Below are 444,508 nucleotides of genomic sequence, written 5' to 3'. Positions count from 1 at the left end.
GACCTGTCACGGCCCGGATGCGGAGCGAGCTCTGCTCCGGGCCGGTCCTGCATCCCCAGGCTGATCGGGCGAGAGGATGGTGGAGCGACTAACCCAAATGGTTCGTTTTGTCAAGGGTGTTCTGTAAGTGTTCTCTATCTCGTCATTGCGAGCGGAGCGAAGCAATCCAGGCCCGCATGTGAGAGGCTCGCGGCCTCACTCTAGTGCGGGCCTGGATTGCCGCGTCGCCTGCGGCTCCTCGCAATGACGAGTGGGGAGGATGGGGAGAGGGGGCGGGGACCACCGTTCCGCAAACGGATCAAATATCGTATGAAAGCGTCGTAGCATCGAGGCCGGCGGCGAGATCGGCGCAACGAGCAGAGGATAGCGCATGATATCCGTCCTGATCGCAGAGCGCGATGCGGCCGATGCGGCGGCGTTGCGCCGGCAGCTGGAGAGCAGCGGTTGCGGCGCAATCGTCGTCACCGATGCGGCTGACGCGGCAGGGCTGATTGAGGCCGAGGGCGGATCGCTGTCGGGCCTGATCGTCAATGTCGAACTGGGCGACGGCGTCAACGGATGGGACCTGGCGCGGCGGCTGCGCGAGGTGAATCCGGCGGCCGCGGTCGGCTATGTTTCGGCGCTGGGGCATGGCGACTGGGCGATCAACGGCGTTCCGGGCAGCGTGCTGATCGGTGCGCCGGGGGGCGGCAAGACGTTGCCCGACGAATTCTTCCGCCTGTGCCGCGCGCGCCATCAGGGGCGCGGCACGTTGCAGATCGCGCTGTCGGACGAGCACGGGCTGAACGCGGCGATCCGCACCGAACGCGAGGCGTTGCAGGAGCATCTGCAGCGCACACCCAGCTTCATCGCGGTGCTCGACGGGCCGGAGCATCGCTTCATCTTCGCGAACGAAGCCTATGTCCGGCTGGTCGAGCGCGAGGTGGTGGGCCACACGGTGATCGAGGTGTTCCCCGAGGTTCAGGAACAGGGCTTTATCGACATCCTCGACCGGGTTTACCGGACGGGGGAGGATTTCGTCGCCCACGGCGTCGAATTCTACATGAAGCGCGAGGGGGTGGAGAATAAGACCACCTATATCGACCTGATCTATCGCCCGATCCGCAACACGGCGGGCGATATCCACGGCATCTTCGTCGAGGGCGAAGACCTGACCGAGCAGATGGAGACGCGCGATCGGCTGGAGACGCTGCAGAACGAGCTGATCCACGTCGCGCGGATCAACGCGATGGGGCAGCTGGCGTCGGCGCTGGCGCACGAACTGACCCAGCCGCTCGCCGCGATCCAGAATTATGTGTCGGCGGCCGAGATGCTGACCGAGCGCGAGGGCCGCGACGAGCGCGTCGCCGAATGTCTGAAGGGCGCCGCCGCCAGCGTGCATCGCGCGGGCGAGATCATCCACCGGCTGCGCGCGATGACGATGCGCGGCGCCGCCCAGCATGAGCGGACGGCGATCGAGCCGCTGCTGCGCGATGCGGCGACGATCGCCTGCACCGGGCGGCCCGACGTGCGGCTGAGCTGGGATCTGCAGGCGCGCGGCATGGTGCGGGTCGATCCGGTCCAGATCCAGCAGGTGATGCTGAACCTGATCCGCAACGCGATCGAGGCGGCGGGGGGCGAGAAGCCCGCGATCACCATATCGACCGAAGGCGACGGGCGCATGCTGCGCTGCTGCGTATCCGATGCGGGGCCGGGGATCGGGCCGGACATGATGCCGCGCATCTTCCAGGCTTTCGCCAGTTCGAAGCGCGACGGCATGGGCATCGGCCTGTCGCTGTCGAAGCGGATCATCGAGACGCATGGCGGGCGGATGACGGCCGAGAACAACGACGATCGCGGCGCGCGCTTCTGCTTCACCGTGCAGAGGGTGGAGTGACTGTCCTTATCCTCCCCCGCCATGGGGAGGTGTCAGCGTAGCTGACGGAGGGGGAGGCGACGACGAACTTCGGATCATCGCATCCTCCCCCTCCGTCGCCTTCGGCGCCACAGTGCGAGGTCGGATCGTCCCCCGGACGATCCGTGAACATGCTGGGAGCATGTTCAACCTCGCGCTCCCTGGCGGGGGAGGATGAGTGACGTCAGCCCTTCACATCCTCGCTTGCCGATGCCACATGCGCCGCATGGGAGAGACGCTTTACGGTGTGGCGCAGGCCGAACATCCGCTGGTGCGGCGCGTGCTGGCGCATAATCCGTCGGCCTTCACCTATACGGGCACCCAGACCTATATCGTCGGCACGCGCGACGTGGCGGTGATCGATCCCGGCCCCGACATGGAGGATCATGTCGACGCGATCGTGGCGGCGATCGGCGGAGCGCCGGTGAAGGCGATCATCTGCACCCACACGCACCGCGATCACAGCCCGGCGGCTGCGATGCTGAAGGCGCGGACGGGCGCGCCGATCATCGGCTGCGCGCCGCTGACGATCGAGGCGGTGGGCCCGCGCGCCGATGCTTCGTTCGACAAGGATTATGCGCCCGACGGCGTGCTGGCCGATGGCGATCGGATCGAGGGCGACGGATGGACGATCGAGGCGGTCCACACGCCCGGTCATACGAGCAACCACCTGTGCTATGCGCTGCCGGAGGCGAACGTGCTGTTCACCGGCGATCATGTGATGGGCTGGTCCACCAGCGTGGTAGCGCCGCCCGACGGCGATATGGGCGCCTATCTGGAAAGCCTTGAGCGGCTGATGGCGCGGACGCAGGACGCGATCTATCATTCGGCGCATGGCGATCCGATCGAACGGCCGCACCGCTTCGTGCGCGGGCTGATCGGCCATCGAAAGCAGCGCGAGGGGCAGATTTTGCGGCTTCTGGAGAAACAAGTGGGGTCGATTCCCGACATGGTCGGCACTATGTATGTCGGCGTCGATCCGCGCCTGCACGCCGCAGCCGGTCTGTCCGTGCTGGCGCATCTGATCGACATGAAGACCCGGGGGCTCGTACGCGAGACCGGCGACCAGTGGAGCCTGGCTGCGTAAGCGGCCTCTGGAGTGATTTGATATGACTGCGATCGTTCAGAATCTGAGCGGGCTGGACCTGCGCGCCGAAATCGACCGGCTGCGCAAGGAACGCAACGCCGTGATCCTCGCCCATTATTATCAGGCGCCCGAGATTCAGGATCTCGCTGACTTCGTGGGCGACAGCCTCGATCTGTCGCGCAAGGCGGCGGCGACCGACGCCGACGTCATCGCCTTTTGCGGCGTGCGCTTCATGGCCGAAGTGGCGAAGATATTGTCGCCGGAAAAGACCGTGATCCTGCCCGATATGGATGCGGGATGTTCGCTGGAGGACAGCTGCCCTCCGGAAGAGTTCGCGCGGTTTCGCGCGGCGCATCCCGATCACCTCGCGCTGACCTACATCAACTGTTCGGCGGCGGTGAAGGCGCATAGCGACATCATCGTCACCTCGTCTTCGGCGGCGACGATCCTGTCGCAGATCCCGCTGGACCAGAAGATCATCTTCGCGCCCGACCGGCATCTGGGCGGCTATTTCGCGCGCACCACGGGCCGCGAGATGCTGTTGTGGGAAGGCAGCTGCATCGTCCATGAGGCGTTCAGCGAGACCGAACTTCTGAAGCTCAAGGCCCAGCATCCGGGCGCCCCGGTGGCGGCGCATCCCGAATGCCCGGTCCATATCGTCGACCATGCCGATTATGTGGGCTCCACCCGCGGCATCCTCGATTATGTGCTGAACGATCCGGCCGAGACCTTCATCGTCGCGACCGAGCCGCACATCATCCACCAGATGGAAAAGGCCGCGCCGCACAAGACCTTCATCGGCGCGCCGGGCGCGGACGGGAACTGCAACTGCAACATGTGCCCGTATATGGCGCTCAACACGATGGAGAAGCTGTATCTGGCGCTCCGCGACCTGACCCCGCAGATCGAGGTGGACGAGGAAACGCGCGTGGCGGCGAAGCGCTCGCTCGATCGGATGCTCGAGATGACCGGTGGTCTGAGCGGGCCGGACGTGAGGCGGCCCAAAATCTAATTCTCATCGTCACCCCCGCGCAGGCGGGGCCTATCCAATGTCATCACTCGCGGAGAGACTGGATGGGTCCCCGCCTTCGCGGGGATGACGGAAGAGGAAGCAGATGCCTTTCACACTCGAAAACTTCGACCTTTCCGCCTTCGTGGCGAGCACGCTGGCCGAGGATATGGGGCAGGGGGGGGATATCACCTCCGCCGCGACGATCCCCGCCGATGCGCGCTTCGAAGGCGTGATGGCGAGCCGGGATGCGATTTCGGTCGCGGGGTTGCCGATTGCGGAGGCGTTTTTCCGCGCGCTCGATCCGGATGTCGAGATCGAGACGCTGGTGGAGGATGGCGCGCGCGTCGCCAAGGGCGCGGTGCTGATGCGGCTGAAGGGCAAAGCGCGGGCGATGCTGACGGCGGAGCGATCGGCGTTGAACACGGTGCAGCACCTGTCGGGCGTCGCGACGCTGACGGCGCAATATGTCGATGCGATGCGGGGGACGAAGGCGACCCTGCTCGATACGCGCAAGACCATCCCCGGCCTGCGCGTGCTGGAAAAATATGCGGTGCGGATGGGTGGTGGGACCAACCATCGCATGCGGCTGGATGACGCCGCGATGATCAAGGACAATCATGTCGCGGTCGCCGGCGACATCGGTGAGGCGGTGCGCCGTGCGGTCGCGGCCGGGATCGAGCGGATCATCGTCGAGGTCGATCGCGTCGACCAGATCGAGCCGGCGCTGGCGGCGGGGGCGACCCACCTGCTGTGCGACAATATGGACGCGCCGACGCTGCGCGGCGCCGTGACTTTGGTGGGCGGACGCGTGCCGACCGAGGCTTCGGGCGGGGTGCGGCTGGATACGATCAAGGCGATCGCCGAGACGGGCGTGACCTATGTGTCGGTCGGGCGGCTGACCCAGTCGGCCGCGGCGGCGGATATCGGGCTGGATTTCACGGCGGTTTGACGCCGCTTTTATTCGTCATTGCGAGCGTAGCGAAGCAATCCACTCCGCAGTTTGGAGTGGATTGCCGCGTCGCCTGCGGCTCCTCGCAATGACGAGGCTTGTGGGGTGGGCGTAGCGCACACAAAGCCATTGTCGCGCACATCCTGTTCGTGACAGGTCTGTCCCAACGAGTCTCGTTGGGGAGCGGACTATGCAGGGCAGGACGATGACGGCGATGGCGCTTGCGCTGATGCTGGCGGCCTGCGGGGGAGGCGGCGGTGGGGGCGTGCAATCGACGCCGACCCCGACGCCCACACCAACGCCTACTCCCACGCCGACGCCGACCCCGTCGTTGATCGATGCATCGGTGTTCCAGACGCAGGAATATACGAACTCCAACGGCGCGACGCAGGCGCAGGCGATCGTCGCGTGGCAGAACCGGGCGACGGGCAGCGGGATCACCGCCGCGATCGTCGATTCGGGGCTGAGCAACGGTTCGGGCGAGTTTACCGGGCGCATCTCCGCTGCCTCCACCAATGTCGCGGGCGGCAGCGGCTTTGCCGATGAGGATGGGCACGGGACCGAGATTGCGGGCGTGCTGGCGGCGGCGCGCAACGACAGCGGGATCATCGGGGTCGCGTATGAAGCGACGATCCTGGCGCTGCGGGCCGATACGCCGGGCAGCTGCGCCGGATCGGGCGGGTGCAGTTACAGCGATACCAGCATCGCCGCCGGGATCGATGTGGCGGTGGCGCAGCGGGCGAAGGTGATCAACCTGTCGCTGGGCGGATCGCCGGCCAATGCGACCCTGCGCGCCGCGATCGACCGCGCGACGGCGGCCGGGACGATCATCGTCATATCGGCGGGCAATGACGGCAGTGCGGAGGCCGATCCCTTCGCGCGGATCGCGAATGACAATATCGCACGCGGGCTGGTGATCGTCGTCGGTTCGTCGACCGAGGACGGTAGCGCGATCGCCGACTTCAGCGACCGGGCGGGATCGACCGCGAGCAAGTTCATCCTGGCCAACGGGGTGCGGGTGCGCGCGCCGGGGCCGGGCACATCATCCTTCCTCGTCACCGGGACATCGATCTCCGCGCCGATCGTGTCGGGGGCGGTGGCGCTGCTGGCGCAGGCCTTTCCCAATCTGACGCCGGCGCAGATCGTATCGCTGCTGCTGTCGAGCGCGAACGATATCGGGACGGCGGGGACCGATGCGATCAATGGCGTCGGTGTGCTGAACATCGCCAAGGCTTTCTCGCCGCAGCGGGGGACGAGCCTGGCGGGATCGACCGTCGCGATCTCGACCGCGACCAACGCCGAACTGGGCAGCGCGTTCGGCGATGCGGCGGGGCAGACGGGATCGGCGATGGCGGTGATCATCGACGGATATGGCCGCGCCTACGAACTCGATGTCGCGCGGACGATGCGCGGGCGGCCGGCGATGCGCCCCTTGTTCGATGCGCTGTCGGGCGGGATCGGGCAGGCGTCGCTGCGCAGCGGGGGGATGGGCGCGGGCTTCGCCTTCGGCGCGGCGCGCTATCGGGCGCAGCTGGCGCCGTCGACGGTGGGGCCGAACGGGGTGAACGTGCCGCTGCCGCTGTCGGGCTTCGTGACCGGGCGGGTGAACCGCGATCTCTCCGTCGCCTTCGGCATGGCGCGGAGCGGGGCGCCGCTGCCCGAGGGGGAGGGCGGCGATGCCCTGCTCGTCGCGCGGGCGCCGGTGGACGATATCGGGATCAGGCGGGAACAGGCGATGGCGGTGGCGATGCGGCAGAGCATCGGCGCCTTCGGGCTGAGCCTGCGCGCCGAACGCGGCGATGTGCAGCGTGGCGGCGCGCGCACCCTGAACGGGCAGGCGCGCTACAGCCTGATCGACGCGGGGGTCGAGCGGCGCTTCGGGGCGGTGCGTCTGGGCGCGGGGCTGGGGATGATCGACGAGGATCGCACGCTGCTGGGCAGTCGCTTCGCCGCCGGTTTGGCGGGCGGGGCGCGGAGCCGTTATGCGACGGCGCAGGTGGGGGTCGATCTGGCGCAGGGCTGGGCGCTGGCGGCGATGGCGCGGCGGCAATGGACGCGCGCGGGTGCGGGGAGCCTGATCGACGGCGGGCGCTTCACCGGGGCTGCCTATGCGCTGACGCTGACGGGCGCGGGCGTGTTCGCGGCGCGCGACCGGGTGGCCTTCCGCGTCGCGCAGCCGATGCGGGTGGAGGCGGGGCGGCTCGCGCTGCTGCTGCCCGACAGCTACGATTATGAAACCGGCGTTGCGACGCGCAGCGTGCAGGCGATCGACCTTGCCCCGCGCGGGCGCGAGATCGATGCCGAACTGGGCTGGCAGACGGCATGGCGCGGCGGATGGATCGCGACGAGCGCCTTCGTGCGCCGCGATCCGGGCAATATCGCCGACGCCCCCCTTGACCCCGGCGCCACGTTGCGGCTTGGGCTGCGCTGGTGAACCCGGACAATCCATCTTCCCCCATCCGCATCATCACCCCGGCCCGCCACGGCGATGCGCGCGGCTGGTTCATGGAAAGCTGGCGCGAGGATCGACTGGCGGCGGCGGGCGTCGACTGTCGCTTCGTGCAGGACAATCACAGTTTCTCGGCCACCGTGGGTACGCTGCGCGGGGTGCATTTCCAGACGCCGCCGCACGCGCAGGCCAAGCTGATCCGCTGCACGCGTGGCGCGGTGATCGACGTGGCGGTGGATCTGCGGCGCGGATCGCCGACCTATGGGCGGCATGTCGCAATCGAGCTTTCGGCCGAGAATGGGCGGCAGATGTTCATTCCGGTGGGCTTCGGCCACGGCTTCGTCACGATCACGCCCGACTGCGAATTGCTCTACAAATGCAGCGCTTATTATGCGCCGGAGGCCGATGCGGGGCTGCGCTGGGACTGCCCCGATCTGGCGATCGACTGGGGGCTCAATGGGCGCGAACCGACCTTGTCCGATCGCGACCGGCGATTGCCGTGCCTCGCGGAGTTCGATAGCCCTTTCGCTTATGATGGTTCGCCACTTCTGCCCCTCTGACCCTGTCGCGGTGTGGCCATGCGCATCCTGATCACCGGCGGGGCCGGGTTCATCGGATCGGCGCTGATCCGCCATCTGATCGCCGAGAGCGGGCATGAACTGCTCAACCTCGACAAGCTGACCTATGCCGCGCCGCCGGGATCGCTGGCGACGGTGGAGGGCGATGCGCGCTATCGCTTCGTGCAGGGCGACATTTGCGACGCGGCGCTGGTGGCGCAGCTGTTCGCCGAGTTTCGGCCGCAGATCGTCGCGCATCTGGCGGCAGAGAGCCATGTCGACCGGTCGATCGACGGGCCGGCGGACTTCATCCGGACCAATGTGGTCGGCACATTCACGATGCTCCAGCAGGCGCTCGCTTACTGGCAGGGGCTGGGCGCGGCGGAGAAGGCGGCATTCCGCTTCCATCATATCTCCACCGACGAGGTGTTCGGATCGCTGGGGGAGGCGGGCGCCTTTACCGAGGCGAGCGCTTATGATCCGCGCTCGCCCTACTCGGCGTCGAAGGCGGGATCGGATCATCTGGTCCGCGCGTGGCACGCAACCTACGGACTGCCGACGATCGTCACCAATTGTTCGAACAATTACGGGCCGTATCACTTCCCCGAAAAGCTGATCCCGCTGATGATCATCCGCGCGCTGGGTGGCGAGATGCTGCCGGTTTACGGCGACGGATCGAACGTGCGCGACTGGCTGTATGTCGAGGATCATGCCCGCGCGCTGCGGATGGTGTTCGAAGGCGGGCGGCCGGGCGAGACCTATAATGTCGGGGGGCATGCCGAGCGGCGGAATATCGACGTGGTGCAGGCGGTGTGCGCGACGCTCGACCGGCTGTCGCCGCGTGGCGACGGGCGGCCTTACGCTGATCAGATCGGTTTCGTCGCGGATCGGCCGGGGCATGACCATCGCTATGCGATCGATGCGACGAAGATACGCGACGAACTCGGCTGGGCGCCGCGGGTGACGTTCGAGGCGGGGATCGAGGCGACGGTGCGCTGGTATCTCGACCATCGTGGCTGGTGGGAGGCGATCCTGGCCGGGCGCTACGATACCGGGCGGCTGGGGCTGGGATGACGCGGCGCATCCTGATCACGGGCGGGACGGGGCAGATCGGCATCGAATTGGCGCGGCAAGGCTGGCCGGGGGATGTCGACCTGCTGATCCCGACGCGCGGCGAACTCGATATCGGATCGGCGGAGAGCGTGGCGACGTGGTTCGCGGCGCATGATGTGGCGGCGGTGATCAATTGCGCAGCCTATACGGCGGTTGACATGGCCGAGAGCGAAGTCGAGGCGGCGTATCGCGCCAATGCGACGGGGCCGAAGCTGCTGGCCGAGGCGAGCGCGCAAGCGGGCGTACCGATCGTCCATGTTTCGACCGACTATGTGTTCGATGGTGCGAAGCACGGCGCCTATTCCGAAAGCGATCCGACCGCGCCGCTGGGCGTCTATGGCGCGTCGAAGCTGGCGGGGGAGCGGGCGGTGGCGGCGGGCAATGCGCGGTCGCTGATCCTGCGCACCGCGTGGGTGGTGTCGGCGCATCGCGGCAATTTCCTGAAGACGATGCTGCGCGCCGGGGCGGCCAATACGAAACTGCGCGTCGTCGCAGATCAGATCGGCTGCCCGACATCGGCGCGCGACGTGGCGGAGGCGCTGCGGATCGTCACGTTGCGGATGATCGAGGATGTGGGGACGTCTGCCGGCCTCTATCACTTCGTCAATGCGGGGGAGGCGAGCTGGCATGGCCTTGCGACCGAAATCTTCGCGCAGGCGGGTATGATGGTGGAGGTGGAGGCGATCACGACGGCCGAATGGCCGACGCCCGCGAAACGCCCGGCCCATTCGCGGCTGTCGACCGCGAAGATCGCCGCGGATTATGGCATTCGCCCGCGTGACTGGCGCGCGGCGGTGCGCGATATCGTCGACGAGATGATGGGAGCAGATACGTGAAGGGGATCATCCTGGCCGGCGGCGCGGGGACGCGGCTTCACCCGATGACGCAGGTCGTCTCGAAACAGCTGCTGCCCGTCTATGACAAGCCGATGATCTATTATCCGCTGACCACGCTGATGCTCGCCGGCATTCGCGAGGTGCTGATCATCTCCACCCCGCGCGATACGCCCGCCTTCCAGGCGCTGCTGGGCGACGGATCGCAATGGGGGATGGCGATCGATTATGCGGTGCAGCCAAGGCCCGAGGGGATCGCGCAGGCTTACATCATCGGCGCGGATTTCATCGCGGGGCAGCGATCGGCGCTGATCCTGGGCGACAACATCTTCTACGGCGCCGGCCTGCCCGACATGCTGGCGCGCGCGGCGGGGCAGACGGCGGGCAGCACGATCTTCGCCTATCGCGTCGCCGATCCGCAGCGTTACGGCGTGATCGATCTCGATGCCGGCGGGCGCCCACTGGCAATCGAGGAAAAGCCCGCGCAGCCGCGATCGGACTGGGCGGTGACGGGCCTCTATTTCCACGACGCCAGCGTGATCGACGCAGCGCGCGCGCTGACCCCTTCGGCGCGGGGCGAGCTGGAGATATCGGATCTCAATCGGCTTGCGCTGGACGCCGGCACGCTCGCGGTCGAGCGTATGGGCCGCGGCTATGCCTGGCTCGACACCGGCACCCCCGACAGTCTGATCGAAGCGGGCGAATTCGTCCGCACCCTGGAAAAGCGCCAGGGCTTCAAGATCGCCTGCCCCGAGGAAGTGGCGTTCGAACAGGGCTTCATCGACGCGCAGGCGCTGGAACGGCTGGCGGAGGCGGCGGGCAGCGGGGATTATGCGCGTTATGTGCGCGGTGTGGCGGAGCGCAGCCGCGCCTGACTAAGGGCGCGTGCGCTCCAATTCGGCGATCAGATCGAGTACGCCGTCGATATGCGCATCCCATGTCGGGGTGCGCCAATCCTTCATCCGCTCCAGCTGCGCGGCGCGGCGCGGCGAGTCTTCCTTCGCATAGTCCAGCACGGCGTTGATCCAGCCGGGGCCGTCGAGTGGATCGAGATAATCGGGAATGTCCTGCCCCGCTTCGCGCAGCGCGGGGATATCGCTGCAGATCACCGGCGTGCCGAGCGACAGCGCCTCCGCCACCGGCATGCCGAACCCTTCCGCGAAGGAAGGAAACAGAAGCGCACGCGCGCCGGCGAGCAGCGGGAACAGGGCATCGTCAGACAGGCCGGACAATTCGGTGACATTGCCCGCAATGGTCTCGCACCGCTCGAGCATGTCGACGATATTCTCATTCTCCCACCCGCGCCGCCCCACGATGACGAGATGCGGCACGTTCTCCGCCCCATGCTGCTCAACCATGCGGCGCCAGGCGTGAAGCAGGAGAAGGTGGTTCTTGCGTGGCTCGATCGTGGAGATGAAGACGAAATAAGGGGCTGGAACGTCGAGTGTCGGGGGTATCAGGGTTTCCGGTAGATCCACGCCCAGCAGGATCGGCCGCATGATGGGGCGGCGCCCCGATGCCATAACGTAAGGCTCGATCGATTGTGCAACCGACGCGCTGATCGTCACGAGACCGTCGGCCAGTGCCGCCATCGTCTCGACCCGCGCCAAATGGATGCTCCGCCCGTCGGGGCGCGCATATTCGGGATATTCGATAGGTATCAGATCGAACACCGTACAGACGAAGTGTGCCTGTTCGCGCGCGACCTTGGTCGCAACACGATCGCGCTTATCAAGGTGGCTAGGCGATGCCTGTATCAGATAGCGTGAATGTTGGCGCTTCGGCTTGCGTATAGGGCGAGGCCACATTCTGATGATTTGGCGGATCGCCTCGATACGCGTCCATCGCCGCTTCTTGCCGCCCTGCCAGCGCCATTCGAGATCGTCGAAGAACGCTTCTGCGATGCGGCTTTCAATGCGGCCGTAGAACCCCAACGGGTTGGTTGCGCCGTAACACAGCCTGTCCCCCAACCGAGCCTGCAGACCGCGCACATAGGCGAGTTCGACCCGATCCACGCCGGTCGGCATCGGATGCAACACGCGGGACAGAAGGCGAGATATGTCGAGAATCAGTTCGATATCGGGAGGCAAATCGATAGCGGTTGCGGCGCGTGTCATCCCGACTGCCATATTCGGCATCAATCCCGATCGGCAATAGCGTGATGTACGACTTCCCAATCGGGACCGCGCAGGATAGTCGCGAGCGAGGAGTGCGACACAGGATCGGGTGTAGTGGTCTTCGCAAGGATGAACCAAGGATCTGGTGAGCGATTCCCGCGCAACCTGTTTGTCGATGTATCCGTGATTGCACGACGGGACGCGGGAACCGGCATCCAGCGCGTGGTCCGATCTTTGTGGTGCCAGTTGCGGGCGGTCGATAGCGACAGCATGAACGTGATTCCCGTCGCTGGCACACGGCGCGGCGGATATCGGGTGATCAGGAACGACTTTCTCGAACGGCCACTGAGCCGACTTCCGCTACCGTTCGGCAAGGCCCGGATGCGTCCGAAATCCGGGGACATCTTCCTTGGTCTGGATCTGGCCGCGCATATCATCCCGTATCGGCGTAGCGATCTGCTGCGCTGGCGGCGAGCAGGCGTGTCGCTGGCGTTCATTCTCTACGATATGCTGCCGATTCAACATCCTGAATGGTTCGGGGTAAGCATGCGAACGAAGTTCGCCCAATGGCTCGATATCGTCGGTCGGCAAGCTGATCATGTGATCTGCATTTCCAAATCAGTCGCAGATGATTTTCGCGAATGGCTGACGGCTGCGGTTACGAAACGCGCTGAGCGGCCGGCAATCGCTGTCATGCGACTTGGCGCCTTTATCAGGTCAACAGAATCCAGTGGGGGCATGCCGCTCGATGCGCAGGACAGGCTCGCATGGGCAAGGAACAACAGAACAACGCTTATGGTCGGCACGATCGAGCCGAGAAAGGGCTATGATCAGGCGCTCGCGGCGTTTGAGCACTTGTGGAACGAGAGGCAAAGATCCGACGCTACCCTGCTGATTGTGGGACGCCCCGGTTGGGAAACCGAGGCGTTGCAGCATCGGCTTCGATCGCATCCTGAGGTGGGGCGCAGACTTTGCTGGATTGAGAATGCCAGCGATGAATATCTCGAAAAGCTTTATTCGGCGTGTTCCGGCCTGCTGCTCACCTCTCGGGGGGAAGGCTTTGGCCTGCCGTTGATCGAGGCCGCTGTGCACGGCAAACCTATTCTGGCGCGTGATATGACGGTTTTCAGGGAAGTGGCGCCATCGGGGGTTGCCTTCTTCGCTGGGGATGATTCTGTCTGCCTTGCTGAGGCAATGCTGTCATGGCTCGACGGACCTGTCGTGATACCTGCTTCGGTTGATCTAAACGGATGGGACGTGACAGCCGGCGATCTGTTGGCGGCGCTGGATATGCAGATCGACGCAGGTTGGCCGGCGAATATGCGATAAAGTGCAGCGATCGATCGATGTCTCGAAAGCCCCTTTTTTTGCCGCCGATGCTAGCCTATGACCGCGCTGGCTTGGGGAGATCCCACCGCTCAAGATATGCCTTTGGAAGTTCACGGATGATCGAAACTGTAATCGAGCGGCTCAAAAAGCTCGGACCGCTCTTCTTGTTGACCGTCGTTATTCCCGTGATCTGTGCGATCATATATTTCGGGTTGCTGGCATCGAAGGTCTATATTTCGGAATCTCAATTCGTCGTGCGCAACCCGGAAAAGGCATCACCTTCGGGGCTGAGTCTTCTCCTGAAATCTTCGGGTATGGGCGGCGGCGGCGGGACCGATGAGGTTGCAGCCGCCGAGGCATACGTAAATTCTCGAGATGCGCTTCGCGAACTGAACAAAGACGGTGCGATCGAGCAGGCCTTCAGTCGAAGCAGCATTTCGCTCTTCGATCGCTATAATGCGACAGGCTTGGATGATTCGTTCGAGGATCTTTTCAGCTATTTCCACAATCATGTGACCATCGAGCACAGCACGTCGTCGGTTATCACCAAGCTTTCGGTCCGCGCCTATACCGCAGAAGATGCTTACCAGATTAATCGACGCCTGCTGGAGCTTTCAGAAAATCTGGTCAATCAGCTCAATGAGCGTTCGCGGCGGGATCTCATCTCATCGGCCGAGGATGAGGTTCGCGAAGCGAAGAATCGTGCGTCGCGGGCGGCACAGGCGCTTTCGGCGTATCGGAACGCGCGTGGTGTCGTCGATCCGGAAAAGCAGGCTTTGGTGCAGGTCCAAGGTGTGATGCGCCTGCAGGAAGAGTTGATCGCGGCGAAGGCTCGGTTGGCTGAAATGCGCGCATTCACTCCGAACAGTCCGCAGATCGCGCTGTTGGGTACCCGAGTCCGAGAGCTGACGGCTCAGGTTGCCAACGAGAATGCCAAAAATGCCGGCGCCCCTTCGTCGCTGTCGACCGTGGCCGCGCAATATCAGCGTGTCCAGTTGGAGAGCCAGTTGGCTGATCGTCAGCTGGCTGCAGCGATTGCGGCATTGACCGATGCACGCAACGAAGCCCTGCGTAAGCATGTCTATGTCGTGCGGATCTCACAGCCCAATCTTCCTGATGAAGCGCGTGAGCCGCGCCGGTTGCGCGGCATTTTGGCGACGCTGATCCTGGGTATCGTCACGTGGGGCATTCTTTCCATGCTGCTCGCCGGTGTGCGTGAGCATAATGAATAGATCGTCCGAAAACTCATTCTGGATCGACCGGCAACTTATCAAGGGGCTGCAAGTCCAGGGGCGAGTGCTGAAAGCGCTGTTCATGCGCGAAGTGCTAACGCGCTATGGCCGGCATAATATCGGCTTTCTGTGGCTGTTCGTCGAACCCATGATGTTCACCCTTGGCGTCACAACCTTGTGGTATTTCGCCAAGGCCAATCATGGTTCCGATCTGCCGATTACGGCTTTCGCGCTAAGCGGATATTCGAGTGTTCTTCTGTGGCGAAACATGCCGGCTCGCTGCGTCGCGGCGATCGAGCCAAATCTGCCGTTGATGTATCATCGACAGGTCCGCGTTCTGGACTGCTTTTTGTCGCGCCTAATGCTTGAGGCGGCTGGCGCGACGATGTCGTTTACACTGCTGTCGGTTTTCTACCTCTCGATCGAGTGGGTGGCCCCGCCCGAAGACGTGATGAAGGTCGTCGCGGCGTGGCTGTTGCTGGCATGGTTTGGCGCGGCCTTGGCCCTCACGATCGGTTCGCTGGCTTTCTTCTCGGAGACTGTGGAGAAGCTTTGGCATCCGATGTCTTATGTGATCTTCCCGCTGTCGGGTGCAGGGTTCATCGTGGATGCTTTGCCGCCTGAATTCCAAAAAGTTATCCTCTATTTCCCGATGGTGCACGGGATCGAGTATCTTCGTGAGGGTTATTTCGGTTCGAAGGTGCACAGCATTTATGATGTGCCATATCTCGTACTCATCAACGTGGGTTTGACCTTCGTTGGCTTGGCCCTGAGCCGCATCGTATCGCGTAGGATCGTGCCCGGATGATACGTCTTGAACATGTTCGGCGCAGCTACCCCACGCACCACGGCAGCGTGACAGTCCTTAAAGACGTCAACTTTCAAATTGAGCGAGGTGAGCGGGTCGGGATTCTCGGCAAGAACGGCGCTGGCAAATCGACCATGATCCGGTTGATCAGTGGTGCCGAGAAGCCGAACTCCGGCCGCATAATCCGCGATATGTCCGTGTCCTGGCCGCTGGCATTTGGTGGCGGCTTTCAGGGTGCGCTGACCGGTATCGATAATCTGCGCTTTATCTGCCGTATCTACGGGCAGGATTGGCGTGATCATATCGATTATGTCGAGGAGTTCACCGAGCTAGGCCGTTTCATGCGCGAGCCGATGAGCACATACTCCTCGGGCATGCGTTCCCGTCTGGCGTTTGCCCTGTCGATGGTTATCGATTTCGATTGTTTCCTGATCGATGAAATCATGGCGGTCGGCGATCATCGTTTTCATGAGCGGTGTCATATCGAGTTGTTCGAAAAGCGGGCCAATCATGCGATGATCTTCGTTTCGCATGATCCCGGTTTTCTGCGTGACAGCTGTCGGCGCATCTCGGTGCTTTCCGATGGCCTGCTCCATAATTTCGATGATCTGGAGCACGGCTTCGAGTTCTATTATCACGGGCAGGCTTTGCCGCCTCAGGTGGAAGCTCCCCAGATAGAAGAAACGCAGATGGACGCGCCGCAGGAGCGGGTTCTGGACGATCGCAGGCACGATTTCGTGCGCATCGTGTTCGGGCCCGACCATGCGGGCGTGAACATGCCGATCGACATTACGGATCCCAACGCCGTCGCGCGCTGGGTGTTCGGCCATCCGTTGAATAGTGATCCGATCGTCGCGCAATATCGGCTGGACCGCAAGGTAACGGCTGACGAATTGACGCTGCTATGGGCACTGTTCGGAAGCCTCGTTCCGGGCAATCACGTTGACAGGTCGTTGCACGGCGTTCTGGCGGACTATGCCGAAACGCGCATCGGCTGCGATGTTAGCCGGACATTCCTTCAGACCTTCGAACGTTATGCACCGTTGGAAGGGCCGAACGGCGTCTGGGCGCACATGTCGTCGGAAGGCAGCGCGATACGTCGCATCACGTCGTTCCATCATGTGCCGACGGGGCGCGAATTGCCGTTGCGCGTCGAGTTCAGTCGCCCATCGACCCACGTTCACGAAGAAAATGAGTTGGCCGAGTTTACGATCGGCGAGGAGGGCGTGACGTGTCGACTGCTGACGTCGCTGCCCATCAATTACACGTCGCGTATGTTTGCGGTCTATCCGATCATCATGCCGTATCTGGAGCACTGCGATTTGTCGGGAAGCTTCGACATATCGTTGGGTGACGAGGGGGTGATGGGGCGTGCCTTGTCCTTCTGCTCGGTGCTGCGCGATTATCTGGTTGCCGATCCGTACTTCATTCAGACGGCAGGATATGCCCAGGAACGGCAGAGCTACGGCATTGCCCATCGCTGGGACGAGCTGAAAGATCAGGCATATTGGCGCGGCACGGATACGGGCGTTTTTCGGTACCGTACCTATGCCGCCGCGCCGCGCGTGGCGGCTGCGCTGATGTCGCGTGAACGTCCGGATATTCTCGATGCGCGTATTACCAGGATCGAATTGCGACCTGGACATATCGAGAAGGAGGCGTGGTATCATGAGATGGGTCTCATGGGCCCTGAGGAAGACCAAGCCAATATTCTGAATTACCGCTATCAGATCGATATCGACGGCAACACCAATACCTGGAGCAGCCTGTTTCTCAAGCTTTTGACCGGTACGCCAGTTCTTAAGGTCGAGTCCGAATTCGGTTTCCGTCAGTGGTATTACGACCTTCTCGTGCCTTGGGAGAACTATGTCCCCGTCGCATCTGACGCATCGGATCTGATCGAGAAGATCGAGTGGTTGCGTGCCAATCCGGAGCAGGCGCGGAAGATTGGTCTTGCAGGCCGTCGACTGGCCGACTCGGTAACATATGAAGAATCCATCAAGGAATCTCACGCAACGTTGGCGCGTCTCGTCGCACTGAACCGGCGTCGAAATATCTGATGATGGCGGAAAGGTTATCCTGACCGCGCTCCGTCTACTGTGGCAGGCTATTTCGTCCTGCAAGGGATCAAGACATGAATCGCTATTTCACCTACACTCGTTCGATTGTTACTGGTGGTGCTGGCTTCCTCGGTTCGCATCTGATCGATTATCTGATGTCGCATGGCCATGATGTTGTTTGCGTCGACAATCTGTTGACCGGCAGTAAGAACAACATCCGGCATCTGTATCAGCACAACCGAGTATCGTTCGAGTTCGTGCGGCATGATGTAACCCAGCCGCTCGATATTCAGGCTGACGAGATTTATAATCTCGCATGCCCAGCCTCGCCGCCGCAATATCAGCACAATGCGATCTATACGATGAAGACGAGCGTGCTCGGCGCGTTGAACGTTCTCGAACTGGCTCGTGCGACCAATGCCCGTATTCTCCAGGCGTCGACATCGGAAGTCTATGGCGACCCGGCCCTGCACCCGCAGCCGGAATCCTATTGGGGCAATGTGAACCCGATAGGCGTCCGTAGCTGCTATGATGAAGGAAAGCGTGCGGCGGAAACCTTGTTCATGGACTTCCGCCGCCAATACAACATGAACACCAAATTGGTGCGCATCTTTAACACCTACGGTCCGCGCATGAACGTCAATGACGGCCGCGTGATCAGCAATTTCATCGTTCAAGCTCTCAAGGGCGAGAATATCACGATCTACGGCGATGGAAGCCAGACGCGATCATTCTGCTTTGTCAGCGACCTGGTGGAGGCGATTTACCGTACGATGAACACCGAGGCCGAGTTTGGTGATCCGATCAATATTGGCAACCCGGGCGAGTTCACGATGCTTGAGTTGGCCGATAAAATTCTCACCAAGATCGGGGGCACGTCCAAGCTGGAATTCCGGCCATTGCCGCAGGATGATCCGAAACAGCGTCAGCCGGATATTTCGCTGGCAGACAGCAAGCTTGGGTGGGCGCCGAAGGTTTCGCTCGAAGATGGTCTGACCGAGACGATCGCCTATTTCCGTGAAGCGCTGGAAAGCTGAGGGACATATCTGACCAATATTGCAATCCCGCAACCGAAAGCCTGTCATGGATCTGTTCGACACTTCCCATCGCAATCCCTATCTTCGGGCCAATTCGATGGAGGAGCTATGCTCCTTTGCGGATGTGAACTTCGTTCGATGCGCTTTCATCACGGTGCTTGGTCGGCAGCCGGATCCCACGGGCGAAGCGTTTTACGCCGCGAAGCTGCGTAGGGGCGCGACGAAGCTTTCGGTGCTCTTGGCTCTGCGCCGTTCGGCGGAGGGGCGCAGCCATGACCCTGGTATCGCCGGCTTCGATAAGGCTTTGCGCAGGCATCATCACGCCAACCGCCGTTTTGTCGGATGGATCGTGCGGTTATTCACCGGCGAACCGGGAAATACGTTGGCCGAGCGCCAGTTCCGAATGCTGGAGAACAGCATCGGTTACGAGAGGGAGCTGGCTGCGGAGCGGTTCGCCGTCATGCATGATTATCTTTTTGCGTTGGATCGCCGCATTGCGCGTATTCAACGTCAATCATCAGGTCAGGGAGCGTCACTGCGCTCGCTTGGCCAGGCAGAATATGCCGCCGATGACGAGTGGGAGGCGGCGCTCAACCGCGCGTTGAACTGATGGAGCGAGTAGGGGGCGCACAATGCGCATAGTTTTCGATCCGCAGGGCGCGTTGGGTGGAAGCCGTTTCCGTGGAATCGGGCGCTACACTCGATCCTTCCTCCGTGAATTTGCCCGACAAGGGCAGCATCATGAGATATTCATTCTTCTCAATACGATGCTGCCAGCGTCTTTTGACATGCTGCGGGCGGACCTCGAAGGACTGGTTCCAGAAAAGAATTTCATCTTCTGGTCAGCAGAGGCGCCAATCGGGGGAATGCATCCTGAAAATTGGGAGCGCCGCCACTTCGCACGTGAAATCTGGGAAGCGGTCATCGACTCGCTGGAACCTGATCTGCTTGTGGTCAGCAGCCTTTTTGAAGGTGCTGAAGATGATGCTGTTTCTAGCGTACCTGCCGGTCGCACCTATCTGGTCGCCACGATCTGTTATGATCTGATCCCGCTGATATACAGCCAGTACTATCTGCCTGATCAGAACATGCGTGTTTATTATCGGCAGCAACTGGAAGCACTGCGGCGTTCGGACTTCCTGTTGGCGATATCCCAATCTGCCGCAGATGAGGCCGTACAGTTACTGCGCTATCCGATCGATCGCGTGGTGAATATCGGGGCAGCCGTCGATGTTGCGTTCGGTGCAGCGCCGCCGATCGATCTCCGCGAGCGGTTCGGTATATCGCGGCCTTATATGCTCTACGTCAGTGCGTTTGAGATACGTAAGAATCATGCCGGGCTGATCCATGCCTATGCAGCGCTCTCGCCGGAAGTGCGAGCGGCTCATCAGCTCGTGCTCGGCGGTGGTGTCGGAGCGATCGAGCATTTGCGCGGGATCGCGACGGAAGCGGGGCTGGCTGAAGACGAGATCGTATTTACCGGGCTCGTCGACGATGGCGAACTCGCGGCGCTATATGCTCAGTCGAAGGCGGTAGCTTTTCCGAGCTGGCATGAGGGTTTTGGTCTTCCCATCCTCGAAGCCATGATGTTCGGCAAGGCTGTGATTTCGTCTAACCGTTCGAGCATGCCCGAAGTGGTTGGGCTGGACGAGGCGCTTTTCGATCCTTTTGATGTCGATGAAATGCGCGACCTGGTCGAGCGCGTGTTGACCGACGACTTTTTCCGCGAGCGGTTGGAGCAGAATGCCCCCCATCGGGTGGCTGCGTTTACCTGGGAGCGATCAGCCCGCCTTGCGCTGGAATTTCTAGAAGGACGGATGGCGGCGCCTATGCGGCCGCGAGATCATAATCGCCGCTTTGTGGCCAATGCGCTGGATCGCGTTAACAGCAATCACAACCTCGCTGATTTTCCTCGGGATATCGCCAGTCGACATATAGCCAAAACGTTTCGTCGGGATGATAGACGCCAATTGCTGATCGATGTTTCACGGTTGGTGATCGTCGACGCGAAGACCGGTATCCAGCGCGTGGTTCGCGCCATTCTGTCGCAGTTGATCAAAAATCCGCCGCTTGGGTGGATCGTCGAACCTGTTCACGCCAACGCGAACGAGTTGGGCTATCGTTATGCCCGTAAATTCGCGGACAGCTTTCTGGGTATTCGGGATCCCTGGCACGAAGATCATCCGGTTGAAGCTTGGTCCGGGGATATCCTTTGCGTGCTCGATCTTGAGCCGGATACGCTCATCAAGCAGCGTCCCGTGCTGGACGAATGGCGTTTACGCGGGGTGAAAGTCCATACGGTCGTTTACGACATATTGCCGCTGCTGCTGCCCGAATATTTTCCGGATTCCGTTGGGGATCGCGTTATCGGTCGCTGGGTTCGTGAACTGGTTCGGCATGACGGGGCGTGCTGCATTTCCGAAACCGTTTCGCAGCAATTGGCGGATTGGATTGATGCGAACAACGTCGAAACAAACCCCGGTTTCCGTCTGAACTGGTTCCATCTTGGGAGTGATTTGGTCAGCACCCATCCTACGAAGGGCATGCCCGACGATGCAATGACGGTGCTGGCTGAAATGGCCTTGCGACCGACAGCGCTGATGGTTGGAACGCTGGAGCCACGTAAGGGGCATCACCAGGCAATCAAGGCTTTTGAACTACTGTGGCAGCGGGGTATCGACATCGCCCTTGTGATCGTTGGCCACCAGGGATGGCGTATCGACGAACTTGCTCAACATATTCGATCGCATCCCGAATGTGGGAAGCGCTTGATATGGCTGGAGGGCATCAGCGATCAGTACCTTGAGCGGCTCTATGGGGCGGCGACTTTTCTGCTCGCGGCGTCCGAAGGCGAGGGGTTCGGTCTCCCGCTGATCGAAGCAGGGCGCAAGGGCTTGCCGCTCGTGGTTCGCGATCTTCCAGTATTCCACGAAGCAGTGGGCGATGCCGCATTTTATTTCCCGAACAATCGGGATGAGAGCGCAATGGCTGAATCGATCACAAAATGGTTGGAATTGCACAGCGTCGGCGGTCATCCGAAGGCCCACGACGTTCGGCCCCTCGATTGGTCGGAAAGTGCGCAAATGCTGTTCCAGGCATTGACGAACACCAAGGAACGGTCCCAGCACGCGGGATGATAGGAACATCGATTGCATTTGCTGTGGTGAATGTAAATTTTGATTAGGAAGAGCAAATGAAGACGGCGGTTGTTACGGGTATTTGCGGTCAGGATGGTGCCTATCTGGCGGAACTGCTGCTTTCTAAAGGGTATCAGGTTTTCGGGACCTATCGCCGCACCAGTTCCGTTAATTTCTGGCGGATTGAGGAGCTTGGCCTGACGAACAACCCTGCTCTCCAGCTTGTCGAGCATGACCTGACCGATATGGCAAGTTCGGTGCGGCTGTTGAAGAGTACTGGTGCTTCCGAAGTGTATAATCTGGCGGCGCAAAGCTTCGTGGGGGTCTCCTTCGATCAGCCGGTCACGACGACCGAGATTACTGGGATGGGGGCGCTCAACTTGCTTGAGGCTATCCGCATCGTCGATCCAACCATCCGCTTCTATCAGGCCAGCACGTCCGAAATGTTCGGTAAGGTCCAGGCCATCCCGCAGGACGAGGCGACCCCGTTCTGGCCGCGCAGCCCTTATGGCGTGGCAAAGCTCTACGCCCATTGGATGACGGTCAACTATCGAGAAAGCTACGATATCTTTGGTTGCAGTGGCATTCTTTTCAACCATGAGAGCCCGCTGCGCGGACGCGAATTCGTCACCCGCAAGATAACTGATAGCGTTGCCAAGATCCGCCTGGGTAAACTCGATTGCCTTGAACTCGGCAACATCGATGCGAAGCGCGATTGGGGTTTTGCCCGCGACTATGTCGATGGCATGTGGCGGATGCTCCAGGCGGATAAGCCGGATACATATGTTCTGGCGACCAATCGCACTGAAACTGTCCGGGATTTCGTGGAGATGGCATTTAAGGTGGCGGGAATCGAGGTCGAGTTTTCGGGTAAGGACGAAAGCGAGATCGCAATCGATGTCGCCACCGGTAAGACGGTGATGCGCATCAATCCGCGCTTCTATCGCCCGGCAGAAGTCGACCTTCTGATCGGCAGCGCGGCCAAGGCCAAGGCTGAATTGGGTTGGGAAGCGACGACATCGCTTGAAGAGCTTTGCAGCATGATGATCGAAGCCGATCTCCGTCGCAACGGTGCTGGCGTTTCGTTCTGACGAATTGTGGTGAGATCAGCCTGCTGAGCTCTGGAGTCTTGTTATGGCGAAGGTTCTTGTTACGGGCGTAGGGGGCTTTACGGGCCGCTACGTTGCCCAGGCGCTTGTGGCGCGAGGCCATGACGTCATCGGCATGGCGCGTAGCGCCGACGAACCTCAGGTGCCTGAAGTCAGCAAAACCTATTTGGCCGAATTGTCGGATAAGGCGATGCTGACCGAAATGATCGCTCAGGCCAAGCCCGATCGCGTCATCCACTTGGCGGCAATCTCCTTCGTGTCGCATGGCGACACGAAGGAGATGTATGATGCCAATCTTATCGGCACTGCCAATCTGTTGCAGGCGTGTGTCGATGCGAAGTGCACGCTCAGCAATATATTGTTGGCAAGCAGTGCGAACATTTATGGGAATGGGCGCTCGGGGCAGCTCGATGAAGATATCGCACCCTTGCCCGCGAACCATTACGGTATCAGCAAACTCGCGACCGAGCATCTTGGCCGGATCTATTTAGACCGCCTGCCGATCACCATCGTTCGCCCGTTCAACTATACCGGTGTCGGTCAAGCGGTGAATTTCGTCGTGCCCAAGATCATCGATCATGCACGCCGAGGCCAGTCTAAAATCGAACTGGGTAGCCTTGATGTTGCGCGCGATTTCTCCGACGTGCGTGCCGTTGCCGATAGCTACATTCGACTGATCGAGCGCCCTGAAGCTGTTGGACAAACCTTCAATGTCTGTTCCGCGCAAGCCTATAAATTGCGGGATGTGATCAGGATGGTTGAAGCCATCAGCGGTATTGCTTTCGATATTTCGGTCAATCCTGCCTTCGTTCGTGAAGGGGAGATCAAAACGCTGTTCGGCAGTCGTAACAAGCTCGAAGCTGTGATCGGGCCGTTGCAGATGCCACCGTTCGACGAAACCTTGTCCTGGATGTTCCACGCGTGAGTGGATTGCGGGTTGCGTTGTCCGTCGATGCGCTGTCGTCCCAGTTGACCGGGATCGGCCGATACTGTCTCGAACTGGTTCGAGGCCTGCCAGGTGATGATAGGGTAAGTCAGGTTTCCTATTTTCGCGGGATCACTTGGCTTGCCGACCCTGCGATCCTTCTGCACGGCGGTGAGCCTAAAATACCGCGTAAGAAGTGGCGACGGTCGTGGGATCGTTGGTGGAATTACGGCCGCTTTGCTGATGCACTGGTTCATGCGCCAAACTACTTTCTCCCGCCCTGGGCGGAGCGCGGAATCGCGACGGTGCATGATCTTTCGGTGTTTAAATATCCACAAACCCACCCGCCCGAGCGGGTGAGGGCTTTTGAGGCGCATTTCGCAGATACCGTGAAACGCGCCGGTTTGATTTTGACGGACTGCGAGTGGGTGCGGCGGGAAGTTATCGACTTCACGGGCCTGCCAGAAACGCGTGTCCGGGCCGTGCCATTGGGCGTGTCGCCAGCCTACCATCCCAGGGAGGGCAATGAACTAGTATCGGTGATTGCCGGCATGGGGCTGACTGCTGGCGGCTACGGATTGTGCGTGTCGACGTTCGAGCCTCGTAAGCGGATCAACACTTTGCTCTTGGCATGGCGAAACTTGCCGCTCGAAACTCGATCACGCACCCCCCTTGTGCTTGCTGGCGCTTCGGGATGGGGTAACGACGCGCTGATGGCGCAGATCGATCAAGGCCAGCGCGAAGGTTGGCTAATTCATATCGGGTTTGTGCCAGAAGAGCGGCTGCCGCTACTATATGCGGGGGCAAAATTGTTCGCTTATCCATCACAATATGAAGGCTTTGGCTTGCCGCCACTGGAGGCGATGGCTAGCGGCGTGCCGACGATCGTGGCTGGTGGCACTTGCCTTGAAGAGGTTGGTGGAGGGGTCGCAATCTCGATTAATCCCGAAGATATCCCGGAATTTTCGAACACTATCCGTCTGCTTCTGGAAGATCAGAATCTACATGAGCGCTTATCGATCGATGGCATCCGACATAGTGCTGGCTTTGATTGGCCGGGATGCGTCCGGCATACGATCGATGCATATCAAGTTCTGGTAGGCTGATGTCGTAAATCCAAAGGCTTTCTGATTTTGACTACGTCTGTAGATCGACGATATCGTATCGAAGGAATAAGCGTTGACGGCATTGCGTGAGGAGTTGGTGGCTCGGCTGTGGCGGGGGAGCGATCCGTTCGCGCATTTTCCGGCTTCGATCTACCAAGTCGACAAGCAGGGGTGGAACAAGAACCATCATTATCTTACCGAAGCGATTGGCGGTGATCGTCAGTTGGTGGTCGAGATTGGAGTCTGGAAAGGTGGCTCCACGATCGCGATGGCGGAGCGGATGCGGGAGCTTGGCGTGGATGGCGCTGTGATCGCAGTTGATACCTGGCTGGGCTCCGTGGAGCATTGGGTTGAGGAGCAGTGGACACCCCATTTGGGTCTTGTGCATGGCTATCCGTCGATCCAGCGCAAATTTATGGCGAACGTCACAGATTCTTGCGTCCAAGATTATGTTGTTCCACTGCCGTCGGATTCGATCAATGCCTCGGAGATCATCAAGTGGTTTGGAATCCAGGCGGATGTAATCCATATTGATGCGGGGCACGATTATGCATCGGTAATGGCTGACCTCTCAGCATGGTGGCCAGTGCTGAAGCCAGGCGGGTTATATATCGGTGATGATTACCATGAGAACGGGGTTCATTGGCCAGGCGTCTATGACGCCCACAACGACTTTTTTTCTGCAATAGATGTAGCGGAATTTGAGTTTGTTGATGGGAAGTGCCGATTGAGGAAAACAGTTTAGTTATGGAAGGGTAACTTATTAAGGCGTAATCCTTTTCAAGGGGAAGGCTGCGTTTCTGTGGTGTATTTGAGATATGATGCCTCCGAACTGCGGAGTGGAGTAGGGTGCGATGGCCCGAGCAACAGCCGTTTGTCCGATGGCCGTGCGGGCTTTTTGAGTTTCGGCCCGTACATATCCCTTGATCCCGGCGAGTATGTCGTCGGATTTTATTTGCGACGTGTCGGTATTCAAAAGCTCGCTTCGTTTGAAGTTGATGCTGTTGCAGCCGGAGGGAAAGCGTTAGCTGCGGAGCGCTATTGTCAGGCAGATCTGTTTGATGACGTGTCTTCATTGATATTCTTGCGTATTTCTACAGAAGACCGACTGGATGGTTTTGAAGTTCGCCTTCAGGTTCAGCAGGAGACGCAAATCGAATTGCAGTCTCTTGTGATTTTTTCGACAAATAATCGGCGCTGGAGTGCGCGATAATGCGTCCCATCTTCGGGCGATTGCTCATTTTTTGGGAAGAGGCATCATCGGCGCGTATGAAATGGTTGTATAGGTGGTTGTTCAAACGATCTATCGATCTCGAACGTCGCCTAACATCCGCGATAGAGGTGCGCCTGATAGAAAAGAGTTTTGCGCTGGAGCGGGACTTTCTACGGGCCGTCGAACGTAGAGCCGGCGCAGCGTCCCAGGAGGCAAGGGCCTACGCCGATCACAGCATTGGTGCATTGAGCAATAGCATGAGGGCGGCACTTGGGATTGTGGGGCAATCCGCTCGACGGCTCGATAAAATGGATTGTCGGCTTGCGGAACTCCAGCGCGCGATTGATCGCTGCATGGTATCTGGACCCGACCGTCCATCAAAAATCATAAATCCGAACAAGGTGGCGCTTGCGCGAGTAGATGGGATGCGCGTGCATATTGGGAATGGCGATATGCCGAGCAGTAACTATGTTCGCGTTGGCAGCGTCCCAAGGCCGGATGTTGATGTCGTAGCCCAGATGGCGAACCTACCATTCGAAGAGGGGGAGCTGGCGGAAATCAACGTCTCCCAAACCATTGAGTATTTTTCGTATTCGGTTCTGAACGATATCGTACTCCCCCATTGGATAGCTTTGCTTAAGCCCGGTGGGGTTCTTGTGTTGACGGCGCCTGATGGCTTGGCGCTATTGAATGCATTCAATAGCGGTGAAATTACTTTAGATGATTATCGTGAGTTTGTTATCGGAGACGCTGAATCCGATTTTGGGCCTAACCGCAACATCTTGATACCCGCCGATTTGACGAGTGCGTTGAAGCAGTCCGGGATGGTTGAGGTGGCAGAAAACTACACTGGGAAGCGTAATGGTAATTCTTTCGAATTCAGGATCTCTGCGCGAAAAGGATGATAAGTGCGATCCGCTACGCTTCTCCGTAGTCATCAATACTGACAATCGGATAGCTTATCTAAAGCGGACGCTTTCCGGGCTTCGTCGGCTCACCTACCCGTATTTCGAGGTCTGTGTTGTTGCTGGACCCACGCCGGACGGCACGCGCGAGTTCCTCGCGAAAGGCCCTGATGACATTAAAGTCGCACACTGCGAGGTGCGAAATCTCTCGGTATCACGCAACATTGGCATTGCGATGTCTGATGGTGACATTGTCGTTTTCATCGATGATGACAGTGTGCCGGAACCGGAATGGTTGGCAGATTTGGCTAAATCTTACACTGCCGATGATGTTGGAGCGGTGGGAGGCTTTGTCTATGATCATACCGGGCTTAAGTTCCAGGCCCGCTTCGTCACGACAAATCGATTGGGCTATCCTGCGGAGTGGGGTGAGCCCGCCCCACATCTCAATTTTCCATATTCGATAGACGTTCCACATTTGCTGGGCACAAACTGCTCATTTCGCAAATCAGCGTTAATTAAAATTGGTGGATTTGATGAGGAGTATGAATACTTCCTTGATGAGACCGATGTTTGTTGTCGAATTAATGATGCCGGTTTTAAGATTGTGCAAAGAAGTGATGGTTTTGTGCATCACAAATATGCACCGTCTCATATCCGTGATGAGAAGCGTATCATTTCGAACTGGTACCCGCTCATAAAGAACCGCATTTACTTTGGTCTGCGAAACGGCAGGGCTCATCATGGTGTCGATGATATAGTTGGGGCGGGGATTGGTGACGCTCGCAACTGGGAGCATGTCGTTCTCGTTGGCGCCAAGCATGGGACATATTCGTCAGAAGATGTGGAGCGGTTCTATCGGCAAGCAGATGCAGCTATTGTTGATGGGGTTGAAAGGGCTAATCAGCCAGCAAAGCTCCTGACCAGTGACTGTGTCACGCGGCATTTTCAACCGTTTTTACCTTATCAGCTTATTCGTGATATGGAATCTCGTAAGGTCATTTGCTTTGTCACTCAGGACTATCCTCCTGAGCAAAATGGTGGAATTGCGCGCAACATATCGCAACTTGCACGGAGCATGGCTGAAGAGGGGCATCACGTTCATGTGATGACGAAGGCGCGCGAAAATGCTTCAATCGATTATGAGGATGGCGTTTGGGTTCATCGTGTAGAAATTCAAGAGCATCGTCAGCCTGATTACCAATCCATTGCTGCACGAGATTTACCGCGAGAGTTTTGGAATTATTCGCTGACCATGCTGGCACAGGTCGCCGATGTTGATGCTCGTCGGAAGGTTGATGCTGTTTACTGCCCGCTATGGGATTGCGAAGCGATTGCATTTCTCGCAGATGGTCGCTTTCCGCTAATCTTGGCATTGCAGACGACAATGAAGCTCTGGTTGGAGAGTCGGCCTGATAGGTTGGCGGATTCGGAATGGATGAGAATTTTCGGTGATCCGATCGTCGAAACAGAGCGGATGATCATGAATAATGCTGAGATGATACATGCTAATAGTCGTGCGATTGTAGACGACCTACGCCGCGGCTATGACGTGTGCCTCCCCTATGAGAAGATCTACTTTTCTCCGCACTGTATGGAGGATTGGGCTTCCCAGTATAATGAAAAGGATGGCGGAGATTTAGTTCGGCTACTCTTTGTAGGTCGGCTTGAATCCCGTAAGGGGATTGATGTGCTTCTGGCTGTCGCTCCACGAATTCTGGAACGATTTCCAAACGTTGTTTTCGATATTGTTGGGGATGACACCATCCCGCGTGCAGATGGTGGAACCTATAAAAAGGATTTCTTGGATCTCGAACTGGCGCCCGATATTAAAAGTAGAGTTATTTTTCATGGCCGGGTCGATGAGGAAAGGCTCCGGTACTTTTATGGCAACTGCGACCTTCTGGTTGCACCTTCTCGATATGAATCGTTCGGCTTAGTATATCTCGAAGCGCTTATGTTTGGGAAGCCGGTCATCGGTGGTGTTGGCGGCGGTGGCGGGGAGGTCATCACCGATGGCGAAACCGGTCTGCTCGTTGCTCCGGGTGATACCGATGAACTCGAGCAAGCGATCGTCACGCTGTTGTCGGATGCCGGCCTTCGCGCGGCCATGGGGCGGGCAGCTCGTGCGGACTATGGGCGCCGCTTTACAGTGCAGCCAATGGTAGCCGACCTAGTTTCCGCTATTGATCTGCTGGCAGAAAGGCGCGCAAAGTAGCGCCTCTCTGCCAAAGGGCCGCTGCCAACCTATTCGGCTGATCTCGGGAATATCTCTTTCTCCACGAGGCCGCATATGATGTGGCCAACGATCAGGTGGCCTTCCTGGATTTTCGGCGTTTCCGTTGACGGCATCGCCAGAGTAAGTTCGCACAAGGAAGGGTCGCTCCACCCCTTGGAACCCGTCATGCCGATTACCGTCATTCCTTTGCCCTGCGCTGCTTTCATTGCAGCGAGAATATTAGGGGATCGGCCGGATGTCGAATATCCCCAAAATATATCACCTTGGCAACCAAGCGCTTCCACTTGCCGACTGAAAACGCGTTCATACCCGTAATCGTTTCCGATGGCGGTAAGGACCGACGTGTCGACGGTGAGTGCTATGGCGGGGAGGCCGGGGCGGTCATAATAGAAGCGGCTGACAAATTCTCCTGCAATGTGCTGTGAATCTGCCGCGCTGCCCCCATTTCCCGCGAGAAGGATTTTCTTCCCGTTGCGCAGGGCGGACGTAACTATGCGTGCTGCTTTTTCGATTTTCTCGGAAAGCTCGAAATCATTTTTCATTGCGATAACGACCGCAGATGTCTTGTTTAGTTCTTGAGAGATGAAATCCAGCATCGGAAGCTCGCTTAATCGGAAGTTTGGATTAGTTGAATAGTACTTTCCAGGATTCCGAGCCCTTCTCGGTAAAGTGGCAATTACTAACTTGTCCAGGATAGCGATTTAATACTGATATTACGTCCATTCGACGCTCGGGTGGCACAAAAAACATCATGAAGCCGCCGCCCCCTGCGCCCGATATTTTGCCTGCATATGCGCCAGCGGACAGTGCCGATTCGAATATTTCATCGAGATGTGAATTCGAGATCGAATCCGCAAGATTCTTCTTGCTCGCCCAGCCTTTCTGCATTGTTTCGGCAAAATTATCTAGATTGCCTCGTAAGATGCACTCCTTCATCCGTACGGCCTCTTCTTTAAGGGCATGCATAGCATCTACGGTCTTGACGACGCCTTTTGAGAGATTCTCACTCTGATGAGCAATAATCTTCGCGGATTCTCGAGATACGCCGGTATAAAACAGAAGCAATGATGCTTCGAGTTCCCAAAGTACCCAATCCTTTATGCGCAAAGGATTTACGACGACTCGGTCATCGGCATAAAATTCCATAAAATTGAATCCGCCGAATGTCGCAGCGTATTGATCTTGATGGCCTCCCTGCAAGCCGCAATCGACCCGCTCTATTTTGTACGCAAGGTGGGCAGTCGCATAATCGTCAAGAGGAATGTTCAATAATTCGGCAAAAGCGCGAATTAATACGACACATACCGTTGATGATGACCCCAATCCAGATCCCGTCGGTGCATCGCAAAAGCTTGTCAAGCTGACGGGTAGAGGTTTTCCGTCGTTATAGCTTTTGACTATTTCGTTATAGACGGCCTTGTGTAGGCGTAATTCGCCTTCAATTGGAATATAGCTCGTCAATGGTATGACTTCAGTCCGATTCTGATCGGTCGCGCTGAGGTGGATGTGTGAATCGCCCGTCAATCTAAGCGTCGCATATGCATAGCGGTCGATTGTTGCGTTCAGGACATAGCCGCCGAACTGGTCGCAATATGGCGACACATCAGTGCCTCCGCCCGCCAGTCCGAGCCGAAGAGGTGCGCGCGCTCGAACAATCATTATCCTATCTCCGAAGGTGATTTCGCGCCCCGTTGGCTTACTTTTTTATAGTAAGCCTCACTCTCGTCGAGCATTCTTTCAATATGGAAGCGTGTTTCGAAAGTAGTTCGGCCCGTCATTCCAATTTTCGTTCGAAGTTCGGGATTGTCGATCAGTCGACTGATCTGACTTGTCAGTAAATCTTTATCGTCAACTGGTATTAAGAGGCCATCCACCTCATTTGTGACGACTTCGGGTACGCCCCCTACGGCGATCCCGACTACCGGCTTGGAAAAAATCATCGCCTCCACGAAGATAAGGCCAAAGGATTCGTAACGAGAGGGGGCTGCAAAAATATCGCAACTTGCATAATGGCGAAGAAGGTTCTCGCGTGAAACGGCACCATGGAAAGATACGCGTTCCAGATCTAAATTCTTGGCTTTGGCCTGTTCCTCAAAGGCCTCCCGCAATGTTCGTCCATCAACAATGACGCTATCATCGCCGACGATGTCGACGACAAGGTTGGCGTGTTGTTCCAAAAGTGATGGAAGAGCATCCAAAAGGAGATCCGCTCCCTTCCTCAACTCTAGTCTGCCAACAAACAGCAATCGAACGTTTCCAGGGCTGGATGGGAATGGCTCGACGCCTTTTGACAAATCGTGGAGGCCGCGGTGGATCACCTGCACACGATCTGATTGAAGTGCCACGTCATAAGCGTCTTCCAAATCTGCCACGACGGCATGGGTGTTCGATTCAATGAAAGGTGCGGACTCAAGTAGGGCCTTTTCCGCCGCGATTGCCGCGTCGACGTGCCCTGCTTTATAGGCGATATCGCTGATCCATTCGGGTTTGTGCGGAAGCACCAACTTGTACGTAGTATGTAGGCTCAGGATCGTCGGAATGCCGGATTCCCGCAAAGCCACTAATGGCTCGAGATCAAAAATCGGACCGCATATCACCTGGAATTGTCGGTGCTCCTGAATGCGCATGATTTCTTCGAAAACTGATCCGCTGTAGTGGAGCAGGCTGTGCGGGGCTGGTGCGTAAATGGGGGAGGTGGCGCGATCGTAAGGTTGTTGAACAATGCGATGTACCCATACGCCATCGACAAAATCGATATAGGGATAATCGGTCTCACTGCGGCAGATGACAGTTACTTCATGTCCTCGTGCAGAAAGGCTGGTTGCCATATCCCGAGTCCACTGGCCGATGCCGCCATTCCCCACAGGGGGATAATCCTGTGATAGAAAGCAAATGCGAAGACGGTCTTCTCTGTTCAGAGGCAATGGGTATTTCTTGAATACGGATTCCTTGGCCTGTTCGATAAGATCACCAGATATACCCCGCGGGCCAGCATAGTAAAAAGCGTCGCGCAGGCCATCGCGAGCACCTCGCTCCACTTCGTCAATGAGGCGAGCGACAGTTTCCATGTCAGTATGATTGTGATGAAAGAGATCAGTTTTCCACACCCTCTCCTTTGCAATCAACTGCGCTAGATATTTTAGAATCTCATCGAGCCCATGATTCTTCCGCCCGTGGACCCAAGAGAAATATGCCTTTGAACGGATTTGGGGATACATTGTCCGCGGGACGCGCGTGGCCGTCCGCATGTGACTGGCTTCGTATTTATGATGGATTTCAGCATCGGGAATGATGGCCGAAGTCCAGCCCCGATCATGCAAACGAACGGTGACATCTGTCTCGTCGAGAAAATAGGCATACTCTTCGTCGAACCCGTTGATCTCCATCAAGCGATTCCGGCGCGCTGAAAAATTGGTGCCAGTTAACGCAAGGAAGCGGCTATCATCTAGAACGACGTCTTCGATGTCTTCATGATGCGTGCCATCGCCCAATCGGTCGAACGTCACGTAGCGGCATTGATAGTCTATACCGCGATAATCCCGGATGAAGCCACCTACCTGCGCAACGCTGGGATCTTCGTATCCGGTCAGCAGTCGATCGAGCCAATCCGGTTCGGGGATCGCATCGTCATCGATGAATGCAACAATATCTCCGCGCGCATGGGCGATGCCAATGTTTCGTGACATGGAGATATTCAATTCAGGACAGCGATAATAGCGCACAAAGTGCTTATGTCTGTCAGCTACTTGCTTAGTATCGTCATCCGGGGACCCATCGACCAATACCACTTCGAACCATTCATAGCGTAGCTGGCGCAGACTATGCAGCGTTCTATCAAGTGATACGGCGCGATTTGCCGTTGCAATTACAATAGAAACCGTAAGTGGATTGGAATTATTCACGCAAGTTTCCTGGGTCTAAAGGCCGCGATTAACAGCTATTGCCGAGAGTGCGCGCCCTCTAATGCCGCTGCCAAGAGCCGGATTTGATCCTGCATCGATGTTGCTGTCTCGTTGTCTGCATTGAGCCGAAGCTGAGCTTCATCGTCAAGCGCCTTCCGAATTTGGTTGAGCGCTTCATGAACGCCGGCCAAGTCCGACGTCGCATGCGGTGCGGCGGGCTGAAGAGTTGTATCGAGCGGGGTGGCCGGCGAGGGGCGGAGCCAGGCCCTCCAGCCAAACAGGCTGGTCCTGCGCAGAACTAGCGTTTCCAGTTCGTCGTCGAACTTGGCGCTGTGCCGGCGTCCTTCGGCGGACTTTCTGAGGTCGGACATGACAGTAGCACGAGAAATGCCTTGGCGAAGCCGCTTCAGAAAATGCTGTTGACCTTCGACATCGGCGGCGCGCCCGAGCAGCCTAGGATAAATGGCATCAATAAACGCTTCATCTGATTGCCCATCGAGGTCGGCTCCGGAGCGCCGGCGCAACGCTTCGCGCGAGCGTGCAAGTTCGACAAGCACATGGCGTCTGGAGATGCCCGACCTCCTCAGCCTTTCCCCATAATGTATCTGGCCCTGTTGATCGATATCGCGTCCCAGGATGAGCAGGTACGCGCTTTGGAGAAACTGCTCTTGGGGCAACGACATCACTTGGCTGAGTGAGAGTGGCGTGCCTATGCCCCCGAATGCCGAGTTTGTGATCGGTAGCTGCACAGGGGGCAGTCGAACTCCATGTGTAAATGCGCGCAAAGGCCAAGGCCGCCAGCGGTTTCGCGCGGTCGACGCCACGATATTGCCCAACGTAGTCGCTAAAATCGCCGTCGCACTGTGCGCCTGGTCGATGCGCGTCGACAATTCCCCTGCTAGTCGGTTGGCGCGTGCGGTTTCGCGGCTAAGCAAATCGCTATAAGCGGTTTCCTGGCTCAATAGTTGGGCCATCAACTGATCGGTGCGTTCGACTTCCCGATGGAGCAATTGAGCGTGAGACGCTTCCTGGTTGAGGAGGCGGGCGATGAGCTGATCCGCGCGTTCGGTTTCGTGCGTCAGGCGCCCAGCCAGATGGTCTGCGCGCTCGCTCGCTTCCCGTATATCCTGATTGAGCTTTTCGTGGATCGCCGTCTGATCATTCCCACGCTGCTCGCTGTCGGCGAGATGGCAGCGAGCTTCTGCAAGCTCTTTCTCCAATTCAACGATGCGATCGCCCCGCCAAAATATCTCAGACTCGAAAAAATCCTTCATGTCTTTAGAAAAAAGGGAGGACCCACTCGGATTTACCTGAAACTCGTCGAATACATTCGGCGGCTGGCGCAAATGATCGCTCAGTTCCGGATGTTCGTTACTCAAATAAAAGTGATTGAGGCCGTCATCATAGGCAAGTGAGTAGCCTTTGGCTAAAATGAGGTCTTGCCATTCGCCGAAGGTTGGGGTTCGCGTTTTTGGATATGTCGCTTCGATGACGACAATCCAGGGCCGCTTTGGCGAATTCTGCCACGATGCTAGTGTTTGGCGTTCGAAGCCTTCGACATCGATCTTCAGCCAGTGGATATCGCTATCCTGCGCCTGGTCTAGAATATCGTCCAGTGTTAGGGACACTGCATTGGTCGGTGAAACCGGCGCATTGCCATGCGCAACATGGAAATCCGCGACGGCCCCGTCGGCCGTCGATAATCCACCGCCTGGCGTTTCATAAAAGGGGTGAACGCCCCGCACATCGGAAATCATGGCTTGGATGACAGTGTCACCCGGCCGCTTCTCACGCAAAAGCTGCGCGACGCTGGGCCCGGGCTCGACATGAATGCCGCGCCAGCCGCGATCATAAAATGCCTTGCTCACAGAGTCGATGTCGGGGTGGTGGGCGCCGACATCGATATATGTGCCATTTTCAATGTGGCCGAGCGCGCGCCATAAAATGACGTCTTCGAAGTTCTGCGCGTAAGATATGATGCCCATGATGCTAGGATTCTATGCTGCTGCGTGGGGAGCTTTTCTCACTCCGTAGAAAAAGCCGTTGCCATTGTGGACAAGAGTGTGCGGTGATCTATCAAACACTAAAAAGCCTGCCTTCTTTAAAGGTGCGATAAGATCTTCGCCCGATTTTCCTGGTATGGCGTGGTGCCACTCTACCATGACAGCGGAAATACGGCTCCAAAGCTCGGCTCGTGTGATCACATCAAAAATTCCAAACTCAGCTCCCTCGCAATCGATTTTTGCGATGAGGTCACATTCAGGGTTTTCATCTGCAATCTTATTGAACAGAGAAGATGCCAGAGCCATTTCGAGTTCAATAGGAGTTCCGTTTTCTCCCGAATCCCTTGTTGATTGAGCCCCTGAGTCGCCGTTGTCGACAATATTGATTGTCAATGGGCCCTCGATATCGCCGATGCCTACATTGGCGGGTATAATTTTTGAACTGAGGTCGGGGTTTAGGGCAATATTACGCAATGCCCGAGAATATGTGGAAGGGAATGGCTCGAAAGAGTAAACTTTCTTTACAGAAGAATTTTTTGCAAACTGCAATGATACAAGCCCAAGATTCATCCCTACATCTACAACTACGGCTGGTCGATCGCTTTCGAAATTATAGACTCGCTCAACAAATATCTCATCGATAAGGTGAAGATCGTCGCTTTGATCTATCCAGAATCGAATTCCATCTCTTTGCAAGATTAACGAATTCTGCAATATTTCAATGGAAAATCCTGATTCATAGAGTTGCCGAAGTCGTAGTTTTTGTTCCTGAAAAATAGCTGGAGCATGTGCTGTTATCTTCGGAAACCGAATTTTTTCAGGATCTGAACCTGCGGCAGCCACGGGGCAATAGGATTCAATTTCGAGCCTCGCCTTCCCTGGAACCCATACCCGATACTCAACCACAGCCTTTTTCTCGAGGGTGAAATTCAGAGTAAATCTAGTTTTCCCCGTTCTAAGCAATTTTGCTGTGATCTGTTCAGAGGAAATACTCGCAGCTCCTCCATCAATAGATATATCGGGGATTGCTACGACCTCGTCATCATGTAAATCATTCAAATCTATGGGGTAGATATTGAATTCGGCATAATATTGTCCGGAGGATAGGGGGAGGTAGGGCCCGTATATGGCGTGGCCATCGCGATTAAATTCTGTTTCTACAACGCTCTTACCGTTTATGCACCTGCTCGTGCCAACATTGTAATTGATCGTGCTGGATTTGTTATTTAGCATGACTAATCCATAAAAATGAGAATCGGAAATCGGGTGGTATGTAGAATTAATTGACGTTAATATTTAGAAATATTCTAAGTATTTTCTGGAATCCGTAATTTTCTATCACGCAGAACTTCATCTATAAAAGTTCTTAAGTCTCCGCCTGGGAAAAGGTGGCCATCGATTCCAGCATTTATGCCTGCAGCGAGATCTGAATCGCGGTCTCCAACAATGAAGCTCTCTTCGGCGTTAATTGGCCAATGCGTCATGATGTCCAGCAGCATGCCCGGTTCTGGCTTTCTCCAGGGGTGTGTGCCCCGAAACTGCTCTACGGTAGCGTCTGGATGATAAGCGCAGTAGCGGTGATCGTCGATATGGGCTCCTTCGAGAGCCAATTGCTCACCAAGATAGAGCATGACGTCAAGGTGGTCACTTTCGCTGTAATATCCGCGGCCAATACCGGCCTGGTTGGTTACTACGAAGACGTAATAATGCTCTAGATTTAGTCGCGCTATTGCGGAGGCTGCTCCGGTTATGAGCCTAAAGCGGTCGCGGGATCCAACGTAGGCTAGATCTTCGTTGATAACGCCATCGCGATCAAGAAATACGGCGGGTCGACGGCGTTGCGCTGGTATCTCGATCTGCGCTCTTTCATATGTTTCGGGTATACCGATGTCTATGAAATAGGCGCCGTCAAAACGAATTCCGAGCAATTTTTGCTGGGGAGCTAAATTGGCTAATGTATCGATTTCTAGCGAAGATTGTGGTCCGCCAAAATTTATTATATCCTTCGACAAGCAATAGACGCCACCGTTGATGTAGCCGGGGCCGGCTTTAGGGTGTTTCTCGTGAAATGCCGTTAATAATAGCCCATCAACTTCAACTGCCCCATAGCGGGATGCATCTTCAACTTGTCGAAGGGCTATCGCGCCAAGCGTGTCTGGTGCCGCCTGATTCATGGCGGACCATAATTGCAAGATCGGTATATCGAACCAGGTGTCGCCATTTAGTAAGAAAAAGCGATCATCCAACTGCGCTCGCGCATGCCAGAGTGCGCCCCCTGTGCCAGCTTGTTCTGGTTCAACCGCAACATCAATATCCATCGCGAAGCGCTTGGCAGCGATTGAATTGGCAGCGAAGGCTTCAATCTGTTCGGAGCGGAAGGCCGCTAGCAACAATAATTTGCGTACACCCTGCCGACCTAGCTCGAAGACTAAATTTTCCAGAAACGGTTGGCCATCAACTGCGAGGAGGGGCTTTGGAGTGTCGGCGGTCAATGAGCCAAGCCGCGTGCCCAGGCCTCCGCAGAGTATTGCGCACTGCATTACTTCGCTCCTAGGCCTGTGTTGGGGAGGGCAAAACGGGACCACTTTCACAGCTACTATCAAGCTGGAATCGAAGAGGTCAATACCATCGCATATTGAGAGAAATGGTGGAGCCGAGGGGGATCGAACCCCTGACCTTCGCAATGCCATTGCGACGCTCTCCCAGCTGAGCTACGGCCCCGTTCCATTCGTCGCGCCGCCCTGGGAGGCAGCGGAGGGCGCCCTTTAGGTCAGGGCGCGGATGGCTGCAAGAGGCTTTTGCACCCTTGCGAAAAAATCCGCGGACGGCGCCCGGAAGGCGGCCGCCCGCGGGCCAGAATCAATTCTCGTCGTCGTCGTTGTCGGTCGACAGACCGATATCGTCGTCGCCACCCAGATCGACATCGTCGTCCGGATTCTGTTCGGCGTCCTCGTCGATATCCAGATCCTCGTCATCGGACAGGTCCGAATCCTGGCGCTCCGGCGTTTCCTTCTTCGGCGCGTCGAACGGCAGCGGCTGCTTCGACTTCAGGAAGGGTTCGGGTTCCCAAAGGGTGCCGCATTCGATGCAGGCCACCGGGTCTTCCTTGCCCAGATCGTAGAAGCGAGTGCCGCATTTCGGGCAGACCCGCTTGGTGCCCCATTCCGGTTTCACCACGGTCAGATAACTCCAGCAGAAAACGAAGGTCCGCATGCCCCGACGATGTCGAAACGCGGAAACGTCGCGCGCCTTGCCATAGCGTAGGGCCGCTGTCAAAAGCCCGCCCCATCATGCATGGCTCCAATCCCACGCCGATGGCGTTTCGCAGCAACGGTCCGCTGACCGGCACGGTCGCGGTTCCGGGCGACAAGTCGATCTCGCACCGATCGCTGATGCTGTCCGCGCTTGCAGTGGGCGAAAGCGTGGTCGAAGGGCTGCTGGAGGGCGAGGACGTCCTGGCCACCGCCGCGGCGATGCGCGCGATGGGGGCGCAGATCACGCGCGGCGATGACGGGCGCTGGCGGATCCACGGCGTGGGCGTCGGCAGCCTGCTGCAGCCCGAGACGGCGATCGAGATGGGCAATTCGGGCACGTCGACCCGCCTGCTGATGGGCCTGGTCGCAAGCCACCCGATCACTGCGACGTTCACCGGCGACGCTTCGCTGTCGAAGCGGCCGATGGGGCGCGTAATCGAACCGCTGTCGTTGATGGGCGCTGATTTCACGACCAGCCCCGGCGGCCGCCTGCCGCTGACGATGCGGGGGATCAGCCCGGCGGTGCCGATCGAATATCGCCTGCCGGTCGCATCGGCGCAGGTGAAGTCGGCGGTGCTGCTGGCGGGCCTTAATACGGCGGGGATCACCCGCGTGATCGAGCCTGTGCCGACGCGCGATCATAGCGAGCGGATGCTCAAGGGCTTTGGCGCCGATCTGTCGGTGGAGCTGGACGGAACGACGCGGATCATTTCGATCCGGGGCGAGGCCGAGCTGAAGCCGCAGCATATCGTGGTGCCGGGCGATCCGTCTTCGGCGGCATTCCCGGTGGTCGCGGCGTTGCTGGTGCCGGGATCGCATGTGACCGTGACCAATGTCGGGCTGAACCCGACCCGTGCGGCTCTGTTCGATGTGCTGCGGATGATGGGCGGCAACATCGAGTTCGCCAACCGTCGTGAGGTGGGCGGCGAGCCGGTGGCCGACATCGTCGTGCGCGGATCGACGCTCAAGGGCATCGAAACCCCGGTCGAGACGGTCGCGAGCATGGTCGACGAATATCCGGTGCTGTTCGTCGCCGCCGCGCTGGCCGAAGGGCGGACGATCGCGCGTGGGCTGGAGGAGCTGCGCGTCAAGGAATCGGATCGGATCGCGGTAATGGCCGAAGGGCTGCGCGCGATCGGCGCGCGGGTCGAGGAACTCGAGGACGGGATGATCATCGACGGCACTGGGGGCGAGACGCTGCCCGGCGGTGCGACGATCGCCGCGCGGCTCGATCACCGGATCGCAATGAGCTTCGCGGTGGCGGGGCTGGTGTCGAAGGCGGACGTGACGATCGACGATATGGCGCCGGTCGCGACCAGCTTTCCGGGTTTCGTGGATTTGATGAAGGCTTTGGGGGCGGACGTAGCGTGATCATTGCGGTGGATGGCCCAGCGGCGTCGGGCAAGGGGACGATCGCGAAGGCGCTGGCGAAGCATTATGGCCTCCCGCATCTCGACACGGGGCTGCTCTATCGCGCGGTCGGGGTGTCGGTGACGCGCGCGGGCGGCGATCCGGGCGATGCCGCCGATGCGCTGCGGGCCTGCGAGTTCGATCCGGCGCTGCTCGACGATCCTGCGCTCAAGACCGAGGCGGCGGGGAAGGCCGCGTCGATCGTGTCGGCGCATCCGCAGGTGCGCGAGGCGCTGCTGCAGCGGCAGCGCGATTTCGCGATGCAGGATGGCGGCGCGGTGCTCGACGGGCGTGATATCGGCACGGTGATCGCGCCCGATGCGTCGGCCAAATTGTTCGTCACCGCCACGTCGCAGGTGCGCGCTCAGCGCCGCTTTCGCGAGCTGGACGCGATGGGGCAGGGGGTGACGTATGACAGCGTCCTGGCCGACATATTGGCGCGCGACGAACGCGACTCCGGACGGTCCGCCGCACCGCTGCGACAGGCGGAGGATGCGGACTTGCTGGATACCAGCGATCTGAGTATAGACGCCGCCGTCCAACGGGCGATTTCGCTCGTGGAAGCCAGGACGGCAGACCGCTAAACCAGCGGCTATCGCAGGCGTGACAGGGGGACGGTGACAATAGCCGGTCCCTTGGCGCGCCTTTTCCGTTTGGAGCGAATCTCGCCCCGGCTTCCGCGATCGCAGCCGTTCTGCGGATGCCGTGTCGGGCATGGGGCCCGCATGGCTTTCTGGCCTCCAAGACCCCCGGATCCAACCGGGCGGCCGGAAAAACGAACGTAGGAACCTCTTTTATGGCAACTGCCGCCAACCCGACCCGCGACGATTTCGCGGCTCTCCTCAATCAGACCCTCGGCGAGGGCGAAGGCTTTGAAGGCCGCGTCGTCAAGGGCACCGTCACCGGCATCGAGAATGATCTGGCCGTCATCGACGTCGGCCTGAAGTCCGAAGGCCGTGTTCCCCTCCGCGAGTTCGCGGCCCCCGGCCAGAAGGCTGACCTGAAGGTCGGCGACGAAGTCGAGGTCTATGTCGACCGCGTCGAGAACATCCACGGCGAAGCGATGCTGTCGCGCGACCGCGCCCGCCGCGAAGCCGCCTGGGACAAGCTGGAAGGCGAGTTCGGCGAAGGCAAGCGCGTCGAAGGCGTGATCTTCGGCCGCGTGAAGGGCGGCTTCACCGTCGACCTGAACGGCGCAGTCGCGTTCCTTCCGGGTTCGCAGGTCGATATCCGTCCGGTGCGCGACGTCACCCCGCTGATGGATATCCCGCAGCCGTTCCAGATCCTGAAGATGGATCGCCGCCGCGGCAACATCGTCGTGTCGCGCCGCGCCGTTCTGGAAGAGACCCGCGCCGAACAGCGTTCGGGCCTGATCCAGTCGCTGCATGAAGGCCAGGTGATCGAAGGCGTCGTCAAGAACATCACCGATTATGGTGCGTTCGTTGATCTGGGCGGCATCGACGGCCTGCTGCACGTCACCGACCTCAGCTACAAGCGCGTTGGCCATCCGAACGAGATGATCAACATCGGCGACGTCGTGAAGGTGCAGATCATCCGCATCAACAAGGACACGCAGCGCATCTCGCTGGGCATGAAGCAGCTCGAGAGCGATCCGTGGGAAGGCGCCGGCGCCAAGTATCCGATCGGTGGCAAGTTCACCGGCCGCGTGACCAACATCACCGAGTACGGCGCGTTCGTCGAGCTGGAGCCGGGCATCGAAGGCCTGGTCCACGTTTCGGAAATGAGCTGGACCAAGAAGAACGTCCATCCGGGCAAGATCGTTTCGACCTCGCAGGAAGTCGACGTGGTCATCCTCGAGGTCGACGCCGACAAGCGCCGCATCTCGCTGGGCCTCAAGCAGGCGGTCAACAACCCCTGGGAGAGCTTCGCCGAGCGTCACCCGATCGGTTCGACCGTCGAAGGCGAAGTCAAGAACGCCACCGAGTTCGGCCTGTTCATCGGCCTGGACGGCGACGTGGACGGCATGGTCCACATGTCGGACATCGCCTGGGGCGTGTCGGGCGAAGAAGCTCTGGCGCTTCACCACAAGGGTGAGACCGTCAAGGCGATCGTCCTCGACATCGATTCGGAGAAGGAGCGTATCTCGCTCGGCATCAAGCAGCTCGAGCGCGGCGGTGTCGCGGCGGGTGGCGCTTCGGCCGGCGGTTCGGGCCTGAACAAGAACGCGATCGTCACGATCACGGTCATGGCCGTCACCGATGGCGGTCTGGAAGTCCAGGCCGGCGACGATGGCGCGATCGGCTTCATCAAGCGTGGCGACCTCGGCCGCGACCGCGACGAACAGCGTCCGGAGCGTTTCCAGGTCGGCCAGAAGTTCGACGCGATGGTCACCGGCTTCGATCGTTCGAAGAAGCCGACCTTCTCGGTCAAGGCGATGCAGATCGCCGAAGAGAAGCAGGCCGTTGCGCAGTACGGCTCGTCGGACTCGGGTGCGTCGCTCGGCGACATCCTGGGCGCGGCGCTCAAGGCCAAGAACGACGCCAGCTAATCGGCTGGTCCGTTAGAAACAAGGAGGGCGTCGGAGCGATCCGGCGCCCTTTTTGTTTGTCGTCGCGCCCCTGTCGCATTCCCCGCGCACCATGCTAGGTATTGCGAATCATTCGCATAAAATAGGGGATGTCGATGTCGAAGCGCTGGATTCTCATGCTGGGCGCGCTCGCCGCGACACCCGCGATGGCGCAGGACAATGCGCCGCAGCGCCTGATCACCGTAGTCGGCGTCGGCATTGATCGTACGCAGCCTGATGTCGCGATGCTCGATTTCACGCTGCGGGGCGAAGGGGACAATGCGGATGCGGCCGCCAGCGCGTTGGTGGCTCGTCAGAAGGCGTTGACCAGCGGGCTGATGGCGTTGCTCGGATCCACCACCGATATCACGACCAGCAACGTCAATGTGACCGAGGTCCGCGATCGGGCCTGCAACGACGGACGCCCGCCTTTCGGCGCCGCCAGCACGCTGAGCCGCGGGGCGTGCGCCGTCATTGGCTATATCGCCTTCATTCAGGGGCAGGTGCGGACTCGCACGGTCGACAAGATCGCAACGGCGGCCGGGCTTGCCGGGCGGCTGGGCGCGAGCGACGCACGCGTGACGAACTTCGCGCTCGCCGATCCTGAGGCGGCACAGCGCCGCGCCGCCGTTGAGGCGATGAAGGACGCAAGGCAGCGCGCGGAAACTGTGGCGACGGGCGCCGGCGTCAAGCTGGGTGAGGTGGCGACGATCCGCGATCAGGTCGCGGGCGGAACCCAGGAACTTTATGTGACGGCGCAAAGGGCGGTGACGATCACGCCGAGCGCACCGCCTCCGCCGCCGCCCATCCCGATCGACGTGAAACTGCGCCCCATCGAGACCCGCGCGCAGATCACGGTCAGTTACGAGATCGCACGTTAAACGATAGTATCGATCACTCTGATCCTATGTATGCGTTTCTATCGATCAGAGCGGCGGGCCATAAGGGCGCAACCAAGGAGGTGCGCCATGCGGCACGATCTATCAACGTCCCCCGATTTCGCGGCCAGCCGCGCGGCGATCCGCGCGCAGCTGCGGAAGCTGGCGCTCACCGAGCGGCTGAACCGCGGGCAGATCTATACGCGGGTGCAGGCGGACTGACGGCCGCCGGGGCCGTCAGTGCTGTTTGGCGGCCAGTTGCGCGAGCCGCGATTTGACGATCTGCGCCTTCAGCTTCGCGGCCCCGGCGTGATCGCCTTTCTTCGATTTGGAGTCGGCGAGGATCAACTGCATGCCGGTATCGTCGAGCGCGTGGGTATCGACATAGGAATCGCCGATCGTGGCGATCGCCTGATCGAAGGCGGTGTCTGCGGCGGCATAATCGCCGTTCGCGAGGGCCAGATGGCCTTCGGCGGCATATTTGGTCGCGGGATTGTCAGTCTGAACTGTCGCCATCTTCGAAGCCTCTTGCTTGGTCTGGGTCGGCGCCGCCTGCCCGCAGGCCGGCAGCATCATCAGCGCGGCGATGATCGCCGCGCGGCCCGGATCAGGGATTGATGCGCGTAAGGTTCCCATTCGAACCTTCATAATAAGCGAGATGATATTTGGTTGCGAGTTCGCTCGACGCCTGGCTCGCGGCGTCGGCGAAACTCTTGCCCTCGCCGACCAGCTGGCTGATCCGCGCGTTCTGCGCATTGTTGAGCGCGGTATAGTCGACATTGGCGGGCGTCTGATCGGTGCGCATCATCACGAACTGCCGATCGCCGCTCTGCGCCATGATCAGATTGTGGCCCTCGTTGATCATCACCGCGACATCGGCGCCGCTGAACGAAATGCCGGTATCCCCCGAATCATAGGGGTGGGTGTGGAACACGCCGAGCAACTGATAACGGGAAGGATCGGGGTTGGTATAATCGGGTGTGAAGGTGCCCGGCGTGCTGCCGTGGCCGCCGACGTTGAGCATCACGATCTCACCACTCTTCTTGTCGAAGAAGAGGGTGCCGCCCTGTTCCTTGGCGCTGCCGCTGGGGAAGCTGTTGTCCCACTGCTTGTCGAAGCCGGCCTGCAGCGTGCGCGAGAAGTTGATCGACGACGGCGCCGAAGCCGGATCGGCGGGGGTGGCAAGCTGCGGCCCGGTGGTCGCGGGTTGCCCGTTGGCGCCGTGGGTCGACGCGTCCTCGATCATCTCCCCGATCTTGTCGACGATCGATCGGAGCGCATCGCCGATCTTGTCGAAGATGCCCGACAGGAAATGGCCCGCATCGACCGGGTTCAGCCGCGCCGCGACTTCGCCATGCGTCGCCTGGGCGAGCGCGGGATCGCTGGCCGCAATCTCGGCAATGCCGGCATGAACCTTGGCGAGATCGACGCCGGTCGAGGTGCCGGCGCCGGCGACGAGATTGGCCGCGAGCAGCGCGGGATCGCTGCTGTCAGTCGGCTGCCGCGCGAGGAGGTCGCTGGTGGAGGTGCCGCCGACCTGGCTCAGGGGAAGGGTCATATATCCTGCTCCGCTACTGATCCGATGACCGTAGCGAAGGGGGAGGGGCGGCTGGATAAGCGATCCGACTAGGGCGCTAAGCCGCTGTCGTGCCTATCTTTCATCCTCGTTAAACAGCGTGGAGAAGCGAAATGAGCGACGACAGCGGCTCGGTAGGCGGCGTCGGTGGCGTAGGCGGAAGCTCGGGCGCAGGCGCATCCTCGGCGGCGGATGCGGCGTCGCAGGCCAATGCGGTCGATGCGGTTGCGGAGAGCATGGTCGACAATGCGACGACTGCTGTCGGCGTCGATACCGCCGCACTCGCGGGGCAACTCGCCGCCGTCGAATCGATGGTCGATCCTGCGGCCGCGCAGGCGCTGCAGGCATCGATCGAGGCGCAGCTGTCGCCGGTCGAGGTCGGGCAGTTCCAGGCCTCGCTCGATGCGGCCCGCGCGGCGCAGCCTGCCACGTCGCTGGTCGATCAGATCAATGCCTCACCGCTGGCGGGGATGACCTTCGCCGGATCGCTGATCGACGCATGCGGCAATCCGGTCGCGACGCTGAGCGCGCCCAGCCAGCTCGCCCCCGGCAAGATGTCGTTCGATCAGGTGATGGACCATATCGGCAAGATCACAGGCGGCCCGATTTCGGGCGTGATGTATAACGGCGCCTATCTGGGCGGCGCGAGCCAGAAGACGCTCGATGCGGTCTATGGCGTCGGCAAGGCACTCGACGGCTTCGTCGAACCGCTCTCGGATCGGGCGACGTCCAATCCGGTGTGGTGATGCGATGCGCGCCCTCCCCGATTTGGGCCGGGGAGGGCGTCGCGGATCATTTCAGGCTGAGGATATAGTCCGCGACCTGTTCGGCCGACTGCGGGTTCTTCAGGCCCATGAAGGGCATGCGCGTGCCGGGTATGGTGGCCTGCGGCGACTGGATGAACTTGATCAGGTTCGCGCGGGTCCACTTGATCCCCGATTTCTTCATCGCGGGCGAAAAGGCGAATCCGGGCACCGCGCCCGCCGTCTCGCCACCGATGCCGAAGAGATTCGGGCCGATCCCGTTGGGCGCGCCTTTGTCGACCTTATGGCAGGCCGCGCACACGCCGAAGATCGGCGGTTTGGGCAACGGAGCCGCGGCGGCAGGCGCGACAGGCGCCAGAATCGCAGCGGCAAAGACGGCCGAAATCAAACGGTTGCGCATCCAATATCCCCCCGGAGCACGGAAATCCGCCAGAATCTAGATTTTCGTCGCAAAGCGCGCAAGCAGCCGCCGCGCGATCCATTGATTTGCGTCATGTTTTCTCGCTAAACTGAGCAATCGACGCAACGACGGCGGGGGGAATGCCGTTCCGGGGCGATCGAATGCAACACGCGCATGTGAGGACATGTGTTGGAACGGCATGGTTTGAGGGGAATCATGGCATGATCAGGTCTGAACTGGTCGAATTGCTGGCACGGGATAATCCCGATCTTTCGCCCAAGGAGGTCGAAAAGATCGTGACGACGTTCTTTGAGGCGATTTCGCAACGGCTTGCTGAAGGCGGGCGCGTCGAGCTGCGCGGCTTCGGCGCTTTCTCGACACGGGCACGCGAAGCCCGTCAGGGGCGTAATCCGCGCACCGGCGACGCGGTGTCGGTGGAGGCCAAGCGCGTACCTTATTTCAAGCCGGGCAAGGAGATGCGCGCGCGCCTCAACGTTTGATGGGGCTTGGCGCAGGCGTCCGCACCGCGCTATGGCGCGGCCGCGGCGCTGGCGGGCGTGGCGAAACTGGTAGACGCAACGGACTTGAACCAAATCGGGTGCTCGCGGGGAAACCCGCGATGCAGAACTGCTCAAATTCGGGGAAGCCTTCAGGTTCCTGGTAATCCCGAGCCAAGCCGCAGGGGCATGCTCCTGCGGAAGGTGTAGAGACTAGACGGGCAGCGCCTACGTCTTCGGATAGGGCGAAGGGATAGTCCGGACCACGAACGTCGGCGCATGCGCGCAGGCGGCGGCGAAAGCCGAAGTGGTGTGAAAATCCGTCGGGCCGCAAGGCTCTTGAGGGTTCGATCCCCTCCGCCCGCACCAGCGCCGCATCACTCGATTTTTACCCGCTTCGGCGCTGAAAATGTGCCCATCGGGTTGCATCAACCCGGAATTAACAATCCTTTGCTAAATGGCAGGCTCCCGCGCCGTTTTTCCGTTTTGCGACAGCAGCCTTTTCAGGCAGACGGAAATGGAACGTGGGATTGGGTTCCGGCGATGTCCCCTTATGGGACGGCTGCCGGGACACGAGCAGCGGGATGATGTGTGTGATGCGTAAGCCGGTGGTTGGGGCGATCTTTGCAGCGATGCTGGCGGGGCTTTCGGCCGCGCCCGCGCTCGCGCAGACCAGCGCGGCGGTCGCCGCCGTGTCGGATGCGCCCGTCGCGCCGTCCCCCTTGAAGCCCTATCGCATCAATCCGGGTGACGAGATCGAAGTCTATGTGTGGGGCGACGAACGGCTCCAGCGCGCGTTGAAGGTGCTGCCCGACGGCAGCGTCTCCTTCCCGCTGGTCGGCCGGATCGATGCGCTGAACAAGCTGCCGTCCGATCTGGAAACCGTGATCACCGCAGGGCTGGCGGATCAGTATCGCAACGGCGTGCCGCGCGTCACCGTGGCGGTGAAGAACCCTGCGGGCCTGAGCTTTTCGGTGGCCGGCCGCGTCAAGGCGCCGGGCAGCTTCACGCCCGGCCATTATATGAACGTCCTCGAAGCGGTCAGCGTCGCCGGCGGCCCGACCGAGTTCGCGGATCTTTCCAAGGTCAAGATCTACCGTAAGCGCGGTGCGCAGCTCACGGTGATCGACGTCAAGCTCGACAGCGCGATGAAGGGATCGCCCACGCAGGCGGATCTCCAGAGCGGTCTTGTCGAGCTTCAGAGCGGGGATGTGGTGGTCGTTCCATGATGATGACGATGGGGGCATATCGGACGGGCGCTGCCGCGATCGTGGTGGCACTGGCGGGGCTTGCGACGCCGGCAATGGCCGCGAACGTGAAGGCGGCCGTCGAAACGTCGGTCCGGCTGGGCTATTCGAGCAATCCGTTTCTGTCGGCGGGCAATGACCTGGCGTCCGGATCGGTCACGGGCAGCATCGATCCGTCGCTGACATGGGTGACGGAAAAGGGCAGCGTCGTCCTGCGCGGCAATTACGACCGCACCGAATATTTCCGCAATTATGACGGCGTCAGCGGCTATGGCGGCGGACTGGACGTCAAGCAGAAGCTCAGCCCCACCCTCGATGTCTTTGGCGGGCTGCGCTACGACAGCCGCATCATCGGCCAGGGCAATGACGACATTGCCGGCGCGCCGGGTTCGCTGCCCATCGACGATACCGACGTCAACCTGATCGGCACGCGCCAGCGCAGCAACACGCTGCAGGCGTCGGGCGGCTATAGCTGGCAGGTCTCGCCGCGCGATACGATCACCGGCAATGCATCGGCGGCGTTCACGCGCTTTCCGGGCCGCGTGGCCGGTTCGGATTCGGACAATCTGGGCGGCACGGTCGGCTATCAGCGCGCGATCAGCGAGAAGACCAAGATCGGCGTCAGCGGCACCGTCTATCATATCAGCTACGACACGCCCGGCCTCGACACGCTGGTGATGCAGCCGAACGTGACCTTTTCGACCAGCTTTTCCGAAACCTGGTCCTTCGATGCGTCCTTGGGCGTCTCCTTCACCGACCTGAAGATTCCGGGGGCAGGGAACGATCAGCGCAATACCGGCTGGGCCGGTACCGCCGATCTTTGCCATCGCGGCCGCGTGAACAATTTCTGCTTCTCGGCGTCGCGTCAGGTGAGCGCATCCGGCTTCGGCGGCACGGTCACGCGCGACCAGCTGGCGTTCAACATGCACCAGCAGTTGACCGAGCGGCTTGGCTTCAACGGCGGCGGCAGCTTCTCGCAGAGCGAGAGCCAGGCCTTCGCCATCGGCAAGCGCCGGTTCGCATCGGTGCAGGGCGGCCTCGATTACAAGCTGTTCCCGAATGTCGTCGTCGGGGCCGATGCGCATTATCGCGACGTGTTCGGCAATCGCGGCGGCGTGACCAACAGCCGCTTCGACACCAAGGCCGACGTCGGCGGCGAAATCAGCGCCACCCTGATCCTGCCGCGATCCTGATGACCGAAGCGGGCCTGCCCAACGCCGATCAGGAGCTGTACGAGGGCCTCCTCGGCTATCTGCCGTCGATCCTGATCCAGCGAAAATGGTTCGTGCTGGCGCCGATGTTCGCGTGTGAGATTGCGGGCCTGGCCTTCGCCTTCGCGCTGCCGACGCGCTATCAATCGTCGGCGACGATCGTTGTGCAGTCGAAGGATCTGCCCGACGACATTGCCAATTCGCCCGCCAGCGACATGATCGATCAGCGGCTGGCCAAGATCAAACAGCAGGTGCTGAGCCGGCCCGAGCTGATCGAGATCATCCAGAACAACGCGCTCTACCTCAATGAACGGCGCAGCCAGCCGCTGTCGCAGATCATCGAAAAGATGCGCAAGGACACCGATATCGTCCCCGTCGCGTCGGACTTTGCGCCGGCCGCGCGCAACCGATCCAACACGATCGCCTTCGCGATCAGCTTCACCTATGACGACGCCGCCAAGGCGCAGGCGGTGACGCAGGAGTTCACCCAGCGGCTGCTGCGCATCGATTCGAGCCAGCTGAACGAACAGGCGAACGCCACGGTCAATTTCCTGCGCGATCAGGCGCAGGGCATCCAGATCAAGGCGGCCGAGGTCGAGGCGCAGATCGAACAGATCAAGAGCCGCAACGGCCTCGCGCTCTCGCGGCTGGGCGGTTACGTGCCGAACACCAGCAGCTACGACATCCAGATTTCGGGGCTGCAGCGCGAAAATACCGATCTGATGGCCAAAGCCAGCGGCATGGCGACCGCGGGCGACGACAATCTGGCCAAGGCCGAAGCGCAGCTGGCGGCCGCCAAGGCGCTCTATTCGGACAATCACCCCGACGTGATCGCGGCCGAGCAGCGCGTGGTCGAGGCGCGGGCGCTGGCGAAGTCTGTTGCGACCAAGACGACGCCCAATGCGCTGTCGAGCAAGCAGATCGCCGACAACAACCGCGCGATCGCGGCGCTGAATGCGCAGCGTTCGTCGGAAAATGCGCGCGCCAGTGCGACGATGTCGGCGCAGGCGTCCGCCCCGCTGATCGAGGAACAGCTTCGCCAGCTTCAGGGCCGCGCCGATGGCTTCCGCCAGAGCTATGACAAGGTGCAGGCCAGCCTGATGGCGGCCGAAGCGGCGCAGAAGATGGAGATCGAGCAGCGCGGCGATCGCCTCGTCCTCGTCGATCCGCCGACCTTGCCCGATCGCCCGTCCTCGCCCAATCGCCCGCTGCTGATCGGTGGCGGCATTGCGCTGGGCACGTTCGGCGGCGTGATGCTCGCGCTGCTGATCGAATTGTTCATGCGCCCGATCCGGGGAACGGCGTCGCTCCAGAATCTGTTGGGGGTCGGGCCGCTGGTCGTGATACCTACGATCAAGGGCAATGGCCGTTCGTCGGCGCCCAAGCGGCGCTGGTGGCAGCTGTTCAAGCGTAAGGATCGCGCGACCGCATGAGCTACGAACCCGCGCAGCGTGACGAACCCGTCTTTCCGGTGGTCGGCTCCGCCGGACGCCCCTCGGCGTTCGAACGGCTGCGCAAGAATGGCGTCTATGGCTTCGACAGCCGCGATATCCGCTCGCGCCCGTTCAATCTGCTGCGCGCGCAGGTGCTGCGCATCGCGAAGGCCAAGGGGTGGAAGCTGATCGGCGTGACCTCGCCCGCGCCGCGCGTTGGCAAGTCGTTCGTCGCGTCGAACCTTGCGGCCTCGCTGGCGCGCCAGCCCGAGCTTCACACCTATCTGTTCGACTTCGACCTGCGGCGTTCGACGATCGCGCAGAATTTCGCGCTGTCGGGCAAGTTCGGCATCTCGCACTTCCTAGACGGTACGATCTCGGATCTGCAGCAGGTGGCGCGCACGATCGAGGGCGAACAGTTGACGATCTTCCCCAGCTATCCGAACGATGCCGCGTCGGACGAACTGGTCGGCTCCGCGCGGATGGACGCGCTGATCGCCGCGATGCGCCAGCTGCCCGACAACACGATCTGCATCTGCGATCTGCCGCCGGTCTTCGCCAATGACGATGCGGTCGTGATCTCGCAGAAGATCGACGCCTATCTGATGATCGTCGAGGATGGCGTCACCACCCGCAAGCAGGTGCGCGACAGTTTCCGCCTGCTGTCGCCCGCGCCGTGCATCGGCACCGTGCTCAACCGCTACGACACCACCCTGGTCTCGGACGATTATGGCTACAGCTATCGTCCCGACCGCGCCTACGCCGAATATTATTCGAAGGGCTGATTGAAATCCTCCCCCGGAGGGGGAGGGGGACCAGCGCAGCTGGTGGAGGGGTATTCTCCACCAGCGATCGGCCCGTTTGTGGCAACTACCCCTCCACCACCCTTCGGGCGGTCCCCCTCCCCCTCCGGGGGAGGATCTATGGCGTTGACCAGAGGCCGCGCCCGCGCGCAGTCTGCGCCGGCAACAGGGGAGAGATCAATGAAGGGCTGGATGATCGGCGGCGCGGCGGCTGCGCTGGCCGCGATACCGATGGTTGTGGTCGCGCAGGATGCGGGGCCGAAGGGCTTCCTGCCGAGCGGCTATTTCGACCTGATCGACGTCCTGCCGCCGGCCCCGATCAAGGATGAGCCGCGCGGGGTTGCCGATCGCGAGATCTTCAAGCTCACCCGTGCGCTGAAAGGAACGCCGCGCTGGGACATGGCGGTCAACGATCTGGCGGGCGACAGCGCGGCGATGATGCGCGATTTCAGCTGCGCAGCGGGCATCCGCATGACGCCGCAGACCGCACCGAAGACCGCCGCACTGATCGAGAAGGCGACGATCGATGCGGAGGAGGCGGTCGGCAAGGTCAAGGCGTTCTACCGCCGCCAGCGGCCGTTCCAGATCGATCAGGGCGAGGTGTGCGAGCCGGTCGCGAATCTTGCGCGCTCTTATGATTACCCGTCGGGCCATGCGACGCGCGGCTGGACGTGGGGGCTGATCCTGGCCGAGGTGCTGCACAAGCAGGCCGCGCCGATCCTGGCGCGGGCGCGGGCCTTTGGCGAAAGCCGGGTGGTGTGCGGATCGCATAACGCCAGCGCGATCGAGGCGGGGCGGATGGCGGCGAGTTCGGTGCTGGACGTGGTGCGGACCGAGCGAGCCTATGACGATGCAGTCATCGCCTCACGCGCGGAACTGACCGCGCTGGCCAAAAGCGCACCCATCACCGACGGCGCCGCCTGTTCGAACGAGGCGCTGCTCGTCAGCCAGCCGGTGATGCGGTGATCTAAAATCCTCCCCGGAACGGGGAGGGGGACCGCGAAGCGGTGGAGGGGGCGGGAGGCAAAGCGAGCCGCTTGTGGCCAGCCCCCTCCGTCGCCTTCGGCGCCACCTCCCCGCGCCGGGGAGGATCTTCACCAGACCAAAAGAAAAGGGCCGCGCCCGGAGGCGCGGCCCTTTCCCAAATCTTCCGGCGCCGCGCGAGGCGGCGCCAGCGAGATCACATCGCGTTCGAAGCGTTGTCCACCGCGACAGCGTTGGTGTCGGCCATCGCCGCGTTCGAGTCTTCGACGACTTCGGTCGAGTTCTCGACGACGTTGGTGTCGTTGGCGACCGGGGCTTCGGTCTTCTTGCAAGCGGCGACCGAAAGCGACGCAGCGGCGATCAGCGAAAGGGCAACGATCTTCTTCATGATCGGAATCTCCGGAAGTTTTCAAAATCAGTGGCGTGAACGGTCCCAATCCCGTTCAGGCTTGTTTCCCCCCGAAACAGGCGACGACCTTCTTACCTGCATGCTGTGTGCGATGCAATGTCTCTTGTTCCGGTAGTTATTGAGGCTGCGGGGCCGGGGTCTCGGGCGTGGCCGGCTGGGGTGCGGGCGCAGGCGTGGCTTCGGCCGGCGGGATGCCCGCATCGGCATCGGCGGCCGAAGTCGCATCGGAGGCCGGAATCCCGGCATCCTCGTCGACTCCCATCGCGGGGCTGGCCCCTGACGGGTTGGCTACGCCGTCGGTCGCGGCGGTATCGTCCGCGCCGGGGCCGGCGCCGTCCAGATTGAGGATCTGCGCCTGTCGCCGCTGCAAATAGGCCGACCGCGCCGCAGCATAAGGATCGAGCGCGCTCTCGAGGAAATTGTCCGCGCCACTCTCGATCATCGAATTGCGCGCGTCGATCACGGTCGCGGCGATCAGGCCGTAACGCACTTCCTGCGGCAGCCCGCATTCGCGCCGGCACACGCTGTACGGGTCCGCGAACCAGCCCACGCCGGTGCCCACGCCGTCACGTAGCGTCGACGGGCCGAACAGCGGCAGCATCAGATAGGGGCCGCCATTGGCGCCCCAGGCGGCGAGCGTCTGGCCGAAATCTTCGGGCGCAGGCTGGATCTTCGCGCGGGTCGCGACGTCGAACAGACCGCCGACGCCCGCGGTGGTGTTCACCAGGAAGCGGCCGAAATTGCGTGCGGCCCTATCGAACTTGCCCTGCAGGATGTTGTTGATGAAGCTGAACGGCTCGCTGACATTGTTGAAGAAGTTGCGCACGCCGTCGCGGCCCGGCTTCGGCACCACGGCACGATAGACTGTCGTCACGGGCTTGATCACCACCTTGTCGGCGCCACGATTGAAACCCCACACGCCGCGATTCAGGCCTTCCAGCGGGTCGCGTTCGGCCAGGCGGTGCTCACCGACCTGGGTGGTGGTGCAGGCGGGAAGCGCGGCGACGAGCGCCAACGCGGAGAAGATCTGGGCCGTGCGGCGCATGCGGAAAATGTCCCCTTTGTGCGTATTTACGCGCCTGTCATACTCATAAGCCGATCGCAAGTTCCCTTGACCGCATATAAAGACATCTTTATGTCTGCATATATGGCCTCAGATGCATCCGCGATCTTCCGTGCACTGGCCGATCCTACCCGCCTGCGCATCTTTCAGCTGCTGCGCGCGATGGAGTTGTCGATCGGCGAACTGGCCCAGGTTCTGGGGCAGAGCCAGCCGCGCGTCTCGCGCCATGTGAAGATCCTTGCCGATGCCGGGCTTACCGAGCGTCGCAAGGAAGGCAGCTGGGTGTTCCTGGGGCTGGGCGAGGCCGATCGCGTCGCGCCGCTGGTCGCCGCGCTCGATGCGTGGAGCGGCGATCGCGAGGATGCCTGGGTGGTCGCCGATCGTGCGCGCCTGGCCGCCGTTCGCGCCGACCGCGCCTCCGCCGCCGCCCGCTATTTCGCCGAACATGCCGAGGAATGGGATGCGATCCGGTCGCTCCATGTTCCCGAAAGCAAGGTCGAGGCGCGGATCGTGAAGATGCTCGATTCGGCACCGGTCGGCCGGCTGGTCGATATCGGCACGGGCACCGGGCGGATGATCGAGCTGCTGGGGCCGACGGCGGAAACAGCCTTGGGCATCGATCGCAGCCCCGAAATGCTCCGCCTCGCGCGCGCCAAGTTCGCCGAGGAAGGGCTGGAGCAGGCCGAATTGCGGCAGGGCGACATGTATGCGCTGCCGCTGGGCGACGGCGCGGCCGATGTTGTCATCCTCCATCAGGTGCTGCATTTCGCGCAGCAGCCGGCGGCGGCGATCGCAGAGGCGGCGCGGCTGCTCGACGAGGGCGGGCGCCTGCTGATCATCGACTTCGCCAGGCATGATCGCGAGGAGCTTCGCACCCGCGATGCGCATGCGCGATTGGGGTTCGACGATGATCAGCTGCGCGGCTGGTTCGATGCGGCGGGGCTTTCGCTGGTGGACGTGGATGCGCTGGTGGGCGATGCGCTCACCGTCAAATTGTGGTTGGGCGCGCGGGGTACGCGCGCCGCATTGAAGGCAGTACGATGAACTCGGTTCCTTTCGGTCAGCTCGAAGAAGCGCGCCGCGCGCTCGATACCCCCCTGTTCGCCGACGTGGCGGGTGATGCGGCGGTCTCGTTCGAATTCTTCCCGCCCAAGACCGAGAAGATGGAAGAGACTTTGTGGGCGTCGATCCAGACGCTCAAGGTGCTCAAGCCCCGCTTCGTGTCGGTGACCTACGGCGCCGGCGGATCGACGCGGGAACGCACGCACAACACGGTCGCGCGGATCGCGAAGGAAACCGACATTCCGGCCGCCGCGCACCTGACCTGCGTCGAAGCATCGAAGGCCGAGATCGCCGACGTCGCCAACGCCTATTGGGAGGCGGGCGTGCGCCACATCGTCGCGCTGCGCGGCGATCCGCCGGTCGCGGGCACGAAGTTCCAGGCGCATCCCGACGGCTATCAGAATGCCGCCGATCTGGTCGCGGGGTTGAAGTCGCTCCACCCGTTCGAAATCTCGGTCGCGGCCTATCCCGAATGCCACCCGGATTCGGAAAGCGCGGAGTTCGATCTGGCCAATCTGAAGGCCAAGTTCGATGCGGGCGCGGACCGGGCGATCACCCAGTTCTTCTTCTCGCCCGAGCATTATTTCCGCTTCTGCGACAAGGCGCGCGCGGCCGGCATCGATGCCGAGATCGTGCCCGGCATCATGCCCGTTTCCAACTTCGCCGCGACCCAGCGAATGGCGGCGATGTGCAACACCGAAGTGCCCGCGTGGATGGGCCGCCTGTTCGAAGGGCTGGACGATCATCCCGCCTCGCGCCAGCTCGTCGCCGCGACGATCGCGGCCGAGATGTGCCGTAGGCTCTATGCGGGCGGCGTCCGCCAGTTCCATTTCTACACGCTCAACCGCGCCGAATTGTCCTTCGCGATCTGCCACCTGCTGGGGCTGCGCGCGGACAAGGCCGGGCTGGAGAAGGCCGCATGACGACGCTCAAGAAATCCGAAGCCGCCGCGATCTTCCGCCAGCAGGCGAAGGAGCGGATCCTGCTGACCGACGGCGCCGCCGGCACGATGATCCAGCGGTATAAGCTGACCGAGGCCGACTATCGCGGTTCGTACGATCTGCCGTCCGATCAGAAGGGCAATAACGACCTTCTGGTGCTGACGAAGCCCGAGGTGATCGACGAATATACGCGGCAATATCTCGATGCCGGGTCGGACATCGTGTCGACCAACACGTTCAATGCGAACATCATCAGCCAGGGCGATTATGACGCGGTTCACCTGGTGCGCGAGATGAACCTTGCCGCATCGCGGATCGCGCGCAAGGCGGCCGACGATTATGCCGCCAAGGACGGGCGCCCGCGCTTTGTTGCCGGCGCGATCGGGCCGACCAACAAGACGCTGTCGCTGTCGCCCGACGTCAACGATCCGGGTTATCGCGCGGTCGATTTCGATACGATGCGCGATGTTTATCAGGATCAGGTCGCGGCGCTGATGGACGGCGGATGCGACTTCATCCTGATCGAAACGATCTTCGACACGCTGAATGCCAAGGCCGCGATCATGGCGGTATTCGAGGAGCAGACGAAGCGCGGCGTCGAAATCCCGATGATGCTGTCGATGACGATCACCGACATGTCGGGCCGCAACCTCTCCGGTCATTCGGTCGAGGCGTTTTGGCACGCGGTGCGCCACGCGCATCCGCTGACGGTGGGCCTCAACTGCGCCTTCGGGGCCGATCTGCTGCGCGCGCATGTGCAGGTGCTGTCGGGCATCGCCGATGCGCTGGTGATGATCTACCCCAATGCGGGCCTGCCCAACGATCTGGGGCAGTATGATGAGGAACCGCCGACGACCGGCGCGTTCATCTCCGAATGGGCCGAAAAGGGGCTGATCAACGTCGTCGGCGGCTGCTGCGGCACCACGCCGCCGCATATCGCGGCGATGGCGGCGGCGGTCGCGGGCAAGCCCCCGCGCGTGCCGCATGCGCATGATCACCGCATGAAGCTGGCGGGTCTCGACCCGTTCACGATGGCCGCCTAAGGCGCGCCTCGACACGCTGATCCAGACGTTCGGAAAGACATCATAGTGACCACCCCCGCCTCCACCCAGTTCGTCAATGTCGGTGAGCGCACCAACGTCACCGGTTCGGCGGCGTTCAAGAAGCTCATCATGGGCGGCGATTATGTGAAGGCGGTCGAGGTCGCGCGCCAGCAGGTTGAAAATGGCGCGCAGGTGATCGACGTCAACATGGACGAAGGTCTGCTCGACGCCGAACTGGCGATGACGACCTTCCTCAAGCTGATCGCCGCCGAGCCGGATATCGCGCGCGTGCCGGTGATGGTCGACAGTTCCAAGTGGGACGTGATCGAGGCGGGGCTCAAGTGTGTCTCGGGCAAGCCGATCGTCAATTCGATCAGCATGAAGGAAGGCGAGGAAGCCTTCCTCCATCACGCCCGCAAATGCCGCCAGTACGGCGCGGCCGTGGTCGTGATGGCGTTCGACGAGGTCGGGCAGGCCGATACGAAGGACCGTAAGGTCGAGATTTGCGAGCGCGCCTACAAGCTGCTCGTCGCCGATGGCTTCAGCCCCGAGGACATCATCTTCGATCCCAACATCTTCGCGGTGGCGACGGGGATCGAGGATCACAACAATTACGGCGTCGACTTCATCGAGGCGTGCAAGGAAATCCGCAAGCGCTGTCCGCACGCGCACATTTCGGGCGGTCTTTCGAACCTCAGCTTCTCGTTCCGCGGCAATGAGCCGGTGCGCAAGGCGATGCACAGCATCTTCCTGTACCACGCCATCCCGGCCGGCATGGACATGGGCATCGTCAATGCGGGCCAGCTCGACGTGTACGACACGATCGACCCTGAACTGCGCGAAGCGTGCGAAGATGTGATCCTCAACCGCCCGGCGCGTTCGGAGGACGAGACGCCCACCGAGCGCCTGATCGCGATCGCCGAGCGCTTCCGCGGCAAGGATGCGGTCGCCGAAAAGGCCGCCGAGGAATGGCGCGGCTGGAACGTCGTCAAGCGGCTCGAACATGCTTTGGTGAAGGGCATCGACGCCTATGTCGTCGACGATACCGAGGAATGCCGCCAGCAGTTCGCGCGCCCGATCGAGGTGATCGAAGGCCCGCTGATGGACGGGATGAACGTGGTCGGCGACCTGTTCGGTTCGGGCAAGATGTTCCTGCCGCAGGTCGTGAAGTCCGCGCGCGTGATGAAGAAGGCGGTGGCGCATCTGCTGCCCTTTATCGAGGCGGAGAAGGAAGCAGGCGCCAAGGCCAAGGGCCGGATCATCATGGCGACCGTCAAGGGCGACGTTCACGACATCGGCAAGAACATCGTCGGCGTCGTGCTCCAGTGCAACGGCTATGAAGTGATCGATCTGGGCGTGATGGTGCCGTGGATGACGATCCTGCAGGCAGCGAACGAGAATGATGCCGACATGATCGGCCTGTCGGGCCTGATCACCCCCTCGCTCGACGAGATGGTGACGGTGGCGGCCGAGATGCAGCGCACCAACATGACGATGCCGCTGCTGATCGGCGGCGCGACCACATCGAAGGTCCACACCGCTTTGCGCATCGCGCCGGCCTATGAAGGCCCGGTCGTCCACGTCCTTGACGCGAGCCGCGCGGTCGGCGTCGCATCGACCCTGTTGTCGGATACGCAGCGCGACGAGTTCGTGCGCAAGACGGCGGCCGATTATCACGCCGTCCGCATAGCGCGCGAAGGCAAGGGGCAGAACGATCTCGCGACGATCGACGAGGCGCGCGCCAACGGCTTCGTCGCCGATTTCGCGCTCAAGCCCGATGCGCCCAAGCAGCCCGGCACGCACGTCTTCGCCGATTGGCCGCTCGAGGATCTGCGCGACTATATCGACTGGACGCCCTTTTTCCGCGCGTGGGAATTGGCGGGCAATTATCCCGCGATCCTGACCGATCCGGTCGTCGGCGAAAGCGCGTCGAGCCTGTTCGCCGATGCGCAGACGATGCTCGACACGATCATCGCGGAGAAGTGGCTGACCGCGAAGGGCATCGCCGCACTCTGGCCTGCGCATAGCGAAGGCGACGACGTCATCGTGAACGGCGACACGCGCCTCGCCTTCCTGCGCCAGCAGATCAAGAAGCGCGAGGGCCGCGCCAACATGTGCCTCGCCGATTTCGTCGCGCCGCAGGACGACTGGATGGGCGGCTTCGCGGTCGGCATCCACGGCATGGATCCGCACATCGCGCGCTTCAAGGCCGAGACCGACGATTATAACGACATCCTGTTGAAGGCGCTGGCCGATCGTCTGGCCGAAGCCTTTGCCGAACGTCTCCACCTCCACGTCCGCACCACGCTCTGGGGCTACGCCGAGGGCGAGCAACTGACCAACGAGGCGCTGATCAAGGAGCAATATCGCGGCATCCGCCCGGCGCCCGGCTATCCGGCGTGCCCGGACCACAGCCTGAAGCCGATTCTGTTCGATCTGCTCGGCGCGCAGGAAAAGACCGGCATCACCCTGACCGAAAGCTTCGCGATGCTGCCGACAGCGGCGGTTTCGGGCTTCTACTTCGGCCACCCGGAGGCGAGCTATTTCGGCGTCGCGCGGATCGGGCCGGATCAGGTCGCCGATTATGCCGCGCGGCGCGGCGAGGAATTGTCCGTCACCGAACGCTGGCTGCGGCCGAACCTGGACTGATTTTCTTATACCAAGGACGTGGTCGCAAAACTCGCAAGCAATTTGACTTTGCGGCAAAATTGACCAGCATTGGCGCATGCTGCCTGGCGACTATACAAAGTGGCGAGATGACGTTCGTGCAAGATGCGAGGCGCAAGGCGTCGAGCAGACAAGGACTCTCCTCACCGAAGGTCGTTATGGTGAGCGAAAAGCACCTATTGTTAGGCAGTGGCTTGCAGAGCAATCGGGCGACCGCGCTGCAATTGTCCAAGCCGCAGAAGCTGCCGAGCGAGAAGAAGATCGGCAGATTGCGCGAGAAGGAAACGATATTGCTCGCGGCGCAAACCGCATAGCATTTGCGAGTCTTGCGTTATCGCTTCTGGCACTTGGTGTTGCAACTTACGCAGCTCTGCGTGAATTCCCGGTTAGTACCGGGAACAATGCCTTGCCGAGGATTGCGGCTAAGCAGGCAATCGGCAAAATATCTAAGCGATAGCCGCCTTCACCTCTTCGGCGCTGGCGATCCGCGCGACCATACGAAGCTGGTTCTCCACGATTACGCGATGCGTCTCGGCGTCGGACCCCGCGATGCAATCTTCGACCACGATGATGTTGTAGCCCAGGTCCGATCCCGCAATCGCGGCGCCGGGGATGGCGAGGTTGGTCGAAACGCCGGTCAGCACGACCGTCTCGATCTTCATCCGGCGCAGCGTGAGGTCGAGCGTGGTGCCGTGGAAGGGGACCATCCCCGCCGTGCGGGGGATCGAGAAGTCGCCTTCGACCGGCTGGAGTTCGTCGACGAACTCGACCGCCTCGGTGCCCAGCACCATCTGCTTATGCTTGCGCGCGAGGGCTGCGATCAACGTGTTGGCGGGCGCGTCGGCAAAGTCGGGGCGGTGGGTTGCGGGCAGGTGGACCACCGGCAGGCCGGCGGCGCGGAAGGCGGCCGCGAGATCGGCGATACGCGGGGTGATGCCGCGTTCGGCGACCTGGCCGGCGAGCGCGTTGAACGTGCCCCCGGCCTCGATCACGCCGCGCTGCATTTCGGAGATGAGAAGGGCGGCGCGGCCGGTGATGGTGATGCTCATGCTCGCACGGTGGCGCGGCTTGATGGGAGCGCCAAGTGGGGGAGGGCGATTTCCGAAAAGGCGGACCCATGAAATCCTCCCCGGGACGGGGAGGGGGACCGCGAAGCGGTGGAGGGGGTGGGAGCCCGGCGGTTCCGCTTGTGGCCAGCCCCCTCCGTCGCCTTCGGCGCCACCTCCCCCTCCGGGGGAGGATTTATTTGGACGCCACCTTCGTATCCACCACCGCCGGCGCCTGTTGCCAGCCGCCGCCCAGCGCGCGGAACAGGGCGATCTGCGCTGTCGCGATGCGGGCGTCGGAGGCGGCGAGGGCGGCTTCCGAATCCGCGAAGGTGCGCTGCGCATCGAGCGAGGAGAGATAGTCGATCTGCCCTTCGCGCTGGCGGGCGGCGCTGATCCGGGCGGCGGCGGCGGATTCGTCGCGCGCGGCCTGGAGCGCGTCGCGGCGCTGGAGTTCGCGTTGGTAGGCCGACAATGCCGTTTCGGTCTCGCGCAATGCGGTCAGCACCGTGCCGTCGAAGCTCGCGAGCGACGCCTTGGCATCGGCCTTAGACGCGGCGATCCGCGCGCGAACCGGCTCCTGATTGGGGAAGGCCCAGCTGATCAGCGGCCCCAGGAACCAGTTGAGCGGCCCGCCGCCGAACAGGTTGCCCAGCCCCGTGCTCGTCTGCCCGATCCCGCCGCCCAGCGAGATGCGAGGGTAGAGATCTGCGGTCGCCACCCCGATCCGCGCGGTATCGGCGGCAAGGCGGCGTTCGGCCGCGCGCACGTCGGGGCGGCGCGCGAGCAGATCGTGCCCGTCGCCCACCGGCACCGGGCTGGTGAGGCGCGGGATCGTGGTGCGCGTGCCCGCATCGCTCGGCAGGTCGCGCGGGGCGCGACCGGTGAGGGTCGCGAGGCGGAACAGGGCGTTCTCACGCTCGGCGAGCAAGGCGGGGATGTCGGCCTTGCGCTGGTCGCGCAGCGCCTGCACCCGGATCACGTCGAGCCGGGTCGCGCGGCCCGCCTCGAACCGGCCGTTGGTGATGCGCGTGCTGTCGTCGAGCAGCTTCACGATCCGTTCGGCGACCGCGATCCGCTCGGCGGCGGATGCGGCGTCGAGATAGGCGCGCGCCGTATCGGCGGCGACCGCGACGCGGACCGCATCGGCATCGAAGGCGGCGGCGGCGAGATCGCCCTTGGCCGCCTCGACCCCGCGACCGACGCGGCCGAACAGGTCGACCTCGTAGGACACGCTGAGCCCCGCATCGATCCGCCAGCTTTCACGGTCGACGCCGGGGATCGTCTGGATCGCCGAGACCTGCCCGTAATTGGCGCTCGCATCGATGCCGGTCTGCGGCAGGCGTCCGTTGGCGGCCCCGCGCAGGGCAGCGCGCGCTTTCTCGATCCGGGCGACCGCGACGCGGACGTCGGTATTGGCGGCGAGCGCGTCGGCGATCAGTCGATCGAGGATGGGATCGTCGTAAAGCCTCCACCACTGTTCGGCCGCAGGGTTTGCCGTGACAGTGGTGGAGGAGGTGGCGCCGAGGAAGGGGGCCTCGGCGCCGGGGCTGACGATGGGCGCCTTGTAGTCGGGGCCGACCGCTTGTGCGGTGGTCCCGATCAGCGCGGTTGCGGCAAGTAGTGTGTGGATCAGACGCATGGATCTGGCTCCCTTATTCGGCGGGCTGGAGCGCGGGATCGATGCCCTTGCCCCGGCCACGCCATGCGCTCAGCCGATCGGCGGCTGCGCGGGTGACGACATAGAAGGTCGGCGTGAAGATCAGGCCGAAGGCGGTGACGCCGATCATTCCGAAGAAGACCGCCGTGCCCAGAGCCTGACGAAGCTCCGCGCCCGCGCCTTCGGCGATGACCAGCGGAACCGCGCCCAGGATGAAGGCGAAGCTGGTCATCAGGATCGGCCGCAGACGCATCTGCGCCGCCTGGATCGCCGCCTTGGCAGGCGACAGTCCCTCCTGCTCGCCCTGCCGCGCGAACTCGACGATCAGGATCGCGTTCTTGGCGGCCAGCGCGATGAGGACGATCAGCCCGATCTGGGTGAGGATGTTGTTGTCCATGCCCCTGAGGTTCACGCCGATCATCGCCGCGAGCAAAGTCATCGGCACGATCAGGATGATCGCGAAGGGCAGAGCCAGGCTTTCATATTGCGCGGCGAGCACGAGGAAGACGAACACCACCGCCATGCCGAAGACGATGCCGGCGGTGTTGCCGACCATCTTCTGCTGATAGGCGATATCGGTCCATTCGTGGGTGTAGCCCTTGGGCAGAGTGGCGTCGGCCAGCTTCTCCATCGCGACCAGCGACTGACCCGAAGAGCTGCCCTGCGGCACGTTCCCCGCGACGATCGCGGCCGGATAGAGATTGTAGCGGGTCACGCGCCACGGACCGGTCTTATCCTCGAACTTCGCGACCGAACCCACCGGCACCATCCCGCCCGCCGCCGACCGCGTCTTGAGGTTGGCGATATCGGCGGTGGTGTTGCGGAAGGGCGCATCGGCCTGCGCGGTCACGCGATAGGTGCGGCCGAGCAGATTGAAGTCGTTGACGAAGGCCGAACCCAGATAGACCTGCAGCGCTTCGAAGATCTTCTCCGGCGGCACGCCCAGCATGTCGGACTTGGCACGGTCGACATCGGCGAAGATGCGCGGCGTGGCGCTTTCGAACAGGGTGTACACCCACGCCAGATGCTCGGTCTGGTTCGCCTTGCCCGTCAGCCCGTAGGTGGTGTTGGCAAGGTTGGCATAGCCCTGGCTCGAACGATCCTGCACCGCCATCGCATAGTCACCGCCATTGCCGATGCCCTGGATGAGCGGCGGCGGCAGGAAGATCAGGCGCGCGCCGTTGATGTCCGCGGTGCGCTTCTGCGCCTCGGCGAAGATCGTCTTGAAGTCGCCATGTTCCAGCTTGGATCGGTCAGCAAAGCTGTCGAGCGGGAAATAAGCGGCGGCCGCGTTGGGCTGCAGCGTCTGCGACGGGCCGTCGAGACCGGCGAGCATCACCGAACCCTTGATGCCGGGGATCGGCAGGATGCGTTCGGCGACCTTGCGCATCATCGCGTCGGTCCGTTCCAGCGAGGAGCCGGCGGGCAGCTGGATCACGGTCAGGAAATAGCCCTGATCCTGCGCGGGGATGAAGCCGGTCGGGGTCGACCAGAACAGAGCCACCGTCGCGGCGATCAGCACGCCATAGGTCGACAGCACCTTGCGCGGACGCTTGATCAGCCAGCCGGTCATGCGGGCATAACGCTGCGACATACGATCGAAACCGCGGTTGAAGCGATTGCCGGCCTTGGCCAGCAGCCGGCGCCAGCGCGGGCCGCTTTCGTCGCCATGCTTGGCCTTGAGCAGGATCGCGGCGAGCGCGGGCGACAGCGTCAGCGACAGGACCAGCGAGATGACGGTCGAGGTCGAGATCGTCACCGCGAACTGGCTGTAGAAGGCGCCCGAAATGCCGGTCAGGAACAGCGTGGGGATGAACACCGCGCATAGCACCAGCACGATCGCGACAAGCGCGGTCGACACTTCGTCCATCGAGACGCGGGCGGCGTCCTTCGGCGATAGGCCGCGCTCCAGATTGCGTTCGACATTTTCGACCACGACGATCGCGTCGTCGACGACGATGCCGATCGCCAGCACCAGCCCGAACAGCGACAGGCTGTTCAGCGAGTAGCCGAGGCCCGCCAGCACCGCGAAGGTGCCGATCAGCGAGACGGGGATCGCGATCACCGGAATGATCGCCGCGCGCCAGCTCTGGAGGAACACTAGGATGACGATGACGACCAGGATCACCGCTTCGATCAGCGTGTCGCGCACCGCGTCGATCGACTGGGCGATGAACTCGGTGGGGTTGTAGATGACGCGATATTCGAGGCCCTTGGGGAAGGACTTCGCCATATCGTCCATCGCGGCGTTCACCTCTTCGGCGGCCTGCAGCGCGTTGGTGCCGGGGCGCTGGAACACGCCCAGCACGACGGTCGGCTTGCCGCTGAAATAGGTGTTGCTGTTATAGTCCTCGGCGCCCAGCTCGACCCGGCCGACATCCTTGACCCGGACCTGGCGGCCGTCGGGATCGGTGCGGATCACGATATCGGCGAACTGCGCCGGATCGGTCAGGCGGCCCTGCGTCTCCACATTCATCTGAAAGGCGGAGCCGGTGTCATAAGGCGGCTGGCCGATCGTGCCGGCGGCGACCTGCACATTCTGCGCACGCAGCGCGGCGACGATCTCGCCCGCGGTCAGATCGAGCGCGGCGGCACGGCCCGGATCGATCCAGACACGCATGCCATAATCGCGCGAACCGAACAGGCGCACGTCACCGACGCCATCGATACGCGACAGCCGGTCGCGCACCTGGGTGAGGGCGTAGTTCGAGATATAGCCGCGATCGAGGCTGTCGTCAGGCGAGATCAGGTTCACGACCATTAGGAAGTCGGGCGACGTCTTGCGCGTGACGATGCCCAGCCGCTGCACGGTTTCGGGCAGGCGCGGCGTCGCGACCGCGACCCGGTTCTGCACCAGCACCTGCGCGGCATCCAGATCTGTGCCCAGCTTGAACGTGACGGTGATCGTCAGGCGGCCGTCGCCGGTCGAGTGCGACTGCATGTAGAGCATGTTGTCGACGCCGTTGATCTCCTGCTCGATCGGAGCAGCGACCGTTTCGGCGACGGTTTCGGCCGACGCGCCCGGATAGGTGGCGCTGACCGTCACGGTCGGCGGCACGACGTCCGGGTACTGCGCGATCGGCAGCGTGAAATAGGCGATCGCCCCGATCAGGGTGATGATGATCGCAATGACTCCGGCGAAGATCGGCCGGTCGATGAAGAAGCGGGACAGGCGCATGGGGGCCGTCTCCTGTGAACGGAGTTCAGATAGTTCGGAGTGGAGGGGCGGGTGGACACGCCACCCGCCTCGCTATGTTATCGAGCGAAGGTCGCCTGGGCCGCCGCAGGGGCGGAGATCGCGGCGGGCGCGGCCTCCTTGTCCGGGGCGAACGTGCCGGGCTTTACGTCGACCTTGGCGCCGGGCTGCACCGCCTGCATGCCTTCGATGACGACGCGGTCACGCAGGTCGGCGCCCGATCGGATCACGCGCAGCCCGTCGACCACCGGGCCGAGCACGACCGGCTTTGCCGCGATCGTCCCGTCCTTGGCGACGATGAGCAGGATCTTGCGCGCCTGATCGGTCTGGACGGCGGCGTCGGGGACGAGCAGCGCGCGCACCTTCGCGGCATTGGCGAGGCGCATGTTGCCGAACATGCCCGGCGTCAGGAAACCTTTCGGATTGTCGAGGACCGCACGGCCCCGGATCGTGCCCGAACGGTTGTCGAGGCCGTTGTCGGTGAAGTCGATCTTGCCCTTCCAACGATAGTCGGGCTCGTCCTGCAGGCGGACTTCGACGCTGGGGGCGGGGGCGCCCGCCTGCGCGCTGCGCTGCGCCTTCAGAAACAGGGCTTCGGACGCGTCGAAGCTGAAATAGATCGGATCGAGCGCGTTGATCGTGGTCAGCAGGGTCGCCGCAGACCCTTCGCCGCCCGCGACCAGATTGCCGATGTCGACGCGGCGATCGGAGACACGGCCGGTGATCGGCGCGCGGACGACCGAGAATTCGACATCGAGCGCACGGGCGCGGATGCGGGCGTCGGCGCCGGCCAGGCCGGCCTCGGCCGCCTGAACGCGGGCGCGCAGGCCGTCCATCTCGCCGGTCGACAGCGCCTCGTCACCCTTCAGCCGATCGGCGCGGGCAAGGTCGGCGCGGGCGAGCGCGAGGGTGGAACGCGCGCTGGCGGCCGAAGCGCGGGCTTCGGCCAGCGCCGCCGTGAACGGGCGCGGATCGATCGTGAACAAAGGCTCGCCCTTGCGCACGGTGTCGCCGTCGCGGAAGTGGCGGGCGACGATCTGCCCCGCGACGCGCGGGCGCACCTCGACCGCCTGGCTGGCGGCGAAGCGGCCGATATAGGTGTCCCATTCGGTCACTTCGCGCGCGATCGGGCTGGCGACGGTGACGACCGGCGTGGGCATCGCCATCGCCGGCTGGCCACGATGGAACAGGAACCAGCCGACCGCCGCAATCAGGACGGCTGCCGCGCCGAGGATGAGCCGGATCGGCAACGGGCGCTTTTCGGGCGCTTCTGTCACCGTCTCGGGCGGGGTGATGTGGGTAGGAGCGTTCATGCGAGCACCTCACGGCCGCGGCCGATGCGATAGGGGGCGATCCGGGCGAGCATCAGCTCGACATGATCGGGGCTGTAACCGACGCGGCGTGCCTCGGCCTGGACTTCGGGCGACAGGCGATGCCCGTCGCGCCAGCCGTGGACGGCCAGACGGCGCAGCGTTTCGAGTTTGGTGTCGGCCAGCTTGCGGTTCGAACCGAAGCCGAACAGCAGGCCGAGCAGGCGCGACAGGCGGCCGGGTTCTTCAAGACTGTCGAGCCCGTCCTGTCGCGCGAGCGCGATGACCGACCATTCCAGCCCGCTGAACCGCGCGGCGGCTTCGGTACGGGCAGGCGCCAGATGCGCCGCGAGCGGCAGGGCATCGCTGAAGTTCATATAGGCCATCGTGACCTCCCTCGATTGGACGTGATCGTCCGTCCGGCGAAACACTGTCTCGCGCGCCGGTACTTCGGATCATGTGTGTCAAAAGCAGACTTGGGGATCGGGGCGGTGGCGCGACTCGCTCGCGTCGCCACCTCGTTCCATACCAATCGGTATATAAATAGACGCTGCACCGCGTCAACATCTTTTTATACCGATTGGTATGTTTCGGTAAAGCGGAGATTTTAGCCGAAACTATCGGGCCGTCGCTTTTTGGCGTCGCCTCGACAGGCAGGGTTTGGTGAGTCTCGCGCCTCGCCTCGTCACATCATCTTGAGGGATCCCAGCTTTCGCCGGGGTGACGGTAGGGTTAGCGCCCCGGCCAGATCGCCAGAGCGGTGTCGACCAGCTGGCGGAGCTGTTCGGGCGTCGCGCCCGAACTGGCCTGCACGGCCATGCCCTGCGTGATGGAGGCCAACAGACGCGCGAGCGCGTCGGGGTCGGTCCCCTCGGGCAGATCGCCTTCGTCGCAGGCACGCGCAAAGCGATCGACCAATGCGGTGTGGATCGATGCAGTACGCTGGGTGACGTCGGCCCGAATCGACTCAGCCTGCGCGCTGCACGCGACGCTGGCGATCACGCCCAGGCAGCCCGCCGGATCGTTGCCGCTATTCTGCATCGCGAGCGCGCCGAACAACAGGCGCTCGGCCACGCCACGTCCGGTCGGCGCTTCGAGCGCCTGCCCGACATAGGCCAGCTTTTCGCGCTCGTAGAGGTCCAGGGCCTTGTGAAACAGGGCTTCCTTATTGCCGAACGCCGCATAGAGGCTCGGCTTGCTGATCCCCATCGCCTCGGTCAGATCGGCCATCGACGCGCCGTCGAAACCCTTCGACCAGAAGACGCGCAGGGCAGCGCCTAGCGCCGCTTCACAGCAGAACTCGCGCGGGCGGCCCTTGGCGGGCGGGGGTGCCAGAACGGTTTCCATAACGGTCGGTATATAAGTATCCTGTCCGCTTCCGTCCAGTCCCTTGCCCGCAGCGGGCCTTGCTTTCAATAGCCTTGGGCCAGATCGATCTCGTTCTGCAGCGGCGCGCCCTTCATATAGGCGTCCAGATTCCGCAGAAACAGATCGGCCGCACGACGGAACAACCCGGTCTGCGCACGGCCCGACAGGTGCATCGTCACGATCGTGTTGGGCGCCTTCCACAGCGGATCGTCGGGCGTCAGCGGCTCGGGATCGGTAACGTCGAGGAAGGCGCCGCCGATCCGGCCTTCGCGCAGCGCCTCGATCATCGGCTCGCGATCGATCAACGGCCCGCGCGCGATGTTCACCAGCCACGCGGTCGGCTTCATCCGCGCGATCACCGCAGCATCGACCAGCGCCCTGGTCTCCTCGGTCGAAGGCGCGGCGACGATGATGAAGTCGTAATCGCCCGCTTTCTCCTGCCACTCATGCGGGCCCATCGTGCCGTCGCCGGGGCGCGGATTGTTGCGCACGGCATCGACCCGCATCTCGAACGCGCGCAGCCGATCGGCGATCTTGCCGCCGATATGGCCGAGCCCGACCACAAGCGCGCGGGCGCCCTCCAGCTCGATCTTGCCGGGCGAGTCGGGCAGCCATTCGGCGCGATCATGCGCGCGCACCACCTCGTCGAAGCGCTTTGCGCCGACCAGCACGCCCATCACCGCATATTCGGCGACGACCGACGCGTTGATCCCCGCGCCGTTGGTCAGCCGAACGCCGCGTTCCCGCAACGTATCGAGCGGCAGATGCTCGATCCCCGCGCCGATCACATGCGTCCAGCGCAGCCGATCGGCGTGCGCGAAGACGTTCATATTCTTCTGCTGCGCGCGATGATCGAACCAGGCGACGTCCACCTTAGATGCGCCTTCGAAATTGGCCTCGACCGTGTCGAAATAGAGCGGCTCGACCCCGTCGGGCAGGCGCCCTTCGAAATGGTGGCGCAGATGACCCGGCATGCCGACGATCAGCGGTTTTGCGGTTTCGCCCATCTTTTCCTCTCTTATGTGGACAGCGCCACTCTAGCCGATAGAGTTACCTCAAATACAAGCGAGGATAGCGGGAATGGCGTTGGCGGGAGCGGGTGAGGGCGGATTTTCCGGACAGGCGGTGCTTCAGACGCGCCATCCGCGCGCGATCCTGACGCTGGGCATCCTGCTGCTTTTCACCATCCTGTCCTACATCGATCGCATGGTCCTGGTGCTGCTGATCGATCCGATCAAGCGCGACCTGTTGATCAGCGACGTGCAGGTCAGCCTGCTGCAGGGCCTTGCCTTCGCGCTCTGCTTCTCGCTCGCCGGGCTGCCGCTCGGCTGGCTGGCGGATCGTTATTCGCGGCGCTGGATCATCTATCTGGGGATCACAGCATGGTCGTTCGCGACCGCGGCGGGCGGGCTGGCGAGCAGCTTCGGCGAACTCTTCCTCGCGCGCTTCTGCGTGGGGGTGGGGGAGGCCGCGCTTGCGCCCGCCGCCTATACGATGCTCGCCGATCTCTTTCCCCGGCGACAGCTTGCGGCGGCGACGGGCGTGCTGGCGACGGGCGGTGCGATCGGCGGTGGCACGGCGGTGTTGGCGGGCGGCCTCGTCGTCGCCTGGGCCGAAAAAGCTGGCGTGGTGGCGTTGCCGCTGATCGGCGCGGTCCAGCCATGGCAGCTCGTTTTCTTGAGCTTCGGTATCCCCGGCATCATCGCCGCCTTCCTGATCTTCCTTGCCCCCGAAACGCGCAGGCAGGCGCCGACCTCGCCTCAGCCGCACGCCGCCGCCGCGCCGGGCTTCGGCCGCTGGCTCGCGGCGAACTGGCTGTTCGTGTCGACGATCGTGGTCGGGACGGGCTGCCTCGGCATCCTCGCTTATGCCGTCACCAATTGGACGCCCGCTTATCTGTCGCGCGCGCTGGGGCTCGATCCGCGCGAGATCGGGCTGACCCTCGGTCTCGTCACGCTGTTTGCGGGGATCGTCGGCTTCGCCGGTTCGGGGGTGATGATCGATTGGCTGACGGCGCGCAATCTGCGCAACGCCACCTACAGCTACCTGATCGCCAGCGGGGTGGTCAGCGGATCGATGGCGGTGGCGGCGTTCGCGCTGGCGCCGAACCTGACGGTTGTGATGATCTGCCTGGGCCTGTTCCACATGGCGATCCCGTTCACCACGGCGATGGTCGCAGGGGCGCAGGCGGGTACGCCGCGCGCCTATCGCGGGCGGATGATCGCGATCCTGAACCTGTCGGCGACGTTGGTGGGCATGATCGTCGGTCCGTCCAGCGTCGCCCTGCTGACCGACAAGGTCTTCATGGATCCGGCCAAGGTCGGCTGGTCGGTGGCGATCGTGTGCGGCGTGGCCGCGCCGCTCGCGATCCTGATCTACCTCGCGGGCTTCCGCGCGGCGGCGCGCGCGATGGATCGCGTGCGGGAGAGCGGCGAATGATCGACATCCGCGCGCAGGTGAGCGAGGCCGAATGGGCGGCGCGGATCGAACTCGCCGCCTTTTACCGGATCATCCATCGGCTGGGCATGACCGACATGATCTACAACCACGTCACCTTGAAGGTGCCGGGGGAGGAGGGGGCGTTCCTGATCAACGCCTTCGGGCTCGACTATTCGGAAATGACCGCATCGAGCCTGGTCAAGATCGACCTCGACGGCAATATCCTTCTCCCGCCGCCGCACGATTATGGGATCAACTATGCGGGGCTGGTGATCCACAGTGCGATCCACGCCGCGCGGCCCGATCTCCACTGCGTCGCGCATAGCCACACGCGGGCGGGCGTTGCGGTTTCCAGCCTCGAGTGCGGGCTGTTGCCGATCAACCAGAACGCGCTGCGCTTCGTGGGCGATCTTGGCTATCACGATTATGAAGGGCCGGCCTTCCGCATGGAGGAGCGCGACCGGCTGGTCGCCAATCTGGGCAGCGCCAACAACATGATCCTGCGCAACCACGGCCTGATCGCGGGCGGGCGCGACGTCGCCCAATGCTACGTCAATCTGTGGAGCCTCGAGACCGCCTGTCGGATGCAGATCGACACGATGGCCTGCGGCGCGCCGATCCACAAAGTCAGCGACGAGGCGATCGAGGAGAGCCGGCGCATCTATGCGATGGCGAACGATCCCGACGGCATGGGCAGCTATACGGGCGCGAAGCTCGAATGGGCGGCGGCGGTCCGCTTGCTCGACAAGGACGATACGAGTTACCGTAGCTGATGCTCTACGACGCCCGCGCCCATGCCGCGCGCTGGACCGACGATTATCTCTTCAATCAGCTGATCCCGTATATCGGGAACAAGCGGAAGCTTCTGCCGCTGATCGGGGAGGCGATCGCGGCCGCCGAACTGGGGCATGGCGCGCATTTCGTCGATCTGTTCGCGGGCAGCGGGGTCGTCTCGCGCTTTGCCAAGACGTTGGGCTTCCGCGTCACGGCGAACGATTGGGAGCCTTATGCCGGCGCGATCAACGGCGCGCATGTCGCGCTCGACGCCGCCCCCGATTATCGCGGCCGCGCCTATGAGGAGGTGATCGCGACGCTCAACGATCTGCCGCCGGTCGAAGGCTGGGTGACGAAGCATCTGTGCCCCGACGATGACGATAATCCCGATCCGGCGCGCGACCGCATGTTCTACCTGCGCCGCAACGGGATGCGGATCGATGCGATCCGCGCGTGGATCGAGGACCAGCGGCTCGAGGCGGGGCAGCGCAACGCCCTGCTCGCGCCCCTGCTCTATCAGGCGTGCTACGTCGCCAACGTCTCGGGCGTGTTCAAGGGATTTCACCGCGGCTGGGGCGGGCAGACGGGGACGGCGCTGCACCGGATCAAGGCCGATCTGACGCTGCGGCCCGCCATCTTCCACGCCAACGGCTTTGCCGCGCGCGCGACCGCGATGGATGCGGCGAAGCTGGCGGGGGAGGCGGCCGACTTCGTCTATCTCGATCCGCCCTACAACCAGCATCCCTATGGATCGAACTATCATGTGCTGAACTCGATCGCGCTCGACGATCGCCCGCTACTCAGTGCCAAGATCGAGGGGCGCGGCAGCAAATCGGCGATCCGCACCGATTGGCGTAGCGAGCGGCGCAGCGCCTATAATCATCGCGGGCAGGCGCTCGCCGCCTATCGGGCACTGGTGGGCGCGATCGACGCGCGCTGGATCGCGACGAGTTATTCGACCGACGGCAATATCGCGGTGGCGGACATGGTCGCGGCCTGCGTCGCGCGCGGCGACACCAGCGTCTTCGTGCAGGGCTACAAACGCTACCGTGTCAGCAGCCAGCGCATGTCGCCCAAGCCGATGAATGTCGAGTTCGTGCTGCTGACCGACACGGCCGCCCCGGCGCGGACCTCAGCGCAGGATCTGGTCGCCGCGATCGAGCAGGCCGAGCGTATCGCGCTCGACGCGCATCCTCAGACGGCGAGCGCGATCGGCCGGGTATAGGCGGTTTCGCCCATCAACATCGCGATCGCGCGGGCCTCGCGCGCCATGTGCAGCCGCATCGCCTTGATCAGTTCCAGCGCCTCGGGCTTGTACACCTGCCAGTCGCACACCCCGCTCTGCGTCCAGCGCGCGACATAGGCGCGGAATTCGTTGCCCAGCTTCGTGCAGTTCGCCTTGAGTTCCTTCGCCTTGCGGATCTGATCGGGCATGCCGCGCGCGATCATCGGATCGAAGACCTCGGCATGCTTGTGATATTGATAGTTGGTGACGGCGCGCAGCAGCTCCCAACGCTTCTGCCCCACGCAATAGGCATCGTCGGCGGTGCCATGCAGAGCCAGCGCCTCGGCATCGTCGAGGATGCCGAGAATTTTGCGCTGATGCTCCGCCAGCCGTTCGAATGCGCCCCTGTCGTCCATGTCGGACAGCCTTGGGCGGCCAGAGTAAACGAAACCTTGCCGACGGATCTTCGGTTCGACGAAAGTCGTGTGACTACGGGGTCTTACGGAGGCAGTTTCAGACCGAAACGCCAATCGTCACCGTGCCCGTATAACCCGCCGAAATGCTGCCCGTGAGCGAGGGAGTCATCGCCGCGATCTGCGCGCTGCTATTGTCGCCGAACACGTTGTCGTTCGTGGTGGTGACGGCGGCGAGGCGCGATACGCTGCTGCTGTAGAGGCTGCTGCCCGCATAGACCGTGCTGCACACATCGCGCGGCATGGCGAACTGCGACGTCAGCGTCGCCGCGCGCCCGCTTGTGGCGGCCGAGAGGCTCGTGAACACCTCGAAATGCATGTGGGGATAGCGGCCGTCATAGCAGGCGGGGAAGATGGTGGTGAACGTCACCTGCCCGGCCGAATTGGTCACCTGCACCCCGCGCAGATAGCTTTCGCCCGGCACGGTGTAGAGCGAATAATTGCCGTCGACATTGCAGTGCCACAGATAGACGGCATAGCCCGACAGCGGCGCGCAGCTGGCGTTCACGTTGACGACGGTGAGCGTGATGGTGAGCAGCACCCCGCTCGCCACCGTTGTCGAACTGATGAAGCTCGATCGGATATCGGACCGCACGATCCCGCTGCTGGTCAGCACGTTGCTGGTCGATCCGCTGGCCGAATTGGTGCCGTCGGCGGGGTAGGGGCCGGCGGTTTCGGCGGCATCGGCGACGCACTGGCCGGTGCTGGTCGACGTGGTCGTGGTGGTAGTGCCGGTCGTCGTCGAGGTGCTGGTGGTCGTGCTGCTCGTCGTCGTGCTCGATGCGGTCTCGGTCGAACTGCTGCTGCCCCCGCCACAGCCGGTCAGCAATGCGGTCGCGCCCGCGCCCGCAAACCATCCGAGCAATCGCCGCCGCTCGACGATCTGGCGCGAAATCGTGTCGAGATCGAAGGCAAGGCCGCGGTCGTGATCGTGCATGTGACTCTCCCAATGTCAGGAGAGTGCGATGCAGCGCGCAGGTCACGCGTGAATGTCGCGATGTGGCAGTCGGGAGACCGACTGCAACAAAGGCGCTACGATTAACCACACTCAATCCTCCCCCGCCAGGGGGAGGTGTCAGCGCAAGCTGACGGAGGGGGAGGGCGGCGGCTCAGCAGAAGTCTCGCGTCCTCCCCCTCCGTCGCCTTCGGCGCCACCTCCCCCTGGCGGGGGAGGATAAGTGAGGATCAGGCCGGGATCAGCCCCATCACCTGATCGCCCAGGCCGATCGGATCGAACGGCTTGGTGATCACGCCCTTCGCCCCTTGCGCGATATAATCGTCGATATCCTGCGGCCGGGCGCGGGCGGTGACGAAGACGACGGGCAGGTTGGCGGTGTCGGGGTTCGCCTTCAGCCGGGCCAGGACGTCGGGACCGGTCAGGCCCGGCATCATCACGTCGATCATCGCCAGATCGGGCTTCCATCCCTCGTCGATCAGGATGGCGAGCGCCTGTTCGCCCGATTCCGCGGTGCGCACGGTCAGCTCGGGCTTCAGCTTCAGCGACATTTCGACGATCAGGCGGATATCCGGCTCATCGTCGACATAGAGGATCGATGTCATGCCGCTTCCTTCCGCTTTGCCATTATCTCGTTCACCGCAGCGACCAGATCGGGCAGCGACCGGCGCGATTTGACCAGCACCGCGTCGACATGGTTGCGAACGGTCTCGTCCACATCCTGCGCGGTATAGACCACGATCGGCAGACGATCGCCGGCGGCGTCGATCAGCTTCGGCAGCATGCTCGCGCCATTGCCGTCGGGCAGGCCGAGGTCGAGCACGACCAGATCGGGCGGATAGCGTTCGAGCAGCCCGGTCGCCTCCGAAATGCTGTGCGCGGTCACGACGCGGCCATGTCCCGCCATCGCGCGGACGAACAGTTCGCGGGTGTCGCCATCATCGTCGACATGCAGGACCAGCGGCAGATCGCGGCCCGCACGATCGAGCGCGCGTTCGACCGAGTTGATCAGGCGGTTGGCGTCGAACGGCTTGCGCAGCCAGTCGACGATGTCGGCGGTGTCGATCTCCTCCACCTCGCGGCTGGGCGGCGCGCCCGAAATGACGATCACCGGCTGGCGGCGTTCGCCGTCGTTCGGGCCGACATGCAGCGCGCGCAGCACGTCCGCGCCGTCCGCGTCCGACAGGGTCATGTCGAGAAGGATGACGTCGTAACGGTTGGTGCGCGCCAGGCTCGCGGCCTCCTGCACGCTGGGCGCCAGATCGCTGTCATAGCCCTTGCTGGCCAGCATCGTGCGCACCGTTTCGCCCACGTCGGCGTCATCCTCGCACACCAGGATGCGGTAGAAGCGGTTGCGCGCGCGATCGGCGGCATCGGCCAGGATCGGGATCGAGAAGGCGAAGCGCGCGCCCGCGCCCTCGACATTTTCGAACCAGATCTCGCCGCCATGATGGAGGACGATTTCGCGCGAGATGGCGAGGCCGAGGCCGGTCCCCGCGATCATCTTCGCCTCGGGCTGTGCGCCCTGCGCGAAGCGGCCGAAGATGTGCGGTGCGAATTCGGGCGCGATGCCGGGCCCCTTGTCGGTCACCTGCACGACGTAACGATCCTTGTCCTCGGTCACGGCCAGGTCGATCGTTGATCCGTCGGGCGAATATTTGATCGCGTTGGACAGCAGGTTGGTCGTCACCTGCACCAGCCGTTCGACGTCGGCGTTCACGGTCGCGGGCGCATCAGTAAGGTCGGTCGCGATGCGAATGTTCTTGCGTTCGGCCAGCCCGTTCATCGCCTGCGCGGCGCGGGTGCCGACATCGCGCAGGTCGATCGTCGCGGTGTCGAAGGCGAGCTTGCCAGTGCGCAGCTGATCGATGTCGAGGATGTCGTTGATCAGGCGGATCAGCCGCTGGCAATTATTTTCGGCAATTTCGGCCAGCCGCTGCGCGGGCGGCGGCAGATCGCCCGCCGCGCCGCCGCGCAACAGGCTGAGCGATCCCAAAACCGACGTCAACGGCGTGCGCAGCTCGTGGCTGACGGTGGAGATGAAGTCGTCCTTGAGCCGTTCGACCTCCTTGCGCGCGGAGGCATCGCGCAGCGCGGCGACGATATGGGTTCCGTCGGGCAGCTGCATCACGCCCAACACGACGTCGAGCGCGATCGGCTCGCCATTCGACGTGTGCCCGGTCAGGTCCATGCGGGCTTTGTTTTCCAGCACGCCGTCGCGATAGCCGATCCGGTCGAGGAAGCTGCCTTCGCCCGGCGCCAGTTCTACCAGCGTCGATATGTCGCGGCGCAGGAGCTGTTCGGTGCGATAGCCGAACATCGATTCCGCCGCCGGATTGATCGTGTCGATGCTGCCGCTGGGGTTGATCAGGATGATCGCATCGCTGACGCTGTTGAAGATCGCCTGCTGGCGCGCGGCGGCGTCCGCGGCGTCGAGCGCGAGTTCGTTGCGCAGCCGCCGGCTCTGCCCGACCATATAGCCCGAAATCGCCATGCCGACCGCGATGGCGGCGATCACCAGCCAGATGATGTGCAGCGTTGTCCGAACCCGCTCTGCATTTTCGCGCACGCTCGTTTCGAGCAGGCGGCTTTCATCTGCGATCAGCTTGTGGGTCTGATCGCGGATTTGATCCATCAGGCGTTTGCCAGTGCCCTCGGACAGCCGGTCGCGCGCGGGGGCGAAGCCTTCGCGGTCGCGCAGCTCGATCACCTGCTGCATCTCGGCCAGCTTGATTCCGATCAGGTCGGCGAGTTGCTGCTCTCCGGCTTTCTCGTCACTCCTGGGATGGCTGCTCCGCATCTTGTCGATCTGCGCGGGCAGGCGCGCGCGGGCATCCTCATAGGGCTGCAGGAAGCTGCGACTGCCGCTGACGATATAGCCGCGTTGACCCGTCTCTGCGTCCTGCACCAGCGAGAAGAGTTGCTCGATATCGCGGCGATGCTCGTAGGACTGCTGCGTCAATGCGCGGCTCTCTTCGGAGCGGCTATATTCGCCGGCCAGCCACGCCGCCATCGCCGCCAGGACGATCGGCCCCAGCGCGGCGAGTGCAATGATCTGAAGCCAGGTTGGACGTACGGGACCGCGTCGTCTCACGGCATGGCACCTGTAAGGGGGCGGACCATCAGGATCGCCTGGGTCCGGTTGGTGACGCCCAGCTTGCGGAAGATGGCCGAAAGGTGCGCCTTGATCGTCGCCTCGGTCACGCCCAGTTCGGCCGCAATCTGCTTGTTCAGGTCGCCATGCGCCAGCGCCATCAGCACGCGCCGCTGCGCGTTGGAGAGGCTTTCGATCCGCTTGCGAAGCTGTTCGGCGTCGTCCGCGCTCGCATCGATAGGCGGGAAGGAGCTTCCCCCGCGCAGCACGGTGCCGATCGCGGCGACGATGACGTCCAGCGGCTGCCGCTTCGATATGAAGCCCGATGCGCCCACCGCGCGCGCCGCCGACAGGATCTGCTTGCTGTCATGCGCCGAAATGATGGCGATCGGCACGCGGCCCAGCAAGTGCTGCAGTTTGAAAAAGCCGTTGAAACCATTGCTGTCAGGCAGTTCGTAATCCAGCAGGAGCAGACGATAGTCATTATGCTGCTGGATCATCACCTCCGCATCGGCGATCGATCCGGCCACGTCGACGACATAGCCCGGATGATGCACACGGAGCGCGATCTGAATTCCTTCGTTGATCAACGGGTGATCGTCGGCGATCAAAATGCGTCCAAGTGTCACGTTATACTCGCCGCTTGATTCCGCACCGGGGAACTCCGTAACGGAAACGCCTCTCCGGGGCGTAGGATATACTAACAGGAAGGTTCTGGCCCATGCCAACGTCCGAGGAAAACTCCGTAATACTCCTTGTGGACGATGAACCCGCCTATGCGCAGATCATGTCGGCGCTTGCGGCGTCGATGGGCCATCGTCTCGATCATGTGGCGAATGCCGCCGATCTGCCCGCGTGGCTGGATACGAAACAATATGCGCTGATCCTGATGGATGTGGAGATGCCGGGGATCGACGGATACAAGGCGACGGCGGCGATCCGGTCGCGCGGCGGATGGGCGATCGAGGTGCCGATCATCGCCTTCACGACGCTCGGCAAATCGCGTGACGCCGATCGTTTCGTGGCGGCGGGCATGGACGGCGTGCTCGCCAAGCCCTTCGGCATCGTCGAATCCGCCGCCACCCTGCGCCAGTGGCTGCACGACGGAAAGGCGCCCAAGCGGACCCGCCAGACGCTCGAGGCGCTGCTGGGTGCGCAGCAGGCGGCAACGATGTTCGATCGCTTCTACGTCTCGCTGGCCGAGGCGGTGGAACTGGTCGATCAGGGTGGAGACAAGGCCCGGATCGGCCACAAGATCGGCGGGCTTGCGGGCACGCTTGGGCTGGGCGTTCTGAGCGCCGCGTGGCTGGCGATGCAGGATGGCGGCGCGGATCATACCTGGCCGACGGTGCGCGCCTTGTCGCTCGATGCGATCGCGCGGCGGGCTGGGTAATGATTATGACATTTTTATTACAGACACGGGGCGGCGAATCGCCTAGGGGCTGAGCCGCCAGAAGGGAATCACCATACGCCAGATCGCCGCCTTGCCCTACCGAATCGGGACTGATGGACGGGCGGAGGTGTTGCTGATCACGTCGCGTGAGACACGTCGGTGGATCGTTCCCAAGGGCAACAGAATGCGCGGCTTTGCCCCTCATGAGGCGGCGGCGCAGGAAGCCTATGAAGAGGCGGGCGTCCGGGGAATCCCTTGTCCCACGGCGTTGGGAAGCTTTGCCTATGGAAAAAGGCGGCGCAACGGATCGGTGAAACAGGCGACCGTCGACGTTTTCCCGCTCAAATTTCTGTTCCAGGCGAACGATTGGCCGGAACGTAACGAAAGACAAATACGGTGGTTCTCGCTTGACGAAGGCGCGTCCGCAGTGGACGAGCCGGAACTCAAGACGCTGATCGCTACCTTCCGGATACCGCCGCCCACGCCGGGTGTCGCACAGCGGATGGTGCCGGTCGTGCGGTCACGTTTGAGCGAGGTGATCCCGATGCTGCGCTGGTTCCAGGCGTTGATGCCTTCCCAGGGGCGTTTTTTCGAACAGTTTGAATCACATTCGGCTCTGCTGGTGGCGGGGGCCGAGGCGCTCGCGCTGCTACTGCAGGGCAAGGACATTCCGGCGCACATCAAGACGATCGTGGATCGTGAGCATGATGCCGACGATATCACGCGCGACGTTCTGCAGGACGTGCGCCGCATCTTCGTCACCCCGTTCGATCGCAGCGCAATCACCGGGCTGATCGGCGTGATGGACGACGCGATCGATCAGATGAACAAGACCGCCAAGGCGATCGAGCTGTACGAAGTCACCAGCTTCGAAACGCAGATGCGCGACATGAGCGGCATCATCGTGGAGGCCGCGCGCGTCACGGCGGAGGCGATCCCGCTGCTCCGCTCGCTCGGCCCCAATTCGGCGCGGCTCCATTCGCTGACCGAACGGCTGATCCAGCTCGAAGGCCATGCCGACGAGATCCACGACGACGGCATCAAGGCGCTGTTCAAGGCCAGCGAAGGCAGCGATGCGTTGGGCTTCGTCGTCGGCCGCGAAATCTACAGCCATCTGGAACGCATCGTCGATCGATTCGAAGATGTCGCCAACGAGATCCAGGGTCTCGTCATCGATCACGCATAAGGGGTCAGGGACATGATGATTTCCCTGACCGCGCTTTATGCGCTGATCGCGATCGCGTTGCTGTTCGATTTCCTGAACGGCCTGCACGACGCGGCCAATTCGATCGCCACGATCGTGTCGACGCGCGTCCTGCGCCCGCAATATGCGGTGCTCTGGGCGGCCTTCTTCAACTTCATCGCCTTCATGTTCTTCGGCCTCCACGTCGCGCAGACGGTGGGGAAGGGGATCGTCGTCGCTGATATCGTCGATGCTTATGTGATCTTCGGCGCGCTGATGGGCGCGATCATCTGGAACGTCATCACCTGGGTGCTGGGCATTCCGTCCTCGTCCAGCCACGCGCTGATCGGTGGCCTGCTGGGCGCGGGCGTCGCCAAGGCGGGCTCGGCAGCAGTGGTGTGGAGCGGCGTGCTCAAGACGGTGTCGGCGATCGTGATCTCGCCCGCTCTGGGTTTGGGCCTCGCGCTGATGCTCGTCCTGATGCTCGCCTGGACGACTTTGGGCATGACCCCGCTCGCGGTCGACAAAAGGTTCCGCAAGCTTCAGCTCGTCTCCGCCTCGCTCTACTCGCTCGGCCACGGCGGCAATGATGCGCAGAAGACGATGGGGATCATCACCGTGCTGCTCTATTCGCAGGGCCTGCTCAGCGGCGATTTCGACGTTCCCTTCTGGGTCGTGATCTCGTGTCAGGCGGCGATGGGCCTCGGCACGCTCGCGGGCGGATGGAAGATCGTCCACACGATGGGGTCGAAGATCACCCGCCTCACCCCGGCGCAAGGCTTCTGCGCGGAAACGGGCGGCGCGATCACTTTGTTCGGCTTCACCTGGCTGGGCGTCCCGGTATCTACCACGCACACGATCACCGGCGCGATCGTTGGCGTGGGCGCGGCGCGGCGCCTGTCGGCGGTGCGCTGGAACGTGGCGAGCAGCATCGTCGTCGCGTGGGTGGTGACGCTGCCGGCCGCCGGCCTGATCGCCGCGGCATTTTACGGGCTTGCGAAACTCGTCTTCTGATCGATCGTTGGCCGGGTCTTCGCATAGAGGCTCGATGATCCGTTCGTTCGTCCTGTCCCTGTTGGTGGCGGCGTCCCCCGTGGGCGCCGCGACTTATACTTTGCTGCCGGCCGGGCAGGGCTTCGATCGGCTGCAGGCCGCTGTCGACGCGGCAGGCGATGGCGACGCGACGATCCTGATCGCGCCCGGCGTCCACCGCGACTGCGCGGTGCAGAGCGCGGGCCGCATCACCTATCGCGGCGCCGTTCCCGGTAAGACGATCTTCGAAGGCGCAACGTGCGAGGACAAGGCGACCCTCGTCCTGCGCGGGCGCGGCGCGGTGGTCGAAGGGCTGGTCTTCCGCCGGCTGGGCGTCAGCGACGGCAATGCGGCGGGGATCAGGGCAGAAAAGGGGCCGCTCAGCGTCAGCAACAGCATCTTCCGCGATTCCGAACAAGGCATCCTCGGCAACAGCGATCCTCAGGCCGATATCCGCATCGATCGATCGACCTTTGCGGGCCTCGGCCGCTGCGATCGCGATCTCGCCTGCGCGCATTCAATTTATATCGGGCACTATAAAAGTGTGACGGTGACGCGCAGCCGCTTCGAACGCGGGCGCGGCGGCCATTATGTGAAAAGCCGCGCGGCCCGCATCGCGATCAGCGACAGCAGCTTCGATGACACGCGCGGCCACACCACCAATTACATGATCGATTTGCCGGCGGGTGCGACCGGCACGATCCAGCGCAACATCTTCGTGCAGGGCCACGACAAGGAAAACCATTCGGCGTTCGTCGCGGTCGGCGCGGAATCGCGCGACAATCCTTCGGCGGGCCTCGCCGTCGTCGGTAATCGCGCGCATCAGGCGCCGGGCATCACCTGGCCCGCCGCCCTGGTGTCGGACTGGACCAAATCGCCGATGCGGATCGAACGCAATGTGGTCAGCCCGCGCATCACCGAATATCGTGGCGCGGAGGGCGCCGAACCGCCAAGCCTGAAACGCGATATACGTCGCGTTCTGGCGGCGGTGCGCGACAGGATTTTGGGGTAGGAGGACGGCCGTGGAGATCGTGAAGCTGGATCGCGGCGCGCAGCCCCCCGAAAGTTCGGACTATGTCGCGATCGTCGAGGAGGATGGCCAGTTCGGCTTCAGCGGCCAGATCGAAAAGATCCACGGCCCCACGAAGGCGCAGGTCTTCCTGATCGGCCCCGAATGGTATCCCAGCTTCGACGAGGCACTGACTGCGGGCCTCGCGTGGGCCGACAGCCACGGCGCGGGCCGGATTTATGTCGAGGTAGCGGCGTAACTAAATCCTCCCCCGGAGGGGGAGGGGGACCGGCGCAGCCGGTGGAGGGGTACTCGAGGCTTGGCGCATTGCTGCCGGCCAATACCCCTCCGTCAGTCCTACGGACTGCCACCTCCCCCTCCGGGGGAGGATCTGGGCGTTACCGCTTGCAGCTGTCCGCCGCACTCGCGTCGAGGTCGAGGCAGCGGCCGTCGATTTCCGGGGTTGTGATCGGCAAGCCGATCAGCGCGGCGAGGGTCGGCAGGATGTCGACCGTTTCGACCGGGTTGGGCTGTTCGAACCCATGCGCGTTCGGCCACCAGAACAGGATCGGCACGCGGCGATCATAGTCCCACGGGCTGCCGTGCGTCGCGACCGAACCGCGCGAAGGATCGGGGATCGGCACCACGTTCGGCTTGAGCAGCACGATCAGGTCGCCCGACCGGCCGGGATGATAGCTCGCGGCCGCGCGATCGAGCAGGGTCCATTCGGTCACGGGCATCGTCGTCGGCTTGTAGCCCACGAAATCCTCCGCCGTGAACACCGCGCCGACCTGCGGATCGGCCGACAGTCGGGTCTTGGTCGCTTCGATCGCGCGCTTGCGGTTCGCGTCGGACAGGCCCTTGGAGATGTAGAAATCGCCGAAGCTGCCGCCGCCATAGACGGTCACGCCGTCGAGCTTGAGCGCCTGGGTGATCGCCGTATCGACGACCTTGGGCGACTTGTCCGGATCGACGCGCGTGTCCGACGGCAGGCCGTGGATCTGGTTGCGTTCGGGCAGGTCATGCCCGCCATGATCGGCGGTCAGCACTACGACATAGGGGATCTTTGCGGCGTTCAGCTTGGTGAAGAAGGTGCCGAGCAGCGCGTCGACATGCATTACCTGCCCGCAGCTTTCGGGGCCTTCGGTGCCGAAGGTGTGGCCAACCGCGTCGGTCGCCGAAAGGCCGATCGAGATCACGTCGGGCGCCTCGCCACGGCCCAGCTTCATCTCGTCGACCAGAGCGGAGGCGAGGTCGATCGTCGACTGATCATATTCGGGCGAAACGCGCCACGCGGCCTTGTCGCCCGCCTTGCGCGCGGGGATCGGCACGCCGACCGAGCGGTTCGCCGACACCGGCACCGCCGACACGCGCGTCTGGCAGATGGCGGGCAGCGTGTAAGGCTTGCCGGCCTTCGCCAGTTGCGCCGCGATCCGCGCGTTGAACGCCTTCACCGTCGGGGTCTCCGCCTTGCCGACGAAGCTGACGAAATGATCGCGGTCCCACCACCACATCTGATCGGCAACGTGCCCGCCCATCATCAGCGCGGCGCGATCCTTGCCCGCGACCGATACGACGCGCGAGGCGGGATTGAACGCCTTCATGCGATCGCCCAGCGTCGGCATCAGCAGATGCTTGGGCGAAACGGTATAATGTTCCGAGCTGGAGCCGGGGACGGTCTCGTCCTCCGAACAATAGATCGTCTTGTCGGGCCGCGCGACGCTCAGGTCCATCCAGTCGTTCGCGATGATGCCGGTCTTGGCCGGGTGCGCGCCGGTCAGGATCGTCGAATGGCCGGGGCAGGTCTCGGTCGCGGCATGGCTCTGATAGCCCGAGGGGAAGACCGCGCCCTGCGTCAGCGTCTTCAGGCCGCCGGTATAATATTGGCGATATTCGGCGAAAAGATCGGCCGAAAACTGATCGACCGAGATCGCGACGATCAGCTTGGGGGTGGGCGGCGGGACGGTGGCGGGCGTCGCGGCGAATGCGGGGCTGGCGAGCAGAGCGGAGAGCAACCCAAGTTTCTTCATCGATTCACACTTCCCTGTTTTTCGATGCCGCTAGCCCCCACGCATGTCAGCTTCGTGTCGGTCCTACTTTGCGACCCAAACTCTTTTGCCGCCAATCCACGTTTCCAGCGGCTTCGCCTGCCGGATCGCGGGCGCGCCGGCTTCGAAGATGTCGCGGTCGAGGATCAGGAAGTCGGCGAGATGGCCGGGCGTCAGCGTCCCCACCTTGCCTTCGGCGAAGGCCGCATGCGCGGCGTCGGCGGTGAAGGCGCGGAACGCCTGCGTCAGCGTGATCGCCTGTTCGGGGTGCCAACCGCCTACCGGCTGCCCGTCCGGCCCCGTCCGGCTGATCGCGGCGGCGAGAGCGGGGAAGGGGTTCGGGCTTTCGACCGGATAGTCCGAACCGAAGGCCAGCGGCGATCCCGCGTCGATCATCGCCTTCCACGCATAGGCGCCCGCCAGTCGCGCCGGGCCCAGCCGCGCCTCGGCCATGATCCGGTCGCTCGTCTGGTGCACCGGCTGCATCGACGCGATCGTGCCGTTCTTGCCGAAGCGAGGAATGTCGATCGGGTCGACGATCTGCGCATGTTCGATCCGCCAGCGCCGATCGCCCTTATAGGTGTTGGCCAGCTCGTCGATCGCGTCGAGCGCCTGTTCGTTCGCCGCATCGCCGATCGCGTGGATCGCGACCTGGAACCCGTCCATCGCCGCGCGACTGCCCAGATTTTTCAGCTTGGCATCGTCGAGGAACTGGATACCGCGATTGTTCGGCGCATCGGCATAAGGTGCCTTGAGCCACGCCCCGCGCGAACCCAGCGCACCATCGGCATAGAGCTTCACCCCGATCATCCGCAGATGATCGTCGTACAGCCACGGGGTCGGCCCCGTCCCTGCGACCGCGAGCATCGTATCGACGCCATGCGCATAGCTGGTGATCCGCACGCGCAGCCGCCCGGCGTCGCCCGCGCGGCGCATCACCTGCCAATCCTCGATCGTCGATCCCATGTCGGCGGTGGAGGTGATGCCGTAGCCCAGCAGGATGTCCTGCGCCTTCGCCAGCATCGCATCGCGATCACGCGGCAGGGGGGCGGGGACGACATCGGTGATCAGTTTCTGCGCGGCATCGACGAACACGCCCGTCGGATTGCCCTTCGCATCGCGCTCGATCCGGCCGCCGGCTGGATCCTTGGTCTTGGCACTGATCCCCGCCGCCGCCATCGCCGCGCTGTTGGCGAGCAGCGCATGGCCGTCGACACGGGCGAGCACCACCGGGCGGCCCGGCGTGATCGCGTCGACATCCGCCGCGGTCGGGAAGCGGCCCAGGCCCCAGCGTTCCTGATTCCATCCGCCGCCGCCGATCCACGGCGGGGTCGGGCGATCGGCGGCATATTTGGCGAGCGCGGCCTGCGCTTCGGCGAGACTATTGGTGTTCGACAGATCGAGCGACAGCGCGACCTGCCCCAGTTCCATCACATGCCCATGCGCGTCGATCAGGCCGGGGATGATCGTGCGCCCCTGCGCATCCAGCCGGAAGTCGAGCTTCTCCGGTCGCCGGTCGCCCTTCTGGAGCAGCTTCGAAACGCGCCCCTTGTCGTCGATCAGCAGCCCGTCGAACCGGATCAGATCGCCGCGGTCGTTGAGCGTATAGCCGTTCGCATTGTCGATCACGCCATCGGCAAAGGCGGGTGTGGTGAGGAGGGCGATGGCGCCCAGCAGCGCCGTGCGAAGCCCCCGCTTCATTGATCGAGCGGCAGGCGGCGGACCAGCGCCGACGTGTCCTGCCGGTGGCCACCCATATTCTGGATGTCGGCATAGAATTGGTCGACCAGGGCCGTCACCGGCAGCGCCGACCCGTTCGACCGCGCTTCATCGAGCGCGAGGCCCAGATCCTTGCGCATCCAATCGACCGCGAAGCCGAAGTCGAAACTGTCGCCGGCCATCGTCTTCCAGCGATTGAGCATCTGCCAACTGGCGGCCGCACCACCCGAAATCGCTTCGAACACCTTGTCGAGATCGAGGTCGCTATTCTGCGCGAAGCGCAGCGCCTCCGACACGCCCTGCAGCGCGCCGGCGATGCAGATCTGGTTGCACATCTTGGTCGTCTGCCCCGCGCCCGCGCCGCCGACATGGACGATACGCGCCGCATAGGCCTGCATCAGTGGCTCGGCCGCCGCCATCGCCTTGGCGGAGCCGCCGCACATGATCGACAGCGTGCCGTTCTCGGCGCCCGCCTGACCACCCGAGACCGGCGCGTCGACCACCAGCAGCCCGCGATCCTTGCCCTCAACCGCCAGCTGCCGCGCGATCCGCGCCGACACGGTGGTATGATCGACGAACACCGCGCCTTTCTTCATCGCGCGGAAGCATCCGTCCGACCGCAGCGTTACCGCCTCCAGATCGCCATCCGCGCCGACGCAGGAAAAGACCGCATCGGCATCCTCGGCCGCCGCAGCCGGGGTCGGGGCCCAACGGCCGCCATTCGCCGCGACCCACGCCTCGGCGCGCGCAGCGGTGCGGTTATAGACGGTCACGTCATGCCCCGCCTTCGCCAGATGCCGCGCCATCGGGGCGCCCATCACGCCCAGTCCCAGGAAGGTCACTTTCGCCATGACGCGCAGGCATAGGGCGGAAAATCGGGGCGCGCTAGGTGGTGACGCGCGCGTTGCGAACCGCTATGGCCCGCCCCACTATGGCAAGTGTGCAGAAAAGCGACGCCGTGAGCGTCCCCGTCACCATCGATGATGTCCGCGCCGCGCATGTTCGCGTCGCCCCGTCGATCGTGCGCACGCCGATTATGCACAGCCGGACGCTCAGCACGCTGACCGGCGCCAACGTGTGGCTCAAGTTCGAAAATCTTCAGTTCACCGCCGCCTATAAGGAACGCGGCGCGCTCAACAAATTGTGCCTGCTGACCGAGGATAAGAAGGCGCGCGGCGTGATCGCGGCGTCGGCGGGCAATCATGCGCAGGGTCTGGCCTATCATGGCGCGCGGCTGGGTATCCCCGTCACGATCGTGATGCCGAAGTCGACGCCCACGGTGAAGGTGCAGCAGACCGAAGGGCATGGCGCGCGCGTCGTCCTGATCGGGGAGCGGTTCGACGATGCGTCGGAGGCCGCCGTCCTGATGGCCGAGGCGGAGGGGCTGACCTTCGTCCACCCGTTCGACGATCCCGATACGATTGCGGGGCAGGGCACCGTAACCCTCGAAATGCTGCAGGACGCGCCGGAGATCGACACGCTGATCGTGCCGATCGGCGGCGGCGGGCTGATCTCGGGCGCGGCCGTGGTCGCGCGGTCGCACAGCAAGCCGGTGCAGGTGATCGGCGTTCAGGCCGAACTTTATCCGTCGATGTACGCCAAGATGAAGGGCGTCACCCTGCCGTGCGCGGGCGATACGCTGGCCGAAGGCATCGCGGTCAAGCAGCCGGGCGGGATCACCGCGGGCATCGTCGAGGCGATGGTCGACGACATCGTCCTCGTCGCCGAACGCGAACTCGAACATGCGGTGGCGATGCTGCTGCAGATCGAAAAGACGGTTGCCGAGGGCGCGGGCGCGGCGGGCCTTGCGGCTTTGCTCACCCATCCGGAGCGGTTCCGCGGTCGCAACGTCGGCATCATCCTGACCGGCGGCAATATCGACACGCGCCTGCTCGCCAACGTGCTGCTGCGCGATCTGGCGCGCTCGGGCCGTCTGGCGCGGCTGCGCATCGCGATGCAGGACCGCCCCGGCGCGCTGTTCCACGTCGCGCGAGTGTTCGACGAACAGCAGGTCAACATCGTCGGCATCGATCACCAGCGCGTCTTCACGACCTTGCCCGCCAAGGGCACGATCGCGGACATCGAATGCGAAACCCGCGATGCTCCGCATCTCGAACGTCTGCTTCAGGCGCTGCGTGCCGAGGGCTATGACGTGACGCAGATCGAGGCGGCCTGATCTCCTCCAACTAACCTCGTCATTGCGAGAAGCCGAAGGCGACGAAGCAATCCAGGCCCGCACTGGAGTTAGGTCGCGAGCCTCTCTCATGCGGGCCTGGATTGCTTCGCTACGCTCGCAATGACGAGTGGGGTGGGGGACGGCCTCCCCCAATGGTCGCAAAAAGAGGGTTAACGCCCTTTCCATCGGAACAAGGGCACGGCATATTCGTCACCTTGGGGCCAAGCACTGGCGATTCACGCTATTGAGGAGGGCAGGACGGGCATGACCGCGCAATTCCGTTTCCCGCGCTTCTTCGTGACCACGCCCGGCCCGTGCCCCTATCTGCCGGGCAAGATCGAACGCAAGGTCTTCACCGAACTCAGCGGCCCGAACGCGACCGAACTGAACGATGCGCTGGGCCGGATCGGCTTCCGCCGTTCGCAGGGAGTCGCCTATCGTCCCAGTTGCGTCGATTGTCAGGCGTGCGTCTCCGTCCGCGTCGTCGCGCGGGAGTTTCGCCCGAACGCCAGCCAGCGCAAGCTGATGCGTCGCCACGCCGATCTCGAGATCAACGTGTGCGAACCGTGGACGACCGAGGAACAGTTCACGCTGCTGCGCTCCTATCTCAAGGCGCGCCACCCCGGCGGCGGCATGGCCGAGATGGACGAACTCGACTTCGCCGACATGGTCGAACAGACGCCGATCCGCACCCATGTCGTCGAATATCGCGAGCCGTCGGTCGACGGGCGCCCCGGCAAGCTGGTCGGCGCGTGCCTGACCGACAATCAGAATGACGGCCTGTCGATGGTGTACAGCTTCTTCGAAACCGATGACGAGAAGCGTCCCGGTCTCGGCACCTACATCATCCTCGATCATATCCGCCGCGCCGCGCAGACGGGCCTGAGCTTCGTCTATCTCGGCTATTGGGTCGAGGGGTCGTCGCGGATGCAGTACAAGACCCGCTTCCAGCCGCTCGAACGGCTCGGCCCCAATGGCTGGCAGCGTTTCGAAGCGCCCGTGCCCCAGCCGCAGACCGGCCCGCAGCAGGCACTTCCGCCCAAGCTGACGCAGATCGTCTGATCCTGCGATCGTCACGCCTGAATTGAGGCGTGTTCATATAAATCCGAAAGCGGATGCATTCGTTTGTGGGAGAATTCCGACAATCTTGATTGTAACGCAATCGATTACTTTGTAACTTTTGACCTAAAGTGGCTCATAATTTTGAACCATCTCGAATTGATGCAGGTTAATTTCCTGTGTTTAGTATGAGGTGCGTTCATGTTGGTGGTGTGCGTAGACGATGATCTGCTCGTCCGGCAGGTGACGAGCGATATGATCCGCCATCTGGATCACAAGGTTCTGGAGGCGCCCGATGCGGTTTCGGCGCTCGATCTGATCGCCTGCGTTCCCGATCGCATCGATATCCTGCTCACCGATGTGCGCATGCCCGGCATGAACGGCGTCTCGCTCGCCAATGCTGTACGCACCCGTCATCCCGAAATCGGGATCATCTACATGACGGGCTATGCTGGCGAATTCGATCTGACCGGCCCGGTCCTCGAAAAGCCGTGCACCCTTGGCGATCTCGAAAGGATGCTGGACAAGGTTCGGCACTGATCCGCGGAGCCTAAGGCCTTTCGGACGGTTATGCTCTCGCGAGGAGAGCGATCATGGACCGTCCGACATTGAAGCCCGCCAAGGAACTCGCGCGCCTGCGCACGCCGATCTCCGGCGAGAGCGCCGACTATGCGCAGGCCCGCGAAGCTCTGCTGGCCGAGGAAATCGAATTCCGCCGGCATATGACCCGGCTGGCCGAACAGCGGCAGGCGCTGCCGCCCGGGCCGATCGTGGACAAGGACTATCGCTTCCGCGACGAAAATGGCGCCGAGGTCGGGCTGGCCGATCTGTTCGGTGCGCACGATACGCTGATCACCTATTTCTGGATGTACGGCCCGCAGCGCGCGCGGCCGTGCCCGATGTGTACCAATTGGCTGGGCAGCGTGAACGGCAATGCCGCCGACGTGAAGCAGCGCGCCGCGCTCAAGATCCTCGGTCGCAGCCCGGTCGAACGGCAAAAGGCGTTCGCGGCCGAACGCGGCTGGCGCGATCTCGATTTCGTCGAGACGATTGGGGACGATTATGCGAACGCGTTCGGCCTGCTGACGCCGGAAGGCGACGAATATCCCGCGCTGATCGTCTATCGAAAGGATGGGGATGCGGTTCGCATCTTCTATGGCGCGGACATGCCCGCCGAGGCCGCCGATCCGGGCCAGGATCCGCGCACCGCGCCCGATATCGCCGCGCTCTGGAACCTGCTCGATCTCACGCCTGAGGGGCGCGGAGACGATTGGTATCCAAAGTTGAACTATGAGTGATCATCGACATTGCAATGGCGAACTGGCAATATTGACCGATGGTCCCGGATGGCTAGCCTGATCCGATAAGAGAAATCGGAAGGGGCAGGATCGTGGAGCAAGCGGCCATTGCAGAGGCCGATGACGGCCTGCCGCTTCCGCGCCGCTATTGGGCGATTGCCGCGATGTGCTGCAGCACCGCGCTCGTCATCCTCGATGCGGCGATCCCGGTCGTCGCGCTGCCGACGATCGCGCGCGAACTGCATGTGCCGGCATCGTCGACCGTCCTGACCGTCACCGTCTATCAATTGACCTTGGTGATGGCGATGCTGCCGCTGTCGGCCTTCGGCGATCTGATCGGGTTACGCAGGCTCTATGCGATCGGGCTGATGATCTTCACCGCGGGCGCCGCGACCTGCCTGTTCGTCACGTCGTTGCCGCTGCTGCTCGTCGTTCGCGCGGTGCAGGCGCTGGGTGCGGCGGCGGTGCTGAGCATGACGTCGGCGCTGATCCGATCGATCTATCCGTCGCACCAGCTTGGCCGCGGCCTCGGCATCAACAGCCTGATCAACGCCAGCTTCACCGCGCTCGCGCCCACGGTCGGCGGGATCATCGTCGCCTTCGCATCGTGGCAATGGGTGTTCGCGGCCTCGGCGCCCTTCGGCATCCTCGCGCTGTTGGGCGTCCGCGCGCTGCCCGATCCCGAACCCAAGAGTCACCGTTTCGACTGGACCTCGTCGATCCTGAGCGCGGCCACCTTCGGGCTGATCGTCGGCGGGCTGGAACTGGGCGCGCATGGCGGCGGTGCGCTCGCCGCGGCCAGCGTGGTCGGGGCGGGGATCGTGATTGGCTATGCCTTCGTGCGTCGCGAATTGCGGGTGGAGCGGCCGGTGATGCCCGTCGATCTGCTCGCCTCGCCAGCCTTGGGCGTGGCCTTGATCGGCGCGATGGCGGGGTTCATGGCGATGATGGCCTTCGTCGTCTCGATGCCGTTCCGCCTCGAAAACGGCTATCATTACAGCGCGGGGGAGGTGGGCAGCATGATGGCCACCTGGCCGCTTGCCGCGCTCCTGATCGGCCCGTTCGCCAGCACGATGGCCGATCGCTACTCGCTGCGTCTGTTGAGCGCGCTGGGGGCGGGGACATCGGTTATCGGCCTGCTGCTGCTCGCGTTGATGCCGGCGGACGTGACCCCGTGGGGCATCTGCGTGCGGCTGTTCGTCACCGGCGGCGGCATCGCCTTGTACCTGTCGCCCAACGCCCGCGCGATCATCGCATCTGCCCCGCGCGACCGCGCGGCCTCGGTCGGCGGAATATTCCAGACGATCCGGCTGCTCGGTCAGGCGATCGGTGCGACCGTCGCCGCCTCGCTCCTCGCCTTCGGCCTCGGATCGGGACCGGGGCCAGCCTATGCGGCGGCCTTTCTCGCGCTGATCGCGGGGCTGTGCGGCGTTGTGAAGATCAGGCGTTAGGCCAGAACCACCGGGATCGACGAATAACCGCGCTGCTCCAGTCCGCCCGTCAAGCGCGGGGGCGGGGCGTCGCGGTCGAGGCGTATCTCCGGGAAGCTGTCCATCAGCGCATTGATCGCGCCTGCCATCATCTCGCGCGCGACATGCTGCCCGATGCACAGATGCGGCCCCATGCCGAAGCCGAGATGCGCCTGCTTCTTGCGGAACGGATCGAAGCGGTCGGGATCGTCCCAGCGCTTCGGATCGCGATTGCCCGCGCCCAGGCAGATGTCGATCCGCGAGTTTGCGGGGATGAACACGCCGTCCAGCTCGACATCCTCGGTCACGAGGCGCGGGAAGGTCGGCCCGGTCGCGTTCCAGCGCGCGGCCTCCTCGATCGCGTCGTAGATCAGCGCACGATCGGCGCGCGCCGCCGCCCACAATTCGGGTGCGTCGAGCAGAGCGTGGATCGTAATGCCCAGCTGCCGCCACGTCGTGCCGCCGCCCGCCAGCAGGATATGGCGCGAAAAGCCCAGCACCTCATCGTCGATCAGCTTGCGGGTCGTGCCGTCAACCTCCTTGAAATCGGCCTTGGCGAGACCCGAGACGACGTCGTCGCGTGGGGAGGCGCGCCGATCGAGCACCAGCCCGCGCAAGGTCGCATCGACTGCCGCGGCCGCCTCCGCCCGCTCGACCGGCGTCGCCTCGTGATTGCCGATCGATTTGAGCAACTGTTCGCGGAAGACCAAAGCCTCGTCGCCCTCCAGCCCGACGCCCAGCGACACGACCTGCAGCGGCAGGCGCGCGCACAGATCGATGTTCAGGTCGGCGCGCTCGCGGCCCTCCAGCCGATCGACCAGCCCCTTCACCGCATCGTCGATCCAGTTGCGCCGCCACCATCCGGTCGCGGCCGGCTTGATGAACATCGATTGGGCCGCCGCGCGCATGCGCTTGTGCGGTTCGCCGATCTTGTTGAGCACGACATGGCCCAGCTTCCGCACGGCGGGCATGTCGTTATAGCCTTCCGAGCTGAACAGCAGATTCTCGCGGAAGGCGCGGTCGCACGCGGCGAAGCTGAGCGCGGTGTAGCCCGGCAGGTCGGTGTCGTAACGGCTGTCCCCGCCGAGACCCAGCAGCTCGCGCAAACTCCCTTTCAGCACCGGCCCGCGCTCGCGCAAGGCGTTCATCAGCGGGTTGAAATCGGTGTCGGCGACGTTGCTCATCCCCTGAGCCTCACGCCGCACGTCAAACAGTTCGGCGAAGCGCCGATCGTCGGTGTTGGTGGCCATCAGTCGATCGCCTCGCCGAGGAGCGCGAGCGACATCGCCTGATCGAAGGGCGGCTCCAGCGGGTGCAGTCGCGCGGCCATATCGACCATGAAGGAGTCGATATCGTCGGTCTCGATCTGATAGGCGGCGAAATAGGGCTGGGTTATGCCCTTGCCCATCGCGACCTTGTAACGCTGCGCATGCTTCACGCCGGGGATCGCGCGGATCTTGTCCAGCTGCGCGCGATACCAGGCGTTATAATCGTCCTCGGCGATCTCCGGCTTGGGGCCGTTGATCGCGAGCATCAGATATTTGGGCATGCCCCTCTCCTTCGGAAGGGCGCCCCGCTTATTTGGCGGCGGTCACCCGCCACACCGTATTGCCGACATCGTCGGTGACGAGCAAGGCGCCGTCCTTGGCGATCGTCACCGCCACCGGGCGGCCGCGCGCTTCGCCCTGATCGGAGGCGAGGAAGCCGGTCAGGACGTCGATCGGCTTGCCCTTGGGCTTGCCTTGATCGAACGGCACGAACACCACCTTGTATCCGGACAGCGGCTTGCGGTTCCAAGAACCATGTTCGCCGATGAACGCGCCCGAGCGGTATGCGTCGCCCAGCATCGCATTGGTCGAGAAGGTGAGGCCGAGGGCGGCGACATGCGGCCCCAGCGCATAATCGGGGCGGATCACATAGCCGCTCATATCGTCTTCGGGTTCCGGCACGCGATCGTCGCGCACGCCGTGCCAGAAATAATAGGGCCAGCCGTAAAAGCCGCCCAGCTGCACCTCGGTCAGATAATCGGGCACCATGTCCGAACCCAGCATGTCGCGTTCGTTCACCACGGTCCAAAGGTCGCCGGTCGTGGGCTCCAGCGCCATGCCGTTCGCGTTGCGCAGGCCATAGGCGTAGATGCGATCCTTGCCGGTCTCCAGATTGACCTGCCAGATCGCGGCGCGCTTGGCCTCCAGGTCCATGCCGTTCTCGCCGATATTGCTGGCCGAGCCGACCGACACGAACAGCGACTTGCCGTCGGCGGATGCGATCACGTTGCGCGCCCAATGGTTGAAGCCGCCGGGCAGCTTGGTGACGACCACCGGCTTTGCGGTGATCTTGGTTTCGCCGACCTTGAACGGCACCTTCACCAGCGCATCGGTGTTCGCGATGTAGAGCGTGTCGCCGACCAGGGCCATGCCGCTGGGCGAATTGAGCCCGTCGATCAGCGTGGTCTTCACCTCCGCCTTGCCGTCGCCATCGGCGTCGCGCAGCAGGATGATCCGGTTGGGGCTGGGCACCATCGCGCCTGCGCGGCCCATCAACGTCTTCATCACGAAGCCGGTGATGCCGCCGCCGCCATTCTTGCTGTCGCGCGGCGGCGAATTGCTTTCGGAGACGAGGACGTCGCCATTGGGCAGGACGTAGATCCAGCGCGGATGTTCGAGGCCGCTGGCGAAGGCCGCAACCTTCAGCCCCTTCGCCGCCGTCGGCGCCTCGCCCGCCTTCCAGCCGATCGCCTTGGCGACGCCGATCGTGGGGAAAGTCTGCTCGCGCACCTCGGTCAGCTTCGGGCGCGTGCCCGTCACCTGATCGAGCGCGACCTGCGCCTGATCGCCCCGCGACAGCCAGAAGCCGCCTGCGAGCAGCAGCGCGACGATGACGCCCGCTACGATAAAGATGATGCGCGTCCTGCGGCTCATGGCACCTGCTTCCTGCTGAATTTTCGCAAGAATTAGCATGCGTTTGTGGAGATAGCGAGGTGGCGCATCGCCTGTCAGACTGGTCGGAAACAGGACAGACGGGGAGTGGGCGATGGAGGGGACGGCCGAGGCGCGGATCGTCGCGTGGATCGAGGCGCATCTGGGGCGCGTGATCCGGATCGAGCGCCAGCCGCGCTGGCGGCCCGCCTGGTTCGTCGATGTCGATCACGATGGCGCGCTGCTGCCGCTCTATGTGCGCGGCGATCGGGAGGGGATGGAGGGCAGCGTGCCCGTCTCGCTCGAAGCCGGCATCCTCGAACGACTGGAGGCGGCGGGCGTGCCGGTGCCGCATGTCTATGGGATGATCGATGAAGCGAGCGCGGTGGTGATGGATCGCCTGCCCGGTCGCGCCAATCTGGCCACCGCCGACAGCGATGCGGCGCGCGGGGCGATCATGGATCATTATATGGACGTGCTGGCGGTCATCCATGCGCGCGACACGGCCGAGTTCACGCCCCTGGGCTTTCCGGTACCGGCCGATGCCGAGGCGCTGGCGCTCGTCAATTTCGAACGGTTCGAGCGACGCTATCGACCGACGAAGCGAAGGCCCGAGCCGCTGCTGGAGTTCGGCATCCAGTGGCTGCACCGCAACGTGCCACGCCACCGCTACGATCCGCGCTTCATTCTGGGCGATCCGGCGCAGTTCATGTTCGAAGGCGATCGACTGACCGGGCTGCTCGACGTCGAACTCGCGCATATCGGCGATATCGCGCACGATCTGGCGGGGTTGCGGTTGCGCACGATCCCCGAGCCGCTGGGCGATATCGGCCGCGCGCTGCGCCGTTATGAGGCGGCGAGCGGGCAGCCGCTCGATAGGGTGGCGATCGAATTCCACACCGCCCAATTCTCGCTCGCGACCCCGATGTCGCTGGTCGGCGAACTCCACGCCCCGCGCGCCGTGCCCGAGACGCTGCAATATCTGGAATGGTTTCATCAATATGCGCTGACGGGAATCGAGGCGATTGCGGCGATCATCGGGGTCGATCTGCCCCCGGTGACGCTGCCCGAACCCGCGCCGGGGCGCCATGCCGGGATCGCCGACGCGCTGCCGGACACGATCGGCGATCTTACGGCGGGTGATGCCGATGCGGCCTATCGGCGCGACGCGACCGCGCGCACCGCCCGCTTCGCGCAACGCGCGGCGATCTTCGGGCCGGGAATCGAGGCTGCGAACCTGGACGATATCGCCGCGATGACCGGCGTTCGCCATCCCGACTGGCAAAGCGGGGACGCCGCGCTCGAAGCCTTCGTGCTGGCGGCGGGGCCGGATCGGGATGCGGCGCTGGTCGCCTTGTTCCATGCCCGCACGATGCGGCAGATGCTGCTGCTCGAACCCGTCCTCAACCGCACCAGCCGGATCGAGCATCTGATCCCGCTGGCCGAGTTGCTCGACTGAAGGTTAGACGGGCAAGTCGCGGATCCGGCGGGCGGGGGCGCCGACATAGACGCCGTGCGGCTCGGTGCTCTTGGTCACGATCGCGCCTGCGCCGACGATGCAGCCCTCCGCGATCGTCACGCCCGAAAAGACCACCGATCGCGCGCCGAGCCAGCTGCCCTTTTCGATTCGGATCGTGCCCGAAAAAGGCGTGCCTGCGCGCTTTTTCGCGGCGCCGATCTTATGGTCGGTCGTCACCAGCGTCACGCCCGGCCCCAGATGGACATATTCGCCGATATGGATTTCGCCCGCATCGTCGAAGAAGCAGCCCGCGTTGATATAGGCCTTCGGCTCGATCCGGACGCGCACGTCGGGGCCGATGTGCAGGCCGGGGCTGACGATCGCGTCATTGATGTCGATCCCTGCCATGCGCAGCATCCGCGTGCGGATCGATTTGGGGATCAGATAGCTGCGCTGCAGCTTGCGTAACGTGCCGCCGATCCTGTTACTCAACGCATGATCCTCGCAACGCGGCCCGTATGGCGGACCGCGTCTATCTAGCGCGGAATGTCGTTACGGCGTCAAGATGATCAATCCTGCGGCTCGGGCTCCTCGACCGGTGGGTGCAGCAGCAGGCGCTTCACGCGGCGTTCGTCGGCATCGGCGATTTCGAGGCGCCAGCCGCTGGGATGCTCCACCATCTCGCCCGGCTGCGGCACATGGCCGGCGAGCGAAGAGGCGAGACCGCCCAGCGTTTCGACATCGTCGTCGATTTCGGCCAGGCGCGGATCGATCAGCTTGGCGACGTCGTGCAGTTCGGCGCGGGCATCGGCCTGCCAGATCGAATCGCCGAGCGCGATGAGGAGTTCCTCTTCCGCCTCGTCATGCTCGTCCTCGATCTTGCCGACGATCTCTTCGACCAGATCCTCGATCGTGACGAGGCCGTCGGTGCCGCTATATTCGTTGAGCACGATCGCCAAGTGCGTGCGCGCCTCACGCATTTCGGCCAGCAGATCGATGATCCGCATGGACGAGGGGACGTAGCGCGGCTGGCGGATCAGCGCCGCGATCGTATCGGGCGCGGGCGCGCCGGTCGCGATGATGCGGAACACGTCCTTCACGTGGACCATGCCGATCACATGATCCAGATTGTCGCGATAGACGGGCAGGCGGCTATGTTCGGCATCGGCGAAACGCTGCACGAGTTCTGCGAAGCCGATCGTTTCGGGCACCGCCACGATCGAACTGCGCGGCACGCCGACATCGCCGACATTGCGCTCACCGAAATGCAGGATGTTGCGGAGCATGTCGCGCTCGGCCTGGGACAGATCGTCCTCCTCGGCCGTTTCGCCTTCATGCTCCTCGATCGCTTCTTCGATCTGATCGCGCAGGCTGGGCTCTGGCTCCTGTCCGAAGAGCGAGCGCAGGCTGCGCCAAAATCGTCCGCCGCTGTCAGCGGCGCTACTACTGTCGTCCGGCATCGTCTTTCTGGTTGCCCGTCGAAATGGACCCCATCCGCTATCTTAAATGATGCCAACCGCCAAGTGCGCGCGGCCAATTAAAAAATATGACACGAAGCGGAATAAAAGCGGCCATCCGCGCGTATGCGTCACATGGTTCGGAGAGTTGCGTTCGATATAGTCCAGCATCTGGCGGCTTTGCGCCGCTATGCGCGCTCGCTTACCCGCGATGTTTCGGCGGCGGACGATCTGGTGCAGCAGGCGATGCTCAACGCGCTGGAAAAGCGCGAACGCTTCGATCCGTCGCGCCCGCTCAAGCCCTGGCTGCTCGCGATCGTCCATAACGAGTTCGTCAGCCGCATCCGCCGCCGCGCCGCCGAGCAGCGCAGCCTGGCCGAGATCGAGGATGCGGTGCCGGCCGTCGACGAAGGTGGCCCCGAACTCAACCTGTTCCTGCGCGAAGTGGCCGATCGGTTCGCCGCGCTGCCCGATCCGCAGCGCGAGGTGCTGCACCTCGTCGCGATCGAGGGGCTGGGCTATCGCGAGGCGGCCGACGTGTTGGGCCTGCCGATCGGAACGGTGATGTCGCGCCTGTCGCGCGCCCGCGCCGCGCTGCGCGAACCGCTGGAGGGCAAGCCGGGATTGCGGCTTGTGGTGGGCGGCCGTGACTGATCGCGTCACCGATCTCGACATCAACGCCTATATCGATGGCGAGCTGGACCTGCAGCGCCGGCTGGCCGTCGAGGAGCATCTGGCGCACGACCCGGCCGCTGCCGCGCGGGTGATGGCCGATCTGAGCATTCGTACCGCGCTGCGTCTTCTTCACGGCGAAAGCCGACATGGTGGAGCCGAACACGCGCCCGCCTCGCTCGTTCAGGATGCCGAGCGGCTGGAGACGCATCTGGCTGCGCGGCCGTCACCGCGGCCCCGCCGTATGGGCTGGGCCGCGGCGGCGCTGCTGGTCGCGGGTGTCGGTACCGCTTCGCTGACGCTGAACCCCAAGGGCGCCGAGGCGAGCCCCCCATCCTATGTTGCCGACGCCGCGATGGCGTTCCGCACCGGCCTGTTGCGCGTCAACATGAAGTCGCAGCGCGAGGATGAGGTGTTCGATCGGCGTGATATCGCCGAATGGACGCGAATCCGCGTTCCGGTGCTGCCCGATGGCTGGCGCGTCACCGATGTTCAGGTGGTGCCGTCCGACGAGGGGCCGGCGCTGCAGATCATGGTGCGCACCGACAAGGGCAATGTCGCATCGGTGTTCGCAGTGCGCAGCGCGGCGGCCGCGCCGATCCGGCCGGTTTCGGTCCGGCACGGCGACACCTCCGTCGCCTACTGGCGCAACGGCGACATCGCCTATGCGCTGACCGGCATGGAAGCGCCCGACGCGCTCGACCTTGCGGCCGAGGATCTCGCCGACAATCGGCTGGAGTAGTTCAATGCATATCGATCTTGTTTCCGCGGATCTGCCGCCGATCCATTCCGATGTCGCGATCATCGGGGCCGGGGCCGCGGGCCTCACGCTGGCGCGCCGTTTCCTGTCCGCCGGCCTGTCGATCGTCCTGATCGAAAGCGGCGGGCTGGATTATGAGCGCGAGACCGCGGCGCTCAATGACGGCGCGAATATCGGGCAGGAATATTATCCGCTTGAGGACGCCCGGCTGCGCTTCTTCGGCGGGACCACTGCGATCTGGGGCGGGCGCGTCGCCAAACTCGATCCGATCGATTTCGAAAAACGCGCCTGGGTGCCGCATTCGGGCTGGCCGATCGGGCATGAAGATATCGCGCCTTATTATCGCGAGGCGCGCCGCGCGCTGGGCCTGCGCGATGCGCCGCCCGTCGATCGATCGCCGCACATGCCGGGGTTCGATGCGGACAATCTGGTGACGCCTTACTGGTCGTTCGACGAGATGTTCGATCGCTTCTCCTTCGCGCGCAGCCGCGACGTGGTCGATCATCGCAATGCGACCGTGCTGACGCACGCGACGGTGCGCGAGATCGTCGCCGATCCGGCGGGCAAGGCGATCGATCGGCTCGACATCGTGGCGCCGGGCGGGCGGCGGACGCAGGTTCATGCGCGCGCCTTCGTGCTGGCGGCGGGCGGGATCGAAAATCCTCGGCTGCTGCTCGCATCGCAATCGGTGCAGCGACAGGGGCTGGGCAATGGCCACGATCAGGTCGGCCGCTATTTCATGGAGCATCCACATGCGCGCGGCGGGCGCGTGGTGGATGGCGCGGTCTGGTCGCTGCTCGCCGCCTTCGCCAAGCGTGAGGCGGATGGCGAGACGATCGCGCCGATGATCGCGCCGTCACCGGCCTTGCAGGCGCGCGAAGGGCTGCTCAACAGTTCGCTGACGATCGCCCCGCGCCGGCCCGCGCATGGCAGCCAGCCGATTGCGATGCGCGCTTATAACCATGCCAAGCACAATGCCGCGCCGACCCAGACGGGCCGCCGGATGTGGCGCACGGTGAAACAGGTCGTGGGCGCGGCGCAGCGGGTGAGCGATCCGCTGCGCCCCTGGGTGCTCAATAGGCTGGGGATCAGCGACGTGGCGCTGGTGGTGCGCGCCGAACAGGCGCCGAACCCCGACAGCCGCGTGCTGCTGGGTTCCGATCGCGATGCAACCGGTATGCAGCGCGCGACGCTCGACTGGCGGACGACCGCGCTCGATGTCGACAGCGTCGGCGGCCTCGTCGACGCGCTGGGCGGCGAACTGGCGCGGCTCGGCCTCGGCCGGGTCGAGCGCGCGGCGTGGCTGTCCGATGCGGAGAAGGCGTGGGTCAGCGACCCGTTGATCAGCGTCCATCCGATCGGCGGCTATCACCATATCGGCACCACGCGCATGTCCGCCGATCCGCGCCACGGCGTGACCGATGGCGACACGCGCGTCCACGGCATCGCCAACCTCTATGTCGCGGGCAGCTCGCTTTTCCCGACGTCGGGCTGGGCGAATCCGACGCTGACGATCATCGCACTGGCGATGCGCACCGCCGATCATGTCGCGGGCGTGCTGGGCCGCGAACAGCCGGACTTCTGCTATGCGGAGGCGGCGGAGTAATGCTCTTAATCCTCCCCCGCCAGGGGGAGGTGTCAGCGTAGCTGACGGAGGGGGAGGGCGGCGACCAACTCGTAATGAGTCGCGTCCTCCCCCTCCGTCGCTTTCGGCGCCACCTCCCCCTAGCGGGGGAGGATTTTTAGGGTCAGCTTCCCGGTTCGATGACGAAGATGTCGCCGCTCAGGCTCAAAATGTAGAGATTGCCCGTCTGATCGACGCCGAAGCTGGTGATCTGGGTGATCGTGCCGGCATTGGGCGCCAGGCTGCGCAGCGTGAAGCGGCTGCTGGGCGCGGTCTGTCCGGGGACGAGGTCGGCGACAGGGATCGACCAGATGCGCGATCGCACGAAATCGGCGAAGAAATAGAGGCCGCGTAGCGACGTGATCGGCCCGCGATAGACATAGCCGCCGGTGATCGAATCGCCCTGCAGCTCCCCGGTGCCGTGCGCATATTCGGTGACGGGCGGGGTGAAGGTGGGATCGTTCGTGCCGCCATTATAGGCTTGCGTGCCTTCGCGCCGGTTCCAGCCGAAGTTCGCGCCGCCATCGGTTGGGCGCATCAGATTGACTTCCTCGATCACGTCCTGCCCGACATCGGCGATGTAGAGATTGCCGGTGGTGGGATCGAAGCTGTTGCGGAACGGATTGCGCAGGCCCAGCGCCCACACTTCGCCCGCGCCGCCGCCGCCCGCAAAGGGATTGCCCGCCGGGATCGTGTAATCGCGATTGGGATCGGCCGGGAAGGCGTCGCTGCGCGGATCAATCCGCAATATCTTGCCGAGCAGGGCGTTGCGATTCTGCGCATTGCCCGAAGGATCGCCGCCGCCCCCGCCATCGCCGGTCGCGACATAGAGCAGGTTGTTCGCATCGAAGCCGATCCACCCGCCATTGTGGTTGCTGAAGGTCGGGTGCGGGATCGACAGGATCACGTCGCCGCTGCTGACGTCGCCGACGTCGCGATTGCCCGCCTGCGTCTGATAACGCCGCAGCTCGATCGTGCCGCCGGGGTTGGTGAGGTAAAGATAGAAGGTGCCGCTGGTCGCGAAATCGGGCGCGGTCGCGAAGCCAAGCAGGCCGCGCTCGCCATCGGTCGAGATCTGGCTCGACACGTCGATGAAGGGCGCGCCCGCGACTGCGCCGGTCGATGGCGTCAGGATGCGGACGAAGCCCGTGCGCTGGACCACGAAGACGCGGCCCGAATTGTCGGGCACGGGGGCCAGGAAGACCGCGCCGTTCAGCCCGGTCGCGACGCGGCGCGTGCGGAAGCTGTCATTCGGATCGTTGGTGACGGTGATGGTCAGCGCGAGCGCGGTGGAGGTCACGCCGTCGCTGACGCTGATTTCGACCTGATAGACATTGTTGCGATCGGAATCGGCGGGCGCCTCGAAATCGGGGCTGGCGGCGAAGGAAAGTGCACCCGCAGCCGTGATCTGGAACGCCGCGCGATCGAGCCCGCCCGAGATCGAATAGCTCAGCGGGTTGTTGTCGGCGTCGGTCGCCGTCGCGGTGTAGATCGTGCCGGTGGCGTTTTCGACGACCGAGAGCGTGCCGGGCGAGGTGAAGACCGGGGCGCTGTTGGCCGGGCTGCCGCCCCCGCCTCCGCCCGATCCGGAGCCGCCGTCGCTCCCCCCGCACGATGCGAGCAGCAAAGCCGTGGCGATGATGGAGGTGGCGCGAAACAGGTACGGACGCAACATTCAGGCTCTCCCATTCCCCTAGGAGCGCCCCCCGATCGTCACACTAGATCAACGCACTAGACCGTTCAAGCCAAGTAATGATCCCAGTAACGACCGGACTCTAATGGCGTGCCCACAGCGTGATCGACGCGATATGATTGATCCGGGTGTCGCCGCCGGTCTGGTTGATCACCTGGTTGAGATAGCCGACTTCGAGGGTCGACTTGCCTGCGAGCGGGAGTTCGACGCCGGCGAAGCTGCGCAGCTGATCGAAGCCCTTGCGGGCACCCCAATCGGTGTCGTTCAGGGCGACGAAGCCCTCCATCCAGCCGAGCGCGGCGGGTCCGGACTTCCTGGCGCCCAGCGGGGTTTCGGCACGGACGAACTGACGCAGCCGCCAGCCGGTATCGCGCCCGTCGGACACGAAACGCTGTTCGAGCCGGGTGCGCGACGACAATTCGACCTTGCCGAAGGTGCCGATCGACCAGTTCACCTGCTGGAAGCTGCGTTCCTCATTGCGATCGGCGCGGCCCTCGCGCGGAACTTCGACATGGGCATAGCCCTGATAGACGGTGAGCGAGGGTGAGAGCTTCCATCCGATCGCGGGGCGCATCAGCAACTGATCGATCGGCCCGGCATCGCCGTTCAGCCGCGGCTGGATCTCGGCGAAATAGACGAGATCGCCCTTGAGGCTGCCCATCGCGGTGAAGTTGATCCAGACCTGCTCCTCCTGCCGTGTCGCGGCGAGCGTGGGGGTGGAGACGGCGAGCGCGGAGAGGGCGAGCAAAGATTTGCGGAACATGATTGCGGGTTAGATGCGCTGTGTTTCCGCTTGTTTTCCGGGGTGCTGCAAGGGGTTGCTTGGGCCTTCGATCCTCCCCCTCCGGGGGAGGATTTACGCGTCAGTCGTCCACCACCGCATAAGGATCGTCGATCCCCAGCGTCGCCAGCGCCGCGCGTTCGAGGTCTTCCATATGTTCGGCTTCGTCGTCGGCCATATGGTCGTAACCGATCAGGTGGAGCGTGCCGTGCGCGATCAGATGGGTTGCGTGGGTGGCGGGGGATACGCCCTTGTCCGCCGCTTCCGCCTCGCACACGCCGCGCGCGAGAATGATGTCGCCGAGCAGGACTTCGCCGTCGTCGCTGTTCGCCAGCCCCTCAAGCAGATCCTCCTGCACCATCGGGAAGGACAGGACGTTGGTGGGCTTGTCCTTCTGCCGATATTGGCGGTTGAGCGCGTGAACCTCGTCATCGTCGGTCAGGCGGACCGAGACTTCGGCCATGTAGCGCGCGGCCAGGATATGCGCCTGTGGGCTGACCTTGAGCGCGGCCGTCACCGCTTCGGTCGCCAGATTTTCCCAATCGACGGACTCGTCCCAGCCCGCTTCGATCTGGACGGCTACTTCAATCATTCAAAACTCCGGGATTGTTCAGGCGTCGTCAGGCCCCTCATAAGCCTGAACGATCCGGCCGACGATCGGGTGCCGGACGACGTCGGCCGCGCCGAAGCGGACCGTCGCGATGCCTTCGGTCCCTTCGAGCCTGCCGACCGCATCCGCAAGCCCCGACTTGCCGATATCGGGCAAATCGATCTGACGCGGATCGCCGCAGATCACCATCCGGCTGTTCATGCCGAAGCGGGTGAGGAACATCTTCATCTGGGCGGGCGTGGTGTTCTGCGCCTCGTCGAGGATAACGAAGGCGTCGCTGAGCGTGCGGCCGCGCATGAAGGCGATCGGGGCGATCTCGATCTCGCCGCTGGCGATCCGCCGTTCGACCTGTTCGGTCGGCAGCATATCGTAGAGCGCGTCGTAGAGCGGGCGGAGATAGGGATCGACCTTCTCCTTCATGTCGCCGGGCAGGAAGCCCAGACGCTCGCCGGCTTCCACCGCGGGGCGCGACAGGATCAGGCGATCGACCGTGCCCTGGATCAGCTGCTGCACCGCCTGCGCGACGGCCAGATAGGTCTTGCCGGTGCCCGCCGGGCCGAGCGCGAAGATGATATCGGCGCGGTTGAGCGCCTCCATATAGGTGGTCTGCGTGGCCGAACGCGGGACGATCGTCTTCTTGCGGGTGCGGATCATCACCTTGGGCGGATCGGACACGTCCTGCCGGATGATGCCGTCCAGCATCGGTTCGGCCGACATGGCGATGACGGCTTCGACCGCGCCCGTATCGATATCCTGCCCCTGCACGATGCGGTTGTAGAGGCCGGTCAACACTTCGCGCGCACGGGCGGCGGCTTCGGCCTCGCCCTCTATCTGCAGCTTGTTGCCGCGCGCCGCGATATAGACGCCGAGGCGGTTTTCGATCGCGACCAGGTTCTGGTCGAACTGCCCGAACAACTGTCCCAGCAACTGGGGCCTGTCGAACGTGACTTCGATCCGGGCGCGATCCCCGGCCTGCGCTTGCACGGCTTTACGCGACATAAAGTGCGGCAGTTTCCTTTCGCATGCCTCGCGGGACTCGCGAGGTCCACGGCAAGTCTAGTCGCATTTGTGACGACGCAAAGGCAAAAGGAGTCTCTTCGCTACACATCCCATTCGATGTGGAGTTCGGGCAACGCTACGGTGATGCCGGATACCGCCGCGCCGGTGTCTTTTGGCGAGAGGCGCAGGTTCCTGAGCCGAGGCAACGCCTCTTCCAGCAATATCCGCAACTCCATTCGCGCGAGATAGGCGCCCGGACAGATGTGGATGCCGGAGCCGAAGGCCCAATGCTTCACGCGGCCATCGCCCTTGTCGAAACTGACGTCCCGCGCGGCCGGGTAGGCGGCCTTGTCCATCCCCGCGATGACGGTGGAGCACAGCACCATCTCGCCCGCCTTCATCTGTACACCGTGAAACTCGACATCGTCGCGGACCATGCGGCCGGTGTTGATCATGCCGAAACGGCGCAACATCACCTCGACCGCGTGGGGGATGAGCGACGGATCGGCGATCAGGGCGTCGCGGTGTGCGGGGTGGCCGGCGATGAAGCGCATCTGGTGCGTCATCTGCGCGGTGGTGGTATCGAGCGCGCCGTTCACCAGCAGGAAGCACAAAGCCATCATCTCCTGCTTCGTCACCGGGCGGCCATCGGGGCGGGCGGCGAGAAGGGCTGGCATGATGTGGCCGTCGGCGGCGGTGGAGGGATCGGCGATCTGTCGGTCGATCCAGTCGTCGAGCAGGCCGAGGATCGCGTCGCGCGCCTGAAAACGCTCCTCGGGCACGGCGGATCGGAAGAATTGTTCGACCCACGGCACGAACGCCATGCGCCGATCGCGGTCCATGCCAAACATGCCCATGAACACGTCGACCGGCATCGGCCGCGCGAACTCGGCGGCGAAATCGCACGAGCCGCGCGATGCGAAGCTGTCGATGATCTCACGCGTCACCTGCCGCGCCGCCTCCTCGACGCCTGCAAGTGCGCGAGGCGAGAACATGGTGGTGGCCAGGATCGATCGGAAGCGCGCATGATCCGGCGGATCCTCGGTATTCACGATCCCAAAACCGCTCGACATCATCGGCGGGATCATCACGCTGCGGTTCGAAAAGAGTTCGTGGCGGCGAAACACCTCCTCGATGATGGGCGCGCGAGTCGCGACCCAATAACCGCCAAGATCGGGCGACCAGAAGATGTCGGGGCGATCGTTCATCGCCTCGGCGAGCGACCACACATCTTCATTTGTCGTGAAATCGCGCCGAAAATCGAAGGGGATGACTAGGCCCGGCGGAACATGCGCAGGTATATCCGCGGCCGTGATCTCACGCAGTTCGCCCATCGTTCGATCCTCTCTATTCTATTTTTGGGCAGCCTATACTCTGGCCGGTGTGGAGGAAAGGCGATGGCGGAGTTGAAGACAAAGGCGCATGCGGGCGATGTCGACGCTTTTCTCGACGCGGTCGATCCGCCGCAGCAGCGCGAGGATGCGAAGGCGATCGCGGCGATGATGGCGCGGGTTTCGGGCCAGCCGGCGGTGATGTGGGGGCCGGCGATCGTCGGCTTCGGCGCCTATCATTATCGCTACGACAGCGGGCGTGAGGGCGACATGTGCCGGATCGGCTTTTCGCCGCGCAAGGGCCAGACGACGCTCTATATCGGTCCGGGCTTCGACGATGCGCACGAACTGCTCGAGCCGCTGGGCAAGCACAAGACGGGGGTTGGATGTCTCTACGTCAAACGGCTGAGCGACGTCGACGCGGGCGCGCTGGAGGCGATCGTGCAGCGCGCGTGGGATGTGATGGGGGAACGGTATCCGGGCTAGTGGGCGGGCGTCACTCCATCCTCGTCATTGCGAGCGTAGCGAAGCAATCCATTCCGCAGTTCGGAGTGGATTGCCGCGTCGCCCTTCGGGCTCCTCGCAATGACGAGGGGGAGGGTGGGCTCAGCCGTTGACCCGCTTCAGTTCGGAGCGAAGGCGCTCTTCGTCGAAGGCGTGCTGGGCGTAGGGGCCGTCGCGTTCGACCCAGAACAGGAAGAGGTGCGCGGACCACTGGTTCGGGTTGGGCTGTGTGCGGCCGTGGAGCAGGTCGATCCCGCGATAGAGGACGGCGTCGCCCGGCTGCATCGCGACCGCGGTCGAGGCTTCGTCGCCGAAGCTGTCGGTACACGGCCCTTCGCCCTTCACCGGGATCGATCCGACTTCGAGCGGCCAGGCGATGCCGTCGCTATAGGTGAGCGTGAGCGAGACGCTGTGCTCGCACGACGGGCGATCCGAATGGACGCGGCAGACGTCGCCCTTCTGATAGATGCGGAAATAATCGTAGCTGGGCAGCACGTCCGCGCCCGTCAGTTCGGCCACGATGGGGGTCAGGCCCCACAGAAAGGTGGTCAGCGGGCGATAGAAATGGCCCGAAATGTCCACCGTCTGCTGGTTCGACAGCGGGTGCGACTTGGCGAAGATGTCGAACGACTTGCCCGCCGCGGACAGATCCATCTGGATCTGTCGGAACAGCATCGTCGCGACTTCCGGAGGGACGAGCCCGCGGATCGTCGCGAAGCCATTGTCCCGATAATTGCCTTCGATCTGCATATATACCTTGAGTTCCTGCTGGCCGGTCAGGCGGCCGCGCGGGCGGCGACGATCGTGCCGACCAGGCTGTTCGGGCCGGCGGAGACGATGTCGACGGTGACGAGTTCGCCGATCGCGGGGCCGTTTTCGACGATCACCGACTGGAGCCAGGGCGACTTGCCGATCCGCTGGCCGGGCAGCTTGCCGTCGCGCTCGATCAGCACTTCGCAGCGCTTGCCGACGGTCGCGGCGTTGAAGCGGGACTGCTGTTCGTTGAGCAGCGCCTGCAGCCGCTGGAGCCGCTCGTCCATCACCTCGATCGCGACCTGATCGCCCATCGTCGCGGCCGGAGTGCCGGGGCGGGGCGAATATTTGAAGCTGAACGCCTGCGCATGATCGACCGCGCGGACGATATCGAGCGTCGCTTCGAAATCGGCGTCGGTCTCGCCGGGGAAGCCGACGATGAAGTCGCCCGAAATCGCGATATCGGGGCGCGCCACGCGGACGCGTTCGATCAGCTTCAGATAGCCGGCGGCATCGTGGCTGCGGTTCATCGCCTTCAGGATCCGATCCGATCCCGCCTGCACCGGCAGGTGGAGGAAGGGCATCAGCTTGGGGATGTCGCGGTGCGCGGCGATCAGCCCGTCGGCCATGTCGTTGGGATGGCTGGTGGTATAGCGGATTCGCGCGAGCGCCGGGATCGTGGCCAGCGCCTCGATCAGGTCGTGCAGGCCACGCCCGCTGTCATCGCTCCACGCGTTGACGTTCTGGCCGAGCAGGGTGATCTCGCGCGCGCCGGCATCGACCAGCGCCTTCGCCTCATCGACGATCTGGCCCCACGGGCGCGAGATTTCGGCGCCGCGCGTATAGGGGACGACGCAATAGGTGCAGAATTTGTCGCAACCCTCCTGCACGGTCAGGAAGGCGGCCGGCCCCTGCTTGCGACGCTTGGGCAGCGCATCGAACTTCGATGCGGCGGGCATGTCGGTATCGAGCGCGCGGATGCCTGACGCCGCCTTGGCTACTAGATCGGGCAGGTTGTGATAGGCCTGCGGGCCGACGACGATGTCGACCGCGGGCGCACGTACGCCGATCTCGGCGCCTTCGGCCTGCGCAACGCAGCCCGCGACCGCGATCATCGGCTTGGCGCGGTCATTCTTCCTGGCATTCTTGGTCAGCCGGCCAATATCCGAATAGACCTTCTCGGCGGCCTTTTCGCGGATGTGGCAGGTGTTGAGGACGACCAGATCGGCCTCCTCCGCGCTCGCGGCGGCGGTGAGGCCGTCGGCCTCGAGCAGCTCGGCCATGCGCGTGCCGTCATAGGCGTTCATCTGACAGCCGAACGACTTGACGTGATAGCTTTTGGGCCGGGTGTTTGGGGCGTCGGGATTCATCGGCGCGCCATAGCGGAAAGTGGCGGCGGGTTTAAGCCCTGCTCAGCGCCTCTGCGATCGCCGCCTGCGCGGCTGCGGCCAGCGCCTTGCGGTCGTCGATCGGGGGCAGGGGCGGCAGGAAACGGATGGTGGCGCGGATGCGGCCGGGGCGGCCGATGACGCGCGCGGCATTGGCGCCCATCGATTCGCCGTCGGGCCACGCAATGTCGGTGGTGGCATCGCCGTAATCGATTGCGACCGGTTGCACGACCACGCCCGGCGGCGGGGGCGTGACGGTGGCGAGCAAGGCCGGACGGAAGGGCAGGAGGGTGCGGCCGTCGCCGGTGGTCCCTTCGGGGAACAGCACGACGGGGCGCCCTTCGATCAAAGCGGCGCTCAACTGATCGGCCTGTCCGCGCACCGCGCGCTTGCTCTGGCGTTCGACGAGGACGGTGTCGCCGATTCGCGCGATCAGGCTGATGACCGGCCAGTCGGCGACCTCGGCTTTCGACACGAAGCGCGCGCCGGCGGCCCCGCCGATCGCGAGGATATCGAGCCAGCTGACATGGTTGGCGACGAGCAGGACGTTGCGGGAAACGGGCGTACCTTCGATCCGCAGATCGAGGCCGAAGATGCGGCCGGCAGTGCGCAGGAAGGTGCGCTTCCACCAATGGCCGGGGCCGAACAGGCGGGCGACGCCATAGCCCCCAAGGCAGACGAGCAGCAGGCCGAGCACGCGCCCGACCCGCCAGCCCGTCCGCACTTTACGGCTCACTTCGTGCGAGCGGTCGAGACCCCGTAGAGTTCGAGGCGGTGATCGACGAGGCGGAAGCCGAGTTTGTCGGCGATCTTGCGCTGCAATTCTTCGAGTTCGGGATCGGTGAACTCGATGACATTGCCGGTTTCGACGTCGATCAGGTGATCGTGATGGGTTTCGGCGGCCGCCTCGTAACGGGCGCGGCCATCGCCGAAATCGTGGCGTTCGAGGATGCCCGCATCTTCGAACAGGCGGACGGTGCGATAGACGGTGGCGATCGAGATACCCGGATCGATCGCCGACGCGCGCTCATGGAGCAGTTCCACGTCGGGATGATCCTCTGCGTCCGAAAGCACGCGCGCGATGACGCGGCGCTGCTCGGTGATGCGGAGACCCTTCTCGGCGCAAAGCGCTTCGATATCGATTTTGCGATTCATGCGACCCCTTGGCGCGGGAGGTTTGCGATGCAGCAAGAGTTAGGCGCTTTTCGCGCGAAACGAAAGACTGGCGGGAATAAGAAAATCTGGCGGAAAAACGAAAACGGGGGCGAGGCCCTGCGGCCGCCCCCGTCCCGCGTTCGTTCCGAGACGATCAGCGCGTGCGGCGCTTCGTGCCCAGACCGATCTTCTTGGCGAGCGAGCGGCGCTGCTCGGCATAGTTCGGCGCGACCATCGGATAGTCGGCCGGCAGGTTCCACTTGGCGCGATACTGCTCGGGGGTGAGCTGGTAATGCGTCATCAGGTGGCGCTTGAGCATCTTGAGCTTCTTACCGTCCTCAAGACACACGATGTAATCGGGGCGGATCGAGGCGCGGACCGACACGGCCGGCTCCTGCTTCACTTCCGGCTCGACCAGATCGTCACCAAGGCCTGCGAGGGCGTTGTGAACGTTCTGAATCAGAAGCGGAAGATCAGAAACCGAGACGCTGTTGTTGCTGACATGCGCAGATACGATATCGGCCGTGAGGGCGATCAAGGTTTCGTTCTGGGCGTTATTATCGTTCATTGGCGGACCCTTTATTGTAAATAAGGATTAACTTGGTCACTACTTGGCCGGGGAAGCCAAGGGCGGCCTGTGCGCCTTTTTACACTCCAATGCAACAAGCTTCTTTCAAGGATGTAAGTCCATTGGAGAATCGAGCGGACAGGACAAGGTCAAGGCATCGAAAGCCTCGCCATCAGCGCCGCGATAATATCCTACTCTACGGCCCGCCAAGCTGAACCCCGCATTTACGTAGAGGAAATACGCGGGATTATTGTCCCGAACTTCAAGATGAACATGTGCTGCGCCACGCGCCAGTGACAATTGCCGAACGGCGTCGATCAGTCGACGAGCAGTCCCTTGCCTGCGGTGAGTCGTTGCCACCGCCAGCAGCAACAGCTCGACTTCATCGACAATCTGACGATTGAGCGCGAATCCGACCGGTTTTCCGCCAATTCTTGCGATCAGCAGGAAGGTGCCCGGCAGCGACATCATCGACAGGCACTGGCCGGTATTCCACGCTTCGCCGAAGCGCGGATCGAACGCGTCGTTCATCACCGCCATGACATCCTCGATATCGGCCGTCGTGCCTTCGCGGATGGTGAGATCGGTCATGCTGGCAGCTTCGCGTCGGCATCGCGGCCGTAAATCGGTTGGGGTGCCAAGGCGGCGAGCGCGGCGGGCAGGCGCCACGCCTCGGCGGCATTGGGCAGCAGTTCGATGGCGCGGCCGCTCCCCCGCGCGGCGACGAGCGCCTCGGCGCCCGATCCGAAGATCGTTTCTTCGCTGATCCGCGTCGCGGCGTCAGCGGGGAGGAGAGAGGCGAGATCGCCGATCGGGGCGATCGGATCGTGGGCGTAGCGTTGGACGAACAATTCGCCATGCCCGCCGGTCATCGCGATCGCGACGGTTTCGGCGTCGGTGTCTGCCATTGCGGCGAGCAGGGCGGTGGCCGAATAGCCGTGAACCGGCACGCCCCAGCCAAGGCCCAACGCGCGGGCGGTGGCCAGGCCGACGCGGACGCCGGTAAAGCTGCCTGGCCCGCAATCGACCAGGATCGCATCCGCCCGCCCGCCATCGGGGAGCTCTGCGATCATCGGCATCAGCCGTTCGGCATGGCCACGGCCCACCTGCTCATAGGTCGCCGCCAGAACGGCATCGCCGTCGAGCAGCGCCACCGAGCAGGCGGCGGTGGCGGTGTCGATCACCAGCCGTCGTGTGACGCCTCCCTGCGCCATCAGGCGATCTTGTTGAACTCCGCAAAGTCGGGACGGGGCAGGCGATCGAAGATCGTCGAGGCGTCGCCATGCCCGATTGTGCAGATGAAGTTCGATTTATAGCTGGTGCCCGCGAAGAAAGCCGCGTCGACCGCATCATTGTCGAAGCCCGACATCGGGCCGGTATCGAGGCCGATCGCGCGCGCGGCGATGATCAGATAGGCGCCCTGCAGCGAGCTGTTGCGGAAGGCGGTGTCGGCGATCGACTTGTCATTGCCCGCGAACCAGGGGCGGACATCGTCGTGCGGAAACAGCTTGTGGCCCTGTTCGTAAAATTCCAGGTCCATGCCGATGATCGCGGTGACGGGCGCGCTGCGCACCTTGCCCGCATTGCCGGCGGAGACGAGACCGGCGAGCTTTTCCTTCGCGGCGTCGGTCTTCACCCAGATGATGCGCGCGGGGAGCAGGTTGGCCGAAGTCGGGCCGAACTTCATAATCTCCCAGATGGCGTGCAGTTCTTCGTCGCTGACCGGCTGATCGGTGTAGCCGTTATAGCTGCGCGCCGTGCGGAAGATCTGATCGAGCGCGTCGTCGGAAAGCTTGGCCATGTAATCCCCCTCTAATTCGTATCGATCAGGCTGCGCGAACCTCGGTCACTTCGGGCACATAGTGCTTGAGCAGGGTTTCTATGCCCTGCTTGAGTGTCGCGGTCGACGACGGGCAGCCCGAGCAGGCGCCGTGCATCGCCAGATAGACGGTGCCCCGATCGAACCCGCGATAGACGATGTCGCCGCCATCCTTGGCTACCGCCGGGCGGACGCGCGTGTCGATCAGATCCTTGATCTGCGCAACGATCTCCGCATCCTCGGGATTCTCGGCGAAATCGGGGGTGTCGTCGATCGCGATGCCTGCCGCCGATCCCGGCGTGAACAGGGGCGCTTCCGACGCGAAATGATCGAGCAGGACGCCCAGAACCTGCGGCTTCAGGTCGCGCCATTCGACGCCGGGCGCCGCCGTGACCGACACGAAATCGCTGCCGAAGAACACGCCTTCGACATCGCCCAGCCCGAACAGGGCGTTGGCGAGCGGAGAGGCTTCGGCCTCCTCCGGATCGGCGAAATCGCGCGTACCGGCGGACATCACGGTGCGTCCGGGGACAAACTTGAGCGTGGCCGGGTTGGGCGTCGGTTCGGTTTCGATCAGCATGGTCGTCATTTGGGGGCTGTCGCCCGCAGGATCAAGAAAATCCTCCGATCAGCCCCGATATGCCCGCTTTGGGCGTTCGACATTGGCAAAGCATCAAGAAAATTGTCATAGCGGAAGCCTGTACGACGACGGTTGAGGGCGCGATCGACGGCTCATGTTCTATTGGAAGAGCGCCATCGTCCTCGTCGGCATCGTCGTGCTGCTCTATCCGGTGGCAATGGCGATGGCCCGTTCCAACTGGGAACGGATGCAGACGCAAAAGCTGATGCTGGCGGCGGCGGCGATTTCGTGCCTGACGGTCAGCGCGGTTCCGATCCTGGTCACGCCGATCCTGTTCGCGATCATGCTGTTGCTGTGCATCGATCATCGCGCACCGGCCAGCGCCCCCTTCCTGATGTTCATCGTGTGGACGCCGATGGCGTCGGGCCTGCTCGAACTGGTCGGCCTCTATCTGATGCCGCTGACCCCGCCTTTGGTGTTCGGCGCGACGATGGTAGTCGCCTTCGCGCTCAATCCGCGCGTCAAGCTGCGGCCGGGTGTCCACCGAACGGACGTCTATCTGGCGATGTTCCTCACCGCCTTCTGGATCTGCGTGTCTTTGCGCGACGGGATCACGATCGCGATGCGCAACGCCTTCATCTACGCCGTGCCTTATGGCCTCGCTTATTGGGGCGTATCGCGCACGCGGATCGAACGGCCCGAACTGGCGCTGCGCTGGCTGGTGATCGGGGCGGCGATGGCGGGCGTCGTCTGCCTGTTCGAAACGATCCGCAGCTGGCCGCTCTACAGCGGGCTCTACGCGATCAAGCGGGCGAACAACCTCGTCCAGTATAACGACATGATGCTGCTGCGCGCGGGCGTGCTGCGATCGTCCGGCCCGTTCGTCCATCCGCTGGTCGGCAGCGTGGTGTTCGGCATGGCGGGCGTGGCAGCGGCGGGGCTGGCGGCGCTACGGGGCCTGCGCTGGCCGATCGTGCTGCTGGGCGCCGCGATCGTGATCGGCATGCTGGTGACGGTGTCGCGCAGCGGCCTCGTCGCGCTGGTCGTCGGGCTGATCGCATTGCTGGCGCTGCGCGGGCGGCCGCTGACGGCGCTGGGTTTCCTCGGGCTGGGGCTGGCGGGCTTCTTTCTGCTGCAGTTCATATCGGGCAGCGACGGTTCGTCGACCGCCGCCTATCGCTTCACGATGCTCAGCGGCATTCCCGCGACGCTGGGAAGCCGGCTGATCCTGGGCTATCGCGAGGCGATCGGCCTCGGCCTGCTCGATGCCTTCATGCAGGGGCAGGGGCTGGTCGACCTGGTGAACGTCTATCTGGCGATCGCGGTGGTGGGCGGGCTGGTGTCGCTGCTGCCCTATGTCGTGTTCCTGTTCAGCAGCTTTGGCCAGTATCGCGCATTGCGCCGCGCCAAGCCGACGCACGAGCAGCTGGTGGTCGGGCAGACCTGCGTCGCGATGCAGATCGGCTATATGGTCGCCGCCGCCTTCCTGGGCGCGTGGAGCACGCCGATGTTGCTGTCGATGCTGTGCGCGGCTTTGCTGGTGGCGCTGCGCACCGAGGCTGAACAGGCTCCGAAACGCGCTGCGGCGGCGGCCCGCCAGGCGACACGGCAACAGGATCCGTTCCTGCTGCCGGCGCTTCAGTGACGGCAAAATTATCCGCAGGACCGGCGGCGCTCGCGAACCGCCTGGTCGCGCAGGTGCTGGGCGTCGTGCGCGGGCGATCGGGCGGCGTGATGCTGATGTTCACCGCGGCGACCCTGCTGCTGCGGCTGGCGAGCAATGCGACGCTGACGCGCATCCTGCCGCCTTATGTGTTCGGCGTGATGGGGGTGATCGCGTCGGCGATGGTGATCCTCACCATGTTGTCCGACCTTGGCTATGCCAGCTTCGTGATCCGCCACGAACGCGGCGACGATCCGCGCTTCATCGATGTGACGTGGACGATCCGGCTGGGCCAGTCGGTGCTGCAGGCGATCGCGATGGCGCTGCTCGCCACGCCCTTCGCCGCGATGCTGGGCAAGGCGTGGCTGGCGCATCCGATCGCGATCTGCGCGCCGGTGTTCGTGCTGAACGCCTTGTGCCCGATGTCGCTGCTGGTCGCGCAACGGCACGGGCGGGTGCGGATGGTGGGCGCGATCGAACTGGGCGCGCTGATCGTCCAGATCGGGCTGAACGTCGGCCTCGCATCCTTCTACATGGATTATCGCGCGCTGATCGTCGGGCTCTATGCGGGCGCGCTGGCGCGGATCGGGCTGGCGATGATCCTGCTGCGGCCGATGCCGCGATTGAGCTTCGAACGCGCGCTGGCGACCGAATTCTTCGGCTTCTCGCGGATCATCATGGTCTCCAGCATCCTGACCCTGCTGATCACGCAGGCGGATAAGGTGCTGTTCGCCCGGCTGTTCCCGATGCCGACCTTCGCGGTCTATGCGATGGCGACCAATCTGGCGCTGTCGACCCAGCCGTTCGGGCGCAACTACGTCCAGAACTACTTCTTCCCATTGGTGTCGCGCGTGTGGCGCGAGGCGCCGGATACGATCGCGCACACTTTCTATCGCGGGCGGGGGCGCGCCTATCGGTTGCTGTTCGCGGGGTTCGGCTTTGCGACGGGGCTGGCGCCGGTGATGTTCGCGATCCTGTTCGACTGGCGATACGAATATGGCTGGGTGTTCATGTCGGTGCTGATGGTGCGCGGCGCGCTCGATCTCGACAGTTTCATCGGCAGCCAGACGTTGATGGCGATGGGCTTCACCGCGACGACGCTGCACGCCAATATCCTGCGGCTGATCCTGTTCGGGGCGGCGGTGGCGGGACTGTTCCAGCCGCTCGGGCCGATCGCGCTGCCACTGGCGCTGGCCATCGCGGAAGGCGGGGCGGCTCTCTATATCGGCTGGCTGCTGCACCGGCGCGGCATCTTCAAACCGCGGCTGCACGCGGTCTATGCGGTCATTTTTGTGGCGGCATTCGTGGCCGGCGGCGCTATCAGCATGGTCGCTGCTCCGGGCAAGACGATCGAAGGTCTCGCGCGGATGGGGCGGTGAACGGCAGGAGACGGACCCAGTGAATCGTTCGGAACGTGGCGCCCTGTTGCTATTCGCGGCGGCGATCGTGGCGGTGCTGGCGGTCGGATCGACCATCTGGTCGACCGTGGCGCGCGCGCAGGGCGTGCCGCCGACGCGGCTGGGTATCAACCTGAACTCGCCCGCCTTCTGGATGGAGTCGCGATCCTACACCAACCTCGCCGTCTATGCGCATCCCAACACCCAGTTGCCGGGCCAGGGTTACAAGAAGATCGAGCCGCAGCAGGTCGGCCCCGGCGGCTGGCCGTCCAAATTGCCCGCGGGCGCGACCGCGACGGTGGACCTGTTCTACCCGCTGGACGCCAAGCCGGGGCAGGTGGTTCGCTGCACATGGCAGGGGCAGGCCAAAGCCTGGGCGGCCGACGACATCCGCATGCTGACGAGCGGCCCGAACATGTTCGAGTTCGCCTTCACCCGCGAAGGCCGCAACGCCATTCGCGGCACCACGGCCAAGCCGCCGCGCGCGACGATGTGGTTCGGCGATGTGGTCGATACCGTCAGCGACGTCGATTGCCGCGAGGCGGATCGCCCGCGCGATCAGGTGTTCGATCCCGCCTTCGTCCGCTCGCTCGCGCCCTTCCGGGTCGTGCGCTTCATGGAATGGATGAACGTCAACGGACAACGCCCGTTCAGCGCCGCGAACGACGCCGGGTCGACTATGCCGCGCAACTATATGAACAGCGCGACGGTGCGCGACATGATGGCGTTGGTGCGGCAGGCCAATGTCGATCCGTGGTTCGCGCTGCCTTATGATTCCACCGACGATTATATCCGCAGCTTCGCGCAGAGGGTGCACGATACGCTGCCACCGGGCCGCACCGTCTATGTCGAGATCGGCAACGAGGCGTGGCATGGCGGCTTCTTCACCGGGCAGCGCGCGATGGCGGACGGCAAGGCGGCCGGGCTGGGGCGTTACCCCTATGAAGGCCAACTGATGCAATATGCCCTGCGCGCCAAGCGCCTGGCGAGCATTTGGAGCCGCGTTTTCGCCGATCGGCCGCGCGATCTGGTGCGCGTCTATTCGGGTAATCTCAATTATCTCCAGTCGCTGGAGATCATCGAGCAGAACGATGTCGCGCCGTCGATCGATGCGATCGCGGTCGCGCCCTATTTCGGGGAGAAGGTGTTCCCGAAGGATCCCAAATTGCCGCGCCCCGGCATCGATCAGGCGTTCGTGCAGCTCGACAAGGAAGTCGACGCCACGGTCGCGCAGATCGGCAAGGCGAAGGCGGTGGCCGATCGGCTGGGCAAAAGGCTCATCGCCTATGAAGGCGGGGCGCATCTGCTGATCGCCTATGACGTGCCGTTGCTCGACCGGATGAACCACGATCCGCGCATGGCCGATGCCTATACCAAGCTGCTGACCGGATGGGCGCGCGAGGCGGGGGACGTGTTCGCGATCTACAGCCTGGTCGGCGGATCGGGTGCGCAGGGCGGCTTCGGCCTGCGCGACTATGATGGCGCGCCGCTATCCGAATCGCCCAAGGCGCGCGCGGTCGAGGCGTTCGCCAAGAGCCACGCGCCGGGCAAGTAACGTTCAGCGCTGCTTGAGCAGCAGGATTTCGGGCGTCACCGCGCGCACGGCATAGTCGCGATTGGCGAGTGTCAGGAAGATGTCGACCGCCGGCCTGGTCCGGTCGCCGGTCAGCGGCAGGCGATCGGGGTGGCCGGGCATCTGATCGCGATCGATGATGATGAACACGGGCGCACGCGCGCCCAGTTCGCGCCGGAAATTGGCGATCCACGGCGCGAAGTGATGATCGCCGGCGGGCAGGCGGGCGATGAGCTGCGAATTGATATAGCGGCTCGCCGACAGCCGTTCGCTCAGCACCGCGACGTCGTAACGGCGGCCCCATTGCAGGATCGGATCGTCCGACCGGCTTTCGGCGCGGATGATCTGCGCGATCGTGAGCCGATCGATCTCCGCCTGCGACCGGGGCGGATCCCAGGCGAGGAGCGGGCGGACGGCGCGCGCCGCGCTGCCGGCCGCCAATCCGCCGCCCGCGACGATCAGCAGCGCGACGAGCGCCGCTTTCCGGCCGCCGCGTGCATCGGGCAGGCGGCTCCACCCCGCATCGATCCCCGCCGCCGCTGAGAGCAGCATCAGCGGGACGAGGCCGCTCAGATGATAGGGGAAGCCCTTGTTCTGGACGAAGAAGGAGGCGATCACGGTCAGGATCAGCGCTGCGAGCGTCAGTCCGAAGCGGCCGCGCCGCGCGCTATCCATCCCCCACAAGACCGCGCCGCCGATCGCGACCGCCAGCGGCCAGCGCCAATGGCTGAGGACGATCGTGACGAAATCGCCTACCAGCCGCATCCGGCTCGCCTCGACCTGATAGACGGTGGCGGGAAACAGCACCGCCTGTTCATACCAGTCGCCGATCGTGCCGAGCTGCAGCCCGGCCATCAGGAAGGCGAAGGCGACGACGATGCCGCCTGCGATCAGCCCCGCGGTCATGCGCAGGCGGAAGCCCGCCGGGGCCGCGCGCAGATCGATCAGCCATAGCGGAAGGGCCGCGAACAAATAGGTCGGGCGGATGAAGGTGGCGATCATCCCGACCAGGCCGGCCAGCCCGCGCCGCGCGGGGCTGGGGCGGTCGATCGAGATCGCGGCGGCGAGGATCAACAGGTGCATCGCCGTGATGTCGCGATGCCCCGATATCCACGCGCCCGACGTCGCATAGAGGATCGGATAGGTCGCCAGCACGATCCACGGCGCGCGTGCAAAGCCGCACCGCCGCAGCAGCCACGCCATCGCCGCCAGCCCGATCGGCATCAGCACCGCCATGTCGAACACGCGGAAGGCCCAGGGATTAACCCCGAACAGCGCCTGCGCGGCATCATGGTAGAGGAAGGGGATCGGCCAGCTGATGTCGAAGGCGTCGCGATAATACATGCCGCCATGCGCGCCGATGAAGGCGACATAGTCGAAGATCGCCTGATCGCTGGTCGGCCACAGGCGGTGGACGTGCCACAGCCCGATCGCATAGCCGATCAGGCCCAGCACGCCGCAGGCCAGTTTGAACGGATCGAGGTGCTTTGCGGGCTGTTCGGTCATGCGTCGCGGCTCGTGCGGGTCCAGCGGCGCTCGCGGCCGAGCAGGGTGCCCGCATAGATGGGCAGCTTCCACAGGATGTAGAACGGGATCTTGAGCAGCGTGCCCGCCCGCATCTGCGCGCGGCCATAAAGCGCCCACGCGGCGAGGATCAGCAGCGCGGTGACGCCGGCCAGCCCCGCGAGGACCGCGGCGGCGACGGGGGCGAGCAGGCTGACGATCGCGATCCCCGCCGCATCGAGCAGCACGAGCAAAGCGAGCGGGGGAATGAGCATGTCGAGCGCAAGCAGGGTCGTGCCGCGCTGCGAGCTGAACAGCAGGCGCGGCGCCATCCGCCATGCGGCGGCGAGCGATCCCTGTTCCCAGCGGCGACGCTGTTCGCGCGTCCCCGCCTCACCCGCGGGATCGGACCAGACGCGGATGCCCGGCGCGTGGCGCGGCGGCGCGCCCATCAGGGTGAGTTCGGCGCCCAGCACCAGATCCTCGACCGTCTCCCCGGTCGCCAGCCTTGCGGCGGCGAAGATGCGCCACGGAAAGGCCATGCCGCTGCCGGTCAGCACCACCGGCGCACGCAGCCGCCTCAGCCCGCGCAGGCGCAGCGAATTGCGCACCAGCATCGCGAAGCCCGATAGCTGCACCATCGGCCCGGCATCGGCGCGCGGGGTCATCAGATAGGTCGCCTGCACCGGGCGGCGGCGATGATGCGCGATGGCGGCAAGCCGTTCGACCCCCGCGCCCTCGACCCGGCAATCGGCATCGACCACGACCACCGCGTGCGGCGGATCGGTGGCCAGATGATCGCGCGCGAAGGCGAGCGCATGGCCTTTGCCGGGGCGGGCGGGATCGTCGCGTTCGATCACTTCGGCCCCCGAAGCGCGGGCGATACGGGCGGTATCGTCACGGCAATTGTCGGCGACCACGATCAGCCGCGCCTGCACCGGCAGCGCCTGCCGCAGATCGGCCAGGACCGGGCCGATGCCCGCCGCCTCGTCATGCGCCGGCACGATCACCGCGAAGCGCCCCTGCCAGATCGGCGCGATCGATCGACGCGGCGGCAGCAGGCCCAGCGCCAGTTCGACCGCGAAGGTCAGCGTGGGGATGGCCAGCAGCAGCGCGATCGCCGATCCGGCGAGCAGGGCGATCATGCCGCGTCCTTATATTCGATCAAGGTCGCGCGCCGGCCGCTCGCCCGTTCCCACATATAGCGGAGCATGCCGGTCGCCTCGGCGAACTTGCCGATCGTCAGGAAGGCGGCAAAGGCGAACGCCTTCGGCATCGGAAAGCGCAGTCCCTCGCGTAATGTCAGGCGCAGCGTCTGCGCGGCGAGGAGAAGCAGGATGGCAAGCGCGATCGTGCGCGCGGTTTCGGCATTGCCCAGCAGGCCGAGCAGGGCGGCGAGGATCAGGCCCGCGACCGGCAACATGCCCCACACGGCAATCCGGCGGCGGGCAGCGCGATAGGGGTGGGCTTCGGGCGCTTTGCCGTGGCGTGCGGCGAGTTCGGCGAAGGCGTGGCCCGCGCGCGCGGTGCGCCGCCACCATTGGCCGAAGCGCGTGATCGCGGCGTCGTGCAGCGTCATTTCGGCATCGATGCACAGGATCTGCCAGCCGGCGCGGCGCAGGCGGATGCACAGATCGGGCTCCTCGCCCGCGATCATGTCCGCGCTATAGCCGTTCGCGGCGCTAATCGCCTTGTGGCGAAACAAAGCGTCCCCGCCGCACGCGCCCGCCGGGCCGGGGGGCACCGCCCATTCGACGTCGCACAGCCAGTTGTAGATCGATCGATCGGGAAAGCGTTCGCGTCGCCGCCCGAACATGACCGCAAGCGCGGGATCAGCGGCCATCGCTGCAGTCGCCCGATCGATCCAGCCAGGCTGCAATTCGCAGTCGCCATCGATCATCTGGACATGATCGACGGCGATTCCATCCTGCGCAAGCCGGGCGAGCCCCGCATTGCGCGCCCGTGCGGCGGTGAAGGGCAGGGTGGTATCGAGCCTAACGACCGTCGCGCCCATCGCCTCGGCCAGCGCGACGCTGCCGTCGCTCGATCCGCTGTCGACATAGACGACCGAGCAGTCGCCACCGATCGAACGCAGGCAGCGCTCCAGGCGCTCACCTTCGTTACGGCCGATCACGATCAGTGCGGTCGTTGCATCCCCCATACAGAAACGACACTAGCCGATCCCTTCGTTCAAGACGACGGGCAAGTTGGAGGGCCTCGGCTTGATCGTTACCACTTTAGTCCGTAATCGATTTCCTTGAGGAAACGCGGGATCGGGGGGTCACGCGGCAGAGTGTGTTTGTGGCGAGGGTCATCACGGCGATCGCATCGTATCGCAGCGAAATCGTTCGCGCTTTCGCCAGTCCGCTGGCGCGCGGCCCGCTGATGGCGGCGCTGGCGGCTTCGATCATGCTCGCGGGCTGCGGTTCGGGCACCGAGCGCGCGACCAAGGCGGTCGCCCGGTTCGACGCCGCTTATGCCAAGCGCAACTATTGGGTCGCCCGGCTGGAGATCAATCGCGCGCTGCGGCTTGAGGATGACGTTCCCGAATATTGGAACCGGCTGGGCCGCGTCGAACTCGCGCTCGGCCAATATCTGAACGCCTATACCGCATACAAGAACGCGCTGATGCTCGATCCGCGTAACATCGAGGCGGTGCAGGCGGTGGCCGAACTGTCCTTTTCCGGCGGATCGCAGGACGACGCGCTGAAATATGCCGATCAGATGCTGGCGCGCGAACCGCGCAACCTGCGCATGCTGGCGGTCAAGGGCTCGGTCGCGCTCGACCGCAAGCAATATGACGATGCGCGCGGCATCGCCGAAAAGATGCTGGCGATCGATCCGACCAACGAAAATGCGACGATCCTGCTCGCGCGCGTCACTTATGCGTCGGGCGACAAGGACAAGGCGATCGCTTTGCTCGAAGAATCGCTGAAGACGCAGGGGGACAGCATCCCCCGGCTGGTCGCGCTGCTCGACATGTATCGCGCGAAGGACGATTTCGCGCCGATCGAGGCGACCTATCAGCGGCTGTTCCGTCTGCGCCCCGACGATGTCGACATCACGCTCGAATATGCGCGCAACATGTACGAATATCGGCGCGGCGATCTGGCGGCGCCCGTGCTGGCCCGCCTGCTGCGCGCCAAGGCGGACGATCCCCGGATCGAGCAGCGCGTCGTCGATCTGTGGACGTCGATGGGTGACGTCGTCGACATCGATCAGCTGCGCGGGCTGGCGGCGTCGGCGGGGCCGGAACTGCGCATCACGCTGGGGCGGCTCGCGATCGAGCAGAAACGCTATCAGCAGGCGATCGACATCGTGACGCCACTGACTGGCGCAGGGCCGGTCGGCCCCGCCAATGTCGAGGCGCGGGCGGTGCTGGCCGGGGCTTATGCCGGACTGGGGCAGATCGGCCGCGCCAAGCCGATGGTCGACGAAATTCTGAAGTTCGACGGCACAAATCCCCGCGCGCTGCTCGTGCGGGTGCAGATCGATCTGGCGCAGAAGCGGTTCGACGATGCGCTGAAGGATGCGCAGGCGATCGTCGCCAAAATGCCGCAGGATTCGGGCGGGCGCATCATGCTGGCGCGCGTCTATGATGCGCGCGGCGACAAGACGATGGCCGAGACGCATTATGCCCGCGCGCTGGCCGAAATCAGCGGCGCGTTCGACGCGCTGGCCGCCTATGTCCACTGGTTGAAGGCGAATGGGCAGGATGCCCGCGCACTCGATGTCGCGCGGATGTTCACGCGGCAGAATGTGAACATGACCGCCGGCTGGGCGCTGCGCGGGCGGCTGTGCATGGCGGCGCGTGACGCCAATTGCCTGCAATCGGTGATCGAGGGGCTGGAGCGGCTGCGCGGGACGGAGAAGATGCGCGCCGATCTGCAGGCCGATCTTGATACGCTTCCCAAGCCTCCGCCATTGACTGTCATGCTCACGCCCGATCAGGGCGCGGCCGATTTCGCCCCGCCCGGCACCGCGGTTCCGCCGCCGCCGACATCGGGGGGGACGCCGTGATGCTGCGGCCGCAGGCTCCCGTCGCCGGCTGGGCGCGCCGATACCGGTTGACCCAGGCCGTCGTCACCACGATGGTGGTGGCGGCCGATCTGATCGCGCTGGTGGCGGGCACCTTGCTTGCCTTCTGGCTGGCGCCGAAGCTGACGGGCTTTGCCGAACCTATCTATCCCTATGGCTGGGTCGCGGTGCTGATCTCGGCCAACTTCTTCCTGCTCCGCCTCGCCCGCCGGTCCTACGATCGGCCGATGGGGCGCGGGCAGGACAGCGATCAGGGCGTGGTCTATGCCTTTCTGGTCGCGGCGTTGATGGTGGGGGGAACGACCTGGTCGTTCGATCCCGCCCCGCATTTCCCGACCGCGCTCGCCGCCGGCTATATCGCCGGCTGCACCCTGTTCCTGTTCACCAGCCGCTATGCGGTGCGGCAGATCGTCTGGCAGCTGGTCCAGGCGGGCAAGCTGGGTCAGCGGATCATCATCTACGGCGCGGAGACCGAGACGGCCGAACGCGCGATCCGCCTGCTCGAACTCGAACGGCTCCCCTATTTGTCGGTGGTGGGCATCGCCGACGCGCGCACCTCGCGCGTGCCGGCGGAGGCGCCGTGGGGCCTGCCGCATTATGCGGGGATGGAGGAGCTTCGCTACCGTCTCGGCCGGGGCGATATCGACATGGTGCTGATCGCGCTGCCCAATATCAGCCAGGGTCGGCTCGACGAATTGACCGAGGCGCTTCAGTCGATCTCGGTCGATGTGTGCCTGATGCCGCGCGAGGCGATGGACCTGTCCAGCCAGTACAATGTCCGCTTCATCGGATCGTTGCCGCTGTTTGCCTTATGGCAGCGCCCGATCCGCGAATGGGGCGTGATGGTGAAGGCGCTGGAGGATCGTACGCTGGCGGCGGCGGGGCTGATCATCCTGTCGCCGGTGATGATCGTCACCGCGATCCTGATCAAGCTGTCGAGTCCGGGGCCGATCCTGTTCCGGCAGCAGCGCTTCGGCTTCAACAATGTGAAGATCGAGGTGCTCAAGTTCCGGTCGATGCGGACTGAGCTGCAGGATCCTACGGGCACGGACCGCACCGTGCGCGGCGATCCGCGCGTCACCTGGATCGGGCGGATCATCCGGCGGCTGAGCATCGATGAACTGCCGCAGCTGATCAACGTGATGCGCGGCGAAATGTCGCTGGTCGGCCCGCGCCCGCACGCGACCACGATGATGGTCGGCGACGATTATTATTTCGATGCGGTGCGCCACTATACCGCGCGCCACCGGGTCAAACCCGGCATTACCGGGCTGGCCCAGGTGCGCGGGCTACGGGGCGAAATCGACAGCGTCGAACGCGCCAAGAGGCGCGTCGAGCTGGATTTCTATTATATCGAGAATTGGTCCCTGATGCTGGACATCCGCATCATCCTGGAAACCATCTTCAAGATCTGGCGCGACCCAGACGCTTATTGAGGATGCTGCTCCCCGGCCTTCGCCGGGGATCAGGCATGTGTTCTTACTGAGCCGGGGGCGTCGCGGCCGGCGGGGTGGTGCCGGGGGCGGCCGGCGCATCGACCGCAGGGGTCGGTGCGGGCAGCGTGCCCGGCGCGGCGCCGACCGGCTGGCCGGTGGCGATGGGATCGTCGGGAACCTCGGGCTTGTCGACCGGCATCGCCTTGCGTGCTTCGGCCTGCTTCTTGGGTTCGAAGCCCGACTGATACTGGATCTCGGCCTGCCCGCGCGCGCGCTCGATCTGGGCCTTGCTCTCGTTGAACAAGGCGCGGCGGCGCACCGCCTCGGTCGCAACGGCGCGCTGGACGTTGTTCGGGGTCGCGATCTGATCGCGGCCGACGATGACGCTGGCGACGAAGCTGCCGTTCGACGGCAGGACGAACGGCTCGCCCGCCGGCATCTGGTTGATCTTGCCCATCAGCTGCGGATCGAGACGGCCGGTGTCGATCACGCCGCGGCCACGGCGCGAGGCGAGGCCCATCTTCTGCAGGATTGCCGCAATATCGTCGAGCGAGTGGGCGTCACGCAGGTTCAGCAGCTGCTTGTTGTCCTTGGGCGCTTCGAACTGCAGCTGATCGAGCAGCAGGCGCTGGCGCTGGCCGAACATCGTGGGATTGTCCGCGATATACTGGGTCACGTCGCGATCGTCGGGCGCGGGCACGGTCTGCGCGACCTTCTGCCCCAGCATCGAGACGAGGAGATTTTCGTCGAGCCGGCGCTGCTGGCTGACATATTCGGGGGTCTTGTCGAGGCCCTGTTCCTTGGCTTTCTGAACCAGGAGCTTGCGGTCGATGATCCGTTCCAGAACCTGACGGCGCAGCATCGCGCGATCGATATTGTCGGGGATGTTCACCCCCGCCAGTTCGGCGTTGAGCTCAGCCATCGAGACTTCGTCGCCATTGACGACGGCCACGACCTGACCCTTCGGTTCCTTGCTGCACGCCGCCAGCGCCAGGGCTGCTGCCATCGTGGTGCCGAGCATGATCGCTTTCAGACGCACGCCGATATTCCCTTTCTTTCGAACTCTGCCCCCGGCGACTGCTACATGATTGCCCGCCGGGGCGACAAGCTTTAACCAACGACGCACAGATGGCAGCTAAGGTTTAACGCAGTGGAAACGCCCTACGACTGGATCACGGTCGCAATGTTCGCCGGGCTCGTGGTCCTGTTCATGCAGCGTTCCACCGCCGCCGCACCGCGGGATTCGCTGTGGCAATATCTGGTCGCCGCCGTCGGCTGCGCGGTCGCCAATTATTTCGGTAACCACGCGATCGAGGATAGCAGCATGCTCTATCACGCGATCGCAGTGGCGCTGATCGCCGCGACGATCGGGTTCGTTTTCGTCGTGCTGAAACCGCTCGACCGGGCTTAGGCCTTCTTCACCCCCGCATCGCCGAACAGGATGCGGCGCGCGACCGGCGACAGCTGGGTCTGCAATTCATTGACGAACTTTTCGAGCAGCATCATCGCGCGCTCGTCGGTGGGCGCGGCGGTCGAGATGCGGACGAGGACGCCGTCGGGCACGCGGCCCTTCAGATTCTCCTCCGCCACCGCCAGATGCTGCTGATACCAGCGTTCGGGAAAGGCATTCCCGATCCGGGTCCAATAGATCATCTGTTCGTGGCGCGTATTGCTGCGTGCGGCGATGAAGTGGGTCGGCACGGTCAGCCCGCCGCCCATGTCGATCGGCTTGATGTAGTTTTCGTCGAGCTGATAGCCGGCGGCCGGATAGCAGACCTCGGGCCGGTGGACCTGGAGCATCCCGTCCTGCTGGCCGCTATAGGCGATCAGCAGCATGATCGGCTCGCTGTTCGGCGCGCCATAATAGCGGGTGAGCAGCTTCGAATAGACCCCGGCCTTCAGCTGGTCCTCGGGCGGCAGGACGAGGCCGCCGACGCTTTCGAAGGTCCAGTCGCCGATCTTCGTCGGGATCAGCTTCTTCAGATCGGCGTTCGCGGGCGCCATGCGCAGCGGCTCGTCCGGGCGGCGCGAATTGGCGATCACGCTCGCCGCCGCGCAGACGCCGCCGACGATCATCGCGCGCCGGCTGATCAGCGGGGAGGGGGCGTCGCTCATGGTTTCGTGCGTCATGGCGTTGTCCGTCATGCCTGGCCCGCCTTCGCAAGCCGCCGCCGCAGCGGGCTTGCCAGCGCATCGACGCCGAAGATACCCAGCACCGAAAAGAGGAACAGCGTGATGCCCGAGAAATTGTGCAGGAAGCCCTGCGCGGCGGCATCGCCCAGATAATAGGTGATCAGGATCAGCCCGATCACGCGGATGAAGTTGGCGAGCACCGCCACCGGCACGATCGCGAGCATCAGCAGCAGCGCATAGCGCCAGTTCGCATTGTGGCGGACGTAGATGTAGAACAGGCCGATCGCCGACAGGCTGATCAGCGAGTTCAGCCCCGCACACGCCTGCGCGATCAGCAGGTCGTACTGGCCGATGCTGATCATCACGCCCGAACCCGCGATCGGATAACCGAACAGGTGCAAAAGATCGATCGACGCCTGCGAGATACCGATCTTCAAAGGTTGCGTGACCATCGCGACGACGGTGTCGGGCGGCGGGAAGATGAACAGCATGTAGAGGATCGGAAACCACATCAGCCGCAGCGCGCGCGCACCGATCAGGTAATAAGCGCCGGTCAGCAGGCTCGCATACATGCAGAAGCCTTCGACCTCGATCACGTTGATGATCCGGAAGACGGCATAGCTCGGCACGAAGACGAGTGCGGCGATCAGTGCGACGATCGGGTTGCCCGGCATCGCCAGCGCCTTCGCCTCGCTCCAGCGGCGGGCATAGAGCCACAGGCCGGTCGCCAGCACGATCGGGCCGTGCGCGCCCTGTTCGGTCGACCAGCTCTGTCGTGCGACATCGAACAGGGTGGGCACGGCAAGAATCAGCGCGCCGAGGATGAAGGGCCAAACGGGGCGCAGCCCGCGCAGGACGGGCGCCAGATCGCTCCATCCATAACGATTGTTTACATGTGCGTCCGCCATGCGTCCGCCTTGATCGTTCATGGTTTAGGAAGCCTTAACCGTGGATGTGTATAGCTTCAAAGCCCGTTGCTCCGCGGCTGGAAAGGGCTTCCAGCTTCCCCGTCAGCGTCCATAGCTGATCGGTTCGCGGCGGAACAGGCGTTAACCGTCGAGGTTTGCGGATTCGACGTTATCTGCTATGTTTCGGTCCGCGTAGATTGGCCGTTTCGGCCGCGTATTGGGGTTGTTGGAGATGTTGAAGGAAGCTGCAGCGTCCAAGGCGGCAAAGCTGCTGATGACCTGCGTTTGCCCGGTCGCGGGAACCACCGCGCTCAGCCTGGCTTCGCCCAAGGTCCGCGATGCGGTGCATAAGGCGACCCAGCCGCGCCAGTACGCCAAGCCCAAGACCCGCGTTCGCGCGCCCGGTTCCGAGGAAGAAGCCAGCCCCATGCAGATGGCGGCGGCGGAAGCGCCGTGCCCCACGGTGACGCCCTTCGCACTGTCGAACCTGCCCGAAACCTCGGTCCAGCCGCTTCAGGCCGCGCCGCAGCAGCTCGCCGAAGGGCCGAGCCCGGACGTGACCAACCCGATCCCGCTCACCCCGCGCATCTTCGTGCCGCCGGCCGGTGGCAATCCGGTCCCGCAGGGTCCGGGTGGCGTGCCCGAACCGGAAACCTGGGTACAGCTGGTGCTGGGCTTCGGCATCATCGGCGGCGTCGCGCGCGTCACCTATCGCCGCAACGGCGGCCAGCAGCGCCGCCAGGATCCGTTCGAGACCTGGGACGAAGCCAAGGCCGAGACGAAGGCGGGCTGATTTTCGTTGGTCACCCCGGCCTTGTGCCGGGGTCCACGCAGAGGCACGCGATGCCCTGCACATCCACACACAGCGCTATCGAGCAGGTGGACCCCGGCACAAGGCCGGGGTGACGGCCCCTCGCGCAATCAGACGGGGCCGGCCCCGTCAAAAGCCGACCCCGTCCTTCGCGGAAGCTCTGTCCGAACCTTAGAAGGGGCGTTCGCCCATCACGTTGCCGCCTTCATTGTAACGGCACACCAGGAAATCGTCGCGACGCCCGTGGGCAAGCGCGCAGCCGACCGCCTTGGTCGAACGCCAGGTAAGCTGCGTATAGTGGCCTACCTGTTCGAGATCGCCGTTGATCGCGTTGTTCGGGAAGATGCCCTGCTTGAAGTTCTTCCGTTCCGCGACCCACAGCCCGACCATCGAATCCGCGCCGTAATAGCCACGGGTGCCGGCCCACAGATTCTCGCCCTGCGGATCGGGGTCGAGCGGCTCGTCCGGCGAATGGACCAGATGGCCCACTTCGGTCAGGTGCTGCGCCCAGATCGCGGCGTCGCGCGCTAGATTGTTGTCCCAGCGCAGCGCAGGGATGCCCAGCGCCTCCCGTTCGCGATTATGACCCGCGAGAACGCGGTCATTGAAGTTCGTGCTCAGGTCGGTCGCACCCTGCATGAGCGGCGCCACCAACGCGATCGCGCCGGCCATCGCCAGCTTCGCCATCCGTCCCGTGGTCGTCGAAAAACGCATTACCCATCACTCCAACTGCGTGACGGGGCTCAGTATGCGGACGGGGCCTTGCGGCGTGGTTGGCGAGATTAGTGACCCGAATGTTCAGCACTAAATCCTTCTTAGCTATGGATTTTTGCTGACGATTGCGGGCCATGCGGCGGCGTGGATTTCCGTGGCAGGACGGGGGCTTGTCGGGTTAACCGCGCGTTGGGGATATTTGGCGGCACGCCAAATGTTGCCGCTGATTTTACCATTCAAAAGAGAGGTCGGGCGGCCGAATCGTCAGTTTGACGTGACAAAAGTTTACGCGATCGACGATGGATTGAAGAAAGAAAGCTGGGGCGCCGCGGGCCGATCCTCACATCGGCTCGTCTGCCACGACCCTAAGGGCCGGAGACGATTTTACCGCGGCGGCCACGTCGAGCCCCGCTACCCGGACTTTCACCGGTGCACCCCCTCCGCGCGGCCCTATCGGACTCTTCGCTGACGTAGCGGGGCGCTGGATAAGCGGGAAAACGGCCCCGCGCTACTAAAGATTTGCAGCCGTTTGCAAATGGCGGAAATCCGCCAAAGTCGGTGCATGTCGCGGGCAACTATCAACATTGATGTCTAACCTATCAGTCAACTGACACCGCAGGACAGTTTCTTTGCCTATCGAATCAATAGGCAACTGGCGTCAGAAACGCGCGTCGCGATACACGCCCGAAATGTCGCCGCCCCACGGGCCGTGATAGAGATCGAGCAGCCGTTCGGCGGGCGTCTTCCCGCTTTCCAGGATCACGCGCAGCGGATCGAGGAAGACGCGCTCGTCCTCGCCGCCCGCATTCAGGCGTGCACGGGCTTTCAGGCCCGCATCGGCGATGTCGAGGATCACCTTGCCCAGCGTCTGGAAATCGCGCCCGCGCGGCCCCTTCGCCTTGAGGCCCAGCTTGGGCACTTCGGCGCGGATGCGGTGATGGTCCTCGATCGTCCAGTGCTTGATCACGTCCCACGCCGCATCGAGCGCGACGTCGTCATAGAGCAGGCCGACCCAGAAGGCGGGCAGCGCGCAGATCCTGTCGTGCGGGCCGCCATCGGCGCCGCGCATCTCGAGGAAGCTCTTGAGGCGTACTTCGGGGAAGGCGGTCGACAGATGGTCGTTCCAGTCGGCCAGCGTCGGCTTCTCGCCTGGCAGGACCGAAAGCTCGCCCTTCAGGAAATCGCGGAAGCTCAGCCCCGCCGCGTCGATATATCCGTCGCGGAAGGCGAAATACATCGGCACGTCCAGCATGTAATCGGCGTAACGTTCATATCCGAAGCCGTCTTCATAGACGAAGGGCAGCATGCCGGTGCGGTGCGGATCGGTGTCGGTCCAGATGTGGCTGCGATAGCTCAGGAAGCCGTTGGGCTTGCCCTTCAGAAAGGGCGAGTTGGCGAACAGAGCGGTCGCGAGCGGCTGAAGCGCCAGGCTGACGCGGAACTTCTTCACCATGTCCGCCTCGCTCGCATAATCGAGGTTGGTCTGGATGGTGCAGGTGCGCAGCATCATGTCGAGGCCCATCGTGCCGACGCGCGGCATGTGGCGCAGCATGATGTCGTACCGGCCCTTGGGCATGATCGGCAGTTCTTCGCGGGTCTTGTCGGGCCACAGGCCCACGCCCAGGAAGCCGATGCCCAGCTTCTCGCCGACTTCCTTCACCTGATTGAGGTGCCGCGCGGTTTCGGCGCAGGTTTCGTGCAGATTGTCGAGCGGCGCGCCCGAAAGCTCGAACTGGCCCGCCGGCTCCAGGCTGACATTGCCGTCCGTGCCCTTGAGCGCGATGATGTTCTCGCCCTCGTAAATCGGCTCCCAGCCGAATTTGGTCAGCGCGATCAGCAGCGCGTGGATGCCGCCGCGTTCCTCATAGCTCGGCGCGCGATGATCATCCTCGAAGAAGACGAACTTCTCATGCTCGGTCCCGATGCGCCAGCGCGCCTTGGGCTTCTCGCCTTTCGCGAAGACCGAGATCAGGTCGGCGCGGCTTTCGATGACGGGGTCGGTGCCGGTGCCGGCTTCGCGGGTGCTCATGGGGCGCGGCCATAACCTACCGATCGGTAGGGTGGAAGCGGGCTTTTGCTTGCGGATGCGCAATACATCGTTGTGCATCCGATCCGATCGGTCAGCCCCAATCGCCCGCGTGGCTCATCCACACCGCGATCGCGGCCGCCGTGGCGGTGTCGGCGCGCAGGATGCGGGGGCCGAGCGAGACGCCGGTCGCCTGGGGGATTGCGCGGATCGCGGCGCGCTCTTCGGGCGTGAAGCCGCCTTCGGGGCCGATCAGGATCGCGGCGGGGCCGGGGCGGATCGCCTGCGCCATCGGCACGCCGCCTTCCTCATCGGCGAAGAGCAACTGGCGGTCCTCGGGCCATTCGCGCAGCAGTGCGGCCAGCTTCATCGGTTCGTCGAGCAGGGGCAAAGCGGTGCGTTCGCACTGCTCGGCCGCCTCGATCATGTGCGATCGCAGCCGATCGAGGTTGAGCCGGTCGACGATCGTGCGGTGGGTGATCACGGGGCGCCAGCGCGCGACGCCCAGTTCGGACGCCTTCTCCGCGACCCAGTCGATCCGGTCCTTCTTGATCGGCGCGGCGACCAGCCACAGATCGGGCACCGCCTCGCGTTCGCGCAGGTTATCGGTGAGGTGGAGGATCAGGCTGCGCTTGGCGACGCTTTCGACCGTGGCGATCCATTCGCCGGTGCGGTCGTCGAACAGGATCACCTGATCGCCCGCCTTCCGCCGCATCACGCCGCTGAGATAATGCGCCTGCGGCCCGTCGATGCTCAGCCGCTGATCCTGCGACAGGGGTTCATCGACGAACAGGCGGGGCAGGCTCGCGGGCGGCCAGGCGGGGGTGGCGGGCATGGGCACGCGCTATCACGCCCGCGCCGCCCCGTCATCCTTGCCCTTCAGTTGACCGAATAAGGGATCGAGATAGTGTAGCTGGATCCCGCCGCCATGCTGCCCTGCGGCCGGAACTTCACATGGGTGATCGCGGCCTGCGACACGGCGTCGCCCGCCACCGGGGCGGCGGTGAAGTTGGTGCCGCCATCGGACGAGAACTCGACATTGTCGCTGCCATTGTTCGACGCGACATAGCTGAGCGTCAGGCCGGATGCCGGATTGCCGTCGGTCGTCCGCACGACATTGCCGCCGGTGCCGTCGCCGTCGAGCGCGATCGTCATCTTGGGCGGGGTCGGCACGGTGATCTGGAGGACGTTGGCATCCACCGCGACGATATCCGGATTGTTGACCGTCACGGTCATGCGCCGCTTGCTGCCCGGCAGCGCCTTGGGATTGCTGGTTCCTTCGACGGCGTTCCAGGTGGCCGCCCCCATCGCGATGGTCACGGTCGGCGGATTGGCCTGCACGGTCAGGGTGACGTTCACCGTGCCGGTCACGTTGCCGCTGTCGATCGGGCCGAGGATGCAGATGCCCAGTGCGTTGACCGAGCAGAAATACCATTCCCACTTGATCTGGAAGCTGCCCGTATAGGTGCCCGCCGGGGGATAGCCCGCGCTGGAGAGCTTGAAATGGACGGGCACGTTGGTCGTGTTCGTGGACAACAGGCTCAGCAGCGCGCCGTTGATATAATAGGTCATCACGCCGGGCTTGAGTTCGGCGGTGCCCGCGGAGTCGGCGTAGAGCTTGTAGGGGACGCTGTTCCCGCCCGACGTCAGCGTCAGCGTGGAGGCCGCGGTGACGGTCGCCTTCAGATAATTGCCGCTCAGCAGGCCCAGAACCTGCGAATTGGTGCACGAAAAGCCGCCCAGCGTCGGCGTCAGCGGCACGACACCCGCCTTGATCGCGGAGGGCGAGAAGGGGCCGATGCTCACCGATGTCGGCGTCGTCACGCCGCAGGCATGGCCGGCGGACGTCCACGCGAACAGGATCGCGCCGAGCAGGGACATCAGCGGCCATGCGGGGCGACGCCGCGTCCGACGGAAAAGACGGTTCACGAACATGCTGCCCGGCTTGGCGGCACGTGCTTACCGATTGCCTAACCCGCGCCCCTCCGGAGCGCGCGATTAGACCAATAGATAAGGCCTCACGATCTCACCGGCGCCATCGCCAGCCGTTCGAGCATCTCGGCGAACGTGTCGCGCTTCATGCCGCGCCCCGGCCCCAGCCACCAGGCGACGGTGCTGAAGATCGCGTTGACGGCATGCGTCACCGCCAGATCGAGCGGAATGTCCGGATCGAAGATCACCGGCACGCTCGATCCATAAGCGATCGCGCGCGCCATTGCGTCGCGCCGCACCACGTCGCCACCGCCGATCAGCAGCGCGCGACACAAGGCGGTCCGTTCGGCGATGAAATCGACCAGCGCGCGCGTCACCTGCACGCGATCGGCCGACAGCAGGGTCGGCATCATCGTCGTCATGAACTCGCTGATCGTCGCGTCGGCAATGTCGGTCAGCAGCGCGGTCTGATCGGGGAAATGGCGGAAAAACGTCGCATAGCCGACGTTCGCCTCCTCCACGATCATCGCCACCGTAATGTCCGGAAAATCATGCCGGGCGAGCAGGGAAATCAGGGCCGATCGCAGCGCCGCGCGGGTTTTGATGACCCGCGCATCCTTACGCCAACGATCGCCTTCTTGGTTTCTTGTCGGTGCCACTCTTGTTTTATGATCCACTAGTTATCATATGTCACGCAATCGTTTCGACTGACCTAAGATGGCTTTCTGGACGAAGGCAAGGTCCGTCGTCTCCCAATGTGGTGGAGATTGTCCGATGACCGAACATTGTCCCATTCATGCGGGTCGCCAGGGCGATGACCGCAAGACGGCCGGCGCGGTCGCCGGCGGGCCGACCGCGACGGCCGATCGCATCGCCGATCATGCCGGCGTGCGCACCGTGCTGCGCGATGAAAGCGCGACACAGGCGGGGTTCAAGGCCGATCTGATCCGGCGCTATGCCGACATGCGCTTTGCGCCGATCCTGTTTCTGGAGGGCGACGCGCATCGCAGGCAGCGTGCGGCGACCGCGCGTTTCTTCGCGCCGCGCACCGTCACGACCCGCTATCGCGAACTGATCGAGGCGGAGGCCGATGCGCTGATCGGCGGCTTCCGGGCAAAGCGCGAAGCGACGCTCGACCGGATGAGCCTGCGCCTGGCCGTGGCGGTCGCGGCCGATATCGTCGGGCTTACCAACAGCGACCGCGATGGCATGGCGCGGCGGCTCGATCGCTTCTTCGACGCCGATCTGGCGCTGAAGGACAACAAGCTCGCGCAGTTCGCCAGCTTCTTTCAGGGGCAGTTCCGCCTCTGGTCCTTCTACTTCCGCGACGTCCGCCCCGCGATCCGCGCGCGGATGAAGACCCCGCGCGAGGATGTGATCTCGCACCTGATCGCGGAGGGCTATAGCGACCGGTCGATCCTCACCGAATGCTTCACCTATGGCGCAGCGGGGATGGTGACGACGCGTGAGTTCATCACGATGGCGGCGTGGCACCTGCTCGAAAACCGCCCGCTCGCCGACCGCTTCCGCAGCGTGGACGAGGCGGGGCGGCTCGCGATCCTCGAAGAAATCCTCCGCCTCGAACCCGTCGTCGGCACGCTCTACCGCCAGCGCGAGGGCGAAGCGGGGCCGATCGCGCTCGATATCCGCGCCGCCAATGCCGATGCGGAGGCTATGGGCGCCTGCCCACACCGGCTCGACCCCGATCGCGAGCGTGCCCCACGCGTCGGGGCGGCCGGGCTGGCCTTCGGCGACGGCGCGCACCGCTGCCCCGGCGCGGGCGTCGCGCTGCTGGAGGCCGCGATCTTCCTCGATCGCCTGCTGCGTGTGCCCGGCATCCGGCTGGAGCAGGCACCGAGCATCGGCTGGAACCCGCTGATCACCGGCTATGAACTGCGGGGCTGCCGGATCGGCTGCGATTGATCCGACCCGCTCGCCCCCACCACCTCACCTCCCCACTCGTCATTGCGAGCGTAGCGAAGCAATCCAGGCCCGCACTTGAGTTAGGTCGCGACCATCTCAAGTGCGGGCCTGGATTGCCGCGTCGCCTTCGGCTCCTCGCAATGACGAGGTGGGGAGGAGGGGGAGCCGCCTCAGCCCGCCGTCTTCTTCGCCAGATAGGTCGACAGCCGGTTCTTCGCCGGAATCCGCGCCCGCGCCGGGTTCATCAGGTCGTAAACCACCGCATTTTCCAGCACGCGCTGCACATAGCCGCGCGTCTCTTCGAACGGGATCGCTTCGATCCAGTCGATCACGTCGACGCCCGGCATGCGCGGATCGCCATTGGCGCGGATGAACTTGTTCACATTGCCGGGGCCGGCATTGTAGCTCGCGATCGCCAGCACATAGCTGCCATTATAATAATTGAGCATGCGATCGAAGAAGGACGATCCCAGCATCACATTATAATCGACGTCGGCCAGCCGTGCGGGATCATAGGCCAGGCCGACCTTGCCCGCCTGTTCCTTCGCGGTGGCGGGCATCAACTGCATCAGCCCGCGCGCGCCGGTGCGGCTGGTCGCCTGCCGGTCGAACTGGCTTTCCTGCCGGCTGATCGCGTGGATTATCGTCCAGTGGCTCTCCATCGTCGCCGGAACTGTGACGGTGGGGAAGCCGATGCGCAGCGGATCGGGCGTGCCGCTGGTCCGCGCCGCGCGCGATACCATCACGCCCAGATCGGGCCGTCCGATCGATCGGGACAATTCGCCCGCCAGCGCATGATCGATGTCGGTCTTGGCGTCGTTGGCGATCAGGCGGATGAACGCGGTCTGATCCTGCCACTGCCCGTCGCGGCCCAGCAGGCGCGCGGCGCGCACGACCTCGCTCGCCTCGAACGCGGCGCGCTCGGTCGGCGCGATGGCGCGGTTCGGCTCGGCGGGCATGGCCAACTGGCGGCCCAGCCGTTCGGCGGCCAGCTGGCCGTAGAACTGGTCGATATGCGACGCGGCCTGCCCATAATAGCTGTTCGCCCAGTCGGACTTGCCGGCGGCTTCGGCGGCGCGGCCCGCCCAGTACATGCCCTTGGTTTGGGTCGACGGGCTCTGCGCGGCGCGGGCATAGCGATCGAACATCGTCATCGCATCGGCGGGGCGGCCAGTCCGCTTGAGCGACACGGTGCCGCCCAGCCACATCAGATTGGTATAGTCGTCACGCTCGTCGAACGGACGATCGCGGACCTGCGTGCCCGACGGATAGGTTTCCTCGGCATGGCGCGCGATCGCGAAGGCCAGATCGTTCTGATTGTCGGCCGCCGCCTGCCGCCCGAACTGGAACAATGTGTCGAGCCAGATCGCCGCGTCATAGGGCACGCCCGACAGGTTGCGCGATTGCGCCAGCCAGACGCGCGCATCGGCGGTGTTACCCCGGTCGCGCATCCAGCGCGCACGATCGAGGATGAAGCCCGGATCGCGATTGGCGGCTTCGCCTGCCGCCGCCACCTTCGTCGCGACATCGGGATCGTTGCGGATCAACGCGATGCGCGCCTCGTAGATCGGCCGGCGCGATGGCGTTGCGAGCGACAGGAACTTCGCCGCATTGGTCGCCTGCCGATCCCACAGCAGCCGCTCCATCCGCCGATCATGGTCGGTCGCGCTGAACTGCCCGCCGAAGCGGGTGAGCAGCCGCCCTTCGTCGTCGGGCGACAGCGCCTTCATGCCCCATGCGGTCGCCGCGGCGGTGCGCGCCTCGCCGGTGCGGCCGGTCGCCGCCAGCGCCTCGGCATAGCGTGCCTGTCCGGCGGCAGTCAGCGGCGGGGTGCGCGTGAAGAAGGCGACGACGTCACGCGGCGTATAATTGTTCGGATCGATCCGGCGTTCGGCCGTGCGGCGCATCGCGGTGTCGCCGGGCCAGCCGGGATGCGCGGTTAGGAAGGTCGCATAGCTCTGGAACGGCAGCGAGTCGTTGCCGCGCAGCCGCCGCCAGTCGGCGGTCGCCTGCCGCAATGCCGTCTCGTTCCACCCGGCAAAGCCCGGCGGCGCGGGGGCGGGCCGATTCGGCTCGTCCTGCGAAACCACCGCAGCAAGCGCGGCCGTGGAAAGGAGCAGCAGGCCCGGCATAAAAAGACGGCGGGCGCGGCTGGACAGGGCGGGGGGCTGAAACCTATTGGGCGCAGCACGATCTCGCTGGTCGTTCATGGGGGGCCTTATGCCCCCGTGACGCGGCGAGGTGAAGGGAGTGACTCATGTTCAGTGGATCGATACCGGCGCTAGTGACACCGTTTCGCGACGGGGCGTTCGACGAGAAACTGTTTCGTGGCTTCGTCGACTGGCAGATCGAACAGGGTTCTTCGGCGCTCGTGCCGTGCGGCACGACGGGCGAAAGTGCCACGATGTCGATCGAGGAACATAATCATGTCGTCCGGGTCTGCATCGATCAGGCGAAGGGCCGCGTGCCCGTGATCGCCGGCTGCGGTTCGAACGACACGATGGTCGCGCTCGAACATATGAATCATGCCAAGGCGGCGGGTGCTGCGGCGGCTCTGGTCGTGCTGCCTTATTATAACCGCCCCAATCAGGACGGCATTCTCGCCCATTATCGCTATCTGGCGGCGAACAACGATCTGCCGATCGTGGTCTATAACGTGCCCGCGCGTACCGTGACCGACATCCTGCCCGAAACCTTGGGCAAGCTCGCCGAACTGCCGACGATCATCGGCATCAAGGATGCCAGCGGCAAGGTCGAGCGCGTCTCGGCGCAGCGCGCGTCGTGCGGCCCCGATTTCTGCCAGCTGTCGGGCAATGACGATATGGCGCTGGGCTTCATGGCGATGGGCGGCAAGGGCTGCATCTCGGTCACGGCCAATGTCGCGCCGAAGCTGACCGCCGATTTCCAGGCCGCCTGCGCCGAAGGGCGCTGGGCCGATGCGCTGGCGCTGCAGGACCGGCTCTTTCCGCTCCATGCCGCGTTGTTCACCGACGCTTCACCCGGCCCGATCAAATATGCGCTCACCCGTGTCTATCCCGATTTCCCGAACGAGCTGCGCATGCCGATGACCTGGCCGTCCGAGGCGAGCCGCAAGGCCGTCGACGCGGCGCTGGCACATGCGGGGTTGGTGTGAGCGCCCTGCGCTCCCATCTGTTGAGATAATATGGCCCGCCCGCATCCTCCCGAATTCGAAAAGACCAAGATCGTCGCCGAGAACCGGCGCGCGCGGTACGAATATTTCCTCGAGGAATTCTTCGAGGCCGGGATCGCGCTGACCGGAACCGAGGTGAAATCTTTGCGCTTCGGCGAAGGGTCGATCGCGGAAAGCTATGCCGAGGTGAAGGATGGGGAGGTGTGGTTGGTCAACGCCAACGTTCCCGAATTCAGCCACGGCAACCGCTTCAACCATGAACCGAAGCGCCCCCGCAAGCTGCTGCTGCGCGAACGGCAGATCGAAAAGATGCGCAATGCCGTGACGCGCGAGGGCATGACGCTGATCCCGCTGATGGTCTATTTCAACGGGCGCGGCCGCGCGAAGGTCGAACTCGCGCTCGCCAAGGGCAAGAAGCTGCACGACAAGCGCGATACCGAGAAGCAGCGCGACTGGAAGCGCGAGCAGCAACGCCTGCTGCGCGATCGCGGCTGATGTTCGCGCGGATCGGCGGCTGGTGGCGCAAGCACGCGCCGACGCGGGAATCGCTGGAGGAGGTGCGCTGGTTGCGTCCGTTCGCGCATCGCGTGCTCGAACCGGCTTTGTGGCGCTTCACCCGCCGTTCGGTGCCGCGCGGCGTGGCGCTGGGGCTGATCGTCGGCATCTTCCTGATGATCCCGGGGCTGCAGATCATCGGCGCGTGCCTGCTCGCTTTGCCGTGCCGTGCGAACGTGCCGATCGCGGTGGCGGGGACGTTCCTGTCGAACCCCGCGACGACGCCCTTCATCCTCTATCTGTCGCTGATCGTCGGCAATCACTTCATCCATTCGACCGCCGATGTCGGCACGGTGATGGTGATGATCGAACAGGGCGCGTCGATCGGCGAATGGCTCGGCTGGCTCGCCTCCTCGGCCGCGCCCGCTTTGGTGCTGGGGCTGTTCGTGATCTCGGTCGTCTGCGCGGCGGTCGGCTATCTGGCGGCGGCCTTCTTCTGGCGCTGGTGGATCGCGCATAAGTGGACCCTGCGCACCCGCCAGCGGATCGAGGCCGCGCACCAGCGCGCCCACCCGGATCATTACGACGAACACGGTCATCATCGGGGTTGATCTTGCGCGGCGGCGGGCTTAGCCAACCGTCATAGCAAGATAATACAGAGGTTCCCGATGAAAACGTTCCTGATCGCGTTGGCCGCGAGCACGATGCTTGCGTCCGCGGTTTCGCCGGCAATTGCCGCGACCGCCGCTGCGCCCGCCGACAGAAAGCCGGTCTATGGCAGCTTCGGCTTCGATGCGGCCGGCATGGACAAGTCGATCGCCCCCGGCGACGATTTCTACGGTTACGCCAACGGCACCTGGACGAAGAATACGCCGATCCCGTCGGATCGTTCGAACTTCGGCATGTTCTCGGTTCTCGACGAACTGTCGATCGCGCGCAGCCACGAGATTCTCGAGCAGGTCTCGAAGGCCCCCGGCAGCCGCATCGGCGACATGTATGCCAGCTTCACCGACGAAAAGATGGTCGACGCGCTGGGCATCAAGCCGCTCCAGCCTACGATTGCCGGGATCAAGGCGATCAAGGACAAGTCCGCACTTGCCGCCGAAATGGCGAAGCTGCGCAAGGTCGGCGTCAACGCGCCCTTCATCCTGTATGTGGGGCAGGACGACAAGGATCCCGAAAACTACATCGTGAACAGCTATCAGGGCGGCCTCGGCCTCCCCGATCGCGATTATTACATCAAGACCGACGCCCAGATCGTCGAGACGCGCACCAAATATGTCGCCTACCTCACCCAGTTGCTGACGATGGCGGGCGAGCAGGATGCCGCCGCGCGCGCTGCCGCCGTGGTCGCGTTCGAAACCGAGCTGGCCAAGGTTCACTGGACCCGCGTCGACAGCCGCGACAGCACCAAGACCTACAACAAGTGGCAGCGCGCCGATTTCGCGAAGAACGCGCCGGGCTTCGACTGGGATGCCTTCCTGAAGGCGTCGGGCGTCGATGCGCAGCCCGCCTTCCTCGTCGCGCAGCCGACCGCTTTCGCCGGTTCGGCCAAGGTGATCGAGGCGACCCCGATCGCGGTCCTCAAGGACTATGTCGAGCTGAACCTGATCAACGCGATGGCGCCGTACCTCTCGAAGCCGTTCGTCGACGCCGACTTTGCCTTCAACCAGACGACGCTCAGCGGCACGCCCGAAAACGCCACCCGCTGGAAGCGCGGCGTCAATCTGGTGAAGGACAATATCGGTGAGGATCTGGGCCAGGAATATGTGAAGCGCTGGTTCACGCCGGAGACGAAGGCGGCGGCCGATCAATTGGTCAAGAACGTCATCGCCGCGATGGGCAAGCGCATCGACGGCTTGACCTGGATGGCGCCCGAAACCAAGGTGAAGGCGCGCGCCAAGCTGGCGGCCTTCACCCCCAAGATCGGCTACCCGGACAAGTGGCGCGATTATTCGGCGCTCGTGATCAAGCGCGATGATCTGGCGGGTAACGTCATGCGCTCGGCCGAGTTCGAATGGAATCGCGGCCTCAATAAGCTGGGCAAGCCGCTCGATCGCAGCGAATGGGGCATGACCCCGATGGAGATTAACGCCTACGCCAATTTCGGCATGAACGAGATCGTCTTCCCCGCCGCGATCCTGCAGCCGCCCTTCTTCGATCCGAACGCCGATCCGGCGGTCAACTATGGCGGCATCGGCGCAGTGATCGGGCATGAGATCAGCCACCATTTCGACGATCAGGGCGCCAAGTACGACATGCACGGCCGCCTGTCCGACTGGTGGACGGCCGAGGACGTGAAGGCGTTCAACGCGCTGACCGACAAGGTCGTGAAGCAGTATGACGCCTACGAACCGCTCCCCGGCATGCACATCCAGGGCGCGCTGACGCAGGGTGAGAATATCGCCGATCTCGCGGGGCTTACGGTCGCGCACGAGGCGTATATGATCTCGCTGGGCGGCAAGAAGGCGCCGGTGATCGACGGCTTCACCGGCGATCAGCGTTTCTACCTCGGCTGGGCGCAGGTGTGGCGCCGTTCCTATCGCGAGGCGAACCTGCGCCAGCGTTTGCTGACCGATCCGCACTCGCCCTCGATCCAGCGCGCCTGGGTCGTGCGCAACCTCGATCCCTTCTACTCGGCTTACGATCCCAAGCCCGGCCAGAAGATCTATCTCGCGCCCGATCAGCGCATCCGTATCTGGTAATCGGCACGGGGAAGGGGGCGGCGTCACCATCCGTCACCTTCCCCGGCTTGACGTCCTCCGTCGCCGGGAGGACAGGTTGGCATGGCCAGCCACTTCCTCTCGTCGCCCAAACCGATGAAGACGGGCGCGCGCGCATCCAGCCGCACGCTCCTCTACGGCATCGTCATCACGATGTTCATGCTGCTGTCGGCGGGCACGGTCGTCGCCGTGTGGGGAACCGTCGCCGATGCGAGCAGCGCGCGCGTCTTCCTGATCGCCTTCATCGCCGCGATGTTCGGGCTGCTGGTCTATGCGCTGGTCCGCTATCGGCAGCCCGCCGCAGTCGCGCGCGTCTCCGCGCCGGACATGAACCTGATCGTCGGCGTGATCGAGGATTCGGATTGCGCCGTCGCGATCACCCGGCCCGACGGCAGCCTCGCCTGCGTCAATCGCCGTTTCCAGAACTGGTTCGGTGGCCTGCCGACCCCGCCCGCGCTTCCCCTGCCCGAGGAATCACGCCGCCGGCTCGATGAGGCGCGGATGATCGCGCGGCGCGACGGGATCGCACACCTTCCTGGCCTCGTCACCGATCGCGGCACCGTCGACGTCGTGCTGCGCGCGGCGGGGGAGGATGGCGCGCACCTCGTCTGGCGCTTCCGCCAGCTGCGCCGGATGGACGGCATTTCCGAACTCGCCGGCTGGATCAATGGCGAGAGCGGGCGGCGCTTCGGCGGCGCGGGCATCATGGTCGCTCTGGTCGATGCGGAGGGGCGCGGCATCGTCGCGAACCGCGCCTTCCACAAGCGCGCTTTGGGCGACATGGAGGCGCCCCCCGGCTGGCTGTTCACCGATCTGCTGCGCGTCGATGGCGATGCGATCCGTCTCGCGCGTGAAGCGCGGGATTCGACCCCGATACACCTCTCGCAAGTCACCTTCGATGGCGGCGAAGGCGATGGCGCGACGATGTTCCTGATGTTCGATCTGCCCACGACGGCCATCGGTGGCGGCGTTGCGCAGCAGATCGCGCCCGCCGTGCCCAATGTGCAGGGGCTGCTCAACATGCTCCCCCTCGGCCTCGCGCTCGCCGATCGCGACGGGCGGCTGCTGTTCATGAACGACAGCTTCCGCCGCGCCGCCGGCATCGCCCCCGACGGGCACGTCATCTACCCGAGCGACTTGGTGGTGGAGGACGACAAGGCATCGGTGTCCGACGCCGTCCGCCGCTTCGCCTCGGGCCGCGGATCGTTCGGCGATCTCTCGGTCCGGCTGAAGGACAAGGGCGAGGAGAGCGTCGCCCTCACCATCGCCGCGACCAAGGGGCTGGGCGACGCCGCCGTCCTCCTGAGCCTCAAGGACAATAGCGAGGAATCGCGCCTCAAGCGGCAGGTCGCGCAGGCGATGAAGATGCAGGCGGTGGGTCAGCTCGCCGGTGGCGTCGCGCACGATTTCAACAATATCCTCACCGCCATCATCGGCCATTGCGATCTGATGTCGATGCGCCACATGCCCGGCGACAGCGACTATGACGACATCCAGCAGATCAAGCAGAACTCGAACCGCGCCGCCGCGCTGACCCGTCAGCTGCTCGCCTTCTCGCGTCAGCAGACGTTGCGCCCGCAGATACTGCAGCTGCCCGACGTCATCTCCGAAATCTCCAGCCTCTTGCGCCGCTTGCTCGGCGAACGCGTCGCGCTCGATGTCAGCCACGGCCGCAATCTGCAGACGGTGCGCGCCGATCCGGGCCAGCTGGAGCAGGTGATCGTCAATCTCGCCGTCAACGCGCGCGACGCGATGCCCGATGGCGGCACGCTCACGATCCAGACCTACGGTCTCTCCGCCGCCGATACGCGCAAGCTGGGCATCGAAATCATGCCCATCACCGAATATGTCGCGCTGCGAATGAGCGATACGGGCACCGGCATCCCGCCCGAAATCATCACCAAGATCTTCGAACCCTTCTTCACCACCAAGGAGGTCGGGCGCGGCACCGGTCTGGGCCTCTCCACCGTGTACGGCATCGTCAAGCAGACCGGCGGCTTCATCTTCGCCGAATCGGAAGTGGGGAAGGGGACCAGCTTCGTCATCTACCTGCCGGTCCACGAGGCGGAGAAGGGCGCCGCGCCCGCGCAGCGCGCCGTCGCCAAGGAGCCGTCGACCGAACTCTGGGGCACCGGCACGATCCTGCTGGTCGAAGATGAAGCGATGGTCCGCGCCGTCGCCGAACGTGCGCTCTCGCGTCAGGGCTATACCGTCGTCACCGCGACCAATGGGGAGGAGGGGCTGGAGGTGCTCGAAAGTGGGCAGGAGGTCGATCTCGTCATCTCCGACGTGGTGATGCCGGTGATGGACGGCCCCGCAATGGTCCGCGCCGCGCGCGAAGCCCGCGCCGATCTCCCGGTGATCTTCATGTCGGGCTATGCCGAGGAACAATTGCGCAAATCGATCGACATCGAGAATATAGGTTTCCTGCCTAAGCCATTCTCCGTGCAGCAGATTTGCGAGGCGGCCCGTGACACTCTGGCGGCGGAGCGCGCAGCCGACAAATAATCTTTGTTCCCATCTTGTTCTGTAGGAACATTTCGGATACACAATCGGACATTGCAGCGTTCGGAAGTGCTATCTACGAGGGAGCCAGCTGATGTCGGCGCAGTTGAAACTGATAGGAACCCCCAAGGAAGTGGCAAACATCGACAGGGAAAAGGCGCTCGAAGCGGCGCTGGCGCAGATCGATCGCGCCTTCGGCAAGGGTTCGGCGATGAAGCTGGGCTCGCGTGAGACGATGCAGGTCGAAGCGATCTCGACCGGCTCGCTCGGGCTGGACATCGCGCTCGGCATCGGCGGCCTGCCCAAGGGGCGCATCGTCGAGATTTTCGGCCCGGAAAGCTCGGGTAAGACCACGCTGGCGCTCCATGCGATCGCCGAGGCGCAGAAGGCGGGCGGCACCGCGGCCTTCGTCGACGCCGAACATGCGCTCGATCCGGTCTATGCCAAGAAGCTGGGCGTCAACATCGACGAACTGATCGTGTCGCAGCCCGACACCGGCGAACAGGCGCTCGAAATCGCCGACACGCTCGTCCGTTCGAACGCGATCGACGTGCTGGTGATCGACTCGGTCGCCGCGCTCGTTCCGCGCGCCGAAATCGAAGGTGAGATGGGCGACAGCCATGTCGGCCTCCAGGCGCGTCTGATGAGCCAGGCGCTCCGCAAGATCACCGGCTCGATCAACCGGTCGAAGTGCCTCGTCATCTTCATCAACCAGATCCGTATGAAGATCGGCGTGATGTACGGTTCGCCCGAAACGACGACCGGCGGCAACGCGCTGAAGTTCTATGCGTCGGTCCGTCTCGACATCCGCCGCACCGGCCAGATCAAGGATCGCGACGATATCGTCGGCAACGCGACCCGCGTGAAGGTGGTGAAGAACAAGGTCGCCCCGCCGTTCAAGCAGGTCGAATTCGACATCATGTATGGCGAAGGCGTGTCGAAGGTCGGCGAAATCCTCGACCTTGGCGTCAAGGCGGGCCTCGTCGAAAAATCGGGCGCGTGGTTCAGCTATGATTCGATCCGCATCGGGCAGGGCCGCGAGAATTCGAAGACCTATCTGAAGGAAAATCCCGACGTCTGCGCCCGCATCGAAAAGGCGATCCGCGCCAATGCCGAAGGCGTCGGCGACGCGATGATGACCGGCCCGTCGGACGACGACGACCTCTAACTATTCATCCTCCCCCGCCAGGGGGAGGTGTCAGCGTAAGCTGACGGAGGGGGAGGGCGGCGGCCAACTTGAGGTTTCGCATCCTCCCCCTCCGTCGCCTTCGGCGCCACCTCCCCCTGGCGGGGGAGGATCGAGTTTGGTGGATTTGCTGCCCCGCCGCATTTCCCCAAATTCCGGCCGAAATCCAAAGGCCACAAAAGCCACAACCATTGTGGCCTTTGACGTTACACGAGGCACAAGATGGTTTTCGCCCGTCTCAACTATGTCGAACTCCCCGCCGCCGATGTCGCGGGCAGCAAGACCTTTTTCGAAACCGCCTTCGGCTGGTCGCTGACTGCATTCGGGCCGACCTATGCCGCGACGATCGGCGCCAGTACCGATTTCGCGCTTCAGGGCGACATGCTGGAGGCGACCGCCAAGCCGTTGCCGGCGATCGAGACCGACGATCTCGAAGCCGTCCTCGCCTCGGTCGAGGCCGCAGGCGGTGAGATCACGCTGCCGATCTTTGCCTTCCCCGGCGGTCGCCGCTTCCATTTCCGCGAGCCTTCGGGCAACGAACTGGCGGTCTATATCAACGAACCCGAGGCTTGATCGTCCGATCGCCCTCCGGTTCGGGAGGGTGTGTTCGTGACGATCCCAAAGGCGATTACGGTCCACCACCTCGAAAATTCGCGCTCGCAGCGCGTCTTGTGGCTGCTCGAGGAACTCGGCCTTCCCTATGAGGTGAAGCGCTACGAGCGGAACAGAAAGACGATGCTCGCCCCGCCCGAGCTTCGAAAGATCCACCCGCTCGGCAAGTCGCCGGTCGTCGAGCATGACGGGCGCATCATCGCCGAAACCGCGACGATCATCGGCTATCTTGTCGCGCTCGCCGGTGGCCGATTGGGTCCACCCGCCGACACCGATGGCGGCCTGCGCTGGCGCTACTTCCTCGATTATGCCGAAGGCTCGCTGATGCCGCCGCTGCTGCTCAGCCTCGTCATTCAGAAGATGGGGCCGTTCGGCTGGCCTGCCAAAGGCTTCGTCGAGAAGATGGCCATGACGCACATCGACTATGTCGAATCCGAACTCGTCACCCGCCCCTGGTTCGCCGGCGCCGATTTCAGCGCCGCCGACATCATGATGAGCTTCCCGCTGGAGGCCGCGCGCGGTCGCCTGAAACTCGACGGTCGCCGCCCGAACATCGTCGAATGGCTCGACAAGATCCACGCCCGGCCTGCCTATCAGGCCGCGCTCGAACAGGGTGGTCCCTATGCCTACGCCTAAGCTGGCCATCCTCGCCGCGCTCGCCCTGATCGCCGCTGCGCCGCCCTCGGCGGTCCCCGAAGTCGGCGAACCCGGCACCGCCGCCGAACGCGCCGCGCTGATGACCGCGACGAAGACCTGGTTCGACGCGCAGGATCACGGCAAGCCGACCCATGCCTACAAGCTGATCGGCCCCAGCATGACCGCCTATCTCACCCCGCAACTCTTCGCCGACGCGCAGGCGCGTTTCGCGTCGGAGGCGGGCAAGCTCGATCGCCGCGTCCTCACCCGGATCAGCTGGTATCGCGACCCGCCCGACGCCCCCGCGCCCGGCCTCTACGTCGCTACCGACTTCACCGCGCGCTACGCCAATCTCGATCTGATGTGCGGCTACCTCATGTGGCACGAAGCCGCCCCCGGCCGCTTCGAGCTCGTCCGCGAAGAACAAAACTACATCGACCACGCCGCCGCCAAAGCCATGCCCCCCGAACGCCGCAAGGAACTCCCCAAGCTATTTGGCTGCGTGGGCGCGGAGGAGGCGAGGGTGGACTAAGCCGCGCTCGCCTTTCGCTGCGGGCAATCGGCGGCATGGTCGTTCACCATCCCGACCGCCTGCATGAACGCATAGACGATCACCGGGCCGACGAACTTGAAGCCGCGCTTCTTGAGTGCCTTGGACATCGCTTCGGAGGCGGGGGAGGAGACCGGGAACGAGGCACCGTCGCCCTGCTGGGGTTCGCCGTCGACGAAGCTCCACAGCCACGCGGAGAAATCCTCGCCCGCCGCGGCCATCTCCTCGTAGATGCGCGCCGCGCCGATCGTGGCGAGGATCTTGGCGCGGGCGCGGATGATGCCTTCGTCCTGCATCAGCGCCTCGACCTTCGCGTCGTCATAGGTCGCGACGATCGCGGGATCGAAATTGTCGAACGCGCGGCGAAAGCCCTCGCGGCGATAGAGGATCGTCCGCCACGAAAGGCCCGCCTGAAACCCCTCCAGCATCAGCATTTCCCACAGCATTCGCGGATCGCGCACCGGCACGCCCCATTCGGCGTCGTGATAGGCCGACATCACGGCGTCGCCCTCGGCCCAGCTGCAGCGCGGCATTACTGGCCGCGCACCGGTGTCGCGGCCGCATCGCCGACAACGGTGGTCCACGGCAGCACGCGCCACGATCGTACGATCCCGCTGATTACATAGGGATCGGCCCGCGCGAACGCCTCGGCCGCCTCCGGCCCGTCGCCCGTAAACAGCAGCATCGCCGCCTCGACCGGATCACCGAGCGCGCCGCCCAGCAGCAGGTCGCCGCGTTCGGCGGCTTCCCATGCGAGCGTCAGATGCTCCGCGCGAAACGTGCCGCGTCGTTCGAGATAATCGGGAGCCAGATCGTAGCTCAGGATGAAATGGGCCATCAGTCGCTGCTCCCTCCGCTATCGCCGCCGCCACTATCGCCACCGCTGTCGCTGCTGCCGCTGTCCGCAGAATCGTTCCAGTCGCCGCTTGCCCCGCCGCCGCCGAAATCGCCGCCACCGCCGGAGAAATTGTCCGATGCGCTGCCGCTGTCGCTCCAGCTTGACGGATAATATGTGTCGGTGCTGGCATAGCCGCCGCCGCCCGCATCGCCCCCGCCGGAGCGCCCGCGCCGCGTCGATCGATACAGCGCGATCACGAGCAGGATCAGCCCGGCGACCACCACGAACTTGATCATCGCATCGCCCTCCGCCGAACCCATGTTCTGCGCATCTTCCAAATCGACGCGTCCTACCCTAAGTCGACGCCATGACGTCGACCAACGATATTCGCCGCTCCTTCCTCGATTATTTCGCCGGGGCCGGCCACGCCGTGGTGCCTTCCGCGCCGCTGGTGCCGCACAACGATCCCACGCTCATGTTCGTGAACGCCGGCATGGTGCCGTTCAAGAACGTGTTCACCGGCCTGGAAACGCGCCCGTACAAGACCGCGACGTCGAGCCAGAAGTGCGTCCGCGCGGGCGGCAAGCACAATGATCTCGACAATGTCGGCTATACGGCGCGGCACCACACCTTCTTCGAGATGCTGGGCAATTTCTCGTTCGGTGACTATTTCAAGGAACAGGCGATCACCCACGCCTGGACCCTGCTGACCAAGGTCTGGGGCCTTTCGCCCGACAAGCTGACCGCCACCGTCTATCATACCGATGACGAGGCGTTTGATCTGTGGAAGAAGATTGCGGGCCTGCCCGAAAGCCGGATCATCCGCATCCCGACCAAGGACAATTTCTGGGCGATGGGCGATAACGGCCCGTGCGGACCTTGTTCCGAGATCTTCTACGATCATGGCGATCATATCCCCGGCGGCCCCCCCGGCAGCCCGGACGAGGATGGCGATCGCTTCATCGAGATCTGGAACAACGTGTTCATGCAGTTCGAACAGGTCGACAATGAGATTGTCGGCGAACTGCCCAAGAAGTCGATCGACACCGGCATGGGGCTGGAGCGGATCGCCGCCGTCCTGCAGGGCGTCCACGACAATTACGATACCGACACGTTCAAGGCGCTGATCGCGGCGTCGGGCGAGCTGACCAAGACGGTGACGACCGGCGCCAACCAGGCGTCGCACCGCGTGATCGCCGATCATCTGCGCTCGGCAGGCTTCCTGGTCGCGGACGGCGTGCTGCCGGCCAATGAGGGGCGCGGCTATGTGCTGCGCCGGATCATGCGCCGCGCGATGCGCCACGCCCACCTGCTGGGTGCGGCCGAGCCGCTGATGCACCGTCTGGTGCCCTATCTGGTGGCCGAGATGGGCAATGCCTATCCCGAACTGGGCCGCGCGCAGCCGCTGATCGAAGAGACGCTGAAGCTGGAGGAGGTCCGCTTCCGCCAGACGCTCGCCAACGGCCTGAAGCTGCTCGACGAGGCGACCGGCGGGATGAAGGCGGGCGATACCCTGCCGGGTGTGACCGCGTTCAAGCTCTACGATACTTATGGCTTCCCCTATGATCTGACCGAGGATGCCCTGCGGGCGCAAAATCTCAGCGTCGATCGCGCGGGCTTCGACGCGGCGATGGCCGAGCAGAAGGCGGCGGCGCGCGCGGCGTGGAAGGGTTCGGGCGAAAAGGCGTCGTCCGAAGTGTGGTTCGACATTGCCGAAGAACATGGCGGCACCGAATTCACCGGCTATGTCAGCGAAGTCGGCGAAGGCCAGTTGATCGCGATCGTCAAGGATGGCGCGCGGGTGGACAGCGCAGGGCCGGGCGACGAAGTCTCGCTCGTCACCAACCAGACGCCTTTTTACGCCGAAAGCGGCGGCCAGATGGGCGATGCGGGCGTCGTCACCGGCGAGGACGGGCTGATCATCGAGATCGCCGACACCGCCAAGCCGCTGGGCCGCATCCACGCGATGCAGGGCGTGGTGAAGGCGGGCACGCTCAAGGTCGGCGTGCCGCTGCATCTGGTGGTCGACAAGGATCGCCGGACGCGGACGCGCGCGAACCATTCGGCGACCCACCTGCTCCACGCGGCTCTGCGCAAGCGGCTGGGCGGGCATGTGACGCAGAAGGGCAGCATGGTTTCGGCCGATCGCCTGCGCTTCGACTTCTCGCACCCCAAGCCGATGACGGCGGAGGATATCGCCGCGGTCGAGGCCGAGGTGAACCTGCACATTCGCGAGAATGAAGAGGTGATGACCCGCCTGATGACCCCCGACGACGCGATCGCGGCGGGCGCGATGGCGCTGTTCGGCGAGAAATATGGCGACGAGGTGCGTGTGCTCTCGATGGGCCATGCCGACGAGAACAATTATTCGGTCGAGCTGTGCGGCGGCACCCATGTCTCCGCGCTGGGCGACATCGCCTTGTTCAAGATCGTGTCCGAAAGCGCGGTATCGAGCGGCGTGCGCCGGATCGAGGCTTTGACGGGCGAAGCGGCGCGGCTGTGGCTGACGCATCGCGACGAGCGGCTCAAGGAAGCCGCCGCCGCGCTCAAGACCGCCCCCGACGACGTGCCCGCGCGCATCGCGGCGCTGGTCGAGGAACGCCGCAAGCTCGAGCGCGAACTGGCCGAGGCGAAGAAGGCGCTGGCGCTGGGCGGTGGTGCGGCCAAGGCCGATGCGGCCGGGCCGGAGGATATCGCAGGCGTGAAGTTCCTCGCGCAGGTCGTCGACGGCCTCGATCCCAAGGGGCTGCGCGGGCTGGTCGACGAGGCGAAGCAGCAGCTTGGATCGGGCGTGTCGGTGATCGTCGCGACCAACGAAGGCCGCGCGAGCGTCGCGGCGGGCGTGACGGCGGACCTGACGGGTCGCATCAGCGCGGTCGATCTCGTCAAGGCGGCGGTGGCCGCGCTGGGTGGTCAGGGCGGCGGGGGCCGTCCCGACATGGCGCAGGGCGGCGGGCCGGACGGCGACAAGGCGAACGATGCCGTCGCGGCGGTGCGCGAGGTGATCGCGAAGGTGCCTGCTTGAGGATTGCGGGCATCGCGGCGCTGGTCGCGATGCTCATTCCTTCCGTCGTGATCGCGGCGCCGCTGCGGTCAGGCATCTACAGCAGCGTCAGGCACATCCCCGACGCCGACGACCTAGTCGGCAATGAGATCGAACTGCACCTCGACGATCCCGAGCCTTGGGCCGAGTTCGTGATGTGCGAAGGCTGGTGCAATTCGACCTATATCGTCGATGTGGCGCGGGCTAGCGACGGCTTCAGCTTCGATTTCGATCAGCCGCTCTACAATCCGGATGGCAAGTCGGCGCCGTCGCTCCATTTCCACGTCACCGGTGAGATGCGCGGTAGCCGGCTGTTGCTGATATTCAACCGCGATCGTGAGAGTGCGGATCGACTGAAGATGGTGAAGCGCGTCTATGGTCTGGGTGTGGCGCGGGCCGAGCAGGCCAGTCGTTAGCCTTCTCGTCTTCCCCGCGAAGGTGGGGATCCATCCAGTTTCACCGCTGGCGAAGGCTTTGGATAGGCCCCCGCCTTCGCGGGGGCGACGGGGAGAGTTAAAGCCCCGCCTCTTCGGGGTGCTCGTCTTCCGCGCCGCTCGCCGCATCGCGTAGCCTCCGCCCGCGCAGGGGCGGTTCGCGGTTGGTTTCGCTCATTTCCATGATCTTGGCGCGCAGTTCGGCGCGCTTTTCGTGGATCGAGGCGATCACCGGCCCCATTGCGACGCCAAGGTCGACGAGGACGGCTTCGGACAGCTGGAGCGAGCTTTCGAGCGTTTCGGGGACCGCGTCGGTCGCGCCGGCCTTGTAGAGTTCGGCGGCGTGGTTCGGATCGCGGGCGCGGGCGACGATCGTGAGATCGGGGTGGAGCATGCGCGCGCGGCGGGTGAGGCGCACCGTCTGCACCGGATCGTCCATCGTCAGGATGAGCGCGCTGGCATGGCCAAGGTTGAGATGCTCGATCATGCCCGGCCGCCCGATATCGCCGAACATCGCCTGATAGCCGCGCTTTCGGGCGGCGGTGACGGTGTCGATATTCGCGTCGACCGCCATGTACGGCCGATTGTGCGCATCGAGCATCTGCGCGACGAGGCGGCCGACGCGGCCGAAGCCGGCGATGATCGCGCGGCCATGATCGGGCGCGGCATCGGGCGCTTCGTCGGCTTGCGCATCCGAGATACGGCGGGCGACATCGTGTCCGATGCGCGCGAGGATGGGCGTGATCGTCAGGCCGATCGCGGTGACGACCTGCCAGAAGGCGGCGGTCGCGGGCGCGATCAGCGCGGCCTGCGCGGCGACGCCCAGCACGATCAGGGTGGTTTCGGACGGTGCCGACATCAGCACCCCCGTTTCGGTCGCGACCGCGCGGCCCGCACCCGAGAAGCGCAGCAGCAGGCCGGTGATGATCGCCTTGATCGCGCACACGCCAAACACCGCGAGCAGCAGCTTTGGCCACTGATCGAAGATGGTCGGCCAATCGAGCGACATGCCGACCGAGATCAGGAAGACACCGAGCGCCAGCCCCTTGAACGGCGCCGTCACCAATTCGACCTCGGCATGATAATCGGTTTCGGCGATCAGGATGCCGGCGAGCAGCGCGCCGACGATCGGCGAGAGGCCGGCTGCGGCAGTCGCGACGCTGGCGAGAATGACGACCAGCAGGCTGGCCGCCAGAAACAGTTCGGGATTCTTGGCGCGCGCGGCCTGCGCGAAAAGGCGCGGCAGGAAGAAACGGCCGCCGATCATCATCACCGCGATGATCGCCGCGCCCAGCCCCAATGTGCGGGCGAGGCCATCCCACCCGGCGGTGTCGCCATAAGGCGCGAGCGCACCCAGCACGAAGATGATCGGGACGAGTGCCAGATCTTCGAACAGCAGCATGGCGAAGGCGTTGCGCCCGACCGCGCCGGTCGTCCCCACCAGCGGCAGCACGAGCGCGGTGGAGGAGAGTGCTAGCGCGAGGCCGAGGCCCAGCGCGCCGGACTCGCTCTGCCGCCCGCTCAGGAACAGCGCGCCGCCGATCGCCGCCGCCGATAGCAGCAATTCGGCCGAACCCAGCCCGAAGACGCGCTTTCGCATCGTCCATAATCGTCGGAACGACAGTTCCAGCCCGATCGAGAATAGCAGCAGGATGATGCCGAATTCGGCGAAGGGCTCGATCGCGTGCTGATTGCTGATCGTGATATAGTAGAGCCACGGATAATCATCGACGAGCGCGCCCAGCGCAGTCGGGCCGATCGCCGCGCCGACCAGGATGAACCCGATGACGGGGCTGATCTTGGCGCGGGCGAAGGCGGGAATGACGAGGCCGGCGGCGCCAAGGATGACGAGGGCGTCGCTGAAGGCGGAAGAATTGATGGGAAGCGCCATGCGGCGACTTTGGCGGCTAAGTGCGCGAAAGGCCAGCCAAAGCGAGGCAAAAAAGGGATCGGGGGATGGCGGGTGATGCGCAAAGCGACCTTCTGATCGTCGGCGGCGGCCCGGCGGGGATGATGGTCGGGCTGCTGTTCGCCCGCGCCGGCGTGCGGACGCGCGTTCTCGAAAAGCATTCGGATTTCCTGCGCGATTTTCGGGGCGATACGGTGCATCCATCGACGATCGCCCTGTTCGACGAGCTGGGGCTGGCGGACGCCTTGCTCGCGCGGCCGCACGACAAGGTGCCGGGCGTCGGCGCGCGGATCGGCGGGCGCGAATATCGCGTGGCGGACCTCACGCACCTGCCCGTGCGGCACCGCTTCATGGCGATGATGCCGCAATGGGAGTTCCTCGATTTCGTCGCCGATCAGGCGAAGCGATTTCCGGCCTTCACGCTGGACATGCAGGCCGAGGCGGTCGGGCTGATCGAGGAAGGCGGGCGCATATCGGGTGTGCGGACGAAGGACGGGCGCGAATTGCGCGCGCGGCTCGTGATCGCGGCCGACGGGCGCGGATCGGTGCTGCGCGAGGCGGGCGGGCTGCCGCGCGAGGATCTGGGCGCGCCGATCGACGTCTTCTGGTTCCGCCTGTCGAAGGAACGGCGCGCGGAGAATGAGACGGTCGGGCAGTTCGCGCCGGGCACCGTGATCGCGATGATCGATCGCGGCGATTATTGGCAATGCGCCTTCGTGTTCGGCAAAGGCGGCGCCGATCGCATCCGCGCTCTGGGGATCGAGGCGTTTCGCGAGCGGGTGGCGACCGCGGTGCCCGCGGTGGCGGGGCAGGTGGGCGAACTGGCGTCATGGGACGACGTGAAATTGCTGTCGGTCTCGCTCGATCGGCTGACGCGCTGGCACCGGCCCGGCCTGCTTGCAATCGGCGATGCGGCGCATGCGATGTCCCCGGTCGGCGGGGTGGGGATCAATCTGGCGATCCAGGATGCGGTGGCCGCCGCAAACATTCTGGCCGGGCCGATGGTGCGCGGGGCGGATGTCGATGCGTTGCTGGCGAAGGTGCAGGCCCGACGTATGTTCCCGGTGCGCGTGATTCAGGCGATGCAGAAGGCGGTCCACGCCAACATCCTCGGCCCCACGCTGGCAAGCGCGGATCCCGCGATGGACCCGCCCTTCGCGCTCCGGATGCTCGATCGTTTCCCCGTCCTGCAACGCATCCCCGCGCGGATCGTGGGCCTGGGCGTGCGGCGCGAACATGTGCGGTCGCCATCCATCTAAATCCTCCCCCGCAAGGGGGAGGTGGCGCCGAAGGCGACGGAGGGGGAGGGCTGCGGCCAGCCAGCGTTTCGTTCCCTCCCCTCCCCCTCCGTCAGCTGCGCTGACACCTCCCCCTGGCGGGGGAGGATAAGGGAGTTAGCTGTGTTGCCGTGGCGCATCACCCGTCCTACGGTCCGCTCCGATAAGCCTGTAGAAAGGATGAGGATGCCACGCCTCGGTTCGACCGCCCGTTTCCTTCTTGCCGCGACTGCCCTGATGATGACGATGAACGCCCCTGCCGCGACTCCCACCGATCCCGTCACCTATCCGCACACGTCGAAGGGCGATGTGGTCGAGGATCAGTTCGGGGAGGCGATCGCCGATCCCTATCGCTGGCTCGAAAACGATGTGCGGACCGACAAGGCGGTCGAAGGCTGGGTGGAGGCCGAGAACAAGGCGACCCAGACCTATCTGAAGACGCTGCCGGTGCGCGACGACATTGCCAGCCGGATGAGGCAGCTGTGGAATTACGAACGCTATGGCGTGCCGCGCAAGCGCGGGAACGAATATTTCTTCGCGTACAATAGCGGCCTGCAGAATCAGGCGGTGCTCAAGGTTCGCGACGGGCTGGACGGCAAGGATCGTGAGCTGATCGATCCCAATGGCTGGGCCAAGGACGGCGCGACCGCGCTCGACGCGTGGGAACCTTCGAACGACGGCAGGCTGCTGCTTTATTCGGTGCAGGACGGCGGCACCGACTGGCGGATCGTCCGCCTGCTCGACGTGGCGACGGGCAAGCCGCTGCCCGACGAAATCCGGTGGGTGAAGTTTTCGGGCCTCGCCTGGGACAGCGACGGCAAGGGCTTCTTCTACGCGCGCTTCCCCGCGCCGAAGAAGGGCGCGGATTTCCAGCAGCTCAACCTGAACCACCAGGTCTATTATCACGCGGTCGGCACCGATCAGTCGGCCGACAAGCTGATCTACGCAACGCCCAACAACCCTGGCGTCAACCACAGTGTCGAGACCACCAGCGACGGCCGCTACCTGCTCGTCACCTCCTCTGAAGGGACGGACGAGCGTTATGAGGTGACGTTGTTCGACCTCGCCGATCCGAAGATGAAGCCGCGCAAGCTGGTGACGGGCTTCAAGAATGACTGGGCGCTCGCGGGCAGCATCGGGACGAAGTTCTACTTCCGCACCAATTTGAAGGCGCCGCGCCAGAAGGTCGTCGTCCTCGACGTCGCGCCGAAGGGCCGGCCCGTGCCGCTCGAGATCGTGCCGCAGCAGACCGAAACCCTCGTCGGCGCGCATATCGTCGGCAGCCGGATGATCCTGGCCTATCTGGGCGATGCGAAGACCGAGGCGTCGCTCTACGAACTCGACGGCCGCCGCGTGGGGCCGATCGAGCTTCCCGATATCGGCACCGGCGCGGGCTTCGGCGGGCGTGCGGGCGATCCGGAGACCTTCTACAGCTTCTCCAACTTCGCGACGCCGACGACGATCTACCGGCTCAACACCTCGACCGGGAAGACCGACGTCTTCGCTGCCCCCAAGCTCGCCTTCGATCCGAAGGACTATGAGGTCGATCAGAAGTTCTTCGATTCGAAGGACGGGACGCGCGTGCCGATCTTCGTCGCGCGCAAGAAGTCGACCGCGCCGGGGGCGCCTGCGCTGCTCTACGGCTATGGCGGGTTCAACATTTCGGTGACGCCGGTATTCTCGCCGGCGGTGCTCAACTGGATGGAGATGGGCGGGGTCTATGCGGTCGCGAACCTGCGCGGCGGCGGCGAATATGGCGCGGCGTGGCACGATGCCGGCCGCCTCGCGCAGAAGCAGAATGTGTTCGACGATTTCATCGCGGCGGGCGACTTCCTGATCTCCAGCGGGATCAGCGCGAAGGGCAAGCTGGCGGCGATGGGCCGTTCCAACGGCGGCCTGCTGATCGGCGCGACCGTGAACCAGCGGCCGGACCTTTTCGCCGCCGCCAATCCGGCGGTGGGCGTGATGGACATGCTGCGCTTCAACCGGTTCACGGCGGGGCGTTACTGGGTCGACGATTATGGCGATCCGGGCGTCGAGGCCGATTTCCGCGTACTGCGCGCCTATTCGCCCTATCACAACATCAAGGCGGGCGTTGATTATCCCGCGATCATGGTGACGACCGCCGATACCGACGATCGCGTCGTGCCGGGGCACAGCTTCAAATATGCCGCCGCGCTGCAATCGTCCGCGATCGGCGACAAGCCGCACCTGATCCGGATCGAGACGCGCGCAGGCCACGGTTCGGGCAAGCCCACCGACAAGATCATCGATGAATATGCGGACTTGTGGGCCTTCATGGGCTATTGGACGGGTCTGGTCCCCGCGAAGCGCTGACGAAAAGGATCACGGGATGAAGTTCGGCCCCATCGCGATCGTGACGGCGTGCATGACGGCGGTGCCCGTTCACGCGCTGACGATCGATCCCGTCGCGGCCGAGCATCGCCTGTACGTTCAGGCGCGATTGGCCGATGCGTCGGGCCTGCCCGAAATGGCGGCGCAGAATTACGGGCGGCTGCTGGCGGAAGCGCCGGGCGACAAGGGGCTTGCGCTGCGTGCCTATCGCCAGGCGTTGACGGCGGGCGACTTCAAGCTGGCGTCGAAGGCGGCGGGTGAACTGGACAAGATCGGCGCGCTGCCCGCAGACGGCACGCTGCTGCTCCTGTCCGACGCCGTGACGGCGAAGGATTGGGGCAAGGCGCGCACCTTGTGCGACCGGATCGACAAGGAGATGCTGTTCTCCTTCCTGCTGCCCGTCATTCGCGGCTGGATCGCGGTGGGGGCGGGCGATGCCCATCCGCTGCGCGCGATGGACACGCCGGGGCAGAGCCAACTCGCCAACAGCTATGCGCGCGATCACCGTATCCTGATCGCTCTGGTCGCGGGCAAGCGCGACGAGGCGATCAAATCGATGCGCGATCTGATCGCGCAGGGCGACGTACGCTCGCTACGCCTGCGCCTTGCCGTTGCGGCGTTCGTCGCCAAGGAGGGCGACAAGACGACGGCGCTGAGCCTGCTCGACGGGCGCGCGCCCGAACTGGAGGCGGCGCGCACACGGCTGGCGGCGGGCAAGACGCTGCCGGGGGCGATCGACGATCCCGCCGATGGCCTCGCCGAACTCTTCACCCAGCTCGCGGTCGACGTGAAAAGCGGAGGGCGTTCGCCCGTCTCGCTCCAGCTCGCGCGGCTCGCCACCTATGTCGCGCCCGCCAATACGGGCGCGCGGATTGCGGCGGCGGACCTGCTGTCAGGCGCCGAATATCGCGACAGCGCATTGAAGCTGATCGACGGGGTCAGCCCCGACGATCCGCTCTACGATGCCGCGCGGCAGGTACGCACCTCGATCCTGACCGCCAAGGGCGACAAGCAGGCGGTGCTGGCCGAACTCCAGCGCGTCGCCGCGCAGCCGACGGCGACGCCCAGCAACTTCGCCGATCTCGGCCAGATATTGTCCGATCTCAATCGCCCGCAGGATGCCGCCGCCGCTTATGGCCGCGCGGTGGCGATGAACAAGGCGGCGGGCACGCCCAATTGGGTCTATCTGTTCCTGATGGCGAGCACGCTGGACGAGGCCGGGCAGTGGCCGGCGGCGAAGGCTGCGCTGGCGGAGGCGAATGCGATCGATCCGGCGCAGGCGATCGTGCTCAACTATCTGGGCTACGGCATGCTGGAGCATGGCGAGGATCTGGCGATGGCGCAGGTCTATATCGAGCGCGCATCGGCGCTGGACCCCAGCGATGCGGCGATCAGCGACTCTCTGGGCTGGCTCTACTACAAGCGTGGCAATTATGCGGGCGCCATCGCCGCGCTCGAACGCGCGATCGTGGCCGATCCGTCCGAGCCGGTGATGCACGATCATCTGGGCGACGCCTATTGGGCGGTCGGGCGGCGGATCGAGGCGCGCTATGCGTGGCGTGCCGCATTGATCCATGCCGAGCCGGGCGATGTCGCGCGGATCAATCGCAAGCTTGCCGATGGCATGGACAGCCCGGCGCCGACTAAGACGACATCCGCCCGCCCGTGACGCTCACCGGAACGGGTTACGCCAAGATCAATCTCGCGCTCCACGTCCGGCGGCGGCGCGATGACGGCTATCACGAGCTTGAGACATTGTTCGCCTTCGCGCGCGATGGCGATGCGATTGCGATCGATCCCGATGCGCCGCCGGGGCTGACGATCGACGGACCGTTTGGCGATGCGCTGGCCGGCGAGGCGGGCGACGACAATCTGGTGATGCGCGCGGCGAAGGCGCTGGGGCGGCCGGCAGCGATCCGGCTGACCAAGACGCTGCCGATCGCGGCGGGCATCGGCGGTGGATCGGCCGACGCAGCAGCGGTGCTGCGCCTGTTGGGCGAGGGGCGCGACGCGGCCGAATTGCTGGCGATCGCGGCGGGGCTGGGGGCGGACGTGCCCGCGTGCGTCGCTTCGGTTGCGGTGCGTGGCGATGGGCGCGGCGACGAACTGCGCGCGATCCCGGCGGAGGGGCTGAGCGGGATGCCGCTGCTCCTCGTCAATCCGCGTGTGCCGCTATCGACCGGGCCGGTGTTCCGTGCGTGGGACGGCGTGGATCGTGGCGCGCTGGGCGATGGCGATCCGCTTGCGGTGGCGCTAGCGGGGCGCAACGATCTGGAGGCGCCGGCGCTGAGCCTGTGCCCGGTGATCGGCGAGGTTCTGGCGCTGCTTCGCGCGCAGGATGGGGTGACGCTGGCGCGGATGTCGGGATCGGGCGCGACCTGTTTTGCGCTGTTCGAGAGTGAAGCGGCGCGCGATGCGGCAGCCGCCGTGATCGGCGAGGCGCGGCCCGACTGGTGGCGGCTGGCGAGTGCGTTGCGTTAGAGTGGAGGCGGGATGAGGCGCTGGTATCTTCTGTTGCTGGGCGTGGCCGTGCTGAGCTTCGGTATCTACGCTTATGAAACCGCGAAACCGTGGGTGCATCCGATCAAGCAGGCCGATGCCATCCGCCTCGCCGCACTGGAAAAGAACAACGCGGCCCCGCAGCTTGTGCCGTCTGGGGAGGATCCGGGGCCGACGCAGGAATGGTTCGGCGATGCGCAGGCGGTGGATGGCGATACGCTCGCCTTCGACGGGCATGAGGTTCACCTGTGGGCGATCGATGCGCCGGAACTGGATCAGACCTGCGAACGCGCCGGAAAGCCGTGGCGCTGCGGTGATTTCGCCAGGACGGAACTCGACAAGCTGATCGGGGGGCGGACTGTTGCGTGCCGGGGCGAAGGGCCGGAGCAGAATGCCGAGCACCCGACCGTCCTATGCTTCGTCCGCACCGCGCGCTGCGCGCAGGATGAGGCGTGTCAGACGAGCCTCGGCTCGCTCAACCTCTTTATGGTCAAGCGCGGGGCCGCGATGGATGTCGAGGGTCATTTCGGCGAGATCGAGGACGATGCGCAGGAAGCGCATGTCGGCCTGTGGGCGAGCAGCTTCAAGCCGCCGTGGGAATGGCGCGGGGTCGAGGCCGGTCACTAAGGCGTTGGATCAGTCCTCCAGCAGCAGCCGCTCGTAGAATCCGCCCCACTGGCCGTCGGGCGAGACGAGGTGGATCTCCAATATCCAGTGGCGCGGGCGGCCATGCTGGTCAGGGTCGCGCATCCGCTGCGTATTGGCGGGATTGACGCGGCCGCCGGTCTTGCCGGCGGGGGAGCGGGCGTAGGGGAAGGGGCCGACCGTGTGCCCGGCGATCTGCCCGCCGAAGCGCCAGCCGCGCGCCTCGCTTTCGGCGACGGCGATGGCGAACAGGTCCGCGCCGGTGATGTCGGGGGTGGCGAGGAAGCGGGCGCGGGCGACATCGAACACGGTTTCGAGATCGGCGACGAGGCGGCGCTTCTCGGGACTGTTGCCCACCGCATAGGAGCGGCCGACATCGGCCTCCCAATCGCCGAAGACGGGGCCGAGATCGAGGAAGACGATGTCGTCCTCTTCGATGATGCGGTCGGGCGCGGGCTGGCCGGCGATGCAGAGCGTGTTGATGCCGGTGCGCACGACGCGGTCGTGCCAATGGACCGATACGCCGAAGTCGCGGGCGGCCAGCGCGCGGATGTCCGCCTCGATCGCGCTTTCGGCGCGGCCGGGGGCGATGAAGCCCGCCGCCTCGATTGCATCGAGCAGGGCGAGGCCGTTCTGTTCGGCGGCGATCAGCGCACTGAGCGGCGGATCGGCGGGGGCTTCGTCAGCCTTCACATAGGTCCATGCGGCAAGGCCCGAGCGCAGGCGGACGCAGGTGCGGACATAGTCTGACACTTCATAGGCATCGGCGGCCCAGAGATCGGCTTCGGTAACGCGAAAGACGCTGCCTGCGACCGCGTCGGCCGGGTCGGTGCTGGGAATGGTGATCGGGTGGAAACGCTCGCCGCTCTTGGCGAGAACGTCGGGATCGGTGATCTCGACCATCTCGGTGCGCCATCCGGGCAGCGCGTCGTCCACGCCCTCGATCAGCCGCCCGAACACCGCCATCTGGACCTCGGGCAGACGCAGCGTGCCGTAGGAGAAGAGGTGGATGGTTTCGGGTTCGGGCACGGGCAATCTCCAGGGCGATGCGAGGCGGATAGCTGATCCCGTCGCGCCCTGTGCAGGATTTTTTGAGCGCGAGGGTAACGGATCCTCGTTTCGCTGCGTATTTGAAGAACCATGATCCTGTTTCTCCTCTCCTATCTGGGTGGCGCGCTGACGATCGTCAGTCCGTGCATCCTGCCCGTCCTCCCCTTCGTGTTCGCGCGGGCCGATCAGCCCTTCGTGAAGAGCGGACTGCCGCTGCTGCTGGGCATGGCGGTGACGTTCGCGGGTGTTGCGACGCTCGCGGCGGTCGGCGGCGGATGGGCGGTGCAGGCGAACAGCTATGGCCGCGCGGTGGCGCTGGTGGTGCTGGCGGCGTTCGGGCTGCTGTTGCTGTTCCCGGCGATTGCCGATCGGGTGACGCGACCGCTGGTGGCGCTGGGATCGCGGCTGTCGGCATCGGCGACGGGCGGGCAGAGCAATGCGTCGACCTTCTTCGCCTCGCTGCTGCTGGGCGTCGCGACCGGATTGCTCTGGGCGCCGTGCGCGGGACCGGTGCTGGGCCTCGTCCTGACCGGCGCGGCGCTGCAGGGGGCGAGCGCGTCGACGACCCTGCTGCTGCTCGCTTATGCGCTGGGTGCGGCGACGTCGCTGGCGCTGGCGCTGCTCGTCGGCGGGAAGGTATTCGCGGCGATGAAGCGCGGGCTGGGCGTCAGCGAATGGATTCGGCGCGTGCTGGGTGCGCTGGTGCTGGCGGGCGTCGTCGCGATCGCAATGGGGCTCGATACCGGTCTGCTCACGCGGCTGTCGCTGGGCAGCACGGGCGGGATCGAACAGTCTTTGCTCGATCGCTTCCACCCCGATGATGCGCGCACATCGGCGGGCATGACGAAGAAGGAGCCGTTGGCGGTCGAGGGCGCGATGCCCCCGCTGGACGGCGCGACCCTGTGGCTGAACTCAAAGCCGCTGACCCGCGAACAGCTCAAGGGCAAGGTCGTGCTGGTCGATTTCTGGACCTATAGCTGCATCAACTGCCTGCGCAGCCTGCCTTATGTCCGCGCCTGGGCCGAGAAATACGGGCCGCGCGGGCTGGTGGTGATGGGCATCCATGCGCCCGAGTTCGCGTTCGAAAAGGATCCGGACAATGTGCGTCGCGCGGTCAAGGATCTGGGCATCACCTATCCGGTCGCGCTGGATAATGACCGCACGATCTGGCGCGCATTCGACAACCATTATTGGCCCGCCCACTACTTCATCGATGGGCAGGGGCGCATCCGATACCATCATTATGGCGAGGGCCATTATGCCCAGTCGGAGAAGGTGATCCAACGGCTGCTCGCCGAAAATGGCGATGCGCTGGGCGATATGGGCACGGTGAAGGTCGATGCGACCGGCGTGGGCGCGAAGACGCAGCTGCGCGACGTGAAATCGCCCGAAACCTATCTAGGCTATGGCCGTGGGCGGATCATGGCGAATGGCAAGGCGGTGCGCGATGCGGCGCAGGATTATGCCGCGCCCACGCTGACCATGCTCAACCAATGGGGTCTTGCCGGCCGCTGGACTGTCGGGGCCGAGAACCTTACCGGCAATGCGGCGGGCGGGCGCATCCTGTTCCGTTTCCAGGCGCGCGACGTGCATCTGGTGCTGGGCGCGGGCGCGAAGCCGGTGCGCTATCGCGTGACGATCGACGGCAAGGCGCCGGGCGCGGATCATGGTGTCGACACCGACGCCGAAGGGCGCGGCACCGTGACCGGACAGCGCCTTTACCAGCTGGTGCGGCAGAAGGGCGCGCCGCGCGAACGGACGTTCGAAATCGAATTCCTCGATCCGGGCGTACAGGCGTTCGCCTTCACCTTCGGATAGGCGTCAGGGGGCGAAAAGCCAGTCGATCGCCTCCTGCTCATTCTCGAAAATCTCGCGCACGCCGGTCCCGACGCGCCGTACCTGAATGCCGACGAGCCGGCTGACGACGAGCGTCGCGATCCGGCGCGGATCGGCGGCCGGATAGAGCGGGCTTTCGGCATAATAATCGGCAACGTCGCGGCTCTGCACGGGCAGGGCGCGCGTATCGATCAGGACGGCGACCTCGGTGAGCGGCACGCCCCGCATTGCCATATCCCGCACCGTCTTGCGGACCGCTTCGCGATAGAGGTCGACCGTTTCGCGGGTCCAGATGCCGTCGAGGATGATCTTCAGGAAACGGCGGCTGTGATCGATCTCGAACCTGAAATGCTCGGTCGCCACTTCCAATCTCCTGCCGACATGGCCTGTTCGCGCATGTCGGGGAATTGATGCCGATATCGGAGCGAACCGACCATCAGGGACATTACGCAGCCGGCAGAATCAGCCCTTCGAGGATGTCGAGCGGCATCGCGCCCGTGCCCAGCACCTTGGCGTGGAAGGATGCGAGCGAATAGCGGCGGCCGGCGCGCGCCTTGAAACGATCGCGCATCGACAGCAGGCGAAGCTGGCCGAGCTTGTAACCCAGCGCCTGACCCGGCCACGCCATATAACGTTCGATCTCGGCCACCGCCTCGCTGTGCGGGGTCGGGCTGTTGGCCTCCATATAGGCGATCGCCTCTTCGCGGCTCCAGCGCAGGTGATGCAGGCCGGTGTCGACGACGAGGCGGACGCAGCGGAACAGATCGTCGGCGAGGCGGCCGACATCGCCCGCCGGATCGGTGCGATAGACGCCCAGATCGGCGGCGAGCCGTTCGGCATAAAGCGCCCAGCCTTCCTGATAGGCGTTGAAGCTGGCGATACGGAGCAGCAGCGGCGCCTGCGGCAGCGAGAGCGAGACTGCACCCTGCGTGTGATGGCCGGGCACGCCCTCATGATAGCTGAGCGTCGGCAGCTTGAAGCGCGACAAAGTCGCCATATCGCGCAGGTTGATCCAGTAGATGCCGGGGCGCGACCCATCGAGCGAGGGGCCGTCATAATAGCCGCCGGGGGCCGATTCCTGCGTGGCGGCGGGCACGGCGCGCACCTCCATCCGCATCGTCGGGATCATCGCGGGCGGCAGGAATTGCCGCTGGCGCGCCTCCATCGCGGAGACGAGACCGCGCACATAGGTGAGCAGCGCCTCGCGGCCCACGGGCGTATCGGCGAACTGCTGTTTCGGATCGGCGGCGAGCGCGTCGATCCGTTGAAGGATGCTGCCCTTGCTGTAACCGATCTGGCGCAGGCGCATGTCGAGCTGCGCCTGGAGCATCTTCACCTGATCGAGGCCGATCTTGTGGATCTCGTCGGCCGACATGTTGCTGTCGCCGACCGAGGCGATGTTGGCGGCATAGAGCGCGGCGCCATCGGGTTGCGCCCACAAGCCCGCTTCGTCGCGCGCGGTCTCCAGCATGTTTGAAACGCGGTCGCGCAGCTTCTTGAAGATCGGGCGGGCGCGCTTGTCGAGCGCGGTGGCGGCGCGTTGCTCGGTCAGCGCGCGGCTGTGCGGATCGATGCCAGCGGTGGCCATGCGGGTGCGCAGCGCGACGATCATCGGATGATCGGCCGCTTTGGGGGCCAGGAAGGCATCGATGACCGGTAGCGTCTTTTCGAGGATCGCGCGCGGCGGGTGGCAACCCAGGGCTTCATCCGCCCTACTCTTTTCGATCACCCCGGCATAGCCCGTCGCGAAACCATCGAGCTTTTCGATCCAGGCGTCGACCTCCTGCAGGGTCGAAACCGGTTGCTGCGCCATCATGATGTTGGGCGTGTTCACCAGCGGGCCGGAAATCTGGTTGATTACATAAGGCTCGTGCCCCGAAAACCAGAAGGGGTTGGGCCGGCCATAGCCGATCGCGGCGCTGCGCGTGGCGTTGGCGATCAGTTCGGCGCTGATCTTCAGGCGCAGCGTGCCGAGCGGATCGCCACTGCACTGCACGCCTTCGATCGCGATACCTGCCTCGCCCAGCGCGGCGCGCCAAGCCTCCTCACCTTGCGGGGAATAATCGTCCATCCGGCGCGCGAGCGGGCCGCCGTTCATCGCGCCGGGCACGCCGCCATAGCAGCCCATTTCCGGCGTCTGATCGAGCAGATTGCCCGCGATCCGATCGAGCGGATCGACGATCGGGCAGATGGCGCGCGGAGCCGCCATCGCCGGCGCCGCGATCATCGTGGAGCCGAGCAGGGCGACGGCCTCACGCCGCGAAAGATGGGATGACGAGCGAAATGACATGGACTGGCGGTGCAGTGGTGACATTTTCGGATTGAAGGGGCAACAGGCGCCCATGTTTCATCTCGACCTGAAAGACCGCGTCGCGCGGATCGGCATCGATCGCGGCGCCGCGCGCAACGCCATCCCCATCGACGCCTGGCGCGATCTGACCGCTTTGTTGGCGCACGTCGGCGAAAGCGACGCGCGCGTGCTCATCCTCCAATCGGGGATGGAAGGCGTGTTTTCGGCCGGGGCCGACATTGGCGATCTCGCCCCGCTGGCCGAAGATATCGAGGGGCGCGGGCGCTTCCGGCAGGAGATGGGGGAGGCGATCGAGGCGCTGGCTGCGCTGCCGATTGCGACGATCGCATTGATCGAGGGCGGATGCTTCGGCGCGGCGGTGGCGGTCGCGATGGCGTGCGACATGCGGATTGCCGGGCCGGCAGCGCGTTTCGCGATCACGCCCGCAAAGCTCGGCATCGGCTATCCGCCGACCGACGTGGCGCGGTTGAAGGCGCTGGTCGGGCCGGGGCAGGCGGCGCGGTTGCTCTTTTCGGCGGCGACGGTCGATGCCGCGGAGGCGCTCGCGATCGGGCTGATCGAGGAGCGCGACGACAATCCGGCCGCGCGGGTAGCGGCGCTGGCGGCAGTGATTGCGGCCAATGCGCCGTCGAGCATCACGATCCTCAAGCGATCACTGGCGGGCGATCGGGGGGCGGCTGCGGCATTCGAAGGATCGTTCGGCAGCGCCGATTTCGCGGAGGGTGTCGCCGCCTTCCAGACGCGCCGCGCGCCGGAGTTCGGCGTATGACGCCGGGCTTCGTCGATGGCGATGCGCCGATCCTGCTGATCGCCGATCACGCGTCGAACCATGTGCCCGCCGATATCGATCTGGACGTGGATCCGGCGCTGCTGAACCAGCATATGGCGATCGACATCGGGGTCGAGGCGACCGGGCGGCTGCTGTGCGCGGCGCTGGGGATGGCAGGGATTTTCGGTCCCGTCTCGCGCCTCGTGATCGATCTCAACCGCGAGGAGGGTGCCGCCGGGCTGATCCCGCACGAGAGCGACGGCTTTGCGATTTCGGGCAACACGCTGCTCACCGCCGAGGGGCGACATGCGCGGATCGAGCGTTTCTGGCGACCTTACCATGCCTTCATCGCCGATCGCATCGCGGCGCATCGGCCGAAGCTGATCGTCTCGCTCCACAGCTTCACCCCGCGCCTCGCGACCCGGCCCGAGGAGCAAAGGCCGTGGCAGGTGGGCGTGCTCTACAACCAGGACGATCGCGCGGCGCTGCCCGGCATTGCGGCGTTGCGGGCTGCGGGGATCGTGACGGGCGATAACGAGCCCTATTCGGGCAAGGTGCTGAACGCGACGATGAACGCGCATGCCGAGGGCAACGGCATTCCCTATTTGGGCCTTGAGGTGCGGCAGGATCTGATCGGCGACGATGCGGGCGTGGCGCTTTGGGCACAGCGGCTGGCACCGGTGATCGGGGCGGTGGCCGCCGCCCTGTAACGGGGTTGCCCTGCCTTGACCCCGCGCCTAGAGCGCGACCCGCAATGAGCATGGGCCATAACCTTCGATCCGGCGCACTCGCCCTGACGGGCGTGATGCTGCTTGCCGCCTGTTCGGGGGGCAAGGACGGGCAGGTGAGCGATGCGAGTCCGCTCGATTGCCGGCTGCCCGGCAAGGCGACGTTCGAGCGGCTGTGCCAGGTCGATCGCATGGCGACGCCCGACGGCACCGTGCTGACCGTGCGGAGGCCCGATGGCGGCTTTCAGCGGCTGTTGATCGTTAAAGACGGGCGCGGCGTGATCGCGGCGGACGGGGCGATCCCGGTGACGGTGAAGCCGGTTGGCGGCGAGGCGATCGATGTGACGACAAGTGATGGGACGACATGGCAATTGCCCGCGCGGGTGACGAAGTGAGTGGCCGCCCGATCCTGACCGCCGCCGAGACGCGCGCGGCGGAGGATGAAGTATTCGCGACCGGCATCACCGTCGAGGAATTGATGGAGCGCGCCGGGCAGGCGGTGGCCGAGGCGGTGTGGCGCTGTGCGGGCGCGGCGCCGACCTTGGTGCTGTGCGGCCCCGGCAATAACGGCGGCGACGGCTATGTGATTGCCCGTGCACTGGCGGACAAAGGCGTCAAGGTGCGCGTCGCGGCGAGCGGCGATCCGCGCACCGATGCCGCGCAGGCGATGCGCGCGCGCTGGACCGGGCCGGTCGAGGATCTGGCCGATGCCAAGGGCGCGCCGATCCTGGTCGATGCCCTTTTCGGGACCGGGCTGGCACGTCCGCTGGATATCGCGATCACCGGCCCGCTGGAGCGGCTGGCCGAGGCGGCGCGGCAGCGTATCGCGGTCGACCTGCCGAGCGGGATCGGCACCGATGACGGCGCGCTGCTGGGCGCGACGATCGACTATGAGATGACGGTGGCGCTGGGCAATCTGAAGCCCGCGCATCGGCTGCAGCCGGCGGTGGCGACGATGGGCCGGATCGTGGTGGCCGATATCGGGCTGAACGCGGCGTCGGCGCTGGTCGAGATTGCGCGCCCGCGCCTGCCCGCGCCGGGAGCGACCGATCACAAATATACGCGCGGTATGGTCGTCGTGGCCGAAGGCGCGATGCCCGGCGCGGCGATGCTGTCGGCGATGGCGGCGCAGCGTGCGGGCGCGGGCTATGTCGTGCTGGCGGGCGAGGGCCAGGGCGGCCCGGCAGCGATGGTACGGTGGAGCGATCCGCTGGCGACATTGCTGGCCGACGATCGGGTTGGCGCCGTTGTGGTCGGGCCGGGTCTCGGACGGACCAATGCGGGCGCGCTGCTGCTCGATGTGGCGCTGGCGAGCGGGCGGCGGCTGGTGATCGATGCCGATGCGCTGGTGCTGCTGGCGGAGCGTCGCCTGCCGCTTGCGGGCATGCCGATCCTGACCCCGCATGAGGGCGAGTTCGCGCGGCTGTTCGGCGATCTGCCCGGCACGCGCATCGGTCGCGCGCGGGCGGCCGCTGCGAAGACGCAGGCTGTCGTCGTCCTCAAGGGCGCCGACACGGTGGTCGCGGCCCCCGATGGTCGTGCTGCGATCGCGCCGCCCGCGCCGGGCTGGCTGGCGAGCGCCGGGACGGGCGACGTGCTGGCGGGTGCGATCGGCGCATGCCTCGCGCGTGGAATGGAGCCGTTCGATGCGGCGCAGGCGGGCGTGTGGCTGCAGGCGGAGGCGGCGCGGATCGTGGGGCCGGGCCTGATCGCCGACGATCTGATCCCCGCGCTCACGACCGCGCTGGTGGCCTGTGGTTGAGGCCGGCGAACCGATCGTCCGCATCGCCGCGCGCGGCGAGGGGATTACGGCGGACGGGCGGCATTCGCCGCTGTCGGCACCCGGCGACATGCTGCTGATCGACGGCACGCTCGTGCCCGGCCCGCATCATGTCGAGGCGCCTTGCCGCCATTTCCCGACCTGCGGCGGATGCCAGCTCCAGCATGTCGACGACGAAAGCTATGCCGAGTTTCTGGCGCAGCGGATCACGGGCGCGCTAACCCAGCAGAAGCTGGAGATGCCCGAAGTCCTTCCCGCCTTGCTCTCCCCGCCCGCAACGCGCCGCCGCGCATCGCTGCGTGCGGAGAAGCAGGGGAAGCGGGTGCTGATCGGGTTCAACGAGGGCGAGAGCCACCGCATTGTCGACATGCGCATGTGCTCGATCCTCGATCCGCGCCTGTTCGCGCTGGTGGAGCCACTGCGCAAGTTGCTCGGCCCCATGATCAAGGATCGGCGCGCGGCGGGCATCCGCATGACGATCGTCGATCAGGGCGTCGACCTGCTGCTTGAAAAGGTCGAGGTCGAAGGCTTTGCGGCGGTCGAGGCGCTCAACGATTTCGCGCGCGATCATGCGCTCGCGCGGCTTGCCATCGACGACGGCTATGGCCCCGAACCGCGTTGGGAGCCGGAAGGTGCCACGGTGACGCTGGGCGGCGTGGCGGTCGGCTTTCCGGCCGCGGGCTTCCTGCAGGCGACGCCCGAAGGCGAGGCCGCGTTGCTGGCCGAGGTGCAGCGAATCGTCGGCGATGCGCCGCTGGTCGCCGATCTGTTTTCCGGGCTGGGCACCTTCGCATTGCCGCTGTCGGCCAGGGCAAAGGTGCTCGCGGTCGAAGGCGCGCGCGATGCGGTGTTGGGCCTCAAGGCCGCGGCCGACAGGGCGCAGCGGATCATGATGGTCGAACATCGCGATCTTTTCCGCCGCCCGCTCGACATCAAGGAGGTCGACCGTTTCGACGCGATCGTCCTCGATCCGCCGCGCGCGGGCGCGAAAGAACAGATGCCCGCGCTCGCCGCCTCCACGCGGGTGCAACGCATCGCCTACGTCTCGTGCAACCCCTCCACCTTCGCGCGCGATGCGCGGATGCTGGTGCAGGGCGGCTGGACGCTCAAGTCGGTGCTGCCGGTGGGGCAGTTCCGCTGGTCGACCCATTGCGAACTGGTGGCCGAGTTCACGCGCTAATTCGACCAATGTCGAACAAATGACACTTGTTCATTAACCATATCTTTGCGGGCCATGCTTAGCTTTGCGCTATCTCCTTTGTGGTGGCGTATATGGCTTTGGGTCGGCTTGTTTCGGCGTTGCTTTGTGCGGTGGTTCTCGCGGGGCCGGCATCGGCCGCGCGTCTCGAACTGCAGCTTGGCGCCGTCGCGCATGACGATCGCGCCGCCTTCCATCCCGGTCGCTGGAGCCGGCCGCAGGCGATCATGGTGCGCGTGACCACCGCCGCGCCCGCTGCAGCCGCCGAGGATGGCGACGATCGCCAGCGGCTGACGGGCTATGCGCTGACCGGGGACGTGCCCTTGGGCGAGGGCTGGCGGATGACCGCCGGTTTTCGCGAGGATGGTAACCGCCAGCTGTTGCGTTCGGCCTTCGGTGATGAAGTCTCGACCCAGCAATATGCGCCGATGATGGCGGTGGGCTATGGCGCGGAGGCCGCACCCGGCCTTACCATCGGCGGCGATATCGGGATGGTGCGCCAATCGCGCAGCGCCCGGATTTCGGACGGCTCCACCCTGCTCAGCACGCCGATGGACATGCGTGCGCCCACCGGCGGACGCAGCAACGATTATCGCCCGATGCTGACCTTCTCGGCCGGCTACCGCTTCTAGGCCGCCGGCCCCGAAAAGACGATCAGCGCGGCGTTGATCGTCAGCCACAGCAGCACCAGCGACGCGACCATGAAGATGCTGAAGCGCAGCATCACGGCGTTAACGGTCGCCTGCACAAGGCTGTGCGCGACCCGCAGCGCGACATAGATCCACGCCAGCAGCGCATTCAGCCCGCCGCCCGCGCCCAAGATCGCGAGCGTGATCGCGACTGCGTAGAAGATCGTCGGTTGTTCGTGGAGATGATTGTAATTGTCCGCCTTCCAGCGGACCTCGGGTGGGAAGCGATCGACGAACTCGCTACCCGGCTTGCGCGGATCGTAGGTCAGCTTGAGCCTGGTCATCGCCGGAATGCGGGTGGCGTAGAGCCATGCCCACATCACGAAGGTCCACAGCACCAGCGCGATCACCGCGCGCAGGATCGGCGTGTGCATCCTCTATTCTCCTCCCGTTTCTCGCCGTCATGCTGAACCTGTTTCAACACGACGGGAAGGGGGCGGTTAGAGGAGGTTGCCCTTCACGAAGCTGTCGAGCTTCACCAGCCCGCCGACCAGCGTCTCGAACTCGTCCAGCGGCACCGCATTCGGGCCGTCGGACTTGGCATTGGCCGGGTCGGGGTGGGTTTCCATGAACAGCCCGGCAATTCCCACGGCCACCGCCGCACGGGCGAGGACGGGGACGAACTCGCGCTGGCCGCCGCTGGTGGTGCCCTGGCCACCCGGAAGCTGGACCGAATGGGTCGCGTCGAACATCACCGGGCAGCCCGTATCGCGCATGATCGCGAGGCCGCGCATGTCGGAGACGAGGTTGTTGTAGCCAAAGCTCGCGCCGCGATCGCACACCATCAACTGCGGATCGGGCAGGCCCGCCGTCGCAGCGGCCTCGCGGCCCTTGGCGATGACGTGCTTCATGTCGCCCGGCGCCATGAACTGGCCCTTCTTGACGTTCACCGGCTTGCCGCAGGTCGCGACGGCCTCGATCAGGTCGGTCTGGCGCGCGAGGAAGGCGGGGGTCTGGAGCATGTCGACGACCTCGGCGACCGGCTTCACCTGATGCGGTTCGTGCACGTCGGTGAGGACGGGCATCTCCAGTTCGGCGCGCACCTTGGCGAGGATGCGCAGCCCTTCGTCGAGTCCCGGCCCGCGGAAGGATGAGCCTGCGCTGCGGTTCGCTTTGTCGAACGAGCTTTTATAGACGATCAGCACGCCCAGTCGTTCGCCGATGGCTTTCAGCCGCTCAGCTGTCGCCAACGCCATTGCCTCGCTTTCGATCACGCAGGGGCCGGCGATCAGGAAGATGGGGTGGTCGAGGCCGATCTGGCGGCCGGCGAAGGGGAAGGATGCGTTCATGCCTCCGCCTAGCCTTGGCGCGATCGCAAAAGCAATGTCGCTTGCGTGCGATAGGTTGGGGGTCGCATAATCCGAACCGAACAGTTCGTCGAAAAGGCGAATTAAGCGAGGATGGTTGGCGATGGCATATGATCTGGTGATCCGGGGCGGGACGATCGTGGACGGGACGGGCGGCGCGCCCTTCGTCGGCGATGTCGCGATCGAAGGTGGCCGCATCGCTGCTGTCGGCACGGTCGAGGGTTCGGCCACGCGCGAGATCGATGCCAAGGGCAAGCTCGTCACGCCCGGCTTCGTCGACATTCATACGCATTATGACGGGCAGGCTATCTGGTCCGATCGGATGAGCCCGTCGTCCAGCCACGGTGTCACCACCGTCGTCATGGGCAATTGCGGCGTCGGCTTCGCGCCGTGCCGCCCGCAGGACCATGATGCCCTGATCGACGTGATGGAGGGGGTGGAGGATATTCCCGGCGCGGTGATGGCCGCCGGCCTGCCGTGGGACTGGGAAACCTTCCCCGAATATCTCGACGCGCTCGACAGCCGGAAGCGCGATATCGACGTCGCCGCCTTCCTGCCGCACAGCCCGCTGCGCGTCTATGTGATGGGCAAGCGCGGCGTGGAGCGCGAGCCTTCGACAAGCGAGGACCGCGCGAAGATGCGCGCGCTTGCCAAGGAAGCGATGGAGGCCGGCGCGCTCGGCTTCGCCTCCTCGCGCCTGATGATGCACAAGACCGGCAAGGGCGAGGCGATCCCGACCTACGGCATCGCCGAGGAGGAGATTGCCGCGATCGCCGATGGCCTCAACGACGCCGGCGGCGGCCTGCTCCAGTTCGTGCCGGACGTGCCGCGGGAGGGCTATGCCAAGATCCTCGGGCCGATCTTCGACATCGCCGAGGAGAAGAAACTGCCGATCACCTTCACGATGGGTGTCGGCAATTCGGGGCCGCAAATCTGGCCGCAGGCGGTCGAGCTGGTCGAAAAGAGCAATGCGGCGGGCGGCCATGTCACCGCGCAAATCTATCCGCGCCCGATCGGGCTGGTGATCGGCCTCGAACTCACCGCCAACCCATTCGTGCTGTGCCCCAGCTATCAGAAGATCGCGCACCTGCCGCTGGCCGAGCGCGTCGCCGAGATGAAGAAGCCCGAGGTCAAGGCGAAGATCATCTCCGAAGAACCGGGGCAGGGCCATCCGCTGACCGAGAAGGCGCGCAACTGGGAATGGATATTCCCGTTCGGCAAGGATGCCGATTACGAGCCGGGCCGTGAGAACAGCATCCTTGCCCGCGCCAAGGCACGCGGCGTCTCGCCCGAAGATGAGGCCTATGATCGCCTGCTCGACGATAATGGCCACGCGATGATGATGCTGGCGATGGGCAATTTCCACAACAACTCGCTCGATCTGGTCGGCGAACTGATGCACCGCAAGGATATGGTGCTGGGCCTGGGCGATGGCGGCGCGCATTACGGCATGGTCTGCGACGCGAGCTACCCGACCTTCATGCTGCAGCACTGGACCCGTGATCGCGAAGGCACGCGGATCGGCATCGCCGAGGCGGTGCAGGCGCTGGCCGCCAAGCCTGCGAAGGTCGCCGGCCTGCTCGATCGTGGTCTCGTCAAGCCGGGCTACAAGGCCGATCTCAACGTAATCGATCATGCGGCGGTGAAGCTGCACGTCCCCACGATCATCGAGGATCTGCCGGGGGGCGGGCGCCGTCTCAACCAGACGGCGGATGGCTTCATCGCCACGATCGTCGCGGGTCAGGTGATTGCGGAGAATGGCCAGCCCACCGATGCGCTTCCGGGCCGGCTGGTGCGCGGGCGGCAGGCCGAACCGGCCTGACCCTTATTTGCCCAGGCGCAGTCGGGGCAGGTTGATGTTGAGCTGAATGCTGAGCGCGTGGGCCATCTGCGCCTGCGCGCCGAAGCGCGCGAACCGATATTGGTTGAGATAGCCGATATCGGCGTTGATCCGCTTCGAGACGGGCACGTTCAGCCCGACGGCGTTGCGCATCCGCTCGAATCCGCGGCGCTGGCCCCAGTCGGTTGTGTTGGCGAGGTAGAAGGTCTCGTGCATCACGAAGGCCGAAAGCCCGCGATTGTTGAGCTTCTGATTGACGCGGACGAGCGGGCGGATGCGGAAGCCGATCTCGTTCCCGCGCGGATTGAGGCGATCGTCCACGCGAAAACGGACCAGCACCGGCCCCCATGTGCCGATGATGTGCTGACGGAAACGATCCTCGTCGGACGCGCGGTTGCCGTTGAACGCGTTGACGTGGCGATAGCCGCCGCCAAGCTCGATATGCTTCGACAGCCGGTATCGGAACAGGACGCCGACTTCGGTCTCGTAAAGGCCATTCTGCCGATCGCCGATGCGGCCGATCTGTTCCAGCGTGACCCGAAACTGATCGTTCACCGGCACCGTGCTGTTGATCTGCAGCCAGAACTGTTCGTCCTCCAGCCGCGCCGCCGCCGGCGACGCGATCAGAAGCAGCGAGGTGAACAGGATGGGACGCAGGCGGAAAGACACGCGGCGCTTCTAGGGGTTCGTCAACAAATTACCATCATGTTGAACGGGCATCGGGCGCACGAAATGTGCGAAAGTGCATCGAAGCTTAAGAAGGCTTCGGCCAAGTCGTTGGTCGAGGGGGATTGCAATGATAACTGGGGTATTGGGGGCGATCGTCCTGACGGGCGGCGCGTTGCTGGACGATTGTCAGGCCAAGGACAGTCGCCGGGCGCGATGTGAGGCTTATGTGCACGGCGTGATCGATGCGACCACGACGATCGCGCAGTCGGCAGGCGGGGCTCTGCTCTGCATCCCCGAAAACGCGACGATGGATCAGATTGTCGGCGCCGTCAGCGGCTTCATCGCAAGCGTGCCGGCCGAGCGGCACATGACGGCATCGAGCCTGTCGATCTACGCGCTGCAACGCGCTTATCCCTGCCCGGAATAGGCTTCAGCGCATCACGATCGGATGCTCGGCGCGCACGCTGTCGCACAATTCCTCGATGGCGCTGTTCTGACGGGCCGAACCCGATGGCGCGACCATCCAGTTGCAGTGCGGATGCGTGGCGACATCATAGTGCCGGATCGGCCCAAGCGCCTGGCGCCAGATGCGCGCTTCGCCGCCATGCGCACGGACCAGCCGCGTGATCAGCAGAGCCTGAAGTTGGGTGACGGTCATTGGGTCTGGACGCACCGAGCATTTGGCCTGCTTCGCAGCAAAGCCGTGGTTCTTCGGTCTTTCAGAAGATGTCCGGTGGCTCCCTGAGTAGGATTCGAACCTACGACCGATCGATTAACAGTCGATTGCTCTACCGCTGAGCTATCAGGGAATGCCGGTACCGCCCGAAGGCGAGGCGCGCCTATAGCAGCGGGTTGCGGAAAGTTGCAACCCGTCTGTTTGCGTATTTTTTATGTCGCAAACTGCTCGGCCGCGATGCGGTCGTCGAGCGCGTGTTCGGGGTCGAAAAGCAGCGTCAGCGGGCTGGTGCGGTCGATCGAGATCGTCACGCTTTCAACGTCGCGTACTTCGTGCTGATCGGCGACCGCGCTGACCGATCTTTTGCCCGAATCGAGCACGCGGAACGTCACCTTGGTACGATTCGGCAGAATTGCCCCGCGCCAGCGGCGTGGGCGGAACGGGCTGATCGGGGTGAGCGCGAGCAGCGAGGAATCGAGCGGCAGGATCGGCCCCTGCGCCGACAGGTTATAGGCGGTCGATCCGGCGGGGGTGGCGACCAGCACGCCGTCGCATACCAGTTCGGGCAGGACGACGCGGCCGTCGACCATCACCTCGAGCTTCGCGGTTTCGCGGGTTTCGCGCAGCAGCGACACTTCGTTGATCGCGGGGATCGATATCTGTTCGCCGTCCATCGTCACCGCATCCATGCGCAGCGGCAGGACGGTGATCGTCTTGGCATGCTGCAGGCGCAGTTCCAGCAGGTCGGGCTTCCATTCGTTCATCAGGAAGCCGACGGTGCCTAGGTTCATGCCGAACACGGGAAGCACGCGGTGCCGATCGAGCATCGAATGGAGCGTGCGCAGCAGAAAGCCGTCACCGCCCAGCGCCACGACCAGTTCGGCCCGATCGATCGGGTGCCATTCGTAAAGCTCGCGCAGGGCATCGGCCGCAGCCTTCGCCTGCGGCGTGGGGGAGGCGACGAGCGCCATCCGGCGGTCGGTCATATTATATGGCTCTCGAAAGGGGTCATCCGCCGGTCACGCTCATATGGCGGCGCACCGTGGGGGCCGCGCTGCGTTCGGCGATACGGAAATGGTGGCGCTCGGGCTTGATCGCCATCGCCTCGTCGAGCGCGGCGTCGATCGCCTCAGCCTGTCCGGATCGCAGCGCTGCGCGCAGGTCGATCGCGTCCTCATGGCCCAGGCAGGGGAATATCTCGCCAGCGGCGGTCACGCGCACGCGATTGCAGCCGTCGCAGAAATTGGCCGTCATCGGGGTGATGAAGCCGATCCGCACGCCCAGTTCCTCGACCTGCGAATAGCGCGCCGGCCCGCCGGTGCGGTGCGCGAGCGGGGCGAGCGTGTAGCGGCTCTCCAGATCCGTGCGGACATGATCGAGCGGCAGGAAACGGTCGACGCGATCCTCGTCGACCTCACCCAGCGGCATCGTTTCGATCAGGGTCATGTCGAAACCCTGTTCGGCGCACCAGCGCAGCATGGGTTCGATCTCGTCCTCGTTCACGCCCTTCAGCGCGACCATGTTGATCTTGATCGCAAGGCCGGCGGCTTTGGCGGCGTCGAGGCCGCGCAGGACATCGGCCAGATCGCCCCGGCGCGTGATCGTGCGGAAACGTTCCGGATCGCGGCTGTCGAGGCTGACGTTGATCCGCCGCACCCCCGCCGCCGCCAGCGCCTCGGCATGGCTATCGAGCAGGGTGCCGTTGGTGGTGATCGTCAGTTCGTCGAGGCCGTGGCCGATATGGCGGCCGATCGCACGCGCCAGATCATCGATCCCGCGCCGGACCAGCGGCTCGCCGCCCGTCAGCCGGATCTTGCGGACCCCGCGGCGGATGAAGGCTTCGGACAAAGTCGCCAGTTCGTCGATCGTCAGCAGATCGCCATTGGGCAGGAAGCGCATATCTTCCGCCATGCAATAGCGGCAGCGCAGATCGCATCGATCGGTCACGGACAGGCGCAGATAGCTGATCCGCCGGCCGAGTCGGTCGGTCAGTCGCGGAGACGCCGTGACGGGACGCATTTCCATGCTGGAGAGCTATTCGTTCGGGGCCATCCCCGCAAGGGGGCGGCCATCGTCCTAAAGCTTATCCATATTACTTACATTGCCGAAGCTTTGCGATTGGCCGAGGCTTCACTTCAAGGTAAACGCTGAACCGATGGTGAATGTCGCTGGGCTTAACGGGACGGCCGACGAAGTGGCCGGTGGCGGATTTCTGCCGCTTTTCCTGTTATCGTTCCGGCAACGTGACGAATTGGCCGCGCTGATCCGCAAATCGGGCCGCTCGGTCGTCGCCGCCCGTCGTCCGGACATGATCGAACGCCGCTTCATCGGATCGGGTGCCGCGATCGCCGTGGTCGATGCGCGTGGCGCCCCGCGCGAAGGGCTGGCGGCGTGCGAGGCGCTGTCGCTGCCGATCGCGTCGACCGGTTCGGCGCTGCTGGTGCTCATATCACAGGGCGATCTTGCCGTGCTCGATCGCTTCATCGAGGCGGGCGTTACCCATTATCTGATCAGCCCGTTCGGGCAGGACGCGCTCGTCAACATGCTGCGCATGACCGATCGCTTCGTCGAGCGGGTGGCAGGCGGCGGCAAATCGGCATCCGAACGGGCGCGGCTGCGGCTGGCGGAAACCGAAGCCTGGACATGGCGGCCCGGCGATCGATCGGTGCAGCTGAGTTCGGCCTTTGCCGAGCGGATCGGGCTGGCCGAGCGTGATGTGCATATCTGGCGCCTGCTGGCCGGGATCGACAAGGCGGGGCGGCGCGCGGCGAACGAGGCGCTCAGCAAGTTGCTGGCCAATGGCCGCGCGGGCGCCTTCGCGCATGGCGTGGGCGGGCGCGGCGAGCGGCTGGCGCACCATATCCATTTCGATGACGATCGCGGCGTCGTGATCGGCTGGGTCGAGGGATCGCGCGGCGAGGGCGAGGTGCCGGCCGGGCCCAGTGATCCGCTGACCGGTCTCGCCAATGCCGATACGGTGCGCGCCTTCCTGGCCGAACGCCTGACGAACGGCGAGGGGCCGGAGCCGCGCGCGACCTTGATGCTGCTGGGCATCAGCCGCTTCGGGCTGGTCAACGCCGCCTTTGGGCGCGTGGCGGGCGATGCGGTGCTGCAGGGCGTCGCCAAGCGGATCGAGCGGATCATGGGGCAGGCGGGGCAGGAGCGCGTGCTGATCGCGCGCACCGCCGGTTCGGAATTCGCGATCGCGATCGGATCGTCGCTGGCGCCCGAAAAGGCCGAACTGATCGCGCAGCGGTTGGTGGACGCGGTATGCCGTCCCTTTGTCTCGGCCGAGCGGCTGATCCCGCTCAGCTGTCGCGTCGGCGTGGCGGCGGCGGAGCCCGATCGGAGCGAGCCGGTCGCTTCGCTGTTCCAGCGTGCGGGCGCGGCGCTCGCAGCGGCCAAGCATGGCGATCAGGGCGTCCATATGCTCGATGCCAGCCAGGAAGCGGAGTCGCATCGCCGCAGCCAGCTGGAGATCGACCTTCGCCGCGCGCTGCACGATCGCGAGATCGACGTGCTGTTCCAGCCGCAGGTCAAGATCGGCACTGGCGAGATCGTGGGGGTCGAGGCGCTGGCGCGCTGGCGGCATCCGACGCTTGGCGAACTGGGTGCGGAGACCCTGTTCGATGCGGCCGCGCGATCGGACTATGTGACCCAGCTTTCGGCGCATGTGCAGCGTCGCGCGCTCGAACTGGCGGCGCGATGGCCGCTGGGGCTGTCGCATCTGCGCCTGTCGCTGAACGTTACCGCGTCGGACATCACGTCGCCCAATTTTGTCGCCGAATTCCTCGCGCGCGTCGACGCGGTCGGCTTCCCGCGCCAGCGGCTGACCGTCGAAGTCACCGAAAGCGGGCTGATCGAAGATCTGTCGAACGCGGCGGTGATCCTCAGCGATCTGCGCGGCGCCGGGCTGCGCGTCGCGATCGACGATTTCGGCACGGGCTATTCGAGCCTCGCTTATCTCAAGGCCTTGCCGCTCGATTATCTCAAGATCGACAAGGCGCTCGCCGCTGACATTTCGGGGTCGACCCGCGATCGCATCGTGGTGCGCGGCGTGATCGATATGGCGCGTTCGCTGGGCCTCGCGGTCGTCGCGGAGGGTGTGGAGACGACTGCCCAATTGGGCCTGCTCGCACGCGAGGGCTGCAATTATTATCAGGGCTTCCTGTGTTCGCGCGCCGTCGACAGTGAGGCGCTGATCGGCCTGCTCCAGGGCGAGCGTTCGGAGGCGTCCCCGGCCGCCTGAAATTGACCTTTCTCCCGCCCGCTGCTTGAAATGGGCAAAAGGGAGATTGGGATGTCGGATCTGTTCGCGCCGCTGCGCTTCACGCGGGGCACCGCGATGAAAAACCGCTTCATGCTGGCACCGCTCACCAACTGGCAAAGCCATGAGGACGGCACTTTGTCGCAGGAGGAGCATGACTGGCTCGTCATGCGCGCAAAGGGCGGTTTCGGCGCGGTGATGACGGCGGCCGCCTTCGTCCTGTGGAACGGCAAGGGCTTTCAGGGGCAGCTGGGCATCCATGACGACAAGTGCCTGCCGGGCCTCACGCGGCTGGCGAGCGCGATCAAGACCGATGGGGCGCTGGCCTATGTGCAGCTGTATCACGCCGGCCTGCGGACCAATGCGGGGCTGACCGGCGAACAGCCGATCGGGCCGTCGGAGGACGCGGTCAGCGGTGCGCGGGCGATGACGATCGACGAGGTCGAGGCGATGGTCGAGGCGTTCGTCCGCGCGGCCGAGCGGGCGCAGCAGGCGGGCTTCGACGGCGTCGAGCTGCACGGCGCACATACCTACATCCTGTGCGCCTTCCTGAGCGCCGAGATGAACCGGCGCGAGGATCGTTATGGCGGCTCTCTGGAGAACCGCGCGCGCATCATCCGGGAGATCATCGCGGGAGTTCGCGCGCGCTGCGGCGATCACTTCACGCTGGGCCTGCGCCTGTCGGCCGAGCGGATGGGGATGCAGATGGCCGAGGTGCGCACGCTGTGCGAACAGCTCTGCGCAGAGGATCAGCTCGATTATATCGACATGTCGCTGTGGGATGCGTTCAAGGATCCCGAGGAGGAGGCGTTCAAGGGTCGCCCGCTGCTCAGCTGGTTCCTAGACTTCGATCGCCACAACACCGCGATCGGCGTGGCCGGGCAGGTGCGGTCGGGCGCAGCTGCGCAGGCGTGCCTCGATGCGGGATCGGATTTCGTGCTGATCGGTCGCGCGGCGATCGTGAACCACGATTTCGCCGATCGCGTCGACACCAACCGCGCCTTCGCGATGGACCCACCCCCGATCGACCGCACGCGCATGCCGGGCGAGGGCGTCAGCCCCGCCTTCCTCGATTATCTGACGACGAGCTTTCCGGGTTTCCTGACGACGGCGGCGTGAGGCGTGTTGGAAAGTTTCCTATAGGAAACTTTTCTGCACCGATCCTCCCCGGCACGGGGAGGGGGACCGCGAAGCGGTGGAGGGGGCGAGAGGCTGGGCGGTTTCGCCTGTGGCCAGCCCCCTCCGTCGCCTTCGGCGCCACCTCCCCCTGCCGGGGAGGATCTAGGAAAGGATCTTCGCCAATCCGCGCGACAGCTGCAGCGCGCCGTGGAGGCGGGCCTTGGGGTCCGGCCAGCCGCGGTTGATGACGAGCTTGCTGTCAGGACGCAGCCTGGCGACCTCCTTCAGCCGGTCGACATAGGCGAGCAGTCCCGGCAGATCGGGGAAATTGTCGTTGTGGAAGGTGACGAGCGCGCCGCGCGGGCCGACGTCGAGCTTCGCAACGCACGCCTTGCGGCAGTTGAGCTTGGCCTCGATCACGCTCAGCAGGTTCTGCGTCGGTTCGGGCAGCGGGCCGAAACGGTCGATCATCTCGGCGGCGAAGGCCTCGATCTCCTGCCTGTTCTCGGCCTCGTTCATGCGGCGATAGAGGCCCATGCGCAGATCGAGATCGGGCACATAATCGTCGGGGATCAGGATCGGCGCGTCGACGGTGATCTGCGGGGTGAACGCCTCGCGCTTCTCCTCGGCCAGGCCGCCGGCCTTGGCCTCCAGGATCGCCTCCTCCAGCATCGACTGGTAGAGTTCGAAGCCGACTTCCTTGATATGGCCCGATTGCTCGTCGCCCAGCAGATTGCCAGCACCACGAATGTCGAGATCGTGGGTCGCCAGCTGGAAGCCGGCGCCCAAAGTGTCGAGATTCTGGAGGATGTGCAGCCGCTTCTCGGCCGTGTCCGTGATCCGCCGGTCGCTGGTCGTCAGGTAAGCGTAGGCGCGCGTCTTTGATCGGCCGACGCGCCCGCGCAGCTGGTATAGCTGCGCCAGGCCGAATTTATCCGCGCGATTAACGATCAGGGTGTTGGCGGACGGGATGTCGAGCCCGCTTTCGACGATCGTGGTCGATACCAGCACGTCGAACTTCTTGTCGTAGAAGGCCGACATCCGTTCCTCGACCTCGCTCGGCGCCATCTGGCCGTGCGCGATGACGTACTTCACCTCGGGCACTTCCTTGCGGAGATAGTCCTCGAGATCGGGCAGATCCTTGACGCGCGGAGTGACGAGGAAGCTCTGCCCGCCGCGATAATGTTCGCGCAACAGCGCCTCGCGCACCACCACGCCATCCCAAGGCGCCACATAGGTACGCACGGCCAGGCGATCGACCGGCGGGGTCTGGATCACCGACAATTCGCGCAGGCCCGACATCGCCATCTGGAGCGTGCGCGGGATCGGCGTCGCGGTCAGCGTCAGCATGTGGACGTCGGTCTTGAGCGCCTTCAGCCGTTCCTTGTGGGTCACGCCGAAACGCTGTTCCTCATCGACGATGACGAGGCCGAGCCGCTTGAACTCGATCCCCTTGGCGAGCAGCGCGTGGGTGCCCACGACGATGTCGATCGTGCCCGATGAGAGCCCGTCCTTGACCTGCTTCGCCTCACCGGCGGGGACAAGGCGGCTGAGGCGGCCGACATTGACCGGGAAGCCGCGGAAGCGATCGACGAAATTCTGGTGATGCTGCCGCGCGAGCAGCGTGGTCGGGCACACGATCGCCACCTGCATCCCCGCCATTGCCGCGACGAAGGCGGCGCGCAAGGCAACCTCGGTCTTGCCGAAGCCCACGTCGCCGCAGACGAGGCGGTCCATCGGCGTACCCGAACCCAGATCGTCGATCACGTCGGCGATCGCGCGATCCTGATCGTCGGTCTCCTGATAGGGGAAGCGATCGACGAACTCGTTATACTCCTGCTCGGGCTGTGCGACTTCGGCGGGGCGGAGCGCGCGTTCGGCGGCGGTCTTGATCAGCTCGCCCGCAATTTCGCGGATCCGCTCCTTCATCCGCGCGCGGCGCTGCTGCCACGCGACGCCGCCGAGTTTGTCGAGCGCGACGCCCTCGCTCTCCGCGCCATAGCGGCTGAGTACGTCGAGGCTTTCGACGGGGACGTAGAGCTTGTCGCCGCCGGCATAGGTCAGCGCGACGCAGTCGTGCGGCGCCTTGCTGACCGGGATCGACGTCAGCCCCTCATAGCGGCCGATGCCGTGTTCCATGTGGACGACAAGGTCGCCGGGGCTGAGCGTGGCCAGTTCCTGCAGGAAGGCGTCGGCCGATTTCTTGCGCTTCTGCCGCCGGACGAGGCGGTCGCCGAGCATGTCCTGCTCGGTGAGCAGCGCGACATCGCCGCTGGTGAAGCCGTGATCGAGCGGCACCACGACCAAGGCCGCGCCGCCACCATTGGCGAGGCCCAGCGCCTCCTGCCAATTGTCGGCGAAGGGCACGCGATCGAGGCCGTGATCCTTGAGCAGCCCCGCAAAGCGTTCGCGCGCGCCGATCGAATAGCTGGCGAGGACGACCTTCTTCTTCGCCTTGCCCAGCTGTTCCACATGCTCGACGACCGCGTCGTAGATGTTGACGCCCTGCTGGCGTTCTGGTGCGAAGTCGCGTGCAGCTTCGGCCGCCATGTCGATGACGCGGTCGCTCTCCGGTTCGTCGAACGAGGTGACGAGGTGGACGGGCTTGTCCGCGACCGCGGCTTCCCATTCGGCCGAGGTCAGATAGAGTTCGTTGGGATCGAGCGGGCGATAGCTGCCCGGCTCCTTCGACTGCGCCCGCACGCGATTGGCATGATAATCGGTGATCGCCTCGAACCGATCCTCGGCCGCCTTCACGCTGCCGCCTTCGCGGATGACGAGGTCTTCAGGCGCGAGGTGATCGAAGATGGTGGTCAGCCGATCCTCGAACAGCGGGAGCCAATGGTCCATGCCCGCGAGGCGGCGGCCTTCGGACACCGCCTGATAGAGCGGATCGCCGGTCGCAGTCGCGCCGAAGCGTTCGCGATAGCGGCCACGGAAACGCTTGATTGTCTCTTCGTCGAGTAACGCTTCGGAGGCGGGGAGCAGGGTGAAGCCGTCGATGCGGCCGATCGTGCGCTGATCGGCGGGGTCAAACTGGCGGACGCTTTCGATCTCGTCGCCGAAGAAATCGAGGCGCAACGCGGCGGGTTCGCCCGACGGATAGAGATCGACCAGCCCGCCGCGCACCGCATATTCGCCCGGATCGGTAACGGTGTCCGCGCGGACATAGCCGTTCGCCTGCAGCAGCGCCGCCAGCTTGTCGCGATCGATCCGCTCGCCGGGCGCTAACCGTGCGACCAGCTGGCGGATGCGGAAGGGGGTTAGGGTGCGCTGGGTGACGGCGTTGATCGTCGTCGCGATCAGCACTGGTCCCTTGGGCTTGGATTGCAAGGCGTGGAGCGCGGCGAGCCGATCGGTCGTCGCTTTCAGCGCGGGGCTGGCCCGATCATACGGCAGGCAGTCCCATGCCGGCAGGTGCAGCACCGACAGTTCGGGCGCGAAGTAACTCGCCGCATCGGCCACCGCATGCATCGCCTGATCGTCCGCCGCGACGAAGATTACGCGGCCGCCGTTTGTCGCCGCCGCGCGCGCCAGATCGGCGAGCAGCCACGGCTGGAACCCTGCCGGCGCTCGCGCGAGCGTCAGCGGGTCGGAGGCTTTGAGGATGCGCTGGAGGTCGGTCATTCTTCAGGTCAGTTGATCTTGATGTAATCCAGCCGCTGCATCCGCTCCATCATCGGCCCCTGCCATTCGGGCGGCACCGGGATCGATCCCATCGCCCAGCCGAGGATGTCGGGATCCTCCTGACCCAGCAGCGCTTCGAACCAGCTAAGCGATTCTTCGTCCCAACCCTGGTGGAGCCGATCGAAATAGCAGCCCATCATGTAATCGGCTTCGCGCGTCCCGCGATGCCAGGCGCGGAATTGCAGGCGCTTGATGCGGGCGTCGCGGTCCATGATGCTCCAATAGATTATGAGCCCACGGGCGATTGCGAAGCCCGTCGGCAGAACGATATGAGGGGGAGATAGGGTCTGAACTCCATTACGGCAACGGCCATGACGAGGTCGATTTGCCGCGGGAGGAGGCGCGAGGAGGGAGCGATGGTTTTCCATCGTGACCGACGAGCAACGCTCTCCCGCGGCAAATCCACCTCGCCGCGTAGCGGTCGCTTTGGGAAGGCCGCTGGCTACGTCGAACGACTTGCGCCTAGTTCTGCTAGGCGTCTGCGCCGTCCTTCTTGCCAGCGGCCTTCCCAAAGCGATCCTGGCCATTGCCGTAATGGAGTTCAGACCCTGGCCATGCGCCCCGATATTCTCAATCCATTGTTCGCCGAGGTGGAGGCGCTGAAGGGCGTCGGCCCTGCGCTCGCCAAGCCGTTGAAGCGACTCGAGCTGGAGCGTGTCGTCGATCTGCTGTGGCACCTGCCGGTGGGCACGATCGAGCGGCACAAGCGCGATGTGCTCGATATGGCCGATGCGGGGCGGATCGTGACGATCCGGCTGGTGCCGACCAGCTATCGTGCGTCGGGCGGACGCGGGCCGTTCCGGGTCGGCGCGGTCGATCAGGAGGGCAACACCGTCAGCCTCACCTATTTCGGGGGCAATCCCGGCTGGGCGAAGAAGCTGCTGCCGATCGGCGAGCCGCGCATCGTATCGGGCAAGCTCGATCTCTACGGGCAGGAACTGCAGATGGTCCATCCCGACCATGTGCTGCCGCCTGCCGAAGCCGTGGACCTGCCCGAGCATGAGCCGGTCTATCCGCTGTCCGAAGGGCTGACCAACCGCCGTCTCGGCCAGATGATCGAGCAGGCGATCGAGCGTGCACCGCTGCTGCCCGAATGGATCGAGCCGGGGCTGAAGGCCGCGCGCGACTGGCCCGATTGGGCCGAGGCGGTGACGCGCACGCATGCCGATCCGCAGGATGTGGTCGCGCGGCAGCGGCTGGCCTATGACGAACTGTTCGCCAACCAGCTGGCGCTCATGCTCGTCCGCGCCTCGTCGCGGCGGCGCAAGGGCGTACCGCTGATCGGCGACGGGCGGCTGCGCGATGCGCTCAAGCTGCCCTACACGCCGACAGGCGCGCAGAGCCGCGCGATTGCCGAGATCGAGGCGGACCTGCGGCAGGCGACCCCCATGACGCGGCTGCTGCAGGGGGACGTTGGCGCGGGCAAGACTTTGGTCGCGACGATGGCGTTGCTCGCGGCGGTCGAGGCGGGGGCGCAGGGCGCGATGCTCGCCCCGACCGAAATCCTTGCGCGCCAGCATTTCGACACGCTCAGCCGCACGCTCGCCGGCATTCCGGTCAATGTCGCGATCCTTACGGGCCGTGAGAAGGGGCGGGTGCGCGAGTCGACCCTGATGGGGCTGGCAGACGGATCGATCGACATCCTCGTCGGCACCCACGCGATCTTTCAGGAGGCGGTGGCTTACAAGCGCCTCGGCCTCGCCGTGGTCGACGAGCAGCATCGCTTCGGCGTCGCACAGCGCATGCTGCTGCAGGCGAAGGCGGAGCGTCCTCCACACCTGCTCGTGATGACGGCGACCCCGATCCCGCGCACGCTGACCCTCAGCCATTATGGCGAGATGGACGTCAGCCGCCTCGACGAGATGCCGCCCGGTCGCCAGCCGATCGAGACGCGGGTAATGTCGGTCGATCGGCTCGACGAAATCGCCGCCGCGCTCGGCCGCCATCTGGAGAAGGGCGGGCAGGCCTATTGGGTGTGCCCGCTGGTTGAGGAGAGCGAGGTCTCCGATCTCGCCGCCGCCGAAAGCCGGGCGGCGATGCTGCGCCAGATGTTCGGCGATCGCGTCGGCCTGGTCCACGGTCGGATGAAGGGACCGGAAAAGGATGCGGTCATGGCCGCCTTCCAGCGCGGCGACCACGGCGTGCTGGTCGCAACGACGGTGATCGAGGTCGGCGTCGACGTGCCCAATTCGACGCTGATGATCATCGAGGGCGCCGATCGTTTCGGCCTTGCCCAGCTGCACCAGTTGCGCGGGCGGGTGGGACGCGGTGATCAGAAGTCGACATGCCTGCTCCTGCGCGGAAATGCCCTGTCCGAAACATCGCGTGCGCGCCTCGCGCTGATGCGCGAGACGAATGACGGCTTCCGCATCGCCGAGGAGGATCTGCGCCTGCGCGGTGCGGGCGACATCCTCGGCACGCGCCAGTCGGGCGAGGCGGGGTTCCGGCTTGCGGGGCCAGAGGCGGTCTCCGCGCTGATCCAGGCGGCGACCGACGATGCGCGCCTGCTGGTCGATCGCGACGGCGGACTGGAGGGACCACGCGGCACCGCCGCCCGAACCGCGCTCTATCTGTTCGAACGCGATGCGGCGGTGGGGTTGTTGCGGGCGGGTTAGGGCACCGGGCTCTTGCGCACCTTCACGCCCGCCGAATGCTGGCGGATGATGCGCAGATAGCCATCGACCAGTACCTGATTGACCTCGTCCCAGCCATAAGGGCGGCTGGCTTCGAGACCGGCGGCGCCGGCCGCCGCACGGGCATCGGCATCGTTGCAATAGAGCTTGAGCGCGTCGGCGAAGGCGCGGGTGCGGCCGGGCTGGATCAGGCGGCCGGAGACGCCATCGTCGACCAGGCTTTCGCTGCCCGTCGCGCGGGCGGCGACGACGGGAAGGCCCGCCGCCATCGCTTCGAGGGTGACGTTGCCGAACGTCTCGGTCACCGACGGGTTGAACAGCATGTCCATCGATGCGACGGCGCGGCCCAGATCCTCGCCACGCTGAAAGCCGGCGAACACCGCTTCGGGCAGGCGCTTTTCGAACCATTCGCGCGCCGGGCCTTCGCCGACGACCAGCACCTTGTGTCGCACATGCCGGCGGTTCAACTCGTCGATCGTGTCGGCGAAGACGTCGAGGCCCTTTTCCATGACCAGCCGGCCGACGAAGCCGATCGTGGGCATGTCATCCTCGATCCCGAAGCCGCGCCGCCAGTCGAGATCGCGGCGCGCGGGCTGGAAGATCTCGCGGTCGATCCCGCGTGACCAGATGCCGACATCGTAATTCATCCGCTGTTCGCGCAGCAGCTGCGCCATCGATTCGGACGGCGCGAAGATCGCGTTGCAGCGCCGGTAGAAGCGCCGCAGCAGCGCCAGCACCAGCGGCTCGAGGAAGGCGAGGCCATAATAACGCGGATAGGTTTCGAACCGCGTGTGGACCGAAGCAACCACCGGCAGGTTACGCGCATGGGCGAGCGTGATCGCGCGATGCCCCAGCACTTCGGGGCTTGCGACGTGGATGATGTTGGGCGCGAAGCGGGTGATGTCGCGGCGCACGCGCAGCGGCAGGCCGATCGGAAAGCGATATTCGCCGCGCCCCGGAACGGGGAAGGCGGGCACGCCCACCAGATCGCCGGTCGGCGGGAAGGCAGGGTTGTCGATCGTTGGTGAATAGATGCGAACGGCCGCACCTTTCTTCAGCAGATAGCCGACAAGCCGGTTGAGCGCCTGGTTCGCGCCATCGCGCACATAATTATAGTTGCCCGTGAACAGGGCGACACGCAGCTGGGATGTTTCCATTTGCGGGCCGATAGCGTCTGCTTCGCGAAAGGCCAATGGCTTCACTGATGCCGCCTCACTTCGCGCGGTAGATCTTGTTGCCGACGCCGACGCTGGTGATCTTCGGCTTCGTCGTCGGTGCGGCCTTCCAGCGGATGTCGTTGTCAGCGCCGGTGATCGAGATCGACGCCTGCTTGGCCAGATTGATCGTGATGCGGTTTCCGGCACCTTGCAGGGTCAGCCGGGTGCACGAACCGTGGATGACCAGGGTGTTGTTCGCGCCGTTGATGTCCACCGCGCCGCCTTCGCAATCGAGTTCGGCCTGCTGGCCGGCGCCGTTGAAGTCGGCATTGGCCTGCGCCGGGCCGGCAAAAGCCGCGAGCGAGAGGATAGCGGCGATGGCGAAGGCGCGACGGTTGTTCATTCTTTCCCCGCAACGACGTTGGTAAGAATGCCGGAACGAGCGTGGCGTGCAGGGGTTCCTGACCCATAGGCTCTAAATATTGGGATCAAAGGGAAAAGGGGCGGCGATGGACAGGTTCTTCACGAAGATCGCGGCGAAACTGGCAAGTGCGGTGGGGCAGCCGCTGGCCTTCATCGTCGCGATGCTGGGTATCGTGATCTGGGGGATTAGCGGGCCGATCTTCGGCTTTTCGGATACGTGGCAGTTGATCGTGAACACATCGACCACGATCATCACCTTCCTGATGGTGTTCCTGATCCAGAACGCTCAGAATCGCGATGCCGCCGCGATGCAGGCGAAGCTCGACGAGATCATTCGCGCGCTTGATGGCGCCCGCAACGACTTCATCGGGATCGAGCATCTGACCGAGGACGAACTCGAAAAGATCCGCCGTCAGGTCGAGGAGGAATGCGCGCCCCACGAACGCGGCAAGGACGGCGCGACCAGCGTCGGCAATCTGATCAAGCGGCTATAGGCGATCGGGTCAGTAGGTGTTCTGGCCCTGCACATTGCCGCCTTCCATATACCGGCAGACCATCACCTCATCGCCGCCCTTCGCATCGGCCACGGCGCAACCGACCAGCCCGGTGCTGTGCCATACGACCTGTGTGAAATGCCCTACATCGCCGAAATCGCCGGTGATGCTGACGTCGGGGATCGGATTGTTCTGGAACATCTTCTTTTCCGAAATCCACAGCTTCACCATGTCTTCGGGCGTGTAATGGCCCTTGGTTCCCCGCCACAGATTTTCGCCTTCGACGTCGAGGCTTTCGTCATGTTCGAGGTCCGCCAGAGCGGACAGATGGGCGGCCCACTTCGCCGCTTCGGCCGCCAGCGCATCGCTCCAGACCAGCGGACGAAGCTTGTAGGTCGTACGCTCGGCATTGTGGCTGTCGAGAATGCGTTGCTTGAAATTGTCCAGCCGGGTCGCGGGGGCGGCTGCGCATAGCAAACCGCCGGCGGCGATCAGCGATAGGGCCTGTAGCAAGGCCCTGGATCGAAACGCTGTCATTGCGACTGACCTTTCCTAAACAACGCCTAGCGGGAGGAGGATTCGAGCAGAAACTGCGAGGTCCAGGTGTTTCCCGAAAAGGTCGGGAAGGTGATTTTGGGTGCCTTGTCGAAATCGAACTGCTCGCACATGCAGGCGAGCAGGGTGACACCGGCGGCAAGCTGGTGCGGATTGAAGACGTTGCGAACGTTCTCGCGCATCTTCAGCAATTTCTTGCGGTCATCGCCCTGGATGTCCGAAGGCACGATCCCGTAGAATATGCCTTTCTGTATCGACTGGATGACCTGGTTCAGATTGTCCGGCGAAATGTCGATAAAGTCGCGTCCGCTGATCATCTCGCGCGGATGGCTGATCACTGTGGCGGCCCAGACGGCTCCGCCGGACAGGATGATGCGCGGATTTTTCAGTTTCCCCAGCGATTTTGCGCTTTCACGCGTCAATTGCGGCGCGATCGCCTGATCATAGAATTCGCGGGTTCTGGCCGGAAAATCGGCGACGTCGACGTCCGGGGATCGTTCCTTGACGGCGGCAGCGAGCGTCTTCGTGCCGAAGGGGATGGAGAAGTCGGCGTAATGCCCTTTCCAGCCCCGGCGATCATAGGAGCCGCCCTTGGTGTTGCCGCTGCCGACGTCGAACTGGAAGACGCGCCCGCGATCGAAGGGGGCGACCAGCCAGTCGAACTGCAGGCGGGCTTCGTCGCGCGCGGTGACGGTGGCGAGGGGGAGGCCCGTCCTGGCCCGCACGTCGCGGGCCAGTTGCTTGAGAACGGGCATCACGCGCTGCGCCACGCCGCTAGACATTACGAGGTAGATGTCGGTCTTCTTGACCTTGAGTTCGATCAGGCGATCGATCCGGCCGGCGATCAGGTCGACAGTGGCGGCTACACCGGCCGCGCTGACATCGTCGAGCAGCGGAAGCGCGATCGGCGGCGGAGATCCGGATTTCGACGGTTCCAGACGTTGGAAACCGGAAAGCTTGGCATGTTGCGTGGTCATGTTGGCCACGGCGATCTGATAGACCCAGGTGGTGATCCCGCTGGCCGAAATGTCGATCAGCCCAAGCTTCTTGTCCGTGCTGGCGGCCTCGGCTCCGGTGTGCGGCGCCAGCGCGAGCAGCCCGCCGAGCAGCAGCCCACGCTCCAGCAATTCCCTGCGATCGAGACCCATCATTCCCCCTGCTTCACCACAGCGAAGACGTCCGAAAGGTCCGCTGGCGGCGAGGGGGCAGACTATAGGGGGAGGGCAGGCTCGTCGTATGACAGGCGACCCATATTGGGTCATTGTTTCTTGTTCGAAACTAAATGCGTTTCGGTGATGTCGTTTCGGTTAGGATGGCGATCGCAATCGATTGGACCGCGCGAGGTGTGACATGCCGAAGGCCAGCATCAATTCCGGTGCCTTCGATAGGAACAGGAAGGCCAATATCTTCGCGGTCTATAATTGTGCGGTCGACATCCAGATGCTGTCGCAGAACAGGCATGGATTTGATCCGAGCGAATATCTCGTCTTCTCGGTCGTTTCATGCGCCAATATGCAAAGGGCGTTCCGGCAACTCGCGCATTCCGATTTCCATTCGGACGATTTGGCGCCGGCCAGGGCCAGGGACGTTCCGATTTCTCGCCGTCGCATCGCGGAGGCAACGGGTCTGCCGCGCGAAACCGTCCGCCGGATCGTCCAGAAGCTGATCCTGCGCGGTTATCTGATCGAGTCGGACGACCGGCAGATATTGGTGCCGCAGGATATTGCGGAGGGCGATCAGGATTGGGATCCGCGCGACGTGATGGCGCCGATCTTGCGCATGGTGCAGACGCTGATGGCGACGGGGGTTATCCAGTTGCAGGAATAGATCGGCCCCTGCGCCACCCGAAGGCGACAATGTGGAAGATCGCGCCGCCGAGCACGCCGAGCGCGAAACATTGGGCGAGCATCAGGGGGAGTTCGCCGGTCTTCCAATAGGTGCCGAGCAGATCGCCCACGCCATGCGTCCCGTCGCCCGATTGGGGGAGCCATCCGCTGATCGCCCAGATCAACGCCCAGGGCGTGAGCGCGAGGAGGCCGACGAACAGGGCGCTCCACCCCCAACTCGTCACGCGCCGCCGCTGGACGAGCCAGAGCGGCACCCCGACGATCGCGGTCCCCGGCCAGGCGGGCAGCGCGATCAGGAAGGTATAATCGCGCGCCGCACCCCAGGTCTGCGGTTCGATCAGCCACACGAACAGGGCGATCGGCACGATCGGCGCGATGAGGATCGCGAGGATCAGGCGCCAGAGGGGGGCGGGAGCCATGCGATCAGATTTTCGTACGAATGGCTAGGAGCCAGAAAATTCCTGCTGTGACAGCCGCAAAGGCTGCGCTGATCAGCGCTCCGAAAAACCCAAACATGCTGAAGACCATATCCGCGGACGAAGCGCCAGCGAACGGACTGCCATCGTTGATACTTGGCTCAGGCGGTTTGGGCTCAACGATCAAAGTAATGGCGAGGACGATCCATGTGACCGCGATTGCGACCACTTGATAGACCATCGGTGAAGTAACCTGCAGTCGACGCAGCAACAGATGGAAGGGAAATCCGAAAATCGTCATCATTCCGTAGCTGCCTGTTAAAGCGATCGAGATTCCAACGAGCGCATCGCTACCGCTAAGTGCAGGGCGCACGGTGATCAGGCATGCCACCAGAAACAGCGGGATTGGCGCCAAAAGATACCCTTGGACTTCGTTTCGCGAGATGCCCATTTGCTGACGCCTTGGTTGAAGCATGCGATATCTTGGAGCTGGAAAGATAAAGGCTGGGCACAAAGTTAGTCCACCCGCAGCTTCAATATAGGCCGTTCCCATGCGGCCGTCGGCGTCGGCGCTTTGGTGCCGACGCGCACCGCGCCCTGCCGCAGGTAGAAGCCGAGGGCGGGCGGGTGTGACACGATGATGATTTCCCCGATGCCGATCTGCGCGGCGACGCCCCGCATATGCGCGAACAGGTCACGGCCCAGCCCGGTTCCCTGCGCGGCATCGATCACGAACATCAGGTCGAGTTCGGGCTCCGGATCGATCGTGATGCTGTAGAAACCCATCATCCGCCCGGCATCGTCGGTCGCGAGATAGATATGGTCGCGGGCGATCTGCGCGGCGTCGATCGCATAGTTGGCGAGGATGCCGGCATAGTCGCCCTGATAGGCGGCGGATGCCTTCATCAGCGCGGTCAGCGCCGCCGCATCGTCAGCCTCTGCGCGCCGGATGCGCATCTCAGTTCACCGCCGCCCGGCGCCGGTAGCTCAAAGCCTCGGCGACATGGATGCGGCCGACCGACTCCGCTCCGCCCAGATCGGCGATCGTGCGGGCGACGCGCAGGACGCGGTGATATCCGCGCGCGGACAGCCGCATCGCTTCGGCCGCCTGCGCGAGCAGCTTGCGGCCCGCATCGTCGGGGGTGGCGACGTCGTCGAGCAGGGTGCCGTCCGCCTCGGCATTGGTGCGCACGCCGTGCGCTGCATAGCGATCGGTCTGGATCGCGCGCGCTTCGGCGACGCGGGCGGCGACTTCGGCCGATCCTTCGGCGGGCGGGGGCAGGACGAGGTCGGCGGCGCTGACGGCGGCGACCTCGACATGCAGGTCGATGCGGTCGAGCAGCGGGCCGGACAGCTTCGCCTGATAGTCGGTCGCGCATTTGGGCGCGCGCGAACAGGCGAGCGCGGCATCGCCCAGATGGCCGCAGCGGCACGGGTTCATCGCGGCGATCAGCTGCACCCGCGCCGGGAAGGTGACATGCGCATTGGCGCGCGCGACCGTGACCTTGCCGGTTTCGAGCGGCTGGCGGAGCGAGTCCAGCACGCCGCGCTGAAATTCGGGCAGCTCGTCGAGGAACAGGACGCCCAGATGCGCCAGGCTTACCTCGCCCGGCCGCACGCGGAGGCCACCGCCGACCAAAGCGGCCATCGACGCCGAATGGTGGGGGCTTCGGAAGGGCCGCGCACGGATCAGCCGCCCTTCGTTCAGTTCCCCCGCGACCGACGCGACCATCGAGACTTCGAGCGCCTCGGCCGGGGTGAGGTCGGGCAAGATGCCGGGCAGGCACGCCGCCATCAGCGATTTGCCCGCACCCGGAGGACCACTGAACAGCAGATTGTGGCCACCCGCCGCTGCGATCTCCAGCGCGCGCTTGGCGGTCTCCTGCCCCTTCACCTGTTTCAGGTCGGCGATCGGCGCGGGCACCGTGGCCTCGCCGGGCTTCGGCGTGGGGAGGGGGGAGCCGCCCTTGAAATGGCCGATCAGCGAGAGAAGGTCGGGCGCCGCGATCACCTCGACCGAACCGGCCCACGCCGCCTCCGGCCCCTGCGCCACCGGGCAGATCAGCCCCAGTTCGCGTTCGCTGGCGTGGAGCGCGGCGAGCAGTACGCCCGGCGTCGGCGCGACCCGCGCGTCGAGCCCGAGTTCGCCGACCACGACATAGGAGGCCAGCGTCTCGGCATCGATCACCCCCATCGCGCCGAGCAGACCCAGCGCGATCGGCAGATCGTAATGCGATCCTTCCTTGGGCAGATCGGCGGGCGACAGGTTCACCGCGATATGCTTGGGCGGCAGCGCCAGCCCGATCGCGGAAAGCGCCCCGCGCACCCGCTCGCGGCTTTCGGTAACGGCCTTGTCGGCCAGGCCCACGACATTGAAGCGGGGAAGGCCGGGCGATACCTGCACCTGCACCTCGACGGCGCGCGCCTCCAGCCCCAGAAACGCCACCGTCGCGACGCGCGCTACCATTCACTCAGCCCCCGCTGTTCGTGGCTTGTTCTAACGCGGCGGAGGCACTTGTCGAGGGGGCTTCGTTTATTCGGACGAACCCAGATAGACGAGCAGTGCGAAGAACAGGCAGCCGCTGATGCTCGTCATCGTCAGCAGCACGCTCATCCGCCAGAAGGCGCCGACGCTGCTGAGCTGGTAGGCGCCCTTCAACTGGCGATACATGTGGATCGGCGGGATGAAGGCGAAGGCGGTCCACAGGATCCACGCCGGAATCCAGAGATAATAGAGCGCCACCAGCGTCGTCACCATCAGCAGCATGAACGACAGCGAATAGGTGGCGAAGATGGCGTGATCGTACATCCCCACGTCGCGGCGCAGGGGAAAGAGCAGCCAGATGAAGGGCAGCGAGATCGGGATCAGCGCCCAGCTATATTTATAGGCATAGCTTTTCATCTTGTAGGCGGTGAGGGCGGGGTTCTCGGCCGCATGTTCGATCGGGTTGGCGGCCTTTTCGGTTTTCACCGGCGCGCGCAACTTGGCCGGAGGGATTTCCAGCGCGGCGGCGGCGGCGGTCAATCGGGCGACTTCGGCCTTGGCCTTGTCGCGCCGCTGGAGGGCGGTGGCGCGATCCTCATTATCGTCGACGTCGGTCGGGTCGGTCGGCTGCGCGAGCCGCTTTTCCGCCTTGGCCAGGCGTTTGGTCTGATATTGATATTCGGCGATCAGCCCCGGCTCGGGCTTGGTGCGGCCCGCCATGCCGAAATCCAGATTCTTGGTCAGCGAGGCCGTGACCGCGAACATGATGAAGACGGAAAAGAGGAACAAGGCCATCGGCGACACGAACTTGACCCGCTCGCCCTGCGCGTAGCGGCGCGTGAGTTCGCCCGGCCGCCATACCAGCATCGGCAGCGTGTTCCACGTCCGTCCTTCGAAGTGGAACACGCCGTGCAATATGTCGTGGACCAGCGCCATCATCGTGCGGTGGACATGGCCGTGCTGGCCGCAATTGCCACAATAGGTGGCGGTCAGCGTCGCGCCGCAATTGGCGCAGTCGCCGCTCTGATCATGGCCGTCAGGCCCGGCGGAATGGCCGAGATGTTCCACCGTCCGCGCGACGATGCCGCCCGTTACCACGCTGCCGATATTGTCGAGATCGCTCATCGCATCGCAGCATGCCGGGTCGTTTGCCGTCCGTCGAGGGACGAGTTCGCAGCTGCCGCGATATCGGATAGGACAAGGTGATGGAGAGAATGCGCGACTGGTGGGAGCACCCGGCGCTGCTCGCCGCGCTCGTCGTGGCGGCCGCGGCGCCGTTGCTGTGGCCCGCCATTCCGCCGTTGGTCGATCTGCCGGGGCATATCGGGCGGCTGCATGTCGCCGATGCGATCGCGACGTCGCCTTATCTGAAGCAATGGTTCGCCTATCGCTGGGCGCTGGTCGGCAATCTCGGGGTTGATCTGCTCGCGATTCCGCTCGGCCATCTGATCGGGCTCGAGCTGGCGGTGAAGGCGATCATGGTCGCGGTCGCGGCGCTGACGGCCGCCGCGATGCTGTGGCTCGCATACGAAGTGCATGGCCGTGTGCCGCCGACCGCTGCGTTCGCGCTGCCGCTGGTGCTGTGCTTCCCCTTCATGTTCGGCTTCGCCAATTATGCGCTGGGCATCGCGATGATGATCGGCGGGCTGGCGCTGTGGGTGCGGCTCGCAAAGGCGGGGCGGACGCGGCTGCGCTTCCTCTGTTTCGTGCCGATCGCCTTCCTGACCTTCGTGGCGCACGGCGTTGCGTGGGGCATGCTGGGCGTGGCGGCCTTCGCGTTCGAATGGGCCGATCTGCGTCGTGCGGGCTTTTTGCGCGGGGTCGCGTTGCTGCGTGCGGGGATTGCGGTGGTGCCGCTGGCGCTGCCGGTAGTGCTTCTGGTCGGGTGGATCGGCCAGCATGTCGAAGGGCCGCCGCTGCGCTGGTCGACGCTCTCCGCCAAATATTATTACGCGATGGCGATCCTGCGCAGCGACGATGAACTGATCGACGTCACGAGCGCACGGCTCCTTTATGCGCTGATCATCCTGGGGCTTGGCGGGCTGATCTTCCGGATCGAGCGGCGGCTGGGTGCGGCCGCGCTCGCTCTGTTCGCCGCCTTTCTGGTCATGCCGGGGACGGCGCTCGGTTCCTTCTTCTCCGACATGCGGATCATTCCCTATGCGGTGGCGCTCGCGCTCCTCGCTCTGACGCCGAAGGAGGGGATGGAACGCTGGAGGACACCGGTCGCGGCGATTGCGATCCTGTTCGCGCTGGCACGGTTCGGGGTGAACGGGGCGACGTTCCATCGGGTCGACGCGATCTGGAGCGCGCAACTCGCCGGGCTCGATCATGTGCCGCGCGGCAGCCGGCTGTTCGTACTGGCGAACGTGCCATGCGCCGAGGAGTGGCAGCAACCGCGCGTCGATCACCTCGGATCGATGGCGATCGCGCGGCGCGATTCCTTCGCCAACGGGCAATGGCCGATGCCGGGCGGGCGGCTGCTGTCGATCACCTATGCGCCGGCCCGAAACTTCGCGCTCGATCCCAGCCAGGAACTGCGCCCCGCGCGCTGCCGCCAGCCGGGCAGCTACAGCCTGCCGCAGGCGGTTGCGCGGCTGCCGCGCGGGGCGTTCGACTATCTGTGGCTGATCGATGTGCCGCCTGCGCAATGGCCGCGCGAAAGCTGGCTGATTCCCGTGTGGCGCGGGCCGACGGGCATGCTGCTGCGGATCGCGCATTAAGATTTTGGCAGGCGTTGCCCGTTATGGCGGTTCCATCCGAAAATTCAGTGAAAGTTGCGCGCGTGTCCCACCTCGTCCACGTCTTCCATGCGATTCTTGCCGACCGGCGTGGTGCGACCGCGATCGAATATGGCCTGATCGCCGCCCTCATCGCCGTCGCCGCAATCACCGGCATGTCGAAGCTGGGCAATCAGTTGCAGAAGACGTTCAACAACGTCTCGAACAATATGAAGGCGTCCTGATACCGCTGCCCGGCGTTGACTCGGGGTCCGCTTTTCCGTAAGCGCCCCTTCGTCAGCGGCCATCGCACGTTCGGTGGCCCTTTTTGTTTTTGAAGATTCGAGAGACGAACGATGAAGCGCACTTTTCAGCCGAGCAACCTGGTCCGCAAGCGCCGCCACGGCTTCCGTTCGCGCAGTGCCACCCCCGGCGGCCGCAAGGTTCTCGCCGCCCGCCGTGCGCGCGGCCGCAACAAGCTCTCCGCGTAACTTCGGACATGTCCTACGCGGTGCTTCAGCGCCGCGCGGACTTTCTGGCCGCGAACAACGGACGCCGGGCTCCAATGCCCGGCTTCGTTTTGTTGGTGCGCCCGCGCGGGGACGATGATCCCGTCATGCGCCTTGGCATCACCGTCACCAAGAAAATCGGCAATGCGGTGGTTCGCAACCGCATGAAGCGCCGCTTCCGTGCGCTCGCACGCGATGTGCTGGCCGAATCCGGCATTGCCGGCGCCGATCATATCCTGATCGGTCGGGCAGGCGGGGTGGAGCGCGATTTCGCCAGTCTGCGCGCCGAGCTGGTCAAGGCGCTGCGCAAGGTCGGCTGATGTTCGCGCGGCTCATCATCCTGCTCGCGCGCGCCTGGCAATATGGCCCGTCGCTGATCCTGCCGCCCACCTGCCGCTATGTGCCGAGCTGTTCGGCCTATACGATCGAGGCCGTGTCGCGCTATGGCGCGCTCAAAGGGGGCTGGCTCGGGATTCGCCGGATCTGTCGATGCCATCCCTGGGGTGCCTCGGGATATGACCCCGTCCCGTGACGCCGGATTTTTTCAGGAGCCTTTGTGGATAATCAGCGCAACCTGATCCTTGCGATCGTGCTGTCGGCGATCGTGCTGTTCGGCTGGACGGCGCTGGCCGACCGTTTCTTCCCGGTCGCCAAGCCCCCCGTCACGAAGATCGAGGGCGGCAAGGAAAAGGTGCTGCCTGGCCCGGCGACCAGCGGCCCCGCCGCGATCCGCAACCGCGCGATCGTGCTGAAGGAAGCGCCGCGCGTCGCGATCGACACGCCCAAGCTCGCCGGCTCGATCAACCTGAAGGGCGCGCGGATCGACGATCTGCTGCTCAAGTCCTACAAGGAAACGGTCGCGAAGAATTCGCCGCCGATCCGCCTGCTGTCGCCGAATGGTTCGCCCGACGCTTATTATGCCGGCTTCGGCTGGACGGGTAACGGCATCGACGCCCCCGGCCCGAACAGCGTGTGGACTGCGGATTCGACCGCGCTGACCCCGGCCAAGCCTGTTACGCTCAGCTGGAAGAATAATCGCGGCCAGACCTTCCAGACCGTGATCGCGGTCGACGCGGACTATATGTTCACCGTTACGCAGAAGCTGGCGAACGGCGGCACCGCGCCCGTTTCGGCGCGTCCCTATGGCCTGATCTCGCGCTATGGCGCGTCGAAGGACGCCTGGTCGTACAGCAACCGCATCGGCGCGATGCACAAGGTCGCGGACGAAAAGATCGCCTTCACCGAATATAAGGAAGTCGGGGAATCGGGCGCCACGGGCATTCGCTTCGGATCGAAGGGCACCTGGCTCGGTTTCGGCGACAAATACTGGCTGACGGCGCTGGTGCCGGATGCCAAGGCGACGATCGAGGCCGGCTTCCTCTCGCCGCAGGCGAACGTCTATCAGGCGGTCGAAAGCGGCGCTGCGACCATCGTCGCCCCCGGCGCCACCGCGACGGCGACCCAACGTTTCTTCGCGGGGGCGAAGGAAGTCGCGATCCTGAACGACTATCAGGACAAGTTCGGGATCGATCAGTTCAGCCGCACGATCGACTGGGGCTGGTTCGAGATCATCGAACGCCCGATCTTCTGGGTGCTCGACTGGCTGTTCAAGGGCGTCGGCAATTTCGGCGTCGCGATCATCCTGCTCACCTTCATCGTGCGCGGCCTGATGTTCCCGATCGCGCAGCGCCAGTTCCGCTCGATGGCCGCGATGCGCGCCGTGCAGCCGAAGATGAAGGCGCTGCAGGAACAGCATAAGGACGATAAGCCGCGCCTGCAGCAGGAGATGCTGAAGCTGTATCAGGAGGAGAAGGTCAATCCGCTCGCGGGCTGCCTTCCGACCTTCCTGCAGATCCCGGTCTTCTACGCGCTCTACAAGGTGCTGATGATCACGATCGAGATGCGGCACCAGCCCTTCATCCTGTGGATCCGCGATCTGTCCGCGCCCGATCCGCTGCACATCCTCAACCTGTTCGGCCTGCTCGATTTCACGCCCCCGGCTTTCCTGGGCATCGGTGTGCTCGCGCTGCTGCTCGGCATCTCGATGTGGCTGCAGTTCCGGCTTAACCCGCAGGCGGGCATGGATCCGGCGCAGGCGCAGATCATGGGTCTGATGCCGTGGGTGATGATGTTCATCATGGCGCCGTTCGCGGCCGGCCTGCTGGTGTACTGGATCACCTCCAACGTGCTGACCATCGCGCAGCAGGCCTTCCTCTACAGCCGCCATCCGGGCATCAAGGCCGCGGCGGCAACAACGGCACCGGCAAAGAAGTGAGCGACGATACCGACCGCACCGAGGAACTGATCGAGCCCGCGCGGAAGCTTTTCGCCGGGCCGATCGCCTTCCTGCGCTCGGCGCCCAGCCTCAACTTCCTGCCCGAGGCGGACGCGCCGGAGATCGCCTTTGCGGGCCGATCGAATGTCGGCAAGTCGTCGCTGCTCAACGCGCTGACCAACCGCAACGGGCTTGCCCGCACGTCGAACACGCCGGGGCGCACGCAGGAACTCAACTTCTTCGACATCGGCGGCGGTGCGGCGGATGAGAGCGGCGAGACCGCGCCGGTCATGCGCCTCGTCGACATGCCGGGCTACGGTTTCGCCAAGGCGCCCAAGGATATCGTCAAGAAGTGGCGGTTCCTGGTGAACGACTATCTGCGCGGGCGGCAGGTGCTGCGCCGTGCGCTCGTCCTGATCGACAGCCGCCACGGCATCAAGGATGTCGATCGCGAAGTGATGAAGATGCTCGATGAGGCGGCGGTCTCCTACCACCTCGTCCTCACCAAGGCCGACAAGATCAAGGCGAGCGAGCTCAAGGCCGTCACCGAACGGACGGCGGCGGAGGCCAAGACCCACGTCGCGGCGCACCCCAAGCTGCTGGTGACGTCGAGCGAGAAGGATTTCGGCATCGCCGAACTCCGCGCCGCGATCCTCGAAGCGATCCTCTAAAAACACGAACCGGCGACGGACATGGTCCGCCGCCGGTCGATTTCCCGCAATCCGGGTCGATCAGAACTGGAAGTTCAGATCGATACCGTAGGAGCGCTCGCGCTCGTAGGTGGCCGGGTTGAAGGTGTAGATGCCCGACACGTAGGTCAGGTCCTTGTTGTTGAAGATGTTCTTGCCCCACAGGCCGATCTCGACCTTGCTGCCGGCCACCTCGACCCCACGCAGCGCGAGGCGGGCATTGGCCAGCCAGCGCGGACCGACCTCCGTCCCGGCGAGATAGCCCGGATCGGGCGCGGCCAGCAGGGTGGGGTTGTCCACGCTGCGGAAATATTCGCGGGTCTTGTAATTGGCGTCGACGCGCGCGAGCAGCTGGGCGTCGCCGAAGACCGGCGGGGTCAGATATTCGATCGCGGTGTTGAGCGACCATTTTGGGCGATACACCGCGCGAGGCCGCTGCCCTGCCGGGAACTGACTGGCGTTCAGCGTGCCGTCAACGTAATTGAAATCGGTATAGCCAACCGATGCCGTCAGGGTCAGCCCATCGACGGGGACCAGCGTGTTCTCCCATTCAAAGCCCTTGGCCTTCGCGTTGCCCGCATTGAGCACGATCGACGACAGATCGGGGCGGCCGACCTGCTGACCCGCCAGCGTTTGCTGCAGGTTGCCATATTTGACGCTGAACAGCGCAAGGTTGCTGCGCAGGCGGCGATCGAACAGCTCGGTCTTGAAGCCCGCTTCCCACGAGCTTGAGGTTTCCTCACCATATTCGATGCCGAAATAGTTGCCGCCCGAGATATAGCCGGTGACATATTTGCCGTAGATCAGCGTGTCGTCGTCGAACTTGTAGTTAAGGCCCGCCAGATAGGTCGGCTTGCTGTTGCGATAGGGCGCGAACGCCAGACCGCGGAACGCACCCTTCTTCCGATCGATGGTCAGACGCGCGCCGAGCACGAGGTCCAGATTGTCGAGGATCTTGAACTCGGGCTGGACGAAGAAGGCATCCGAATTGACGATCGAGATACCCGGCACGACCTGCTGACCTGGGCAGCCGGCACGCACCACGCCCAGCGGGCAAGTCGGTGCTCCGGCCGGCAGGTTCGCGGGCGGCAGCGGGATCACATAATTGGGCGCGACGATACCCGAAGCGGATGCACGCACGCCCAGGAACTGATCGACCTTGTTGTTGTCGTGGAAATGGAAATAGCCGGCCGTCAGCTTGAACCAGTCCGTGTCGATGTTGATCTGGGACTCGTTGCTCCACTGCTTCTGCGTATTCCCGTTGCTGATCACGCTGATCAACAGGGGCAGGGTGGTGGCATTGGGCGCGGCGAGGATGCCGCCCAAGCCGTCGAACTGGAAGCTGTGCGGGTCGATCTTGTTGTAACGCCGCGCGAGAATGTTCTTGAACGTGATCTCGTCGTTCAGCCGATAGACGAGCGTCAGGTTGTGGCCATAGCTCGTCTGCTGGCTCGGCGTCGTGAACCAGTTATTTACTCCGTCGGGCCGCTTCGTCGTGACCGGCGAGGGATTCACCACCCGGCCCGGCGCATTGTAGATCGCGCCGAGACCTGCAGCGGGAAGATACGCCTGGCCATTCGCATAAGGCGTGTAATTGTTCTGGGTGAAATCGAACTTGTAGCTGATGTCGAGATTGTCGCTCGCCTCGAGCTTGGCCGAGAAGGCCACCGCTTCGGTATTGTTGCTGCCCAGCCATTTCGGCGAGGTGAGGATGCCGGTGCGGCCACCCGTCGCGGCGGTATAATCCCACTTGGTCCCCGCGCCCAGGTTGCGGGTGTCGCCGCGCTGTTCGGAATGGGTGTAGGTCGCCGATACGGCCAGCGGACCCCATGCTGGCAGGTCGACGCGGGTCTTGGATCGGATATAGTTGCGATTGCCGTAGGACAGTTCCTGCCGCACGCCGAAATCGCCGCTGGGATCGCGGGTGATCAGGCTGATCGCGCCGCCGGTCGCGTTGCGGCCGAACAGGGTGCCCTGCGGTCCGCGCAGCACTTCGATGCGCGAGATGTCGGCCAGTTCGAAGATCGCGCCGTTGGCGTTGCCCAGATAGACGCCATCGATATAGAGCGCGACGCCGCGATCCTGCCCGGTCAACGCGCCCTGCGCATAGAGGCCGCGGATCGTATAGGAGGCGTAGAGCGTGCCGCCGGTCGCCTGACGGATGGTCAGGTTCGGCGCGGCCGAGTTCAGATCCTGAATGTTGACGATGCGGTTGGCGACCAGCGCATTCTCGCTGATCGCGGTGATCGACACCGGCACGTCCTGCAGGTTCTGCTCGCGCTTCTGCGCGGTGACGACGATGTCTTCCAGGCCGGACGTCGCCTGCGGCGCGACATCCTGTGCACTGGCGGCCGAACCGATGGCCAACAACGATGCGCTGGTCAGGAAGGCGCACGCGCGCCATCCCCTCATTCCCTCTCTCATGGCACTCTCCACTCGTCATTATTTGTTATATTTGGAGGCGCTGGCTTCTTCTGGCAGTCGCACTTCCAAAGAGTGACCTGTTTTGAGTGGGCGCGACAATCGCGGTCAACCGAAAGATGGGCCGCTCCGCTGGTCTGAATGTCGTATGGCATAAGGAATTTCATCAGGGCCTTTCTGTGGCCCCGCGCAGTCCCCAATCCGGGGCCTGCCATATCGCTCGACTTCGCGCGCCGCGAGCGGGTAGGGGAGCGGAATGGAACGCCCCGACATCGTCGCCGACAGCCAGAGTCGCGGTCTGCTCGAACGGCTTCCGCCGCGCATGCGCGACTATGTCCAACTGGCGCGGATCGATCGGCCGATCGGGGTGTGGCTTCTATTCTGGCCCGGTGCGTGGGCGATCGCGCTTTCGGGGCATGCGCTCGATCGCTGGGATCTGTTCCTGTGGTTCGGCCTAGGCGCCTGGGCGATGCGCGGGGCGGGCTGCGTCCTCAACGATATCGTCGATCGCGATCTCGACGCCAAAGTCGCACGGACCGCGAGCCGCCCGGTCGCGAGCGGGCGGATCGGGGTGGGGGAGGCCTGGCGCTTCCTGGGTCTGCTCTGCCTGATCGGGCTGGTCGTCCTGCTCCAGCTCAACATGTTCGCCGCAATCGTCGCGGTCGCCAGCCTCGGCGCGGTGGCCGCCTATCCCTTTATGAAGCGGATCACCTGGTGGCCGCAGGCATGGCTCGGGATGGTCTTCTCCTGGGCGCTGATCGTCGCCTGGCCAGCGGTGACGGGCGGTTTCTCGCCGGTCATGTGGGTGCTTTACGCCGGGTCGATCTTCTGGGTGATCGGTTACGACACGATCTATGCGCTGCAGGATATCGAGGATGATGTGCTGGCGGGCGTCAAATCGTCGGCACGCGCGCTCGGCCGTCATGCGCGGAGCGGCGTGGCCCTGCTCTACGTCATCGCGATCGGATGCTGGGCCTCGGCTTTCTGGCAGGTCCGCCCCGATCCGCTCGCGCTAGCCGCTCTGCTGCCGATCGGCGCGCATCTCGGCTGGCAGGTCGCGGCGCTCAACCGCGCCGACCCCGCCGATGCGCTCGCCAAATTCCGGTCGAACCGTTTTGCGGGGCTGCTGATGTTCCTGGCGTGCTTCGTGGTCGGGCAGACTGCCTAAGCGGCCATTGCTTGGGCCATCGGGCGGTTGAGATGCTCAAGCTCATCCATCTGTCGCTCGGCATCGTCGAGGACGTCCTTGAGGCCGACCAGCCAGCTGTGAACGTAGGGCAGATCGTCGCAGCGATCGAGGACGCGGTTAATCAGTTCGCCCAGCATGACGTCGGCATGCCGCACCTCGGCAATCGACTGGCGCTCCTCGCAGCCGCGCAGACGCATCCGCGTCGCGATCCGCTGGAAGACGAGGCTGACGCGGCGGGTGAAGGGCAGGGGCACCGGCAGCGCGCCCGCATCGGCGAGCTTGAGCAATTTCTGCCGCCGCATCTCTTCATGTCGGAAGAAGGCATAGACCCGATAACGGCGCGCGCATTCCGATGCCGCGCGATAGGTATCGATGTTCGATCGCAGCGTTTCGAGCACCAGCTCGAAGTCCAGAGTGATCTCTTCGTCCACGGCGTTCCCCAACCCGCGATATGAGCTTGAATGGATCATTACGCGCAATTCGGGCTTTGGTTCCAGAGTTGATCCGGAATCGGAACGAATTTTTGGCGCGAAATCGGGATTTCTCCGCGCGATCCTTTGCGTGGTCTCGTTTCGATCGGCAACGCGTTTGACCTTGGCCGCCCGGCTACCTAAGTCCGCCCCCATGCTGACCATCGCCGACGCCGAAAGCCGCACCGCAGATTTGATCGCCGCCGCCCGCAAGGCGGGGGCCGATGCCGCCGACGCGCTCTATGCCGGCAGCGGCTCGACCCAGGTGTCGATCCGCCTCGGCGCGCTCGAGGATGTCGAACGGTCGGAGGGTGAGGAAATCGGCCTGCGCGTGTTCGTGGGCAGCCGATCGGCGAGCGTCTCCTCGTCGGATCTGTCGGCCGAGGCGCTCTCCGCGCTGGTCGACCGCGCCGTCGCGATGGCGCGCGAGGCGCCTGAGGATCAGTGGGCGGGCCTCGCGCCTGAGGAATTGCTGCTCAAGGGCGCGGCACCCCATGTCGACGGCGACGATGGCGCCGATCCGTCGCCCACCGAACTGCGCGAACGCGCACTGGCGGCCGAAGATGCGGCGCGCGCCGTCGCAGGCGTCACCAACAGCGAGGGCGCAGGATCGTCGGCCAGCCGCAGCGTGATCGCGCTGGCCACCAGCACGGGCTTTACGCGCGGCTATGCGACCACCGGCTATGGCTGTTCGGCCAGCGTGATCGCGGGCGAGGGCGGGGCGATGCAGCGCGACTATGCCTATCATTCGTCGCGTCACTTCGCCGATCTGGAGGATGCGGTGACGATCGGCGCGCGCGCGGGCGATCGTGCGATCAAGCGTCTCAATCCGGGCAAGCTGTCGAGCGGCGCGATGCCGGTCGTCTATGATCCGCGCGTCAGCTCGGGCCTGCTTGGCCATCTGATCGGTGCGATCACGGGCGCCGCGATCGCGCGCAAGACCAGCTTCCTGCTCGATGCGCTTGAAACCGAGGTGTTCGCCAGGGGCATCACCGTGCGCGACGATCCTCTCCGCCCGCGCGGCCTGCGGTCGAAGCCGTTCGACGGCGAAGGCCTGCCCACCGCCCCGCGTGACATCATCGCCGATGGCGTGCTGACCGGATGGCTGATGGACAGCGCCTCGGCCCGCCAGCTGGGCCTCGCTCCGACCGGCCATGCCACGCGCGGCGTCGGCGGCCCGCCGGGGACGAGCGCAACCAACCTCTATCTCGGCGCAGGCGCGCTTTCGCCGGCCGAGCTGATCGCCGACATCAAGCTGGGCGTCTATGTCACCGAACTGATCGGTCAGGGCGTCAACGGCGTCACCGGCGATTATAGCCGGGGCGCATCGGGCTTCGTGATCCGCGACGGCCAGATTGCCGAACCGGTCGCCGAGATCACGGTCGCCGGTAATCTCCGAGACATGTACCGTCAGCTAGTGCCGGCATCGGATCTGGAGTTCCGCCGCGCGATTGATGCGCCGACGGTGCGGATCGAAGGGATGATGGTCGCTGGTGCCTGAACAATTTCTCGATGCGGTAAGCGCGGTCGCGACGGAGGTCGGCGCGATGGCGCACGCCTCGTGGCGGGGCGTCTTCAAGCATTGGGAAAAGGGCGACACCAGCCCGGTGTGCGAAATTGATCTCGCCGCCGATGCATTGCTCCGCGAACGGCTGATGGCGCTGGATCCCGACGCCGGCTGGCTGTCGGAGGAGACCGCCGATGATGCGCACCGGCTCAACTGCGCGCGCGTCTGGGTCGTCGATCCGATCGACGGGACACGCGATTATGTGCGCGGGCGCGAAGGCTGGGCGGTGTCGATCGCCCTGGTCGAGGGTGGGCGGCCGCTGATCGGCGTGCTCGATGCCCCCGCGCGTGGCGAACATTGGCGTGCGCAGGCGGGCAGGGGCGCGACCCTCAACGGCGTCCCGATCCGCAGTTCGGAACGGACCGAGATCGTCGGCTCACGCGTGCCCGCCGATGCCCTGCCGCGCCGCGACGGCGATCTGACGATGGTTCACAAGCCGAACTCGATCGCGCTGCGCATCGCGATGATCGCGAACGATCAGGCCGATCTGCTCGCGGCGATCCGCTGGGGCCACGAATGGGATATCGCTGCGGCCGCGTTGATCGCGCAGGAAGCGGGGGCGACCGTCACCGACGCGCTCGGCCGTCCGCTGCGCTACAATTCGACCAAGGGCGAGGCGTTCGGCGTTCTCGCGACCGCCCCCGCCATCCACGCCGTCGCGGTCGAACGGCTGGCGGAGCGGGCGGCCAAAGCGGTGGTCCGCTAAAAATCCTCCCCGGAACGGGGAGGGGGACCGGCGAAGCCGGTGGAGGGGGCGAGAGGCAGGCGTGGCGATTGTGGCCAACCCCCTCCGTCATGCCTGCGGCATGCCACCTCCCCGTGCCGGGGAGGATTAATCAGAGGCCCAACCTGGGAATCTCGATCTTCGGGCAGCGATCGACGACCGCTTTCAATCCCGCCGCCTCGGCCCGTGCGACGGCTTCGTCGTTGAAGACGCCCAACTGGGTCCACACTGCCTTGGCGCCGACCGCGATCGCTTCGTCGATCACCGGACCGGCCGCGCTGGAATTGCGGAAGATGTCGACGATGTCGATCGGGCCGTGAACCTCCTTCAGCGTCGCCAATACCGGCTCGCCGTGAATCGTCTGGCCCGCCAGCGTCGGGTTGACCGGGATCACTTTGTAGCCGCGCGACTGGAGGAAGCGCATCACGCCATAGCTTGCCCGTTCGGGCCGGTCGGATGCGCCCACCATCGCGATCACCTTCGATGAGATGAGCAGATAGGCGATCTCGTCATCGTTGCGCAGCGGCATGATCTTCTCCCGATATGTCGGGACTTAAAATGATGCGGGTTTCGCCGGGTTCAACCAGTCGAGCAGTTTTTGCGCGATCGGCGCGAAGGTCTTGTCGTCGTCGGCCAGCGCGGGCGGGGTGCCCGCGTCGGATGCGGTGCGGATGCCGATGTCGAGCGGAACGCGGCCCAGGAACGGCAATTCCATCGACATCGCCGCCGCCTGCGCGCCGCCCTGGCCAAACGGGTCGGAGACTTCGCCGCAATGGGGGCATTCGTATCCGGCCATATTCTCGACCAGCCCGATGATCGGCACATGCGCCTGGTTGAAGAAGTCGATCGCGCGGGTCGCGTCCATCAGCGCCAGATCCTGCGGGGTCGATACGATCAGCGCGCCGACGGGCTTGTACTTCTGCACCATCGTCAGCTGGACGTCGCCGGTGCCGGGCGGCAGATCGAGCAGCAGCAATTCGGTGTCGCCCCATTCGGCGTCGATCAGCTGGCCGAGCGCGTTGGCCGCCATCGGTCCACGCCACGCAATCGCCTGCCCCGGCTTCACCAGCTGCGCCATCGACAGCATCGGAATGCCGTGGGGAGAGAGGACCGGGTCCATCTTCTGCCCCTCGGCCGTTGGGCGGATGCCCTCGGTGCCCAGCAGGCGTGCCTGCGACGGACCGTAGATGTCGGCGTCGACCAGCCCGACCTTCTTGCCCGCCTTGCGCAGCGCGACGGCGAGGTTGGCGGACAGTGTCGATTTGCCGACGCCGCCTTTGCCCGATCCGATCGCGATGATCTTGCGCCCGCGCTTTTCGGCGGTCAGCGCGACGCGCACGCTGTCGACGCCCGCGACGCTCATCAGCGACGCTTTCACCTGCGCCTCGATCGTCTCGCGCGCGCCGGTGGACAGGCCCGTCACATCGACGACGACGCTGACGGCGCCCTCCGAAATGCGGGGCGGACTGGCGCGTCCGCCGCTGAGAAGGCCCTTGCCGCTGATGGGATCGACGACGCGATCAAGCGCGTCGGACAGGACGGTGTCGATGTTCATGGACACCGCATAGCGGGGGCAACCCGACAAGGGCACTGTTTTTCCCTTAATGCCCCCCTATAATGGCTTCATGAACAGGAATGATGATGCCGGCGCTCTCCCGATCGCGGTGATGACCGAAGGTGGCCCCTGGGGCGGTGGTAGCGGCGGTGGCAGTGGCAATGGCGGCGGATCGGGCGGTGGCGACGATAATGATCGCAACCCTTGGAATCAGCCGCCGCGTCGCAAGCCCGGCAAGCGCCCCGGCAGCCCCGCGATCGACGATCTTCTGCGCCGTGGGCGTGAGCGTTTCGGTGGCGGCGGCGGTCCGGGGATGGAGCCCGATGGCGGCAAGCTGATCGGCTGGGGCATCGCGCTGGCGATCATCCTGTGGGTTGCGTTGACCAGCTGGCATGTCATCGGCCCGCAGCAGCGCGGCGTCGTCACCCGTCTCGGCTCCTATGCGGAAACGCTGCAGCCCGGTCTGCGCTTCCACATGCCCGCGCCGTTCGACATCGTCGACAAGATCGATGTGGAGGATATCCGCACCACCGATATCGGATCGACCAGCGAAGGCGCGCAGAACCTTGTGCTAACCGGCGATCAGAACATCATCGATCTGGCCTATTCGGTGCGCTGGAACATCCGCGATCCCGAACTCTATCTCTATGAGCTGGCCGATCCCGACGATACCGTCGGTGAGGTCGCCGAAAGCGCGATGCGCGCCGAAATCGCTCGCGTCTCGCTGAACGATGCGATCGGCCCCCAGCGCAGCCAGATTGAGCAGCGCACCGCGCAGCGGATGCAGGAAATCCTCGACAGCTATCGCGCCGGCATCGTGGTGCAGGGCGTCGCGATCAAGCAGGCCGATCCGCCGTCGGCGGTCAACGACGCGTTCAAGTCGGTGTCGGCTGCGCAGCAGACCGCGCAGACCTACCTCAACGAAGCGCGTGCTTATGCGCAGCAGTTGGGCGCCAAGGCCGAGGGTGAATCGCAGGCGTTCGACAAGGTCTACACCGAATATCGCTTGTCGCCCGAAGTGACGCGCAAGCGCATGTATTATGAGACGATGGAGCGCGTTCTGGCCAAGACCGACAAGACCGTGGTCGAGGGGGCCAACGTCGTTCCCTATCTGCCGCTGCCCGCCCCCCGTCGTCCGGAGGCCGCGCAATGAGCCTGTCCGATACCCTTGCCGGGCGCCGCATGATCGCGTTGTCGATCACCGCCCTCATCCTGCTGTTCGTGCTGGCGAACACGATCGCGATCGTGCCGGAAACCAAGCAGGCGCTGATCGTCCGTACTGGTGAGCCGGTCACCGTCTATAACGCCTATCGTCCGAACCAGGAGTTCGGGCGCACCGGCGCCGGGCTGATCGCGCGCATTCCGTTCGTCGAGAATATCGTCTGGATCGACAAGCGCGTGCTCGATTTCGACATGCAGCGTCAGTCGGTGCTGTCGACCGATCAGCTGCGGCTCGAGGTCGATGCCTATGCGCGCTTCCGGATCATCAATCCGCTGCGCATGTATATCACCGCCGGTTCCGAACGCCGGGTGGGTGAGGCGCTGCGCCCGATCCTAGGGTCGTCGCTGCGCAACGAACTGGGCAAGCGTCCGTTCGCGGCTTTGCTCAGCCCCGAACGCGGTCAGGTGATGGACAATATTCAGGACCGGCTGAACAAGGTCGCCGCCCAATATGGCGCGCAGATCGTCGACGTGCGGATCAAGCGCGCCGACCTGCCCGACGGCACCCCGCTCGAAAGCGCGTTCCAGCGGATGCGGACCGCGCGTGAGCAGGAGGCTCGATCGATTCTGGCCGAAGGGCGCAAGCAGGCGCAGATCATCACGGCGGAGGCCGATGCGCAGGCGGCGGCGACCTATGCCGCCAGCTTCGGCAAGGATCCCGAATTCTACGATTTCTACCGCGCGATGCAGTCCTATCGCATGACCTTCGGTACCGATGGAACCGAGGCACCGGGGGCTGCGTCTGTCATCTTGTCCCCGGACAATGAATATCTGAAGCAATTCAAGGGACGGCGCTGAAACGATAAGCAGCGTCGTTCAACGGGCGTTCAGAGGGGATTCCCGAAGGCTAGCCGGGTGTTATAACCGGGCAAGACAGGAGTACTGAGGAGTTGGCCAAAGTGCGCTACGCATATGCGATTACCGCTGCCTTGCTGGCGGGCGGTGCGACGGCAACCCTGACGATGCAGCAGCCCGCGGGCGCGCAGGTCGCGCAGAACGCGCCGGGCACGATCGATGCCGGTGCACCGCGCCCCGGCGCGCCGATGAGCTTCGCCGATCTCGCTGCCAGGCTGCAGCCGGCGGTCGTCAACATTTCGACCACGCAGAAGATTCAGGTGCGCGGCAGCGGCAACAATGCCTTTGCCGGCACCCCGTTCGAGGAGCTGTTCAAGCGCTTCGGCGGCGGCACCGATGAAAGCGGCAAGCCGATCACGCGGGAAGCGACCTCGCTCGGCTCGGGCTTCATCATCTCGCCCGACGGCTATGTCGTGACCAACAATCACGTCATTTCAGGCGGCCCGCAGGCGCAGGGCAATGCGGTGGTCAGCTCGATCACCGTCACTCTGCCCGATCGCAAGGAATATAAGGCGACCGTGGTGGGCCGCGACAGCGCGTCGGATCTGGCGCTGCTGAAGATCGATATCAAGAACGCGCCCTTCGTGCAGTTCGGCGATTCGACGCAGACCCGCGTGGGCGACTGGGTCGTCGCGATCGGCAATCCGTTCGGGCTGGGCGGCACCGTGACCGCGGGCATCGTCTCTGCGCTGCACCGTTCGATCGGCGCGGGCCAGCTTTACGATCGCTACATCCAGAGCGATGCTTCGATCAATCAGGGGAATTCGGGCGGACCGATGTTCGACCTGAAGGGCAATGTGATCGGCATCAACACCGCGATCTTCTCTCCCACCGGCGGCAATGTCGGCATCGGCTTTGCTATCCCGGCGGAAGAAGCCAAGCCGATCATCGAGACGCTCAAGTCGGGCAACAAGATCAAGCGCGGCTATCTGGGCGTCGGTATCCAGCCGATGACCGAGGATATTGCGGCGGGCCTGGGTCTGCCCAAGGATCGCGGCGAAATCGTCGCGCGGGTCGAGCCGGGCGAGGCCGCTGCGCGCGCCGGCATCCGCCAGGGCGACGTGATCGTGAAGGTGAACAACCAGGAAGTCACGCCGGACAACACCCTGTCCTACATCGTCTCGCGCTCGAAGGTGGGCAGCTCGATCCCGATCGAATTGATCCGCGAAGGCCAGCGCAAGACTGTGAACGTCACGATCGGCGAGCGTCCGCCCGAGGATCAGCTTTCGGGCGATGCGACCACCGATGATGAGGATGGCGACAGCGGCAATGGCGCGCCGACCAATCCGTCGGCCGACGAGAGCACCCGTGCGACGATCGGCCTCGGCTTCCAGGCGCTGACGCCCGATATCGCGCGCCGTCTGGGCGTGCCGACCACGCTGCGCGGCGTCGTGATCAACTATGTCGATCCGTCGAGCGACGCGGGCGCGCAGGGCTTCCAGGCGCGCGATGTGATCCTGCAGATCAACAATGTGCCGGTGTCGACCGTTCAGGCGGCCGCGGCGCAGATCGCGGCGGCGAAGAAGGCCGGCAAGAAGACGGTGCTTCTGTTCGCGCAGCGCGGCACCAATCCGGCCCGCTATATCGGCGTGCAACTGAAGGACTGATCCGCACCGGATCGCTGAAAAGGGCGGTGGTTCGAAAGAGCCGCCGCCCTTTTTCTATTCTGCTGACAACGCGATGTCGGCGATCTTGCGCCATTTCCTTTCGATGTCGCGCCATAACAACGCTTTCTTGATCCGCGTGCCGATCCCCGGCCGCCGCGCTATTGCACCTGTCATGATGGTGCGCACGTCATCCTCGTGCCATCCCGCCCATTCGCCGGCTATTTCAAGCAGATTGAAAGCGAAAGCCGGCAGAACCTCATCCCGCAAGATGCATTCGACGACTGCAAGGTCGTAGCCGGACGTCCGAACCGAACCGGCTATCCTACGATAATCCGCCTTGTCGAGTTCGGCATCGAGGAACAGATCCGCCAGCGCAGTCCAGACGGGCATGCGCCGCTCGATTTCGTCGCTGGTCAGCATGGCAAAAGGGTAGCCGGGCTCCCGCAAAAAGAAAGGGCGGACAGCTTGCGCTGCCCGCCCTCCCTTTTCGAGCTTTCGCTGCGATCAGAAGCGGTAGCTGACCGTCGCGAGGAGCTGGTGGAAGGCGAACTTCGAGAAGGTCCGACGGAAGTCGGTGCCCTGCGGGTTGGTCGCCGTGAAGGGCGCAGCGCCCGTCTGACGAACGACGAAGTCGTCATTGTCCATCACCGTGAACAGATAGAGCGCGCCGACCGAGAACTTGCCGACCTTCTGCTCGATGCCGCCGCCATAGTTCCAGCCCCACTGCCACTTGCTGCGGTCGTTGACCGAGAAGGGCAGGTTGTTGGCGTTGCGATAGCGGTTACGGATCTTGCCGTAGGTCGCGCCGCCGGTGCCGTAGATCATCGTGCCGGTGCTGGCCGCATAGCCCGCGCGGCCGCGCAGGGCATAGTTTTCGGTCAGGCGCGAGCCGATCGTGTAGGCGTTCGGGGTGGTGCTGAACGCGGTGACATAGTCGTACAGGTACGAAACGCCGCCTTCGGCGACCGCACCGACGACGAAGCCCGACGGACCGGTGCCGAACTGATAGTCGTAACCGGCATGGAGCTTCCACGCGGTCGCGTCATTGTCCTTGCGGCAGCCGCCGGCGCGGGTGCCATTGTTGTAACGGCCGCCGCAGAAGCCCGGCGAGAAGGCGTTGGCGCCGGTGCCGGTGACGACGGTGTCGCCGAAGGTGCCGTCGAGGCCGCGATCGAACGTGATGGTCTCGTCGCCATCCGAAGGCTGCCACGAATAGCCAAGCTGACCGCCGACATAGGGGCCGGTCCAGCTGGTCGAAGCAGTGTCCTGCGCCGCCGCGGAGGTCGCTCCGAAAGCGAGGACGGCAAGCGCCGCCGTGGTGGTGAGTTGAAGCCGCATGTTCTGATTACCCTTTCTCTTGCCGGAGACCGGCACCCGCCAAACACGCGGGCGAGGCTTTTGATCCCTGTTATTTTGAGAAAGCAAATCTTTTCGTTACGGTGGCGTATTTCAGCAACACATTGTCATTAAAATACAAGTTCATCTGCAGTTAATTATTGGCCAAAATCCGCAGATAGAGACCGTGTTGCTGCCTCCCGCGCTGCAGCGATCAATGCGCCAGCTTTCGCCTCACATTCGCGCTGTTCGTAAATAGGATCGCTGTCCGCAACGATGCCTGCGCCCGACTGCACATGCATCACGCCTTCCTTCACGATCGCGGTGCGCAGGACGATGCAACTGTCCATCGATCCGTCGGGCGAGAAATATCCGACGCCGCCCGCATAGGCGCCGCGCGTCTCGGGTTCGAGTTCGGCGATGATCTCGCATGCGCGCACCTTGGGCGCGCCCGAAACGGTGCCGGCGGGGAAGCCTGCGAACAAAGCGTCGAGCGCGTCCTTCGCCGGATCGAGCCGGCCGACCACGTTCGATACGATGTGCATGACGTGGCTGTAATATTCGACCGTGTAGCTGTCGGTCACCTCGACGGTGCCCGCGCTCGCCACCCGGCCGACATCGTTGCGCCCCAGATCGAGCAGCATCAGATGCTCGGCGCGCTCCTTGGGATCGGCGAGCAGGCTGTCGCGATTATGCGCATCCTCCACTGCGGTCTTGCCGCGCGGACGCGTGCCCGCGATCGGGCGGATCGTCACTTCGCCGTCGCGCGCGCGCACCAGGATTTCGGGCGACGACCCGATCACCGCGAAGCCGGGCAGATCGAGGAAGTAGAGGAAGGGCGACGGATTGATCCGGCGCAGCGCGCGATACAGTTCGATCGGCGGCAGTGCGAAGGGCACCGCGAAACGCTGCGCCAGCACCACCTGGAAGATGTCGCCCGCCGCGATGTAATCCTTCGCCTTCAGCACCATGTCCGAATAGCGGCCGGGCGGAAGCTGCGGTTCGGGGACGATCGTGGCGGGATCGATCGGGTCGATCGCGCGCACGGGCAGCGGTTGTGCGAGCTTTGCGGCCTGCTCCTCGATCCGCGCGATCCCCTGCGCGATCTTCGCCTCGGGCGTGCCGGGCGTTTCGGGCCACAAGGGCGCGACCAGCCACAGCGCATCGGACAGGCGATCGAACACCAGCACCGTCGTCGGCCGCGCGAACAGCATGTCGGGCAGGTCGAGCGGATTGGGGGCAGGGCGGGGCAGGCGCTCCACCAGCCCGATCGTCTCATAGGCGAAATAGCCGACGAGGCAGGCGAGCGCGGGCGGCAGCCCCTCGGGCACGTCCATCCGGCAGCGCGTGACCAGATCGCGCATCGCGGCCAGCGCGCCGCCCTCGATCGGCTCGAACGCTTCGCGGTCGGTTGCCCAGAGGCGGTTGATCTCGGCCGCGTCGCCGCGCGCGCGGAACATCAGGTCGGGCGCGAGGCCCATCAAGGTGTAGCGGCCGCGCGTGGCGCCGCCTTCGACCGATTCGAGCAGGAAGTCGCCCCGGCCCGGCTCGATCAGCTTGAGCGCGGCGGCGACCGGCGTGTCGGTGTCGGCGACCTGGCGGCGCCAGACGAGCGCGGGCTTGCCGGCGCGCAGGGCTTCCAGCGCGGAGCGATCCGCGACGTCGGGGGCGGCCGCTATGTTCACTGGCCGACGAAGGTCTTTTTCGCCGCAGCGATCGCGGCCGCATCGCGGCTCGTGCCGATATCCTGGCCGACGGCGTTGACGAACTGCTCGACCAGTTCGCCGGTCTGCGCATTCGCCAGTTCGCCGCGGGTCTGATCGACCAGGCCGGGGACCATCTTCAAATCTGCCGGCTCGACCTTGTCGAGGACGACGACGAACAGCGCGCCGCCGCGCGTATCCGATGCCATTGCCGCCTTGCCGGGGCTCAGGCGGAACAGCGCACGGATCGGCGCAGGGATCTGATCGGGCTGCAGGCGCGACAGATCGAGCTGGCGGGCGGCCGCGGGCTGGATCGGGGGCAGTTTCACGCCCGCCTCGGCAACCGCCTTTTCAAGCGCGACGCCCTTCTTCACCTTGTCGCGGATCGCGGTGGCGATCTGCTGCGCGCGCTTGGCGGTGCGATCGACCACGATGTCGCGCGAAACGGCGGCCCGCACGGTGGCGAGCGGGATCGGCGTCGGCGCGATCACCTGCGAGACGCCCAGCATCGCATAACGCTGGTTGGGTACGACCGCCTCGACCGTGGGATCATCCTCCGCAGCCGCTTCGAAGCCCGACTTGAGCAACGCGGCCAGTTCGGGCGGCGCCTTCCAGCCGGGCTGCGACGGCGCGGTGCCGTTGGCCAGGACGGGCGGGGTGGTGATGACGGTCAGATTGTTGTTCTTCGCGACTTCCTCGAAGCTCGCGCCATCGGCGATCGCGCCTTCGATCGCGGCGGAGAGATCGGCCAGCGCGTTGTCGCCTTTTTCCTTGGTCAGCGCGGCTTCGATCTCCGGCCGCGCCTGATCGAGCGACTTGGCGGGAACGCCGCCAACCTTCGCGACCTTAACGACATACCAGCCGAGCGGCGCCTTGACCGGGCCGATCACGCCGCCAGCGGGTGCGGCGAACACGGCGTCGGCAAGGGCGGTGGTGGCGCTGCCTGCAAAGTCGGCCTTGCTCTGGTCCTTCAGTTCGGCGGCTTCCAGCCCGCTCGCCTTCGCGGCATCGGCCAGCGATCCGCCGGACTTCGCCTTGGCAGCGATGGCATTTGCCTGCGCCTGCGTGGGGACGATCAGCTGCGAAAGGTCGCGGCTTTCGCGCGCGGCATATTCGGCCGCATGCTCCTTATAATAGGCTGCGACGTCGGCTTCGCTGGGCTTGGTCTTGCCCGCCACTTGCTCCGCCCCGAACACGGCGTAGCGCAGCACGCGGGTTTCGGGCTGGGTATAGTTGGCGATGCGCGCCTTGTAGAAGGCGGCGACCTCGGCATCGGTCGGCACGCGCGTATCTGCGACGGCGGCGAGCGGAACGATCGCGACCCGGCCGATGCGCTTTTCGATCAGCAGAGTGGCATAAGGCGATGCGACCTTGGTGGGCGTCATCACCGAACCGGCCAGTGCCGACATTGCCTGATTGCGCAGCAGATCGCCGGCAATGTCGTTGCGCAGGTCACGCTCGGTAATCCGCTGCTGCGCGAGAATCTGGCGCATCGCGGTCTGATCGAACTGGCCGGTCACGCCGCGGAAAGCGGGGATGCTGGCGATTTCGGCATCGACGAGGCGCTTGCTGATCGCGAAGCCCGCCTTCTTGCCCCACACGTCGATCGCACGCGCGCCGATCAGCGACGTCGCCACCCGATCGAATCCGCCATTGGCGACGAAGCCCTGGGGATCGACGCCCGGCTGCTGGCGGCGCTGCGCCTCCAGTTCGTTCTGCGCGCGGCGGATCAGTTCGACCGAGCTGACCGACTTGCCGCCCACCTTGGCGATCGTGGTGCCGCCGTCTCCGGCGCCCAGCGAGGACGGCGTGCTGACGCCCGTCACGATGAACGCAACCAGGATCAGGCCTAGCAGACCCAGCACGACCCAGGACGAAAGCGCGCGGCGGAAGAAGGAGATCATCGATTACCGATCCGAAAAAGAAGAGGCGATGCCATAGAGGGGCCGTGGCCGTGCTTCAAGCACGGTTGGCGTGGGCGGACACGGTTGCTACGGCGTCCCCGTTACAGGATTCGCGGAAAAAGGGGGCCAAGATGGCGTTGCGCAAGCTCGTGGCAGGCAATTGGAAGATGAACGGATCGATCGCGGCGCTGGCCGAGCTCGATGCGATCGCGGCGGCCGCCAAGGCCAATGGTAACATCGACGTCGCGATCTGCCCGCCTTTCACGCTGATCGCCCCGGCCGTCGCGCGCACGCCCGAACTCACGATCGGCGCGCAGGATTGCCACGCCGCCGCAAAGGGCGCGCATACCGGCTGCATCAGCGCCGCGATGCTTGTCGAAGCGGGCGCGACTCTCGCGATCGTCGGCCATAGCGAGCGCCGCGCCGATCAGCATGAAACCGATGCCGAGGTGCAGGCCAAGGCCGCCGCCGCCATCGCCGCCGGCATGCGCGCGATCGTCTGCGTCGGCGAAACCGAGGCCGAGCGCGACGCCGGCCGCGCGGTCGCGGTGGTCGAGGGCCAGCTCGACGGATCGATCCCGCGCGACGGCACCGGCGTTACTTTGGTCGTCGCTTATGAGCCCGTCTGGGCGATCGGCACCGGGCGCACCCCGTCTGTCGGCGACGTTGCCGAAATGCACGCGGCGATCCGCGCGAAGCTGGGCGCGCTGCTGGGCGCGGAAGGCGCGAAGGTCCGCATCCTCTACGGCGGCTCGGTGAAGCCGGACAACGCCAAGGAACTCCTCTCGGTCGCCGATGTCGACGGCGCGCTGGTCGGCGGCGCGAGCCTGACCGCGGCGCAGTTCGTGCCGATCATCGAAGGCGGTGCGGCGGCGTCTTAACTCCAACCGTCACCCCGGACTTGTTCCGGGGACCACCGGGAGAGGATCGCTGCGCATCCGTCTCTTGTGTGGCGCAAAAGAGTTGGTGGACCCCGGCACAGGGCCGGGGTGACGTTTAATCATGTTCAAACGTTGAACCTTCGCGCCTGATCGACTAGATCGCGCGCAATCCTGAAACTGAAAGCGTATCGATGCTCACCTTCCTTCTCGTCGTCCATGCCATCATCGCCGCTGCTCTCGTCGCGGTGATCCTGATGCAGCGGTCGGAAGGTGGCGGCCTGACCAGCGGCAGCAATGCCGGTGGCCTGATGAGCGCACGTGGCGCTGCGGACTTCATGACGCGGGCGACCACGATCCTCGCCAGCCTGTTCGTGCTGCTCAGCATCGGCCTCGCCGCGCTCGCTTCGGTCACGCATGGGCCGAGCGACATCGATACCTCGCTGGTCGGCAAGACCGCGACCACCCAGTCGCAGCCCGCACCGCAGCCGGCCCCGGCCGATCCGCTCGCCGCCGCCGCGGCACAGGGTTCGGAAGCGCCCGCCGCCAACGGCGCAGCACCCGCCAACTAACTTTCCTTTTATCGCGGCGATCCGCCGTCCTTCGGGGCGGTGGTCGTCGCGCGTGTCCACAGCTTTTTTGATGCTTTTCGGAGTCGCCGCCTTGCTCTCGTCCCATGTCCGCGTCTAAGCCCATACTCCCATGACGCGGTTTATTTTTATCACCGGCGGCGTGGTCTCCTCGCTTGGCAAGGGCCTCATGGCGGCCAGCCTCGCCGCTCTCCTTCAGGCGCGCGGCTACAAGGTCCGCATCCGCAAGTTCGATCCTTATCTGAACGTCGATCCGGGCACGATGTCGCCCTATCAGCACGGCGAGGTCTTCGTGACCGACGACGGGGCTGAGACCGATCTCGACCTCGGCCATTATGAACGCTTCACCGGCGTTCCGGGCCGCCAGTCGGACAACATCACGTCGGGCCGGATCTATCAGACGATCATCGCGAAGGAACGGCGCGGCGACTATCTGGGCGCGACCGTGCAGGTGATCCCGCACGTCACCGACGCGATCAAGGAATTCTCCCGCGCCGACGTCGATGGGCTCGATTTCGTGCTGTGCGAGATCGGCGGCACCGTGGGCGACATCGAATCGCTGCCCTTCATGGAGGCGATCCGTCAACTGCGGAACGACCTCGGCCGCCAGGCGACCTGCTTCGTCCATCTCACCCTGGTGCCGTACATTGCGGCCGCGGGCGAGCTGAAGACCAAGCCGACCCAGCACAGCGTGCGCGACCTCACCTCGCTGGGCATCCAGCCCGACGTGCTGGTCTGCCGCTGCGAACGGCCGCTGCCGGAGAATGAGCGCGCGAAGATCGCGCTCTTCTGCAACGTGCCCAAGGAAGCGGTCATCCCCGCGCTCGATGCCGGCAACATCTACGAAGTGCCGCTGCAATACCATGCCGAAGGGCTGGACGATGCGGTGCTCGCCTCGTTTGGGATCGAGACCGACAATATCGGTGGCGGCGAACCCGATCTGTCGCGCTGGACCGAGATTCTCGACCGGATCGGCAATCCCGAAGGCGAAGTCACGATCGGCGTCGTCGGCAAATATGTCGGCCTGCTCGATGCGTACAAATCGCTCCACGAGGCGCTTCAGCACGGCGGCATCGCCAACAAGGTGAAGGTCAACATCCGCTGGATCGACGCCGAGCTGTTCGAACAGGACGAAGGCGAGATCGCTGCGCAACTCGAGCCGATGCACGCCATCCTCGTCCCCGGCGGCTTCGGCGAGCGCGGGTCGGAGGGCAAGATCGCCGCGGTCCGCTTCGCACGCGAGCGCAAGGTGCCCTATTTCGGCATCTGCCTGGGCATGCAGATGGCCTGCATCGAAGGCGCGCGGAACACCGCGGGCATCGCCAAGGCATCGACCACCGAATTCGGCCCTACGGACGAACCCGTCGTCGGCCTCATCACCGAATGGATGACGGGCGAGGGGCTTCAGAAGCGCGAAGCGGGCGGCGATCTGGGCGGCACGATGCGGCTGGGCGCCTATGACGCGAAGCTGACCGGCAACAGCCACGTCGCGACCATCTATGGCGGCACGGAGATCAGCGAGCGGCATCGCCATCGCTACGAAGTGAACGTCGGCTATCGTGACGCGCTCGAAAAGGGTGGCCTCGTCTTTTCGGGCATGTCGCCCGACGGCGAGCTTCCCGAAATCGTCGAGCGGCCCGACCATCCGTGGTTCGTGGGCGTGCAGTTCCACCCGGAACTCAAGTCCAAGCCGTTCGAACCGCACCCCCTGTTTGCGAGCTTCATCGAAGCCGCAGTCAAGCAGAGCCGGCTGGTCTAACATCACGTCGCCCCCCGGGCGCGAAGTCGGGACCGAAGGTCGTGATCTCGACGCGCAGCAGCGTGCGTTGCGGCGATCCGCCGGGCCGCGCCTTGCGGAATTCGCGGATCGCGTCGATCCCGAAGCTGTTCTGGCCGGGGCCGAAGCGGACGGTGGCGGCGCTGTCCCAGAACAGGGCGTCCATAGCGTCGAGGTCGTTCGCCATCAGCGCGGCCTCATAAGCGTTGAAGGCGGCGCGGACTTCCGCGACGATCTTGGGATCGTCGACGGTCAAGCCAGCCGCTCCGCATGCCAGCGCAGATGATCGTCCATGAAGGACGAGATGAAATAATAGCTGTGGTCGTAGCCCGGCTGCATGCGCAGCGTCAGACCGATCCCCGCCTTCGCGCAGGCATCGGCCAGCAGATGCGGTTTCAACTGCTCGGCTAAGAATCCGTCAGCCTCGCCCTGATCGACCAATATGTCCGCCACGCGGGCACCATCCTCGATCAGCGCGACGGCATCATGCTTGCGCCATGCGGCCGTGTCGGGGCCAAGATAGCCGCCCAGAGCCTTGTGGCCCCACGGCACCTGAGCGGGCGCGACGATCGGCGCGAAGGCGGAAACCGCGCGGAAGCGATCGGGAAAGGAGAGGGCGATGGTCAGCGCGCCGTGCCCGCCCATCGAATGGCCTGTGATCGACTGACGGCTCATGTCCGCCGGAAATTCTGCCGCGATCAAGGCGGGCAGTTCGTCGGTGATGTAGGACCACATGCGGTAATTGGCCGCATAAGGCGCCTCGGTCGCGTCGACGTAGAAACCGGCACCCAGCCCGAAGTCCCAGCTGCCCGCCGGATCGTCCGCCACGCCTTCGCCGCGCGGGCTTGTATCGGGCGCTACAAACATCAGGCCGAGTTCGGCGCACAGGCGGCGATATTCGCCCTTCTCGGTTACATTGGCGTGCGTGCAGGTAAGGCCGGACAGATACCAGACGACCGGCACCGGCCCGGCCTTCGCCTGCGGGGGCACGAAGACGCTGAAGGTCATGCGCGTGCCCGTGGCGGCGGATTGATGGGCATAGACGCCCTGCGTGCCGCCGTGGCTCGCGCTGACCGACAGCGTCTCCATCGTCATGCCGCGTCGAACGAGAAGGCGGCGATCTTGTTGCCGTCCGGATCGCGCAGATAGGCGCCGTACATGTTCGGCAAAGCGGGGCGCGGCCCCGGCGCGCCGGCGCAGGTGCCGCCATTGGCGAGGCCCGCCGCGTGGAAGGCGTTCACCTGTTCCTTGGTGCCGCCGTTGAAGCCGATCGTGCCGCCGTTCGCGTAGGTTGCGGCTTCGCCGTTCTCCGGCTTGCCGACCATGAAGGAGGGCGCGCCCTCCGCCTTGTAGATGGCGCGCGGGATCGCCGGGTTCGACTTGGGATAGCCAATGGCGCTGAGCGCCGCGTCGTAGAAGGCGCGCGACTTTTCGACGTCGTTCGCGCCCACCATGAAGTGCGTGATCATCTCGTTCTCCTTTGCGTCAGCGTCAGCCGGGAATGTTCATTCCGCACAGCTTGTTGCCATCGGGATCGCGCAGATAGGCGAGGTACATCTTGGTGCCGCCGACGTCGCGGATGCCGGGCGCGTCCTCGCAGGTCGTGCCGCCATTTTCGGTGCCCGCCTTGTGCCAAGCATCGGCTTCGGCGGTCGATGCCATCTTGAAACCGATGGTGCCGCCATTGGCGTGGCAGGCGGGTTCGCCGTTGATCGGCTTGGTGATCAGCAGCATGCCGCCATTGTGCATGTAGATGATCCGGCCCTTGTCGTCGGCGAAGCCGGGCTTGCCGCCGGTCGCGCCGATGAGGGCATCGTAGAACTTCTTCGATTTTTCGACGTCGTTGGCGCCGAGCACGACATGACTGAACATATTCCGTCTCCCTTGTTTCTTGCCTTGCCTACTACCGAAATACGACGGTCCGCCGACCGTTGAGGATCACGCGCCGTTCGGCGACCCAGCCGACCGCGCGGGCCAGCACCTGCGCCTCGATATCGCGGCCCATGCGGATCAGGTCGTCGATCGAGGCACGATGATCGACGCGCTCGACCGCCTGTTCGATGATCGGGCCTTCGTCGAGATCGTCGGTCACGAAATGCGCGGTCGCGCCGATCAGCTTGACCCCGCGCTCATGCGCGCGGTGATAGGGCTTGGCGCCCTTGAAGCTGGGCAGGAAACTGTGGTGGATGTTGATGCAGCGCCCGCTGAGCATGTGCGACAGTTCGGGCGAAAGGATCTGCATGTAGCGCGCGAGGATCAGGTAGCTCGACCTAGTGCGCTCGAAATGATCGAGGATCGCTTCTTCCTGCGCGGGCTTGCCGCCTTCTGTCGGAAGCTCATGGAACGGCACGCCATGCCATTCGGTCAGGCGGCGGAGCGTGGGGTGATTCGAAACCACGCCCATGATTTCGACCGGCAAGCCGCCGCTTTTCCAGCGATGCAGCAGATCGTTCAGGCAGTGCGACCCCTTCGACACGGCCAGCAGGATACGCGGCTTGTCCGCGGTGTCGTTCAACTGCCAGTCGAACGCGAACTGCTCCGCGACCGGTGCCATCGCCTCGCGCAATGCCGCCGTATCGCCCGGAAAGCCATCGGTCGCGGCCTTGAACTCGACCCGCATGAAGAAGCGGCCGCTGTCGAGATCGGCATATTGCTGGCTGTCGAGGATGAAGCCGCCCCGCTCGGCCAGAAGGCCGCTGACCGCCGCGACGATGCCGGGGCGATCGTCGCAGGTCAGCGTCAGAACCCAGGAACGGGGACGGTCATTCATCAGTAAACGACCACCGACCGGATCGACTTGCCCTCGTGCATCAGATCGAAGGCGGTGTTGATCTCCTCCAGGCCCATGACGTGGGTGATCATCGGATCGATCTCGATCTTGCCGGTCATGTACATGTCGACGATCTTGGGCACGTCGGTGCGGCCCTTGGCGCCGCCGAAGGCGGTCCCGCGCCAGTTGCGGCCGGTGACGAGCTGGAACGGGCGGGTGGAGATTTCCTTGCCCGCTTCGGCCACGCCGATGATGATGCTGGTGCCCCAGCCGCGATGGCATGCCTCCAGCGCGGTCCGCATCACGTCGGTATTGCCGGTCGCGTCGAAGGTGTAGTCGGCGCCGCCGTCGGTCATCAGCACGATCTTGGCGACGACCTCCTCACGGCTCAGCCCCTTGCTGTCGAGGAAGTCGGTCATGCCGAAGCGGCGACCCCATTCCTCACGATCCGGATTGATGTCGACGCCGATGATCTTGGCGGCGCCGGCGAGACGCGCACCCTGGATCACGTTCAGGCCGATGCCGCCCAGACCGAAGACGACGACATTGTCGCCCACCTGCACCTTGGCGGTATTCACGACCGCGCCGACCCCGGTGGTCACGCCGCAGCCGATATAGCAGCTCGACTGGAACGGCGCGTCCTCGCGGATCTTCGCGACCGCGATTTCGGGCAGGACGGTGAAGTTCGAGAAGGTCGAGCAGCCCATATAATGGAAGATCGGCTGCCCCTTATAGCTGAAGCGGCTGGTGCCGTCGGGCATCAGCCCCTGGCCCTGCGTTGCGCGGATCGCGGTGCACAGGTTGGTCTTGCCGGACAGGCACGACTTACACTGGCGGCATTCGGGGGTGTAGAGCGGGATGACGTGATCGCCGGGCTTCACGCTGGTCACGCCCGCGCCCACTTCGCGCACCACGCCCGCGCCCTCATGGCCCAGGATCGAAGGGAAGATGCCTTCGCTGTCGAAGCCGTCGAGCGTGTAGGAATCGGTGTGGCAGATGCCGGTCGCCATGATCTCGACCAGAACCTCACCTGGCCGGGGGCCTTCCAGATCGACTTCGACGATTTCGAGCGGCTTCTTCGCCTCGAACGCGACGGCGGCGCGGGTCTTCATGGCTTTGTATTCCCCGGATTGGATTCGTTACCGGGGCGGACACTAGGCGGAGGGGGCGTCGGCGCAACAGCAAAAAGGCGGCCCTTCCGCGTGGGAAGGACCGCCTTTTCGTTTTGCGCGAACGCGGGTTGGATTAGGCGAACAGCTTCGCCCAGGCGCGCTTGGCGCGGCCCTTCCAGTGGCCACGGTGATAGGCGTCCGACGCCAGCAGCGGGATGACCGAGCCGGCTTCGGCGAAGACCATCTGTTCGATGCCGGTGTTCACCTTGCCCCACGAAGCCGCTTCCTGCAGCGTCGAGGAGGAGCAGGCGCCGTCACGCACGTCGGCGACGGTGATCTGCACGGCATATTTGTGAACCGCGACATCCTCATGGCCCAGGATCTCGGCGCAGACGACCGTGTCCTGAATGAAGTTCTTCGGCACGCCGCCGCCGACCATCAGCAGGCCGGTGCTGCCCGCCGCGATCTTGATCTCGGTCAGTTCGCGGAAGTCGGCGATGCTGTCGATCGTCAGGTACGGACGGCCCGCCTTCATCGCATCGACCTGATGCTTCACCAGGCCGAAGCCCGCCGACGAGTCGGTGAAGGCCGGGCAGAAGATCGGCACGTCATGCTCATAGGCGAGCTTGACGAGGCTGTTTTCCTTCTTGCCGTGCTCGACCAGATACTTGCCCATCTCGCGGATGAAGGCGCGCGACGAATAGGCCTTGGGCTCCAGCGTCTCGGCGATCTCGAAGATCGTGTGGTCGACGTTCTGGAGGTCTTCCTCGTCGATATAGGTGTCGTAGATGCGGTCGATGTAGAGCGAGCGCAGCGTGTCGTCGTCGGGGATTTCCAGCGCCTGATAGTGCTTGTGGCCAAGCCCTTCGAAGAAATCCATGTCGACGATGGTGGCGCCGGTGGCGACGATGCCGTCGACCATCCCGCTCTTCACCAGTTCGGCATAGGCGTCCATGCAGCCGCCGGCCGAGGTCGAACCCGCGATCACCAGGAAGATGGTGCAATCCGGATCGGCGAGCATGTCGTTATAGATGCGGGTCGCGCGGGCGAGGTCGCGGCTCGTGAAGCTCATCTTGCCCATCGCGTCGATGATCGGGCGCGCATCGAAGCTGGTGATGTCGACATGCTCGACGACGGTCGAGAGCAGCTCGGCCTTGCGGGTGTCGTTGATGGCGGCGTCGGTCATGGTCTTCTCCAACAAACAAATACCGTCACCCCCGCGGAGGCGGGGGCCCATCCAGGCTGTTCTCACAAGATGAGACTGGATGGGTGCCCGCCTTCGCGGGCATGACGGTGGAATTAGTGTCTAGGCTCTTACAGCGTAATGACGTTCGACGGAACCGCAGTCGCGGGTTCATCGTCGATGACGTACATCGTCGCCATCGGTTCGTCGTCCATCTCGACCCGCTCGCCGGCGGTGAAGCCGTTGAAGCCGGTGCGCATCGCGCAGCCATAGGCGCCGAGCATGCCGATCTCGATATAATCGCCCGGCTGAACATCGGCCGGCAGATTGAACGGACCCGCCATGCGATCCATGTCGTCGCAGGTGGGGCCGTAGAAGCTGAAGCCGATATCGCGCACGTCCGATTCCGGTTCACGCAGCAGCTTCACCGGGAAGCGCCAGCCGACATGTGCCGCATCGAACAGCGCGCCATAGGCGCCGTCGTTGATGTAGAGTTCGTCACCGCGGCGACGCTCCACGCGGACCAGCAGGCTCGCATATTCCGCGCACAGCGCACGGCCCGGCTCGCACCACAGTTCGGACGAGTAGGACACCGGCAGGCTTTCGAACGCCTTGTGGATGGCGTGGAAATACGCCTCCATCGCCGGCGGCTCCATGTCGGGATAGATCGACGGGAAACCGCCGCCGACGTCGATCACGTCAACGGTGACGGCCGCCTGCACGATCGCCGCGCGCACCTTGTCCATCGCCTGCACATAAGCCTGCGGGCTCATCGCCTGGCTGCCGACGTGGAAGCAGATGCCAAGCGCGTCCGCCGCCTGGCGGGTCCGCTGCAGCAGCTCCTTCGCTTCGGTCAGCTCGACGCCGAACTTGGAGGCCAGGCTCAGCTTCGAATGATCCGACGAAACCCGCATGCGGACGCACAGGGTCAGATCCTCGGCGCCCTTGGTCGCCGCGACGATCTTGTCCAGCTCCTCGATCGAATCGAGCGAGAAGGTGCGGACGCCATGTTCGAAATACGCTTCCTCGATCGCTTCGAACGCCTTCACCGGGTGCATGAAGCACAGGGTCGATTCCGGCAGGATCGAACGGACGAGGCGGACCTCGGCGATCGATGCCACGTCGTAATGCGTGACCCCATTCTCCCACAGGATGGGGAGAAGGTCGGGAGACGGGTTCGCCTTGACCGCATAGAGCGGGCGGCCCGGAAACTTCTCGACGAAGAAACGGGCGGCACGCGCAGCGGCGTGAGGACGAAGGAGCGTGACCGGCTGAACCGGACGAAGGGCAGTCGCTAGCCCCAGCGCGCTATGATGCTTGTGCAACTCAAGGGACCTCCAATGCCACAGGCAAGCCCGCGGTCTTCAGTTTCAACGAAAGCTGCCTTGCGGTGGAAGTCCCATGGGGCAGCGAGGGGCGGCATATATGGCGCGCCGACATGCGTGTAAAGTTGCGATATGCGGTTCAACGCGATTCATTCACCATAGGTCGCAGCCGCTTTCCGCAAACGGGATCGGCCGTGATTGACGGGGGATGTTGGGAGTCCGTTCCGACCGCCAAAAACCCCTGTAATCCGGGCTCCGGCGCTGATATCGAGTGACGATGTCAGCGCACGCGCACCACCACGATCACGGGGCTCATGGCCACTCCCACGGGCATGGCCACGGCCATTCGCACGGGCATGATCATGGTCCGATGTCCTACGGGCGCGCTTTCGCGATCGGAATCACCCTCAATATCGTCTTCGTGGCCATCGAAGCGGGGGCGGGTTGGCTGGCCGATTCGGTCGCGCTGATCGCCGATGCCGGGCACAATCTGTCGGACGTGCTCGGCCTGTTCATGGCCTGGGGCGCCTATGTCCTGTCGAAGCGGCGCCCGAGCGAGCGCTACACCTACGGCTTGCGCAGTTCGTCGATCATCGCGGCCCTGCTCAACGCCATCCTGCTGCTGGTCGCGTGCGGCGCGATCATGCTCGGCGCGATCGAGCGGCTGATCGAGCCGGTCCAGCCCGAAGGCGGCATGATGATGGCGGTCGCGGGGGCGGGGATCGTGGTCAATCTCGGCACCGCTCTGCTGTTCATGAAGGGTGGCCACGATCTCAACATTCGCGGCGCCTTCCTCCACATGATGGCCGATGCGGCGGTGTCGGCGGGCGTGGTCGTGGCGGGGCTGCTCGTCCTCTATACCGGGCAGTCGTGGATCGATCCGCTGGTCAGCATCATCGTGGTCGGCGTGATCGTGTGGGGGACGTGGGGGCTGTTCCGCGCGTCGCTCACTTTGTCGCTGCAGGGCGTGCCGCAGGGGATAGATCCGGTGGCTGTAGGCGCGGCGCTCAAGGCGCTGCCGGGCGTCACCGCGGTCCACCATGTCCATATCTGGCCGACCAGCACGACCGAGACCGCGCTGACCGCGCACCTTGTCATGCCCGAAGGCGCCGACGATGCGTTCCTGTCAAAGAGCGCGGCGGCGATGCGGCACGACTTCGGCATCGGCCATTCGACCTTCCAGATCGAACGCGGCGAATGCGCCGACGATCCGCACCATGAGGCGCATTGCGGCGATCAGGGCTGACAGCTAATGGAGCCGCACTGGCTCCGTAGCTCAGCAGGATAGAGCAAGCGTTTCCTAAACGAGAGGTCGGGGGTTCGAATCCCTCCGGGGCCACCACAACAATCCTCGATACATGGTCCCGGCGCGCGGAACGGACGGCTTTAACATGGGTTATCTCGGCTCCCATCCCAACAGGAGGCAGCCGCCTGTGGCCCCGTCGACCGATCCTTATGCCCTCGTCGTCGACGATGACGCCTTCGTGCGGATGCACGCCGCCGATATCCTGACAGAGGCGGGGTTTCGGTGTCTGGAGGCGGGCAACGGCGATGAAGCCTGGGATCTGATGCAGGATGAGGATTGCGGCGTGATGCTGCTGTTCACCGACGTCGAAATGCCCGGCGGCATGAACGGCTTCGAACTCGCGCGTCGCGTCGCGGATCATTGCCCCGATGTCGATATCGTGGTCGCCAGCGGACGGATAGCGCCCAAGGCGGGCGATCTGCCGCCGAAAGCGATCTTCATCGGCAAGCCGTTCAGCGCGAACGTGGTCCACGATCATCTGCGTGAAATGCTGCCCGACGGAAAGAAGCCCGAGCCGCTGCGCCGCGCGGTCTAGCCGCGGTTGAGTTTCGGGCGGCTCTCGTCGGTTTCCAGAAGGCGCTGGCCGTAGAGGGCGGCGAGTTCGCGATGGACGGCGGCGCAGGGATCGCCGGACTCGGCGGCCATCCTCAAACTCTCGGTGCGGCGGGTTTCCAGATAGTCCCGATCGAGGGGTTGCATGGCAAAGCTCCGTTTAAAGCGGCAGCTTTCCCTTTGCTGTCAGTCGACGTCGCGCTCGGGCAGAAGGCGTCGATGAAGCGGCTATAGCAGGTGCATGTTACGTCCGCATTGACGTGCATCAAGTCGGGCGTCGCCGATGATAGAGATGCGTCGTCATCGCCGCGCCCAACACCGGTGCGAGCAGGTTGGCGAAGGGCACCAGAAACAGCCCCGTCACGGTCGCCCCGACGAAGAAACGGCCGATCCGCGACGATGCCAGCCACGCCGCGCGCGATGCGCGATCGCCGTGCCGCAGCGCCACCATCTCGCCCAGATCGCGCCCCAACGCCGCACCGTTGACCGCGACGAACAGGGCGACCGGGCCGATCACGGTGAACAACAGCACGATATAGAAGGGCAGGGCGATCAGGTTGTAGAGCAATACGCGCCCTGCCGAACGCAGCCCCAGCAGGGCGACGGCGGCCCAGCCCGGCGACCGCGCCGATGTGGCGGTGTGCGGATAGTGGCGCGCCTCGACGATTGCGACCACGCGGTCGATATAGGCGCACAGCACCGCGATCGCGATGGCGGGGAAGAGGAACCAGCCCGCAAGCAGCGTCAGCATCACCGCGCCGAAGCCACCGCCAGCCACGCCCAGCGGGCAGCTGTCGTCAAACCAGGCGCAGGGATCGACGCCCACCAGCGCCCAGCCGGTCAGCGCCGCCAGCGCTGCGAAGATCAGCAGGGTCACCAGCATCGATCGGATCAGGATGCCGATGATCCGCCGGTCGGAAAGGTCGCTGAGCGACAGGAACAGGCTTTCGATCATCGGGCGGTTACGGCCCGCGCGGCGCTTGGTTCCCCACAAAAGACAAGGCCCAAAAAGAAAAGGGGGGCCCTTTCGGGCCGCCCAGTCTGCTCCGGGGAGCGGGATATCAGAACTTGAAGCGCGCACCCGCGGTGAACGCGCGACCGACCTGGTCATAGACCGAGATGATGGTCGGCAGGTTCAGGCCGGGGATGGTGCCCGGAATGAGCGGCGGCTTCTTGTCGAACAGGTTGTTGACGGTGCCGAAGAACTCGATGTCGCCACCGAAGGCGTCGATCTTCTTGCTGATCGTCATGTCGGTGTACCACACCACCGGCACCTTCGGATCGGCGAACACCTGGTTCTGGCCGGTCGCAGCCGGGAAGCCGAGCTTCGACGAACCGATATATTGTTCGGAGATGAAGACGCCCCAGCCATTGTTCTCATAGTTCACGTTGAACGTGCCGCGCCACTTGGGACGGGCGATCGGCTGGTTGCCGGTGGCCGCACGACCTGCGTTTTCGAGCACGACCTGCGTGGCCGACTGCTGCGTCTTGAAGCTGTCGAGATAGTTCACATAGGCGCGCAGGCTCAGATTGCCGTTGCCCAGTGCGGTCCGATACGACGCGTCGATATCGATGCCCTTCGTCTTGAGCGCTGCGATGTTCGCCGGGGCGATACGCACGCTGGTCGGGAAGGCCGTCGGCGACGGACGGGTCACGAGTGCGCATTCCGGCGCATTCGCGTCGAGGCGGCAGTTGTTGACGATCTGCGCCGTCCCCAGCGTACCGATCGCATCGTCGATCTTCAGGTTATAATAGTCGACCGAGACCGAGAAGCCCCGCAGGAAGCTGGGGGTCAGCACGCCGCCGAAGGTCAGCGTGTCGGCCTTTTCCGGCTTCAGGGCCGCGTTACCGCCGGTGATCTGCGGAACGTTCGAGGTGATGCCCGAGACCGGATCGTTGAGCGTGCCGATGCCCGAGCTGTCGCCTGCGAACAGATCGTAGAGCGCAGGTGCGCGGATGTCGCGCGACCGCGTGATGCGGAACAGCACGTCGCTGATCGGCTTCCAGGTGCCGCCGACCTTCCACGTCTCGACCCGACCGCTGGTCGAGTAATCGGTGATACGGCCCGCCGCGTTGACGTCCAGCGCCTCGAAGAACGGCGTGTCCTTCAGGATCGGAACGCTGATTTCGGCGAAGGCTTCCTTCACGGTCACGCGGCCATTGGCGACGCCGGTGTTGGTGAGGTTGTAGTAGAGCGCCGTCGTCGGCACGCCGCGCAGGCCCGCGAAATAGGCGTTACGCAGCGCGGTGGTCTGCGCCGCAGTCGCGCCGGCCAGCGTTGCCGGATCGGAGTTCGAGGTCAGGTGCAGCTTCTGGCGGCGCCATTCCGCACCGATCACGACGTCGACCGGGCCGGCCGGGAGATCGAACAGCGAGCCCTGGATCGCGCCCTGCAACTGGTCCTGCTTGGTTTCGGCGCGGTAGCGCGAAACGCCGTTGGCCCAGTTGTAACCGCCCATCGTGCCGGCGGCTGCGCCGACGCCCAGAATGTTCAGCGGCTGGCAGCCCTGATATTGCGACGCGACGGTCGGATCGAGCAGGACGCGGCAGGTGATCTGCCCGTTCGCCGGATTGCGGACCGCGTCGATAGCCGCATAGACTTTCTTGATGTCGAAGGTCTGCTGCGCGAGCTTGAAGACCGACTCGCTGTGGACGTAGCCGAGGTTCCAGCTGAAGTTACCGAGCTTACCCTCTATACCCGCCTGACCCATGTAGAAGTCGGTGCGTTCCTTGGCCTTCAGCGTGCCCATCTCGCTCAGATAGTCGGAGAGGGTGAAGGAGCCGACGCCCTGCGCGGTCATCGCGGCCTGAACATTGGCCGGGATGTACGGGTTGCCGCTGTAGATCGTCGCGACGTTCGGCGGGGTGAAGGCGTTGGCGAGCGAATTGTAGCGCAGATCGCTGCGCGTGAAGATGCCCTGCGCATACACGTTGATGTCGTCGGTGACGTCGTAGCTCACGCGGCCGAAGGTCTGGTAGGTGCGCAGCGGGGCGACCGCGGTGCTGTCGGCCGGGATCGTATAGCCGTCGCCGCCCACCGAATAGCCGGGCGTGCCGATCTGCGTGCCGATGTTGAACGGCACGGCCTGACCCTGCGCGTTGAAGCGGAAATTGTTGAAGCTGAAGCCGGCCGGGCCGTTGATCAGGCCGCCGACGGTCGCGTTGTTGATCGTCGTGTTGTTGTAGATCACGAACGGGTTCGCGGCTGAACCGCCGGGGCTGCCTGCAAGAAGGGCGGCGCGGTTCTGACCGGCATAGAGATAGTTGCCACGGCTCGACACGCGATCCGAACGCAGCATGCCGCGGCTGTTATAATATTCGCCGCTAAGCAGGATGTGGCCGCGATCGTCGGCGAAGTCGGTGCCGTAGGCGAGGCCGAACTTCTCGTTGCCGTTATTGCCGCGCTGATCGACGCCGCCCTGGATCACGCCGGTCAGGCCGGTGAACTTCTTGTTCAGGACGAAGTTGACGACGCCCGAGACGGCGTCCGAACCGTAAGCGGCCGAAGCGCCGGCGGTCACGATGTCGACGCGCTCGACGAGCAGGTTCGGGATGATGTTGACGTCGACGACGCCGCGGAAGGTCGTCGGCGGCATGCGAACGCTGTCGAACATGATGAGCGTGCGCTCGGGGCCGACACCGCGCAGGTTGAGCAGATTGCCGTTGGCGGCCGACGAGGCGAAGTTGTGCGTGGAGCGGGCCGGGCCGCTCGACAGGCTGAACTGCGGAAGCTTGTTGAGGCCGTCGGCGATGTTGGTCGGGGTCGCCTTGGCAAGGTCGGCGGTCGGCGCGACCGTGACCGGGGTCGGCGCGGTATAACCGTCGCGAACGATGCGCGAGCCGGTGACGATGATGTCCTGAACGCCGCTGTCGTCAGTGCTGGTCTCGGCCGGGGCCGGAGCCGGTTCGACCGGAGCCGTCTGCGCCGCTGCCGCCGTGGATACGAGCACCGTGCTCGCCAACAGAGCAGACTTCACCCATGCCTTCATCACTATCTCCCAACAGTCAATTCTGTTCTCCTGTGCATTTTTGCCGATCTCAATTTTGCATGTCAATGCCATTTTTGAGCAACTGTAGCGCTACTGCCTCCCGATTGGGCTCCGGGTGCTGCAATTTTTTGCACCGATCCGGCGTTCGTGCGCTGGCCCGTGCGGAAGCCAAATCGTCGCATTTGTCCTTAGCTGCGCACAGGATTGCGAAGGCGCAGAGCGGATAACTCGATTCGGTGGCGCTCCGTTTGTCGACGCAGGCATCGAGGCTCGGTTGCGGAAGGTTTGACTTGGGGCTAATTCTGCACAAGAGTATAGAAAAGGGTCGAACGAGGATTGCCATGAAAGTGACGAAGAAGGCGGCGCTGGCTTGCAGCGCGATCGCGCTGGCTTTTGCGGGCGGAATCGCCTGTTCGCGCGGGGCTACGGGCGACGTCGCCAATGCCGACGGTGCCGATTGGGGCTCCTATGGCCGCACCAGCGACGAGGATCATTTCAGCCCGCTGACGCAGATCAGCGATAGCAATGTCAGCCGACTCGGCCTCGCCTGGTCGATGGATCTCGACACCTATGACAGCTTCACCGCCCCGCTCGAGGTTGGCGGTGTGCTCTATTTCGGTGTCGGCAGCTCGGTGGTCAGCGCGGTGGACGCGGTCACGGGCAAGCAGCTGTGGCAGTTCGATCCGGAAGTTTCGAAGGTCGTCGGGCATAAGCTGCGCGCCGGCTGGGGCACGCGCGGCATCGCTTATTCGCAGGGGCGCGTCTTCACCGCGACCCGCGACGGCCGCATGATCGCGATCGACGCGAAGACCGGCAAGCAGCTCTGGTCGGCGATGACGCTCGATCCCAAGGACGATGCCTATATCAGCGGCCCGCCCTGGGTTGCGGGCGACAAGGTGATTATCGGTTTCGGCGGCGGCGATTACGGCCCCGTGCGCGGTTATGTCACCGCTTATGACGTCGCGACCGGCAAGAAGGCGTGGCGTTTCTACGTCGTCCCCGGCAACCCCGCGAACGGCCCCGATGGCGAAGCGTCCGACAGCGTGATGGACATGGCCGCCAAGACGTGGACCGGCGAATGGTGGAAGGTCGGCGGCGGCGGCAACGTCTGGCACGCAATGGCCTATGACAAGAAGTATGACCGCGTGTACCTCGGCACGGGCAACGGCTTCCCCTGGAACCAGAAGCTGCGCAGCCCCGGCGGCGGCGATAACCTCTTCGTCGCCTCGATCGTCGCGGTCGATCGCAAGACCGGCAAATATCTCTGGCACTATCAGGTCAATCCGGGGAACACCTGGGACTATAATGATGCGATGGATATCCAGCTGACGACGCTGAATATCGAGGGCAAGCCGCGCGACGTCATCCTGCACGCGCCGAAGAACGGCTTCTTCTACGTCATCGATCGCACGACGGGTAAGCCGATCTCGGCCGGCCAGTTCGCCCCCGTCAACTGGGCAAGCCACATCGATCTGAAGACGGGCCGTCCGGTCGAAAACCCCAAGGCGCGCTATCCCGATGGCGAACCGTTCATCATGTGGCCGTCGCCCACCGGCGCGCACGCCGTCCAGACCATGTCGTACAATCCCAAGACCGGCCTGGTTTACATTCCCCAGATCGAGCAGCAGCGCGTCGTCACCGATCCGCCGAACCTTGCCGAGTGGAAGTATAAGGAAGGCATGTTCGTCAACACCGGCCTGGGCCCGGTGCCGGCGGGCATGAAGACGGCCGCGCCGAGCAGCAACCTCGTCGCCTATGATCCGGTCGCGGCCAAGGTTCGCTGGAAGATCCCGCAGAGCGGCATGATCAACGGCGGCACGATCACGACCGGCGGCAACCTGATCTTCCAGGGGCTGAACACCGGCAAGTTCACCGCGCTCGCGGCCGACAGCGGCAAGACGCTGTGGGAGTTCGATGCGCAGAACGGCATATTGGGCAACGCCATCACCTATACGGTGAAGGGCAAGCAGTACGTCACCGTCATCACCGGCTTTCGCTCCTCCTTCGCGAACACGCCCAACTGGGATTATCGCGAACAGAAGCGCCGCGTGCTGACCTTCGCGCTCGACGCCAAGGCCAAGCTGCCCCCGGTCGAGCCGCTGGACCAGCCGATCCAGGACGATCCCGCCTTCGTGGTCGATGCCGACAAGGCGAAGATCGGCGGCGGCGTGTTCAATTCCAGCTGCATCATCTGCCACGGCGCGGGCATGATCGCGGGCGGCGCCGCCCCCGATCTGCGCAAGTCGGCGATCCCGCTCGATGCCGATGCGTTCAAGCAGGTCGTCCATGACGGCGCGCTGATGGATCGCGGCATGGGCAAGTTCGACAATCTCAGCGATGCCGAACTCGAAGGGCTGCGCCACTATATCCGCCAGCGGGCACGCGAGACCGCGCAACCCGTGGCTCCGAACCCGGCCGCGAAGTGACCGTGGCACCGGAGGACCGTCAGGTCCGCACCGGCGCGATCGTTCTGGCGGTCGCGGCGGTGGGCATTGCGGCGGCGGCGGGGATGAAGCCCGTCGCCACGGCCGCACCCGCGCAGCCGGGGCGCGACTGGGCCACGTTCGGCGGCGCCGACGAGCAGCATTACAGCCCGCTCGATCAGATCAACCTGACCAACGTGAAGCGGCTCGGCATGGCCTGGTCGCTCGATCTCGATGACGGGCCGAACGCGATGACGGCGCCGATCGCGGTCGACGGCATCGTGTACTTCACGACGGGCTACAGCGTGATCCACGCGGTCGATGCGCGCACCGGCAAGCCATTGTGGCGCTACGACCCGCACGCACCCGAAGTGGCGGGCAAGAAGATGCGCGCCGCCTGGGGCAGCCGCGGCATCGCTTATGCGCATGGCAAGGTCTTCACCGGCACGATCGACGGCCGCCTGATCGCGGTCGATGCGAAGACCGGCGTGGAGGCGTGGAGCGTCCAGACTCTGCCCAAGGACGATGCGAGCTACATCACCGGCGCGCCGTGGATTGCGGGCGACAAGGTGGTGATCGGCTTCGGCGGCGCCGATTTCGGCCCGGTGCGCGGCTATATCACCGCGTACAATATCTCATCGGGCAAGAAGGCGTGGCGCTTCTTCCTCGTCCCCGGCGATCCCGCGAAGAAAGATGGCGAAGCCTCCGACAAGGCGATGGAGATGGCCGCCAAGACCTGGACCGGGCAGTGGTGGAAATATGGCGGCGGCGGCACTGCGTGGAACGCGATGGCCTATGATCCCAAGCGCCGCCTGCTGTTCGTCGGCACCGGCAACGGCACGCCGTGGAACCAGAAGATCCGCAGCCCCGGCGGCGGCGACAATCTGTTCCTGTGCAGCATCGTCGCGATCGACGTCGATACCGGCGAATATCGCTGGCACTATCAGGAAAATCCGGGCGAGACCTGGGACTTCAATTCGGCGATGGACGTCGAACTGGCGACGCTGACGATCGACGGGAAGCCCCGCGACGTCGTAATGCACGCGCCGAAGAACGGCTTCTACTACATCATCGATCGCGACACCGGGAAGCTGCTGTCGGCCAAGAATTTCAAGCCCGTCAACTGGGCGACCGGCATCGACATGAAGACCGGCCGACCGATGGAAACGCCGTGGGCGCGCTTTCCGAATGGCAAGGCGGTGATGCTGTCGCCGGCCTATGTCGGCGCGCATGCGGCGGAGTCGATGAGCTACAGCCCGAAAACCGGGCTGACCTATATCCCGGCCTATGAAGTGCCCAAGGTCTATGTCGATCCGCCGAACCTGAAGGATTGGACCTTCAAGCCTGGCCAGGTGATCAACAACGGTATCGGCGCGCCGCCGCCCGATATGGTGCCCCCGCCGGGCAAGGCCGAATTGCTCGCCTGGGATCCGGTGAAGCAGCGCAAGGTGTGGAGCGTGCCGCAGCTTGGCATGCGTACCGGTGGTGCTACCGCAACCGGCGGCGATCTGGTGTTCCAGGGGCAGGCCGACGGCCTGTTCAAGGCGTTTGACGGACGCAACGGCAAGGAATTGTGGCGCTTCGACATCCAGAACGGGGCGCAGGCGCACCCGATCACCTATCTGGTCGACGGCAAGCAATATGTGACCGTGATGGCCAGCTGGCGTGGGACGGGGCCGACCGGCCGCAAGCCCGATTTTGATTATTACACGACCAAGCGGCGCGTGATCACCTTCGCGCTCGACGGCACCGGCAAGCTGCCGCCTGCCGCACCGTTGACGCCGATCGCCGACGATCTCGCCTTCGTGGTCGATCCCAAGCTCGCCGATGCTGGCAAGGGGCTGTTCGCCGCGCATTGCGCCTCGTGCCACGGCCCAACGACCTTGTCGGGCGGCGCCGCGCCCGATCTAAAGCGTGCCGGCGCGCCGCTCAATTACGATGCGTTCGCCTCGGTCCTGCATGATGGCCTTCTCGTCCCGCGCGGCATGCCGCGTTTCGAGGAGTTCACGCCGGCCCAGATCGCGTCGCTGCAACATTATATCCGGCAACAGGCGCGGGTCGCGCTCGCCAATGATGGCAAGACCAGCGCCGCCGTGGACAGGGAAGCGAGACGCGTTGATGCAGGCCACTGATGTTACGACAATCGATCGCGACGGTGATGTCGCGATCGTCACGATCGATTATCCGCCGGTCAACGTCCTGTCGGCGGCGGTGCGGCAGGGGATATCGGGCGCGCTTGCCGAATTGTCGGCGGACGATGCGGTCAAGGCCGTCGTCCTGATCTGCGCGGGCAAGACCTTCTTCGCGGGCGCGGACATTACCGAGTTCGGCAAGCCGCTTGCCGAACCCACGATCCGCCAGTTGGAAGAGATCATCGAGGATACGCCCAAGCCCGTCATCGCCGCGATGCATGGCACCGCGCTGGGCGGCGGCTTCGAACTTGGCCTGTCGGCGCACTATCGCGTGGCGGCCGCATCGGCGAAGATGGGCCTGCCCGAGGTCAAGCTGGGCCTCCTTCCCGGCGCGGGCGGCACCCAGCGCCTGCCGCGCGTCGTCGGCGTCGCCAAGGCGCTCGAACTGATGACGGTCGGTGATCCGGTGACGGCCGAACAGGCGGCGTCGATGGGGCTGGTCGATCAGGTCGTCGACGGCGATCTGCGCGCCACCGCGATCGCCTTCGCGAAGTCGAAGATCGGCGCCCCGCTGGAGCGCATCCGCGATCGTTCGGTCACAGTAGATCCCGCGCAGATCGCCGCGTTCCGTGAGGCCAATGCCGACAGGTTCCGCAATCTCGACGCCCCCGAAGCGATCATCAAGACGGTCGAGGCAAGCGCGCTCCCCTTCGCCGAGGGTATGGACCGCGAGCGCGATCTGTTTCGCGAACTGATGGCCGGTCCGCAATCGGCGGCGCTCCGCTACGTATTCTTCGCCGAACGGCAGGCCGCCAAGGCCGAACCACTGCCGGCGGACGCCGTCGATCGCCTGACTGCCGCGAAGGACACCGAACTCGCGCTGATCAACGAAGGCGCTAAGCTGCTCGACGAAGGGCTCGCCCCCCGCGCGCTCGAAGTCGATGCGCTGGCGGTGAAGGCGCTAGGCTGGCCCTCCTATCTCGGCGGCCCGCTCTATTTGGCGGACAAGCAGGGGCTGCCGACCATCATCAAGCGGATGCGCGCCGACGGGATCGAGCCGTCGCCGCTGATCGAACGGCTCGCCGCCGAAGGAAAGGGATTCACCCAGGCATGACGATGAAGGCCGGAACCATCGCGATCACGGGCGTCGGCGAAACGCCTATGGTTCGCGCGAGCCAGCAGTCGCTGCTCGAAATGACGGTCGACGCCAGCATGATGGCGATCGCCGATGCGGGGCTGAAGCCGCAAGACATCGACGGCTTCGTCGTCAACCGCAACAGCCACTCGGCCGACGAACTCGGCTTCGCGCTGGGCATCGACAAGCGCCCGTTCAGCGCGATCACCGACACGGTCGGCGGCACCGGCCCGACGGGATCGGCGCTGACGCTGGCATTGCTCGCGATCGAGGCGGGCCTCGCGCGCCACGTCCTCGTCCCCTACGGTTTTCAGGCGACCCGCCCCGGCGGCCCCTATGGCTTCCACTCGCGCGAGCCGCTCAAGGCCGATCTCGAAATGCCGGTCGGCTATTTCGGCCAGCCCAGCTACTTCGCCGCGATGGCGAACCGCTATGCCCACGAATATGGGCTGAGCGAGGAGGAACTGGCCTCGGTCTCGATCACCTTCCGCAAATGGGCCGAACTGACCCCGGCCGCGCAGAAGCGCGATCCGATGGATCTGGAGGGCTATCGCAAGAGCCCGATGATCTCGACGCCGTTCCGCGTCGCCGATTGCTGCCTGATGACCGATGCGGGCGCGGCCTATGTCGTCAGCCGCGCGGACGAGGCGCGCGACATGGCGCAGCCGCGCGTGCTGGTCGACGGCCTTGGTCTGGGCACCACGCGTTGGCCGCATTCGATGATGTTCACGCAGGCGCCGTCGATCTTCGACTTCCCCGGTCGTGAATCCGCCAAGCCGGCGTTCGAAATGGCGGGCGTCACCGCTGCGGATCTCGACCTTGCGCAGATCTATGACGGCTTCAGCATCTCCGCGCTCGTCCAGGCCGAACAGCTTGGCCTGTGCGGCGAGGGGGAGGGCGGTAAGTTCTTCCATGCGGGCCATGCCGCGCCGGGCGGTAAGATGCCGGTCAACACATCGGGCGGGCATATGTCGGGCGGATACCTTCCCGGCATCACCCTGCTGATCGAAGGCGTTCGCCAGCTTCGCCACCAGCGCGACGCCGCGCAGGTGCCCGATGCCACGCTCTGCGCCGTCACCGGCCTTGGCGGCAATTCGCACGCCACCACCATTTTGCGGAGAGGCTGATCATGGGCATTCCCGTCCACGCCCCCAAGTTCGAAAGCGACCTGCTCAAGCCCTTTTACGAAGGGCTGGCCGAAGGCGAACTGCGTTTGACTGCCGATACCGAAACCGGCGAATGGGTCTGGTATCCGCCCGAAATGGTCTCGGGCCGTCCGCACGCGACGCTGGAATGGAAGAAGGCGAGCGCCGAGGGCACCGTCTATACCCACACCACCGTCGTCCGCAGCCTGCTGCCCGGCGATCACAAGGCCGAGGTGCCGTTCACCGTCGTCCTGGTCGAGCCGGACGACGCGCCAGGCTGCCGCGTGCCGGGGCTGTTCGTGGCGGACGAGGGCGTCGCGGCGGTCTGCGACATGCGCGTGCGGCTGCAGCCGGTGCAAGCTGGCGATCATGTGATCGCGGGGTTTGCGCCTCTTTAATTCATCCTCCCCCGCCAGGGGGAGGTGTCAGCGTAGCTGACGGAGGGGGAGGACGGCGACCAAGCTGCGTTTCGTGTCGTCCCCCTCCGTCGCCTTCGGCGCCACCTCCCCCTGGCGGGGGAGGATTTTTAAGGAAGGACGACAACCTTCCCCTCGACCTTCCGGTCCAGCATCGCCCGCAGCGCCTCGCCACCACGTTCCAGCGGCACTCGCAGCCCGATATGTGGCTTGAACGCGCCGTCCTCATACATCGCCGCCAGTCGATCGGCATTGGCGCGATAGCCCACCGGATCGGCGCTCGCGAACGCGCCCCACGCCACGCCGACGATATCGGCCTGACGCAGCAGCGGCAGGTTGAGCGCGATGCTGGGGATCGTGCCTGCCGCAAAGCCGATCACCAGATGGCGCCCGTGCAGCGCGATGCTGCGAAACGCCGCCTCGCTGAGCGAACCGCCGACCGGATCGAAGATCACATCGACCCCGCGCCCGCCGGTGCGATCGCGGATCGCCTGTTTCAGATCCTCGGCGGCATAATCGATCACGTCGTCGGCGCCATGCGCGCGCGCCAGATCGAGTTTTGCGGCGTTCGATGCCGCCGCGATCACCGTCGCGCCCATCGCCTTGGCGACTTCGACCGCCGCCAGCCCGACGCCGCCCGCCGCGCCCAGCACCAGCACGGTCTCGCCCGCCTGCAATCGCCCGCGATCGTGGAGCGCGTGGAAGGCGGTGCCATAGACCATCGTGAAGACGGCCCCGGTTTCGAAATCCATGCTGGGGGAAAGCGGCACCACCCGGCTCGCGGGCACGACCATCGCTTCGGCGAACGCGCCCGACAGCGCATAGGCGGCGACCCGGTCGCCGATGTTCCAGCCGGTCACGCCCGGCCCGATCGCGTCGATCAGGCCAGCGGCCTCACCGCCCGGCGCGAAGGGAAGGGGCGGCTGGCGCTGGTACATGTTGCGGATGACCAGCGCGTCGGGGAAGTTCACCCCCGCCGCGCGCACGGCGATCCGCACTTCGCCCGGCCCCGGTTCGGGTGCGGGCACGTCGCGCATGACGAGCGTTTCCGGCTCGCCATGCGCCTCGCACATCAATGCGCGCATGGGGATCAGTTGCCCCGGAACGCCTTCTGCATCGTATAAAAGTCGTCGCTCGGGAAACGCTCGCTATGCTGGCCGGCGGGCCAGGAGGCGAACGGCGTCGTCGCGGGGATGACCTGCGAATAATCCGAAAGGCCGCGGCGCTGGATGATCTTCCACACGCCGTTGCGGCGCTCCAGCCGGTCGATATACCGGCCTTCCATGAAGGCATCTTCCTCGCCACCGCCGGTCTTGGCGTCGCGGCGATGGTGCGCGAAATAATAGCATTCGCTCAGCGCCTGATCGCCCTTCACCTCGATCGCGACGTTCGAAATGTGGTGCGCGGTATATTTGACGCTGTTCAGGATCTTCAGCGCGAAGCCGACGAAGTCGGTCGACAGGCCGTTGAACCCGCCATGATGATGCTTCGATTCCGGCCAGAAGCAGCCGCGCAGCAGCGCCTCGTCCACGCGATCATTGGCGCGGGCATAATCGAACAGAACCTTCTGGATCGCATCCTTCGATTCCAGCACGTCGAGCCGCGACGCGACGTCGCCGCCCGAAGGCTTGGCTGCCTTCGCGCCCGAAGCGATCGCGGCGAGGCCGACGGGCACCGCCAGCATCGTCCACAGCGAACGGCGGCGCAGGTTCGGATTGTCCTCGGTCATCCTCTTATCTCCCTTTTCAGGCCGCCAGAGCGGCGCGGGCTTCGTCGGCCAGGCCCAGTTCGATCAGCTTGGGCAGCACTTCCTTTTCGAACAGGCGCAGGCTTGCCCACGACAATTCGGGGTCGATCCCGCCCAACAGCGCGTGGAAGGTCAGCTGGCCGGTATTGCCAAGGTTCTTGGCGATCTCGACGCATTCGTCGGGCGTCACCACCTTGATGTTCGGCATCTTCTTCAGCTCCTCGACCGTCTCGGCCGCGCTGTAGCGGGTCTGGCCCTCGCCGCGCTCCTTCGCCCATTCGGCATAGGTGTTGAACGCATAGGCGATGTGCGGCGCCAGCAGCGGCCAGTCACGGTCGGGATTGTCCGTAACGTAGAGGAAGCTCGGCCCCGGCGTGGTCAGTTCTTCCGGCGCCGGATAGCCGCACTTTTCGCGCTCTTCCTTATAGATGCGGAACAGGTCGGGCGTGCCGGGGAAATATTGATAGCCCTTGCGCGCAGCGCGCAGAGCCGACTTTTCGGTCGAACCGCCCATGTAGATCTTCGGCCCGCCCGGCGTGTAGGGCTTGGGCGTCACGCGCACATTGCGGCCCTGAAACTCGAAATGCTCGCCGGTCCATGCCTTCGCGCAGGTATCGAGCGCCTCGGTCTGGATGGCGAGGCGCTTCGACATGTCCTTGCCGAACATTTCGAATTCGTGCGGGCGATAGCCCATGCCCGCAGTGAAGACGAGGCGGCCCTTCGACATGATGTCGAGCACGGCAAGGTCTTCGGCCAGACGCAGCGGCTCGTGCATCGTGACGACCAGCGCGGACAGGTGCGCCAGGATGTTGGTGGTCGTGCCGAAGATCGCGGCGGCCATGATCATCGACGACGGGCAATAGCCGCCATCCGCATCATGATGCTCGGCCAGATAGACCTGCTTGAAGCCCAGCTTGTCGGCCCAGGCCGACTGCTCGATCGCGGTGCGATAGAGCGCTTCGTGCGGCGCGCCGAAATCGGGGCGGTTCATGTCGTAACGGAGATTGAGTTCCATCGGGGCAGTCCTGAAAATGAAAGGGGGATCAGGCGGCGGTGGCCGCGGGGATATGTTCGATCGCGATGCGGCGGGCGATCAGATCGTCGATCGCCTCCGCGCTGAAACCGGCCTCGGCCAGGATATCGCGCGTATGTTCGCCAAGCCGGGGCGCGGAGCCCTTCTTGACGCCGGGCGTGCCGCTCAGCCGGTTGAGTAGGCCAAATTCGCGGATGTGCTGGTAGATCGAGTTCTTGTCCTCGAACACGCGGTTGGTTTCCTGCGCCCAGGGCTCGTGCAGAACTTCCTTGGCCCAGTTCTTGTTATAGACGATCTCGGCGGGCGCACCGGCGGCGTCGAGGATCGCGAAGGCTTCTTCGCTGGTCTTGCCGATGAAGAAAGGCGCGATGATCTCGCCCAGATCGGCGTCGTTGATCGTGCGGTCCACGGCGTTGCCATAACCCTGCTCGGTCGGCAGTTCGGGGCGGCCGATCGCGCGGGCGAGGGCGGCGAAGCTCGCATCGTCGCGTGCGCAGATGCACACCCATCCGTCGGTCGTCTGATAGATGCGGTCGAGCGCGCTGAACCCGGTCTGCGCCTGATCGAGGCGCATGCCGTAAACCACGCGATCCTCGGCATCGAGGAAATGTTCGGACGTCGTCCACAGGCTCGAATGGAGCTGCGGGCATTCGACATAGTCACCCTTGCCGGTGCGATAGCGGTTCTCGACCGCCATCAGCACCGCGGCGGCGCCCAGGAAGCCGTTGTTGTAATCCTCGTTGCCGAACACCGAACGGGTCGGCGGGTTGCCCGCACCGCCACCTTCGTAGAGCAGCCCGGTCCAGCCCGAGACGAGCGGCGCGAAGCTCTTGAGCAGCGACTTCGGCCCGCGCGATCCATAGCCGGGCAGATAGGTGTAGATCAGGTCGGGCTTGATCGCGGTCAGCGTCTCATAACCGATGCCCAACTTGTCGGCCTTGCCGGGGCGCAAATTGTGCATGATCACGTCGGCGGTCTCGACCAGCTTGTGCGCGGCGGCGAGGCCTTCGGGCGACTTGAGGTTGAGCACGATGCCGCGCTTGCCGCGCTGCGCCGCGTCGAACACGTCGGGCAGGGGGCGCATCTGATCGCCTTCGGGCGTCTCGATCTTGATCACGTCGGCGCCAAGGTCCGACATCAGCCGGCCCGCATAACCGCAAGCGAAGAAGGACGAGAAGTCGAGGACGCGCAGCCCTTCCAGCGCATGTTTGATCGGCGCGCCCTTGGGGCTGATCGGCTGCGCGGGGCGGGCGGGCAGGCTCGCCAGCTTGTCGTTATCCGCGCCGATCGCCGGGGCGGGCGTGGGAGTCGACGGCTGCGCGCTGCCGAAGCGGACGGCGGGGCCGGCCTGCTTGATCGTGCCGAAATCGGGATCGGCCAGCTCGATCCGCTGCCCGACAAACTCGACCTGATCGTCGAGCAGGATCTCGGCGGGTTCGAGCACGGGCAAAGCGGCGACGTCGGCGGCGTGGAACGCCTTGATCCATTCGTCGCGATTCTTGGTCTTGGTGCGTTCGAACACCTCGACGCGCGCGATCTGATATTCCTCGTCGTTCAGCGGGGTGGCCATTTCCGGCCCCTTCACCTGCTGGATGCGATCGGCAAAGCCCAGCACGTCCATCGCCGACTTGAAGCCGCCGGGGCCGCCGGTGTGGATCTGCATGAACAGGCCGTCGGCGCATTCGAACATGCCGGTGATCAGGCGGGTATGGCCGAAACGGTCCATCGCGCCGGCATCGGCCGTCTTGATGTAGGACAGACCCGCTTCCTGCCACCAATTGTTCATCGGCGACTGCGCCGACATCGCGTCGAGCAGCGACGCGCGCACCGTCTGTCCCGCGCCGGTTTCGCGGCGCGCGCGGATCGCGGCGAGCAGGCCGATATTCGCCAGGAACGCCTGACCGTAATGGAGCGCGGGATGCCCCGGATACATCGGGCCGGGGCGGAAGCTGCTCGCCTTGTCCACCATCAGGCCCAGCTTCGCGGCGGCCAGCGACTCGCCATAGGGGCGATCGGCATAAGGCGTGTCGTCGCCATAGGCTTCGAGCGCGCAGACGATCAGGCCGGGATTGTCACCCTCCAGCGCCTCGCGATCGAGGCCCAGCGCGCGCGCCTGCTCGGTCGTCATCGAATGGATGAAGATGTCCGCCTTGGCGATCAGGGCCTTCAGCTTCACGCGGTCGTCGCCATCCTCATAGGACAGCTCGACGCTGGCCTTGCCGCGGTCCCATGCCTTGCGGGTCACGTCGTGCGCGAAGAAGGTGCCGCCATGCGGCTCGACCTTGATCACCTCGGCGCCATGATCGGCCAGCATCATGCTGGTGATCGCACCGGGCATGACGCGCGATGCATCGACGACCACCAGCGAGTCCAACGGTCCGGCCATTTCGATCCTCTCTCATTCTCGTGGGCGGCGCGTTAAAAGGCGCCGATCAACCTGTCCCATCTCAATCAAAGTTGCATTGGGGATGCAAGCAATTTAGCACAGCTGTGCAAATTGTTCGATCCCGCATGTCCGGAACGATGCGGCAATTTGCATAAGAAACACTGGCCTTCCGGGCGCTTTTGCCCGACAGGAGCAGGGTGGAGAGAAGGCTTGAAAACGGGCTGCTGACATGAACGACTCGGAATTCCGGACATTGGTGGATCGCCCGCTGGACGCGATGATGGCGGCGGCGGAGGCGATGACCCTCGAAGGGCATGGTGCGCTCGTCACCTATTCGCGCAAGGTGTTCATCCCCCTGACGCGCCTGTGCCGCGACGTGTGCCACTATTGCACCTTCGCGACCACGCCGAAGAAAGCGGGCAAGGCCTATCTGTCGGCGGACGAGGTTCTGGCCATCGCCCGCGAAGGCGTCGCCGCCGGCTGCCGTGAGGCTTTGTTCACGCTGGGCGACCGTCCCGAGGATCGTCATCCCGCGGCGCGCATCGCGCTCGACGCCAGCGGCCATGCCTCGACGCTCGATCTGCTGCTCGACATGGCGAAGCTCGTGTTCGAGGAAACGGGCCTCCTCCCTCACCTCAATGCCGGGATGATGGACGAGGCCGATTTCCGCCGCCTCCGCCCCGTCTCGGCATCGATGGGCATCATGCTGGAAACGATCTCGGATCGCCTCTCCGAAAAGGGCGGCCCGCATTATGGATCGCCCGACAAGCTGCCGTCGTCGCGTCTCGCGACGATGGAAGCGGCGGGCCGCGCGGGCATTCCGTTCACGACCGGACTGCTGATCGGCATCGGCGAAACCCGTGAGGAACGGATCGAGGCGCTGATCGCGATCCGCGATCTGCACGCGCGCTACGGCCATATTCAGGAAGTCATCATCCAGAACTTCCGCGCCAAGCCCGGCACGAAGATGGCGAACGCGCCCGAACCGTCGCTGGAGGACCATGCCTGGACGATCGCGGCCGCGCGCCTGATCCTCGGCCCGGTCATGACGATCCAGGCGCCGCCGAACCTGCACGCGGGTGAGGAACTGGCGACCCTGCTGCGCGCGGGCGTCAACGATTGGGGTGGCGTTTCGCCGGTCACCCCCGATCATGTGAACCCCGAAGCGCCCTGGCCGCACCTCGCTTTGCTCGACGCCGCCACCCGCGCGGCGAAGCGGACGCTGCGCGAACGCCTCGCGGTCGGCCCCGCTTATGCGCAGGAGGCCGAACGCTGGCTCGAACCCGCCATCGCCAAGGCGGTCGTGCGGCAGGTCGATGCCAAGGGGCTTCCGGTCGTCGACAGCTGGCATCCCGGCGGCACCGATGCGATGCCGCAGATGCCCGCCGCGGGCGTGGGCGCCGATGATGCCCGGCTCGACGCGATCCTCGATCGCGCGACCGCCGGTGAGGAACTAATCGAGGCCGAGATCGTCCGCCTCTTCGCCGCCGAAGGGCCGGAGGTCGGCCGTATCGCCGCCGCGGCGAACCGGCTGCGCGTGGCGAATGCGGGGGAGACGGTCACCTACGTCGTCAACCGCAACATCAACTATACCAACATCTGCCTCTACAAATGCGGCTTCTGCGCCTTTTCGAAGGGCAGCACGAAGGCGATGCGCGGCCCCGCCTACCGCCTCGACCTCGCCGAAGTCGGCCGCCGCGCCGCCGAAGCGTGGGATCGCGGCGCGACCGAAGTCTGCCTGCAGGGCGGCATCCATCCGGACTATGACGGCAACACCTACCTCTCGATCCTCGAGGCGGTGAAGACGGCGGCGCCCGACATTCACATCCACGCCTTCTCCCCGCTCGAAGTCACGCATGGCGCGCAGACGCTCGGCCTGCCGCTCGGCGAGTTTCTGTCGCGGTTGAAGGATGCGGGGCTTTCGACCCTGCCGGGCACCGCCGCCGAAATCCTCGACGACGAAATCCGCGAGAAGATCTGCGTCGACAAGGTGAATACCGAGGAATGGCTGAACGTGATGCGCACCGCGCACAATGTCGGCCTGCGCTCGACCGCGACGATCATGTTCGGCCATGTCGAGGGCTATCGCCACTGGGCGCGCCACTTGCTGCGCATCCGCAAGTTGCAGGCGGAGACGGGCGGCTTCACCGAGTTCGTGCCGCTGCCCTTCGTCCACATGGAGGCGCCGATGTGGCGTAAGGCTTTGGTCCGCTCCGGCCCCTCGGCGCGCGAGGCGCTGCTGATGCAGGCGGTCGGCCGGCTGGTCCTCCACCCGCTGATCACCAATGTTCAGGCAAGCTGGGTGAAGCTGGGCGAGGCCGGCGTGCTCCAGGCGCTCGAAGCCGGGGTCAACGATCTCGGCGGCGTCCTGATGGATGAATCGATCACCCGCGCGGCGGGTGGGCAGAACGGCCAGATCTGGGATGCGTCGCAAATGGCGGCGGTCGCGGCGAAGGCCGGGCGCCCGGTGCGCCAGCGCACGACACTTTATGGGCAGGTCGATCGGCCGGCCCCGACAGGAGACGAGAATGACGACCAACGCTGCTTCGCCTGATACGACCATCGCGATCATTGGCGGCACCGGCAAGCTGGGCGCCGCGATCGGCCGCCGGCTCGCGCAGGCGGGACGCAAGGTGATCCTGGGTTCGCGCAGCGCCGAAAGCGCCGTCGCGAAGGCCGAGGAACTGGGCTTCGGGCTGACGGGCCTCAGCAATGCCGATGCGGCGGCGGCGGGCGATGTCCTGATCGTCACCGTCCCCTTCGCCGCGCAGGATGCGACGCTCGCCGAGATCGCGCCCTTCGCCGCCGGCAAGATCGTGTGCGACACCACCGTGCCGCTCGTCCCGCCGAAGGTGATGCGCGTGCAGATGCCGGCCGAAGGCAGCGCCGCCGTCCGCGCGCAGCAGATCCTGGGCGAAGGCGTCACCGTCGTTTCGGGCTTCCACAATGTCGCCGCCCACAAGCTGGCGACCGACGACGATATCGGCTGCGACGTTCTCGTCTTCGGTGACGACAAGGCCGCCCGTTCGGTGATCGTCGAACTGGCCGATGCCGCCCGCCTGCGTGGTCTCCACGGCGGCGCGCTCGCCAATTCGGCGGCGGCCGAGGCGCTGACCTCGGTGCTGATCTTCATGAACAAGACCTACAAGGTCGACGGCGCCGGCATCCGCATCACCGGCGAACTGATCCCGCTGGAAGATTGATGATCGAGATCGTCGGCCTCGACGCGATCGGGGAAGTGGGGGAGGGGGCGGACCTCGCCGCCCTCCTCGCCGATGCGCTGCGCGCGAAGCATATCGAACTGCGTGATGGCGACGTCCTCGTCGTCACGCAGAAGATCGTGTCGAAGGCCGAAGGTCGCATGATCGCGCTCGACGCGGTCCTGCCCGATGCGGCGGCACAAGAACTGGCCGCCACGACACGTAAGGATCCGCGCCTCGTGGCGCTGGTGCAGGCGGAATCGTCGGCGATCGTCCGCGCGGTGCCGCACGTCCTGATCACGCGCCACAATACCGGGCACGTCATGGCCAATGCCGGGATCGACCAGTCGAACCTCGGCCCCGATCGCGACGGCTATGCGCTGCTGCTACCGCAGGATCCCGATGCGTCCGCCGCGCGTCTGCATGAGGCGCTGGGCGTCGCGATCGTCATCTCGGACAGTTTCGGCCGCCCGTGGCGCTACGGCGTCGTCAACGTCGCGATCGGTGCTGCAGGCCTGCCGGCTCTCATCGATCGGCGTGGCGAGCAGGATCGCGATGGCCGCGTCCTCGAAGTCACCCAGGTCGCGCTCGCCGATGCCGTCGCCAGCGCCGCGGGCCTCGCGACGGGGGAGGGGGCCGAGGGGGTTCCCGCCGCGCTCGTCCGCGGCGTCCACTGGACCGCGCCGAACAATCCCGCGGCGGCGATCGTGCGCCCGCCGCATGAGGATCTGTTCCGCTAAACAGCCTGCGACTCGGCGATAATCCTCGCCGACCGTATCGAAACACCCGGTTTCCCATAAGGATCGGCGGCGGCGCATCCCCTATGCGAATGCCCGGATTCGTGCGGGTAATTATGACCGGATGCGCAAAAACAGTGCAGAAACCCGATTGCCGTTGACAGGCCATCCCACCCACGTCATTTCTAACCACAGATGCAGATTTCACTGCACCGGGGAGAGTGATGGCTACCGTTCCTGATCATGTGCCGGCGGAGCTTGTAAAAGACTTCAGCTATTTCACCGGTCCGGGCATGTGCCCGATGCGCGGCGGCGATCCGCAGGGGGCGCTTGCCGCGCTCCATGATGGCCCGCCCGTCTTCTATGCGCCGAACAACACCTATGACGGCTACGGCACCTGGGTGTTCGTGCGTGCCGAGGATCAGCGCCGCGTGCTGCAGGATGCGGAGACCTTCTCCTCGCACCGCAAGATTTTCGAAAAGGCGCTCGGCTACGATCTGCCGACGATCCCGCTTGAGGTCGATCCGCCCGAACATGGCGCCTATCGCTCGCTGCTCAACCCGCTGCTCAGCCCCAAGCGCGTCATGGCGATGGAAACCGCCAACCGCGCCCGCGCCGTCGAGCTGATCGAGGCGATCAAGGCCAAGGGCAATGACTGCGAAGTCATGAACGAGTTCGCCTTTCCGTTCGCGGTCGGCGTGTTCCTCGAATTCCTGGGCCTGCCCCAGTCGCGCCGCGAGGAATTCCTCGGCTGGGCCGACAAGCAGTTCCACGGCACGCCGGAGGAACGTGGCGAGGCGATCCGCACCGTCATCGCCTTCATGCAGGAACTGGTCGAGCTGCGCCGTCGCGAGCCGGCCGAAGACTTCATGACCTTCGTCGTTCAGGCGAAGGTTGATGGTCGCGAGATGACCGACAAGGAAGCTGTCGGCATGGGCGCGCTCCTGTTCGTCGCGGGGCTCGACACCGTCGCCGCCGCCATCGGCTTCGATTTCCGCTACCTCGCCGAAAACCCGAAGCAGCAGGAGGAGCTGCGCGCCGAGCCGAAGGGCGTGGTTCTGGCCGTCGAGGAGCTGCTGCGCGCCTTCCCGACCGTGATCATGACGCGCATCGCTTCGCGCGATACCGAATATGATGGGATCAAGATCAAGAAGGGCGATCGCATCTCGTGCCCGTCGATGGTCGCGAACCGCGATCCGGAAGAGTTTCCCGATCCCAATACGATCGATCTGGCGCGCCCGAACAACCGGCACGTCGCCTTTGCTTATGGTCCGCACCGGTGCCTCGGGTCGCATCTTGCCCGGCGCGAACTCGCGATCGCGATGGAGGAATGGCTGAAGCGCATCCCCACCTTCCGCCTGAAGGACGATGTCGCGCCGACCACTTATGGCGGCCACGTCTTCGGGATCGAAGACGTGCGGCTGGCTTGGGGGGCGGCAGGCCAATGAAAATCCGTGTCGTGAAGGAAAAGTGCGCGGGCCACGCCCGCTGCTGGGCGCAGTCGCCCGAAATCTACGATCTCGATGATGAGGGTTACATCCTCGATCACGATATCGACGTGCCCGAGGGGCAGGAGCGTGCCGCATGGCTCGGCGCCAAATCGTGCCCCGAACGCGCGCTCGTCATCGAAGACTATAAGAAGGACAGCGCCGCGTGAGTGAAGCGTTCCGGGCCGAAGCGCGTGCGTGGCTGGAGGCGAACTTCCCGCCCTCGCTCGCCTTCAAGAATCCGGTCCCCTACCAGAATGACGCCCCCTATGCGGAGGGTGATCCCGACTGGATTGTCTGGCGCGATCGCATGGCCGAAAAGGGCTGGGGCGCTCCGGGCTGGCCGAAGATGTACGGCGGCGGTGAGCTCGATCATGAGCAGACCAAGATCCTGACGCAGGAAATGCGGCGCATCGGGGCGTTCAACCCGATGAAGATGACCGGCTATACGATGCTCGGCCCGACGCTGTTGGAGTTCGGCACCGAGGAGCAGAAGGCGCAGCACCTGCCCGGCGTCGCCAAGGGCGTGACCCGCTGGTGCCAGGGCTTTTCCGAACCCGGCGCCGGTTCGGATCTCGCCTCGCTCCAGACGAAATGCGTCGACATGGGCGATCATTATCTGGTCGAGGGGCAGAAGATCTGGACCTCGGGCGCGAACCACGCCGACTGGTGTTTCGCGCTCGTCCGCACCGATACCAGCTCGAAGCAGGGCGGTATCTCCTTCCTGCTGATCGACATGAAAAGCGAGGGTGTGGAAACGCGCCCGATCACGCTGATCAGCGGATCGACCCATTTCTGCGAGATGTTCCTGAACGCCGTGAAGGTGCCCAAGGAAAATCTGGTCGGTGAAATCAACAAGGGCTGGGGCATCGCCAAGCGCCTGCTCCAGTTCGAACGCGACAGCCTGTCCGAAGGGCGTGGCGAGGGCGTTCCCCTCCTGCCGCTCGCGCAGGAACGGGTGGGCACCGACGCCGAAGGCCGTATCGCCGACAGCGATCTGCGCACCCGGCTCGTCGCCCATGCGATGCGCGCACAGGCCTATAACCTGACGATGGGCCGGATCGCGGCCGAAGGTAAGGCGGGACAGCGCAACGACGCGCTGGTGCCCGTCCTCAAGAATCTCGGGTCGGATGTCGCGCAGGTGCGCGCCGACCTGATCATGGAAATCCTTGGCGAGCAGGGCCTCGGCTGGAGCGGTGAGGGCTATTCGGACGTCGAGCTCGACGCCTCGCACCAATGGCTCCACGCGCGCGCCTTCTCGATCTACGGCGGGAGCTTCGAGATTCAGAACAATATCGCGGCCAAGGTGCTGCTGGGCCTTCCCAGCGCGCCGGCTCCGGGGCGCTGACATGGCGGTGCTCACCGAAGAACAGACGATGCTGCGCGACATGGCGGCCGAATGGGTGCCCGATCGCGCGCCCGTCACCGCCTTCCGCCGCGTCGCGCATGAGAAGCTGGGCCACGATCCCGAATTGTGGTCCGAAATTGCCGGCACGATGGGCTGGGCGGGCATCCTCGTTCCCGAAGAGCATGGCGGCTCCGATTTCGGTTATCTCAGCATGGGCCTCGTGCTGGAGGAGATGGGGCGCACCCTCGTCGCATCCCCGCTGATCGCAACGGGCGTGCTGGGCGTCAGCGCGCTGCGCCTGGGTGGCAATGCCGAACAGCAGGCCGCCTGGCTTCCGCGCATCGCGACCGGCGAGGCGATTGTCGCGTTCGCCTGCGATGAGGATGGCCGCCACGATCCGGCGAACGTCAAGCTGACCGCGAAGCGCGACGGCGACGGTTTCCGCCTCGACGGCGTCAAGGCGCCGGTCTCCGAAGGCGTCTCCGCCGATCTGCTGATCGTTGCCGCGCGCGACGAAGCCGGTGAGATCGTCCTGCTCCTCGTCCCCGGCGACGCCGCCGGCGTCACCCGCACCCGTCTCGATCGCATCGACGGGCGCGAAGCGGCTCTGATCCGCTTCGACGGCGTGATCGTGGGCGCCGATGCCGCGCTCACCGGTGGCGCTGCCCTTCTCGATCGCGTTCTCGATCGCGGGCGTGCGGGCCTCGCCGCCGAAATGCTCGGCAGCGCGACGCAGGCGTTCGATACGACGGTCGATTATCTCAAGACCCGCGTCCAGTTCGGCCAGCTGATCGGCTCGTTCCAGGCGCTCCAGCACCGCGCGGTCGCGATGCAGGGCGAATTGCTGATGACCCGCTCTGCGGTCGAAGCCGCGCTCGCCGCGCTCGACGAGGATCGCGACGATGCCCCCATGCTCGTCTCGCTCGCCAAGGCGATCGCGGGCGACACGCTGCGCCTCTGCTCGCGTGAGATGGTGCAGATGCATGGTGGTATCGGCATGACCGAGGAACATGACGCCGGCTTGTACTACAAGCGATCGGCGACGGCGGACGCGACCGGGGGCAACGGCGCCTTCCACCGCGAACGCTACGCCCGCCTCGCGGGCTATTGAGGAGTTTGGCGATGCGTTCGCGTGAAGTGCGGCTCGAACGGCGGCCAAATGGCAGCCCGGTCCGCGACGACTTCTCTTTCGCCGAAGTCGATCTGCCCGATCCCGGCCCCGGCGAGGTGCAGGTGCGTAACCTGTACATGGCGATGGACCCCGCGATGCGCGGCCGCATGAGCGAGGCGCGCTCCTATGTGCCCCCGTTCGAACTCGGCAAGGCGATGGAAGGCCCGGCGGTGGGCGAGGTTGTCGCGTCGAACGATCCGAACTTCGCGCCCGGCGATCTCGTCTGGTCGCGCCTTGGCTGGCGTGAGGGCTTCACCGCACCCGCCGACAAGGTCGAAAAGCGTTCGCGCGATCTCCCGCCGCAGGCCTATCTGGGCTTTGCGGGCATGACCGGCCTCACCGCTTATGTCGGCCTGCTCCACAGCGCCGCGCTCAAGCCCGGCGACACCGTGTTCGTCTCGGCCGCGTCGGGTGGCGTCGGTTCGGTCGTCTGCCAGATCGCCAAATTGAAGGGCCACAAGGTCATCGGTGCGGCGGGCGGCGAGCGCAAGAAGCGGTATCTGCTCGACGTCCTCAAGCTCGACGGCGCGATCGACTATAAGGCTGAGCCGAGCCTCACCAAAGCGCTCGCGCGCGAGGCTCCGCAAGGCATCGACGTCTATTTCGACAATGTCGGCGGCGATCATCTGCAGGCCGCGCTCGCGATCGCGAACAAATATGCGCGCTTCGCCCTGTGCGGGATGATCTCGCAGTACAATTCGACCGAGCCTTCAGCCGCCCCGCGCAATCTGACGGCCGCGGTGACGAAGGAACTCACGCTTCAGGGCTTCATCGCGCTCAACCATCTCGACAAGATGGACGCGTTCCTGGCCGACGTCCGCGCCTGGCACGCCGCCGGCCTGCTGACCTCGGCGGAGACCGTCTATGAAGGGCTCGATCGCTCGCTCGAAGCCTTTGACGGCCTGTTCGACGGCTCCGGCCTCGGCAAGATGCTCGTCAAGATCGCCTGATTTCGGACTGAAAGGATTTCCATGCGCCGCGCCGCCATCGTCTCGCCCATCCGCACCGCCGTCGGCGGCTTCGGCGGCAGCCTCGCCAACATTCCGGCAGGCGAACTGGGCGCGATCGTCCTGAAGGCGCTGCTCGCGCGCACCAAGATCGATCCCGAACGGATCGACGACGTCGTGTTCGCGCAAGGCTATGGCAATGGCGAGGCGCCCGCCATCGGCCGCTGGGCCGCGCTTGCCGCCGGTCTCCCGATCGAGGTTCCGGGCTATCAGCTCGATCGTCGCTGCGGCTCGGGCCTGCAGGCGGTGATCGACGCCGCGATGATGATCCAGACGGGCGCCGCCGATGTCGTCGTCGCGGGCGGCGTCGAAAGCATGTCGAACGTCGAATATTATTCGATCGACCATCGCCGTGGCGCGCGCTCGGGCTCGACCACCTTCCACGATCGCCTGACGCGCGGCCGTGTCATGTCGCAGCCGATCGAGCGTTTCGGCGTGATCTCGGGCATGATCGAGACGGCGAACAACCTCGCCTCCGACTACAATATCAGCCGCGAGGAGTGCGACGCTTATGCGCTGCGCAGCCATCGCCGCGCCGCCGCTGCCTGGGCCGAGGGCAAGTTCGACGACGAACTGGTGCCTGTCGCCGTTCCCCAGAAGCGCGGCGAGCCGGTGATCTTTGCCAAGGACGAAGGCATCCGTGCCGAAGCGACGATGGAATCGCTGGGCGCGCTCCGTGCGATCGAAAAGGGCGGTGTCGTGACCGCAGGCAATGCCAGCCAGCAGAATGACGCCGGCGCCGCCTGCCTCGTCGTCGCCGAAGACAAGCTCGCCGAACTCGGGCTCGAGCCGATGGGCTGGTTCCACAGCTGGGCTGCGGCCGGCTGCGAGCCGTCGCGCATGGGCATCGGCCCGGTCCCCGCGACCGAGCGCCTGTTCCGCCGCACCGGTCTTTCGTGGAAGGATATCGGCCTCGTCGAACTCAACGAAGCTTTCGCGCCGCAGGTGCTCGCCTGCCTCAAGGGCTTCGGCTGGGGCGGGGAAGAGGATTGGGGCGATCGCCTCAACGTCAACGGATCGGGCATCTCGCTCGGCCACCCGATCGGCGCGACCGGCGGACGCATCCTGGCGAACCTGCTGCGCGAAATGAACCGCCGCGAAGTCCGCTACGGCCTCGAAACGATGTGCATCGGCGGCGGGCAGGGTCTCGCGGCAGTGTTTGAGCGCGCCTGAACAGGCTAATCACGAACGGTTCAGCCGCCGTCGGGCAGGGACCGCAACGTGAAAGGATGACGATGATGCGTATCGGTGTGATTCTGGGGGCAATGGCGCTGGCGGCGACCTCGACGGGGGCTTTTGCCGCGGGCGATGCGGCGAAGGGCAAGACCGTCTTCGCCCGCTGCATGGCGTGTCACAAGACGGTTGCGGGGCAGAATGGCCTCGGCCCCAGTATGGCCGGTATCGTCGGGCGCAAGGCCGCCACGGTCGCAGGCTTCAACTATTCCCCCGCGATGAAGGGCAGCGGCCTTACGTGGACCACCGCCAATCTCGATGCCTATCTCACGAAGCCGACGGCGAAGGTGCCCGGCACGCGGATGATCTTCATGGGCATTCCGAAGCCCGAAGATCGGGAAAACCTGATCGCCTATCTCGCGACGCTGAAATAAGGACAAAAGAAGTGGCAGGTTTCGCGCTCGAAGGCGTCAAGGTGCTCGATCTCTCGCGGGTTCTCGCGGGTCCGTGGTGCACGCAGATCCTTGCCGATTTCGGCGCGGACGTCCTGAAGATCGAGGCCCCCGGCGCGGGTGACGACACCCGCAGCTGGGGCCCGCCCTATCTGACCGGTCCGGATGACATGCCGGGTGAAAAGGGCGAGAGCGGCTATTATCTCTCGGCCAACCGCAACAAGCGTTCGGTGGCGGTGAACCTGGCCGATCCGCGCGGTGCGGACCTGATCCGGCGCTTAGCCGCCGAAGCCGATATCGTGGTCGAGAATTTCAAGCTCGGCGGCCTCAAGAAATACGGCCTCGATTATGCGAGCCTGAGCGCGATCAACCCGCGCCTCGTCTATACGTCGATCACCGGCTTCGGGCAGACCGGCCCCTATGCCGATCGCGCCGGCTATGACTTCGTGGCCCAAGCGATGGGCGGCCTGATGAGCATCACCGGCGAAAAGGACGGCCCCCCGCTCAAGGCCGGCGTCGCCATCACCGATCTCTCCACCGGCATGTATGCCGCCACCAGCACGCTGATGGCGCTGCGCCATGCCGAGCGAACGGGCGAGGGGCAGCATGTCGACGTGTCGCTGCTCGACACCCAAATCGCGATGCTCGCCAATCAGGCGCTCACCTACCTCGTCGGCGGCTATTCGCCGGGGCGCCTGGGCAACGCGCACCCCACCGTCGTTCCCTATCGCCTGTTCCCGACGTCGGATGGCGAGATCGTGATCGCGGTCGGAAACAACGGCCAGTTCCGTCAGCTCGTCGCCGTCCTCGGCGCGCCGGAAATGGCCGACGATCCCCGCTATGTCGGCAATGGTGAGCGCGTGATCAATCGTGACACGCTCGAACCCACGCTCGACGCGCTGACCCGCACGTGGGACGGCACCGAACTCACCAATGCGCTGCTGGCCAAGGGCGTGCCCGCAGGCCCCGTCAACTCGGTCGGCGACATCCTGACCGACGAATTCGCCGAAGCGCGCGGCACCGTGCACCATTTCGATCGTGGCGATGGCGCGAAGGTGCCAAGCGTCGCTTATCCGGGCAAGCTCAGCGCCACGCCCGCCACCTTCCGCCGCATGCCCCCGCGCGTCGGCGAACATAGCCGCTCGGCGCTCGCCGAATGGCTGCATCTCAGCGACACCGAATTGGACGCGCTCGCCGAAGCCGGCGTGATCGCGGATCGCGCCGACCTGCTGGCGCGCACGAAACAGGGAGAACATGCATGAAGCTCGACGCAACCATCGCAGCCGTCGTCACCGGCGGCGCATCGGGCCTGGGCGCCGCCACCGCGCGCGCGCTGGCCGCCAAGGGGGTGAAGGTCGCCCTGTTCGATCTCAACGCCGAACTGGGTGAGGCGCTGGCCAAGGAACTGGGCGGCACCTTCTGCGAAGTGAACGTGACGGACGAAGCCTCGGTCGAGGCCGGTTTCGCCAAGGCGCGCGCCGCGCATGGTCAGGAACGCATCCTCGTCAACTGCGCCGGCACCGGCAGCGCGCAGAAGACCGCGAGCCGCGACAAGGCGACCGGCCAGACTAAGCATCATGATCTGGAGCTGTTCCGCCGCGTCGTGAACATCAACCTGATCGGCACCTTCACCTGCATCGCCAAGTCGGCGCAGGGCATGCTCGATCTGGAGCCGTTCGAACACAATGCGCGCGGCGTGATCGTCAACACCGCATCGGCCGCGGCCGAGGACGGGCAGATGGGTCAGGTCGCCTATTCGGCGTCGAAGGGCGGCGTCGTCGCCATGACCCTGCCGATCGCGCGCGACCTGATGGGCGACGGCATCCGCATCAACACGATCCTGCCGGGCATCTTCGATACCCCGCTGATGGGCCGCGCGAGCCAGCAGGTCCGCGACTCGCTCGCCGCCTCGGTTCCCTTCCCCAAGCGTTTCGGTGAGCCGGCGGAATATGCCCAGCTGGCGATCGCGATGATCGAGAACGACTATTTCAACGGCGAAGACGTCCGCCTCGACGGCGCGATCCGCATGGCGCCGCGCTGATATTCTGATCTGGGAGGAGGGGAGGCAGTTCTCCCTCCTCCGCTCGTGTCGAGCGAAGTCGAGACACGTCCCCACACACCACCCAGCCAACGTGTCTCGACTTCGCTCGACACGAGCGGAGGTAGGTTGGCTTATCTCAATTGAAAACTGTACCGCTGTGCAGTATTTCAATGGCAATCAGAGAGGATTGCGACATGACCGACACCACCCAGGATCCCTGCTTCGTCAGCTATGAGGTGCGCGACGGCACCGCCTGGGTGATGCTCGATCGCCCGCAATATTCGAACGCGCAGAATTACCGCCTGCTCAACCAGCTCGACGCCTGTTTCCGGCGCGCGGTGGAGGATGATGCGGTCAAGGTCATCGTGCTGGGTGGCAACGGCAAGCACTTCTCCGCCGGCCACGATCTCGGCACGCCGGACAAGGATACCAAGTTCGAACGTGAGCGGATCGACCTGTGGTGGAACCACACCGACAAGGAAGGCGCGGAGTCGCAATACGTCCTCGAACAGGACGTCTATCTGGGCCTCTGCCGCCGCTGGGCCGCGATCCCCAAGCCGATGGTCGCGATGGTGCAGGGCGCGTGCATTGCGGGCGGCCTCATGCTCGCCTGGGTGTGCGACATGATCGTCGCGTCGGACGATGCCTTTTTCCAGGATCCGGTCGTCCGCATGGCGCAGCCTGGCGTCGAATATTTCGCCCACGCCTTTGAACTGCCGCCGCGCATCGCGCGCGAATTCCTCTATCTGGGGCAGCGCATGTCGGCCGATCGCGCCTATCAGTACGGCATGGTCAACCGCGTCGTTCCCCGCGCCGACCTGCAGGACGAAGTCGCCAAGATCGCCGCCGAGATCGGCGAGCGCCCGCGCCTCGGCCTCGCGCTCACCAAGCAGGCGGTCAATCTGGTCGAGGATCTGCGCGGCAAGCGCACCGCGATGGACGGCGTCTTCCACATGCACCATTTCGCGCACGCCCAGAACCAGCTCGTCTCGGGCAGCCTGATCGGCGGCGTGGGCCTCAAGCAGATGGCCGAAGCCAACAAGGGCGAAGCCCAAAAAGGCGAATCCAAGTGAGCCGCCGCCTTCGGGCGGTCATCGCGACATTGCTGATGACCAGCGGCATCCCGGCCGCCGCCGCAGACCTGCGTCCCGACCAGAAGGCGTTTCGTGCGCTGTTCGAGGAGATGGTCAACACCGATACCTCGGCGACCACCGGCTCCTGCACGCTCGCTTCCGAACGCCTCCTCGCCCGCATGCGCGCCGGCGGTTTCAAGGCGGGGGAGGCCGATCTGTTCGTCCCCGAAGGCAAGCCCAAAGATGGCGGCGTGATCGCGCGCATCGCCGGCACCGATCCGAAGGCCAAGGCGATCCTGCTCGTCGACCATATCGACGTTGTCGCGGCGAAGCGCGAGGATTGGTCGCGCGATCCCTTCACCCTGGGGGAGGAGGATGGCTGGTTCATCGGGCGCGGCGTGATCGACGACAAGGCGCTCGTCGCGATCTGGGCCGACATGCTGATCCGCATGAAGGCCGAAGGTTTCCGCCCACGCCGTACGATCAAGTTCGCCGCGACCTGTGGCGAGGAAAGCGGTCTCGCGACCAACGGCGTCAAATGGCTGATCGCGAACAAGCGCGACGCGGTCGACGCGGGCTTCGCGCTCAACGAAGGCGGGCATGGCCTCGCCGACAAGGACGGCAACCCCATCGCGATGCTCCTCGCCGTCGGCGAAAAGCATAGCCAGACCTTCACGATCGAGGCGCGCAATCCGGGCGGCCACAGTTCGCGCCCGCGCGCCGACAATGCGATCTACGATCTGGCCGACGCGCTGGAGAAGATCCGCGCCTTCCACTTCCCGGTTACTCCCAGCCCGGTCGTCACCGCCTATCTCGAACGGATGGGGCCGGTCTTCGGTGGGGATAAGGGCGCGGCGATGACCGCCTTCGCTGCGGGCAAGGCCGATGACGCGCAGCAAAAACTCGTCTTCGGCGATGCGATGCTCAACGCGATGCTGCGCACCACCTGCGTCGCGACCACCTTCGACGCCGGCCACGCGGTCAACGCGCTCCCGCAGCGCGCGCGCTCGACGATCCAGTGCCGTCTGCTGCCGGGCGACACGACGGAGAATGTGCAGAAGACGCTGGCCGCGTTGCTCCCCGCAGGCGTCACCCTGCTCCCGCCCGAACGCGACGGCGATCCGACCGCGATCGCCCCGCCGCTGACCCCCGCAATCCTCGGCCCAGCCGAAGCGGTGGCAAAGGTGCAATTTCCGGGCGTGCCGGTGGTCCCGAACCTGCTCACCGCAGGCACTGACGGCCGCTATCTGAGTGCTGCGGGCATCCCCACCTACGGCGTCCCCGGCATCGCGATCGACGCCGACGGCAACGGCGCGCATGGCCTCAACGAGCGCGTGCGGGTGCGCAGCGTCTATGCGGGGCGCGATTATCTCTACGATCTGGTGAAACGCTATTCGCTAGCGCGCTAACGTATCGTCATCCCCGCGAAGGCGGGGACCCATCCAGTCTCTCCGCGAGAGACAACACTGGATAGGCCCCCGCCTGCGCGGGGGTGACGTCGAGGCTTACAGACGCTCGACGATCGTCACGTTCGCCATGCCGCCAGCTTCGCACATCGTCTGCAGGCCATAGCGCCCGCCGGTCTGCTTGAGCGAGTTCACTAGCGTCGCCATAATCTTCGCGCCGCTGGCGCCCAGCGGGTGGCCGAGCGCGATCGCGCCGCCGTGGATGTTGAGCTTCGCGGCGTCAGCGCCGATTTCCTTCAGCCATGCCATCGGCACCGGCGCGAAGGCTTCGTTGACTTCGTACAGGTCGATATCGTCGATCGACATGCCCGCCTTCGCCAGCGCCTTCTGGGTCGCCGCGATCGGGGTGTCGAGCATGATGATCGGATCGCCGCCCAGCACGGTCATCTGGTGGATGCGCGCCAGCGGGGTCGCGCCGGTCGCCTTCAGGCCCGCCTCGTTGCACACGAGAACCGCTGCCGCACCGTCGCAGATCTGGCTGGCGTTCGCGGCGGTGATCATGCCGCCTTCGACCAGCGTCTTCACGCCGCCGATCTTCTCCAGCGTGCTGTCGGGCCGGACGCCTTCGTCATGGCCGTGCATGAGGGTGGTGCCGTCCTCCAGCGTGACTTCGAGCGGGATGATCTCGTCGGCGAACTTGCCCGCAGCCGCCGCAGCCGCCGCCTTCTGGTGGCTCTCCAGCGCGAACTGGTCGAGCTGTTCGCGGGTGAAGCCGAACTTCTGCGCCAGCATCTCGGCGCCCTTGAACTGGCTGAACGGCTCGGTGCCGAAACGCGCGTCGAGGCCGGGGCTGCGATAGGTGCCGAAGCCGTGCTTGGCGGCCAGGGTCCACGGCAGGCCCATCGGCACACGCGTCATCGATTCGACGCCGGCGGCGACGACCACGTCCTGCAGGCCGGCCATCACCGTGGCGGCCGCGAAGTGCAGCGCCTGCTGCGACGATCCGCACTGGCGATCGACCGTGGTGCCGGGCACCGTCTCGGGAAAGCCCGCCGCGAGCGCCGCATAACGGCCGATATTCGCTCCCTGCTCACCGCCGGGGCAGGCGCAACCGACGATCACGTCCTCGACCAGCGCCGGATCGACACCCGCGCGATCGACCAGTCCGCGAATCACCGCGCCAGCCAGGTCGGTCGGGTGCCAGCCCGCCATGCGGCCGCCTTTGCGGCCCCCCGCGCTGCGTGCCACTGCTGCGATATAGGCTTCGGCCATCGGTCCGCTCTCCATCCACAATACTATGCATTGCGCTACGCAATTCTGCCCCATAGGTCAAAATCTAAGTTGCCAACGCCGCGTCGGCCATGCAATGTCGGACAAGAGATAAGAGTAAGGTCGAGAGGTTTCACGGTGATCGATGTTGCGGCGCTCGAGCGCTGGATGGACGGGCAGGGGGTCGGCACCGGGCCGATCCGCGATCTCGTTCCCCTGACCGGCGGGTCGCAGAATATCATCGCCCGCTTCTCGCGCGACGGTGGCGAGGAATATGTCCTGCGCCGCCCCCCGCAGCATCCGCGCCCCGACGCCAGTGAGACGATGCGCCGCGAGGCGCGCGTGCTGAAGGCGCTGGCCGGCACCGACGTTCCCCATCCGGCGCTCGTTGCGGCGTGCGGGGATGAAGATGTGCTGGGTGCAGCATTTTACATCATGCGCCCGGTCGATGGCTTCAATCCCGCGACGGGCCTGTCGCCGCTGCTCGCGTCCGATCCCGCGCTCCGCCACCGCCTCGGCCTTGCGCTGGTAGAGGGAATTGCTGCGCTCGGCGCGCTCGATCATGTCGCGCTCGGCCTTGCCGATTTCGGCCGGGGCGAGGGCTATCTGGAACGGCAGATCGGCCGCTGGCGCAAGCAATATGAAGGCTATGCCGCCGCCCCCGAATGGCATGGCGGCGCGGACCTTCCGGGTCTGATGGAGGTCGCCGACTGGCTCTCCGCCAACCTGCCCGCCACCTCGATCCCCGGCATCCTTCACGGCGATTATCACCTCGCCAACGTCATGGTCCGGCCCGACAGCGCGGAGATCGCCGCGATCGTCGATTGGGAACTGGCGACGATCGGCGATCCGCTCGTCGATCTCGGCTGGGTGCTCGCCACATGGCCCGAAGCCGACGGCACCGGCGGCACCTTGCCGATCGAGCCGTGGGCTGGCTTCCCCACCGCCGACGAACTGATCGCCCATTATGCCGCGCGGTCGAAGCGCGATCTGTCGGCCATCGGCTGGTATCGTATCTTCGCCGCGTGGAAGCTCGCCGTGCTGCTCGAAGGCACCTATGTTCGCGCCTGCACGGGCAAGGCCGACAAGGCTGTCGGCGATCGGCTTCACGGCCGCGCGGTCGCGCTGATCAAGCGCGCACAGAATTGGATCGCAGCATGACCAATCCTCTCGATTACACGGCCAAGAAAGTCCTCGTCGTCGGCGGCTCGTCCGGCATCGGCAACGGCATCGCGCAGGCCTTCCGCGCGGCGGGCGCTCAGGTCCACGTCTGGGGCACCCGCGCCAGTGCGGCGGACTATGCGGACGAGGATGGCTCCGATCTCGACGGGCTCGGCTACACTCAGGTCGACGTGTCCTCGCCCGACGCGCTCCTGTCCGCGCCCGCGCCGTTCGACGGGCTCGATATCCTTGTCCTCTCGCAGGGCTCGGTCCTCTACAAGCGGCAGGAATTCGCGCCCGCCGGCTGGGACAAGGTGATGTCGATCAACCTTGACAGCGTCATGCACTCGGCGCAGCGTTTCCATGACGATCTGAAGGCCGCCGCCGGTTCGGTGATCGTCGTCAGCTCGATCGCGGCCTATCGCGCGACGATGGGCAATCCGGCCTATGCCGCGTCGAAGGCGGCCGCCGTCGCTCTGGTCCGCACGCTGGGGCAGGCGTGGGCGCCCGAGGGGATCCGCGTCAACGGCTTCGCCCCGAGTCTCGTTGAAACGAAGATGACCCGCGTCACCACCGAACATCCCGAGCGCCGCGAAAAGGCGCTCGCCAAGATCCCGCTCGCGCGCTTCGGCACCATCGAAGAGATGGCCGGCGTCGCCCTTTTCCTCGCCTCGCCGCTTGCCGGCTACGTCGTCGGTCAGACGATCGTGGTCGACGGCGGGCTCACCCTCTGAGGGACTGCACATGGACTTCGAATATTCGGACAAGGTGAAGGCGCTTCGCGAGAAGCTGGAAGCCTTCATGGACGCCAATGTCTATCCCATCGAGCGCGAGAAATATGAGTGGGAGCATGACCACCATAATCTCTGGGTCCGCTGGCCGGGGATGGAGGGCATCAAGGCCAAGGCGCGTGAAGCGGGTCTGTGGAACCTCTTCATGCCGCACGAATATGGCAAGTGGAGCCCCGGCCTCACCAACCTTGAATATGCCCCGCTCGCCGAACTGATGGGCCGCGTCTTCGGCGCGTCGGAAATGTTCAACTGCTCCGCGCCCGACACCGGCAACATGGAAGTGCTGGCGCGCTACGGCACGCCGGAGCAGCAGGAAACGTGGCTCAAGCCGCTGATGGCCGGCACGATCCGTTCGGCCTATGTGATGACCGAGCCGGAGGTCGCATCGTCCGACGCGACCAACATCCGCACCTCGATCGTGCGCGACGGCGATCATTACGTCATCAACGGCCGCAAGTGGTGGATTTCGGGGATGATGGACCCGAACACCAAGATGCTGATCGTGCTGGGCCACCAGCCCTCCGACGATCGCGCCCGTCACCAGCAGCACACCCAGATCATCGTCCCCCGCGACACGCCGGGCGTCGAGGTGGTCCGCCCGCTCAGCGTCATCGGTTCGTACCATTCGCCCAGCGGCCATGCCGAGATCGTGCTGAAGGACGTGCGCGTGCCGGTGGAGAACGTCATCCTCGGCGAAGGCCGCGGGTTCGAAATCGCTCAAGGGAGGCTCGGGCCGGGCCGCATCCATCACTGCATGCGCCTGATCGGCGGGGCGCAGCGCGCGCTCGAATATATGGCGCGCCGCGTGAACGATCGCGTCGCCTTCGGCCGCAAGCTCGCCGATCAGGGGAGCATCCGTCAGGACGTCGCCAAGTCCTTCTGCGAGATCGAACAGGCCCGCCTGCTCACGCTCAAGGCCGCCGATGCGATGGATCGTTATGGCAACAAGGTCGCCAAGGATCTGATCGCCGCGATCAAGGTTGTCGCCCCGCAAATGGCGCAGACCGTCGCCGATCGCGCGATGCAGAGCTTCGGCGGCATGGGCGTCAGCGATGACACCCCGGTCGCGGGCATCTTCGCGACGGCACGCTACATCCGCCTCGCGGACGGCCCGGACGAGGTGCACATGGCGCAGCTGGGCAAGCTGAAGATCAACGAACTGGCTGGGCTTCCCCAGCGGTGAGCGTCTCGGTCGAGCAGGAGCCGAAAGGCGGCGCGGCTGCTTGGTGGATGGTCGCCGTCCTCTTCGCGATGTACGTCTTTTCCTGGCTCGACCGGCTGATCCTGTCGATGCTGGTCACGCCGCTGAAGGCCGATCTGGGCATCAGCGACGTGCAGGTGAGCATGATCACCTCGACCAGCTTCGCGATCTTTTACGCCCTGTTCGGCCTGCCGCTCGGCTGGGCGGCGGATCGCTGGCCGCGCCGCTGGATCATCTTCGGCGGCGTGATCGTGTGGGCTTCGGCGACGATCGCGTGCGGCTATGCGCGCAGCTTCGAAGGGCTGCTCGCCGGCCGCATCCTGGTGGGGGCGGGGGAGGCGGCTCTGCTGCCCGCCGCTTATTCGCTGATCGCCGACGGCTTTCCGCGCGATCGCCTCGCGACAGCCAGCGCGGTGTTCCAGATGGCGGGCAAGGTCGGCTCGGCCACCGCCTTCGGGTTCGGCGGCCTCGCCATCGCTTATGCCACCGCGCATGAGGGCGTGTCGCTGCCCTTCCACGGCCCCGCACAGCCGTGGCAGCTGGTGATGATGATGGTCGGCCTGCCGGGCTTCATCCTCGCCTTCCTGGTCTTCACCTTCAAGGAACCCGCACGGCGTGGCGTCGCGAAGGTCGAGGCGGCCAAGGGCGCGATGGGCGCCTTCCTGCGCGGCAATGCGAAGCTGGTCACGTTGATGCTGATCGGCACGTCGGCGCTCGCAATCTGCGGCTATTCGATGACCAATTGGGTGCCGACCTTCATCGAGCGCCAGTACGGCATGAAGCCCGCCAGCTATGGCTTGTGGCTGTCGGCGATGAACATCCTCGCCGCCCTCTCGCTTGCGGCCAGCGGCGGGATCGTCGACCGGCTGTATCGCCGCGGCATGGATGACGCGCATCTGCGCTTCTACAGCTGGCTGATCGCCGGGGTGTTCCCGATCCTGGTCTTCACCTTCTTCGCGCCGAACGTGTGGTTCTTCCTCGCCTGCTACGGCGTGGTGCAGTTCATCACCGTGCCGTTCATGGTCTATGTCGCTGCGGTCGTCGGCCTGCTCGCGCCCAGCGATATCCGCGCGCGGCTGCTCGCCTTCTTCCTGTTCGTGTTCACGATCCTTGGCATGGGCGCCGGCCCCGCGATCGTGGCGCTGATCACCGATCATATCCTGCACGACGAAAGCCGCATCGGCACGTCGATGGCGATCGTCGTCATCGGCGGGGCCGTGATCGCCTTCGTCTCGTTCCGCCTTGCCCTTGGCTCCCTCGCGTCCGCCGTGGCGCGCAACCGTTCCGCCTGAAAGGACTCGCTTCCATGTCGCTTACCGTTGCCGGCATCGCCCCCGAACGTCGCGATATGCTCGCGCTGGCGGATGACCGCGCGCGCTACAGCTGGGCGGATCTCGATCCGATCCTGAACCGCGCGATCAACGCGATGGGCGGTCTCGATTTCCCGAAGGAGCGCCGCGTCGCGGTGTTCGCGCCCAATTCGGCTGAAACGGTGCTGGCCTATGTCGCCGCCCTCGAAGCCGGCGTGTCGAGCGCCCCGGTCAGCTTCCACCTGAATGAGGAAGAGGTCGCCTATATCCTCGGCCTCGCGGGTGCCGGCGCCCTGTTCGTCGGGCCGGAGACCGCATCGGTCGGCGTCGCTGCCGCCAAGGCAGCGGGCGTTCCGATCGTCATCGGCTGGCGCTGCCCCGATATCGAGGGCGTGACCGCGTGGGAGGATTGGATCGCCGCCGCGTCCGACGCCCCGGCCGCGACCGACGTGAAGCCGCTGCCGCACCTGCACTTCACCTCCGGCACCACCGGCAAGCCCAAGGCGACCGAGACCCCGCCGGGCTATTTCCCGCCCGCCGACGACATGGCCGCATTCGTCGATATCCTGCGCACCCGCGCGACACCGTCGCCCGGCATCGTCGTCGGCCCGCTCTATCACACCGGCCCGCTCACGATGGTCCGCAGCCTGGCGGGCGGCAGCGCCCTGATCGTGATGGAGCATTTCGATCCGGAGCGCGCGCTTCAGATCATCGAGCGCGAGAAGATCGCCGGCTCGGTGATGGTGCCGACCCATTTCCAGCGCCTCCTCGCGCTGCCCGAGGACGTGCGCGCCAAATATGACGTGTCGAGCATGAAGCGGCTCGCGCACACCGGCGCTGCCTGCCCCCCGCAGGTGAAGCGCGCGATGATCGACTGGTTCGGCCCGGTCCTGGTCGAAGCCTATGGCGGGACCGAGGCGGGGACGACCCACGCGATCACGTCCGAGGAATGGCTGCGCAAGCCCGGTTCGGTCGGCCGCGCCGCCGCTCCGCTCGAAACCGTCGTGATCGGGGAGGACGGCAAGCCGCTCGGCGCCAACGAGATCGGCCAGCTCTATGTCCGCGATCCCAGCGGCCGGGGCATCATCTATCATGGCGATCCGGAAAAGACCGCCGCCGCGCATATCGCGCCGGGCGTCTTCACGCTGGGCGAGATGGGCTATGTCGACGATGAAGGCTATGTCTTCATCACCGATCGCGTGTCCGACATGATCGTGTCGGGCGGCGTCAACATCTACCCGGCCGAGGCGGAGCAGGTGTTGTTGCAGCATCCGAAGGTCGCCGATGTCGCGATCATCGGCGTGCCGAATGCGGACATGGGCGAAGAGGCGAAGGCGCTGGTCATCCCGCGCGATCCCGCCAACCCGCCGAGCGCGGACGAACTCAAGGCCTTTTGTCGCGAGACGCTGGCCGGGTTCAAATGCCCGCGCAGCTACGACATGGTCGACGATATCGGCCGCAACATCATGGGGAAGGTCAACAAGAAGGCGCTGCGCCGCCCCTATTGGCCGTCCGATCGCACTATTGGTTAACTCAATTGCTTGACGGCATTAAACCGCTGTGCAGAATTGGCGGTTCTGAGCCGAGGATCGACGTTTGAACGAGTTTATCGAGAAGCCGCTTACTTATGCCAGCCCCGCGATTCTGGAGCGGCGCCGGCGCATTCTTGATGAGACTCGGGCGCTGATCGAGGAACAGGGCATCGAGAATCTGAGCATGAACGAGCTGTGCAAGCGCGCCGACGTGGCGAAGCGCACGCTCTACAATGCCTTCCAGACGCGCGAGCGGCTGATCGCGGCGGCGATTCAGGAATACTTCCTCGAATATCTGGGGAAGATTCCGTACAAGTCCGAAGTCGGCACGCTCCAGCACAATATCGAGCGCATCGTCGCGGTCGGCCGCCGCAACCGCAAGATCCGCAACTATATCCGCGCGATCATGGCGGTCTATTTCAGCCCGGACGTGAACGTCGACATCTGGAATGCGATGCATTCGGTCGCGGTCGAATCGAACCTCGGCTGGATCCGCAATCTGCAGCGCCGGCGCCAGCTTCAGCCGTGGATCGACGCCGATGCTCTGGCGAACGACATCGTCCGCTACGAATATGCCACCGTCCACGATTGGGCGCGCGGGCTGATGCCCGACGAGGATCTGCTGCCCCGCCTCGTCAATTCCTACCTCACCTTCATGCTCGGCGCGACGCGCGGCGCGGCAAGGACCGAGATCGAGGCGATGCTGCGCGAGCAGGAAAGCAAGGCGGCTTAACATCCTCATCCTCCCCCGCCAGGGGGAGGTGTCAGCGCATGCTGACGGAGGGGGAGGGCGCGACTAATTCGTTTTGAGTCGCATCCTCCCCCTCCGTCGCCTTCGGCGCCACCTCCCCCTGGCGGGGGAGGATAAAATTACACCGATGTGCAATTTCACGTTGAGATGACTCAACGGCTAAACTAGCATCCGTCGAAAGATCGGAGAGGTTTGGATATGGCCGAAGGCGCACCGCCCCTGCTCGTCGAGCGGACGGAAGACGATATCGTGATCGTCACCCTGAACCGCAGACAGGCGGTCAATTCGGTCTCGTTCGAGATGTGGGAATTGTTCGGCGCGGCGCTCGATGAGATCGAGCGGAATACGCCGCCGCGCGGGCTGGTCGTCACCGGCGCGGGCGGTTTCTTCTGCATCGGCGGCGACGTGAAGCTGCCGCCTGCACGTGGGCAGGGCGCGCTGTCGCCCGCGACGCGGCTGGAGATGGGGCAGCGGATTATCGCGCGGCTGCGCAAGTTGCCGGTCCCGGTGATCTCTGCGGTCGAGGGCGGGGCGTTTGGCATCGGCCTCGCGCTCGCGCTGTCCGCCGACATGGTCTTTGCGGGCGAAGGTTCGCAATTCGGCGCGCCCTTCATCGATTATGGCACCGTGCCCGATGGTGGCGCGACGTGGCTGCTCGAACGGCAGATCGGGCGCTATCGCACCGCCGAACTGATCTTCTCGGGCCGCACGATCGACGTAGCCGAGGCTTCGTCGCTGGGCCTGATCAGCCGCGCGACGCCGAAGGGCGAGGCGCTCTCCACCGCGGTCGAATTCCTCAAGAATGTCGGGCAGGGCAACCGCCACGCCACCGAACTGGCCAAGCGGCTGTTGCAGGGCGCGCAGGAGGGCGGGATCGACGCCAGCCACAGCCTGGAGCTCGCCTATTGCGCGATCTGCCAGACCGGCGAGGAAGTGGCCCGCGCGCGCGAAGCCTTCATCGCCAAGGCGCAGGCGGCCCGCGCGGCCAAAGCCGAAGCGAAGGGCTGACCGGGATGCAGATCGACATGGCCGCGACGCCCTTTGGCGCGCGCTACAACATCATGAACTCGACGGTGACGCCGCGCCCGATCGCGTGGACGGTGACGCTGGATGAGGAGGGCAAGCCCAACGCCGCGCCGCACAGCTTCTTCAACGCGCTGGGCAGCGATCCGGCGATGATCGTGCTGGGCCTGATGAAGATCAAGGGGCAGGACAAGGACACCGCCGCCTATATCCGCGCGCGGCCGGATTTCGTGATCGCGCTGGTGGCGGAACATGATGCCGAGGCGATGAACAAGACCGCGACCGACAGCCCGCGCGGCGTCGACGAACTCGCGATGTTCGGGATCGGCACCGCGCCCGCATCGGTCGTGGCGCCGCCGCTGATCGCGAGCGCGCCGGTCAATTTCGAATGCCGGGTGCGCGATCTGCTCGATTATCCGGGCCAGACGGTGGTGATCGCCGAAATCCTGGTCGCGCATATCAAGGACGAGTTCATCCTGAATGCGGAGCGGATGCACCTCGATACGCCCGCGATGCAGCTGATCGCGCGCACCCACGGCGCGGGCTGGTATGAGCGCGGGACCGACCTGTTCCAGATGACCCGCCCGAGCTACGCAGACCTGACCGGGGACCAGAAGTGACGCCGCGCACCGCCGGGGAACAACCGGCGGTGCCGTTCGGCCCTCTCGACCTCTCCGTCGCCGCCGCGATGAACATCCTGTGGGGGATGAACATCATCGCGATGAAGGTGACGGTGGGCGCGCTCGCTCCCTTCACCGCAGGCGCCGCGCGGCTCGCGATCGTCGGGCTCATCTGCGCGCCGTGGATGCGGCCGCCGCCGGGACGCGTGAGGGCGCTGGCGCTGTTCGGGCTGATCACCGGCGGGCTGTTCCTGCTGTTCCTGAACCTCGCGCTCAAGGTCGCGACCAATGTCGGTGCGCTGGCGATCGTCGGGCAGATGGCGGTGCCGATCGCGCTGGTGCTGGGCGCGGTGATCCTGAAGGAACGGATGAACCGTGCGCAGCTGGCCGGGGTCGCGGTCGCGATCGTCGGCATCGTCGTGCTGATGTTCGATCCGCGCATCTTCGGCGAACTGCCGGGACTGCTGCTGATGCTGCTCGCCGCGACCGCGTGGGGGACGAGTTCGCTCGTCCAGCGGCAACTGGCCGGCGTGCCTGTGATGACGCTCTATTTCTGGACCGGGCTGATGGGCACCGCACTGCTCCTGCCGATGTCGCTGGTGCTGGAGCCGGGGGTGCTGGCGAAGCTGCCGGGTCTGCCGTTCGCGCCACTCGCGTGGCTCGCTTTCTCGGTGCTGGGCGCGACGCTGGCGGGGCAGGGCGGGATGGCGTGGCTGCTGGGCCGCCACCCGCTGTCGGCGGTCATGCCGCTGACGCTCGCCGCGCCGGTCGTGTCGGTGGCGGCATCGCACTGGATGTTCGGAACGCCGGTGACGGCGTCGATGGTGATCGGCGGGCTGATGACGCTCGCCGGCGTGGTGATCGTAACGATGGCGCGGCGACGCGCACTGAAGGAGATGGGTGCATGACGAAGTGGAAGAACGGGATCGCGCTGACGGCCCTGCTGGGGACTGTCGCCAATGCAGCCGCACCCGTCGTCACGACCGATCTGGGCCAGGTGAAGGGCATCGACGTGCCCGAAGGCTATTCGTATCGCGGCATCCCCTTTGCCGCGCCGCCGGTGGGCGAAGGCCGCTGGAAGGCGCCGGCGCCGGCCAAGGCGTGGAAGGGCGTGCGCGACGCGAGCCAGTTTGGCGACAACTGCATCCAGCCCGCCCGCGCGAAGGAAGTCGGGCCGCAGTCCGAAAACTGCCTGACGCTCAGCGTCGTGACGCCCGAGGTGGGCGCGAAGAAGCTGCCGGTGCTGGTGTCGATCCACGGTGGCGCTTTTGCGTTCGGGTCGGGGCGCTATCTGGCCGATGGTGGTGCTGCGGCGATCGTGAAGCAGGGCATCGTGCTGGTGTCGCCCAACTATCGCGTCGGCCGCATGGGCTTTTTCGCGCATCCGGCGCTGACGGCGGAGGCCAAAGGCGGCGCGACGGCCAACTTCTGGCTGATGGACCAGATCGCGGCGCTCGGCTGGGTTCGGCGCAACATCGACAAGTTCGGCGGCGATCCGTCGAACGTGACGATCCTGGGCTGTTCGGCGGGCGGATCGAGCGTGAACCAGCTGCTCGTCGCGCCCTCGGCCAAGGGGCTGTTCGCCAAGGCCAGCGTCCATTCGGGCGGCGGCGTGTTCAACGCGAGCCGGTCGCTCGAGGTCGCGGAGAAGCAGGGCGTGGCCTTCGCCGATCGCACCGGCATTCAGGGGACCGATGCGGCGGCGCTGGCGAAGCTGCGCAAGCTGACGCCGGCGCAGGTGCTGGCGGGCGATCCAGGTGCGCCGGAGTTCGGTGCGGTGGTCGATGGCACGCTGCTGCCGATCGGCACGGCCGAGGCGTTCGCGACCGGCGCGGTGACGAAGGTGCCGCTGTTCTCGGGCTCGACGAGCGACGAGGCGAGCGTGTTCGGGCTGATGGGCTTCGACAAGGAAACGCTCAAGACGCGCTTCGGCGTCGATGTCGATGCGCTGCGCCCCATCTACGAAGAGGCCGAGGGGCAGAAGCTGAGCGATGCCGAACTGCTGCGCCAGGTGCAGACCGACTTTATCTTCACGTCCGCCGCGATGGGCGTTTCGGGGATGGCCGACAAGGCGGGCCTGCCATCGTGGGGCTATCACTTCGCCTATGTCGATCAGGCCGATCAGGGCAAGAAGCCCGGCGTGCCGCATTGTGGAGACATGCCCTATTTCTTCGGCACGCCCAAGGGCACGGCGCCGGCCGACCTGAAGGTGTCGCAGACGATGCAGGGATATCTGGTCAACTTCATCAAGGCGGGCGATCCGAACGGGACCGGCCTGCCCGCATGGCCGCGTTACCAGACCCCGAACGCCGCGCCTTTGGTGGTCGATACTGAGATCAAGGCGGTGCCGGGCTTCCGGGCGAAGCAGCTCGAATTCTTCCTGAACAAGGGTGGGGACGAGATGGGGCACAAGATCCCGCGGTGATCCCACGACGTGGGTGAGGTGACGTCGTCCTCTCCCTCGTTATTGCGAGGAGCCGCTTGCGGCGACGCGGCAATCCATTCCGAACTGCGGAGTGGATTGCCGCGTCGCCTTCGGCGCCTCGCAATGACGAGGTGAAGATAGGGGCGCTTCCCTCTCTTCCGTCGCCCCAGCGAAGGCTGGGGCCTATGTCTCTCATCTCCACGGTGCCGTTTGCCACGGCAGAGATAGGCCCCAGCCTTCGCTGGGGCGACGGAGTGGGGACGGATTCGTGGCGTAGAATCAGGACAGGTGAAGGTCGGTGCGTCCTGCCAAAAGGGCACCCGGACGTTGGGTAACTCAAGGGTCAGTGGTGCGGGCATGGCTGGGGCCGACCGAACCGACATGCTTAGCCTGCTGTCACCAGGCCAGGGGATGCGGTCCTGCGATTGGCTGCTGCCGCTCCTCGATAGAGCGGCCCCGGCGATTGGGGGCGAGACGCGGTCTTTCCGGTCGGGGCTACCCGGGATGTCGTGTCGCCACGACAGTGGATCGGCCCTGTCTTCCCTTCGAAACCTCGTATCGCCTCCGCCTGCCGGCGGGTTCGTCCAGCACATGCCGGCGAGAAGCGATGCGCATCCGCTTCTGAAACCGGATGACTTCGCGCCGACCTGTCACGGCCCGGTGGCGGAGCGAGCTCTGCTCCGGGCCGGTCCTGTATCCCCAGGCTGATCGGGCGAGAGGATGGTGGAGTGGATAACCCAAATGGTTCATTTCGTCAAGAGTGAAGATCCTCCCCGTTTCGGGGAGGTGGCGCCGAAGGCGACGGAGGGGGCAGGAGGCAAGGCGTTGCGCCCGGTCTCCTGCCCCCTCCACCATGCTCCGCATGGTCCCCCTCCCCGTGCCGGGGAGGATCGATTCAGGTCAGTCCATCCGCACCCAGATGCTCTTGGTGTTGAGGTAGCTCGCGACATGCTCGTAGCCGCCTTCGCGGCCGAAGCCGGACATCTTGTAGCCGCCGAAGGGGACCGAGGGGTCCATCGCGAAATAGTGATTCACCCAGACGGTGCCGGACTTGATCCGGTTGGCGGTCGAGAGGCCGACGGTGATGTCCTTGGTCCACACGCCACCCGCGAGGCCGAAGCGCGATGCGTTGGCGCGGGCGATCACCTCTTCCTGCGTGTCGAACACCATGATCGATGCGACGGGGCCGAAGATCTCCTCGCGCGCGATGCGCATCTCGTCATTGACGTCGGCGAAGACGGTGGGGGCAACCCAGTGGCCGGTGTCGAGGCCGCCATCGGTGACGCGCGCGCCGCCGGTGACGAGGCGGGCGCCCTCGGTCGGGCCGTGATCGAGATAGTCCTGCACGCGCGTATATTGCTTGGCCGAGACGAGCGGGCCGACCTGCGTCGTGGGATCGAGGCTGGGGCCGATCTTCATCGCGGAGGCGAAGGCGGCGACGCCGGCGACGACCTCCTCATACACACCGCGCTGTACGAACAGGCGGGTGCCGGCGGCGCAGACCTGCCCCGAATTGTTGAACACGCCGATCGCGGCGGCGGGGATGGCGCGGGTGAGATCGGCGTCGTTGAAGATGATGTTTGGGGACTTGCCGCCCAGCTCCATCGTCACGCGCTTCACGCTGCCGGCCGACGCCTGGATGATCCGCTGCCCGGTCTCGCAGCTTCCGGTGAAGCTGATCTTGTCGATGTCGGGGTGGTTGGAGAGTGCCGCGCCGGTGGCGCCCATGCCGGTGACGATGTTGACGACGCCGGCAGGGATGCCGGCTTCGAGACACAGCTTGCCGAAGGCGAGGGGGCTGAGCGAGGCGTCCTCGGCGGGCTTGAGCACGACGGTGCAGCCCGCGGCGAGGGCGGGGGCGATCTTCCACACCGCGCTGAACAGCGGGCCGTTCCACGGGATGATCGCGCCGACGACGCCGATCGGTTCGCGCACCGTATAGGTGAACAGGTCGACGGGTGCGGAGTTGTGGATCGTCTCACCGTGGATCGCGGTGGCGAGGCCGGCGAAGTGGCGGATCGCGCGGAGGACGAGATCGCGCAGGCCGCGCGCGGCGGTGATCGGGCGGCCCATTTCCAGCGTGTCGAGCAGGGCGAGATCGTCGAAGTCGCGATCGATCAGGTCGGCAAGACGCAGGAGCATCGCCTGACGCTCGGCCGGCTTCACCTTGGCCCAGCTGCCCTCCAGCGCGCGGCGCGCGGCGACGACGGCGCGATCGACGTCGGCTTCGCTGCCCAGCGGAATGTCGGCCAGCTTGGTGCCGGTGTTGGGATTGAGCGTGTCGAAACGCTCGCCCGAGATGGAGTCGACGAACTGGCCGTCGATCAGGAGACCCTTGGGCGTGCCCGCGATGAGGGCGGCGTGATCGGTCATTTTAAAATCCTTACAGAGCGATTTCGAGGCGGTTGCTTGCAACTGCCGGCTCGGAAATCGCGGCAAACATCAAAGCGCTTCGACGGCATTCCGCATCGAGCGGCGGCCGAGCGCGAACAGCAGTGCCGAGGGGAGCAGCACGACGAATATGGTGATGACGAGCGACATGCCCACCAGCTTTTCGTCGCCCAGCACCTTGTCGGTGATGAGGCCCACGGTCGCGGGGCCGCCCGCAAGCGCGATCAGGCCGGTGACGAGGACGTAGAGCGCCGAGACGCGGCCGCGCAGGCGGGGAGCGGTGACGACCTGCACCACCGTCGGCCCCATGCTGGCGGCGGCGAGGACGAGCGCCATGAACAGGCCGTAGAGAACGACGGTGAGCCACGGGTTCGACACCAGGAAGGCGCCGATGCCGAGCGGGGCGGCGATCAGCACCGCGCCCATGCACCACAGCAGGTGCGCGTCGCGACGGCCGGACTTGAACAATTTATCGACCGCCCAGCCGTGGACCGGCATGAGCGCGGCGGCGAGGATCTGGGTGACGCCGAGGACCGGGCCGACCTGCGCGGGCGTCCAGCCGTGGACGCGGGCGAGGTAAGACGGGGTCCAGAGCTGGAAGCCGATCGTGCAGGCATAGGTGAGGCCGAAGCCGAGGAAAGTGGCGACCGCGAGCGGCTTGTGCGCCTTCAGGAAGGTCCACGCCTCGCCATAGCCGGCGCCTTCGTCGATCTGCGTCTTCTTGCGGCGGATGGGTTCGCGGAACAGGAAGACGAGGAGGGCGAGCAGGATGCCGGGCGCGCCGGTGATGATGAACACCTCCTGCCAGGGTTGGAGGAGGCCGAAGACCGGCCAGACCGAGCCGCCGCCCTGCATCACCGCCGAGACGATCGGCCCGCCGACGAGGAACACGACGCCCGCGCCCATCACACCGCCCATGATGAAGATCGACATGGCGAGGCCGACCTTGTGCGGCGGGAAGCTGTCCCCCACCACCGAATAGCTGCCGGTCGAGAAGCCCGATTCGCCGACGCCGACGCCCGCGCGCGAAATGGCGAGCATCGCGAAGCTGGAAGCGAGACCGCACGAGGCGGCGGCGATGCTCCAGATCGTGACCGACAGCCACAGGATCACGCGGCGGCTGTAGCGATCGAGCGCCATGCCGACGGGCAGCGCGCAGATGCAGAAGAGGAAGGCGAAGGCGGGGCCTTGCAGCAGGCTGATCTGCAGATCGGAGAGGCCCAGATCGGCTTTGATCGGGCCGACCATCAGCGCCATGATGTTCCGGTCGGTCAGCGACAATATGTAGAGCAGGAAGAGGATCGCGACCGTGAGCCAGCCCATTGCGGGCGAGGGGTAAGCGGCGCTGTCCGGCGTGGACGCGGGGGAATCGGCGGGCGCGTGCATTCTTGTGTCTCTCCTATGCTTTCCATAGGCCACAATTTTGCACGATAGGTCAATATGTGTGTGCGGCAGATCCTCTCCCGGAGGGAGAGGGGGACCGCGCCGAAGGCGTGGTGGAGAGGTATTGGTCGGCAGCGGGGCGTGGTGCGTGTGGAGAATACCCCTCCACCGGCTGCGCCGGTCCCCCTCCCCCTCCGGGGGAGGACCGTCTGTTTTTGGTCCTCCCCCGCCAGGGGGAGGTGGCGCTGAAAGCGACGGAGGGGGAGGACACGGCGAACTCGTGGCTCACCGCATCCTCCCCCTCCGTCAGCATGCGCTGACACCTCCCCCTGGCGGGGGAGGATTTTAAGCGTCTCTTACTCCGCCGCCTGGGCGAAGGCTTCGTGGGTTTCGTGGCCGGCGATGCGGCCCGGATAGGCGCCGGTGAAGCTGCCGCCGTCGAAGATCGGCTCGCCATGAACCAGCGTCATCCGCATCGGCGCGGCGTCGCGGGTGTAGCGGTAGCTGCGGCCGCCCGAGCCGTCCGGCACGTCAAACTCCTTGATCATCGGGCGACGCTCGACTTCGTTGATGTCCCAGATCGCGATGTCGGCGGTCTTGCCGACGGCGATGTGGCCGCGATCGGTGAAGCCGAAGAAGTTCGCGAGCTTGCCGGTCAGGTTGTAAACCGCCTGTTCGATCGTCAGCCAATCATTGTCGCGGGCGAAGGTGGTGATCATGTTGATGTGATCGCCGATGCCGCACAGCATCTGGGCGTGGGCGCCCGAGTCCGAGATGTTGCCGAGCGCGTTCTCATCCTTGAACAGGTTGATGATCTGTTCCATCGACGCCTTCTGCATGCCGTAGCCGAGCGTCGAGCCGATGCCGTTTTCGAGCACCCAATCGGCCAGAACGTCCGACGGATGGGCATTGTCCTTGCGGGCGTCGATCACGTCCTGGAAGGTGACTTCCGAGCCGTATGGCCCGACGCGATACTGGCTGTCGCGCATGATGACCGCTTCGGGGCGACGGAACATCGCCTGCGGATACATCTCCTCCCACGACTGGCGGGCACGCTCGCGCCATTCCTCGGACTGGAGCAGTTCGAGCTTCTTCGCGAGATTCGTCTCCTCGGCGACCTCGACCCACGCGAGCAGGTTGGTCTGGCCGAAAGTGAGCGGCGAATTGAAGTTGATCATCGTCGCCGGCGCGACGTGGGTGAAGCCGGTGTAGAGCGGATAGCCCTCGGCCTTGTAACGCTCATGCTCCTCGACCAGCGGGGCGACCTTGCCGAGCTGATAGGTGAGGGTGGGGACGCCGGCCCACTGGGTCTTGAACTTGCGATCCTTCACCAGCGGCACGAGGCGCTGCATGTCTTCGACACCCGTGAAACGCTGGAAGATCGAAATGATGACTTCGAACGTCTTGCCGGGGAATTCGTCGAGCACGTCGAACAGGGCCGAGAATTCGGCGTCGTCGGCCAGCAGCGACGGGACGGGATTGCCCTGCCCATCATAGTCCATCGTGTTCGACGAGAAGCCGCACGCGCCGGCGCGGAGAGCCTCACGCAGCATATCGGCCATCACGCGGATTTCTTCGGCATTGGCGGCGCGCTTGGTCGCGTCGATGCCCATCGCGGCGAGGCGGAGCGCCTGGTGGCCGCAGAAGAACTCGAAATTGATCGGAACCTTGAGGTTGCGCAGCATCGAGTCGCGATATTCGCCCCAGGTCTTCCAATCCCACGGCAGCTGCGAGTGGAACGGTTCGAGCGGGATATCTTCGAAGAAGGAGAAGATGCCGATCATGGCATCCTTGGCTTCCTTCGTGTGGTGGACCGGCGCGGCGCCGAAGCCGCAATTGCCGTTGACGGTGGTGGTGATGCCATAGCCCGGCAGCGGGAACATGTTGGGCATCCACCACATCGGCGCGTCATAGTGATTGTGAGTTTCGATGAAGCCGGGGGTCACATAGCAGCCGGTGGCGTCGACCACGCGCTCGACGCCTTCGCGTTCGATGGTGGGCGCGACCTTGACGATCTTGCCGCCGGAAACGCGCACGTCCGCCTTGAAAGCCGGCTTGTTCTGCCCGTCGATGACGGTGCCGTTCTTGATCAGGATATTGTAGCTCATCGCAGCCTCTCCACTGGCCGCCCGACCTCCCGAGCCGGACGGATGACACGATAACAGAATTGGCGATGCGGCCGAAGCGACCGCTCGCCGATTCGTATCGGAGAGTTCTCCGTTTAGGTCAACTATGGGGTATCGGGGCTTTTCGCGGGGAAAGCAGATGGTGATGTTGGGGGACGCCAAATGGCCCTTAGGATAATTCGCTCATCCATCCGATCCAGCGGCGGCGCGCGGTGAGGACGCCTTCGTCCGGAGTCGCCTGCACTTCGCGGCGATAGGCGCCCGGCGCCCGGCCGTTCACTTCGGAAAAGACGCGGCTCATATGCGCCTCGCTCGCAAAGCCATAATGCTGGGCGAGTTCGGAGAGGCTGGCGGTCGATCCCGCCTCGATCGCGGCGCGCACCGCATCGAGCCGGCGCAGCTGGATCAGTCGCGCGATCCCGCCCTGCCGATCGTAGAGCCGGTAGAGCGAGGAGCGCGAAATGCCGGTCGCTTCGCCGATCGTCTCGGCCGACAGGCGGCGATCGCCCAGATGGCGCGCGATATAGGTTTCGACCGCCTGACGCCGCAGGAAGTTCTGCTGCCGCGTCTCCGAACCGGGGCGCGATCGGCCGGCGAGTGCGATGCCGAGCAGATCGACCAGTACGCGCGACAGATTGGGCATCGCCCCCTTCGCGATATCGGGCGCGCGGTGCGCGAGCGAGGCGAGGAAATCGATCAGGATCAGGGTGGAGGGCGGGGGCAGGACGGTGCCGTGCAGGCGGCTGGGATGATCGACGATCGCCTCCACCAGATGGCGTGCGATGCTGACCGTCAGATAATGCGCGCCGATCGCCTGGGTGCGGGTGGGCAGGCTGGCATCGAGCAGGACGATATCGCCGGCGCGCGCGCGTTCGAACCGGCTTTCGGGGCTGCCAAGGATTTCGCCGTCGATCAGCGCGTAGAGGACGAAATGATCGAAGCCGTCGGACGCGACCCGCGCGGTGCGGCTGTGGATCAGCCCGTCGATATGGCGATCGAACAGCAGCATATTGCCCAGCCGCCATGCGGTGACATCGGCATGAAAGGGGCCGTCGACGCGTTCGACATCCGATCCGTTGGCATAAAGCTGCCGATATTCGGCGAAGGCGATGTCCGGATCGCGCCCCGTGCTGGAAAAGGTGAAGCCGTCGCCGCCGGGGGCGGGCGGATTGTCCGTGGCGGGCGGGGGCGTGATCATGCGTTGTCCGCCGCGAGCCGCCGCCAGCCCGCCGAGGCGGAGATGGCGGCGACGAAGACCAGGGCCGCCGCGCCCGCGACGAGCAGGAGCAATGCGAAGGCAAGCGCGTGGCCGTCATGCTCGATCGCGTCGCTGAGCCAGCCGGTGAGCCACGGGCCGATCGCATAGCCGAAGGCGGTGGTGACGGCGAGGAACAGCGCGTTGACCGACAGCCGTTCGCGCGGCGGGACCATCAGTTGCAGGCCGATCAGCGAGGTCGCCGCCGCGACGCCGCCACCCGCGATCATCACGACCAGCGCGATCGTGGCGCCCGCAAGGCTGGTCGCGGCATGGAGCGCGATGCAGCCGACAAAAGCGATCAGCGATCCGCCGATCATCAGCGGGGCGGGGCCGCTGCGCAGAAAATGTGCGCGCGACGCGAGGCGGCCGGCGGCGAGATGGCCGATCGGCACGCCGATCAGGACGGCGGCCCCGGCGAGCATCGCGCTGCCCGCGGTTGTCAGGCCGAATTCGCGGTTGAGGATCGACGGCGCCCACGCGCCGATCGCCTGCGCGATCATCAATATGCCTGCCGATGCGATCATGTGGCCGAGGAAGGTGGTGCGGACCGATCCGATCCAGCGCAGCCCGCTGCCGAGGCCGGGGGCGGGAACATGTGCCTCGATCGCGCGGCGCGACAGGCGCCAGAGCATCAGCGCGAGCAGGATGTTGGGGATGAGCAGCGCGAGGCTGGCGATCCGCCACGGCGCGACGGGGAGGGCAAGGCCGCCGACGGCGAGGAGCAGCGCGCCGCCGAGCAACAGCCCGCCGCTGCGGCCCGAGGCGGAGCCGGTGGTGAAGGCCGATATGGCGAGCGGGGCGGGCGGCTTTATCGAGCGCGACAGCAGCGAGGCGGCGGCGGGGGCGAAGCCGGCCTGTGCGATGCCGAAAGCGATGCGGCCCGCGACCATCCCGGCAAAGGTGGCGGCGAGCGCGCCGGTGGCGCTGGCCAGCGACCAGGCGAGCATCGAGATCGTGATGATCGTCCAGGCGGAGACGCGGCCGAGCCAGTTCGCCGCAACGATCGTCGCCACCGCGAAGGGCAGGATCATCGCGGGGCCGATCAGCAGGCCGATCTGCGCATCGGTGAGGCCGAAATCGGCGCGCAGCGCGGGCGCGAAGGCCGACGGGATCGCCCGATCGGCGAACAGGCAGAAATGCGCGGCGCCCAAGCCGACGACCGCGGGCCACCCCAGCCCGCGCGCTTCACCATCCACCGACATCGCGACCCCAAATCCCGATCCCGCCCGACACCGATCGGTGCGTGAAAGATCGAGGGCGTAAACCATTGATGATGCTGACGGGAAGGCGAAATGTGTCGGAATCGCGATGCCGGCGGAAAGCATGGCTGGCCGTCCCGGACATTGGGACGCGGGGACATGTTCGGGCCGGGGCGAGCGGGTTTATGAAAAGCATGTCCTGATCCTGGCTCCGAAATGGTCAGGAGGGCGGTACGGACACGATCGCCGGGGAAGTTTGGAGAGGAGGCCGGTTTCGCCACGGCGGGGCCGGCCTTTTCCCCGCGATCGGGCTTGCAGTCCCGCCCCGCGCCGGTCAGGACGGATCGATGACCACGCCGCGTCCCCGTTCGAAACGCATGCCCGCCGCCGATCGGCGCGAGAAGATCATCGACGGCGCGGCCTTCGCCTTTGCCGAACATGGCTTCGCCGCCGCGACGACGCAGATCATCGCGCGCCGCGCCGGGGTTTCGGAGGCTCTGCTCTATCGCCATTTCCGGTCGAAGACCGCGATCTACCGCGCGGTGCTGCGCCGGCTGATGAAGCTGCAGGATGCCGAACTGGCGCAATCGCCGCAGGAGGTTTCCTCCGCGCTCGATTATGTGCGCGGCATTCGCGACTATCTGGGGCGCGAGATGGACCTGCGCGACGGGGGGGAGGGCGCGATCGGCCACCGGCTGATGACCGCGAGCCTGGCGGGCGACGGGCGTTACGCCAAGCTGATCTACCGCCGCGCGCTGCGCCTGCGCCGGCTGGGCAAGATCGAGGCGGTGTTCGATCTGGTCGCAAACGAAGGCGTTCTTTCCGACCTGCGGATCGACCCGACCAACGCGACCCTGTTCGTCCAGCATGTCGGCGGGATGCTGTCGATCAACCATCTGAGTGGGCAGCGGGTCGCCCCGTACAAGGGCGATCGTGAGGCCGTGTTGCGCGACGCCGTGCTGTTCTGCACGCGGGGCCTCGGCATTTCGGACGATGTGGTGCGGCAGCTTTATGCCGAAGAAGGCAAGAGCATCGACTGACGCCGTTTTTGGCGGTTTGGCGCGGCTTTCCGCTTTATCGTCATATTTTCCGTATATGCGAAAGTAAGGGTTTGCGCCGCGCCCGATACCCTGTCTAGGCTAAGGCCAAGGAGCGCCGACACGGCGCCGTGGAGAGGGGATAGATATGCCGGTCGGCGGAACAGGCTTTTATCGCGGCTGGCTGGTCGTCGCACTCGCGATGCTGGCATCGACATTGATCCTGGGCAGCACGGCGATCGGCTTCGGCGCGTTCGTGCAGCCGGTGTCGGACGATCTGAAGGTTTCGCGCGCGACGATTTCGATCGGCTATGTCGTGCTGACGCTGGGCATGGCGGTGTTCGCGCCGATCGCGGGGCGGCTGACGACGCGGGTGCCGATCCGCCTGCTGATGATCCTTTCCGCGATCCTGACCGGCGGGGCGCTGATCGGCGTCGGCCTGTCGGAAAACCTGGTGCTCGACGCGGTGCTGATCGCCGGGCCGGTGGCGTTCGGCTTTGCGGCGGGCGGCAACCTGCTGGGCTTCACGCTGATCGCGCGCTGGTTCGAGAAGCGTCGTGGCCGCGCGATGGCGCTGGGCGCGATCGGGCAGGGGCTGGGCGGGCTGCTCGTCCTGCCGCCGTTGGCCTTCGCGATCCAGACCTATGGCTGGCGATCGGCGCTGATGATCGTCGGCGCGATCGTGGCCGTGGTTCTGACGATCGCGACCCTGCTGGTGCCCGAACATCCCGCCCCCGGCGAAATGGAGGCCGCGGGCGAGAAGGTGGACGCGCCGGCCGCGACCGCAGTGGCGCACGGCGGCGATGCGGGCGATCAGTGGACGATGGGCCGGCTGTTGTCGTCGGGCAATTTCTGGCTGATCGGCACGGCGGGCGCGATGCTGTTCGCGGTGGCGCAGGTGCTCGGTACGTCGATCGTGCCGTTCGGGCAGGAAAAGGGGCTGACGCTGATCCAGGCGACGACTTTGGTGTCGGCGATGACGATTATCTCGTTGCTCGCCAAGCTGGTGCTGGCGACCTTTGCCGACAAGATCGACCAGATCTGGCTGATGATCGGCGGCGCGCTGGTGCTCGGCGGGGTGATGGCGGGGCTGACCGTGGTGGTGGGCTATGGCCCGCTGCTGGCGGTGTCGGTGGTCGGCGGGCTGTGCAACGGCATCTTCTTCCCGCTGTTCAGCATGATCTTCGCCAATTATTTCGGCGCGCGGGCTTATGGCACCGCACTGGGACTCGTGACGCCGGTGATCTCGATCGTGGCGGCGGCGCTCGTCCGTTATGCCAACGTCACCTATGACAAGGCCGGCAGCTATGATCCGGCGTTCCTGAGCATGGTCGGCGCGCTGGGCGTGTCGGCGGTGCTGCTGTTCGTGGCGAGCCGGTTTCGGCCGAAGGCGGTGGTTGTGTGACGTAACTCCCCTCCCTGCCCAGGGAGGGGTTGGGGGTGGGTCAGAAAAGACCGGGGGTCGAACCTCCGGCCTTTTCTTTTGTCGAGCGGTGGAGAGTCTTTTGGCGCGCAGACGCGCGCACCCACCCCCTTGCCCCTCCCTAGGCAGGGAGGGGAGATTGAGCCTCCATCACCTCGTCGCGCAGCTTGCGTTTGAGGATCTTGCCGGGGCCGGAGAGGGGGAGCGAGGTGCGCCAGTCGATCGAGCGGGGAATCTTGTAGCCCGCGATATGCTGGCGGCAGTGGGTCTGCATCTCCTCGGTCGTCACAGCCTCGCCCGAGCGCAGGACGATGGCGGCGTGGACGCGCTCGCCCCAGCGCGGATCGGGGACGCCGATGACCGCGCATTGCGAGACGGCGGGATGCTTCGAAATCGCGCGTTCGACCTCGATCGAATAGATATTCTCGCCGCCCGAGATGATCATGTCCTTGATGCGATCGACGACGTACACGAAGCCGTCGGCATCAACGTAGCCGCCGTCGCCCGTATAGAGCCAGTCGTTGCGCAGCGCCTTGGCGGTCTGTTCGGGATCGTTCCAGTAGCCGGGCATGACGGTGCCCGATCGCGCGACGATTTCGCCGACGACGCCCTGTTCGACTTCGTTGCCGTCCGCATCGTGGATCGCGACCTCGCCCCCCGGCATCGGCAGGCCGGCCGAGCGCAGCCGGGTGGTCTTGCCCGACACGTCGTGATCGCGGGGGAGCAGCATCGTGAGGATCGGCCCCGCCTCCGACTGGCCATAAAGCTGGATCGGGCCGCATTGGGGCAGCATCTTCATGAAGCGGCGCACCACCTCCTCCGGCATCGGCATCGCGCCATAATAGAGGCGGCGCAGCGTCGGCAGGGTGCGCGGGTTGCGTTCGAGTTCGTCGAGGAAGGTGCCGACCATCGTGGGGACCAGATAGACGTCGGTGATCGCATGCCGCTCGATCGAGTCGATCACCGCGACGGCATCGAAGCGCGGCAGCAGGACGTGGCGCCCGCCGATCGCGGTGACGGCGTGGACGAACAGGGCATCGGCGACGTGGAACATCGGCGGGGCGTGGAGATAGCGCACCTCGCTGGTATCGGCGCCCAGTTCGGTCCACATGCCCAGCGAATTGAACATGTGGTTGGCGTGGGTCATCACCGCGCCCTTCGATCGGCCGGTGGTGCCGCCGGTGAAGAAGATGCTGGCGGGATCGTTGCCGTGGCGGTTCAGATCCTCCATCGGCGCGGCCTTCGCCTGCAGCGCGTCGATCGAGCGCGCTTCGCCGCGCATCGCGAGGGTGGGGACGCGCTTCGCGCCCGCATCGAAGGTGCGTTGGAGCAGATCGGCGCGGCCCGCATCGAACAGGATCAGGGTGGGATCGCCCGTTTCGAGCAGTTCGACCAGTTCGCCGGGGCTGAGCCGGGTGTTGAGCGGCAGCAGGATCGCGCCGGCCCACGGGATCGCGAAGAAGGCGGAGAGATAGAGGTCGCAATTGTCGGCGAGGATCGCGACCCGATCCCCCGGCTTCACCCCCTCATCACGCAGGACGGCGGCGAAGCGCGCGATCAGATCGCGCAACTCGACCCAGGTGAAGCTGCGGTCGTCGCACATCAACGCGATCTCACCGCCGCGGCGGCGCGCATTGGACCGGATCGACAAGGTCGCCTGCATCCGTCTCTCTCCCATCATGGCGGTATTTTTGTGAGTATCCGCCTACTTGAGAGGGTTTGACCACGCCCCACGGCACTGTCAAGCAAGCGGCCGAGATGAGGATGAGGAGAGGATATCCATGCGCCGGTTGACGTCGCACGCGGCCGGCGGGCCGGAAACATTGGTGCTGGACGATGCGCCCGATCCGGTGGCGGGGGCGGACGAGGTGCTGGTCCGGGTCGCGGCCTGCTCGATCAACTATCCCGACAGCCTGATCATCGAGGACAAATATCAGTACAAGCCCGAACGCCCCTTTGCGCCCGGATGCGAGATATCGGGGGTGATCGAGGCGGTGGGCGCGGGCGTTACCGCGCTCAAGCCCGGCGATCGCGTGATGGCGATGACCGGGTGGGGCGGGCTGGCCGATCGGATCGTCGTGCCTGCGGGCCACGCCTGGACGATCCCCGATGCGATGCCGTTCGATCATGGCGCGTCGTTCATCATGACATATGGCACCGCCTATCACGCGCTGGTGCAGCGCGCGGCGGCGAAGCCGGGCGAGACGTTGCTGGTGCTGGGTGCGGCGGGCGGCGTGGGCCTGGCGGCGGTGGAGATCGGCGCGGCGCTGGGCCTCCGGGTGCTGGCGGGCGTTTCGAGCGAGGCGAAGCTGCGCGTCGCGAAGGATCATGGCGCGGCGGATGGCTTCGTCTATCCGCGTGGGCCCTTCGACAAGGACGGCAAGCGCGCGCTGGCGAGCCAAGTGAAGGCGATTTGCCCCGAGGGGATCGACATGGTGATCGATCCGGTGGGCGGCGAGCTGACCGAGGCGGCGGTACGCGGATTGAGCTGGGGCGGGCGGCTGCTGATCGTCGGTTTCCCGGCGGGGATCGCGGCGATCCCGGCGAACCTGCTGCTGCTGAAGGGCGCGTCGGCGGTGGGTGTGTTCTTCGGCCATTTCACCGAGGTCGAGCCGGAGGTTAACGCGGCGAACATGGCGGCTCTGCTCGATCTCTACAGCGCGGGGAAGCTCAGGCCGCTGGTGAGCGCGCGCTATCCGCTGGAGCGCGGGGGCGATGCGATTGCGGCGCTTTCGGACCCCGCCACGCACGGCAAGATCGTCGTCGAGATGGCGTAATCAGACCGCCCCGCGCTTGACTCCGTCACGCAAGTGAGCGTCCATTGACATGTGACGCCCGAAAGAGGCGCGACCCCTTGGAGCGGAGACGGGTGATGGCTGATTACAAGATGCTGATCGACGGCAAGCTGATCGCGGGCGACGACACGCTCGACGTCATCAACCCGGCGACGGGCGAGACCTTTACGAAGGTCGCCCGCGCCTCCGAAGCGCAGGTCGTCGAGGCGATCGCCGCGGCCAAGCGCGCGCAGAAGGGCTGGGCCGCGACCCCGCTGGCCGATCGGCGCGCCAAGCTGCTCGAACTCGCCGACCATATCGATGCCAATGCGGACACGATCGCCCGCGCCCTGGTGATGGAACAGGGCAAGCCGCTGGCCGAGGCGCAGATGGAGGTCGGCTTCGCGCCCGCCTTCATCCGCTATTTCAGCGAACAGAGCCTCGATCCCGAAGTCGTGCAGGACGATGCCGATTATCTGATCGAACTGCATTACAAGCCGCTGGGCGTGGTCGCGGGGATCACGCCGTGGAATTTCCCGTTCCTGATCGGCGTGTACAAGCTGGCGCCCGCGCTGCTGCTGGGCAACAGCTTCATCTGGAAGCCCGCGCCGACGACGCCGGTGACGGCGCTGATCCTGGCCGAGGCGCTGAACCGGATTTTCCCGGCGGGTGTGGTCAATATCGTTATCGATAAGAACGATTTGGGTCATGTTCTTACCAACCATCCGGATGTCGCGAAGGTGAGCTTCACCGGATCGACCGCGACGGGCCGCAAGGTGATGGAGGCGGCTGCCTCATCGCTCAAGCGGCTGACGCTGGAACTGGGCGGCAACGATGCGGGCATCGTCCTGCCCGACGCCGACATCAAGAAGACCGCGCAGCGCGTGACGGGCAGCGCCTTCTTCAACGCGGGGCAGGTGTGCATCGCGCTCAAGCGGCTCTACGTCCATCGGTCGATCTACGACCAGATGTGCGATGCGCTGGCCGAGGAGGTCGGGCAGCTCGCGGTCGGCGACGGGCTGGAACAGGGGACGCGCGTCGGGCCGCTGCAAAACGCGATGCAGTACGAGAAGGCGACCCGCTATCTCGACGCGGCGGCGGCCGACGGGCGGATCATCGTCGGCGGCAAGCGCAAGGAAGGCGCCGGCTACTTCGTCGAGCCGACCCTAGTGCGCGACATTGCCGATGGCTCCGCACTGGTCGATGAGGAGCAGTTCGCCCCGATCCTGCCGGTGATCGCGTTCGACGAGATCGACGACGTGATCGATCGCGCCAATTCGTCCGAATATGGGCTGGGCGGTTCGGTGTGGTCCGAAAGCGTCGAGGCGGCGGATGCGGTCGCGGCGCGGATGGACAGCGGTACGATCTGGATCAATCACCACACCCATTTCGGCCCGCACATCCCGTTCGCCGGCGCCAAGCAGTCGGGCATCGGCAGCGAGTTCGGTCGCGAGGGGATGCTGGAGTTTTCCCAGCGTTCGGTGGTGAGCCGGATGCGGGGGTAAGCCGTCAGGCTGCCGCCCCAGTAGCGGGCAATCCCAAATCGTCACCCCGGACTTGATCCGGGGTCCAGCTGCCTTGTCCGGCGTTGGTGAAGGAAGAAGAAGCTGGACCCCGGGTCAAGCCCGGGGTGACGGTGGTTGGGGGAGGGCCGCTTCCGCCCCAATTGCGGACATTATTCAGTGCGCAGATTGTAACCGCACTTGCTGCAATTCTCCTGCGGCCAAAGCGCATAAATGGGTAGAAACTTTGGCCCGATCCGAAATATCGAGACGGAACAGGATGGGCAACGCAGGAATGCTAAGGGCAACAGTCCAGAAAGCATAAATGCTGCACACAGAATTATGCCTAATGTGCTACTGATGAGCGGGGCTGTCACGACAAACCCTAACGCCGCGAAGATGCACCAGCCTTGGTAAAGCCATCCTTTTTTATACAACGTCATTATGCGCTCATCGTCGGTGGATTCGTCTGGGTACTCTGAACATCAAGACATTTTCACACAAGTCGAATGCTAAGCGCACTTCGAGGCCGTCAGTCCGCTTTCCACCCCAAAGCCGACATTTCCAACCTGCCACCCCGGACGTTTTCCGGGGTGACGATTGCGGGGGAGGATCAGTCGCCGGTTACTTCCGCGATGCGATCCAGTCGTCGACGCGGCGTTCGAGGACGGAGAGGGGGAGCGAGCCGGAGCCGATCAGGAGGTCGTGGAAGCCCTTGAGGTCGAATTTCGGCCCCAGTGCCGCTTCGGCCTTGCCGCGCAGTTCCATGATCTTGAGCATGCCGATCTTGTAGCCGGTCGCCTGACCCGGCAGCGTGATGTAGCGGCGCACTTCGGATCGCGCGCGATCGGGGGCGAGGCGGCCGGCCTTCATCATGTAATCGACCGCCTGATCCTCGCTCCATCCCTGCGCGTGGATGCCGGTGTCGACGACGAGGCGGGCGGCGCGGAACAGTTCGGCGTCCAATCGCATGAAATCGGCGGCGATATCGGGATAGGCGCCCATTTCGGCGCACAAAGCCTCGCTATAGAGGCCCCAGCCTTCGCCGAACGCGACGTAGCGATAGGCCTTGCGGAACTTCGGCCCGCTCGCCTGGCGGACCTGGATGTCGCCCTGCATGACATGGCCGGGAATGCCCTCGTGACACATCAGATCGTAGAGCGCGGCGGGATCCTCCGCCTTGCCGAGCAGGTGGACATAGACACGGCCCGGACGGACGCCGTCGGGGCTGGGGCCGGAGGCGTGGGCGGCGCCGCCCGCCACCTCGCTGAACGCCGGTTCGCGCACCACCTCGATCTTATATTGCGGCAGCAGGTTGAAATATTTGGGTAGCAGCGTGCGCGTGTGTGCGATCGCGGCGTTGGATTTGGCGAGATAGTCGGCGCGCGAAGCATCGGTCCACGGCGTCGGCGGGAACAGCCGTTCACGCTCGGCATAATAGGCTTCGCGATCCTTGAAGCCGGCCTTGACGGCGAGCGCGTCCTGCGCGGCTTCGAGGCGTTTGACCTCGCTCAGCCCGGTGTCGTGGATCTGCTGCGCGGTCATGTCGGTGGTGGTGTTGATCTTCAGCGCGGCGGCATACCAGTCGGCGCCGCCGGGGATCGTCACCGCGCCAACCTTGCCGCTGGGCGCGGTCGGCAATTCGGCCTGCGCCCAGGCGATGACGCGGGCATAGGCCGGTGCGATGCCGAGGATCGCGGCGCGGGCATCGGCGCGCAGCGTGTCGGCCGCGGCCTTGTCGATCTTGCCGGCGGCTTCGAGCTTGCCGATCTTGGTCTGCGCATCGGCCCAGAGCGGGGAGTCCGCAGCCGTATCGAAGGGGGCGCCGGTGACGATCGTCTTGCTGCCGGCGATGACGCGCTCGATCTCGAACTTCGGCGCGTGGACGCCGTCCTTGGTCGCCAGCTTGCTCTGCGCGATTGCGGTGTCGAGCACGGCGGGGATCGCCTTCAGCCGGGCGACATAAGCTCGCATATCAGCGGCTTCGGGCGCGACATGGGTGTTGATCATGAAGTTGGGAAGCCCGGCGTGGACCGAGTAGAGGAAGCTGTAGAAGGGCGGCAGGAAGCGGCGATATTTGTAGCTGAGCTCGTTGCGATCGAGCTCGAGCGCCCAGATGTCGTAATTGGCCTGCCCCTCGGGCGAGAGCTTCGCGCGATCGAACTGCGCCTTGAGCCGCGCGACGCTGCTGCGCCGCCATTCGAGAATCTTGAGCAGGCCGGCGTCGCTGATGTCGTCGAGCTTGTCCTGCCCGTCCTTCATGCCGAGCTGGGTCGCGAGTTGGGGGCGCAGGGCGATTTCCTGCTGGAACTCGGCATCGAGGAAGGCGGTGAGGCGGGCGTCCTCCGCATTGGCCGGCGCGGCGGCGGCGGGCTTCTGCGGCGGCGTCGCGGCGGTCAGGATGGTGGACGAGAGCATGAGAGCGGCGGCGGCCGCGATGCGGAACGAAGTGCGCATGGTTCTTCCCTTTGTTTTCCGTAGCCTAGAGCAGCTTGCGCACACAAACCAAGCCAATTCCAATCCTCCCCCGCAAGGGGGAGGTGGCGCCGAAGGCAACGGAGGGGGAGGATGCGATGATCTGGAGTTTGTCGCCGTCCTCCCCCTCCGTCAGCTGCGCTGACACCTCCCCCTGGCGGGGGAGGATGAGTTAGAGGCCTTCACCGCCAACCCACTGCGCGTGGGAGAGGCGGCGGGCGACCGACCAGGTCTGCATGCGGATGTCGGGGACGGCGACGATTTCCCAGAAGGCGCCGCGCGTCATCGGGCCGAGCGCGATCAGGCGCGGATTGGCTTTGCCGGTGGCGTCGATCGTCTCCGCCTGCGCATTCACGTCGATGCCCAAGTGGAGCGGATCGGGGCGCAGATGGCCCGATGCGACGAGGCTTTTGAGCAAAGGTTCGCCGGTACGGAGCAGATCGCCCTGCGGGCCGGTGCAGTTGATGATGCGGCGTGGGGCGATCGTCTCGATATCGTGGCGGTGGCGCGGGCGGAAGGCGGCTTGGCCGGTCTGCGCATCGACCGACTGGAGCTTGCCCGCGACGATGCGGAGGCGGCCGCTGGCGCGCAGGGTGGCGACCTTTTCGGCGACCTGCGGAGAGAGGCGGTGGCGGTGGATATCCCACCAGGCGCGCAGGTGACGCAGGAAGCGGCGCTGCTCGGCCGGCGGGGCGGATAGCCACATCGCCTGCGTATAGGGGCGCAGTTCGTCGATCGCCGAGCGCCAGCCGATCTCCCGCGCACGGGCACGGACGCGGTGGACGAGGGCGGAGCCGAGTTCGACGGGCTTTTCGGGGAGCGAGGTCTTGGGCGCGTCGCCATGTGCGTGCGGGGCGAGGCCACGGCGCGAGAGGGCGACGATGGGGCCGCGAAAGCCCTTCGCATCGAGCGCGAGGACCATGTCGATCATCGTGAGACCCGTGCCGATGATGAGAACGGTGTCATCATCGGTGAGGCCATCGGTGATGCCCGGCCCCCACGGATCGCGCGCGTAGAGATCGGCGGGCAGATCGCCACCGAGGCCGGGGGGATCGTGCGGGGGCAGGTTGCCGAGCGCGAGGACGGCGGCGTCGGCGGCGAGGGTGGAGCCGTCGGCGAAGGCGATCGTGACGCCGTCGGGCCGCATGTCGAGCGAGATGGCCTCGTCCTGTCGCAAGGTCAGCCGGCCGGGGTTGGCGCGCAGTTCGGCGGCGAGCAGTTCGGCGAGATAGTCGCCATAGTCGCAGCGCGAGGCGAAGCTTTGCGGCTGGCCCTTGCCGCGCGCGGCGAGCCAGCGGACGAAGTGATCCGGATCGTCGGGCAGCGCGCTCATGTTCGATGCGCGGACGTTGAGGAGGTGTTCGGGCGTCGCGGTGGAATAAGCCACGCCGCGCGCGAAGGCGTCGCGCCGTTCGATCAGGGTGACGCGCGGGCCATCGTGGCGCAGCAGGTTGATCGCCTGCAGCGTGCCCGAAAAGCCCGCGCCGATGACGGCGACATGATCGATGCGGGGCGGGGCGTTCATCGCGTCAGAAAGCCGGTATGACCGCGCCCTTGTAACGCTGTTCGATGAAGGCCTTGGTCTCGGGGCTGCGGAGCGCCGCGACGAGCTTCACGACGCGCGGATCGTCACGCGCGCTTTCGGGGCCGACGACGAAGTTGACATAGGGGCTGTCCTTACCCTCGATCACCAAAGCGTCCTGGCCGGGGCGCAGCTTCGCCTCCAGCGCGTAATTGGTGTTGATCAGGGCCAGATCGACCTGATCGATGACGCGGGGCAGGGTGGCGCCCTCCAGTTGCTTGAACACATATTTGTGCGGGTTATCGGCGATGTCGCGGGGCGATGCCGTCATGCCCGCGCCGGGTTTGAGTTTGATCAGGCCCGCCTTCCGCAGGAGGATCAGCGCACGGCCGCTGGTGCTGGCGTCGTTCGGGATCGCGATGGTCGCGCCGTCGGGGACGTCCTTGAGCGTCTTCCACTTCTTCGAATAGCCGCCGAGCGGCTCGACATGGACGCCCGCGATCGTGACGAGATTGGTGCCGCGCGCCTTGTTGAACTCGGCGAGGTAGCTCTCTGTCTCGAAATAGCTGACCGCGATCCGGCCTTCGGCGACCTGCACGTTGGGCTGCACATAATCGTTGAACACGCGGATATCGAGCTTGAGGCCGTCCTTGGCGAGGCCGGGCTTCACCGCCTCGAGGATTTCGGCGTGGGGCACAGCGGTCGCGGCGACCGTCAGCGTGTTGGGATCGGCGGGTGCGGCGTCCTTCTTGCAGCCGGCGAGCGCCAGCGTGGCGAAGGCGATGAGGGCGAGAGAGCGCATGGGCGGACTTTCTATCGGCGGCTGAAATGGCGGACGAGGCGGTCGCCCGCCATCTGGAGCAACTGGACGAGGATCAACAAGAGGACGACCGTGACGATCATCACGTCGGTCTGGAACCGCTGATAGCCGAAGCGGATCGCGAGATCGCCCAGGCCACCCGCGCCCACGACGCCCGCCATCGCGGTGAAGGAGACGAGGGCGATCGCGGTGACGGTGATGCCGGCGAGGATGCCGGGCATCGCCTCCGGAATCAGAGCGCGCATGACGAGATCGCGGGTGGTGGCGCCCATCGCGGTGACGGCCTCGATCGTGTCGCGGCCGACCTCGCGCAGCGCCAGTTCGACGAGGCGTGCGAAGAAGGGGGCGGCGGCGACGACCAAAGGCGGGATCGCGCCGACGACGCCGAGCGAGGTGCCGACGAGCGCGACGGTGAGCGGGATCATCACGATCAGCAGGATGATGAAGGGCACCGATCGCAGCAGATTGACGACCAGCGACAGCCCCAGATGCGCGGCGCGGTTCGCCCAGACCTGCCCTGGGCTGGCGAGGAACAGGACCACGCCTAATGGCAGGCCGATCGCGACGGTGAGGACCAGCGAGGCGGATAGCATCGCGAGCGTATCGAGCGTGGCCTGCCCGATGTCGGCCCAGTCGATGGAGGCGAATTCGATCACGACACCGCTCCATAGCTGGCGAGCGCGGCGACGGCGGCTTCGGCATCGCCGGTGACGCCCAGGGTCAGCTGGCCGTAGCGGCCTTGGCGGAAGCGGCCGATATGGCCGCCGAGGACGACGAGATCGACCCCGGTTTCGCGCGCGACGCGGGTGAGGACCGGCTGGGCGATGGCGTCGCCTTCGAAGGTGAGGCGGATGACACGGCCGGGGAAGTCGGCGTGATCGTCATGCCCTTCGCCGGCTTGGGCGAGAAGACGGCGGGTTTCGGCGGCTTGCGGGCGCAGGAAGATGTCGGCGACGGGGCCGGTTTCGACAAGGCGGCCGGCATCGAGCACGGCGACGCGATCGCACACCTCGCGCACCACCTCCATCTCATGCGTGATCATCACGACGGTGAGGCCGAGATCGCGGTTGAGATCGGCGATGAGGGACAGGATGTCGCGCGTCGTTTCGGGATCGAGCGCGCTGGTCGCCTCATCACACAACAGGATGCGCGCGTCGCCGGCGATGGCGCGCGCGATGCCGACGCGCTGCTTCTGCCCGCCCGAAAGCTGGCCCGGATATTTGTGGCCGTGCGCGGACAGGCCGACGCGGTCGAGCAGATCGGCGACGCGCGCCTTGCGTTGATCGGCGGGGACGCCCGCGATGCGCAAGGGGAGCGCGACGTTATCCGCAACGGTAGCCGAGGAGAGCAGGCCGAATTGCTGGAAGATCATGCCGACCCGGCGGCGCAGCGCGCGCAGATCGGCGGGGGAGGCGGCGCCGACATCCTGTCCGTCGACGGTCACGCGCCCGCTGCCGGGGCGTTCAAGGCCGTTGATCAGGCGGACCAACGTGGATTTGCCCGCACCCGACCGGCCGATGACGCCGAAAATCTCGCCGGCGGCGATCGACAGGGTCACATCGTGAAGCGCGGGAAGGCCGCCGGTCGTGAACGTCTTGGCGACCGATTCGAAGTGGATCATCGGTGGCTCGTTATACTATCATATCGGTAGGGAATAGGGTTCGTTCCCCATCTTCTAGCAGATGCGCCGAACCCCGCCAGCATCGCTGTGCCTTTTAGGACACGGCCTGTTTCAAATTGTTGCGAGTGACTTGCAACAGCGAATGTGAGAAGCTAGGCGCCGCGCTTTCCAAATTATCGATTGCGGAGTGATATATGAAGACGTCGTTGGCGTTGCTGACGGGTTGCGCGGGGCTGATCGCCGCGCCGCTGTGGGCGCAGGAAGCATCCGACGACATCATCGTCACCGCGCAGCAGGCGCAGAAGCAGGTCGTCAGCGATGGCAACCTAGGCGTGCTGGGCAACAAGAGCGCGCTGGAAACGCCGTTCAACGTCACGACCTATACCGCGCAGCTGGTGCTCGATCAGCAGGCCGAGACGATCGGCGACGTGCTGAAGAACGAGCCTTCGGTGCGCACGGCTCAAGGGTTCGGCAACCAGGCCGAACTGTTCGTGATCCGCGGCTTCGCGCTGTCGGGCGACGACGTGGCGATGGACGGGATGTTCGGCATCACGCCGCGCCAGCTCGTTTCGCCCGAACTGTATGAGAGCATCCAGGTGCTGAACGGCGCCAACGCCTTCCTGTTCGGCGCGGCGCCCAGCGGCACCGGCACGGGCGGCGGCATCAACCTGATCCCCAAGCGCGCCGAAAAGACGCTGTTCCGCGCGACCGCCAGCTATGGCGCCGACAGCATCTTCGGCGGCAATTTCGACGCGGGCACCCGCTTTGGCGAGGAGGACAGCTTCGGCATCCGCGTGAACGGCGTCTATCGTCGCGGCGACACCGCGATCGACAATGACAAGCGCCGTGTGGGCGTGCTGGGCGCGAGCTTCGATTTCCGCCGCGGGCCGGGCCGCTTCTTCTTCGACTTCGGTTATGAGAACCAGCAGGCGTTCCAGCCGCGTCCGCAGGTGCGCCTGCTCAACACCGGCATCGCCGTGCCGCGCGTGCCCGATGCGAACAACAATTACGGCCAGCCCTGGTCCTTCACCAAGCTGCGCGACATCTATGCGCTGGCGCGCGTCGAGGTCGACGTGGTCGACAATGTGATGGTCTATGCCGCCGCCGGCATCCGCGACGGGCGCGAAGATGGCGAATATTCGACCGTGACGATCACTAACAGCACCACCGGCGCCGCGACCGGCGCGCGCCTGTTCGTGCCGCGCAAGGACAATAACCAGAGCGGGCAGGCGGGCATTCGCGGCAAGGTGACCTTCGCGGGGATGAGTCACGAGTTCAACGCCGGCGGATCGATCAACGTGCAGAGCAACCGCAACTCGTTCCGTTCGGGCACCTTCCCGGCGGCGGTGCGGCCGTGCAGCACCGCGACGACGGTGTTCTGCACCAATCTCTATGCGCCTGTTTATGTCGCGAAACCTGCGGATGCGGGTATGGCCACGGGAGGCAGCCTAACCGAGCTTCCACGCGTGTCGAAGAATGCATTCAGCAGCCTGTTCCTGTCCGACACGATCGGGTTCGTCGAGGATCGTGTGCTGCTGACCATCGGTGCGCGGCGCCAGCATTTGAATGTAGAAGCCTATGACCGAACGAGCTTCCGCCGCACGTCCAATTACAACAAGACTGTCACGACCCCGGTGGTCGGCCTTGTCGTACGCCCGACAGACCGTATCTCGATCTACGCCAATCGAGTCGAGGCGCTGGCGCAGGGGCCGACCGCCCCAACCAACGCATCTAATGTGGCTCCCGGCACGGTCTTTCCGCCGTTCCGTTCGAAGCAATATGAGGTCGGTGGTAAGGTCGCGATCCGCGGCTTGACCGCAACAGTCGCGCTTTTCCAGACGAAGCAGCCGAGCGCGCGAAGCGACACTGATCCTAACAATGCGGGCCAGGTGATTTACAGTGTCGACGGCAAGCAGCGTAATCGCGGTATCGAGATCAGCTTCAATGGCGAGCCGATGGAGGGGCTGCGTTTCATCGGCGGTGGCACGATCGTCGATGCGAAGCTCCAGAAAACGGCCAATGGTGCCAATGACGGCAATCGTGCGGTTGGCGTGCCGCCCTATCAGCTGAATCTGGGTGCTGAGGTGGTTCCAGCGTTCCTGAAGAACGCAACGTTCACCGGTCGGATCGTGCGGACTGGCAAGCAATATGTTGATGTGACCAACCGTCAGCAACTCGACGCTTGGACTCGCTTTGACGTGGGTATGCGTTATGTCGTTGTGGCTGACAGCCACCCGATCACGCTGCGCCTAAGTGCGGAAAATGTCGCGAACAAGCGCTATTGGGCATCGTCCTTCGGTTCGAACATCGTACAGGGTGGCCCCCGCACGGTGAAGGCTTCGGCCACATTCGAGTACTGATGATCCGATGACCAACGGAACGATCAAGGCCTGGTATCTCGTCCACAAGTGGACGAGCCTGATCTGCACGGTATTCCTGCTGATGCTGTGCCTGACGGGCCTGCCCTTGATCTTCCATGAGGAGATCGATCACGCGCTGGGCGAGAGCAAGGTGCTGCCGGCGATGCCGGGGGTGCCGAACCACGATCTCGATCAGATGCTGGCGGCGGCCGAGCGGCTCTATCCGGGCGAGCGGCCGCTGTTCCTGAGCTTCGACGACGATCGTCCGGTGGTGAACATCACCACCGGGCCGCGCGCCATGTCGACGCGCGAAGAGATGCACATCACCCCGATGGACCTGCGCACGGCCAAGCCGGTGGGCGAGATCGACGAGGGCGGGGTGATGGGCTTCATCCTGCGCCTGCATGTCGACATGTTCCTGTCTCTGCCGGGCGAATTGTTCCTGGGCTTCATGGGTTTCCTGTTCTGTGTGGCGACGGTTTCGGGCGTCGTCCTCTACGCGCCGTTCATGCGGAAGCTCGATTTCGGGACGATGCGCTGGTCGAAAAGCCGGCGGGTGCGCTGGCTGGACATGCACAACATGCTGGGCATCGTCACGCTCGCCTGGGTGATGGTCGTCGGGCTGACCGGCGTGATCAACACGCTGAGCGATCCGCTGGTCAACGTATGGCGCAGCGACCAGCTGGCGAAGCTGACCGCGCCTTATCAGGGGCTGCCGCCGGTCCCGGTGGAGCGGTTCGGTTCGGTGCAGGCGGCGGTGGATACCGCGAAGGCCGCAGCCCCCGGCACGACGCCGCAGTTCATCGCCTTTCCCGGCGTGCGTTTCACCAGCGAGCATCATTTCGCGGTGTGGCTGCGCGGGGCGACGCCGGCGACGAAGCAGATCCACACGCCGGCGCTGATCGACGCGCAGACGGGCAAGCTGACCGCGATGGCGCATATGCCGTGGTATATGCTGGCGCTGCGCCTGTCGCAGCCGCTGCACTTCGGCGATTATGGCGCGATGCCGCTCAAGATATTGTGGGCCTTGCTCGATATCGGGGCGATCGTGATTCTGGGGAGCGGCCTGTATCTGTGGATCGGGCGGCGCGCCGGATCGATCGAGGCGCGCATTCGCGAAGTGCGCAGCGGCGCGGCGCTGGCGCCGGTGGCGGCCGAATGAAGCAGGTCCGCCTGAAGCCGGGGCACAAGACCGCGCTCGCCATCTTCGCGGTGCCGATGGTGCTGGCGGTGCTGAGCCTTGGCGGGCTGATCGTCGGCCTGCTGGGCGATGGCTGGGAAGATATTGCCGCGTGGATCGGGCTTGCGGCGCCGGTTGCGGCCGCGCTGTGGGCGTGGCAGCGTCGGCGCTGATGATCGCGCGCCTTTGCCTCGCCCTTGCCGCCCTCTGTTCCGCCGCCGCTGCCCAGGCAGCGTGCGCGCCGGGGGAGAGCGAGCAAGTCACCGCCGAACTCTATCTGGGGGCGAGCAACAAGGCGGGGGTGATCACCGACGCCGAGTTCACCGACTTCCTCGATCGCGAAGTGACGGCGCGCTTCCCCGAAGGGCTGACCGTGCTCGACGCGCAGGGGCGGTGGATGAACCCCAAGGGCACGGTGACGCGCGAGCCGAGCAAGTTGCTGATCCTCGTATTGCCCGGCCGCAGCGATGACCGCGCGAAGGTGAGCGCCATCGCGAAGGCGTATAACAAGCGGTTCGATCAGCAATCGGTGCTGGTGACGTTCGAAGATCGCTGCGTGTTGTTCGAGAACGGGCGGCCGTAACCACCTCCTCGTCATTGCGAGCGTAGCGAAGCAATCCAGGCCCGCACTGGCGAGGTTCGCGCCTCACTCACATGCGGGCCTGGATTGCCGCGTCGCCTTCGGCTCCTCGCAATGACGAGGTTGTGGAGAGGAGCGTCGCAGGTTAGGGCGGGGCATGGTTCGCTTTTCGTTCTGCGGTCTCGACCTGCTGGCGCTGCCCGAGGGGGCGGCGTTCTGCGCGGCGACGCGGACGTTGCTGGTCGCCGATCTGCATCTCGAAAAGGGCAGCGCTTATGCGAAGCGCGGGCAGATGCTGCCGCCCTACGATTCGATCGAGACGTTGCGCCGGATCGAGGCGCTGATCGCGAAGACCGAGGCGCGGACGCTCGTGTGTCTGGGCGACAGCTTCCACGATCGCGGCGGGGTCGCGCGACTGGAGGGGGAGGCGCGCGCGGCGCTGGTGCGGATGGCGGGCGAGGTCGACTGGGTATGGATCGTCGGCAATCATGATGCCGAAATCGTCGATCCCCCGGCGGGCCGCGTGCTGGCGGAGGCGATGCTGGGCGACGCGATCCTGCGGCACGAGGCCGATCCGAAGGATATGCGGCCGGAGATTTCGGGCCATTATCACCCCAAATATATCATGACGCTGCGCGGGCGGCGTGTGTCGCGGCCGTGCTTCGTGGCGGGGCGGACCAAGCTGATCCTACCATCCTTTGGCGCGTTCACCGGCGGGATGGACGCGGCCGACCCTGCGATCCTGCGCGCGGTGGGCCGCGATGCGCGCGCGCTGGTGCCGGTGGCGGAGCGGTTGCTGGATTTTCCGCTGGCGGCGTAGCCGTCGCCCCGGCGAAGGCTGGGGCCTATTTCTGCCGTGGCAGGCGGCAACTGGCAGGTGAGAGACATGGGCCCCAGCCTTCGCTGGGGCGACGGGTTAGGAGGCGAGGGTGGCCCTGAACGCCGCCATCCGCCGCACCGCTTCGTCGATCGTGGCGTCGTCCTTGGCGTAGCAGAGGCGGACGATCGAGGTGATGGGGTCGCTCTCGTAAAAGGCCGACATCGGGATCGAGACGACCCCGGCCTCATGCGCCATGCGTTCGGCGAAGGTGACGTCGTCGAGCGCCAGCCCCGAGGCGGCGAGGTCGATCGAGACGAACCAGGTGGCGTCGGCCGGCAGCACGACGAAGCCGGCCGTGCGCAGGCCGTCGACAAGGCGGTCGCGCGAGGCGGCGAATCCGGCGCGCATCGAATCGAACCAGCCGTCGGGCTTGGCCAGCCCTTCGGCGACCGCCCATTGCAGGTTGGGCGGGGTGGTGAAGGTGAGGAACTGGTGCGTCTTGGCGATGACGCCCGCGAGCGCCTTGTCCGCGATCAGCCATCCGACCTTCCAGCCAGTGAGCGCGAAGATTTTGCCCGCCGAACCGATCTTCACGGTCAGCTCGCGCATGCCGGGCAAGGCGATCAGGGGCACGTGATCGGGGCCGAAGCGGACATGCTCCCACACCTCGTCGCACAGGGCGATGATGCCGTCGGCGATACAGCGTTCGGCGATGGCGGTGAGGGTTTCGCGGTCGAACATCGTACCGGTCGGGTTGACCGGATTGTTGACGATGATCAGCCGGGTCCGCGCGGTGATCGCGGCGTCAAGATCGGCGGGGTCGAGTCGCCATGTCGGTGGCTGGAGGCGGATGGTGCGGACCACGCCCCCGGCGCGGCGGACGAGCGGGGCATAAGCGTCGTAGAGCGGCTCGATCAGGATCGCTTCGTCCCCCGGCGAGAGGATCGCGAAGATCGCGGCGGCCAGCGCCTCGGTCGCGCCCGATGTGACGACCACTTCGGATGCTGCGTCGAAGTCGATGCCCTGATGGCGGCGATAATGATCGGCGATGGCGCGGCGCAGTTCGGGCAGGCCGGCCATCGGCGGATATTGGTTCGATAGGGTCAGCAGCGCATCGGCCGCCGATTCCAGAATGTCGCGCGGGCCGGGGGCGTCGGGGAAACCCTGCCCCAGGTTGATCGCGCCGGTTTCGCGGGCGATCGCGGACATCTTTTCGAAGATCGTGGTCGGCAGGCCCGAATAGATCGGGTTCATGCGGGCTTCTTGTGGCCCTTGATCCGGTGCCACACGAACCAGATGCCGCCGGCCAGAATCACGCCCACCACGACGAAATCGAGCTTGTGGAGGACGGCGCCGAGGCGCGGATCGGTGCGCCACTGATCGCCCAGCTTCATGCCCACCCAGGCGAGGCCGAAGCACCACGGCCACGAACCGATGAAGGTGTAGAGGTGGAAACGGAACAGGTTCATCCGCGCGACGCCCGCCGGGAAGGCGATGAAGCTGCGGATCGCGGGCAGCAGGCGGCAGACGAGAACCGTCAGATCGCCCCAGCGGCTGAAGAACTTTTCGGCCCGGTCGAGATCCGAATGGCTCATCAGCACATATTTGCCCCAGCGATCGACGACCGCACGACCACCGCGCTTGCCCAGTTCGTAGGCGAAGATGGAGCCGACGTTGCAGCCGATCGCGCCCGCGGTCGCCGCCATGTAGAGATCGAAGTCGCCGGTCGAGACCAGATAGCCCGCGAAGGGCATGATGATTTCGGACGGGAGCGGGATGCACGCGCTCTCGATCGCCATCAGGATGATGATGCCCCAATAGCCGCCGCGCAGGATGACCGCGATGATGAAAACCGCGCAGGCGGCGATGATGTCGTGAAGCATGAGGCGCGACTGTAACGACCGAAATGCCGCGATCAACGGCGATTATGTTTCCGCGCGATTACCCACCGTCTGTTTCGTCATCCCGGCGGGAATCCTTTTCTATCCTCCCCCGCCAGGGGGAGGTGTCAGCGCAGCTGACGGAGGGGGAGGGAACGATGATCTGGAGTTGGTCGCCGTCCTCCCCCTCCGTCGCCTTCGGCGCCACCTCCCCCTGGCGGGGGAGGATGGATGGTGCCCCAAAACGAAAAGACCCCGCCGGGGCGGGGTCTTCGTGAAATGGTGCGGAGCGTCCGGCTTATTCGGCCGGGGCCGCCTCGTTGCCACCCTCGGCCGGGGCCGTGGCGTTGTCGCCGCCTTCGGCCGGAGCGGGGGCTGCGTCTTCCGCAGGAGCCGCCGGCATCGGCAGCGGGCTGGGCGACTGCTGGTTCAGATAGGCGATGACGTTGGCGCGATCTTCCGGCTTCGAAAGGCCCGCGAAGGTCATCTTCGTGCCCGGCGCGAACGCCTTCGGGCTCTTGAGCCAGTCGCTGAGATTCTGCCAGTTCCAGTTGCCGCCCTTGCCGGCCAGCGCATCCGAGAAGGCGAAGCCGCGGCCCTTGCCGACCGGCTCACCCAGCACATGCCACAGGTTCGGCCCCAGAGCGTTCGGGCCGCCATTGTTCGCGTTGTGGCAGGCCGCGCACTTCTTGAACACGTCGGCGCCCTTGGCCGGATCGGCGCTGGCGAGGTAGAATTCGATCGGCTTTTCGGCAGCGGCGCCGCCCTCAGCGCCCTCTTCCTCGACGCCTTCGACGACATAGCCCATCTTTTCGGGCCGCTCGGCGTGGAAATATTCACCCGACAGGATGGAGAGGCCCAGGGCCGCAATGCCGCCCGCAAGCGCCCAGCCGGCCAGTGTATTCGCGCGATCGTCCATTGTGCCCCTCGATAATCCCTGGTCCCCACACGTCGCCGCACGGGAAAGCGCGCTCGCTTTATAATCGGTTGGATGCGTCCGCAAGCCACAAGGCGCGGCTTGGGCCGGCAAATTGCTGCGCTGCGGCTTGCGATGCGCCCAAGCCACGCCTAACGCTCGCGCCCCATGCAGAATTATCCCGCCCCCGCGCAGGCGCTCGTCGCGCGCATGACCGCCGAAGCCGCCGCCGATACGAGTCGGGCGGTCGCCTTTCAGGGCGCGCCGGGCGCCAATTCGCATCGCGCGGTGCTCGAAGCCTTTCCCGACGCGCTGCCTTTGCCGTGCTTCAGCTTCGAAGATGCGATCGATGCGGTGCGCGAAGGCCGGGCCGATTGCGCGGTGATTCCGATCGAAAATTCGCTGAACGGCCGCGTCGCCGACATGCATTTCCTGCTGCCGGAATCGGGCCTGGTCATCACCGGCGAACATTTCATGCCGATCCGCCACACGCTGATGGCGATTCCCGGCCATGCGACGATCACCGAGGTGATGAGCCATTCGCAGGCGCTGGGCCAGTGCCGCCACTGGCTGCGCGGGCAGGGGATGACGCCGATCGCCTATCCCGACACGGCAGGTGCCGCCGCTGCGGTGGCCGAGGCGCGCGACGCGCATGTCGGCGCGCTGGCGCCGCGCCTGTCGGCCGAACTGTACGGGCTGGACGTGGTGGCCGAAGACGTCGCCGATGCGGAGGACAATACGACCCGCTTCGTCGTCCTCGCGCTCAACGGGCCGGATACGCAGCCGGGCAACGGCCCGGTGATGACCAGTTTCCTGTTCGAGGTGAAGAATATCCCGGCCGCGCTCTACAAGGCGCTGGGCGGCTTCGCGACCAACGGGGTCAATATGACCAAGCTGGAAAGCTACCAGCGCGGGGCGACCTTCTCCGCGACCGAATTCTACGCCGATATCGAAGGCCATCCCGACGAGGCGCCGGTGCGCCGCGCGCTGGAGGAACTGGCGTTCCACACCAAGTGGGTGCGCGTGCTGGGCACCTATCCGCAGGCGCGGGCGCGAATCCTCGGATAAGAGGACTCGTCATTGCGAGCGTAGCGAAGCAATCCAGGCCCGCACTGGGAGAGGTTCGCAACCATCTCCAGTGCGGGCCTGGATTGCCGCGTCGCCTACGGCTCCTCGCAATGACGAGGAGAATAGAGGGGGCGGGCCGGCAAGCCTTGCCTCCCGCGCGCGCCGATAATAGTGGCGGGCGCTTCGAGATAAGAGGAGCCTCGGCATGCGCGCATTCATTTTTCCCGGACAGGGCAGCCAGGCCGTCGGCATGGGCAAGGCGCTGGCCGATGCCAGCCCGGTCGCGCGCGAAGTGTTTCAGGAGGTCGACGACGCTCTCGGCCAGAACCTGTTCCGCCTGATGGTGGAAGGTCCGGCCGACGAACTGACGCTGACCGAAAACGCCCAGCCCGCGATCATGGCGAACGCGATCGCCACGCTGCGCGTGCTGCAGAAGGACGGCGGGATCAGCCTGGCCGACAAGGCTGCGTTCGTGGCTGGGCACTCGCTGGGCGAATATAGCGCGCTGTGCGCGGCCGATGCGTTCGATCTGGCGACCACGGCGAAGCTGCTGAAGCTGCGTGGCCAGTCGATGCAGGCGGCGGTGCCGGTGGGCGTCGGCGCGATGGCGGTGTTTCTGGGTCTCGATTTCGAAGGTGCGCGCCAGGTGGCCGAGGAGGCTGCGCAGGATCAGGTCTGTCAGGCCGCCAACGACAACAGCAACCGGCAGGTCGTGGTTTCGGGGCACAAGGAAGCCGTCGAGCGCGCGATCGAGATCGCCAAGGCCAAGGGCGCGCGCCGCGCGATGCTGCTGCCCGTATCCGCGCCTTTCCACTGCGCGCTGATGCAGCCGGCGGCCGATGCGATGGCCGCCGCGTTCCGCGACAATCATGCGCAGGCGCCCTTGGTGCCCGTCTATGCCAACGTCACCGCCGCGCCGACCGCCGATCCGGCCGAGATCGTTCGCCTGCTCGTCGATCAGGTGACGGGCACGGTGCGCTGGCGCGAAAGCGTCGCCGCGATGGCGGCGGGCGGCGTCGATCAGTTCATCGAGTTTGGCGGCAAGGTCGTCGGCCCGATGGTCAAGGACATCACCGACCAGGCGACCGCGACCAGCGTCGTCACGATGGCCGATATCGAGGCGCTGGCCGCGTCGTTGTAATTCAATAAACCCGTCGTCCCCGCGAAGGCGGGGATATATCCAGTCTCTCCGCATGGGAAGACACTGGATGGGCCCCCGCCTTCGCGGGGGTGACGATAGAGAGAAGTGGAACCGGCATGTTTGATCTGACGGGAATGACCGCGCTGGTGACCGGCGCTTCGGGCGGGATCGGTTCGTCGATCGCAAAGGCGCTGGTGGCGCAGGGCGCGAAGGTCGCGCTGTCGGGCACGAGCGAGGAAAAGCTGAAGGCCGTCGCGGCCGAAATCGGTGGCGACACCGTGATCCTGCCGTGCAACCTGGGCGATGCCGCCGCGGTCGACGCGCTGGTGCCGCAGGCGGTCGAGGCGCTGGGCGGGAAGCTCGACATCCTCGTCAACAATGCGGGCGTGACGCGCGACAACCTGATCATGCGGATGAAGGATGACGAGTGGGATCAGGTGATCTCGGTCAATCTGGAAGCCGCTTTCCGCCTGATCCGTGCGGCGACCAAGCCGATGATGAAGGCACGCCACGGCCGCGTCATCACGATCACGTCGATCGTCGGCACCACCGGCAATCCGGGGCAGGCCAACTATGCCGCGTCGAAGGCGGGCCTTGTCGGCATGTCGAAGGCGCTGGCGCAGGAACTGGCCAGCCGCAACGTGACCGTCAACTGCGTCGCCCCCGGCTTCATCCGTTCGGCGATGACCGACGTGCTGCCCGACGCGCAGAAGGACGCGCTGCTCACCAAGATTCCGGCGGGCAAGCTGGGCGAGGGCGACGACATTGCCGCCGCCGTCGTCTATCTCGCCAGCCGCGAGGCGGCCTACGTCACCGGCCAGACGCTGCACGTCAACGGCGGTATGGCGATGATCTGAACCCGGCCCGCGTCCGGCTCCTCGCAATGGCGAGGTGCGGAGGCGAGTGTCACACACTCTTGCAAGCGTAACTTGGCCCCGTTAGTGCGGGGCCAACAATTCGAAGGAAGGCTACCCATATGAGCGAGACCGCCGAGCGCGTTAAGAAGATCGTCGTCGAGCATCTCGGCGTCGAAGCCGAGAAGGTCACCGAAGAGGCGAGCTTCATCGACGATCTGGGCGCCGACAGCCTCGACATCGTCGAGCTGGTCATGGCGTTCGAAGAGGAATTCGGTGTCGAAATCCCCGACGATGCGGCTGAAAAGATCACGACCGTGAAGGACGCGATCGCCTACATCGACGCCAACAAGGACTAATATCCCCGCGCTCGAAACACGCCTTCCCTTGCGGGTCGGGCGTCAAGGGCCGACATCAACGGCTCCCCGACCCCGGATGACCGGATGGACGGGGGGCCGTTTTGTCGTAGATGAGACTTGTGAATAACAGGAGAATGCCATGCGCCGCGTGGTCGTAACCGGACTGGGACTCGTGACGCCGCTGGGCGCGGACGTCGAGACGACCTGGGCCAATATCCTCGCCGGAAAGTCCGGCGCGGGGCAGATCACCCGCTTCGACACCGAGGGGCAGAAATGCACCATCGCGTGCGAGGTGAAGCCTGCCGACCATGAATATGGCTTCGATCCGAACAAGCGCGTCGATCACAAGATCCAGCGCCAGGTCGATCCCTTCATCATCTACGGCATCGATGCCGCGGGTCAGGCGCTGGAAGATGCCGGCCTGACCGAGATGACCGAAGAGGAAAGCTATCGCGCGGGCCTGTCGATCGGGTCGGGCATTGGCGGCCTTCCGGGCATCGCCAGCGAATCGCTGGTCTGCGAGAATAAGGGGCCGACGCGCGTTTCGCCGCACTTCGTCCACGGCCGCCTGATCAACCTGATCTCGGGCCAGGTCTCGATCAAATACGGGCTGCGCGGCCCGAACCATGCGGTCGTCACCGCCTGTTCGACCGGCGCGCATGCGATCGGCGATGCCGCGCGGATGATCGCGATGGACGATGCCGACGTGATGCTGGCAGGCGGCGCCGAGGGCGCGATCTGCCCGCTGGGCATTGCCGGCTTTGCGCAGGCCAAGGCGCTGTCGACCCGCAACGACGATCCCGAAGCGGCCTCGCGCCCCTACGACAAGGGCCGCGACGGCTTCGTGATGGGCGAAGGCGCGGGCGTGGTGGTGCTCGAGGAATATGAGCATGCCAAGGCGCGCGGCGCGAAGATCTATGCCGAGGTGATCGGCTATGGCCTGTCGGGTGACGCCTATCACGTCACGGCGCCGCATCCCGAAGGTTCGGGCGCGTATCGTTCGATGGAAATGGCGCTCAAGAAGTCGGGCCTGAAGCCGGAAGACATCGACTATATCAACGCGCACGGCACCTCGACCCCGCTGGGCGACGAGCTGGAGGCGGGCGCCGTCCGTCGTCTGTTCGGCGACGCGCTCAAGACCGTGTCGATGTCGTCGACCAAGTCGGCGATCGGCCACCTTCTGGGCGGCGCGGGCGCGGTCGAATCGATCTTCTGCATCCTCGCGATCCGCGACCAGATCGTGCCGCCGACGCTCAACCTGGTCGATCCGAGCGAGGGGCTGGAGGATTTCGATCTCGTTCCGCTCAAGGCCAAGAAGCGCAAGGTGAAGGCCGTGCTGAACAATTCGTTCGGCTTCGGCGGCACCAATGCCAGCCTGATCATGAAGGCCGTTGAAGCGTAAGCGCAGAAAGAGACCGTCGATGATCCGCCGCCTTCTCGCCGTCCTGCTCCTGCTGGCGGTGGTCGGCGGCGGCGCGGCGCTGTGGATTTCGCGCGGCTGGTGGGGCGAAGGCCCCGCCGACCGGCCGACGACCGTGATGGTCGAAAAAGGCGGCACGCTCGCGTCCGCCGCCCGCGCACTGGAGAAGGCGGGGGCGATCCGATCGACCACCAACTTCCTGCGCTTCGCGCGCCGCTTCGGCCCCGACAAGCCGATCCGCGCGGGCGAGTTCGAGATTCCGGCGCGCGCGAGCGGGGCGGAAATCCTCGACATCTTGCAGAATGGCAAGCCGATCCAGCATTTGGTGACGGTGCCCGAAGGGATGCCGTCGATCCTGGTTTACGAGCGGCTGAATGCCGAGGCGGACCTGACCGGCCAGATCGACGTGCCCGCCGAGGGATCGATCCTGCCCGACAGCTACAGCTTCGAACGGGGCGAGCCGCGCGCTGCCGTCCTCGCCCGGATGCAGACTGCGATGCGCGATGCGCTGGCCGAGGAATGGAAGGCGAAGAAGCCGACCACGGTCGCCAAGACGCCGCAGGAGACGATCATCCTCGCGTCGATCGTCGAGAAGGAAACGGCGGTCGCCTCCGAAAGGCCGATGGTCGCCGCGGTCTATTCGAACCGTGTGCGCGAAGGCATGAAGCTGCAGGCCGATCCGACCGTCATCTACCCGATCACCAAGGGTAAGCCGCTGGGCCGCCGCATCCGCCGATCGGAGCTGAACGCGGTCAACGGATACAACACCTATGCGTCGCCGGGGCTGCCGGCCGGGCCGATCGCGAATCCCAGCCGCGCGGCGATCGCGGCGGTGCTGAACCCCGCCAAGAGCACCGCGCTCTATTTCGTCGCGGATGGCAAGGGTGGGCACGTCTTCGCCGACACGCTGGCCGAGCATAACCGCAACGTGCAGCGCTTCTACGCGCTGCGCCGCCAGCGCGGCGAGATGTGACCTTCTAACTCGTCATTGCGAGCGGAGCGAAGCAATCCAGGCCCGCACAAGAGATAGTCGCGAGCCACTCTCATGCGGGCCTGGATTGCTTCGTCGCCTGCGGCTCCTTGCAATTACGAGAATGGGTTTTAGTTGATCCAACCCCGCTTGATCGCGAACCCCGCGAACCAGAGCTGGAAGATCGCCAGGACGATAATCACCACCGGGAAGGCCGCCTTCATCGCGACAGCCGGGTCGTTGATCATTCCATAGCCGAAGAAGGTCCAGCCAAACTGGGCCAGAACCGCGACCAGCGAGACGATGTAGAGCGGCTGCGCGAGTTTCATGCGGAACAGCAGGAACAGCGAGCCGAGCGCCCCGCCGATCGTACCGATGCCGTAAGCGGCCCAGGCCCAGGACGGCATCGACGAGAAGGCTTCGCGCTGATCGGGCGGCAATTGCGCCAGTTCGGTCGGGCCCATCATATACTGCATGCAGAAGGCAGCGACGCCCATCAAATCCCAAAGCAACAGCAGGATGGTGAGGATCCAGAACCAGATCGGAACGGCAGACTTGGCCATCGTATCTCTCCCCCTATTGTGAAAGGGAAGGTGCGCCTGTTCGGGGGTGTTGGCAATGGCACCTCAATCCTCCCCCGCCAGGGGGAGGTGTCAGCTTCAGCTGACGGAGGGGGAGGGCGGCAGCCAACTCATTTGAGTCGCATCCTCCCCCTCCGTCGCCTTCGGCGCCACCTCCCCCTGGCGGGGGAGGATTGACAGGTTAGAGGATCAGCCCTTCGGCTTCGTCGAGGCCCAGCGCGATGTTGAGGTTCTGGACGGCGGCGCCACCAGCGCCCTTGCCCAGATTGTCGAGCGCGGCGATCAGGCGGGCCTGGCCGTTTTTTTCATCGGCATAGACATAGAGTTCGAGCCGGTCGGTGCCCGCCGCCTGCTCGATCGTCAGGAAGGACGGGTTGTCGCGCACAACGCGCACGATCCGGCTGCCCGCATAGGCATCAGCCAGCGTGTCGCGGATCTTGTCGCCAGTGACGGCGCCGGGGAGCAGATGGAGGTGCAGCGGCACTTCGACGAGCATGCCGCGATAGGTGCGCACCACCGTCGGCGCGAAGATCGGCGGGTGGGCGAGGCCGGCATGGCCCTGCATTTCGGGCACATGCTTGTGGCCGAGCGAGAGGGCGTAGGCGCGCGCGGCCGTGTCGGTCGCGGCGGGATCGTTCGGATCCTCGAACATCGCGATCATCGATTTACCGCCGCCCGAATAGCCCGACAGCGCGTTGACGCTGACCGGCGTGTCGGCGGGCAGCAGCCCCGCGCGGACGAGCGGGCGGATGAGCGCGAGGAAACCGGTGGGGTAGCAGCCGGGGTTCGAGATGCGGGTCGACCCCGCAATCTTCGCGCGCGCCTCCGGCTCCAGCTCGGCAAAGCCATAGGCCCAGTCGGCGGCGGTGCGGTGCGCGGTCGATGCGTCGATGATGCGCGTCGTGCCGTTGTCGATCAGCGACACGGCCTCGCGCGCCGCATCGTCGGGCAGGCACAGGATCACCGCGTCGGCGGCGTTGAGCGCCTCGGCACGCGCGGCGGGATCCTTGCGGCGATCGTCGGCGATCTTGAGGATCGCGATGTCGGTGCGGCCGGCAAGCCGGTCGGCGATTTCGAGTCCGGTGGTGCCCGCGGCACCGTCGATGAAGACCTTGAAGGTCATTGGGGCAGTCTCCGCCGGCTCAATATCGGCCGGTCATGATCGGGTTTCAGGCGGGCCGTAACATCGGCAAGCGGCTCGACGGTGACAGCCATCCAGTGCGCGTTGGCGTGGATCAGCCGTTCCTCGTCGACCATCATGCCGACATGGCCGGGGAAATAGATCAGGTCGCCCCGTCGGAGGCGGGCCTCCTCCGGCAATTCGTCGCCGGTCTGGGTGCGTTGCTGGTCGGTGTCGCGCGGGGCGGTGACGCCGCTCGCCGCGAGCGCGATCTGGACGAGGCCCGAACAATCGATCCCGCCGCCACCCCGGCCACCCCACAGATAGGGTGCGCCGAGCAGAGCTTCGGCGATCGCGACCGGATCACTGGCGCGCTGGTCGAGCGGAGCGACGTGGCGGGCGTGGACGAAGCCGCCCTCCGCCAGCGCCAGGAAATTGCCGTCGATCGTGCCGCTGAGCTTCGATGCGAAGGGGAGGGTAGCAAGGGCGGCGGTCTTGATCGAGGGGCCGGCGAAGACGATCGCCTCCCGCGCCATCACGACATGATCGGCGGCGACGGGCGCGCCCAGCGCCGATGCCGCGACATAGCCGACATAGTGATCGTGGAGCGAATAGCCCCAGGCCCAGCCTTGCGCGAGATCGAGCACCGCGAAACCTTCGCCATGCAGGATTTGCGACACCGCCTCGGCCTTGGGATCGGCGGCGTTGCGCATCATCGCGGCGGGCGCGGCGCAGGCGCGCGGCATGGGCGCGGCATAATGCGACGCGAACAACGATCCGGCGAGGGCGACATCGGCGATGTCGGGCCGGAAGGCGTTGACCCGACGATCGAGCGTGATCGTCGGGCCATCGAGGTGGAAGCTGCGGGTTACGCGCTTCCCATCGGCAGCTGCATCAGCGGCTGCCGGCCTTGTCGAAATCGAGGGACTTGCCGAAAGTGTCAAGAAATGCGGCCCCTTGCTCGGTCTTGGCGACGAAGATGTTACGCCTGTCGCTATCGTCGCGTTCGCGGCGCAGATAGCCGAGCGACCCTAGGGTATTCAAGGCGCGCGTGATGACGGGCTTCGACACGTTGAGCTGCTGCGCGAGGCCGCGCACCGTGTGGGGGCCGGGGGTTATGTAGGTGATCAGCATCAACGCCATCTGGCGATTGGTGAGATCGGGCTCACCCGAACGGACGTAGGATACGAGTGCGCGCATCCAATTGGGCAAGGCTGAAGCGGCGATTGCCATATCCTTCCCTTCCTCTGACTGTTTCTCCACCACGAAGCGAAAAACACGGAAGTTCGGGTTTCGTTTCATCCCCGGCACTTCCGTTTGTCGCATTTGTGCAGCTTTTCGATGGAAGGCTACTATCCGGCGGCGAAACGTGTTTTGAGCATGGCGAAAGCCGCGCGCAGGCCAAGCGCCTCGCCGCCCTTGGGGCGACCGGGCTTGGGCGAAGGGCGCCATGCGAAGGTGTCGAGATGCGCCCAGGGCGTGCCTTCGGGAACGAAACGCTGGAGGAAGAGGGCGGCGGTGGTCGCCCCCGCAAAGCCGCCTTCGCCCGCATTGTTGATGTCGGCCACGGTGGATTTCAGCATGTCGGCATAGTCGCCCCACAAGGGCAGGCGCCACATCGGGTCGCTCACCGCCTCCGACGCCGCGAGCAGATCGGCGGCGAGCGCGTCGTCATTGGCGAACAGGCCGGGCAGATCGGGGCCGAGTGCAACGCGGGCGGCGCCGGTGAGCGTGGCGAAATCGAGGATGAGCGCAGGCTTGTCCTCGCCCGCGCGGGTGAGTGCGTCGCCCAGCACGAGGCGACCTTCGGCATCGGTATTGCCGATCTCGACCGACAGGCCCTTGCGGCTTTTCAGGATGTCGCCGGGGCGGAAGGCGTCGCCCGCAATGGCATTTTCCGCGATCGGGATCAGCAGGTGCAGGCGGACGGGCAGGCGCGCGCCCATGACGAGGCCCGCAAGCGCGATGGCATGCGCCGCGCCGCCCATATCCTTTTTCATCGCGAGCATCGCCGAGGGCGGCTTGATGTCGAGACCGCCCGAATCGAACACGATCCCCTTGCCGACGATCGCGAGGCGGGGATGGGCGGGATTGCCCCATTCGAGTTCGACGAGCCGGGGCGCGCGTTCGCGGATCGCGGCGCGGCCGACCGCGGCGATCATCGGATAGCCGGTGGTCAGATCGTCGCCGCGCGTGATGCGGATATCGGCGCCATGCTTCTTCGCGACCGCTTCGGCGGCGGCGGCGAGTTCGGCCGGCCCCATGTCGGCGGCGGGCGTGTCGACCAGATCGCGGACGAGCGCGGTCGCCTCGGCCAGCGCCACCGTCTCCGCCACCTGCGCGACGTCGGGGGTAAGCAGGATGCGCTGCGCGATCGGATCGGGCTTGGCGAGATAGCGATCGAAGCGGTGGTGGCTCAGCAGCCAGCCGAACGCGCCCGCACCGGGGCCGTCACCCGCGATGCGATAGGTGCCCTCGGGCAGTTTCGCGGTGATGGCGGCAAGGCTCCACGGCCCGTCCTTCTTCGCCGCGCCGAACGCGCCGGACCAGCTGTCGCCCGTAGGGACGATCAGCAATTCGCCGGGTTTCGCCTTGAACCGCGCGGCGGCGGCGAGGGTGCGGACGGTCGCGGGCTGCGCCTTCAGCCAGTCGTCAAAACCCTTTTCGGTGACGGGGGTGAGTTCGTGGGCGGTCTGCCCGCGATCGGGCTGCAGAAGGGCGGCGAAATCGGTCATGCGAGGAGATTAGGAAGGCGAAGTCCTACTATCAATGGACCTCGTCATTGCGAGCGTAGCGAAGCAATCCAGGCCCGCACTGGAGAGGCTCGCGATCCACTCACATGCGGGCCTGGATTGCTTCGTCGCCTTCGGCTTCTCGCAATGACGAGGTGTTTAGTTGAAGGCCACCTGCACCACGAACGCATCGATCCGGCGCCATAGCTGCATCCGCGTGTCGGCGAAGTTGTGCATGTGCGCCATGTTGCGGACGCGGATGGCCGAGAGATCGTCGCTCGCCGTGAAGGTAGCGAGTTCCTCGGCGGGGGAGAGGGTGACGTCGCGTTCGCCCATGCCGACAAGGACGGGGACGTCGACCATCGCGGTGAGCGGCAGCAGCTTGCCCGGCTTGGTGAGGTTGAAGGCGAGGCCGGGTATGCCGGTGCTGGCCCAGGATGAGGCGGTGTGGCGCACCGGCATGCCACAGGCGAGATCGGCGGCGACCAGATCGGGCGCGGAGTCTTCCCAATGGAACAGCCACGGCCAATCGACCTGCGCGGCCAGTGCGGCGGAGATTTCGGCACCCTCGGCGCCTTCCGGAATAACGGGCGGCGGCGTGCCGGGACGGTCGGGCACATTGGTGCGCAGCATGCCCGATCCGAGCACGATGATCGCATCGAAGCTGCGGTGCCACGCCTGCATAGCGACGGCGATATGCCCGCCCATCGACTGGCCGCAGCCGATCACGACGCCGGGTGTGATCGCGTCCGCACGCAGATCGGCCAACGCCCGTTTCACCGCCTGATCGCCCGCCGCTGCGACGGCCTCGAGCGTAGTCACATCGTGGGGCGGGATGCTGCTGTCTCCCGCGCCCAAATGATCGATCGCGAGCAGCATCGTGCCGCGCGCCACCAGATGTTCGGCCTGACTATATCCGGCCTGCGGCAGATCGAAATAGCCGCGCGCATAGCCCGCGCCGGGCAGGCCGACGATCAACGGCGCGCCGGCGGCGACCTTAGCGGGCCGATGCAGGGTCGCGGCGATCTCATAACCGCCGTCGACCTTCATGCGCATTTCGATGCGCCGATGTTCGCTCTCCATGCCCTGACTGTGGCATGGAGAGAAACCGACGCAAAGTCATCTTTATGCGGCGGGGCGTGGTCCCAGATGCGATCGGGCGGCCGCCTCTGCATCGCCGATGAACGCGCCCCAGACCCCGCCGGGGCGCCAGACCGTCTCCATCGCGGTGCGCGCTTCGGCCTCGTCCATATCGATCACGTCGCGGCGCCAGCGGTAGAGGAAGGCGGAGACGCGGGCGTTGACGATGCAGTGGACGTGGACCTTTGCGTCGGGCGTTTCGTCCATTGCGGCGCAGAAGGCGGCGAAATGATCGTCGGTCGGCGCATCGAAGGGGACGGGGATGTGGGTGTAACGCATCCCCGCCGCGGTGACAGTTGCGGTCTCATCGGGCAGCGCCTGTTCGTGCGTGTGGAGCGCGATGTTGATGACGTGGGCTACGCCAATCGCGGCGAGTTCGGCGATCTGCGCCTCGGTCGGCTGGCCGGACGTGGTGATGCGATCGTCGAGGCGGCGCCAGACGGCGATATCGGTCGGATCGGACATGAGCGGCATCCTTCTCTTGCGTCGGATGCCCAGGCGAGCGGCGTCTGACGCCCGCGCTCCCCGGTGGTGCCCCACCTTTCTCGCCAGTCACGCGGACGAGGGGAGGTTATCCTTTGAGTAGGGCTCGTACAATAGCCCGTCGCCCCAGCGAAGGCTGGGGCCTATCTCTGCGGTGGCAAACGGCATCGCGGAGATGAGAGACATAGGCCCCAGCCTTCGCTGGGGCGACGGTTATAGGGGAGTGGACCTCGCCACGCCGAACAGGTCGTGTTCGTCGGCGTCTTCGATCTCGACCATAACGATATCGCCCGGCTTCAGCCCTTCGGCGTCGCGCAGGTGGATTTCGCCGTCGATCTCGGGGGCGTCGGCCTGGGTGCGGCCGGTGGCGCCGCCCTCGTCGTCGACCACGTCGATGATCGCGGCGACGGTGCGGCCGATCTTCGCCTGCAGCTTGGCGGCGGAGATGGCGGCGGTCTTCTCCATGATCCGCGCGTACCGCTCCTCCTTGACCTCGTCGGGCACCGCGCCCGGCAGATCGTTGGCGGGGGCGCCGGCGACAGGCTCGAAGCGGAACGCGCCGACGCGGTCGAGCTGCGCTTCGTCGAGCCAGTCGAGGAGATATTGGAAATCGGCCTCGGTCTCACCGGGGAAGCCGACGACGAAGGACGAACGGATCGCGATGTCGGGGCAGATCGCGCGCCACGCCGCGAGCCGTTCGAGCACCTTGGCGTCGTTCGCGGGGCGCTTCATCGCGCGCAGCACCGGCGGGCTGGCATGCTGGAACGGGATGTCGAGATAGGGGAGTACTAGCCCCTCGGCCATCAGGGGGATGACCTGATCGACGTGGGGGTAGGGATAGACATAGTGGAGGCGCACCCACGGGGCGATCTGTCCGAGTTCGCGGGCGAGATCGGTCATGTGCGGCACGACCTCGCGGCCCTTCCAGGCGCGCGGTTCCTTGCGGATGTCGATGCCGTAGGCCGAGGTATCCTGGCTGATAACCAGCAATTCCTTCGTGCCCGCCGCGACCAGCTTTTCGACTTCGCGCAGGATCGCGTCGGGGCGGCGCGACACGAGGTCGCCTCGGATCGACGGGATGATGCAGAAGCTGCAGCGGTGGTTGCAGCCCTCCGAAATCTTCAGATAGCTGTAGTGGCGCGGGGTGAGCTTCAGCCCCGCTTCGTCCACGCGCTGCGGCACCAGATCGACGAAGGGCGATGGCGGCATCGGCGCCGCATCGTGGACCGCGCCGACGACCTGTTCGTAAGCATGCGCGCCGGTGACGGCGAGGACGTTGGGGAAGCGTTCGCGAATCCGCTCCGCCTCATCGCCCATGCAGCCGGTGACGATGACGCGGCCATTTTCCGCAATCGCCTCCCCGATCGCCTCGAGGCTTTCCTCCTTCGCGCTGTCGAGGAAGCCGCAGGTGTTGACCAGTACGACGTCCGCGCCCGCATAATCGGGCGACAGGCCATAGCCGTCCGAGCGGAGCTTGGTGAGGATGCGTTCGCTGTCGACGAGGTTCTTCGGACAGCCGAGCGAAACCATGCCGACCTTGGGCGGGAGGGGGAGTTCAATTGCCATGAGCGCGGCGCACATAGTGCGTTTTGGTGTGGATTGCGAGGGGGCGCTTCGGCGAAGGTAGAATGCGCCATCGCCTTAACCATCGTCATCCCCGCGCAGGCGGGGACCCATCCGGTCTCTTCCCACGAGAAAACAGTGGATAGGCCCCCGCCTGCGCGGGGGTGACGTTCATTTGTCGGTCGGCAACTCGAACACCCAGAGCGTCGCCGCATCGGTGCCCGGCAGCGGATATTGCGGGGCGATCGTCGATTTGGATTTGGTCAGCACCACGCCGCTGCTGCCGGTGGCGATCGCGACATATTGGCGGCCGTTCGCTTCGTAGGTGATCGGATAGGCATTCGCGACGTCGGACAGGCGGACCTTCCACAATTCGGCGCCGGTCTTCGCGTCATTGGCCCTGAACCAGCGATCGAGGTTGCTGTTGAACAGCAGCCCACCGCCGGTCGCCAGCATCGCGGAGGTTTGCGTGGCGGGCGTGCGTTCGGTCCACACGACCTTGCGGGTCTTGAGGTCCAACGCGGCGATATAGCCGAGCTTGAGTGCATCGGCATTCGCGTTACCGACCGACGTGTCGTTCTGATCGGGCATGCGCGAGCGCAGGCCGTCGGTGCACGAAGAATCGAGCGGCACGTAAAGCAGGTGGCTGGCCGCGTCATAGGATGTGGCGATCCAGTTGCGCGCGCCGAACTCGGTCGGGCAGGTCTTGTTCACCGCGGCCTTTTCGCCCCAGCGCACCGTATCCGTGCTGATGGTCTTGGCGCCCGTTACCGGATCGATCGCGGTGATGACGTTTTGCAGCCCGAAATCATAGTTGAAGCCGTATTTGCCGGTCTTCGCGTCGAGCGCCTCGAAGATCGCCTGCTTGCCCGCGGTCACGACCATGCGCTTGCCGTCGATCGTCGCCACCGTGCGCTCGAACGACCAGTCGAGATCCCACAGGTCGTTGGGCAGGTGCTGGAAATGCCAGACGAGCTTGCCGGTATCCGGATCGATCGCGAGGGTGGTGTCGGTATAGAGCGCGTCGTTGGTGACGCCCGGCTTGGTCGATTTTTCGCGTAAGGGATTCACGTCATAGGTCTGGCCGGTGCCGAAATAGAGCAGGTTGTTGTCGGGATCGTAGCTGCCCGGCACCCACACCGAACCGCCGCTGCGCCGCTCGATCGGCAGGTCGTTCCACGTCTCGCCACCCGGCGTGCCGTCACGCGCCACGGTGTTGAAGCGCCAGATTTCCTCGCCGGTCTTCGCGTCGAGCGCGACGATGCCCGCGCCGCCCGCCTGGCGCGCATAGCTGCCCGAAATGCCTTGGAAGATCTTGCCGCGCGCGACGATCGGCCCCGACGTGAGCATGAACGTCTTCTTGTAATCGGCGATCTGCTTGTCCCACACGACCTTGCCGGTGCGGATATCGAGCGCGACGAGGTGGCTTTCGATCGTCGGGACGAGTAGGGTTTCGCCATAGATCGCCATGCTGCGCTTCACGCGGACCAGCGGATAGGCGGTGAGCAGTTCGGGCGGGACTTCGCGTTTGTAGGCCCACAGCAATTCGCCGGTCGCGCCGTCGAACGCCTGGACGGTGCCGGGGCCGCTTTCGATGAACAGCACCCCGTCATGGACGATCGGGGTCGCCTCCATCGGGCCAGGGGCGAGCTGCCAACTCCACGCCATGCGCAGCGACTTCACGTTCGCCTTGTTGATCTTCGCCAGCGGGCTGAAGCCGTGGCTGTCATAGGTGCGACGCCAGATCAGCCAGTCGGCGGGCGGGGGATTGCGCAGGGTGGCATCGGTGACGGGGCTGAGCTTTGCGAGGATCGCGGGCAGCGGGCCGGTGCGCACCAGCGAAGGCGGGGAAGGGGCGATGGCGGCCAGTGCCTCGGCATTGCGGCCCTCGGCCATCAGCGGGACGGTGGCGTCGCCGATCTTCTTCGCGCCCAGCGGCAGCGGCGCGCCGGGGGCAACGCCGTTCTGCTGGTAGATATAGGCGACGAGCGAGGCGACCTGTTCATCCGACAGCGAGTGCGGATTGGTGGTCGGCATCGTATCGCCGATCTTGGAAAAGAGATCGGCCGCGCTCTTGCCCGACCAGTTGTTGATGAAGGCCGATCCCGACAGGCGCGGCCCCGCGCCGCCGGGGGCGTGGCAGGCGGCGCATTGCGCGGCGTAGAGCGTCTTGCCCGCCGTCGCCTGCTCGACCGAATAGGATGAGGCCGCTGCGTTCAGCGCCGCCGCTGCGGGCAGCACCAGCGCGGCCGACGCCGCCAGTCGAACCATGATTTTCACCGCTCTCTCCTCGCCTGATGGCCTCTCGACGGGCCGTCAGGCGGGGATGCGAGGGTGGGGTGGGGCTGTCAATGCGGCCGCTTGGTCGATTCCGGACAGCCGGATCGGATCACGCCATCTATCGGATCGTCGCTGCGAACAGGCCGAGCAAGGCGTCCCAATGGCGTTCGGCGGCGGGCGGATCGTAGATCGGGAAATCGGCCTGGGTCCATCCGTGGAGCGAGCCTTCGTACAGCTTGCGCGTGTAATCGACCCCGGCTTCGTCGAGCGCCTTGCCGAGCCGTTCGCCCATCTCCGGCGGATAATAGGGGTCGTTGTCGGCCTCGCCGATATAGAGTCGTCCCTTGGCCTTGATCGCGAAACGATGCGGGCTGGTTTCGGCATCGGTCGCGAGACCCCCGCCGTGGAAGCTCGCCGCCGCGCCGATCCGATCGGGCCAGGTGCCCGCGACGGTCAGCGAGATCGCGCCGCCCATGCAATAGCCGGTCGTCCCGATCGGCCCCGCCTTCACCTCAGGCCGCGCATCGAGCGTCTTGAGGAAATATTCGGTATCCGCAGCCGCCTTCACATTGCTGGTGGTGCCCAGCAGCGCCATCATCGGCTTGCGCGCCTCATCGCTCGCCAGCAGCACCTTCGGATCGAACGGCCCATAGTCGCCAGCGCGGAAATAGAGATCGGGCAGCAGCACCGCATAGCCGGCATCGGCGAGCCGCTGCGCCATCGCGAACATATTCGGGCGGATGCCGACCCCGTCCATGTAGAAGATCGCACCGGGCAACGGGCCATCGCCAGACGACGGCGTGAACAGCCATGCGCGGCAGTCGCCATCGGGCGTGGCGATCATCAGCGGTTCCATATCATCCTCCTCCACTTTTGCGGGAGGAAGATCATCCCCGCGCGATTGCCGTCAAGCCTTCGGCGCACAATTGGCGCACCACCGATCCGTCGAGCCGGGCCATTGCGGCGGGGGAGTAGCGCGAGGCGAGGCGGCGGGCGATCTGGAGGCCGAGGAGATAGCCGATCCGCGCGGGTTCGGAGCCTTCATAGCCCGCGCCGAAGAAGCGATCCTCGTCCTTCTCGCTGGTCGAATCGAGCCGATCGCGCAGCACCTGCGCCGCGCGGCGAATGGCATCGGAGGATGCGGCGGCGAGCGCGGTGTCGTTGAGCAGGACGGCGAGCGCGCTCGCCTGCGGGTTGAGCACTTCGCTTACCCAGGTGGCGGTGCCCTCCATCCACAGCGTGATGAACAAGGGCGGGCGCTTGGCCAGGCTCAGCTCCGGATTCACCTGCCCCTGATAGAGATGGTAGGATTCGTGATCGAGCAGGACGGCCAGGTCGGCGTTCGCGCCATGATATTGGACGATGCCGTCAAGGCCGATGAACAGGGGCAGCACGCCCTTGCTGGGTTCGAGATGCGCGTCGAAATCGCCCAGCGAGAGCATCAGGTAGATCGGCGCGGCGCTGACGCGGAAATCGGGGAATGCCTTGTCGAAATGCGCGCCGTGGCGGGTCCAGGCGGCGGGAAAGCGCGCGTGGAGGCGGCGGACATCGTCGGCGATCTTGTCGAAATCGGGCAGCCAAGATTCGATCCGCAGCTTGCTGACGGTGATGCCCGCGCCGGTGTAGAGCCGCTTTTCGGGCAGGAAATAGCCCGCGCGCAACTCGCCGGGGCGATCTTCATTCTCGCGCGTATGATCATAGACCGGCCAGAAGGAGGCGAGGTGATCGGTCAGCCCCTCGTCGGTCACGTCATCGGGCGCGGCCCCTGCCAGCGACAGGCCGATCGGGGTGGTGGACAGCAGGCGCATGATGGTGCGCCGATCGAAGACAGGCATGGATGGCACCAGAAAATCAGCTCCGCCGAATATCAGCTCCGGCTTGGCAGAACGCTCAGCGGATTGACCGGTTTCCGGCCGTTTCTGACTTCGAAGTGCAATTGCGGTTCGCCCGTATAGGGGCTGGCGCCTGATCGGGCGATCGTCTGCCCCTTCACAACCTTCTGTCCGCGCGTCACGGTGATGCTGGCGGCATAGCCGTAGGCGGAGAGCCAGCCGTCGCCGTGGCGGATCAGGATCAGCGTGCCGTAAGCCGGAATATCCTGCCCGACATAAGCGACCACGCCGTCGGCGGCGGCGGCAACCGCGCTGCCCGCGGGCGTGCCGATGTTGACGCCGTCATTCTGCTGCCCGTCGCCGATCCGGCCGAAGCCGCGCAGAATGGGGCCGCGAACCGGCCAGTCGAACTTACCTGCGAAGGTGCTCGGTTCGGCGACCGCAACGGTGGGGGCGACCGGCTTGGGCGTGGGCGCAGGCGGCTTGGGCTTGGCGCGCACGGCGAGCGCGGGTTCGGAGCCGGTGATCAGGTCTTCGATGTCGAGCCGGAACGCCTCGGCACGCTGGTTGGCCGTCATCTGCGCGACTTCGCCGCTGCTCGGCAGCGCCAGCCGCATGCCTTCGCGCAGCACATAAGGTTCTTCGAGGTCGTTGATCTGCGCGATGCGGGTCCATTCGACGCCATAAGCGCGCGCGATGGCGATGCCGGTCTCACCCTTGCCGACGCGGTGGTATCGGCCACCGGGGATTTTGAGCTTCTGCCCGGCGAGGATCTTGAAGGGCGGGGCGATATTGTTCGCGCGCGCAATCGCCTCCGATGCCGCGCCGGTGGTGTCGGAAATGCGGCGCAGATTGTCGCCCGGCTTCACCAGATAGGTCTGATCGGCGACGACCGTCGCGTCGGGCTGCACCTTCTTCACCTGCCATGCGGGCGGCGGGCTGGGCGGGGCGCCTTCGGATGTGGGCGGCGGGGGAGGCGGCGGCGCGGGTTCGGCGATCGGCACCTGAATCTCGGCCGGGGGGCGGGTTACAGGCGCGCGACCGCGCTGCTGGCCGGGGATGCACGCCGTCACCAACATGGTCGACAGCAGCAGGAGCGGGCGAAGTGTCCGGGCTTGCATCGAATGACCTTAGGCGCGGAGATTCCGCGACGCCACCCTATCCCGCACCAAATCGCCACATATCGCGCCAGAAGCCCGGCTGCGCCTTGCGCGGCCGGCCGCGCAGGATCGCCCACAGGCCGCCGATCGGCCAGGCGGCGAGCCACAAGGCATTGGCGCGGGCCAAGCCGGCCTTTCCGTAGCGCCCGCTAAAGAAACGCGCGCGGGAGGCGAACCAGTAGCGGGGGCGGCGGCCGATGCCGGTGGTCGCGCCGGTGATCCCGGTCGCCTGCCCGCCGATATGGACGACGCGCGATGCGGGATCGTGCCACACTTCATACCCGGCATCGGCGGCGCGGGCGCAATAATCGACCTCCTCATAATAGAGGAAATAGCCCTCATCCATTGGCCCGATCGCGTCGATCACCGCGCCGCGGATCGCCAGATGCGATCCTTCAACCCAGTCGACGCGGATCGGCGCATCGGGGATGGGGATCGCGACCTCACGGTGCGCGAGCGCGCGGGTGAGCGGGCCGAAATGGAGCGCCGCGAGCAGTTCGCCGGTCGGCGAGGGGAAGTTGAAGGCGGAGTGATTGGCGCTGCCATCGGGCGCGAGCACGCGGCCGCCGACGATCCCCGCCTTCGGATGCGCGTCGAGGAAGCGGACGAGCGCGCCCAATGCGTCGGCCTCGGCGATCGTGTCGGGGTTGAGTAGCCATACGATGTCGGGCGTGCGGCCGTGGCGTTCGCGGAAGCGCGCGATGGCGGCATTGTTGCCCGCCGCGAACCCGTCATTGACGTCGCGATCGAGCAGTTCGGCCCAGCCTTCGGGGCCGCCCATTTCGATGATGCCGTCGGCGATCCGTTCGGGCGATCCGTCGCCCGAGGCATTGTCGACGATCACGGCCATGACGTCGCCGCGCGCGATGGCTTCGTCGGCAACGGCGCCGAGCGCCGCGACTGCCAGGTCGGGCGTTCGATAGTTGACGATGCTGATCAGGATCGACGCGCCGGGCATCAGGTGACGATGGCGGGCGGCGCGGGGAGTGGCAACCTTATCCGGTCGCAAGGCTATCCGGGTCGAAGGGACGACCCGGCGCCGGTTCAGACAGGTTTAGAGGGCGACGACGAGGCCGACCGCAACCACCTGCACCGCGAGCGCGATCATCGCAGCCGTGGTGTTTTCGAAATAGTTCAACATGATACGCTCCTGCTTTTGGGGCTCGTTGGCCCGATGACGTCCCCACGACGTCGCAGAAGCGTTTACTCTACTAAAACAGTTGACCGCAATTTCGCATCGGTTCGCCGCAGTTGCAATTCATGCAACTGCTTGCGTAAATTGCAATCGTCAGGCGCCGAACACGCGACCGAAAATTTCGTCGACATGCTTCAAATGGTAATCGAGGTCGAAACTGGCTTCCAACTGGGCAGTCGTAAGTGCCTCATTAACCTTCGAATCACCCTTGAGCAGTTCGAGCAGCGAAAGCTGTCCGTCGCTTTCCCAGACCTTCATCGCGTTGCGCTGAACTAGGTGATAGCTGTCCTCGCGGCTGACCCCCGCCTGGGTGAGCGCCAGCAGCACGCGCTGCGAATGGACGAGGCCGCCCATCTTGTTGAGGTTCTTCTCCATCCGCTCCGGATAGACGAGCAGCTTGTCGATCACGCCGTTGAGGCGGCCGAGCGCGAAATCGAGCGTGATGGTCGCATCCGGGCCGATATAGCGTTCGACCGACGAGTGGCTGATGTCGCGCTCATGCCACAGTGCGACATTCTCCATCGCGGGCAGCGCATAGCCGCGCACCATGCGGGCGAGGCCGGTCAGATTTTCGGTCAGCACCGGATTGCGCTTGTGCGGCATCGCCGACGAGCCCTTCTGGCCGGGCGAGAAATATTCCTCGGCCTCCAGCACTTCGGTGCGCTGCAGGTGGCGGACTTCGGTGGCGAGGCGTTCGATCGACGAGGCGATGACGCCCAGGGTCGCGAAGAACATCGCGTGGCGATCGCGCGGGATCACCTGGGTCGAAACCGGCTCGATCGCGAGGCCCAGCTTGGCGGCGACATGCGCCTCCACGCGCGGATCGATATTGGCGAAGGTGCCGACCGCGCCCGAAATCGCGCAGGTCGCGATGTCCTTGCGCGCCGCGACCAGCCGTTCGCGGTTGCGCGCGAACTCGGCATAAGCCTGCGCCATCTTGAGGCCGAAGGTGACGGGTTCGGCGTGGATGCCGTGGCTGCGGCCGATCGTGGGCGTCAATTTATGTTCGTAGGCGCGGCGCTTGATCGTCTCGAGCAAAGTGTCGAGATCGGCGATCAGCATGTCGGCCGCCTGCGTCAGCTGCACCGCAAGGCAGGTGTCGAGCACGTCGGACGAGGTCATGCCCTGATGCATGAAGCGTGCTTCGTCGCCCACCTGTTCGGCGACCCAGGTGAGGAAGGCGATCACGTCATGCTTGGTGACGGCCTCGATCGCGTCGATCGCGGCGACGTCGATCGCGGGCTTGGTGGCCCACCATTTCCACAGAGCCGCGGCGGCTTCCTTTGGGACGACGCCCAGATCGGCGAGCGCGTCGGTCGCGTGCGCCTCGATTTCGAACCAGATGCGGAAGCGGTTTTCGGGCTCCCAGATCGCAACCATCGGCGCGCGTGCGTAACGGGGGATCATGGTGGCTCGACTCCTGCTGTGCCCGGGATGGCGGCGCGCCTAGCCTCAATCACCCCTCCCTGCAAGGGAGGGGCAGGGGGTGGGTGGCGAGCGTAGCGAGCCATTTCGACCTCTCGTCGGGCTACGCCTTCGGGCTTCGAGCCCTCGGCTTCGCCACCCACCCCCAACCCCTCCCTTGAAGGGAGGAGAGTGAAGTGCTTGATGCGAATCCATGACCGCCCCCGACAAGCTCAGCGAGGCTGAAGCCTCCGATCGTCTCGCCTTCCTTGCCGCCGAGATTGCGCGGCACAATGCGCTCTATCACACCGATGACGCGCCCGAGATTTCGGACGCAGACTATGACGCGCTGATGCGCGAAAACAATGCGATCGAGGCGCGCTTTCCCGAACTGGTGCGTGAGGATTCGCCGTCGAAGGCGGTGGGTGCCGCGCCGGCGGGGAACCTGACCAAGGTTGCGCATGCGCAGCGCATGTACAGCCTCGACAACGCCTTTGCCGATGAGGACGTGACCGAATTCGTCGATCGCGTGCGGCGTTACCTGAAGCTTGCCGATAATGAAGTGGTGGCGCTTACCGCCGAGCCGAAGATCGACGGCCTGTCCTGCTCGCTGCGCTACGAACAGGGCGTGCTGGTGCTGGCGGCGACGCGCGGGGACGGATCGGTGGGCGAGGACGTGACCGCCAATGTGCGGACGATCGACGATATTCCCGATCGGCTGACGGGTGTTGCCCCCGCCGTCTTCGAGATTCGCGGTGAGGTCTATATGGCGAAGGACGATTTCGCCGCGCTCAACGCCCGTCTGCTCGACGAGGCCGAAGACCCGGCCAAGGCGCGCCAGTTCGCCAATCCGCGCAACGCCGCCGCCGGTTCGCTGCGGCAGAAGGATCCGGGCGTCACCGCGTCGCGCCCGCTGCGCTTCCTGGCGCATGGCTGGGGCGAGGCGTCCGAAGTGCCGGCGGAGACGCAGAAGGGCGTGATGGACGCGATCGCGGCGTGGGGCCTACCGGTGTCGGACGATCTCGTCCGCGTCGAGGACGCGGCGCCTGCGCTTGCCCATTATCGCGGGATCGAGGCGCGGCGTGCGGATCTGCCGTTCGATATCGACGGGGTGGTGTACAAGGTCGATCGGCTCGACTGGCAGAAAAGGCTCGGTTTCGTCGCGAAGGCGCCGCGTTGGGCGATCGCACACAAATTCCCGGCGGAGAAGGCGCAGACGACGCTGGAGGCGATCGACATCCAGGTCGGTCGCACCGGCAAGCTCACCCCGGTCGGGCGGCTGGTGCCGGTGACGGTGGGCGGCGTGGTCGTCTCCAACGTCACGCTGCACAATGCCGATGAGATTGCGCGGCTGGGCGTGCGCCCCGGTGATCGGATCGTGGTGCAGCGCGCGGGCGACGTGATCCCGCAGGTCGTCGAGAATCTGACCCGCGACGAGGAGCGGCCAGCCTTCATCTACCCCGATCACTGCCCGGTCTGCGGATCGGAGGCGGTGCGTGAGGAGGGCGAGGTCGACATTCGCTGCACCGGCGGCCTGATCTGCGCGGCGCAGCGTTTCGAACGGCTGCGCCATTTCGTCAGCCGTGGCGCGCTCGACATCGCGGGCCTTGGCGACAAGACGATCGAGGAATTTCTGGAGCTGGGCTGGATCAAGGAGCCGGCCGATATCTTCCGCCTTGCCGCGTATCGCGACGAATTGCTGACGCGCGAGGGGTGGAAGGAGAAATCGGTCGAAAACCTGCTCGCCGCGATCGAGGCGAAGCGCGCGCCCGATGCCGCGCGTCTGCTGTTCGGGCTGGGCATCCGCCATGTCGGCGCGGTGACGGCGCGCGACATGCTCAAGCGTTACACGACCTTGCCCGCGATCCGCGCGCTGGGCGCGGACATCATCGCGTTGCGCGACGCGACGCCACAGGCGCTGGCCGAGGAGGATAGTCGCTATCGCAACCGGCTGGACAAGGCGGTCGCCGAACTGATCGGTGTCGAGAATGTCGGTGCGGCCGTCGGGCACGCGCTCGCCGACTTTTTCCACGAACCGCACAATGTTGAGGCATGGGACGATCTGCTGCGCGAGGTTTCGCCGCCCGACTTCATCGTCGAGACGCAGGAATCGGAGGTGTCGGGCAAGACGGTGGTCTTCACCGGCAGCCTTGAGACCATGTCGCGCGACGAGGCGAAGGCGCAGGCCGAGGCGCTGGGCGCCAAATCCGCCGGGTCGGTTTCGAAGAAAACCGACCTGGTCGTCGCGGGGCCGGGGGCGGGATCGAAGCTCAAACAGGCTGAGGCGCTGGGCATTCGCGTGATCGACGAAGCCGGCTGGGCCGCGATCGTTGCGGCCGCTGGAATGTAAATTCCCGAGCCAGCGCAAAGCATTGCGAAAAGATTTTGCGACGCGATAGCCGCAGTGCAGCGATTAACGGTGGCATGCGCGCGATGGATCGGCCATGAAACCGCCAATGCGCGCAAGCATCGTGACACGAAGGACGCCCCTGCTGGCGATTGCCGGCCTGATCGTCGCCGTTCTGGCGGTGATCGGTGCGCTGTTGCTCGTCATGGCGCAGGCGCGCGCCAGCGACTGGGTGCAGCATTCGCTCGACGTTCAGGTGAAGCTCAACCATCTGAGCGAAACCGTGCGGCAGGCCGAATCCGATACGCGCGGTTTCCTGCTGACGGGCAAGCCGCGTTTCTACGACAGCATGGAAAGCGCGATCCGCGCCGCGCCGCCCGCGCTCGATGCGATCGCGAAGGAAGTCGCCGACAATCCGGTGCAGATGGATCATATGGTCCAGCTGCGCGCGCTGCTCGATGAACGCTTCGCCTCGCTGCACAAGAGCGCTGACTTTTTCGCCCGCACGCAGACGATCCCGCAAGGCGATCCCAACAGCCGCGATTACGGCCCCGAACAGATGCGCCGCGTCACCGACGTGATCGGCGCGATGCTGACCGAGGAAGAGAGGCTGCAGGCCGAACGCCGCACATCGACCGATCGGCTGATCCTCGCGCTGGGATCGAGCCTGGCGCTGATCGTGCTGCTGGTGGTCGCGGTGGCGGCGGTCGTGCTGCGCGACGCGCGGCGGCGTGAGGACGAATTGACGCGAATGCGCGACACCGCGATCGCGGCGAGCGAGGGGCTGCGCGATCAGATGGCCGCGCGCGAAGCCGCCGAAGCGCAGACCCGCCAGCTGCAGAAGATGGAATCGATCGGTCAGCTGACTGGCGGTATCGCCCATGATTTCAACAATATGCTGGCGATTGTTATCGGCAGTCTCGATCTCGCCAAGCGCAAGATCGGCGGCGATCCCGAAGTCCTCACACGCTATATCAGCAACGCATCCGAAGGCGCCGAGCGCGCCGCATCGCTGACCGCGCGACTGCTCGCCTTCTCGCGCCAGCAGCCGCTCGCGCCGGTCACGATCGACGTCAACAAGCTCGTCCAGGGCATGTCCGAACTGCTGCGCCGCACGATGGGCGAGCAATATATGGTCGAAACCGTGCTGGCGGGCGGGCTGTGGCGCGCCTTCGCCGATCCGGGGCAGCTGGAGAATTCGGTCCTCAACCTCGCGGTCAATGCGCGCGACGCTATGGCCGATGGCGGGCATGTCACGATCGAGACGGCGAACGCCTATCTCGATGACGAATATGCGCGCATCCACAGCGAGGTCGCGCCCGGCCAATATGTGATGATCAGCGTCACCGACACCGGCACCGGCATGACGCCGGAGGTGATCGCCAAGGCGTTCGATCCCTTCTTCACCACCAAGGCGGTGGGCAAGGGGACCGGCCTCGGCCTCAGCCAGATCTTCGGCTTCACCAAACAGACCGGCGGCCATTGCGCGATCTATTCGGAGCCGGGGCAGGGAACCACCGTCAAGCTCTACATGCCGCGCCACATGGGCGAGCCGACCATGCGGACGAACACGCTGGTCCCCGAAACCGAACTGCCGCAGGGCAAGTCGGGCGAGGTGGTGCTGGTGGTCGAGGACGAGCAGCGCGTGCGCCACTTCTCGGTCGATGCGCTGCGCGAGCTGGGCTACACAGTCATTTCGGCCGCGAGCGGGGCCGAGGCGCTGGTCGCGCTGGGCGAACAGCCGCAGATCACGATGCTGTTCACCGACATCGTCATGCCGGAGATGAACGGCCGCAAACTGGCCGACGCCGCGCTGGCGCTGCGTCCCGACCTGAAGGTGCTGTTCACCACCGGCTATACGCGCAACGCCGTCGTCCATAACGGCATGCTCGATGCGGGCGTAGCCTTCCTGCCCAAGCCGTTCACCGTCAGCCAGCTCGCCACGAAGGTGCGCGAGGTGATGGACGGCGGCGGGGCGAACCGGCCGGTTTAAGGCGCGCGTTTCCCAAATACCTCGTCATTGCGAGCGTAGCGAAGCAATCCAGGCCCGGACTTAGTGAGGTCGCGAGCCTCTCTCGTGCGGGCCTGGATTGCTTCGTCGCCTGCGGCTCCTCGCAATGACGAGGCGTTTGGGGTGAGACGAGGGCTACCGCCGCCTTTTGGCCATGCGCAGGATGCGCCAGTCGCCGCGCAGGATGCTGTCGGTCAGGTAGAGGCCTTCGCGCCGATAAGCGTTGGCGACGGCATCGGCCTGCGTGTCGAGCAGGCCCGCCAGCACCACGGTGCCGCCCGGCAGGACCGCGTCGGCGAAGACCGGGGCAAGCTCGATCAGCGGCCCGGCAAGGATGTTGGCGATCAGCAGATCGTAGGGCGCGCGATCGCGCAGGCGGCGATCGGAGAGGCCCGGCGCCACGCCCAGTTCGACCTGCCCGCGCCCGCGCCCCATCGGCACGCCGTTGACCTCGGCATTTTCGGCGGTGACCTCGATCGAAACCGGATCGATATCCGACGCGATCACCTTTGCCGCCGGCCAGAGCGCGCGCGCCGCGAAGGCGAGCAAGCCGGTGCCCGTGCCGACATCGACGATATCGTCGAAGCGCCGGCCCGCCACGCGCAGCCGATCGAGCATTTCGAGGCAGCCGGTGGTCGTCTCATGGTGCCCGGTGCCAAAGGCGCGGCCCGCGTCGATCACGAAGCCGGTCATGCCCTTGGGCGCGGCATCGGCATTGTGCGGGGTATGGACGAAGAAGCGGCCGGCGCGGATCGGCTCCAGCCCCGCCTGGCTCATCGTCACCCAGTCATCCTCGGGAATGTGCGTGACGACCGGCTTCTTCTTCGTGCTGGGCGCGAGCGCGGCGATGATGGCGATCAGCGCCTTGCTCGGCTCATCTTCGACATAGGCATCGAGCTGCCACGCCTCGGGCTGGTCCGGATCCGGCTCGCTGGTCATCAGGGTCGGCTGCGGATCGAGCGCGTCGATTTCGGGCAGGTCGCCTTCCGAAATCCGTTCGGCCTCGGCCTTGCTGCATGGCAGGCTGATCTTCCAGCTGCCAGTGCGCGAAGCATCGAAGGGAAAGCCGGTGACGCCGTCGCCTTTCGGCTCGTCACCGCGACGTTTAGCGGACATAGCTGGCTCCATTCACGTCGAGGACGGCGCCGGTCATCGATGCGGGCGCCTGAAGCGCGGCGAAGCGGGCGATCTCGGCCACCTCGGCCGGATCGGCAACGCGGCCCAGCGGGATGTCGGCGAGCAATTTGTCGCCGCCGCGGCTTTCCAGATAATCGTCGGCCATGCCCGTCATCGTGAAGCCGGGGCAGATCGCGAAGGCGAGGATGTTGTCGCGGGCATAGCCGCGCGCGATCGTCTTGGTCATGGAGACCATGCCGCCCTTCGACGCGGCATAATGCCAGTGTGCGGGGCTGTCGCCGCGATAGGCGGCGCGGCTGGCGACATTGACGATGCGGCCACCGTTCCCGCCGCGCTGGAAGTGCAGCACGGCGCGGCGGCACAGTTCGGCCGAAGCGGTGAGGTTGATCTGCATCGTGCGCGCCCAGGCATCCGACCAGGCGGCGTCGGGGGCTTCGAGGGCTGCGGCTTCGAAGATGCCGGCATTGTTGATCAGCACGTCGATCCGCCCGTCGAGCCGATCGAGGGCAGCCTGCCAAAGGCGCGCAGGCGCATCGGCCTGCGAAAGATCGGCGACGATCGAATCATCGCCCTCCGCCGCCGACGAACGATGGCCGACGACGCGGACGTCGTCGCTCTGGAACCGCTCGACAATCGCGCGGCCGATACCCCGGCTGCTGCCGGTCACAAGGATGTTGGTGGTCATGCGGTCGCCCTAAAGGCTGGCGTCCGCATCGGCAACTCGATGCGCCTCGCCCATCCGTCGGATCGCCGCGACCTTCGCATGGAGCGGACTCCAATCGTCGCGCGCGTCGATCGCCGACCAGATCGCTTCGACCTCGTCGATCAGCATCGAACAGGGTTCGGCGTCGTTCCAATAGGAATGGTCTATCGAAATCGAACTTTGATAGTCGGACACTATCGTGCGGAAGGTCGCGAAGGCGTCGCCATAGAGGTCGCTGGGCGCGCGGAGCTTGCCGCCGCGCCAGTCGAAGAAGAAGCGATCGACGCCGACCTTGCTCGCCTGCATCGCCTCGTCCATCGCCTGAAGGAGCGCGAGGTCGCTCTCCTCCCCGCGCGGGATGATGCCGAGCCGGGCGCAAATCGCCTCCGCCACCGCCGTTTCATAGAGCGCAGGCCAGCGATCGAGCGCGGGGGCGAGTTCTTCGGCCTCGGCGATGTGGCGCAGCGAGAGGGCAAGCTGGACGACGTCCCAATGGATCGCCTGCGCCTGCCGCCCGAAGGCGTAGAGGCCGTTATTGTCGAAATAGGCCGCGACGAAGCCGGGGGTCCATTGGGGCGTGAAGCGCCACGGGCCGTAATCGAAGCTCTCGCCCGTCACGTTGATATTGTCGCTGTTGAGCACACCGTGGACGAAGCCCGCCGCCATATAGCTGGCGGCGAGGCGCGCGGTACGTTGGCAGACGAGATCGAGGAAGCGGCCCGCGCCCGCATCGGCGGGTTCGTCGAACAGGTTGGCGAGGCAATAGGCAGTGAGCAGCCTCATCGTTTCCGCGTCGCCGATCGTCGCGAGCCGCTGGAAACTGCCGATGCGGATATGGCTGTGGCTCAGGCGGACGAGGACGGCGGCGCGGGTGGGGGATGGCTCGTCGTTCCGCTCCAGCGCCTCGCCGGTTTCGATCACCGAAAAGGTCTTGGAGGTTTCGACGCCGAGCGCTTCGAGCATCTCGGTCGCCAAAATCTCACGCACGCCACCTTTCAGCGTCAGGCGGCCGTCGCCGAAGCGGCTGTAGGGCGTCTGGCCCGAACCCTTGGTGCCCAGATCGAGCAGCCGATCGTGCCCGTCGCGCAGCTGCGCGAACAGGAAGCCGCGCCCGTCGCCGATGTCGGGGTTGTACGCGCGGAACTGATGCCCGTGATACCGCAGCGCCAGCGGTTGCGGCAGATTGTCGGGCAGCGGCTGGAAGCGGCCGAAATGCGCGACCCATTGTTCGTCGTCGAGCGCATCGAGCCCCACCGAGCTATCCCAGCGATCGTTGCGGAAGCGCAGTATCGTCTGCGGAAAATCGGCGGCGGAGACCGGATCGGACAGGCGCCCTTCCAGTTCCTCGATCTTCGGGTCGGGACGATAAGCGGCGGGTTGCGGGAGGACAGGCATGCGGCGATATGGGGGCGGCAACTGGAAGGGCGCAAGGCATGGCGGATTGGGATGACGGATATTGGTGGTCGGCCGATGGGCTGCGCCTCCATTATCGCGATTATCCCGGTGAGGGCCTGCCGATCCTCTGCATCCCCGGCCTGACGCGCAATGCGCGCGATTTCGCCGATGTCGCGGATCGGCTGAAGGGGCGGCATCGCCTGATCCTGATCGAACTGCGCGGGCGCGGGGAGAGCGCCTATGCCAAGGATCCGATGAGCTATGTTCCGCTCACCTATCTGCAGGACGTCCAGCTGCTGATCGACGAATTGAAGCTGGATCGCTTCATCATGTTCGGCACGTCGCTGGGCGGGATGATCACGGCGCTGCTGGCGACGAGCAATGCGGGGCGGCTGGCCGGTGCGCTGATCAACGATGTCGGGCCGGTGATCGATCCGGCGGGGATGGCGCGGATCCGATCCTATGTCGGCAAGTCGATCAGCTATCCCACCTGGCTCCACGCCGCGCGCGGGATTGCGGAAACGCAGACGAGCAATTTTCCCGATTTCGGCCTGCACGACTGGCTGGCGATGGCGAAGCGGCTGTGCCGCCTGACGCCCGCGGGCCGGATCGTCTATGATTATGACATGGCGATCGCCGAGCCGTTCCGCGTGCCGGGCGGGGGTGAGCCGGGGGTCGATATGTGGCCGGTGCTGAACGCGCTGAAGGATATTCCGACGCTGCTGGTGCGCGGTGGCCTGTCCGATCTGCTCAAGCCCGATACGGCGAAGCGGATGCTGGAGACGTTGCCGCAGATGGAGGAGGTGGTGATCGGCCGTGTCGGCCATACGCCCACCCTTTCCGAGCCACCGTGTATCGCGGGGATCGATCGGCTGCTGGCGCGGATCGCGGCGGCCGGATGACGCGACCGGCCCGCATCCTCCACGCCCATTCGACCTTCGCTCTGGGCGGCAAGGAGGCGCGGGCGGTGCACCTGATGAACGCTTTCGGGGATGCGGCCGAGCATGTCGTGCTGACGGCGGTGCCGGGGGCGCTGGGTGCGCGCGATGCGATCGATCCGGGCATAAAGGTGGACTTTCCGGGCGACGAGGGCGCGCCGCCGCTGCATGGCAAGCCGTCGCCGGGACGCTATTTGCGGCTCGCGCGCTACATGGCCGGGTTCGATCTGGTGCTGACCTACAATTGGGGCGCGATGGATGCGGTGGGCGCGCGGCGGATGTGTGCGCCCTTCATGCGGCTGCCCGCGCTGATCCATGCCGAGGACGGGTTCAACCAGGACGAGGTGGTTCGCCAGAACCCGAAGCGCGTCGCCTTTCGCCGCCTGATGCTGCCGACCGCAGCTAAGCTGGTGGTGCCGTCGCAGCGGCTGGAGGCTATCGCGCGCGATGTGTGGAGGCAGCCGGCGCGTCGCGTGCTGCGCATTCCGAACGGCATCCGCCTGCCCAGCGAAGCGGAGATTGCGGCACCGCTGCCGATCCCCGGCCTCGATCGCAGCCGGCCGGGCGTGGTGATCGGGACGATCGCGGGGCTGCGCGCGGTGAAGAACTTGCCGCGCCTCGTGCGCGTCTTCGCCGCCGGCGCGCCCGCCGATGCGCGGCTCGTGATCCTGGGGGAGGGGCCGGAGCGCGAGGCTATCGTCGCGGAAGCGGAGCGGCTGGGAGTTGCGGATCGCATGATCCTGCCCGGCTTCGTCAGCGATCCGGTGCGCTATCTAGGCAATTTCGACATTTTCGCGCTGAGTTCGGACAGCGAGCAATTCCCGATTTCGCTGGTCGAGGCGATGGCGTGCGGGCTGCCGGCTTTATGCACCGACGTCGGCGATATCCGCGCGATGGCAAGCGCCGACAATGCGCCGTTCCTGTTCGGGACGAATGACGAGGCCGGAATGGCGCAGGGGCTGGCGCGGCTGTGCGCCGATTCTGGCCTGCGGTGCACGATCGGCGCGGCCAATCGGGCCGTGGCGTTGCATGAATTCGACGAGAATGCGATGATCGAAAGCTATCGATCGCTATATTGGTCGTTCATTCGCCGCTAAGGCGGCACGCAGATTCCGCGCGCATTTCGCGGCCAACGCGCTTATAGGGCGCGCATTCGCTGTTTGGAGGTTGGATTGTTCAAGGGGCTTCGGCCGATCATGTATGCCGGGCGTGAAGTCTGGCCGCTGATCGAGGGTGGCAAGGGCGTCGCGGTTTCGAACCATGCCAGCTCGGGCGCCTGGGCGGCGGCGGGCGGCATCGGCACCGTGTCTGCGGTCAACGCCGACAGCTATGACGCCGACGGCAAGATCATCCCCCAGATCTATCGCGCGCTGACCCGTCGGGAGCGCCACGAAGAACTGATCCAATACGCCATCGACGGCGCCGTCGAACAGGTGCGCCGCGCTTTCGAGATCGCCGGCGGCAAGGGCGCGATCAACATCAACGTGCTGTGGGAAATGGGCGGCGCGCAGCGTGTGCTGCACGGCGTTCTGGAACGCACCAAGGGCATGGTGGCGGGCGTCACCTGTGGCGCGGGCATGCCCTACAAGCTCAGCGAGATTGCGGCGTCCTATGGCGTCAATTATCTGCCGATCGTGTCGTCGGGCCGCGCCTTCTCCGCACTCTGGAAGCGCGCTTATTCGAAGGCGGCCGAATGGCTGGCGGGCGTGGTCTATGAAGACCCCTGGCTGGCCGGCGGGCATAACGGCCTGTCGAACGCCGAAGACCCCCGCGCGCCGCAGGATCCCTATCCGCGCGTGAAGGCGCTGCGCGAAACGATGCGCGCCGGTGGCGTTTCGGAAGACGTGCCGATCATCATGGCGGGCGGCGTCTGGTATCTGCGCGACTGGAACGACTGGATCGACAATCCCGAGCTGGGCGCGATCGCATTCCAGTTCGGTACGCGGCCGCTGCTGACGCAGGAAAGCCCGATCCCGCAGGCGTGGAAGGATCATCTGACCACGCTGGACGAGGGCGACGTGCTGCTGCACCGCTTTTCGCCGACCGGCTTCTATTCGTCGGCGGTGCGCAACCCGTTCCTGCGCAATCTCGAAGCGCGTTCGGAGCGCCAGATCGCGTTCAGCATGGAGGCGGCGGGCGACCACCAGTTCCAGCTCGACGTCGGCGTGAAGGGCAAGAATTTCTGGGTGACTTTGGGCGATCTCCATCGCGCACGCGAATGGTATGGCCACGGCTTCACGATGGCGCTCAAGACGCCCGACAACACCTTGGTGTTCGAGACGCCCGAGGACACCAAGATCATCCGCAAGGATCAGGCCGACTGCATGGGCTGCCTCAGCCAGTGCAGCTTCTCGTCCTGGGCGGATAATGAGAACAACTCGACCGGCCGCCTCGCCGATCCGCGCAGCTTCTGCATCCAGAAGACCTTGCAGGACATCGCGCATGGCGGGCCGATCGACGAGAACCTGATGTTCGCGGGCCACGCGGCCTACAAGTTCAAGCAGGACCCGTTCTATTCGAACGGCTTCGTGCCGACGGTGAAGCAGCTCGTCGATCGGATCCTGACGGGGGATTGATCCCTAAATCCTCCCCCGGAGGGGGAGGATCGGTTTAGACACCCCAAAAATCCCTAGCGTTGGCATCGGCTGCGCCCGCGCTACTCTGCGGCGATGAAGTCCTGTCTCGTCATCCGCCACGTTCCCTATGAAGGCATTGCCGGTTTCCGCGCGCCCGTGGAGGCGGCGGGATATGAAATCGATCGGATCGACGTGACAGATCCCGAATTCGCCAATGTCGATTTCGATGCGCCCGATCTGGTCGTGATGATGGGCGGGCCGATGGGCGTCTATGACGTCGAGCAGCATCCGTGGATTTCGTGCGAGGTGACGCGGCTGGCGCGACGCATCCTGCTCGATCGGCCGACTTTGGGCGTCTGTCTGGGGTCGCAGATGATCGCCGCCGCGATGGGATCGCGCGTTTATCCGGGGCCGGTGAAGGAAGTCGGCTTCTCCCCCGTCAGCATCAACGGCGCGGGGCAGGGATCGCCGCTGCGCCATATCGATGGCGTGCCGGTGCTCCACTGGCATGGCGACACGTTCGATCTGCCGCAGGGCGTCGAGCTGCTCGCTTCGTCCGACAAATATGCGCATCAGGGGTTCCGGCGCGGCAGCAACTTGCTGGCGCTCCAGTTCCATTCGGAGATGGGCGAGGATCCGCGCTTCGATGCGTGGCTGGAAAACGAGGCCGATGTCGTGGCGGCGGGGCTTACTGTGCCCGAATTGCGCGCACAGCATGACATGCACGGATCGACCGCGGTGGCGGCCGGGCGCGTAATGATCGCCGACTGGCTCGCGCGGCTGGATTGACCGCAAAAAGAAAAAGCCGCCGGGCGAACCCGACGGCCTTTGAGGCTGGTTTTAACCGCTCTTACTTGTAGCGGCGACGGCCATTCTTATCGACCCAGTACTTGCGGCCGTAGCCGTCGCGATAATAGCGGCGATCCTTGTGGCTGAGCGCCGTGATGGCCGCACCGCCGGCCGCGCCGATCAGCGCGCCTTCGCCGGTGCCGAGGCCCGGAATGACCGCGCCTGCAACCGCGCCGCCGGCGCCACCGATAAGGGCACCCTTGGCGAGCTTGCCAGCGCTCTGCGCATAAGCCGGGGCGCCAGCGCCCGCGACGGACAGCGCAACCGCCGCCGCGATCAACTTGCTGGTGTTCATGTCACGCTCCTGTCGTTGTGAACCAGTGCACCCCGGAACGAGACTAATCTAACTTAGTTCCCCCGTTTATCGGGGGTTCATCCGAGGTTTATGCACTGTTCAGCCTCGATAGACGGGCCGACATGGATTTGCGCTGAACGGCAAACGGCCGAAACCGGCCGACGGTGGATTCAGGCCCAGCCTTCGAGCACCTGATCGCGCGGGCGATCGCCGTCGAGCCACTGGCGGATCGCGGCGATGACGCGCTCGCCGGTCGCGGCACGGCCTTCGAAGGTGGCCGATCCCATGTGCGGGAGCAGTACGACGTTATCCAGCGCGAGCAGGCGCGGATCGACCAGCGGCTCGCGCTCGAACACGTCGAGGCCCGCGCCGCCGATCTCGCCGCGTTCGAGCCGGTCGATCAGCGCCTTCTCCTCGACGATCTCGCCGCGCGCGGTGTTGATCAGATAGCTTTGCGGCCCGAGCAGCCCGATCCGGCGCGCATCGAGCAGATGCTCGGTCTCGGCGGTGTGCGGGCAGTGGATCGAGACGATGTCGCTGCGGATCAGCAGCCGATCGAGATCGGCCTCCCACGTCGCGGCCAGTTCCTGTTCGACGACCGCGGGCAGGCGGTGGCGATTGTGATAGGAAATGGTGAGCCCGAAGGCGAGCGCGCGGCGCGCGACCGCCTGACCGATCCGGCCCATGCCGATAATGCCCAGCCGCTTGCCGGTGATGCGGTGGCCCAGCATCGCGCCGGGGCTCCAGCCGCCCCAGTCGCCCGATCGCACCAGCTTTTCGCCTTCGGCCAGACGGCGCGGCACCGACAGGATCAGCGCCATCGTCATGTCGGCGGTGTCTTCGGTCAGGACGCCGAGCGTGTTGGTGACGATCACGCCCGCACGGCGCGCGGCGGGCAGATCGATATGATCGACCCCGTTGCCGAAATTGGCGATGAGCTTGAGCCGCCCTGCGCCGGCCGCCAACACATCGGCGTCGACATGATCGATGACGGTGGGGACAAGGATGTCGCAGCGCGCGGCGGCGTCGACCAGACCGGCTTTATCGGTGATGCCCTCGCCCTGGGCGAGTTCGACGTCGGGGAACAGTTCGGTCAGCCGCGCTTCGGTGCCCTCGGGCAGGCGGCGCGTGACGATGATCTTCGGTTTGGACGGGCGCGCTGTCGAAGTCATGCTTCGGGGCTAGTCGCGGGCAGGCGGGTCCGTCAAGCTGCGGCCGACGCGATGCGCCGGCCGCGCTGGAAATCAGCCGACGATTTCTTCAGGCTTGAAGAAATAGGCGATCTCGATGTTGGCGTTCTCGAGGCTGTCCGAACCGTGGACCGAATTGGCTTCGATCGACTCGGCGAACTCCTTGCGGATCGTGCCGGCGTCGGCATTTTCCGGGTTGGTCGCGCCCATGACTTCGCGGTTCTTCAGGACGGCATTTTCGCCTTCCAGAACCTGCACGACGACCGGACCCGAGATCATGAAGGTCACGAGGTCGTTGAAGAAGGGACGCTCCTTATGGACCGCGTAGAAGCCTTCGGCCTGCTCCTTGGTCATGTGGATGCGCTTCGAAGCGACGACGCGCAGGCCGGCCTCTTCGAGCTTCGCGGTGACGGCGCCGGTCAGGTTGCGACGGGTCGCGTCGGGCTTGATGATCGAAAAGGTGCGTTCGGTCGACATGGCCGAGCGGGCTCCATTATTTTGGGGTTGGAAAGTTGCGCGCGCCTCTAGCCGTCAAAGCGGCCGGAGGCAAGGCGGTGTGGCATTGTCCTTTAGACTCGTCATTGCGAGCGGAGCGAAGCAATCCACTCCGAACCGCGGAATGGATTGCCGCGTCGCCTGCGGCTCCTCGCAATGACGAGTGGGGAGAGGAGGGTGAGAGGCTGGGACATTACGCCCGCTTGATTGCGCGGGAGGCTTGGCGCATGGGGCCGCCATGTCGCTTTCCCGCCCCCTGACCCCCGCTCCGAAACCCCGCGCGCTTGGATGGAGCATGCTGTTCCTCGCTGCGTTCGTCTTCGCGATCGTGGTGGTCGGCGGGATTACGCGGCTGACCGAATCCGGGCTTTCGATCACCGAATGGAAGCCGATCCACGGCATCGTCCCCCCGTTGACCGAGGCGGACTGGCAGGCCGAGTTCGAAGGCTACAAGCAGATCCCGCAATATACGGCCTTCAATACGGGCATGACGCTCGAAGGCTTCAAGGCGATCTACTTCTGGGAATATCTGCACCGGTTGCTCGCGCGGACGATCGGGACGGTGCTGCTCGTCATCCTGGCGGTCGCGTGGTGGAAGCGCGCGATCCCGGCGGGTTACGGCCGGCGGATGGTGGTGATCTTCCTGCTGGGCGGGCTGCAGGGGGTGATCGGCTGGTGGATGGTCTATTCGGGGCTGAGCGTTCGCACCGAGGTAAGCCATATCCGCCTTGCCATCCATCTGCTCGCGGCGCTTTTGATCTTCTCGGCGCTGATCTGGACCGCGCTCGATCTGTTTGTGCTGGCGCGAACCGGCGTCGATGCCCGCGCGCGGCTGCGCTGGCCGGCGGGGTTGGCGATCGCAGCGCTGGCGATCCAGATATTGTTCGGCGCCTTCACCGCGGGCTTGCGTGCGGGCTACGCCTTCGCCAGCTGGCCGCGCATGGGCGAGGAATGGTTTCCCGAAGGCGGCTGGCAGGCGGCGCTGGGCGTGATCGGCAATGTCGTCGACAATCCGATCGTGGTGCAGTTCATCCATCGCTGGTGGGCGTGGGTGGCGCTGGCCGCGCTGCTGTTCCTCGCGCGCAAGGCGAAGAATGTGGGGGCGACGGGCGAGGTGATCGCGATTGCCGGCGTGGCGATCCTTCAGATCCTGCTGGGCATCGCCACTTTGTTGCTGGGCGTGCCGATCGTGATCGCGGTCGCGCATCAGGCGGTCGCGGCGCTGCTGCTGGCCGCTGCGATCGCGGCCGCGCACCGCATCGGCAGGGCCTGAAAATATGAAGGTATCCTGATACCTATTTAAATTCAGCCCGGTTTGCTTGACTCTTTTGGGCCTCTCCCGCATTAGGCCGCCGTTCGCGCCGCTCGATCTACGGGCGGCGCAGTTCGTTTTGCGAAAGAAGGTCTAAGCCCATGAAGGCGCTGATGAAGACCACCAAGGTGGCGACGCCCGCGACGGTGGAAAAGAAGTGGCTCGTGATCGATGCGGAAGGTCTGGTCGTCGGCCGCCTCGCCTCGATCGTCGCCAACATCCTGCGCGGCAAGCACAAGCCGAGCTTCACCCCGTTCATCGATTGCGGCGACAATGTCGTGATCATCAACGCGGAGAAGGTTCGCTTCACCGGCCGTAAGCTGACCCAGAAGGTCTATTATCGCCACACCGGCTATGCCGGCGGCATCAAGGAAGCCCGCGCGGACAAGATCCTCGAAGGTCGCTTCCCCGAGCGCGTGCTCGAAAAGGCCGTTGAGCGCATGATCCCGCGCGGTCCGCTGGGCCGTCAGCAGATGCGCAACCTGCGTATCTTCGCCGGCAGCGAGCATCCGCACGCCGCCCAGAACCCCGAGACGCTCGATGTCGGCTCGATGAACCGCAAGAACAAGGTGGGCGCATAATGTCCGACAATCGCCAGTCCCTTTCCGACCTCGCGTCGCTGACGGGTGCGGCTCCGGCCGCCGCTGCTCCGGCGCAGGCTTCGACCGACTACACCGCCGAGGCGCCCGTCGCCGCTGCTCCGGTTCTCCCGACCACGCCGCTGCGTGAGCAGGAAATCGATGCGCAGGGCCGTTCGTACGCAACCGGCCGTCGTAAGGACGCCGTCGCCCGCGTGTGGCTGAAGCCCGGCACCGGCAAGATCACGGTCAATGGCCGTGACCAGGAAGTCTATTTCGCGCGTCCGACGCTGCGCCTCGTCATCAACCAGCCGTTCGGCGTTGCCGAGCGTGAAGGCCAGTATGACGTCGTCTGCACCGTCAAGGGCGGTGGCCTTTCGGGCCAGGCCGGCGCCGTGAAGCACGGTATCTCGCAGGCGCTCGCCAAGTACGAGCCGATCCTGCGTGCGCCGGTGAAGGCCGCGGGCTTCCTGACCCGCGACAGCCGCGCCGTCGAGCGTAAGAAGTACGGCCGCGCCAAGGCTCGCCGCAGCTTCCAGTTCTCGAAGCGTTAATCAGCGCTTCGGCACTGCCGAAACACGAAACGGGTCGCCAGCGATGGCGGCCCGTTTTGCATTATGCGGCGGAATACCTCCAATTCGTCACTCCCGCGAAGGCGGGAGCCTATCCAGTGCTTTCTCATGTGGTGAGACTGGATAGGCCCCCGCCTTCGCGGGGGTGACGGTGGGAGGCAAAGCGAGGATTGGCGCGGGGCGTAACCCTCGCTAAACCGCGCCGATGCCGATCCGCACCCTGTTCGTCACCCGTTTCTACGAAGACCGTCTCGACGATCCCGATCTGATCGAGGAATTGCGCGAATCCTGTCTCGCGCTCGCCAAGGAGGATCGCGCGGGGCGGGCCTGGTCGAAGGCGCACGGCTATCGCGGCTATACGTCCTACGCGTCGCTCAACGATCTGCCGATGCGCGATCCGGCGTTCGACGATCTAAAGCGCGCGCTCGACAAGCATGTCCGCCGCTTTGCCGAGGCGTCGTACATGGATCTGGCGAAGAAGCCCAAGCTCGACAGCCTGTGGGTCAATGTCCTGAAGGGCGATGGCGGGCATACGGGGCACATCCACCCACACAGCATCATTTCCGGCACCATCTACATCGCGGTGCCGCCGGGGGCAGGGGCGCTCAAGCTCGAAGACCCGCGCCTGACCGCGTTGATGGCGGCGCCTGGCCGCACCGCCGATGCGCCCGAGGATACCCAGCCCTTCGTTTATGCCGAGCCATCGGTAGGCAGCGTCTTCCTGTGGGAGAGTTGGCTGCGGCACGAGGTGGTCGCGGGTGCGGCCAAGGCCGAGCGGATCAGCATCAGTTTCAATTATGCGTGAGGACTCTCCCAAGCCGTTCGTGTCGAGCGAAGTCGAGGGATGTTCTCGCATGCCAACGTGTCTCGACTTCGCTCGACACGAACGGAGTTTGTTGAATGAGTGACGACCGCGACTGGCTGCACTGGGCGGTCGGGGAGATCGAGGCCGATCTGACGCGGTCGGCCGACACGCATCTGGTGCGCGTGCCGCTCGAAGGGCTGAACGGGGTCGATGTCTATCTGAAGGATGAATCGACCCATCCGTCGGGATCGCTCAAGCATCGGCTCGCGCGGTCGCTGTTCCTCTATGGCCTGTGCAACGGCTGGATCGGCAAGGATAGGCCGGTGATCGAGGCGTCGTCTGGATCGACCGCGATCTCCGAAGCCTATTTCGCGCGTCTGCTGGGGCTGCGCTTCATCGCGGTCGTCCCGCAGGGGACGGCGCCTGCCAAGCTGGCGGAGATCGAGCGGCTGGGCGGCGAATGCCATCCGGTGACGGGACCGATCTATGCGGCGGCCGAGCAACTCGCACGCGAGACGGGCGGCCATTATATGGACCAGTTCACCTATGCCGAGCGGGCGACCGACTGGCGTGGCAACAACAATATCGCCCAGTCGATCTTCCAGCAGATGGAAAATGAACGGCATCCGTGCCCGAGCTGGATCGTGGTCGGTGCAGGGACGGGGGGCACGTCCGCCACGATCGGCCGCTATGTCCGCTATCGTCGGGCAAGTTGCCGGGGCACGCGGCTGGCGGTGGTCGATCCCGAAGGTTCGGTGTTCGCGGAAAGCTGGCGCACCGGGCGGCGCGATCTGACGTCGGATCGGCGGTCGCGGGTCGAAGGGATCGGCCGGCCGCGTGTCGAGGCGAGTTTCCAGCCGCATATCGTCGATCGGATGATCGAGATCGAGGATCCGGCCTCCTTCGCCGCCGCGCGCTTCCTGTCGGCGCGGCTGGGGCGGCGGGTCGGCCCGTCGACGGGCACCAATCTGGTCGGCGTGCTACGCTTGGCCGAGGAAATGGCGGGGCGGGGGGATCGCGGCAGCATCGTCTCGCTGATCTGCGATTCCGGTGAACGCTATCTCGACAGCCTGTTCGACGAAAGTTGGATGAATCGCGAAATGCCGGACCACAAGCGGTGGGCGGAATGGCTGTCGCGCTTCTAAATCTTACCGGGCGTTAACGATTGGCCGGTATCGCGGGGATGTGCTCGACCGGCTCCAATCTCTTCACGATGCCGCCATAAAGGGCATCGATGCGCTCGAAGCCCTGGCCGCCGTGGCGGAACCAAGGCTCGCCGAGGTGGCGGCCGCGCGTCTGGCGATCAGTAAGGTGAGCCGGGTGCGCAGTTCGTTCCTCGAAGCGGAGGTCTATCCCGCCGTCGAAGCCTTTGCGCCGATGGCGATTGCAGGGCTGCGGACGCGCGGGCGGGCGCGGATGCTGGCTTCGTCCGAGCATATCAAGCGGTGGTCGGCCAGCGAACTCCAGCTCCACTGGTCCGAATATCAGACGCTGTCGAAGGGGCTGCGCATCGGCATGCGCGCGCGGATCCGCGAGGAACAGGCGCTGCTCTACCCGTTGATACTGCGGCTGCGTAAGGCAGCCTAAGCCAGCCGCTCCAGCTTCGTGACGGTCTTGCCCTTATATTCCGCGCTGCCATAGGCGCGGAAGCCGAGCTTCTCCGCCACGCGCAGCGACGCGGCATTTTCCGGATCGATGATGCAGACGACGCGCGGCGGCGCCATTTTTACCTCGATCCAGCCGAGCGCGGCCTTTGCGGCTTCGCTCGCATAGCCCTTGCCGTGAACGTCGCTCGACATCACCCAGGCGAATTCCGGCGCGCCGTCGAAATCCTCGCCCAGGCCGCGCTTGAAATCGGCAAGGCCGACTTCGCCGATGATCCTGCCCGTCGCCTTCTCCTCGACCACGAACAGGCCGTAGCCGAGCAGCGCCCAATGGCCGGCGAAACGCTGCAGCCGGTGCCACACATCCTCGCGGCTGAGCGGCGCCTTGTAGATGAACTCGACCGCGATCGGATCGCGGCCCAGCACGGCGCAGGCATCGAGATCGTCGACGCGGTGCTGGCGCAGGCGCAGGCGATCGGTTTCGATCACGACCGGCTCGATCACTCTTCGTAGCTTTCGCCGGGCGAAGTGCCCCAGATCCGGTCGCTGCGGATCCAGCCCTTCTTGCCGCCCACGTCGAACAGGCACCAGCCGGCCTCGCACTGGGGCAGCTTGCCGACGACGCCGGGTTCGGCCTGCCAGTTGACCGCGGCGCTTTCCTCGGGGCTGGCATGCATGGCGGCGGGGAATTGGCCGACGACGATCGCGGTGCGCTTGGCCGACATCAGGGTGGAGAGCATCCAGCCCTCGGTCCCGTCGACCTCCTTCACCTTGCGCCAGTCGCCATAGATCTGGATCACCTGCACCGGCAGATCGCGGCGGCGATAGCGCCAGATGGCCGGGAATGTGCGTTCCGGCCCCGTGCGCATCAGCACGTCGCCCGAGGCGAGCGATGCCCAATAAGGCAGCTTGCGTTCCTGCGCGTGCGCGGCCTGTGCCACGGTCATGGCGATCACCCCACCCAGCAGGATGCGCCCCAGCCCCGAAATTCTCCCTGTCATGGCACCATCTTTACGGGCCTTGGGGCGGGGTTCAAGCGATCGATGCCGATGATCGTCGCAATCGTTGGATATCGGAAAGGGCAGGGCGCGGGCGCGGTTCGACCCATTGCGGGACAGGAAGCGGCCGATTGAGGATTTCGGACGGCAAAGCGCCGCTTTTTGCAATGGCCAGCATCGGCGCGATGCCCGATGGGAAGCGGATGAGTTTCGATGCGATGGCCGGGCCGGACCTTGATCCGGCGGTTTACAAGACCCTGCTGAAATCGACCAAGGCGATCCCGTGGAAGATCGACTGGGCGACGATGCGCTTCGCCTATATCGGCCCGCAGATCGAGGCGCTGCTGGGATGGAAGCAGGACAGCTGGATATCGGTCGAGGATTGGGCGACGCGCATCCATCCTGACGATCGCGACTATGTCGTCAATTTCTGCGTCGCGCAGTCGCAGGCGGGCGTCGATCACGAAGCCGATTATCGTGCGCTGACGCCGGACGGCGGCTATGTGTGGATCCGCGACGTCGTGCATGTCGAACGTAATGCGGACGGCGGTGTCGACAGCCTGATCGGCTTCATGTTCGACATCAGCGAGCGCAAGAAGACCGAGCAGGAATTGCTCCAGCTGCAACGCGATCTGGAGGCGATGTCGTTCGAGGACGGCCTGACCCGCATCGCCAACCGCCGCATGTTCGACAATCATCTGGAAAGCGAGTTCGGGAGTGCGGCGAAATCCGGCCAGCCGCTGTCGATGATCATGCTCGATATCGACCATTTCAAGCAGTTTAACGACCGCTACGGCCACCTGCAGGGCGACGATTGCCTGCGCCGGGTGGCGGCCGGGCTGAAAAGCCTCGCGACGCGGCCGCGCGATATCGTGGCGCGCTATGGCGGTGAGGAGTTTGTGCTGCTGCTTCCCGATACCGATGCGGCGGCTGCGCTGGACTATGCGCGGCGGTGCGTGGCCGAGCTGGCCGAGCTCCAGATCCCGCACGAAAGCTCGAGCTGTGGGGAGTTCATCACCGCCAGCCTTGGCGTTGGCACGGTCGTGCCGTCTGAGGATATGAGCGCGGTGGGGTTCACCGAGCAGGTCGACCAGATGCTCTACGCGGCGAAGCGCGGCGGGCGTAACCGGATCGAGGCCGGATCCTAATCGCCGAACGCGGCGAGCAACTTCGTCGGCGCCACCAGTTTCCAACTTTCGCGGATGCGGTGTTCGACCTGATCCCAGTCGGTCTCCCCGACATCGAGCCGCACGCCGATCCAGTAAGACGGGCCGAGATAGGGCGGGCTGTAGTGAATGTCGGGATCGGCCTCGATCAGCATCGCCTGATGCTCCGGCCCGCTCGTCTTGACGAGGACCGCGCTGATCCCGTCGCCATGATGATTGTGCCAGAGATAGGCGAACATCTTGCCCTTCTCCCCGATCCGCCACGCGGGGGAGCCGTGCGAGACGGTTTCGGTCGCCTGCGGCATGGCGAGCGCGAGGGCGCTGATGCGGGCGTGGGTGGAGGTGTAGTCGGCGACGGTCATTTGGCTGGCGCCTTGTGGCGGGCGGACCAGGTCGCATCGATCCGCTTCTGCGCGGCGGCGGCGGTCGTGTGGCCGATCAGCGAGAGACCCTTAAGCTTCACGTCGGTGCCGCCCAGAAAACTCGAGCTGGTCGTATAGCCGACGTCGTAGAGCGCGACGTCGTCGACCAATGTGTCGTCGACATAGAAATGTGTGGTGATCGCGACGGGAAGGCGGGCGTCGCCGCCGGCCTTGGTCTTTTCGCCCGCCGCCTTGAGCGCATCGACCAGCGCGCTTTCGATCCAGCGGCGCTCGATCCGCGGATCGCTGCTGTCGATGGGCGAGAGATCGAGCGCGGCGGGGAAGGCGATCGTCTGGCCTTGGATCGATTGGCCACCCAGCGCGGTGAGCGTCAGCCGGTCGCCATCCTTGTCGGCCTTGCCGCTGAGGACGAGCGTGCGCGCGGTGCGGCTTTCCTTGGTGGAGGACGCAACCTTGTCCGCCTCGGCATGGCGCCGCTCCTCGTAACTGTTCCAGAAGGTGAGGCCGGAGATGACGAGCGCCGCCACCGCCAATATTTCGCCCAGGGTCAGCAGCCGCAGCCGGCGACGGCGTATCTCCGCAGCCTCGGCAGCCGCGCGGGGGATTTCGGCGGTCTCAGCCGCCGGGGTCGGGGTCTCGTCAGCCATGCTCCCGGATATAGGCGGCGAGCGCGGCAGGATAAAGGCGGTGCTCCTCGATCAGCACGCGAGCGGCCAGCGCGTCGGGCGTGTCGCCGGGCAGGATCGGAACGCGCGCCTGCCCGATCACCGGGCCATCGTCGAGTTCGGGGGTAACGATGTGGACCGAGCAACCCGCCTCGGCATCGCCCGCCTCGATCGCGCGCTGGTGCGTGTCGAGACCCTTATAGAGCGGCAGGAGCGAGGGGTGGATGTTGACGATCCGGCCTTCCCAGCCCTGAATGAACTCGGGCGACAGGATGCGCATGTAACCGGCGAGTGCCACATATTCGACGTCGGCGGCGCGCAGTTCGGCGTCGATCAGCGCATCGAAATCGGCGCGCTTGAGCCCGCGATGCGGGTGCGCGAAGGTGGGGATGCTCTCGGCCTCGGCGGTGGCGAGGCCCGCCGCATCCTCGACATTCGATGCGACCAGCACGACCTCGTAGGGGCAATCATCGGCACGCGACGCCGCGATCAGCGACGCCATGTTGCTGCCGCGCCCGGAAATGAGGATGCCGAGCTTAGCCTTCATGCGTCGACGACCACGGCGCGCGGGCGCTCCACGTCTCGTCGCCGCCGCGCACGGTGCAGCCCTTGGCGCCCGGCTGGATATCGCCGATGCGGTGGACGGTCTCCCCCGCCGCTTCGAGCGCGGCGATGACGTCGGCGACGTCGGCCGGATCGACAATCACGGCCATGCCGATCCCGCAGTTGAAGGTGCGCGCCATCTCGCCCGGCTCGATATTGCCCTGCGCCTGCAGGAACGCCATCAGCCGCGGCTGCGCCCACAGATCGGCATCGACATGCGCGTGCAGACCTTCGGGCAGGACGCGCGGGATATTTTCCAGGAGCCCGCCGCCGGTGATGTGCGCCATCGCGGCGACCTTGCCCGAACGGACCTGCGGCAGCAGCGACTTCACATAGATGCGGGTCGGCGCCATCAGCGCCTCGATCAGCAGCACGTCCTGATCGAACAAAGCCGGGCGATCGAGCTTCCAGCCCTTGTCGGCAGCGAGACGGCGGACGAGCGAGAAGCCGTTCGAATGAACGCCCGAGGAGGCGAGGCCGAGGATCACGTCGCCCGCCTTCACGCGATTGCCGGTCAGCGCTTCGGACCGTTCGACCGCGCCGACGCAGAAGCCGGCAAGGTCATAGTCGCCATCGGCATACATGCCCGGCATCTCGGCGGTCTCACCACCGATCAGCGCGCAGCCGGCGAGCTTGCAGCCCTCCGCAATGCCCGCGATCACGCGTTCGGCGACGCCATTGTCGAGGCGGCCGGTCGCGAAATAATCGAGGAAGAAAAGAGGCTCGGCGCCCTGAACGATCAGATCGTTCGCGCACATCGCGACCAGATCGATGCCCACGCCATCATGCCGCCCGCTGTCGATCGCGAGCTTGAGCTTGGTGCCCACGCCGTCATTCGCGGCGACGAGCAGCGGATCGTTATAGCCCGCGGCCTTCAGATCGAAGAAGCCGCCGAAGCCGCCCAGATCGGCGTCGGCGCCGGGACGGCGGGTCGCCTTGGCGAGCGGGGCGATGGCCTTCACCAGCGCATTGCCTGCGGCGATCGAAACGCCGGCCTTGGCGTAGGTATAGCTTTCGGGTTGATCGGTCATGCGCAGCCCCTAGGTTCCGTGCCCTAAAGCGTCAACGATTCCCCACCTACCTCGTCATTGCGAGCGGAGCGAAGCAATCCAGGCCCGCATGGGAGTGGTTCGCGAGCCTCTCATATGCGGGCCTGGATTGCCGCGTCGCCTGCGGCTCCTCGCAATGACGAAGTGGGGAGACGAGGATCGCACTTGGTTTTCCGCGTCCAACTCGCCAAAAGACGCGCGTGACCATCGCCGAACGCATTTCCCGTCCCACCCCGATCATCGCCCTGCTGGCCGCATTGTGCGCCGCAGGCGTGCTGTGGGCGCAGTTGGAGCGCGGAGATCAGCGCGGCGTGAACCCGATCGATGGCTCCGGCAGCTATGAGGTTTCGGGCGTCGAGGTCGATATTGCGGCGCGCGATGCAGAGACGGCGCGATCGGCCGGCTGGCGCGCGGCGCAGCGCAAGGGTTGGGCGATGCTGTGGGCGCGTACCAACGGACAGCCCGAGGCGGCAGCGCCGCGCCTGCCCGATTCGACGCTCGATTCGATCGCGGGCGCGATCGTCGTCGAGCATGAACAGATCAGCGCGCATCGCTATATCGCCTCGCTCGGTATCCTCTTCGATCGCGCGCGCACCGGCGAATTGCTGGGTGCGAAAGGCGCGGTACGGCGTTCGGCGCCGATGCTCGTCATCCCGATCGAATGGAGCGGCGGCGCACCGATCAGCTTCGAACTGCGCAACCAGTGGCAGAAGGCGTGGGCGCGCTTCCGTTCGGGCAACAGCCCGGTCGACTATGTCCGCGTCTCGGGCACGGGTGCCGATCCGATCCTGCTCAATGCCGCGCAGACGCGGCGGCCGGGGCGCGGCTGGTGGCGGATGCTGCTCGATCAATATGGCGCGGCTGACATCGTCGTGCCCGAAGTCGCGTTGCAGCGCCAATGGCCGGGCGGCCCGGTGATCGGAACCTTCACTGCGCGCCACGGCCCCGACGGCAAGATCGTCGACAGCTTCACATTGCGCGCGGAGACGAGCGAGGGGCTGCCCGCGATGCTCGACAAGGGCGCGGCGCGGATCGACGCGGCTTATGTTCGCGCGCTGCAGGCCGGCGAACTGCGCGCCGATCCGACCTTGGTGATCGAAAATGCGCCCGCGGCCGAGGAAATCCCGATCGACGATGTGCTGGGGCAGCTTGCCCAGGCGGCGTCGACCGTCGTGCCGATCCAGGTCGATACCCCCGATTCGGTGATGCTGCGTTCGGCCGAGGCGGCCTTGCGCGGCGTGACCGGCATTACGTCGGTCGAGACCGCGAGCCTTGCGCTGGGCGGCGTTTCCACCTTCCGCGTCAACTTCGCCGGTCCCGTCCCTGCGTTGCGCGAGCAGCTGATCTCGCGCGGCTGGCAGGTCGAGGATGCGGGGGGGGGGTTGCGCATCCGCCGCGCCCCTCCGGCGCCACCCGCATCGGCGCGATGAACCAGATCGCGCTGCCCTTCGCCTGGCCGGCCGGAGAGGATGAGCGCGACTTCATCGTCACCGCCGCCAACCGCCTCGTCGTCCGCCATCTGGAGCATTGGTCGCTCTGGCCGGTGATGGCGAGCGTGCTGGTCGGCCCGCGCAAATCGGGGCGCAGCCTGCTCGGCCGCATCTTTGCCGCGAAGACCGGCGCGACCCTGATCGACAATGCCGACGCGCATGACGAGGAGGCGCTGTTCCACGCGTGGAATGCGGCGCAGGCGAGCCATGTCCCGCTGCTGTTGATCGCCGAAAGCACGCCCGCCGCGTGGGGCATTCGCCTGCCGGACCTGCGTTCGCGGCTGCTCGCGACGCCGACGGTGGCGATCGAGGAGCCTGACGACGAACTGGCCGCGCGGCTGATCGAAAAGCTGCTGATCGCGCGTGGACTTATGCCCGCGCCCGAAGTGCTGCGTTATTTGTCGCCCCGGATCGAGCGGAGCTATCTGGCGATCCACCGCACCGTGGAGGCGATGGACGAATTGTCGCTGGAGCGGCGGCAGCGGATCACCGTGCCTGTGGCGCGCGACGTGCTGGCGGGGCTGGGGGGCGAATTTCTTTAAGTCCGCTCGTGTCGAGCGCAGTCGAGACACGTTGGCTGGGCGTTCGTGAACGTGTCTCGACTGCGCTCGACACGAGCGGTTGCGGAGAACATTACCCCATCGTCATCGACGCGAAACGATGTTTCGCTTAGAACGTGTCGGATGGATCAGATCGAACCCCGCATCGAGGAAGAACTTGTCGGCGATCATGCGCCGCTGACGCCGATCGCGCCGCGTGATCGCTACTTCAATCGGGAGCTGAGCTGGCTCGCCTTCAACCAGCGCGTGCTGGACGAGGCCGCGAACCGCGCACACCCGCTGCTGGAGCGGCTGCGCTTCCTGTCGATCTCGGGCGACAATCTCGACGAATTCTTCATGGTCCGAATGGCCGGTCTCAAGGGGCAGATCCTCGAAGGCGTCGACACGCTGTCGCCGGACGGGCTGACGGTCGGCCAGCAGCTTGAAGTTGCGTCGGCCCGCGCCGACCAGCTGATGAGCGATCAGCAGCGCATGTGGCGTTCGATCCGCCCCGAACTCGCGCGCGCGGGCATCTGCGTGCTTGAGGAGCATGAGATTGCCGGCGACATCGCCGAGTGGCTGGAGGAGCATTTCAAGGCGCAGATCTTCCCGATCCTGACGCCGCAGGCGCTCGATCCCGCGCACCCGTTCCCGTTCATCCCGAACAAAGGCTTCAGCCTGCTGTTCGATCTCGTGCGCCAGTCGGATGGCGAGCAGATTTTCGAACTGCTGATGGTCCCCGCCACCTTGCCGCGCTTCGTGCGTGTGCCGGGTGAAGCGGCGCGCTATGTCGCGATCGAGACGTTGGTGCGCCGGTTTACGCACCTCTTGTTCCCCGGCTATCGCGTGCAGGGCCACGGCGCGTTCCGCATCATCCGCGACAGCGATATCGAGGTCGAGGAAGAGGCCGAGGATCTGGTCCGCTACTTCCGCACCGCGATCCAGCGGCGGCGGCGCGGGCGCGTCATCCGCCTCGAACTCGAAGCGAACATGCCGCCCTCGCTGGAGCCGATCTGGAAGGAGCAGATCGGCAGCGTCGACAGCTTCATGGTCGAATCGGGCCATTTCCTAGGGATCGGCGATCTTTCGCAGCTGGTCGACGAGGACCGGTCGGATCTGAAGTTCACGCCGTTTTCGCCGCGTTTCCCCGAGCGGATTCGCGAACATGGCGGCGATTGCTTCGCGGCGATCCGATCGAAGGACATCGTCGTCCATCACCCCTATGAGACGTTCGACGTCGTCCTCGCCTTCCTGCGGCAGGCGGCACAGGATCCGGATGTCGTCGCGATCAAGCAGACGCTCTATCGCGCGGGCAAGCAATCGGCGGTGATCCGCGCGCTGGTCGACGCGGCCGAGGCGGGTAAATCGGTGACCGCGGTGGTCGAGTTGAAGGCGCGCTTCGACGAGGAGCAGAACCTGCTCTGGGCCTCGCAGCTCGAACGTGCAGGCGTGCAGGTGGTGTACGGCTTCATCGACTGGAAAACGCACGCCAAGGTGTCGATGGTCGTGCGCAAGGAAGGCAGCGGCTATCGCACCTACTGCCATTTCGGGACGGGCAATTATCACCCGATCACCGCGCGCATCTATACCGATCTGAGCTTCTTCACCGCCGATCCGCGCGCGGGCCGCGATGCCGCGCAGATGTTCAACTACATCACCGGCTATGTCGAACCGCAGTCGCTGGAGATGGTGACGATCTCGCCCCACGGGCTGCGTGACCGGCTGTGCGATCTGATCGATGTCGAGATCGACAATGCCCGCGAGGGGCGCGAGGCGGCGATCTGGGCGAAGATGAACTCGCTGGTCGATCCCGCGATCATCGAGAAGCTGTATCGCGCGAGCGCGGCGGGCGTGCAGATCGATCTGATCATTCGCGGCATCTGCTGCCTGCGGCCGGGTGTCGAGGGATTGTCCGAGAACATCCGGGTGAAGTCGGTTGTCGGCCGCTTTCTGGAACATAGCCGGATCATGTGCTTCGGCAACGGCGCGGCTCTGCCCAATCCGGATGCGAAGGTGTTCATCTCCTCGGCCGACTGGATGCCGCGCAATTTCGATCGCCGTGTCGAATATCTGCTGCCGATCGAGAATCCGACCGTCCATGCGCAGGTGCTTGATCAGGTGATGGTCGCGAACCTGATCGACGACGAGCAGAGCTGGTCGCTCCAGCCCGACGGCAGTTATGAGCGCGTGAAGCCGGGGCGCCGATCGTTCAACCTCCACCGCTATTTCATGACCAACCCGTCGCTTTCGGGCCGCGGCGCGGCGCAGAGCGGGGTGGCGGTGCCCAAGCTGTCGCTGCGGCGGGGGAATTAGGCCCCCAAGCCTCTCGTCATTCTACAAAACGACTATGCGTAGCTTCGCTCGGCCGCGCTAGACGCGCCCTCTTTCGCATCAAGCCGCTGTTTCGCGCGTTTGATCCGGCACCAATTTGGGTTAAGGCGAGCCAATGCCATCGGGATCGACCCTCCGCAGCATCGACCAGCTTCCGAAGCAGGAAGAAGGACGATCGGGGATTATCGACATCGGATCCAACTCGATCCGACTCGTCATCTACGAAGGGCCGGCACGCATCCCGGCGATCCTGTTCAACGAAAAGGTAATGGCGGGCCTGGGCAAGGGCGTGTCGCGCGATGGCGCACTCGATCCTGAGGCGATGGAGCGCGCGCTGGCGTCGCTCGCCCGCTTCCGGCGCTTGTCCGAACAGATGGGGGTTCCCAATCCCCGCACTGTCGCGACTGCGGCGGTGCGCGATGCGAGCAACGGCAATCTATTCCTCGGCATGGTCGGTGGTCTGGGTCTGACGGTCGAACTGTTGTCGGGCGAGGATGAGGCGCGCATGGCGGGCCTTGGCGTGATCGCGGCCATCCCCGGCGCGGACGGTATCGTCGGCGATCTGGGCGGCGGCAGCCTTGAACTCGTCCGCATTGCCGACGGTGCGGTGCGCGACACGATTTCTTTCCCGTTGGGCGTGCTGCGCATCGGCGGCAGCACGCTGCAGGCGATCGGCAAGAAGGTCGACAAGGCGTTGAGCGAGTCGGGCTGGCAGGGAAAAGGGGAGGGGCTGCCCTTCTATATGGTCGGCGGATCGTGGCGCTCGCTCGCGCGGGTCGACATGCACCTGACCGGCTATCCACTGCCGATCGTCCATCATTACCGGATGGCGCGCGACAATGCGCAGCACCTAGTCCGCGTCCTTTCGCACCTCGATCGCAAGCGGTTACGCGAAGTGCCCGGACTGTCGGGTTCGCGCATGCCGGCGCTGCTGCCAAGCGCCGCCCTCCTGTCGCATGTCGCGCGGCGGCTGGGATCGAGCGAATTGGTCGTCTCGGCCTATGGCCTGCGCGAAGGGCTTCTCTACGATTCGCTGCCCGAGAAGGTTCGCGGGCAGGATCCGCTGATCGCTGCGGCGCGTGAGGAAGGCGCGCGGCAGGGGCGCTTCCCCGAACATGGCGATCTGCTCGATCGCTGGATCGCGCCCTTGTTCGAAGGGGAGAGCGGCGATCTGGTCCGCTATCGCCATGCCGCCTGTCTGCTCGCTGACGTGAGTTGGCGCGCGCATCCTGAGTTCCGGGCCGAACGCGGGCTCGACATCGGGCTGCACGGCAATTGGGTGGGCGTCGATGCGCGTGGGCGCGCGATGATCGCGCATGCCTTGTGGGTCAGCTTCGGCGGCGAAACGCCGGTCGAGGTGGTGGCGCAGCTTTGCACGCCCGGCGATTTGCAGACCGCGCAGCGCTGGGGCCTCGCGATCCGCCTTGCCCAGCGCCTCAGCGGCGGTGTGGCCGATGCCCTGCTCGCCAGCCGGATTTCGATCGAGGGCGGTTCGGTGACCCTGCGCCTCGATCGCGCCGACAGCGCGCTCTACGGCGAGCCGGTCGAGCGCCGCCATCGCATCCTGGCACAGGCGATGAATTGCGAGGCCGTGCTGGCCTGACGCTTTATCTTCCTTCGCGGCGCGGAAGGAAGTTGACCAGCAGGAAACGGACGGGCCTTATGCGCCCGACGGCCCGGAGAGGCCGCGTGGGAGGACGCGCACCTTTTTCCAGGGAGATTGTTCGTCATGTCCGTCAAGAAACTCGTCGCCGGCCTTCTGATCGCCGCGGCCGCCACGTCGGCTGCGCAGGCCGAAGGCGTCACCCGCAAGGCCGCGCCGAACGCGATGATCGCCGGTTCGGTCACGGTGCCGGCGGGGACGAAGCTCTACTTCCTGTCGGGATCGACCGGATCGCCGATCGACCCCAAGGTCACCGACACGCCCGACGCCTTCGGCGACACCAAGGCGCAGACGCTGAGCATCCTCACCAAGCTCAAGGCGCAGCTTGCCGAACTCGGCCTCGGCATGGGCGACATCGTCAAGCTCACCGTCTTCCTGGTCGGCGATCCGGCCAAGGGCGGCAAAATGGACCGCGAGGGGATGACCGAAAGCTACAAGCAGTTTTTCGGTACGGCGGAACAACCAAACGTGCCCGCGCGTAGCACGGTCCAGGTCGCAGCCCTCGGCCGCCCGCAGACGCTGGTCGAGATCGAGGCTGTCGCCGCCAAATGATAGAGGACTAAGGAATGAAGATCGGGCTCGGTGTATTCGGCGCAGTGATGTTGGTCGCGGGAAGCGCGGCGATGGCGCAGAATACGTCGAGCCCATCTGAGCAAAACGGCTGGCAGGACGCGGGCAAGAAGGCCGGGCGGATCGCCAGCCAGCCGGGTCGCGATGTCGGTGCGGTCAAGACCAAGGTGCCGCCGGTGCTGCAGGCCGCGCGCGACAATCCCTATGCGATCTCGGGCATGAACTGCACGACGATCGCCAAGGCCATCACCGATCTGAACGGCGCGCTCGGCCCCGATTTCGTCAAGGGGCCTGCGAAGAAGGAAAACCGCGCCGGCAAGGTTGCGGAGGCGGGCGGGCAGACCGTCATCAACTCGCTGATCCCGTTCCGCGGCCTCGTCCGCGAAGCGACCGGTGCCGCCCCGGCGCAGCGCCGACTGAACGCCGCGATCGACGCCGGCTATGCCCGTCGCGGCTTCCTGCGCGGCGTCCATCTCGCCCGGAAATGCCGCACAAAATACTGATCTGACGCCGGAAAGGTTTGCGGCAAACGATTGCCAGTGCGCAATAAACCTGAAATATTGTTTCATATTGCGAATGCAAATGACTCTCATTAAAGGCGATGCCCTTCATAAAAAAGGGATCGCACATGAACGCTCTTCGACTGTCGATGCTGTGCTGCACGGCTATGATCGCAGCACCGGCCTGGGCCGACGAAGCGGCCGTGGACTCGGACATTCTGGTTACCGCGCTGCGCCAGGCCAGCGGTTCGGCGACGAAGACCGACACCCCGATTCTCCAGACGCCGCAGCCGGTCACGATCGTCGACGATACGCTGTTCGAGGCGCAGGGGGCGGTGTCGATCAACGACACACTTCGTTACGTTGCCGGTGTGACCGCCAACCCCTACGGTCCCGATAGCCGCACCGACGGCATCACCGTTCGCGGCGTGAGCGCGCTCCAGTTCCGCGACGGCATGCGCGACATCTTCAGCTATTATGCCAGCATCCGCGCCGATCCGTATAATTTCGATCAGGTCGAATTGGTGCGCGGCCCGGCCTCTGTCCTGTTCGGGCAGGGGGCGATCGGCGGCATCTTCAACCTCGTCTCCAAGATGCCCGAAAAGGAGATGCGCGGCGAATTCCAGGTCCGCTACGGATCGTTCGATCGCAAGGAGGCGCTCGCCGACGTCACCGGTGAGATCACGAACGGCATTTCGGGCCGCATCGTCGCCCGCGTGCGCGATGCCGATAGCCAGACCGACAATGTGCCCGACGACCGAGTGATGATCTCCCCCTCGATCAGCTTCGAGCTGGGCGAGAAGACCAAGGTCACATTGCTTGGCCTCTATCAGGAGGACGATGGTGGCTCGACCGCGCAGTTCCTGCCGCTGGCCGGTACGATCCTGCCCAATCCGAATGGGCAGTTGAAGAACAGCCTCTTCGTCGGCAAGCCCGGCTGGGATCGCTATGACGGCCGCCTGCTGCAGGGTACCGGGATCGTCAGCCATGAGTTCAGTGACAATGTGAAGCTGAGCCTCAAGGCGCGCTATATCGACAGCGACCTCGATTATTTCACCCATTATCCGAACAGCTATTCGAACCCGACCAATCCCTATCTTGATCCCGCGCAACGCACGATCGCGTTGATTGCGGATGCCAGCCGCGCGCGGATGAACATCTTCACCACCGACAACAATCTGCGCTTCGATTTCGACACCGGTGAGAATGTGAAGCACGTCCTGCTGACGGGCGTCGATTATAGCTGGAACCACGTCCGGAAGATCGCCGGCGGAAACATCGAACTCATCGACATCTACAACATCAACTATGCCGCCTTGTCCGATTATGGCGGTGGCCTGCCGCAGCCGACCGGACCGCTGGAGGATGGCGAGCAGACCCAGCTCGGCCTCTACATTCAGGATCAGGTCCGCTTCTACGATCGCGTCTCCATCGTGCTCGGCGCACGGCAGGACTGGACGAAGCAGCGCTCCTTTGGCGGCGCATGGCAAAAGGACAAAGCGACCACGGTTCGCGCGGGCGTGATCGGCGACATCACGTCGTGGCTGTCGCCCTTCGTCAGCTATACCGAAAGCTTCGAGCCGATTTCGGGCATTGCCAGCGACGGCAATCTCTTCGTGCCCAAGCGCGGCCGCCAATATGAGGCGGGCGTGAAGCTGCATCCTGGCAAATCGACCCTGCTGACCATCACCGGCTTCCACATCAAGGAAAGCGGCCGCCCGATCGACGATCCGTCGACTGCCGATCCCTTCGATCAGATGCAGGCCGGCGAACTGACGACCAAGGGGTTCGAGATCGAAGGCAGCACCGCGCTGCCGGGCAAGATCACGCTGCTCGCGAACTACAGCTACAACAAGGCGCAGATTAAAGGCACCGGCGTGCAGCTGGAAAATGTGCCGAAGTATAACGCGTCCGCCTGGGCGACGAAGGGTTTCGATCTGTCCGAAGATGCGCTGTTCACGCTGGGCGCGGGCGTTCGTTACACCAGCAGGAACGTGTCCTACGGCGCGGCTTTCCCGGCGGGTATCGTGACGCCCAGCTATACGGTGGCCGATGCCTATGCCGAGGTTCGCTGGCAGAACTGGCGTTTCTCGGTCAACGCGACCAACCTGTTCGGCAAGGACTATTATTCGGCCTGCCTGGCGCGCGGCGATTGCTTCGTGGGTGCGGCGCGCAATGGCTATGCGACCGTTGGCTATCGTTTCTAATGGCTGACTCGCTTCTCTACGCGGGCGCGGCGGCGGCGATCGGGGGTGTGGCGCTGCTGCGCTACGCCTGGTCGCTGCCGAAGCGGTCGCGGATGTTCAACGCGATCGGTTGGAGCCTGTGGGCGTTGGCGATCGCGCTCGGCTGGACATCGGCGGGCATGTGGGGTGTTTCGGTCGAGGTGCTCGTCGGCATGATCGTGGCGATCGCGATCATGGCGCAGGCCGCCTGGACCTCGCCCCCCAGCAAGGCGAAGGCGTCCAATCGCCGGGTGAAGATGCTGCCCGAAGCCGGCGAACCGCTCGGCCTCGGGCGGCGTATCCTGACCTTCCTGATCGTCATCGGGCTGGGCATGTTCGCCGCCGCCGGCTTCGCTATCTGCGCGCGCTGGATCGCGGCGCTAGCCGGGGCAGGGGAGGCCGATGCCAATGTCATCGGCCTGTTCGTGATGCCGCTCGCCTGGACCTTCCTCGCCTTTTTTATGATGATGGCGGGGCGGCGGCGGCAATTGGCGCTGGTGGCGATCGGCCTTGTCAGCGCACTGCCTGCCGCGATTCAGGGAGGTGCCCTGTGAAGGCGATCGAACCCGGCACGGTCAAACGCGCGCTCTCGGTCCATGCCGCCATCGGCCTGCTGGCGGGCGCGATGCTCTATCTCGTCTCGGTGACGGGGGCGGTGCTAGCCTTCTACACCGATCTCCAGCGGATCGAGCAGCCCGGCGCGCCGGAAATGACGCGCATCAGCCCTGAGGCCGTGCAACGCGGGATCGAAACCGTGCTGGCGAGCGAGAAGGGCAAGCCGAACACGACCCACCTGTTCGTCCGCCTGCCCACGGTCGATATGCCGCGCGCGACCGTCTCCACCGATACGCAGAGCCAGCACATCAATTCGGACGGATCGATCGCGATGGCGGAGGAGAAGAAGTGGTCCGACTTCCTCTTCGCGCTTCACTATACGCTCAACATTCCCGGCCTGATCGGGATGACGATCGTCGGCATTCTGGGCGTGATGATGCTCGCATTGTCGCTGTCGGGCGTGGTGGCGCTGCCGCGTATCTTCCGCGACGCCTTTCGCCTGCGTGCCCGCGACACGGGCGGGATCGGGTTGGCCGACTGGCACAACCGGCTGAGCGTGTGGACCTTGCCGTTCACGATCGCGGTCGCGCTGACCGGCACCGTCATCGCGCTGGGCACCGTCACCGCCTATGCGATCGCGACCGCCAGCTATGGCGGCAAGACCGAGAAGGTGTACGAACCGATCTTCGGTGAGGAAGCCAAGCCCGACAAGAAGCCGGCGCCGATTGCCGACGTGGTCGCGGCCTTCGACGATCTGGCGCGCCGATACCCCGATATTCCGGCCACCTTCGTTATCATCCACGATCCGAAGACGGTGGGGCAGCATGTCCAGCTGATGGGCGAGCCGCGCCGCCGGCTGATCTTCGGCGAATATTATAATTACGATGCGCAGGGGCGCTTCGAAGGTGCGGCGGGCATGGATGAGGGCGCGTTGGGGCAGCAGGCGGCATCCTCGACCTACAAGCTCCACTTCGGCACCTTCGGGGGCACGCCGGTCAAGATCGCCTATCTGGCCTTCGGGCTGGGCCTGTCGGCGATCAGCGCGACCGGCACCTATATCTGGCTGGGCAAGCGCCGCCGCCGGGGCATGAACGAACCGCGTCTGCGCGCCGCATGGGATGGCGTGGTGTGGGGCGCGCCTGTCGCGCTGGTCGCAACCTTCGCGGCGCGCATGACGGCCGGCAACGATGCCCCGTTTATCGCGATCTTCTGGATCGGCTTCGCACTGGTCGTGCTGGGATCGATCCTGCGCGCGCACCGCCGCGTGGCTCTGCCCGCTCGGAAAGAGGCACTTGCCGCGAACTGACCCGATCGACTCCCGCTATGAAGACCAAAATCATAGCGGGAGTTTGCGATGTCGCCGCAGGGCTTTGGGCAGATCGATCAGATCGGATATCTGGTCGAAAATCTCGATGCGTCGATCCAATTCTGGATCGATCGTTTCGGCGTTGGGCCGTGGACCGTGTTCCGCAACGTGCCGCTCGACGGCGTCTATAAGGGGCAGGCGGGCACAGTCACGATCGACGTCGGCCTGTCCTATCAGGGCAATGTCCAGATCGAGCTGATCGACGCGACCAACGACACGCCGTCGCCCTATCGCGATGCGGACGGCAAGCGCCTGCTCGGCATCCACCACACCGCGCATATCGTCGACGATCTCGATGCCGCCGTGGCGAAGGCGAGCGGCAATGGCTTGCGGGTCGTCTTCGAAGCCTCCAACCCCGCCACCCGCGTCGCCTATCTCGCGTCGGACAGCGAGCCGGGGCTGCTCGCCGAGTTCATCATAGGGCAGGGGATGCGCGAAATGGCCGACGCCGGGATCGCGGCGGCGAAGGCGTGGGACGGGAGCAATCCGGTGGTGGAGATTACGGCGGGCTGACGCTCTCTCCCCACTCGTCATTGCGAGCGTAGCGAAGCAATCCAGTCCGCAGTTTGGAGTGGATTGCCACGTCGCCTTCGGCTCCTCGCAATGACGAGTGGGCAAGAAAAAGGCCCGCCTCCTTTCGGAAGCGGGCCCTTTCGTTAGAAGGCTACGAAGTTACGCCTTCACCTTCGGCGATGGCTTCTTCTTCGGGCGCTTGGGCGCGGCGGGGGTGATTTCGAAGGCGAGCGCGTCGTCCTTCAGCTTCACCTTCACCTCGCCGCCGTGGACGAGCTTGCCGAACAGCAGCTCCTCGGCCAGCGGCTGCTTCACCTTCTCCTGGATCAGGCGGCCCATCGGGCGCGCGCCGTAGAGCTTGTCATAGCCCTTGGCGGTGAGCCAGTTCTTCGCTTCCTCGTCGAGCGAGATGTGGACGTCGCGATCGGCCAGCTGCAGTTCGAGCTGCAGGATGAACTTTTCGACGACGCGGTTCACGACCTCGGTAGGCAGGTAGTTGAAGGGCACGATCGCATCGAGGCGGTTGCGGAATTCCGGGGTGAAGAGCTTCTTCACCGCATCTTCCTGCACATCCTCGCGGGTCATCGCGCCGAAGCCGATGCTTTCCCGCGCCATGTCGGCGGCGCCGGCATTGGTCGTCATGATCAGGATGACGTTGCGGAAATCGACCGTCTTGCCGTGGTGATCGGTCAGCTTCCCGTTGTCCATCACCTGCAGCAGGATGTTGAACAGATCGGGATGCGCCTTCTCGATTTCGTCGAGCAGCAGGACGCAATGCGGCTGCTGGTCGATCGCATCGGTCAGCAGACCGCCCTGATCATAGCCGACATAGCCCGGAGGGGCGCCGATCAGCCGGCTGACCGAGTGACGCTCCATATATTCGGACATGTCGAACCGCTGGAGCGGGATGCCCATGATGTTCGACAGCTGGCGAGCCACCTCGGTCTTGCCGACGCCGGTGGGGCCGGAGAAGAGATAGTTGCCGATCGGCTTGTCGGGATCGCGCAGGCCGGCACGGCTCAGCTTGATCGCCGAGGACAGCACCTCGATCGCCTTGTCCTGCCCGAACACGACCCGCTTGAGATCGGTTTCGAGCGTGGCCAGCGACTTCTTGTCGTCGGTCGACACGGTCTTCGGGGGGATGCGCGCCATCGTCGCGATCACGGCCTCGATTTCCTTGGGCGTGATCACCTTCTTGCGCTTGGTGGGGACCACCAGCATTTGCATCGCGCCGACCTCGTCGATCACGTCGATCGCCTTGTCGGGCAGCTTGCGGTCGTTGATGTAGCGCGACGACAGCTCCACCGCCGCCTTGATGGCGTCCGGCGTGTACTTGACGTGGTGATGCTCCTCGAAGGCGGACCTCAGCCCGGTCAGGATCTTGATCGCATCCTCGACCGTCGGCTCGTTGACGTCGATCTTCTGGAAGCGACGCAGCAGCGCGCGATCCTTTTCGAAGTGGTTGCGGAACTCCTTGTAGGTCGTGCTGCCGATGCAGCGGATCGACCCGCCCGACAGGGCCGGCTTCAGCAGGTTCGACGCATCCATCGCGCCGCCGCTGGTGGCGCCAGCGCCGATCACGGTGTGGATCTCGTCGATGAACAGCACCGCGTGGGGCAGCTTCTCCAGCTCGGTCACGACCTGCTTCAGCCGCTCCTCGAAGTCACCGCGATAGCGGGTGCCGGCCAGCAGCGCGCCCATGTCGAGCGAGTAGATGACCGCAGGCAGCAATACCTCGGGCACTTCGCCCTCGACGATCTTGCGCGCGAGACCTTCGGCGATCGCGGTCTTGCCGACGCCGGGATCGCCCACATAGAGCGGATTGTTCTTCGAACGGCGGCACAGGATCTGGATCGTGCGATCGACCTCGGGACCGCGGCCGATCAGCGGATCGACCTTACCGGCCTTGGCCTTCTCGTTCAGATCGACGCAGAACTGCTTGAGCGCGCTCTCGCCCTTCTTGCCGTCGGCCTTGGCCTGCGTCTTTTCCTCGTCTGCCCCCTTCACTTCGCGCTGCTCCGTGGGCTGGCCGGCCTTGCCGACACCGTGGCTGATATAGCTCACCGCATCGAGGCGGCTCATGTCCTGCTGCTGCAGGAAATAGACGGCGTAGCTCTCGCGCTCGCTGAACAGCGCGACGAGCACGTTGGCGCCGGTCACTTCCTCGCGGCCCGACGACTGGACGTGCAGGATCGCGCGCTGAACCACGCGCTGGAACCCGCTCGTCGGGTTCGGATCGCTCTCGCTGTCGACCTTGAGCGCATCCAGCTCGGTGTCGAGATATTGCGTCACCGCGTTGCGCAGCTCGGTCAGGTCCACCCCGCATGCGACCATCACCTTCGATGCATGCTCGTCGGCGATCAGCGCGAGCAGCAGATGTTCGAGCGTCGCATATTCGTGACGACGGCTCGACGCGGCGGACAGCGCGTTGTGGAGGGTCTGTTCGAGTTCGCGGGCGAAAGAAGGCATATTATCGATACTCCTCTCGGCAGAGGGTTCCCCCCCGCCGACAACGTATATCTTGGGTCCCGGTGCCCTGTTGGCAAGGACTGGTACCGTTCGTGGCCCGTCGGCCGGAGATCGATGCGTCTTCCGCTCTCCGGCTGGACCCCGCTCATCGTTTGAATAGAGCGTCTGCGGTTGCGCGATGGTTAACCGAAGCGTCGATCTTCGCACGGCAGCGTATGATCTCGGCTTCGAGCAGCGCGATGCGGGCATGGAGTTCGTCGACCGAAAGGCGATCGATATCCTGACGCGCGAGGCCCGCTGCCGGATCGGCGTTCAGGCGGGAAAGGCTCTCGTCAGACTCCATATGCACAGCGTTGACCCAAGCGGCACCCTTGTCAATAAACCCGCTTCGGTTCGTCTCATTCGAAAGGCCAATATGGCCCAGATTCCCGCGAAGATGCTGGCTATCGACCCTGCGGAGGCGGGCGGACCCGAGGTTCTCGTCCCCGTCGAGCGCGACGTGCCCGTGCCGGGGCCCGGCCAGCTGCTGATCCGAGTCGCGGCGGCGGGAGTGAATCGCCCCGACGTGATGCAGCGGAAAGGCGCCTATCCGCCGCCGCCGGGCGCACCCTCCATCCCCGGACTCGAGGTGGCGGGAACGGTGGTGCGCGTGGGGCCGGACGTGATGCCCGAAATGCTCGGCCAGCCGGTCTGCGCGCTGATCGCGGGCGGGGGCTATGCCGAATATGCGGTGGCGGAGGCTGCCCTGTGCCTGTCGGTGCCCGAGGGGCTTTCGATGGTCGAGGCGGCGGCGATTCCCGAGACGTTGTTCACCGTGTGGAGCAACGTGTTCGAGCGCGCCTATATCGCCGATGGCGACAGCCTGCTCGTCCACGGCGGCACCAGCGGTATCGGCACGATGGCGATCGCGCTGGGCAAGGCGTTCGACGTCGAGGTGATCGTGACCGCCGGATCGGACGAGAAATGCGCGAAGGCGATCGAACTCGGCGCGGCGCATGCGATCAACTATCGCACGCAAGATTATGTCGAGGAGGTGAAGCGGATCACGGGCAAGCGCGGCGTGACCGCGGTGCTCGACATGATCGGCGGCGATTATCTGCCCCGCAACCTCGATTGCCTTGCCGACGAAGGACGCCACGTCTCGATCGCGATCATGGGCGGATCGAAGGCCGAAATCCCGATCTGGAAGATCATGGGCAAGCGACTGGTCCTGACCGGCTCCACCCTTCGCCCGCGCGACAACGCCTTCAAGGCGGCGGTGGCAGACGAGATCGCCAAGCATGTCTGGCCGCTGGTCGAAACGGGCGAGATCCGGCCCGTGATCGACATGACCCTCCCGCTCGCCCAGGCCGCCGACGCGCATCGGCGGATGGACGAGGACCATGTGGGTAAGGTGGTGCTGACGATCGGCTAGATGCCGAGCGCTGCCTCCACCCGCGCGATCCACCGGACGACTGCGGGATAATCCGCCAGCGTGAAGCCGCCTTCTTCCGCGACGCGGGTGTAGGCGACGAGCGCGATGTCGGCGAGGGTCAGGGCGCCGCCGACCAGCCAGTCGCGCTTCGCCAGTTCGTCGTCGAGTAGCTTCAGCGCGCCCTTGCCGCGGTCCATGATGCGCGGTTCGACGTCCTTGCCCAGATAATGCTTTTGGAAGCGCGCGACCGCCACATAAGGTTCGTGGCTATATTGTTCCCAGAACAGCCATTCGAGCATCTTGGCGCGGTCATAAGCATCGGCGGGGATCAGCGCCGATTCTTCCGCGAGATGCAGGATGATCGCGTTGGACTGGGCGAGGGGGCGGCCGTCCGCGAAGACGACCAGCGGCACCTGGCCCGCAGGGTTCATCGCCAGATAATCGGGCGTCCGCGTTTCGGCGGTCAGCACGCTCGTCTCGATCCAGTCATAGGGCTGGCCGAGAAGATCGGCGGTCCACTTAACCTTAAGGCAATTGCCCGAAATCGAATCGCCGTAGATGCGCATCGCCGTTCCCCTGTTTCGGATCGATGACCTAACCGGCCGTGAAAAGCGCGCCAAATCAACTGTCGGATCAGCCTCACAAACTCAGCTTATCTGTGGATTGTCACAAAGCGGCAATCGAGCCTTGTCCGGTCTGTAACATGGATCAGCGATAGGCTCGGAGCGTCAACTGGATGGCAGGAGACGCCGACGATGAACGCGCTCACCCGTATCACCGCCGACATGCCCGTCGAGCCCTCCGTTCCGGAGCGCGAGGGGCAGCGTCGCCGCTATCGCACGATCTGGGTTTCGGACATCCACCTGGGCACGCGCGGCTGCAATGCCGACATGCTGATCGATTTCCTGGATTCGACCGACAGCGAGACGATGTATCTGGTCGGCGACATCATTGACGGCTGGCGCCTGCGCCGTAGCTGGTACTGGCCCGCCGCGCATAACGACATCGTGTGGCGCGTGATGAAGCGCGCCAAGCGCGGCACCCGCGTCGTCTTCATCCCCGGCAACCATGACGAGATGTTCCGCCAGTTCACCGGTATGACCTTCGGTGGGATCGAGATCCGCCGCCAGGCGATCCACACCACCGCCGACGGCCGCCGCCTGATGGTGACGCATGGCGACGAGTTCGACACGGTGGTGATGTGCCACCGCTGGCTCGCCTTCCTGGGCGACTATGCCTACGAAACACTGATGACGCTGAACGTCGGGCTCAACTGGATCCGGCAGAAGATGGGCCTGCCGTACTGGTCGCTGAGCAAGCACGCCAAGCAGAAGGTCAAGAACGCGGTCGAGTTCATCTCGCGCTACGAAGAGGCTGTTGCGCACGAAGCGCAGTCGCGCGGCGTGGACGGGGTCGTGTGCGGCCACATCCACACCGCCGAGATCCGCCCCTTCGGCGATGTCCTCTATTATAATGACGGCGACTGGGTCGAAGGCTGCACCGCTTTGGTCGAGCATTTCGATGGCCGGATGGAAATCCTCCACTGGGCTGACGAGATGGCGGCGCGCAAGCTGGCCGAGGCCGAAGCCGCCGTGGTCCCGCTCCACGCCGTCGCGGCCTGAGGGACGGCGCCATGCGGATCGCGATCTGCACCGACGCCTGGAGCCCGCAGGTCAACGGGGTCGTCCGCACGTTACAGTCGGTCTCGCGCGAACTGCGCGACATGGGGCATGAGGTTCACGTCATCGCCCCCGATCAGTTCCGGTCGATCCCGTGCCCCGGCTATGCCGAAATCCGGCTGGCGATGACCAATCATGTCGCGGTCGGCCGCAAGCTCGACGCAATCGATCCGGATGCGATCCACATCGCCACTGAAGGGCCGATCGGGCTGGCCGCGCGGCGTTACTGCCTGAGCCGCGGCATCCCCTTCACCACCGCCTATCACACCCAGTTTCCCGATTATCTGGCGAAGCGTACCCACATGCCGGCCGACTGGTTCTGGGCCTATATCCGCTGGTTCCACGCGCCGTCGTCGGCGATCATGGTGTCGACCCCGTCGATCGCGCAGGAATTGCGCAGCCGTGGCCTGCCGCACAGCACGCGCTGGGGCCGGGGCGTCGATCTGAACCTGTTCGGAGCCGACATTGCTTCGCATCCGGCCTTTGCGGCGATGAAGGGGCCGATCCAGCTCTACGTCGGCCGCGTCGCGATCGAGAAGAATCTCGAAGCCTATCTGTCGCTCGATACGCCGGGCACCAAGGTCGTTGTCGGGGACGGGCCGGCGCGGGCGGGGCTGGAGAAGAAGTTTCCGGATGCCGTTTTCCTCGGCGCGCTGTCGGGTGCGGCGCTCGCTTCGGCTTATGCGGGGGCGGACGTGTTCGTCTTCCCCAGCCGCACCGACACGTTCGGGCTGGTGATGATCGAGGCGCTGGCCTGCGGCACGCCGGTCGCGGCCTACCCCGTGCCGGGTCCGGTCGATGTGCTGCACCCCGACAGTTCGGCGATCGACGCCGATCTGGGCGCGGCGGTCGCGGCGGCGCTGACCAAAGATCGCGCGAAGGCGGCGGCTTATGGCGCGACCTTCGGCTGGCGGCGCAGCGCCGAACAGTTTCTGGGCGCGCTGCACCCGATCCGCGCGGTGGAGCGGGCAGCGGCTTAACTCGCCAAGAACAAATCGAAGAACTTGCCCTAGTCGCGGGCCTTCATTACATCGGTCGCCACGCGTCGGCCGCTCCGTGAAGGGGCGGCCCTTTTATTTTCTGGAAGAGGACCATCATGGCCCAGCCGCTCATGCCCCATGCCACCGCATCGTGGCTGGTCGACAATACCGCGCTCAGCTTCGAGCAGATCGCCGCCTTCTGTGGGCTCCACATTCTGGAAGTCCAGGCGATCGCCGACGATACCGCCGCGACCAAGCTGACCGGCCGTGATCCCGTCCGCGCGGGCGAACTGCTGATGAGCGAGATCGAGAAGGGCCAGAAGGACTCGAACTATCGCCTCGTCATGCAGAAGGGCCCTGAACAGGTCCGCCGCACCAAGGGGCCGCGCTACACGCCCGTTTCGAAGCGTCAGGACAAGCCCGACGGCATCGCCTGGATCCTGCGCAATCATCCCGAAGTTTCGGACGGCCAGATTTCCAAGCTGATCGGCACCACGCGCACCACCATCGCTGCGCTGCGCGACCGGACCCACTGGAACATCGCGAACATCACGCCGAAGGACCCGGTGACCCTGGGTCTCTGCTCGCAGCGTGAACTCGACGCGCTCGTCGCCAAGGCCGCCAAGGCCGCCGGCATCGAGGCCCCGGTCGACACCCGCCTCGACGGCGATCGCGAAGCCCTGATCGAACAGCTCCGCGCCGAGCGCGATGCGGCCGCGAACGTCGCCGAAACCACGCTGACCGACGAAGCCGCCGCTCTGTTCGGTGAGCCGGGCTTCAAGGATCCGTTCAAGAAGTAAGCGGAGGAGGGGCCAGCCCCCTCTGCTCGTCACCCCGGGCTTGACCCGGGGTCCCGCTTCTTTCTCCGCCGTTGCAAAGGCAGCGGGACCCCGGATCAAGTCCGGGGTGACGGATCGGGTGAGACGGCCTTGACCCTTAATCCCATGAAGCCCAATAGCCGCGCATGACCGAAACCACGCCCGAGCTCTCGTTCGAAGACGCCCTCAAGCGGCTGGAGGCGATCGTCCGCCGGCTGGAGACGGGCGAGGTGCCGCTGAACGAGTCGATCGATCTGTATGCCGAGGGCGATGCGCTGCGCCGCCAGTGCGAGGAACGGCTGCGCGCGGCGCAGGCGCGGATCGAGAAGATCAGCCTGGGCAGCGACGGCAAGCCTGCGGGAACGGCGCCCTTCGACGCGGGCTGATCCGATGTCGGACATCCTCAACCTCGAAATGGCGGCGGTCGCGCGCGAGATCGACGCGCGCTTCGATGCGCTGCTCGCGGTGCCTGACGATGGGCGCGGTCGCCTTTACGAGGCGATGCGTCATGCCGCGATCGGCGGGGGCAAGCGGCTGCGCCCGCTGCTCGTCTGCGCGGCGGCGGACCTGTTCGCTGTCGATCGCGATTGCGCGCTGCGTGTCGGCACCGCGATCGAGGCGATCCATTGCTATAGCCTGATCCACGACGATCTGCCGTCGATGGACGATGACGATCTGCGCCGCGGCAAGCCCACCGTCCACAAGGCGTTTGACGAGGCGACCGCGATCCTGGCGGGCGACGGCTTTCAATCGCTGGCGTTCGAAATCCTGGCCGATGAGGAGACGCATAGCGATCCCTTCGTCCGCGCCGAACTCGTCCTGGGCCTCGCGCGCGCATCGGGGGCGGCGGGCATGGTCGGCGGGCAGGCGCTCGATATCGCCGCACCCGAAAGCGCGCAGGATGAAAAGAGCGTCACCCGGCTCCAGCATCTCAAGACCGGCGCGCTGATCGCCTTCTCGGTCGAGGCTGGCGCGATCCTGGGGCGGATGGCGCCCGAAGGCCGCGCCAAGCTGCGCTCCTTCGCGCAGGATGTCGGCCTGGCCTTTCAGATCGCGGACGACCTGCTCGATGCCGAGGGGGATGCGGATACCGTCGGCAAGGCCGTGGGCAAGGATGCGGATGCCGGCAAGGCGACCTTCCTGTCGCTGCTGGGGCCGGATCGCGCGCGCGCGCAGGCCGCCATGCTCGTCGATCAGGCGCTGGCGCGTCTCAACAGTTACGGTGCCGAGGCCGATCTGCTACGCGCGATTGCGGCCTATTCGATCAGCCGCAGTCACTGAAGGGGAGAGCAGCGACCTATGCGTATCGGCGTATATCCGGGCACTTTCGATCCGATCACGCTCGGCCATATGGACATCATTCAGCGCGGGGCGAAGCTGGTCGATCGGCTCGTCGTCGGCGTCACCACCAATGCGTCCAAATCGCCGATGTTTTCGCTCGACGAGCGGCTCGACATGGTCCGTCGCGAAACCGCGCATCTGGGTGATGCGATCCAGGTGGTCGCGTTCGATTCGCTGCTGATGAAGTTCGCCGAGGATATGGACGCTTCGATCATCGTGCGCGGCCTGCGCGCCGTCGCGGACTTCGAATATGAATATCAGATGGCCGGCATGAACCAGCAGCTGAACGATCGTGTCGAGACCGTCTTCCTGATGGCCGACGTCGCTTTGCAGCCGATCGCGTCGAAGCTGGTCAAGGAGATCGCGATCTATGGCGGCGCGATCCACAAGTTCGTTACCCCGGCCGTCGAACAGGATGTGATCGCGCGTGTCGACAAGCTGGGCCGGAAAGGGCAATGACGCGGTTCAGCCTCGGGCAACTTGCCGTTCGGTAAAGCCCGCCTGCTGCGCGTTGGGAGATTGAGTGAAGATGTCGTCGAAGTTCGTCGCTCTGCTGGCCGGGTTGATGATGGCCGGAAGCGCCCATGCGCAGGTGATCGCGCCGTCGCCGGTCGTCCCGCCCGTCACGCCGCAGAACGTGCTGGTGCTCCAGCTGTCGGTCGGCGGGCCGATCCGCATCCAGCTGCGCCCCGATATCGCGCCCGGTTCGGTCGAGCGGATCAAGACTTTGGTGCGCCGCCATTTCTATGACGGCCTGACCTTCCACCGCGTGATCGACGGCTTCATGGCGCAGGGCGGCGATCCCAAGGGCACGGGTGAGGGCGGTTCGGACCTTCCCGACCTGAAGGCTGAGTTCAACGATCTGCCGCACGTTCGCGGCACCGTCTCGCTCGCGCGCACGAACGAGCCGAACACGGCGAACAGCCAGTTCTTCATCATGCTGATGCCCAATCTGGGCCTCGATCACAATTACACCGCCTTCGGCCGTGTGATCGAAGGCATGTCCTATGCTGACTCGATCGAGAAGGGCGAGCCGCCGGCGAACCCGACCAAGATCGTCCACGCATCGATCGAGTCGGACGATCTCGGCCAGCCGGCCGAGACGCCCGAGTCCATCGCCGCTTCCAAGCCGCCCGAAGCGCCTGCGCCGACCAAGCTCACCAAGAAGGAGCGCAAGGAAATGGAGCGCAATATCGAGGCGAACAAGACGTCCGACGCGGTCTCGAAGATGTCGGGTCCGGGCGGCCAGCAGCAGTAAGCAGGAGGTTTCGGCGCAATGCGCGTCGACCTGTTCGATTTCGATCTGCCGCCTGAAAATATCGCGTTGCGCCCCGCGTCACCGCGCGACAGCGCGCGCATGCTGCTGGTCGAAGGCGGTGAGGGGCTTTCTGATCATCGCGTGAGCGATCTGCCGTCGCTGCTGCGTGCTGGCGATTGCCTGGTCTTCAACGATACGCGCGTCATCCCGGCCCAGCTCGAAGGGCTGCGCGGCGAGGCGAAGGTGGGCGCGACGCTCCACAAGCGCGAAGGGCTGCGCCAGTGGCGCGCTTTCGTTCGCAACGCCAAGCGCGTGCGTACCGGTGACCGGATCGATTTCGGCGCGGGCGTCACCGCGATCGCGGCCGATCGGGGCGATGACGGATCGATCCTGCTCGATTTCGAAGGCGACGAGCCGGTCGAACTGCTGCTCGAACGCGCGGGCACGATGCCGCTGCCGCCTTACATCGCCTCGAAGCGCGCGACCGACGAACGTGATCGCGACGATTATCAGACGATGTTCGCGAAGGAGAAGGGCGCCGTCGCGGCCCCCACCGCCGCGCTCCACTTCACGCCGGGGCTGATGGCAGCACTGGCCGACGCCGGGATCGGCACCGAGACGCTGACCCTCCACGTCGGCGCGGGCACCTTCCTGCCGGTGAAGGCCGACGACACCGACGACCACAAGATGCACGCCGAATGGGGCCGCATCGATCCCGCCACCGCCGACCGCCTCAACGCAGTGCGCGCTTCTGGCGGCCGCGTAATCGCCGTCGGCACCACCAGCCTGCGCCTGATCGAAAGTGCGGCGGGTGCGGACGGCCTGATCCGCCCCTTCGACGGCGACACCGCCATCTTCATCACCCCCGGCTACCGCTTCCGCGGGATCGACGGCCTGATGACCAACTTCCACCTGCCCAAGTCGACGCTGTTCATGCTGGTGTCCGCGCTGATGGGGCGCGAGCGGATGCAGGCGGCCTACGCTCATGCGATCACGGGCGGGTATCGCTTCTACAGTTACGGGGATTCGAGCCTGCTGCTGCCTTAGAACAGGCTGTGCAGGAACGTCGCGGCTTCATCGGTAAGGCCGACGATCTTGTTGGTGGCCTGTCGGTATAGCTTGAAGTTCAGCTCGGTTCCCGGCCGTCCGTCGGACCAGAGTTTGAAATCACGCAGCTCGGTGCGGCCCAAAGGACGGCGTGCGCGACTCAGGCGTTCGATACCGATCGATATGCGCGGGGTCTGGCGATCCAGGCCCGGTTTGCGGGGCGTCGGCTCCACAAATGTCACGGCGCCCTTCGCGAACAGGCCGCGTCCGCCTTCATTCTCGCTGGCGAACAGGAATATCTCGTCGCCGACCGCGATCGTCTTGCCACCATACATCGTCTTCTGATCGTGAAAATCATGGGTGGCGGCGTCCAGGTCGCCAACCGCCGCCTTGATTGCGAAAGCCCTCAATGCAGCGCGTTCCAGATCAGCCGTGCGGTTAGGCACAGGCAGATCGTCACCAGCACCGGGCGGATCACCTTTGCGCCGAAGCGCATTGCGGTGTGGCTGCCCGTATAGGCGCCGGCGATCGAGCCGACGGCCATGCACAGGCCGAGCGATACGATGATCTGCCCGCTGAACGCGAAGATGCCCAGCGCGCCGAGGTTGCTGGCGAAGTTGAACGCCTTGGTGTGCGCGGTCGCGCGCGTCAGGCCGAAGCCGCGCAGCGAGACGAGGCTGGTCGCGAAGAAGCTGCCCGTGCCCGGCCCGAAGAAGCCGTCGTAAAAGCCGATCGCGCCGCCCACCGGCGCATAGCCGACCGCGCTGATCCGGTGGTGGACATCATCGTCGGTCATCCGGGGCGAGAAGATCACATAGGCGACCACCGCGATCAGCAGGATCGGCACCAGCAGGTTGAGCGCCTCCGTATCGATCATCTGCACCACGACCGCGCCGACGCCCGAGAGGATCAGGATGATCAGCACCGTCGGCCAATAGGTGCGCCAGTCGATCAGGCCCTTGCGGCTGAAATTCCAGCAGGCGGTGCCAGACGAAAAGCTCGACTGCAGCTTGTTCGTCGCGAGCATCGCGATCGGCGGCACTCCGGCGGAGAGCATCGCAGGCACGGTCAGCAGCCCGCCGCCGCCCGCAATCGCATCGATGAAGCCGGCAAGGAACGCGACGGCGGTGAGAATGGCGTAGGTTTCGGGCCCGAAATGCATGGGTCGATTGGTGGCGGAGCCGCGAACGGGGCGCAAGCCTTGGCATCGGCATCGGCGCACATATATCGCAGGAAAGGGGGACGTCATGACCAGTTCTGCGATCATCCGCACCTTCCAGCCCGGCGACATGGGCCATATCGCCGGCGCGCAGGCCGCGCTCTATGCGGAGGGCTATGGCTGGGGCCGCCCACTCGAGATCCTGATCCTGGAGACCGTCGCCCAATTCCTGCGCGATTATGCGCAAGGCCGCGACCAGTGTTTCGTGGCGGAGATGAACGGGCGCGTCGTGGGGTCGTGCTTCGTCACCGATGATGGGGATGGGCGGGCGCGGCTGCGGCTCGTTTATGTCGATGCGGCGGCGCGCGGGCAGGGGCTGGGGCAGCGCCTCGTCGCCGAATGTGTGGATTTCGCCAGGGGAGCGGGCTATCGCGCCGTCTGGCTCTGGACGCATGCGGTGCTGGAAAGCGCGCGCCGCATCTATGCCGGGGCAGGCTTCCGCTGCATCGAGCGCTTTACGCATGACGAGTTCGGCGTCGAGGTGAACAGCGAGAATTGGGAATTGATCCTAGAGTGACCACAACGACCGTGACCGCACCCCGTTTCGACTTCCAGATCGCCGCGACCGACGGCAAAGCGCGCACCGGCACAATCCGGATGAAGCGCGGCGACATCCGCACGCCCGCCTTCATGCCGGTCGGCACCGCCGCCACCGTCAAGGCGATGAAGCCGACGGATGTCCGCGCGACCGGCGCCGACATCATCCTGGGCAACACCTATCACCTGATGCTGCGTCCGGGCGCCGAGCGGGTCGCGCGGCTGGGTGGCCTGCACAAGTTCATGCGCTGGGATCGACCGATCCTGACCGACAGCGGCGGCTATCAGGTGATGAGCCTGTCCGCGCTCACCAAGCGTAGCGAGGAGGGCGTGGCCTTCGCCAGCCATCTCGACGGTTCGCGCCACATGCTGAGCCCGGAACGATCGATGGAGATCCAGCGACTGCTGGGTTCGGACATCGTGATGGCGTTCGACGAATTGGTGCCGACCACGTCGACCCGCGAGGTGCAGGCGGCGGCGATGGAGCGGTCGATGCGCTGGGCGCGTCGATCGCGCGAGGGCTTCGATAGCGGCGGCGCGCATGCCGAGGGCGCGGCTTTGTTCGGGATCCAGCAGGGGGCACTGGACGAGGGGCTGCGCAAAAGTTCGGCCGATGCGCTGCTCGATATCGGGTTCGACGGCTATGCGGTCGGCGGCCTCGCTGTGGGTGAGGGGCAGGAGGCGATGTTCGCCTGCCTCGATTATGCGCCGGGGCAGCTCGATCCGGCCAAGCCGCGCTACCTGATGGGCGTCGGCAAGCCCGACGACATCGTCGGCGCGGTCGAACGCGGGATCGACATGTTCGATTGCGTCTTGCCGACGCGATCGGGTCGGAACGGACAGGCTTTCACGCGCAACGGCCCGATCAATATCCGCAACGCCAAGCAGGCTGAGGATCAGGGGCCGATCGACCCAAGCTGCGCCTGCCCGGTCTGCGGCCAGTTCAGCCGCGCCTATCTCCACCACCTCAACCGCTCGGGCGAAATCCTCGGCGCGATGCTGATGACCGAGCATAATATCTGGTTCTATCAGGCGCTGATGGCCGACCTGCGCAGCGCGATCGGCGAGGGACGGCTGACCGCCTTCGCGACGGCGTGGCGGGCGGATTACTACGCCAACTCGTCATTGCGAGCGTAGCGAAGCAATCCATTCCGCAGTTCGGAGTGGATTGCCGCGTCGCCTTCGGCTCCTCGCAATGACGAGGGTTTAGCTTGCGCGCCGATCCGCGCGGACCATCTCGGCGCCCTTGTCGGCGATCATGATCGTGGGGGTGTTGGTGTTGCCCGATGTGATCGTCGGCATCACCGAGGCATCGATGACGCGAAGCCCGTCGAGGCCGATGACGCGGAGACGTTCGTCGACCACTTTGCCCATCGCGGCGGTGCCGACGGGGTGGAAGATCGTGGTGCCGATATCGCCTGCGGCCTTCACCAGCGCGGCCTGATCGTCGCCGACCGAGGGGCCGGGTAGTATCTCGTCGGGGGCGAAAAGCTGCATCGTCGGTTGCGCCATAAGGCGGCGGGTGACGCGGATCGCATCGGCGGCGACGGCGCGATCCTCCTCGGTTGAAAGATAGTTGGGCGCGATTGTCGGTTTGTCGGCCGGATCGGGCGAGCGCAGGCGGATTTCGCCGCGTGAGGTGGGGCGCAGGTTGCACGCCGAAAGGGTGATCGCCGGAAAGCGGTGGAGCGGATCGCCGAACTTGTCGAGCGATAGCGGCTGGATGTGAAACTCCAGGTTCGCGCGATCCTGATCGGCGGAGGAGCGGGTGAAGATACCCAGCTGGCTCGGCGCCATCGTCAGCGGCCCCCGGCGGCGTAGCGCGTAATCGAGGCCGATCAGCGCACGGCCGAACAGCGAATGATAGGTGGTGTTGAGCGTCTTCGCGCCGGTCACGCGGTAGATCGCGCGCTGCTGCAGATGATCCTGCAGGTTGCGGCCAATGCCCTGGCTGTCGGCGATGACGGGGATGTCGTGCCCGGAGAGCCATTCGGCGGGGCCGACGCCCGACAATTGGAGCAGATGCGGGGAGCCGACCGCGCCCGCGCAGAGGATGACCTCGCCGCACGTCGTCGCCTCCATGATCTGGCTGTTCTGGCGATAGCGGATGCCGGTGGCGCGCTTGTCATCGAACAGGATGCGTTCGACATGGACGCCGGTTTCGACGCGCAGGTTCGGGCGCTTGAGAACGGGTTTCAGGAAGGCGCGCGCCGCCGAGACGCGCAGGCCGCGCCGCTGGTTGACGTGGAAATAGCCGACGCCCTCATTGTCGCCCCGGTTGAAATCGTCGGTCGCGGGCACGCCCATTTCGATCGTAGCCCGCGCGACGGCATCGAGGATCGACCAGCGCAGCCGCGGTTCCTCGACCCGCCACTCGCCGTCGGCGCCATGATGGTCGCATGCGCCCCGGAAATGGCTGTCGAGCCGGCGGAAGACCGGGCGAACATCGTCCCAGCCCCAGCCGGCCAGCCCCAGATCGCGCCATCCGTCATAATCGGCGGCCTGCCCGCGCATTGAGATCATTGCGTTGATCGCCGAGGAGCCACCCAGCACCTTGCCGCGCGGATATTTGAGCGCGCGGCCGTTGAGGCCGGCTTCGGCCTCCGTCTCGAACATCCAGTCGGCGCGCGGATTGCCGATCGCGAAGAGATAGCCGGCGGGGATGTGGAACCAGATCCAGTCGTCCTTCCCGCCCGCTTCGAGCAGGAGGACGCGGATCGAAGGATCGGCCGACAGGCGGTTTGCGACCACGCACCCGGCCGAACCCGCGCCGACGATGATATAATCGTAGGTGCCGTCGAGGGCGTCCATCAGAAGACGACGAGCCGCCCGCCGCCGGTCAGCACGCCGACCGGCCCGTCGACGTCGAAACGGCCGGGCGATGCATCGCCAAGACCCGTCTGGCACAGCGTGATCCGCACGCCCAGTTCGACCGCATCGTCGATCGCCTGCGCGATGCTCGGCAGGCCGGGGGCGGGGGGCGTCGTATCGGGTGACAGGAGCAGGCGCACTGCCGGCGCATGCGCGTGCAGCCGCGTCTCATCTCCGATTGCGGCGGAGGCTGCGGCGAAGCTGAGCGCGGCGTGGAGGCGCTCGGGGTCGGAGCCGGCGACGATCAATGTGAGCATCGGCACCCCGGATCCTTGGGCACGGTGATCGTGCGGAAACGGAAGGCAAGCGCGTCGATCAGCAGCAGCTTGCCCGCCGGATCGTCACCGAAGCCGGTGATGACGCGCACCGCTTCCATCGCGGCGAGGCTGCCCAGCACCCCGGTCAGCGCGCCCAGCACGCCCTGATCGGCGCAGCTGATGTCGGGGCGGTCGGGATCGTCGCCGACAAGGCAGCGATAACAGGGCTTGTCGGCTTCATATCCGCGCCACACCGAAAGCTGTCCATCGAACTGCCCGACCGCCGCTGAGACGAGCGGGATGCACAGCGCGGTCGCGGTATCGGAGACGATCAGCCGGGTCGTGAAATTGTCGCAGCCGTCGACGATTATGTTGGCCCCGCTGAGCAGATGGGCGGCGTTGCCCGCGTCGATCCGCACCGGCCGTGCATCGATCGTCACGTCCGGGTTCGCCGCCGCCGCGCGCTCTGCCGCGACCTCGACCTTGGGGCGCCCGACATCGGCTGTCGCGAACAGGGTCTGGCGCTGCAGATTCGAGAGCGACACGACATCGTCGTCGATCAGCCGGATCGTGCCGACGCCCGCCGCGACCAGATATTGGAGCGCGGGCGATCCGATCCCGCCTGCGCCGATCATCGCCACCGTGGCGCGCGCCAGCGCCGTCTGCCCGGCGCCGCCAATCTCCTTCAGGATGATGTGGCGCGCATATCGATCGAGCTGTTCGTCTGTAAAGGACATGCCTGTGCGCTTAGCCGAAAAGGATTGCCCTACCAACGCCAGCCATATCGTATTAAGGCGTCGCGATGAGTGACCGTCCCGCGACTCCGCTTCTCGATCAGGCGCGTACCCCGCAAGAATTGCGCAAACTGAACCCCGGCCAGCTTCGCCAGTTGGCCGATGAGTTGCGCGCGGAGATGATTTCCGCGGTTTCGACGACGGGTGGGCACCTTGGCGCGGGCCTCGGCGTGGTCGAACTGACCGCCGCGCTCCATTATGTTTTCGATACGCCGAACGACGTTTTGATCTGGGACGTCGGCCATCAGGCCTATCCGCACAAAATTCTCACCGGCCGGCGCGATCGCATCCGCACGCTGCGGCAGGGCGGGGGGCTCAGCGGCTTCACCAAGCGCAGCGAGAGCGAATATGATCCGTTCGGGGCGGCGCACAGCTCGACCTCGATCTCGGCCGCTTTGGGCTTCGCTGTCGCCAACAAGCTGGCGAACAAGCCGGGCCGCGCGATCGCGGTGATCGGCGACGGTGCGATGTCGGCGGGCATGGCCTATGAGGCGATGAACAACGCCAAGCAGGCGGGCAACCGCCTGATCGTGGTCCTGAACGACAATGACATGTCGATCGCGCCGCCGGTGGGGGCGCTGTCGGCCTATCTGGCGAAGATCGTGTCGTCGCGCCCGTTCCTGTCGATGCGCGAGTTCGCCAAGCGGCTGGCGCAGAAATTCCCACGGCCGATCCACGATGCGGCCAAGCGGATGGACGAATATGCGCGCGGCATGGCGACCGGCGGCACGTTGTTCGAGGAACTGGGCTTCTATTATGTCGGCCCGGTCGACGGCCATAATCTCGATCATCTGCTGCCGATCCTGGAAAATGTCCGCGACAGCGATCACGGGCCTGTGCTGATCCATGTCGTGACGCAGAAGGGCAAGGGCTATGCCCCGGCCGAGGCCGCGTCCGACAAATATCATGGCGTCCAGAAGTTCGACGTCGTCACCGGCGCGCAGGTGAAGGCGCCGCCGGGGCCGCCCGCTTATCAGAACGTTTTCGGCGATGCGCTGATCCGCGAGGCCGAGCGCGATTCGACGATCTGCGCGATCACCGCCGCAATGCCGAGCGGCACGGGCGTCGATCGCTTTGCCAAGGCTTTCCCCGATCGCACCTTCGACGTGGGTATCGCCGAACAGCATGCCGTGACCTTCGCCGCCGGCCTCGCTGCGCAGGGTATGCGCCCGTTCTGCGCGATCTATTCGACCTTCCTGCAGCGCGCTTATGACCAGGTGGTCCACGACGTCGCGATCCAGAACCTGCCGGTCCGCTTCGCGATCGACCGCGCGGGGCTGGTGGGCGCCGACGGATCGACCCATGCGGGAAGCTTCGATATCACCTATCTCGCGACCCTGCCGAACATGGTCGTGATGGCTGCGGCGGACGAGGCCGAACTCGTCCACATGACGCACACGGCGGCGATGCACGACAGCGGGCCGATCGCGGTCCGCTATCCGCGCGGCGGCGGCACGGGCGCAGCGATCCCCGAAGTTCCGCAGCAGCTTCCGATCGGCAAGGGCCGCATCGTCAAGGAAGGCAAGAGCGTCGCGATCCTGTCGCTGGGCACGCGTCTCGAGGAAGCGATGAAGGCGGCAGAGCAGCTTGAAGCGCTGGGCCTGTCGACCACGGTCGCCGACCTCCGTTTTGCCAAGCCGCTCGACGAGGCGATGATCGAGAAGCTGCTGACCTCGCACGAGGTGGCCGTGACGGTCGAGGAGGGCGCGATCGGCGGCCTTGGCGCGCATGTACTGACCTTCGCGTCGGATCATGGCCTGATCGACAATGGCCTCAAGCTGCGCACGCTGCGCCTGCCCGACGTCTTTCAGGACCACGACAAGCCCGAGAAGCAATATGCCGAGGCGGGGCTGGACGCGGAATCGATCGTCGGCACGGTGCTGGCGGCGCTCCACCGCAACAATGCGGGACTCCCGGCGCGGGCCTGATGTTCTAAATCCTCCCCCGGAGGGGGAGGGGGACCGCGAAGCGGTGGAGGGGTATTCTCCACAAGCACGACGGCCTGTTGCCGGCCAATACCTCTCCACCGTCTTCGACGGTCCCCCTCTCCCTCCGGGAGAGGATTTTCGATGCGCTTTCCGAAAAGCACGCTAGCCTCCCTCCCAAACAAAGGAGAGGAGCAGGGATATGGGCGTGCGGCGCGTGGTTTCGGGGCAGGATGCCTCGGGCAAGTCGATCATCGTCAGTGACGAGGTGATCGATCCGGTGGGCCTGACCGTGCCGATCTGGCGCGAGGACGAGACCGCCAGCTTCCCGCGCGACGGATCGCTCCCGCCGGTCAGCCGCTTCTTCCCGGGGCCGGGCGGCAGCCGCTTCATCATCATGACTTTTCCGGCCGCGGGGCAGGATATCCCGCATTCGAAGCCCGGCGAGATCGATGCGAAGGTCGGCACCGGCATCGGCGACGTGATGGAGCCGGGCAGCGACGGTTTCCACACCACCGACACAATCGATTATGAGGTGGTGCTGTCGGGCGAAATCTCGATCGAGCTGGATAACGGCATCGTCAAGCATCTGAAGGCGGGGGACTGCTTCATCCAGAACGGGACGCGCCATCGCTGGTTCAATCTGGGCGATGTGCCCGCGGTGGTCGCGGTGGTGCTGGTCGGCGGGCATCCGCGCACCTAGGTCTTCACAGTGCGGCGGCGCGGTGCCAGAGCCTTGTGCGTGACCGAACCGCCCGCACCCCCGCGTCGACCCGATATCGAGAATTGCTGCGGGCGCGGCTGCGAGCCGTGCATCTTCGATTATTACAACGCCGCGCTGGAGCGGTGGGAGGGGAAGATGCGCGCGCTGGGGCTGGAGCCGCCCGCGATCGAACGGGCGATCCCGGGACGGCGGCGTTAGTTAGATTTCGTCGGGCAGCACGAACAGGCCGTCGGCCGGCGCTTCGGCGAGCTTTTCGATCTTGCCGCGCGAGATCGAGACGAGGATCTGCTTGTTGGCGAATTCGATCACCGCGATCCGGCCGGTTGCGCCCATCGGGATCGCATCGACCACTTTGATCGCGCGCTGGCGGTTGCCGCCGATCGCCATGCCGGGCTGCATCCGGCGCCACAGCCACAGCGATCCATAAGCCAGCGCCGCCACCAGCGGCACCAGGATCAGCAGCTTCAGGACATATTCGAAAATCATCTCGCGCCCGTCATTTGACCGGCGCGAGGAAAGGACTCACGACCGGCGTTCGATACCCGACAGCCGCGCATCGGCGGCGACCACGTCGACCACCCTTATTCCGAACTTTCCGTTGACTGTCACTACCTCGCCCTTGGCGACCAGCGTGCCGTTGACGAGGATGTCGAGCAGTTCGTTGGCCTGGCGATCGAGTTCGACGACGCTGCCGGCGCTCAGATCCATCAGGTCGGCAAGGCGCATCGACGTGCTGCCCACCTCGACCGAGAGGCGCAGCGGAATGTCCTGCAGCAGCCGATAATTGGCGCGGTCGGCCAGCTCGATGCCGGCGGCGACACTGGGAACATCGGACATATCGGTCATTTCAGCAGGCCTTTTCCAATATCTTCGATCATCATGGCGACGCGCCCTTCCTGCTCGCCGATCGTGCCTTCCCCGAAGCGGCGATTGCCGACGAGGAGGGGGACCGAATTGGCGAGCTTGATCGGGATGACATCGCCGGGCTTGAGCGCCATCAGCTGCGCTACGGTGATTTCAGGCCGCGCCAGCACCGAGCGGACGGGCAGGGTGACGTTCTGGAGCGCGGATTCGAGCTTGCCGCGCCATTCCTGATCGTCCTCTTCGGGATCTTCATGGACGCGCGCTGTCAGTTCCGCCTCGATCGGCTGGAGCGCCGCGAGCGGATAGAGGATTTCGATCCGGGTCGAGCGCGACATGCCGGGCTTCAGCGAGAAGCTCTGGACGACCACCGCCTCGTCGCCGCGCATCATGCTGGCGAAAGCAGGGTTGGTTTCGCGGCCCGCGGGCTTGAATTCGATCGGATAAAGTTCGGCCCAGGTGCGGGTCAGCACGTCCGTGATCGCGCCCACGATGCGGGTGAGCAGGCGCTCCTCCGAGGGTGTGAACTCGTCAGACTTGTGCGTCAGGCCGTTGCCGGTGCCGCCGTAGAAGGTGTCGACCATGTTGCTGATGAACGCGGGTTCGATAGCGATCATCATATTGCCCTTCATCGGGCGCAGGCGGAACATGTTCAGCGCCATATAATCGGGCTGATTGCGCTGCCATTCCTCGAAACGGCGGCATTCGAGCGGATCGGCCTCGACGCGGGTGCGGGCCTGGGCGATCGGTTCGATCACGTCGCGCAGACGGCGGGCGAGCTTCTCGTTCATCCGCTCGACCAGCGAGAGATCGGCGTGGGGGCGTTCCTTCGCGCCGGCGAGCGGGAAGGACGAGGGCGCGCCGCGATCGACCGGCGCTTCAGGCGTCGGATCGATCGAGATGTCGCTCAATTCGTCCATCAGCGCGGCGACTTCGTCACCCGAGAGGCTGTTGCTGGCGCGAGTCATAATGGTGAGGGGATGCCCTGCCTGAGTCGTCTTGTCGGACTCACCTCTACCCGAGCGTGGTTAACAAATTGGTTGTCCCCACGCGGAGGGCGTCCGGCAGCGATGGAAAAAGAAAAGGCCGGCTCGCTTGCGCGAACCGGCCTCCCAAAATCGGTTGTGGATTGACTTATTGAACAACCAGGCTGGTGAAATAGACGTTGTCTACACCACCAAAACCTTCATGTTCGCGCAGGACCTTGTTGATCGTATCCTTCAGCGCCTTCTGAAGTTTCACCTTGCCCTCGGGCGTCTGGATGCTGAAGGCATCCTGATCGGCGAGGGTCATCAGGACGGCCGAACGGATCGGCATTTCGTCATTCTTGATGTTGTCCAGCACCTTGGCGTCATAATAGGTCGAGATGCCGAGGCCGACCTGGGCGAAGCCATCCGAATCGCGCAGGTTCGACGTGAACGGCTGCTCGAAGGTATAATAGGTCGCCTTATACTTGGTCGGATCGGGCGACTTGTCGCTCTCGATGCCATCCGAAGGCAGCGACGTCTTTTCGCCGCCATGCCCTTCGTCGGCGCCTTCCTTCTTCACGAGCTTGGGCGCGTTGGGATCCTCGGGCTCTTCCTTGTGGTGCGCGCCGCCGGCCAGGCCCGCGCCGGCCGCATACAGGCCCGCGCCAACGCCGCCGCCGACCAGCACAAGGGCGGCCACGACCATCATCAGGATCTTCATCATCCCGCCCTTCTTCTTGGGCTTGGGGGCTGCAGCTGCATCGGCCATCGGTTACTTCCCGTTACGCATAGCGATCATCGTCGTCGCGGGTCGCCGATTCGGCCGGCTCCTCGCGCATGGTCGACGTGGATCGCACAGAATGCTTAGCATCTTGTGAAGACTGTTGGCCGGACTGGTTCTGGGCCTGGCCCTGGCCGGTCATGTTCGATGCGTTCGAACCTTGGCGGTTCGACAGATCGACCTTGGTTTCGGCGATCGTCAGCCCCTGCTGGCGCGCTTCGGCGATCAGGCGCGGCTGTGCGTCGGCAATGATCTTCTGCGCGTCGGCACTATCGGCGGTGAACTTGATCGAAGCCCCGCTCGCGCTGTTCGCGATCTCGACCGTCAGCGCGCCCAGGCGCTCGGGGTTGAGCTGGAACTTCAGATGGCCGTTGGTCGCGGCCGCCATGTTGATGTCGCGCGTCAGCTGATCGAGCCACTGCGTATCGCGGGCGAGATCGAGATGGCGTTCGACCGGCTGATTGTCGACAGGCGCAGCAGGAGCGGCCTGCGTCGGTGCTTCGGCGCGCGGCGCACGCTCGGGCGCGGCGGCGACCGGTGTCGGCTGCTGTTCCACGGACGGAGCATCGGCGAACGATACGGCATCGTCGTCGACCTTCTCGGCGCGCGGCGCTTCGGCCTTTGCCGGTTCGGCACGCGCATCGATATGCGGAGCGACGACCTTGGGCGCGGCGGCTGCGACCGGAGCCGTATCGGGCAGCGGAGCGGTGGGCGCGGGCGCCTGCTCCGCGATGACGGGCGCTGCCGCGACGATGGGTGTCGGGGTTGCGACCGGGGCGACCGGAGCGGCATCGGCGATAACGGTCGGTTGGGTGGGCGCAGGCTGCGCGTCGGCCGTCTCGATCGGATTGATCACGGTCGGCGCTACTGCGGTCGCGACTACGGCTGCGACTTCAGTGACCGGAGCTGCCGGGGCCGGCGTAGCAGGCGCTGCGACCTGAATGACCGGCTGAGCGGCGACCGGCGTCACCACCGGCGCGGCATCGGGCGTCTGGACGAGGGCGGGCTGCGGCATCGGCTCAGCATCGATCACGGCCGCACGCGCCTTGAGCGCGGCGAGGACGGTCGCGGTGTCGAGCGGCGCAGTGGTGGCCGCCTTCGGCAGGGTCACGACGGTCGTAGCGACCGTCGGCACTTCGATATCGACCGCCGTGTCGGGCAGATCCGGGCTCGGCGCGTCGGCGACGATTGCGGGCGCGGGCGCCTCGGTCGATGCCTGGGCGAGCACCTGCTGCAGCGCAGCCGGAACGTTCGTGAGCGCGACCGGGGTGGTGTCGACGATCGGGGCCATGATCGTCGGCGCGGTGATCGTCGGCGTCGCGGGCGCATCGGTCGTGACGACGGGCGTCGCGGCCGGCGGCTGCGTCATCGCGGCATTCGCCATCTGGATGAGCGCGAGGACGGCGGTCACGCCTTCGCCCGCCGCCGCGGTCAGCGCGTCGGGGGAGGGGGTGGGCGTCGTCGCGGTCTGCAGCGTCACGACATTGTCGGTCGTGCCTTCGCTGTCGGCATCCTTGTCGTCGCTGTCGGTCGATGCGCTCTTGGGAAGCGCGGTCTCGTCCTTCGCAGCACCCTCATCCGTGGTGCGGGCGCGATCGAGCAGCTTGTTGAAGGCGGGTGCAGGCGCGGCGGGCGCGCCACCGTTCGGCGCGGGCGCCGGGTTCGGAGCCTGCGGGGCTGGCGATACGCTGGTGATACTGGTCAACGCAGAGGAAGCGGCGAGGGCTGCTAGCGTCATCAATAATCCCCCTTCTCAAAATGTCCGGGCCGGCGGCGGAAAGGCACGGCGCTGCGCTGTTCGAGCCAGGCGGCAAGCGCCTGACCTGCGCGGGCGTCGAGCTTTTCGGCGCCTTCCTGTTTCTGTCGGGCTTCAAGCCGTTCGGCGGCACGCTGGCTGGCCAACACCTTGGCGCTGGCGATCGCATCGCCCATCGAATGGCGCGCCTTGTCGAGCCGGTTGGCAAGTTCGCCACGGTTCTGAAGCGCGGCGCCGCTGGTCGCGCCGACGGGCACGGTCAGGCTGTCGCGCAGCTCGGCGAGGCGCGTGACGCTCATTTCGAGCTGCGCGACCTTCGCATCGGCGTTCGATTGTTCGGCAGCGGCGAGCAGATGCTGCGCACCACGGATACGCGCAACCCGCGCACGACGTTCGGCCATCGCCTTCATCAGCCAAACCTCTCAAGCAATGCCTGGTTCGACGCGGCGTAATCGACGCGTTCCTTCTGGTCCTGCCCGATAAACTCTAAGATTTCGTCATGGCGCTGGATCGCGATGTCGATCACCGGATCGCTGCCCGCGCGATAGGCGCCCATCAGGACGAGATCGCGATTTTCTTCATAAAGCGACCACAGGCGGCGCAGGATCTGCGCGGCGCGCTGATGCTCCGGGGTCACGATGTCGCTCATCACGCGGCTCAGCGACTTGCCCACGTCGATCGCGGGGAAAACGCCCTGCTCGGCAAGGCCACGCGACAGGATGATGTGCCCGTCGACGATCGCGCGCGCGGTATCGACGATGGGATCGTCGGTATCGTCGCCGTCGGCGAGGACGGTGTAGAGTGCGGTGATCGATCCGCCGGTGACGACATCGACGCCCGCACGCTCGACAAGGCGCGGGATCAGACCGAGCGCGGAGGGCGGATAGCCCTTCATCGTCGGCGGTTCGCCCAGCGACAGGCCGATTTCGCGCTGCGCATGGGCGACGCGGGTCAGGCTGTCGATCAGCAGCAGGACGCGCTTGCCCTGGCTGCGGAAATATTCGGCGATCGCGGTTGCGCGCATCGCGGCGCGCAGGCGCAGCAGCGGCGGATGATCGGCGGGGACGGCCACGACGACGCTCTTCTGGCGGACGGGGCCGCTGAGCTTGGTGGCCAGGAAGTCGCTGACTTCGCGGCTGCGTTCGCCGACCAGGCCGACGACGATGATGTCGGCATCGGCGCCGGCGATCATCTGCCCCATCAGCACCGATTTGCCGACGCCCGAACCGGCGGCGATCGCGATACGTTGGCCAACGCCGGCGGTGAGCAGTGCGTTGATCGCGCGAACGCCCATGTCGAACGGCTCGGTCACGCGGGCGCGATCGAGCGGGTTGCCGCGACGGCCGGCCAGCGGCCAGCGATCGGCGGTGGAGATCGGGCCGAGGCCGTCGATCGGATTGCCCAGCGCGTCCATTACGCGGCCGAGCAGGCCATCGCCGACATCGACGTTGCCACCACGACGATCGGGTTCGATCCGCGCGCCGGCGCTGTGCGGGGCATCCGAATCGAGCGCCATCAGGAGCGTGCGGTCGCCACGGAAGCCGACGACTTCGGCGAGCGCGGCGTGGCCATCGGCATCGATGACGCGGGCATTGGAGCCGACCGGCATGGGGAAGCCGGTCGCCTCCAGCATGAGGCCGTCATAGGAGACGAGCTTGCCCACACGGCGCGGGCCGGCATGGTCGAGTTCGACCGTCGCCAGCATCGCTCCTGCGGTGCGCGTCAGATTGTTCACCGCGGCAGGCCCATATTGTCGAGCTGCTGGCGCAGCTTGGCGAGGCGGACCTGCGGACCATCCTCGATCCAGCCTTCGCCGCTTTCGAGCACGATCGAACCGGGCATCAGATGATGATCGGGCGCGGTCGGCAGCGGCAGGTCGAGGCCCTGAAGCCGTTCGATATCGTCGGGGTGCAGGCGCAGGCGGGCAGGGCCGCTTTCGGCGGTGATCAGTTCGGCGAGGTCGATCGCGCGTTCACGCAGCGTTTCGACGTCGACCTGCACTTCGCCCACCACCTGCTTGACGAAGCGGGCGACGGTTTCGGCGAGGATCGCGGCGAGCGGGGCAGCGGGCTCGGCCTGCAGCGCCTCGGTCGCGCGCATCAGGGCAGCGAGCGCCTGGCGTTCGGCGGCGAATTCGGCCATCACGACTTCGCGGCCCTGATCGAAGCCGGCGGCGAAGGCGTCGGCGACCATCTGATCGACGTCGGGCGCAGGCTCGGCCACCGGGGCTTCGTCATCATGCGAAGCGGCACGGCGATCGGTCGCGACGAAGCCACGATCCGCGGCGCGACGGCCGGGATTGCGGCTCTCGGTCCACGGCGTGAAGCCGCCGCCGACCGACGGGCGTGCCCAGGGTTCGGTACGCGTGGCGCCGGCGGAGAGTTCGGGGTGCCAGAGATTAGACATAATCGTCGCCCTTGCCGCCAAGATTGATCGCGCCTTCGGCAGCGAGTTTGCGGGCCGTAGCCAGCATGTTCTTCTGCGCTTCCTGCACTTCGGCCAGGCGCATCGGGCCGCGATCCGCGATCTCGTCCTGGATCGACTGGGCCGCGCGGCTCGACATGCAGCCGAAGATCTTCTGGCGCAGCTTTTCGTCCGCGCCCTTGAGCGCGACGACGAGCGTGTCGTTGTCGACGGCGCGCAGCAGCGTGCCGAGGTTCTTTTCGTCGACGCCCAGCAGGTTGTCGAAGACGAACATCTCTTCTTCGATCGTGCGAGCGAGGGTCTTGTCGAGCTTCTGCAGTGCCTTGATGATCCGCTGTTCGGCCGACTTGCGCGACGAATTGACGATCTTGGCGGCCTCGCCCGCGCCACCGCGCTGGGTGGCGGCGCCGGTCGGCACGCTCTTGGTCGGGCGGTTCATCAGCTCTTCGAGTTCGGCGAGCGCGGTTTCGGGAACCGGGCCGAGCGTCGCGACGCGATAGACCAGATCGGCCTGCTTATCCTCGGGCAGAAGCTGCAGCACGTCGGCCGCGACCTGCGATTCGAGGTGCGCGAGGACGAGGGCGGCGATCTGCGGATGCTCGGGCTCGATGGTCGCGGCGATGGTGCGCGCGTCCATCCACTTGAGGTTTTCAAGCGCGTTGACGTGCTTCACCGGGGTGATGCGCTGCAGAACCTTGTCGGCCTTTTCCTGGCCGAGCGCCTTGTGCATCATGCCCTTGATCTGGCGATCGACCCCGAAACCCAGCGTGGTGCGGACCCGGGCGCGTTCGACGAAGGTGTCGAGAACGCCTTCGATCTCCGGCTCCGAGATGTTGGCCACGCCGAACATCGCGCCGCCGAGGTGCTGGACCTCGTCCGGATCGAGGCGCGAGAGCACCTTCGCAGCCTCGTCCTCGCCGAGCAGCATCATCAGGATCGCGGCGACCTGGCTGCCCGACGGGGGCAGCGCTTCGCCTTCGGGTTCAGGGGCGATATCGTCAGCCATTTGCAGCCTCGGCTCCGGGCATATCGGCGCGGATCAGGTCACGAACAACGAGCGCGGCGCGATCCGGATCCTGGCGAACGAAGTTGCGGATCAATTCGGCGCGGTTCGCATAGCCCGGCGTCGCTTCGATCATTTCGAGCGTGACCTGCTTGCTGGGATCGGTCAGCGCCTCGTTGGCGAGCGCGGCGGCGATCTCCTGACGGACCTCGTTCGAACCGCCGGGGCCGGAGAGGGCGGCGACGCCACCCGCACCGCTACCAGCCGAACCGAGCGCACCCGCCGCCGTACCGGCGCGGCCAGCGAGGCCGGCCTGACCACCCGAAAGGGCGGCGCGGGTCGCGGCGGTCAGTTCGCGGGCTGCCTTGGCTTCGGCGGCCTGAGCAGCGCGCTTCTTGAGCATCGGCTTGGCGACGCCGAAGACGAGCAGCGCGACGACGAGCAGGGCCGAAAGGTTGCGAGCCAGCGTCGAGACCCAGGGGGCATCGAACCAGTTCGGCTTGACCTCGGTTTCCTCGGCGACCGCGAAGCTGCGGGCCGAAAGGGCAACCACGTCGCCGCGGGCCTGATCGGCGCCCACCGCACCGCGGATCAACGTTTCGATCGAGGCGAGCTCCGCGCGGCTGAACTTCTTCGAACCTTCGCGCAGGGCCACCGCGACCGACAGGCGCTTGACGGTGCCGACCTGCGCCTTTGTGACCGAGACTTCGCGGCCCAGTTCGTAGGTGCGGTTATATTCTTCGCTGGTCTTGTTCTGGTTGGCCGCATCGGTGGTGCCGGGGGCCGGCATCGTCTGCTGCGGCGCGGCCGAGACCTGGCTGGCGACCGGGGGCTGGTTCGACAGCGCGCCGGGGATGCCACCGGCTTCGCCGGTCTTGTCGCCCGTCCAGCCGCCGGTCTCGGCGCGCAGAACCTGCGCATCCTTGGGGAAGCTTTCGCGGGTCGCCTGCGTCTGGGTGAAGTCGACGTCGGCGTGAACCTCTGCGGTGAAGTTGCCCGGGCCGACGATCGGCGTCAGGATCTTGGAGAGCGCCTCCATATAGCGCGCTTCCATCTTGTTCTGGATATCGACCTGACGGTTCGATTCAGCGGCCAGCGGATCGCTGCCCGAAGACGAAAGGAGGCGGCCCGCCTGGTCGACGATCGACACGGCGTCGGGCGAAAGGCCCGGAACCGACGAGGCGACGAGGTGGACGATCGCCTGAACCTGCGCTTCCGAAAGAGTGCGGCCGGCGCGCAGACGCAGCATCACCGATGCCTGCGGCTTGGCTTCGTCGCGGATGAAGACGCTGGGCTGTTCGGCGGCGATATGAACCTTAGCGGTGTCAACGCTGTCGATCGCCTCGATCGTGCGGGCGAGATCCATCTCACGCGCGCCGCGCAGCTTTTCACCTTCGACCGCGCGGCTGGCGCCCAGCGGGAGCGAGTCGATCATGCTGTCGCCCGAGGGGGCCGACTTCGGCAGGCCCTGCTGCGCGAGCAGCATCTTGGCCTGATAGAAGCTGGTTTCGGGAACGGTCAGCGCGCCGGTGTCGCGGTTGACCTCGTAAGGGATGTTCGCGGTCTTGAGCGCGTCGGCGACGGCGGCCTTGTCCGCATCGCCCATACCGGCGAACAGGTCGCGCTGCGGCGCGCCCGACATCGACATCCACATCAGCGCGCCGATGCCGAGAAGGGCGATCAGCCCCATCATCGGCAGGCTGCGCTGGATCGCAGGCTGCCCGACGAAGGCCTTCGCCTTGTCGAGGAGGTTCGCGGCACCTGCGGCGGCGGGGACGGTGGTGGGGAGGGTCGCGTCAGCCATAAATTACACCGGCATGCTCATGATGTCCTTATACGCGGACAGGAGTTTGTTGCGGACCTGCAGGGTTGCCTGGAAACCGACATTTGCCTGTTCCCGCTGCAGCATGACCGCGGCGATGTCGTTCGTTTCACCGCGCTCGTAGCTTTCGGTGATCGACGCCGCCTTGGTCTGCTGCGTGTTGACCGAAGTCAGCGCGTCGCGGAGCGAGGCGGTAAAGTTGCTATCCGTCGCGCCGTTGACCGCGCCGACGCCACCAATCGGGGCGGCGGGGGCGGCAGCGGCCTTCTGCAGAGCGGAGTTCTGCTGAAGGATGGCGTTACGCATCGCCATCAGGTTGGATGTGTTGATCGTGGTCATCGATCAGATCCTCAAGCCGCCCGGGCTTCGCGGATGTCCGCGAGCCGGTAGCGCAACGTGCGCTCGGAAATGCCAAGGCGCTCGGCGGCGCGCTGGCGATGGCCGCCGGTTGCGGCAAGAGCTTCTTCGATCGCGCGGGCATTCGCGTCGCGGCGGGCGTCGGCCAGCGAGACGGGCGCGTTGACCGCGGGGGCGATCACTTCGACCGGGGCGAGGCGCGGGGCCTGCGATAGCGCGGTGTCGATCATCAGGTCGGCGGCTTCGATCCGGTCGCCGTCGCGCAGCATCAGCGCGCGCTGCAGAACGTTTTCGAGTTCGCGGACATTGCCGGCCCAGCCATGCGCCATCAGACGGTCGAGCGCATTGGCGGTCGGCCAGGCGAAGCTGTCGGCGGCGGGAGTGTGGCGCAGAAGGAGGGCGGCGGTGATCGCGCGGATATCCTGGCGGCGATCACGCAGGGCCTTCAGGTTCAGCGGCATCACGTTGACGCGCCAGTAAAGGTCGGCGCGGAACCGGCCGGCTTCGACTTCGGCGGCCAGATCGCGGTTGGCGGCGGCGATGATGCGGACGTCGACCGCGATCGGGGCGGTTGCACCGACGGGGAGGACTTCGCGCTCCTGGATCGCGCGGAGCAGCTTTGCCTGCAGCGCGAGCGGGAGTTCGGCGATTTCGTCGAGGAGGAGCGTGCCGCCCTCGGCCGCGCGGAACAGGCCTTCGCCAGCGCCGCTCGCGCCGGTGAAGGCACCCTTCTGGTGACCGAACAGCATCGCTTCGAGCATCGTTTCGGGCAGCGCGGCGCAGTTGACGGCGACGAACGGCTTGTCGGCGCGATTGCTGGTCGCGTGGATGAAGCGGGCGAGGCCTTCCTTGCCGGTGCCGGTTTCACCCAGAACCAGAACCGTCGCGTCGTGGCGGGCGACGCGGGCGGCGAGGTTCAGGAAGGCGGCGCTCTCGGGCTCGCCGCAGGCCGGCATGGCGGGGCGGCGGACCAGTTCGGCGATCAGCGCGTGGCCGAACGCCATGTCTTCGAAACCGAAGACCAGCTGGGTCGGGCGGCCGATGGTGGCGCGGCGCAGCATCGGGGCGCCGTCGGCGAAGTCGATCAGGATGTCGTGCTGGCGGGCCAGCTCACGCTCGGTGACGTGCAGGATGCGGACGGCGTCGCGGGCCGGGGCGGCAGCGGGATCGACGCGAGCGACCTCAACCCCTGCGCCCTTGAGCCAGGCGGTGAGGGTGGGGTGGGAGCCCTGAGCCTTTTCGCTGATGCCGATCATCGTGCAGTGCCTCAAGCAATTCCTTGTGAAGCATCCTTACCGCCGAATTAACTAACAAAGTCTTTATGACCGCGCGCCGCGCGCACCCGGGATATTGCGTAGGCGCATGCTCGCACGCGCCCTTACGCGCGCGAGCGCGAGGGGCCCCATAAACCCAATAAAATCACGATTTATTTCGCGGTTTTCCGCCAAAAAGGGTCAAAAACAGCAAGCCGTGAATTTTTCTGGTTAAAGCCCCGCCGCAACCGGCCGTTACTGGTTTCGAGGCGACGACGGCCAGCAGCCCCGGATCGCCGATCGATTAAACGAAGGATTGATCTCATGACCGTCATCAACACCAACATCTCGTCGCTCCGCTCGCAGAACGCCAGCCGTCTGGCCGACAAGGCCCTCGGCACCGCAATGGAGCGCCTGTCGAGCGGCAAGCGCATCAACTCGGCCAAGGACGACGCGGCCGGCATGGCGATCGCCAGCTCGATGACCTCCTCGGTCCGCGGCATGACCGTCGCGATCCGCAACGCCAACGACGGCATTTCGCTGGCGCAGACCGCGGAAGGCGCGCTGGGCGAAGTGACCAACATGCTCCAGCGTATCCGTGAGCTGGCCGTCCAGGCCGCCAACGGCACCTACCAGGCTTCGGACCGCGCCAACCTGCAGACCGAAGTCGCCGCCCTCCAGGCGCAGATGACCGACGTTGTCACGAACACCAAGTTCAACGGCAACACGCTGTTCTCGGCCACCACGACGGCCGCGACCTTCGACATCCAGACCGGCATCAACTCGGGTGACCGTACGACCATCTCGGTCAGCGGCCTCGACAAGGTTGCCGCCTCGTACAATGCGACCGTGAAGGTCGACGACGTGACCAACGCTTCGGCCGCCATCGGCATCGCCGATACCGCGCTGACGCAGGTTTCGACGGTCCGCGCTGGCCTGGGTGCCACGCAGAACCGCCTCGAGGCCGCCGTCAACCTGCTGACCGCGAACGTCACGAACCTCTCGGAAGCCCGCTCGCGCATCGAAGACGCGGACTTCTCGGCGGAATCGACGGCTCTCGCCAAGGCGCAGATCTTGTCTCAGGCTTCGACTGCGATGCTGGCGCAGGCGAACCAGAGCCAGCAGACGGTGCTCAGCCTGCTGAAGTAAAACTCAGCACCAGGCTTGATGCCCGCACGGAAGGGCCCTCGGCGAAAGCCGGGGGCCTTTTTCGTTTGTCCTACTTTCGTCCTCCCCCGCCAGGGGGAGGTGGCGCCGAAGGCGACGGAGGGGGAGGGTGGCGGCCAACTCCCAATCATCGCATCCTCCCCCTCCGTCAGCTGCGCTGACACTTCCCCCTGGCGGGGGAGGATTATCCTGTGGCAAGCCACGCTCATGCACCGCCCAGAGGACGCTCCCACCGCCTTCGCCGCCGCTTGGAACGCGCACGACATGGATGCGCTGGGCGCGCTGTTCGACGCCGATGCGCGCTTCGTGAACCGCTTCGGCCGCTATGTGCGCGGCGCGGACGCGATCGTCGCCATGCACCGCCCGATCCACCAAACGATCTACCGGGATTCCACACTCGCCAACGAGCTGATCGACGTGGCGGCGATCGGGGAGGGGGCCGCGATCGTCCACTTCTGGAGCCGGCTCACCACGGGCGCGGCGCATCCCGCAGGGCCGCATTCGGTCGATACGCTGATCCAGGCGGTGCTGGTGCTGGCCGACAGCGGCTGGCGGATCCGGGCGCTGGAGAACGTTACCCTGGCCGATCCGCGCAGCGGCGCGCCCGTGCTGCGCGATTAACCCTGATCGTCGCAGCTTTTTTCGGCCGACCGGCAAGTCGATCGCGGGATGAAATCATCCGCCTAAGCCGGACCGCCAAAATAATATTCGTCTAAAAATCGCAGTCTTCTCAGCTGCGAAGATGGTTAAGGCCGCGCTAACCATCAATTCTACTTAAGGGTGAATTCGGGGGACCGTTACTTCCACCGTGGCGATGGCAGGCTGAGCCCCACCGCCGAGTAAGTAGCGGAAGGATTCATTATGACCGTCATCAACACCAACGTCTCGTCGCTTCGTTCGCAGAACGCCAGCCGTCTGGCTGACAAGCAGCTGTCGACCGCGATGGAGCGCCTGTCGAGCGGCAAGCGCATCAATTCGGCCAAGGACGACGCGGCCGGCATGGCCATCACCTCGTCGATGACCGCTTCGGTCCGCGGCATGAGCGTCGCGATCCGCAACGCCAACGACGGCATCTCGCTGGCGCAGACCGCGGAAGGCGCGCTGGGCGAAGTCACCAACATGCTGCAGCGTGTCCGCGAACTGGCCGTTCAGGCCGCCAACGGCACCTACCAGGCTTCGGACCGCGCCAACCTGCAGACCGAAGTCGCCGCCCTCCAGGCGCAGATGACCGACGTTGTCACGAACACCAAGTTCAACGGTAACGCGCTGTTCTCGGCGACGGCGACCGCGACCACGTTCAACATCCAGACCGGCATCAACTCGGGCGACACGACGACCATCTCGGTCGGTGGCCTCGACAAGGTTGCGGCTTCGTACAACGCCACGGTGAAGGTCGACGACATCACCAACGCTTCGGCCGCCATCGGCATCGCCGACACCGCGCTGACGCAGGTTTCGACGGTCCGCGCTGGCCTGGGTGCTACGCAGAACCGCCTCGACGCCGCCGTCAACGTGCTGACCGCGAACGTCACGAACCTCTCGGAAGCCCGCTCGCGCATCGAAGACGCGGACTTCTCGGCGGAATCGACGGCTCTCGCCAAGGCGCAGATCCTGTCGCAGGCATCGACCGCGATGCTCGCCCAGGCGAACCAGTCGCAGCAGTCGGTGCTGAGCCTGCTCCGCTAAGTTTCGGGCGGCGCCACACCTCCGCCGCCTGATCGGCCCCCGGTATCGCCTTCGCGGCGTGCCGGGGGCTTCGGCGGACGCAAGACACATCGAACAAGCAAGAACGGATGGCAGAGATGGACGCAGGCACTCCGACCCAGGGTTTCGACGAAGCGCTCAAGGCGCTCGAAGCGCTTGAGGAAGACGTGCTGCGCGAAAAGACCATCATGCCGAAGCCGCAGGATGAGCCCGCTCTGGGCATCTCGCTGGGCGATCCGTGCGATACCGACAGCGACACCGCGATCGAAGCCGAGGCTCCCGTCCAGGGTGAGCCCGCCGAGACGCCGGCCGTCGAAGATGCTCTGGAGGCCGCCACGGCCGAGAGCCTCGCCCAAGTTTCTCCGGTCGCCGAAGCGCCCGCCGAGCCGAAGGCTCAGCCGGTCGTCAAGGCGCCGAACCCTCCCGCCGCCGCGTCGAAATTGGGGCTGCTACCCGTCGCGGCGGCGGGAATGGGGGTTTTCGCCAGCCTGCTGTCGGTCGTCGGCCTGATCGTCGCGAGCCGCACGGTCGCCGAAGCCTCGCTCGTCGTCGCCGATGCGCGCGAGCGGCAGGCGCAGATGGTGCAGGTCGGCAAGCTGGTCAGCGATCTCGAAAAGGTTCGCACCAAGCAGATCGAACTGCTCGTGCTGCAGAAGGCCGCGGTCGAAGCCGCGCCGCTCAGCAAGGGCGAACTCAACGCATCGATGGACGCGCTGCGCCTCGATCTGGCGGACAAGCGCGAGGACGATCCGCTCCTGCGCCAGCTGCGCGACGGGCAGAACGAACTTGCGAACATGCTGGGCACGATCGCCACGAAGGTTACGCGGCGCGATCCGGCTGTGGAGAGCGGCGAGGGGCACTGAGTTCGGCCCAACGGCCGATGCCCCGGCCTTGTGCGGGGCCCACGACGAGGTGAGCGCAGCATCCTTCGAAGAATGTTGCGCCACCAGGCCGGTGGACCCCGGATCAAGTCCGGGGTGGCATTATATATAGAGAAGAGAGCGCCGAACGCCCGCTAGACGAGGTCGGACAGCTCTTTTCGTAATCGATCGAGCGCGGATTTCTTGATCTGACAGACCCGCGCCGCGCCGACGCCGAGGGTTTGTCCGATCTCCTCCAGGTTCATTTCCTCCACGAAGTAGAGCTGGAGCACCATCGCCTCGCGTTCGGGAAGTTCCGCGATGTGCGCCGCCAGCGCCGCGCCAAGCTGTTCCCGTTCGATCGTCTCGTCGACGCGCTCCTCGACATCGGCGAACCACATCGACTGGTCCGAATAGACCTCGTCGATCGATTCCAGATAGGAGGCCGCGGTCTCGTCGATCATCGCGCGCATCGCGGCACCGTCGAGGCCCAGCGCATGCGCGAGTTCGGATTCGCTCGGTGGGCGGCCATGCTTCTTTTCAAACTCGGCGCGCGTCTTGGTCAGCAGCTTGCGCTTCTGCATCGCGGAGCGACACATGTTCGCATGCTTGCGCAGATGATCGATCATCGCCCCGCGCACGCGCATCGACGCATAGGTCGAAAAAGCGTGGCCGCGATCCTCGTAGCCGTTCGCCGCCTCGACCAGCGCGATCATGCCGATCTGGCACAGATCCTCGATATCGATCGCCGACGAGACCCGGCCGTGGACGTGCCACGCGATCTTGCGGACCAGCTGCATGTTCGAACGCACGAGATCGTCGGGCCGGGCCTTGGCAGGCTTGCGGCCATAAGTGTGCATCTCGTCCTTGGGATTAATATGCATGGGCTACGGCCTCCATGCCGAAGAAGCAGTCACCGCCGGGGACCGCGCCGATATCCATCGAGTCGATGGTGCGGGCGAGATCGGCGAAGCCGCGCGCGGAAATCGCGCTGGGATATTGATCGACCACACAGCGGCGGCGGCGCGCGGCGGTGCGCACGCGCTCATCCTCCATGATTCCGCCCAGATAGGAGAGGCGGGTGTCGGTCAGGAAACGGGCGGTCACGTCGCGGAAGCGGCGGAACATCTCGCGGCCGGCGATCTCGTCGCCCAGCCGGTTGCCGATGATCGCGATCTCGCGGACGCCATGTTCCAGAGCTAGCAACTTCACGGTGCCATAGGCATCCATGAAGCCATCGCCCTGACCCGACAGGATCACGACCGGAAGATCCGACGATGCGACCATGTCGAGCGTATCGGGATCGGCGCTGCCGGGCGTGTCGACGACGACATAGTCGAGCGAGCGACGGTGCGGGCGGAAGGCGTCGGCCAGCTTGCGGCGCGCGGCCAGATCGACGCGACCGGCGCGATCGACCGGGCCAGCGGGCACGACGAACAGCGCGTCGGGGCCGTCGACGACGATCTGGTCGATCGTGAGACGACCGTCGATCACGTCATTGATCGATTCGCGGGGGCTGAAACCCATCGAGCGGGTGGCGTCGATGGGGCCGGGATCGCAATCGACCAGCATGGTGCGGCGCTTCAGCTTCGACAGCGAGAGCGAGAGGTTCGCGGCGACCGTGGTCTTGCCCACCCCGCTGACGCCGCAGGCGATCGAGATCACGCGGGCGCTGCGCGCTTCGGTATTGGCCCAGTTGGTCATTGTGCCATCTCCATCGGCCGAGCACCCAGCGCGGCGTTATTCACATTGGTGGGGCCGCCGCCGACGACCGCCGCGACCTCGACCGCCTTGCCATCCGGGATTTCCAGGAAGGACATGACGGGCGTTTCGGGCAGGTGCGGCTTCAGGAGCCGCGCGAGCGGGCGACGGGCGACCGGCGAGGTGACGATCGCGAAACGGGTGGCCGAATTGACCAGCGGCAGCGAAGCTTCGGACACCGCGGTGACGATCCGGTTGGCGAGCGCGGGCTCGAACGGGTGGGCGGCGCCGGGGCTGGCGCGCACCGCCTGAGCGAGCAGCGATTCGAGGCCGGCATCGAGCGTCACGACCGGCAGCGGCATCTTCACCGGCACGACCGCCTGGACGATCAGTGCGCCGATACGCGAGCGGACATTTTCGACCAGCGACGGAATGTCGTTCGACTGACCGGCCGAGTCGACCATCGCTTCGGCGATGCGGCGGAAATCCTTGAGCGGCACGCCTTCGGCCAGCAGCGCGCGGGCACAGGCCGCGATCTGGGCGAGGCTGAGCGGGGCGGGGGTGAGGCCGGCGACGAGCTGCGGTGCTACTTCCTTGAGCGCGTCGAGCAGGTGCTGGGCTTCGTCCATGCCGAACAGGTCGGCGGCGGCGCCGGCGATCATCTGGTTCAGGTGGGTCGCGACGACGGTGGCCGGATCAACGACGGTGTAGCCCGCAACGATCGCTTCGCCGCGCTTTTCGGGTGCGATCCACACGGCTTCGAGGCCGAAGCTGGGATCGCGGCAGTCGCGGCCGTCGACCTTGCCTTCGAGATCGCCGCTGTCGAGCGCGAGCAGCTCGTCCGGCCACGCTTCGTCTTCGCCGACGACGACGCCGGCGACGGTGATGCGATAGGCGTTGGGGGCGAGCGAGAGATTGTCACGAACGCGAACCATCGGAACGACGAAGCCGAGTTCGCGGCTGAGCTGGCGGCGGATGCCGGTGATGCGCGCCATCAGCGGCGCGCCCTTGCGCTCGTCGACCAGGCCGACCAGGCCATAGCCGAGTTCGAGGCCCAGCGCGGCGCCGTCCGAAACCTCGTCCCAGCCGATATTGGTCGGGGCGGTGGTGGGGGCGGCGTCGGCGGCGACGATGTCGAGCGCGGTCTCGTCCACCTTGGGCTTGCGCAGCTTCCACGCGATGAAGCCCGCAATGCCGGTCGCGCACATCATGATGAAATGCGGCATACCGGGCATGATGCCGAGCAGGCCGAGGATGCCGGCGACCGGGGTCCAGGCGCGAGCCGAGCCGAATTGGCTGGTGATCTGGCCCGAAAGATCGAGCGGCGAGGACACGCGCGTGACGATCGAGGCGGCGGCGATCGAGAGCAGGAGCGCGGGCACCTGCGCGACCAGCGCGTCGCCGATCGCGAGCACGATATAGGTCGATGCCGCTTCGCTCATCGACAAACCGTGGCTGACCACGCCGAGGACGAGGCCACCCAGAATGTTGATGACGAGGATCAGGACGCCGGCAACGGCGTCGCCCTTCACGAACTTCGACGCACCGTCCATCGAACCGTAGAAGTCCGCTTCGGTGGCGACTTCCTGGCGGCGCAGTTTGGCTTCGTCGGGGGTGAGCAGGCCGGCGTTCAGATCGGCGTCGATCGCCATCTGCTTGCCGGGCATCGCATCCAGGGTGAAGCGCGCCGAAACTTCCGAAACGCGGCCCGCGCCCTTAGTGATGACGACCAGGTTGATCACCATCAGGATGCTGAAAACGAAGATACCGACGGCATAATCGCCGCCGATCAGGAACTGGCCGAACGCCTCGATCACATGGCCGGCGGCCGCGCCACCCGTATGCCCGTCGACCAGCACGACGCGGGTCGAAGCGACGTTGAGCGCGAGTCGCAGCAGCGTGGCGAAGAGAAGTACGGTCGGGAAGGACGAGAAGTCGAGCGGCTTGGCGGCGTTCAGCGCGACCATCAGCACGGCCAGCGAGATCATGATGTTGGTGATGAAGCCGACATCGAGCAGCACCGACGGGATCGGCACGACCATCAGGCCGACCAGCATCAAAGTGGCGAGCGGAAGGATCGCGCCTTTCAGCGATCCTGCCCACACCTTCTTGTTCAACGCGGCACTGGCCATCGGACCCTCAGTTCCTTCTGGAGACAGAGGGTGAATGCCCGGAACGTGGTTAAGAAAGGTTTACGGTCCAACGACGGTAACGACCGGATGCGTTGGAACTTTAGGGGAAAAATGCGTGAGGGCGGTTAGACATTGGTCTTAACCGCTCGAATTTCCCTTAATCGTCACCCCGGCCTTGTGCCGGGGGCCACAACGAGGCTCGCGCAGCGCACCATTAGGAACGCTGCGTGTCGGGCATGGTGGACCCCGGAACAGGTCCGGGGTGACGGTCTAAATGGGAGGATGTCAGCGCCGCGAATAGGTCGCGGGCGTGATGTCGAAACGGTTGGCGGCGGCGGCGAGCAGGTCGATCCGCTGCTGGTTGCGATCCGCCAGGAAGCGGATGCGCGCGCGCACCTGATCGGTGAGCGCGAGGGCGCGGGCGGCCTGGGCGGCCAGCGCGGGATCCGGGGCTTCGCCCGGAAACGGACGCAAGCGCCCGACGGCCGCGCCGAACCGGGCCATCGCCGCCTCCACGGCGTCGATGGTTCCGGTGTCGAGCGCTTCGATCAGGGCTTCTTCCGCCCCGATCAGGCCGTCGAGTGCTGCGTCGGTCATGCGTGCAAGACTCAGCGACCGACCTTGGGAAGGTCGAGCGCGATCATCTTGTCGGCGATCGCCTGAGCGTCGATCGGATAACGGCCCTGGGCGATCGCCTGACGGATCGCCTGGATTTTGTCCGTATCGACCGGCGGCCCGAGTTCGGCGATGGCCGCGACCAGGGTCATCGGCATTTCCTTGTCGGTCTTGGTCATCGTCACCGCAGGAGCGGCGCCGGCGGCATCAACCTTCACGCCGTCCTTGGCTGGCCCGATCGGCGACGGGTTGGAAGAACCTACCCCACTGATCATGTCCAAATTCCTTTCGCTGGGGCATCACTGCCCCGATGGTCCACCTCTGTCGTTATATAACGGCAGGTTTCAGAATCATTTAAATCCCATCAGACGAACGCGACCGATATCGACAACCTGGGCGAACATGGTGCCGCGGTTGTTGCCGGTCTGCACGCGAACGCGCCCGCCGATATTGGCATCTTCCATCGCGACCGCATCGACCGAGATGCTGAAAGCATCGCCCTGCGCCACGAGCTGAACGGGATCGCCCTTGCGGATATCGGGCGCACGCTGCGCCATCGGCGACATCATCTGGCCGCCGCCCTGCTGCGCCATATAGCCGCCGGCCTTCAGCGGCACGCGCAGGCGCCAGCCGGCGGTGGTGCAGCGGACGGTGACGGCATTGTTCGCGGGGGGATCGATCTGGATGCCGGTCGGGCAGGCGGTGAGACGCATGCGCCGGTCGATCGGTGCGAGCGGACCGCCCGGCTGGCCGACATCGGCGCCGAGGGTCGTGACGACGATCTGCTCGAGCTCGTCAAGATTCTGTGATGCCGCCATCATCTGCGCGGGGGCGGGGGCCGCCATAGCCATGCCGAACGCGCCAAAGGTCGCGAAGGCGAGGGGAAGCATGATCGTGCGGTTCATTCGAATGACTCCGTTCTTCGGAGCCGATTTAAGCAAGGGGCGTGCCAGAATCTGCCATCCCGGCGGAGGCCGGGATCTCGGGAGATACGGAGAGTGGCTGGTCGCAAGAGACGCCTGAGATCCCGGCCTCCGCCGGGATGACGATTATTTGGATTGAGGGCGCACGCTGATCGTCTGGCCTTTTACCGGATCGTCGGCGCGCATCGGCGGGATCGAAACCTCGATCATCGCATCGGGCAGGCCCCCGGCGCGCAGCGCGCGGGCGACCGCGGTGGTGCGGGCGGCGGACATTTCCCAGGCGTCGAGCCGGGCCGATCCGCCGTCGCGGCCCTGGCTGGCGACGATCAGCGGGGTTTTCTTAGCAGCCGCCTCCGCGCCCATGCGCATATAATGCGCGCGTGCGGATGCGGTGAGGATCGCCTCGCCGCCTTCGAACAGGGGCGCGGCACGGAAGGCATCGGCGGGACGCGCCTCGCCCTTGCCGCCGAAAGCCGCGCGGATACCGGCGGTCACGCGATCCTTATTGGCGGTCTGCGCCTGCAGGAGCACGAAGAAACAGAGGAGCAGCAGGCTGAGATCGGCAAAGCTCAGGATCCAGCGCTGCGACGGTTCGGCCCTCACAATACGGCCTTGAGGGTGGGACGCAGCTTGACCGGCATGTGATCAAGCTCGGCACGCGCAAGCAACTCGAACTGTTTGCAGGCAGCCTGCTGCCAGGCGATCTCGGTCTCCGAAAGGCGTTCGAGACGCCCGGCGATCGGGCCTGCGACGCCTGCCGACAGGAAGACGCCATAAAGGGTGGTAAGCATCGCAACGGCCATCGCCGGGCCGATCCGCGCGGGATCGTCCATCGACGAGAACATTTGAACAAGCCCGATGATCGTGCCGATCATGCCCATCGACGGGGCCGCCTCGGCCGCCGCGCGCCAGACGCCCGCGACCGCTTCGTGGCGGGTGCGACGGGTTTCGATATCGTCGGTGGCCCAGCGCACGAATTCGGCGGAATTCTGGCTGTCGGACAGTTGGCGCCCCGCACGCACCAGGAAACGATGCGCGCTGTCGATCCGGTCGGCGCACATGATGCTGCGCGCCTCGGCCATCTCGCGGACGCGGCCCACGGCAGCGCGCGCGGCGGCGGCATCGGCGTCGGGATCGGCCTTCCACAGCAATTTGATCGCACCGCAGGCGCGGCCGAGATCGGCGTGGGTCGAACGGAAAACGGTAACCAGCAGCGTGCCGCCAAAGACGATCACGAGCGCGAAGGGATCGAAGAAACGGGTCAGTTGATCGAGGAAAATCATGCGTGCCCGCCCAATTCGAAAGCCTGTCCGATACCCACAGGCAAGGACCGGCAAAAACTTGCCGCCCCCGGCAAAAGCTTGCCGTTCGCCCGTTGCCGACCTTGCCGTAGCCAGAAAGATCGGCGGTTTTCCGCAATTGGCACGGTGGTTGCTTATGGGATGGGCAAGGAAGCCGCACCCAAGCGATCGCGCCTCTACAGCGATGGTAACGGCCGGCTTCCGAGGAGTTTTAGAGGAAGACGACGAAATGTCCGATCCGCTTTTCGGGGTTCATGGCAAGGCACTGGAGCTGCGGTCGCAGCGCCTGTCGCTGCTTGCGTCGAACATCGCGAATGCCGCGACGCCCGGTTACAAGGCTCGCGATATCGATTTCACGAAGGCGCTCAAGCAGGCGGCCGGCGCAAATGGCGTCTCGGCTGGCCAGGCTGCCGACGCGAATGTCCAGTATCGCGTGCCGCTCGAAGCTTCGCTCGACGGCAACACCGTCGAACTGTCGACCGAGCAGAACCAGTTCGCCGAGAATGCGGTGAAGTATCGCACCACGCTCTCTTTCCTCGAAGGCCGCATCAACACCGTGATGCAGGCGCTGAAGGGAGAATAAAAGATGGCGAACAACCTTTCCGTCTTCGACATCGCCGGACGCGCGATGTCCGCGCAGATGATGCGCCTCAACACGACGGCCTCGAACCTCGCCAATGCCGGCGCGGTCGCGGGCAGCAAGGAAGAGGCGTTTCGTTCGATCAAGCCGGTCTTCAAGTCGGTCACCGATGCCCCCGGCATCGCGACCGTGAAGGTCGACAGCGTCGTCGCCACCAAGATCGATCCCACCAAGCGCCACGACCCGAGCAACCCGAAGGCCGACAAGGACGGCAATGTCTGGGAAGCCGCGGTCGATCAGGCGCAGGAGCTGGTCGAGATGATGGAAACGTCGCGTCAGTACCAGAACAACGTTCAGGTCATGCAGACCGCAAAGACCCTAACCCTCGACACGCTGAGGCTCGGTAAATGACGATTAGCACCGGAAACTCGTATCTCGATTCGCTGGCGGGCAAGACCTCCACGGGTTCGACGACCACGCAGAAGAGCAACGGCACGCTCGATCAGACGGCGTTCCTGAAGCTGATGACCACGCAGATGCAGACCCAGGATCCGTTCAATCCGGTCGATAACACGCAGATGGTCGCCCAGATGGCGCAATTCTCGTCGACCACCGGCATCGCGGAGATGAATGCGTCGCTCAAGTCGATCAAGTCGGACCTCGCCTCGTCGCGCGTTGGCGATGCGGCCAGCTGGATCGGCAAGGCCGCGCTCGTTCAGTCGGATACTGTCACGTCGCTGCAGGACGGCTCGTTCGCGGGCAACGTTACGCTCGACAAGGATGCGAGCCAGGTCAGCATCAGCCTCGTCGATGGCACCGGCAAGGTCGTCTATAACGGCAAGGCGACCAACGTTGCCAAGGGCGATATCCCCTTCTTCTGGGATGGCAAGGACGATGCCGGCAAGGCCGTCGCCGGCCCGCTCAAGATCGTCGTCAACGCCAAGGACGCGTCCGCCCAGCAGATGGAGACGGCCAGCGCCGCCTGGACCACCGTCAACGGCGTCCAGTCGCCGGCCAGCGGATCGACCAAGCTCGTCACCGCGCTCGGCACGATCGACCCGTCCGACGCCATCCAGCTTTCGTAATTTCAGTTTTGTAACGGAGTAGCCCAATGTCCTTCTATACCGCTCTGTCCGGCCTCAAGGCGCAGCAGACCGAACTCGGGGTCATCTCGAACAACATCGCGAACGTCGGCACGACGGGCTTCAAGAAGAGCACGGCTGAGTTCGGCGACATCATCTCGTCGGCGCCGCTCCAGACCTCGACGGTCGCGGGGCAGGGCACCCGTCTGCGCGGAATCGACCAGCAGTTCACGCAGGGCGGCTTCGAAAATTCGGATCGCTCGCTCGACATGGCGGTTTCGGGCCAGGGCTTCTTCGTGACCCGCAGCTCGCAGTCGAACAGCCAGGTCAGCTACACCCGCAACGGCAGCTTCCGCGTCGACGCCAACCGTTACGTCGTCGACAGCTCGGGCGCCTATCTGCAGATCCTGCCGACCGACAGCGAAGGCGTGCTGACCGCGACGGGCCTGAACTCGACCCGCTCGCTCCAGCTTCCGCTGACCTCGGGCACGTCGAGCGCAACCGGCTCGGTCGATCTGTCGGTGACCTTCCCGACCGACGCCGATCTGCCGGCCAGCCGTTCGGTCTACACCGCGCAGAACCCTTATGCCTTCGATCGCTTCGATCCGAACAGCTACAACCAGTCGACCACGACGACGGTGTATGACGCGGCGGGCACGGCCTTCCCGATGACCACCTATTATATCCGTCAGAACATTCCGTCGGGCGCCACCACCGACACCACCTGGGTCGCGCGCACCTTCGTCGGCGACAAGGAAATCAGCTCGGATCCGAACGTCTCGGCTCCGCCGACCCCGGTCACGCTGACCTTCGACCAGTTCGGCACGCTCAGCCAGGTCAACGGCGCAACGCCGGGCGCGGTCACGACCAACCAGGTCCGCCCGACCGGCGCCACCGGCCCGATCGGCTTCTCGCTGACCTACGGCGCGAACACCAAGATGGCCGCCGCTCCGTTCACGCTGACCAGCTTCAGCCAGGACGGTTATGCCGCAGGTCAGCTCGACAACGTGTCGGTGGACTCGAACGGCCTCGTCGTCGCCACCTTCTCGAACGGCGACAGCCAGGCGCTCGGCAAGATCGTCCTCGCGACCTTCTCGAACCCCGAAGGCCTGCGCCAGCTGGGCGACTCCAAGTGGAGCTCGACCGGCGTTTCGGGCGAACCGCAGATCAACGAGCCGAACACCAACGGCACCGGCCTGATCCAGTCGGGCGCGCTCGAACAGGCGAACGTCGACATCACCGAGGAACTTGTCGCGCTCATCCAGGCGCAGCGCAACTTCTCGGCCAACGCCAAGGCGATCGAAGCCGCGAACACGATGACCGAAACCATCGTGAACCTGCGCGCCTAAGATCGATAGGATAGCGGAGACCTCCGATGGATCGGCTGATCTACAGCTCGCTTTCGGCGATGCGCGCGGCGATGTCGCGCCAGACGACGACCGCGAACAACCTGGCCAACGTCAACACGCCCGGCTTCAAGGGCGAAATGACCAACAGCCAGGCGCTCTGGATCAAGGGCGCGGGTATGAACACCCGTGCGCCGACGTCCGAAGAGGTGCTCTCCGCCGACATGCGCGAAGGTCCGATGACGGACACGGGCCGCGAACTCGATGTCGCCATGACCGGGGACTCGCTGCTCGCGGTCCAGACGACCGACGGTGCGGAGGGCTATACCCGCCGCGGCGATTTCCAGGTTGGCGATACGGGGCTGCTGACCACCGGTGACGGCCTGCCCGTCCTCGGCGAAGGCGGCCCGATCACGATCCCGCCGGCCAGCAAGATCATGATCGCCGGCGACGGCACGATTTCGGTCATCCCGGTCGGGGGCGATGCGAGCCAGCCGCAGCAGGTCGATCGCCTGAAGCTGGTGCGTTCGAACGGCGTCGATATCGCCAAGGGCCTCGACGGCATCTTCCGCGTGAAGGGCGGCGGCACGCTGCCGAGCGACCCGCAGGCAACGGTGCGCCAGGGCGCGCTCGAAGGATCGAACGTGAACACTGCCGGCACGCTGATCGACATGATCGAAGCGAGCCGGGACTGGGACATGCAGGTGAAGATGATGTCGTCCGCTCAGGACATCGACAAGGCTTCGGCCGATCTGATGCGGCTGGATTGAGGAGTTAGAGTATGACGACCGCAGCATTGCACGTCGCGCGCACGGGCCTTGATGCCCAGAACATGCGCATGCAGGTGATCGCCAACAACCTGGCGAACGTCAACACGACCGGCTTCAAGCGCGATCGCGCGAGCTTCGAGACGCTGGCCTACCAGGCGATCACCGCCGCGGGCGCCAAGTCTTCGGATTCGACGCAATACGCCACGGGCACCTCGCTCGGCACCGGTGTGATGATCAACGGTACCAAGAAGATCGACTCGCAGGGTTCGCTCCAGACGACCGACAATGCGCTCGACATGGCGATCGAGGGATCGGGCTACTTCCAGATCCAGATGCCCGACGGTCGCACCGGTTACACCCGCGACGGCAATTTCAATCTGTCGGCCGACGGCACGATCGTGAACAACGAGGGCTATCAGCTGATGCCCCAGATCCAGGTGCCGCAGGACACCCAGAAGATCACGATTTCGACCGACGGCACCGTCAGCGCGAGCGTGAACGGGCAGGAGGCTCCGGTCGAACTCGGCAAGATCGAGATTGCGCGCTTCGCCAATCCGGCGGGCCTCGAGGCGATCGGCACCAACCTGCTGATCGAGACCGCTTCGTCGGGCCAGCCGCAGATCGGTGCCGGCGGCATCGACGGGCGCGGCAACATCCGCTCCGGCGCGCTCGAAAGCTCGAACGTCAACATCGTGGAAGAGCTGGTCGACATGATCGAGACCCAGCGCGCCTACGAAGTGAACTCGAAGATGATCAAATCCACCGACGAGATGATGCAGTATGTCAACCAGAACATCTAAGGGCGATATGCGCGCCTTCACCGTCCTCGGCCTCGTCGCCGCTATGGTCATGGGTTCGGCGCTCGAAGCGCCGGCGCACGCCCGCAAGGCGCCGCGCGTCAGCGAATATGAGCCGACCTATGCGGCGGCGCCAATGCCGGCGCAGGCGAACGGTTCGATCTATCAGGCGTCGATGGGCTATAATGCCCTGACCAACGGCGCGCGCGCCGCGATGGTCGGCGATATCGTCACGATCCTGCTGGTTGAGCGCACCCAGGCGGTGAAGGCGAACAGCGCGTCGACCGATCGTTCGGGCAATGTCGGCATCAACCCGCCGACCACCGGCTGGCTCAGCAAGCTGATCGACAAGGACGACGTGACCACCAGCGGTGGCGGCAAGTTCGACGGCAAGGGCGCAGCCGCCCAGTCGAACCAGCTGAACGGCGAAATCAGCGTCACGATCGCGCGGGTCTATCCGAACGGCACGATGCTGGTGCGCGGCGAAAAGCTGGTCACGCTTAACCGCGGTGATGAGAATATCGCGATCACCGGCCTGATCCGCGCGGCGGATATCGGCCCCGACAATCGCGTCCCTTCCACCCGCGTTGCGGACGCCCGCATTACCTATTCGGGTAAGGGCGAGATCGCACGCGCCTCGCGCCAGGGCTGGTTTAACCGTTTCTTTTCTATTCTGAGCCCATTCTGACCAAATATGGTTAACCGCCGGAAAGATCTGTCGATGTTGCGTTACTGGATCGCCTCGCTGTTCTGTGCCCTGGGCCTCGCGCTCGGTGGGGCCGCGCATGCCGAACGGATCAAGGATATCGGCACTTTCCAAGGGCTTCGCGCCAACCAGTTGACCGGCTACGGCATCGTCGTAGGTCTGGCGGGGACGGGCGACGACAGCCTCGATTATGCGACTCAGGGCGTGAAGGGAATCGCCTCGCGCTTCGGTCTGCAGCTGCCGCCGGGCGTCAATCCGGCGCTCAAGAATGCGGCCGCCGTCATGCTGACCGCTGAATTGCCGCCCTTCGCCAAGCCCGGCCAGCGGCTCGACGTCACCATCTCGGCGCTCGGCAAGGCCAAGTCGTTGCGCGGCGGCACGCTGATCATGGCACCGCTGCAGGGTGCCGATGGACAGGTCTATGCGATGGCGCAGGGCAATCTTGCGGTCGGCGGCCTCGGCATCGACGCGGCGGACGGCTCCAAGCTCACCATCAACGTGCCGACGGCCGGTCGCATCCCCGGCGGCGCCACCGTTGAACGTGCGGTCGACGCCGGTTTCGCGACTTCGCCCGAACTGCGCTTCGATCTGGCCGAAACCGATCTGACGACCGCGCAGCGCGTCGCCGCCACGATCAACAGCCGCCTCGGCCCGATCGCGCAGGCGATCGACGGCACCACCATCACCATTCAGGCCCAGCAGGGCGCCGAATCGCGCGCCACGCTGATGAGCAAGATCGAAAATCTCGACGTCGACACGGCGGACGCCCCGGCGCGCGTCGTGGTCAACGCCCGCACCGGCACCGTCGTCATCAACGGCGCGGTCCGCATCTCGCCGGTCGCGATCACCCACGGCAAGATGACCGTACAGGTCGATGAAAAGCCGCGCATCGTGCAGCCCGCGCCCTTCAGCCAGGGCCGCACCGCCGTCGAGCAGTCGAGCGCGATCAAGGTCGACGATCCCGCGCGCCCGATGTTCCAGTTCGCGCCCGGCGCCAGCCTGTCCGAGATCGTCAAGTCGGTGAACGCCATCGGTGCTTCGCCGGGCGATCTGGTCGCGATCCTCGAAGCGCTGAAGCAGGCGGGCGCGATGAAGGCGGAGCTTGTGGTCCTATGATAGGCAACGTCACCTCGATCACCGGTGCACCGAACACCGATTCCAAGTCGTCCGACCTGGAACAGTTGAAGGCGGTCTCGAAGCAGTTCGAGGCGGTGTTCCTGCGCCAGATCCTGTCATCGGCGCGCCAGTCGAAGCTGGGCGACGACATCATGGGCAGCGACGCGACCGATCAGTTTCGCGACATGCAGGACGCGCGTCTGGCCGACAATATGGCCGACAAGGGCGTGTTCGGCGTGGCGGACCTGCTGGTGAAGCAGTTTGCCGCGCGTGTCGGCGGGGCCACCCCTGCGGCGGACGCGACGGCGAAGCCCGCAACCACTGAGGCAGAAACGAAGTGAGCGATCTCCTCTCGATCGGCCGTTCGGGTGTCGTCGCCTATCGCGCCGCGCTGGCCGCGGTCGGTGAGAACGTCGCCAATTCGGAGACCGAGGGCTATTCGCGCCGCACGGTCACGATCAAGGAATCGAACCTCTCCTCGTCATCGAGCTACCAGTACAAGTCGCAGACCTATTTCGGCGGCGCCAATGTCGGCTCGGTCGATCGCATCGCGAACGATTACAAGGCGTCCTATGTGCGCCTGTCGATCTCGGAAGATGCCCGCGCGTCGACCAAGGCGACCTGGCTCAGCACCGCCGAAGGCGCGCTCAACGACACCGATGTCGGCCTGGGCGTGAAGATGTCGACCGTGTTCACCTCGGTCGAAGGGCTGACTGCCGACGTGGACAGCAATCCGAACCGTCAGACCGTGATCGCGGCGGTGACGGAGGCCGCACAGCAGTTCAACGCGACCGCCAAGGCGCTCAAGGATACGTCGGACGGCATCAACACCGCCGCGCTCACCAGCGTCGCCAGCCTCAACGATTCGCTGACCGCGCTCGCGCAGATCAACATGGGTTTGCGCCGCGCAAGCCCCGGCTCGGCCGCATCGGCGCAGTTGCTCGATCGCCGTGATGCGGTTCTAAACGACGTGTCGAAGATCATTGGCGTCGATGTGCGGTTCGAAGCGGATGGCCGCGCGAGCGTCGCCATCACCGGTAATAGTTCGGTCAAGCTGATCGACGCGGACAGGACGGATACGGCCTATCTGGGCGTGGTGCAATCGACCGACGGGCGTATCTCGCTGGTCGCATCGGGCGCCTTGCTGGGCGCTCAGGTGCCCGTATCGCCGCAGTCCGGCTCGATCGCGGCGCTCGCCGATGTCGCCAGCACGGTGGCCGATCGCCGCCAGAAGCTCGATACGATCGCGACCAGCTTCGCGACCACGATCAACAATTGGAATCGCAACGGCATCGACCAGAATGGCGCGCCGGGCGCGGACCTTCTGACACTGGGCACCGGCGGGGCGGCCACGATCGTTGCGGCAACGCAGGATACCACCAAGGTCGCGGCCCAATCGCTTGCCGGCGTTCGCAACGGCAACGCCCTGGAACTCAAGAATACGCGCAATTCGACCGGCCCCGAAGCGCAGTGGGCGCTGCTGGTGTCGACGCATGCGCAGACGGTCTCGTCGGCCAATGCGCAGGCGACCGCCGCCTCGTCGCAGAAGGACGGCGCCTTGCTCGGCCTCGATGAGGTTACGGGCGTCGATCTCGATGTCGAAGCGGCGCAGTTGCTTCGTTTCCAACAAGCCTATGGCGGCTCCGCGAAGATCATTCAGGTCGCGCGTGAGACGCTGCAGGAAATCCTGAATCTGTTCAGCTGAGGCGCACGATGATCAACAGCACGCGATACCGGGCCCTCACGCAGATCTCGCAGCAGAGCAAGCTGACTGCGCAGATCGCGCGTCTGCAGAGCGATATCTCCACGACCAAGAAGATCGAAACCGCTTCGGACGATCCCGTCGCCGCCGCGCGCGTCGCCCAGCTGCGCAGCGCGCAGGCCGATACGACGACGTGGAAGCGCAACATCGAAAATGCCCAGTCGATCGCGGCGCAGGCCGATACCAGCATCGACAGCGTGCAGGATCTGTTCAACCGCGTGAAGGAACTGGTGCTCGCCGGGCGAACCCAGTCGGTTTCGGAAACCGATCGCGCCGCGATCGTGCAGGAACTGGGCGAACTCAACGTCACGCTCAACAATCTGATGACCGGCACGACGCCGACCGGACAGCCGATCTTTCCGCCGGATGCGCCGCTGCAGATCTCCGTCTCGGGCGTGCTGCGCCTGCCGGCGACCGGCAAGCGGGGCGATATCTTCGATAGCGTCGCGATTCCGGCGGGCGGCACGACCAGCCTGTCGGCGATCATCACGGCCGCGCAGACCGCGATCAGCACGACGGACCCGACCACGCGCGCCACGATGGCCGATACCGTGCTCGACAATGTCGATGCGGCCTCGACCCATCTCAACAGCCAGCGCGCGGCCCAGGGCGTTCGCGCGTCGCGGCTCGATGCCGCGGCCGACGCGCTGGAACTCAGCAATTTGCGGCTGACCGAAGAACGTTCGGGCCTCGAAGATACCGACGTTACGGCGGCCGTCATGCAGCTGAATGCGAAGACGCTTAGCCTTCAGGCGGCACAGGCCGCATTTGCGCGGGTCAATCGCAACACTTTGTTTGACTTTCTCAGTTAAGCCCCTCGCAAGGCTGTTCGGGAAAGCGCCGCCATCCGCCACTTTTTGTGGAAAAGGTGCCTAAAGATTCTCCCGAACCCGCCGTTAACGTTGATGGGAAGCGCCGAACCGGGTGCCTCCGCATCGACCGGTAATTGCGTGGGAGTGTGCGTTCATGTTTGCAGGCATCGGCCTCGTCATCCTTCTGGTCATGGTGTTCGGCGGTTTCGCCTTCACCGGTGGTGACCTCGAACCCGTTCTTCATGCGATTCCGCACGAAATGCTGATCATCGGCGGCGCCGGTGTCGGCGCGCTCGTGGCCGGCAATTCGATGAAGGAGCTGAAGGCGTTCGGTGGCGGCTTCGCCAAGGTCTTCAAGGGCCCGAAGTACAACAAGAAGGACTATCTGGACGTCATCTTCCTCGTCAGCAGCTTGATGAAGAAGCTGCGGACCGAAGGCCCGGTCGCGCTCGAACCGCATATCGAGGATCCGAAGGCGTCGACCGTCTTTGCTGAATATCCCAAGCTCCTGAAGGACAGCACCCTGATCCACATGATCACGGATACGCTGCGCCTGGTCGTGATCTCATCGGGCACGCTCGATCCGATGGCGGTCGAGGACGTGATGGATAACGCGCTCAAGACGCACCATCATGACGAGATCAAGCCCGCCGACATGATGCAGGGCCTGGCCGACGCGCTTCCGGCGCTGGGCATCGTCGCGGCCGTGTTGGGCGTCGTGAAGACGATGGGCTCGATCGACAAGCCGCCGGCAATCCTGGGCGGCATGATCGGCTCGGCGCTCGTCGGTACCTTCCTCGGCATTCTTCTGGCTTACGGCATCGTCGCGCCCTTCGCGGGCCGCTGTAAGCAGGTGATCGAAGCCGACGCCGCGATCTACGGTGTGGTGAAGCAGATCATCATCGCCTCGCTCCACGGCCACCCGCTGCCGCTCGTCATCGAAGCCGCGCGCTCGGGCATCTCGCACTCGAACCAGCCGGCCTTCTCGGACGTGTTCGACGGCATGCGCGGCCGTTAATCGACAGACCTCGATCCAAGGACGCTAGACCAAGATGGCCCAGTCCCCTTCGAAGCGCGGGAAGAACGAACCCGAGCCCCGGCCGATCATCATCAAGAAGATCATCGCGGAAGGGCATGGCGGCCATCATGGCGGCGCCTGGAAGGTGGCCTATGCCGACTTCGTGACCGCGATGATGGCGTTCTTCCTGCTGATGTGGCTGCTTGGCGCCACCAGCGAGAAGCAGCGCAAGGGCATCGCGGACTATTTCAGCCCCACACTCGTCCAGATGAAGGAAAAGAGCGCGGGTTCGAACGGGATCTTCGGCGGCGATTCGATCATCGCGGCGGACAAATATCCGCACCGCGCGGCGCAGACCGGCTCCAAGTCGCTGACGATCCCCAAGGATACGACCGGCGGCACCAAGGAAGGCTCGGCCGCGCTCAAGTCGCGCGATCGCGTCGCCTTCCAGAAATTGAAGGCGATGATCGAGGCCAAGATGGCCGCCGATCCCAAGCTGAAGGACATGGCGAAGAACGTCCGCTTCATGGAAACCCGCGAAGGGCTGCGCATCGATCTGGTCGATCAGGCGGATTTTGCGATGTTCCAGACGGGCACCGGCGTCCTGATGCCCAAGGCGCGCGCGCTGATGGGGCAGGTGGCTTCGGTCATCAAGAGCGTCGATAACGAGGTGATCGTGCGCGGCCATACCGACGGCATGCCCTATTCGGCGGGCCGCACGGTCAACAACTGGACCTTGTCGTCGGATCGTGCGGAATCGACCCGCAAGGCGCTGTCCGAGTTCGGTATTCCGGATAAGCGCTTCCTGCGGATCGAGGGCGTCGCCGATCGCGAACCCTTCGTGCCGGAGGATCCTTATGATCCGCGCAACCGCCGCATGTCGGTCACGCTTGCCTGGACGGGCGAGGGCGGCACCGATGATCAGCAGGGCGGTGGCCCCGGCCTCGAGGAACGTCGTCCGGTCGATCTGATGGCCAATTCCGGCCCGAACGATCCGACCGCCATGCCGGCTGAAGCCCGCGCGGCGATGGCGGCTGCGAAGGCGGCGAAGCACTGAGAATAGTGGGGAGTGACAGGCTCCCCACGCAAATCACCCTCGCGAAGGCGGGGGCCTATACGCTCTTGTCTCTGGCGTGACCGTGGAGACAAGCCTGGATAGGCCCCCGCCTTCGCGAGGGTGACGAAATTCAGCAGAAATGTGGAGTTTAAAGGCTCCCCGAGCCCTTGCTGCTGTCGAGGTCGCTGATCGAACCGTCGCCGCCGCTCGCCAGCATCATATAAGCGAGTTGGGCATTCTGGGGGCTGGGACGCAGCAGGTTCATGCCCCGGCCGCTGATCATCGCGAGCATGTCAGTGGTCGACGCGCTCTTGCCGTCGCCTTCGAAGACTTCGCTGGCATAGGCCAGGCGCAGGCGATCGGCGGACATGCCGCCGCCGTTCGAAGGCGCGCCGGTTCCGATCGACGACCCGTCGTCCGAAATCTTCCTGGCCATCAATTGATAGACCTGGCCCATCGTGCGGGCATTGCCGGCGCCATCGTAGAAGATGCCGCGGTTCGACTGGGCTTCGCGCGGAAACTGGTTCGCGGCGATCGCATCAGGATTGGCATCGGCCGACTTCAGGAACTTGGTTGCACCCTGAAGGCCCAGGAAGTGCGCGAAATAGAGATCGGCGGCGCGCGGCTGGCGGCCGAGGGCGGACTTGAGGCCGTCGGCATTGTCGCTGGCCCATTCGCCCGCCATCAGCGCTGACGCTTCGGGATCGTTGCGCAGGCCCATCACGGCCTGCTTGGCGTCGCCGTCGACCTTCCAGCTGCCGTCCGAACGGCGGCTGATCGCGTCGGCGGCCCAACCGAGGCCGTGCTTGGCGCCGTACATCTTCACGGCACCCAGCCAGCTCTGGTCGATGAACTGGAAAAGCCCGCCCGCCGAACTGGTCGACGCCTGGGCATTGGGATTCAGGCCGCTTTCGCTCTTGGCCTGATTGTAGAGATAGCTGAAATCGACGCCGGTCTTCTGCGCGGCACGGCCGATGGCGTTGCGGACGTCATCGACGCCGCTTCGCGATCCTCCGAATATCAGCCGCTGCAGGCCCACCGAACGCATACTCCGCTATTAACCGGGGTAAATTATCGGTGATCGTGGTTAACGAAATCTTGCTCGAAAAAGGGCGCCCCCGGCCTTGATGCCCGGAGCGCCCTACTTTCGGTTAATGGCCGGCCTCAGCTGGGCCGCGAGTCACCATCTTCGCGATCGGCGCGAACCGTCGTGCTCAGCCGGTCGAGCCGCTGCTGCAGATAGGCTTCGTCGCGCGCCGAATAGGTGCCGTCGCTGCGGCGCAGGCGATCGGCCGAGCTGCGGATCTGCGCGAGTTCGCGGCGTGCCGAGGTCGCTTCGCGCGAACTGATCAGGCCACGCTCGCGATTGCGGTCGATCCGGGTGCCGATGCGATCGACGCGCGCACGCACGTCGCGGCGATCATCATAAGCGGCATTGGTTGCGCCACCCATCGATACCCAGCGGCCGCGCGCATCGTAATAGCCGGTCACCTGGCCGGCATGCCAACGGCCGTTGGCGTCATAATAGCCCGGCTGGCTCGCCGCGACCCAGCCATTGCCGGCGGGGCGATAGGTGGTGTTGCTGTCGGTCGTCCAACGGCCCGTCGAGTCATACCGGCCGTTGACCGGGCCGGCGATCCAGCGGCCGCTACGGTCATAATAGCCGGGGGCCGACACCGGCACCCACTGATCGTCCGCCGCATAATAGCCGCTGGCGGCGACCGGCACCCAGCGGCCGTCGCGGTCATAATAGCCCGATGCCTCGGCATCGCCGCTCAGCGCGACCCAGCGATCGCCGTCATAATAGCCGTTGGGCGCACCCTGAACCCAGGCGCCGCTACGGTCATAATAACCCACGGCCTCGCCGCGCCCGATGCGGTTGGCGTGCCAGCGGCCCTGATCGTCATAATAGCCATAAGCGCGCGAACAATTGTCCTGATCGGACTTGGCGAGCTGGTTCGCGCCGACGCCGCCGACCACGCCGCCGACGATCGCGCCGGTGGTGCCGCCGTGGCGCCCGGTGATCACGCGACCTAGGATCGCGCCGATGCCGGCGCCGACCACGGTCGCGGCCAGCCGGCCGCCGCTGTCCTGTTTGCACACGACCGTCTGCGCCTGCGTCGGCGTGGTCGCCATTGCTGTGGCGGCCAAAGCCGCCGCGATGATGTAACTACGCATCATTCTCTCCTCGAACGTCGCACTCGTGCCCGTTCCCGTGGCCGCTACGACGAATGGAAATGACGCGGGTTCCGTTGCTCCGGGGCACACCTCACGAAAGCCGTTTGCCGTCGGGGCCTTTCAACGACACCCAATAGGGGCCGGACGGCGCCTGCCGCGTGAGGAAGCGATAGCCGCCATTCTCCAGCGTGCGCCATGACGTGACTCGCGCGGATCGGTTGTCGAGCACGAAGGTGTCGAGCTTTTCGGCACGAATGCCGTCGAGCGTCACGACGACATGCCGGTCGCCATCCTCGGTCAGCGCGGTGGCGAGGCGGACGGCGCGGCGCGGGAAGCCGGCAGCGAGCAGCTTTTCGCGGCCCGCCAGCGCGATATCCTCGCAATCGCCGCTCGTCCGCGCGACGGTCCAGCGGTCGTCCATCCGCGTCTCGTCGGTCTGCTCGATCTTCGCCAGTTCGGCGTGGATACGCTTCACCTCCGCCCAGCGTGCATCGTCGAGCGGAACGACATCGCCCGGACGCGGATCGGGCTTGCGCATCGGGCGACAGGCCGGATCGGATGCGGTGCGCGCGCAATAGTCGATCCAGCCGCCCGGCGGCATGCTGACGCCGCCGTCGCGCAGCGCCTGATCGCTTTTGAGTGTGGGCCGCTGCGCGGTCCCCGAACCGCTCGCGAACAGGGTCGCGGCGGCCATCGCCCCCACTGCCAAGATCGAGCGACGCATCGCCTCCTCCTATGGTGTGGTGGAGGCTCGACGGCGGAAAAGCGCCAAAAGTTGCGGAAAAACCGACCTGCGTAACGATGAACGACGTTTGCGGCTGCGATCAGCGGCCCATTAACGCCCCATCAGCGCTCGGGCATTGGGCAGATATGTGCGTCCGATACGGATACGCTCCTCATCCGCCATCACCGCATGCCACACGCCCATTCCGTCGTGGCTGAGCCGCGAAATCTGTTCGCGGCGCACGATCGTCGATCGGTGGAGGCGAATGAAGGCGGCGGGATCGAGCCGCCGTTCGAGTTCGGTGATCGTCTGGTGCAGCAGGAAGCTGCGCTGCCCGACGTGCAGGCGCATATAGTCGCGCTCGGCCTCGATCCGGTCGATATCCTGCGCGGCGATGCGGATCATCTCGGAACGGTGCGGAACCCAGAATTCCTGCGCATGATCGCCGGTCTTCTCCTCGGGCGGCGCCTTGCGACGGTCGATCACGCGGGCGACGGCGCGTGACAGGCGGTCCGATGACACCGGCTTCAGCACATAATCGGTCGCCGACAGATCGAACGCCGTCACGGCATATTGATCGAAGGCGGTGCAGAAGACGATCGCAGGCTTCTTTTCGAGCTTCTCGATCGCGCGGGCGACGCCGATCCCGTCCAGCCCCGGCATTGCGATGTCGAGCAGCAGCATCTCCGGCTCCAGCGCCTCGATCAGGCGCAGCGCGGCTTCGCCATCCTGTGCGGTGCCGACCAGATCGATCAGCGGCTCGCGCGCGCACAGGATCTGGAGGCGTTCGATCGCGAGCGGTTCGTCGTCGACGACTAGAGTGCGGACGGGTGATTCATCGGCCATCCCGGATCAGTGGCATGAAAATCGTCACACCGAAACCACCGTTGGGCAGCGGGCCGTGGCGGCACGCCGCCTCTTCGCCGAAGCGCGCGCGCAACCGATCGATCACGTTGCGCAGACCGACGCCGGTGCCCTTCGATGCGCCCTTATCGTCGATCGGGTCGCCATCATCCTCGACGGTAAGGACCAGCCCCTCAGTATCCTCACGCGCGATGATCTTGACGTTCACCGGGCGTTTGGAGCGCGAAACGCCATATTTGATCGCATTTTCGACCAGCGGCTGCAGGATCAGGCACGGCACGCAGGCGTTCTTCAGGTTCTCCGGAATCTGGATGTCGACCGACAGCCGCTCGGGGAAGCGCACCGCTTCGATATCCAGATAGAGCCGCTGCAGCCGGATCTCCTCGGCCAGCGTTACATCCTCCTTCGGATCGGCGGTCAGGCTGGTGCGGAAGAAGGTCGACAGGTTCAGGATCATCTTCTCGGCCTCGTCGGGCTTGTCCTTGAGGACGAGGGTCGAGAGCGAGTTGAGCGTGTTGAACAGGAAGTGCGGGTTGACCTGATAGCGCAGCGCCCGCAGCTCGGCATCGCGCGCAGCGGTGCGATAGCGCGCGGACTCGCGCTCGGCGATGCGCACGGCGGCGGCGTAGGACAAAGCGAGGAACAGCGCCCCCCACGCGGCGAAGAAGAAATATCCGTTCATCGCCTGATCGGCGATCGCGCCCAGCGGCGAGTGCTTATAGTCGTCGCCCCGTTCCTTATCCTCTTCGATGGTGGGCGGGGAGGCGCCGACCTGGATCGTCGCGGTGTCCGGACTCAGCGTCGGAATCCGGACGGTGATCATCGGCAGCGGTGCGGGGACGGGCGCGGGCTTGGCGGGCGACGCGCTCGGGGCCGCGCTGGCCTTCGGCGCTACGGGCGTGGGGCCGGGGGTGTCCGGAATGGCCGCCACACTCGGCGGCGCGGGCGGCGTCACCTTGGGAACGATGACCTTGGGCACGATCACCTTGGGGGCGACCGGCGCGGTCGGCGGGGCAGGGGGCGCGGGCAGGCCGGCGAGCATCTGATCGAGATCGATGTTGATGCCATGCTTGCGCGCCATCTCCACGGCTTCGCGCGCCTGCTGGATGCCCTGCTGATAGGTCTGATAATCCTCGCGCGCCTGCCGTTCGGCCTCGCGCTGAGCATCGCGGGCTTCGCGCTGAGCCTCGCGTTGCGCCTGAAGCGCTTCGCGCTGGGCATCGCGCGCTTCGCGCTGCGCGTCCCGTTGGGCCTGAAGCGCGTCCCGCTGGATCTGGGCCGCATCGCGCTGCGCCTGCAAGGCTTCGCGGCGCGCTTCGGGCGTCAGCTTTTTGATCTCGTTCCTCAGCTCATTGCGCTGCTGGCGGATTTCCCGGCGTGCCGCATCGGCGGCGCGGCGGGCTTCCTGCGCCTCGCGCAGCGCTTCGGCTTTGGCTTCCAGCGCTTCGCGACGGGCTTCGCCGGCGGCGTGGGCCTGTTCGGCGGCTTGGGCGACGGCGGTGCGGGCGGCGGCGATGGCGGCCTCGGTCCGCTGGCGGACGGCTTCGCTCACGCGGCTGTCGATAACGATCTTGCCTTCGCCGACCGCCTTGGCCTTTTCGGCCTCGATCTGCCGGTCCATCTGGTTGAACGCAGCCCAGTTCATCGACGAATAGGCGATCGCCGCCGGGATCGAAAGCAAGGCGACCGCGGTCACGTTCGTGCGCAGCGGGCGGCTGCCCAGCGGGCGCAGCGCCAGATAGACGAAGAAGGTCGCCAGCATCGACCCGATCGTCACCAGCAGGCGTGCTGCCATCATTTCGATCTGATGCCCGTAATCGAGCATCAGCCAGCGCAGCGTGGCGATCGCGAAATAGAGCGTCCAGAAACCGAGTATCGAAAGCAGGGCAACGCGCGGGCTTACCAAGGCCCCGCGCGGGCCATTCGTGTCAGATGTCATGGCCATCCTATAGCAAACGACTGCGGAAAAATCGCTTCATCGCCATGACGCTGGTCGAACGACGGGCGGTGTTCATCGAAAGTTCAGTTTAGCACAGTCTGCGGAACGGTCGTCAGTTCCTGCGCGTTGATATTCACCGTTGGTGGAGAGGACTGATGACAACCGAGTCGATGGACGACATCAAGCGCGCCACACCCCACATCCGCACGGCGCATGACGCCAGCGATGACAAGAAGCTGGCGACCGATCCCAAGAATGAGGATGCCAAACTCGACGTCGCTTTAGACGAAAGTTTCCCGACTTCGGATGCGCCCGCGAACACGCAGCCCGGAAAGGGATCCGATCCGGCGCCATCATCCGGATATGACGAGGAAGCCGAAAAAGCGCGGATGGCGGCCAAGGAGTGATATCGCACCCGAAACGGCCGATCGAAACCGGGCCGCCGCATCCGTGCGGCGGCCCGAAACTTATCCCCAGATTTCATTGATTTGAAAAATTGTCGTGTTGCAACGCAACAAAAACCATGCTCGGATCATTAACGGAAGGCTTCGGTGGGCTTAAGCGCCTGGTAAGCATGTAAGGCGCAGAGTTCCTGCCAGACTTCCTGAAAGGGGTGTTGGCATGGCTAGTTCGAGACCTGCAGACGGCGCGATGACGCTGGCGGAAATGAAAGAGTTCGCCAGTTTTCCGGCCGCCACTCAACGCTATATTCGTCGCTCGCTCGACGTCGGCCTCGGCCGCGACGACGCACTCGCCCGCTGGTCGCGCGACGTGGTCGAAAGCGCAAGCATCGTCGCCCAGGCGCGCATCTACGTCCGCCTCGATCACATCCGCGATATGGTGCCCGACGATAGCGGGTTGGAGGCGGTCGAGCCGTTCATGGCGCCGCTCATCACGATCTCGGCCTTCGATCTGGGGCAGGACCGGCTGAGCAGCTTCGGCGCTTATCGCTTCCTCTACGAGCGGCTGATCGGCGCTAACGTCCGCCCCTGGCTGCCCGCGGCCTTCTGTTCGGCGGCGGCGCTGCCGCACCTCCATCCGGAAAAGCGCCGGCTGCTGCTCCAGTCGATCAGCGAAGCTGCGGCCACCGCGCCCGGCTGGTCGAACCGCGAACCGGCTTTCTATCCGGAATGGGTCGACAAGGTCGAAGTTCGGCTTCCCAACTAAATCGGTTAAACGGACGGCTTGATTAATATCGCCGTCCGTGGAACCGGATGCCCCGCTGCGCGTAACGCTTGGGTTCGGGGAGATTCACATTGGCCGTGATCAGGTTGACGACCCATCGCGTGCTCAAGCCTTGGGGGCGGCACGATCTGGCCCCGCTCTTCCCCGATCAGCCACAGGATCAGGAAGCTGTCGGCGAAATCTGGTTCGAGGAAGGTGAGGGCGCTCCAGCGCGCGACCTTCAGGTCAAATATCTCTTCACAAGCGAAAAATTGTCCATTCAGGTCCATCCCGACGATGATGGGGCGGTGGCGCGTGGTTTTGCGCGTGGAAAGGATGAAGCCTGGGCCGTGCTGGCGGCGGAAGATCACTCCACGATCGGTCTTGGTCTCACGAAAGCTCTTACTGCGGATGCTTTACGGGCGGCAGCGCTCGATGGGGCGATTGAGACGCTGATCGACTGGAAGCAGGTGAAGGCGGGGGACGTCATCTATTCGCCCGCCCGCACCATCCATGCAATCGGTGCGGGGCTGCTGATCATGGAGATTCAGCAGAATCTCGACCTGACCTATCGCCTCTACGATTATGGCCGCCCGCGCGAACTCCATCTCGACGACGGCATCGCGGTTTCCGATCCCAAGCCGTTCGAAGGCAATCCGCCGCCGCGCGCTCTGCCGGGCGATCGCGAGATTATCGCCGAAGGCGGCAAGTTTGTGCTCGAACGCTGGACGGGCGCGGGCGACATGATGCTCGAACCGGGATCGATGCCCCTGTGGGTGATGCCGGTACAGGGCGCGATCGATCTGGAGGGGCAGCCTTTCGCGATCGGCGAAGTCGCGATCGTCGAGGATAGGACGCGGCTTACGATCGCGCCCGATAGTCTGGTATATGCGGCCTATCCCGGTGGCCAGGTGATCGATGGCCTTGTTGGGATTGCATTTTCTGCAGTTGAGTAATCCGCAAGAGCAATCAGACGCGATTGCTTTTGACACAGTTGTCCGCTCAGGGAGCGCCAATGCGTAACGATGATGGGACGGGCATGCTGTCCGCAAAAGGGGTTCGGCACGGGTTCGGCGGCACCGCTGCGCTGGCGGCCGCGATGCTGTTGCTCGCCGCGTGCGGCAAGAAGGAGCAGCCTGCGCCGCCGCCGACGCCAGTGACGGTGATGACCGTGCAGGCGGGCGATGTGCCGCTGGTGATCGAACTCCCCGCTCGCATTCAGGCGCGCCGCACGTCCGAAGTGCGCGCCCGCGTCGATGGCATCGTCCAACGCCGCCTCTATGAGGAAGGCACCGACGTTCGCCCCGGCACGCCCTTGTTCCAGATCGATCCCGCGCAGAACCGCGCCGCTTATAACAACGCCGTCGCGCAGCTGCGCCGCGCGCAGGCCGCCGCGACCAATGCGGGGCAGGTCGCCAACCGCTATCAGCCGCTCGTCAAGGAGCAGGCGATCAGCAAGCAGGAATATGACGCGGCGATCGCGACGCTGCGCCAATCGGAGGCCGACGTCGCCTCGGCGCAGGCGACCGTCGATCGCGCGAAGCTCGATCTCGATTACACCACCGTCACGGCGCCGATCGCCGGTCGCGCGGGGCGTGCGCAGGTGACCGAAGGCGCGCTCGTCTCCGCGAGCCAGGCGACGCTGATGGCGACGATCGAGCAGGTCAATCCGATCTACGTTAACTTCTCGCAGTCGAGCAGCGACCTGCTCCAGATTCGTCAGATGATCGCGAGCGGGAAGGTGCGCGGCCTCGATGTCGGGCGCATCCATGTGAAGCTGCTGCTCGAAGACGGCACGCCTTATGGCCCCGAGGGCACGATCGACTTCCTCGACGCGGCGGTCGACGAGTCGACCGGCACGGTCTCGCTGCGCGCCGAAGTCGCCAACCCCGAAGGGCTGCTGCTTCCGGGTCAGTTCGTGCGGGCGCGGCTGAGCGGCGGCGTGCGCACCGGTGGGATCATGATCCCGGCGCGCGCTGTGCAGGTCAGCCCGTCGGGCGCGACCGTGATGCTGGTCGATGCGACCGGCAAGGCGGAAGCGCGCCCGGTGAAGGTTGGCGCGCTGCAGGGGGGCAACTGGATCATCGAAAGCGGGCTCAAGCCCGGCGACAAGCTGATCGTCGAGGGCTTGCAGAAGGTGCGGCCGGGCGCGCCCGTGCAGGCCGCGGCGCCGGGTCAGAAGCCCGGCGCGCAGAAGCCCGCAACACAACCGGCGCAGAAGTAACGCCGCGATGATGTCCCGCTTCTTCATCGATCGCCCGGTCTTCGCCTGGGTGATCGCGCTCGGCATCCTGCTGGCGGGCATCATGGCCCTGCGCGCGCTGCCGATCGAACAATATCCGACGGTCGCGCCGCCCTCGATCACCGTGTCGGTCACCTATCCGGGCGCCGACGCAAAGACGCTGGAAACCAACGTCACCCAGCCGATCGAGCAGGAACTGAACGGCGTTCCCGGCTTCCTCTACATGTCGTCGACCAGCCTTTCGAACGGCACCGCGTCGATCCAGGTGACTTTCAAGGCGGGCACCGACATCGATATTGCGCAGGTCGAACTGCAAAACCGCCTGCGCCGCGTCGAACAGCGCCTGCCCGAAGAGGTCCGGCGTCAGGGCATTCTGGTCAACAAGGTGTCGGGCAGCTTCCTCGGCATCATCGCGCTGACATCCAAGAGCGGGAACACCACCCCGCTCGAACTCGGCAACGTCGCCAATACGCAGGTGATCGACGAGCTTCGCCGCCTGCCGGGCATCGCCGACGTGCGGCTGTTCGGGTCGCAATATGCGATGCGCATCTGGCTCGATCCCGACAAGCTGGCTTCCTACAAGCTGTCGCCGTCCGACGCGCTGACCGCGGTGCAGGAACAGAACAGCCAGACCGCGGGCGGCCAGGTGGGCGATCAGCCGCTCGCCAACAAGGCCGAGCTGAACGCGACGATCATCACGCAGAACCGCTTCTCCTCGGACGAGCAGTTCAAGGACATCATCCTGCGCGCCAATCCCGACGGATCGACGATCCGCCTGCGCGATGTCGCGCGGGTCGAATTGGGCGCGGCGAGCTACGTCACCGGCAACGAACTCAACGAAAAGCCGATGGTCGGCATGGGCATCGAGCCGACGCCCGACGCCAATTCGCTGGAGACGGTGAAGGCGATCAACCAGCGGATGAAGGAACTCGAGGCCGGGCTGCCGCCCGACGTCCAGTGGAGCGTGCCGTTCAACATCACGCCCTTCATCAACGCGTCGATCCACGAAGTCGTCGTCACCCTGATCGAGGCGATGATCCTCGTCTTCCTGGTGATGTACCTGTTCCTGCAGAACTGGCGCGCGACCCTCATTCCCACGCTGGTCGTGCCGATCGCGCTCGCCGGTGCCTGCCTCGGCCTGTGGGTCGCGGGTTTCTCGATCAACGTGCTCAGCCTGTTCGGCATGGTGTTGGCGATCGGCATCCTCGTCGACGATGCGATCGTGGTGATCGAGAATGTCGAGCGGATCATGGCCGAGGAGCATCTTGGCCCGCGTGAGGCGACGATCAAGGCGATGGGCCAGATCACCGGCGCGATCATCGGCATTACGCTGGTCCTGATGGCCGTGTTCGTCCCGATGGCATTCTTCCCCGGATCGACCGGCGGCATCTATCGCCAGTTTTCGGTGACGTTGATCGTCTCGATTGCCTTCTCGGCGCTGCTCGCGCTGTCGCTGACGCCCGCTCTGTGCGCGGCGATGCTCAAGCCGCATGAGGAGGGCAAGGAGCGCAGCAGCCGGATGTTCCCGGTGATGGACCGCTTCTTCAACTGGTTCGAACGCTTCTTCGGCCGCACCACGAAACGCTATGTCGGCGGCGTCAGCCGGATCCTGGCGGTGCCGCTGCGCTGGCTCGCGGTCTTCCTGCTGCTCGTCGGCCTGACCGCGCTGCTCTACATGCGCGTCCCCGGCGGCTTCCTGCCGTCCGAGGATCAGGGCTATGTCGTGTCGATCGTGCAGGGTCCGCCCGGCGCCACGATCGAGCGAACCGATGAAGCGACGCGCCAGCTCCAGCAATTCTTCAAGGCGCAGCCGCAGGTCGAAAAGCGTGTGTTGATCCGCGGCTTCAGCTTCTTCGGGCAGGGGCAGAGCGCGGCGATGATGTTCAGCTCGCTCCACCCGTGGGAGGATCGCAAGGGCGTCGAAAACAGCGCCGATACGCTGGTCGGCAAGGCGATGGGCGCGCTGATGCAGGTCAAGGAGGCGATGATCTTCACGATCAATCCGCCCCCGATCTCGCAGTTGGGCAATGCCTCGGGCTTCAGCTTCCGGCTCGAAGATCGCGCCGGTCTGGGGCAGGAGGCGCTGACGCAGGCGCGCAACCAGTTGCTCGGCATGGCTGCGCAAAGCCCGATTCTTGCCGGCGTCCGTCCGGAAGGCATGGAGCCCGCGCCGCAGTTGCACGTCGATATCGATCGTGTGAAGGCGCGCGCGCTGGGCCTTTCGATCACCGATGTCAACGCCACGCTCGCGATCACCTTCGGTTCGGGCTACGCGAACGACTTCACCTATAATGGTCGCGTGCAGCAGGTGCTGCTGATGGCCGACGCCGCCTATCGCATGACGCCGGACGATGTGCTCAAGCTCCGCGTCCGCAACGACAAGGGCGAAATGGTGCCATTCGGCGCCTTCACCACGGCCGAATGGACATCCGGTCCGCCGCAGCTTCAGCGTTATAACGGCTATCCGTCGGCCACCATCTCGGGCACGCCGTCGGCCGGTCATTCGACCGGTGAGGCGATGGACGAGATGGAGAAGCTGGCGGGGCAGTTGCCGCGCGGCTTCGGCTACGAATGGACCGGCATTTCCTATGAGGAGCGGGAGTCTGCGGGGCAGGTGCCGTTGCTGCTGACCCTGTCGATGCTCGCGGTCTTCCTGCTGCTCGCGGCGCTCTACGAAAGCTGGGCGGTGCCGGTCGCGGTTTTGCTGGTCGTGCCGCTGGGCGTGCTGGGCGCGGTGATGCTCACCTCGTTGCGTGGCCTCTCGGCTGACGTCTATTTCCAGGTCGGCCTGATCACGATCATCGGCCTTTCCGCCAAGAATGCGATCCTCATCGTCGAGTTCGCGATCGAGGAGGAGGCGGCGGGCAAGTCGGTGCTCGATGCGACCTTGTCGGCGGTGCGCCTGCGCTTGCGCCCGATCATCATGACCAGCATGGCCTTCATCCTGGGCATGCTGCCTCTGTTCATTGCGACGGGGGCTGGCGCCGCCAGCCGCCGCGCGGTCGGCACCGGCGTGATGGGCGGGATGGTCGCCGCGACCCTGCTCGGCATCTTCTTCGTGCCGCTTTTCTATCTCGTGATCCGCCGCTGGATCAGCCGCAAGGATCCCACCTCGGTTGCCGCCGATCCCGATGGTGCCGATCCGAAGCCGGCAGGCGGGGAGGGCTCGCACCATGCGTAAGCTCGCCGCGCTCCTGCTCGTCACCGCGCTCGGCGGCTGCTCGCTCGCGCCGCCGCACAATCCGCCGCACCTGTCGACGCCGCCCGCCTATCCGTCCGATTATGGCGCCGAACAGGCGGGGCGGGCGGCGGTCGACATCGGCTGGCAGGATTTCTTCACCGATCCGCGCCTGCAAAAGCTGATTGCGCTGGCGCTCGAAAATAACCGCGATCTGCGGTCTGCCGTCGCGCGGATCGATCAGGCGCGCGGCCAATATCAGGTGCAGGGCGCCGATCGATTCCCGACGCTGGACGGCACCGGCAGCTATACCAAGAGCCGCACGCCCACCGCGACCTTCGGTGGCGGCAATTTCGGTACGGGCGGCGCCACCGGCTTCACGCAGGAAATCTATCGCGTCGGCATCGGCGTCACCTCGTTCGAACTCGATTTCTGGGGTCGCGTCCGCAACCTGACCGAGGCGGCACGCGCCAATTATCTATCGACCGTCGCGGCCGAACGCGCCTTCCGCCTGTCGCTGATCCGCGATGTCGCGATCAACTATCTGAAGGCGCGCGAACTGGCCGAACGGATCGTGATCGCCGAAGGAACGGTCAAGAGCCGGCAGGAAGGCTTGGGGATCGCGAAGAAGCGCCTCGACGCGGGCGTCACTTCCGCGCTCGACTATCGCCAGAGCGAAACGCTACTGACGCAGGCAGAGACCGAACTCGCCAATCTGAAGCTGCAACGCGCGCAGACGCGCAACTTCACCTACGTTCTGGTCGGCACTGCTGCGCCCGATGATCTTCCCGAGGCGCTGCCGATGGAAAATCAGGGCATTATCCGCGATATCGGCGCGGGCCTGCCCTCCGATCTACTCGCCAATCGTCCCGACATCATCGCGGCGGAGGAGACTTTGCGCGCGGCCGAGGCGAATATCGGCGTCGCGCGTGCGGCCTTCTTCCCGTCGATCACGCTGACGGGCAGCTATGGCTGGGCGTCGCCCGAACTCGACGGGCTGGTGGGCAAGGACAATCGCTCTTGGAGCTTCGGTCCCTCGATCAACCTGCCGATCTTCGACTGGGGGCGCCGCACCGGCAACCTCAAGGCATCGAAGGCGCAGGGCGAGATCGCGCTAGCGGCCTATGAAAAGGCGATCCAGGGCGCGTTCCGCGAAGTCTCCGACGGTATCGCCGGCCGTCGCTTCCTGGCCGAACAGATCGCCGCGCAGCAGCGCGCGCTCGACGCCCAGCGCAGCCTCGCCCGCCTTGCGCGGCTGCGTTACGAAAACGGCGTCGCCCAATATATCGAGGTGCTCGATGCCGAACGTAACCTGTTCGACGCCGAACAGGCGATGATCAGCCTGCGTTCGTCCGAGCTTCAGAACCTGATCAGCCTCTACGTCGCGCTGGGCGGCGGCCTTGGCCGTCCGGAGCCGCTGCGCAAGCCCTAGGGTGTCTCCCACGGCGCGACGGGGGATAGCAGGTCGCGCAGATAATCGATGAAGGCGCGCGTCGCGGCGGTCGATCCCTCCGCGCGCGGCCGCACCGCATAGATGCCGGCATCGGACGCCGTCGACAGGGCGGGCAGGATGCGTCGCAGCGCGCCGCTCGCCAGTTCGGCGTGGACGTCCCACAGCGATCGCAGCGCGATGCCCATGCCGCTCAACGCCAGTTCGCGGACCACTTCGCTCGAATTGGTCGTCACGTAGGACGGGCCGGAAACGTCGCCCTCCGCGAACCGCCAGGGCAATTGCCCTTCGGCGGCGAGGATGCGGTGATCGGCGAGGTCGGCGATGCTTGCCGGCTCTCCGTGGCGGTCGAGATAACCCGGCGTGGCGCACAGGACGCGCGTATTCGCCGCCAGCCGCACCGCATGGGGATCGGGCGTCGCGGTGATGCGGATGGCGAGGTCGAAGCGCATCGCCGTCAGGTCGACATAGGCGTCGGTCAGGTCCAGTGTAATCGCCACATGCGGGTGGGCATCGAGAAAGCCCTTGAGCGCCGGCGCGATGTAGAGTCGCCCGAACGATGTTGGCGCGCTGATCCGCAACGGGCCGGATGCGATCCGCGCGGGCTGCTTCGCCCGCGTCTCGGCCGTCTGCCAGGCGTCGAGCACGACCGTCATGTCGCGATAATAGGCCTCGCCAATGCTGGTAAGCTCGAACCGCCGGGTCGTGCGGTGCGCCAGCGCGACGCCCAACCGCGCCTCCAGCCGCGACAGCCGCCGCGACACCAGAGGCGCCGAGAGGCCCAGCGCACGGGCGGCGGCGGCCAGACTCCCCGCCTTCACCACCTCCACGAACACTTCGGCGTCGGGATCGATCATTCGGTATCCATATGCACGACTGACTTGTCTTTTTTGTGTCTAGTGCATCGATCGACGTTTCGATAGCCGTCTCCACAAAGGAGATATGGGATGATCGACAAGAACGGCCTCAAGGTTGCCGATGTGCTGGTGCGCTTCATCGAGGAGCAGGCGCTGCCCGGAACCGGTGTCGATCCCGCCGCCTTTTGGAAGGGCGCGGCCGATATCTTCGCGACCCTCGCGCCGGCGAACCGTGCGCTCCTCGCCAAGCGCGACGATATCCAGGCGGAGATCGATGCGTGGCACAAGGCGCGTAAAGGTCAGCCGATCGATCAGGCGGACTATCAGACCTTCCTGCGCGAGATCGGCTATCTCGTCGCCGAACCCGCGCCCTTTGCGGTGACGACCACCAACGTCGACCCCGAGATCGCGACGATGGCGGGGCCGCAGCTTGTCGTGCCCGTCCTCAACGATCGCTTCGTCCTCAACGCCGCCAATGCGCGCTGGGGCAGCCTGTACGACGCCTATTACGGCACCGATGCGCTGCCCGGCGCCGCCAAGCCCGGCGGTTATGATGCCGATCGTGGCGCCCAGGTGATCGCCGCTGCACGCGCCTTCCTCGACGATGCGGTGCCGCTCGCCAGCGGGTCGTGGAGCGACTGGACCGGCGGCCTGCCCGATCTCAAGGCGGGGGCCGAGATCGTCGGCCATCGCGGCGCCAAGGACGCGCCATCGGGTATCCTGATCCGCCATAACGGCCTGCACATCGAACTGGTGATCGATGCCGCGCACCCGATCGGCAAGACCGATCCGGCTGGTCTGGCGGACGTGATCCTCGAAGCCGCGCTCACCACGATCGTCGATCTCGAGGATTCGGTCGCGGCGGTGGATGCGGAGGACAAGGTCGCCGCCTACACCAACTGGCTCGGCCTGATGAAGGGCGATCTGGAGGCGAGCTTCGCCAAGGGCGGGAAGACCATGACCCGCGCGCTCGAACCCGATCGCGACTGGACCGCGCCTGACGGTGCCGCCTTCGCGCTGCCGGGGCGTAGCGTGATGCTCGTGCGCAATGTCGGCCACCTGATGACGACGCCCGCCGTTCTTCTCTCGGACGGCACCGAGGCGCCCGAAGGCATTCTCGACGGTATCGTCACCAGCCTCATCGCGATCCACGATCTGAAGAAGCAGGGCCGTTTCACCAACAGCCGCGCCGGTTCGGTTTATATCGTGAAACCCAAGATGCACGGGCCGGAAGAAGCCGCCTTCGCCAACCGCCTGTTCGACGCGGTCGAGGATCTGCTCGGCCTCGCGCGCCACACGCTCAAGATCGGCGTGATGGATGAGGAGCGCCGCACCTCGGCCAATCTCGCCGCCTGTATCGAGGCGGTGAAGGGCCGCATCATCTTCATCAACACCGGCTTCCTCGATCGTACCGGGGACGAGATGCACACGTCGATGCAGGCCGGCCCGATGATCCCGAAGGCCGAGATGAAGACGAGCGCCTGGATCCAGTCCTACGAAGCGCGCAACGTCGCGATCGGCCTCGCCTGCGGGCTTTCGGGCAAGGCGCAGATCGGCAAGGGCATGTGGGCGATGCCCGATCGCATGGCCGACATGCTCGATCAAAAGATCGGCCATCCGAAGACCGGCGCCAACACCGCCTGGGTGCCGTCGCCGACCGCCGCGACCCTGCACGCGACCCACTATCACAAGCTCGACGTGTTCGCCCGGCAGAAGGAGGTCGCGGCCGCGCCGACCCCAGCGCTCGATGCGCTGCTGACCGTCCCGCTCGCCGAACCCGGCCGCAACTGGACCGCCGAGGAAGTGACGCGCGAGCTCGACAACAATGCGCAGGGGATCCTTGGCTATGTCGTGCGCTGGATCGATGCGGGCGTCGGTTGCTCGAAGGTTCCCGACATCAACGATGTCGGCCTGATGGAGGACCGCGCGACCCTGCGCATCTCGTCACAGCATATGGCCAACTGGCTGCTCCACGGCGTCTGCACGGGCGAACAGGTCGATGCCGCGCTCCGCCGCATGGCGGTGAAGGTCGACGCGCAAAATGCAGGCGATGCGGATTACGAGCCGATGGCGCCCGCCTATGACGGCATCGCCTTCAAGGCCGCCCGCGCGCTCGTCTTCGAAGGCGTGGAGCAGCCCAACGGCTATACCGAGCCGCTGCTCCACAAGTTCCGGCAGTTGAAGAAGGCCCAGTAACCCGTCGCCCCAGCGAAGGCTGGGGCCTATCTCTCTGCCGTCAGGCGGTGCCGTTTGAGACGAGGGAAATAGGCTCCAGCCTCCGCTGGAGCGACGGTCAGGAAAGCCGCGCCCCCATCAGCAGGCGGTTCACGAAGTCGAGCTTCGCCGTGATCGCCTCGCTGATGTGGAACGGGTACAGGTCCGGTTGCCCCATCGCGCGGTTGATCGCGTTCTCCGCAAAGGCGAAGGGGCGCCATTCGTTCACCAGCGTCAGCGTGTCGGCCGTATAGGGATCGAAGTCGATCGACGGCTGCACGTCCTCGCCCGGCCAGTTCATCAGGCGCATCCCGAACCCGCCGATCGTCGCCAGCGCATCCTTGATGTGGAGCAGGTGTGCGAAGGTTTCGGCGAAATCCTCCCACGGATGCATCGTGGCATAGGCGCTGACATAATCGGTGGTCCAACCGCCGCCCGCACCGCCATAATGCTTCTCGCGCGCTTCGTCGTAGCTCATCGTGTCGTCGCCGAAGACCGCGCGGCACGCGGCAAGCTGTTCGGGATCGTTCTGCACGAGCCGCGCCCAGTAATAATGACCGATCTCGTGCCGGAAATGGCCGAGCAGGGTGCGGTACGGTTCGCCCAGCCGATTGCGCATCGCCTCGCGCTTGGCATCGTCGGCTTCCATGACGTTCAGCGTAATCAGTCCGGCCTCATGCCCCGTCGTGATCTGGATATTGCCGCTCTCCTCGCCGACCGGATCGTAGAGGAAGTCGAAGGCGAGACCGAACGTGCCGTTCTCCGCCGCCTCGATCATCGTCTCGCACGGCAGGCGCAGCGCGATGATCTCCTGGATCAACCGGCGCTTGGCGGCTTCGATCTTGCCCCAGCGTTCGGGCACCTGCGGCCCGCTCAGGTCGGGGATTGTGCTGTTGTATCGACATGCGCGGCAGAAGGGCGTGCTGTCTGTGGTCGATACCAGCCAGTTGCAGATCTCATATTCGTTGTTGTTCGCGCACACGACCACGTCGTGCGCCTCGCCCTGCGCATCGCGCCATGTGGTCGCATTGTCGCCCAGGAACAGGAAGGCATCGGCGGCGGGATCATAGCCCAATGTGAAGGCGCAGGATGGGCACACGCGCGCTTCGAAATGCAGGAGTCGTGAGCAGTTCGGGCACTGATAGGGCGCCATTGGTGGTCAACTCGCTTGTGGTTGGAGGATTTCGGTCGCAAAACGCGGACAGGGCAGGGCGGTTGCGGCCGTTCGCCACCATTTTTTCACTTGCGCTATGGCAAGCCGATGCACATCTGATCTGTTGCAAATTTGCAACAGGGTGCGTTCACGGGATGACGACGGACACGATGGCTGATCTCTATTCGAAGCTGGGCATCAAGCGCGGGGCGGACGAGGCCGAGATCAAGAAGGCCTATCGCAAGCTCGCCAAGGAGCTTCACCCCGATCGCAACAAGGACAATCCCAAGGCGACCGAGAAGTTTGCCGAGGTGACGCAGGCCTATGATCTGCTGTCCGATCGCGACAAGCGCGCCCAATATGATCGCGGCGAGATTGACGAACAGGGCAATCCGCGCGGCCCCTTCGGCTTTGGCGGGCGCGGCGGTGGCGGCGGTTTCCACCCCGGCGGCGGCCCCGGCGGCGCGGCAGGCTTCGATTTCAGCGAGGGCGGCGCCGATTTCGGCGATATCTTCGAAAGCATCTTCGGTGGCCAGCGTGGCGGTGGCGGCGCGCGCGGCGGTCCGCGTCCGGGTGGTTTCGGCGGATTCGGGACGCAGGGCGGTGGCCGCCCGATCCGTGGCGCCGACGTTACCTATCGCCTCGCTGTCCCGTTCGAGGATGCCGCCGCGCTCAAGGCGCAGCGCGTGACCTTGTCCAGCGGCAAGACGATCGACGTGAAACTGCCCAACGGAGTCGAAAGCGGCACGCAGATGCGTCTGGCGGGGCAGGGCGATGCCGGCCCCGCGGGCAATGGCGACGCGATCGTCACGATCGACATCCGCCCGCATCGCTTCTTCAAGCGCGACGAGGACGATGTGCGCCTCGATCTGCCCGTCGGAATCGACGAAGCCGTTCTGGGCGCGAAAGTGAAGGTGCCGACGGTCGATGGCGCGGTGATGCTGTCGATCCCGCCGAACACCAGTTCGGGCAAGACTTTGCGCCTGAAGGGCAAGGGTTTCCACCGCAAGGACGGCTCGCGCGGCGATCAGCTGGTCACGCTGATGATCGATGTTCCCGCCGACGATGCGGAGCTGAAAACCTTCGTTGAGGGCTGGGCCGCGAAGGAAGGGCGCAACCCTCGGGCCAATCTCGGCGTTTGACCTCGACATCGGGGCTGACAGGGACGAAAGCTTGCTGAACGAAACACCGGAAGCGCGCAGCAAGCGCCCCCTCGAACGACATCTCGTCGAAATGCGGCCGGGCGGGCGGCTCTATACGGTCTTCAAGCGCGCCGCGATCGGCGTGTTCAACGAAGGCTTCATCCACGCGGGCAATATCGCCTATCTGGCGATCCTGACGATGTTCCCCTTCTTCATCGTCATGGCCGCGCTGGCGCAATTGCTGGGGCGGCAGCCCGACGTGCAGCAGGCGTTGCACGGCTTCCTCGCCACTTTGCCGCCCTCGGTATCCGAACTGGTGTCGGATCCGATTTCGGAAGTGCTCAAGGCGTCCAATGGCGGCGCGGTTTTGTGGTTCGGTGGTATCGTCGGCCTGTGGACGGTCGGCGGGTTTATCGAAACGATCCGCGACATCCTCTACCGCGCCTATGGCGTGAAGCCGACGCGCAGCTTCCTGCAATATCGCGCCGGATCGATCCTGATCATCCTCGTCTCGGTCGTCCTCGCCATGTCGGCGTTCAGCGCGCAACTGGCGTTGACCGGCGTGGAACAGTTCGTCTGGCGCATCCTGCCCTTTTCGGATCGGTTCCAGCCGTTGATCAGCCTGTCGCGCATCGCGCCGCTGATCATGCTGATCGTCGCGCTCTACGGCCTGTTCATGTCGCTGACCCCGGCCAAATATCGCATGTCGGCCAGCCCCAAATGGCCCGGCGCGATGTTCACGGCGGTGTGGTGGATTGCGGTCACCCTGCTTTTGCCTGTGTTCCTCGGCATGATGGGCGGCTATGGGCGAACCTATGGCAGCCTCGCGGGGGTAATCGTGACGCTGTTGTTTTTCTGGCTGGTGGGCCTGGGCCTTGTTTTCGGCGCTCACCTGAACGCGGCTCTAGCCGAAGGGGCAGAACCTTCGGTAAAGGGACCGCCGGGGACCGAATAAGGGAGGAAACGTGTCCGGCCTGATGCAGGGAAAACGCGGGCTCATCATGGGCCTCGCCAATGACAAGTCGCTCGCCTGGGGTATCGCCCAGGCTTTGAGCGCGCAGGGTGCTGAACTGGCCTTCTCCTATCAGGGCGAAGCCCTGCTGAAGCGCGTGAAGCCGCTGGCGGAGCAACTGGGTTCCGACACGTTAATCGATTGCGATGTCGCTGACATGGCGGCGCTCGACACCGCGTTTGAAACGCTGGCGGCGAAGTGGCCGACGATCGACTTCGTCGTCCACGCGATCGGCTTTTCGGACAAGAACGAGCTGCGCGGGCAATATGTCGACACTAGCCTCGACAACTTCCTGATGACGATGAACATCTCGGCCTACAGCTTCGTCGCGGTTACGAAGCGGGCGCGCGCGATGATGCCGAACGGCGGGGCGATCCTGACGCTCAGCTATTATGGTGCCGAAAAGGTCGTGCCGCATTACAACGTCATGGGCGTTGCAAAGGCCGCGCTGGAAACCAGCGTCAAATATCTGGCGATGGACCTTGGCCCGGAAAACATCCGCGTCAACGCGATCTCGGCCGGTCCGATCAAGACGCTGGCGGCTTCGGGCATCGGTGACTTCCGCTACATCCTGAAGTGGAACGAACTGAACTCGCCCCTGCGTCGCAACGTGACGATCGACGATGTCGGCGGCGCGGGCCTCTACCTCCTCTCCGATCTGGCGAGCGGCGTGACCGGCGAAATCCACCACGTCGACGCCGGCTACAACGTCATCGGCATGAAGGCCGAAGACGCGCCGGATATTGCGCTGGCCTGAGCGGTTGAAGAAGCCCGAGGATTTTCGGAACGGCATAGTTCGGCCGATTGCTAGGTCAGTCTTTATCGTCGGATCATTATTCCTTGTGGCTCTTTTCGTCACTCTTAGGACAGGTGAAGGCAATTGGTTCTTCGGGATCATGCTGGGTGGCTGTGTAGTGCTAACGGTCGCGGATCGCTGGATTCGACCCAATAAGGCGAATGAGAACGCTGCTCTTCGACGCTGGTTTGGAATAGAAGATTGAACTGCTGCATTAGTCTTTCCCCTCCCTCTCCCCGCACGGAGAGGGGTGAATGAGTGAGACGATCACCGTTCGTCCCGCGCGCGGCGAGGATGTCGCCGCGATCGACGGGCTGTTCCTGCGTACCTTCCCCGAGCCTGCGGAGGCGCATCTGGTGCGCGATCTGTGCATCGACGGGGATATAGTGCTCATGCTGGTCGCGACCGAGGATGACGGCACCGTCGTCGGATCGATCGCGTTCAGCCGCATGGCCGTGGAGGTCAATGGCAAGTCGGTGCCCTCGGTCGCACTCGCGCCCGTCGCGGTCGATCGCGACTATCGCAAGCAGGGCATTGCCGAAGCGCTGATCCAGGCGGGGCTCGAGCGGCTGGAGCAGGAGGGTGTGGTTCTCTGCTTTGTGCTGGGGGAGCCGGACTATTATGGTCGTTTCGGCTTCGCGGCGGATGTGGCCTCGGGCTTCGAAAGCCCCTATGCGGGCGACTATTTCATGGCGACGCCGCTACAGGGCGGCCTGATCCCCTGCGGCGTTAGGGGCCGGGCCGATCATGCGCCGGCCTTCGCGCGATTGGGGCAAAGCGAGTGAGCTTCAACAGTTTCGGCCGCGTCTTCCGTTTCACGACCTGGGGCGAATCCCACGGGCCGGCGATCGGCGCGGTCGTCGACGGTTGCCCGCCCGGCCTGACTTTGAGCGAAGCCGACATCCAGCCCTGGCTCGACAAGCGCCGCCCCGGCACCTCGCGCTTCACCACGCAGCGGCAGGAACCCGATCAGGTCCGCATCCTTTCCGGCGTGTTCGAAGGGCGCACCACCGGCACCCCGATCAGCCTGATGATCGAGAATGTCGACCAGCGATCGAAGGACTATTCCGAAGTCGCGCTCGCCTATCGTCCCGGCCATGCCGATTACGCTTACGACGCCAAATATGGCTTCCGCGATTATCGCGGCGGCGGGCGCTCGTCGGCGCGCGAGACGGCTTCGCGCGTGGCAGCGGGCGCGGTCGCGCGGCTGGCGATCCCCGAAGTCCGCATCCGCGCCTACCTTGTCGAACTCGGCGGCGACGCGATCGATCGGGCGGCGTTCGATGATGCCGCGATCGACGAAAATCCCTTCTTCTGCCCCGACCGCGCCGCCGCAGCCCGCTGGGAGGTGATCGTCGACGATGCCCGCAAGGCCGGTTCGTCGGTCGGCGCAGTCGTCGAATGCGTTGCGGAGGGCGTTCCCGCCGGCTGGGGCGCGCCGCTTTATGCCAAGCTCGACAGCGAACTGGCGGCGGCGATGATGAGCATCAACGCGGTCAAGGGCGTCGAGATCGGCGACGGCTTCGCAGCCGCGCGCCTGACCGGCGAGACCAACGCCGATCCCATGCGCCCCGGCAACGATGGCAAGCCCGTCTTCCTCGCCAACCATGCGGGCGGCATCGCTGGCGGCATCGCCACCGGCCAGCCGATCGTCCTGCGCGTCGCGCTCAAGCCCACCTCGTCGATCCTCACCCATGTCGAGACGATCGATCGCGAAGGCCATGCCGCCGAAATCCGCACCAAGGGCCGCCATGATCCGTGCGTCGGCATCCGCGCCGCGCCGGTGGTGGAGGCGATGATGGCGCTGGTGCTGGCGGACCAGAAACTGCTTCACCGCGCGCAGATCGGCTGATGGTGGAAGACCGGATCGCCCGCCGCATCACTGTCATCGGCAAGGTGCAGGGCGTCTGGTTCCGAGCCTGGACGATCGAGCAGGCGACCGCGATCGGCGGCATCGACGGCTGGGTCCGCAACCGCATGGACGGCAGCGTCGAGGCGCTCGCCGCCGGTCCCGCCGACAAGGTCGAGGCGCTGATCGCGAAGCTGCACGAAGGCTCGCCCGCCTCACGCGTCGATCGGGTCGAGGTTGAAGATACGCCGGGCATTGTGGGGCCGGGGTTCGTTCAGAAGCCTACCGTCTGACGTCAGGGGCGGATGTCGATTGGCGTGCCGATCGGGACGAGTTGCCAAACGCGGTCCATCTCGCGGTCGCTGACTGCGACACATCCATCGGTCCAGTTCCAGCCGAGGCGACTGAACGGAGAGAAGTTCGGTTGCCCGTGGATCATGACATCTCCACCCGGCGATCGCCCGTTGCGCGCGGCAAAGGCGCGATCGCGCGTATTGGGATAGGAAATGCGTAGCGCCCGATGATAGCGGCTGTCCGCTTTGCGCTCGCTCACATAATAGCGGCCCTCGGGCGTCCGCTCGTCGCCTTCGAAGTGTTTGTGTCCGACGGGTTCCGCACCCATGCGGATATTTCTGATCTGAAGAATCGACACGCCTCGGCGAAACAGCGTCAGCGTGCGGTCGCTTTTGTCGATCAGGATCTTGTCGGCGGTAAGCGGCCCGGCTGCGACCAGGCCGAGCGACAGCGTTGCCGCCATCGCTCGGAATAGCCGGTTCACGGTCGGATCAATCCGCGAACGGATCGCGCACCAGGATCGTGTCCTCGCGCTCGGGGCTGGTCGAGACCAGCGCCACCGGGCACTGGATCAGTTCCTCGACGCGGCGGATATATTTGATCGCCTGGGCCGGAAGCTCGGCCCAGCTGCGCGCGCCGAAGGTCGATTCGCTCCAGCCTTCGATCGTCTCGTAAATCGGCTCGACCTTCGCCTGATCCTGCGGGTGCGGGGGCAGATAATCGAACACCTGGTCGCCGATGCGATAGCCGGTACAGATCTTGATCTCGTCGAAGCCGTCGAGCACGTCGAGCTTGGTCAGCGCCACGCCGGTGATCCCCGAAACCGCGGCCGACTGGCGCACCAGCACCGCGTCGAACCAGCCGCAGCGGCGCTTGCGGCCGGTGACGGTGCCGAACTCATGCCCGCGCTCGCCCAGACGCTGTCCGGTCTCGTCCTCCAGTTCGGACGGGAAGGGGCCGGATCCGACGCGCGTCGTGTACGCTTTCACGATCCCCAGCACGAAGCCGGCGGCCGACGGGCCAAGGCCCGACCCGCTCGATGCTGTGCCCGCAATCGTGTTGGACGAGGTGACGAACGGATAGGTGCCGTGATCGACGTCGAGCAGCACGCCCTGCGCGCCTTCGAACAGGATGCGGCGCCCGCGCTTGCGCGCTTCGTTCAGCGTCAGCCAGACGGGCTTGGCATAAGGCAGGATCACATCGGCGATCTCGGCCAGTTCGGCCTTCAGCGCCTCGCGATCGACCGGCGGTTCGCCGAAGCCCGCCCGCAGCGCATCATGGTGCGCGCACAGCCGGTCGAGCTGCATGTCGAGATCGTCGAGGTGCGCCAGATCGCAGATGCGGATCGCGCGGCGGCCGACCTTGTCTTCATAGGCAGGGCCGATGCCGCGGCGGGTCGTGCCGATCTTGCCCGCGCCCGACGCATCTTCGCGCAGGCCATCCAGATCGCGGTGGATCGGCAGGATCAACGGGCAGGTTTCGGCGATGTGGAGGTTCTCGGGGGTGATCTCGACGCCCTGACCCTTCAGCTTGGCGACCTCATCGCGGAAGTGCCACGGATCGAACACCACGCCGTTGCCGATGACGCTCAGCGTGCCGCGCACGATGCCCGACGGCAGCAGGCTCAGCTTGTACGTCTTGCCCGACACGACGAGCGTGTGGCCGGCATTGTGCCCGCCCTGGAATCGCACGACGACATCGGCGCGCTCGGCCAACCAGTCGACGATCTTGCCCTTGCCCTCGTCGCCCCACTGGGCGCCGATCACGGTCACATTGGCCATTGGATACGATTCTCCGCCTGCCACGGGGATCCGGGCGCCCTTCGACAGGACTCGGCGGCCGGATTTGATCGGTTCGGGCTATCGCCCGTTTGCGGCGCTCCCCTGCCTTCTGGCGGGGAGCAGGTCAAGTCAGATCGGGCGGATCCCTCCGTCGATCAGGCGATGCGTGCAGCCAAGCGCGGCCGCGTCGTCGGCGTCTGAAAGCGCCGCGATCGTCGTCCAGTCCTCGGCGCGCAGCGCGGCGCCGGCGGCGGGATCGGTGCCCAGCGGCAGGAACACGGTCTTGCGTTCGACGACGCCCAGCCCGTTATCGACCAGCGGATCGATATAGAGCGAGAAGCCGATCGCCTTTTCTTCCGAGCCATCGGCATGAAGGATCGTGTAGCTGCCACCACGCCCGATCTCGCCCGAAAGCCCCGCGCCGAACAGCGAGAAGCCGATCCATGTCTGATATTCGAAGCCGTGCCGCTCGGTCGGGTCGAGCGTCAGTGTGACGTCGTTGCCGATCGCCTCGCGGATCGCCTCGATCGCGGTGATGCGGTGGCCCAGCGCCTGGCCGGCGGGGATCGCGCGCAGCGCGGAGAGCGCGGAATCGATCGGTCCGGCGGCCGCGACGAAGGGCAGGTAGGCCTCCGCGCCCAGCGCCTTCAATCCGCCCGCATCCTTGGCATCGAGCCGCGCGCGCACCGCATCGACCTTGTCGGCCGGGATCGGCAGCACGTCGGCGGCCAGCGCCTCGACCAGATCGGGCAGCGTCAGATCGACGGTGATATCGGTCACGCCCGCGACCTTGAGCGCCTCGATCGCGACGCGCAGCACCTCGATCACGGCGGCAAGGCTGTCGGTGCCGATCAGTTCGGCGCCCGCCTGCGTCAGTTCGCGTTCGGGGCGCAACTGGGTCGCGCGTAGCTTGAGCACCGGCCCGCCATAGGCAAGGCGCAAGGGGCGGGGGCGGTGGCCCATGCGGGTCGCCGCGATCCGGCCGACCTGCGCGGTGATGTCGGGGCGCAGCGCCAGCGTCCGCTGCGACACCGGATCGACGAAGCGCAGCAGATCCTGCGCCCGCGCCGATTTGAGCCGCCCGACCAGCCCTTCCTCGAATTCGGCCAGCGGCGGCGAAACCCGCGCATAGCCATGCCGCCCGATCGCAACGATCACCCGATGCAACAACCGCGACCCCGCCTCCGCCTGCGGCGGCAGGCGATCACGCAATCCTTCGGGCAATAGTCCAGGGGCGATGCTCATGGGGTGAGGCTCATAGCGGTGTGGGTGTCAGGTTCAAGCCGTCGCACCAGCGAAGGCTGGTGCCTATTTCTGTTCCGTCGCAAAGTGCCGCTTGTGAAGGGCGGCTACGTTTACATCATGACCAATCAAACGCAGGGCACGCTCTACATCGGGGTGACCGGAAACCTTGCGGCGCGGGTTCATGCGCACCGAACCGGAACGGGCTCCGATTTCTGCCGGGAGCATGGCCTGACCCGGCTGGTTTATACCGAACCTTATGATCGGATCGAAGATGCCATCGCGCGCGAAAAATCGCTCAAGGCATGGAAACGATCGTGGAAGCTCAACCTGATCGAAAAGGCCAATCCGGGCTGGACCGACCTGTTCGACGTCATCCTCTAACTCGTCGCCCCAGCGAAGGCTGGGGCCCATCTCTCTCTTCTCGAACGGTGTCGCCTGAGGCGAGAGACATAGGCACCAGCCTCCGCTGGTGCGACGGAGCTATTTAAAAACGGAGCGCCTTGGCGGTCTTCACGCCCGGCAGGCCGTAGATCTTCGGCTTGAGCGCGACGTCGACCGGCTGGTCGACCGACAGCAGCACCACGGCCTCGCCACCGGCGGCGCGGCGGCCGAGGTGGAAGGTGCCGATGTTGACGCCCGCTTCGCCCAAAGTCGTGCCGAGACGACCGATGAAGCCCGGCGCGTCTTCATTGACGATGTAGAGCATGTTGCCGTCCAGATCGGCCTCGACCTTGATGCCGAAGATCTCGACGAGGCGCGGCTGCGCGTTCGCGAACAGGGTGCCCGCGACCGACTTCTGGCCCGCCGCGGTCTTCACCGTCACGCGCACCAGCGTCGAATAATCGCCCTCGCGGTCGTGGCGCACTTCGCGCACGTCCAGCCCGCGCTCCTTGGCGAGGTGCGGCGCGTTGACCATGTTCACCGTGTCCGAATAGACGCGCATCAGACCGGCCAGCACCGCGCCGGTGATCGGCTTGATGTTCAGTTCGGCCGCAGCACCTTCGACCTCGATCGAGACGGCCTGCACCGCATCGCCCTCAAGCTGGCCGACCAGCGCGCCGAGATGCTCGGCCAGCGCCATGTACGGTTTCAGCTTCGGCGCTTCCTCGGCCGACAGGCTGGGCATGTTGAGCGCGTTGGTGACGCCGCCATTGACGAGGAAGTCGGCCATCTGCTCGGCGACCTGGATCGCGACATTGACCTGCGCTTCGTTGGTCGACGCGCCCAGATGCGGGGTGGAGATGAAGCCCGGCGTGCCGAACAAAGGCGATTCCTTCGCCGGCTCCTCGACGAACACGTCGAGCGCCGCACCCGCGACATGGCCGCTGTCGAGCGCTTCCTTGAGTGCCGCTTCGTCGATCAGGCCGCCGCGCGCGCAATTGATGATGCGCACGCCCTTCTTGGTCTTCGCGAGGTTTTCCTTCGACAGGATGTTGCGCGTGGAATCGGTCAGCGGCGTGTGCAGCGTGATGAAGTCGGCCCGCGCCAGCAGTTCCTCCAGCGTCGCCTTCTCGACGCCCATTTCGATCGCGCGCTCCGGGGTCAGGAACGGATCGAACGCGACGACCTTCATCTTGAGGCCCAGCGCGCGATCTGCGACGATCGAACCGATATTGCCCGCGCCGATCAGGCCGAGGGTCTTGTTGGTGACCTCGACGCCCATGAAGCGGTTCTTTTCCCACTTGCCGGCCTGGGTCGACTTGTCGGCCTCCGGCAGATCGCGGGCGAGCGCGAACATCAGGGCGATCGCATGTTCGGCGGTGGTGATCGAATTGCCGAACGGCGTGTTCATCACGACGACGCCGGCGGCCGATGCGGCGGGGATGTCGACATTGTCGACGCCGATGCCCGCGCGGCCGACCACCTTCAGGTTGGTCGCGGCGGCCAGCACTTCCTTGGTCACCTTGGTCGAGCTGCGGATGGCGAGACCATCATATTGGCCGATCATCGCGATCAATTCGTCCTTGGTCTTGCCGGTGATCTCGTCGACCTCGACCCCGCGATTGCGGAAGATCTGGGCGGCGAGGGGATCCATCTTGTCGGAAATCAGAACCTTGGGCATCGGAGTCTGTCCTTCATATTGCCGTCACCCCCGCGAAGGCGGGGGCCTATCCAAGGTCATCACATGTGACTGCACTGGATGGGTGCCCGCCTTCGCGGGCATGACGTGGAGTGTGTGGGGAGCTTAGCCGCGCGTCTGCGCCCAGGCCCAGTCGAGCCAGGGGCCGAGCTTTTCGACATCGGCGGTGTCGACGGTCGCGCCGCACCAGATGCGAAGGCCCGGAGGCGCGTCGCGATAGCCCGCGACGTCATAGGCCGCCTCTTCGACCTCGAGCGCGCCCGCGATCTTCTTGACGAGCGCAAGCTGCGCTTCCTCGTCCAGACCGGTGACGGCGTCGGGTGCGAACTTCAGGCAGACCGAGGTGTTCGATCGCGAGACCGGATCGGTCGCGAGATGATCGATCCACGGCGTCGCCTGCACCCACGCGTCGAGTGCCGCCGCATTGGCGTCGGCACGCGCGATCAGGGCCTTCAGACCGCCGATCTGCTTGGCCCATTCCAGGCTGTAGATATAATCCTCGACCGCCAGCATCGACGGCGTGTTGATCGTCTCGCCCTTGAAGATGCCTTCGATCAGCTTGCCGCCCTTCGTCATGCGGAAGATCTTCGGCAGCGGCCAGGCGGGGCTGTAGCTCTCAAGGCGTTCCACGGCGCGCGGGCCGAGGATCAGGATACCGTGCGCGCCTTCGCCGCCCAGCACCTTCTGCCAGCTGAACGTGACGACATCGAGCTTGTCCCACGGCATGTCCATCGCGAAGCAGGCCGAGGTCGCGTCGGCGATGGTCAGGCCTTCGCGATCGTCCTTGATCCAGTCGCCATTGGGCACGCGCACGCCCGAGGTCGTGCCGTTCCAGGTGAAGACGATATCGGTCGACTGATCGAGCGCGGCGAGATCGGGCAGCTCGCCATAGGGCGCCTTGACCACGTCGGCTTCGATCTTGAGCTGCTTGACGACGTCCGTCACCCAGCCTTCACCGAAGCTTTCCCACGCGACCATCGTCGCCTTGCGGGCGCCCAGCAGGCTCCACAGCGCCATTTCGACCGCGCCGGTATCCGAACCCGGCACGATGCCGATGCGGTGCGTCGCGGGAATGCCCAGGATTTCGCGGGTCAGGTCGATCGCATGGACGATCCGCGCCTTGCCGAGCTTCGAACGATGCGAGCGGCCGAGCGAACCGAGAGCGAGTTTTTCGGGATCCCAGCCGGGCGGCTTCGCGCACGGGCCAGACGAGAAATGGGGACGTGCCGGCTTGATGGCCGGGCGAACAACTTCAGTCATTTAAGACTCTCCTCACAGAGAGCACGCGCGGCGTTGGGACCGCGTGGCCCGTCGGCGCTTCTAGAGATGTGTTGCGCCCAGTCAACGGATTCGGCGGCATAATTTCAAAAACTTGCCCCTCTGCCCACTCGTGATTGCGAGGAGCCGTCCTTCGATACGCCACTTCGACAGGCTCAGTGGCTACTCAGGATGAGCGGGTGGTTTTTATCCGCTCATCCTGAGCAGGGCTGAGCGAAGTCGAAGCCCGTCCGTCGAAGGACGCTCGCCATGACGAAGAAGGCGAGGGGCGCACATGAACCTCGCACAACGAGGGGTTCAGGCCCGCTTCCGGTCGATTCGGATAGAATCGACGCTTCATCCGTTATCGCGCCGCAAAGGATTTCAGTGGCGTGCGTTCAAAACCAAAAGTGGAGAAGGAAGGATGACCATGAAGAAGATTTTTATCGGTAGCGCGCTGGCCGCGCTCGTCGCGGCGGCGCCGGCTTCGGCGCAGCTTTTGGGCGGTGCCGGTGGCGCCACGGGCGCGATCGGTGGTGCCGTGGGCGGCGTGACCGGATCGGCCGCCGGCGCCGGCACGCTCGGCAGCACAGTCGATCAGAGTGCGGCGACCGTCGGTGGCAGCGTCACCGGCAATGGTTCGGCCAGCGCCAATCCCCGCAGCGGCTCGGTCGCGGCCAATGGCGCCACCGGCGTCGGCAGCACTGTCGGCAATACGACCGCGGGCGTGACCGGCAGCGGCAGCCTCACGGCGCAGGCGGCGGGCACCGATGCGGTGCGTGACACGACGCAGAGCGCGGCCAATACCGCAAGCAACGCGACCCAGAGCACGGTGAACGCGGCGGCGGATACGACCCGCAGCACCACGGCCACCGCGCGTCAGGCGGCGAAGGAAAGCCGCGAGGCCGCGAAACAGGCCGCCCGCGAGTCGCGCGAAACCACGCGCCAAGCGGCGCGTGACGCAAAGGACACCGCCAAAACCGCGACCGACGCGGCCCCCGCGGTGAGCGGCGCGGCGTCGACCTCGACCACCACCGACGTCGAGACGACCCCGCCCCCGGGCAACTAATCCCTTTTAGGGATAGGAGAGGCGGTCCCCGGAGCGATCCGGGGGCCGTTTTTCATGTCTCCTCTCCCCACCTCGTCATTGCGAGGAGCCGAAGGCGACGCGGCAATCCAGGCCCGCATCGGAGTTGGTCGCGACCATCTCCAGTTCGGGCCTGGATTGCTTCGCTCCGCTCGCAATGACGAGGTGGGAAGAGGACGAGGCATTTGACCCGAGAGTCGACGACCGCCACTATCCCCCCAATGCCCGTCCGCGCCTGCGTCCTCATCCTCTGTCTGATCCTCGCCGCCTGCGTCGGCCCGTCGCGCAAGCCCGCGCGGTCGCGCTGGACCCCACCGGTCGAAACGCCCGAGCGTTTCCGCGCCTGCGTCGCCGCGATGCGCGCCGAAGGATCGCAGGTCGATGCGCTGCCCGATCGCCGTTTCGACAATGGCTGTTCGGCCACCTCGTCGGTGAAGCTGGTCGCGATTGGCATTCCCGTCACCAATCTGGGCGCAGTGAAGTGCGGCCTCGCGCTCCCCTTCGCGCGCTGGGTGCGCAACGATGTGCAGGGGCAGGCGGCACGCTGGCTGGGCGGTTACGTCACCAAGATCGAAAGTTTCGGCAGTTTCGCCTGCCGCCCGGTCAACAATCAGGCGGGTAATCGCCTGTCCGAACATGGCCGCGCCAACGCGATCGACATCGCCGCCTTCGTTTTGAAGGACGGGCGTCGCATCACCGTCAAGCAAGGGTGGAATGGTGGCGACGAACGGGTGCGGGGCTTCCTGCGTTCGCTCCACAAGGCGGCATGCGGCCGTTTCGCGGTGGTGCTGGGGCCGGACGCCAATGCGCTCCACGCCGACCATTTTCATTTCGACATGGGCAACGGCCCCTATTGCCGTTAGAAACGCCCGTTTTTCCTAGGACCGAAGATAGAGATGACCGACCGCAAGATCCCCAAGCGCATCTTCCCCCGCGCCAAGGAGGACGCCGCCGTCGCGAAGACCGCGACCCCGACGCCGCAGACCGTCGCCGACAGCTACAAGCTCGCCTTCCAGGACGAGGAATTCCTGCTGCGCGACGAACTCCGCCCGGTGCGCTTCCAGCTGGAGCTGATGAAGGTCGAAATGGCGCTCGACGAGGCGAAGATCGGATCGACCTTCGTCATGTACGGCTCCGCCCGCATTCCCGAGCGCGAGAAGGCCGAAGCCCTGCTCGCCGCCGCGACGACGGACAAGCAGCGCGTGATCGCCGAACGCCTGGTCGCCAAGTCGAAATATTATGACGAGGCGCGCAAGCTCGCGCAGATCTCCAGCCAGTATCCGACCGACGCCGACGGCACCCGCCAGCTCGTCGTCTGTTCGGGCGGTGGCCCGTCGATCATGGAGGCGGCCAACCGCGGTGCTGCCGATGTCGGCAAGGAATCGATCGGCCTCAACATCGTGCTGCCGTTCGAACAGACGCCGAACCCCTATGTCACGCCGACGCTCAGCTTCCACTTCCACTATTTCGCGCTGCGCAAGATGCACTTCCTGCTGCGCGCCCGCGCGGTCGCGGCGTTTCCGGGCGGCTTCGGCACGTTCGACGAACTGTTCGAGCTGCTGACCCTGATCCAGACGGGCAAGATGGCGCAGCTGCCGATCTTCCTGTTCGGCCGCGAGTTCTGGGAGCGCGTCGTGAACTTCGACGCCTTGGTCGAGGAAGGCGTCATTTCCGAACGCGACCTCAATCTGTTCCGCTTCGTCGAAACCGCCGAAGAGGCGTGGGAGAAGCTGGAGCAATATTACCGCACGTACGAGCGGACGCACCTGCATCGGTGAGGCACTGGGAGGGCGAACTGCCACTCTCCCCACTCGTCATTGCGAGGCGCCGAAGGCAACGAAGCAATCCACTCCGAACTGCGGAATGGATTGCTTCGCTACGCTCGCAATGACGAGTTAGAGTGAGACGGCCTCAGAGCACATACTTGCTCAGGTCCGTATTCCGCGCGACCTCGCTCAGCTGCCCGTTCACATAAGCGGCATCGACCGTCACCGTAGTGCCCTTGCGGTCCTCGGCTTCGAACGACACGTCCTCCAGCAGCTTCTCCATCACAGTCGAAAGCCGCCGCGCGCCGATATTCTCGATCTGGCCGTTCACCTCGGCGGCGACCTTGGCGATCGCCTTGATGCCGTCGTCGGTGAATTCGATCCCGACGCCCTCGGTGCTGATCAGCGCGCGATATTGCTCGGTCAGGCTCGCGCGCGTGTCCGAAAGGATGCGCACGAAATCCTCCTCGGTCAGCGCCTTCAATTCGACGCGGATCGGCAGGCGCCCCTGAAGCTCGGGCAACAGGTCGCTCGGCTTCGCGACGTGGAACGCGCCCGATGCGATGAACAGGATATGGTCGGTCTTGAGCGGCCCATATTTGGTCGCGACCGTCGTACCCTCGATCAGCGGCAGCAGATCGCGCTGCACGCCTTCACGCGACACGGACCCGCCGCGCACGTCGCTCACCGCGATCTTGTCGATCTCGTCGAGGAAGACGATCCCGTTCTGCTCGGCATCCTGCAGCGCGATCCGGCTGACCTCGTCCTGATCGAGCCGTTTGTCGGCCTCCTCGTCGACCAGCTTGGTCCAGGCCGCACGCACCGTCATCTTGCGGCGCTTGGTCTTGTTGCCGCCGAACGCCTTGCCCATCATGTCGCTCAGGTTGATCATGCCGACCTGCCCGTTCATGCCGGGCATCTCGAACGGCATGCCGCCCGAATCCTCGACCTCGATCTCGATTTCCTTGTCGTCCAGCTGATGCTCGTCGAACCGCTGGCGGAAGGAGAGGCGGGTCGCCTCGCTCGCATCCTTGCCGACCAGAGCGTCGAGCAGGCGCGCCATCGCAGCCTCCTCGGCCTTGTCCTTCACGGCGGCGCGGCGGCGCTCCTTTTCCAGGCGCACGGCTTCCTCGACGAGATCGCGGGCGATCTGCTCGACGTCGCGGCCGACATAGCCGACCTCGGTGAACTTGGTCGCCTCCACCTTCACGAACGGCGCGTCGGCGAGCTTCGCCAGACGGCGGCTGATCTCGGTCTTGCCGCACCCGGTCGGCCCGATCATCAGGATGTTCTTGGGCGTCACCTCGTCGCGGAGGTTCTCGGGCAACCTTTGGCGGCGCCAACGATTCCGCAGCGCCACCGCGACCGCGCGCTTGGCGTCGGCCTGTCCCACGATATGCGCGTCGAGCGCCGAGACGATGGCCTTGGGCGTGAGATTGTCGTTCATCTTGTATCCGGTTCCCAAAACCCGTTCGTGTCGAGCGAAGTCGAGACACATCTCGATCGCCAACGTGTCTCGACTACGCTCGACACGAACGGTGGTTGTTTAGTTCGAGCTATCCAAAGTCTCGATCGTCAGATTGTCGTTGGTGAAGACGCACAGGTCGGCAGCGATCTTCATCGCCTTGCGGGCCAGCGTCTCTGCATCGGATTCGTATTCGACCAGCGCCCGCGCCGCCGATAGCGCGAAGTTGCCGCCCGATCCGATCGACGCGACCCCACCGATCGGCTCCAGCACGTCGCCATTGCCGGTTAGGATCAACGTCACCTCCTTGTCGGCGACGATCATCATCGCCTCAAGGTTGCGGAGGTACTTGTCGGTCCGCCAGTCCTTCGCCAGCTCGACCGCCGCACGCAGCAGCTGGCCGTTATGCGCCTCCAGCTTGCGTTCGAGCCGTTCGAACAGGGTGAAGGCGTCGGCTGTCGCACCCGCGAAGCCGCCGATCACGCTGCCATCGCCCAGCTTGCGCACCTTGCGCGCATTGGGCTTCATCACCGTATTGCCCATCGAAACCTGTCCGTCGCCCACGACGACAACCTTGCCGCCCTTGCGCACCGAGAGGATCGTGGTGCCATGCCATTTGGGAAGTTCGCTCATATCGGTCCTGAATGCTTTGCAGAGGGCGATATGGGGAGGGCGTAACGATCGTTCAATCGCGCCCGCCATCCTCCCTTGCCGTCATCCCGGCGGAGGCCGGGATCTCAGGAGGCTCGTGCGGCCAACTCGTCCCTAGATGCTCGCCGAGATCCCGGCCTCCGCCGGGATGACGGGTTCACTTCCCCGCGAACATGAACGCCGCCGCGCCCACCATGCACGCAAACGCCCCCAGGTGCCGCAGCCCGATCGGCTCCTTCAGCACCAGCAGCGCAAACAATGCGAACACGACCAACGTCACGATCTCCTGCGTGATCTTCAGCTGCCCCGCGCTCCATCCCTGCAGATAGCCGATCCGGTTGGCGGGCACCGCGAAGCAATATTCGATGAAGGCGATCCCCCAACTCGCGACGATCACCACCCACAATCGCGCGTCAGTGAACTTCAGATGGCCGTACCAGGCGATCGTCATGAAGATGTTGGAGCATAAAAGGAGGAGGAGCGGGGTCATCGTCATGGCGCGCAAACTAGCCGCCTCTCACCGTCATTGCGAGAAGCCGTAGAAGCCAAAGCAATGACGAAGATCAGAGCGCCGAAATGGTGCCAAATGCGTATGGGAACGATTTCGTCCTGATGTTACACAAGTATGACGCAGTCGAATCAGGCTGCTTCACCCTTCGTCTTGGGGGAGACAGGGTAGGTGGAGGATCGGAACGGTCATATGATCGCCGATGACGGGTCGTTCTGGGCGACAAGGCGCAAAGTCGCGCCGCCCTCATGGCTGGTCGCAACGCCGACGATGATCGCGCCGCCGACGCCCCATGCCCTGATCGCACCCCCGCCGCCGCCTCCTATCCCGATGCCCGAACCGATCGTCGCCGGGCCGCCGCTCGAAACCGATTGGCTGCCGTCGCGCTCCTTCGGTGGATGCACTGGCTGGGTCTAAAATCGTTTCGGTGTCGATAGTTACGCCTATGTAATTGATCCGATTTGGGATCGATTGCGAAAATCGTGCGTTGTCGATTCCATGATAGGGCGGGCTGCTTTCGGATTATTGATGTTAATCGCCATCGTGGTGGGGCTGGGCAATTCGGCGTCGGTCGATGCCCGCAAGGCCAAGCGCCCTCCCGCGCACAGCGCCCGCGCCGATTCCAGCCCGATGGTCCGCATTCGCGGCGTGGCGGCGGATGGCGAAATGACCCCGCTCCAGTTTGCGCAGTGGCTCAAGCGTCAGCCGCCCGATCTGCTGACCGCAACGGGCATGCCTGGCCTGCGCCGTGTCTCGATG

At 65.2% G+C, this 444,508-nt stretch carries 421 protein-coding genes, 3 tRNA genes and 1 riboswitch (1 of these 425 running past the window's edge); of the genes, 231 read left to right on the top strand and 193 right to left on the bottom strand.

Annotated features, from left to right (window positions below; translation table 11 throughout):
* Positions 1-370: 370 nt before the first annotated feature.
* The 9 genes from EOD43_RS14540 to rfbA all read left to right on the top strand — a co-directional run bounded on the left by EOD43_RS14540 (position 371) and on the right by rfbA (position 10,769).
* Complete coding sequence (locus EOD43_RS14540) at positions 371-1,876, top strand: ATP-binding protein (RefSeq protein WP_127744540.1); 1,506 nt, start codon at positions 371-373, stop codon at positions 1,874-1,876.
* A 235-nt stretch (positions 1,877-2,111) separates the two neighbouring features.
* Positions 2,112-2,981 (top strand): MBL fold metallo-hydrolase, encoded by an 870-nt coding sequence (locus EOD43_RS14535; protein ID WP_127744539.1) that lies wholly within the window; start codon positions 2,112-2,114, stop codon positions 2,979-2,981.
* A 22-nt stretch (positions 2,982-3,003) separates the two neighbouring features.
* On the top strand, positions 3,004-3,993 hold the full coding sequence (nadA, locus tag EOD43_RS14530; protein ID WP_127744538.1) for a quinolinate synthase NadA: 990 nt from the start codon (positions 3,004-3,006) through the stop codon (positions 3,991-3,993).
* Between the two features lie 103 nt (positions 3,994-4,096).
* Entirely contained in the window at positions 4,097-4,942 is an 846-nt protein-coding gene (gene nadC / locus EOD43_RS14525; protein ID WP_127744537.1) for a carboxylating nicotinate-nucleotide diphosphorylase, read from the top strand.
* Positions 4,943-5,132: 190 nt separating this feature from the next.
* The gene (locus EOD43_RS14520) at positions 5,133-7,376 is read left to right on the top strand and encodes a S8 family peptidase (RefSeq protein WP_164857235.1); all 2,244 of its coding nucleotides are present in this window, start codon (positions 5,133-5,135) and stop codon (positions 7,374-7,376) included.
* On the top strand, positions 7,373-7,951 hold the full coding sequence (rfbC, locus tag EOD43_RS14515; protein ID WP_127744535.1) for a dTDP-4-dehydrorhamnose 3,5-epimerase: 579 nt from the start codon (positions 7,373-7,375) through the stop codon (positions 7,949-7,951). The genes EOD43_RS14520 and rfbC overlap by 4 nt, the downstream gene beginning before the upstream one ends.
* 18 nt (positions 7,952-7,969) lie before the next feature.
* Positions 7,970-9,022: a dTDP-glucose 4,6-dehydratase gene (gene rfbB / locus EOD43_RS14510; RefSeq protein ID WP_127744534.1), complete on the top strand. Its 1,053-nt coding sequence runs from the start codon at positions 7,970-7,972 to the stop codon at positions 9,020-9,022.
* Positions 9,019-9,897 (top strand): dTDP-4-dehydrorhamnose reductase, encoded by an 879-nt coding sequence (gene rfbD, locus EOD43_RS14505; protein ID WP_127744533.1) that lies wholly within the window; start codon positions 9,019-9,021, stop codon positions 9,895-9,897. The genes rfbB and rfbD overlap by 4 nt, the downstream gene beginning before the upstream one ends.
* The gene (gene rfbA / locus EOD43_RS14500) at positions 9,894-10,769 is read left to right on the top strand and encodes a glucose-1-phosphate thymidylyltransferase RfbA (protein WP_127744532.1); all 876 of its coding nucleotides are present in this window, start codon (positions 9,894-9,896) and stop codon (positions 10,767-10,769) included. Before rfbD ends, rfbA begins: the two co-directional genes overlap by 4 nt.
* Here rfbA and EOD43_RS14495 read toward each other — a convergent pair whose 3' ends face one another.
* Positions 10,770-11,921, bottom strand: coding sequence for a glycosyltransferase family 4 protein (locus EOD43_RS14495; RefSeq protein ID WP_240653207.1), 1,152 nt, complete (start codon positions 11,919-11,921; stop codon positions 10,770-10,772).
* A gap of 219 nt (positions 11,922-12,140) precedes the next feature.
* On the opposite strand from EOD43_RS14495, the gene EOD43_RS14490 reads away from it, so the two are divergent.
* The 14 genes from EOD43_RS14490 (at position 12,141) to EOD43_RS14425 (ending at position 29,090) form a co-directional block, all read left to right on the top strand.
* Entirely contained in the window at positions 12,141-13,340 is a 1,200-nt protein-coding gene (locus tag EOD43_RS14490) for a glycosyltransferase family 4 protein (protein ID WP_127744530.1), read from the top strand.
* A gap of 116 nt (positions 13,341-13,456) precedes the next feature.
* Positions 13,457-14,572 (top strand): KpsE/RkpR family capsule polysaccharide export protein, encoded by a 1,116-nt coding sequence (locus EOD43_RS14485; protein WP_127744529.1) that lies wholly within the window; start codon positions 13,457-13,459, stop codon positions 14,570-14,572.
* Positions 14,565-15,380 carry an ABC transporter permease gene (locus tag EOD43_RS14480; protein ID WP_127744528.1) on the top strand — a complete coding sequence of 272 codons (816 nt, stop codon included), beginning with the start codon at positions 14,565-14,567 and terminating at the stop codon, positions 15,378-15,380. The genes EOD43_RS14485 and EOD43_RS14480 overlap by 8 nt, the downstream gene beginning before the upstream one ends.
* Complete coding sequence (locus EOD43_RS24140) at positions 15,377-17,440, top strand: glycosyl transferase family 90 (RefSeq protein ID WP_127744527.1); 2,064 nt, start codon at positions 15,377-15,379, stop codon at positions 17,438-17,440. Before EOD43_RS14480 ends, EOD43_RS24140 begins: the two co-directional genes overlap by 4 nt.
* Before the next feature lie 74 nt (positions 17,441-17,514).
* A complete protein-coding gene (locus tag EOD43_RS14470) occupies positions 17,515-18,477 on the top strand; it encodes a UDP-glucuronic acid decarboxylase family protein (protein WP_127744526.1) in 963 nt (320 codons plus the stop codon).
* A gap of 46 nt (positions 18,478-18,523) precedes the next feature.
* Complete coding sequence (locus EOD43_RS14465) at positions 18,524-19,087, top strand: DUF4214 domain-containing protein (protein WP_127744525.1); 564 nt, start codon at positions 18,524-18,526, stop codon at positions 19,085-19,087.
* 22 nt (positions 19,088-19,109) lie between these two features.
* Positions 19,110-21,614: a glycosyltransferase family 4 protein gene (locus tag EOD43_RS14460; protein ID WP_127744524.1), complete on the top strand. Its 2,505-nt coding sequence runs from the start codon at positions 19,110-19,112 to the stop codon at positions 21,612-21,614.
* 56 nt (positions 21,615-21,670) lie between these two features.
* A complete protein-coding gene (gene gmd / locus EOD43_RS14455; RefSeq protein ID WP_127744523.1) occupies positions 21,671-22,705 on the top strand; it encodes a GDP-mannose 4,6-dehydratase in 1,035 nt (344 codons plus the stop codon).
* Positions 22,706-22,748: 43 nt separating this feature from the next.
* A complete protein-coding gene (locus tag EOD43_RS14450; RefSeq protein ID WP_127744522.1) occupies positions 22,749-23,648 on the top strand; it encodes an NAD-dependent epimerase/dehydratase family protein in 900 nt (299 codons plus the stop codon).
* A gap of 17 nt (positions 23,649-23,665) precedes the next feature.
* Entirely contained in the window at positions 23,666-24,754 is a 1,089-nt protein-coding gene (locus tag EOD43_RS14445) for a glycosyltransferase family 4 protein (protein WP_127744521.1), read from the top strand.
* A 73-nt stretch (positions 24,755-24,827) separates the two neighbouring features.
* Complete coding sequence (locus EOD43_RS14440) at positions 24,828-25,499, top strand: class I SAM-dependent methyltransferase (RefSeq protein WP_127744520.1); 672 nt, start codon at positions 24,828-24,830, stop codon at positions 25,497-25,499.
* 129 nt (positions 25,500-25,628) lie between these two features.
* A complete protein-coding gene (locus EOD43_RS14435) occupies positions 25,629-25,967 on the top strand; it encodes a hypothetical protein (protein WP_127744519.1) in 339 nt (112 codons plus the stop codon).
* Positions 25,967-26,872: a class I SAM-dependent methyltransferase gene (locus EOD43_RS14430; RefSeq protein WP_127744518.1), complete on the top strand. Its 906-nt coding sequence runs from the start codon at positions 25,967-25,969 to the stop codon at positions 26,870-26,872. The genes EOD43_RS14435 and EOD43_RS14430 overlap by 1 nt, the downstream gene beginning before the upstream one ends.
* Positions 26,829-29,090: a glycosyltransferase gene (locus EOD43_RS14425; RefSeq protein ID WP_127744517.1), complete on the top strand. Its 2,262-nt coding sequence runs from the start codon at positions 26,829-26,831 to the stop codon at positions 29,088-29,090. Before EOD43_RS14430 ends, EOD43_RS14425 begins: the two co-directional genes overlap by 44 nt.
* A 29-nt stretch (positions 29,091-29,119) precedes the next feature.
* Here EOD43_RS14425 and EOD43_RS14420 read toward each other — a convergent pair whose 3' ends face one another.
* The 8 genes from EOD43_RS14420 to EOD43_RS14380 all read right to left on the bottom strand — a co-directional run bounded on the left by EOD43_RS14420 (position 29,120) and on the right by EOD43_RS14380 (position 38,193).
* Positions 29,120-29,707: a D-sedoheptulose-7-phosphate isomerase gene (locus EOD43_RS14420; protein WP_127744516.1), complete on the bottom strand. Its 588-nt coding sequence runs from the start codon at positions 29,705-29,707 to the stop codon at positions 29,120-29,122.
* 28 nt (positions 29,708-29,735) lie between these two features.
* Positions 29,736-30,770, bottom strand: coding sequence for a GHMP family kinase ATP-binding protein (locus EOD43_RS14415; RefSeq protein WP_127744515.1), 1,035 nt, complete (start codon positions 30,768-30,770; stop codon positions 29,736-29,738).
* Entirely contained in the window at positions 30,770-33,013 is a 2,244-nt protein-coding gene (locus tag EOD43_RS14410; RefSeq protein WP_127744514.1) for a glycosyltransferase, read from the bottom strand. The genes EOD43_RS14415 and EOD43_RS14410 overlap by 1 nt, the downstream gene beginning before the upstream one ends.
* A 35-nt stretch (positions 33,014-33,048) precedes the next feature.
* Positions 33,049-34,998 carry an FkbM family methyltransferase gene (locus EOD43_RS14405; RefSeq protein ID WP_127744513.1) on the bottom strand — a complete coding sequence of 650 codons (1,950 nt, stop codon included), beginning with the start codon at positions 34,996-34,998 and terminating at the stop codon, positions 33,049-33,051.
* A 12-nt stretch (positions 34,999-35,010) separates the two neighbouring features.
* Complete coding sequence (locus tag EOD43_RS14400; RefSeq protein WP_127744512.1) at positions 35,011-36,249, bottom strand: FkbM family methyltransferase; 1,239 nt, start codon at positions 36,247-36,249, stop codon at positions 35,011-35,013.
* Positions 36,250-36,323: 74 nt separating this feature from the next.
* Positions 36,324-37,556, bottom strand: a complete 1,233-nt coding sequence (locus EOD43_RS23680) for an HAD-IIIA family hydrolase (RefSeq protein ID WP_276318194.1) — start codon at positions 37,554-37,556, stop codon at positions 36,324-36,326.
* Positions 37,557-37,661: 105 nt separating this feature from the next.
* Positions 37,662-37,737: transfer RNA gene (locus EOD43_RS14385), tRNA-Ala, on the bottom strand.
* A gap of 138 nt (positions 37,738-37,875) precedes the next feature.
* Positions 37,876-38,193, bottom strand: a complete 318-nt coding sequence (locus EOD43_RS14380) for a TIGR02300 family protein (protein ID WP_127744775.1) — start codon at positions 38,191-38,193, stop codon at positions 37,876-37,878.
* Positions 38,194-38,306: 113 nt separating this feature from the next.
* On the opposite strand from EOD43_RS14380, the gene aroA reads away from it, so the two are divergent.
* The 5 genes from aroA to EOD43_RS24060 all read left to right on the top strand — a co-directional run bounded on the left by aroA (position 38,307) and on the right by EOD43_RS24060 (position 43,307).
* Complete coding sequence (aroA, locus tag EOD43_RS14375; protein ID WP_127744510.1) at positions 38,307-39,641, top strand: 3-phosphoshikimate 1-carboxyvinyltransferase; 1,335 nt, start codon at positions 38,307-38,309, stop codon at positions 39,639-39,641.
* Positions 39,638-40,264: a (d)CMP kinase gene (locus tag EOD43_RS14370; RefSeq protein WP_127744509.1), complete on the top strand. Its 627-nt coding sequence runs from the start codon at positions 39,638-39,640 to the stop codon at positions 40,262-40,264. The genes aroA and EOD43_RS14370 overlap by 4 nt, the downstream gene beginning before the upstream one ends.
* Positions 40,265-40,476: 212 nt before the next feature.
* On the top strand, positions 40,477-42,189 hold the full coding sequence (gene rpsA, locus EOD43_RS14365; RefSeq protein ID WP_127744508.1) for a 30S ribosomal protein S1: 1,713 nt from the start codon (positions 40,477-40,479) through the stop codon (positions 42,187-42,189).
* Positions 42,190-42,323: 134 nt separating this feature from the next.
* Complete coding sequence (locus tag EOD43_RS14360) at positions 42,324-43,088, top strand: SIMPL domain-containing protein (protein WP_164857233.1); 765 nt, start codon at positions 42,324-42,326, stop codon at positions 43,086-43,088.
* 87 nt (positions 43,089-43,175) lie between these two features.
* Positions 43,176-43,307: a hypothetical protein gene (locus EOD43_RS24060; RefSeq protein ID WP_276318193.1), complete on the top strand. Its 132-nt coding sequence runs from the start codon at positions 43,176-43,178 to the stop codon at positions 43,305-43,307.
* Between the two features lie 15 nt (positions 43,308-43,322).
* Here EOD43_RS24060 and EOD43_RS14355 read toward each other — a convergent pair whose 3' ends face one another.
* Both EOD43_RS14355 and EOD43_RS14350 read right to left on the bottom strand, forming a co-directional pair.
* Positions 43,323-43,721: a hypothetical protein gene (locus EOD43_RS14355; RefSeq protein WP_127744506.1), complete on the bottom strand. Its 399-nt coding sequence runs from the start codon at positions 43,719-43,721 to the stop codon at positions 43,323-43,325.
* Positions 43,693-44,643, bottom strand: coding sequence for a hypothetical protein (locus tag EOD43_RS14350; RefSeq protein ID WP_127744505.1), 951 nt, complete (start codon positions 44,641-44,643; stop codon positions 43,693-43,695). The genes EOD43_RS14355 and EOD43_RS14350 overlap by 29 nt, the downstream gene beginning before the upstream one ends.
* Before the next feature lie 131 nt (positions 44,644-44,774).
* Here EOD43_RS14350 and EOD43_RS14345 point away from each other — a divergent pair, with 131 nt between their 5' ends.
* Positions 44,775-45,407, top strand: coding sequence for a hypothetical protein (locus EOD43_RS14345; RefSeq protein WP_127744504.1), 633 nt, complete (start codon positions 44,775-44,777; stop codon positions 45,405-45,407).
* A gap of 46 nt (positions 45,408-45,453) precedes the next feature.
* Here the strand turns inward: EOD43_RS14345 and EOD43_RS14340 are convergent, their stop codons facing one another.
* The gene (locus tag EOD43_RS14340) at positions 45,454-45,825 is read right to left on the bottom strand and encodes a c-type cytochrome (protein WP_127744503.1); all 372 of its coding nucleotides are present in this window, start codon (positions 45,823-45,825) and stop codon (positions 45,454-45,456) included.
* A gap of 221 nt (positions 45,826-46,046) precedes the next feature.
* Here EOD43_RS14340 and EOD43_RS14335 point away from each other — a divergent pair, with 221 nt between their 5' ends.
* The 6 genes from EOD43_RS14335 (at position 46,047) to EOD43_RS14310 (ending at position 51,982) form a co-directional block, all read left to right on the top strand.
* Positions 46,047-46,325 (top strand): integration host factor subunit beta, encoded by a 279-nt coding sequence (locus EOD43_RS14335; protein ID WP_127744502.1) that lies wholly within the window; start codon positions 46,047-46,049, stop codon positions 46,323-46,325.
* A 593-nt stretch (positions 46,326-46,918) separates the two neighbouring features.
* Positions 46,919-47,551 carry a polysaccharide biosynthesis/export family protein gene (locus EOD43_RS14330; protein ID WP_127744501.1) on the top strand — a complete coding sequence of 211 codons (633 nt, stop codon included), beginning with the start codon at positions 46,919-46,921 and terminating at the stop codon, positions 47,549-47,551.
* An 8-nt stretch (positions 47,552-47,559) separates the two neighbouring features.
* Complete coding sequence (locus tag EOD43_RS14325) at positions 47,560-48,762, top strand: hypothetical protein (protein ID WP_127744500.1); 1,203 nt, start codon at positions 47,560-47,562, stop codon at positions 48,760-48,762.
* The gene (locus EOD43_RS14320; RefSeq protein ID WP_127744499.1) at positions 48,762-50,213 is read left to right on the top strand and encodes a GumC family protein; all 1,452 of its coding nucleotides are present in this window, start codon (positions 48,762-48,764) and stop codon (positions 50,211-50,213) included. Before EOD43_RS14325 ends, EOD43_RS14320 begins: the two co-directional genes overlap by 1 nt.
* Positions 50,210-50,998, top strand: coding sequence for a CpsD/CapB family tyrosine-protein kinase (locus EOD43_RS14315; RefSeq protein ID WP_240653206.1), 789 nt, complete (start codon positions 50,210-50,212; stop codon positions 50,996-50,998). The genes EOD43_RS14320 and EOD43_RS14315 overlap by 4 nt, the downstream gene beginning before the upstream one ends.
* Before the next feature lie 198 nt (positions 50,999-51,196).
* Positions 51,197-51,982: an acid phosphatase gene (locus EOD43_RS14310; RefSeq protein WP_127744498.1), complete on the top strand. Its 786-nt coding sequence runs from the start codon at positions 51,197-51,199 to the stop codon at positions 51,980-51,982.
* Between the two features lie 214 nt (positions 51,983-52,196).
* On the opposite strand, the gene EOD43_RS14305 is transcribed toward EOD43_RS14310, so the two are convergent.
* Both EOD43_RS14305 and EOD43_RS14300 read right to left on the bottom strand, forming a co-directional pair.
* A complete protein-coding gene (locus EOD43_RS14305) occupies positions 52,197-52,388 on the bottom strand; it encodes a circumsporozoite protein (RefSeq protein ID WP_127744497.1) in 192 nt (63 codons plus the stop codon).
* 136 nt (positions 52,389-52,524) lie between these two features.
* Positions 52,525-53,454, bottom strand: coding sequence for an MlaA family lipoprotein (locus tag EOD43_RS14300; protein WP_240653205.1), 930 nt, complete (start codon positions 53,452-53,454; stop codon positions 52,525-52,527).
* A 90-nt stretch (positions 53,455-53,544) separates the two neighbouring features.
* Here EOD43_RS14300 and EOD43_RS14295 point away from each other — a divergent pair, with 90 nt between their 5' ends.
* From EOD43_RS14295 to EOD43_RS14275, 5 genes are all read left to right on the top strand, one after another.
* Positions 53,545-54,516, top strand: coding sequence for an ArsR/SmtB family transcription factor (locus EOD43_RS14295; protein WP_127744496.1), 972 nt, complete (start codon positions 53,545-53,547; stop codon positions 54,514-54,516).
* Positions 54,513-55,457 (top strand): methylenetetrahydrofolate reductase, encoded by a 945-nt coding sequence (gene metF / locus EOD43_RS14290; protein ID WP_127744495.1) that lies wholly within the window; start codon positions 54,513-54,515, stop codon positions 55,455-55,457. Before EOD43_RS14295 ends, metF begins: the two co-directional genes overlap by 4 nt.
* Positions 55,454-56,518, top strand: a complete 1,065-nt coding sequence (locus EOD43_RS14285; protein ID WP_127744494.1) for a homocysteine S-methyltransferase family protein — start codon at positions 55,454-55,456, stop codon at positions 56,516-56,518. Before metF ends, EOD43_RS14285 begins: the two co-directional genes overlap by 4 nt.
* A 45-nt stretch (positions 56,519-56,563) precedes the next feature.
* Positions 56,564-59,167 carry a methionine synthase gene (metH, locus tag EOD43_RS14280; RefSeq protein ID WP_127744493.1) on the top strand — a complete coding sequence of 868 codons (2,604 nt, stop codon included), beginning with the start codon at positions 56,564-56,566 and terminating at the stop codon, positions 59,165-59,167.
* A 107-nt stretch (positions 59,168-59,274) separates the two neighbouring features.
* Positions 59,275-59,499, top strand: coding sequence for a hypothetical protein (locus EOD43_RS14275; RefSeq protein ID WP_127744492.1), 225 nt, complete (start codon positions 59,275-59,277; stop codon positions 59,497-59,499).
* A gap of 132 nt (positions 59,500-59,631) precedes the next feature.
* Here EOD43_RS14275 and EOD43_RS14270 read toward each other — a convergent pair whose 3' ends face one another.
* The 7 genes from EOD43_RS14270 to EOD43_RS14240 form a co-directional block, all read right to left on the bottom strand.
* Positions 59,632-60,234, bottom strand: coding sequence for a cysteine hydrolase family protein (locus EOD43_RS14270; RefSeq protein WP_127744491.1), 603 nt, complete (start codon positions 60,232-60,234; stop codon positions 59,632-59,634).
* Between the two features lie 193 nt (positions 60,235-60,427).
* Positions 60,428-61,873: an efflux transporter outer membrane subunit gene (locus EOD43_RS14265; RefSeq protein ID WP_127744490.1), complete on the bottom strand. Its 1,446-nt coding sequence runs from the start codon at positions 61,871-61,873 to the stop codon at positions 60,428-60,430.
* Positions 61,874-61,886: 13 nt separating this feature from the next.
* Entirely contained in the window at positions 61,887-65,069 is a 3,183-nt protein-coding gene (locus EOD43_RS14260) for an efflux RND transporter permease subunit (RefSeq protein WP_127744489.1), read from the bottom strand.
* A gap of 77 nt (positions 65,070-65,146) precedes the next feature.
* Positions 65,147-66,400, bottom strand: a complete 1,254-nt coding sequence (locus EOD43_RS14255) for an efflux RND transporter periplasmic adaptor subunit (protein ID WP_127744488.1) — start codon at positions 66,398-66,400, stop codon at positions 65,147-65,149.
* Positions 66,397-66,783 carry a hypothetical protein gene (locus EOD43_RS14250; protein ID WP_127744487.1) on the bottom strand — a complete coding sequence of 129 codons (387 nt, stop codon included), beginning with the start codon at positions 66,781-66,783 and terminating at the stop codon, positions 66,397-66,399. Before EOD43_RS14250 ends, EOD43_RS14255 begins: the two co-directional genes overlap by 4 nt.
* Before the next feature lie 346 nt (positions 66,784-67,129).
* Positions 67,130-67,744 (bottom strand): TetR/AcrR family transcriptional regulator, encoded by a 615-nt coding sequence (locus EOD43_RS14245; RefSeq protein WP_127744486.1) that lies wholly within the window; start codon positions 67,742-67,744, stop codon positions 67,130-67,132.
* A 65-nt stretch (positions 67,745-67,809) separates the two neighbouring features.
* On the bottom strand, positions 67,810-68,772 hold the full coding sequence (locus EOD43_RS14240; RefSeq protein WP_240653204.1) for a D-2-hydroxyacid dehydrogenase: 963 nt from the start codon (positions 68,770-68,772) through the stop codon (positions 67,810-67,812).
* A 73-nt stretch (positions 68,773-68,845) separates the two neighbouring features.
* Here EOD43_RS14240 and EOD43_RS14235 point away from each other — a divergent pair, with 73 nt between their 5' ends.
* Genes EOD43_RS14235 through EOD43_RS14225 form a run of 3 tightly spaced genes read left to right on the top strand, consistent with a single transcriptional unit; the run spans position 68,846 to position 72,203 of the window.
* Positions 68,846-70,204, top strand: a complete 1,359-nt coding sequence (locus tag EOD43_RS14235) for an MFS transporter (RefSeq protein ID WP_127744485.1) — start codon at positions 68,846-68,848, stop codon at positions 70,202-70,204.
* On the top strand, positions 70,201-70,977 hold the full coding sequence (locus tag EOD43_RS14230; protein WP_127744484.1) for a class II aldolase/adducin family protein: 777 nt from the start codon (positions 70,201-70,203) through the stop codon (positions 70,975-70,977). Before EOD43_RS14235 ends, EOD43_RS14230 begins: the two co-directional genes overlap by 4 nt.
* On the top strand, positions 70,977-72,203 hold the full coding sequence (locus EOD43_RS14225; protein WP_127744483.1) for a DNA adenine methylase: 1,227 nt from the start codon (positions 70,977-70,979) through the stop codon (positions 72,201-72,203). Before EOD43_RS14230 ends, EOD43_RS14225 begins: the two co-directional genes overlap by 1 nt.
* On the opposite strand, the gene EOD43_RS14220 is transcribed toward EOD43_RS14225, so the two are convergent.
* From EOD43_RS14220 to EOD43_RS14200, 5 genes are all read right to left on the bottom strand, one after another.
* A complete protein-coding gene (locus EOD43_RS14220) occupies positions 72,173-72,619 on the bottom strand; it encodes a hypothetical protein (RefSeq protein WP_127744482.1) in 447 nt (148 codons plus the stop codon). The two genes, EOD43_RS14225 and EOD43_RS14220, sit on opposite strands and share 31 nt — an antisense overlap.
* Before the next feature lie 97 nt (positions 72,620-72,716).
* Positions 72,717-73,613: a dioxygenase family protein gene (locus EOD43_RS14215; protein ID WP_127744481.1), complete on the bottom strand. Its 897-nt coding sequence runs from the start codon at positions 73,611-73,613 to the stop codon at positions 72,717-72,719.
* Between the two features lie 248 nt (positions 73,614-73,861).
* On the bottom strand, positions 73,862-74,236 hold the full coding sequence (locus tag EOD43_RS14210) for a response regulator (RefSeq protein WP_127744480.1): 375 nt from the start codon (positions 74,234-74,236) through the stop codon (positions 73,862-73,864).
* Positions 74,233-76,725 carry a response regulator gene (locus tag EOD43_RS14205; RefSeq protein ID WP_240653203.1) on the bottom strand — a complete coding sequence of 831 codons (2,493 nt, stop codon included), beginning with the start codon at positions 76,723-76,725 and terminating at the stop codon, positions 74,233-74,235. The genes EOD43_RS14210 and EOD43_RS14205 overlap by 4 nt, the downstream gene beginning before the upstream one ends.
* On the bottom strand, positions 76,722-77,354 hold the full coding sequence (locus EOD43_RS14200) for a response regulator transcription factor (protein ID WP_127744479.1): 633 nt from the start codon (positions 77,352-77,354) through the stop codon (positions 76,722-76,724). Before EOD43_RS14200 ends, EOD43_RS14205 begins: the two co-directional genes overlap by 4 nt.
* A 128-nt stretch (positions 77,355-77,482) precedes the next feature.
* On the opposite strand from EOD43_RS14200, the gene EOD43_RS14195 reads away from it, so the two are divergent.
* From EOD43_RS14195 to EOD43_RS14175, 5 genes are all read left to right on the top strand, one after another.
* Positions 77,483-78,118 carry a response regulator gene (locus EOD43_RS14195; protein ID WP_164857232.1) on the top strand — a complete coding sequence of 212 codons (636 nt, stop codon included), beginning with the start codon at positions 77,483-77,485 and terminating at the stop codon, positions 78,116-78,118.
* Between the two features lie 73 nt (positions 78,119-78,191).
* Complete coding sequence (locus tag EOD43_RS14190; protein ID WP_127744477.1) at positions 78,192-79,304, top strand: DUF47 family protein; 1,113 nt, start codon at positions 78,192-78,194, stop codon at positions 79,302-79,304.
* A gap of 12 nt (positions 79,305-79,316) precedes the next feature.
* Entirely contained in the window at positions 79,317-80,315 is a 999-nt protein-coding gene (locus tag EOD43_RS14185; RefSeq protein ID WP_127744476.1) for an inorganic phosphate transporter, read from the top strand.
* Between the two features lie 34 nt (positions 80,316-80,349).
* Positions 80,350-81,345 carry a right-handed parallel beta-helix repeat-containing protein gene (locus EOD43_RS14180; protein ID WP_206363528.1) on the top strand — a complete coding sequence of 332 codons (996 nt, stop codon included), beginning with the start codon at positions 80,350-80,352 and terminating at the stop codon, positions 81,343-81,345.
* A gap of 10 nt (positions 81,346-81,355) precedes the next feature.
* Positions 81,356-81,601, top strand: coding sequence for a hypothetical protein (locus EOD43_RS14175; protein WP_127744475.1), 246 nt, complete (start codon positions 81,356-81,358; stop codon positions 81,599-81,601).
* 139 nt (positions 81,602-81,740) lie between these two features.
* Here the strand turns inward: EOD43_RS14175 and EOD43_RS14170 are convergent, their stop codons facing one another.
* The 3 genes from EOD43_RS14170 to EOD43_RS14160 all read right to left on the bottom strand — a co-directional run bounded on the left by EOD43_RS14170 (position 81,741) and on the right by EOD43_RS14160 (position 85,960).
* On the bottom strand, positions 81,741-83,372 hold the full coding sequence (locus tag EOD43_RS14170; RefSeq protein ID WP_127744474.1) for an alkaline phosphatase family protein: 1,632 nt from the start codon (positions 83,370-83,372) through the stop codon (positions 81,741-81,743).
* A 63-nt stretch (positions 83,373-83,435) separates the two neighbouring features.
* Positions 83,436-85,091: an amidohydrolase gene (locus EOD43_RS14165; RefSeq protein WP_127744473.1), complete on the bottom strand. Its 1,656-nt coding sequence runs from the start codon at positions 85,089-85,091 to the stop codon at positions 83,436-83,438.
* Positions 85,088-85,960, bottom strand: a complete 873-nt coding sequence (locus EOD43_RS14160; protein WP_127744472.1) for an NAD(P)-dependent oxidoreductase — start codon at positions 85,958-85,960, stop codon at positions 85,088-85,090. Before EOD43_RS14160 ends, EOD43_RS14165 begins: the two co-directional genes overlap by 4 nt.
* Before the next feature lie 80 nt (positions 85,961-86,040).
* Between EOD43_RS14160 and EOD43_RS14155 the strand changes: the two genes are divergently transcribed.
* From EOD43_RS14155 to EOD43_RS14135, 5 genes are all read left to right on the top strand, one after another.
* Positions 86,041-87,285: a threonine ammonia-lyase gene (locus EOD43_RS14155; protein WP_127744471.1), complete on the top strand. Its 1,245-nt coding sequence runs from the start codon at positions 86,041-86,043 to the stop codon at positions 87,283-87,285.
* 264 nt (positions 87,286-87,549) lie between these two features.
* Positions 87,550-88,347, top strand: a complete 798-nt coding sequence (locus EOD43_RS14150) for an arginyltransferase (RefSeq protein WP_127744470.1) — start codon at positions 87,550-87,552, stop codon at positions 88,345-88,347.
* A 198-nt stretch (positions 88,348-88,545) separates the two neighbouring features.
* Complete coding sequence (locus tag EOD43_RS14145; protein WP_127744469.1) at positions 88,546-88,884, top strand: response regulator; 339 nt, start codon at positions 88,546-88,548, stop codon at positions 88,882-88,884.
* 53 nt (positions 88,885-88,937) lie between these two features.
* The gene (locus tag EOD43_RS14140; RefSeq protein ID WP_127744468.1) at positions 88,938-89,642 is read left to right on the top strand and encodes a DUF899 family protein; all 705 of its coding nucleotides are present in this window, start codon (positions 88,938-88,940) and stop codon (positions 89,640-89,642) included.
* 92 nt (positions 89,643-89,734) lie between these two features.
* Entirely contained in the window at positions 89,735-91,093 is a 1,359-nt protein-coding gene (locus EOD43_RS14135) for an MFS transporter (protein ID WP_127744467.1), read from the top strand.
* On the opposite strand, the gene EOD43_RS14130 is transcribed toward EOD43_RS14135, so the two are convergent.
* From EOD43_RS14130 to EOD43_RS14120, 3 genes are read right to left on the bottom strand one after another with little or no spacing between them, the layout of a single operon-like run.
* Positions 91,090-92,361 carry a cytochrome P450 gene (locus EOD43_RS14130; RefSeq protein WP_127744466.1) on the bottom strand — a complete coding sequence of 424 codons (1,272 nt, stop codon included), beginning with the start codon at positions 92,359-92,361 and terminating at the stop codon, positions 91,090-91,092. The genes EOD43_RS14135 and EOD43_RS14130 overlap by 4 nt on opposite strands.
* Positions 92,361-92,660, bottom strand: coding sequence for a hypothetical protein (locus EOD43_RS14125; RefSeq protein WP_127744465.1), 300 nt, complete (start codon positions 92,658-92,660; stop codon positions 92,361-92,363). The genes EOD43_RS14130 and EOD43_RS14125 overlap by 1 nt, the downstream gene beginning before the upstream one ends.
* 28 nt (positions 92,661-92,688) lie before the next feature.
* The gene (locus EOD43_RS14120; protein ID WP_127744464.1) at positions 92,689-94,032 is read right to left on the bottom strand and encodes a PQQ-dependent sugar dehydrogenase; all 1,344 of its coding nucleotides are present in this window, start codon (positions 94,030-94,032) and stop codon (positions 92,689-92,691) included.
* A 112-nt stretch (positions 94,033-94,144) separates the two neighbouring features.
* On the opposite strand from EOD43_RS14120, the gene EOD43_RS14115 reads away from it, so the two are divergent.
* Positions 94,145-95,488 (top strand): phosphotransferase, encoded by a 1,344-nt coding sequence (locus EOD43_RS14115; RefSeq protein ID WP_127744463.1) that lies wholly within the window; start codon positions 94,145-94,147, stop codon positions 95,486-95,488.
* Between the two features lie 3 nt (positions 95,489-95,491).
* Here EOD43_RS14115 and EOD43_RS14110 read toward each other — a convergent pair whose 3' ends face one another.
* Positions 95,492-95,980, bottom strand: a complete 489-nt coding sequence (locus EOD43_RS14110; protein WP_127744462.1) for an acyltransferase — start codon at positions 95,978-95,980, stop codon at positions 95,492-95,494.
* A 77-nt stretch (positions 95,981-96,057) separates the two neighbouring features.
* On the bottom strand, positions 96,058-96,948 hold the full coding sequence (locus tag EOD43_RS14105) for a hemolysin family protein (protein ID WP_127744461.1): 891 nt from the start codon (positions 96,946-96,948) through the stop codon (positions 96,058-96,060).
* 132 nt (positions 96,949-97,080) lie between these two features.
* Between EOD43_RS14105 and EOD43_RS14100 the strand changes: the two genes are divergently transcribed.
* The 3 genes from EOD43_RS14100 to EOD43_RS14090 are packed head-to-tail and all read left to right on the top strand — an operon-like array spanning position 97,081 to position 99,983.
* Positions 97,081-97,599 (top strand): sigma-70 family RNA polymerase sigma factor, encoded by a 519-nt coding sequence (locus EOD43_RS14100; protein ID WP_127744460.1) that lies wholly within the window; start codon positions 97,081-97,083, stop codon positions 97,597-97,599.
* Complete coding sequence (locus EOD43_RS14095; protein WP_164857231.1) at positions 97,592-98,359, top strand: anti-sigma factor family protein; 768 nt, start codon at positions 97,592-97,594, stop codon at positions 98,357-98,359. Before EOD43_RS14100 ends, EOD43_RS14095 begins: the two co-directional genes overlap by 8 nt.
* A gap of 4 nt (positions 98,360-98,363) precedes the next feature.
* Positions 98,364-99,983: an FAD-dependent oxidoreductase gene (locus EOD43_RS14090; RefSeq protein ID WP_127744458.1), complete on the top strand. Its 1,620-nt coding sequence runs from the start codon at positions 98,364-98,366 to the stop codon at positions 99,981-99,983.
* Between the two features lie 142 nt (positions 99,984-100,125).
* Here the strand turns inward: EOD43_RS14090 and EOD43_RS14085 are convergent, their stop codons facing one another.
* From EOD43_RS14085 to EOD43_RS14065, 5 genes are all read right to left on the bottom strand, one after another.
* Positions 100,126-101,676, bottom strand: coding sequence for a PQQ-dependent sugar dehydrogenase (locus tag EOD43_RS14085; RefSeq protein WP_127744457.1), 1,551 nt, complete (start codon positions 101,674-101,676; stop codon positions 100,126-100,128).
* 100 nt (positions 101,677-101,776) lie between these two features.
* A complete protein-coding gene (locus tag EOD43_RS14080; RefSeq protein ID WP_127744456.1) occupies positions 101,777-102,457 on the bottom strand; it encodes a DUF2490 domain-containing protein in 681 nt (226 codons plus the stop codon).
* A gap of 100 nt (positions 102,458-102,557) precedes the next feature.
* A complete protein-coding gene (ybeY, locus tag EOD43_RS14075; protein ID WP_127744455.1) occupies positions 102,558-103,067 on the bottom strand; it encodes an rRNA maturation RNase YbeY in 510 nt (169 codons plus the stop codon).
* Between the two features lie 18 nt (positions 103,068-103,085).
* Positions 103,086-104,084: a PhoH family protein gene (locus EOD43_RS14070; protein ID WP_127744454.1), complete on the bottom strand. Its 999-nt coding sequence runs from the start codon at positions 104,082-104,084 to the stop codon at positions 103,086-103,088.
* Positions 104,085-104,185: 101 nt separating this feature from the next.
* The gene (locus EOD43_RS14065; RefSeq protein ID WP_127744453.1) at positions 104,186-105,418 is read right to left on the bottom strand and encodes a cytochrome P450; all 1,233 of its coding nucleotides are present in this window, start codon (positions 105,416-105,418) and stop codon (positions 104,186-104,188) included.
* Positions 105,419-105,481: 63 nt separating this feature from the next.
* On the opposite strand from EOD43_RS14065, the gene EOD43_RS14060 reads away from it, so the two are divergent.
* Positions 105,482-105,901, top strand: coding sequence for a DUF1801 domain-containing protein (locus tag EOD43_RS14060; RefSeq protein ID WP_127744452.1), 420 nt, complete (start codon positions 105,482-105,484; stop codon positions 105,899-105,901).
* A gap of 120 nt (positions 105,902-106,021) precedes the next feature.
* Here EOD43_RS14060 and EOD43_RS14055 read toward each other — a convergent pair whose 3' ends face one another.
* The 9 genes from EOD43_RS14055 to EOD43_RS14015 form a co-directional block, all read right to left on the bottom strand.
* The gene (locus EOD43_RS14055; RefSeq protein WP_127744451.1) at positions 106,022-106,669 is read right to left on the bottom strand and encodes a hypothetical protein; all 648 of its coding nucleotides are present in this window, start codon (positions 106,667-106,669) and stop codon (positions 106,022-106,024) included.
* 26 nt (positions 106,670-106,695) lie between these two features.
* Positions 106,696-108,042: a tRNA (N6-isopentenyl adenosine(37)-C2)-methylthiotransferase MiaB gene (miaB, locus tag EOD43_RS14050; RefSeq protein ID WP_127744450.1), complete on the bottom strand. Its 1,347-nt coding sequence runs from the start codon at positions 108,040-108,042 to the stop codon at positions 106,696-106,698.
* Between the two features lie 31 nt (positions 108,043-108,073).
* On the bottom strand, positions 108,074-108,796 hold the full coding sequence (locus EOD43_RS14045) for a lysophospholipid acyltransferase family protein (RefSeq protein WP_240653202.1): 723 nt from the start codon (positions 108,794-108,796) through the stop codon (positions 108,074-108,076).
* Positions 108,793-109,215: a Fur family transcriptional regulator gene (locus tag EOD43_RS14040; RefSeq protein WP_127744449.1), complete on the bottom strand. Its 423-nt coding sequence runs from the start codon at positions 109,213-109,215 to the stop codon at positions 108,793-108,795. The genes EOD43_RS14045 and EOD43_RS14040 overlap by 4 nt, the downstream gene beginning before the upstream one ends.
* A 154-nt stretch (positions 109,216-109,369) precedes the next feature.
* The gene (locus EOD43_RS14035) at positions 109,370-109,783 is read right to left on the bottom strand and encodes a Ros/MucR family transcriptional regulator (RefSeq protein WP_127744448.1); all 414 of its coding nucleotides are present in this window, start codon (positions 109,781-109,783) and stop codon (positions 109,370-109,372) included.
* Between the two features lie 105 nt (positions 109,784-109,888).
* Positions 109,889-110,374: a GNAT family N-acetyltransferase gene (locus tag EOD43_RS14030; RefSeq protein WP_127744447.1), complete on the bottom strand. Its 486-nt coding sequence runs from the start codon at positions 110,372-110,374 to the stop codon at positions 109,889-109,891.
* Positions 110,371-110,997 (bottom strand): tRNA (adenosine(37)-N6)-threonylcarbamoyltransferase complex dimerization subunit type 1 TsaB, encoded by a 627-nt coding sequence (tsaB, locus tag EOD43_RS14025; protein WP_127744446.1) that lies wholly within the window; start codon positions 110,995-110,997, stop codon positions 110,371-110,373. The genes EOD43_RS14030 and tsaB overlap by 4 nt, the downstream gene beginning before the upstream one ends.
* Positions 110,997-111,584 carry a malonic semialdehyde reductase gene (locus EOD43_RS14020; protein WP_127744445.1) on the bottom strand — a complete coding sequence of 196 codons (588 nt, stop codon included), beginning with the start codon at positions 111,582-111,584 and terminating at the stop codon, positions 110,997-110,999. The genes tsaB and EOD43_RS14020 overlap by 1 nt, the downstream gene beginning before the upstream one ends.
* Positions 111,585-111,609: 25 nt before the next feature.
* Positions 111,610-112,182: a NifU family protein gene (locus EOD43_RS14015; RefSeq protein WP_127744444.1), complete on the bottom strand. Its 573-nt coding sequence runs from the start codon at positions 112,180-112,182 to the stop codon at positions 111,610-111,612.
* A gap of 154 nt (positions 112,183-112,336) precedes the next feature.
* Between EOD43_RS14015 and EOD43_RS14010 the strand changes: the two genes are divergently transcribed.
* Genes EOD43_RS14010 through EOD43_RS14000 form a run of 3 tightly spaced genes read left to right on the top strand, consistent with a single transcriptional unit; the run spans position 112,337 to position 116,797 of the window.
* A complete protein-coding gene (locus EOD43_RS14010; RefSeq protein ID WP_127744443.1) occupies positions 112,337-113,827 on the top strand; it encodes a hypothetical protein in 1,491 nt (496 codons plus the stop codon).
* Positions 113,824-115,224, top strand: a complete 1,401-nt coding sequence (locus EOD43_RS14005; RefSeq protein ID WP_240653201.1) for an oligosaccharide flippase family protein — start codon at positions 113,824-113,826, stop codon at positions 115,222-115,224. Before EOD43_RS14010 ends, EOD43_RS14005 begins: the two co-directional genes overlap by 4 nt.
* Positions 115,225-115,243: 19 nt before the next feature.
* Entirely contained in the window at positions 115,244-116,797 is a 1,554-nt protein-coding gene (locus EOD43_RS14000) for a hypothetical protein (protein ID WP_127744442.1), read from the top strand.
* Between the two features lie 3 nt (positions 116,798-116,800).
* Here EOD43_RS14000 and EOD43_RS13995 read toward each other — a convergent pair whose 3' ends face one another.
* From EOD43_RS13995 to EOD43_RS13985, 3 genes are read right to left on the bottom strand one after another with little or no spacing between them, the layout of a single operon-like run.
* Entirely contained in the window at positions 116,801-118,321 is a 1,521-nt protein-coding gene (locus EOD43_RS13995; RefSeq protein ID WP_127744441.1) for a hypothetical protein, read from the bottom strand.
* Positions 118,318-119,463: a glycosyltransferase family 2 protein gene (locus tag EOD43_RS13990; RefSeq protein ID WP_127744440.1), complete on the bottom strand. Its 1,146-nt coding sequence runs from the start codon at positions 119,461-119,463 to the stop codon at positions 118,318-118,320. Before EOD43_RS13990 ends, EOD43_RS13995 begins: the two co-directional genes overlap by 4 nt.
* On the bottom strand, positions 119,460-120,479 hold the full coding sequence (locus EOD43_RS13985) for a glycosyltransferase family 2 protein (protein WP_127744439.1): 1,020 nt from the start codon (positions 120,477-120,479) through the stop codon (positions 119,460-119,462). Before EOD43_RS13985 ends, EOD43_RS13990 begins: the two co-directional genes overlap by 4 nt.
* Before the next feature lie 140 nt (positions 120,480-120,619).
* Here EOD43_RS13985 and EOD43_RS13980 point away from each other — a divergent pair, with 140 nt between their 5' ends.
* Entirely contained in the window at positions 120,620-122,338 is a 1,719-nt protein-coding gene (locus EOD43_RS13980; protein ID WP_127744438.1) for a tetratricopeptide repeat protein, read from the top strand.
* A complete protein-coding gene (locus tag EOD43_RS13975; RefSeq protein WP_127744437.1) occupies positions 122,338-123,792 on the top strand; it encodes an exopolysaccharide biosynthesis polyprenyl glycosylphosphotransferase in 1,455 nt (484 codons plus the stop codon). Before EOD43_RS13980 ends, EOD43_RS13975 begins: the two co-directional genes overlap by 1 nt.
* 43 nt (positions 123,793-123,835) lie before the next feature.
* On the opposite strand, the gene EOD43_RS13970 is transcribed toward EOD43_RS13975, so the two are convergent.
* The gene (locus EOD43_RS13970; RefSeq protein ID WP_127744436.1) at positions 123,836-124,831 is read right to left on the bottom strand and encodes a SurA N-terminal domain-containing protein; all 996 of its coding nucleotides are present in this window, start codon (positions 124,829-124,831) and stop codon (positions 123,836-123,838) included.
* 111 nt (positions 124,832-124,942) lie between these two features.
* Here EOD43_RS13970 and EOD43_RS13965 point away from each other — a divergent pair, with 111 nt between their 5' ends.
* Positions 124,943-125,203 (top strand): XrtV sorting system accessory protein, encoded by a 261-nt coding sequence (locus EOD43_RS13965; RefSeq protein WP_127744435.1) that lies wholly within the window; start codon positions 124,943-124,945, stop codon positions 125,201-125,203.
* On the opposite strand, the gene epsI is transcribed toward EOD43_RS13965, so the two are convergent.
* Positions 125,200-125,937, bottom strand: coding sequence for an exosortase-associated protein EpsI, V-type (gene epsI, locus EOD43_RS13960; protein ID WP_240653200.1), 738 nt, complete (start codon positions 125,935-125,937; stop codon positions 125,200-125,202). The two genes, EOD43_RS13965 and epsI, sit on opposite strands and share 4 nt — an antisense overlap.
* Positions 125,934-126,833 carry an exosortase V gene (xrtV, locus tag EOD43_RS13955; protein ID WP_240653199.1) on the bottom strand — a complete coding sequence of 300 codons (900 nt, stop codon included), beginning with the start codon at positions 126,831-126,833 and terminating at the stop codon, positions 125,934-125,936. The genes epsI and xrtV overlap by 4 nt, the downstream gene beginning before the upstream one ends.
* A 232-nt stretch (positions 126,834-127,065) precedes the next feature.
* Here xrtV and EOD43_RS13950 point away from each other — a divergent pair, with 232 nt between their 5' ends.
* Positions 127,066-127,626 (top strand): hypothetical protein, encoded by a 561-nt coding sequence (locus EOD43_RS13950; RefSeq protein ID WP_240653198.1) that lies wholly within the window; start codon positions 127,066-127,068, stop codon positions 127,624-127,626.
* A gap of 189 nt (positions 127,627-127,815) precedes the next feature.
* Here the strand turns inward: EOD43_RS13950 and EOD43_RS13945 are convergent, their stop codons facing one another.
* The 5 genes from EOD43_RS13945 to EOD43_RS13925 form a co-directional block, all read right to left on the bottom strand.
* Positions 127,816-128,358, bottom strand: a complete 543-nt coding sequence (locus EOD43_RS13945) for a CAP domain-containing protein (protein ID WP_127744433.1) — start codon at positions 128,356-128,358, stop codon at positions 127,816-127,818.
* Between the two features lie 658 nt (positions 128,359-129,016).
* Positions 129,017-130,387, bottom strand: a complete 1,371-nt coding sequence (locus tag EOD43_RS13940) for a glutamate--cysteine ligase (RefSeq protein ID WP_127744432.1) — start codon at positions 130,385-130,387, stop codon at positions 129,017-129,019.
* Positions 130,388-130,478: 91 nt separating this feature from the next.
* A complete protein-coding gene (locus EOD43_RS13935) occupies positions 130,479-131,219 on the bottom strand; it encodes a 16S rRNA (uracil(1498)-N(3))-methyltransferase (protein WP_127744431.1) in 741 nt (246 codons plus the stop codon).
* A gap of 44 nt (positions 131,220-131,263) precedes the next feature.
* Positions 131,264-132,265 (bottom strand): spore coat protein U domain-containing protein, encoded by a 1,002-nt coding sequence (locus tag EOD43_RS13930; protein ID WP_127744430.1) that lies wholly within the window; start codon positions 132,263-132,265, stop codon positions 131,264-131,266.
* 137 nt (positions 132,266-132,402) lie between these two features.
* Positions 132,403-132,975, bottom strand: coding sequence for a TetR/AcrR family transcriptional regulator (locus tag EOD43_RS13925; protein WP_164857230.1), 573 nt, complete (start codon positions 132,973-132,975; stop codon positions 132,403-132,405).
* Between the two features lie 115 nt (positions 132,976-133,090).
* Here EOD43_RS13925 and EOD43_RS13920 point away from each other — a divergent pair, with 115 nt between their 5' ends.
* Complete coding sequence (locus EOD43_RS13920) at positions 133,091-134,239, top strand: cytochrome P450 (RefSeq protein ID WP_206363527.1); 1,149 nt, start codon at positions 133,091-133,093, stop codon at positions 134,237-134,239.
* Between the two features lie 170 nt (positions 134,240-134,409).
* Here EOD43_RS13920 and EOD43_RS13915 read toward each other — a convergent pair whose 3' ends face one another.
* Positions 134,410-136,449, bottom strand: coding sequence for a lytic transglycosylase domain-containing protein (locus EOD43_RS13915; RefSeq protein ID WP_240653197.1), 2,040 nt, complete (start codon positions 136,447-136,449; stop codon positions 134,410-134,412).
* Between the two features lie 47 nt (positions 136,450-136,496).
* Between EOD43_RS13915 and dapA the strand changes: the two genes are divergently transcribed.
* The 9 genes from dapA (at position 136,497) to EOD43_RS13870 (ending at position 146,079) form a co-directional block, all read left to right on the top strand.
* A complete protein-coding gene (gene dapA / locus EOD43_RS13910; RefSeq protein WP_127744428.1) occupies positions 136,497-137,372 on the top strand; it encodes a 4-hydroxy-tetrahydrodipicolinate synthase in 876 nt (291 codons plus the stop codon).
* A 30-nt stretch (positions 137,373-137,402) separates the two neighbouring features.
* Positions 137,403-137,885 (top strand): SsrA-binding protein SmpB, encoded by a 483-nt coding sequence (smpB, locus tag EOD43_RS13905; RefSeq protein ID WP_127744427.1) that lies wholly within the window; start codon positions 137,403-137,405, stop codon positions 137,883-137,885.
* Positions 137,885-138,496: a DUF2062 domain-containing protein gene (locus tag EOD43_RS13900; RefSeq protein WP_127744426.1), complete on the top strand. Its 612-nt coding sequence runs from the start codon at positions 137,885-137,887 to the stop codon at positions 138,494-138,496. The genes smpB and EOD43_RS13900 overlap by 1 nt, the downstream gene beginning before the upstream one ends.
* Before the next feature lie 57 nt (positions 138,497-138,553).
* Positions 138,554-140,590 carry a M13 family metallopeptidase gene (locus EOD43_RS13895; RefSeq protein ID WP_127744425.1) on the top strand — a complete coding sequence of 679 codons (2,037 nt, stop codon included), beginning with the start codon at positions 138,554-138,556 and terminating at the stop codon, positions 140,588-140,590.
* Between the two features lie 81 nt (positions 140,591-140,671).
* Positions 140,672-143,116, top strand: coding sequence for a hybrid sensor histidine kinase/response regulator (locus EOD43_RS13890; RefSeq protein WP_240653196.1), 2,445 nt, complete (start codon positions 140,672-140,674; stop codon positions 143,114-143,116).
* A 91-nt stretch (positions 143,117-143,207) separates the two neighbouring features.
* Positions 143,208-144,281: a recombinase RecA gene (gene recA, locus EOD43_RS13885; protein WP_127744424.1), complete on the top strand. Its 1,074-nt coding sequence runs from the start codon at positions 143,208-143,210 to the stop codon at positions 144,279-144,281.
* 240 nt (positions 144,282-144,521) lie between these two features.
* Complete coding sequence (locus EOD43_RS13880; protein WP_127744423.1) at positions 144,522-144,872, top strand: VOC family protein; 351 nt, start codon at positions 144,522-144,524, stop codon at positions 144,870-144,872.
* Between the two features lie 36 nt (positions 144,873-144,908).
* Complete coding sequence (locus EOD43_RS13875; protein WP_240653195.1) at positions 144,909-145,547, top strand: glutathione S-transferase family protein; 639 nt, start codon at positions 144,909-144,911, stop codon at positions 145,545-145,547.
* On the top strand, positions 145,534-146,079 hold the full coding sequence (locus EOD43_RS13870) for a DUF4019 domain-containing protein (RefSeq protein ID WP_127744422.1): 546 nt from the start codon (positions 145,534-145,536) through the stop codon (positions 146,077-146,079). Before EOD43_RS13875 ends, EOD43_RS13870 begins: the two co-directional genes overlap by 14 nt.
* Here the strand turns inward: EOD43_RS13870 and EOD43_RS13865 are convergent.
* Genes EOD43_RS13865 through EOD43_RS23900 form a run of 3 tightly spaced genes read right to left on the bottom strand, consistent with a single transcriptional unit; the run spans position 146,076 to position 147,273 of the window.
* Complete coding sequence (locus EOD43_RS13865) at positions 146,076-146,630, bottom strand: DNA-3-methyladenine glycosylase I (RefSeq protein WP_127744421.1); 555 nt, start codon at positions 146,628-146,630, stop codon at positions 146,076-146,078. The genes EOD43_RS13870 and EOD43_RS13865 overlap by 4 nt on opposite strands.
* Positions 146,630-146,935, bottom strand: coding sequence for a YciI-like protein (locus EOD43_RS13860; protein ID WP_127744420.1), 306 nt, complete (start codon positions 146,933-146,935; stop codon positions 146,630-146,632). The genes EOD43_RS13865 and EOD43_RS13860 overlap by 1 nt, the downstream gene beginning before the upstream one ends.
* Complete coding sequence (locus EOD43_RS23900; RefSeq protein ID WP_206363526.1) at positions 146,935-147,273, bottom strand: hypothetical protein; 339 nt, start codon at positions 147,271-147,273, stop codon at positions 146,935-146,937. The genes EOD43_RS13860 and EOD43_RS23900 overlap by 1 nt, the downstream gene beginning before the upstream one ends.
* A 29-nt stretch (positions 147,274-147,302) precedes the next feature.
* Between EOD43_RS23900 and alaS the strand changes: the two genes are divergently transcribed.
* Together alaS and EOD43_RS13845 are read left to right on the top strand one after the other, a co-directional pair.
* The gene (alaS, locus tag EOD43_RS13850) at positions 147,303-149,960 is read left to right on the top strand and encodes an alanine--tRNA ligase (RefSeq protein WP_127744419.1); all 2,658 of its coding nucleotides are present in this window, start codon (positions 147,303-147,305) and stop codon (positions 149,958-149,960) included.
* The gene (locus EOD43_RS13845; RefSeq protein WP_127744418.1) at positions 149,957-150,394 is read left to right on the top strand and encodes a hypothetical protein; all 438 of its coding nucleotides are present in this window, start codon (positions 149,957-149,959) and stop codon (positions 150,392-150,394) included. Before alaS ends, EOD43_RS13845 begins: the two co-directional genes overlap by 4 nt.
* Positions 150,395-150,491: 97 nt before the next feature.
* Here the strand turns inward: EOD43_RS13845 and EOD43_RS13840 are convergent, their stop codons facing one another.
* Positions 150,492-152,303 (bottom strand): cation:proton antiporter domain-containing protein, encoded by a 1,812-nt coding sequence (locus tag EOD43_RS13840; RefSeq protein ID WP_127744417.1) that lies wholly within the window; start codon positions 152,301-152,303, stop codon positions 150,492-150,494.
* Between the two features lie 65 nt (positions 152,304-152,368).
* On the opposite strand from EOD43_RS13840, the gene EOD43_RS13835 reads away from it, so the two are divergent.
* The 5 genes from EOD43_RS13835 to EOD43_RS13815 all read left to right on the top strand — a co-directional run bounded on the left by EOD43_RS13835 (position 152,369) and on the right by EOD43_RS13815 (position 159,079).
* Positions 152,369-153,580: an FAD-dependent oxidoreductase gene (locus tag EOD43_RS13835; RefSeq protein WP_127744416.1), complete on the top strand. Its 1,212-nt coding sequence runs from the start codon at positions 152,369-152,371 to the stop codon at positions 153,578-153,580.
* 204 nt (positions 153,581-153,784) lie between these two features.
* Entirely contained in the window at positions 153,785-155,935 is a 2,151-nt protein-coding gene (locus tag EOD43_RS13830) for a prolyl oligopeptidase family serine peptidase (protein WP_420822444.1), read from the top strand.
* Between the two features lie 16 nt (positions 155,936-155,951).
* Positions 155,952-157,622: a tetratricopeptide repeat protein gene (locus EOD43_RS13825; protein ID WP_127744415.1), complete on the top strand. Its 1,671-nt coding sequence runs from the start codon at positions 155,952-155,954 to the stop codon at positions 157,620-157,622.
* The gene (locus EOD43_RS13820) at positions 157,619-158,434 is read left to right on the top strand and encodes a 4-(cytidine 5'-diphospho)-2-C-methyl-D-erythritol kinase (protein ID WP_127744414.1); all 816 of its coding nucleotides are present in this window, start codon (positions 157,619-157,621) and stop codon (positions 158,432-158,434) included. The genes EOD43_RS13825 and EOD43_RS13820 overlap by 4 nt, the downstream gene beginning before the upstream one ends.
* 12 nt (positions 158,435-158,446) lie before the next feature.
* A complete protein-coding gene (locus EOD43_RS13815; RefSeq protein WP_127744413.1) occupies positions 158,447-159,079 on the top strand; it encodes a thermonuclease family protein in 633 nt (210 codons plus the stop codon).
* A gap of 9 nt (positions 159,080-159,088) precedes the next feature.
* Here the strand turns inward: EOD43_RS13815 and EOD43_RS13810 are convergent, their stop codons facing one another.
* Positions 159,089-160,126, bottom strand: a complete 1,038-nt coding sequence (locus EOD43_RS13810) for a M24 family metallopeptidase (protein ID WP_127744412.1) — start codon at positions 160,124-160,126, stop codon at positions 159,089-159,091.
* A 111-nt stretch (positions 160,127-160,237) separates the two neighbouring features.
* On the opposite strand from EOD43_RS13810, the gene EOD43_RS13805 reads away from it, so the two are divergent.
* Complete coding sequence (locus EOD43_RS13805; protein WP_127744411.1) at positions 160,238-161,965, top strand: cytochrome c biogenesis protein DipZ; 1,728 nt, start codon at positions 160,238-160,240, stop codon at positions 161,963-161,965.
* Between the two features lie 3 nt (positions 161,966-161,968).
* Here the strand turns inward: EOD43_RS13805 and EOD43_RS13800 are convergent, their stop codons facing one another.
* Together EOD43_RS13800 and EOD43_RS13795 are read right to left on the bottom strand one after the other, a co-directional pair.
* The gene (locus tag EOD43_RS13800; RefSeq protein WP_127744410.1) at positions 161,969-162,346 is read right to left on the bottom strand and encodes a hypothetical protein; all 378 of its coding nucleotides are present in this window, start codon (positions 162,344-162,346) and stop codon (positions 161,969-161,971) included.
* Positions 162,347-162,428: 82 nt separating this feature from the next.
* A complete protein-coding gene (locus EOD43_RS13795) occupies positions 162,429-164,210 on the bottom strand; it encodes a DUF885 domain-containing protein (RefSeq protein ID WP_240653194.1) in 1,782 nt (593 codons plus the stop codon).
* Positions 164,211-164,325: 115 nt separating this feature from the next.
* On the opposite strand from EOD43_RS13795, the gene EOD43_RS13790 reads away from it, so the two are divergent.
* The 6 genes from EOD43_RS13790 to EOD43_RS13765 all read left to right on the top strand — a co-directional run bounded on the left by EOD43_RS13790 (position 164,326) and on the right by EOD43_RS13765 (position 169,401).
* On the top strand, positions 164,326-165,063 hold the full coding sequence (locus EOD43_RS13790; protein WP_127744408.1) for an enoyl-CoA hydratase/isomerase family protein: 738 nt from the start codon (positions 164,326-164,328) through the stop codon (positions 165,061-165,063).
* Positions 165,060-165,773 (top strand): N-formylglutamate amidohydrolase, encoded by a 714-nt coding sequence (locus EOD43_RS13785; RefSeq protein WP_127744407.1) that lies wholly within the window; start codon positions 165,060-165,062, stop codon positions 165,771-165,773. The genes EOD43_RS13790 and EOD43_RS13785 overlap by 4 nt, the downstream gene beginning before the upstream one ends.
* A 50-nt stretch (positions 165,774-165,823) precedes the next feature.
* Entirely contained in the window at positions 165,824-166,186 is a 363-nt protein-coding gene (locus EOD43_RS13780) for a hypothetical protein (RefSeq protein ID WP_240653193.1), read from the top strand.
* The gene (locus tag EOD43_RS13775; RefSeq protein ID WP_240653192.1) at positions 166,156-167,553 is read left to right on the top strand and encodes an NAD(P)H-hydrate dehydratase; all 1,398 of its coding nucleotides are present in this window, start codon (positions 166,156-166,158) and stop codon (positions 167,551-167,553) included. Before EOD43_RS13780 ends, EOD43_RS13775 begins: the two co-directional genes overlap by 31 nt.
* Positions 167,546-168,751 carry a class I SAM-dependent RNA methyltransferase gene (locus EOD43_RS13770; protein WP_164857229.1) on the top strand — a complete coding sequence of 402 codons (1,206 nt, stop codon included), beginning with the start codon at positions 167,546-167,548 and terminating at the stop codon, positions 168,749-168,751. The genes EOD43_RS13775 and EOD43_RS13770 overlap by 8 nt, the downstream gene beginning before the upstream one ends.
* 92 nt (positions 168,752-168,843) lie before the next feature.
* Positions 168,844-169,401 carry a hypothetical protein gene (locus tag EOD43_RS13765; protein ID WP_127744406.1) on the top strand — a complete coding sequence of 186 codons (558 nt, stop codon included), beginning with the start codon at positions 168,844-168,846 and terminating at the stop codon, positions 169,399-169,401.
* On the opposite strand, the gene EOD43_RS13760 is transcribed toward EOD43_RS13765, so the two are convergent.
* Positions 169,398-169,832, bottom strand: a complete 435-nt coding sequence (locus EOD43_RS13760; protein ID WP_127744405.1) for an MAPEG family protein — start codon at positions 169,830-169,832, stop codon at positions 169,398-169,400. The genes EOD43_RS13765 and EOD43_RS13760 overlap by 4 nt on opposite strands.
* Before the next feature lie 66 nt (positions 169,833-169,898).
* Positions 169,899-170,747, bottom strand: a complete 849-nt coding sequence (gene kdsA, locus EOD43_RS13755; protein WP_127744404.1) for a 3-deoxy-8-phosphooctulonate synthase — start codon at positions 170,745-170,747, stop codon at positions 169,899-169,901.
* Positions 170,748-170,868: 121 nt separating this feature from the next.
* Between kdsA and EOD43_RS13750 the strand changes: the two genes are divergently transcribed.
* The gene (locus EOD43_RS13750; protein WP_127744403.1) at positions 170,869-172,587 is read left to right on the top strand and encodes an N-acyl-D-amino-acid deacylase family protein; all 1,719 of its coding nucleotides are present in this window, start codon (positions 170,869-170,871) and stop codon (positions 172,585-172,587) included.
* 3 nt (positions 172,588-172,590) lie between these two features.
* Here EOD43_RS13750 and EOD43_RS13745 read toward each other — a convergent pair whose 3' ends face one another.
* Complete coding sequence (locus EOD43_RS13745) at positions 172,591-173,274, bottom strand: DUF2490 domain-containing protein (protein WP_240653191.1); 684 nt, start codon at positions 173,272-173,274, stop codon at positions 172,591-172,593.
* 127 nt (positions 173,275-173,401) lie between these two features.
* On the opposite strand from EOD43_RS13745, the gene EOD43_RS13740 reads away from it, so the two are divergent.
* Positions 173,402-173,701, top strand: a complete 300-nt coding sequence (locus EOD43_RS13740) for a Rap1a/Tai family immunity protein (RefSeq protein WP_164857228.1) — start codon at positions 173,402-173,404, stop codon at positions 173,699-173,701.
* A 3-nt stretch (positions 173,702-173,704) separates the two neighbouring features.
* Here EOD43_RS13740 and EOD43_RS13735 read toward each other — a convergent pair whose 3' ends face one another.
* From EOD43_RS13735 to moaA, 4 genes are all read right to left on the bottom strand, one after another.
* Positions 173,705-173,932 (bottom strand): hypothetical protein, encoded by a 228-nt coding sequence (locus EOD43_RS13735; protein WP_127744401.1) that lies wholly within the window; start codon positions 173,930-173,932, stop codon positions 173,705-173,707.
* 76 nt (positions 173,933-174,008) lie between these two features.
* Positions 174,009-174,083 (bottom strand) — tRNA-Asn (locus tag EOD43_RS13730).
* A 79-nt stretch (positions 174,084-174,162) separates the two neighbouring features.
* Positions 174,163-174,936, bottom strand: coding sequence for an NAD kinase (locus EOD43_RS13725; RefSeq protein ID WP_127744400.1), 774 nt, complete (start codon positions 174,934-174,936; stop codon positions 174,163-174,165).
* A gap of 22 nt (positions 174,937-174,958) precedes the next feature.
* Entirely contained in the window at positions 174,959-175,975 is a 1,017-nt protein-coding gene (gene moaA, locus EOD43_RS13720; RefSeq protein WP_240653190.1) for a GTP 3',8-cyclase MoaA, read from the bottom strand.
* 130 nt (positions 175,976-176,105) lie between these two features.
* On the opposite strand from moaA, the gene EOD43_RS13715 reads away from it, so the two are divergent.
* Together EOD43_RS13715 and EOD43_RS13710 are read left to right on the top strand one after the other, a co-directional pair.
* Positions 176,106-178,199 (top strand): putative bifunctional diguanylate cyclase/phosphodiesterase, encoded by a 2,094-nt coding sequence (locus EOD43_RS13715; protein ID WP_240653189.1) that lies wholly within the window; start codon positions 176,106-176,108, stop codon positions 178,197-178,199.
* 51 nt (positions 178,200-178,250) lie between these two features.
* Positions 178,251-179,336 carry an NADH:flavin oxidoreductase gene (locus EOD43_RS13710; RefSeq protein ID WP_127744399.1) on the top strand — a complete coding sequence of 362 codons (1,086 nt, stop codon included), beginning with the start codon at positions 178,251-178,253 and terminating at the stop codon, positions 179,334-179,336.
* Between the two features lie 162 nt (positions 179,337-179,498).
* On the opposite strand, the gene mfd is transcribed toward EOD43_RS13710, so the two are convergent.
* Complete coding sequence (mfd, locus tag EOD43_RS13705; protein ID WP_127744398.1) at positions 179,499-182,963, bottom strand: transcription-repair coupling factor; 3,465 nt, start codon at positions 182,961-182,963, stop codon at positions 179,499-179,501.
* A gap of 8 nt (positions 182,964-182,971) precedes the next feature.
* Entirely contained in the window at positions 182,972-183,235 is a 264-nt protein-coding gene (locus tag EOD43_RS13700; protein WP_127744397.1) for an FAD assembly factor SdhE, read from the bottom strand.
* A gap of 342 nt (positions 183,236-183,577) precedes the next feature.
* On the opposite strand from EOD43_RS13700, the gene recG reads away from it, so the two are divergent.
* Complete coding sequence (gene recG, locus EOD43_RS13695; RefSeq protein WP_127744396.1) at positions 183,578-185,638, top strand: ATP-dependent DNA helicase RecG; 2,061 nt, start codon at positions 183,578-183,580, stop codon at positions 185,636-185,638.
* Here the strand turns inward: recG and EOD43_RS13690 are convergent.
* Both EOD43_RS13690 and EOD43_RS13685 read right to left on the bottom strand, forming a co-directional pair.
* Complete coding sequence (locus EOD43_RS13690) at positions 185,635-186,813, bottom strand: glycosyltransferase family 4 protein (protein ID WP_127744395.1); 1,179 nt, start codon at positions 186,811-186,813, stop codon at positions 185,635-185,637. The two genes, recG and EOD43_RS13690, sit on opposite strands and share 4 nt — an antisense overlap.
* Before the next feature lie 55 nt (positions 186,814-186,868).
* Entirely contained in the window at positions 186,869-187,216 is a 348-nt protein-coding gene (locus EOD43_RS13685) for a DUF3060 domain-containing protein (RefSeq protein ID WP_127744394.1), read from the bottom strand.
* A 106-nt stretch (positions 187,217-187,322) separates the two neighbouring features.
* On the opposite strand from EOD43_RS13685, the gene EOD43_RS13680 reads away from it, so the two are divergent.
* Positions 187,323-187,730, top strand: coding sequence for a low affinity iron permease family protein (locus EOD43_RS13680; protein ID WP_127744393.1), 408 nt, complete (start codon positions 187,323-187,325; stop codon positions 187,728-187,730).
* A 9-nt stretch (positions 187,731-187,739) separates the two neighbouring features.
* Here the strand turns inward: EOD43_RS13680 and EOD43_RS13675 are convergent, their stop codons facing one another.
* Positions 187,740-188,243, bottom strand: a complete 504-nt coding sequence (locus tag EOD43_RS13675) for a CAP domain-containing protein (RefSeq protein WP_240653188.1) — start codon at positions 188,241-188,243, stop codon at positions 187,740-187,742.
* A 50-nt stretch (positions 188,244-188,293) separates the two neighbouring features.
* Positions 188,294-189,436, bottom strand: a complete 1,143-nt coding sequence (locus EOD43_RS13670; RefSeq protein WP_127744391.1) for a hypothetical protein — start codon at positions 189,434-189,436, stop codon at positions 188,294-188,296.
* A 199-nt stretch (positions 189,437-189,635) separates the two neighbouring features.
* Between EOD43_RS13670 and EOD43_RS13665 the strand changes: the two genes are divergently transcribed.
* Positions 189,636-190,112 carry a winged helix-turn-helix transcriptional regulator gene (locus EOD43_RS13665; RefSeq protein WP_127744390.1) on the top strand — a complete coding sequence of 159 codons (477 nt, stop codon included), beginning with the start codon at positions 189,636-189,638 and terminating at the stop codon, positions 190,110-190,112.
* Here the strand turns inward: EOD43_RS13665 and EOD43_RS13660 are convergent.
* From EOD43_RS13660 to EOD43_RS13640, 5 genes are all read right to left on the bottom strand, one after another.
* On the bottom strand, positions 190,093-190,551 hold the full coding sequence (locus EOD43_RS13660; RefSeq protein WP_127744389.1) for a hypothetical protein: 459 nt from the start codon (positions 190,549-190,551) through the stop codon (positions 190,093-190,095). The two genes, EOD43_RS13665 and EOD43_RS13660, sit on opposite strands and share 20 nt — an antisense overlap.
* Before the next feature lie 4 nt (positions 190,552-190,555).
* Positions 190,556-190,999, bottom strand: a complete 444-nt coding sequence (locus EOD43_RS13655; protein ID WP_127744388.1) for a hypothetical protein — start codon at positions 190,997-190,999, stop codon at positions 190,556-190,558.
* 65 nt (positions 191,000-191,064) lie between these two features.
* Positions 191,065-191,505 (bottom strand): GNAT family N-acetyltransferase, encoded by a 441-nt coding sequence (locus EOD43_RS13650; protein WP_127744387.1) that lies wholly within the window; start codon positions 191,503-191,505, stop codon positions 191,065-191,067.
* Position 191,506: 1 nt separating this feature from the next.
* Positions 191,507-193,015 (bottom strand): YifB family Mg chelatase-like AAA ATPase, encoded by a 1,509-nt coding sequence (locus EOD43_RS13645; RefSeq protein ID WP_127744386.1) that lies wholly within the window; start codon positions 193,013-193,015, stop codon positions 191,507-191,509.
* Between the two features lie 66 nt (positions 193,016-193,081).
* Complete coding sequence (locus EOD43_RS13640; protein ID WP_127744385.1) at positions 193,082-194,158, bottom strand: DUF3667 domain-containing protein; 1,077 nt, start codon at positions 194,156-194,158, stop codon at positions 193,082-193,084.
* Between the two features lie 89 nt (positions 194,159-194,247).
* On the opposite strand from EOD43_RS13640, the gene EOD43_RS13635 reads away from it, so the two are divergent.
* From EOD43_RS13635 to yihA, 7 genes are all read left to right on the top strand, one after another.
* Entirely contained in the window at positions 194,248-195,756 is a 1,509-nt protein-coding gene (locus EOD43_RS13635) for a hypothetical protein (protein WP_127744384.1), read from the top strand.
* 62 nt (positions 195,757-195,818) lie between these two features.
* Positions 195,819-195,998, top strand: coding sequence for a Flp family type IVb pilin (locus tag EOD43_RS13630; protein ID WP_240653187.1), 180 nt, complete (start codon positions 195,819-195,821; stop codon positions 195,996-195,998).
* Between the two features lie 111 nt (positions 195,999-196,109).
* Positions 196,110-196,244: a 50S ribosomal protein L34 gene (rpmH, locus tag EOD43_RS13625; RefSeq protein WP_127744382.1), complete on the top strand. Its 135-nt coding sequence runs from the start codon at positions 196,110-196,112 to the stop codon at positions 196,242-196,244.
* Between the two features lie 8 nt (positions 196,245-196,252).
* Positions 196,253-196,582, top strand: coding sequence for a ribonuclease P protein component (gene rnpA, locus EOD43_RS13620; protein WP_276318192.1), 330 nt, complete (start codon positions 196,253-196,255; stop codon positions 196,580-196,582).
* Positions 196,582-196,794 carry a membrane protein insertion efficiency factor YidD gene (yidD, locus tag EOD43_RS13615; protein WP_127744381.1) on the top strand — a complete coding sequence of 71 codons (213 nt, stop codon included), beginning with the start codon at positions 196,582-196,584 and terminating at the stop codon, positions 196,792-196,794. Before rnpA ends, yidD begins: the two co-directional genes overlap by 1 nt.
* A 24-nt stretch (positions 196,795-196,818) precedes the next feature.
* Positions 196,819-198,537 (top strand): membrane protein insertase YidC, encoded by a 1,719-nt coding sequence (yidC, locus tag EOD43_RS13610; protein ID WP_127744380.1) that lies wholly within the window; start codon positions 196,819-196,821, stop codon positions 198,535-198,537.
* Complete coding sequence (gene yihA, locus EOD43_RS13605) at positions 198,534-199,208, top strand: ribosome biogenesis GTP-binding protein YihA/YsxC (RefSeq protein WP_127744379.1); 675 nt, start codon at positions 198,534-198,536, stop codon at positions 199,206-199,208. The genes yidC and yihA overlap by 4 nt, the downstream gene beginning before the upstream one ends.
* A 60-nt stretch (positions 199,209-199,268) precedes the next feature.
* On the opposite strand, the gene EOD43_RS13600 is transcribed toward yihA, so the two are convergent.
* Complete coding sequence (locus EOD43_RS13600) at positions 199,269-201,638, bottom strand: TonB-dependent receptor (RefSeq protein ID WP_164857227.1); 2,370 nt, start codon at positions 201,636-201,638, stop codon at positions 199,269-199,271.
* A 265-nt stretch (positions 201,639-201,903) separates the two neighbouring features.
* Here EOD43_RS13600 and ubiA point away from each other — a divergent pair, with 265 nt between their 5' ends.
* A complete protein-coding gene (gene ubiA / locus EOD43_RS13595) occupies positions 201,904-202,815 on the top strand; it encodes a 4-hydroxybenzoate octaprenyltransferase (RefSeq protein WP_127744377.1) in 912 nt (303 codons plus the stop codon).
* Here ubiA and EOD43_RS13590 read toward each other — a convergent pair.
* A complete protein-coding gene (locus EOD43_RS13590) occupies positions 202,812-203,267 on the bottom strand; it encodes a hypothetical protein (protein ID WP_127744376.1) in 456 nt (151 codons plus the stop codon). The genes ubiA and EOD43_RS13590 overlap by 4 nt on opposite strands.
* 193 nt (positions 203,268-203,460) lie before the next feature.
* Here EOD43_RS13590 and EOD43_RS13585 point away from each other — a divergent pair, with 193 nt between their 5' ends.
* On the top strand, positions 203,461-204,807 hold the full coding sequence (locus EOD43_RS13585) for a TldD/PmbA family protein (protein WP_127744375.1): 1,347 nt from the start codon (positions 203,461-203,463) through the stop codon (positions 204,805-204,807).
* Positions 204,800-205,579, top strand: a complete 780-nt coding sequence (locus EOD43_RS13580; RefSeq protein ID WP_127744374.1) for a 3'(2'),5'-bisphosphate nucleotidase CysQ — start codon at positions 204,800-204,802, stop codon at positions 205,577-205,579. The genes EOD43_RS13585 and EOD43_RS13580 overlap by 8 nt, the downstream gene beginning before the upstream one ends.
* Positions 205,580-205,709: 130 nt before the next feature.
* Here the strand turns inward: EOD43_RS13580 and EOD43_RS13575 are convergent, their stop codons facing one another.
* Positions 205,710-206,126 (bottom strand): CoA-binding protein, encoded by a 417-nt coding sequence (locus tag EOD43_RS13575; protein WP_127744373.1) that lies wholly within the window; start codon positions 206,124-206,126, stop codon positions 205,710-205,712.
* 24 nt (positions 206,127-206,150) lie between these two features.
* Positions 206,151-207,152: an Mrp/NBP35 family ATP-binding protein gene (locus EOD43_RS13570; RefSeq protein ID WP_127744372.1), complete on the bottom strand. Its 1,002-nt coding sequence runs from the start codon at positions 207,150-207,152 to the stop codon at positions 206,151-206,153.
* 70 nt (positions 207,153-207,222) lie between these two features.
* Between EOD43_RS13570 and hflK the strand changes: the two genes are divergently transcribed.
* From hflK to EOD43_RS13555, 3 genes are all read left to right on the top strand, one after another.
* Positions 207,223-208,305, top strand: coding sequence for an FtsH protease activity modulator HflK (hflK, locus tag EOD43_RS13565; RefSeq protein ID WP_240653185.1), 1,083 nt, complete (start codon positions 207,223-207,225; stop codon positions 208,303-208,305).
* Positions 208,302-209,171: a protease modulator HflC gene (hflC, locus tag EOD43_RS13560; protein WP_127744371.1), complete on the top strand. Its 870-nt coding sequence runs from the start codon at positions 208,302-208,304 to the stop codon at positions 209,169-209,171. The genes hflK and hflC overlap by 4 nt, the downstream gene beginning before the upstream one ends.
* A gap of 101 nt (positions 209,172-209,272) precedes the next feature.
* Positions 209,273-210,835: a Do family serine endopeptidase gene (locus tag EOD43_RS13555; protein ID WP_127744370.1), complete on the top strand. Its 1,563-nt coding sequence runs from the start codon at positions 209,273-209,275 to the stop codon at positions 210,833-210,835.
* A gap of 54 nt (positions 210,836-210,889) precedes the next feature.
* Here EOD43_RS13555 and EOD43_RS13550 read toward each other — a convergent pair whose 3' ends face one another.
* The 4 genes from EOD43_RS13550 to EOD43_RS13535 form a co-directional block, all read right to left on the bottom strand.
* Positions 210,890-211,255 (bottom strand): DUF7079 family protein, encoded by a 366-nt coding sequence (locus tag EOD43_RS13550; RefSeq protein ID WP_127744369.1) that lies wholly within the window; start codon positions 211,253-211,255, stop codon positions 210,890-210,892.
* 84 nt (positions 211,256-211,339) lie between these two features.
* Positions 211,340-212,173 carry an outer membrane protein gene (locus tag EOD43_RS13545; RefSeq protein WP_127744368.1) on the bottom strand — a complete coding sequence of 278 codons (834 nt, stop codon included), beginning with the start codon at positions 212,171-212,173 and terminating at the stop codon, positions 211,340-211,342.
* A 155-nt stretch (positions 212,174-212,328) separates the two neighbouring features.
* Positions 212,329-213,855 carry an anthranilate synthase component I family protein gene (locus EOD43_RS13540; RefSeq protein ID WP_420822443.1) on the bottom strand — a complete coding sequence of 509 codons (1,527 nt, stop codon included), beginning with the start codon at positions 213,853-213,855 and terminating at the stop codon, positions 212,329-212,331.
* The gene (locus EOD43_RS13535) at positions 213,852-215,777 is read right to left on the bottom strand and encodes a peptidylprolyl isomerase (RefSeq protein WP_127744367.1); all 1,926 of its coding nucleotides are present in this window, start codon (positions 215,775-215,777) and stop codon (positions 213,852-213,854) included. Before EOD43_RS13535 ends, EOD43_RS13540 begins: the two co-directional genes overlap by 4 nt.
* A gap of 131 nt (positions 215,778-215,908) precedes the next feature.
* On the opposite strand from EOD43_RS13535, the gene tpiA reads away from it, so the two are divergent.
* The 3 genes from tpiA to EOD43_RS13520 all read left to right on the top strand — a co-directional run bounded on the left by tpiA (position 215,909) and on the right by EOD43_RS13520 (position 219,004).
* On the top strand, positions 215,909-216,658 hold the full coding sequence (gene tpiA / locus EOD43_RS13530; RefSeq protein WP_127744366.1) for a triose-phosphate isomerase: 750 nt from the start codon (positions 215,909-215,911) through the stop codon (positions 216,656-216,658).
* 191 nt (positions 216,659-216,849) lie between these two features.
* A complete protein-coding gene (gene secG / locus EOD43_RS13525; protein WP_127744365.1) occupies positions 216,850-217,227 on the top strand; it encodes a preprotein translocase subunit SecG in 378 nt (125 codons plus the stop codon).
* 130 nt (positions 217,228-217,357) lie between these two features.
* The gene (locus EOD43_RS13520; protein ID WP_127744364.1) at positions 217,358-219,004 is read left to right on the top strand and encodes a CTP synthase; all 1,647 of its coding nucleotides are present in this window, start codon (positions 217,358-217,360) and stop codon (positions 219,002-219,004) included.
* Here EOD43_RS13520 and EOD43_RS13515 read toward each other — a convergent pair.
* From EOD43_RS13515 to EOD43_RS13480, 8 genes are all read right to left on the bottom strand, one after another.
* Positions 218,982-219,278: an AtzH-like domain-containing protein gene (locus EOD43_RS13515; protein WP_127744363.1), complete on the bottom strand. Its 297-nt coding sequence runs from the start codon at positions 219,276-219,278 to the stop codon at positions 218,982-218,984. The two genes, EOD43_RS13520 and EOD43_RS13515, sit on opposite strands and share 23 nt — an antisense overlap.
* Entirely contained in the window at positions 219,275-220,111 is an 837-nt protein-coding gene (gene fghA / locus EOD43_RS13510; protein ID WP_127744754.1) for an S-formylglutathione hydrolase, read from the bottom strand. The genes EOD43_RS13515 and fghA overlap by 4 nt, the downstream gene beginning before the upstream one ends.
* Before the next feature lie 2 nt (positions 220,112-220,113).
* The gene (locus EOD43_RS13505) at positions 220,114-220,491 is read right to left on the bottom strand and encodes a VOC family protein (protein ID WP_127744362.1); all 378 of its coding nucleotides are present in this window, start codon (positions 220,489-220,491) and stop codon (positions 220,114-220,116) included.
* A 22-nt stretch (positions 220,492-220,513) separates the two neighbouring features.
* Positions 220,514-220,894 carry a VOC family protein gene (locus tag EOD43_RS13500; protein WP_127744361.1) on the bottom strand — a complete coding sequence of 127 codons (381 nt, stop codon included), beginning with the start codon at positions 220,892-220,894 and terminating at the stop codon, positions 220,514-220,516.
* A 31-nt stretch (positions 220,895-220,925) separates the two neighbouring features.
* Positions 220,926-221,792 (bottom strand): formyltetrahydrofolate deformylase, encoded by an 867-nt coding sequence (purU, locus tag EOD43_RS13495; RefSeq protein WP_127744360.1) that lies wholly within the window; start codon positions 221,790-221,792, stop codon positions 220,926-220,928.
* Positions 221,792-222,904 (bottom strand): S-(hydroxymethyl)glutathione dehydrogenase/class III alcohol dehydrogenase, encoded by a 1,113-nt coding sequence (locus tag EOD43_RS13490; protein WP_127744359.1) that lies wholly within the window; start codon positions 222,902-222,904, stop codon positions 221,792-221,794. The genes purU and EOD43_RS13490 overlap by 1 nt, the downstream gene beginning before the upstream one ends.
* Positions 222,905-223,037: 133 nt before the next feature.
* Complete coding sequence (locus EOD43_RS13485) at positions 223,038-224,090, bottom strand: 1,9-bis(guanidino)-5-aza-nonane synthase (protein WP_127744358.1); 1,053 nt, start codon at positions 224,088-224,090, stop codon at positions 223,038-223,040.
* A gap of 128 nt (positions 224,091-224,218) precedes the next feature.
* Positions 224,219-225,412 (bottom strand): type III PLP-dependent enzyme, encoded by a 1,194-nt coding sequence (locus EOD43_RS13480; protein ID WP_127744357.1) that lies wholly within the window; start codon positions 225,410-225,412, stop codon positions 224,219-224,221.
* A gap of 277 nt (positions 225,413-225,689) precedes the next feature.
* Between EOD43_RS13480 and EOD43_RS13475 the strand changes: the two genes are divergently transcribed.
* The 3 genes from EOD43_RS13475 to EOD43_RS13465 all read left to right on the top strand — a co-directional run bounded on the left by EOD43_RS13475 (position 225,690) and on the right by EOD43_RS13465 (position 227,253).
* Positions 225,690-226,658 (top strand): cation diffusion facilitator family transporter, encoded by a 969-nt coding sequence (locus EOD43_RS13475; RefSeq protein WP_127744356.1) that lies wholly within the window; start codon positions 225,690-225,692, stop codon positions 226,656-226,658.
* Positions 226,659-226,677: 19 nt separating this feature from the next.
* A tRNA-Arg gene (locus EOD43_RS13470) sits at positions 226,678-226,754 on the top strand.
* Positions 226,755-226,845: 91 nt separating this feature from the next.
* Entirely contained in the window at positions 226,846-227,253 is a 408-nt protein-coding gene (locus EOD43_RS13465) for a response regulator (RefSeq protein WP_127744355.1), read from the top strand.
* On the opposite strand, the gene EOD43_RS23675 is transcribed toward EOD43_RS13465, so the two are convergent.
* The 3 genes from EOD43_RS23675 to EOD43_RS13455 all read right to left on the bottom strand — a co-directional run bounded on the left by EOD43_RS23675 (position 227,250) and on the right by EOD43_RS13455 (position 231,259).
* Positions 227,250-227,417: a hypothetical protein gene (locus EOD43_RS23675; RefSeq protein ID WP_164857226.1), complete on the bottom strand. Its 168-nt coding sequence runs from the start codon at positions 227,415-227,417 to the stop codon at positions 227,250-227,252. The genes EOD43_RS13465 and EOD43_RS23675 overlap by 4 nt on opposite strands.
* Before the next feature lie 118 nt (positions 227,418-227,535).
* Complete coding sequence (locus EOD43_RS13460; RefSeq protein ID WP_240653184.1) at positions 227,536-228,264, bottom strand: EI24 domain-containing protein; 729 nt, start codon at positions 228,262-228,264, stop codon at positions 227,536-227,538.
* Positions 228,265-228,331: 67 nt separating this feature from the next.
* Complete coding sequence (locus EOD43_RS13455) at positions 228,332-231,259, bottom strand: TonB-dependent receptor domain-containing protein (protein ID WP_127744354.1); 2,928 nt, start codon at positions 231,257-231,259, stop codon at positions 228,332-228,334.
* Between the two features lie 341 nt (positions 231,260-231,600).
* Between EOD43_RS13455 and EOD43_RS13450 the strand changes: the two genes are divergently transcribed.
* The 5 genes from EOD43_RS13450 to EOD43_RS13430 all read left to right on the top strand — a co-directional run bounded on the left by EOD43_RS13450 (position 231,601) and on the right by EOD43_RS13430 (position 238,492).
* On the top strand, positions 231,601-233,685 hold the full coding sequence (locus EOD43_RS13450) for a PQQ-dependent dehydrogenase, methanol/ethanol family (protein WP_127744353.1): 2,085 nt from the start codon (positions 231,601-231,603) through the stop codon (positions 233,683-233,685).
* Between the two features lie 83 nt (positions 233,686-233,768).
* A complete protein-coding gene (locus EOD43_RS13445) occupies positions 233,769-235,814 on the top strand; it encodes a PQQ-dependent dehydrogenase, methanol/ethanol family (RefSeq protein WP_127744752.1) in 2,046 nt (681 codons plus the stop codon).
* A complete protein-coding gene (locus tag EOD43_RS13440; RefSeq protein WP_127744352.1) occupies positions 235,801-236,928 on the top strand; it encodes an enoyl-CoA hydratase-related protein in 1,128 nt (375 codons plus the stop codon). Before EOD43_RS13445 ends, EOD43_RS13440 begins: the two co-directional genes overlap by 14 nt.
* Positions 236,925-238,076 (top strand): thiolase family protein, encoded by a 1,152-nt coding sequence (locus EOD43_RS13435; protein WP_240653182.1) that lies wholly within the window; start codon positions 236,925-236,927, stop codon positions 238,074-238,076. Before EOD43_RS13440 ends, EOD43_RS13435 begins: the two co-directional genes overlap by 4 nt.
* Before the next feature lie 2 nt (positions 238,077-238,078).
* Positions 238,079-238,492 (top strand): Zn-ribbon domain-containing OB-fold protein, encoded by a 414-nt coding sequence (locus tag EOD43_RS13430; RefSeq protein WP_127744351.1) that lies wholly within the window; start codon positions 238,079-238,081, stop codon positions 238,490-238,492.
* Positions 238,493-238,620: 128 nt separating this feature from the next.
* Here EOD43_RS13430 and EOD43_RS13425 read toward each other — a convergent pair whose 3' ends face one another.
* From EOD43_RS13425 to EOD43_RS13410, 4 genes are read right to left on the bottom strand one after another with little or no spacing between them, the layout of a single operon-like run.
* The gene (locus EOD43_RS13425; protein ID WP_127744350.1) at positions 238,621-239,595 is read right to left on the bottom strand and encodes an NADPH:quinone oxidoreductase family protein; all 975 of its coding nucleotides are present in this window, start codon (positions 239,593-239,595) and stop codon (positions 238,621-238,623) included.
* A 5-nt stretch (positions 239,596-239,600) separates the two neighbouring features.
* Positions 239,601-240,239 (bottom strand): nuclear transport factor 2 family protein, encoded by a 639-nt coding sequence (locus EOD43_RS13420; RefSeq protein WP_127744349.1) that lies wholly within the window; start codon positions 240,237-240,239, stop codon positions 239,601-239,603.
* Between the two features lie 16 nt (positions 240,240-240,255).
* Positions 240,256-241,272 (bottom strand): LLM class flavin-dependent oxidoreductase, encoded by a 1,017-nt coding sequence (locus EOD43_RS13415; protein WP_127744348.1) that lies wholly within the window; start codon positions 241,270-241,272, stop codon positions 240,256-240,258.
* A 28-nt stretch (positions 241,273-241,300) separates the two neighbouring features.
* On the bottom strand, positions 241,301-243,676 hold the full coding sequence (locus EOD43_RS13410) for a CaiB/BaiF CoA transferase family protein (protein ID WP_127744347.1): 2,376 nt from the start codon (positions 243,674-243,676) through the stop codon (positions 241,301-241,303).
* A 229-nt stretch (positions 243,677-243,905) separates the two neighbouring features.
* Between EOD43_RS13410 and cofH the strand changes: the two genes are divergently transcribed.
* The 14 genes from cofH to EOD43_RS13340 all read left to right on the top strand — a co-directional run bounded on the left by cofH (position 243,906) and on the right by EOD43_RS13340 (position 258,774).
* A complete protein-coding gene (gene cofH / locus EOD43_RS13405; protein WP_127744346.1) occupies positions 243,906-246,230 on the top strand; it encodes a 5-amino-6-(D-ribitylamino)uracil--L-tyrosine 4-hydroxyphenyl transferase CofH in 2,325 nt (774 codons plus the stop codon).
* A complete protein-coding gene (npdG, locus tag EOD43_RS13400) occupies positions 246,205-246,879 on the top strand; it encodes an NADPH-dependent F420 reductase (RefSeq protein WP_127744345.1) in 675 nt (224 codons plus the stop codon). Before cofH ends, npdG begins: the two co-directional genes overlap by 26 nt.
* Complete coding sequence (gene cofE, locus EOD43_RS13395) at positions 246,879-247,616, top strand: coenzyme F420-0:L-glutamate ligase (protein WP_127744344.1); 738 nt, start codon at positions 246,879-246,881, stop codon at positions 247,614-247,616. Before npdG ends, cofE begins: the two co-directional genes overlap by 1 nt.
* Positions 247,617-247,837: 221 nt before the next feature.
* A complete protein-coding gene (locus EOD43_RS13390) occupies positions 247,838-249,061 on the top strand; it encodes a cytochrome P450 (RefSeq protein ID WP_127744343.1) in 1,224 nt (407 codons plus the stop codon).
* On the top strand, positions 249,058-249,270 hold the full coding sequence (locus EOD43_RS13385) for a ferredoxin (RefSeq protein WP_127744342.1): 213 nt from the start codon (positions 249,058-249,060) through the stop codon (positions 249,268-249,270). Before EOD43_RS13390 ends, EOD43_RS13385 begins: the two co-directional genes overlap by 4 nt.
* Positions 249,267-250,448 carry an acyl-CoA dehydrogenase family protein gene (locus tag EOD43_RS13380; RefSeq protein WP_127744341.1) on the top strand — a complete coding sequence of 394 codons (1,182 nt, stop codon included), beginning with the start codon at positions 249,267-249,269 and terminating at the stop codon, positions 250,446-250,448. Before EOD43_RS13385 ends, EOD43_RS13380 begins: the two co-directional genes overlap by 4 nt.
* 1 nt (position 250,449) lies before the next feature.
* The gene (locus tag EOD43_RS13375; RefSeq protein WP_127744340.1) at positions 250,450-251,559 is read left to right on the top strand and encodes an acyl-CoA dehydrogenase family protein; all 1,110 of its coding nucleotides are present in this window, start codon (positions 250,450-250,452) and stop codon (positions 251,557-251,559) included.
* A gap of 11 nt (positions 251,560-251,570) precedes the next feature.
* Positions 251,571-252,569, top strand: coding sequence for an NADP-dependent oxidoreductase (locus EOD43_RS13370; protein ID WP_127744339.1), 999 nt, complete (start codon positions 251,571-251,573; stop codon positions 252,567-252,569).
* A 21-nt stretch (positions 252,570-252,590) separates the two neighbouring features.
* Entirely contained in the window at positions 252,591-253,799 is a 1,209-nt protein-coding gene (locus EOD43_RS13365; protein ID WP_127744338.1) for an acetyl-CoA C-acetyltransferase, read from the top strand.
* 56 nt (positions 253,800-253,855) lie between these two features.
* Complete coding sequence (locus EOD43_RS13360; RefSeq protein ID WP_127744337.1) at positions 253,856-254,233, top strand: c-type cytochrome; 378 nt, start codon at positions 253,856-253,858, stop codon at positions 254,231-254,233.
* A gap of 11 nt (positions 254,234-254,244) precedes the next feature.
* Positions 254,245-255,513 carry a CaiB/BaiF CoA transferase family protein gene (locus EOD43_RS13355; protein WP_127744336.1) on the top strand — a complete coding sequence of 423 codons (1,269 nt, stop codon included), beginning with the start codon at positions 254,245-254,247 and terminating at the stop codon, positions 255,511-255,513.
* The gene (locus EOD43_RS13350) at positions 255,510-256,292 is read left to right on the top strand and encodes an SDR family NAD(P)-dependent oxidoreductase (RefSeq protein ID WP_127744335.1); all 783 of its coding nucleotides are present in this window, start codon (positions 255,510-255,512) and stop codon (positions 256,290-256,292) included. Before EOD43_RS13355 ends, EOD43_RS13350 begins: the two co-directional genes overlap by 4 nt.
* Before the next feature lie 194 nt (positions 256,293-256,486).
* Positions 256,487-257,365 carry an enoyl-CoA hydratase gene (locus tag EOD43_RS13345; protein ID WP_127744334.1) on the top strand — a complete coding sequence of 293 codons (879 nt, stop codon included), beginning with the start codon at positions 256,487-256,489 and terminating at the stop codon, positions 257,363-257,365.
* Entirely contained in the window at positions 257,362-258,774 is a 1,413-nt protein-coding gene (locus EOD43_RS13340) for a M20/M25/M40 family metallo-hydrolase (protein WP_240653181.1), read from the top strand. Before EOD43_RS13345 ends, EOD43_RS13340 begins: the two co-directional genes overlap by 4 nt.
* A gap of 96 nt (positions 258,775-258,870) precedes the next feature.
* Here EOD43_RS13340 and EOD43_RS13335 read toward each other — a convergent pair whose 3' ends face one another.
* Positions 258,871-260,043 (bottom strand): acetyl-CoA C-acetyltransferase, encoded by a 1,173-nt coding sequence (locus EOD43_RS13335; protein ID WP_127744333.1) that lies wholly within the window; start codon positions 260,041-260,043, stop codon positions 258,871-258,873.
* Positions 260,044-260,178: 135 nt separating this feature from the next.
* On the opposite strand from EOD43_RS13335, the gene EOD43_RS13330 reads away from it, so the two are divergent.
* The 10 genes from EOD43_RS13330 to EOD43_RS13285 all read left to right on the top strand — a co-directional run bounded on the left by EOD43_RS13330 (position 260,179) and on the right by EOD43_RS13285 (position 270,854).
* Complete coding sequence (locus tag EOD43_RS13330; protein ID WP_240653180.1) at positions 260,179-261,201, top strand: phosphotransferase family protein; 1,023 nt, start codon at positions 260,179-260,181, stop codon at positions 261,199-261,201.
* The gene (locus tag EOD43_RS13325; protein WP_127744332.1) at positions 261,198-261,935 is read left to right on the top strand and encodes an SDR family NAD(P)-dependent oxidoreductase; all 738 of its coding nucleotides are present in this window, start codon (positions 261,198-261,200) and stop codon (positions 261,933-261,935) included. Before EOD43_RS13330 ends, EOD43_RS13325 begins: the two co-directional genes overlap by 4 nt.
* Before the next feature lie 10 nt (positions 261,936-261,945).
* Entirely contained in the window at positions 261,946-263,175 is a 1,230-nt protein-coding gene (locus tag EOD43_RS13320; protein ID WP_127744331.1) for an acyl-CoA dehydrogenase family protein, read from the top strand.
* A complete protein-coding gene (locus EOD43_RS13315; protein WP_240653179.1) occupies positions 263,172-264,485 on the top strand; it encodes an MFS transporter in 1,314 nt (437 codons plus the stop codon). Before EOD43_RS13320 ends, EOD43_RS13315 begins: the two co-directional genes overlap by 4 nt.
* Positions 264,486-264,499: 14 nt before the next feature.
* Positions 264,500-266,035, top strand: coding sequence for an AMP-binding protein (locus tag EOD43_RS13310; protein ID WP_127744330.1), 1,536 nt, complete (start codon positions 264,500-264,502; stop codon positions 266,033-266,035).
* A gap of 64 nt (positions 266,036-266,099) precedes the next feature.
* Entirely contained in the window at positions 266,100-266,768 is a 669-nt protein-coding gene (locus EOD43_RS13305) for a TetR/AcrR family transcriptional regulator (RefSeq protein ID WP_127744329.1), read from the top strand.
* A gap of 216 nt (positions 266,769-266,984) precedes the next feature.
* Positions 266,985-267,794: an enoyl-CoA hydratase/isomerase family protein gene (locus tag EOD43_RS13300; RefSeq protein WP_127744328.1), complete on the top strand. Its 810-nt coding sequence runs from the start codon at positions 266,985-266,987 to the stop codon at positions 267,792-267,794.
* A 5-nt stretch (positions 267,795-267,799) separates the two neighbouring features.
* A complete protein-coding gene (locus EOD43_RS13295; protein WP_127744327.1) occupies positions 267,800-268,429 on the top strand; it encodes a flavin reductase family protein in 630 nt (209 codons plus the stop codon).
* Positions 268,426-269,337, top strand: coding sequence for a DMT family transporter (locus EOD43_RS13290; protein WP_240653178.1), 912 nt, complete (start codon positions 268,426-268,428; stop codon positions 269,335-269,337). Before EOD43_RS13295 ends, EOD43_RS13290 begins: the two co-directional genes overlap by 4 nt.
* Positions 269,334-270,854 carry a carboxylesterase/lipase family protein gene (locus EOD43_RS13285; protein WP_127744326.1) on the top strand — a complete coding sequence of 507 codons (1,521 nt, stop codon included), beginning with the start codon at positions 269,334-269,336 and terminating at the stop codon, positions 270,852-270,854. The genes EOD43_RS13290 and EOD43_RS13285 overlap by 4 nt, the downstream gene beginning before the upstream one ends.
* 900 nt (positions 270,855-271,754) lie before the next feature.
* Here the strand turns inward: EOD43_RS13285 and EOD43_RS13280 are convergent.
* From EOD43_RS13280 to EOD43_RS13255, 5 genes are all read right to left on the bottom strand, one after another.
* A complete protein-coding gene (locus EOD43_RS13280; protein ID WP_127744325.1) occupies positions 271,755-273,227 on the bottom strand; it encodes an aldehyde dehydrogenase family protein in 1,473 nt (490 codons plus the stop codon).
* Between the two features lie 69 nt (positions 273,228-273,296).
* Complete coding sequence (locus tag EOD43_RS13275; RefSeq protein WP_240653177.1) at positions 273,297-274,631, bottom strand: MFS transporter; 1,335 nt, start codon at positions 274,629-274,631, stop codon at positions 273,297-273,299.
* 353 nt (positions 274,632-274,984) lie between these two features.
* Positions 274,985-276,736, bottom strand: a complete 1,752-nt coding sequence (locus EOD43_RS13265; protein WP_127744323.1) for an N-acyl-D-amino-acid deacylase family protein — start codon at positions 276,734-276,736, stop codon at positions 274,985-274,987.
* A 187-nt stretch (positions 276,737-276,923) separates the two neighbouring features.
* Positions 276,924-277,952, bottom strand: coding sequence for a helix-turn-helix domain-containing protein (locus EOD43_RS13260; RefSeq protein ID WP_127744322.1), 1,029 nt, complete (start codon positions 277,950-277,952; stop codon positions 276,924-276,926).
* On the bottom strand, positions 277,949-279,214 hold the full coding sequence (locus EOD43_RS13255; protein ID WP_164857225.1) for an MFS transporter: 1,266 nt from the start codon (positions 279,212-279,214) through the stop codon (positions 277,949-277,951). Before EOD43_RS13255 ends, EOD43_RS13260 begins: the two co-directional genes overlap by 4 nt.
* A 344-nt stretch (positions 279,215-279,558) precedes the next feature.
* On the opposite strand from EOD43_RS13255, the gene EOD43_RS13250 reads away from it, so the two are divergent.
* Together EOD43_RS13250 and EOD43_RS13245 are read left to right on the top strand one after the other, a co-directional pair.
* Positions 279,559-280,251: a TetR/AcrR family transcriptional regulator gene (locus EOD43_RS13250; protein ID WP_127744320.1), complete on the top strand. Its 693-nt coding sequence runs from the start codon at positions 279,559-279,561 to the stop codon at positions 280,249-280,251.
* A 145-nt stretch (positions 280,252-280,396) separates the two neighbouring features.
* Positions 280,397-281,653, top strand: coding sequence for an MFS transporter (locus tag EOD43_RS13245; protein WP_127744319.1), 1,257 nt, complete (start codon positions 280,397-280,399; stop codon positions 281,651-281,653).
* 139 nt (positions 281,654-281,792) lie between these two features.
* On the opposite strand, the gene EOD43_RS13240 is transcribed toward EOD43_RS13245, so the two are convergent.
* Positions 281,793-283,352 (bottom strand): acyl-CoA synthetase, encoded by a 1,560-nt coding sequence (locus EOD43_RS13240; RefSeq protein WP_127744318.1) that lies wholly within the window; start codon positions 283,350-283,352, stop codon positions 281,793-281,795.
* A gap of 100 nt (positions 283,353-283,452) precedes the next feature.
* Here EOD43_RS13240 and EOD43_RS13235 point away from each other — a divergent pair, with 100 nt between their 5' ends.
* Together EOD43_RS13235 and EOD43_RS13230 are read left to right on the top strand one after the other, a co-directional pair.
* Positions 283,453-284,448, top strand: a complete 996-nt coding sequence (locus EOD43_RS13235; protein WP_127744317.1) for an NADPH:quinone oxidoreductase family protein — start codon at positions 283,453-283,455, stop codon at positions 284,446-284,448.
* A 95-nt stretch (positions 284,449-284,543) separates the two neighbouring features.
* Positions 284,544-285,950, top strand: coding sequence for an aldehyde dehydrogenase family protein (locus tag EOD43_RS13230; protein WP_127744316.1), 1,407 nt, complete (start codon positions 284,544-284,546; stop codon positions 285,948-285,950).
* A 621-nt stretch (positions 285,951-286,571) separates the two neighbouring features.
* On the opposite strand, the gene EOD43_RS13225 is transcribed toward EOD43_RS13230, so the two are convergent.
* The 5 genes from EOD43_RS13225 to EOD43_RS13205 form a co-directional block, all read right to left on the bottom strand.
* Entirely contained in the window at positions 286,572-288,404 is a 1,833-nt protein-coding gene (locus tag EOD43_RS13225) for a DUF885 domain-containing protein (RefSeq protein WP_164857224.1), read from the bottom strand.
* 190 nt (positions 288,405-288,594) lie between these two features.
* Positions 288,595-289,947 (bottom strand): FAD/NAD(P)-binding protein, encoded by a 1,353-nt coding sequence (locus tag EOD43_RS13220; RefSeq protein ID WP_127744315.1) that lies wholly within the window; start codon positions 289,945-289,947, stop codon positions 288,595-288,597.
* A gap of 4 nt (positions 289,948-289,951) precedes the next feature.
* A complete protein-coding gene (locus EOD43_RS13215; protein WP_127744314.1) occupies positions 289,952-290,746 on the bottom strand; it encodes a MetQ/NlpA family ABC transporter substrate-binding protein in 795 nt (264 codons plus the stop codon).
* Positions 290,747-290,757: 11 nt separating this feature from the next.
* Positions 290,758-291,420: a methionine ABC transporter permease gene (locus EOD43_RS13210; protein ID WP_240653176.1), complete on the bottom strand. Its 663-nt coding sequence runs from the start codon at positions 291,418-291,420 to the stop codon at positions 290,758-290,760.
* Positions 291,417-292,385: a methionine ABC transporter ATP-binding protein gene (locus EOD43_RS13205; protein WP_127744313.1), complete on the bottom strand. Its 969-nt coding sequence runs from the start codon at positions 292,383-292,385 to the stop codon at positions 291,417-291,419. Before EOD43_RS13205 ends, EOD43_RS13210 begins: the two co-directional genes overlap by 4 nt.
* A gap of 194 nt (positions 292,386-292,579) precedes the next feature.
* Between EOD43_RS13205 and EOD43_RS13200 the strand changes: the two genes are divergently transcribed.
* The 5 genes from EOD43_RS13200 to pdeM all read left to right on the top strand — a co-directional run bounded on the left by EOD43_RS13200 (position 292,580) and on the right by pdeM (position 297,325).
* Positions 292,580-294,745 (top strand): TonB-dependent receptor, encoded by a 2,166-nt coding sequence (locus EOD43_RS13200; RefSeq protein ID WP_127744312.1) that lies wholly within the window; start codon positions 292,580-292,582, stop codon positions 294,743-294,745.
* A gap of 7 nt (positions 294,746-294,752) precedes the next feature.
* Positions 294,753-295,907 carry a PepSY-associated TM helix domain-containing protein gene (locus EOD43_RS13195; protein ID WP_127744311.1) on the top strand — a complete coding sequence of 385 codons (1,155 nt, stop codon included), beginning with the start codon at positions 294,753-294,755 and terminating at the stop codon, positions 295,905-295,907.
* A complete protein-coding gene (locus EOD43_RS13190; RefSeq protein WP_127744310.1) occupies positions 295,904-296,098 on the top strand; it encodes a hypothetical protein in 195 nt (64 codons plus the stop codon). Before EOD43_RS13195 ends, EOD43_RS13190 begins: the two co-directional genes overlap by 4 nt.
* Complete coding sequence (locus EOD43_RS13185; protein ID WP_127744309.1) at positions 296,098-296,508, top strand: DUF3574 domain-containing protein; 411 nt, start codon at positions 296,098-296,100, stop codon at positions 296,506-296,508. Before EOD43_RS13190 ends, EOD43_RS13185 begins: the two co-directional genes overlap by 1 nt.
* A gap of 154 nt (positions 296,509-296,662) precedes the next feature.
* Positions 296,663-297,325 carry a ligase-associated DNA damage response endonuclease PdeM gene (pdeM, locus tag EOD43_RS13180; RefSeq protein ID WP_127744308.1) on the top strand — a complete coding sequence of 221 codons (663 nt, stop codon included), beginning with the start codon at positions 296,663-296,665 and terminating at the stop codon, positions 297,323-297,325.
* Between the two features lie 96 nt (positions 297,326-297,421).
* Here the strand turns inward: pdeM and EOD43_RS13175 are convergent, their stop codons facing one another.
* From EOD43_RS13175 to EOD43_RS13165, 3 genes are all read right to left on the bottom strand, one after another.
* Positions 297,422-298,579: an aminotransferase gene (locus EOD43_RS13175; RefSeq protein WP_127744307.1), complete on the bottom strand. Its 1,158-nt coding sequence runs from the start codon at positions 298,577-298,579 to the stop codon at positions 297,422-297,424.
* Complete coding sequence (locus EOD43_RS13170) at positions 298,576-299,208, bottom strand: DedA family protein (protein ID WP_127744306.1); 633 nt, start codon at positions 299,206-299,208, stop codon at positions 298,576-298,578. The genes EOD43_RS13175 and EOD43_RS13170 overlap by 4 nt, the downstream gene beginning before the upstream one ends.
* Before the next feature lie 295 nt (positions 299,209-299,503).
* Positions 299,504-300,124 carry a c-type cytochrome gene (locus tag EOD43_RS13165; protein WP_127744305.1) on the bottom strand — a complete coding sequence of 207 codons (621 nt, stop codon included), beginning with the start codon at positions 300,122-300,124 and terminating at the stop codon, positions 299,504-299,506.
* A 165-nt stretch (positions 300,125-300,289) separates the two neighbouring features.
* Here EOD43_RS13165 and EOD43_RS13160 point away from each other — a divergent pair, with 165 nt between their 5' ends.
* The 6 genes from EOD43_RS13160 to mltG all read left to right on the top strand — a co-directional run bounded on the left by EOD43_RS13160 (position 300,290) and on the right by mltG (position 305,936).
* Positions 300,290-301,189 carry a prephenate dehydratase gene (locus tag EOD43_RS13160; RefSeq protein ID WP_127744304.1) on the top strand — a complete coding sequence of 300 codons (900 nt, stop codon included), beginning with the start codon at positions 300,290-300,292 and terminating at the stop codon, positions 301,187-301,189.
* Positions 301,190-301,394: 205 nt separating this feature from the next.
* On the top strand, positions 301,395-302,330 hold the full coding sequence (gene fabD / locus EOD43_RS13155) for an ACP S-malonyltransferase (RefSeq protein ID WP_127744303.1): 936 nt from the start codon (positions 301,395-301,397) through the stop codon (positions 302,328-302,330).
* Between the two features lie 116 nt (positions 302,331-302,446).
* Positions 302,447-303,187 carry a 3-oxoacyl-[acyl-carrier-protein] reductase gene (gene fabG / locus EOD43_RS13150; protein ID WP_127744302.1) on the top strand — a complete coding sequence of 247 codons (741 nt, stop codon included), beginning with the start codon at positions 302,447-302,449 and terminating at the stop codon, positions 303,185-303,187.
* A 119-nt stretch (positions 303,188-303,306) separates the two neighbouring features.
* A complete protein-coding gene (locus EOD43_RS13145) occupies positions 303,307-303,543 on the top strand; it encodes an acyl carrier protein (protein WP_127744301.1) in 237 nt (78 codons plus the stop codon).
* 139 nt (positions 303,544-303,682) lie between these two features.
* Positions 303,683-304,945, top strand: coding sequence for a beta-ketoacyl-ACP synthase II (fabF, locus tag EOD43_RS13140; RefSeq protein WP_127744300.1), 1,263 nt, complete (start codon positions 303,683-303,685; stop codon positions 304,943-304,945).
* 19 nt (positions 304,946-304,964) lie between these two features.
* Entirely contained in the window at positions 304,965-305,936 is a 972-nt protein-coding gene (gene mltG, locus EOD43_RS13135; protein WP_127744299.1) for an endolytic transglycosylase MltG, read from the top strand.
* A 128-nt stretch (positions 305,937-306,064) separates the two neighbouring features.
* Here the strand turns inward: mltG and EOD43_RS13130 are convergent, their stop codons facing one another.
* The 14 genes from EOD43_RS13130 to purB form a co-directional block, all read right to left on the bottom strand.
* Positions 306,065-306,496 (bottom strand): sugar transporter, encoded by a 432-nt coding sequence (locus EOD43_RS13130; RefSeq protein WP_127744298.1) that lies wholly within the window; start codon positions 306,494-306,496, stop codon positions 306,065-306,067.
* A gap of 199 nt (positions 306,497-306,695) precedes the next feature.
* On the bottom strand, positions 306,696-307,637 hold the full coding sequence (gene argC / locus EOD43_RS13125; protein ID WP_127744297.1) for an N-acetyl-gamma-glutamyl-phosphate reductase: 942 nt from the start codon (positions 307,635-307,637) through the stop codon (positions 306,696-306,698).
* Positions 307,634-308,578 (bottom strand): C40 family peptidase, encoded by a 945-nt coding sequence (locus EOD43_RS13120; RefSeq protein ID WP_127744296.1) that lies wholly within the window; start codon positions 308,576-308,578, stop codon positions 307,634-307,636. The genes argC and EOD43_RS13120 overlap by 4 nt, the downstream gene beginning before the upstream one ends.
* Positions 308,529-308,834 carry a MarR family winged helix-turn-helix transcriptional regulator gene (locus EOD43_RS13115; RefSeq protein WP_127744743.1) on the bottom strand — a complete coding sequence of 102 codons (306 nt, stop codon included), beginning with the start codon at positions 308,832-308,834 and terminating at the stop codon, positions 308,529-308,531. The genes EOD43_RS13120 and EOD43_RS13115 overlap by 50 nt, the downstream gene beginning before the upstream one ends.
* Positions 308,835-308,986: 152 nt before the next feature.
* Positions 308,987-310,369 (bottom strand): leucyl aminopeptidase family protein, encoded by a 1,383-nt coding sequence (locus tag EOD43_RS13110; protein ID WP_127744295.1) that lies wholly within the window; start codon positions 310,367-310,369, stop codon positions 308,987-308,989.
* A gap of 156 nt (positions 310,370-310,525) precedes the next feature.
* The gene (locus tag EOD43_RS13105) at positions 310,526-311,449 is read right to left on the bottom strand and encodes an alpha/beta hydrolase (RefSeq protein WP_127744294.1); all 924 of its coding nucleotides are present in this window, start codon (positions 311,447-311,449) and stop codon (positions 310,526-310,528) included.
* Positions 311,450-311,491: 42 nt separating this feature from the next.
* Entirely contained in the window at positions 311,492-311,971 is a 480-nt protein-coding gene (locus EOD43_RS13100; RefSeq protein ID WP_240653175.1) for a protein tyrosine phosphatase family protein, read from the bottom strand.
* Positions 311,972-311,991: 20 nt separating this feature from the next.
* Positions 311,992-312,072: riboswitch (ZMP/ZTP riboswitch) on the bottom strand.
* A gap of 130 nt (positions 312,073-312,202) precedes the next feature.
* Positions 312,203-313,555: a 30S ribosomal protein S12 methylthiotransferase RimO gene (gene rimO, locus EOD43_RS13095; protein ID WP_127744292.1), complete on the bottom strand. Its 1,353-nt coding sequence runs from the start codon at positions 313,553-313,555 to the stop codon at positions 312,203-312,205.
* 168 nt (positions 313,556-313,723) lie between these two features.
* Positions 313,724-315,823 (bottom strand): outer membrane protein assembly factor BamB family protein, encoded by a 2,100-nt coding sequence (locus EOD43_RS13090; protein ID WP_240653246.1) that lies wholly within the window; start codon positions 315,821-315,823, stop codon positions 313,724-313,726.
* A 127-nt stretch (positions 315,824-315,950) separates the two neighbouring features.
* Entirely contained in the window at positions 315,951-316,688 is a 738-nt protein-coding gene (locus EOD43_RS13085) for a dienelactone hydrolase family protein (RefSeq protein ID WP_127744290.1), read from the bottom strand.
* Positions 316,689-316,719: 31 nt separating this feature from the next.
* On the bottom strand, positions 316,720-317,667 hold the full coding sequence (locus EOD43_RS13080) for a hypothetical protein (RefSeq protein ID WP_127744289.1): 948 nt from the start codon (positions 317,665-317,667) through the stop codon (positions 316,720-316,722).
* Between the two features lie 32 nt (positions 317,668-317,699).
* Entirely contained in the window at positions 317,700-318,785 is a 1,086-nt protein-coding gene (locus EOD43_RS13075) for a M23 family metallopeptidase (protein WP_127744288.1), read from the bottom strand.
* Positions 318,786-318,822: 37 nt separating this feature from the next.
* Complete coding sequence (locus tag EOD43_RS13070) at positions 318,823-319,833, bottom strand: glycosyltransferase (protein WP_164857223.1); 1,011 nt, start codon at positions 319,831-319,833, stop codon at positions 318,823-318,825.
* A gap of 279 nt (positions 319,834-320,112) precedes the next feature.
* A complete protein-coding gene (purB, locus tag EOD43_RS13065; RefSeq protein WP_127744286.1) occupies positions 320,113-321,426 on the bottom strand; it encodes an adenylosuccinate lyase in 1,314 nt (437 codons plus the stop codon).
* 211 nt (positions 321,427-321,637) lie between these two features.
* On the opposite strand from purB, the gene ligA reads away from it, so the two are divergent.
* Both ligA and EOD43_RS13055 read left to right on the top strand, forming a co-directional pair.
* The gene (gene ligA, locus EOD43_RS13060; protein ID WP_127744285.1) at positions 321,638-323,773 is read left to right on the top strand and encodes an NAD-dependent DNA ligase LigA; all 2,136 of its coding nucleotides are present in this window, start codon (positions 321,638-321,640) and stop codon (positions 323,771-323,773) included.
* A 106-nt stretch (positions 323,774-323,879) separates the two neighbouring features.
* The gene (locus EOD43_RS13055) at positions 323,880-325,763 is read left to right on the top strand and encodes a CHASE3 domain-containing protein (protein WP_127744284.1); all 1,884 of its coding nucleotides are present in this window, start codon (positions 323,880-323,882) and stop codon (positions 325,761-325,763) included.
* 153 nt (positions 325,764-325,916) lie between these two features.
* Here EOD43_RS13055 and EOD43_RS13050 read toward each other — a convergent pair whose 3' ends face one another.
* Genes EOD43_RS13050 through EOD43_RS13040 form a run of 3 tightly spaced genes read right to left on the bottom strand, consistent with a single transcriptional unit; the run spans position 325,917 to position 329,016 of the window.
* The gene (locus tag EOD43_RS13050; protein WP_127744283.1) at positions 325,917-326,897 is read right to left on the bottom strand and encodes a 50S ribosomal protein L11 methyltransferase; all 981 of its coding nucleotides are present in this window, start codon (positions 326,895-326,897) and stop codon (positions 325,917-325,919) included.
* Entirely contained in the window at positions 326,887-327,603 is a 717-nt protein-coding gene (locus EOD43_RS13045; protein ID WP_127744282.1) for an SDR family NAD(P)-dependent oxidoreductase, read from the bottom strand. Before EOD43_RS13045 ends, EOD43_RS13050 begins: the two co-directional genes overlap by 11 nt.
* A gap of 9 nt (positions 327,604-327,612) precedes the next feature.
* Complete coding sequence (locus tag EOD43_RS13040) at positions 327,613-329,016, bottom strand: protein adenylyltransferase SelO family protein (protein ID WP_127744281.1); 1,404 nt, start codon at positions 329,014-329,016, stop codon at positions 327,613-327,615.
* A 38-nt stretch (positions 329,017-329,054) separates the two neighbouring features.
* Here EOD43_RS13040 and EOD43_RS13035 point away from each other — a divergent pair, with 38 nt between their 5' ends.
* The 4 genes from EOD43_RS13035 to EOD43_RS13020 all read left to right on the top strand — a co-directional run bounded on the left by EOD43_RS13035 (position 329,055) and on the right by EOD43_RS13020 (position 333,319).
* Positions 329,055-329,918 carry an alpha/beta fold hydrolase gene (locus tag EOD43_RS13035; protein ID WP_127744280.1) on the top strand — a complete coding sequence of 288 codons (864 nt, stop codon included), beginning with the start codon at positions 329,055-329,057 and terminating at the stop codon, positions 329,916-329,918.
* Positions 329,915-331,051, top strand: coding sequence for a glycosyltransferase family 4 protein (locus EOD43_RS13030; protein WP_127744279.1), 1,137 nt, complete (start codon positions 329,915-329,917; stop codon positions 331,049-331,051). Before EOD43_RS13035 ends, EOD43_RS13030 begins: the two co-directional genes overlap by 4 nt.
* A gap of 75 nt (positions 331,052-331,126) precedes the next feature.
* Complete coding sequence (locus EOD43_RS13025) at positions 331,127-332,530, top strand: NAD(P)H-dependent flavin oxidoreductase (protein ID WP_127744278.1); 1,404 nt, start codon at positions 331,127-331,129, stop codon at positions 332,528-332,530.
* A 93-nt stretch (positions 332,531-332,623) separates the two neighbouring features.
* Positions 332,624-333,319, top strand: coding sequence for a glutamine amidotransferase (locus tag EOD43_RS13020; protein ID WP_127744277.1), 696 nt, complete (start codon positions 332,624-332,626; stop codon positions 333,317-333,319).
* Positions 333,320-333,380: 61 nt separating this feature from the next.
* On the opposite strand, the gene EOD43_RS13015 is transcribed toward EOD43_RS13020, so the two are convergent.
* The 3 genes from EOD43_RS13015 to ndk form a co-directional block, all read right to left on the bottom strand.
* Positions 333,381-333,674, bottom strand: a complete 294-nt coding sequence (locus EOD43_RS13015) for a hypothetical protein (protein ID WP_127744276.1) — start codon at positions 333,672-333,674, stop codon at positions 333,381-333,383.
* A 170-nt stretch (positions 333,675-333,844) separates the two neighbouring features.
* On the bottom strand, positions 333,845-334,846 hold the full coding sequence (locus EOD43_RS13010; protein WP_127744275.1) for a 2-hydroxyacid dehydrogenase: 1,002 nt from the start codon (positions 334,844-334,846) through the stop codon (positions 333,845-333,847).
* 72 nt (positions 334,847-334,918) lie between these two features.
* On the bottom strand, positions 334,919-335,341 hold the full coding sequence (ndk, locus tag EOD43_RS13005; protein WP_127744274.1) for a nucleoside-diphosphate kinase: 423 nt from the start codon (positions 335,339-335,341) through the stop codon (positions 334,919-334,921).
* Between the two features lie 313 nt (positions 335,342-335,654).
* On the opposite strand from ndk, the gene EOD43_RS13000 reads away from it, so the two are divergent.
* The 6 genes from EOD43_RS13000 to EOD43_RS12975 all read left to right on the top strand — a co-directional run bounded on the left by EOD43_RS13000 (position 335,655) and on the right by EOD43_RS12975 (position 340,213).
* Entirely contained in the window at positions 335,655-336,632 is a 978-nt protein-coding gene (locus tag EOD43_RS13000) for a COX15/CtaA family protein (RefSeq protein ID WP_240653174.1), read from the top strand.
* A gap of 140 nt (positions 336,633-336,772) precedes the next feature.
* Positions 336,773-337,252 (top strand): 50S ribosomal protein L13, encoded by a 480-nt coding sequence (gene rplM, locus EOD43_RS12995; protein ID WP_127744272.1) that lies wholly within the window; start codon positions 336,773-336,775, stop codon positions 337,250-337,252.
* On the top strand, positions 337,252-337,803 hold the full coding sequence (gene rpsI, locus EOD43_RS12990) for a 30S ribosomal protein S9 (protein ID WP_127744271.1): 552 nt from the start codon (positions 337,252-337,254) through the stop codon (positions 337,801-337,803). Before rplM ends, rpsI begins: the two co-directional genes overlap by 1 nt.
* Positions 337,804-338,026: 223 nt before the next feature.
* Positions 338,027-338,626: a TIGR02466 family protein gene (locus EOD43_RS12985; RefSeq protein WP_127744270.1), complete on the top strand. Its 600-nt coding sequence runs from the start codon at positions 338,027-338,029 to the stop codon at positions 338,624-338,626.
* A gap of 95 nt (positions 338,627-338,721) precedes the next feature.
* A complete protein-coding gene (locus EOD43_RS12980; RefSeq protein ID WP_127744269.1) occupies positions 338,722-339,771 on the top strand; it encodes a PLP-dependent cysteine synthase family protein in 1,050 nt (349 codons plus the stop codon).
* Positions 339,772-339,811: 40 nt separating this feature from the next.
* On the top strand, positions 339,812-340,213 hold the full coding sequence (locus EOD43_RS12975) for a hypothetical protein (RefSeq protein ID WP_127744268.1): 402 nt from the start codon (positions 339,812-339,814) through the stop codon (positions 340,211-340,213).
* Here EOD43_RS12975 and EOD43_RS12970 read toward each other — a convergent pair.
* Both EOD43_RS12970 and EOD43_RS12965 read right to left on the bottom strand, forming a co-directional pair.
* Complete coding sequence (locus tag EOD43_RS12970; RefSeq protein WP_206363524.1) at positions 340,210-340,734, bottom strand: GNAT family N-acetyltransferase; 525 nt, start codon at positions 340,732-340,734, stop codon at positions 340,210-340,212. The genes EOD43_RS12975 and EOD43_RS12970 overlap by 4 nt on opposite strands.
* Positions 340,731-341,231 carry an SH3 domain-containing protein gene (locus EOD43_RS12965; RefSeq protein WP_127744267.1) on the bottom strand — a complete coding sequence of 167 codons (501 nt, stop codon included), beginning with the start codon at positions 341,229-341,231 and terminating at the stop codon, positions 340,731-340,733. The genes EOD43_RS12970 and EOD43_RS12965 overlap by 4 nt, the downstream gene beginning before the upstream one ends.
* Before the next feature lie 164 nt (positions 341,232-341,395).
* On the opposite strand from EOD43_RS12965, the gene EOD43_RS12960 reads away from it, so the two are divergent.
* Positions 341,396-342,376, top strand: coding sequence for a GGDEF domain-containing protein (locus EOD43_RS12960; RefSeq protein WP_240653173.1), 981 nt, complete (start codon positions 341,396-341,398; stop codon positions 342,374-342,376).
* Here EOD43_RS12960 and EOD43_RS12955 read toward each other — a convergent pair.
* The 4 genes from EOD43_RS12955 to purM are packed head-to-tail and all read right to left on the bottom strand — an operon-like array spanning position 342,373 to position 345,076.
* On the bottom strand, positions 342,373-342,756 hold the full coding sequence (locus tag EOD43_RS12955) for an MmcQ/YjbR family DNA-binding protein (RefSeq protein WP_127744266.1): 384 nt from the start codon (positions 342,754-342,756) through the stop codon (positions 342,373-342,375). The two genes, EOD43_RS12960 and EOD43_RS12955, sit on opposite strands and share 4 nt — an antisense overlap.
* Positions 342,753-343,424: a hypothetical protein gene (locus tag EOD43_RS12950; protein WP_240653172.1), complete on the bottom strand. Its 672-nt coding sequence runs from the start codon at positions 343,422-343,424 to the stop codon at positions 342,753-342,755. Before EOD43_RS12950 ends, EOD43_RS12955 begins: the two co-directional genes overlap by 4 nt.
* On the bottom strand, positions 343,417-343,989 hold the full coding sequence (gene purN, locus EOD43_RS12945; RefSeq protein WP_127744265.1) for a phosphoribosylglycinamide formyltransferase: 573 nt from the start codon (positions 343,987-343,989) through the stop codon (positions 343,417-343,419). Before purN ends, EOD43_RS12950 begins: the two co-directional genes overlap by 8 nt.
* On the bottom strand, positions 343,979-345,076 hold the full coding sequence (purM, locus tag EOD43_RS12940) for a phosphoribosylformylglycinamidine cyclo-ligase (protein ID WP_127744264.1): 1,098 nt from the start codon (positions 345,074-345,076) through the stop codon (positions 343,979-343,981). Before purM ends, purN begins: the two co-directional genes overlap by 11 nt.
* Positions 345,077-345,294: 218 nt before the next feature.
* Between purM and EOD43_RS12935 the strand changes: the two genes are divergently transcribed.
* The 10 genes from EOD43_RS12935 (at position 345,295) to EOD43_RS12890 (ending at position 356,846) form a co-directional block, all read left to right on the top strand.
* On the top strand, positions 345,295-346,524 hold the full coding sequence (locus EOD43_RS12935) for a heavy-metal-associated domain-containing protein (RefSeq protein WP_206363523.1): 1,230 nt from the start codon (positions 345,295-345,297) through the stop codon (positions 346,522-346,524).
* Positions 346,521-347,126 carry an HdaA/DnaA family protein gene (locus tag EOD43_RS12930; RefSeq protein WP_127744262.1) on the top strand — a complete coding sequence of 202 codons (606 nt, stop codon included), beginning with the start codon at positions 346,521-346,523 and terminating at the stop codon, positions 347,124-347,126. Before EOD43_RS12935 ends, EOD43_RS12930 begins: the two co-directional genes overlap by 4 nt.
* 141 nt (positions 347,127-347,267) lie before the next feature.
* Entirely contained in the window at positions 347,268-349,436 is a 2,169-nt protein-coding gene (locus tag EOD43_RS12925; RefSeq protein WP_127744261.1) for an RNA degradosome polyphosphate kinase, read from the top strand.
* A 133-nt stretch (positions 349,437-349,569) separates the two neighbouring features.
* Entirely contained in the window at positions 349,570-351,057 is a 1,488-nt protein-coding gene (locus EOD43_RS12920; RefSeq protein WP_127744260.1) for a Ppx/GppA family phosphatase, read from the top strand.
* A gap of 126 nt (positions 351,058-351,183) precedes the next feature.
* On the top strand, positions 351,184-351,669 hold the full coding sequence (locus EOD43_RS12915; protein ID WP_127744259.1) for a RidA family protein: 486 nt from the start codon (positions 351,184-351,186) through the stop codon (positions 351,667-351,669).
* Between the two features lie 14 nt (positions 351,670-351,683).
* Positions 351,684-352,190 (top strand): hypothetical protein, encoded by a 507-nt coding sequence (locus EOD43_RS12910; protein ID WP_127744258.1) that lies wholly within the window; start codon positions 351,684-351,686, stop codon positions 352,188-352,190.
* A gap of 125 nt (positions 352,191-352,315) precedes the next feature.
* Positions 352,316-354,394: a TonB-dependent siderophore receptor gene (locus EOD43_RS12905; RefSeq protein WP_127744257.1), complete on the top strand. Its 2,079-nt coding sequence runs from the start codon at positions 352,316-352,318 to the stop codon at positions 354,392-354,394.
* On the top strand, positions 354,394-354,966 hold the full coding sequence (locus tag EOD43_RS12900; protein WP_127744256.1) for a hypothetical protein: 573 nt from the start codon (positions 354,394-354,396) through the stop codon (positions 354,964-354,966). The genes EOD43_RS12905 and EOD43_RS12900 overlap by 1 nt, the downstream gene beginning before the upstream one ends.
* Positions 354,963-356,273: a PepSY-associated TM helix domain-containing protein gene (locus EOD43_RS12895; protein WP_276318191.1), complete on the top strand. Its 1,311-nt coding sequence runs from the start codon at positions 354,963-354,965 to the stop codon at positions 356,271-356,273. Before EOD43_RS12900 ends, EOD43_RS12895 begins: the two co-directional genes overlap by 4 nt.
* Before the next feature lie 48 nt (positions 356,274-356,321).
* Positions 356,322-356,846: a VOC family protein gene (locus EOD43_RS12890; protein WP_127744255.1), complete on the top strand. Its 525-nt coding sequence runs from the start codon at positions 356,322-356,324 to the stop codon at positions 356,844-356,846.
* Positions 356,847-357,005: 159 nt separating this feature from the next.
* Here EOD43_RS12890 and clpA read toward each other — a convergent pair whose 3' ends face one another.
* Positions 357,006-359,315: an ATP-dependent Clp protease ATP-binding subunit ClpA gene (gene clpA, locus EOD43_RS12885; protein WP_127744254.1), complete on the bottom strand. Its 2,310-nt coding sequence runs from the start codon at positions 359,313-359,315 to the stop codon at positions 357,006-357,008.
* Positions 359,316-359,460: 145 nt separating this feature from the next.
* Positions 359,461-359,658 carry a DUF1192 domain-containing protein gene (locus tag EOD43_RS12880; protein WP_127744253.1) on the bottom strand — a complete coding sequence of 66 codons (198 nt, stop codon included), beginning with the start codon at positions 359,656-359,658 and terminating at the stop codon, positions 359,461-359,463.
* A gap of 72 nt (positions 359,659-359,730) precedes the next feature.
* Between EOD43_RS12880 and EOD43_RS12875 the strand changes: the two genes are divergently transcribed.
* Positions 359,731-360,729: an NAD(P)H-quinone oxidoreductase gene (locus tag EOD43_RS12875; RefSeq protein ID WP_127744252.1), complete on the top strand. Its 999-nt coding sequence runs from the start codon at positions 359,731-359,733 to the stop codon at positions 360,727-360,729.
* On the opposite strand, the gene EOD43_RS12870 is transcribed toward EOD43_RS12875, so the two are convergent.
* Positions 360,726-361,295 (bottom strand): glutathione S-transferase family protein, encoded by a 570-nt coding sequence (locus EOD43_RS12870; protein WP_127744251.1) that lies wholly within the window; start codon positions 361,293-361,295, stop codon positions 360,726-360,728. The genes EOD43_RS12875 and EOD43_RS12870 overlap by 4 nt on opposite strands.
* A gap of 189 nt (positions 361,296-361,484) precedes the next feature.
* On the opposite strand from EOD43_RS12870, the gene EOD43_RS12865 reads away from it, so the two are divergent.
* The 8 genes from EOD43_RS12865 (at position 361,485) to queA (ending at position 367,852) form a co-directional block, all read left to right on the top strand.
* Positions 361,485-362,351, top strand: coding sequence for a UDP-2,3-diacylglucosamine diphosphatase (locus EOD43_RS12865; protein ID WP_127744250.1), 867 nt, complete (start codon positions 361,485-361,487; stop codon positions 362,349-362,351).
* 11 nt (positions 362,352-362,362) lie between these two features.
* Positions 362,363-363,388: a glycosyltransferase family 4 protein gene (locus EOD43_RS12860; protein ID WP_127744249.1), complete on the top strand. Its 1,026-nt coding sequence runs from the start codon at positions 362,363-362,365 to the stop codon at positions 363,386-363,388.
* 116 nt (positions 363,389-363,504) lie between these two features.
* Positions 363,505-364,188 carry a DUF1013 domain-containing protein gene (locus tag EOD43_RS12855; protein WP_127744248.1) on the top strand — a complete coding sequence of 228 codons (684 nt, stop codon included), beginning with the start codon at positions 363,505-363,507 and terminating at the stop codon, positions 364,186-364,188.
* A gap of 164 nt (positions 364,189-364,352) precedes the next feature.
* Complete coding sequence (locus tag EOD43_RS12850; RefSeq protein WP_127744247.1) at positions 364,353-364,592, top strand: exodeoxyribonuclease VII small subunit; 240 nt, start codon at positions 364,353-364,355, stop codon at positions 364,590-364,592.
* Between the two features lie 4 nt (positions 364,593-364,596).
* Positions 364,597-365,487: a polyprenyl synthetase family protein gene (locus EOD43_RS12845; protein WP_127744246.1), complete on the top strand. Its 891-nt coding sequence runs from the start codon at positions 364,597-364,599 to the stop codon at positions 365,485-365,487.
* An 18-nt stretch (positions 365,488-365,505) separates the two neighbouring features.
* Complete coding sequence (gene coaD, locus EOD43_RS12840) at positions 365,506-366,006, top strand: pantetheine-phosphate adenylyltransferase (protein ID WP_127744245.1); 501 nt, start codon at positions 365,506-365,508, stop codon at positions 366,004-366,006.
* Positions 366,007-366,112: 106 nt separating this feature from the next.
* On the top strand, positions 366,113-366,805 hold the full coding sequence (locus EOD43_RS12835) for a peptidylprolyl isomerase (protein ID WP_420822454.1): 693 nt from the start codon (positions 366,113-366,115) through the stop codon (positions 366,803-366,805).
* A gap of 18 nt (positions 366,806-366,823) precedes the next feature.
* Positions 366,824-367,852: a tRNA preQ1(34) S-adenosylmethionine ribosyltransferase-isomerase QueA gene (queA, locus tag EOD43_RS12830; RefSeq protein WP_127744243.1), complete on the top strand. Its 1,029-nt coding sequence runs from the start codon at positions 366,824-366,826 to the stop codon at positions 367,850-367,852.
* Here queA and EOD43_RS12825 read toward each other — a convergent pair.
* Together EOD43_RS12825 and EOD43_RS12820 are read right to left on the bottom strand one after the other, a co-directional pair.
* Complete coding sequence (locus EOD43_RS12825; RefSeq protein ID WP_127744242.1) at positions 367,849-368,262, bottom strand: hypothetical protein; 414 nt, start codon at positions 368,260-368,262, stop codon at positions 367,849-367,851. The two genes, queA and EOD43_RS12825, sit on opposite strands and share 4 nt — an antisense overlap.
* The gene (locus EOD43_RS12820) at positions 368,259-369,014 is read right to left on the bottom strand and encodes a TSUP family transporter (RefSeq protein WP_127744241.1); all 756 of its coding nucleotides are present in this window, start codon (positions 369,012-369,014) and stop codon (positions 368,259-368,261) included. Before EOD43_RS12820 ends, EOD43_RS12825 begins: the two co-directional genes overlap by 4 nt.
* Positions 369,015-369,099: 85 nt before the next feature.
* Here EOD43_RS12820 and EOD43_RS12815 point away from each other — a divergent pair, with 85 nt between their 5' ends.
* Both EOD43_RS12815 and tgt read left to right on the top strand, forming a co-directional pair.
* The gene (locus tag EOD43_RS12815; RefSeq protein ID WP_164857222.1) at positions 369,100-369,588 is read left to right on the top strand and encodes a GNAT family N-acetyltransferase; all 489 of its coding nucleotides are present in this window, start codon (positions 369,100-369,102) and stop codon (positions 369,586-369,588) included.
* Positions 369,585-370,745, top strand: a complete 1,161-nt coding sequence (gene tgt / locus EOD43_RS12810; protein ID WP_420822442.1) for a tRNA guanosine(34) transglycosylase Tgt — start codon at positions 369,585-369,587, stop codon at positions 370,743-370,745. The genes EOD43_RS12815 and tgt overlap by 4 nt, the downstream gene beginning before the upstream one ends.
* Before the next feature lie 69 nt (positions 370,746-370,814).
* Here tgt and EOD43_RS12805 read toward each other — a convergent pair whose 3' ends face one another.
* From EOD43_RS12805 to EOD43_RS12795, 3 genes are read right to left on the bottom strand one after another with little or no spacing between them, the layout of a single operon-like run.
* Complete coding sequence (locus tag EOD43_RS12805; protein WP_206363522.1) at positions 370,815-372,419, bottom strand: GMC family oxidoreductase; 1,605 nt, start codon at positions 372,417-372,419, stop codon at positions 370,815-370,817.
* Positions 372,419-372,736 carry a DsrE family protein gene (locus tag EOD43_RS12800; protein WP_127744239.1) on the bottom strand — a complete coding sequence of 106 codons (318 nt, stop codon included), beginning with the start codon at positions 372,734-372,736 and terminating at the stop codon, positions 372,419-372,421. The genes EOD43_RS12805 and EOD43_RS12800 overlap by 1 nt, the downstream gene beginning before the upstream one ends.
* The gene (locus EOD43_RS12795) at positions 372,724-373,473 is read right to left on the bottom strand and encodes a HesA/MoeB/ThiF family protein (protein ID WP_127744238.1); all 750 of its coding nucleotides are present in this window, start codon (positions 373,471-373,473) and stop codon (positions 372,724-372,726) included. The genes EOD43_RS12800 and EOD43_RS12795 overlap by 13 nt, the downstream gene beginning before the upstream one ends.
* A gap of 65 nt (positions 373,474-373,538) precedes the next feature.
* Between EOD43_RS12795 and dxs the strand changes: the two genes are divergently transcribed.
* The 3 genes from dxs to EOD43_RS12780 all read left to right on the top strand — a co-directional run bounded on the left by dxs (position 373,539) and on the right by EOD43_RS12780 (position 376,377).
* Entirely contained in the window at positions 373,539-375,458 is a 1,920-nt protein-coding gene (gene dxs, locus EOD43_RS12790; RefSeq protein ID WP_127744237.1) for a 1-deoxy-D-xylulose-5-phosphate synthase, read from the top strand.
* A 199-nt stretch (positions 375,459-375,657) separates the two neighbouring features.
* On the top strand, positions 375,658-376,158 hold the full coding sequence (locus EOD43_RS12785; protein ID WP_127744236.1) for a cupin domain-containing protein: 501 nt from the start codon (positions 375,658-375,660) through the stop codon (positions 376,156-376,158).
* Positions 376,159-376,197: 39 nt separating this feature from the next.
* Entirely contained in the window at positions 376,198-376,377 is a 180-nt protein-coding gene (locus EOD43_RS12780) for an oxidoreductase-like domain-containing protein (RefSeq protein ID WP_206363521.1), read from the top strand.
* Here EOD43_RS12780 and EOD43_RS12775 read toward each other — a convergent pair whose 3' ends face one another.
* The 12 genes from EOD43_RS12775 to EOD43_RS12720 all read right to left on the bottom strand — a co-directional run bounded on the left by EOD43_RS12775 (position 376,378) and on the right by EOD43_RS12720 (position 387,407).
* Positions 376,378-376,665 carry a FliO/MopB family protein gene (locus EOD43_RS12775; RefSeq protein WP_127744234.1) on the bottom strand — a complete coding sequence of 96 codons (288 nt, stop codon included), beginning with the start codon at positions 376,663-376,665 and terminating at the stop codon, positions 376,378-376,380.
* A 36-nt stretch (positions 376,666-376,701) separates the two neighbouring features.
* Positions 376,702-377,025, bottom strand: a complete 324-nt coding sequence (gene fliN, locus EOD43_RS12770; RefSeq protein WP_127744233.1) for a flagellar motor switch protein FliN — start codon at positions 377,023-377,025, stop codon at positions 376,702-376,704.
* Positions 377,022-378,008, bottom strand: a complete 987-nt coding sequence (locus EOD43_RS12765; protein WP_127744232.1) for a flagellar motor switch protein FliM — start codon at positions 378,006-378,008, stop codon at positions 377,022-377,024. The genes fliN and EOD43_RS12765 overlap by 4 nt, the downstream gene beginning before the upstream one ends.
* Positions 378,009-378,174: 166 nt before the next feature.
* Positions 378,175-378,777 (bottom strand): flagellar basal body-associated FliL family protein, encoded by a 603-nt coding sequence (locus EOD43_RS12760; protein ID WP_127744231.1) that lies wholly within the window; start codon positions 378,775-378,777, stop codon positions 378,175-378,177.
* 13 nt (positions 378,778-378,790) lie between these two features.
* Positions 378,791-380,527: a flagellar hook-length control protein FliK gene (locus EOD43_RS12755; protein ID WP_127744230.1), complete on the bottom strand. Its 1,737-nt coding sequence runs from the start codon at positions 380,525-380,527 to the stop codon at positions 378,791-378,793.
* On the bottom strand, positions 380,527-380,955 hold the full coding sequence (locus tag EOD43_RS12750; RefSeq protein WP_127744229.1) for a hypothetical protein: 429 nt from the start codon (positions 380,953-380,955) through the stop codon (positions 380,527-380,529). The genes EOD43_RS12755 and EOD43_RS12750 overlap by 1 nt, the downstream gene beginning before the upstream one ends.
* Positions 380,955-382,250 carry a FliI/YscN family ATPase gene (locus EOD43_RS12745; protein WP_127744736.1) on the bottom strand — a complete coding sequence of 432 codons (1,296 nt, stop codon included), beginning with the start codon at positions 382,248-382,250 and terminating at the stop codon, positions 380,955-380,957. The genes EOD43_RS12750 and EOD43_RS12745 overlap by 1 nt, the downstream gene beginning before the upstream one ends.
* Before the next feature lie 26 nt (positions 382,251-382,276).
* A complete protein-coding gene (locus EOD43_RS12740) occupies positions 382,277-382,951 on the bottom strand; it encodes a FliH/SctL family protein (protein ID WP_127744228.1) in 675 nt (224 codons plus the stop codon).
* Entirely contained in the window at positions 382,944-383,975 is a 1,032-nt protein-coding gene (gene fliG / locus EOD43_RS12735) for a flagellar motor switch protein FliG (protein ID WP_127744227.1), read from the bottom strand. Before fliG ends, EOD43_RS12740 begins: the two co-directional genes overlap by 8 nt.
* Positions 383,968-385,776 carry a flagellar basal-body MS-ring/collar protein FliF gene (gene fliF, locus EOD43_RS12730; RefSeq protein ID WP_127744226.1) on the bottom strand — a complete coding sequence of 603 codons (1,809 nt, stop codon included), beginning with the start codon at positions 385,774-385,776 and terminating at the stop codon, positions 383,968-383,970. Before fliF ends, fliG begins: the two co-directional genes overlap by 8 nt.
* Positions 385,777-385,779: 3 nt before the next feature.
* The gene (gene fliE / locus EOD43_RS12725; protein WP_127744225.1) at positions 385,780-386,133 is read right to left on the bottom strand and encodes a flagellar hook-basal body complex protein FliE; all 354 of its coding nucleotides are present in this window, start codon (positions 386,131-386,133) and stop codon (positions 385,780-385,782) included.
* An 11-nt stretch (positions 386,134-386,144) separates the two neighbouring features.
* Positions 386,145-387,407 carry a sigma-54 interaction domain-containing protein gene (locus EOD43_RS12720; RefSeq protein ID WP_127744224.1) on the bottom strand — a complete coding sequence of 421 codons (1,263 nt, stop codon included), beginning with the start codon at positions 387,405-387,407 and terminating at the stop codon, positions 386,145-386,147.
* 321 nt (positions 387,408-387,728) lie between these two features.
* Between EOD43_RS12720 and EOD43_RS12715 the strand changes: the two genes are divergently transcribed.
* The 4 genes from EOD43_RS12715 to EOD43_RS12700 all read left to right on the top strand — a co-directional run bounded on the left by EOD43_RS12715 (position 387,729) and on the right by EOD43_RS12700 (position 391,138).
* Positions 387,729-388,553 carry a flagellin N-terminal helical domain-containing protein gene (locus tag EOD43_RS12715; protein WP_127744223.1) on the top strand — a complete coding sequence of 275 codons (825 nt, stop codon included), beginning with the start codon at positions 387,729-387,731 and terminating at the stop codon, positions 388,551-388,553.
* 225 nt (positions 388,554-388,778) lie between these two features.
* Complete coding sequence (locus EOD43_RS12710) at positions 388,779-389,192, top strand: SgcJ/EcaC family oxidoreductase (RefSeq protein ID WP_127744222.1); 414 nt, start codon at positions 388,779-388,781, stop codon at positions 389,190-389,192.
* 240 nt (positions 389,193-389,432) lie between these two features.
* The gene (locus EOD43_RS12705; protein ID WP_127744221.1) at positions 389,433-390,257 is read left to right on the top strand and encodes a flagellin N-terminal helical domain-containing protein; all 825 of its coding nucleotides are present in this window, start codon (positions 389,433-389,435) and stop codon (positions 390,255-390,257) included.
* 116 nt (positions 390,258-390,373) lie between these two features.
* A complete protein-coding gene (locus tag EOD43_RS12700) occupies positions 390,374-391,138 on the top strand; it encodes a hypothetical protein (protein ID WP_127744220.1) in 765 nt (254 codons plus the stop codon).
* A gap of 152 nt (positions 391,139-391,290) precedes the next feature.
* Here EOD43_RS12700 and EOD43_RS12695 read toward each other — a convergent pair whose 3' ends face one another.
* The 8 genes from EOD43_RS12695 to EOD43_RS12660 form a co-directional block, all read right to left on the bottom strand.
* Positions 391,291-392,019: a sigma-70 family RNA polymerase sigma factor gene (locus EOD43_RS12695; protein WP_127744219.1), complete on the bottom strand. Its 729-nt coding sequence runs from the start codon at positions 392,017-392,019 to the stop codon at positions 391,291-391,293.
* Complete coding sequence (locus EOD43_RS12690; RefSeq protein WP_127744218.1) at positions 392,009-392,839, bottom strand: MinD/ParA family ATP-binding protein; 831 nt, start codon at positions 392,837-392,839, stop codon at positions 392,009-392,011. Before EOD43_RS12690 ends, EOD43_RS12695 begins: the two co-directional genes overlap by 11 nt.
* Complete coding sequence (gene flhA, locus EOD43_RS12685) at positions 392,836-394,968, bottom strand: flagellar biosynthesis protein FlhA (RefSeq protein WP_127744217.1); 2,133 nt, start codon at positions 394,966-394,968, stop codon at positions 392,836-392,838. Before flhA ends, EOD43_RS12690 begins: the two co-directional genes overlap by 4 nt.
* 285 nt (positions 394,969-395,253) lie before the next feature.
* Positions 395,254-395,565 carry a hypothetical protein gene (locus EOD43_RS12680; RefSeq protein ID WP_127744216.1) on the bottom strand — a complete coding sequence of 104 codons (312 nt, stop codon included), beginning with the start codon at positions 395,563-395,565 and terminating at the stop codon, positions 395,254-395,256.
* An 11-nt stretch (positions 395,566-395,576) separates the two neighbouring features.
* The gene (gene flgM, locus EOD43_RS12675) at positions 395,577-395,858 is read right to left on the bottom strand and encodes a flagellar biosynthesis anti-sigma factor FlgM (protein WP_240653171.1); all 282 of its coding nucleotides are present in this window, start codon (positions 395,856-395,858) and stop codon (positions 395,577-395,579) included.
* A gap of 75 nt (positions 395,859-395,933) precedes the next feature.
* Positions 395,934-396,488 carry a flagella basal body P-ring formation protein FlgA gene (locus EOD43_RS12670; protein WP_127744214.1) on the bottom strand — a complete coding sequence of 185 codons (555 nt, stop codon included), beginning with the start codon at positions 396,486-396,488 and terminating at the stop codon, positions 395,934-395,936.
* 144 nt (positions 396,489-396,632) lie between these two features.
* A complete protein-coding gene (locus EOD43_RS12665; RefSeq protein WP_127744213.1) occupies positions 396,633-397,109 on the bottom strand; it encodes a flagellar motor protein MotB in 477 nt (158 codons plus the stop codon).
* Entirely contained in the window at positions 397,106-397,789 is a 684-nt protein-coding gene (locus EOD43_RS12660; protein ID WP_127744212.1) for a motility protein A, read from the bottom strand. Before EOD43_RS12660 ends, EOD43_RS12665 begins: the two co-directional genes overlap by 4 nt.
* Before the next feature lie 247 nt (positions 397,790-398,036).
* On the opposite strand from EOD43_RS12660, the gene flgB reads away from it, so the two are divergent.
* From flgB to EOD43_RS12595, 13 genes are all read left to right on the top strand, one after another.
* The gene (gene flgB / locus EOD43_RS12655; RefSeq protein WP_127744211.1) at positions 398,037-398,390 is read left to right on the top strand and encodes a flagellar basal body rod protein FlgB; all 354 of its coding nucleotides are present in this window, start codon (positions 398,037-398,039) and stop codon (positions 398,388-398,390) included.
* Between the two features lie 3 nt (positions 398,391-398,393).
* Positions 398,394-398,798 (top strand): flagellar basal body rod protein FlgC, encoded by a 405-nt coding sequence (gene flgC / locus EOD43_RS12650; RefSeq protein WP_127744210.1) that lies wholly within the window; start codon positions 398,394-398,396, stop codon positions 398,796-398,798.
* The gene (locus EOD43_RS12645; RefSeq protein WP_127744209.1) at positions 398,795-399,472 is read left to right on the top strand and encodes a flagellar hook assembly protein FlgD; all 678 of its coding nucleotides are present in this window, start codon (positions 398,795-398,797) and stop codon (positions 399,470-399,472) included. Before flgC ends, EOD43_RS12645 begins: the two co-directional genes overlap by 4 nt.
* Before the next feature lie 26 nt (positions 399,473-399,498).
* Entirely contained in the window at positions 399,499-400,818 is a 1,320-nt protein-coding gene (locus EOD43_RS12640) for a flagellar hook protein FlgE (protein WP_127744208.1), read from the top strand.
* Positions 400,819-400,844: 26 nt separating this feature from the next.
* Positions 400,845-401,585 carry a flagellar basal-body rod protein FlgF gene (gene flgF / locus EOD43_RS12635; protein WP_127744207.1) on the top strand — a complete coding sequence of 247 codons (741 nt, stop codon included), beginning with the start codon at positions 400,845-400,847 and terminating at the stop codon, positions 401,583-401,585.
* 11 nt (positions 401,586-401,596) lie between these two features.
* A complete protein-coding gene (gene flgG / locus EOD43_RS12630) occupies positions 401,597-402,385 on the top strand; it encodes a flagellar basal-body rod protein FlgG (RefSeq protein WP_127744206.1) in 789 nt (262 codons plus the stop codon).
* Entirely contained in the window at positions 402,366-403,070 is a 705-nt protein-coding gene (locus EOD43_RS12625) for a flagellar basal body L-ring protein FlgH (RefSeq protein WP_127744205.1), read from the top strand. The genes flgG and EOD43_RS12625 overlap by 20 nt, the downstream gene beginning before the upstream one ends.
* 33 nt (positions 403,071-403,103) lie before the next feature.
* Complete coding sequence (locus tag EOD43_RS12620; protein ID WP_127744204.1) at positions 403,104-404,204, top strand: flagellar basal body P-ring protein FlgI; 1,101 nt, start codon at positions 403,104-403,106, stop codon at positions 404,202-404,204.
* A complete protein-coding gene (locus EOD43_RS12615; RefSeq protein WP_127744203.1) occupies positions 404,201-404,545 on the top strand; it encodes a rod-binding protein in 345 nt (114 codons plus the stop codon). The genes EOD43_RS12620 and EOD43_RS12615 overlap by 4 nt, the downstream gene beginning before the upstream one ends.
* A complete protein-coding gene (gene flgK, locus EOD43_RS12610) occupies positions 404,542-405,909 on the top strand; it encodes a flagellar hook-associated protein FlgK (RefSeq protein WP_127744202.1) in 1,368 nt (455 codons plus the stop codon). Before EOD43_RS12615 ends, flgK begins: the two co-directional genes overlap by 4 nt.
* A gap of 8 nt (positions 405,910-405,917) precedes the next feature.
* On the top strand, positions 405,918-406,778 hold the full coding sequence (locus tag EOD43_RS12605) for a flagellin (RefSeq protein ID WP_127744201.1): 861 nt from the start codon (positions 405,918-405,920) through the stop codon (positions 406,776-406,778).
* 154 nt (positions 406,779-406,932) lie between these two features.
* A complete protein-coding gene (gene motA / locus EOD43_RS12600; RefSeq protein WP_127744200.1) occupies positions 406,933-407,796 on the top strand; it encodes a flagellar motor stator protein MotA in 864 nt (287 codons plus the stop codon).
* 34 nt (positions 407,797-407,830) lie between these two features.
* A complete protein-coding gene (locus EOD43_RS12595; RefSeq protein WP_127744199.1) occupies positions 407,831-408,853 on the top strand; it encodes a flagellar motor protein MotB in 1,023 nt (340 codons plus the stop codon).
* Positions 408,854-409,001: 148 nt separating this feature from the next.
* On the opposite strand, the gene EOD43_RS12590 is transcribed toward EOD43_RS12595, so the two are convergent.
* From EOD43_RS12590 to EOD43_RS24200, 5 genes are all read right to left on the bottom strand, one after another.
* Positions 409,002-409,901 carry a transglycosylase SLT domain-containing protein gene (locus tag EOD43_RS12590; protein ID WP_127744198.1) on the bottom strand — a complete coding sequence of 300 codons (900 nt, stop codon included), beginning with the start codon at positions 409,899-409,901 and terminating at the stop codon, positions 409,002-409,004.
* Between the two features lie 116 nt (positions 409,902-410,017).
* Positions 410,018-411,031 carry a hypothetical protein gene (locus EOD43_RS12585; protein ID WP_240653170.1) on the bottom strand — a complete coding sequence of 338 codons (1,014 nt, stop codon included), beginning with the start codon at positions 411,029-411,031 and terminating at the stop codon, positions 410,018-410,020.
* A gap of 91 nt (positions 411,032-411,122) precedes the next feature.
* Complete coding sequence (locus EOD43_RS12580; RefSeq protein WP_127744197.1) at positions 411,123-411,755, bottom strand: transglutaminase-like cysteine peptidase; 633 nt, start codon at positions 411,753-411,755, stop codon at positions 411,123-411,125.
* Between the two features lie 111 nt (positions 411,756-411,866).
* Positions 411,867-412,601 carry a LytR/AlgR family response regulator transcription factor gene (locus tag EOD43_RS12575; RefSeq protein ID WP_127744196.1) on the bottom strand — a complete coding sequence of 245 codons (735 nt, stop codon included), beginning with the start codon at positions 412,599-412,601 and terminating at the stop codon, positions 411,867-411,869.
* Positions 412,591-414,558, bottom strand: a complete 1,968-nt coding sequence (locus tag EOD43_RS24200; RefSeq protein WP_420822441.1) for a sensor histidine kinase — start codon at positions 414,556-414,558, stop codon at positions 412,591-412,593. Before EOD43_RS24200 ends, EOD43_RS12575 begins: the two co-directional genes overlap by 11 nt.
* Positions 414,559-414,713: 155 nt before the next feature.
* Here EOD43_RS24200 and EOD43_RS12565 point away from each other — a divergent pair, with 155 nt between their 5' ends.
* The 6 genes from EOD43_RS12565 to EOD43_RS12540 all read left to right on the top strand — a co-directional run bounded on the left by EOD43_RS12565 (position 414,714) and on the right by EOD43_RS12540 (position 422,574).
* The gene (locus tag EOD43_RS12565; protein WP_127744195.1) at positions 414,714-414,965 is read left to right on the top strand and encodes a hypothetical protein; all 252 of its coding nucleotides are present in this window, start codon (positions 414,714-414,716) and stop codon (positions 414,963-414,965) included.
* 214 nt (positions 414,966-415,179) lie between these two features.
* Positions 415,180-415,725 (top strand): hypothetical protein, encoded by a 546-nt coding sequence (locus tag EOD43_RS12560; protein WP_127744194.1) that lies wholly within the window; start codon positions 415,180-415,182, stop codon positions 415,723-415,725.
* A 95-nt stretch (positions 415,726-415,820) separates the two neighbouring features.
* Complete coding sequence (locus EOD43_RS12555) at positions 415,821-416,678, top strand: class I mannose-6-phosphate isomerase (RefSeq protein WP_338068998.1); 858 nt, start codon at positions 415,821-415,823, stop codon at positions 416,676-416,678.
* A 59-nt stretch (positions 416,679-416,737) separates the two neighbouring features.
* Positions 416,738-417,946, top strand: a complete 1,209-nt coding sequence (locus tag EOD43_RS12550) for an efflux RND transporter periplasmic adaptor subunit (RefSeq protein WP_127744192.1) — start codon at positions 416,738-416,740, stop codon at positions 417,944-417,946.
* 10 nt (positions 417,947-417,956) lie between these two features.
* A complete protein-coding gene (locus tag EOD43_RS12545) occupies positions 417,957-421,145 on the top strand; it encodes an efflux RND transporter permease subunit (protein WP_127744733.1) in 3,189 nt (1,062 codons plus the stop codon).
* On the top strand, positions 421,138-422,574 hold the full coding sequence (locus tag EOD43_RS12540; protein ID WP_127744191.1) for an efflux transporter outer membrane subunit: 1,437 nt from the start codon (positions 421,138-421,140) through the stop codon (positions 422,572-422,574). Before EOD43_RS12545 ends, EOD43_RS12540 begins: the two co-directional genes overlap by 8 nt.
* On the opposite strand, the gene EOD43_RS12535 is transcribed toward EOD43_RS12540, so the two are convergent.
* The gene (locus EOD43_RS12535) at positions 422,571-423,449 is read right to left on the bottom strand and encodes a LysR family transcriptional regulator (protein ID WP_127744190.1); all 879 of its coding nucleotides are present in this window, start codon (positions 423,447-423,449) and stop codon (positions 422,571-422,573) included. The two genes, EOD43_RS12540 and EOD43_RS12535, sit on opposite strands and share 4 nt — an antisense overlap.
* A 90-nt stretch (positions 423,450-423,539) precedes the next feature.
* On the opposite strand from EOD43_RS12535, the gene EOD43_RS12530 reads away from it, so the two are divergent.
* Positions 423,540-425,645, top strand: a complete 2,106-nt coding sequence (locus EOD43_RS12530) for a malate synthase G (protein WP_127744189.1) — start codon at positions 423,540-423,542, stop codon at positions 425,643-425,645.
* A 97-nt stretch (positions 425,646-425,742) separates the two neighbouring features.
* Here the strand turns inward: EOD43_RS12530 and EOD43_RS12525 are convergent, their stop codons facing one another.
* Positions 425,743-426,816 carry a zinc-binding metallopeptidase family protein gene (locus EOD43_RS12525; protein ID WP_127744188.1) on the bottom strand — a complete coding sequence of 358 codons (1,074 nt, stop codon included), beginning with the start codon at positions 426,814-426,816 and terminating at the stop codon, positions 425,743-425,745.
* A gap of 170 nt (positions 426,817-426,986) precedes the next feature.
* Between EOD43_RS12525 and EOD43_RS12520 the strand changes: the two genes are divergently transcribed.
* From EOD43_RS12520 to EOD43_RS12495, 6 genes are all read left to right on the top strand, one after another.
* Positions 426,987-427,958, top strand: a complete 972-nt coding sequence (locus tag EOD43_RS12520; protein WP_164857221.1) for a DnaJ C-terminal domain-containing protein — start codon at positions 426,987-426,989, stop codon at positions 427,956-427,958.
* Between the two features lie 91 nt (positions 427,959-428,049).
* Positions 428,050-428,913 (top strand): YihY/virulence factor BrkB family protein, encoded by an 864-nt coding sequence (locus tag EOD43_RS12515; protein ID WP_127744732.1) that lies wholly within the window; start codon positions 428,050-428,052, stop codon positions 428,911-428,913.
* A 10-nt stretch (positions 428,914-428,923) separates the two neighbouring features.
* Entirely contained in the window at positions 428,924-429,727 is an 804-nt protein-coding gene (gene fabI / locus EOD43_RS12510) for an enoyl-ACP reductase FabI (RefSeq protein ID WP_127744186.1), read from the top strand.
* Between the two features lie 293 nt (positions 429,728-430,020).
* On the top strand, positions 430,021-430,551 hold the full coding sequence (locus EOD43_RS12505; protein WP_127744185.1) for a GNAT family N-acetyltransferase: 531 nt from the start codon (positions 430,021-430,023) through the stop codon (positions 430,549-430,551).
* Positions 430,548-431,618 carry a chorismate synthase gene (gene aroC / locus EOD43_RS12500; RefSeq protein WP_127744184.1) on the top strand — a complete coding sequence of 357 codons (1,071 nt, stop codon included), beginning with the start codon at positions 430,548-430,550 and terminating at the stop codon, positions 431,616-431,618. The genes EOD43_RS12505 and aroC overlap by 4 nt, the downstream gene beginning before the upstream one ends.
* Positions 431,618-431,908, top strand: coding sequence for an acylphosphatase (locus EOD43_RS12495; RefSeq protein WP_127744183.1), 291 nt, complete (start codon positions 431,618-431,620; stop codon positions 431,906-431,908). Before aroC ends, EOD43_RS12495 begins: the two co-directional genes overlap by 1 nt.
* A gap of 2 nt (positions 431,909-431,910) precedes the next feature.
* On the opposite strand, the gene EOD43_RS12490 is transcribed toward EOD43_RS12495, so the two are convergent.
* The 3 genes from EOD43_RS12490 to EOD43_RS12480 form a co-directional block, all read right to left on the bottom strand.
* Complete coding sequence (locus EOD43_RS12490; RefSeq protein ID WP_127744182.1) at positions 431,911-432,372, bottom strand: L,D-transpeptidase family protein; 462 nt, start codon at positions 432,370-432,372, stop codon at positions 431,911-431,913.
* Positions 432,373-432,400: 28 nt separating this feature from the next.
* Positions 432,401-433,690: an adenylosuccinate synthase gene (locus tag EOD43_RS12485; protein ID WP_127744181.1), complete on the bottom strand. Its 1,290-nt coding sequence runs from the start codon at positions 433,688-433,690 to the stop codon at positions 432,401-432,403.
* Positions 433,691-433,819: 129 nt separating this feature from the next.
* Positions 433,820-434,935, bottom strand: a complete 1,116-nt coding sequence (locus EOD43_RS12480; protein WP_127744180.1) for an ATP phosphoribosyltransferase regulatory subunit — start codon at positions 434,933-434,935, stop codon at positions 433,820-433,822.
* A gap of 117 nt (positions 434,936-435,052) precedes the next feature.
* Here EOD43_RS12480 and EOD43_RS12475 point away from each other — a divergent pair, with 117 nt between their 5' ends.
* The gene (locus EOD43_RS12475) at positions 435,053-435,316 is read left to right on the top strand and encodes a GIY-YIG nuclease family protein (RefSeq protein WP_127744179.1); all 264 of its coding nucleotides are present in this window, start codon (positions 435,053-435,055) and stop codon (positions 435,314-435,316) included.
* 103 nt (positions 435,317-435,419) lie between these two features.
* Here the strand turns inward: EOD43_RS12475 and serA are convergent, their stop codons facing one another.
* Positions 435,420-436,997, bottom strand: a complete 1,578-nt coding sequence (gene serA, locus EOD43_RS12470; protein WP_127744178.1) for a phosphoglycerate dehydrogenase — start codon at positions 436,995-436,997, stop codon at positions 435,420-435,422.
* A 123-nt stretch (positions 436,998-437,120) separates the two neighbouring features.
* On the bottom strand, positions 437,121-438,275 hold the full coding sequence (locus tag EOD43_RS12465; protein ID WP_127744177.1) for a phosphoserine transaminase: 1,155 nt from the start codon (positions 438,273-438,275) through the stop codon (positions 437,121-437,123).
* 427 nt (positions 438,276-438,702) lie between these two features.
* Between EOD43_RS12465 and EOD43_RS12460 the strand changes: the two genes are divergently transcribed.
* The 3 genes from EOD43_RS12460 (at position 438,703) to EOD43_RS12450 (ending at position 441,137) form a co-directional block, all read left to right on the top strand.
* Positions 438,703-439,341, top strand: coding sequence for a hypothetical protein (locus EOD43_RS12460; RefSeq protein WP_127744176.1), 639 nt, complete (start codon positions 438,703-438,705; stop codon positions 439,339-439,341).
* 203 nt (positions 439,342-439,544) lie between these two features.
* On the top strand, positions 439,545-440,222 hold the full coding sequence (locus EOD43_RS12455; protein ID WP_240653168.1) for an extensin-like domain-containing protein: 678 nt from the start codon (positions 439,545-439,547) through the stop codon (positions 440,220-440,222).
* Positions 440,223-440,255: 33 nt separating this feature from the next.
* The gene (locus EOD43_RS12450; RefSeq protein WP_127744174.1) at positions 440,256-441,137 is read left to right on the top strand and encodes an LOG family protein; all 882 of its coding nucleotides are present in this window, start codon (positions 440,256-440,258) and stop codon (positions 441,135-441,137) included.
* A gap of 133 nt (positions 441,138-441,270) precedes the next feature.
* Here the strand turns inward: EOD43_RS12450 and hslU are convergent, their stop codons facing one another.
* The 4 genes from hslU to EOD43_RS12425 form a co-directional block, all read right to left on the bottom strand.
* Positions 441,271-442,572: an ATP-dependent protease ATPase subunit HslU gene (hslU, locus tag EOD43_RS12445; protein ID WP_127744173.1), complete on the bottom strand. Its 1,302-nt coding sequence runs from the start codon at positions 442,570-442,572 to the stop codon at positions 441,271-441,273.
* A 99-nt stretch (positions 442,573-442,671) separates the two neighbouring features.
* A complete protein-coding gene (gene hslV / locus EOD43_RS12440; protein WP_127744172.1) occupies positions 442,672-443,223 on the bottom strand; it encodes an ATP-dependent protease subunit HslV in 552 nt (183 codons plus the stop codon).
* A 175-nt stretch (positions 443,224-443,398) separates the two neighbouring features.
* Positions 443,399-443,731 (bottom strand): DMT family protein, encoded by a 333-nt coding sequence (locus EOD43_RS12430; protein WP_127744731.1) that lies wholly within the window; start codon positions 443,729-443,731, stop codon positions 443,399-443,401.
* 206 nt (positions 443,732-443,937) lie between these two features.
* On the bottom strand, positions 443,938-444,153 hold the full coding sequence (locus EOD43_RS12425) for a hypothetical protein (RefSeq protein ID WP_127744171.1): 216 nt from the start codon (positions 444,151-444,153) through the stop codon (positions 443,938-443,940).
* A gap of 124 nt (positions 444,154-444,277) precedes the next feature.
* Here EOD43_RS12425 and EOD43_RS12420 point away from each other — a divergent pair, with 124 nt between their 5' ends.
* A protein-coding gene (locus EOD43_RS12420; protein WP_127744170.1) for an EF-hand domain-containing protein crosses the window boundary here: on the top strand, positions 444,278-444,508 show its 5' portion. The gene runs 129 nt beyond the window's last position; only the first 231 of its 360 coding nucleotides appear in the window; its start codon is at positions 444,278-444,280; its stop codon lies off the right edge, out of view.

The organism is Sphingomonas crocodyli, from assembly GCF_004005865.1.
Taxonomy (GTDB): domain Bacteria; phylum Pseudomonadota; class Alphaproteobacteria; order Sphingomonadales; family Sphingomonadaceae; genus Rhizorhabdus; species Rhizorhabdus crocodyli.
The sequence above is the reverse complement of the archived record's forward strand: the minus strand, read 5'-3'. Positions and strand labels throughout refer to the sequence as shown.

Excerpts from the sequence above, each read along its gene's own strand:
- EOD43_RS14355 (WP_127744506.1), bottom strand. The coding sequence starts at position 43,721 with ATGGGAACCTTACGCGCATCAATCCCTGATCCGGGCCGCGCGGCGATC.
- queA (WP_127744243.1), top strand. The coding sequence starts at position 366,824 with ATGCGCGTCGACCTGTTCGATTTCGATCTGCCGCCTGAAAATATCGCG.
- EOD43_RS12755 (WP_127744230.1), bottom strand. The coding sequence starts at position 380,527 with ATGACGCTAGCAGCCCTCGCCGCTTCCTCTGCGTTGACCAGTATCACC.
- EOD43_RS14345 (WP_127744504.1), top strand. The coding sequence starts at position 44,775 with ATGAGCGACGACAGCGGCTCGGTAGGCGGCGTCGGTGGCGTAGGCGGA.
- EOD43_RS12705 (WP_127744221.1), top strand. The coding sequence starts at position 389,433 with ATGACCGTCATCAACACCAACGTCTCGTCGCTTCGTTCGCAGAACGCC.
- EOD43_RS24200 (WP_420822441.1), bottom strand. The coding sequence starts at position 414,558 with ATGACATCTGACACGAATGGCCCGCGCGGGGCCTTGGTAAGCCCGCGC.
- EOD43_RS13660 (WP_127744389.1), bottom strand. The coding sequence starts at position 190,551 with ATGGCTCCCGCCCCCCTCTGGCGCCTGATCCTCGCGATCCTCATCGCG.
- EOD43_RS14400 (WP_127744512.1), bottom strand. The coding sequence starts at position 36,249 with ATGCTAAATAACAAATCCAGCACGATCAATTACAATGTTGGCACGAGC.
- alaS (WP_127744419.1), top strand. The coding sequence starts at position 147,303 with ATGACGTCGACCAACGATATTCGCCGCTCCTTCCTCGATTATTTCGCC.
- EOD43_RS12645 (WP_127744209.1), top strand. The coding sequence starts at position 398,795 with ATGACGATTAGCACCGGAAACTCGTATCTCGATTCGCTGGCGGGCAAG.
- EOD43_RS14250 (WP_127744487.1), bottom strand. The coding sequence starts at position 66,783 with ATGGCCTATATGAACTTCAGCGATGCCCTGCCGCTCGCGGCGCATCTG.
- gmd (WP_127744523.1), top strand. The coding sequence starts at position 21,671 with ATGAAGACGGCGGTTGTTACGGGTATTTGCGGTCAGGATGGTGCCTAT.
- EOD43_RS13335 (WP_127744333.1), bottom strand. The coding sequence starts at position 260,043 with ATGGCCGAAGCCTATATCGCAGCAGTGGCACGCAGCGCGGGGGGCCGC.
- rfbD (WP_127744533.1), top strand. The coding sequence starts at position 9,019 with ATGACGCGGCGCATCCTGATCACGGGCGGGACGGGGCAGATCGGCATC.
- EOD43_RS12615 (WP_127744203.1), top strand. The coding sequence starts at position 404,201 with ATGATAGGCAACGTCACCTCGATCACCGGTGCACCGAACACCGATTCC.
- EOD43_RS12865 (WP_127744250.1), top strand. The coding sequence starts at position 361,485 with ATGAACGCGCTCACCCGTATCACCGCCGACATGCCCGTCGAGCCCTCC.
- EOD43_RS13570 (WP_127744372.1), bottom strand. The coding sequence starts at position 207,152 with ATGAACATCGACACCGTCCTGTCCGACGCGCTTGATCGCGTCGTCGAT.
- EOD43_RS13585 (WP_127744375.1), top strand. The coding sequence starts at position 203,461 with ATGCTGACCATCGCCGACGCCGAAAGCCGCACCGCAGATTTGATCGCC.
- EOD43_RS12920 (WP_127744260.1), top strand. The coding sequence starts at position 349,570 with ATGCCATCGGGATCGACCCTCCGCAGCATCGACCAGCTTCCGAAGCAG.
- EOD43_RS14270 (WP_127744491.1), bottom strand. The coding sequence starts at position 60,234 with ATGAGCATCACCATCACCGGCCGCGCCGCCCTTCTCATCTCCGAAATG.
- EOD43_RS24140 (WP_127744527.1), top strand. The coding sequence starts at position 15,377 with ATGATACGTCTTGAACATGTTCGGCGCAGCTACCCCACGCACCACGGC.
- EOD43_RS12985 (WP_127744270.1), top strand. The coding sequence starts at position 338,027 with ATGCCGATCCGCACCCTGTTCGTCACCCGTTTCTACGAAGACCGTCTC.
- rplM (WP_127744272.1), top strand. The coding sequence starts at position 336,773 with ATGAAGGCGCTGATGAAGACCACCAAGGTGGCGACGCCCGCGACGGTG.
- EOD43_RS14490 (WP_127744530.1), top strand. The coding sequence starts at position 12,141 with ATGAACCAAGGATCTGGTGAGCGATTCCCGCGCAACCTGTTTGTCGAT.
- EOD43_RS13600 (WP_164857227.1), bottom strand. The coding sequence starts at position 201,638 with ATGAGGGGATGGCGCGCGTGCGCCTTCCTGACCAGCGCATCGTTGTTG.
- EOD43_RS14160 (WP_127744472.1), bottom strand. The coding sequence starts at position 85,960 with ATGGCGAAAGTGACCTTCCTGGGACTGGGCGTGATGGGCGCCCCGATG.
- EOD43_RS14170 (WP_127744474.1), bottom strand. The coding sequence starts at position 83,372 with ATGAAGAAACTTGGGTTGCTCTCCGCTCTGCTCGCCAGCCCCGCATTC.
- purU (WP_127744360.1), bottom strand. The coding sequence starts at position 221,792 with ATGAATGACCGTCCCCGTTCCTGGGTTCTGACGCTGACCTGCGACGAT.
- flgM (WP_240653171.1), bottom strand. The coding sequence starts at position 395,858 with ATGATCAGTGGGGTAGGTTCTTCCAACCCGTCGCCGATCGGGCCAGCC.
- EOD43_RS13240 (WP_127744318.1), bottom strand. The coding sequence starts at position 283,352 with ATGATGGGAGAGAGACGGATGCAGGCGACCTTGTCGATCCGGTCCAAT.
- EOD43_RS13045 (WP_127744282.1), bottom strand. The coding sequence starts at position 327,603 with ATGACCACCAACATCCTTGTGACCGGCAGCAGCCGGGGTATCGGCCGC.
- EOD43_RS14425 (WP_127744517.1), top strand. The coding sequence starts at position 26,829 with ATGGTAATTCTTTCGAATTCAGGATCTCTGCGCGAAAAGGATGATAAG.
- EOD43_RS12515 (WP_127744732.1), top strand. The coding sequence starts at position 428,050 with ATGCGGCCGGGCGGGCGGCTCTATACGGTCTTCAAGCGCGCCGCGATC.
- EOD43_RS13815 (WP_127744413.1), top strand. The coding sequence starts at position 158,447 with ATGAGGCGCTGGTATCTTCTGTTGCTGGGCGTGGCCGTGCTGAGCTTC.
- pdeM (WP_127744308.1), top strand. The coding sequence starts at position 296,663 with ATGGTTCGCTTTTCGTTCTGCGGTCTCGACCTGCTGGCGCTGCCCGAG.
- EOD43_RS13375 (WP_127744340.1), top strand. The coding sequence starts at position 250,450 with ATGGCGGTGCTCACCGAAGAACAGACGATGCTGCGCGACATGGCGGCC.
- EOD43_RS12710 (WP_127744222.1), top strand. The coding sequence starts at position 388,779 with ATGCACCGCCCAGAGGACGCTCCCACCGCCTTCGCCGCCGCTTGGAAC.
- argC (WP_127744297.1), bottom strand. The coding sequence starts at position 307,637 with ATGACCTTCAAGGTCTTCATCGACGGTGCCGCGGGCACCACCGGACTC.
- flgB (WP_127744211.1), top strand. The coding sequence starts at position 398,037 with ATGTCCGATCCGCTTTTCGGGGTTCATGGCAAGGCACTGGAGCTGCGG.
- mfd (WP_127744398.1), bottom strand. The coding sequence starts at position 182,963 with ATGACCGACCTCCAGCGCATCCTCAAAGCCTCCGACCCGCTGACGCTC.
- EOD43_RS12835 (WP_420822454.1), top strand. The coding sequence starts at position 366,113 with ATGATGGCCGGAAGCGCCCATGCGCAGGTGATCGCGCCGTCGCCGGTC.
- EOD43_RS13245 (WP_127744319.1), top strand. The coding sequence starts at position 280,397 with ATGCCGGTCGGCGGAACAGGCTTTTATCGCGGCTGGCTGGTCGTCGCA.
- EOD43_RS13900 (WP_127744426.1), top strand. The coding sequence starts at position 137,885 with ATGTTCGCGCGGATCGGCGGCTGGTGGCGCAAGCACGCGCCGACGCGG.
- EOD43_RS14450 (WP_127744522.1), top strand. The coding sequence starts at position 22,749 with ATGGCGAAGGTTCTTGTTACGGGCGTAGGGGGCTTTACGGGCCGCTAC.
- fliE (WP_127744225.1), bottom strand. The coding sequence starts at position 386,133 with ATGACCACGATCAACACATCCAACCTGATGGCGATGCGTAACGCCATC.
- EOD43_RS13310 (WP_127744330.1), top strand. The coding sequence starts at position 264,500 with ATGTCGCTTACCGTTGCCGGCATCGCCCCCGAACGTCGCGATATGCTC.
- EOD43_RS14325 (WP_127744500.1), top strand. The coding sequence starts at position 47,560 with ATGGGGGCATATCGGACGGGCGCTGCCGCGATCGTGGTGGCACTGGCG.
- rfbB (WP_127744534.1), top strand. The coding sequence starts at position 7,970 with ATGCGCATCCTGATCACCGGCGGGGCCGGGTTCATCGGATCGGCGCTG.
- mltG (WP_127744299.1), top strand. The coding sequence starts at position 304,965 with ATGATCCGCCGCCTTCTCGCCGTCCTGCTCCTGCTGGCGGTGGTCGGC.
- EOD43_RS12540 (WP_127744191.1), top strand. The coding sequence starts at position 421,138 with ATGCGTAAGCTCGCCGCGCTCCTGCTCGTCACCGCGCTCGGCGGCTGC.
- EOD43_RS12980 (WP_127744269.1), top strand. The coding sequence starts at position 338,722 with ATGAGTGACGACCGCGACTGGCTGCACTGGGCGGTCGGGGAGATCGAG.
- EOD43_RS13230 (WP_127744316.1), top strand. The coding sequence starts at position 284,544 with ATGGCTGATTACAAGATGCTGATCGACGGCAAGCTGATCGCGGGCGAC.
- miaB (WP_127744450.1), bottom strand. The coding sequence starts at position 108,042 with ATGAATCCCGACGCCCCAAACACCCGGCCCAAAAGCTATCACGTCAAG.
- EOD43_RS13715 (WP_240653189.1), top strand. The coding sequence starts at position 176,106 with ATGGTGAATGTCGCTGGGCTTAACGGGACGGCCGACGAAGTGGCCGGT.
- EOD43_RS12430 (WP_127744731.1), bottom strand. The coding sequence starts at position 443,731 with ATGACCCCGCTCCTCCTCCTTTTATGCTCCAACATCTTCATGACGATC.
- EOD43_RS14070 (WP_127744454.1), bottom strand. The coding sequence starts at position 104,084 with ATGTCGCGTAAAGCCGTGCAAGCGCAGGCCGGGGATCGCGCCCGGATC.
- rimO (WP_127744292.1), bottom strand. The coding sequence starts at position 313,555 with ATGGCAATTGAACTCCCCCTCCCGCCCAAGGTCGGCATGGTTTCGCTC.
- EOD43_RS13000 (WP_240653174.1), top strand. The coding sequence starts at position 335,655 with ATGCTGTTCCTCGCTGCGTTCGTCTTCGCGATCGTGGTGGTCGGCGGG.
- EOD43_RS13425 (WP_127744350.1), bottom strand. The coding sequence starts at position 239,595 with ATGCGCGCATTGATGTGCGAGGCGCATGGCGAGCCGGAAACGCTCGTC.
- EOD43_RS12900 (WP_127744256.1), top strand. The coding sequence starts at position 354,394 with ATGGCTGACTCGCTTCTCTACGCGGGCGCGGCGGCGGCGATCGGGGGT.
- EOD43_RS13700 (WP_127744397.1), bottom strand. The coding sequence starts at position 183,235 with ATGGACCGCGACGCCCGCATCAAGCGCCTGCAATTCCGCGCCTGGCAT.
- EOD43_RS13975 (WP_127744437.1), top strand. The coding sequence starts at position 122,338 with ATGCTGCGGCCGCAGGCTCCCGTCGCCGGCTGGGCGCGCCGATACCGG.
- EOD43_RS13785 (WP_127744407.1), top strand. The coding sequence starts at position 165,060 with ATGACGCCGGGCTTCGTCGATGGCGATGCGCCGATCCTGCTGATCGCC.
- EOD43_RS12800 (WP_127744239.1), bottom strand. The coding sequence starts at position 372,736 with ATGCTCACATTGATCGTCGCCGGCTCCGACCCCGAGCGCCTCCACGCC.
- EOD43_RS13285 (WP_127744326.1), top strand. The coding sequence starts at position 269,334 with ATGACGAAGTGGAAGAACGGGATCGCGCTGACGGCCCTGCTGGGGACT.
- fghA (WP_127744754.1), bottom strand. The coding sequence starts at position 220,111 with ATGGAGACGCTGTCGGTCAGCGCGAGCCACGGCGGCACGCAGGGCGTC.
- EOD43_RS12625 (WP_127744205.1), top strand. The coding sequence starts at position 402,366 with ATGTCAACCAGAACATCTAAGGGCGATATGCGCGCCTTCACCGTCCTC.
- EOD43_RS12925 (WP_127744261.1), top strand. The coding sequence starts at position 347,268 with ATGGATCAGATCGAACCCCGCATCGAGGAAGAACTTGTCGGCGATCAT.
- EOD43_RS12495 (WP_127744183.1), top strand. The coding sequence starts at position 431,618 with ATGGTGGAAGACCGGATCGCCCGCCGCATCACTGTCATCGGCAAGGTG.
- EOD43_RS13520 (WP_127744364.1), top strand. The coding sequence starts at position 217,358 with ATGACGCGGTTTATTTTTATCACCGGCGGCGTGGTCTCCTCGCTTGGC.
- EOD43_RS13505 (WP_127744362.1), bottom strand. The coding sequence starts at position 220,491 with ATGATCACGCACTTCATGGTGGGCGCGAACGACGTCGAAAAGTCGCGC.
- EOD43_RS13205 (WP_127744313.1), bottom strand. The coding sequence starts at position 292,385 with ATGATCCACTTCGAATCGGTCGCCAAGACGTTCACGACCGGCGGCCTT.
- EOD43_RS13945 (WP_127744433.1), bottom strand. The coding sequence starts at position 128,358 with ATGCGTTTTTCGACGACCACGGGACGGATGGCGAAGCTGGCGATGGCC.
- EOD43_RS13880 (WP_127744423.1), top strand. The coding sequence starts at position 144,522 with ATGGTTTTCGCCCGTCTCAACTATGTCGAACTCCCCGCCGCCGATGTC.
- EOD43_RS13435 (WP_240653182.1), top strand. The coding sequence starts at position 236,925 with ATGACGATGAAGGCCGGAACCATCGCGATCACGGGCGTCGGCGAAACG.
- EOD43_RS14465 (WP_127744525.1), top strand. The coding sequence starts at position 18,524 with ATGGATCTGTTCGACACTTCCCATCGCAATCCCTATCTTCGGGCCAAT.
- EOD43_RS13100 (WP_240653175.1), bottom strand. The coding sequence starts at position 311,971 with ATGTCCGATCCGACCGATATCGCCGTCTGGCGCCGCCTCGACGATCGC.
- EOD43_RS14330 (WP_127744501.1), top strand. The coding sequence starts at position 46,919 with ATGCGTAAGCCGGTGGTTGGGGCGATCTTTGCAGCGATGCTGGCGGGG.
- EOD43_RS12680 (WP_127744216.1), bottom strand. The coding sequence starts at position 395,565 with ATGACCGACGCAGCACTCGACGGCCTGATCGGGGCGGAAGAAGCCCTG.
- fliF (WP_127744226.1), bottom strand. The coding sequence starts at position 385,776 with ATGGCTGACGCGACCCTCCCCACCACCGTCCCCGCCGCCGCAGGTGCC.
- EOD43_RS14120 (WP_127744464.1), bottom strand. The coding sequence starts at position 94,032 with ATGAGCCGCAGGACGCGCATCATCTTTATCGTAGCGGGCGTCATCGTC.
- EOD43_RS13635 (WP_127744384.1), top strand. The coding sequence starts at position 194,248 with ATGCGCGACTGGTGGGAGCACCCGGCGCTGCTCGCCGCGCTCGTCGTG.
- EOD43_RS13430 (WP_127744351.1), top strand. The coding sequence starts at position 238,079 with ATGGGCATTCCCGTCCACGCCCCCAAGTTCGAAAGCGACCTGCTCAAG.
- tpiA (WP_127744366.1), top strand. The coding sequence starts at position 215,909 with ATGGCGTTGCGCAAGCTCGTGGCAGGCAATTGGAAGATGAACGGATCG.
- EOD43_RS13215 (WP_127744314.1), bottom strand. The coding sequence starts at position 290,746 with ATGCGCTCTCTCGCCCTCATCGCCTTCGCCACGCTGGCGCTCGCCGGC.
- EOD43_RS13165 (WP_127744305.1), bottom strand. The coding sequence starts at position 300,124 with ATGGACGATCGCGCGAATACACTGGCCGGCTGGGCGCTTGCGGGCGGC.
- rpmH (WP_127744382.1), top strand. The coding sequence starts at position 196,110 with ATGAAGCGCACTTTTCAGCCGAGCAACCTGGTCCGCAAGCGCCGCCAC.
- EOD43_RS14055 (WP_127744451.1), bottom strand. The coding sequence starts at position 106,669 with ATGCAGATCGAAGGCAATTATCGGGACAATGGCTTCGCGACGATCCGC.
- EOD43_RS13350 (WP_127744335.1), top strand. The coding sequence starts at position 255,510 with ATGAAGCTCGACGCAACCATCGCAGCCGTCGTCACCGGCGGCGCATCG.
- EOD43_RS13190 (WP_127744310.1), top strand. The coding sequence starts at position 295,904 with ATGAAGCAGGTCCGCCTGAAGCCGGGGCACAAGACCGCGCTCGCCATC.
- aroA (WP_127744510.1), top strand. The coding sequence starts at position 38,307 with ATGCATGGCTCCAATCCCACGCCGATGGCGTTTCGCAGCAACGGTCCG.
- hslV (WP_127744172.1), bottom strand. The coding sequence starts at position 443,223 with ATGAGCGAACTTCCCAAATGGCATGGCACCACGATCCTCTCGGTGCGC.
- metF (WP_127744495.1), top strand. The coding sequence starts at position 54,513 with ATGAACTCGGTTCCTTTCGGTCAGCTCGAAGAAGCGCGCCGCGCGCTC.
- flhA (WP_127744217.1), bottom strand. The coding sequence starts at position 394,968 with ATGGCCAGTGCCGCGTTGAACAAGAAGGTGTGGGCAGGATCGCTGAAA.
- EOD43_RS14090 (WP_127744458.1), top strand. The coding sequence starts at position 98,364 with ATGCATATCGATCTTGTTTCCGCGGATCTGCCGCCGATCCATTCCGAT.
- EOD43_RS14030 (WP_127744447.1), bottom strand. The coding sequence starts at position 110,374 with ATGACCGATCTCACCATCCGCGAAGGCACGACGGCCGATATCGAGGAT.
- EOD43_RS12905 (WP_127744257.1), top strand. The coding sequence starts at position 352,316 with ATGAACGCTCTTCGACTGTCGATGCTGTGCTGCACGGCTATGATCGCA.
- EOD43_RS13075 (WP_127744288.1), bottom strand. The coding sequence starts at position 318,785 with ATGCAAGCCCGGACACTTCGCCCGCTCCTGCTGCTGTCGACCATGTTG.
- EOD43_RS13345 (WP_127744334.1), top strand. The coding sequence starts at position 256,487 with ATGACCGACACCACCCAGGATCCCTGCTTCGTCAGCTATGAGGTGCGC.
- EOD43_RS12960 (WP_240653173.1), top strand. The coding sequence starts at position 341,396 with ATGGCCAGCATCGGCGCGATGCCCGATGGGAAGCGGATGAGTTTCGAT.
- EOD43_RS14235 (WP_127744485.1), top strand. The coding sequence starts at position 68,846 with ATGGCGTTGGCGGGAGCGGGTGAGGGCGGATTTTCCGGACAGGCGGTG.
- EOD43_RS13020 (WP_127744277.1), top strand. The coding sequence starts at position 332,624 with ATGAAGTCCTGTCTCGTCATCCGCCACGTTCCCTATGAAGGCATTGCC.
- EOD43_RS12870 (WP_127744251.1), bottom strand. The coding sequence starts at position 361,295 with ATGCGCATCTACGGCGATTCGATTTCGGGCAATTGCCTTAAGGTTAAG.
- purN (WP_127744265.1), bottom strand. The coding sequence starts at position 343,989 with ATGAAGGCTAAGCTCGGCATCCTCATTTCCGGGCGCGGCAGCAACATG.
- flgF (WP_127744207.1), top strand. The coding sequence starts at position 400,845 with ATGGATCGGCTGATCTACAGCTCGCTTTCGGCGATGCGCGCGGCGATG.
- EOD43_RS13220 (WP_127744315.1), bottom strand. The coding sequence starts at position 289,947 with ATGAACGCCCCGCCCCGCATCGATCATGTCGCCGTCATCGGCGCGGGC.
- EOD43_RS13200 (WP_127744312.1), top strand. The coding sequence starts at position 292,580 with ATGAAGACGTCGTTGGCGTTGCTGACGGGTTGCGCGGGGCTGATCGCC.
- fliN (WP_127744233.1), bottom strand. The coding sequence starts at position 377,025 with ATGACCGATATGTCCGATGTTCCCAGTGTCGCCGCCGGCATCGAGCTG.
- kdsA (WP_127744404.1), bottom strand. The coding sequence starts at position 170,747 with ATGAACGCATCCTTCCCCTTCGCCGGCCGCCAGATCGGCCTCGACCAC.
- EOD43_RS14320 (WP_127744499.1), top strand. The coding sequence starts at position 48,762 with ATGACCGAAGCGGGCCTGCCCAACGCCGATCAGGAGCTGTACGAGGGC.
- EOD43_RS13440 (WP_127744352.1), top strand. The coding sequence starts at position 235,801 with ATGCAGGCCACTGATGTTACGACAATCGATCGCGACGGTGATGTCGCG.
- EOD43_RS14480 (WP_127744528.1), top strand. The coding sequence starts at position 14,565 with ATGAATAGATCGTCCGAAAACTCATTCTGGATCGACCGGCAACTTATC.
- EOD43_RS12565 (WP_127744195.1), top strand. The coding sequence starts at position 414,714 with ATGACAACCGAGTCGATGGACGACATCAAGCGCGCCACACCCCACATC.
- EOD43_RS14340 (WP_127744503.1), bottom strand. The coding sequence starts at position 45,825 with ATGCGCAACCGTTTGATTTCGGCCGTCTTTGCCGCTGCGATTCTGGCG.
- EOD43_RS13035 (WP_127744280.1), top strand. The coding sequence starts at position 329,055 with ATGGCGGATTGGGATGACGGATATTGGTGGTCGGCCGATGGGCTGCGC.
- EOD43_RS13740 (WP_164857228.1), top strand. The coding sequence starts at position 173,402 with ATGATAACTGGGGTATTGGGGGCGATCGTCCTGACGGGCGGCGCGTTG.
- EOD43_RS13055 (WP_127744284.1), top strand. The coding sequence starts at position 323,880 with ATGCGCGCAAGCATCGTGACACGAAGGACGCCCCTGCTGGCGATTGCC.
- EOD43_RS14420 (WP_127744516.1), bottom strand. The coding sequence starts at position 29,707 with ATGCTGGATTTCATCTCTCAAGAACTAAACAAGACATCTGCGGTCGTT.
- rpsI (WP_127744271.1), top strand. The coding sequence starts at position 337,252 with ATGTCCGACAATCGCCAGTCCCTTTCCGACCTCGCGTCGCTGACGGGT.
- EOD43_RS14230 (WP_127744484.1), top strand. The coding sequence starts at position 70,201 with ATGATCGACATCCGCGCGCAGGTGAGCGAGGCCGAATGGGCGGCGCGG.
- EOD43_RS12450 (WP_127744174.1), top strand. The coding sequence starts at position 440,256 with ATGACCGACCGCAAGATCCCCAAGCGCATCTTCCCCCGCGCCAAGGAG.
- EOD43_RS13670 (WP_127744391.1), bottom strand. The coding sequence starts at position 189,436 with ATGATGGGTCTCGATCGCAGGGAATTGCTGGAGCGTGGGCTGCTGCTC.
- EOD43_RS13985 (WP_127744439.1), bottom strand. The coding sequence starts at position 120,479 with ATGGGGGATGCAACGACCGCACTGATCGTGATCGGCCGTAACGAAGGT.
- EOD43_RS13475 (WP_127744356.1), top strand. The coding sequence starts at position 225,690 with ATGTCAGCGCACGCGCACCACCACGATCACGGGGCTCATGGCCACTCC.
- EOD43_RS14105 (WP_127744461.1), bottom strand. The coding sequence starts at position 96,948 with ATGCCGGACGACAGTAGTAGCGCCGCTGACAGCGGCGGACGATTTTGG.
- EOD43_RS12765 (WP_127744232.1), bottom strand. The coding sequence starts at position 378,008 with ATGACTCGCGCCAGCAACAGCCTCTCGGGTGACGAAGTCGCCGCGCTG.
- EOD43_RS13840 (WP_127744417.1), bottom strand. The coding sequence starts at position 152,303 with ATGGCGCTTCCCATCAATTCTTCCGCCTTCAGCGACGCCCTCGTCATC.
- EOD43_RS12660 (WP_127744212.1), bottom strand. The coding sequence starts at position 397,789 with ATGATTTTCCTCGATCAACTGACCCGTTTCTTCGATCCCTTCGCGCTC.
- EOD43_RS13490 (WP_127744359.1), bottom strand. The coding sequence starts at position 222,904 with ATGAAGACCCGCGCCGCCGTCGCGTTCGAGGCGAAGAAGCCGCTCGAA.
- EOD43_RS14335 (WP_127744502.1), top strand. The coding sequence starts at position 46,047 with ATGATCAGGTCTGAACTGGTCGAATTGCTGGCACGGGATAATCCCGAT.
- EOD43_RS12700 (WP_127744220.1), top strand. The coding sequence starts at position 390,374 with ATGGACGCAGGCACTCCGACCCAGGGTTTCGACGAAGCGCTCAAGGCG.
- EOD43_RS12910 (WP_127744258.1), top strand. The coding sequence starts at position 351,684 with ATGAAGATCGGGCTCGGTGTATTCGGCGCAGTGATGTTGGTCGCGGGA.
- EOD43_RS13040 (WP_127744281.1), bottom strand. The coding sequence starts at position 329,016 with ATGCCTGTCCTCCCGCAACCCGCCGCTTATCGTCCCGACCCGAAGATC.
- EOD43_RS14255 (WP_127744488.1), bottom strand. The coding sequence starts at position 66,400 with ATGAACGCTCCTACCCACATCACCCCGCCCGAGACGGTGACAGAAGCG.
- EOD43_RS13645 (WP_127744386.1), bottom strand. The coding sequence starts at position 193,015 with ATGGTAGCGCGCGTCGCGACGGTGGCGTTTCTGGGGCTGGAGGCGCGC.
- EOD43_RS14265 (WP_127744490.1), bottom strand. The coding sequence starts at position 61,873 with ATGCGTCTGATCCACACACTACTTGCCGCAACCGCGCTGATCGGGACC.
- EOD43_RS13030 (WP_127744279.1), top strand. The coding sequence starts at position 329,915 with ATGACGCGACCGGCCCGCATCCTCCACGCCCATTCGACCTTCGCTCTG.
- EOD43_RS13690 (WP_127744395.1), bottom strand. The coding sequence starts at position 186,813 with ATGGAAACATCCCAGCTGCGTGTCGCCCTGTTCACGGGCAACTATAAT.
- EOD43_RS14185 (WP_127744476.1), top strand. The coding sequence starts at position 79,317 with ATGATGATTTCCCTGACCGCGCTTTATGCGCTGATCGCGATCGCGTTG.
- EOD43_RS14315 (WP_240653206.1), top strand. The coding sequence starts at position 50,210 with ATGAGCTACGAACCCGCGCAGCGTGACGAACCCGTCTTTCCGGTGGTC.
- EOD43_RS13250 (WP_127744320.1), top strand. The coding sequence starts at position 279,559 with ATGACCACGCCGCGTCCCCGTTCGAAACGCATGCCCGCCGCCGATCGG.
- EOD43_RS13050 (WP_127744283.1), bottom strand. The coding sequence starts at position 326,897 with ATGTCCGCTAAACGTCGCGGTGACGAGCCGAAAGGCGACGGCGTCACC.
- EOD43_RS14310 (WP_127744498.1), top strand. The coding sequence starts at position 51,197 with ATGAAGGGCTGGATGATCGGCGGCGCGGCGGCTGCGCTGGCCGCGATA.
- EOD43_RS13110 (WP_127744295.1), bottom strand. The coding sequence starts at position 310,369 with ATGACCGATTTCGCCGCCCTTCTGCAGCCCGATCGCGGGCAGACCGCC.
- EOD43_RS13175 (WP_127744307.1), bottom strand. The coding sequence starts at position 298,579 with ATGAACCCGATCTATTCGGGCCTGCCGACCACGATCTTCGAAAAGATG.
- EOD43_RS14470 (WP_127744526.1), top strand. The coding sequence starts at position 17,515 with ATGAATCGCTATTTCACCTACACTCGTTCGATTGTTACTGGTGGTGCT.
- EOD43_RS13085 (WP_127744290.1), bottom strand. The coding sequence starts at position 316,688 with ATGGAACCGCTGATGATCGCCACGCCCGATGGCGACTGCCGCGCATGG.
- EOD43_RS14245 (WP_127744486.1), bottom strand. The coding sequence starts at position 67,744 with ATGGAAACCGTTCTGGCACCCCCGCCCGCCAAGGGCCGCCCGCGCGAG.
- recA (WP_127744424.1), top strand. The coding sequence starts at position 143,208 with ATGTCGGCGCAGTTGAAACTGATAGGAACCCCCAAGGAAGTGGCAAAC.
- EOD43_RS14305 (WP_127744497.1), bottom strand. The coding sequence starts at position 52,388 with ATGAAGAAGATCGTTGCCCTTTCGCTGATCGCCGCTGCGTCGCTTTCG.
- EOD43_RS13995 (WP_127744441.1), bottom strand. The coding sequence starts at position 118,321 with ATGACCGAACAGCCCGCAAAGCACCTCGATCCGTTCAAACTGGCCTGC.
- EOD43_RS12690 (WP_127744218.1), bottom strand. The coding sequence starts at position 392,839 with ATGACCAACTGGGCCAATACCGAAGCGCGCAGCGCCCGCGTGATCTCG.
- EOD43_RS13775 (WP_240653192.1), top strand. The coding sequence starts at position 166,156 with ATGGCAATTGCCCGCGCGGGTGACGAAGTGAGTGGCCGCCCGATCCTG.
- ubiA (WP_127744377.1), top strand. The coding sequence starts at position 201,904 with ATGGAACGCCCCGACATCGTCGCCGACAGCCAGAGTCGCGGTCTGCTC.
- EOD43_RS13950 (WP_240653198.1), top strand. The coding sequence starts at position 127,066 with ATGTTGAAGGAAGCTGCAGCGTCCAAGGCGGCAAAGCTGCTGATGACC.
- EOD43_RS13170 (WP_127744306.1), bottom strand. The coding sequence starts at position 299,208 with ATGCTTCACGACATCATCGCCGCCTGCGCGGTTTTCATCATCGCGGTC.
- EOD43_RS13385 (WP_127744342.1), top strand. The coding sequence starts at position 249,058 with ATGAAAATCCGTGTCGTGAAGGAAAAGTGCGCGGGCCACGCCCGCTGC.
- EOD43_RS13550 (WP_127744369.1), bottom strand. The coding sequence starts at position 211,255 with ATGCTGACCAGCGACGAAATCGAGCGGCGCATGCCCGTCTGGACTGCG.
- EOD43_RS12475 (WP_127744179.1), top strand. The coding sequence starts at position 435,053 with ATGACCAATCAAACGCAGGGCACGCTCTACATCGGGGTGACCGGAAAC.
- cofH (WP_127744346.1), top strand. The coding sequence starts at position 243,906 with ATGAACGACTCGGAATTCCGGACATTGGTGGATCGCCCGCTGGACGCG.
- EOD43_RS13710 (WP_127744399.1), top strand. The coding sequence starts at position 178,251 with ATGTCGGATCTGTTCGCGCCGCTGCGCTTCACGCGGGGCACCGCGATG.
- purM (WP_127744264.1), bottom strand. The coding sequence starts at position 345,076 with ATGACCGATCAACCCGAAAGCTATACCTACGCCAAGGCCGGCGTTTCG.
- EOD43_RS12805 (WP_206363522.1), bottom strand. The coding sequence starts at position 372,419 with ATGGACGCCCTCGACGGCACCTACGATTATATCATCGTCGGCGCGGGT.
- EOD43_RS14065 (WP_127744453.1), bottom strand. The coding sequence starts at position 105,418 with ATGGGCGAACTGCGTGAGATCACGGCCGCGGATATACCTGCGCATGTT.
- cofE (WP_127744344.1), top strand. The coding sequence starts at position 246,879 with ATGATCGAGATCGTCGGCCTCGACGCGATCGGGGAAGTGGGGGAGGGG.
- EOD43_RS13280 (WP_127744325.1), bottom strand. The coding sequence starts at position 273,227 with ATGACCGATCACGCCGCCCTCATCGCGGGCACGCCCAAGGGTCTCCTG.
- EOD43_RS12750 (WP_127744229.1), bottom strand. The coding sequence starts at position 380,955 with ATGAAGGCGATGGCCGAACGTCGTGCGCGGGTTGCGCGTATCCGTGGT.
- EOD43_RS13865 (WP_127744421.1), bottom strand. The coding sequence starts at position 146,630 with ATGCCGCGCTGCAGCTGGGCCGAGGGCGACGCCGTGATGTCGGCCTAT.
- EOD43_RS14020 (WP_127744445.1), bottom strand. The coding sequence starts at position 111,584 with ATGGCCAAGCTTTCCGACGACGCGCTCGATCAGATCTTCCGCACGGCG.
- EOD43_RS13015 (WP_127744276.1), bottom strand. The coding sequence starts at position 333,674 with ATGAACACCAGCAAGTTGATCGCGGCGGCGGTTGCGCTGTCCGTCGCG.
- EOD43_RS13760 (WP_127744405.1), bottom strand. The coding sequence starts at position 169,832 with ATGCACACGCCGATCCTGCGCGCGGTGATCGCGCTGGTGCTGTGGACC.
- EOD43_RS14300 (WP_240653205.1), bottom strand. The coding sequence starts at position 53,454 with ATGCGCCGCACGGCCCAGATCTTCTCCGCGTTGGCGCTCGTCGCCGCG.
- yidD (WP_127744381.1), top strand. The coding sequence starts at position 196,582 with ATGTTCGCGCGGCTCATCATCCTGCTCGCGCGCGCCTGGCAATATGGC.
- EOD43_RS12590 (WP_127744198.1), bottom strand. The coding sequence starts at position 409,901 with ATGCGTTCGGTGGGCCTGCAGCGGCTGATATTCGGAGGATCGCGAAGC.
- serA (WP_127744178.1), bottom strand. The coding sequence starts at position 436,997 with ATGCCCAAGGTTCTGATTTCCGACAAGATGGATCCCCTCGCCGCCCAG.
- EOD43_RS13680 (WP_127744393.1), top strand. The coding sequence starts at position 187,323 with ATGGACAGGTTCTTCACGAAGATCGCGGCGAAACTGGCAAGTGCGGTG.
- ligA (WP_127744285.1), top strand. The coding sequence starts at position 321,638 with ATGACCGCCCCCGACAAGCTCAGCGAGGCTGAAGCCTCCGATCGTCTC.
- EOD43_RS14405 (WP_127744513.1), bottom strand. The coding sequence starts at position 34,998 with ATGGGCATCATATCTTACGCGCAGAACTTCGAAGACGTCATTTTATGG.
- EOD43_RS14540 (WP_127744540.1), top strand. The coding sequence starts at position 371 with ATGATATCCGTCCTGATCGCAGAGCGCGATGCGGCCGATGCGGCGGCG.
- EOD43_RS13255 (WP_164857225.1), bottom strand. The coding sequence starts at position 279,214 with ATGTCGGTGGATGGTGAAGCGCGCGGGCTGGGGTGGCCCGCGGTCGTC.
- EOD43_RS13195 (WP_127744311.1), top strand. The coding sequence starts at position 294,753 with ATGACCAACGGAACGATCAAGGCCTGGTATCTCGTCCACAAGTGGACG.
- EOD43_RS13545 (WP_127744368.1), bottom strand. The coding sequence starts at position 212,173 with ATGCGGCTTCAACTCACCACCACGGCGGCGCTTGCCGTCCTCGCTTTC.
- EOD43_RS14210 (WP_127744480.1), bottom strand. The coding sequence starts at position 74,236 with ATGACATCGATCCTCTATGTCGACGATGAGCCGGATATCCGCCTGATC.
- clpA (WP_127744254.1), bottom strand. The coding sequence starts at position 359,315 with ATGCCTTCTTTCGCCCGCGAACTCGAACAGACCCTCCACAACGCGCTG.
- EOD43_RS13455 (WP_127744354.1), bottom strand. The coding sequence starts at position 231,259 with ATGAAGGCATGGGTGAAGTCTGCTCTGTTGGCGAGCACGGTGCTCGTA.
- EOD43_RS13860 (WP_127744420.1), bottom strand. The coding sequence starts at position 146,935 with ATGGCCCATTTCATCCTGAGCTACGATCTGGCTCCCGATTATCTCGAA.
- EOD43_RS14220 (WP_127744482.1), bottom strand. The coding sequence starts at position 72,619 with ATGGACGACAGGGGCGCATTCGAACGGCTGGCGGAGCATCAGCGCAAA.
- EOD43_RS13575 (WP_127744373.1), bottom strand. The coding sequence starts at position 206,126 with ATGCCGCTGCGCAACGATGACGAGATCGCCTATCTGCTCATCTCATCG.
- nadA (WP_127744538.1), top strand. The coding sequence starts at position 3,004 with ATGACTGCGATCGTTCAGAATCTGAGCGGGCTGGACCTGCGCGCCGAA.
- EOD43_RS13260 (WP_127744322.1), bottom strand. The coding sequence starts at position 277,952 with ATGATCACGCCCCCGCCCGCCACGGACAATCCGCCCGCCCCCGGCGGC.
- EOD43_RS13145 (WP_127744301.1), top strand. The coding sequence starts at position 303,307 with ATGAGCGAGACCGCCGAGCGCGTTAAGAAGATCGTCGTCGAGCATCTC.
- EOD43_RS13185 (WP_127744309.1), top strand. The coding sequence starts at position 296,098 with ATGATCGCGCGCCTTTGCCTCGCCCTTGCCGCCCTCTGTTCCGCCGCC.
- EOD43_RS24060 (WP_276318193.1), top strand. The coding sequence starts at position 43,176 with ATGCGGCACGATCTATCAACGTCCCCCGATTTCGCGGCCAGCCGCGCG.
- EOD43_RS12670 (WP_127744214.1), bottom strand. The coding sequence starts at position 396,488 with ATGAACCGCACGATCATGCTTCCCCTCGCCTTCGCGACCTTTGGCGCG.
- xrtV (WP_240653199.1), bottom strand. The coding sequence starts at position 126,833 with ATGGCGGACGCACATGTAAACAATCGTTATGGATGGAGCGATCTGGCG.
- EOD43_RS13225 (WP_164857224.1), bottom strand. The coding sequence starts at position 288,404 with ATGCGCACTTCGTTCCGCATCGCGGCCGCCGCCGCTCTCATGCTCTCG.
- EOD43_RS12490 (WP_127744182.1), bottom strand. The coding sequence starts at position 432,372 with ATGGCGGCAACGCTGTCGCTCGGCCTGGTCGCAGCCGGGCCGCTTACC.
- EOD43_RS13790 (WP_127744408.1), top strand. The coding sequence starts at position 164,326 with ATGTTTCATCTCGACCTGAAAGACCGCGTCGCGCGGATCGGCATCGAT.
- EOD43_RS13915 (WP_240653197.1), bottom strand. The coding sequence starts at position 136,449 with ATGAACGACCAGCGAGATCGTGCTGCGCCCAATAGGTTTCAGCCCCCC.
- EOD43_RS14215 (WP_127744481.1), bottom strand. The coding sequence starts at position 73,613 with ATGCACGATCACGACCGCGGCCTTGCCTTCGATCTCGACACGATTTCG.
- smpB (WP_127744427.1), top strand. The coding sequence starts at position 137,403 with ATGGCCCGCCCGCATCCTCCCGAATTCGAAAAGACCAAGATCGTCGCC.
- EOD43_RS13090 (WP_240653246.1), bottom strand. The coding sequence starts at position 315,823 with ATGGTTCGACTGGCGGCGTCGGCCGCGCTGGTGCTGCCCGCAGCGGCG.
- EOD43_RS13370 (WP_127744339.1), top strand. The coding sequence starts at position 251,571 with ATGCGTTCGCGTGAAGTGCGGCTCGAACGGCGGCCAAATGGCAGCCCG.
- EOD43_RS12525 (WP_127744188.1), bottom strand. The coding sequence starts at position 426,816 with ATGGCGCCCTATCAGTGCCCGAACTGCTCACGACTCCTGCATTTCGAA.
- EOD43_RS14145 (WP_127744469.1), top strand. The coding sequence starts at position 88,546 with ATGTTGGTGGTGTGCGTAGACGATGATCTGCTCGTCCGGCAGGTGACG.
- EOD43_RS13450 (WP_127744353.1), top strand. The coding sequence starts at position 231,601 with ATGAAAGTGACGAAGAAGGCGGCGCTGGCTTGCAGCGCGATCGCGCTG.
- EOD43_RS14350 (WP_127744505.1), bottom strand. The coding sequence starts at position 44,643 with ATGACCCTTCCCCTGAGCCAGGTCGGCGGCACCTCCACCAGCGACCTC.
- EOD43_RS13420 (WP_127744349.1), bottom strand. The coding sequence starts at position 240,239 with ATGACCGAGGACAATCCGAACCTGCGCCGCCGTTCGCTGTGGACGATG.
- EOD43_RS13870 (WP_127744422.1), top strand. The coding sequence starts at position 145,534 with ATGCCTACGCCTAAGCTGGCCATCCTCGCCGCGCTCGCCCTGATCGCC.
- rpsA (WP_127744508.1), top strand. The coding sequence starts at position 40,477 with ATGGCAACTGCCGCCAACCCGACCCGCGACGATTTCGCGGCTCTCCTC.
- secG (WP_127744365.1), top strand. The coding sequence starts at position 216,850 with ATGCTCACCTTCCTTCTCGTCGTCCATGCCATCATCGCCGCTGCTCTC.
- recG (WP_127744396.1), top strand. The coding sequence starts at position 183,578 with ATGCGCCCCGATATTCTCAATCCATTGTTCGCCGAGGTGGAGGCGCTG.
- EOD43_RS14485 (WP_127744529.1), top strand. The coding sequence starts at position 13,457 with ATGATCGAAACTGTAATCGAGCGGCTCAAAAAGCTCGGACCGCTCTTC.
- EOD43_RS12760 (WP_127744231.1), bottom strand. The coding sequence starts at position 378,777 with ATGGCCGATGCAGCTGCAGCCCCCAAGCCCAAGAAGAAGGGCGGGATG.
- EOD43_RS12465 (WP_127744177.1), bottom strand. The coding sequence starts at position 438,275 with ATGACTGAAGTTGTTCGCCCGGCCATCAAGCCGGCACGTCCCCATTTC.
- EOD43_RS14035 (WP_127744448.1), bottom strand. The coding sequence starts at position 109,783 with ATGAACGATAATAACGCCCAGAACGAAACCTTGATCGCCCTCACGGCC.
- EOD43_RS13920 (WP_206363527.1), top strand. The coding sequence starts at position 133,091 with ATGACCGAACATTGTCCCATTCATGCGGGTCGCCAGGGCGATGACCGC.
- EOD43_RS13300 (WP_127744328.1), top strand. The coding sequence starts at position 266,985 with ATGGCCGAAGGCGCACCGCCCCTGCTCGTCGAGCGGACGGAAGACGAT.
- EOD43_RS14165 (WP_127744473.1), bottom strand. The coding sequence starts at position 85,091 with ATGAAGCGGGGGCTTCGCACGGCGCTGCTGGGCGCCATCGCCCTCCTC.
- EOD43_RS13500 (WP_127744361.1), bottom strand. The coding sequence starts at position 220,894 with ATGTTCAGTCATGTCGTGCTCGGCGCCAACGACGTCGAAAAATCGAAG.
- EOD43_RS13765 (WP_127744406.1), top strand. The coding sequence starts at position 168,844 with ATGGCTTTGGGTCGGCTTGTTTCGGCGTTGCTTTGTGCGGTGGTTCTC.
- EOD43_RS13795 (WP_240653194.1), bottom strand. The coding sequence starts at position 164,210 with ATGATCGCGGCGCCGGCGATGGCGGCTCCGCGCGCCATCTGCCCGATC.
- EOD43_RS13320 (WP_127744331.1), top strand. The coding sequence starts at position 261,946 with ATGGACTTCGAATATTCGGACAAGGTGAAGGCGCTTCGCGAGAAGCTG.
- EOD43_RS13535 (WP_127744367.1), bottom strand. The coding sequence starts at position 215,777 with ATGATCTCCTTCTTCCGCCGCGCGCTTTCGTCCTGGGTCGTGCTGGGT.
- EOD43_RS12950 (WP_240653172.1), bottom strand. The coding sequence starts at position 343,424 with ATGGCTGACGAGACCCCGACCCCGGCGGCTGAGACCGCCGAAATCCCC.
- EOD43_RS12820 (WP_127744241.1), bottom strand. The coding sequence starts at position 369,014 with ATGCATTTCGGGCCCGAAACCTACGCCATTCTCACCGCCGTCGCGTTC.
- hflK (WP_240653185.1), top strand. The coding sequence starts at position 207,223 with ATGAACAGGAATGATGATGCCGGCGCTCTCCCGATCGCGGTGATGACC.
- flgC (WP_127744210.1), top strand. The coding sequence starts at position 398,394 with ATGGCGAACAACCTTTCCGTCTTCGACATCGCCGGACGCGCGATGTCC.
- EOD43_RS14155 (WP_127744471.1), top strand. The coding sequence starts at position 86,041 with ATGGCAAGTGTGCAGAAAAGCGACGCCGTGAGCGTCCCCGTCACCATC.
- EOD43_RS14460 (WP_127744524.1), top strand. The coding sequence starts at position 19,110 with ATGCGCATAGTTTTCGATCCGCAGGGCGCGTTGGGTGGAAGCCGTTTC.
- EOD43_RS12595 (WP_127744199.1), top strand. The coding sequence starts at position 407,831 with ATGGCCCAGTCCCCTTCGAAGCGCGGGAAGAACGAACCCGAGCCCCGG.
- EOD43_RS13115 (WP_127744743.1), bottom strand. The coding sequence starts at position 308,834 with ATGCGCGCACTCGTATCCTACGTCCGTTCGGGTGAGCCCGATCTCACC.
- EOD43_RS12965 (WP_127744267.1), bottom strand. The coding sequence starts at position 341,231 with ATGACAGGGAGAATTTCGGGGCTGGGGCGCATCCTGCTGGGTGGGGTG.
- EOD43_RS12560 (WP_127744194.1), top strand. The coding sequence starts at position 415,180 with ATGGCTAGTTCGAGACCTGCAGACGGCGCGATGACGCTGGCGGAAATG.
- EOD43_RS13750 (WP_127744403.1), top strand. The coding sequence starts at position 170,869 with ATGGCATATGATCTGGTGATCCGGGGCGGGACGATCGTGGACGGGACG.
- EOD43_RS13725 (WP_127744400.1), bottom strand. The coding sequence starts at position 174,936 with ATGACCGACCGCCGGATGGCGCTCGTCGCCTCCCCCACGCCGCAGGCG.
- EOD43_RS12605 (WP_127744201.1), top strand. The coding sequence starts at position 405,918 with ATGATCAACAGCACGCGATACCGGGCCCTCACGCAGATCTCGCAGCAG.
- EOD43_RS12485 (WP_127744181.1), bottom strand. The coding sequence starts at position 433,690 with ATGGCCAATGTGACCGTGATCGGCGCCCAGTGGGGCGACGAGGGCAAG.
- EOD43_RS13445 (WP_127744752.1), top strand. The coding sequence starts at position 233,769 with ATGAAGCCCGTCGCCACGGCCGCACCCGCGCAGCCGGGGCGCGACTGG.
- EOD43_RS12575 (WP_127744196.1), bottom strand. The coding sequence starts at position 412,601 with ATGGCCGATGAATCACCCGTCCGCACTCTAGTCGTCGACGACGAACCG.
- EOD43_RS12545 (WP_127744733.1), top strand. The coding sequence starts at position 417,957 with ATGTCCCGCTTCTTCATCGATCGCCCGGTCTTCGCCTGGGTGATCGCG.
- EOD43_RS13410 (WP_127744347.1), bottom strand. The coding sequence starts at position 243,676 with ATGGCCGGACCGTTGGACTCGCTGGTGGTCGTCGATGCATCGCGCGTC.
- EOD43_RS14125 (WP_127744465.1), bottom strand. The coding sequence starts at position 92,660 with ATGCCCAAATATCTGATGCTCGCGATCAACGGCCCCAAGCCGGAGATC.
- EOD43_RS14430 (WP_127744518.1), top strand. The coding sequence starts at position 25,967 with ATGCGTCCCATCTTCGGGCGATTGCTCATTTTTTGGGAAGAGGCATCA.
- EOD43_RS12505 (WP_127744185.1), top strand. The coding sequence starts at position 430,021 with ATGAGTGAGACGATCACCGTTCGTCCCGCGCGCGGCGAGGATGTCGCC.
- EOD43_RS12785 (WP_127744236.1), top strand. The coding sequence starts at position 375,658 with ATGGGCGTGCGGCGCGTGGTTTCGGGGCAGGATGCCTCGGGCAAGTCG.
- EOD43_RS13010 (WP_127744275.1), bottom strand. The coding sequence starts at position 334,846 with ATGACTTCGACAGCGCGCCCGTCCAAACCGAAGATCATCGTCACGCGC.
- EOD43_RS12915 (WP_127744259.1), top strand. The coding sequence starts at position 351,184 with ATGTCCGTCAAGAAACTCGTCGCCGGCCTTCTGATCGCCGCGGCCGCC.
- EOD43_RS13080 (WP_127744289.1), bottom strand. The coding sequence starts at position 317,667 with ATGCCTGTCTTCGATCGGCGCACCATCATGCGCCTGCTGTCCACCACC.
- EOD43_RS14180 (WP_206363528.1), top strand. The coding sequence starts at position 80,350 with ATGATCCGTTCGTTCGTCCTGTCCCTGTTGGTGGCGGCGTCCCCCGTG.
- EOD43_RS13935 (WP_127744431.1), bottom strand. The coding sequence starts at position 131,219 with ATGCCCGCCACCCCCGCCTGGCCGCCCGCGAGCCTGCCCCGCCTGTTC.
- EOD43_RS12530 (WP_127744189.1), top strand. The coding sequence starts at position 423,540 with ATGATCGACAAGAACGGCCTCAAGGTTGCCGATGTGCTGGTGCGCTTC.
- EOD43_RS14415 (WP_127744515.1), bottom strand. The coding sequence starts at position 30,770 with ATGATTGTTCGAGCGCGCGCACCTCTTCGGCTCGGACTGGCGGGCGGA.
- EOD43_RS12775 (WP_127744234.1), bottom strand. The coding sequence starts at position 376,665 with ATGATTTTCGAATATGTCCTGAAGCTGCTGATCCTGGTGCCGCTGGTG.
- EOD43_RS14140 (WP_127744468.1), top strand. The coding sequence starts at position 88,938 with ATGGACCGTCCGACATTGAAGCCCGCCAAGGAACTCGCGCGCCTGCGC.
- EOD43_RS12715 (WP_127744223.1), top strand. The coding sequence starts at position 387,729 with ATGACCGTCATCAACACCAACATCTCGTCGCTCCGCTCGCAGAACGCC.
- EOD43_RS14240 (WP_240653204.1), bottom strand. The coding sequence starts at position 68,772 with ATGGGCGAAACCGCAAAACCGCTGATCGTCGGCATGCCGGGTCATCTG.
- EOD43_RS12860 (WP_127744249.1), top strand. The coding sequence starts at position 362,363 with ATGCGGATCGCGATCTGCACCGACGCCTGGAGCCCGCAGGTCAACGGG.
- EOD43_RS13930 (WP_127744430.1), bottom strand. The coding sequence starts at position 132,265 with ATGTCCCTGCTCGGCGCGATCCTGTTCGCGTGGACGTCCGCCGGCCAT.
- EOD43_RS12845 (WP_127744246.1), top strand. The coding sequence starts at position 364,597 with ATGTCGGACATCCTCAACCTCGAAATGGCGGCGGTCGCGCGCGAGATC.
- EOD43_RS12850 (WP_127744247.1), top strand. The coding sequence starts at position 364,353 with ATGACCGAAACCACGCCCGAGCTCTCGTTCGAAGACGCCCTCAAGCGG.
- EOD43_RS12460 (WP_127744176.1), top strand. The coding sequence starts at position 438,703 with ATGAAGAAGATTTTTATCGGTAGCGCGCTGGCCGCGCTCGTCGCGGCG.
- dapA (WP_127744428.1), top strand. The coding sequence starts at position 136,497 with ATGTTCAGTGGATCGATACCGGCGCTAGTGACACCGTTTCGCGACGGG.
- EOD43_RS12930 (WP_127744262.1), top strand. The coding sequence starts at position 346,521 with ATGAACCAGATCGCGCTGCCCTTCGCCTGGCCGGCCGGAGAGGATGAG.
- epsI (WP_240653200.1), bottom strand. The coding sequence starts at position 125,937 with ATGACGGACAACGCCATGACGCACGAAACCATGAGCGACGCCCCCTCC.
- EOD43_RS12745 (WP_127744736.1), bottom strand. The coding sequence starts at position 382,250 with ATGCTGGCGACGGTCGAACTCGACCATGCCGGCCCGCGCCGTGTGGGC.
- EOD43_RS12620 (WP_127744204.1), top strand. The coding sequence starts at position 403,104 with ATGTTGCGTTACTGGATCGCCTCGCTGTTCTGTGCCCTGGGCCTCGCG.
- EOD43_RS14275 (WP_127744492.1), top strand. The coding sequence starts at position 59,275 with ATGACGTTCGTGCAAGATGCGAGGCGCAAGGCGTCGAGCAGACAAGGA.
- EOD43_RS13360 (WP_127744337.1), top strand. The coding sequence starts at position 253,856 with ATGACGATGATGCGTATCGGTGTGATTCTGGGGGCAATGGCGCTGGCG.
- EOD43_RS14060 (WP_127744452.1), top strand. The coding sequence starts at position 105,482 with ATGGCGGAGTTGAAGACAAAGGCGCATGCGGGCGATGTCGACGCTTTT.
- EOD43_RS14085 (WP_127744457.1), bottom strand. The coding sequence starts at position 101,676 with ATGTTGCGTCCGTACCTGTTTCGCGCCACCTCCATCATCGCCACGGCT.
- flgG (WP_127744206.1), top strand. The coding sequence starts at position 401,597 with ATGACGACCGCAGCATTGCACGTCGCGCGCACGGGCCTTGATGCCCAG.
- fliG (WP_127744227.1), bottom strand. The coding sequence starts at position 383,975 with ATGGCTGACGATATCGCCCCTGAACCCGAAGGCGAAGCGCTGCCCCCG.
- EOD43_RS14015 (WP_127744444.1), bottom strand. The coding sequence starts at position 112,182 with ATGCTGATCGAAACCGAACCGACGCCCAACCCGGCCACGCTCAAGTTT.
- EOD43_RS12550 (WP_127744192.1), top strand. The coding sequence starts at position 416,738 with ATGCGTAACGATGATGGGACGGGCATGCTGTCCGCAAAAGGGGTTCGG.
- EOD43_RS13685 (WP_127744394.1), bottom strand. The coding sequence starts at position 187,216 with ATGAACAACCGTCGCGCCTTCGCCATCGCCGCTATCCTCTCGCTCGCG.
- EOD43_RS14360 (WP_164857233.1), top strand. The coding sequence starts at position 42,324 with ATGTCGAAGCGCTGGATTCTCATGCTGGGCGCGCTCGCCGCGACACCC.
- EOD43_RS13940 (WP_127744432.1), bottom strand. The coding sequence starts at position 130,387 with ATGAGCACCCGCGAAGCCGGCACCGGCACCGACCCCGTCATCGAAAGC.
- EOD43_RS13665 (WP_127744390.1), top strand. The coding sequence starts at position 189,636 with ATGCCGAAGGCCAGCATCAATTCCGGTGCCTTCGATAGGAACAGGAAG.
- EOD43_RS13990 (WP_127744440.1), bottom strand. The coding sequence starts at position 119,463 with ATGATCGCCCTGCTCGCCGGATCGGCGATCGCGCTGCTGCTGGCCATC.
- EOD43_RS12795 (WP_127744238.1), bottom strand. The coding sequence starts at position 373,473 with ATGTCCTTTACAGACGAACAGCTCGATCGATATGCGCGCCACATCATC.
- fabF (WP_127744300.1), top strand. The coding sequence starts at position 303,683 with ATGCGCCGCGTGGTCGTAACCGGACTGGGACTCGTGACGCCGCTGGGC.
- ndk (WP_127744274.1), bottom strand. The coding sequence starts at position 335,341 with ATGTCGACCGAACGCACCTTTTCGATCATCAAGCCCGACGCGACCCGT.
- EOD43_RS12855 (WP_127744248.1), top strand. The coding sequence starts at position 363,505 with ATGGCCCAGCCGCTCATGCCCCATGCCACCGCATCGTGGCTGGTCGAC.
- EOD43_RS13890 (WP_240653196.1), top strand. The coding sequence starts at position 140,672 with ATGGCCAGCCACTTCCTCTCGTCGCCCAAACCGATGAAGACGGGCGCG.
- EOD43_RS12740 (WP_127744228.1), bottom strand. The coding sequence starts at position 382,951 with ATGTCTAATCTCTGGCACCCCGAACTCTCCGCCGGCGCCACGCGTACC.
- EOD43_RS13160 (WP_127744304.1), top strand. The coding sequence starts at position 300,290 with ATGCAGAATTATCCCGCCCCCGCGCAGGCGCTCGTCGCGCGCATGACC.
- EOD43_RS13835 (WP_127744416.1), top strand. The coding sequence starts at position 152,369 with ATGGCGGGTGATGCGCAAAGCGACCTTCTGATCGTCGGCGGCGGCCCG.
- hslU (WP_127744173.1), bottom strand. The coding sequence starts at position 442,572 with ATGAACGACAATCTCACGCCCAAGGCCATCGTCTCGGCGCTCGACGCG.
- EOD43_RS14150 (WP_127744470.1), top strand. The coding sequence starts at position 87,550 with ATGACCGCGCAATTCCGTTTCCCGCGCTTCTTCGTGACCACGCCCGGC.
- fabG (WP_127744302.1), top strand. The coding sequence starts at position 302,447 with ATGTTTGATCTGACGGGAATGACCGCGCTGGTGACCGGCGCTTCGGGC.
- EOD43_RS13655 (WP_127744388.1), bottom strand. The coding sequence starts at position 190,999 with ATGGGCATCTCGCGAAACGAAGTCCAAGGGTATCTTTTGGCGCCAATC.
- tsaB (WP_127744446.1), bottom strand. The coding sequence starts at position 110,997 with ATGGCGCAGGGAGGCGTCACACGACGGCTGGTGATCGACACCGCCACC.
- EOD43_RS12720 (WP_127744224.1), bottom strand. The coding sequence starts at position 387,407 with ATGATCGGCATCAGCGAAAAGGCTCAGGGCTCCCACCCCACCCTCACC.
- EOD43_RS13780 (WP_240653193.1), top strand. The coding sequence starts at position 165,824 with ATGGGCCATAACCTTCGATCCGGCGCACTCGCCCTGACGGGCGTGATG.
- EOD43_RS13130 (WP_127744298.1), bottom strand. The coding sequence starts at position 306,496 with ATGGCCAAGTCTGCCGTTCCGATCTGGTTCTGGATCCTCACCATCCTG.
- EOD43_RS13235 (WP_127744317.1), top strand. The coding sequence starts at position 283,453 with ATGCGCCGGTTGACGTCGCACGCGGCCGGCGGGCCGGAAACATTGGTG.
- EOD43_RS12955 (WP_127744266.1), bottom strand. The coding sequence starts at position 342,756 with ATGACCGTCGCCGACTACACCTCCACCCACGCCCGCATCAGCGCCCTC.
- fabD (WP_127744303.1), top strand. The coding sequence starts at position 301,395 with ATGCGCGCATTCATTTTTCCCGGACAGGGCAGCCAGGCCGTCGGCATG.
- EOD43_RS13325 (WP_127744332.1), top strand. The coding sequence starts at position 261,198 with ATGACCAATCCTCTCGATTACACGGCCAAGAAAGTCCTCGTCGTCGGC.
- dxs (WP_127744237.1), top strand. The coding sequence starts at position 373,539 with ATGAGTGACCGTCCCGCGACTCCGCTTCTCGATCAGGCGCGTACCCCG.
- EOD43_RS13295 (WP_127744327.1), top strand. The coding sequence starts at position 267,800 with ATGCAGATCGACATGGCCGCGACGCCCTTTGGCGCGCGCTACAACATC.
- EOD43_RS14130 (WP_127744466.1), bottom strand. The coding sequence starts at position 92,361 with ATGGCCACCAACACCGACGATCGGCGCTTCGCCGAACTGTTTGACGTG.
- purB (WP_127744286.1), bottom strand. The coding sequence starts at position 321,426 with ATGATCCCCCGTTACGCACGCGCGCCGATGGTTGCGATCTGGGAGCCC.
- EOD43_RS13895 (WP_127744425.1), top strand. The coding sequence starts at position 138,554 with ATGAAAACGTTCCTGATCGCGTTGGCCGCGAGCACGATGCTTGCGTCC.
- EOD43_RS13265 (WP_127744323.1), bottom strand. The coding sequence starts at position 276,736 with ATGAGCTACAATATCCTGATCAAGAACGGCACCGTCATCGACGGGCAG.
- EOD43_RS13830 (WP_420822444.1), top strand. The coding sequence starts at position 153,785 with ATGCCACGCCTCGGTTCGACCGCCCGTTTCCTTCTTGCCGCGACTGCC.
- EOD43_RS12535 (WP_127744190.1), bottom strand. The coding sequence starts at position 423,449 with ATGATCGATCCCGACGCCGAAGTGTTCGTGGAGGTGGTGAAGGCGGGG.
- EOD43_RS12580 (WP_127744197.1), bottom strand. The coding sequence starts at position 411,755 with ATGCGTCGCTCGATCTTGGCAGTGGGGGCGATGGCCGCCGCGACCCTG.
- EOD43_RS13390 (WP_127744343.1), top strand. The coding sequence starts at position 247,838 with ATGGCTACCGTTCCTGATCATGTGCCGGCGGAGCTTGTAAAAGACTTC.
- rnpA (WP_276318192.1), top strand. The coding sequence starts at position 196,253 with ATGTCCTACGCGGTGCTTCAGCGCCGCGCGGACTTTCTGGCCGCGAAC.
- EOD43_RS14010 (WP_127744443.1), top strand. The coding sequence starts at position 112,337 with ATGTTCTATTGGAAGAGCGCCATCGTCCTCGTCGGCATCGTCGTGCTG.
- EOD43_RS13650 (WP_127744387.1), bottom strand. The coding sequence starts at position 191,505 with ATGCGCATCCGGCGCGCAGAGGCTGACGATGCGGCGGCGCTGACCGCG.
- EOD43_RS13415 (WP_127744348.1), bottom strand. The coding sequence starts at position 241,272 with ATGGAACTCAATCTCCGTTACGACATGAACCGCCCCGATTTCGGCGCG.
- EOD43_RS14040 (WP_127744449.1), bottom strand. The coding sequence starts at position 109,215 with ATGAATCGCAAAATCGATATCGAAGCGCTTTGCGCCGAGAAGGGTCTC.
- motA (WP_127744200.1), top strand. The coding sequence starts at position 406,933 with ATGTTTGCAGGCATCGGCCTCGTCATCCTTCTGGTCATGGTGTTCGGC.
- EOD43_RS13485 (WP_127744358.1), bottom strand. The coding sequence starts at position 224,090 with ATGACCGACGCCGCCATCAACGACACCCGCAAGGCCGAGCTGCTCTCG.
- coaD (WP_127744245.1), top strand. The coding sequence starts at position 365,506 with ATGCGTATCGGCGTATATCCGGGCACTTTCGATCCGATCACGCTCGGC.
- EOD43_RS12520 (WP_164857221.1), top strand. The coding sequence starts at position 426,987 with ATGGCTGATCTCTATTCGAAGCTGGGCATCAAGCGCGGGGCGGACGAG.
- EOD43_RS13275 (WP_240653177.1), bottom strand. The coding sequence starts at position 274,631 with ATGCACGCGCCCGCCGATTCCCCCGCGTCCACGCCGGACAGCGCCGCT.
- EOD43_RS14285 (WP_127744494.1), top strand. The coding sequence starts at position 55,454 with ATGACGACGCTCAAGAAATCCGAAGCCGCCGCGATCTTCCGCCAGCAG.
- EOD43_RS12875 (WP_127744252.1), top strand. The coding sequence starts at position 359,731 with ATGGCCCAGATTCCCGCGAAGATGCTGGCTATCGACCCTGCGGAGGCG.
- EOD43_RS12880 (WP_127744253.1), bottom strand. The coding sequence starts at position 359,658 with ATGGAGTCTGACGAGAGCCTTTCCCGCCTGAACGCCGATCCGGCAGCG.
- nadC (WP_127744537.1), top strand. The coding sequence starts at position 4,097 with ATGCCTTTCACACTCGAAAACTTCGACCTTTCCGCCTTCGTGGCGAGC.
- EOD43_RS12890 (WP_127744255.1), top strand. The coding sequence starts at position 356,322 with ATGTCGCCGCAGGGCTTTGGGCAGATCGATCAGATCGGATATCTGGTC.
- ybeY (WP_127744455.1), bottom strand. The coding sequence starts at position 103,067 with ATGATTGAAGTAGCCGTCCAGATCGAAGCGGGCTGGGACGAGTCCGTC.
- EOD43_RS14495 (WP_240653207.1), bottom strand. The coding sequence starts at position 11,921 with ATGCCGACCGGCGTGGATCGGGTCGAACTCGCCTATGTGCGCGGTCTG.
- EOD43_RS13365 (WP_127744338.1), top strand. The coding sequence starts at position 252,591 with ATGCGCCGCGCCGCCATCGTCTCGCCCATCCGCACCGCCGTCGGCGGC.
- EOD43_RS12585 (WP_240653170.1), bottom strand. The coding sequence starts at position 411,031 with ATGCGTAGTTACATCATCGCGGCGGCTTTGGCCGCCACAGCAATGGCG.
- EOD43_RS23675 (WP_164857226.1), bottom strand. The coding sequence starts at position 227,417 with ATGCAACCCCTCGATCGGGACTATCTGGAAACCCGCCGCACCGAGAGT.
- EOD43_RS14260 (WP_127744489.1), bottom strand. The coding sequence starts at position 65,069 with ATGCGCCTGTCCCGCTTCTTCATCGACCGGCCGATCTTCGCCGGAGTC.
- EOD43_RS14115 (WP_127744463.1), top strand. The coding sequence starts at position 94,145 with ATGGAGGGGACGGCCGAGGCGCGGATCGTCGCGTGGATCGAGGCGCAT.
- EOD43_RS12695 (WP_127744219.1), bottom strand. The coding sequence starts at position 392,019 with ATGCATATTAATCCCAAGGACGAGATGCACACTTATGGCCGCAAGCCT.
- EOD43_RS14520 (WP_164857235.1), top strand. The coding sequence starts at position 5,133 with ATGCAGGGCAGGACGATGACGGCGATGGCGCTTGCGCTGATGCTGGCG.
- EOD43_RS14225 (WP_127744483.1), top strand. The coding sequence starts at position 70,977 with ATGCTCTACGACGCCCGCGCCCATGCCGCGCGCTGGACCGACGATTAT.
- npdG (WP_127744345.1), top strand. The coding sequence starts at position 246,205 with ATGACGACCAACGCTGCTTCGCCTGATACGACCATCGCGATCATTGGC.
- EOD43_RS23680 (WP_276318194.1), bottom strand. The coding sequence starts at position 37,556 with ATGCAGTGCGCAATACTCTGCGGAGGCCTGGGCACGCGGCTTGGCTCA.
- EOD43_RS12640 (WP_127744208.1), top strand. The coding sequence starts at position 399,499 with ATGTCCTTCTATACCGCTCTGTCCGGCCTCAAGGCGCAGCAGACCGAA.
- EOD43_RS14100 (WP_127744460.1), top strand. The coding sequence starts at position 97,081 with ATGGTTCGGAGAGTTGCGTTCGATATAGTCCAGCATCTGGCGGCTTTG.
- EOD43_RS14295 (WP_127744496.1), top strand. The coding sequence starts at position 53,545 with ATGTCTGCATATATGGCCTCAGATGCATCCGCGATCTTCCGTGCACTG.
- hflC (WP_127744371.1), top strand. The coding sequence starts at position 208,302 with ATGAGCCTGTCCGATACCCTTGCCGGGCGCCGCATGATCGCGTTGTCG.
- EOD43_RS14535 (WP_127744539.1), top strand. The coding sequence starts at position 2,112 with ATGCGCCGCATGGGAGAGACGCTTTACGGTGTGGCGCAGGCCGAACAT.
- EOD43_RS13640 (WP_127744385.1), bottom strand. The coding sequence starts at position 194,158 with ATGAGCGATCTCGACAATATCGGCAGCGTGGTAACGGGCGGCATCGTC.
- moaA (WP_240653190.1), bottom strand. The coding sequence starts at position 175,975 with ATGGAAATGCGTCCCGTCACGGCGTCTCCGCGACTGACCGACCGACTC.
- EOD43_RS12480 (WP_127744180.1), bottom strand. The coding sequence starts at position 434,935 with ATGAGCATCGCCCCTGGACTATTGCCCGAAGGATTGCGTGATCGCCTG.
- EOD43_RS13825 (WP_127744415.1), top strand. The coding sequence starts at position 155,952 with ATGAAGTTCGGCCCCATCGCGATCGTGACGGCGTGCATGACGGCGGTG.
- EOD43_RS14080 (WP_127744456.1), bottom strand. The coding sequence starts at position 102,457 with ATGTTCCGCAAATCTTTGCTCGCCCTCTCCGCGCTCGCCGTCTCCACC.
- EOD43_RS13805 (WP_127744411.1), top strand. The coding sequence starts at position 160,238 with ATGATCCTGTTTCTCCTCTCCTATCTGGGTGGCGCGCTGACGATCGTC.
- EOD43_RS13105 (WP_127744294.1), bottom strand. The coding sequence starts at position 311,449 with ATGGAGAGCGAACATCGGCGCATCGAAATGCGCATGAAGGTCGACGGC.
- EOD43_RS12815 (WP_164857222.1), top strand. The coding sequence starts at position 369,100 with ATGACCAGTTCTGCGATCATCCGCACCTTCCAGCCCGGCGACATGGGC.
- EOD43_RS13735 (WP_127744401.1), bottom strand. The coding sequence starts at position 173,932 with ATGACCGTCACCCAACTTCAGGCTCTGCTGATCACGCGGCTGGTCCGT.